The sequence below is a fragment of the Rhodococcus sp. DMF-1 genome (genome assembly GCF_021441945.1).
GTDB lineage: Bacteria > Actinomycetota > Actinomycetes > Mycobacteriales > Mycobacteriaceae > Rhodococcus > Rhodococcus ruber.
Genome location: NZ_CP090442.1, coordinates 3,886,752 through 4,339,863, shown reverse-complemented (window position 1 = coordinate 4,339,863; position 453,112 = coordinate 3,886,752). Strand labels below are relative to the sequence as shown.

The following is a 453,112-nucleotide window of genomic DNA, read 5'->3' as shown; positions in this document are numbered from 1 at the left end:
CGCGCCATCGTCCGCCAGCCGCAGGTGTTCCTGATGGACGAGCCGCTGTCCAACCTCGACGCGAAGCTGCGCGTGCAGACCCGCACCCAGATCGCGCAGCTGCAGCGCCGCCTCGGCACCACCACCGTCTACGTCACGCACGACCAGGTGGAGGCGATGACGATGGGCGATCGCGTCGCCGTGCTCGACAAGGGGATCCTGCAGCAGTGCGCCTCACCGCGCGTGCTCTACAACAAGCCCGCGAACGTGTTCGTCGCCGGATTCATGGGTTCGCCGGCGATGAACCTGTTCACGCTGCCGGTCTTCGACCGCGGGGTGATGCTCGGCGACACCGCCGTGCAGGTGCCGCGCGACGTCGTCGGCCGGGTCACCGAGTCCGAGGTGGTGGTCGGTATCCGTCCCGAGCACTTCGAGATCGCACCCGACGGCCTCGAGATGGACGTCGACGTCGTCGAGGAACTCGGCTCCGACGCCTACGTCTACGGCCGCGCCCAGGTCGCCGGCCGCCCGCAGCAGATCGTCGCGCGCGGGGACTGGCGGAATCCGCCGCAGAAGGGCGAGCGGGTGCACCTGCGGTTCGACCCGGACCAGGTGCACGTCTTCACCACGTCCGACGGTCGTCGCCTGGGCTGACCGGGTGCCGGGCGCCGACACGGAACCGATCAAGGTCGGGTGGAATGTCTGCGGTTCGGTGCCCTCCATGCCAGAGTAAGGGCCGATGTCGGTGGCCCGGTGCCGCCGACGACGGTTTTCTCACGATCTCAACGGGGAGTCATTCATGATTCTGAACTCGAAGGCGATGCGCCGCGCAGCGGTCGCGGCGTCGGCCGCGTCGATGCTGGTGCTCACAGCCTGTTCCTCCGACGGTGGCTCGGATTCGGGCAGCGAAGGAGGCACCGCCGCCGGCGGTGAGGGCCGCGGGCCGATCACGATCGTCGAGGGTCAGGATCCGCTGAACACGGCACTCGAGAGCATCATCGCCGACTGGAACGCGGAGCACCCGGACGAGCAGGTCACCTTCAAGCCGTTGGGCAAGGAAGCGGACCAGCAGCGCGACGACATCACCCAGCGCATGCAGGCCCAGAGCGACGAGTACGACCTCATCGCCGTCGACGTCACCAACACCGCCGAGTTCGCGGCCAACGGCTGGCTGCGGCCGCTCGAGGGCGACTACGCGATCGAGACCGACGGCCTGCTGCCCGCCACGGTCGACTCGGCCACCTACAACGGCACCCTGTACGCGGCGCCGAAGAACACCAACGGCGCGTTCCTGTACTACCGCACGGACCTGGTCGACCGCGCACCCGAGACGTGGGCGGAGCTGAAGGAGCAGTGCCCGAAGGCGCAGGAGGCGGGCATCGACTGCTACGTCGGGCAGTTCAAGAATTACGAGGGCTTGACGGTCAACGTCTCCGAGATCGTCAACGCCTACGGCGGGTCCTTCGTCGCCGAGGACGGCACCACCCCGGCCATCGACGACAAGACCGCCGAGGGCCTGCAGTTCATCGTCGACTCGTTCGAGGACGGCACCATCCCCGAAGCCGCACAGACCTACACCGAGGGCGAGTCGCAGAACGCCTTCGGTGAGGGCCGCGCCCTGTTCATGCGGACCTGGCCGGGCTTCTTCACCGACGGTGAGTCCTCGTCGGTCGCCGGCCGCTACGGCATCGCCGTGCTGCCGGGCGTGGACGGCCCCGGCGCCTCCACGCTGGGCGGCTACAACGTCGGCATCAGCGCGTTCTCCGACGCGCCGGCGACCGCCCGCGACTTCCTCGAGTTCATGCAGACGCGTAAGTCGCAGACCTACTACGCCGAGGCCGGCGGCGCGCCGGTCCTCGAGGAGGTCTACGACGACCCGCAGATCCTCGAGCAGTACCCGTACTTCGCGACCCTGAAGGAATCCCTGGCCAACGCGCAGCCGCGTCCGGTCACCCCGTACTACTCGCAGGTCTCCAAGGCCATCCGTGACAACGCCTACGCGGCGATCCGCGGTGAGAAGACGGTCGACCAGGCGCTCGCGGACACCCGCGCCGGCATCGAGACCGCCGGCAACTGATGCAGGAGTAGTACATGGCGAAGCCGCAGGTCGAGCCCGCGGATCAGTCGCCCCCCACCACGGTCGGGACCGCAGTGCTCGGTCCCGACCGTGGCCGTGGAGGCGGCCGGCACCGAGCCCCCGAACCCCCCGAGCCGCCGGTCGCGGCCGTGAAGCCGCGCCGGCGGATCCCGGTATGGGCGTTCGTCGCGCCGACGCTGGTCGTGCTGGCCGTCGTCATCCTGTATCCGCTCGGCCGGGCGGTATGGATGTCGCTGCACGGCGACGCGAAGAAGCTCGACCCCGAGACGGGCCGGTTCGTCACCGGCGGCTTCGTCGGAGTCGAGAACTACGTCCGGTGGATCACGCAGACCTGCGGCACCGCGACGGGCTCGATCCCGTGCCCACCGGGCACCCTCGGCTCGCAGTTCTGGGGTTCGGTCGGCAACACCTTCTTCTTCACCGTGGTGACGGTGGCGCTCGAGACGGTCATCGGGTTCGCGATGGCGCTGGTGATGGCGAAGTCGTTCCGCGGGCGCGGCCTGCTGCGCGCGTCCGTGCTCGTGCCGTGGGCGATCCCGACGGCGGTCACCGCCAAGCTGTGGTTCTTCATCTTCGCCAACGACGGCATCGCCAACCAGATCCTCGGCACCGAGATCCTGTGGACCGCCGACCCGTGGCCCGCGCGCTTCGCGATCATCGTCGCCGACGTGTGGAAGACCGCGCCGTTCATGGCGCTGCTCATCCTGGCCGGGCTGCAGATGATCCCGTCGGACGTGTACGAGGCCGCGAAGGTCGACGGTGCCACCGCCTGGCAGCGGTTCACCCAGATCACGCTGCCGCTGGTCAAGCCCGCGCTCATGGTCGCGATCCTGTTCCGCACGATGGACGCGCTGCGCATGTACGACCTGCCCGCCATCATGATGGGCTCCAACCCGGCCACCTCGACCATCTCGGTGCTGGTGGTCGACCAGATGCGGCAGGGCGCGAACTCCGCGTCGGCCCTGTCCACGATCACGTTCCTCATCATCTTCGCGGTCGCGTTCGTCCTGGTCCGGTTCCTCGGTGCCAACGCGGTGCGCACGCAGGAAGAACAGCGGAAGGGGACCCCGGCATGAGCCGACCGGGCACCGGCAAGGCACTGCGCGGCAGTATCGGCACCTATGTCGGCGTCGCGCTCATCGTCGTGTGGGGCCTGGCCCCGTGCTACTGGATGATCGTCACGGCGCTGCGCGACCCGGCCGACACGTTCAGCACCACGCTGTGGCCGTCGAATCCGACGCTGCAGAACTTCGCGGATGCCCTGGATCCGTCGGCGAAGGTCAACTTCTCCCGGGCGCTGGTCAACAGTGTGATCATCGCCGGGGCCACCACCGCGATCGCGCTGCTGGTCGGTGTGTTCACCGCCTACGCCCTGTCGCGGTACGACTTCCGCGGCAAGTACTTCGTCACCGGCATCATCCTCGGTGCGTCGATGTTCCCCGTCGTCGCGCTGGTGACGCCGCTGTTCCAGCTGTTCACCGACCTGGACTGGATCGGCACGTACCAGGCCCTGATCATCCCGAACATCTCGTTCGTGCTGCCGCTGACGATTTACACCCTGACCTCGTTCTTCTCCGAGTTGCCGTGGGAGCTCGAGGAGGCCGCCCGCATGGACGGCGCCAGCCGGGGCCAGGCATTCCGGATGATCATGCTGCCGCTCGCGGCGCCCGCGTTGTTCACCACCGCGATCCTCGCGTTCATCGCGACCGTCAACGAGTTCCTGCTCATGTCGCAGCTGTCGACCGAGAAGACCGCCCCGGTGACGGTGGCGATGGCCCGCTTCACCGGAACCGACCCGTACGTCACCCCGTATGCGTCGATCATGGCGGGCGGCACCCTGGTGATGGTGCCGCTGGTGGTGATGGTGCTGATCTTCCAGCGTCGCATCATCGCGGGCCTGACCGCCGGCGGCGTCAAGTCGTGAGCCGACGGCCGTCGCGCCGGCAGCGGCTCGAGCTGCTGCTCGGGTTCCTGACGATGGTCACGCTGCTGACGCTGGTCGGCGCGGTCGCCGGGTTGCTGTCCGCCACGCCCGGGGTGGTCCCGTCGCTGCTGCTGCTCGCGTGCGTGGTGGCGTGGGGGCTGACGTTCCGGGCCTGGCGGCGCGCAGGTTCCTGAGGCCGGCGTATCGCCGCAGGCCGGGGGCGGTTTCTCCGCCCCGGCCCGCGGGCCGGGACGGGTCTGCGCGGCCTGCGGTACCCGTCACATCGGGACAGAACTCCGTACCATGCGATCGAGAGGGTGCGATTATTTCGTCGGACCCGGATCCATCCGAGAAAGTGGTACGTGTGAGTTCTACGACCCCGCCGAACCCCCAGCACAGAAAACCCACCGCCGCTGCGAAAGCGCGGCGGTGGCGCATCGTCGGCAACCTCGCGCTCGCCGTGGTGGCCGTTCTGGTGCTCGTGCCGGCGTTGATGTTCGCGGTGGCGTACCTGTCCACGGACGTGCCCCGCCCGTCGGACATGAAGACCAACCAGGTCGCGACCGTCTACGCCGCGGACGGTACCACCGAGCTGAGCCGGATCGTGCCACCCGAGGGCAACCGTGTCGAGGTCGACCTGGCGGAGATCCCGGAGCACGTGCGCAACGCCGTGCTCTCGGCCGAGGACCGCAACTTCTACAGCAACCCGGGCTTCTCGGTGAGCGGATTCGCCCGCGCGGCCCGCGACAACGTGCTCGGCAAGGAGACCGCCGGCGGCGGCTCCACCATCACCCAGCAGTACGTGAAGAACGTGCTCGTCGGCGCCGACCGGACCGTCACCCGCAAGATGCGGGAACTGGTGATCTCGACGAAGATGGCCAGGCAGTGGTCCAAGGACGAGATCCTGCAGGCATACCTGAACACCATCTACTTCGGCCGCGGCGCCTACGGCATCGCCGCCGCCGCGCAGGCGTACTTCGGCAAGCCGGTCGGTGAGCTGTCGGTCGCCGAGGGCGCCGTGCTCGCCGGGGTGATCCAGACGCCGTCGGCGCTCGACCCCGAGTTCAACCGGCCGGCGATCGAGGCGCGCTGGAACTACGTCCTCGACGGCATGGTCGAGATGGGCGAGCTCGACACCGCCGAACGCGACGCCCAGGAGTTCCCGCCGACGGTGCCGGCCGCGCAGGCGACGCAGGCGGACGCGGCCACCGGCCCGGAGGGGCTGCTGCGTACCCAGGTGATCCGTGAGCTCGAGGCGGCGGGGATCAGCGGCCAGGTGCTCAGCACCGAGGGCCTGCAGATCACGACGACGATCGACCCGCGGGCGCAGCAGGCGGCGATCGATTCGGCGCGCGAGACCCTCGAGGGGGAACCGGCGAACCTGCGCACGGCCGTCGTGTCGATCGACCCGCGCTCCGGCGCGGTGCGGGCGTACTACGGCGGCGAGGAGGGCGCCGGGTTCGACTTCGCGCAGGCCCCGGTGCAGACCGGCTCCGCGTTCAAGGTGTTCGGCCTCGTCGCGGCGCTGAAGGACGGCATCGGCCTGAACGCCCGGTTCAGCAGCGCCCCGCTGACCGTCGGCAATCTCGAGATCGGCAACGTCGAGGGCGAATCGTGCGGGGTGTGCACCATCGCCGAGGCGCTCAAGCGGTCGCTGAACACCAGCTTCTACCGGCTGATGATGGCCATGGAGAACGGGCCGCAGAAGATCGCGGACGCCGCTCACGAGGCCGGCATCCCGCTCGAGATCCCCGGCGTCGACGGCCGCACGCTCAGCCACAACGGCGGCGCGCCGGAGGGCGGCATCGTGCTGGGCCAGTACCAGTCGCGGGTGATCGACATGGCGTCGGCATATGCCACGCTCGCCGCGTCGGGGACCTACCACCAGCCCTACTTCGTGCAGCGCGTCGTCAACGCCGAGGGCGAGGTGCTGCTGGACCGGCCCGCGTCGCCGGGCGAGCAGCGCCTCGATCCGGCCGTCGCGGACAACGTCACGCAGGCCATGCAGCCGATCGCCGCGTACTCGCGCGGACACGCGCTCGCCGGGGGGCGGCCGTCGGCGGCCAAGACCGGCACCACCCAGCTCGGCGACACCGGCCTGAACAAGGATGCCTGGATGGTCGGGTACACCCCGTCGCTGTCCACGGCGGTGTGGGTCGGCACGCCGGACGGCACCGCCATCACGAACAGCTGGGGCGGGTCGATCTACGGTTCGATGCTGCCGTCGGACATCTGGAAGGGCACGATGGACGGCGCTCTCGAGGGCACCGAGGTCGAGAGCTTCCCGTGGCCCGATCCGATCGGGGGGCAGGCAGGTGTCCCCGTCGACACCGGGGTCACAGCCCCGTCGAACAACGTCCCGGCCCCGGTGCAGCTGCCCCAGCTGCAGCTGCCGGAGCTGCCGCCGATCACGATCCCGGCGCCTCCGGTGGAACTGCCACCGGAGATCCAGGTGCCGCAGCAGATCGAGGTGCTGCCGGGCGTGACGATCCAGATCCCGGGGTAGGACACCACGCCGCGAGCGCGGCTGTCACACAGTCGACGACGTCGTCGACCGACACCGACGGCTCGTCGAGCCGGTCCATCGCCATGGACTCGACCAGCGACCACCACCCCCGCAGCTGCATGGTGACGAGCGGTGTGGGCGCGACGCCGATCGCGGCGACGGTGCGTTCGACCATCGTGTTCCGCATGTTCTCGTGGATGGTCCGGATCTGCGGATCGGCGCCGAACCCGCCGTGGAAGAACGCCTGGTAGTGCCGGCCGTGCCGGTCGATGAACGCCACGAACGGCTGCACCACCGCGCGCAGCGGGTCGGTGTCGTCGGGATCGGGGACCGCCGCCCGCAGCAGGCGCCGAGCGGCCGCGGCCACGACCGCGACGTAGAAGTCCTGTTTGGTGGGGAAGTAGCGGAACAGCAGGCCGCGGGAGATGCCGGCGATCTCGGCGACCCGGTCGACGGACAGGGCGTGGATCGGGCGGGTGGCCAGTTCCTGCAGGCCGATGGCGACGAGCTGGCGTTTGCGCTCTTCCGGAGGAAGGCGCCGCCGCTTCTCGGTGCTCACGGATGGTCCCTCCCTCTTGATGGTGTGCTGCGCGCCCGGCTAGTCTAACTAAGCATTGCTCAGTTAGAGCTACGGAGGCCTCATGGATTTCGGTCAGTCGGAACGCTCGCGCGACTACCTCGAGCGGCTGCGCCACTTCGTCGCCACCGAGGTGGTGCCCGTCGAGGAGACGCTGCGGCGGGAACGGATCGCCCCCTTCGCGGCGCGCGGCGACAGTTCGGGCGCGGCGACGTGGTCGGTACCCGACGAGTTCCGCGAACTGCAGCGCAAGGCCCGCGCCCAGGGCCTGTGGAACCTCTTCCTCCCCGACGCCGAACTCGGAGCCGGGCTGACGAACGTCGAGTACGCGTCCCTCGCGGAGGAGATGGGTCGTTCCCCGTTCCGGTCCTCGATCTTCAACTGCGACGCCCCGGACACCGGCAACATGGAGGTGCTGTACCACTACGGCAGCCCCGAACAGAAGGAACGCTGGCTGCGCCCCCTGCTCGACGGCGAGATCCGCTCGGCGTTCTGCATGACCGAACCCGGGGTCGCGTCCTCGGACGCGACGAACATGGCCGCCACCGCCCTCGTCGAGGGCGACGAGGTGGTGCTCAACGGACGCAAGTGGTGGAGCACGGGCATCGGCAGTCCCGACTGCAAGATCCTGATCTTCATGGGGCTCACCGATCCCCAGGCGCCCAAGCATCAGCAGCACTCGATGGTGCTGGTGCCGATCGACACCCCCGGGGTGAAGGTCGAACGGATGCTGTCCACGATGGGCTTCTACGACGAGCCCGGCGGACACGGCGAGGTGTCGTTCACCGACGTGCGCCTGCCGCTCGACGCGATCATCGCCGGACCCGGCCGCGGATTCGAAATCGCCCAGGGCCGGCTCGGTCCCGGCCGCGTCCACCACTGCATGCGTCTGATCGGGCTCGCCGAACACGCCCTCGAACTCGCCTGCCGGCGCGGCCTCGACCGCGTCGCGTTCGGCAAGCCCCTGGTCAACCTCGGCGGCAACCGCGAACGCATCGCCGACGCCCGCATCGCGATCAACCAGCTGCGGCTGCTCGTGCTGCACACCGCCTGGCTGCTCGACACCCAGGGCCTGGCCGGCGCCCGCTCCGCCGTCTCCGAGATCAAGGTCGCCACCCCGCGCGTCGTCCAGCAGGTGGTCGACTTCGCCATCCAGATCCACGGCGGCGCCGGTCTTTCGGACGACTTCCCGCTCGCCGGTGCCTGGACGGCCGCGCGGGCGCTGCGCCTGGCCGACGGCCCCGACGAGGTGCACCAGGGACTGGTGGCCCGCTTCGAACTCGGCAAGTACACCAACCCGGAGGGTCGCAAGTGACAATTCCCGACAACGCCCGCGCCGTCCGTGACGAGGACGCCTTCGACGTCGCGGCCGTCGCGGCCTGGCTCGGCGAGCACGCCGGCATCGCCGGAATCCCGGAGGTGCACCAGTTCTCCGGTGGCGCATCGAATCTCACCTATCTACTGCGTTACCCCGACCGGGACCTCGTGCTGCGCCGACCGCCGGTGGGGGCCAAGCCGTCCTCCGGTCACGACATGGTCCGCGAGTACCGCATCCAGTCGCTGCTCGCGCCCGCATACCGGTACGTGCCGCGCATGGTGGGCCTGTGCACCGACCACAGCGTGCTCGGCAGCGACTTCTACGTGATGGAACGGGTGCCGGGGACGATCCTGCGGGCGAACCCCCCGGCCGAACTCGCCCTGACCCCCGAGCGCACCCGCACCCTGTGCCTGCGGATCGTCGACCTGCTCGTCGAGCTGCACGGCGTCGACCCCGCGTCCACGGGGCTGAGCGAATTCAGCCGCGGCTCCGGATACGTCGCGCGCCAGGTGTCGGGCTGGACTGCGCGCTACGAGAAGGCGCGCACCGAGAACGTTCCGGACTTCGCCCGGGTCACGAAGTGGCTGAACGACACTCAGCCTGCCGACGTGGCCTCGGCTGTCATCCACGGCGATTTCCGGCTCGACAACGTGGTGCTCGACGAGAACGACCCGCTGCAGCCCGTCGCGGTGCTGGACTGGGAACTGGCCACCGTCGGCGATCCGCTGATGGATCTCGGTTCCTCCCTCGCCTACTGGGTGCAGGCCGACGACGATCCGATGCTGCTCGCCACCAAGCGGCAGCCGTCGGACCTGCCGGGCATGCTCACCCGCCGCGAGATCGTCGACTACTACTCGAGCAAGACCGGTCTGGCCGTGGACAACTGGGGCTTCTACGAGGTCTTCGGCCTGTTCCGGCTCGCGGTGATCGCGCAGCAGATCTACTACCGCTACCACCACGGGCAGACCACCAACCCGGCGTTCAAGGACTTCTGGGTGATCGTGGGCTATCTGGACTCGCGATGCAACACGCTGATCGACGACATCGAGGCGGGACGCGCATGAGCACGCGGAGGAACATTCTCATCACCGGCGCGAGCTCCGGCCTCGGCGCCGGCATGGCCCGCGAGTTCGCCGCGCGGGGGCGCAACCTCGCCCTCGCGGCGCGACGGACCGAGCGGCTCGAGGAGCTGCGCGACGAACTGCTCGCGCAGCATCCGGGTATCACCGTCGCGGTGCGGCGGCTCGACGTGGACCGGCACGAGGACGTGTTCACCGTCTTCCGGGAGTTCGACGACGAACTCGGCGGCCTCGACCGCGTCGTCGTCAATGCGGGCCTGGGCAAGGGGCAGCCCTTGGGCACGGGCTACTTCCGTGCCAACGTGCAGACGGCGAACACCAATTTCCTCGGTGCGCTGGCACAGAGCGAGGCCGCCCTCGAGCTCATGCGCCCCCGCAATGCCGGTCACGTGGTGCTCATCTCGTCGGTGAGTGCGGTGCGCGGGATGCCGCGCAATCTCACGACGTACGCGGCGTCGAAGGCCGCCGTCGCGGCGCTCGGCGAGGGAATGCGTGCGGACCTGGCGCGCACGGGCATCCGGGTGAGCACGATCTTCCCCGGGTTCATCCGCTCGGAGATCAACGAGAAGGTGAAGAACGTGCCGTTCATCGTCGACACCGAGACCGGGTGCCGCGCACTGGCCGCCGCGATCGAGAAGGAACCGCACAAGGCGTACGTCCCGGCCTGGCCGTGGACACCGCTCGCCTATGCGATGAAGGTACTGCCGCTGTCCGTCGTCAGCCGGATGGTCTGACGACGCAACGTGTGTGGACGCGTGTGTGTGGCCGAATGTCACATTCGGTCGATCGAATCGACGCGATGTGACATTCGGCCACCACCCGCGAGGGGTGTTGTGACGCTACGGATCAGGCGTCGGCGCCGATGATGAAGGCCTCGAGCTCGGTGCGGGCCTTGTCGTCGGCCATCTGGACCGGCGGGGACTTCATCAGGTAGGCGGACGCCGGCAGGACAGGACCGCCGATGCCGCGGTCCTTGGCGATCTTCGCGGCGCGGATCGCGTCGATGATGATGCCGGCCGAGTTGGGCGAGTCCCACACCTCGAGCTTGTACTCGAGGTTCAGCGGCACGTCGCCGAAGGCGCGGCCCTCGAGGCGGACGTACGCCCACTTGCGGTCGTCGAGCCAGCCGACGTGGTCGGACGGGCCGATGTGGACGTCGTTGGTGCCCATCTCCTTCTTGAGGTTGGAGGTGACGGCCTGGGTCTTGGAGATCTTCTTCGACTCGAGACGCTCACGCTCGAGCATGTTCTTGAAGTCCATGTTGCCGCCGACGTTGAGCTGCATGGTGCGGTCGAGCTGCACACCGCGGTCCTCGAACAGCTTCGCCATGACGCGGTGGGTGATGGTGGCGCCGACCTGCGACTTGATGTCGTCGCCGACGATCGGGACACCGGCATCGGTGAACTTGGCGGCCCATTCCGGGTCGGAGGCGATGAACACGGGCAGCGCGTTGACGAACGCGACACCGGCATCGATGCAGCACTGGGCGTAGAACTTGTCGGCCTCTTCGGACCCGACGGGGAGGTAGGACACGAGCACGTCGACCTTCGCGTCCTTCAGCGCCTGGACGACGTCCACGGGCTCGGCCTCGGAGAGCTCGATGGTCTCGGCGTAGTACTTGCCGATGCCGTCGAGGGTGTGGCCACGCTGGACGGTGACGCCGCTCGGCGGAACGTCGGCGATCTTGATGGTGTTGTTCTCGCTGGCGAAGATCGCCTCGGAGAGATCGAAGCCGACCTTCTTCGCATCCACGTCGAATGCCGCGACGAACTGGACGTCGCGCACGTGGTACGGGCCGAACTCGACGTGCATCAGGCCGGGAACGGTCGTGTTCGCTTCCGCGTCCTTGTAGTACTCGACGCCCTGGACCAGGGACGAGGCACAGTTCCCCACGCCTACAATGGCCACGCGCACCGAGGTGCTGTTCTCACCCATGGTCGGGTTCTCCTTCTGTGTTGCGTTGTGCTGTCGACTGCTCGGCGGCGATCAGTTCGTTGAGCCAGCGGACCTCGCGCTCACTGGACTCGAGGCCGAGCTGATGAAGCTGACGGGTGTAGCGATCCAACGTCCCGCTGGCCCGTCCGATTGCGTCGCGGAGCCCTTCCCTGCGCTCCTCGACCTGGCGGCGCCTGCCCTCGAGGATCCGCATCCGCGCCTCGGCGGGGGTGCGGCTGAAGAAGGCGAGGTGCACGCCGAAACCGTCGTCGGTGTAGTTCTGCGGACCGGTGTCGGCCACCAGCTCGGAGAAGCGCTTGCGCCCCTCCGGAGTGAGCTGGTACACGCGACGCGCTCGTCGCTTGACGGTGCCGGGTGGTCCTGCGTCCTCCTCGATGAGTCCGTCGGCCTGCATCCGTCGCAGCGTCGGATAGAGGGAACCGTAGGAGAAGGCGCGGAACGCGCCGAGCAGCCCGGTCAGTCGTTTGCGGAGCTCGTAGCCGTGCATGGGCGACTCGAGGAGCAGCCCGAGAATTGCCAGCTCGAGCAAGAGGCCTCCTCCACCGTGTCGTCGAACTATCCGAGTGATGCGATCACCGATTATATCGCACCGATATATAGGACGATAACCGACAGCAGTGCATGTAACAACGGGTAGCGGTAATTTTCCTCAGGGCTCGTAGGGAAACACCGCGATCGGCGTACCGTCGAACGCCAGCACCAGGTGCCCGCCCTGATCGGTGCCCGGACGCCGCGCGTGGACCGCGACCGTCGCCCGGCCCGCGTCGTCGACGTCGAAACCGACCTGCTCGACCCGGCCGTCGGGCACCCGCAGGGTCGCTGGAGCGCCGAGGATCACCTGCGACACCGCGACCAGGTCGAGGCCTGCCAGATCGAAGGCCACCGCATCCGACGGCCGGGTGTGCGGACTGCTCCACGAGGCGAACTCGCCGTCGAAGGTGTACGAGAGATACCGGTGCGGTTCGTCGGCGACCGCCCGGTCGAACGACGCGTGCTCCGGGAACAGCGTCACGTCGTCGACGAGCGTGTCGCCGAACTCGGCCCGGTACTCCTCCACGAAGCGGGCCAGTCCCTGCGGCGACGTCAACTCCGGTGGCGGCGGCGGTCCGTCCGCCGCGTTCGCGGCCAGTCCCGCCAGCGCCCCCGTCACCGCCCCTGCCGCGACCGCGGTCGCCGCGACCACCACTCGACGAGTCCTCACCGGGTTCCCCGGTTCTCGAACCGGTGCAGTTCGATCAGCTCGCCCTGCGGCGTCACCTCGAGAAAGCCGGTCTCGCGAGCCGTATTGCTCACGAATATGCGCACCGACGGCTGGTCGTACGACACGTCGACGGAGATGTGGCCGACCGTGCCGTCCGGTACGCCGACACTCTGCGGCGCCCCCGCGACGTACCCCGCGAGGGCGTCGACGTCCAACGTCGCCAGGTCGACCACCGCGGTTTCCACGGCGCGGGTGCGGGGCACGTCGTCCGCGTCGAAACCGCCGCGGTAGGTGTACGACACCATGCGGTCCGGGCTGCCGGGCACGGAACGGGTGACGCGCGCATGTTGCTCGAAGAAGTCCACCTCGTCGACCAGCGTGTCCCCGAACGCCGCCAGGTGGTCGGCTCGGAACTGCTCGAGGCCGGCCCGCGTCACCGGGCTCGGCGTCGGCACCACGACGGGCCGCAGCGCTGCCGGATCGAGCGCCGGCCCCAGCGGCGCGGACGGTGCATCGACGCGTACCCAGGAGAACGTCGCCACCCCTGCCGCCACGGCCGACGCCACCACGACCGCGGTGAACACCCCGGGACCGCGCGCGCGGACCCGTGCCGTCGCGGCGACGTCCGAACTCGCCTGCAGGTCGGCGACCAGCTCGTCCAGTTCGCCGAGCGTGCCGGCGACGTCGGCACGCGCATCCCGGGCCTCGTGTTCGGGACCGGTGAGCTGCCCGTCCGCGTACGCCGCGTCGAGACGCGCCCGGACCGCCGCCCGATCGACGTCGCGTGCCCTGGTGGAAGGCGAACGGCGGCCGATCATGCGGGAGATCGTAACGATGCAGTTCAGAACACGCGCTGCACGGTGCCGTCGAACAGAACCTTCACGTATCGGGTGCGGTCGCCGGACTCGACGTAGATGTTCGCCGTCGGCGTGCCGTCGTGGGCGAACGAGACGTGCGAGACCGCGCCGTCGGGCAGTCCGACCAGCGCGGGGGCTTCGGCGATCCGGGTGGTCAGGGCCCCGGGGTCGACCCCGCCGAGGTCGACATCGCGGTAGCCGGGGAGGCGCTGCGTCGTCACCGGTTGGGCCCGTAGCGCCCCGCCCGCGTAGCTGTACGTGGCGATCCGGCCGGGGTCGTCCGGCAGCGCCCGTTCGATGTGAGCCCGATCCGGACGGAGGACCAGCCGATACACGACCGTGTCACCGAAGCGGTCCCGCACCGACGCGAGAACCCCCTCGAATCCGCCGGGTTCGAGCGGCCGCACCGGAGTCACCACGATCGGGTCGACGCCGTCGCCGGGAACTGCCACCGGTGCGGCGGGCTGCTCCCGCACGGCCGCGGGCTCCGGCGCCGGACCCGCCGACAGCAGCAGCACCGCGCCGGCCACCGCGGCCGCCACCGCGACGGCCACCGCCACGATCCGGCGCAGCCCGGGCCGCCGGGCCGAAGACGGGACCGCCGGATTCTCGGGTGGCTGCAGGTCCCGGACCAGGTCCGCGAGCTCGCCCAGCGTCTTCGCGGACATGGCCCGGGCCGTCCGGTCCCGGTGTTCCCCGAAGTCGAGCTGACCGTCGGCGTAGGCGGTGTCGAGGCGGCCGCAGGCCTGCGCCCGGTCGATGTCGCGTGCCCGCGTTCGCGGCGTGTGTCGGCTCACCATCCGGGCAGCGTAGAACGTCCGATATGGGCGCGTCGCACAGTCACGCGGCCCACACCCTGCCCACCCGCGTGCCGTCCGCACGTACTCTGGACCCGTGCGGATACAGCGGCAGGTGGTGGACTACGCGCTGCAGCGCAGGTCGCTGCTCGCTCAGGTCTACTCGGGACGGACCGGCGTCTCGGAGGTGTGCGACGCCAGCCCCTACCTGCTCCGTGCCGCCAAGTTCCACGGCCGCGGCAGTGACGTGGTCTGCCCGATCTGCCGCAAGGAGCAGCTGACACTCGTGTCGTGGGTGTTCGGCGACAAGCTCGGTCCGGTGTCCGGGTCGGCCCGCACCGCGGAGGAACTGGTCCGCCTGGCCGCCAGCCAGGAGGAGTTCTCCGTCCACGTGGTCGAGGTGTGCCGCACGTGCAGCTGGAACCACCTCGTCCAGTCCTATGTCCTGGGGGCGGAACCCGCGCCGAAGCGGCCCCGCCGCAGGTCGACCGGCCAGAGCCGCCGCACCGCGAGCGAGTGAGCCGTGCGCGACCCCTGCTGAACCGCCGCGCCCGGTGAGGTCCCCGGGCGACACTGCACTGCCCGAAAACACTGCACTGCCCGAAAACACTGCACTGCCCGAAAACACTGCACTGCCCGAAACACTGCACTGCCCGAAACATTGCACTGCCCGAACGCGCGCTGCCCGACGAGACCGAAGTCTGCAGACGTGAAACGAGGACGCGTGCCGCGCGTCCGCGCTACCGGTTGGAGATGAGTACGTGAGTTCCCCCCACAACGACCCGCAGGGCGACCGGCCGATGCCGCCGCACGGGAACGGACCGGCAGGTCCCCCGCCGCCGCGGCGACCGGGACCTGTGGGGGGTCCCCCACCGCAGCGCGGTCCCGGCGGGCCGCCGCCCGCCGAACGGCGGATGCCCCCGCCGCAGGGACGTCCGTACCCGCCGCCGCCGCGCCCCCAGCCGGGCGGCCCGCGGCCCCAGCCGTATCCGCCGCAGCAACGTCCCCCGCAGCAGTACGGGGCCGCAGGGATGCCGTCGCCGGACGCTCACGGGCCGCGACCGCAGCAACCACCGGCCGACCGGACCCGGCAACTCCCGCCGCAGAACCGGCCGCCGGTGCAGAACCGCAACCCTCAGCAGCCGCCCGACCGGCCCGCAGGCGCGCCCCCCGGCGGGCGCCCACCGACCCCGCCCCCGACCGCGCGCGGCGGGGGTGACGAGCCCCCGCGTGGTCCGGGCGACCCCAAGTCGACGCGCTGGCGCACCGTGCGGCGTGTCGGCTACGTGGCCGTGGCCCTGGCCCTGGTGCTGCCGATCCTCGCGTTCATGCTGGCCTACGTCGTCCAGGAGGTTCCGCGTCCCGGTGACCTGAAGACCAACCAGGTCGCCACCGTCTACGCCGCCGACGGCTCGACCGTCATCACCAAGGTGGTGCCGCCCGAGGGCAACCGCACCGAGGTGGGCCTCGACGAGATCCCCGAGCACGTCCGCAACGCCGTACTCGCCGCCGAGGATCGTGACTTCTACAGCAATCCCGGATTCTCGGTCAGCGGCTTCGCCCGCGCGGCCCGCGACAACATCCTCGGCCGGGAGAGCGCCGGCGGTGGTTCGACCATCACCCAGCAGTACGTGAAGACGGCGCTGGTCGGCTCCGAGCGCACCCTGACCCGCAAGATGAAGGAACTCGTCCTCGCGTCCAAGATGGCCAACCAGTGGTCCAAGGACGACATCCTCGCCGCCTACCTGAACACCATCTACTTCGGACGTGGCGCGTACGGCATCGCCGCTGCCTCCACGGCGTACTTCGGTAAGCCCGTCGGCGAGCTCACCGTCGAGGAGGGTGCCGTGCTCGCCTCCTCGATCCAGCTGCCGTCGCTGCTGGATCCGGAGACCAACCCCGAGGGCGCCCAGGCGCGCTGGAACTACGTCCTCGACGGGATGGTGACCGCCGGCACCCTGAACGAGGCCGACCGGGCCTCGATGCAGTATCCGCGGTACGTGCCGCTGGCCGAGGTCGACAACGGCGGACAGTCCAACGGGCCGGAGGGCCTGCTACGCACCCAGGTGCTGCGGGAGCTGTCCGAGGAGGGCATCGACGAGAACCTGCTGAACACCGAGGGACTCCAGATCACCACCACGATCGACCCGCAGGCACAGGAGGCCGCACTCGACGCGGTCCGCACGAACATGGACGGCGAGCCGGAGGAGCTGCGCACCGCCGTCGTATCCGTCGACCCGCGCAGCGGCGCCGTCCGCGCCTACTACGGCGGCGACAACGGCGGTGGCTTCGACTTCGCCCAGTCCGGTCTGCAGACCGGATCGTCGTTCAAGGTGTTCGGCCTGGCCGCCAACCTCGACCAGGGCAACCCGCTGTCCGCGATGTACGACAGCGGCCCGCTCACCGTCAACGGCATCTCGATCGGCAACGTCGAGGGCGAGAACTGCGGCACCTGCACCATCGCCGAGGCGCTGAAGCGGTCGCTCAACACCAGCTTCTACCGGATGATGCTCGAGATGGACAACGGCCCGCAGGCCATCGCCGACATGGCACACCAGCTCGGCATCCCCGAGGAGATCCCCGGCGTCGGCGAGACCCTCACCGAGCCGGGCGGCGTCGGCCCCAACTACGGCATCGTGCTCGGCCAGTACCAGTCCCGCGTGATCGACATGGCGTCGGCGTACGCGACGCTCGCCGCGTCCGGCACCTACCACGAGCCCTACTTCGTGCAGAAGGTCGTCACCGCCGACGGCACCGTGCTGCTCGACCGCGGCACCCCCGCCGGGGAACAGCGGGTCGACGAGGCCGTGGCAGACAACACCACCGCCGCGATGATGCCCATCGCCGCGTACTCCAACGGGCATGCCCTCGCCGGCGGCCGCCCGTCCGCCGCCAAGACCGGCACCGCGCAGCTCGGCGACACCGGCTCGAACAAGGACGCCTGGATGGTGGGCTACACGCCGTCGCTGTCGACGGCCGTGTGGGTCGGCACCGAACAGGGCCTGCCCCTGGAGAACAGCTGGGGCGGCATGATCTACGGGTCCGGCCTGCCGTCGGACATCTGGAAGGACACGATGGACGGTGCCCTCCAAGGCACCGACGTCGAGAAGTTCCCGACTCCCGAACCGATCGCCGGACAGGCCGGCGTCCCGGCGTACTCGGCGCCGGCGCCGCCGAGGACCACGACGCAGACCCCGACGACGACCGAGCGGACGACGCCGGAGCTGCCCACGCCGCCGGAGATCACGACCCGCAACGTCGAGATCCTCCCGGGCGTGACCATCCCCATGCCGGGCGTGGCGCCGCAGACCACCACCCAGCAGGTGCCCACACCGACCCCCACCACGGAAGAGGACACGCCGGGCTTCGGGACGCAGGACGAGTCGACCGGTGCCGGCGGGGACGAGCAGTCCGGCAACAGCCGCTTCCAGGAGGACCCCGTCGGCGCCACACCCGGCGGGTAGCCTCGCGGGGTGACCGAGAAGAGAGAGCTCGCGTCGCCGGGTCCGCTCGTTGCCGACCGCCGCTCCGCGGACTGGCGCGACGCACCCGGATGGACCGATCCGACGGTGTCGCGTCTGTCCACCGGCATCGGCGGCCCCGTCGGACGGTACGCCCTGCTCGGACGCACCCGGTTCTTCACGCCGCTGCGCGCGCTGCTGCTCCTGGCGGTCGTGTTCCTCGCTCTCGGCTGGTTCACCAAGGCCGCCTGCATCCAGCAGGGGGCGGTGGGCGAGAACGGTGCCCTCGGGCTGGACTGGGGCGACAACCGGCAGTACGTCGCCATGTGCTACTCCGACGTCGTGCCGCTCTACGGCGCCGAACGCCTCAGTGCCGGTGCCTTCCCGTACAAGACGTCGTGGGAGGAGCCCGGACCGGACGGGCAGTCCCAGGTCCGGTACATGGAGTATCCGGTCCTCGCCGGCCTCTACCAGTACGTCTCGATGCGCGCAGCGAAGGCCTGGGACGCCGCGTCGTGGCTTCCGGGCGGCCTGCAGGTGGCGATCTACTTCGACATCGTCGCGGTGGGTCTCGCCGCGGCCTGGCTCGTCACCGTGTGGGCCACCGCGCTCTCCGCCGGCCGCCGCATCTGGGACGCGGCGCTCGTCGCCGCCTCGCCGCTCGTCGCCGTGCACGCCTTCACCAACTTCGACGCCCTCGCCACCGCCTTCGCGGCCGGTGGGCTGCTGGCCTGGGCGCGGCGGCGGCCGGTGCTCGCCGGGGTGCTGTTCGGGCTCGGTGCCGCCACCAAGCTGTACCCGCTGCTGCTGTTCGGTCCGCTGCTGCTGCTGTGCCTGCGCACCGGGAAGCTGCGGGCACTGGGCCAGGCGGCCGGTGCCGCGGCGGCCGCCTGGCTCGCCGTGAACCTGCCGATCATGATCCTCTACCCGCGCGGCTGGGCCGAGTTCTTCCGGCTCAACACCGAACGCGGGGCGGACCCCGATTCGATCTACAACGTCGCGCGGTCGCTGACCGGGTGGTCCGGCTGGGACACCTCCACCCTGAACTCGGTGTCGCTGCTGCTGTTCGCCGCGGCCTGCGGCGGCATCGCGTGGCTCGCATGGACGGCTCCGCGCCGCCCCCGCCTCGCCCAGTTGTGCTTCCTCGTGGTTGCCGCGTTCCTGCTCACCAACAAGGTGTGGAGCCCCCAGTATTCGCTGTGGCTGGTGCCGCTCGCCGTGCTGGCCCTACCGCACCGGCGGATCCTGCTCGCGTGGATGACGATCGACGCCCTCGTCTGGGTGCCGCGCATGTACTTCTATCTCGGCGCCGAGAACAAGGGCCTGCCCGAGCAGTGGTTCACGACGACCGTGCTGCTGCGCGACCTCGCGGTCGTGGCGCTGTGCGCGCTCGTCGTCCGGCAGATTCTCCGTCCGGCCGAGGATCTCGTGCGCTACGGCTTCGTCGACGACCCCGTCGGTGGTGTGCTCGACCACGCCCCCGACGCTCCCCCGCGGTGGATTCCGGAGGGAGTGCGGCCCGGCGCCCGGCGGACATCACCTCCCGAATCGGCCGAGCGGCGGACACCCGCGTCGAGCGCCGCACCGTAGCCCGGCCGGAGCCGCGCGCGACGGGTGCTGCCCGCGCGCGTAAAAACCTGCGCGGGAAGCATTTTTGCGCGCGAGTGCTCGTCCGCGACGAGCGTCGTCTACACGCGCAGCGCGTCGAAGGGCGCGACGGGGAGGTTGCGGACGACGAACCAGCCCAGCACCGCCCACAGCACGATCTGCGGCGCCCACCGCCACTGGTACCACTGGACGATCCGGTGTCCACGGACCCGGGCGGCCGTCCACACGACGAACGACCACCCCAGCAGCAGCACCGCGGCCACGCCGAGGGCGTTGTAGCGCAGCGCGGCCGGAACATCGAGGTGCAGCAGCGAATACAGCATCCGCGACGATCCGCACCCGGGGCACCAGATACCGAACAGGGCGCGGGTCGGGCACGGCGGAATCGGGCCACCCGGCGTCGTCGGATCCGCCCACGCGACGGCCGCGCACACGCACACCGACACGGCCGCCACCCCGACGGGAGCGGCGAGCCGGGCGGTGAGCGTCTGCACGGCCGGGTCCCTCAGTAACCCGACGACGAGACCGCCGCGGCGAGGACGACGATGTAGAAGACGACGACCACCGCCCATACCGCGACGCTCGCCACCACCGACCAGATCGCCCACTTCTTCGCGTCGTCGGCCGATCGGCGCGCGGCATCGAACTGGCCCTGCGCCCAGAGGGAATTGACCTGGCTCGCCTTGATGATCGAAACGACGCCGAGCGGCAGGCAGCAGAGGATCGTCGTGAGAATGCCCCACACCAGGTTGTTGTCGGGTGGCGGCCCGAACTGCGGCCCCGGGTAGTACCCGTAGCCGCCCGGCGGGGGATACCCGCCCGGATTGTTCGGCGGGTACTGCGGATAGTCACTCATCTTCGTCCTCGATCACCCCGTCGGGATCCCGGCCTGTTCCGGTTCCCCCCGCGCGGAAGGGTAGACCAGCCGCGGTGCTGCCGCACTCACCACGACCGCGCCGGCCGCCCGGCCCGGGACGTGTTCACCGATTTTCTCCGCTCATAGCCGGCATCCGGGGTTGCTCCTCGTCGGGTGGGGGCTGGCCGGATCGGCGCAGGGGTGCGCCGGCGAACACGAAGAACAGCACGACGAGCAGCGCGGCCCGCCCCCACACCCCGACCAGGGTGAGCAGCAGCGGGATCGTGGTGTCGCTGTGGGTCATGGTCGCGTCGAACCACAGGAACACCCCGATCCCGATGGCGAGGTCCACGGTGAGGTACGAGGCGATCAGCGGCCAGCGCACCCGCAGCAGCACCAGGAACGGCAACAGCCACAGGGTGTACTGCGGTGAATGGACCTTGTGCAGCAGCAGGAATCCACACAGCATCGCGGCGCCGACCGCGACCCACGGGTAGCTGCCGTCGCGGCGGTACCGCCGCCACCCCAGCCACAGCGCCAGCGCGAAGGCGGCGCAGATCGACAACGGCGAGACGACGGCGACGATGTCGTTGTACTCGGCCGTGACCTCGGTGTCCTGATAGCCGCCGACCAGCGGCCGCAGCCCCCAGTACCAGATCGAGTTGCTCGTGGCGTCGGCCGCGCGGTTGCCCTGGAACTCGAACGATGCGCGCCATCCCGGATAGCCGAGCAGCGCGAACGGCAGGTTCACGGCGATCACCGTTACCGCCGCTGCGGCGCCCACCGTCACCGCGCCCCGCACGTCGCGCCGGGGTCGCGGTTCGTCCCCGCCGGTCAGGACGTACGCGATCAGCGGCAGCACGAAGATGCCGGGATACACCTTGAGGCAGAACCCGACCGCGAGCAGGACGGCCGCGGCCACCGCGCGGGTGCGCAGGGACCACCGTCGCACCCCGAGCACGGCCACGGCCCCGACGGTGGTCGCGACGACGGGCAGGTCCCAGTTGTGGAAGCCGTACAGCACCAGCGGCGGCGTCACCGACCAGAGCAGCGCGGCCCATCCGGCCAGCCGGCCGAGGAGCCACGCGACGAGCAGGCCGAACGGGGCCAGCAGCAGCGCGGAGTGCAGGAGGAACTCGGCGTCGGTGTCGGCGCGCAGGGCCCCCACCCACATCAGGATGCCGCTCAGTACCGGGTACTCGACGGTGCCGCCGGTGAGCACGCCGTCGCGGGTGATCCCGCCGTCGAGGAACGGGAACAGGTGCAGGTTGATGCCGCGTCCGATCCACAACTGCTGGATGTCGGAGTAGCAGACCGTGGCGTCCTTGACCGCGTCGAACCGCACGCTGCGGCCCTGCGGGTCGAACGGCGGCCCGGCGCAGCGGGCCTTGTTCAGGTAGCCGAGCCACATGGCGAGCGCGCACGTCACGACGGCGACGAGCGCGGGCGTCCGGGAACTCGTGCGCATGTTCTTCACCCTAGGCCAATTTCGCTGGTCAAGGGCGCGTCGTGTAGCCTGCATGGGTTGCTGACGCAACGACCCTCCTGTCACGGACCGTCCGTGACCGCCCATAGTCCATAGGAGGTGATGAGGTCTTATGCGTCATTACGAACTGATGGTCATTCTCGACCCCAGCCTGGACGAGCGCACTGTCGCCCCGTCGCTGGATACGTTCCTCAACGTCGTTCGCCAGGACGGCGGCAAGATCGACAAGGTCGACGTGTGGGGTAAGCGTCGTCTCGCGTACGAGATCGCCAAGCACAGCGAAGGCATCTACGCGGTGATCGACATCAGCGCTACGCCCGCCACTGTCGCGGAGCTGGATCGCCAGCTCGGCCTGAACGAGTCGGTGCTCCGCACCAAGGTTCTGCGCCACGGCAAGTGAGTCTGTCGGCGTCCGGCCGTAGGCTCGGGCGCATCAGGACTCCACACACAGCAGGAGGAACCACATGGCAGGCGACACCGTCATCACCGTCATCGGCAATCTGACGGCTGATCCCGAGCTGCGTTTCACCCCGGCGGGGGCCGCGGTCGCGAACTTCACCGTCGCGTCCACGCCCCGCATCTTCGACCGTCAGTCCAACGAGTGGAAGGACGGCGAGGCGCTGTTCCTGCGCTGCAACATCTGGCGTGAGGCAGCGGAGAACGTGGCCGAGAGCTTGACCCGTGGCTCGCGCGTGATCGTGCAGGGCCGGCTCAAGCAGCGCAGCTACGAGACGCGTGAAGGCGAGAAGCGCACTGTCGTGGAGCTCGAGGTCGACGAGATCGGCCCCTCGCTCCGCTACGCGACGGCCAAGGTCAACAAGGCCAGCCGTGGCGGGGGCGGTGGCGGGGGCGGCTTCGGCGGTTCCTCCGGAGGATCGGGCGGGGCCCGTGCCGGCGCGAGCACCGGCGGGGACGACCCGTGGGGCAGCGCCCCGGCGGCGGGCTCCTTCGGCGGGGACGACGAGCCCCCGTTCTGATCCGACCTTCGATCGGAACATTCGGAAAGTACGGAGAAAGACCATGCCTAAGGCGCCCGCGCGCGAAAAGGTTTTGAAGAAGAAGGTCTGCACCTTCTGCAAGGAAAAGAACGTGCAGATCGACTACAAGGACACGACGTTGCTGCGCAAGTACGTCAGCGACCGCGGCAAGATCCGCGCCCGTCGTGTCACGGGTAACTGCGTGCAGCACCAGCGCGACGTTGCCATCGCTGTGAAGAACTCGCGTGAGGTGGCCCTGCTTCCTTACGTCTCGACGGCTCGCTAAGGAAAGGGAGGGACACACGATGAAGCTCATTCTCACTGCCGACGTGGACAACCTCGGTGCGCCTGGCGACACCGTCGAGGTCAAGGACGGCTACGGCCGCAACTACCTGCTGCCCCGCGGCCTGGCGATCGTCGCCACCCGTGGTGCCCAGAAGCAGGTCGAGGGCATCCGCCGGGCCCAGGAGGCTCGTGCGGTGCGCGGCCTCGATCACGCCAAGGAGCTCAAGGCCGCGATCGAGGGCCTCGAGAGCGTCACCTTGGCCGTGAAGACCGCCGGCGACTCGGGCAAGCTGTTCGGCTCGGTCACCGCCGCCGACGTTGCCGGTGCCGTCAAGGCCGCCGGTGGCCCCGTCGTCGACAAGCGCATCATCGAGCTGCCCAAGGCGCACATCAAGTCGACCGGCAAGCACACGGTGATCGTGAAGTTGCACCCGGACGTGACCGCGAAGTTCGATCTGAACGTCGTGGCCGCCTGATTCCGGTCCTCGAAGAGCCCTGCGCCCCTGGTGCAGGGCTCTTCGTCGTCTGTCCACAGGGCCTGTGGATAACTCGCCAAGGGTACCGGTAGGTTTGTGACCTGCAGCATAGCGACGCGGGTGTCGGAACCGGGTAACACGCCCGGAAACACATACGGCGCGACACGCCGAGCGGGTTGTTCTCCACACGTGTGAAACTCGATTTGTTCCCTCTGAGCAGCACCGATGCAGAGTGTGAGATGCGTTGTCCCCAGGTTGTCCCCAAGGGGTGCACAAGGCCGTCCTCCCGTTTCCACAATTCATCCACAGATGTGTGCACAGGCGGATTTGGACGGGGCGTTCCCAGTGCCTAACGTCGAGCGCGCGCGTCCGGAGGACGTGTCGGTGGGGCCGGGTAGAAGTGGTGACGAGCGCGGGTGGACAGGGCCTGTCCCCCGCGAAGGTGCCGAGACGGGGAAGGACGGCGTCGCGTGGCTGTAGTGGACGATCGGGGCCATTCCGAGTACCCGGGACCGCCGGAGGAGCCGGCGGGCGACTTCGGCCGCCAGCCCCCGCAGGACATGGTCGCCGAGCAGTCGGTGCTCGGGGGCATGCTGCTCAGCAAGGACGCCATCGCCGACGTGCTCGAGGTGCTGCGGCCCGGCGACTTCTACCGTCCCGCCCACCAGGCGGTGTACGACTCGATCCTCGATCTCTACAGTCGCGGTGAGCCGGCCGACCCCGTCACGGTGTCCGCGGAACTCGACCGGCGCGGAGAGCTCCGCCGCATCGGCGGCGCCGCCTACCTGGTGACGCTGACCCAGACCGTGCCTACCGCCGCGAACGCCAGCTACTACGCCGAGATCGTCGCCGAGAAGGCCATCCTGCGCCGCCTCGTCGAGGCCGGCACCCGCATCGTCCAGTACGGGTACGCCGGCTCCGATGGGCAGGACGTCGCCGAGGTCGTCGACCGCGCCCAGGCCGAGATCTTCGAGGTCTCGGAGCGCCGCACGTCCGAGGACTTCGTCCCGCTCGAAGAGCTGCTGCAGCCCACCATGGACGAGATCGACTCGATCGCCAGCCGCGGCGGCATCTCCCTGGGTGTGCCCACCGGGTTCGCCGAACTCGACGAGATCACCAACGGTCTCCACGCCGGGCAGATGATCATCGTCGCCGCCCGCCCGGGTGTCGGAAAGGCGCTGTCCCTCGACACTGCACTGCCCACCCCCGGCGGCTGGACGACCATGGGCGAGGTCGCCGTCGGCGACGAACTTCTCGACGCCCACGGTCGCCCCACCCGGGTGCTGGCCGCCACCGAGGTGCTGCACGGCCGCCCCTGCTTCGAGGTGGAGTTCTCCGACGGCACGGTCCTCGTCGCCGACGAGCAGCATCAGTGGCTCACCTCCGACGGCGGCCCGTCGCGGGTACGCACCACCGGGGAGCTCGCGGCCTCACTCTCCACCGGCCACATCGTCGGTAACGTCGCTCCGCTGCGCCTGCCCGTCGCCGATCTGCCCGTCGCCCCGTTCACTCTCGGCGCCTGGCTCGGTGGCCCGTCGGCCGATCCCCACGTGCACATGCGGGTGCAGGGCGAGGGCGGATTCGCCGAGGAACTCATGACGCTCGGCGCGCACATCCCCGGCGCCTACCAGCGGGCGTCGGAACAGCAGCGGCGTGAACTGCTCGCCGGTCTGCTCGACGCCGGCGGCCACGTCGAGGACGACGGCACCGTGCGATTCGAGTCGGACTGCGCCCGCCTGCGGGACGACGTCGCCGAGCTGCTGGCCGGCCTCGGCTACACCTGCGCCGCCGCCGGGTCGGCGGTGCGATTCGCCACCGACGACGACGTGTTCGTCCTCCCCAGCAAGGCCAAGGCGCACAAGCAGACCCGTACGACGGTGCCGCGGCAGCGGCGCATCGTCGCCGTCCGTCCCGTCGAGTCCGTACCGGTGCGGTGCGTCGAGGTCGACGGTGAGCACCTGTATCTCGCCGGGCGGTCGATGGTGCCCACCCACAACTCCACGCTCGGCATGGACTTCCTGCGGTCCTGCTCGGTCAAGCACGGCATGGCTTCCGTCATGTTCTCCCTCGAGATGGGCAAGACCGAGATCGTCATGCGGCTGCTCTCCGCCGAGGCGAAGATCAAGCTCGGTGACATGCGTTCGGGCCGCATGACCGACGACGACTGGACGCGCCTCGCCCGGCGGATGAGCGAGATCAGCGAAGCGCCCCTGTTCATCGACGACTCCCCCAACCTGACGATGATGGAGATTCGCGCAAAAGCGCGGCGCCTCAAGCAGAAACACGACATCCGGCTGGTCGTCGTCGACTACCTGCAGCTGATGACCTCCGGTAAGAAGGTCGAGTCCCGCCAGCAGGAGGTCTCCGAATTCTCCCGTAGCCTCAAGCTTCTCGCGAAGGAGCTCGAGGTCCCGGTGGTCGCGATCTGTCAGCTCAACCGCGGTCCCGAGCAGCGCACCGACAAGAAGCCCATGGTCTCCGACCTGCGTGAGTCGGGTTGCCTCACCGCGAGCACCCGCGTCCTGCGCGCGGACAACGGCTGCGAGGTCACCCTCGGCGAGTTGCTGGTCAGTGGGGAACAGCCCGTCGTCTGGTCGCTGGACGAGCGCATGCGCATGGTTGCGCGCTCGATGACCAAGGTGTTCCCGAGCGGACGCAAGGAGGTGTTCCGGCTGACGCTCGACTCCGGTCGTCAGGTGGAGGCCACCGCGAACCATCCCTTCCTCACCGTCGACGGGTGGATTCCCCTCGGCGAGCTCACGGTCGGCGAGCGGGTCGCGGCGCCCCGCGCCGTTCCTGCTCCTCTCGACACGCACGCCGTCTCCGAGGACGACGTCGTCGCGCTGGCCGAGCGCGCCGTCGTCGAAAGTTCTGTTCCGTCCCAGGCGTTCGCGCTGCCGAAGGAACAGGTCGCCGCGCTCGTGTGCCACGTGTGGGAGGGCAACGGAATCGTCGCGTGGGACGGAGCCCGAGGGCGGGCCGATGTCCGGTATCCGTGCGGAGCCCGGTGCCTCGCCGACGACTTGGCCCGTCTGCTCCTGCGAATCGGCGTCTTCGCTCGGATCGCTGCGGCCGAAACAGGTTGGGATGTCGTCGTCACCGGCCCGGAGAATCAGGCCGTCTTCCTGCACGACGTGGGCGCCCACGGCACCGCGGCACAGTGGGTGCTCGCGCAGCTCGGCCCGAAGCTCGTACGTCACGACGCCGACACCGTGACACCCGACGTCGAGGCGGCGCTGGGCCGGCTCCTCGCTGTCGAGGAACTCGCTCCCAGCGAGCTCGTCGCGGCCGCGGCTTCGCGGTCCGTTGGGGGTTCACGGTCGAGTCTGGCTCAGGTGGCAGGCGTCCTCGACACCGCCGACATCGACATGCTCGCCACCAACAATGTGTACTGGGACGAGATCGTATCCATCGTCAGCCTCGGTGAGCAGGACGTGTACGACGGGACCGTCCCGGGCACGCACAACTTTGTTGCCGATGGCATCTCGGTGCACAACAGTCTCGAGCAGGATGCCGACATGGTGATTCTGCTGCACCGGCCAGACGCGTTCGAACGTGACGACCCGCGCGGCGGTGAGGCGGATCTGATCCTCGGCAAGCACCGCAACGGTCCGACGGCCACGATCACCGTCGCGCACCAGCTGCACCTGTCGCGCTTCGTGGACATGGCGCGGGGCTGAGGGTTCGCCTCACAGCCCGGACGGCGTCCGACGGGATTCGCGCACCGATTCGGAACTTGCCCACGCAATTCACGCGGCAAGTTCCGATTCGGTGGGCAAGTTCCGAGCGCTACCGCACCGGCCGGCTCGTCGACAGTGCGACGGCGCCGAGTACGCCGACGGCGGCGAAGGCGTAGAAGCCCCAGGGGTAGGCGACGCCGGCCTGCAGGAGCGCACCGCCGAGGATCGGACCGCAGATGGCGCCGATGCGGCCCACGCCGGCGGACCAGCCGAGCGCCGTGGCGCGTGCCTCGGCCGGGTAGGCCGCGCTGGTGAAGGCGTAGACGAGCACCTGGGAACTGAAGACGAAGCAGCCGGCAAGGAACACCAGCACGTAGACGCCGTAGGCGAGGTTGATGCTGAGCGTGGCGAGGAACAGCGCGGCGAGGGTGAACCACACGAGGCCCGCGGTGCGTGCGCCGATCCGGTCGGCGACGCGGCCGGCGACGAGCAGGCCCGCGACGGCACCGGCGTTGAGCACGAGCAGCAGCGACAGCGACGCACCGAGGTCGTATCCGGCTTCGCGCATGATCGTCGGCAGCCAGGTGTTGAGGCCGTACACCAGGAGCAGCCCCATGAAGGAGGTGACCCAGATGGACACGCTGGTGCGCAGCAACTGCGGCGAGAACAGGGCCCGCACCGGCGACGCCGGCTTCGCGTCCGGGGTGTGGCCGGGGCCCGGTGGCACGACGTCGGTGGACGGAAGTCCGTAGTCGGCAGCGATGCGTGCGGCTTCGTCGTGCCGGCCTCGGGCGGAGAGGTACGCGGGCGACTCGGGCAGGTAGCGGAACATCAGGGGGACGAGAACGAACGCCGGCAGTGTGCCCGCGACGAACATCGAACGCCACCCGGAACTCTCCAGCAGGACGAGGGCGAGCAGGGCCGTCGCCACGGCGCCGACGTGGTAGCCGGTCATGACGGTGGTCGACGCGGATCCCTTTTTCCCGGGCGCGAATTCGGCGACGATGGCCAGCGCGGTGGGCAGTGCGCCGCCGAGGCCGAGGCCCGCGAGGAAGCGCAGGACGCCGAGCATCTCCGGTGATGTCGCGAACGCGCATGCGAGGGTCAGCACCGAGAAGGCGGTGACGGAGAAGATGAGGGTGCGTCGCCGGCCGAGGACGTCGGTCAGGGTGCCGATGGCCAGGGCTCCGAGTGTCATGCCGACCAGGCCGGCGGTCGAGATGACGGTGAGGCCGCCGGCGTCGACGTTCCAGTCCGGGTAGTCCAGCAGCGCCGGGTTCACGGCGCCGAGAACGACGAGGTCGAAGCCGTCGAGGAGTACCGCGACCCAGCACAGCGCGATGACGAGTCGCGCGGAGCGGGTCGTGTGTCGGGGCGCCTCGGTGGCGACCCCGTCGGAGCTTGTTCGCATAGTGCACACCTGTTCGTAACCGAGTGATCGTTCGGATTGTGACTGCGTGCACTGCCGTACGTCAACTCCGCTGTGGGACAGGGCCGATCGGGAAAATCGATCAGGCAGAAGCTATTTCACTCAGTGAAAACGACCGTTGTGTCGGCGGTCCCGAGATGGATCAGACGCGCTCGGTGTGGGCCGCGAGAGTGAAAGGCGATTCCCGGAACGACGGGACCGAGCGGAGCCTGCGCCGCACGCGCAACGAATCCTCGCGCCGAATCGGATCGCGCTGCGGTCGTGCAGGGCGCGCATCCCGGATCGCGGTCGACGGTCGCACCCGGACGGCCTCGGAGGTCGCGGCTCAGGTTCCGGTGTCGGAGGGATGGTGGAACGGGAGGTCCTGCAGGTGAACTCGCTCGGGTTCGATGAGCGAGACGATCGCCGAGCGCATCGGGAAGTCGGTGCCGACGTAGCGGTTGCTCATCCGGTCCATGATCTCGACCGCTTCGTCGCCCTGGAGTTCCTCGACGACCCGGCCGCGGACGACGACCGACCGATACGGATTGTGCTCGTCGCAGACCGACACGGCGACGCGCCCGTCACGGCGTAGATTGGCGACCTTCCGGTTCTCGCGAGCGGAGAAGATCGCCAAGCGATCACCCTCGACCGCAATCCACACGGGAGAGACATGCGGTGAGCCGTCGGGCATGAGCGTCGCGACGTGTGCCATGTTCCGCGCCCCGAGCAGAGCCCGCACCTCGGCGGACAGTTCGGCCATGACCGGCAGCCTACTCGCGCCCACATGGATGCACAGGCTGTTGCCGCAGGACAGGGGGACCGCCCCCGGACGACGGTGCTGCCCGAGCGGAACGACGCGGGGGACAGAAGCCTCGACCGCGTATCGCGGCCCCTCCCGCGATACGGACATGTAACACGACCGAGTCCCCGAGCGACGTTCCGTCCGACGCGTCGACACCGCAACCGGGGTCGTCGGCACGGACCGAGATCGGATGGGGTGGGACCATGGCACTCGATTGGGCGGTGCGAAACAAGCGGATTGCCGCGGCTGCGGTGGCTCCCGTGGCGCTGGGCGCGGCGGCGGTGATAGCGGTGGCGGTCTCGGAACCGTCGGCGCCGTCGACGACCCCGACGACGCTGACCGCGTCGGTCACCGAGTGCCACGACATGGTGAGCATCGCGGTCGGCGGGCGCAACGACAGCCCCCGCCCCGGAACGCATGCGATGCTCCTCGACGCCGACGGGAACCCTCTGCCCGCCGCATCGTCCACCGACTTCAGCAGCCCCTGGGTCGACGAGGTCGTCAACGCGCCGCGCGACGACGTCCCGGAGGGCTCCTACTCCGCGGTGTACGTCGAGTACCCGGCGAACATGTCGTCGTACGACGACGCCGTCGAGACCGGCGTGGACAACGCCCAGACCGTGATGCAGGCGATCCGCGAGGCATGCCCGGACACGAAGTTCGCCGTCGTCGGGTACAGCGAGGGCGCCGATGTGGCGCGCCGGGTGGCGATGGAGATCGGTAACCAGGAGGTCGCCGAGGACGGGTCGTACGAGATCGTCGATCCGGATTCGGTCGTGGGTGTGGTCATCCTGGCCGACGCCGGTCGTGAGGCGGGCGAGGGACCGTTCCCCGGCGCGGAGGACGAGTTCCGCAACCCGGACGGGTTCGACCTCGCCTACCAGTCGGGCCGCAACAGCGCGTCGGGCAGCGGTTCGCTGCCGGGCACCTCGGGCAGCTTCGGGGCGCTGGACGGCAAGGTGGCGTCGTTCTGCTCGGAGGGCGACCTCACGTGTTCTGCCCCGGAGAACATCGCCCTGCTGCAGCTCGCGGTGAACGTGGGCCGGCAGTTGAACGTCGACGCGCTCGAGCGCGAGGGCCTCACGCCGCAGACCGCGCTGGACGTCGCCACGGTCCTCGGGCGGATCGCCATGGCCGCGTTCGCCGACATCCAGTCGCAGGAGAACTGGATGCAGAGCGACGAGACGTTCCTCGACGTGCTCATCAAGGTGTCGGATCCGTCCTACGAGCCGGCCGTCCGCGATGTCGCCTCGGACGGCACGGACGACGAGATCACCTCCGGTGAGCTGATCGACCTGGCCTATCTGCCGGCGAAGCTCCGCAACGAGGTCATCGGGTTCCTCGCCGACAACGAGAACACCCTCGAGGTGGCGCTGAGCGATCCCTACCAGCAGACCCTCGGTCCCGATACCGGGCACCACTTCGACTACTGGCGCGACTCCGACCCCGAGAACGGCAAGCCCCTGACCTCGGCGCAGTACGCGGCAGCCTGGCTGACGCACCTGGCGAAGCAGGCCGAGAGCGGCGAGCTCGACAAGGCCGAGGCCGAGTCGACCGCCCCGAAGCTCGTCGTCTCGTCGAAGCCGATCGATCCGGCGCCGATCCCGCCGACGGCGGACGAGGACGCGGAGAAGACCGCCGCCGAGGCAACCACGTCCGCCCCGACGACCACCTCGCGGACCCCGGCCGCGACCACCACGACGGCAGCGTCGCCGGCGCCCGTCCAGGCCCCGGTTCCCGCCCCGGCGGCGGCCCCCGCTCCGACGACGACCACGCCGTCCCCGGTCCCGTCGCCCGCGGTGCAGTCCCCGGCTCCGGCCGTCGAGCCGCTGCCGCCGGTCGAGTCCACGACGACGGAGTCGAGCGCCCCCGAGACCACGACGCCGGCGGCCACCACCACCGCGACGACCACGGCGGTGCCTCAGCCGTAGGCGGGTCGAAGGCTCGCCTCGCGGATCGTCCTGGCCCTGGTCGTCGACGCGACGACCAGGGCCACCGCGGAGAAGGCGGGCAGCGGGTGACCCAGCAGCACCGCGACGGTCAGATCGGCGGCCACTGCGCCCGTCGCCATCATGAAGACCCACGGCGGCGCGGCGGGCAGTTTCGCCTTCCCGGTCGTCCAGGGGGTGCGGGCCCAGGGTTTCGCGACCGACAGCCACGCCTGGAAGGCGAGCGCGCCGACCATCAGCGCGGTGCCCGCGATCATCGGCCCCGCCGGTCCGGACGCGTCGTCGCGGGCGGCGGCCACCGAACTGTTCAGGCCCGCCGACAGCAGGAAGATTCCGAGGTTCACCTGGACCACGGTGAGGACGAACTTGATCGCGACCCACCAGTAGCGCAGGAAGCCCCACGGCGTCGCCGCCGCGAGCAGGAAGCCCGTGAACGCCGACGCGTTGGCCAGCGGGGCGAGCAGCGTGCTGTCGAGGTGCTGCGCCATCGTCGTTCCGGCCACCCGCACCGCGGGATCCACCGCGGTGCGGCTCAGTGTCAGCAGGACGAGCAGCGCGAGGGCCTGGCTCATCCATCCCACGGATGTGACCACGTGCAGCCACACCGTCGCCTGCCGCCACCGCTGCCCCGGACGCTTCGCCATGTGGTCCACTGTCGCCCGGCACACGCTGGAGCGAATCCGGGATCACCCGGAGAATCCCCCTGAAATCTGGCGCTGAAATCTGGTGCTGAAATCTGGTGCCCGGGTTCAGCCGTGCTCGATGTACGACTCGAGTTGGTCGCGTTCGCACTGCAGTTCGTCGATCCGGCTCTTCACGACGTCGCCGATGCTGACGATCCCCACCATGCGGCCGTCCACCACGACGGGCAGATGCCGGATCCGGCGTTCGGTCATGGTCTCGGCGAGGCTGTCCACCGTATCGGTGGGCAGGCAGGTGGACACCGTCGTGCTCATGATGTCCCGGACACGGGCGTCGAGCAGGGCGGGACCGTGCTGGTGGAGCCGGCGCACGACGTCGCGTTCGGAGACGATGCCGATCACGGCGCCGCCCTCCATCACGACGAGGGCGCCCACGTTGTGGCGGGCGAGCGTACCGATCATCTCCTCGACCGAGCGGTCCGGCTCAATCGTGGCCACCACCGGGCCCTTGTTCCGCAGCACGTCCGCGATCCGCATCCGGGCACCCCGATCCATCCGTTCCCACCCGCCGTGACGGCGATCGATGGTTGTCGATCTTATTCCCGCAGGTCGGCGAAATTCTGGGTGGTTATCCAGTCGTGACTCGTGCTCCGAGTCGCGCCCCGGATCGTTATCCGGTGGCGTCGCCCATCACAGCGCCCTCGCGACGCGGGTCCGCGCCGCCGATCCACCCGGACTCGTCCCGGCGCAGCGCGCTCAGGCCGCTGGACTGGGGGAGCACCGCAACCTGATGACCTCGTGCGCGCAACTCGGCGACCAGCGGATCGCGGGCCCCGTCGTCGCTGCCGTCGATCGCCGGATGCTCACCGCCGACCCCGGTGACGGGCGTGTTGGCCGCGCCGAAGGCGACCGCCGACACCGCCTGCTGGGGATCCAGACCCCAGTCGAGCATGCCGACGAGGGTCTTGACCACGAACTGGATGATGACTGAACCACCCGGCGAGCCGACGACGATGCGCACGTCGCCGCGGGTGCCGTCGGGGTTGCGGTCGAACACGAGGGTCGGTGCCATCGAACTGCGCGGCCGCTTGCCCGGTTCGACGCGGTTGGCTACCGGGACCCCGGCCTCGTCCACGGGTTCGGCGGCGAAATCCGTCAGCTGGTTGTTCAGCAGGAAGCCGTCGACCATGTGGAACGAGCCGAACGCCGATTCGATCGTCGTGGTCATCGAGGCCACGTTGCCGTATTCGTCCGCGATGGAGATGTGACTGGTGCCGTGTTCGCGGTCCTGCGCCGGAACCCCCAGGGGCACCGGCCCGAAGTCGCCGGGCTGTGCCGTGCCCATGCTCCGGCCCGGGTCGATGAGATCGGCCCGTGCGCGCAGGTAGTTGTCGTCGAGCAGGGTCTGCGGCGAGTTGCCGGGCAGGGGAACGAAGTCCGAGTCCGCCACGTACTTGTCGCGGTCCGCGTACGCGAGCCGCTCGGCCTCGGAGATCAGATGCACGGCGTCGGCGGTCGGCTCGCCCCCGTTCTCGTCGACCTCGGTCGGTCCCAGCGCGGACACGTCGAAGTTCTCGAGAATGCCCATCGTCGCCGCGACGGCGATGCCTCCCGAGGACGGGTTCGGCATGCCGCAGATCTCGTGCTCCCGGTAGGGCGTGCACACGGGGGTGCGCGTCTTCACCTCGTAGCCGGCGAGGTCGTCGACGGTCATCGTCCCGGGGGTGCGGCCCCCCGTGGCGGTGGCGGTGGCGTCGACGATGTCCTGAGCGAGGGCTCCGGTGTAGAACGCGTCGGCTCCGTCGGACGCGATGGCGCCGAGCGTCTTCGCCATGGTCGGGTTGACCAGGACGGTGCCCGCGGTCTTGGGCGTGCCGTCGGGGTTCAGGAAGTACGCCCGTGCCTCGTCGTCGACGGCGAGGTCGGGTGCCGCGTCGGCGATCGCCGCGGCCATCCGGTCGCTGATCACCACCCCGTCGTCGGCGAGGGCGACGGCCGGGTCGAACAACCGGGCCCACTCGGTGCTGCCGTGGTCGCGGTGCACCTCCTCGAGCAGGCGCACCACGCCGGGCACCCCGATCGAGCGGCCGCTGGCACGGGCGTCGGGCCGGGGTTCGGTGCGGTCGGTGTCGCTGATCCAGCGCAGGTAGTTCTCGGTGGCCGACATCGGTGCCGTCTCGCGGCCGTCGTACGCCTGCACCTGCCCGGTCTCCGCGTCGTAGTAGAGCAGGAAGGCGCCGCCGCCGATCCCCGACGACTGGGGTTCGACGAGTCCGAGCACCGTCTGCGCGACGACCAGTGCGTCGGCGACGGTGCCGCCGTCGCGCAGCACCTTGCATGCTGCCTCCGTCGAGACCGGGTTGGCAGTGGACACCGCGTACGTCGCGGTCGTCACGGCCGTCATGTCGTCCCGGTAGCCGGTGGCGACCTCGGGGTTGGTGGCCAGGTCCCGCTCACCTGTGGGCGGTGCCGGCGGCGCGGCGGACAGGGGGGTGCCGTTGGGAACCGAGATGCACTCCGCGGTGACCGCCGGGTCGTCACCGGACGACGTGCAGGCGCCGAGCAACGCGACGGACAGGGTCGCGGCGATCGCGACGCGGATCGGGGAGCCCACCTTCGCCGGCGCTGTCATCCCTCCGACGGTAACAGCGGGCCGCCGGTGCCCGAAGTGCTTCCGACGAAATCCGTTTCGGCCGGGCCGTCGCTCCGGGCCACCGCGTCCAGCGGCGAACCGTCCGGTCATCCGCGTGCGGCACGACCGTTGTCCGTGTCCGATCGGCGCGCGGCTGCGGAGCGTATCCGCTATCCCAGCAGCAGGATTCCCGTGAGGGCGATCGCCGAGACCCACACCGTGGATGCGGCGGCGAGGGCGAAGGGGCGCCAGCCCACTCCCCGCAGTACGTCGAGCCGTACGCCGGTGCCGAGCGCGAACATGGCGGCCGTGAGCAATGCGGTCTGCGTGAGCCGGGCGACGTCCAGGACCGGGTCGGGGAGCAGGCCGGTGGCCCGCAGGGCGACACAGCCGAGGAAGCCGAGGAGGAACAGCGGCACCAGCGGCGGTCGCCGCACTTCGGTCTGCTCGCGGTTGCGTCGGCGCGACACCGCCCCGATCCAGGCGACCACGGGTGCGAGCATCGCGACCCGGGCGAGCTTCACGGTCACGGCCACCGTGAGCGCACTCGCGCCCAGTGCCCCGGCGCTTCCGGTGTCCACGGCTTCGCCCGCGGCGACGACCTGCGCCACCTCGTGGATCGCCGCCCCGGCCCACATGCCGGCCTGGGTGGTGTCGAGTCCCAGTGCGGAGGCCGCGAGCGGAAGGCCGGGAATCATGGCGGTGCCGAAGACGACCACGAGCGCGACCGAGGTGACCACGTGTTGCTTGCGGGCGTCGACGACCCCGTCCACCGCGGCGACGGCGGCGGCGCCGCAGATCGAGAAGCCGCAGGCGACGAGCAGGCGCTGGGTCCAGTCGAGCCCGAGGAGTCTGCCCAGTGCCATCGTCCCGGCGATGCCGCCGGCCACCACGGCCACGACGAGGCCGAGCACGCCCCAGCCGAGGGCGAGCACGTCGGTGACGAGGAGTTGCAGCCCGAGGAGCGCGACCCCGATCCGGAGCAATCGGCGGGAGGCCACGGCCAGGCCGGGGCCGGTGGCCGCCGGGAGGGAGGTCGTGTTGGCCAGGAGTGCGCCGAGGACGATGGCGATCAGCAGGGGGCTGATGCCCCCGACGAAGCGGGCGGCGACGAGGGCCACCGCTGCCGCCGCGGCACAGACGGCGAGTCCCGGGAGCGGAGCGCGCAGGCGTGCCGCGGCCGGGGCCGAGAGCGCCTGGAGAGAGGTGGCCATGGTCTCCACCCTGGCGGGTGGCGCGCGTCGCGGATAGACGGTGTTTCGGCATCACCTCATATCGATTCGATATGAGCTGATGCTGCAGTAGGCACGGCCGCGCCGCCGCGAAGCGAAATTCATCGCCGGTGTGCGAGCGCCCGCACCGCGACGTCTCCCGCGGTCTGCAGCGCCTGCACGAGCACGATCAACACCACCACCGCGACCATCAGGACCGGGGTGTTGAAGCGCTGGTACCCGTAGACGATGGCGAAGTCGCCGAGCCCGCCGCCGCCGACGACCCCGGCCATCGCGGAGTACCCGACCAGCAGAACCGCGGTGAGGGTGGAACCCGAGATCAGAGACGAAAGCGATTCGGAAAGAAGTACTTTGGTGACGATCTGCCGGTTCGAGGCCCCCATGGCCCGGGCCGCGTCCACCCGCCCACGCGGAACCTCTCGCAGCGCGCTCTCGACGATGCGGGCAAAGAACGGGATCGCGCCGATCGTCAAGGGGACGAGCGCGGCGGTCGGCCCGATCGCAGTCCCGACCACCAGACGGGTCACACCGATCAGCGCGATCAGCAGGACCAGGAACGGCAGTGAACGGAACACGTTGACCACGGCCCCCAAAACGAGATACAGCGGTCGGATCGGGCGCAGCCCGTCCGGCGCGGTCACGTGCAGCAGAACACCCACGAGCACCCCGCCCACGACGGTGAGGAGGAAGGCGACGCCCACCATGTAGAGGGTGTCGAGCGTGGCGGCCCACACCTCGGGCAGGGCGTCGTACCAGCTGAGTTTGTTCATGCCCCTACTCTCGCCACGGCGCCGGTCGTCCACGCGACGGTGACGTCGGGCAGGGTGGCGAAGAATCGGTCCACCGCGTCGCGATCCACGTCACCGTCGAAACGCACGTGCAGCTTGCCGATGTCGGTACCGGCGACACGGTCGACCCGGCCGCCGACGACCGCGACGTCGACCCCGACGTCGCGGGAGAGCCGGGACAGCCACGGCGTGGCGACGGCGGATCCGCGGGCGGTGACGAGCGCGGTCACGTCACCGTTCTGCTCGCCGACACCCGCCGGCAGCAGCGCATCACCGAGGCGGGACCCGGGGTCGGCTACGAGATCGGCCACGGGACCGGATTCGACGATGCGGCCCCCGTCCAGCAGAGCCGCGGACGTGCAGATCCGGCGCACCACGGACAGCTCGTGGGTGACGACGACGATGGTGACGCCGAGGGTCCGGTTGACGGCCGCGATCAGATCGAGCACCTGCTCCGTGGTGATCGGGTCGAGGGCACTGGTCGCCTCGTCGCACAGCAGTACGTCGGGCTCCGCGGCGAGTGCGCGGGCGACGCCGACGCGCTGCTGCTGCCCGCCGGACAACTGCGAAGGGAAGGCGTCCCGCTTGTCGGTGAGCCCGACGAGCTCGAGCAACATCTCGGCCCGGTCCCGGCGCTCCGTCCTCCGTACGCCGGCGACCTCGAGCGGAAACTCGACGTTCGCGCGGACGGTGCGGGAGTGCAGGAGGTTGAACTGCTGGAACACGGTGCCGATGCGGCGACGGGACGCGCGCAGCCGGCCTTCGGACAGGTGCGAGAGGTCCTCGCCGCGCAGGAGGATGCGTCCGCTCGTGGGGCGTTCCAGCAGGTTCAGGCACCGCAGCAGCGTGGACTTGCCGGAACCGCTGGGGCCGACGATGCCGAAGACCTCTCCCTCGTCGATCCTCAGGTCGATTCCGCGGAGTGCGTCGATCGTGCCGGTGCCGCCCGTTGCCGGGTACGACTTGGTGAGTCCGTCGACGACGATCACGCGCCGACCTCGTGGACGGGTACGACCGCGCCGTCGTAGTTCTCGGCGATCCAGGCGGCGACCTCGGGCGACTCGAGGGCGTCCGCGAGGGCGGTGACGGCGGGATCGGACGCATCCTCCGATCGCACCACGAGGATGTTCTCGAACGGGTTGTTGTCGACGGATTCCCGCACGATGCTGTCGTCCGCGGGGTTGAGCCCCGCTTCGAGCGCGTAGTTCGAGTTGACGACCGAGGCCGTGATCGCCGGATCGTCGACGGTGCGCGCGAGCTGCGCGCGTTCGAGCTCGACGAACCTCAGGTTCTTCGGATTCGAGACGATGTTCGCGGCAGTGACCGTCGCGATGTCCGCTTCGGACAGCGGCTTGTCGAGTTCGAGCAGGCCCGCCGACTCCAGGAGGTAGAGCGCACGCGCGAAATTGGTCGTGTCCTTCGGCAGCGCGATCGTGTCGCCGTCCTTCAGGTCCGCGACCGCGGCGATCTTGTTCGAGTACAGGCCGAGCGGTTCGAGGTGTACGGCGGCGACCGACTCGAGGTTGTCCACGCCCTTCTGCTGCTGCCAGTCGGCGAGGTACGGGTGGTGCTGGAAGAAGTTGGCGTCGACGTCACCGGCTTCGAGCAACTCGTTCGGGTCCACCTCGCCGGTCACGGGCTTGATGTCGAGGACGACGTCGCCGAGCGCACCGGATTGCCGCACGTGTTCCAGGATTTCGACGTGCGGTGTCGCGGAGGCGGAGATCACGAGCGTGTCCTCACCGGTCCCGGAGGCGGAGCAGGCGGCCAGCCCGGTGGCCAGGGCGACGGCGGAGACCACGGACAGGGTGCGGCGCAGAGTCATTCGGAGTGTTCGCTTTCGTCGAGATCGCCGGGCCGGCCGGCGAGGAGGGGGGAGTTCGAGAGGTCGGCGTGATGGCGCTCGGTGACGTTGGGGTGTGCCCGCAGCCGTGACTTGAGCGCGTTGAGCCCGTACACGGCGTGCAGGGCGTCACCGTGCTCGTCCGCACCCACCCCGCGGGCCTCGGCGGCGAGTGCGCCGGGCAGCGGCACATGCGGCAACGCCTGATCCAGTGCGGGATTGAGGAAGAACGGCAGGGATACCCGGTCGGTGCCGGGAGCCGGCGGAAGGACCCGGTGCGTCGTCGCCTTCAGGTAGCCGCCGGTGGCCAGTTCGAGGAGTTCGCCGATGTTGACGACGAAGTGTCCGGGCAGGGGTTCGACGTCGACCCAGGTGCCGTCGATCTCCACCTGGAAGCCGGTGCTTCCGGGTTCCGGATAGAGCAGCGTGAGAACTCCCACGTCCTTGTGACTGCCCACACCCTGTCCGGTGATCGATCGGTCGTGGCCCGGGTACCGTACGATCTTCAGCAGCGGATCGGGGTCCGCGAACGCGCCGTCGAAGAAATCGGCTGGTGCGGAGAGGGATTCGGACCATGCCCGGAGGAGTCGACGGCCGACCGCGCCGGCCTGCTCGATCCACTGCAGCGCGAGCGTCCGCAGCTGCGGCACCCGGCTCGGCCACAGGTTCGGACCGTGCAGCACCTCCCACGGCCGCTGGGGGTCGAACTGTGCCACCGGAGCCCGTTCGGGGCCGATGTCGAGTTGCTCGCGCCAGTCCACATATCCCTGGGTTCGTTCACCCCCGACGCGGGTGTAGCCGCGGAAATGAGGCGAGTGGGAGTTCTCGATCTCCAGCTTCACGGGGTCGGGCAGGGCGAAGAACGCGCGTGCCGCCGCGATCAGCCGGTCGGCGAGGGCCGGGTCGATGCCGTGGCCGGCCAGGTGGAAGAAGCCGACCTCGTGCGTGACCCGGCGCAGCCGGTCGAGCAGGGCGGCCCGGGTGGCGGCATCGCCGTCGAGGCCTGTGAGGTCGACGACGGGCAGGGTGGTCGAGGGAGGCATCGCAGGGAGTCCTTTCGGGCCACGTCGAGCGCCGGGTGCCCGGGAAACGGGCAACGCGGCACCGGCGGCCGGAGGAGATGTCAGTATCGGGAGACGCGGGTGCGTCCGGTGGGACGGCTGTCAGCGACAACAACACGCCGGGGCGTGCGTGCCCACGACGCGTGCGATCACGACCTGCGCGTGACTGGTGCCGACCATCTTTCCTCCGATGGGCCGCGGGCGCGGCCCGTTCGTGGCGGGAATCCGCCCTCGGTGCTGCCGGACGGTCACGCTATCCAGTGGACGGGTCTCGGACAACCCACGCCCTTTCGGGCGGGTCCGACCTGCACCGATTTCGGATCACGACGATCGCAATCCTGGTCCGCACCCCGGTGCACGGCTACCGTGACGCCGATGCCGAGACGACGACGGCGACGTGTCCGGCCGGGCGCAACGGTTCCGATCACCTCGAGGACAACCCTTCGCGGACGCCCACCGGGACGGCAGACTCTGTAGTTCGTGCGCTTCCAGATCCTCGACATCATCTTCAACCCGCCGCATCCGGTCACCGGCGACGTCGTCGCTCCCGCGGAGCGCCTGAACCGCGTCGTCGAGATGGCCGTGCTCGCCGAGCAGCTCGGCATCGACAGTTACTCGGTCGGCGAACGTCATGCCGGCGACGTGCTCTCGTCCAGCCCGATCGTCGTCCTCGGTGCCATCGCACAGGCCACCGAGCGGATCCTGTTGTCCACGGGTGTGACCGTGCTGTCGGTGCTCGATCCCGTGCGCGTCGCCGAGGATCTGTGCACCGTCGATCAGCTGAGCCGGGGCCGCCTCGAGATCGTCATCGGCAAGGGCAACGAGGTGCTCCAGTACCCCCTGTTCGGCCTCGACATCGGCAAACAGTACGACTACCTCACCGAGAACTACGAACTGCTGCGCCGGCTGCTGCGGGAGGAACACGTCGACTGGTCGGGTGAGTACCGAGCGGCACTCGCCGATGTCACGACGCTGCCCCGCCCGTTCGACGGGCCGTTCCGCATCTGGCACGGATCCGCCACGTCGGCGCGGGCAGTGGACCTGGCGGCGAAGTGGGGAGACCCGATCGTGACGGCCAACGCCCTGCAGCCCCGGGAGAACTACAAGGTCCTGATCGATCGATACCGCGAGCACTACGCCGCACACGGTCACGACCCGGCGAAGGCCTACGTCGGATCGGGTTCGGGCGGGTTGTTCCTCGCGGACACCACGGAGAAGGCGATCGAGGAGTACCGGCCCATCTACGAAGGTGCGGTACGCCAGGCCGACAAGAGGAAACATGATCCGGGCGCCGTCGGCAAGACCACCAGCTTCCGCACGATCGAGGAGGCGGTCGAGCGGGGTCCGGCCCTGGTCGGTTCGCCGGATCGCGTGGCCGAGAAGATCCTCGACTACCACGAGTGCTTCGGCCACGTCCTCCAATCCGTATCCGTCAACCACGTGCTCGACTTCGAACGCCAGAAGGACACCCTGCGTCGATTCGCCGAGGAGGTCGTGCCGCTGGTGCGCGCGGAGGTACCGCCGACGACGCTGTGGAGCGAATCCGACACCGAGCGCGCCAGAGGGTTCACCGCCGATTCGCCGGTGGGCAGCCGATAGCGATCCGTCGACCGGCCGGGAACCGGCCAGAAGGGCTCCACTCGTGACCACGTCTCACCCACTCACAGCGAACCCCGGCGCCGGCGCGGATCGGGTGGTCGCTCGCTCCGATGCTCTCGAACGACGCGGTGCTCTCGAACGACGCGGTGCTCTCGAACGACGCTTCGGTGCTGCCGACACGGCCGGCCCCTGGAACGCGGTGCTGGCGACTCAGCTGGCGCACCGGTCGGTGCGCCGGTTCCTCGACCGTCCCGTCCCCGAGGATCATCTGCGCGCCGTCGTCGCCGCCGCGTCGTCCGCGGCCAGCTCGAGCAGTCTGCAGCTGTGGTCCGTCGTCGCCGTCACCGACCGCGAGCGGATCGATGCGCTCGCCACCCTTGCGGGCGATCAGGATGCGGTCCGCCACGCGCCGCTCTTCCTGGTCTGGCTCGCAGACTTCGCCCGCTCGGAGCGCATCGCTACGGTCCACGGCCGAGAACTCGTCAACGCGGACTTCGCCGAGGGCACCCTGCTCGGCGTGGTCGACGCGGCCCTGGCCGCGCAGAATGCCGTGGTCGCGGCGGAATCGGTCGGCCTGGGCACCGTGTACATCGGCGGTATCCGCAACGAGCCCGAGCGCGTCGCCGACGTCCTGGAGCTGCCGCAGCGGGTCTTCCCGGTCGTCGGCCTCTCGGTCGGCTTCCCTGATCCCGCGGAGCGGGCCGAGGTCAAGCCGCGCCTCGGATTCGACGTGGTGTGCCACCGGGACCGTTACCGACTCGAGGCGCAGGACGCGGGTATCGCCCGGTACGACACCCGCGCCGAGGACTTCTACCGTGGACAGGGCCTGCCGGGCAGCTGGACCGGGCGAATCGTGGCACGACTGACGGATCCGGGTACCCTGGGATCGCGCCGCCGACTTCGAGACGCGTTGCGCGAAAGGGGTTTCCCGACGAGCTAGGGGCGCCGGCAACTCCGGCACCGCCTCGGCTGTGCCCTGACGAAGACCGTCGGGCACGGCCACGATCGACTGCAGACAGGTGAGGATCGAGCACTATGAACGAAACAGCGTGGAGCCGCAGGCACGTGGACCTGTGCCGCACCCGCTCGTGTCTCTGTGCCTGCTGACCTGAGTACGTATCTTCCCGATTCCTCCCTCCGTCTCGGTATGTACCTCCTTCAAGGAACGGCTATGTCCCTGTCTATGTCGAATGCCCTCGAATACTCCGCCACCGCCGCATCGGAGCACGTTCCGGGCGTCCGTAGCGACGAATACCGCTCGGCCCTTCGGCGGCACCCCGCCGGGGTCACGATCGTCACTCTCGAATCCGGCTCCGGCCCGGTCGGGTTCACTGCGACGTCCTTCGCTTCGCTCTCCCTCGATCCGCCGCTGGTCTCGTTCAACATCACCGACACGTCATCGAGCATCGGCGCCGTCCGCTCGGCCGAGTCGTTGGTGATCCACCTGTTGGGCGACCATCAGCAGCATCTCGCGCAGCGCTTCGCGCGCAGCGCGTCGGAGCGGTTCTCCGACGAGTCGCTCTGGACCCGACTCGAATCCGGTGAACCCGTCCTACACGGCACGCCGGTCTGGCTCCGGGTTGTCGTCGACCGGTTGATTCAGCTCGGTGACAGCACTCTGGTCGTCGGTGTCGTGGTTCGTGCGCACGAGGACCCGAATCCGGCGGAGGGCAAGCGTATTCCGTTGCTCTACCACGAGGGCGCCTACCACCGCCCCGTCGCATTGGAGGAGTGAATCATGAGTCGCCTGCCGAGTATCCGGAACGAGTGTCCGAGCTGTCACCACACCGCATCGCCCGTCAGCTCGTCGGATCCCCTCCTCGACCGGAGCCTCACATGGAAATCCTCGCCACTCGCAATGACGTAGTCACCGACGCCGGTGCCGAACTCGTTCTCGTCCTGCGACTGCCCGACATCGGAACACACTCCTCGCGTGACCTGGCGGCGCTCGCCGACGCCCTTCGCGAGGCCGCCCAGGATCTGGTTCCGGGCGTGAGCACCCATACGGTGCTCAGCCCGACCCCCATCCCGTTGATCATCGACCTTCCCGCCCGCGACGTCCTGCTCGACGGCCGGCGAGTGCTGCTCAGCCACAGCGAGTTCGAGATCCTCGCCTATCTCGTCCGCAACCCGAGGACCGTGGTGTCCCGGGCCGTCCTGCGCGACCTCGGCACCGGGGTGCGGGAGGTGGACAGTCGCGGCCGGAACGTCGATGTCCACGTCTCCCGGATCAGGACCAAATTGCAGCAGTTCGGCAGCATCATCTCCACGGTCCGCGGCAGCGGATACCGCTTCGACCCGCACCCGGCCGTTCACATCACGGAACTGCTGACGAGGCGGTGCGCATGACGCCCGGGCACGACGACCTCCCCGCAGGTCGCCCTTCGGCGGCCGCCCCCGAATCGGAGACGCTAGGTCTACTGCGGCGGCTGTTCACCGAGGTCCGGTGGCCGGACGTCGCCACCACCCGCGCGGTGATAGAGCTGTGCACATGGTGAGCGCGGTCCGACCAGAACCTCCCGGCAGCGCACCGCACCGGGATACCCCGAATGTACCTGGAAAGGCACCTGCGTGAAGACCACCGTCGTCGCCGGCAACCCCAAGCCCGGCTCCCGCACCCTCGACGCCGCCACCCTCCTGGCCACGGAGCTCACCGGCTCCGCACCTGACCACGCCGTCGACGTGATCACCCTCGGGCCCGGTCTGCTCGGTTGGGGTGACGATGCCGTCACGGCGGCGGTGGAGACCGTCGCCGACTCGGACCTCGTGGTCTTCGCCAGCCCTACCTTCAAGGCCGCCTACACGGGCATCCTCAAGCTGTTCCTCGACCAGTTCGCCACCAGCGACGGCCTGCGCGACGTCACCGCCGTGCCGCTCATGCTCGGCGCCGGCCCGGCCCACGCCCTGGCCCCGGACCTGCTGCTCAAGCCGGTGCTCGTCGAACTCGGCGCCACGACCCCGGCGCCGGGTCTGTACCTGCTCGAATCCACGTACACGACCGACACGCGGATCGCGGACTACGCCCAACGCTGGACGCCTGTCCTGCGATCCGCGTGGCGGTGAGCGGGCCGGGTCAGACGACCACGGGCTCGCGATCGTCCTGATCCGCGGCCTCGAGTTCGCGCACGAGCGGCAGCACCTTCTCGCCGAAGTACTCGATCTCCTCCTGGAAGTGGAGGAAGCCGGACAGAATGAGATCGACTCCGCGCCGGCGGTATTCGACGATGCGGTGGGCGATCTGCTCGGGCGTGCCGATGAGCTGGGTGCGGAAGCCGTCGTTGTACTGGACCAGGTCCTCGAATGTCGAGTCGGCCCACATGCCCTTCTTGTCCCCGGTGGACGCACCGGCCTGCTGCACGGCGCCGCGGAAGCCCTCGACCGCCGGGCGGTTCGCCTTCTCGATGATCTCGCGGAGAGTGTCGCGCGCTTCCTTCTCGGTGTCACGGGCGATGATGAACCCGTTGAGGCCGACCTTGACCTCGCGCTGGTGCTCGCGGGCGACGGCGCGCAGGTCGGCGATCTGCTCGCTGATGCCGTCGTAGTCCTTGCCGTTGCTGAAGTACCAGTCCGCGTAGCGCCCACCGTTGGCGATCGCGGCGGTGGAGTTACCGCCCTGGAACAGTTCGGGATTGGGCCGCTCGGGCGTGTTGGCGGGCTTGGGCTTGAGGGTGAAGTCGTGGATGCGGTAGAAGTCGCCGCGGAAGTCGACATCGTCCTCGGTCCAGATCTTGCGCAGCACCTGCAGGAACTCGGCACTGCGGCGGTAGCGTTCGTCGTGCTCGAGCCACGGCTCGCCGAGGTGGGTGAACTCGTCCTTGAACCAGCCGCTGACGACGTTGACAGCGAACCGGCCGCCGGAGAGCTGGTCGGCGGTGGCACCCAGTTTGGCGAGCACCGCCGGCTGCCACAGTCCGGGATGGACGGCGGCGATCACCTTCAGGCGCTCGGTGGCCAGCAGGAGAGCGAGGGAGAAGCTGGTGGACTCGTGCTGGAACTCCGCACCGTAGCTGGCCTCGTACCGCACCTGGCTGAGGGCGTACTCGAAGCCGTTGTTCTCGGCGGTGCGGGCGAGCCGGACGTTGTAGTCGTAGTCCCAGCTGGTCCGCTGTTCGATGTTCGAGGTGACCAGGCCTCCGCTGACGTTGGGCACCCAGTAGGCGAATTTGATCTCGGGGGTGATGTGTTCGGTCGACATGGGCACCAATTCAAGCGTCCGCACCTGCCGCACCCAATCGTTGGAATCAACCCGATCCCAACCGTCGCGAGCGGTCGCGACGGTCGGGACCGGGTCGTCGTCAGGCGGGCTGGACCGCGGCGCCGGCGAGCGGCGACGCGCTGAAGCCGCCGCTCGGCTGGAACCGCGCCAGCACGTCCTCGGCCGGCTCGCCGGCATGCGCGGTGATGAATGCCAGCACGTCGTCGCGGGTGTCGATGCCGAGCAGCGTGCCGGGTTCGGACAGGAACCCGAACAGCGCGGCGGCCACCGGCTCACTCACGGTCGCCGCGGGAAAGAGCAACTCCGCGTGCACGGCGTACTTCGGATCGCCGAGGAACAACCGGGTCACCTCCGCGGCGGCGTGACCGCGGGCGTCCCAGTGCTTTTCGAACTGCTCCGTGAGCCAGCCGGCGGTGAACTCGCCCTCGTGGCCGCGTGCCGCCTCGACCAGCGCCGCCACCTGCACCACGGTGTTCTGTGCGCCCTGGCCGGCGATGGGGTCGAACGCGATGGCGGTGTCGCCGATCGCGGCGACGACGTGGCCCCCGGCCGTGCGGCCCACCGCCCGCCGCACCGTCGGGGTGACGGCCCCGCGCAGCCACGAGTGCGGATCGGCCTCGATGACCTCGAGCTTCTCCACCTCGGGGGCGTCCTGCGGGAAGTAGTCGCGGTACAGCTCGACGACGGTGCGACGCGCGCTGTGGACGTCGGTGACCGCCTCGAACCGCTCGACCCACGGGCTGCCCGGCTTGGCGAAGCCGAGGAAGCTCCACGTCGGACCCGCGTCCTTGTGCAGGTACGGGCCGAGCCAGGCCTCGCCGTACTCGGTGTGCAGGTTGAACAGGTTGTGGGCGCCCCCCGCCTCGGAGCGGTAACCCCACGTGTCCGGGCCGTGCCCGAGTCCCCGGAGCGTCACCAGCAGCAGGGTGCGCTGGGGCTCGCGGTAGACGGTGCGCTCGGCGTCGACGGGAAACAGCGACGACAGGCCGCCCTTGCCGGTCGCGACGAGCGTCAGGTCGTGCTCGGCGGCGATCGCATCGAGACTCTCCGGCGTCACCGCGCGCACCTCGAACCGGCCACCCCGGTCGAGGAAACGGCCCAGCCGGTCGTCCGCCCGAAGCCGGACGTCGACGCCCTGCGCGACGTACCGGAAATCCGGGTCGAACTCGAGGACCTCGGCGCGGGTGTCGCCGTCGCCCGAGTACAGGCGCGTGCTCATGCCGGTCGAATGGGGTCCGTCGGCGTACAGATCCTCGATGATCCGGGCGTCGGACTCGCGGGACTTGCCGAAGTAGACGGCCGTTCCGGTCGCCGGCACGTCGTTGCGCAGCGACTCGCGATCCCGATCGCTGAGGACGGTGACGTCGAATCCGGCATCGAGGAAGCCGAGCGCGGCCGTGGTCCCGGCCAGTCCGGCGCCGACGACGGCGACGGAACGTCGAGTGGTGGTCATGGAATCTCCTCGTGGTGGGCGGTGATGGATCAGCCGACGTAGGCGCGGTGGCGGTCGGTCACGGTCGAGAGGGGCGCGCCGAGCCGGTAGCGGGCGCCCCGATGCTCGTCGGGGAGGCGGTCGCCCTTGCCGAAGAGCTTGTGGCGCAGCGTTCCCTCGGTGTAGGTCGTCGGGTAGGCACCGCGCTCCTGGAGGACGGGGACGACGTGGGTGATCACGTCCTCGAACGAGCCGGGCGTGACGGCATAGGCGAGGTTGAACCCGTCGACGTCGGTTTCGGCCACCCACTCCTGCAACCGGGTGGCGACGGACTCGCCGGAGCCGACGAAGCGGGGGCCCAGTCCGCCGATGCTCGCCCACTCGGCGATGTCGCGGACGCGCCATTCGCGGCCGTCGTCGTCGGCCTCCTGGAACGCCGCGACCGCGGAGCGGATGGCGTTGCTCTCGACGTTGCCGATCGGCTCGTCGAGGTCGTAGCGGGACAGGTCGATACCCATCCAGCCGGAGGTGAACACCAGCGCGCCCTCGAGGCTGGCGTACCGCTTGTACTCCTCGTGTTTGGCCGCGGCCGCCTCGTCGGTGGCGTCCGTGACGATCGTGGCGAGGGCGTAGATCCGCGCGGAGTACGGATCGCGGCCGGCGTCGACGAGCGCGGCCCGGATGCGGGCCACGGTGTCGCGCAGGACCCGCTTGGACGGCGGCCCGACGAAGATCGCCTCCGCGTTCTCCGCCGCGAAGCGCACGCCGCGCGGCGACGCCCCGGCCTGATAGATCACCGGGGACCGCTGCGGTGACGGTTCGGACAGGTGAATGCCGGGCACCGTGAAATGCGCACCGCGATGCCCGATGTGGTGCACCTTCTCCGGGTCGATGTAGAGGCCGCGCTCGGCGTCCCGGACGACGGCGTCGTCCTCCCAGGAGCCCTCCCACAGCTTGTAGAGCACCTCGAGGTACTCGTCGGCGTGGTCGTAGCGGGTGTCGTGATCGAGCTGGTCGGCCTCGCCGAAGTTGCGGGCCGCGGACGGCAGGTATCCGGTGACGACGTTCCATCCGATGCGGCCGCGGGTGAGGTGGTCGAGGGTCGAGAGCCGCCGCGCGAACGGGTAAGGATGCTCGAATCCTGTTCCGGTGGTGATGCCGAAGCCGAGATGCTCGGTCGCCGCGGCCATCGCGGAGACGAGCAGGAGCGGATCGGCCACCGGGACCTGCGCCCCCTGCCGCAGCGCCGCCTCGTCGGTGCCGCCGTAGACGTCGTACGTGCCGAGCACGTCGGCGATGAACAGGCCGTCGAACAGGCCGCGTTCGAGGAGCCGGGCAAGTTCGGTCCAGTACCCGAGGTCGGTGTAGCGGTGCGACCGGTCCGCGGGGTGGCGCCACAGTCCGGGGGACTGGTGGGCCACGCAGTTCATGTCGAACGCGTTGAAGCGGATGTGCCGGGTCACGCGATGACTCCGGGGCGACGGCCCGCGCTCCACGCGTAGGGGAGCGGATCTCCGTTGAGCACATGGGCGCCGACGGCCTGCTGCTTGTAGATCAGCGGGTTGTGCGCCGCGACGGTCCGTGCGTTGCGCCAGTGCCGGTCCAGCGCCGCCTCCGACGAGGTGATGGATGCGCCGCCGACCTCGAACAGCTGCGCCGTCGCGTCGAGGACGAGCCCGATCACCACCGACTGGGCGCGGGCGGCGGAAGCCTCGGCGCGGTCGAGCAGTTCGGGGTCGTCGGCGCCCGCGTCGAGAAGGACGTCGAGGTCGTCGGCGACGGCGAGCACGGCGGCGCGGGCACCGAAGGCCGCGGCCGACAGCTTCCCGATCACCTGCTGGACCAGCGGGTCGTGCCGTGGCAGGTCGGCCACGGCGTGGGTGAACGTGCGGGTGCGCGCCCGAACCCAGTCGACGGCGTCGGCCTCGGCGCGCCGGGCGATGCCGGCGAGCACCGCGAGCTGCACCAGCTGCAGGTAGGCGGTCGCGTAGGTGCGGCCCGGGGCGCCGTAGCCGGGCCCGAGGATGCGGTCCTCCGGCACCACGACTCCCGTGAAGGTGGTGGTACCGCTCGCGGTGAGCCGCTGGCCGAAACCGTCCCAGTCGTCGGTCTGCTCGACGCCCTCCTGCCGCGCGTCCACCAGTACCGAGACCCGCTCGCCGTCGCGGTCCGCGGCGACGAGGATGTGGTCGGCGTACAGGCTTCCGGTGCTGTAGTACTTGATTCCGTCGAGGGCCCAGTCGCCGCCCTTGCGGGTGAGGGTCGTGCGGTAGCGGTCGGCGGCACCGACCCCCGGTTCGGTGATGGCGTTGCCGACGAGCGTGCCGTCCGCGGTGGCCGCGAGCCAGTGCCGGGCGCGTTCGTCACCCGCGAGCCGCTGGTCCTCGACGAAGCTCCAGTGCACGCGCAGCGCCTGTGGCAGGTTCGACTCGGCGGCAGCGAGGTCGATCAGCAGGTCGAACAGCTGACGGACCGTGGCACCGAAGCCGCCGAACTCGACCGGTACCCGCAGGGCGCCGAAACGGGCCTCCCGCAGCCACTGCACCTCGTGGAACGGCAGCCGGCGCTCGTGCTCGCGCTGGACGGCTCCCTCGGCGATCCGGTCGAAGGTCGGCCGGAAGCGCTCCCGGAGTTCGTCGTCGGTCACGGCCGGCGTCTGGATCGTTGAACTGCTCACCTGTCATGCTCCTCGGTGTGGCGTCGATGTCGACACAACGATGGACAATCGGGCCCGCGATGGCACCGGTTGCGATCGGCCAGAGTTCAATACTGGCGCCGGGGAACGGGCGTGCGGTCGTCTCAGATCACCCCGTGCCGCGGTGGAGATGTCCCGTCCAGCGTCCAACGGCCGATGTGCTGCAGCTTCCAGCGCGTCGCGTCGTGCAGGGTGTGGGTGCGTGCGTCGCGCCAGTAGCGCGACAGGTTGGCCGCGCCGGATGCGCTTCGGGTGCCGCCCAGTTCGAACACCGCGTTCGCGGCCTCGAGCGCGGCGCGGGTCGCCGCGACCTTCGCGGTGGCGACGTCGATCGATGCCGCCGCGGCGGTGTCGGCGTCGAGGTCGGCGCGCGCGGAGTCCACCGCGCGGGCCGCGACGGTCAGCAGGGCCTGGGCCGCCCGCACCGTGACCGTCACCTCGCCGGCGAGGTGAGCCAGTAGCGGATCGTCCACCGCGCGGTCGACTCCCGCCTCGAAGTGGGGACGGGCGCGGCCGGCCTGCACGACCGCCTCGCGCAGGGCGCCGGTCGCAATCCCCACGTCGATCGCGGCGTGCAGGATCTGTGCCTGTGCCCCGTAGGTGGTGGGCCCGTCGAACAACCCCGAGTACGGGACGATCGACGAGGCGGGCACCGTCACGCCGTCGAGGGTGACGGTGCCACTGGCGGTGGTGCGCTGCCCCATGCCGTCCCAGTCGTCGACGACGGTGAGCCCGGCGGCGTCGCGGGGCACGAACGCCACGGCCTTCGGAGTGCCGCGGCCCGGGGTGCCGCCGTCGCCGACCACACTGGCGCGCACGGCGATCCAGTCCGCGAACAGGGCGCCCGTGCTGTAGAACTTGCGGCCCGAGAGCGTGAAACCCGCACCGGACGGGACGAGCACCGTGGTGTCCACGTCGACGGGATGGGGGCCCCGTTCGCTCTGCGCGTTCGCGAACAGGGCTCCGGACCGCACCTCACCGTAGAAGAACTCCTGCTGATCCGGGGTTCCCTGCGACCGGAGCAGTTCGAGGAAGGTGAAATGGGACTGGGGGATCTGCGCGATACTCGGATCTGCCTCGGCGAGGAGCCGGAAGATCTCCACGAGCGTCTCGGTGGGCACGTCGAGCCCGCCGTACGCGCGGGGCACCGTCACCGCGCCGAGGCCCGATCCGGCGAACTCGCGGATCTGGGTGTGCGGCAGTTCGCGGTTCGCGTCGCGGAGCGTGGCGTTCTCGGCGAATCGCCGGCCCAGCACCGTGGCCGTCTCGAGCGCGTGGTCGCCGTCGACGATCCCGGATGTGACCTCGGCAGTGCCCATCTCAGCGGACCCCGGCGGGAAGGAAGGGAACGCTTCCGGATACGGCGCCGCCGGCACCGCCGGTGAACAGTCCGCGTTCCCGCAGGACCGGTAGCACCCCCTCGCCGAACCAGTACAGCTCCTCGAGGTGCGGGTATCCCGAGAGGACGAACTCGTCGATGCCCAGCGCGGCGTATTCGGCGATCCGGTCGGCGACTTCGGTATGGCTGCCGACCAGCGCCGTCCCGGCCCCGCCGCGCACGAGACCCACCCCGGTCCACAGGTTCGGCGCCACCTCCAGGTTACGGGCGTCGCGCCAGTCTCCGCTGCGCCGGTTGTTCTCGTGCAGGGCGAGCATGCGGCGCTGTCCTTCGGACTCACTGCGTGCGAGACCCGCCTGTGCCGCGGTCACCGTGTCGGGGCCGAGTGCCGCGATCAGCCGGTCGGCCTGCGCCCACGCATCGGCGGCGGTGTCCCGGGTGATGACGTGCAGGCGGATGCCGAACCGGATGGTGCGTCCGCGCCGGGAGGCGAGTTCGCGGATCCATGCGATCTTTTCGGCGACGGCCGCCGGCGGCTCACCCCAGGTGAGGTAGACGTCGGCGTGCTCGGCGGCCACCGGGCCCGCCGCGGCGGACGATCCACCGAAGTACAACGGGGGGACAGGGCTCGGGAGCGTGGCCAGCGCGGCTTCCGAGATGTTCAGGTGCGTGCCGGAGTGGGTGACGGTCTCGCCGGCCCACAACCGTCGGACGATCGAGAGGAACTCGTCCGCTCGGGCGTACCGCTCGTCCTTGCCGAGGTGGTCGCCGTACGCGCGCTGCTCGTGGGCCTCGCCGCCCACCACCACGTTGAGCAGGATCCGCCCCGGGGCGTGCAGTGAGAACGTCGCCGCCATCTGCGCGGCGAGGGTGGGGCTGATCAGTCCCGGGCGGAACGCCACGAGGAAGGCGAGTCGCTCGGATTCGCGCGCCACCATTGCCGTGGTGAGGAAGGCGTCCTCGCACCATGCGCCGGTAGGGGTGAGTGCGCCGGCGAATCCGAACTCCTCGGCGGCGCGGGCGATCGACGCCAGGTACCCGACGGTGGCGCGCCGATCACCGCGGGCCGCCCCGGCGGGCGTTCCGTGGCCGCCGCCGACGATCAGGCGGCTGTCGCCGTAGGTGGGAAGAAACCAATGGAATGCGAGGGACATTGTTGCGAGGTTAAGGGCGGGGCGGAGCGCGGGCCACGGTTGAAATCGGTCCGATTCCAATTCTGGTCCGCGCCGGACGGCGCCCGGCGCCCCTGCCGAGCGGGACGCGTGGACCGGACGACGAAAGGCGGGGCGAGAGAAGAAACTCTCGCCCCGCGTCTCGAACGACGGTCAGGAGGCCAGGATGAGCCCGCGGTCCCCGGTGCCGAAGCGGCGCAGGACCTCCACCACAGCGGGCGACGGCGTTGCCAGCCCCCGTGATTCGAGCCACGGCAGGGTGCCGTCGACGATGTGCTCGATCGTGAACTCGGCACCGAGTGGGAGGAGCGTCACGCCGTCGGCCACGCGGGTGGTGTGGATGTCGGCGATCAGTCCGGCGAGGCCGTGCGGGGTGCCGATGTAGGACAGGGTGTCTGCGCGACGACGGCCGTCGAGCAGCGCATACTGCTTGCGGGCGCCGCGGGCCTCCTCGGCGACGAGCACCTCGAGATCGACCAGGACGCTGATGCTGTCGGGATCGCGACCGTCGGCGCGGGCTTCGGAGCGTGCCCGTTCGCGGAGCTTCGCGCTCTCCCTCAGGTCGGCGGCGCGGATCCGGACCACGTTCGACGGCGAGGCGCTCAGGTCGAGCGCCGGTTCGTCGGCGCGTCCGGTGGTCAGATCGGCCCAGTAGTGCGGTCCCTCGGGTCCGGCAAGCTCGACGGCGATACGCAGGGGGCGATGAATGGTCCGGATAGCGTTGTGCGACAAGGGTTTTCTCCTGGAGAATGCGCCGCTCCGGTGGTACTCCGGCGCGACGTGGCGGAAGGGGCTGTGAGCGGTCAGCCCGTACAGATGCCCGAGGAGGTCCGGCCCAGATCGACGTGACGACGGCACCAGCGGGCGACGACGGTCGCTGCGGTCTCGGGTGCCATGGGCGATATCCTACACAATTGGTCGGGAATGCTCGATTCGGTGGTGAACCCGCCGTCCGGGCGGGTTCACCACCGGGGTCATGCGGCGCGGAGCGCGGCGAGCCCCCACTCGCGCGCCAGCAATTCGTACGAACGCAGCCGGTCCTCGTGCCGGTGCGTCACCGACGTGACCACGAGCTCGTCCGCCCCGGTAACGCGCTGCAGCGACTCGAGCCGCTCCGCCACGGTGGCGGGAGCGCCGACGAACTGGGTGATCAGCCGGTCGTCGACGAGGCTGCGCTCCTCGTCGCTCAGCGGTGCCGACGTGGCCGGGTCCGGGTACGGGACGGCCCCGTGGCCGGACCGGATGCTGTGCGTCCAGTGCCCGTACGTGGCCGCCAGGTCACGCGCGGTGGCGTCGTCGTCGGCGACGACCGCGTCGGCGGACACCACCACGTACGGTCGGTCGAGGAAGCGGGACGGGCGGAACGCCGCGCGGTACGCCTCGACCGCCTCGACGGTGGTGCCGGGACTGACGTGGTAGTTCGCACCGAACGGCAGACCCAGCCGTCCGGCCAGCGACGCCGACGGCCCCGCACTGGTCCCGAAGACCCACAGCTCGACGTCCGCGCCCTCGCCGGGGCTGGCGTGCAGCTCGATCCCGTCCTCGGTGCGATAGGTCCCGTCCAGCAGAGCGAGGATGTCGTCCACCTGCCCGTCGAAGTCCGGGGCCTGCGCCCCCGGCTGCTGCAACGCGGCGAACCCGGCGACCAGGCGCGGCGAGGACAGCAACGGCCCGGGCTGGTACGGCGGCGGAATGACCAGGCCGTCGCGCACCTCGGTGGCGCGGTGCGATTCCTCTTCGGCGGCCCCGGACCGGGCGGCCGCGAGCGCCTCCGCCCGGCGTTGTCCCGACCGGCCGAGTCCCAGGTCGATCCTGCCCGGATGCAGCGCGTCCAGCGTGCCGAACGCCTCGACCACACCGGCCGCGGTGTTGTGACCGAGCTGAACCGCGGCGGCGCCGACGCGGATGGTGCTGGTGGCGGCGGCGATTGCGCCGATCAGCACGGCCGGCGACGACGACGCGACGGCGACGAAGTGGTGCTCGGCCACCCAATACCGGCGGTACCCCCACCCTTCCGTCCTCCGGGCCAGGTCGACGGTGTTGTGCAACGCCTGCGCCGTGGTGGATCCCTCGCTGACGGGGGAGAGGTCGAGGACCGAGAGCGGCACCGGATTCGATGCGGTCGTCACCGGGCCTCCTCGTCGCGCGGAGTGCGTTCGCCGGCCTCGACGGCGAACGGCAGCCGGTTCTCCGCCGGGGCGATGGGGCACGTCGCCGCGTCGGTGAACGCGCACGGCAGGTTGGCTGCCCGGGTGAAGTTGAGCGTGACCGAGCCGTCGGCGGTCGGCGCGGCGACCTCGAGGATCCGCGCGGCCGGGTAGGTCGTCACGCCGCTGGTTCCGTCGGTGAACAGCACGCGCAGCGGACCCGAGCCGTCGCCGAAGGCGACGAGGCGGTGCTCGGCGCCGTCGTGGGTGAAGCGGATCAGCCCGGCCGCGCTGTGGTGGTGCTCGAGGCCGTCGACCACGGCGCCGGTGGTGACGGTCCGCACCTGATCGAAGGCCTCGAAGCGGCCCTGCAGCACCCACTCCGGCGCAGGCTCGTACGCGGGGATTCCGGTGAAGGCCGTCAGAGCCGGCGACTTCGGGTCGTGGATGCGGACGGCGAACCGGCCGGTGCGGCGGATGATCTCGGCGTAGCCGTCGCCGGCCGCGACCCGGACACCGGGTGCGCCCTCGATCGGCTTGTGCACCTCGGTTCCGCCGTCGGATTCGAGGAGCACGCGCTCGCCGTCCACCCGCCACAATCCGGGCACCTCGTCGAGGATCGTGGGCTCGGTGTCCAGCCAGTACAGCCCGGTCAGGCTGAGCCAGCCGTCCGGGCGGCGCAGCGCCTCCTCGCGGGCTGCGTGCCAGCTCCGCCAGTCCTCGGTGAACGTCTCTCGGTCGAGTGTGGTGGTCACGATGCCTGAACTCCTTCGTCGATCTCGTGCGGGTGGCGCAGGTCGAGGTGACTGCGCAGGGTGGTGCCCTCGTATTCGGTGCGGAAACTGCCGCGTTCCTGCAGCAGCGGCACGACCTTGTCGACGAATTCGTCGAGGCCGCCGGGGGTGAGGTGCGGAACCAGGATGAAGCCGTCGCTCGCGTCGGTCTGCACATAGCGGTCGATCTCGGCGGCGACGTGATCGGGGGTGCCGACGAACTGCTGCCGCGCGGTGACCTCGATGATCAGTTCGCGGATGCTGAGCTTCTCGGCCTCGGCCTTCTCCCGCCAGGCCAGCGCGACGGCGCGCGGATCCTTGGCGTGGCGGACGCGGCCGCGCGTGATGTTCAGGTTGTCCTCCGGTTCGACGTCCGGCAGCGGCCCTTCGGGGTCGTACCCGGACAGGTCGCGGCCCCACACCTGCTCGAGGAACGCGATCGCGGTCTGCGGGCTCACCTGCTGCAGCCGGATGTGGCGGGCTCGCTCGGCCGCGTCCTCCGCGGAGTCGCCGAGGACGAACGTCGCGGCCGGAAGGATCTTCAGGTCGGCGTGGCTGCGCCCGTACTTCGCGAGGCGGCCCTTGACGTCGGCGTAGAAGGCGTGGCCCTCCTCGAGGGTGCCGTGGCCGGTGAAGATGGCGTCGGCCTTGGCGGCGCCGAATTCGCGGCCCTCGTCCGAGTCGCCGGCCTGCAGGAGCACCGGGTGTCCCTGCGGGCTGCGTGGCACCTCGAACCGCCCGGAGATGTCGAACTGCGTGGTGTGGATGTCGAACGGAGCGATGTCGGAATCCGCCGCGAAGATGCCGTTTTCGCGGTCGACGACCGGTGCTCCGGGGCGCCAGCCGTCCCACAGCCGCCGGGTGACGTCGACGATCTCGTGGGCGCGGACGTAGCGCTGCGAGTGGTCGAGATAGCCGCCACGCCGGAAGTTCTCGCCGGTGAAGGCGTCGGAGGAGGTGACGAGGTTCCACGCGGCGCGGCCGTCGGACAGATGGTCGAGGGTGGCGAACTGCTTGGCCAGTTCGTACGGCTCGTTGAAGGTGGTGTTGATCGTGCCCGCGAGCCCGAGGTGGGTCGTCGCACCGGCGAGGGCCTCGAGAACCGTAAGGGTGTCGGGCCGGCCGACGACGTCGAGATCGTGGATGCGGCCGCGGTGTTCGCGCAGCCGCAGTCCCTCGGCCAGGAAGAAGAAGTCGAACAGTCCGCGTTCTGCGGTCCGGGCCAGGTGCAGGAAGGACTCGAAGTCGATCTGGCTCTTCGATTCGGGATCCGCCCACACGGTCGTGTTGTTGACGCCCGGGAAGTGCGCGGCCAGATGGATCTGCTTTCGAACGGTGTTCTGCGGCATGGTTGTCGGCCTCCTCAGGCGGTGGCGTAGCGGTTGACGGGGCGCGGCAGGCCGAGACGGTCCCGCAGGGTTCCAGTGGACGTCGGGTCCTGCCGCCGCAACACCGGCAGGACCCGTTCGGTGAGCGCCGCGACCGTGCCGGCGAGGGCCAGCGGACGTAGCACCACGCCGTCCAGGCCGTCCACGTCCCCGAGGAGTGCGAGCAGCCCTGCCGGGCCGCCGCGGTAGAACAGCGACTCCGGCGTGTAGGCAGCGCCGGCCCAGTTCTCGAGCTGGGCCAGGTCCGCGGCGGCGGTGGCGTCGTCCGCGGCGAGCAGCACGTCGATGTCGAGCAGCACCGCCGGTCGCCGATCACCGGCCTGCGCGCGCAGGCGCTCGGCCAGGTTCGCGGCGGACCCGAGGTCGGCGGCCTCGATACGCACGAGATCGGCGCGTTCTGCGGCGAAGTCGAACGACTGCTCGTCCGCTGCCGCAACGGCGACGAGGGGCAGGCCCTGGGGTGACCGGGGCGTGATCGACGGACCTTTGACGGAGAAGTGCTCGCCGACGAAGTCGATGTAGTGCAGCTTGTCCCGGTCGACGAACCGGCCGGTGGCGACGTCGCGGATCTCGGCGTCGTCCTCCCAGCTGTCCCACAGGCGGGCCGCGACCTCGGCGGCCTCGGCGGCCTCGGTCCACAGTGAGCCGGTGCCCTGGGTGCCCTTGCGGCCGAACAGGGCGGCCCGGTCCTCACCCTCGGAGACGGCGACCTGCCACCCCGCACGGCCGGCCGTGGTGTGGTCGAGGGTTTGCACGGCCTTGGCCACGTGGAACGGTTCCGTGTGGGTCACCGTCGCGGTGGGGATCAGCCCGATCCGCGAGGTGACGGCGGACAGCCGGGCGGCGACGCCGACCGCTTCGAGCCGGCCGCGCACGGTGTCCGCACCGGAGTCGATACCGAACGAGTCGGGGAGGAAGGCCAGGTCGACGCCGGCACGATCCGCGCTGCCCACGATATCCGCCCAGTAGCGGGCGGTGAACACGTCCTCCGCGCGTGAATCCTTGCGACGCCACGAATGCGGATGCGAGCCGGTTCCGCGGAATTCGAGGGCGAGCAACAACTGTGAACTATCGGGCATGCCGAACCTTCCCTGGAATGGCATCGAGCAGCAGTTTCGTGTACTCGTGCTGTGGTCTGTCGAAAATCTCTGCGGTGGTCCCGGATTCGATGATTTCGCCGGACCGCATCACCGCGACGGTGTCGCTGATCTGCCGGACCACGGCAAGATCGTGGGAGATGAACAGGTAGCTCAGCCCCAGCTCGTCCTGCAGGCGGGCGAGCAGGTCGAGGATCTGCGCCTGGACCGACACGTCGAGCGCGGAGACGGGCTCGTCGAGCACGAGGAGTTCCGGGTGCAGCGCGAGCGCGCGGGCGATCGCCACGCGCTGTCGTTGTCCGCCGGACAGTTCCGCGGGTCTGCGCTCGAGGTGTGCCGTGCTCAGCGCCACCTGCCCGATCAGCTCCGCAACACGTTCGGCGCGCTCGCTTTTCGTGCCGATGCCGAAGGCTTCGAGCGGTTCGGCGACGACGTCGCGGATGCGGAGCTTGGGATTCAGGGCCGCATAGGGGTTCTGGTGGACGATCTGCACCCGGCGGCGGAGCTCGCGCAGGTCCCGGCCGCGCAGCGCGGTGATGTCCCGCCCGTCGAACCGGACCTGCCCGGACGTGGCGGATTCCAGTCGGATCGCGATGCGGGACACCGTGGACTTGCCGGAACCGGACTCGCCGACCAGGGACAGAGTGCGACCGCGCGGAACCGAGAAGGAGACGTCGCGCACCGCCTCGAGCGACGTGCGCCGGTCGATGCGGAAGGTCCTCGATACCCCGGACACGGTGAGCAGGGGTTCCGCGGGTCCGCGGCCGGGCCGGGCCGCGGTGCCGGCGAGGCTCGGTGCGGCGGCGACGAGCGCCCGGGTGTACTCGTGCCGGGGGTTCTCGAGGATCTGCCGGGCCGGCCCGGTCTCGACGATCCGGCCCTGGCTCATCACGACGATGCGGTCGGCGCGGTCGGCGGCGACGCCGAGGTCGTGGGTGATGAGCAGGACCGCGGTACCGGTCTCGGCGATGCGGCTGTCGAGGTGGTCGAGGATGCGCCGCTGCACGGTGACGTCGAGCGCGCTGGTCGGCTCGTCGGCGATGACGAGGTCCGGCCGGCATGCGAGCGCGATGCCTATGAGCACGCGCTGCCGCTGCCCGCCGGACAGGTCCTGCGGGTACTGCCTGGCACGGAGTTCGGGATCGTCGAGGCCGGCTTCCGCGAGGATGCGCCGCGCGTCGATCTTCGCGGTGCGCCGGTCGGCGCGACCGTGGATACGCAGGACCTCGGCGACCTGGTCACCGATGCGGACGACCGGGTTCAGGGACGTGGTGGGGTCCTGGGGCACGAGTCCGATGCGGGCACCGCGCACCTTCTCGAAGGCGCGTTCGGGCAGGGTGTCCAGTCGCTGCCCGTCGAACGTGACGGTGCCGCCGGTGATCCGGCCGCTGCCCGACAGCAGGCCCAGGATCGCGTGTGCGGTCGTCGACTTGCCGGAACCGGACTCGCCGACCACCGCGACGACCTCACCCCGGGAAAGCGTGAAGCCGACCCCGTCCACCGCGGTGACCGGGTCGCGACGGCTGCCGTACTCGACCCGCAGGTCGCGTACGTCCAGCAGGGGCGCGGTCATCGAGTGCTCCGTTCTTCGATGGCGTGACCGAGGCGATGCGCCGACAGGACGACCGCCACGATGACCAGGCCGGGCAGCGTCGTCATCCACCAGGCGGTGGCCAGGTAGTTCCTGCCCTCGGAGATCAACGATCCCCACTCCGGGGTGGGCGGCACCGCGCCGAAGCCGAGGAAGCTCAGCGACGACACAGCGAGCACGGCCATGCCGAACTCCACCGCCGCGAGCGCGACGACGGGGGCGTACGAGTTGCGCAGCACGTGCCGGCGCAGGACTCTGTGCCAGCGGGCACCGCATGCGAACGCCGCCTCGACGTACAGGGCGCGGCGCACGCGCAGGACCTCCGACCGCATCACGCGGGCGAAGTTCGCGACGAGCCCGACGCCGACCGCGATCGCCACGTTCATGGTGCCGAATCCGAGCGCGGTGACGAGCGCCAGGGACAGCAACAGGGCGGGGATGGACAGCAGAACATCGACGGCCCGCATGAGTAGCCCGTCGACCGCTCCGCCGACCGCGCCGGAGAGCAACCCGACGAGCGAGCCGACGACGAGAGCGATTCCGACGGCGACGAGCGTCGCGGTCAGGGACAGGCCCGCACCGTGCACGACCCGGGTGTACACGTCGCGCCCGATGTTGTCGGTGCCGAACCAGTGCGCCGCGGACGGCCCCTGCAACTTGTCGGCCGGGACGCCCTGCAGCGGATCACCGGACGCGAAGACCGAGGGGAACAGGGCGAAGCCGACGGCGAGGAGCAGCACGGTCGTCGAGACCACGAGAACCCCGTAGCGGCGCAGGGCGCTCGTCGCTCCCCGGAGCCGGGACGGTCCGTGTGGCCCGGCCGCGGCCTGCGCGGATGCGGCGACCGGTTCCCGGATCAGGACGTCAGACATGAGCCTTCCTCTCCTCCTCCACCGCGAAGCCGGTGAGTTCGGTGGTCACCTCGGCGGGCGTCGGATGCGAGGGCGAACCGCCGCCGCGACGGCCGTCGGCGATGCGTGGATCGATGAGCGGATAGACCAGGTCCACCGCGAGGTTGACGAGCACGAAGATCACCGCACTGAAGACCACGATGCCCTGGACGACGGGAATATCCTGCGCCAGAACCGAAGTCTGGGTCAGACGACCGACACCGGCGCGGGAGAACACCGTCTCGACGACCACGGACCCCGCCAACAGGTTGCCGACTGTCACCCCGGCGATAGTGAATGCGGGGATGCTGGACAGCCGCAGTGTGTGCCGGGTCTGGATGCGCCACCGGGACGCGCCCTTGGCGCGAGCTGCTTCGACGAACGGTTGCCGCCATGTGGTCTGCAGGCTGGCGGCGAGGACCTGCGCGATCACCGCACCGGTGGGGAGCGCGAGGGTGATCGCGGGCAGCACCAGATGCTCGATGCCCTGGTCGCCGAATGCCGGAAGCAGCTTCATCCGGAACGAGAAGAGCTGGAGCAGAAGCAGTCCCACCCAGAAGGTCGGAACCGCGACACCGAGCGGCGGCAGCGAGAACAGCGTGCTGCGCAGCCACCGGGCGCGCGTGTACGTGGCGACGAACGCGATCGAGGTGCCGAGGAGCACGGCGAGCGCCAGGGCGACCGCGGCCAGGGCCAGGGTGCTGGGTACGGCGGCGGCGATCGCGTCGGTCACGGGTTGTCCCGTGACGATCGAGATGCCGAAGTCACCCCGGACGGCGTTGCTCAGCGCAGTAAGGTACTGCCCCGACAACGGACGGTCGAGCCCGTACCGCTCCTGCAGTTGCGCGACAGCGGCCGCATCCACCGGTGTGCCGCTGCCGGCGCCGTCGACCGCGATGCTCACCGGGTCGGACGGCAGCAGGTACAGCACGCCGAACGAGACGGTGAACGCCGCCCACAGCACCAACAGCGCCTGCACGAGCCGGGAACCGAGATACCGGGCCATGGTCTACTCGCTCAGCCAGGTGTCGAAGAACTGCAACCGGGCGGAGGCCTCGAACTTCAGGTCCTGCACCGCCCCCGCCGCACCGATGGCCTGGGACAGCTCCACGGTCGGCAGCCACAGGCCGTTGTCGAGGACGAGCTGCTGTGCCTGCTCGATCAGCTCGCCGCGTTCGGCCGGGTCGGTGGTGCGCAGCTGCGCGGACAGGACCTCGTCCAGCGCCGGGATCGGGCCGCGGTTGTTGAGGTTGCGCCCGTCGAGTCCGAACGTGGTGCGCAGGATGTCGCCGTCGGCGCGCGTGCTGTTGTAGTAGGTGGCGTCGAAGTCCTTCGTGCCCTGCCGGGCAGTGGCTTCCGGGGTGGAGACCAGGTCGAGCTGCAGGTCGATACCGACCTCGCGCAGCTGCTGCTGCACGAGCTCGAGGATCGCCTGGTTGCCGGCGAACACCGAACTGAACAGCACCGAGAAGGACAGGCGGTTGCCGTCCTTGACGCGGATGCCGTCCGGGCCGGGAACCCAGCCGGCGGCGTCGAGGATCGACTTCGACTTCGCCGGGTCGTAGGTGACGTCGTCGAGTGCGGCGTAGCCGGGGGTGCGGGAGGCGAGGGTACTGGTCGCGGGCCGGAAATCGGGGCCGAGGACGGTGTCGACGAGTTCCTGGCGGTCGAGGGCCGGCACGATCGCAGCGCGCACCGCCGGATCGGTCAGGACGCCACGGGTGACGTTCGGCTGGAAACCGAACGGGACACCCGGGTTCGGCGTGGTGAGGATCCGTCCGCCGCTGCCTTCGATCTGGGAAGCGTCCTGCGGCAGCGCATCGCTGATCGCGTCGAGCTGGCCGGATGCGAGGCTGCCGGTGCGTACACCGGACTCCGGGACGATCGTGAACTCGATGCGATCGAGGTAGGCCTCGCCGTCGTGCGCGAAAACGTCGGATCCCCACGAGTATCCAGTGCGCTTGACCAGCGTGGCGGACTTGTCCTGCTGGTAGTCCTCGTAGACGAAGGGACCGGTGCCGGACAGGTCGCCGGCGCAGCGTTCCTCCGCGGACTTCGCGACGTCCCTGTCGGACAGGAAGCCGAGTTGCAGCGTCGACGACGCCTGCAGGAACTGCGCGTTCGGTCCGGCGAAGGACACCTGGGCGGTGAGCGGATCGAGCACCGTGGTGCCGGTGTACCCCGACAGGTAGCTCGCCGCCAGCGCTGCCTTGGCGCCGGTGAGGGTCTGGACGATCGCGTCGAAGTTCTTCTTCACCGACTCCGCGGTGAACGGGGTGCCGTCACTGAATGTCACGCCGTCCTTCAGCCGGAACGTGAACGCCGAGGCGTCCCCGTTCACCTCCCAGCTTTCGGCGAGCCACGGCTTCAGTTCACCGGTCCCGGGGTCCTGATCGGTGAGCGAGTCGACGATCTGACGGGCGACGTAGATGGTCTGGTTGCTGCCGGCCTGCGCGGGATCGGCACACGTGGGGGCCTGGGACAGGCCGTAGCGCAGGGTGCCGCCGGGCTGCGGGGTGCCGCCACCGGAGGAGGTGCCCGCCGTGTCGGCGCCGCACGCGGCGAGCCCACCGGTGAGGATTGCGGCGGTGGCGCCCGCGACGGCGCGACGTCGGGCGGCAGAGGTGAACGGAACAGGCACCGGGGAACTCCATGATCTCGTGAGGCGCCGATGGCACCGCGCTTCGCGATGCCACCGGCCGGGCAGACGGTCGTAGTTCTTCGACTGGGTTGCGCCGCTCAGGCGCGACAGGATCGGGGGCGACAGAGGCCCGAGCACTGACGGCACAGGTCGACGTGCAGGCGCGCCCACGCGCCCACGAACCCCTCGCCTGCCATGCCTTCTCCTCCATCGTTCCCGGCGGTAGCACCCTCACCTGCGGCAGGGGGTTGCTGCGACGTCGTCGAGCCGGGTCTCTCGGTCGCTCTGGATGGTTCCCGGTGACCGTACGCGTTGCGAACGAGTTCGGAGAACCCTTTCGCTCACCGTGATCGAAACCCGGCGTCGGCACGACGGCGCCGGTCGGCGAGCGCACAGAGCAGCGACACCGCGAGCATGGCGGCGCACACCGCGAGGCCGGCCGACGCGGCACCGGCGAAGTCGTCCCCGTCCGTCGCCAGCGCCGACAGATACAGGCCGGACACCGCGGCGAGGGCGACCGTCGCGGACAACCGCTGTGACAGTTGCAGGAACCCGGCCGCGACACCGTGACCGCCCGCCGGGGACGACTCGAGCGTCAGCGCCCGGTTGGGTGCATCCACGAATCCACCCGAGAGGCCCGACAGAGCGGCCAGCGCCACGAACACCGGCATCGTGGCGTCGTGCCGCACAGCGGCGGCGTAGCCACCGACGACGGCGATCTCGGCCGCCACCGCCACGACGACCGTCACCCGGCCGTATCGCGCGACGACCCGCCACCCCACGGCCGAGGCGACGGCCATCGCCGCGGCGGCGGCGGACAGCACGGCGGCGGCCTGGACCGCGGCATAGCCGCGCCCCTCGATGAGGTACAGGCTCACGACGGTGTTCAGGGACAGCACCGCACCGAACCAGAACAGTGCGACCAAGGTGCCGAGGATGTATCCGCCGGATCCGGTCAGTTCGGGAAGCAGCACGGGCTTGCCGCCGCGCACGGCGACACGGCGTTCCCACCATAGGAAGGTGGCGAGTGAGACCGCCGCTCCCCCGACGGCGAACACCGCACCCACCGGACCCGGTTCGGAGACCACGGGCACCATCACCAGCGTCGTGGCCGCCGCGAGCAGCGCGAGGCCCCCGGCATCGACCCCGCTGCGGGCCGACGGTCGTCCCCGATCCGGGGGCAGGCGGCGGGCCGCGAGCACGAGTGTGACGAGTGCGCACGGCACGTTGAGAATCAGCAGAACACGCCACCCGTAGTCCCCGGGTGCAGCGCCGAGCACCAGCCCACCGACGAGTGGACCGCACAGCCCGGCGAGGCCTCCGGCCGTGCTGTAGGCGGCCAGGGCCCGGGCGCGCGCCGGGCCGGTGTAGTTCTCGGCCAGGATCCCGAGCACCTGCGCGCTGATCAGGCCCGCCCCGACCCCCTGACCGGCCCGTGCGGCGACGACCGTCCAGGGGTCGGACGCGACAGCTCCGCACACCCCCATGACCGCGAAGAGGGTCATGCCCGCGAGGAACAGCCGCCGCCGGCCGGCCACATCGCCGAGCCGGCCTGCCGGGACCAGCGCAAGACCGAAGCTCAGCGAGTATGCGGCCAGGATCCACTGCACCTGCGAAACGCCCGCGTCGAGACCGGTCCGCAAGGCGGGAAGGCCGATGTTCAGCACCGACGAATCGAGCAGGGTGGTGAAGCCGGCGGCCGCACAGACCGGCACCACTGACGTCGTCTGCCGGGGCGTCTGCGCCCGATCGGTGAGTGTCACGCGGGAGGTGGGTTAACCGCCGACCGCCACCGGATCGGCCGGCACCCGCAGCCCGAGGTTGTGCCGCAGCGTGGTTCCGGTGTACTCGACGCGGAGGACACCACGGTCCTGCAGCAGGGGCACCACCTCGTCGACGAAATCGTCGAGCCCCCAAGGCACGAGGTGCGAACCGAGGATGAACCCGTCCGAGCCGTCGTTCTGCACGAAGGCGTCGATCTGCTCGGCGATCCGTGCCGCGGTACCGACGAGGGGTCCGCGCTCGAACTGGTCGATCACGACCTCTCGCAGCGTCAGCTTCTTCTCCTCCGCGATCGCGCGGAGCCGTGCGACGGTCTCGAACTGGTCCTGGTGGACGAACGCCCGTCCCTGGATGATCGGCTCGGCGTCGGGGTCGGGATCGATGTCCGGCAGCGGGCCCTCCGGATCGTATTCGGACAGATCCCGATTCCAGATCTGCTCGAGCAGGATCAGGGCGGTCTGCCCGGTGACCTGCTGGTTACGGATCTCGTGGTACTTCTCGACGGCCTCGGCCTCGGTGTCACCGATCACGAAGCTCGCCGACGGCAGGATCTTGATGTCGTCGGCGGAGCGGCCGGCAGCGATCGCCCGGGCCTTGACATCTCGGTAGAACTCCGTGGCCTCGGGCAGCTTCCCGTACGGGGAGAAGATGGCGTCGGCGTTCGCGGCAGCGAAGTCCCGGCCCTGCGGGGACACCCCGGCCTGGAGGATCACCGGGCGTCCCTGGAGGCTGCGCGGAACCGTGAACCTGCCGTGCACGTCGAAGTGGTTGCCGTGGTGTTCGAAGGCGCCGGCGTCGGGTCGACGCAGGAACCGGCCGCCGGCCTTGTCGGCGACGATGTCGTCGCTACGCCACGAATTCCAGAGTTGACGGATGAGCGTCAGGTTCTCCTCCGCGCGCTCGTACCGGTGGGAGCGATCCAGGAAGCCGCCGCGGCGGAAGTTGCGCCCCGTGAAGGCATCGAAGGAGGTGACCACGTTCCACGCGGCCCGGCCGCCGGAGAGGTGATCGAGAGAGGCGATCTGCCGAGCCAGCTCGTACGGCTCGTTGAAGGTCGCGTTGATGGTGGCGGCCAGGCCGAGGTGGTCCGTGACGGCGGCCAGCGACGCGAGGACCGTGAAGGTGTCGGGCCGGCCGATGATGTCCTGATCGAAGATCCGGCCCGCGCGCTCGCGCAGCACGAGGCCCTCGGCGAGGAAGAAGAAGTCGAACTTGCCGCGCTCGGCGGTACGGGCGGTGTGCTCGAAGGTCGAGAACTCGATCTGGCTGCCCGCCCGGGGATCCCACCATGCGGTGTGGTGATTGACACCGCCGAGGTAGGCCCCGAGGATGACCTGCTTGCGTGTACTCATCGGTCGTGTCCTTCGGTTCCGGCCGTGGTGACGGCGTAGCGGTGGGGAATGTCGGTCGGCAGATCCAGAAGTCCGCGCAGGGACGTGCCGGGGTACTCGGAGCGGAACAACTCGCGCTGTTGCAGGATCGGGACGAGCACGTCGACGATGACGTCGAGGTCGTCGACTGCCACCCCGGGCCGGAGCCGGAAGCCGTCGATACCCTGTCGACGCCACTCACCGATCCGGTCGGCGAGTTCGGTCGCCGATCCGGTGAACACGAGTGCATCCGAGTCGAATGCGCTGCCCGCGAGTGCGTCGAGACGCCGGAGCCGCTCGGCGCCGCTCTCGCGCGGTGTGTCGAGGAAGACCACGAGGTCCGCGTACACCCGCAGCGGTTCACCGACACGCCCGACCCGCACCCCCGCCGCCGTGACCTCGTCGACGAGGTCACGCACGCGGCGGGTGTCCGACGGGGTGACGAACACCAGATCTGCCTGCCGCGAGGCCAGTTCGTACGGAAGGTCGCGGTGGGCCAGCAGTGCGACCACCGGCTGCCCCTGCGGCGGTCGGGGCGTGATCGACGGCCCTCGAACGTGGAAGAACCGGCCTTCGAAGTCGATGTAGTGCAGCTTGTCGCGGTCGATGAACCGTCGCGTCTTCACGTCGCGGAGCTCCGCGTCGTCCTCCCAGCTGTCCCACAGCCGCCGAACGACCTCGACGGCGTCGGCGGCCTCGTCGAACAGGTCGTGGACGAACTCGGGCAGGCGATTCTCGGCGAGCGCCTGCCGGTCGCGCTTGTCGAGTCCGGGGATGTCGCGCCGGCCGAAGTGTGCGGCCTCCTGCGCGGAGGAGGACACCTTGACCTGCCAGCCGGCGCGACCGTGCGATGTGTAGTCGAGGGTGGCCAGCGCCTTGGACACGTGGAACGGTTCGGTGTGCGTGGTGGTGATCGTCGGGATCAGCCCGATGTGCCGGGTCGACGGTGCAACCCGCGCGGCGATCAGGAGCGCATCGAGCCGGACCCGTACCCGGTCCACCGCGTCGGGGTCCTCGCTCGTGTACGGGTTCGCCGGTACGGCAAGGGAATCCTCGATCGTGACGAAGTCCAGCAGCCCGCGTTCCGCGGTGGTGACGAGATCGGCCCAGTACGTGGGTGAGGTCAATTCGTCGGGGCGTGAATTCTCTTCACTCCACGCGGCGGGATGCCAACCGGCGCCGTCGAGCGCGACGGCGAGGTGGACGGGTGTTGTCGAGGTCATCGGCGAGACTCCTGGTCGGTGTGCGGCGGGGATCGGTGGCGTCACAGGGGCGTCCGGCCACCGGGGTGTCCGGCCGCGGGGCGCACCGGCAGCACCGCGGGCTCGCGATGCTGCCGGGCCTGGTGGGAGGATTTCGGGCCGGGGACCGAGCCGGCGGGCGATCAGGGTTTCTCGGTCGCTCTTGATGGTTCCCGCCGAGGATAGGACGCACGGCCCCGGTTCCTGAACCGTTGCACTCACCGTGAACGAAAAGACTTGCGGCGGAGGAGACCGCGCCGCAGCCAACCACACGAGAATCGGACGTCCACACCCGTCGCGACGGCTGTGGACGTCCGATTCGTGCACTGCCTCGAGCCGCTCGGCGCGGTTCAGTCCGTCCGCAACCGGATCAGCACTTTCTCGAAGGGGTGCGGCCCGATCTCCTCGGCCGGTCGGCCGGGATCGAACAGGGCGGTGTATCCCGCGGCCAGGTACAGCGCGACTGCCTCGGGTTGACGCCACCCGGTGGTCAGGTAGATGCGGGCGTACCCCCTCCGGGCCGCCTCGGCCTCGAGTTCCTCCAGCACGAGTCTGCCGAGTCCGCGCCGCCGGTGCTTTTTCGACGTCCAAATGCGCTTGAGCTCAGCGGTGGTCGCGTCGTAGCGCCGGAACGCGCCACCGGCGACAGGTTCGTCGTCTTCGACGAGCACCAGCAACGTGCCGTCGGGTCCGGCGAACTCGTCGGCCGGGTGGGTGGTGAGGGTATGGATCTGCTCGTCGAGCGGACGTTCGTAGCGGGTGCTGTATTCGACGGCGAGTTCGGCGAGCAGCGGGGCGGCCAGCGGGTCGTCCTGCCGCACGGTGCAGACCTGGATGTGGCGGGCGGTGGTCACCGCGCGGTCACCGCCTCCCGGGTGCCGAACCGGAACGGCTCCGGTGCGACGGCCGTGCCCTCGACGAGACCTGCGATCAGCTCGCCGATCGCGGGGGCGAACTTGAAGCCGTGCCCGGAGAAGCCCGCGGCCACGACGACGGCGCCGATGCGGTCCACGACGAAGTTGCTGTCGGGTGTGCTGGTGTACAGGCAGGTGTCGGCCACGGCGCTGCCCGGGTCGACGCCGGGCAGCCACCGGGCGGCGTAGGCGGCGAGCCGCGCGAGGCCGGCGGGGTCGGCCCGGAAGGTTCTCGTCTCGGGCGTCACTTCGGGTCCGGTGCCGTGCTCGCCGATCTTGATGCCGTCCTCGGAGCCGAGCCCGTAGATGCCGGCTGTCGTGAGCAACGCGCCGGGGTGATGGACGAAGCTCGGCCAGTCGGGCCCCGTGACAGGAACGAAGTGCGCGGGCTGCTCCTGCGTGGTGCGCATCGCCGGGAGGAGGGGCGCCGGATCCGAAGCCCGGGTGAGCAACCGGTGCGACCACGCGCCGGCCGCGACGACGACGTGCCGGGCGCGCACCACCGCGTCCGGGGTGACCACGTCGACGCCGTGTCCGTGACTGTGCAGGCTTTCGACCACGGTCCCGTGCCGCACGTCGGCCCCGGCCTGCGCCGCGGCCTCCTGGAACGCGGCGACCGCGCGGTCGGCGTGCAGCCGTCCCGCCTCGGGATGATGCACGACGGTTGTGTCGAACCGTATTCCGGGCCAAAGACGTTCCGCGGCACGCGGCTCGAGGACCTCGTGCCGGACGCCGAGGGCGGCCAGCGACCGGGCACGTGCTTCGACGACGGCGGGCAGTCCGTGGTCGACCGCACCGGTGAGGGTCAGTACCTCCGTGCCCGTGGTGTCCTGCAGGTGCCGCCATAGCGGCAGGGCACGGCCGGCGAGGGCCGTGTAGAACTCGCCGTCGTATGCCTGCCGGTAGATGCGGGAACTGCCGTGCGAGGCGCCGCGACGGTGACCCGGCTCGAACTGTTCGAGCAGGATCACCGCCTTCCCGCGGGCGGCCAGGCGCCACGCCGCCGCCGACCCGATGACGCCGCCCCCGACGATCACGATGTCGGCCCGGCGCTCCACCTGACTCATTGCTGTCCCTCCCCTGGCTGTTGTCCGGCTACTGCTTCTTCGGCAGGCCCGGAGGATTGATCACCGAGGTCGCGACAGCCTCGTTCGCGATACCCCATCGGTCGAGCACCTGCTGGTAGGTGCCGTTCTCGATGACGTGGTTGAGCGCCTCGTTGATCGCCTCGATCAGGCCGTTGTCCTTCTTGGTCAGGACCGCGATCTCGCCCTGCAGGTCCGCACCCGCGCCGGAGAACGTGCCGGCGATCTCGGTCTCCCCGGCCTGGATGACGTGGAACGACGCGGACGGATTGGGCCCGAAGTAGGCGTCGATGCGGCCGGAGCCGAGCGCGAGGTAGTAGTCGGTGGCGTTCTGGAAGTAGAGGATTTCGGTGGGCTCGAGGCCCGCGGCGACGTTCTGCTCGTTCCACTCGACGAGGAGCGCCTCCTGGTTGGTGCCGGAGCTCACCCCGACTTTCAGACCCGCGACATCCTTCGGATCCTTCACCTCGATCCCGCTGTCCTTCGTCACCTCGAAGGCGAGGTTGTCGAGACGGTAGGTGGAGAAGTCGTACTTCTCCTTGCGTTCCTCCGTGACGGTGACATTGGAGATGAACACGTCCGCTTCACCGGAGTCGACGCGCACGAAGTTCTGTGCCCAGTCCGCGGCGGTGAGCTCGACGTCGAGGTCGAGAACGTCGCCGAGGAGATGCGCGAAGTCGGTCTCGGAGCCGATGATGGTCTTGTCGTCGTCGGCATAGAACCGCAGCGGAGGTGCGGTGCCGGCGGACCCCGTGACGATGAGGGTGCCGCGGTCGCGGATGGACTGCGGGACCTTGGCCGCGATCTCGGGTACGGGGTCGGTGGTGATGCGGTTCTGGTCGGCGGTGAGGTTGTAGCCGGCGGCGCCGGCCGCGTCGGGCTCGTTGGTGCCGCAGGCGGCGACCGACAGCAGGGCGACGGCGGTCAGGGCCGAGGCGACCAGCCTCGTGCGTCGGGTCAACGCGGACATCATTGCCTTTCGGGAGGACTTCAGAGGACTTTGGACAGGAAGGCGCGGGTGCGATCCTGGGTGGGCCGGTCGAGAACCTGCGCGGGCGGACCTTGTTCGACGACGACGCCGCCGTCCATGAACACGACGGTGTCGGCAACCTCACGCGCGAAGCCGATCTCGTGGGTGACGATCACCAGGGTCGCACCGTCGCGGGCCAGGTCGCGGATCACCTCGAGCACCTCGCCGACCAGTTCGGGGTCGAGCGCGGAGGTCGGCTCGTCGAACAGGATCACGGCCGGGCGCAGCGCGAGGGCGCGGGCGATGGCGACCCGCTGCTGCTGCCCACCGGACAGCTGTTTGGGGTAGTCGTGGATCTTGTCGCCGACGCCGACCCGGTCGAGCAGTTCGCGGGCGAGCGTCTCGACCTCGGCGCGGTCGCGGCGCTGCGCGGAGATCGGCGCCTCGATCACGTTCTCGAGCACGGTCAGGTGCGGGAAGAGGTTGAAGTTCTGGAACACGAATCCGATGCGCGACCGTTGACGGAGGATGTCCCTCTCGCGCATCTCGTGCAGCTTGTTGCCCCGGCGGCGGTAGCCGACGAGTTCGCCGTCGATGCGGACCGTGCCGCGGTCGACCTTCTCGAGGTGGTTGAGGGTGCGCAGCAGGGTGGACTTGCCGGAGCCGGAGGGGCCGAGGATCACCGTGACCTCGCCCTTGCGGACCTTCAGGTCGACACCTCTCAGGACCTCGAGGGATCCGAACGACTTGTGCACGCCCCGGACGTCGACGGCGTACGGGGTGGGATCGACCGGCGTGGTCATCGGGTGGCTCCCCGGGGTGCGGCGATACCCGAGTCGCGGATCTCGCGGAACTTGGCGACGGTCTTCTGCCAGGGGGTGAGCGGGAGGGCGCGGGACGAGCCGCGCGCGTAGTGCCGCTCCACGTAGTACTGGACGATCGACAACGCGGTGGTGAGCACGATGTACCAGACGGTGGCCACCATGAGCAGGGGCACGACCCGGCCGTTGCGGCCGAAGACGACCTGCACCTGATAGAACAGCTCGGCGATCGCCATCGTGGAGACGATCGAGGTGCCCTTGAACAGGCTGATGACCTCGTTGGCGGCGTTGGGCAGGATCGATCGCATGGCCTGCGGCAGAACGATCTTGAAGAACTGCCGGCGGCGAGGGATGCCCAGGGCCTGCGCCGCCTCGATCTGGCCGTGGTCCACGGAGATGATGCCGGCGCGGATGATCTCCGCCGAGTAGGCGGCCTGATGCAGGGCCAGGCCGATCACCGCGGCGGTGAAGCCGGAGATCACGCCGGTGACCTCGAACTCGAAGAACGACGGTCCGAACGGGACACCCAGCGACAGCGTTCGGTACAGGTACGCGATGTTGAACCAGAACAGCAGCTGCACGATGAGCGGGATGGATCGGAATGCCCAGATGTACACCCAGGAGATCACCTGCAGGACGGGATTCCTGGACAGCCTGCCGACGGCGAGCAGCACGCCGAGCCCGAATCCGAGAACCGTTCCCCACACGGTGAGTTCGATGGTCACCACCAGGGCCGAGAGCACGGACTGTGCGGTGAAGTACCGAGCGAACGTCGCCCAGTCCCAGCCCGGGTTGGTAGCCAGGCCGTGCACGAACTGCGCCACCAGGACGAGGGCGAGGGCGGCGACCAGCCAGCGCAGCGGGTGGCGGGCGGGGGCGACGACCAGCCCAGCGTCGTCGGGCTCGGCGGTGCTCGCCGGCGCGGGACGGATCCCGGTCGGCGCGCTCACGCCGACCCGCCGGGGAAAGCGTTCATCGGGTAGTACCTTTCACGGATCTCGGGTGAGTGATCGGCGTGCACACCGAGCGGGCGGGGCGCGTGGAGATCACTGTCGCCCGGCGGGGTCCTGCTCGTCACGGATTCCGATCCGGGTGATTCGAACCCGCCGCAGGACCCGAGCAGTCCGCGGGGTGATACCGCACGCCTGAATGGCCGAATGTCACACGGGTTCGATCCAACTGAACCTGTGTGACATTCGGCCGAGTGAGGCGCCGGTGGGTGGGCGTGGCTCTAGCCGATCGGCACCCGCGTCGTCTCCGGCAGCGCCGGTTCCTCGGTCGCGCGCGCATAGACGGTCTCGCCGGGCGCGAGACCGAGAGCGCGTGCGTCGCCGCGGGTGACCTGCGCGGTGAAGTCCTCACCGGTCGCGGCGTTGCGCAGCTCGACGCGGACCTCGAACCCGAGGTGCACGACCCGCTCCACCGTCGCGCGGGTGACACCCACGGACCCGGCGGTGCCCGCGTCCTGGGCGCGGGCGAGATCGGGTTCGCGACCGAGACGGATGTCGTGCGGCCGCACCAGCTTTCCGTTGAGCCTGGAGACATTGCCCAGGAACGACATCACGAAGTCGTTCGCGGGCCGGTCGTACAGGTCCCGCGGGGTTCCGACCTGCTCGATGCGGCCCCGGTTCATCACGGCGATCCGGTCGGCGACGTCGAGCGCCTCCTCCTGATCATGGGTGACCAGCACGGTGGTCACGTGCACCTCGTCGTGCAAGCGGCGCAGCCACGTGCGCAGGTCGGCGCGCACCTTGGCGTCGAGCGCGCCGAACGGTTCGTCGAGCAGCAGCACCTTGGGATCGACGGCGAGGGCGCGGGCCAGGGCCATGCGCTGGCGCTGGCCGCCGGACAGCTGTGCCGGATAGCGTTGCTGGAACCCGTCGAGCCCGACGATGCCGAGCAGTTCGTCGACGCGGCGGCTGATTTCGGTCTTGGGCCGCTTGCGGATCTTCAGTCCGAACGCGACGTTCTCGCGGACGGTCATGTGCTTGAACGCCGCGTAGTGCTGGAAGACGAAACCGATGTCCCGCTTCTGCGGGGTCACGCCGGTCACGTCGTCGCCGCCGATGCGCACGATGCCGTCGTCGAGGGTTTCCAGTCCGGCGATGGACCGCAGCAGCGTCGACTTACCGGAGCCCGAGGGTCCGAGCAGCGCGGTGAGCGACCCGGACGGGATCTCGATGTCGACGTCGTCGAGGGCCGCGAAGTCGCCGTAGTTCTTTCGTGCGCCCATGACGGTGATCATCTGGTACTCCTCTTGCGGTCGAGCAGGGTCATCAGCAGCAGCACGATCACGGCGATGGCCATGAGCAGGGTCGCGGCGCAGTAGGCGCCGAAGGTGTTGTGGTCGTCGATGTAGCGGGAGTGCACCAGCAACGTCAGGGTCTGGGACACGCCGGGGAAGCCGGACGAGACCATGATGACAGCCCCGAACTCGCCGAGCGCGCGGGCGACGGTGAGGACCACGCCGTACGTCAGGCCCCACCGGATCGAGGGGAGGGTGATGCGCCGGAACGTCTGCCAGCCGTTCGCGCCGAGTGTCGCGGCGGCCTGCTCCTGTTCCTGGCCGATCTCGTGAAGCACCGGTTCGACCTCGCGCACGACGAACGGCAAGGTGACGAAGATCGTGGCGATCACCATGCCCGGTAGCCCGAATATCACCTTGAATCCGAGGGATTCGACACCTCCGAACCACCCGCCGGCACCCCACAGCATGATCAGGGCGACACCGACAACGATCGGTGAGACGGCGAACGGCAGGTCCACCACGGCTTGCAGCAGCCCGCGGCCGCGGAACCGGCCGCGCACGAGCGCAAGTGCGACGACGACACCGAACACGACGTTGACGGGCACCACGATGGCGACGATCAGCAGCGACAGGTTCAACGCCGAGATCGCCGCGGGCGTGCTGATCGACTGGAGGAACGCACCCACGCCGTTCTCGAATGTGCGGTAGAGGATCACCCCGATCGGAACGAGCAACAGGACCAACAGGTAGCCGAGTGCGATCGTCCGCAGCGAGATTCGCGTCCACGGGGAGACCTTCATCGGTCCTCCTCCTCCCGGCGCAGGCTGCGTCCCGCTGCCAGGCGCAGCACGAACAGCACGACGAAGGCGATGAGCAGCAGTGCCACGGACACCGCGGCAGCGTTCATCGGGCGGTCGATCTCGATCTGCTGCTGGATGTACTGCGACGCCACCTGGGTCTCGTACGGGATGTTGCCGCCGATGAGCACGATCGATCCGTATTCGCCGAGGGCACGGGCGAACGCGAGCCCGGCACCGCTGACGACAGCCGGGGTCAGCGCGGGCAGTACCACGGACCGGAAGACGGTCAGGTTGTTCGCGCCGAGGGACGCCGCGGCCTCTTCCACCTCCCGGTCCGCCTCGAGGAGCACCGGCTGCACCGAACGCACCACGAACGGCAGCGTCACGAATGCCAGCGCGACGACGAGCCCCGGCTGGGAGGCGTTGAGATGGATACCGATCGGGCTCTCCGGCCCGTACAGCGCCAGCAGCACGATGCTCGCCACGATGGTGGGCAGCGCGAAGGGCAGGTCGATCAGGGCATTGACGAACTTCTTGCCCGGGAACTCGTCGCGCACCAGTACCCACGCGATGAGGGTGCCCATGACCACGTTGACGACCGCGACGATCGCGGAGACGACCACGGTGATCCGCAGCGTCGCCAGCGCGGCCGGGGCGGTGACGGCGTTCCAGAAGCCACTCGGACCGTCGGCGAACGCCTCCGCGGTCAGCGCCGCGAGCGGCAACAGAACGATGACGGACAGCCACAGCACGGACACTCCGATGCCGAGCGGTCCGACCGTGCCGGTCGCTGCGCGCAGCGGAGTGCGGCGGCGCGCCGCCGGGGCGGGAGCCGGCCTCGGTCCCACCCCGGTGGCGCTGTCGGTGATACTCACTGTCCGGGCTCTACTTCGTGGCGTTGTCGTAGATCACGGCGATCGAGCCGGTCTCGGCCTTGAACAACTGCTCGTCGACAGCCTTCCAGCCGCCCAGGTCCGCGATCGTCCACAGCTTCGCCGGCTGCGGGAAGTCGGCCGCGAACTCCTCCGCCACCGCGGGGTCGACGGGCCGGAAGCCCGCCTCCGCCCACAGACGCTGCGCCTGCGGGGTGTAGAGGAAGTCCGCGAACGCCCGTGCCTTCTCGGCGTTCTTCGAATTCGTGAGCACTGCAGCCGGATTCTCGATCTTGAAGGTGGTGGGCGGGGTGACGTGCTCGACCGGGTCGCCGTTGCGCTCGATGAACAGCGCCTCGTTCTCGTAGCTGAGCAGCACGTCGCCGGAGCCCTGCAGGAACGCCTCGGTGGCCTCGCGACCGGACTTGGGCTGGATCTTGACGTGCTCGTTCACGAGTGTGGTGACGTAGTCCAGACCCGCCTGCGGGTTCGCGCCGCCGTCGCTCTTCGCCGCGTAGGGGGCGAGCAGGTTCCACTTGGCCGAGCCGGAACTGAACGGGTTGGGCGTGACGACCTCGAGGCCGGGCTGCAGCAGGTCGTCCCAGTCGGTGATGTTCTTGGGGTTGCCCTCGCGCACCACGATCGTCACCACCGATCCGAAGGGAATTCCGTTGTACGGACCGGAGTTCCAATCGGCCTCGACGAGCCCGGCGTCGACGAGACGCGTGATGTCCGGCTCGACGGAGAAGTTGACGAAGTCCGCCTCGGCGCCGTCCTTGACCTTCCGGGACTGATCGCCGGAGGCGCCGTAGGACTGCTGGAACTCGACGTCCGCACCCTCCTCGGTGGCCTGGAAGGCGGGGATCAGCTTGTCGAATCCAGGCTTCGGCACGGCGTACGCGTACAGGTTGATCGTGCCGCCGGAGCCGTCGCCGCTGCTCTCACCTCCGCCCACGGTGTCGCTGGATCCGCCGGAGCACGCGGTCAGCACGGTCGCGCCGAGGGCGGCGAGGGCGGTGACGAACAGACCCGAACGTCTCTTCATGAGGTGATGCCTTTCCTGCAGGAGTGTCTCTGTGCGAGACCGGGGGAGGACCCGGGCACACCGGTTCGAGGAGACGCTCCGCAGGACGGACGAAGGTGGTGGAGACGTGGACCCGAACGAGTCGGGCCGACGAATGTCACGCCGGACGGGGCGACGCGACTCCTCGGCAACCGGGGGCGGCAACGATGCCGCAAGGGTTGGTGACGGGAGTCAGCGACGACAGTCGACGTCGGCGACCGCGCGCACGCCGACAGCGATCAGCGCCAGTTCATGGCGGACGCGAGGCACGGCGGTAGCGGACACGCGGCAGACTCTAGCAGAAGCGCTCGGCCTGTTCGACGGTGTCGTCCGGAAGCGCGCGCAGTCCGATGACGCCCGCGCCGCCCATCGCGTCCACGGCCTCGCCGAGGAGGAGGCAGCCGGCGAACACGACACCGCCGACGGTAAGCACCGCGGCGTACATCTTGTCGATCACGATCTGCCTCCCGGCGGGTTCGGTGGTGTCGCGAGTGGTCGTGCTCCAGCGTGACGTGGGGTCGGCGTCCCGAACTGTCCGGATTCTGGACAGTGCCGGTGTCAGGGCGTCGTTCGCGCGCCCGGCGAGCCCTCGCCGCCCTCGGCCGCGGCGACCCCGAGCATCAGCCGCGTGATCTCCTCGCGGTCCGCCGCACCGGGCAGACCCCAGCCGGGCTGGTAGCCGTACATCTCCGCGAGGGTGATCGCGCGCCGGTTGCCGTCGGCCACCTCGACGTCGGTCGGGGTGATCAGACCGGGATGCGCGACGCCACAGGCCTCGGCCAGCTTGAACATGTCCCGGCGCAGCGCCCGGAGGTAGTTGGCGGCGCGCACCGCCTTCAGCTCGACGTCGAGGCCCCGCTCGAGCCACGGGTTCTGGGTGGCGACGCCGGTCGGGCACCGATCGGTGTGGCACTTCTGGGCCTGGATGCAGCCGATCGCGAGCATCGGCTCCCGCGCGACGTTGATCATGTCGCAGCCCAGGGCCATCGCCACCACCGCGTTGTCGGGCAGTCCGAGCTTGCCGGCGCCGATGAACGTCACGTCGTCGCTGAGACCGGCCTCCGCGAACAGCTTGTAGACCCGGGCGAAGCCACTGCGGAAGGGCAGCGAGACCGCGTCGGTGAACACGAGCGGCGCCGCACCCGTGCCGCCCTCGCCGCCGTCGATCGTCACGAAGTCGACGCCACGGTCGGAGTTGCACATCGCGTCGACGAGGTGCTGCCAGAAGGCCATGTCGCCGACCGCCGACTTGATGCCGACCGGCAGCCCGGTCTCGTGGGCGAGCAGTTCGATCCAGTCGAGCATGCTGTCGACGTCGTGGAACGTGGTGTGCCGCGACGGGCTGACACAGTCGCGGCCCTCCGGGATGCCGCGGATCTCGGCGATCTCGGGCGTCACCTTGGCCCCGGGCAGCAGGCCGCCGAGGCCGGGCTTGGCGCCCTGGCTCAGTTTGATCTCGATCGCCCGCACCGGCGCCGACTCGACGACGGCCTTCAGCCGGGCCAGGTCGAACCGGCCCTCCTCGTCGCGGCAACCGAAGTACGCGGTGCCGATCTGGAAGATCAGGTCTGCCCCGTTGCGGTGGTAGCGCGACAGCCCGCCCTCGCCGGTGTTGTGCAGGCAACCGCTGTCGGCGGCGCCGCAGTTGAGCGCCGAGACGGCGGCCCCGCTCAACGACCCGAAGCTCATCGCCGAGACGTTGACGATCGACTGCGGCCGGAACGCCTTCGCCCGCCCACGCGGTCCGCCGAGGACCTTCGCCGACGGGATCGGCAGCTTCTCCCCGGCGTGCGGCGCCGCCGACGGCGGGGTCTCGGAGAACGTGCGGTGCTTGATGATCGTGTAGCCGTCGGTGTATTCGACGTCGTTGTCGGTGCCGAAACCGAAGGTGTTGTTCACGAGCTTCGAGGAGGTGTACACCCAGCGGCGCTGATCGCGCGTGAAGGGACGCTCCTCGTCGTTTCCGGTGGTGATGTACTGCCGCAACTCGGGACCGACGGCTTCGAGCAGGTAGCGGCCGTGCCCGACGACGGGAAAGTTGCGCAGGATGGCGTGCCGCCGCTGCAGCAGGTCGTACGACGCGACCGCGGCCATCGCCGCGGCGGGGAGTCCGAGGGCTTTCGACCACTTCATGAGGCCACCGTACGACGCGGCCGCGAGGCCCGCCGACCTTCGTGAATCCGGTTTCGCGGGCGCGGCGCGCGGGTAGGCAGAGCATCGACACGCGTGCGCGGGGAGCCGGGCGCGCGGACACGGTGTGGACGACCGCGGACACGGTGTGGACGACGAGGGGCCGGCGATGCGCAGACACGATCGGGACTACGACGAGCGCGACCTCGAGGTCGACGACGCCGAGGATCATGCCGCGGGCCCGACCGCGGTGGCGGTGTCGATGAAGCGGTCCCTCGAACGGATGGGACCGATCCGGACGGCGCGGACACTGCTGCGGTTGAACCAGGCCGAGGGCTTCGACTGCATGAGCTGTGCGTGGCCCGATCCGGACCCGGGACATCGGTCGGTCGCCGAGTTCTGCGAGAACGGTGCGAAGGCGGTGGCGGAGGAGGCGACCCGGCGCCGCGCCACCCCCGGGTTCTTCGCCGCCCACAGCCTCGCCGAGCTGGATGCGCACAGCGAGCATTGGCTCGGCCGGCAGGGCCGCATCACGCATCCGATGATCAAGCGGCCCGGCGGCACCCACTACGAACCGATCGACTGGGACGAGGCGTTCGCCCTGATCGGCGCGGAGCTGAACGCGCTCGACAGCCCCGACGAGGCGATCTTCTACACCTCGGGGCGGGCTTCGAACGAGGTGGCGTTCGCCTACCAGCTCTTCGCCCGGGCGTTCGGCACGAACAACCTGCCCGACTGTTCCAACATGTGCCACGAGTCCACCAGCATCGCGTTGCAGGAGTCGATCGGCATCGGCAAGGCGAGCGTCACGCTCGACGACGTCTACCACGCGGAGCTCATCGTCCTGCAGGGCCAGAATCCGGGGACGAACCATCCACGCATGCTCACCGCGCTCGAGAAGGCCAAACGCAACGGCGCCACTATCCTGTCGATCAATCCGCTGCGGGAGGCGGGCCTGGTCAACTTCCGCAATCCGCAGACCCCGCGCGGGGTCGTCGGCCGGGGCACCGACCTGTCGGACCTGCACCTGCCGATCGCGCTGAACGGGGATCTGGCGCTGCTGCAGGCGTTCGGGTCGCTGCTCGTGGAGTGGGACGCGCTCGACCACGAGTTCATCGAGCGGCACACCCGCGGTTTCGAGCAGTGGCGCCGCCACGTCGCCGACGTCGACTGGGACGTCGTCACCACCGCCACGGGGCTGTCGCGGGAGCAGATCACCGAGGCCGCGAGGCTGCTGCGTGACTCGCGGGCGACGGTGTTCTGCTGGGCGATGGGCCTGACCCAGCACCGCAACGCGGTCGCCACCATCAAGGAGGTCACCAATCTGGCTCTGGCACAGGGCAATATCGGTAAGCGCGGCGCGGGTCTGTTCCCCGTGCGCGGGCATTCCAACGTGCAGGGCGACCGCACCATGGGAATCTGGGAGCGGCCCCCGGCCCACTTTCTCGATGCGTTGCAACGGGAGTTCGGCTTCGATCCGCCGCGCGAGAACGGCTTCGACACCGTCGACTCGATCCGGGCGCTGCGCGACGGCCGGGCCCGCTTCTTCATGGGTCTCGGGGGCAACTTCGTGCAGGCCGCGCCCGACACCCACGTCACCGCGGCCGCGATGCGGCGGGCCCGGATGACCGTGCAGGTCTCCACCAAGATCAACCGGTCGCATCTCGTGTGCGGCGAGACGGCGCTGATCCTGCCGACCAAGGGGCGCACCGAGCAGGACGTGCAGGCGTCGGGCCCGCAGTTCGTGACGGTCGAGGACTCGACGTGCTCGGTGCACGCGTCGCGCGGGCCGCTCGAGCCCGCGAGCCCGCACCTGAAGTCCGAGGTCGAGATCGTCTCGCGGATCGCCGAGGCCACGCTCGGGGACCGGTACGGCCTCGACTGGAAGGCGATGCGCGACGACTACGGCGTCGTCCGCGGCCTGATCTCCCGCGTCGTCCCGGGTTGTGAGAGCTACGACGTCAACGTCCGTCGCCCGGGCGGGTTCGTCCTGCCGCACCCGCCCCGCGATTCGCGTACCTTCCACACCGATTCCGGGCGGGCCGAATTCGCGGTCTCCCCGATCGACGTGCTGCACGTGCCCGAGGGGCACGTGATCCTGCAGACCCTGCGGAGCCACGACCAGTTCAACACCACCATCTACGGGCTGAGCGACCGGTACCGCGGCGTCGAGGGCGGGCGGCGGGTGATCTTCCTGCACCGCGACGACATCGCCGCCCTCGGCTTCGACGACGGTGATCTGGTCGACCTGTTCACGCGGTGGGACGGCGACGAGCGGGTCCGGTGCGCGCGGTCGTTCCGGATCGTCGAGTACGACACTCCGCGCGGATCGGCTGCCGCCTACTATCCCGAGACCAACGGATTGGTGCCGCTGGATTCGACTGCCCGCCAGAGCAATTGCCCTACCTCCAAGTCCGTCGTGGTGTCCCTGGCCCGCGTGGGCGAACGCAGCGACGAGTGCCCGGAGGACTCGCACCAGGGCACCCTCGGTTCGGACTGGTCGCACAAGACCTGCCCGGACCCCGAGTACCTGTCCTGAGACCCGTTCAGCCCCCGGTGTGCCGGGCGGCGGCGTGGGAGTGACCGGCGCGGAACGCCGCCGGTGACGCCCCGTAGCGCCGGGTGAACGCCTGCCGCAGCGTCTCGGTGGTGCCGAACCCGCAGCGCGCCGCGATCGCCGTGACCGGCAGCGACGTGGTGGTGAGCAGGACGGCGGCGGCCTCGAGCCGGACCCGGCGGACGTAGCGGGCGGGGGTGTCGTGCAGGTGGTGCAGGAACATCCGGGTGAGGTGCCGTTCGCTCATCCCGGCCCGCGCGGCGAGCGCGGTAGCCGACAGATCGCCGCCGAGGTGGGTGGTGATGTGGTCGACGAGGCGCCGCATCCCGCGGTCCTCCGGCTCGGGCACCGTGGTGAACAGGCTCATCTGCGCCTGGTTGCCCGGTCGCTGCAGGTAGGTGACCAGGGCGCGGGAGACGTGGCGGGCGAGGTCGGGGCCGTGGTCCTCCTCGACGAACGCGAGGGTGAGGTCCAGGGCGCTGGTCACCCCGGCGGCGGTCGCGACGTGGCCGTCGCGCACGAAGATCGGCAGCGGATCCACCTGCACCTGCGGGTACCGCGCGGCGAGCCGAGCGGCGAACGCCCAGTGGGTGGTGGCGCGCCGGCCGTCGAGCAGACCGGCGGCCGCGAGGACGGAGGCGCCCGTGCACACGGACGCCACCCGGCGGCTGTCCCGCGCGAGGCGGCGCACGTGGCCGACGAACCGGGCGTCGTCGGCCACGTCGACGTGCCCGAAGCCGCCGGAGACGACGAGGGTGTCGAGTGCTCCGACGAGCCGTTCGAGCCGTCGCTGTCCGGCCAGCACCAGCCCGGTGTCGCAGGTGATCGCGGCCCCGCCGGGGGTGGCCAGCTCCACCCGGTACGCCGGGGCGGCGCCGAATCGGTTCGCAGTCGCGAACGTCGTCGTCACGCAGGCGATGTCGAGCAGCTCCGCCCGGTCGTAGCCGACGACCACCACGCGTCGTTCGTCCACACCGTCGACGGTAGCCGCGGCCGGGGCCGGACGCGGCGTGTCCGACGGACAGGGATCCCACATTTCCGGACACGTCCGACCTCGGGGTCTCGTCCGGCCGGATCCGGGGGCCGATCGTGGAGGCATCCGCCCACCACTGCCCCCGGGAGACCTCATGGACACCACGACGGCCGTGAGCACGGCCCGCCCCGCATCGCGCCGCCCGGCCGGTCCGGCCTTCCTGGCGCAGCGCTGGCCGACGGTCGCGGCTCTGGCGTTCGCCCTGTTCGGCACGCCCGCCGAGGCGAGCGTCGAGATCCTCACCGAGATGATGATGCTGCTGCCGTTCCTGTATCTCGTCACGGCCGTGCTGGGCCGGCCGCGTGCGGTATGGGTGGTGTTCCCGGCCTCCTACACGGTGTGGTTCGTGCTGCGGGCGCTGGACGTCGTGCCGTCGACGGTGCTGATCGGCGCCGCGGCGGCGGTCGTGATCGTCGTGGGCGCGGTGCGCGGCCGGCTGCGCGACCGCCGTTTCCTCGTCCAGGTGGCCGGCATGGTCGCCTTCGGGGTGCTCGGCCTGGTCGCGCTCGCCGCCGATCCGGACCTCGCCCGGTACCTCGTCGCGGCCGGATGGTTCCTGCACGGCGTGTGGGATCTCGTCCACCATCGGCTCCGGGTCACCGTGGACCGTTCCTTCGCCGAGTTCTGCGCCGTGCTCGATGTCGCGGTCGCCGTCGCGCTCGTCGTCGTGTGAGATATCGGCATCGCGCTCACCGGGCGCGCAGCCGCAACCGGGTGTAGGTGAACGTGGCGTAGACGATGCCGAGGAGGAGCAGCATCCCGGCGGAGAGCAGCCACCACGACGGGGCGTGCTGCCACAGCACGTCGGCCTCGGCGGTCGGGTCCTTGGCACGCAGGTCGACGGTCGAGGCGGTCGCGGCGTAGCCCCACCGCGACGGCGACAGCCACGACAGCTGGGCGAGCACGGCGCGCCCGGTGATGGGGATCAGGCCACCGCTGAGCACGAGCTGCACCATGACCGTCACGACGAGCAGCGGCATCACCTGTTCACCGGACCGGGCGACGGCCGACAGGGCCAGGCCGACCACCACGCAGGCACACGTGGTCAGGGCGATATCGACGACGAGTTCGACGCTGCCGGAAGGAATCACGCTGCCGGCACCGGGGGCGCCCTTGCCGACCAGGACGACGAGGACCAGCACGAACGACTGCACGATCGCGGCGGCGCAGAACACCACGATCTTCGCGATCAGGTACGCCGACGGTGCGAGCCCGGCGGCGCGTTCGCGGTGGTAGATCATCCGTTCGCCGACGAGGTCCCGGACGGTGAGCGACGAGCCCATGAAGCAGGCCCCGAGGATCAGCAGGATGAGGATGAACGCCAGCTCGCCCGGATCCGCACCCGGGCTCGGCGGGCCGAATCCGTCGCTGCCGGGCACCAGGATCGACAGCCCGCCGAGGATGAACGGCAGCAGCGACAGGAAGATCAGGTAGCCGCGGTCCGCGCGGATCAACCGGATCTGCCGCCGCGCGACGGTGCTCAGCTGTCTGCGACGGGAGGTGTGGGCGGGTCGGCCCAGCGGGCCGGGGGCCGCGGCGGGTGGATGGTCGACGGTCGCACTGCGGGCGAGGTGCTCGGCGTGCACCGCGTCGGGTTCGGCGGCGACGCGGGCGAAGATCTCGGCCCAGTCGGAGCTGCCGAGCGCGGTGCCCACCTCGCCGGGCGGCCCCACATAGGCGGTCTTGCCGCCGGGAGCGAGCAGCAGCACCTGATCACACAGTTCGAGGTAGGACAGGGAGTGGGTGATGACGAGGACGACCCGGCCGGAGTCGGCGAGGCGGCGCAGCGTGGTCATGATCTGCCGGTCGAGTGCCGGATCGAGGCCGGAGGTGGGTTCGTCGAGGATCAGCAGCGACGGCCCGGTGAGCAGTTCGAGGGCGACCGACGCGCGCTTGCGCTGCCCCCCGGAGAGGCGGTCGACCCGGGTGCCGGCGTGTTCGGTGAGCTGCAGTTCGCCGAGCACCCGGGCGATCACCTCCTCGCGGTCGGCGCGGGTGGTGTCCGGCGGCAGCCGCAGTTCGGCGGCGTAACCGAGGGCCTCGCGGACGGTGAGCTGCCGGTGGAGCACGTCGTCCTGGGGGACGAGGCCGATCCGGGAGCGCAGCGCCTGATATTCGGCGTGCACGCTGTGGCCGTCGAACTCCACGACCCCGTCGGTGGGACTGCCGGTGCCCGAGACGATCTTGGCCACGGTGGACTTGCCGGCACCGGAGGGGCCGATGACGGCGGTGAGCGTGCCGGGCGGCGCGGCCAGGGTGACGTCGTGCAGCAGTCGCCGGCTCCCGTCGATGGTCAGTCCGACGGCGCGCACGCGCAGCCCGTCGGTCGTGGCCGCCGCCGTCTTCTCCCGCGGGACGAGGGTGCCGTCGCGGACGACGAGGTCGGTGTTGCCGATCGTCACGACGTCGCCCTCGGCGAGGACGGCGTGATCGATGCGGGTGCCCGCGACGAACGTGCCGTTGACGCTGCCGAGGTCCTCGATCTCGAGGCCGGTCGGCCCGGTGCGCAGGGCCGCGTGCTGGCGGGAGGCCAGGACGTCGTCGACGACGACGGTGTTGTCGGCGGCGCGGCCGATCGACACGTCGCCGGTGCGGGGCGCGCGGCGGGTCCGGCGCCGCGCCCCGCGGGTCTCGCCGGCCCGGACCGCGGTCAGCTGGTCGAGCAGACCCCCGCGGCGTTCGCGGGTCGCCTCGGGTTCGGCGACGGAGATCCGGAGGTCCGGTCCCTCGGCGCGGTCGCCGAGGCGGGCGACGACCGTGCCGGTCACCCGGATCCGCTCCACCCGGCGGCCGTCGACGAAGAGCCCGTTCTTGCTGCCGGAGTCGACGAGATACCAGCCGTCCTCCCACTGCAGGAGCGCGTGTTCGCGGGAGACCACCGGGTGTTCGAGGGTGACATCCATCGATCGGTCGCGGCCGATGTGCACCGTCGTTCCGGGGTCGTAGCCGGCGCGGCCGCTGTCCCATTCGAGCAGAACCTGCGCGTGCCGGGTGTCCACGTCGTCCATCGTCTCGGCCTTCCGTCAGCCGTGTCCGCTCGTACCGACGTGCGGTTCTCGACCGCCCACCGACGATTTCCGACCGCTCGTCGCGTCGCGCGCCGGGGGTCGTTCGATCTCCGATTCTCCCACTCCGGGAATGCCCAGGCCAGGGCCCGCATGCGGACGCCACGGGTGTGTCCTGTCCGATTTGACACGCGGTTGTGTGGCCCACGACACTACTGACAGACCGCTTACCGACCGAGCGATCGGTCGTGGCGGTGGAAGGCCCCGCAGTCGAGTGGAAGGAACTGCGTCGTGACGTCCCAGATGCGCCCCTGGACCGCGCTCTACCCGAACGGACTCGACCCCGAGCCGGTGGTGCCGTTCGTCTCCCTGGTGGACGCGTGGCGCGCCCGCGTGGATGCCGACCCCGACGGCAAGGCCATCGCCTACTTCGACGGTGTGCTGACCGCCCGCGAGACCGACGAGCTCTCCGACGCTCTCGCCGTCGCCTTCGCCGCTCGCGGGGTGCGGCGCGGCGACCGTGTGGGCATCTACCTGCAGAACATCCCCCAGTATGCGCTGACCCTGCTCGCGCTGTGGAAACTCGGCGCCGCGGCGCTCGTGCTCAACCCCATGTACCGGCGAGCCGAACTGCGCCGCCTCGTCGACGACGCCGAGATCGTCGGCATGGTGTGCGCCGACACCGCCGTCGCGGAGACCGCGGACACCGTGCGCGACAGCTCGGTGCGCTGGATCGTCAGCACCAGCGACCTGGATTTCCAGAGCCGCGACGACGCACGGGTCTTCCCGACGACGGACCGTGCCGTGGCCGCGCCCGACGGCGACCTCGTCGAGCTGATCGAACAACACCGGGGCCGGCGGCCGTCGCCCGTCGAGATCACCGGCGACGACGTCGCCCTGCTCGCCTACACCTCGGGCACCACCGGACCGCCGAAGGGCGCGATGAACACCCACGCCAACGTGCTGGCCGTGGCCACCACCTTCGGCTCCTTCGTCGGCCTGACCGCCGGCGACGCGGTGTTCGCCGTCGCGCCGTTGTTCCACATCACCGGCGCCGTCATCAACGCCACCCTGGCGCTGGTGCACCCGACCACCCTGGTCTTCGCCAACCGCTTCAATGCCGAGGTCGCGCTCGAGGCCCTCGTCGAGCACGGGGTCACGTTCACGATCGGCTCGATCACGGTGTTCAACGCCCTGTACGAAACCCCCGGCGCCGAGGCCCGCCACTTCGCGTCGGTCAAGACCCTCTACTCCGGCGGCGCACCGATCCCGCCCGCGACCGTGGAGAAGTTCGAAGCGAAGTTCGGCAAGTACATCCACAACGCGTACGGGATGACCGAGACGTCCTCGGGCGTCATCGCGGTGCCCCCCGGGCGGCGGGCACCCGTGGACCCCGCCAGCGGCACCCTCGCGATCGGCGTCCCGCTGCCCCTGATCGATGCGCGGGTCGTCGACGCGGACGGTGCCGCCGTCGAACCCGGCACGCAGGGGGAACTGGAACTGGCCGGCCCGCAGGTGATCTCGGGGTACTGGCGCAAGCCCGAGGCATCGGCCTCCACCCTGCCCGGCGGACGGCTGCGCACCGGCGACGGCGCGATCATCGACCGGCACGGCTGGGTCTACCTGGTGGACCGCCTCAAGGATCAGATCAACGTCTCCGGATACAAGGTGTGGCCCCGCGAGGTCGAGGACGCCCTCTACGAGCACCCCGCCGTCCACGAGGCCGCCGTCGTCGGTCAGCCCGACGACTACCAGGGCGAATCCGTGGTGGCATTCGTGTCGCTCGAACGCGACGCCCACGCCACCGAGGACGAACTCGTGGACTTCGCCCGTGAGCGCCTCGCCGCCTACAAGCGGCCCCGCCGGGTCCACATCGTCGAGAACCTCCCCAAGACCCAGACCGGCAAGATCCGGCGCAGCGACCTGCGCGACCGCACCGCCCCCACCGCGACCACCTGACGATCCGCCCCCCTCCCACCCGACCGAATGACCGACCGACCGACCGACCGACCGAATGTCACACCGGTTCGGTCACATCGAACCGATGTGACATTCGGCCACTGCTCCCGCGAACGAAAAGAGACACCACGTGAACACCGACGTCCGGAACCCCCGGGATGCGGTCGACACCGCGCCCACCCTGGCCTCGAAGAAGAAATCGCTGTTCGCCAGCGCGGTCGGCAACGTACTCGAGTGGTACGAGTGGAGCGCCTACGCGGTCTTCGCCCCGTTCATTGCCGCGGTGATGTTCAACAACTCCGATCCGATCTCCGCGCTGCTGTCGACGCTCGCGGTCTTCGCCGTCGGTTTCCTCATGCGTCCCCTCGGCGGCATCGTGTTCGGCCGCATCGCCGACCGGCGGGGCCGCAAGTTCGTCCTCGTCACCACGATGCTCATGATGGCGACGGGCAGCCTCGTCATCGGCATCATGCCCACCTACGAGTCCATCGGAGCCTGGGCGTCGCTGATCCTGCTCGCCGCGCGGATCATGCAGGGCTTCGCCCACGGCGGTGAATCGGCCACCGCCTACTCGTACGTCGGCGAGATCGCCCCGCCGCACCGCCGCGGCATGTGGGGCAGCGTCGCCTTCATCGCGATCTTCGGCGGCTCGGTCCTTGCCTACAGCATCGGCGGCGCGGTCACCTCGTCGCTCTCCGAAACCGCCGTCGCCGAATGGGGTTGGCGCATCCCGTTCCTCATCGGTGCCTGCCTGGCCCTGGTCGCCCTGTACCTGCGCCGCAGCATGGACGAGAGCGACGTGTTCGACGCCCACCAGGAGCAGGACGAGCAGCCGCGCATCCCGCGCAGGACCGTCGTCCGCGCGATCCTGCTGATGATCGGCATGACCTCCGGCATCACCGCCGCGCACTACACCTGGACGTCGTACGTCTCCACCTACGCCATCACCCAGCAGGGCATGGACCCCGACGTCGCCTACTGGATGTCGGTGATCGCCCAGTCGATAGCGCTGATCTCCCTGCCCTTCTGGGGCATGCTGTCGGACCGGATCGGCCGCCGTCCCATGCTGTTCGCGTTCGCCGGCCTGATGCTCGTGCTGCAGCTGCCGCTGACGATGATGATCTCCTCGGCCGGATGGACCCTCCTCGTCGCGACGACGGTCGCGCTGCTCGTCATCTCCGTTCCCGCGTCGGTGCTGTCGGCGACGCTGTCGGAGAGCTTCCCCACCCGGCTGCGGACCCAGGCGATCGGCTTCGCGTACTCGTTCTCGGTCGCGGTGTTCGGCGGCACCGCCCCGTACCTGAACCAGCTGCTGATCGGCCGCGGCCTCGGATGGGCGTTCAGCGTGTACATCATGGTGCTGTGCGTGCTGACCGGCATCGCCTGCATCTTCATGAGGGAGACCAAGGGCATCCGCCTCGAGCACGCCTGACGGCTCGTCCCCTGCGCCCCACCGGCATCGTGGCGGTGGGGCGCAGTCGCGTCCGCGACGGGTGGGACGCAGTCGCGTCCGCGACGGGTGGGGCGCAGTCGCGTCCGCGACAGCCCCCGTGCCGATACGCTGGGCCTGCCGCGACGGGGGCCGACCCCGGTCGCGGTGACGCATCCCGGGTGGGCGAGGAGGCGGTGTGCAGGCACATTCCGGTCCGCAGGTGCTCCCCGGCGGCGGTCTCACCGGAAGTGAGGCCGCCGCGCGGCTGACCCGCGACGGCCCGAACCAGCTCCCCGCCGCGCGGCGAGTGCCGTGGTGGCGCAGGCTGATCGCGCAGCTCACGCACTTCTTCGCGCTGCTGTTGTGGTTCGCTTCGGCCCTCGCGTTCGTCGCGGGCATGCCGGAGCTGGGCATCGCCGTGATCGTGGTGATCGTCGTCAACGGCATTTTCGCCTTCGTGCAGCAGGAACGCGCGGAGAAGGCCGCCGAACGCCTCGGCGAGCTGTTGCCCACCACCATCGTGGTGCGCCGGGACGGGGCGCTGCGCACGGTCGACGCCCGTGACCTGGTGGTCGGCGACGTCGTCGTGCTCACCGGCGGCGACCGGGTCCCGGCCGATCTGACCCTCGCGGTCGCGGGCCGCTGCACCTTCGACGAATCCACCCTCACCGGGGAGAGCGAACCGGTGCTCCGCACGGCCGGCGCGGCCGTGTTCGCCGGAACGTTCGTCGCCGAGGGCGAATCCGAAGGGATCGTGACAGCCACGGGTGCGAACACCCGCCTCGCCGGTATCGCAGCCCTGACCACGTCGGTGCGACGTCCACCCGGCCCGCTCGATCGGGAGATCCAGCGCATCGTCCGGACGCTCGCCTTCGGTTCCGTCGGCGTCGGCGCGGTGTTCTTCGCCGTGTCTCTCCTGGTGGGGATCTCCTGGCAGGACGCCTTCCTCTTCGCGGTGGGCATCACCGTCGCCCTCGTGCCCGAGGGGCTGCTGCCCACCGTGACGCTGTCGCTGGCGATGGGGGCGCAGCGCATGGCCCGCGACAACGCGCTGGTGCGCAACCTCGAGGCCGTCGAGACCCTCGGTGCGACGACGTTCGTCTGCACCGACAAGACGGGCACGCTCACCCAGAACCAGATGAACGTCGTCGAGGCGTGGACCCCGGCCGGGACCGTCGCCGTGCGCGGGGAGGGGTATGCGCCCACCGGTGCGGTGACCGGCCCGGAGCCGGCGGTGGCGGCGGCCGCGACCGCCGGTCTCGCCGGCGCGGCCGCCTCGAAGGGCGGAATCACCCTCGACGACGACGAGTGGCGGGCGGTCGGCGACCCGATGGAGGCGGCGATCGCCGCGTTCGCGGCCCGTCTCGCCGGTCCCGGCGCACAGCCGGGGCCGGTCACCCGCCGGTTCGTGTTCGATCCCCGGCGCCGCCGCGAATCGGTGATCGTGGGCGGGCGGCTGCTTCTCAAGGGCGCCCCGGACGCGGTGCTTCCGCGCTGCGCCGAGCCGGGCGAGCTCGTCGACCGGGCGGAGGAGGCGCTCGCGGACATGGCGTCGCGGGGCCTGCGGGTGCTCGCCGTCGCCCGCCGGACCCTGGCCGATCCCGGCGCGGAGACCGACCCGGACCTCGCCGAACGCGACCTCGAACTCCTCGGCCTGCTCGGCATGGAGGATCCGCCGCGGACCGCCGTCCCGGCCGCGCTGCGGGCCGCCCGCGGCGCCGGCATCAAGGTCGCGATGCTCACCGGCGACCATCCCGAGACCGCGCGCGCCATCGCCCGCGAGATCGGCCTGCTCGGCGCAGAGGGCAAGGTGGTGCAGGGCAAGGACCTGCCCGAGGACGATCAGCTGCTCGGTGCCCTCCTCGACCGGGACGGCGTCGTGATCAGCCGGGTCTCGCCCGAGCAGAAGCTGCGCGTGGCCAGGGCCCTGCAGGACCGCGGTCACGTCGTCGCGATGACCGGCGACGGTGTCAACGACGGACCGGCCCTGCGGCAGGCCGACATCGGGGTGGCGATGGGCGAGGGCGGCACCGACGTCGCGCGCGAGGCCGCCGATCTGGTGCTGCTCGACGACGACTTCGCAACCATCCTCACCGCGGTGGAACAGGGCCGGGCCACCTACGCCAACATCCGCCGCTTCCTCAGCTATCACCTGACCTCCAACGTGGCCGAACTGACGCCCTTCGCGCTGTGGGGACTGTCGGGCGGGCAGTTCCCGCTCGCCCTGGGGGTGCTGCAGATCCTGTGCATCGACATCGGCACCGATCTGCTGCCGGCGCTCGCCCTCGGCGGCGAGCCCCCGAGCCGGGACACGCTGAAACGCCCGCCGGAACGCCGCCACCTCGTCGACCGGACCCTGCTGGTCCGGGTGTTCGGCGTGCTCGGACCGACCGAGGCGATCGTCGAGATGAGTGCGTTCCTCGTCGCGCTGCTCGTCGCGGGTTGGCGTCCCGGGGGCGAATTTCCCACCGGTCCGGCGCTTCTCGCGGCCTCCGGCGCCGCGTTCGCCGCCGTCGTCCTCGGTCAGGTGGGCGCCGCGTTCGCCTGCCGCAGCGCGACCCGGCCGCCGTGGCAGCTCGGGTGGGGCTCGAACCGGCTGCTGCTGTGGGCCGTGCTCGCCGAACTCGTCGCCCTCGTCGTCTTCCTCGGTGTCGGCCCGGTCGCCGACGTTCTCGGGCACGCGGTTCCGCCGCTCGAGGCGCTGGGTGTCGCGCTGCTGGGCATCCCCGCGGTCCTCGTGGTCGACTCCGTGTACAAGCGGGTGCGCCGTCGCCGACGGTGAGCCCGCGGGGCGTTCGGGGTGCGGGCATCCCGCCGCACGCGCACGATGGGACCGATGGGGAGGAGTCGCATGGATGTCGTCACGGTCACGGATCTGCACAAGCACTACGGAGACGTGCGGGCCGTCGACGGGGTGTCGTTCGCGGTGCGGGCCGGTGAGGTCTTCGCGCTGCTGGGACCGAACGGCGCGGGCAAGACCACCCTCGTCGAGATTCTCGAGGGACACCGCCGGCGCACGTCCGGACACGTCGACGTGCTCGGATTCGACCCGGAGACCGGGGGGCGGGACTTTCGCGAACGCATCGGAATCGTCCTGCAGGAGGCCGGTTTCGAGGAGCACTTCACCGTCCGGGAGCTCGTCCGCCACTACCGGTCCCTGTATCCGCGCCGGCTGGGTGTGGACGACGTCGTGGAGCTGGTGGGCCTGACCGACAAGCGCGACGCCAAGGTCGAGACCCTCTCCGGGGGCCAGCGCCGCCGCCTCGACCTGGCGCTCGGCCTCGTCGGCGACCCCGACCTGCTGTTCCTCGACGAACCGACCACCGGGTTCGACCCCGCCGCCCGGCGCCGCGCCTGGGATCTCGTCGAGTCCCTGCGGGGCCTCGGCAAGACCGTCCTGCTCACGACCCACTACATGGACGAGGCGGAGCACCTCGCGGACCGGGTGGGCATCGTCGTCGCCGGACGGATGATCGCCGTGGGTACGCCCGGCGAGATCGGCGGCGAACAGGGCAGTGCCGCCGTGGTGAGCTTCCGACTGCCGCCCGGCGCGGCACCGTCGGAGCTGCCCGACCTGGGCGGACCGCTGGCCACCGACGGCGCGGAGTGGCAGCTCCGCACGTCCACCCCGACCGCGGCGCTGCGTCGGCTCACCGGCTGGGCCCAGGACCGCGGACTCGAACTGCCCGCCCTGACCGTCGCCCGCCCGTCGCTCGAGGACGTCTACCTCGAGCTGGTGGCCCGGCACGACCTGCGGCGCGAGATCGCCCGCTCGGCGGAGGTGTCGTCGTGAGCTTCCCCGGGACCGCCGCACGGACCGGGCGCCCGGCCGCGGCCGGCCTGCTCGCCGAGCAGCTGCGCCACACCGTCGTGGACCTGTGGCGTGTGCGGGTCGTCTTCGTCTTCACCTTCCTGTTCCCCCTCACCTGGCTGGTCGTCATCGGGTTCCTTGCCGGTAACGCCACCGTGGACGAGGACAGCGGCGTGCGCGTGATGCAGTTCGTCACGCCCACCGCTGTGGTGATGGGCGTGCTCTACGCCGCCTGGCCGACCGTGGCGACGGCACTGGCCACCGCGCGGGAGCAGGGGGTGCTGAAGCGGGTGCGCGGAACCCCCCTGCCCGCCTGGATCTACCTCGCCGGCCGCGTCGGGGGCGCCGTGGTGTTCGCGTTGTGCTCGGTGCTGACGATGCTGATCGTCGGGGCGCTCGCCTACGACGTGCAGATCCTGTGGCGCACCGCACCGGCCACCGTCGTGACGATCGCCGTGGGGATCGCCTGTTTCGCGGCGCTCGGGCTGGCCGTGGCCGCGCTGTCCCCGTCCGCCGCCGTCGCGGAGGCCGTGTCGATCGCCGGCGCCGTGGCGCTCGGGTTCCTCTCGGGGCTCTTCATCGTCGGCGACCTGCCGGGGTGGGCGGATTCGATCGCGTCCGTCTTCCCGCTGAAGCCGTTCAACGAGGCGCTGCAGGGGCAGTTCGATCCGTTCGCCTCCGGCGGCGGCTGGGATCCCGGTGCGCTGGCTGTGATGGCGGCGTGGACGCTCGCCGCATCCCTCGTCGCGGTGCGCGCCTTCGGCTGGGACCCCGCGCGGGGCGGCACCGGGCGCGCGCCCGCCCCGGCTGTTGCGTCGCGACGGGACCGGGCCGTCGATGCCGACGCGCCCGGACGGCCCTCCACGGCCCGGCTGGTCCTCGGCCAGGTCGGCTGGGCCACGCGAGCGGCCGCGCGCGACCCGGGATGGGTCTTCTTCGCCGTCGCCCTGCCGGTCGGCCTGTACGCCTTCATCATGGCCGTGCTGCCGGACGGTGCCGCCGCCGACGGGGTGCCGCCGGAACTGTCCTCGGCGGCGGGCATGGCGGCGTGGGGCGCAGCGGTCACCGCCTTCGTCAACATGCCCGAGGCGGTGGTGCGGGCCCGGGACCGTGGGGTGTTGAAGCGGCTGCGCGGCACCCCGCTCGGGCCGGTCGATTTCATGGCCGGGCACACCGTGTCGACGCTGTGGATTGCCCTGGTCACCGCAGTTCTGGTCGTGGCCGTCGGTGTCGTCTTCTTCGGCCTCGTCCTCACGTGGCCCGGCGTGTTCCTCGCCGCCGCTGTGGTGGTGCTCGGCACCGCGACGTTGGCTGCGTGCGGTTTCGCTCTCGCTGCGGTGCTGCCGAGCAGCAAGGCGGTCTCCGCGGTCGGCCTCGCGATCCTCCTCCCGCTCGCGTTCTTCTCCGACATCTTCTTCCTCGGCGACACCCCCGGTTGGATGCAGACGGTGGGATCGGTCTTTCCGTTGAAGCATTTCTCGAATTCACTTGCCGCAGCCCTGGATCCGTCCGGTTCCCGGATCCTGTGGGGCGCCCTCGCGGTGATGGCTGCCTGGCTCGTCGCCGCCGCGCTCGTCGCGACGCGCACCTTCCGCTGGGGTCCGCGGGCCGAGCACGGGGCGCCGTCCGCCGCCCCACTGGGATTGCGCCGCCGCGGCTCCGGGTATGCCCGGAACAGCGCTCGCCGATGATCGGAAGGGACCGGCCATGACCACCCCCTGCCTGACCACACCCTGCCTGACCACACCGGACCCGGACACGGGGCCGGGCTCGCCCGAGCCGGCCCCGCCCGTCCCACCGACGCCCACGCCGCCGTCACCGTTCCCGCCGGAGCCGAATCCGGTGCCGACCCCACCGGAGCCGCAGCCGCCGTTCCCGCCGGAACCGGATCCCGAGCCCTCGCCCCCGCATCCGCAGCGGCCCTTCCCCCAGATCCCCGACAACGCGATGTGACGACCTCGCCGACGGCGAGAGTGAGGAGAGCAGGTATGTCCAGCATGTTCGGCCGCACGTTGCTCGGAACGACCGCGGCGACCGCCGCGACGGCGGTGGCGGGATCGATCGCCTCGCGGGACGTGGACACGCGGTGGTACCGGCGGTTGCGCAAACCGTCGTTCCAGCCGCCGGGTGCGGTCTTTCCCGTCGTGTGGACGGCGCTGTACGCCGACATCGCGGTGAGTTCCGCGGTGGCGATCGACGAACTCGAATCGGAGGCGCGGGTCGACGAGGCCACCTACTATCGGGCCGCCCTCGCGGTGAATCTGGTGCTCAACGCGTCCTGGTCGTGGGTGTTCTTCAAGGCGCACCGGCTCGTGCCGGCGACGGTGGTCGCCGGAGCGCTCGCGGTGAGCAGTGCCGACCTGGCGCGTCGCGCCGCCGTCGCGAAGCCGGCGGCAGGGGCCGCGCTCGGTCCGTACGCGGTGTGGTGCGCGTTCGCCACGGTTCTCAGCGGCCGGATCGCGCGGCTCAACCGGTCCTGAGCGGGCGCGGAGGTCAGTAGAGCGGGTCGTGGCGGAGGCGGTCCGCGGGCACGCCGGCGGCCTGCAGCCGGAACTCGGTCGCCTGGATCATGGCGGGCGGGCCGGCGATCTGCACGTCGTGCCCCGACCAGTCCCCGGAGCCGAGCACCCACGTCTCGCCGACGCGGGCATGGCCGACGATGTACGGGCTCACCCACCCGCCGGAGACGCGACGGACGTGGAATTCCACGGAACCGGCCGCGTTGCGAATCGCCGTGTGGGCCGGACGGATTACCGGGAAACGGATCTCGGGACGTACGTCCCTGCCGGTCGGGTGCTTCGGTCCTGTGGACGGCGGCTGCGGACGAAACGCCGGCGCCACCCGTGGAACCGGCACCACCTGCAGCCGGCGCGCGGTTCGATGCGAAAGTCCCTGGGGAGAAACGGAAGAGGCATCAGCCGCCGTGCCGTAGGTCAGCGCCCACGGAGGGGCCGTCGGCGGCTCGAAGGTCCCTCGACAATCGGGACCTTCGAGCCGGTGACCCCGGACGGGTGGCGTCGCTGCGCGACTACCGCTGGGCTGCAATGCGGTTGCGCATCGCCTCGAGCCCCCCGACGACGACGATCGCGATCACCACGTGCATCAGCGAGAGTGTGATCGTGCTCGGGGTGTCGAAGTCGGCGACGATCGTCGACGCGATCGTGCCGAGCGCGGCCACCGCGCCCACGACCTCGGCGACGCGGACGATGCCGAACCAGCGCAGGCTGAGCAGCGCCGCGAGACCCATGCCCACGGTGAGCGGGACGACGGTCATGACGAGAACGCCACCCGGGGCGGCGCTTTCGACGGTGTCACCGTTGGTGACCTCGAACGTGCCGCCGGCGGCGAGGCCGACGAGCCACAGGGCGATGTTGGCGACGAGAGCCACGACGACCGGGACGAGCACCGCCATCGGACGACTGAGCGCGAACGCGGGCAGGGTCGGCGTGGCGGTGCGGTCGAGAGGCTTGACAACACTCATGATGTCCTCCGGAAGGGCCGATGAACTGACGTCGCCCATCGTTCAACCTCGAGTCGACTCGAGGTCAAGTTCTTTCCTCGCGAGCTACGCGGCGGCCACGGCGCACCAGTCCACGGTGACCGAACGCGCACCGGAATGCGCGAGCATGGAACGCACGGGGCCACCCAGGCACAGCTGCCGGTCGAGCTCGCGCTGCTCGGCGTCCGGGTCGCGGGCGTCGGGGGCACCCACGAGGATCTCCGCCGGCTCGGTGCTGCGCGCGCCCTCCACCAGCAGCCGCTCCTCGTCGACGACCCGCACGGGCACGTCGTCCGATCCGACCACGTCGCCGATGAGCAGGGCCACGTAGTCGGCGTCGTCGTCCGCGTCGTGATAGGCCAGCAGCCGGCCGCGGACGGTGCCCGAGACGAGCCGCCGATCGAGAGTCAGCCCGGACCGCGCGGGCGTTCCCGCCGCGACGGCCCGCAGGCAGTGCGGCAACGTCACCCGTCGTGAGGTCCAGCTGAAGAAGGCCCCACACCCCGTGTCCATGACACTCGCTCCTCCTCGGTACGTCCGGGCGAGGTGGTCCCCGGTTCTGTGATCAGTGTGCGCCGGGGGTCCGACATGTTCCGGGAGTGCCGGAGCTGGTGCCGGAGCAGGTTCAGAGCGTGGTGCTGAGCGAGCCGGACGGAGGCGGCATCGGTGTTCAGGGCACGAGCCGTGTCGGTGATCGACAGGCCACACGCGATGCGCAGGTGCAGCACGGCGCGGTAGCGGTGCGGGAGGGCAGCGATCAGCGTCGAGGGTCGTGTCGCCGCCTTGTCCGTCGTCACCGCCTCGTCCGTCGTCACCGCGTGCGTCCTCCTCCGTCCGGTGCGGGACATCGTGTCGCGACCGGTGTCCCGGACGGAAGGGACCGGTGTCCCGATCGCGCGGGCGCCCGGCGTCTGCTGTGATGCACTCGCGACACGACGCACCCAGGGAGGCTTCCGTGAGACCGACCGCCGAGGACATCGAGCGGATGACCGCCACGCTGTTCCTGTCCGAGGACGCCCAGCCGCGGTCGCGGCGCGCGACGTTCTGGACCCTGCTCGTGCTGGCCTCGGTCATCGCCTCGGCGGGCGTCGTCGCGGACTCCACCGCCACCGTCATCGGCGCCATGATCGTCGCCCCGTTGATGACGCCGATCGTCGGGACGGCCCTGGCGGTGGTGCTCAACGATCATCGCAACCTGGTCGCCTCCGCGTTGCTCGTCGCGGCGGGTGCGGCCGCGGTGGTGGCGACGGGATACGCGGTGGGCCTGCTCGATCCACTGGATGTGCTCGCCGAGAACAACAGCCAGGTGGCGGGCCGGGTCGCGCCGCGGCTGATCGACCTCGTCGCGGCCCTGGCCACGGGCGCGGTCGGGGCGTTCGCGCTGGTGCGGCGCGACGTGTCCGACGCCCTGCCCGGGGTGGCGATCGCCATCTCGCTGGTGCCGCCGCTCGCGGTGGTGGGCCTGACCCTCGAGTCCGACGCGCCACGCCAGGCCGGTGGGGCGCTGTTGCTGTTCGCCACGAACGTCGCGGCGATCGTCGCCACCGGCACGCTGGTCTTCCTGTTCGCGGGGGTGCGCGGGGCGGCGCGCCGCGCCGGTCGCGAGGTCGGGGACCTGCGCGGCCTCAGCCTGCTCACGGTGGTGGCCGCGGTGGTGGTCGTCGCGGTGCCGCTGGGGCTGTCCAGCACCCGGGTGATCCGGCAGGAGACGCTGAAGGCCGACGTCGCTCCGGTCGCCGAGCGGTGGGCCCAGGAGCAGGGCTGGGCGATCACCGAGATCGGGTTCCGGCAGTCCGTGCTCTGGATCGAGGCGCTCGGGCCGCCGCCGGAGGCGGACCCGGCGACGCTGCGCGAGGCCCTGAACGAGGCGGGTCTGCGCGACGTCGACGTCGAGGTCACCCTCGTCATCGGGGGAACGCGGCGCCTGCCGGGCGGGTAGCGGCCGCGGTCAGCACACGACCGGCCGGTCCGCGGACGGGTCCAGCGCGGCCAGCACGAGCTGCTCGGCGACGGGATCGTAGGGGATCGAGACGTGGTCGGCGGTGTTCGCCGGGCACACGTCCTGCAGCAGGATGTTCCGCGCGCCGGGGCCGGTGAGGAACGACGCCGTGTAGGGGATGATCACCTGGTCGTATCTGGTGGCGACGACCGTGTAGGAAACCCCTTCGACGGTGTCGCTGCCCGCGTTGAGTTCGGCGAGCACGGCGTCCTGCGCGACGGACGGCGGCCCGAGCGACGGGTAGTTCGCCGGCGCCAGCCCGACGATGCGGCTGGTCTTGTCCGCCCCGCCGAGGAACCGCACGTACCACCGGGGGACGGCCCCGCCCTTGGAGTGGCCGACGACGGACACCCGCTCCGCACCGGTTGCCGCCAGGACGGCGTCGACGAACGCCGCCAGTTCGCCGGCGGCATCCGGGATCGGCTCCCGCGCCTTGAACGGCTCGGCCGGCGGGGCGCCGTAGTCGAGTGCGAACACGCAGTACCCCTCGGTCTTCAGCGCCGGCGCCAATCCGGCCCAGTTGGCGTAGGAGTTCTCCAGGAAGCCGTGGACGAGCACCACCGGCTCGGGGTGCTCCGGCACAGGCACGCAGCCGAAGTCGTTCGTCCCGGCCGGGACGACCCCGGGATGCACCAGCGAGTAGGCGAGCGCGGCGCCGAAGGTGCTCTGCGGTGGGCCGGTCGGCTCGTCGGCGGAGGCCGACGGACTCGCGGCGACACTGCCGCCCAGCACCAGGAGACCGGCGACCGCGAGTGTGCGGATCATGACGCCGATCATGCACCGCCGAGGTCCAGGCGGGGGCCGGAACGGCCGGAGGGGGAATACCGGCGAGCCCCCGCCGTTCGTATAGTTGAGCAATCAACGATTAGACGGAGGCACCCGTGCAGTTCGGCATCTTCACCATCGGCGACGTCACCCGCGACCCCACCACGGGCCGCATCCCCACCGAGCACGAGCGGATCGTCGCCATGACGGAGATCGCGCTGAAGGCCGAGGAGGTCGGGCTCGACGTCTTCGCGAGCGGCGAGCACCACAACCCGCCCTTCGTCCCGTCGTCGCCGACCACCATGCTCGGCTGGATCGCGGCGAAGACCGAGAAACTGATCCTCTCGACCGCGACCACCCTGATCACGACGAACGACCCGGTCAAGATCGCCGAGGACTTCGCGATGCTGCAGCACCTGTCCGGCGGCCGCGTCGACCTCATGATGGGCCGGGGCAACACCGGCCCGGTCTACCCGTGGTTCGGCAAGGACATCCGACAGGGCATTCCGCTCGCGATCGAGAACTACCACCTGCTGCGCCGGCTCTGGCGGGAGAAGGACCTCGAGTGGGAAGGCAGGTTCCGCACCCCGCTGCGCGGCTACACCTCGACTCCGTGGCCTCTCGACGACACCCCGCCGTTCGTGTGGCACGGCTCGATCCGCTCGCCGGAGATCGCCGAGCAGGCCGCGTTCTACGGCGACGGCTTCTTCCACAACAACATCTTCTGGAACCGCGAACACATCCAGCAGATGATCGGCCTCTACCGCACCCGGTTCGAGCAGTACGGCCACGGTGCCGCCGACCAGGCGATCGTCGGGCTGGGCGGCCAGGTGTTCATGGCCGAGACCGAGGAGAAGGCCAAGCGCGTCTTCCGGCCGTACTTCGACAACGCCCCCGTCTACGGTCACGGGCCGTCGCTCGAGGACTTCTCCGCGACCACCCCGCTCACCGTCGGCACCCCCGAGCAGGTGATCGAGCGCACCCTCGGCTTCGCCGACTACGCGGGCGACTACCAGCGGCAGCTGTTCCTCATGGACCACGCCGGCCTGCCCCTCGACGTGGTGCTCGAGCAGATCGAGATCCTCGGTCGCGACGTCGTGCCCGTGCTGCGCGCCGAATTCGAGCGTCGCCGCCCGGCGCACGTGCCGTCGGACCCGCCGACGCACGCCTCGCTCGTCGCCGAGGGCGCAGACTCGCCGCACCGGCTCGTGATACCCGCGAAGGTCGACCTGTCCGCCGCCGGGGAGGCCGAGACTCTCTGAGCCGAACCGGCGGTGTGACGCGCAGCGAGCCGGGTATGCCGGTCCGTATGGAGACACACAACGACAAGCGCAGGTTCGTGGCTCAGCGGCTCGACGAGATCATCGGGGCCCTCGAGACGAGTGCCCCGGGTCCCGGCGAACAGAGTCCGGTGCCGACGTCGGGGGAGTTCGACGGGTCCCTCGTGGCGGCGCAGCGGCACCGTGCCGAGATCGAGACCGCCTCGGACGAGCGGCTCGACGAGATCGCGGCCGGATACCCGGAGATCGCCGCGGCGTGGGAGCGCGACGGCTCGTCCTGAACCCGGATCACCCGGTCGCCACCCGTGCCCGCAGATCGTCCACACCCGCCCCGGACAATCGGGGCAGCGCCACGCGACGGCCGGTGAGCAGCAACAGGATCGCGGAGATCGGTCCCCGGATCTCCGGTCCCTCGCCGACCGACCACGCGACGTCGGTGGCGGTGAGCCGGTAGCCGCGCAGGGGAAGGGAGCGGAAGACCCGGGCCTTGCCCCTGCCGCCTTGGGACCACACCCGCGCGGCGACCGCGGACGCCGCGTCCGCGGGCATCTCGAGGTCGCGGTGCAGCGGGATCGCGATGTCCTGGCCGTGCACGAGGATGTCGGTCAGGGGCTCGAAGGCGGTCAGCCCCACATTGTGGCGGCGGGAGCCGATCGTCGCGCGCAGGTCCGCGATCAACCGGTCGGTCGGCAGCGCCGCCCGGTCGCGCGCGGCGGCACGGATCATCGAGTTCATCGGGCCGGGATGCCGCAGGACGATCCGGACGGCGTCCCCGACGGTCAGCTGCTGCAGGGTCAGGTGGGCGGCGACGTCACGCACCGCCCAGCCGTCGCACAGCGAGGGCTGCGCCCATTCGTCGTCGGAGAGCCGTTCGAGCAGGTCGGCCGTGCGCCCTCGCGCGCTGTCGATCGCGGCCCAGATCTCGTCCTCGTTCATCATGGGGCCCCTCTTGTCAGTGGAACACCGGTGGGCGGGTCCGGGTGCGCTTGAGTTCGAAGAAGTCCGAGAACCCGGACAGCAATCGCGCGCCCTCGAAGACGCGCACGGCGTCGTCGCCGCGCGGAATCGAGTTGAGTACCGGACCGAAGAACGCGACGCCGTCGAGGTGGACGGTCGGCGTGCCGGCCTCGCGGCCCACCGGCGCCATCCCGGCGTCGTGACTGCGGCGGAGCGCGTCGTCGTACTCGGTCGAGTCGCCCGCGGACGAGAGCCGGGCCGGCAGGCCGGTCCGCTCGAGCGCACCGGCCATCGCGGTGCGATATTCGTCCGCATCGGGGTAGCGCCACCGATCGAAGATCGCGTCACCGAATGCCGTGTACAAGTCCCGCAGGACCGCCTCGCCGAACTGGACGGCGGCAGCGGTGGCCACTCGTGACGGACCGGCGGAACGTTCGATGTTGGCGAGATAGGCGGGATCGCCCGGGCGGTTCTCGTTGAGAACCCTCAGGCTCATCACATGGAATCTCAGATCGAGGGGCCGCCGGCGCTCCACTTCCAGCAGCCACCGGGACGCGATCCACGCGTACGGGCAGACGGGGTCGAAGTAGAAGTCCACGACGGGCGCTTCGTCGGCCATCTCGCACCTCCCGGGCGGGCCAACAAGTACGATGCTGGTACCAATATAGTTCGAGGATCGTACTATCTGCAAGGAGTGGGATGGCAGTCGATCTCAATACCGCCCTGCTGATGTTCATCGCCGCCCGGTCGGCGGAGAACCGCATTCTCGCGGCGCTGCGGCGCGCCGGCTACGACGACATCACGCTCGCTCAGGCGCGGGTGGCCGCCCGCATCGGACCCGACGGCACGCGGTTGACGGACCTCGCCGAGCAGGCCCAGGTGGCCAAGCAGACGGCGAGTTTCCTCGTCGACCAGCTCGAGCGGGCCGGCTACGTCGAACGCACCGTCGACCCCACCGACGCCCGTGCGCGACTCGTGCGGATCGCGCGGCGCGGCACGGAGGCCCTCCCTGTCGCCCGGGCCGAGGAGGCGCGGATCGAGGCCGAATGGACCGAGCACCTCGGCGCGCGCCGGATGAAGCAGCTGCGCGAGGCGCTCACCCTGCTCCGGGAGATCACCGATCCGTATCGGCCCACGGGAGCGTAGTCGTCCGGTCGCATCCGGCTGGGACGTTCACCGGGTGTCACGCGCGCCGTACGTCGGGAACGATGTTCGCGTTCCGGTGAAAGACGTTGTGCGGATCGTACTTCGCCTTGATCTCGGCCAATCGCGCGTACTTGTCCGGACCGTAGGTGGCGCGCACCCGGTCCTGCTCGAATTCGGTCATGGAGTTGACGTACGCGCCGATGCCGACCGAATACGGGCGCAGGGCATCCCACAGGGACCGGGCCCAGGCTCGCTCCGGTGGCAGCAGTGCGGGATCGGGACAGACGCCGACGATGAAGACGGCGAAGCGTGGCGTCCGTCCGCCGCCGAAGGCGGTGTCGTCCTCCCCGGTCTCGCAGTACGCCTCGTCCAGCCGGTAGAACAACAGGAGCGACAGAGGCGAGGTCTTCTGCGGCACAAGATCGACGACTGTCGCGATCAGATCGTCGGAGAGATCTTCGACGTAGCAGCCCTTGTCGTAGCAGTAGAAGCCCCACGCATTGCCCTCGTCGAGCAGCTGCTGCACGTCGACGTAGGGCATCGGCGTGACGAACTCGAACAGCGGTGGCAGCGCGCGCCGAATCCGCGCCAGCGCGTCCTCGTGCGCCTGCGCTGCTCCGAAACCGGTGACCAGGAAGGCATAGCCGGGCTGGAGGTGGTACTGCTCGGGCACGAACGGGGCCGGTGGGGCGTTCACGCCGGCGAGCACGATGTTCAGCTCGCGCGGCAGCGTACCGATCACCTCCCGGGCGAGCCGCAGCACCTCGGTGCCCTGATCCAGACCCCAGAACAGGAGGCCGAACTGCACGACGGGACCGGCCTCGTGCAGGCGGAACTCGAACTCCGTCACCACACCGAAGTTGCCGCCGCCGCCCCGGATCGCCCAGAACAGGTCCGTATTCTCGTCCTCGGCCGCACGCAGGATCCGGCCGTCGGCGGTGACCACCTCGGCCGACTCGAGGTTGTCGATGCTCAATCCGGCCTGCCGCGTGAGCCAGCCCATTCCTCCGCCCAGCGTGAGTCCCGCGACGCCCGTGTGACTGATCAGCCCGGCCGGGACGGCGAGTCCGTGGGCCTGCGTGGCGGCATCGAGATCACGCAGCAGGGCGCCGCCACCGACCCGCGCCCGCCTGCGCTTCGGGTCGACGACGACGTGATTTATCGATCCGAGGTCGATCACCAGGCCGTCGTCGACGACCGACGCGCCTGCGGTGCTGTGGGCGCCCGCACGCACAGCCATCTCCATTCCGTGCCCGGTCGCGTAGGCGATCGCCGCCTGCACGTCGGCGGTACTCCGGCACTGTGCGATCGCGGCCGGGCGGCGGTCGATGTCGGCGTTCCACACCGTGCGCGCTTCGTCGTAGTCCGCGTCGCCGGGTCCGAGAACCGGGCCCTCCATCGCGGCCCGCAGCATGCCGAGGTCGCCGGTCGTGTGAGTCATGTGTTCTCCAGACGTTGCCGGGCGCAGGCGGGATCCTCTCCGGCGAGGCGTTCGGCGCGCTCCCGGATGCCGAGCAGCATCCTGCGCATCATCGGAAAATCGGCCAGTTCCATCAGTGCGACGGTGAGCGGCAGCGACGGTGTGGGCCGGTAGGCGGCCTGCAACCGGCTCACGAGCCGGGTCCGTCGCCCGCCGTCGACGGGATCGAGGCGCCACGACCACGTCGAATCCGGCTTCGCCCACACCAGGTAGCGCCCCGGATCGAAGGAGTGCACCCGGAAGGACGTCGCCGCCGTGGCCGGACTCGCCATCGGCGCCGCCACGTCGCCGACCTCGATGCACTGCAGGCGTGGATCGATCGTCGTCGCGCTGGGCCGCCCCAGGTTGTCGAGACGGTCGTAGGAGTAGAAGCCGGCCCGGTTGTAGCCGACCTGGACGATCCACGGCCACACGCACTCGGCCGGCGCGTCGATCGTGAGGGCGCGGGTCGCGCTGAACGCGGCCGAGGAGAGGATGTCGTCTCCGGGCATCGGGCCGGCGCACTCGGCAGTCGTCGCTCCCCACCGCCGGTGCCACCGGCGATACAGGAGGAAGGCACTCACCGCTGTCGCGACTGCGGCGAGCGTGCGGATCGCCATGAGAGAACTGTTCCACACCGGAGCCGGGGAGAGAAGGTCCCGGCGGTCCTGCTCATCGGGCGGCCCGGAGGGCGAGGGCGGCCTGCACCACCGCGGCATGGGTGAGCGCCTGCGGGTAGTTGCCGAGGAAGGCGCCGGTGGGGGGATCCACTTCTTCCGGAAGAAGGCCGAGGGTGCCGGTGCGCCGCAGCAGGGTTTCGAACAGCTCCTCGGCTTCCGTCCGCCGGCCGGTGAGGGCCAGTGCCTGGACCAGCCAGAAGGAGCACGGCAGGAACGCGCCCTCGCCTCCGGGCAGTCCGTCCTGGCCGGGCGGATACCGGTAGAGCAGCGGACCTCCGGCCGACAGCTCGCGCCGGATCGCGTCGATCGTGCCCCTCACCCGGTGCGAGTCCGGGTCGTCGATGCCCAGCACGGGAAGCACGAGCAGGGCGGCATCGACGTCGCGGGAGCCGTAGGTACGGGTGTAGCGGTCTCCGAGCCGGTCGAAGCCGCGAGCGCGCACCTCCGTGGCGACGGCGTCCCGCGCTGCGCGCCAGCGCCGGCGGCGACGGGCGGACAGGCGATGGGTCTCGCCGATGCGCAAGGCACGGTCGAGGGCCAGCCAGGCCATCGTCTTCGAGTGCACATGGTGGGCGGCGTCGGCGCGGATCTCCCAGATGCCGGCATCCGGATCGCGCCACCGTTCGCAGACATGATCGGTGAATCCGCGTACCATTCGCCAGGTTTCGGAATTCAGCGACCGGCCGGTCCGGACGAACGCCCACGCGGCGTCGACGACCCAGCCGTAGCCGTCGAGTTGGTGCTGGTCGGCCGCGTCGTTGCCGAACCGCACGGGGGCGCTGCCGGCGAAGCCGGGCCATCCCGCCAGGGTGCGTTCGGCGGGTCCGGGCCGGCCGTCGAGTGTGAACAGGACCGGCAGGCGGGGTCGCTGCAGACGGCTCGCGTGCAGGAGCCACCCGAGGAACCCGCGTGCCTCGTCGACCTTGCCGGCCCCGAGAAACGCCGCGACGCCGATGCCGGCGTCGCGCGGCCAGGCGTAGCGGTAGTCCCAGTTCCGGATCCCCCCGGGCCGTTCGGGCAGCGACGTCGTCGGCGCGGCCACCGGTGCGCCGGAGGGAGAGTAGGTGAGCAGACGCAGCGTCAGCAGGCTTCGCACGACGGCCTCCCGGTAGGGCAGGTCGTGAGCGATGTCCGCCGTCCATGTCCGCCAGCGTGCCTCGTCCTCGGCCACGAGCTCCCACGCCGCGCCAGGAGTGAGGTGGATCAGCGGCTCGCGGTGAGCCACGGCCAGGACGACGGTGACCGGGTGGCCCGGGGACACGTGGATCGAGGTCGGCCGGCCCGGCGTGATCGAGGTTCCGGGATCGCAGGCCAGCGACAGGGCGAGCGAGCCCCACTCGCACACGAGATCGGGACCGCGCCGCCGAACCTTGGGCGCGCGGTGCCGTTCGCCGAACCTGGGGTCGAAATCGACTGCGGCTCGGACAGATCCGCCCTCGGCAGAGAGTTGCCGCACCAGGACCGTCGCCGGTAGCAGCCGCCCGGCCACCTCCGCGATCATCGCCTCGCGCAGGGTGAGCCGGGCGTTGCCGAGATCCCAGGTCGTCTCCAGCGTCGCGGTGTGCGTCCGGTAGCGGCGCCGGACGACAGGGGCGGGCCCGTCGGGGCCGAGCCGGAACCGCCCCGCCTGGGCCCCGCCGACGAGCCGGCCGAAGACGGGGTCTGCGTCGAAGCGCGGCACGCAGAGCCAGTCGAGCGATCCGTCCTCGGAGACCAGCGCCGCAGTGCGGGTGTCGCCGAGCAGGCCGTAGTCCTCGATCCGGGACGGCACGGCCGCGTCGTCCCGGATCCGTTCGAAAGTGCTTGCCGTGAAGGTCACTTCAGTTCACCTGCAACAGCAGTCCGAGTGCGACGCCGTAGACGAGATGTGCGACGACGGCGACGGTCGGGGTTTGGGCGCCGTAGTTCAGGCCGAGCAGGCCGGGCGGTTCGAGGACGGCGGTGCTGCGCGGGCCGGCTCGCTGGGATGCCATACGTGGGTGTACGCCCGGCAGCAGCGGCAGCAGGACCGTCAAGGCGACGACGCCGTGCAGCAGGCCGAGCGCCATGCCGAGCCACCACGTCGCCTGATGGAGAAGTGCGAAGGTGGCGGCGTACCCCAGGGCGAAACCCTGGCCGATCGCGAGGTGGACGAGGAAGCCGACCACCCGGGCGCGGTCCGGGTCGGGGGTGACGGCCGTGCCGAGCACCAACGGCAGGTCCAGTCGGCTGAAACCGGCCAGTTGGGCGGCGATCATGACCGCCGTCAGGACGGTGGTGGCCAGCGATCCGAAGAGTGCCCATCCGGCCCAGTCCATGGCATTTCACCTTCGGGTGCGGGAGCGGCAGATCCACGGCCGGCGTCCGCCGTGGCCCTGCCGCTCGAATTCACGGGGCGCCGGCGGCGACTCTGCGCCGGGCGGCCGGGGCGGTAGCCAGCCGGGCCAGGGCGAGGGCGGCGACCGCCAGTCCGACGTCGCGCAGTGCGATGTCGAGGTAGCCGCCCAGGGTGAGCAGATCGACGATGATGCCGAGCAGCCATGCGGCGACGACGTAGCCGCCGATCGCAGGCCGGATCGCGACGAGGATGCCGGCGAGGATCTCGACCGCTCCCACCGCGAGCATGGCCTGGTGGGCGGTGCCGGGGACGATGTCGTCGATCCAGGGGGCGAGATAGTGCTCCCACTCGGTGAGCAGGTTCGTGAACTTGTCGAGGCCGAAGGCGATCGGAGCGACGGTGAAGACGGTCCGGAGGAGGATGAATGCCTGGCGTGCTCCGACCTCGGCGTCGGTGCGGGTGTGAGGGGATGTGGCAGGGGAGAGAGGTGAGGGGCTCATCGAAGTCTCCTGACTTCTAAAAGAGAGTAGGCTCTATTTTAGATATGTGACGTAGATTACGTCAAGAAGTTTCTCTTTTAGAAGGAGGACGAGCGTGCAGGACGAGTTCGCGGAGCAGGCCGCAGGGATCGGGGCGCTGGCGGACCCGGTCCGGCGCTCGCTCTACCGCTACGTCGTCGCGCAGGCGGACGCGGTCGGACGCGAGGAGGCGGCGGCCGCGGCAGGGGTGCCGGTGCACGCGGCGAAATTCCACCTCGACCGGCTCGTGGCCGACGGGCTGCTCGAGACCGAGTTCCGACGGCTCTCGGGACGGACCGGGCCGGGCGCAGGACGGCCGTCGAAGCTCTACCGGCGCTCGTCGCAGGAGTTGTCGATCTCCCTGCCCGAGCGTCGCTACGACCTGGCGGGGGAGATCCTGGCAGCTGCCATCGAGCGATCGATGCGGGAGTCGGTGCCCATCGCGGACGCGGTGCGAAGCGCCGCCGCCGAACGAGGACGGCGGATCGCGGTGGAGCAGGCCCCGGCGACCTCGGCCGACGACCCCGCAAGCGGAGACGATGCCGAGACGCCCGCCGGCCTCGAGGGCGTGGCGCGCGTACTCGCCCGGCACGGCTACGAGCCGCGCCTGTCCGGCGACGGCCAGATCCGGTTGGCGAACTGCCCGTTCGACCGGCTGGCCGGCGAACACCGGGACCTGGTCTGCGGCATGAACCTCGCCCTGGTCGAGGCGGTCGTCGCCGGGCTCGGGGCTGCCGGTCTCGACACTGCCGGTCTCGACACAGAGCTCGCACCGGAACCGGGATTCTGCTGCGTCCGGATCCGGAGCGGGGGCCGGTGAATCGGCGCCGCACCGGTCCCGCCGCGGACGACGGGACCGCACCGGCCGTGCGGTCCCGTCCGGGTGTCAGAGCCCGAGAGCTGCGGCTACCTCGCGCAGGGCCGGGACCGGGTCGTCGCGCATCGGCAGGGTCTGCACCGCGACGTGGTCCGCCCCGGCGTCGAGGTGCTCTCGCAGCCGGGTCGCGATGTACTCCGCGTCGCCGTGCGCGACGAGTGCGTCGACGACCCGGTCGGTGCCGTCGTTGTCGAGTTCCTCGGCGGTGAAGCCGGTGCGTTCCAGATTCGCGCGGTAGTTGCGCAGTTTCAGATACGGGTTGGCCACGGCCTTGCGGCCGACGTCGCGGGCCGTGGCGACGTCGGTGGACAGCACGATCTTCTGCTCGGGCGCGAGCACGACGTCCGGGCCGAGCACGTCGCGCGCCTCACGGGTGTGCTCGGGGGTGGTGAGGTAGGGATGGGCCCCGGCGGACCGGTCTGCGGACAGCTTCAGCACCTTCGGTCCCAGCGCGGCGAGCACCCGCCGCGCCGCGGGTACGCCCTCGCGGTCGAGCACGTCCAGGTATTCGACCAGCGCCGTGTACGGCTTGCGGTACGTCTCACCGTGCGCCTCGGGGTGGCCGACGCCGACCCCGAGCAGGAAGCGGCCGGGGTGGCGCTCCTCGAGCCGGTGGTAGGAGGCGGCGATCTCGTCGGCGGGAGCGGTCCAGATGTTGACGATGCCGGTGGCGACGACCACGGTCTCGGTGGCGTCGAGGAGGCGTTCGGCCACCTCGAGATCGGCGGGCGGTGAGCCGCCGATCCAGATCGTGCCGTAACCGAGTTTCTCGATCTCGGCCCCGGTCTCCGGGGGGAGACCGGTCGCGTGCCGCCAGACGCCGAAACGGCCGAGCGGGGGAGTCTGCGTCGAGTTCTCTGCCTTCGTCGAATCCGTCACGCCGAGTCCAACCTCCACCGGTTCCGGTTTCATTCCGTCGGGCCGCGGCGGATATCGATCCCGCAACGGTTGCGTCTTTCGTGCTGCGGGGGCGGCGCACGGGTTTCGTGTCGCGTTAGCGTGGAGGGGGATCACCCACTCCCCCCTGCGTGGGTGATCCGCCGGAAGGACCTCGCGGTCGTGCCGGCGCCCGACGACCCCGCCGGCGCTCTCGGATGTATGCGCCGGCGGGGTCCGTCCGTTTTCGGCGGGTCCGTGCGTTTTCGGCGGGCTCGGCGGCCTCGGCTCACCCCTGTCGGCGCCGCAGCACCAGGTAGACGATCAGCGCCAGCAGCGCCCCGACGGCCACCGCCGGCCCGACCCTCTTCAGCACCGACCCGCGGGCGAACTGCATCAGGTCCAGCGGGGCAGCCTCGGTGGGTTGCGCCGCCGGGGCCGGGGTCACCGGCGCGACCGCCGGTGCGGCGGGCGCGGCGGGTGTGACCGCTTCCGGCGTCGGGGCCGGGGCCGGCGCGGCGGGCGGGCCGCCGAGCTTGTCCGCCAGGCACGCCGTGAACTGCTCGATGATCTTGCCGCCGACGTCGGAGATCATGCCCCGGCCGAACTGGGCGGGCTTGCCCGTGATGGACAGGTCGGTCACGACGGTGCCTTCGGTGCGGTCGCCGTCGCCGGTGAGCGTGATCGTGAACGTCGCGTTCACGGTGCCGTTGCCGCGCGAGTCCTTCGCCGCGGCCTCCATGACCGCGCGACGCGCCTGCTCGTCGGTCTCGACGAACTTGCCGGTGCCCTTGTACAGCAGCTGCACCGGCCCCATCTTGATCTTCACCGTGCCGGTGAAGGCGTTGCCGTCGACGCCGGTGAGGGTGGCCCCGGGCATGCAGGGTGCCACCTTCTCCGGATCGAGCAGTGCCGTCCACACCTCGTCGACGGGTGCCGGCACGGACATGTGGTGTTCGAGTTGCATGGTTTTCGTCTCCAGTGTTTGCTCAGGCGACGTCCGCTGCCGTCGACACCGCACGGCGCGTGAGCACCCGCGCGAGCTGGCGACGGTAGTCGGCGTCGGCGTTGCCGTCGCTCATGGGGGAGGTGCCCTCGGTGGCCCGCTCGGCGGCGGCCCGGATGGTGTCGGCCGTCGCGGGCTGCCCGACGAGTGCCTGCTCGACGGCGTGCGCGCGGACCGGCACGGCCGCCATGTTGGTCAGCGCCACCCGGGCCTGCCGGATCGTGCCGCCGTCCGTCTGCACGGTGGCGGCGACCGCGACGATCGACCAGGCGTGCGCCACCCGGTTGAACTTCTCGTACCGCGCCGCCCATCCCGTGCGCTTGGGGATCCGCACCTCGACGAGGATCTCATCGGGTTGCAGGGTGGTGGTGAAGTAGTCGTCGAAGAAGTCCGCGACGGGGATGCTGCGCCGCCCCGACGGTCCCGCCGCGACAAGGGTCGCCTCGAGCGCGAGCACCGGCGCGCCGAGATCCCCGGCGGGATCGGCGTGGGCCAGAGCCCCGCCGAGGGTGCCCCGGTGCCGGATCTGGGGGTCGGCCACCGTGCTCGTGGCCTCGGCGAGCAACCGGGCGTGCTCCCGCACGAGTGGATCGTGGATCACGTCGTGGTGCGTGGTCATCGCCCCGATCACCAGGTCGCCGCCGTCCTCGCGGACACCCCGCAACTCCGGGACCCGTCCGAGGTCGACGAGCGTGGTGGGGGCCGCCAGCCGCAGCCGCAGCACCGGCATCAGGGACTGCCCCCCGGCGATGATCTTGGCGTCCTCCCCCGCCGAGGCGAGGGCGGCGACGGCCTCGTCGACGGTGGTGGGCGCGACGTAGTCGAACGTCGACGGGATCATCGGGCGCCTCCCTGAGCCGAGTTCCGAGCTGATTCGACGGCGTGCCACACCCGCATCGGCGTGCACGGCATCTCGATGTCCCGCACGCCGAGGTGGCGCACGGCGTCGAGGACGGCGTTGACCACCGCCGGCGTGGAGGCGATCGTGCCGGACTCGCCGACCCCCTTGACGCCCAGCGGGTTTCCGGTCGCGGGGGTCTCGGTGCGGTCGGTGGTGAACGTCGGCAGGTCCGCGGCCGACGGCAGCAGGTACTCGGCGAACGAGCCGCTGAGCAGGGTGCCGGACTCGTCGTGCACGGCCTCCTCGTACAGAGCCTGCGCGATGCCCTGGGCGAGGCCGCCGTGCACCTGGCCCTCCACGATGAGCGGGTTGACGACGTGCCCGACGTCGTCGACGCACACGTACGAGCGGATGCGCACCTGCCCGGTCTCGGTGTCCACCTCGGTGGCGCACAGGTGCGTGCCGTGCGGGAACGAGAAGTTGTCCGGGTCGTAGGTGGCCTCGGAATCGAGGTTGGGTTCGATGCCCTCGGGCAGGTCCGCGGCGGTGAACACCGCGAGCGCGATGTCGCTCATGCCCACGGCCTTCTCGGTGCCGCGGACCCGGAACCGGCCCTCGGCGAACTCGAGGTCGTCCTCCGAGCACTCCATCATGTGCGCCGCGATCGGACGGGCTTTCGCGATCACCTTCTCCGCGGCCTTGACCACCGCCACGCCGCCCACGGCCAGCGACCGGGATCCGTAGGTGTCCAGCCCGCGCGGGGAGGTCTGCGTATCGCCGTGCAGCACTTCGACATCCTCGAACGGCACGCCGAGCCGGTCGGCGACGATCTGGCTCCACGCCGTCTCGTGCCCCTGCCCGTGCGACGACGAGCCGGTGACCACCTCGACCCGGCCGGTGGGCAGCATCCGGATCGCGGCGTGCTCCCAGCCGCCTGCCCCGTAGTTGAGCGAGCCGAGCACCCGCGAGGGCGCCAGGCCGCACATCTCGGTGAAGGTCGACACCCCGAGGCCGAGCTGGACCGGATCGTTCCGGCGACGGCGTTCCTCCTGCTCACGGCGCAGCTCGTCGTAGTGGAACAGGTCGCGGGCCTTCGCGGTGGCGGCCTCGTAGTTGCCCGAGTCGTACGTCAGGCCCGCGACGGTGTCGAACGGGAACTCCTCGTGCCGGATCCAGTTCTTCGCTCGCAGCTCGAGCGGATCCATCGACAGTTCGGCGGCGAGTTCGTCCATGATGCGTTCGATTCCGAACGTCGCCTCCGGCCGGCCCGCCCCGCGGTAGGCGTCGGTGGGCACCTTGTTGGTGAACACGTTGGTGCAGGAGAAGTGGTAGGCGCCGAACTTGTAGATGCCGTTGAACATGAACGCACCCAGGATCGGTACACCCGGCGTGACCAGCCGCAGGTAGGCGCCCATGTCGGCCAGCAGCTCCACCTTCAGGCCGACGACGGTGCCGTCGCGGCGCGCGGCGAGGGTGAGCTTCTGGATCTGGTCGCGGCCGTGATGCGCCGCGACCATCGACTCGCTGCGGGTTTCGGTGTACTTCACCGGTTTCCCGAGCCGGCGCGCGACGAGCAGGGCGAGCAGCTCCTCCGGCGTCACCTGCAGCTTGCCGCCGAAACCACCGCCGACGTCCGGTGCGATCACCCGCAGCTTGTGCTCGGGGATGCCCAGCGTCATCGCCAGCATGATCTTGAGGATGTGCGGGACCTGCGTGGCCGACCACACGGTGATCTGCGGGCCGGTCGGGTCGACCACGACGGAGCGCGGCTCCATGAACGCCGGGATGAGCCGCTGCTGCCGGAACGTACGCTCGACGACCACCTCGGCGTCCCGGATGGCCTGCTCGACGTCGCCCCCGCTACCGGCCTCGGCGGAATCGAACGTCCACGTCGCGCTGACGTTGGTGCCGAGGTCCGGGTGCACGAGGTCGGCGCCGTCGCGGGCCGCGTCCGCCAGGTCGAGGACCACGGGCAGGTCGTCGTAGTCCACGTCGATCGCCTCGAGGGCGTCGTGCGCCTCGTAGGCGCTGCGCGCGACGACGACGGCGACGGCCTCCCCGGCGAAGTTGACCGTGTCGACGGCCAGGGACGGCGCGGGCGGGATCTTCATGTCGGGGGTGATCACCCACGCGCACGGCAGGCTGCCCTGCTCCGGTGAGGCGTCCGCACCGGTGAGCACCGCCACCACGCCGGGCCTCTGCCGGGCTTCCGACGTGTCGATCGAGGTGATGCGGGCGTGGGCGAACGGGCTGCGCAGGATCGCCATGTGCAGCATCCCGGGGAGGACGAGATTGTCGGTCCAGCGGGTGCGTCCGGTGACGAGGTGCTCGTCCTCCTTGCGCCGCCGCGCCTGGCCGATCTCCGGTTCGACGGTACTGGTCATCGTCCGCCTCCTGCGGCCGCGTCGGTCTGCAGTTCGGCGGCGCGGGCCTTCTGCGCCGCGTCCAGTGCCGCCTTCACGATGTTCTGGTAGCCGGTGCAGCGGCACAGGTTGCCTTCGAGGCCGAGCCGCACCTCCTGCTCGTCGGGATCGGGATTCTCCTCGAGCAGGTCGATCGTCGACATGATCATGCCGGGCGTGCAGTAGCCGCACTGCAGGGCGTGGTTGTCGTGGAACGCCTGCTGGACGGGGTGCAGCACGCCGTCGCGGGACAGGCCTTCGACGGTGGTGACCTCCGAACCGTCGGCCTGCACGGCGAGCACCGAGCAGGACTTGACGCTGCGGCCGTCGAGATGCACGGTGCAGGCGCCGCAGTTGCTGGTGTCGCAGCCGACCACGGTGCCGACCTTGCCGAGCCGCTCGCGCAGATAGTGCACGAGCAGGAGCCTCGGTTCCACCTCGTCCGTGTAGGCCGTCCCGTCGACGGTGACAGTGATGCGCATCGGGCCTCCAATGCCGGGAACATCCGGGATCCAAGATCGTCGAGAAGTGTTCACTGACACTGTGCTCCAACGGTGACCACCGAACACGCCGATTCGCCGAATCGGTGGCGGATCAACCTCGTTCCCGCGTTTGCGACGACCGGAGCGAGGGAATCCGCACGGACACGTTCGTCGGAGAACGACAGGCGGAGGTGAGAGGTGACCACGGTGGAGGAGATCGTCGAGCGAGGCGCCGGCCGGGACCTGCCCGTCGTCGGCAGCCTGGCGGAACTGACGGACCTGGTGATGTCCCACGACTCCGAGATCTACCTGCGGTACTCGAAGGGACCGGACAGCGATGCGCGGAAGGGCCCGAGCAAGGACTACGAGGCCGACGTGACACTGCCCGGGTTGTCGGTGACCACGATCCTCCCGGAGCCGTGGTGGCCGCGGCCCGCCGTCGACTGGGTGGCGCGCCGGATCCGCAAGTACGCCGAGCTGGGCCGCGAGAGCGGACGATTCGCGTGGCTGCTGACCGGCACGGTGGTCGGCGAGGGGCCGGACCACGAACCGCTCGTCGTGCGCGCCCGCCCCCTGGCACGCTTGTCCGACGAGCTGCTCGACGAGGCGGCCGAGTGCTACCGGACCCGGTTCCGCGTCGGGAAGGATTCGCGAAGCTGACCTGCGTCGCGGGGGCGCGGGCGGGGTACCCGTCGGGCATGGACCAGGCCGAAACTCCCATGCTGGATGCGCTGGATCAGTACCACCGACTCGACCGCTACGGGTTCTCCCCGCCCGGCCACCGCCAGGGGCGCGGCGCCGACCCGCGGGTGAAGAAGGTGCTCGGGCTCGACCCCTTCCGCTCGGACGTGCTCGCCTCCGGCGGCCTCGACGACCGCAGGTCGCGCAACGGCTACCTGTCGCGGGCCGAGCAGCTCATGGCCGAGGCGGTGGGAGCGCAGCAGGCGTTCTTCTCCACCTGCGGAAGCTCGCTGTCGGTCAAGGCCGCGATGATGGCGGTGGCGGGCAACGACCCGGGGGGACTGCTCGTCGGCCGGGACTCGCACAAGTCGATCGTGGCCGGTCTGATCTTCAGCGGCGTCACGCCCCGCTGGATCACGCCCCGCTGGGACGAGGAGATGCACTTCTCGCATCCGCCGTCGCCGGAACAGGTGCGCGAGACGTGGGAGAAGTACCCGGACGCGGCCGGCGCGCTGATCGTCAGTCCCAGTCCCTACGGCACGTGCGCCGACATCGAGGGCATCGCGAACGTCTGTCACGAGCGGGGCAAGCCCCTCATCGTCGACGAGGCGTGGGGTGCGCATCTGCCGTTCCACGACGACCTGCCCACCTGGGCGATGGACGCCGACGCCGACATCTGTGTCGTCAGTGTCCACAAGATGGGTGCCGGTTTCGAGCAGGGATCGGTCTATCACCTGCAGGGTGACCTGGTGGACGGCGCGCACCTGTCGGCCTGCGCCGATCTGCTGATGACGACGAGCCCGAACGTGATGATCTACACCGCGATCGACGGGTGGCGCCGCCAGATGGTCGAGCACGGCACCGAACTGCTCGGCGACGCCCTGCACCTGGCCCGGCGGACCCGTGAGCGGATCGCCGGGATCGACGGTCTCACCGTCCTCGAGGACCGGCTGCTCGGCGAGGAGGCCTCGCACGACCTGGATCGGCTGCAGGTCCTGATCGACGTGAGCGAGCTCGGCGTCTCCGGCTACCAGTGCAGCGACTGGCTGCGCGAGCACTGCCGGCTCGACCTCGGCATGACCGATCACCGGCGCATCCTGGCGACGTTGTCCATGGCCGACGACGAGAGCACCACCGATCGTCTCGTCTCGGCGCTCGAGTCGCTGTCGCAGGCCGCGGAGTCGTTCGATCCGCCGCCGGAGATGTCTCTGCCGAGCCCCGATGAACTGCAGCTCGACTCGGTGATGTCGCCGCGCGACGCGTTCTTCGGCAAGGCGGAGATGGTCGACGCGGAGCGGGCCGCCGGGCGCATCGCTGCCGAGCAGATCACCCCCTACCCGCCGGGCATTCCCGCCGTCGTGCCGGGTGAGCGGCTCGACGACGCCGTCGTCGACTATCTGCGCAGCGGCGTGAATGCCGGGATGACGATTCCCGATGCGACCGACACCTCGCTCGAGCAGTTCCGGGTGGTCGCCGAGAACTGACCGCCGCGGCCCTACGGCCCCGGCACCGCGGTGTCCTCGTGGGCGTGGATCGGGCCTGCGGTGCGGGCGAGGTGCTCGCCCCGGCCACCCCATTTCAGCGCGATGATCTCGGCCGCGATCGACACCGCGGTCTCCTCCGGTGTGCGCGCCCCGAGATCCAGGCCGATGGGAGAGCACAGCCGCGCGAGCTCGTCGTCCGTCATTCCCGCCGCACGCAGGCGCGCCGATCGGTCCTCGTGCGTGCGCCGCGAGCCCATCGCGCCCACGTAGGCCAGGTCGAGCCGCAATGCCACCTCGAGCAGCGGCACGTCGAACTTCGGGTCGTGGGTGAGCACCGTGACCACGGTGCGTGAGTCCACGCGACCTGCGGCCGCCTCGGCGGCGAGGTAGCGGTGCGGCCAGTCCACGATCACCTCGTCGGCGGCGGGGAACCGGGCGGCGGTGGTGAACACGCCCCGGGCGTCGCACACCGTCACGCGGTAGCCGAGGAACGACCCGAGCTGCGCCATGGCGGCCGCGAAGTCGATGGCGCCGAACACCAGCAGCCGCGGCGGCGGCTGGAAGGAGTGGACGAACACCGACATGCCCTCGCCGCGGCGCTGCCCGTCGGGCCCGTAGTGCAGCGTCGCGGTCCGGCCCGCGGCGAGCAGGCCCCGCGCGTCGTCGGCGACGGCGTCGTCCGCCCGCGCCGACCCCAGCGACCCGCGCGCGCGATCCGGCCACACCGCCAGGCGACGCCCCACCCATGCCGGATCGGGATGTTCGGTAACGGTGGCGACCGCGACGGCCTCCTCGGCCCGCATCGACGCGACGACTTCACCCAGCTCGGGAAACGTGGCGGCATCCACCCGTTCGACGAACACGTCGATGATGCCGCCGCACGTGAGGCCGACGGCGAAGGCGTCGTCGTCGGACACGCCGTACCGCTGCAACACGGGCACACCGTCGTCGAGCACCTGCTGCCCGAGCTCGTACACGGCGCCTTCCACGCAACCGCCGGAGACGCTGCCGGTCACCGTGCCGTCCCCGGCGACGAGCATCGCGGCGCCCGGTGCGCGGGGCGCGGACCGGAACGTCGAGACCACGGTTCCGAGGGCGACGGTGTCACCGGCCCGGTAGCGACGTTCGAGTTCGTCGAGAACTTCACGCACGGTGGACCTCCTCCAGCAGTTCCTGCAGCGTCGCGAGGCTGTGCCCCGCGAGCAGACGGTCGAGATGCGGCAGGGCGGCCGCGATGCCGGACTGCACGGGCTCGTACCCGGCTGCCCCGGCGTGCGGATTGACCCACAGGACGGCGTGGGCGAGCCGCCGCAGCTGGGCGAGCTGCTCGGCGAGCAGGGCCGGATCGCCGCGCTCCCACCCGTCCGAGAAGATCACCACGACGGCGCCGCGCGCGAGGCCGCGCCGGCCCCACCGGTTCAGGAAGGCCCGCAGGGTCTCGCCGAGCCGGGTGCCGCCCGCCCAGTCGGGGACCGCCCGGCCCGCCGCGGCGAGGGCGCGTTCCGGGTCGCGGGCCCGCAGCGCGCGCGAGAGCCGCGTGAGGCGGGTGCCGAGGGAGAACACCTCGGTGTGGGCGGGATCGGCGCGGGTCACCACGTGCGCGAAACGCAGCAGCGCGTCCGCGTACGGGCTCATCGAGCCGGAGACGTCGAGCAGCAGCACCACGCGGCGCGCCCGGGTCGCCCTGCCGTGCCGGCTCGGCCGGACGGGTTCGCCGCCGGCCGCGAGCATCCGGCGCACCGTGCGGTGCGGGTCGATGCGGCCCCGGCGCGACGGGCGCAGCCGCATCGCCGGACGGGTGGGCGGCCGAGGATGCAGCGTCGCGATCAGTTCCGCGAGGTGTGCCCGCTCGGCGTCGGTCAGTTCCGCGATGTCGCGCCGGCGGAGCACGTCGGTGTCGTCCGCGGCGACCCGCAGTTCGGGGCCGCCGCCGGCGGTCTCGTCGCCTCCCGAGGGCGTGAGGCCCGCGATGCGGGCCCGGCGCGGAGTGCGGGTGCGCGGCGACGTCACGTCGGGTGCCGTTCCGCCGAACCAGCTCTCGAACGCGAGGTCGTAGCGGGGGATGTCGTCGGGGTCGTGGCACAGGGTGGCGCGCCCGGCCCAGTACACCTGACGGCGGTCGCCGAGGTCGATCTCGCGCAGGGCGCGCAGGTAGGCCACGGTGGCGTCCGAGGCGACGGACAGGCCGGCCGCGGCGAGGGCGCGGGTGAAGCCGGTGAGTCCGACGAGGGAACCCCCGGCGTCGGTGGTCGTCGTCATCGCCGCTGTCACCCCGTCAGGAGCCGGTCGAGCCCGGTGCGGACCACTCGGTCGAGGTCCTCCCGGTACTTCAGGACGGCACCGAGGGTCGCGGCCGCGGTCGTCGCGTCGAGCACGTCGCGGTCCAGTTCCCGCAGCGCTCGGGCCCAGTCCAGCGACTCGGCGACCCCGGGCGGCTTGAGCAGGTCCATCCCGCGCATGGTCTGCACGGCGTGCGCGACCTGCGTCGCGAGGTGTCCGTCGATGCCCGGGATGCGGCGGCGCAGGATCTCCACCTCCCGCGCGAGGTCGGGATGTTCGAGCCAGTGGTACAGGCAGCGGCGTTTCAGGGCGTCGTGCACCTCGCGGGTGCGGTTCGAGGTGAGCACCACCAGCGGCGGCGTCTGCGCCCGCACCTGTCCGAGTTCGGGGATGGTCACGGCGTTCTCGTCGAGCACCTGCAGCAGGAAGGCTTCGAATTCGTCGTCGGCCCGGTCGATCTCGTCGACGAGCAGCACGCACGGCGTGTCGGTGAGCGCCTGCAGCAGAGGTCGCGCGAGCAGGAACCGCTCGGTGTACAGCGAGCGCTCCGCCTCCTCGGCCTCGAGCCGGCCGCCGCTCGCGGCTTCGAGGGTGCGCAGGTGCAGCAGCTGCCGGGGAAAGTCCCAGTCGTAGAGCGCCTGGGACGCGTCGATGCCCTCGTGGCACTGCAACCGGATCAGCGGCAGGTCCAGCGCGTCGGCGAGGGCGACGGCCAGCGACGTCTTGCCGGTGCCGGGTTCCCCCTCGCAGAACAGCGGGCGGCCCATGCGCAGCGCCAGGAACGCCACCGTCGCGAGCCCGTCGTCGGCGAGGTACCCGGTGGTGTCCAGTGCCCGCGTCAGCTCCGCCGGTGAGCCGATCGCCGCCGTTGCCGTCATGGTGCGAGCCTATGGCAGCGCCGCTGCCGAGGTGCGCTTTCCGACGTAGCTCCGGCACCGCGGGCAGGACCCGCGCGGGGAGCGGGTGGGACCGAGCGAATGTCCCGTCCACCTCGTCGGATCGAGTCGACGGTACAGTCGCTCGGCAGCTCGGCAGCTCGGCAGCTCGGCAGCTCGGCAGCTCGGCAGCTCGGCAGCTCGGCAGCTCGGCAGCTCGGCGGTCAGGCGACGGCCACGACCTCGAGGCGCGTGGCGTCGTCCGTGCGGCGCCGAGCCAGGTCCGCGGCCCCGACGATCCCGGCGTCGGGGCCGAGCTCGGCCAGGCGCACCGGGGCGGCCGGGCGGTGCCCGCGTCCGGTCAGCCGCTGGGCGAACGTGGCGACGGCGGGCCCGCGCAGCAATTCCCCGGCCTCGCACACACCGCCGCCGAGGACGAACACCTCCGGGTCGAGGAACGCGGCGAGGTCGGCCATGCCGTGCCCGAGCCACGTGCCGATCGTGCGGAAGCACTCGAGCGCGGCGGCGTCGCCCTCGCGGGCGGCGGTGGTGACGTGGTGCCCGGTGATCTGCTCGGCGCGCCCGCCGGCCAGCTCGAGCAGCCGGCCGGCGAGCGCGGGCGAGACGCTCGCGATCTCCTGCGCCTCCCGCACCAGGGCGCGCCCGCTGGCGTACCGCTCCCAGCAGCCGTGGTTGCCGCACCCGCAGCGACGCCCGTGCGGTTCGACGTTGAGGTGGCCGAGTTCCGCGGCCAGTCCCGAGGATCCGCGGTGCAGGGCGCCGTCGATGATCAGTCCACCGCCGATGCCGGTGCCGACGGTGAGCACGATCGCGGTGCGGGCACCGCGGCCGGCGCCGAAGCGCGCCTCACCCCAGGCGGCGGCGTTGGCGTCGTTCTCGACGACGGTGGGCAACCCGCACGCGGCCTCGACGGCCGCCCCGAGCGGTTCGCCGCGCCACGCGAGATTGGGGGCGAACAGGACGGTACGACGATCGGAGGCGACGAACCCGGCGGCGCCGATGCCCACGGCACACACGTCGTGCGTGGCGCGGAGTTCGCGGACGACGTCGGCGACGACGTCCTCGGTGCGGGCGGGGTCGTCCGACGGGGTGGCGCGGCGGAGCCGGGCGTGCAGGGTGCCGTGTTCGTCGACCACGCCGGCGGCGACCTTGGTGCCGCCCACGTCGATTCCGATGGTCAGTGCCATGTCTGTTCTCTCCCTGACTTCAGTTGCCGGACGGGTTAGGCGGCGTCCATGTCCTCGAGCTCGCGGCCCTTGGTCTCTTTCACCCAGCGCAGGACGAACAGCAGCGACAGCACCGCGCACACGGCGTAGAAGCCGTACGACATCCCCAGCGACAGTTCCTTCATGGCGGGGAAGGAAACGGTGACGACCCAGTTGGCCGCCCACTGCGCACCGGCGGCGAGCGACAGAGCCGCCGCGCGGATCCGGTTGGGGAAGGCCTCGCCGAGCAACACCCACACGACCGGCCCCCACGACATGCCGAAGGCGACGACGAACAGGTTCGCGGCGATCAGCGCGATCGGTCCCTGCAGTCCGGTCAGGTGCGGGGTGGTCACACCGTCGACGACGGTGGTCGAGGCGGTGGCGAAGACGACGGCCATCGTGGCGAGGGTGACGGCCATGCCGGCCGAGCCGATGATCAGCAGGGGGCGACGTCCGACGCGGTCGACGAAAGCGATGGCCACGAGGGTGGTGGCGATGTTGACGACGGAGGTGACGACGGTGATGACGAGGGAGCTGCTCTCGTCGAATCCCACTGCCTGCCAGAGGATGCTGGAGTAGTAGAAGATCACGTTGATGCCGACGAACTGCTGGAACACCGAAAGTCCGATGCCGATCCACACGATGGGCAGCAGGCCCAGCGCGGGTCCTCTCAGGTCGCGCAGCGACGGGGTGTGCTCGTGGCCGAGGGTGGCGCGGATCGATTCGATGCGCAGGTCGATGCCCTGTTCGCCGAGCAGCATGCCGAGGATGCCGCGGGCCTCGCCGATGCGGCCCTTCGCGACGAGATAGCGCGGGGACTCCGGGATGGTGAGGGTCAGGAATCCGTACACGAGCGCGGGGACGGTCATGGACAGGAACATCCAGCGCCACGCCTCGAGCCCGAACCACAGTTCCTCGCGGGAACCGCCGGCGAGGGCGGCGAGCGCGTAGTCGACGAGCAGGGCGGCGAAGATGCCGACGACGATCGCGAGCTGCTGCAGCGATCCCAGGCGGCCGCGCACCCGGGCGGGGGAGATCTCGGCGATGTAGGCGGGGGCGATGACGGAGGCGAGTCCGACGCCGACGCCGCCGACGATCCGGAACAGGACGAGAGTTTCGACGTTGAAGGCGAATCCGGTACCGAGCGCGCTGACCAGGAACATCGCGGCGGCGACCTGCATCGTGGTGAGGCGGCCGTAGCGGTCCGCGATGCGGCCGGCGAGAACGGCCCCGCCGGCCGCGCCGAGCAGGGCCGAGGCGACGGCGAAGCCGAGGACGGCGGACGAGACGGCGAACCGGGATTCGATGGCCGAGACGGCGCCGTTGATGACGGCGCTGTCGAAGCCGAACAACAGGCCGCCGAGCGCGGCGATGACGGCGATGCGGACCGGCACTGCGGCGCCGGCGGTGTCGGGCCCGGTGTCGGGGACGGTCGGGAGCGCGACGTGGTTGCTCATGGGACTCCTCGTAGGCGGCGGGAACCGGCCGCGGCGGTCCCGTTCCGGGAGGCGTGTGGCGGCGGTCACGCGAACTGTGTGCTGGACCACAGTAGGGCGAAGACGTCTCTATCGTCAAGAAATGAACGAACAAATCGATCCGGATGGACGTCTATGTTCGATTCTGAACTCAATCGGTGGCGTGGAAGGGCGCGAAGTCGTCGGAGTCGATCATCAGTGCGGGTTGGCCGCCCGCAGACCCAGGGCGACCGCCCCGAGCACCTGGGCGCGGGCCCCGAGGGCCGCGGTCCGCACCTGCACGGTGCGCGCGGCGCTGGGCACCGCATACCGCTCGATCGCACGGCGCAGCGGCTCGAGCAGCAGTTCTCCCGCGAGGGCGAGTTCGCCCCCGATCAGGATCAGCTGCGGATTGAGCAGGTTGCACAGGCCCGCCGCCGCGACCCCGACGTGACGGCCGGTGTCCGCGAGCACCCGGGCGCACCCGGCGTCGCCGGCCTCGGCGAGCGCCACCACGTCCGCGATCGTCAGGCCGGGCCCCCGGCTCGGCTCGAGCAGCCCGATCACCACGTGGGAAGCCACCATCGTCTCGAGGCAGCCACGATTGCCGCACCGGCACACCTGGCCGAACTCGTCGAGGGAGGTGTGGCCGATCTCCCCGGCCGTGCCGGCGCGGCCGCGGTACAGCCGCCCGTCCAGGACCAGTCCGGCGCCGACGCCGTCGGACAGCTTGATGTAGGCCAGGTCGTCCATGCCGCGCCCGGCGCCCCAGATGTGTTCGGCCAGTGCGCCGAGATTCGCGTCGTTGTCGACGTGGACGGGAAGCGCGAGCCGCTCGGCGGCCAGGGCGGCCGGGTCGACGCCGACCCAGCCCGGCAGGATCGACGGCCCACCGATGCGGTGCGTGGCGGACTCGACCGGTGCGGGCAGGCCCATGCCGACGGCCGCAACGGCGTCGCGGCCGCACCCGAGTTCGACGAGAGCGTCGTCGAGAAGCGCTCCGGCTCTTTCTATTCCGTCCTCGGCGCGGTGCCCGGTCGCCAGCTCGACCCGTTTCTCGGCGAGGATCTCGTGCGACAGGTCGGCGACGGCGACGGTGAGATGCCGGTGCCCGAAGTCGATCCCGACGGCCAGGCCCGCCGACCGGGTGAGCTTCACGGCCCGTCCCCGCTGGCCCGGACGCTCGGCGGCGGCCACCTCCACCAGACCGCCGGCTGTCAGTTCCCGGACCAGATTCGACACCGTGGCCGGGGCCAGACCGGTGCGCCGAGCGATCTCCGCTTGCGTGAGCTCACCGCCGGACTGCAGAACCCGAACCACCCGTTGCTGATTGGCCGAACGCAGCGACGACTGCGAGCCGGGATGTTCGGTGTCCTCACGCATCCGCTCAGGGTACCGGCCCGCGACCGTCCGCTCGTTCCGGACGGCCGGGAACATCCGCGACCGGCCCGGTCGTACGCGCGCGTCGCGACGGTCGCGTACGACGATCGGGCGCGCGGATGCGGTGACGTCGAGGACTCGCCCCCGCCGCATCCGAGCGGGGCGGAGGCGAGTCCGGTTCGCCTACGCCTCGGCCCGGCGCAGTCCCGTGGTCACCTGCGCGAGGCGGGTGATCCGGGCCCAGTCCCGGGTCTGCACCGCATCGGCGGGGGTGAGCCACGAGCCCCCCACGCAGCCCACATTGGGCAGCGCGAGGTAGTCGGGGGCCGTCGCGACCGAGATTCCGCCGGTGGGGCAGAACCGGGCCGCCGGCACGGGGGAGTGGACGGACGCGAGGAACCGGGTGCCGCCTGCGGCCTCCGCGGGAAAGAATTTCATCTCGCGGTAGCCGCGTTCGAGCAGCAGCAGTACCTCCGAGACGGTCGCCGCCCCCGGCAGGTGCGGCAGCCCGGTGTCGGTCATGGCCTTCAGCAGCGACTCCGTCGCGCCCGGCGACACCAGGAAGCGCGCACCGGCCGCCGCGGCCTGCGCGGCCTGGCCGGGTTCGACGATCGTGCCGGCACCGACGGTGATGTCGGGGACCTCGTCAGCGATCCGCTCGATCGCCTCGAGGGCGCACGGGGTGCGCAGGGTCAGCTCGATCATGGGCACGCCGCCGTCGGCGAGGGCCCGGGCGATCGGGACGGCGTCGGCGGCATCGTCGATCACGACGACGGGCACGACGGGGGTCACGTCCAGCAGGCTCATCGGGGTCTCCTTCACGCGAAGTCGGATTGAAAGACGCTGGCGCCGTGGGTGGCCGGGCCCACGGTGGCCCGCAGGCCCGCGAACAGCTCACGGCCCGTGCCGGTCCAGGCGTCGTCGGTGGGGGCGTGACCGGTCGCCGCGCGGCCGGCGAGCGTGGCGTCGGACAGGTGCACACACAGCGAGCCGGCGACGGCGTCGACGGTGATCGGGTCGCCGTCGCGGACGCGGGCGAGCGGACCCCCGGCCGCGGCCTCGGGCGTGACGTGGATGGCGGCGGGAACCTTGCCGGACGCGCCCGACATCCGGCCGTCGGTCACCAGCGCGACCCGGCGTCCCCGATCCTGCAGCACCCCCAGCGCGGGGGTGAGCTTGTGCAGCTCGGGCATCCCGTTCGCGCGCGGGCCCTGGTAGCGCAGCACGGCCACGACGTCGCGGTCGAGTTCGCCGGCCTCGAACGCCGCGAGGAAGTCGGCCTGGTCGTCGAACACCCGCGCCGAGGCGGTGACGACGTGGTGCTCCGGGGCGACCGCGGACACCTTGAGCACGGCCTCGCCCAGGTTGCCGTCGAGCACCTTGAGCCCGCCGTCGACGGCGAACGGATCCGCGACGCCACGCAGCACGGTGTGGTCCAGGCTCGCCGACGGCCCGGCCTCCCACCGCAGCGTCCCGTCGCGCAGCCGCGGCTCCTGCGTGTACCGGTGCAGCCCCGGCCCGGCGACGGTGGTGACGTCGTCGTGCAGCAGGCCCGCCGAGAGCAGGTCCGAGACCACGACACCGAGCCCGCCGGCGGCGTGGAAGTGGTTCACGTCGGCCGCGCCGTTGGGGTAGATCCGGGCGAGCAGCGGCACGACGGCCGACAGGTCCGCCAGGTCGCGCCACGTGAGGGTGATCCCGGCGGCCCGGGCGATCGCCACCAGGTGCATCGTGTGGTTGGTGGAGCCGCCGGTGGCGAGCAGTGCGACGCAGCCGTTGACGACGGCCCGCTCGTCGACGACCTCACCGACCGGGGTGAAGTCGGAGCCGAGGGCGGTCAGGCCGGTGACGCGGCGCGCGGCCTCGTCGGTGAGCGCGTCCCGCAGTTCGGTGCCGGGATTGACGAAACTTGCCCCGGGCAGGTGCAGGCCCATCACCTCCATCAGCAGCTGATTGGAGTTGGCGGTGCCGAAGAACGTGCACGTGCCGGCGCCGTGATAGGAGGCGGCCTCGGCCTCGAGCAGGTCTTCGCGGCCGGCGCGGCCCTCCGCGTAGAGTTGCCGCACCCGGGCCTTCTCGCCGTTGGGCAACCCCGACGTCATCGGCCCGGCCGGGACGAACACCGTCGGCAGGTGCCCGAAGCCGAGCGCGCCGATCAGCATGCCGGGGACGATCTTGTCGCAGACACCGAGCATGAGGGCGCCGTCGAACATGTCGTGCGACAACGCGATTGCGGTGGACATCGCGATGACGTCGCGGCTGAACAGCGACAGCTGCATGCCGTCGCGGCCCTGGGTGATGCCGTCGCACATGGCCGGGACGCCACCGGCGAACTGCGCGATGCCGCCCGCCCCGAGGACCGCCGCCTTCAGCCGCGCCGGGTAGTCCTCGAAAGGCCGGTGCGCGGAGAGCATGTCGTTGTAGGAGGAGACGATCGCGATGTTCGGCTTCACCAGCCCGCGCAGCGCGGACTTGTCGGCAGGTTCGGCGGCGGCGAATCCGTGGGCCAGGTTGGCGCACGCGAGACGTCCGCGCGCCGGCCCCTTGTCGGCGGCGGCGCGCAGCCGCTCGAGGTAGGCGCCGCGCTCGGCCCGGCTGCGCCGGACGATGCGGTCGGTGACCCGGTCCAGAACGGGATGGCTCATACGGAAGTTCCTTCGTACCAGGCGCGTCCGTCGCGCTCGATGAGGGTGGTCGCGTCGGTGGGGCCGGACGTACCCGCCGGGTAGCGGCGCGGCATCCGGTCGGTGCGGTCCCAGGTCTGCAGGATCGGTTCGACCCACGCCCATGCGGTCTCGACCTCGTCGCGCCGCATGAACAGGGTCGGGTCGCCCCGCACCACGTCCATCAGCAGCCGCTCGTACGCGTCGGGCGAGGGCCGGTCGAACGCGTCGACGTAGTTCAGATCCAGGGAGACCGGGCGCAGGCGGATCCCGCCGGGTCCGGGTTCCTTGGCGGTCATGTGCAGGCAGATGCCCTCGTCGGGCTGCAGCCGGATCACCAGGCGATTGGGTTCGGTGGCGCCCTCGGCGCGGGGGAACATCGGGTGCGGAACGTCCTTGAACTGCACCACGATCTCGGAGCTGCGCTTCTCGAGTCGCTTGCCGGTGCGCAGGTAGAACGGCACACCGGCCCAGCGCCAGTTGCGCACCTCCGCGCGCACCGCGACGAAGGTCTCGGTGCGGCTGCCCGGGTTCTCCACCTCGTCGCGATAGCCGGGCACGGCACCGCCGTCGACCAGTCCCGGTCCGTATTGCCCGGTGACGGTGAATCTTTCGACGTCGTCGGGCGTCATCGGCCGAAGCGCCTGCAGCACCTTGAGTTTCTCGTCGCGCACCGTCTCGCGGTCGACGACCGTCGGCGGTTCCATCGCCACCAGGCACAGCACCTGCAGCAGGTGGTTCTGCAGCATGTCGCGCAGCGCCCCGGAGGTGTCGTAGTAACCGCCGCGGGTGCCCACCCCGAGGGATTCGGAGACGGTGATCTGCACGTGGTCGATCCACGTCGAGTTCCACAGCGGCTCGAGCAGGGTGTTGGCGAACCGGGTGACCAGCAGGTTCTGGACGCTCTCCTTGCCGAGGTAATGATCGATGCGGAAGATCTGCGACTCGTCGAACACCTCGCCGACCGCGTCGTTGATCGCATGGGCGGAGGCGAGGTCGCGGCCGATGGGCTTCTCGAGCACCACCCGCGAGGTCGGTTCGACGAGTCCGTGCCGGGCGAGGTGATGGGAGATCGGCCCGAACAGCGAAGGGGCGCAGGCGAGGTAGAACACGCGCACGGAGTCCGGGGGCAGGACGTCGTGCAGGGCGGACCAGTCGTCCCCGCCTGCGAAGTCGAGGCTCACGTAGTCGAGGCGGTCCAGGAACCGGGTGAGGGTGCCGGCGTCCAGCAGGGGCGCGGGCACGAAGCGCGCGAGCTCGCCGCGGACCTTGTCGCGGTAGCCGTCGGTGTCGAGGCCGGCGCGTGCGGCGCCGACGATCCGGCTGCCGGGCGGCAGCTGGCCGTCCCGATCGCGCAGGTAGAGGGCGGGCAGGAGCTTACGGACGGCGAGATCGCCGGTGCCGCCGAAGACGACGACGGTACAGGGGGCGGCGGGTGACATGGCGTGTCCTCCCGAATGAGGGGGTGAGGGCTGTCACTCGCAACCGTAGAGCATCTTCCGCACTGAAACAACAAACTTACGCATTTCTAAGAACAAAGTCCGGTGCGGTGCGGCCCCCGGGTGCGGCACCGGGCCCTCTCGGGTGCGCTTCCTTGGTTCAATGGCGGTATGAGCCGATCCTCCAGCGCGCCCGCCACAGCGGGCGAGGTCTTCGCCCTCGTCCGCGCCGGCGCCGCGACCACCCGAAGCGAGATCGGGCACCACACCGGGCTCTCCCGCACCGCCGTCGCCGCCCGGGTCGCGGCGTTGCAGGACCTCGGCCTCGTCGTCGAAACGGAGGAGGGGCCCTCGACCGGCGGGCGCCCACCCCTCACCCTCACCTTCGGGGCGGGGGCGGGCATCGTGCTCGTCGTCGCGATCGGCCGCAGCCGCACCCAGCTCGCCGTCTGCGATCTCGCCGGGGAACTGCTCCGCACCGAGGACCTCGAGCAGGAGATCGGGGCGAGCCCGGGGGAGCTGATGCCGAAGGTTGCCGCGCACCTCGCCGACCTGCGCGCCGCGCTCGGTCCCGGCGCGCCCCGCACCGTCGGCATCGGGGTCAGTCTGCCGGGCACCGTGGACACGGCCCGCGGCTGCAGCCTGGATTCGCCGATGATGGCCGGCTGGGACGGCGTCGAATTGCAGCCCTTCCTCGCGGACCTCGGCGGCGCACCGGTGTTCGTCGACAACGACGCGAACGTCATGGTCCTCGCCGAAAGGCTGGGCGAGCGAAGAAAATTCGACGACATGCTCCTCATCAAGGCGTCCACGGGTCTCGGGGCGGGCATCGTGTCGGGCGGTGTGCTGCAGCGCGGCGCGGTGGGCGCGGCCGGCGAGATCGGGCACACCAAGACCGCTGCGGCGCAGGGCGTCCTGTGCCGCTGCGGCGACGTCGGCTGCGTCGAGGCGATCGCCGGGGGCTGGGCGCTGGTCCGTGACCTGCAGGAGCAGGGCCGGGACGTGACCCACATCCGCGACGTCGTGGCCCTCGCCGTCGGCGGGGATGCGGAGGCGCGCCGCATGATTCGCGACAGCGGCCGGCGGATCGGCGAGGTGATCGCCGGGGCCGTCAACCTCCTCGACCCGGCGGTGCTCGTCGTCGGCGGTGACATGGCCGAGGCCTACGACGTGTTCGTCGCCGGACTGCGCGAGACCCTCTATCGCGATGCGGTGTCCGTGGCCACCCGCGCCCTGCAGATCCTGCCCTGGTCGCACGGCGATCGCTCCGGGATGATCGGTTGCGCCTCCATGGCTCTCGATCAGGTGCTCAGCGTGCGCGCCGTGGACCGGATGGTGGCCGAGCGGGGCCGCTGACCCGGTTACTCCGCCGGCTGACGGCGGATGAAGTCGGCCATGCCCGGGACGGTGAAGGCGATGCGACCGTGCTCCGGCGCCCAGATCAGGCCCTTGCGGATGGCCGAGTTGCGGACGTCGCTGACGCCGGTGGCCGTCGAGCCCATCAGCTGGGCGACCTTTCCGGACCGCGGTGCCTCCTCGCCGGCGGCGGCGAGCGCGGCGAGGTAGCGGCGCTCACGGTCGGTGGCCCGGTTCCAGCGCGACGGGAAGAATCCCTCGTCGAGGTGACGGCAGCCCACCTCGACGGCGAGCTCGGCATCCTCGAGCTGGAAGGGGCTGTGTGGAGCGATGTTCCAGATCGCCTTCCCGAACTCCTGCAGGAAGTACGGATAGCCCGCGCTGGCCTGGACGAGCACGGCGAGGGCGTCGTCGGTGAAGTCCCCGCCCTGGCGGCGCACCGGGATCCGCAGGGCGTCGGCGGCGGCGGTCGGCGAGAGGGGGCCGATGGTGCTGTAGAGGAACTGGCGCTCCGCGTACGAGCGGTTGCCGGCCAGGACCGCGGGAAGATTGGGCAGTCCGGCACCGATGAGGAAGAACGGCCATTCCCGCTGGCTCGCCCGGTGCTGGACGGCGAGCAGCGCCGACAGCAGATCGGAGTCGAGGTCCTGCATCTCGTCGACGAACAATCCGAAGGCACTGGATCTCGGCCGCAGTTCGGCGGTGATCGCCTCGACGAGTTCCTCGAGGTCGAGGTCGATGTCCCCGCTGGCCGCCGGGGGCTGGTCGAGGGAGAAGCTCGCGGTGGCCGGCCCGAGGCCGAGGCCGAGGCCGAGGGAGAAACCCCGGGCGAGATCGATGAGCGGATCGATCGCATGCTGGATCCGGTGCTTGCGGCTGTAACGGCGCAGTCCGACGGTCAGCTCCTGGGAGAGCTTGGCGCGGACGGCGCTGGTCCCGGCCTCGTTGGGTCGCGCCTCGAGGGCGATCGTCAGCCAACCCTGCCGGTCGGCGTGCTCGACGAGGGCGTTGAGCAGGGTCGTCTTCCCGACTCCCCGCAGTCCCGACAGGATGAGTCCACGGTCGTAGTTCTGCCGCTTGCTGCGGGCGACGAGGAGTTCGAACGCCCCGATCTGCTCGTCGCGTCCCTCGAGCGCCGGCGGCCGGAGGCCGGAGCCGGGCTTGAACGGGTTGAGCTCGAGGTCCATGCGGCGAGTATAGAGACTTATGGAGTTCTATCTTGAATTCTCCATAACCGACCATAACATCCCATAGTCGTCAGGCCTCTTTGCACTCTGGGGGCGATGGTGCAAATATGCACTCCATGGAGGAAAGTGCAACAAGTCCGTCCGGGCGGCGTAACCGCCGGATGGAGCGCACCCGGGCCGCGCTCGTCGGCGAGGCGCGCGCGCTGACCGCCCGTCATGGTCTTGCCGGGTTCACCGTGGAGGAACTCTGTGAGCGGGTGGAGATCTCCCGGCGCACCTTCTTCAACTACTTCCCGTCCAAGGAGGACGCGGTCCTCGGCGAGCCCCCGCTCAGCCTGACCCTCGAGGAGGAGGACGCCTTCGTGGCCGCCGGACGGCACGACGGGGACGGCATCTCCCCCACGCTGCTCCAGGACCTCGTCGCGGTGCTCCTCGCCCAGATCGGGCGCACCGACTTCACCCGTGAGCACGCGAAGCAGTACCACGACATCATCCACCGCGAGCCACAGCTGCTGCCCCGCATCCTGCACAACGGCGAGACCCAGCTCCGGCGGTTCGCCGAGGTCGTCGCCCGGAGAGAGAACCTGCCTCCCGACGATCCGCTGCCGCGGACCGTCGTCTACGCGCTCGCCGACATCACCCGGCACACCGCCGACGAGTTCTTCGGCGACGACACCGATCGCCCCTTCGCGGAGCTGCTGCTCCGCAACCTCGACACCGTCCGGCGCCTGTTCGGGCAGCGACTCGACCCCATCGAAACGGCAGGAAACCCGTGACCGCAACGTCGTCCCGCCCCGCGGCACCACCGTTGGTGCTCACGCAGCGCCGGATCTGGCTCATCTTCTCCGCGCTGATCGCCGGCATGCTGCTGTCGAGCCTCGACCAGACCATCGTCTCCACTGCGATGCCCACCATCGTCGGGCAGCTCGGCGGCGTCGAACACCAGGCCTGGATCACCACCGCCTACCTGCTGGCGACCACCATCGTGATGCCGATCTACGGAAAGTTCGGTGACGTGTTCGGCCGCCGCACCCTCTTCCTCGTCGCCATCGCGGTGTTCACCCTCGCCTCCGCCGGCTGTGCCTTCGCCACCGACTTCTGGTGGTTCGTGATCTTCCGTGCGATGCAGGGCCTCGGCGGCGGCGGCCTGATGATCCTTTCCCAGGCCATCATCGCCGACATCGTCCCGGCCGACCAGCGTGGCAAGTACCTGGGTCCGCTCGGTGCGGTCTTCGGTGTGGCCGCCGTCGCCGGCCCCCTGCTCGGCGGCTTCTTCGTCGACCACCTGACCTGGCACTGGGCCTTCTACATCAACCTGCCCGTCGGCGTGCTCGCCTTCGTGATCGCCTGGTTCACCCTCACGTTGCCCACGAAGCGACCCGAGAAGAAGGTCGACCTCCTCGGCGTCCTCACCCTCTCGACCGCTACCACGTGCCTGATCCTGTTCACGGACTTCGGTGGCGACCGGGGTTGGACCGATCCGCTGACCCTCGCGCTCGCCGTCGGAGTGCTCGTCGCGGCAAGTCTTTTCGTCCTCGTCGAGTCCCGCGCCGAGGATCCGATCATCCCGCTGTCGCTGTTCCGCAACCCGATCTTCGTCAACGCCACCGCGATCGGCTTCACCGTGGGTCTCGGCATGTTCGCGGCGCTGGCCTTCATGCCGACGTTCCTGCAGATGTCGTCCGGCACCTCGGCCGCGGTCTCCGGTCTGCTGATGATCCCGATGATGGCCGGCCTGATGGCCACCTCGATCGCCTCCGGCATCGCGATCACGAAAACCGGTCACTACAAGGCGTATCCCATCGCCGGTGCCCTCGTCACGGCCGCCGCGATGTTGTGGCTGACCACCCTCGAGGGCAGCACGCCGCTGTGGCTGATCTGCACGATGCTGTTCACCCTCGGCTTCGGCCTGGGTCTGATCATGCAGGTGGTCGTTCTCGTGGTGCAGAACGCCGTGCCGCCCACCGAGATCGGGACCGCGACCAGCACCAACAACTACTTCCGGGAGGTGGGCGCGTCCCTCGGTGTGGCGGTCTTCGGCACGATCTTCACCAACCGGCTGGCCGAGCAGCTCACCACCGTGTTCACCGGAGCCGGGGCCTCCCCGGAGCAGGCCGGCCAGGCGACCGCGACGCTCGATCCCGCGGCCCTGAGCCGGCTGCCGGACTCCGTGCGCACCGGCGTGGTCGACGCCTACGCCGACTCCCTCGCCCCGGTGTTCTGGTACCTGATCCCGTTCCTGTTGGTGGCGTTCGTCATCGCGTGCTTCCTGCGGCAGATCCCGCTGGCGCACGAGGCGGGCATGGTCGCCCGCGGTGAGGCGGTCACGGAGGAACAGCTGACGCACGCGGCAGGCGCGCAACCGCACCCCGCCGAGACCGGGAGTCGCCCGGCCCCGTGACGGCGTCCATGCGCACGGGGTCGGCCAGCGCCGCGCGAAGGCGGGACAACGCGCGATGCTGATCCACACGGACGGCCCCAGGCGTCGTCCGCAGGACGGCGGCGGACTCCTCCACCGACAACCCCTCGATCACCCGCAGGCGCAGGATGTCGCGTTGCCTGCGGGTGAGCGTCGAGAGCAGCGCTGCCGCACGCGCGCCTCCGGACCGTCCGCACACGGCGTCCGGCTGATTCCCGCGTGCGGTCGCCGCGGCGGTGTCGAGGTCCTGGGTGGGAGCTGTCATCGAGTCGTGCCTTCCTTGCTGTGGCATGACGCATCGCGTCCGTTCACGCACCCACACAACCGGACGAACCTCGGGCGGCCACGGGAGTGCGCCGTGGATGTGCTGGGAAGTGGGCCGTCGGTGAACCCGGCATGCGTCGGGGACACCCGTCACCGAAGTGTCGATGTCGTTGCGCTCCGGAATCGTCACCGCGCACACGGGGATCCGCTGCCGAGTGCGCAGCGGTCCGTTCCGTCCTGCGTCAGCACGCCGAACACCCGGTTCTTCGCATCGTCGCGAGTGGTGAGGACGACGTGGTCCCACAGGCCTCCGGCCGTGGCGTCGTCCTCGTCGGTGAGGTGCGGTCGCAGAACGGTCCATCGATGCCAGTGCCGCGCGAACGACGACTCGTTCACCACGCGCCCGCGAGCGTGCTGCCCGGCCTGCGCGACCTCTCGGGGCACGTCGAGGAAGACCAGCACCGGCGTCCAGCCTCGTCGCCGCGCCAGGCGGGCCGTCCAGTCGCGTCGGCGCCTGCGCGTGGCGGTGTCGTGAACGGCCACCGGCCCTTCGCTCCGGTGCGGTCCGGCCAGGAGGGTGCGCACCACGTCGAGGGTGTGCACGAGATGGACCAGTGGCCGATACCGGCGGTACGGCAGGCCCGGCGGCAGCACGGCCGCGAGGCGTTCGGCCCGGCGCTCCGGATCGAGAACGGTCAGACCCGGGATGTCGCGCTCGATCCGGCGAAGCAGGGTGCTCTTACCCGCTCCGGGAACGCCACCGGCCATCAGGAAGACGGCACTGTTGTCGCACCCGGACGGATGTCCCGGGTGGGGGAACCTCGGAGCTGAGGTGGTTATGACGATTCCTTTCCCTGCGGGCAGGTTCGTGATCGGTGCTGCCGTGTCTTCAGAATGTCGGCAAGGACTGGGCCGACGCTGAGTCCTTCCTGAGGTCCGGCTGTGAATCGGGCCGCACCTTCCGGGCCGGCTCTCGCGCCGCGGCCGGTCAGCTCGCACGCAGCTCAGCGAGTGCAGCGGCCGGGGCGGGGATCGGTACCCGCGACACGAATCGACAGGCGCACCGACGATCGCTGTCGCGGGTGGCTGCGAAGTGCGCGGCTGTGCGGCGCCGAGGACACGTCCCCGCAGCGTCGTCAGGTTTCCGCGGGCCGGATCCCCAGGATGCGGTGCCACCAGCGTCGACGCGGCGGCTCGGCGGTGTACTCGCGCAACGCTGCGGCCGCCGCCGCGGCCCGCTCGGCGCGTGTCGACCGCAGCTCCGCCCGGTCCGCGGCCCACTGGCGGACGACCGCTTCCGGATCGACCCGATGAACGGGAACCAGGGGACCGCTCGGTGCGCGCAGGCAGTCCACGATCCGCCGGTTCAGCTCCCGGACGATCTGCCGCACCGCCGGCTCGGAGGGCACGTCGCGCACGGTGTCGCGCAACCGCTCGACCTCCTTGCGCAGCTGCAGCGGGGGCGGCAGCAGGGCCTCGGTCGAGAGCCCTTCCCGGCGCAGGTAGTCCTTGACCCACCACAGCTCGTCGTCGCTGCGATGCGGAATCGGCTTGCCCGCGCCACGCAGGTTGTCGAAGTCGCCCCGCTCCTGCGCGACGCGGATCTGGCGTTCGATCCACGACTCGAAGGTGATGTCCGGCCGCTTGCGCTCGGTCATGGAGGCGATTGTCCTCCGCGAGGCGTCGGGTTTCACGCTCGGCGGGTCACCGGGACCGTCGCCGACACGCCGATCGGATCGGGGCGGAGGGGTGTCGAGACCAGGCGCCAGCGGCCGCATGCGCAGCGCTGATACCGCACCACGCCTTCGCTCGTCGGGTGGCGGGAGACCTCGGTCCAGTGGTGGCTGTGGGATGTCGGCATGCCACCAGCGTGGTGTAATGACATTGTGCATCTCAACCCTTACGGCGAGTATGCCGTGCGCCTCGCCGCGGAGCTGGTGAACGACCCACCCGCGACAGTCGACGCGCTGGTGTGCCGCTGCCTCGAGGCGGGCCTGGTGATCGACTTTCCCGTCGGCGCCGGCGACCTGCGCGACGTCGAGGCGATGCTCGAACGCTGGTGCGGGATCGTCGACGCGACCGGTGACGCCGAGCGTGCCGCGCTCGTCAACGAGATGCTGGCCGCCGCTTCGGCGTATCCGCGGATGACGAATCACGCGGGGGACGGCTGGCACCTGCACTACCGGGACGATCAGCATTCGCTCGCCGGGGTGCTCGAGGCGCTGATCTCTGTCGGTACGGCCCTGCACCTGGTGGGCCGGGGCATGCACCGACTCGGCCGCTGCGCCCTCGACGAGTGCGACGACGTCTACGCGGACACCTCCCGTAACGGGCGGCAGCGGTACTGTTCGCCGCGGTGCGCGAACCGCGACGCCGTGCGCCGGCACCGCGCCGTGCGCGCCGGCTGAACCGCGCCGTGCGCGCCGGCTGAACCGCGCTCAGCGCGGCGCGGTGCCGACGACGACGGTCGCGAAGTCGTCGTCGCTGTGTGCCACCTGCGGGGTCAGCCCGTTCCGGTCGAAGCACGCGGCGATCCCGTCGGCCTGCTGCGTGCTCGACTCGACCAGCAGATGTCCGCCCGGCGCGAGCCATCGTCCGGCCGCCGCTGCCACCCGGCGCAGCACGTCGAGGCCGTCGGCACCGCCGTCGAGGGCGATGCGGGCTTCGTGCTCCCGGGCGTCGGCCGGCAGGAGCGCCAGGTCCGCGGTCGGGACGTACGGCACGTTGGCGAGCAGGAGGTGGACGCGCCCGCGCAGTCCCGCGGGCAGCGGGTCGTAGAGGTCGCCCTCGTACACGTGGCCGCCGAACGCGGCGAGGTTGCGGCCCGCGCACTCCACCGCCGCCGGATCGAGGTCCGTCGCATGCAGTTCCACGTCGGCGACGGCCGCCGCCACCGCGGCACCGAGCGCCCCGGATCCGCAGCACAGGTCGACGACGACGCCCGGCGCGGCAAGCGCGACGGCGCACTCGACGAGGAACTCGCTGCGCCGGCGGGGGACGAAGACCCCGGGGGTCACGTGGATGCGCAGGCCGCGGAACTCGGTCCAGCCGAGAACGTGCTCGAGCGGTTCGCCGGCGGCGCGCCGGCGCACCGAGTCGGCGAGGTCGCCGGGCGTCCGGGCGGCGTCGATCAGCAGCCGCGCCTCGTCCTCCGCGAACACGCACCCCGCCCGTCGCAGGGTGGCGGCGACGGCAGTGACGTCCGGTGGGGGCGGCATGCGGTGGTGCCCGGCGGCGGGTCTCAGTCGGCGAGATCCTTGTATTCGGGATGCTTGTCGATGAAGCCGTCGACGAACGGGCAGATCGCCACGACGCGCTTTCCGCGGGCGCGGACGTCGTCGAGCGCGAACCGCACCAGCGTGCTCGACAGGCCCCGGCCCGAGTAGGCGTTGTCGACCTCGGTGTGGTCGAACACGAGCTGGACGTCGCCGTCGGGGTGGTACTGGGTGTAGCCGACGACGGTGTCGCCGTCGCGCAGTTCGTAACGCTGGCGCTGCGGATTGTGGACGGCGACGACGGACGGGTCGCTCATGGCATTCCTCCGGCTGTTCAGGTGTTCTCGAGCAGGTGCGTGCGCATCGCGGTGTACGTGTCCCCGAAGCGGGTCACGTCCCGGGGACCGAGCAGGTCGAACACGTAGGAGCGTACGGCCTCGACGTGCCCGGGACTGGCCTGGGCCAGCTTCGCGGCCCCGGCGTCGGTGAGTTCGGCCAGCATGCCGCGCTTGTCCTCGTCGCATTCGACGCGCCGGACCCACCCGGCGTCGACGAGGCGGCTGATCGCGCGGGTGACGCCGCTGCGGGTGGTGACGACGGCGTCGGCGAGCGCCCGCATGCGCAGCCGCCGGCCGGGGGCCTCCGAGAGCGCGACCAGCAGCTCGTAGTCGGTGAGGGACATGCCGGAGTCCCGGGTGAGCTGCCGGTCCAGGGCATTCATCAGCAGGCGGGTGCTGTCGAGGTAGGCGCGCCAGGTGCGCTGCTCGTCGTCGCTGAGCCACCGGGTCTTCGTCATCAGTCGAGGATAACCGGATGGTTGCTCAGGAAATCAGTTCGGCGTCACTCCTGCGGGGGACGGACCGGGTGCCGGCTGACGATGGAGACCCGGTTGAACGTGTTCATCGCCACGGCCACCCACGCGATCGCGGAGAGCTGGTCCTCGGTGAGGCGGGCGCGGGCGAAGGCGTAGTCCCGGTCCTGGGTACGACTGTCGGGCAGCTCGGTGATCGATTCGGCGAGGGTGAGGGCGGCCTGCTCCTGCTCGTTGAACAGGTCGGTGTCCCGCCAGGCCCGCAACACCGCCAGCCGCTGAGTGGTCTCGCCCTCGCGCAGGGCGTCCCGGACGTGCACGTCCAGGCAGTAGGCGCAGCCGTTGATCTGGGAGACGCGGATGTTCACCAGCTCCACGAGCCGACGCCCGAGTCCGGCGTCGGCCGTGGCCTGGCGTATCGCTTGGGCGACCGCGATCTGCGCCCGGTACACCGGGCGGGTCTGCTTGTCGATCGCGACGCGCTTGTCGCTCACTCCGGCGGTGAGACGTGCACGGAGATGTAGAGGGGTTCGCCGAGCTGCTCGAGCAGGCCCAGCTGGGTCTCCAGGTAGTCGATGTGCTCTTCCTCGTTCGCGAGGATCTCCTCGAAGATGCGGGCCGAGGTGATGTCGTGGACCGAACGCATGTACTCGGCGCCCTTGCGGAGCCGGTCGCGGGCCTCGATCTCGACCTGCAGGTCGGCCTCGAACATCTCCTTGACCGTCTCGCCGAGCCGCAGCGTGCCCAGGCGCTGGTAGTTGGGCAGGCCCTCGAGGAACAGGATCCGGTCGGTGAGGGTTTCGGCGTGCCGCATCTCCTCGAAGGATTCGGCGCGGGTGTGCGCGGCGAGCTTCGTCCAACCGTTGTTGTCCTGCATCTTCGAGTGCAGGAAGTACTGGTTGATCGCCGTGAGCTCGGCGGTGAGCTGCTCGTTGAGGTACTCGATGACCTTCTTGTCGCCCTTCATGGCGCCTCCCGGGGACCGAACGCGGATCGACCGCCGGGTATTGGGTCTAGACGGCGGTCTCGAGTTCGATCCTCTCATCCCGGTCGCGGGATGCGCGAACGATCGCCGAGATATTCCGGACGCAGCGTCCGCAGTCGGTGCCCGCGCGGCAGGCCGCCCCGATCTCGCGTGTGCAGCGCGCGCCGGCAGCGATGTGGGCCTCGATGTGCCGGTGCGAGAGAGCGTGGCAGCTGCAGACGATCATCGAGGCCCTCCTGGACATACTACTTAGGTTCACCAAACCTTACCTCACTGAGGTGTGGCTTACCTGTGAGCGTAGTCACAGTCCAGCGGTGGGCGCCCCGGGCAAGTGCCCAGTCCCGACCCAGGGCGCCCGGGCTCAGTGCTGCTGGGACTGCAGCTGCGACGCCACCACCTGGTTGATCCGCTGCAGACCACCAGGGGTCAGACCGGGCAGCTGCCCTTCGATGGTCCGGACGACCGCGCTGTCGTCGATCACCTTCTCGCTGGACTGGATGAGCACGGTCCCGGCGCCCGTGAAGTCGAACTGCCGTTCCTCCCCGGACTGCACGCCGAACATGCGCGCCCCCGCAGCCACGAAGCCGTTCACCCACGCCTCGTCGTAGTGGTGGCTCGGCGACGGGCAGTCCGCCCAGCCGACGAGCGCCTCGGGGTCGACCCGCAGGGGCGGCTCGGCGAACATCACCGGCCCGTTCGACGAGGCGAGGAACTTGCCGGTGCCGATCAGGGTGAGGAAGCCGGGCACGATCGACTGGTTCAGCGACAACCCCGGCTCGAAGGCGAGCAGGTTCGCGGCCCGGATGGTCAGATTGCCGTCGTCGAGGTCGTAGGAGTTGATGTCGTAACCCCGGTCGCCGATGATCAGCTTCCCGTACCCCTCGGCGACGACGTAGTCGCCCATGTACAGCGGCGCCGAGAACTGATGCGCGACCATCTGCAGGAGTTGGCCCTGCAGACCGTGCGTGAGCGAGGTGAACTGCACCTGCCCGTAGTAGGCGATCATCGCGCCCTTGGACAGGAACCACGGGCTCTGCAGGTCGATGCAGAAGGCGTAGTGATTGCCGGGCAGGTTGTCGCTGCCGACGAGATGAGAGGGATTGAGGACGACGCTCACAGTTTCTCCTCGGACGCTTGCACGTAGACGATGCCCTGACCGGTGCATTCGAGCTGAAGGCCCTCGCCGCCGCTGCGGCCGGCGTTGCGCCAGCTCATGGCGGACTTCAGTTCCGTCCGCACCGGTCCGGACGCGGCGATGAACGACTGCGGGTCGACGACGACCGGGGCCGGACCGCCCACCTGCAGTTCGAGGAAGCCGCCGTGCCCGAGCAGCACCGCGGTGCCGCGCCCCGACAGCTGGGTGGTGAACATGCCGGTGCCGGTCACCATGCCCGTCGCGGCGTTGCGCAGCGCGCCGAGGAAACCGCCGCCCCCGCCGCCGCCACCGCCCGCCGGCGGCGCCGACATCGACACCACCGAACTCTGCAGGCTCGCGGTGTAGCCGAGCAGCCGCGACGCCTCCACCCGCAGGTCACCGCCGGCGGACAGGTCCACCACGTGCACCTCGAGGCCGCGGAAGCCGTAGTGGACGACGCCGTTGCCCTGCGCGAGCATCGTGCGTTCGTGCTCGCCCTGCATCATCCGTCCCGCCATTCCGGCGATCCCGCCCATGCCCGGCATCCCGCCGGCGCCGGGCACCTGATGCGGAGCGAACTGCACCATGCCCGTATAGAACAGCATCGCCCCGCGGCGGGCGACGACCGGACCGGACTGGTTCAGATCGACCTTGACGACCTTGCCGTTGATCTTCGAGAACATGCTCTCCCTCACCGCTCCGCCGGCTGGATGGACACGACGCCCATGCCGTCCCACCGCAGCGAGAACGCCTCGCCGCTGCCCTGCCCGACGAACGTGCGCCACGAGACGTCGGTGACGAACGACTGGCTCAGCTGTCCCTTCGCGCACACGAACGCGTCCGGGTCGACGACGAGCGGATACTGCGGGGAGACCTCGAGGTGGATCAGTGGACCGCCGGCCGAGAGCAGCGCCACTTGCCCGCTGCCGGTGACCGTCGTGGTGAACAGGCCCTGGCCGCTCATGTTGCCGCGCACCCCGGCGAACGTGACGTTCGTGCCGAGGTTGCCGTTCAGGGCGAGCAGTTGCTCCGATTCGACCTGCAGTGTCTCGTTGTTCAACTCGAGCACCGTGACGTCCTGCCCCTGGTGGGCGAGATAGACCACGCCGTTGCCGCTGCACTCCATCAGCGACAGACCCTCCCCGGTGGCCCGCTGGCGCAGTCCGGCCAGCACGCCCTCGCCCCCGCCGAACCCGGCCGACTTGAACTGCACCTGGCCCTCGTACGCCACCATCGACCCCGACAGTGCCCGGACACTGGTGTTGTTCAGGTGCGCCTCTATGACCCGTTTCGATTTCTCGACCAGTCGCATGCGGGAAGACGATAGACGCTCGGCCGCCGGTTCGCCCTTCCGGCTCGGCGCCCGGTGGCGCGGACACCCCACAATGAGTGCGTGCCCGATGCTCCCGACCGGTCCCTGCTCGGCCGTGCCTTCGCAGTGCTGGGCGCGTTCACCGCCGAACGGCCGCGCCTGACCCAGTCGGAACTGAGCCGCCGGACCGGACTGCCCCTGCCGACGGTGTTCCGGTTGTGCGGTCAGCTCGTCGACGCCGGAGCGCTCGAGCGCCGGGCGGACGGCAGCTACCAGATCGGGGTGCGGGTGTGGGAACTCGGTGCCCTCGCGCCGCGGGCTCACGGTCTGCGCCAGGTGGCGATGCCCTATCTCGAGGACCTGTTCGACGCGACGCGGGAGAACGTGCAACTCGTCGTCCGCGAGGGGCTCGAGGCCCTGTACGTGGAGCGGCTCTCGGCGCGCGGTGCCGTGCCCGTCGTCGGCCGGGCCGGTGGCCGGCTGCCCCTGCACGCGTCGAGCGGTGGGTTGGTGCTGCTCGCCCACGGCGGGCCGGAGCTGCTGCAGGAGGTGCTCGATGCCGGACTCGAACGGTTCACCCCCGCCACGATCGTCGACGAGTCCCGGCTGCGGCGGGTGCTCGACGACATCCGTCGGACCGGTGTCGTGATCGCCCGTGAGTACCTGAACGTCGGCACGATGGCGATGGCGGCGCCCATCCGGGAACGCTCGGGCCGGGTCGTCGCCGCGGTGTCGGTGGTGGTGTCGGTCGAGGCGGATGCCGCGCCGCTGATCCCGGCGATGCGGGCCGCCGCCAGCGGCATCTCCCGCAGGCTGACCTGAAAGCCGTCTTTCGTTGAGTGAAAGCGGGGGGTGACGACGTGGTCCTTCCTCCCGGACAGTGAGGGGCATCACCGATCGTCCCCGTTTCCGAGGAGTCTTCCCATGAGCGAGTCCCGCACCCAGGTCGCGATTGTCGGCGCCGGCCCTGCCGGCCTGATGCTGTCGCACCTGCTGCATCTGCGCGGAATCGAGTCCGTCGTGCTCGAGGCGCGCTCCCGGGAGGACATCGAGGCCACCATCCGTGCGGGCGTGCTCGAGCAGAACACCGTCGACCTGATGGTCGAAACCGGGGTCGGCGACCGGCTGAAGGCCGAGGGGTACGAGCACCACGGCGTGGAGTTCCGTTTCGGGGGCCGAGGACACCGCATCGCGTTCGACGAACTCGTCGGCCGTGCGGTGACCGTCTACCCGCAGCACGAGGTCAACAAGGACCTCATCGCGCGCCGCCTCGCCGACGGTGGCGACATCCGCTTCGGTGTCTCCGACGTGCAGGTCCACGATCACCTCACCGATCGGCCCTACCTCACCTACACCGATCCGCAGGGCGACCCGCAGCGTCTCGAGGCCCTGCTCGTCGCCGGGTGCGACGGCTCGCGCACCAGCACCCGCGGTCTCATCCCCGAGCCGCAGATCCGCACCGACCACTTCCGTCAGTACCCGTTCGCGTGGCTCGGCATCCTCGCCGAGGCGCCGCGCTCGTCCGAGGAGCTGATCTACGCGCGGCACGAGCGTGGCTTCGCGCTCGTCTCGACCCGGACCGCCGACGTGCAGCGGCACTACCTGCAGGTCGATCCGGACGACGACATCGCGAACTGGTCCGACGACCGCATCTGGAGCGAACTGCACGCCCGGGTCGACGGGGAGGGTGCCGAGATCAAGGACGGCCGGATCTTCGAGAAGTCGATCCTGCAGTTCCGCAGCTTCGTGTGCGAACCCATGCAGCACGGCAACCTGTTCCTCGCCGGCGACGCCGCGCACACAGTCCCGCCCACCGGCGCCAAGGGCCTCAACCTCGCAGTCGCCGACGTCTTCGTGCTCGCCCGGTCGATGGACGAGTACCTCGCCCGCGGCGACCGCGCCCGGCTCGACGGCTACACCGAAGAGGTCCTGCCGCGCGTGTGGCGGGCCCAGCACTTCTCGTGGTGGATGTCGTCGATGCTGCACACCCACCCGGGCAACAGCCCGTTCGACAACAAGCGGCAGGACGCCGAGCTCGACGCGGTCACCCGCTCCGTCGCGGGACGCACCCTGATCGCCGAGCAGTACACCGGCTGGCCGCTGGTCTGAGACGCGGGAGTTCGCTGCGCGGTCCGCTCGGCGTCGGCCGACCGGTCGCGCCGAGCGGGCCGTGACCGCGGCATCGGCCGAGTAGCCCCGACGACAAGCTCCCACTGGACGCGGCATCCGTCAGTACGACGCGCGGCCGCCACTCGCGTCGTACACGGCGCCGGTCGAAAAGCTCAGCGCGTCCGAGGACAGCCAGGCGACGAGTTCGGCGATCTCGTCGGGCCGGCCCATCCGGGCCATCGGCGTCAGGCTCTGCGACCGGGCCAGGATCGCCGGATCCGTTCCGGCGTTCATCGGGCTCTCCACCGCCGCGGGCGCAACCACGTTGGCGAGCACCCCGGTGGTCGCGATCTCCTTGCCGAGCGACTTCGTCAGCGCGATCACCGCGGCCTTGGACGCGGAGTAGGCGCTCTGGTTCGGGTTGCCGTCCTTGGCGGCGATGCTCGCCAGGTTCACCACCCGGCCCCAGCCGGCGTCGATCATGGCGGGCACGAAGGCGCGGCACATGAGGAACGTGCCGTCGACGTTGATGCGGAACGTCCGCTGCCAGTCCGTCAGGGCGGTGTCGACGAGCGGGGCCGACGGACCCACCACCCCGGCGCTGTTGACGAGGATGTCGACCCGCCCCAGGCGTGCGCGCAGCCGGTCGACGGCCTGGGGATCGGTGACGTCGACGTGCTCGTCGGCACCGTCCGCGACGTCGGCGGTGACGACCCGGATGCCTTCGGCGGACAGCCGCCTCGCGCAGGCCGCACCGATTCCGCTCGCCCCGCCGGTGACGAGCGCGGTCGCGCCCGAGGGATAGGTCACCATGCGCTCGCTCCTCGCGGGTGTGCCGGTAGTAGTCTGAATCCATGTGCGAAATCGAAACAATCGACGACGCACCATGTACGGATCTGGATATACGGCTGTAGGCGCAGCCGTCAAGTCCCCGGAGGGATCGAGATGGAGATCCGCTGGCTTCAGGCCTTCGTCGCCGTCGCTGAGGAACTGCACTTCGGGCGGGCGGCCGCCCGCTTGCAGATGGCGCAGTCGCCGCTGAGCCAGACGGTGCGCAAGCTCGAGAAGGACCTCGGTGTGCCGTTGTTCGAACGCAATACGCGCAGCGTCGCTCTCGCGGCCGGGGGGCATGCCTTCCTGCCCCACGCCTACCACATTCTCGAAAGCGTCGAGACGGCACGACAGGCCACGCGCGCGTCCGCCGGCGGAGTGTACGGCCGCATCAAGATCGGGTTCACCGGTGTGCTGAACCATATTTCGCTCCCCCCGCTGACGCGGGCGCTGCGGCAGCGGTACCCGGACATCGAACTCGATCTCGTCGGCCGCATCATGACCCGGGAGGCCGTCACCCAACTGGAAAGCGGCGCATTGGATCTCGCGTTCGTCGGGCTGCCGGTCCAGTCCACGGCGGTGGCCACCCGGCTGATCCGCCGCGAGTCGTTCGGCGCCGTGCTGCCCTCCGACCACCCGCTCGCCGGGGAGGCGGAGATCGACCTGCACGACCTCGCGGACGACGGCTTCATCACCACGCCGCTGTCGGCGGGGTCGGCCCTGCAGGAGAGCGCCATGCGGGCCTGCCTCGACGCCGGATTCCGCCCGCGCGTGGTCCAGGAGATCACCGACCCGTACATGATCCTGGTGCTCGTCTCGGCCGGTGTGGGAGTGGCGCTGATGACGTCGAGTATCGCGACGATCACGCCGCCGGGCACGGTCTTCGTCCCTCTCGCCGATGAATCCGTCTACATGCACCACGGGATCGGCTGGTCACCGCGCCGCGTGTCCCCGGCGCTCGAAGTCGCCTTGCGGGTCGCCGAGGAGATCCTTCCCACTCCGGATTGAGACGACAATCGTCTTTATCTGAGACTTTTTCAGTGTTGGACGCTGCATAGTGCGGCGTGTCAGGCTCGTTCCGTTCCGGCGACTGTGAGGGCCATCACCGAAGGCCGACTCGGCGTCCGTCGGATCCTGGGACGAAAGGAACGCCATGGCGAACACACACGCTGCCGGCCCCGACGGACGACCGAACGAGAACGCCCGCCGGGCGGCCATCTCCGGTTTCCTGGGCAGCACCCTGGAGTACTACGACTTCTTCATCTACGGCTCCGCCGCAGCGCTCGTCTTCGGGAAGATCTTCTTCCCCGGCGACGGAGCGACGTCGACGCTGCTGTCGATCGGCACCCTCGGCGTCGCCTACATCGCCCGCCCGCTCGGCGCGGTGCTGTGGGGGCACTGGGGCGACAAGTTCGGCCGGCGCAACGCCCTGCTGGCCTGCCTGCTGCTGATGGGCATCGCCACGTTCGTGATCGGCTGCCTGCCCACCTACGAACAGATCGGCATCGCCGCACCGGTGATCCTGGTGCTGCTGCGCCTGCTGCAGGGCCTGTCGGCCGGCGGTGAATCCCCGGGCTCGTCGTCCCTGACACTCGAGCACGCCCCGGCGAACCGGCGCTCGTTCTTCACGTCGTTCACCATGAGCGGCATCATGTTCGGCATCGTCATCTCGAGCCTCGTGTTCATCCCGGTGGCGTCGCTTCCCGACGAGGCGCTCTACTCGTGGGGCTGGCGAGTGCCGTTCTGGCTCAGCATCGTCGTCACGGTGGTCGCGGTGTGGCTGCGCCGCAAGCTCGACGAACCCGAGGTGTTCGAGGAACTCCAGGAGAACGGCGACACCGCCGCCCTCCCCGTCGTCGAGATGTTCCGGTCGCACTGGCGCACCGTCGTGCGGATCAGCCTCAGCGCCACGTTCGCCATGATCAACACGATCGTCAACGTCTTCGCGCTCGCCTACGCCGTGCAGGTCGAAGGCTTCGAGCGCTCCACGATGCTGTGGGCGATCGCCACCGCCAACTTCGTGGCGGTGCTCAGCCAGCCCGTCGCCGGGCTGCTCGCCGACCGGATCGGCCGCAAGCCGGTGTTCGTGTTCGGTGCCCTCGGCTCCGGCGCGATGGTGTTCGTCTTCTTCCACGCCATCGGAACCGGAAGCGCGCCATTGGTGTTCGCCTCGGGAATCGTCCTGATCGGTTTCTTCTACGCCATGCCGAACGGTGTCTACCCGGCCTACTTCCCGGAGCAGTTCCCGGCGCGGGTGCGCTACACCGGCATGGCCGTGAGTCTCATGCTGGGTCTGCTCGTCGCCGGATTCACCCCCGCCGTCGCGCAGCTGCTCTCGGCGGGCGACACCAGCAACTGGACCCCGGTCGCCTGGATGTGCCTGGGCTTCGCGGTGCTGTCGTCGATCGCCGCCCTCACCGGGCCGGAGACCTACCGCACCCGCACCGAGGACCTGGGCGAGCCTCGCCCGGCGTCAGTGGCGCGACCGGCGCAGGAACTCGTCCGCAGCGACGTCTGACCGGCCACCGAGCCCCGGCGCCCGAGGCGCCGGGGCCACGGCCCGTCCCATCCCGTAGGAGTAACCGTGACCCCGTCCACCGCCCGCCACCGCATCCGGCTCGTGGGGGCAGGCATCGCCTCGTCCCTGTCGCCGGCCCTCCACGCGCGCGAGGCCGCCGCACTCGGCCTGACCGACTACCGCTACGAACTGCTCGACCTCGAAGCGGAGAACGTACCCGTCGAACGCACCGGGGGCCTGGTGCGCTCCGCCGTCGCCGACGGCTGCACCGGGCTGAACATCACCCACCCGTGCAAGCAGGTCGTCCTGCCGGTCCTCGACGATCTGTCCGACAACGCCCGTCTGCTCGGCGCGGTCAACACCGTCGTCGTCCGGAACGGGCGCCTGATCGGCCACAACACGGACCACAGTGGATTCCTCACGGCGTTGCGGCGCGGGTTGCCGGCCGCCGCGCTGGATGCGGTCGTGCTGGTCGGTGCGGGCGGCGCCGGCTCGGCCGTGGCGTACGCGCTCGCCGCCGCGGGTGTCGCGAACCTGCGGATCGCCGACGTCGACACCGTTCGCGCCGCGGACGTCTGCGCACGACTGTCGGCCGTCTTCCCCTCGACACGGGCCACGGCTCTGCCGGTGGAGGCGATCCCGGCCGCCCTGCGTACGTGCACCGGGGTGGTCAACGCCTCGCCGATCGGCATGGTCGGCCACTCGGGAACGCCGTTCGACGTCGCTGCCCTGCACCCCCGGCTGTGGGTCGCGGACATCGTCTACCGGCCGATCCGAACCGAACTGATCTCCGCCGCCGCGGTTCTCGGCTGTGACGTGCTCGACGGCGGACAGATGCTCGTCGCCCAGGCCGCCGACACGTTCGCGTTGCTCACCGGCATCGACCCCGACGCGGACCGCATGCGACGTCACCTCGACGAGCTGCTGTCGAACCAGGTCCTCGCCACGCACCAGGAGGCACGATGACCACCACCCCCGCGTTCGCGCGGCCCCTGGACATGGGTCCCGTCCGGTTGCGCAACCGCTTCGTGTCGGCGCCGATGGAACGCAACTACTGCGAACCCGACGGCTCGATGACCGACGCCTACATCGCCTATCTCGAACGACGTGCCGCCGGCGGTGCCGCGCTCGTCTTCACCGAGGCGAGCTATGTGCGGGCCGACGGCAAGGGCCGCATCCGGCAGATGGGGGTCGACGTCGACGACCGCATCCCCGGCATCGCCCGGCTCGCCGAGGCGGTGCACGCGCACGGCGCGCTGCTCGGGGTCGAACTCAACCACGGTGGCCGCACCGCGCAGGGAGCGGTCAGCGGGTTCGTCCCGGTGGCCCCCACCCCGATTCCGTGCGCAGTGGTCGGCGGCGAGATGCCCGAGCAACTCGACGGCGACGACATCGAGCACATCGTCGAGTGTTTCGGTGAGGCCGCCGCGCGCTGCGCGGAGGCGGGCGTCGACGTGATCTCCCTGCACGGCGGCCACGGCTATCTCATCCACCAATTCCTCTCGCCCGCATACAACCACCGCGACGACGAGTGGGCCGACCCGGCACTGTTCCTCAACCGGGTCATCGATGCGGTCCGCACCATGGCACCGGGTATCGCTCTGGGACTGCGCTTCTCGGCGTTCGAGGCGGTCGACGGCGGGCTCGATGCGCAGACGACCCGCGAGCGTATCGACGCGGTCGACACGCACCGGCTGGACTTCCTCGACGTCTCGGCGGGCAACTACGAGTCGGGGCAGTGGATCATCCAGCCGGGGGAATGGCAGCGCGGTCTGCTCGCCCCCTACGCCGAACCGTATGCCCGCGACTTCGCCATCCCGGTGGGCGTCGCCGGCCGGATCAACACTCCCGAGACGGCGGAACACATCATCGCCTCCGGCCGCGCCGATTTCGTGAGCCTGGCCCGGACGCTGCACGCCGACCCGGACTTCCCGAACCGGGCGCTGGACGGAGGCCGCTACCGGCCCTGCATCGCCTGCAACTTCTGCATCGACAACCTTGCCGCAGGGCCGATTCCGTGTTCGGTCAACCCCTGGGTCGGCCGCGAGCTCGAGCAGCCGACGAAACCGGCCGGGACCCCGGTGCGGGTCGCCGTCGTGGGCGGCGGCCCGGCCGGTACGGCGGCAGCGCGCGAGCTCGCCCTGGCGGGCCACAGCGTCGACCTCTACGACGAGCGCGACACCCTGGGCGGCGACTTCGCGCTGGCCTCCCGGCTGCACGAGTACCCGGAGTACCACCGGATCGTCGACTGGTACCGCGACGAACTGGCCGACCTCGACGTCACCTGCCACACCGGCACTCGGGTCGACGCCGCGACCCTGGCGCCGCTCGGCTTCGACGCGGTGGTGCTCGCCACCGGCGGACGCGGGCCCGCGATCGACATCCCCGGTGCCCACACCCGGTCGATCCGCGACGTGCGGGAGTTTCTCGCCTCCGGAGACCCTGCGCCCGAGGCGATCACGATCTTCGGTGCCGACCGGGAGGCCGCGGCCGTGGCCGACGATCTGCTCCGGCGCGGGACGACGGTCGTGCTGATCGGCCCCCAGGAGACGATCGCGCACGACGTCGGCCGCCGGGCGAAGATCGTCCTGTTGCCCCGGCTCGCGGCGAGCGAACGCCTCACCACACACCTGTCGTCGATCGTCACCCGGATCGAACCCGAGCACGTGGTCGTCTCGACGAACGGGCGCGAACGCACCGTCGCCGCACCCGGTGAGCTGCTCGTCTCGCACGGCATCGAGCCGCGCACCGACCTGCTGGCCGATCTGCGCCGGCTCGAGCCCCGCCTCGGCGTGCACTGCGTCGGCGACGCGAGCGGCGACGGCGGATCGATCCAGGCCGCGCTCGTCACCGCCGCCGACGTCGCCGTCCGGATCACCGAGGCCGCCGATTCGCGCGTGGGAGCCGGCGCATGAGCGCGGAGACCACCGCACCCGCGCCCGATTCCGTCCGCACCGCACTGCCGCGCCTGGGCCTGGGCACCTGGCCGCTCGTCGGGCCCGACGCCACCCGCGCCGTGCTCACCGGCATCGAGGCCGGCTACCGGCTGATCGACACGGCCGCGATCTACGGGAACGAGGACGCCGTCGGTGCCGCCCTCGCCACCTGCGGCGTGCCCCGCGAGGACCTGTTCGTCACCACGAAACTCCGCGGCAGCGACCATGTGTCCGGGGACGTCCGCGGCGCCGTGGAGCGCAGCCTCGAGCGCCTGGGCCTCGAGCGGCTCGACCTGTTCCTGATCCACTGGCCGCTGCCGCGGTTCGACCGGTATGCCGCGGCGTTCGAGGCCATGCTCGAGTGCCGCGACGCCGGGCTCGTGCGCTACGTGGGGGTGTCCAACTTCCTCGGTCACCACCTGCGCAGGGTGGTGGCCGAGACCGGGGAGGCGCCCGCCGTCAACCAGATCCAGATGGACCCGTCGCTGGCCCGGCTGCCCGTCCGCCGCGCGAACGACGAACTCGGCGTGTTCACGCAGTCGTGGAGCCCGCTCGGCCGCGGCGAGGTGCTCGCGGCCCCCGCCGTCGCCTCGATCGCGGACCGCATCGGCTGCACCCGTGCGCAGGTCGTGCTTGCCTGGCACCTCGCGCAGGGCGTCGTGCCGGTCGCGCGGTCGGCGAATCCGGCGCGCCAGGCCGAGAATCTGGCCGCCGTCGACGTGGCACTCACGGCAGCGGACGTCGCCGCGCTGAACCGGCTGGACCGCGGCGAAGCCGCAGCCCGGGACGTCGAACGAGAGGAGCACTTCTGATGGCCCTCCGCGCAGGCATCGTCGGATGCGGAAAGATCGCGGGCAACCACGCGCACGCGCTGCAGCAGGTGCCCGGCGTCGAGGTCGTCGCGTGCTGCGATCCCGACCTGGAGCGCGCCCGCGCCTTCGCCGCCCGGCACGGTATCGCTCACGCCGTCGGATCGGTGGACGAGCTGTTCGGGCTCGGCCTCGACGCCTGCACCGTGTGCACCCCGCACCCCGTGCACGAACAGATCGTCGTCGCCGCGGCCGAGGCCGGGATCCACGTGCTGTGCGAGAAGCCGATCGCGGTGGACGTGGCCGCGGCCGACCGGATGATCGCGGCCGCCGACCGCGCGGGCATCACCTTCGGGGTGTTGTTCCAGCGTCGATTCTGGCCCGCGGCCCGCCGCATCAAGGCGGCGATCGAGGACGGCCGTCTCGGCGTGCCCGTTCTCGGGGAGGTGTCGGTGCTCCTGCACCGCCCGTCCCGCTACTACTCGGCCGACGCGTGGCGCGGGCGGTGGGACACCGACGGCGGCGGCGTCCTGATGACGCAGGCCGTCCATCAGATCGACATGCTGCAGTGGTTCATGGGCGAGCCCGTCCGCGTCGGCGGGTTCGTCGGCACCCGCTTCCACGGCGAGCACATCGAAACCGAGGACACGGCCTCGGCCGTCGTCTCGTTCGCCTCCGGCGGCACCGCGACGATCACCGCCACCACCGGCGCCGGCCACAACCTCGGCAACCGCGTCACGGTGATCGGCGCAACCGGGGCGCTCGCGAGCGTCCTCGAGTTCCCCGAGGGACGGGAGGGCGTCAACGAGCTGTGGACCGTGCCGGGCGAGGTGGAGCTGCGGTCTCCGTATTCGCCGGCTGTCGACGCCAACCTCGACGTCCGCGACATCAACGCCGGGCTCACCGACTTCCACACCCTGCAGGTCCAGGACTTCGCCGAGGCGGTGCTGACCGGTCGCCGGCCCGCGGTGACCGGCCGCGACGCCCGCGCCTCACTGGCCGTCGTCGCCGCGATCTACGAATCCTCCCGCACCGGCAGAGTCGTCGAACTCTCGCCCGCACCCACCCCCGTCCCGTCCGGCAAGGAGCCCCGATGAACCCCGCCACAGTGTCCGAATCCCTCACCTACGACGTCGTCGTCGTCGGGTCCGGTGCCGGCGGGCTGTCCGCGGCCGTGGCTGCCGCCCACGGGGGCGCCTCCGTGCTCGTCGTCGAGAAGGCGGACGTGTGCGGCGGCGCCACCGCCTGGTCGGGTGGATGGATGTGGACACCGCGGAACCTGTTCGCCCACGCCGACGGTGTGCACGAGGACCGCGCGCAGCCGCGCCGCTACCTCGAACACCGGCTCGGGGACGAGTTCGATGCCGCCAAGGTGGATGCCTTCCTCGACGGCGCCCCCGAGATGGTCGAATTCTTCGAACGTCACACGGCGCTGCAGTTCGTCCCCGGTGCCGCCATCGCCGACATCCACGGTGACACGCCCGGCGCGGGCACGGGACACCGATCCGTCGCGCCGAAGCCGGTGAGCCTGCGCCGCCTCGGATCCGACGTCGCTGCGCTGCTGCGACGGCAGCTGTACGAGACCTCGTTCCTCGGCATGGGCATCATGGCCGGCCCGGACCTGCAGGCCTTCCTGCACTCGACGCGCTCCGGCCGCGCGTTCGTGCACTGTGCACGACGGGTCTCGACCCACATGCTCGACCTCGCCACCGAGCGCCGCGGCCAGCAACTGGTCAACGGCACCGCACTCGTGGGCCGGCTGCTGCGCTCCGCCCTCGACGCCGGCGTCGACATCCGGGTCGCCACCGCCGCCACCGCACTCGTCACCGACCCGTCCGGGCGCGTCACCGGAGTCCGGATCGACGGTCCCGGCGGTGCGCGTACCGTGTCCGCCCGCCGCGGTGTCGTCCTCGCCACCGGCGGGTTCACCCACGACATCGACCGGCGACGAGAGCTGTTCCCGCGGACTCCGAGCGGACGCGAACACTGGACGCTCACCCCGCCGACGACGACCGGCGACGGCATCTCACTGGGCGAATCCGTCGGCGGCCGCCTCGACCGCTCCCTCGCGTCACCGGTGGCGTACTGTCCCGTCTCCCTGGTCCGCTACCGCAACGGCAGGCAGGGGGTGTTCCCGCACATCCTGGACCGCGGAAAGCCCGGCGTCATCGGGGTGCTCGCCGACGGGCGCCGCTTCGTCAACGAGGCGCTCGGCTACCACGACTACACCCTGGCCATGATCGAACAGGTGCCGGACGGCGAGGAGGTGTGCTCCTGGCTGATCGCCGACCAGCAGTACCTGCGGTACTTCCCGCTCGGCATGGCCAAGCCCTTCCCGATCCCCACCTGGCCCTACCTGCGATCCGGATACCTCTCGAAGGGGCGCACGATCCGCGACCTCGCGGAGAAGATCGGCGTCGACCCGGACGGGCTCGAGAAGACCGTCACCGCGTTCAACGAGAGCGCCCGAGTCGGGGAGGATCCCGAATTCGGCCGTGGCACCACACCGTTCAACGTCAAGTCCGGCGACGCGGACAACCCCTGGCCGAACCCGTCCCTCGCCCCGCTCGAACGCGGTCCCTTCTACGCCGTCAAGGTCGTCCCGGGCAGTTTCGGCACGTTCGCCGGCCTGGTCACCGACTCGTCGTCGCGGGTGCTGAACGGCGACGACCGGCCGATCGACGGGCTGTTCGCGGTCGGTGTCGACCAGTCCAGCGTGATGGGCGGCCACTATCCCTCCGGCGGAATCAACCTGGGCCCGGCAATGACCTTCGGGTACCTGACCGGACGCCGACTCGCCTCGACCACAGGAGCCACCCGATGAGCACCCCACTCGGCCTCGCCGCCCTCACCGTCCTCGACACACCGCCGCTGCAGCACGTCGACCTCGCCGAGCGGCACGGCTTCGACACGATCGGACTGCGTCTGCTGCCCGCAGCGCCCGGCACCACCGCCTATCCACTGCACGAGGACGACGCCGCGCTCTCCGCACTCGTCCGGCGGCTGAACGATTCTCCGGTCGAGGTGTTCGATCTCGAGATCATCCGAATCGGACCGGATTTCGACGCGACGGCGTACGTGCCGCTGCTCGAGGCCGGGGCCCGGCTCGGGGCGAAGGCGGTGCTCGTCGGCGGCGACGACCGCGACCGTAGCCGTCTCACCGACTCGTACGCGCGGCTGGCGGAACTGTGCGCCTCCTACGGCATCGTCGCGAGCCTCGAATTCATGCCGTGGACCGCGGTTCCCGACGCGAAGACCGCGGTGGAGATCGTCGGGCAGGCCGACGGCCCGGCCCGCAGCGTCCTCGTCGACGCGCTGCACGTCGCGCGTTCGGCCACGTCGCCCGAGGACCTGGCCGCGATTCCGCGCGAGTGGCTGCACTATGCCCAGATGTGCGACGGCTCGGTTCCCGCCCCGCGTGACCACGCGGAGCTGATCCGGCACGCCCGCGAGGAACGCCTGGTGCCGGGGTCGGGGGGCATCGACCTGCCGGCGATCTGGTCCGCCCTCCCGGCGGGGCTGCCGGTGAGCATCGAGTTGCCGAACGAGCCGTTGCGCCGAGCGGTCGGCACGGACGTCTGGCTCGAGCAACTGATCACGGCGGCCAGGGCCGTACTGGGTCGGGTCCCGGCCGCCGCGACCATCGAGTAGCTGCGCCGCACAGTTGAATTCGCTCGGAACATCGAAATCCGCCCACGCCGTGACGTGGGCGGATTCCGGTTCACCGCACGGATCCTGTGTGCGTGGGGTCAGAGACCGAGGTCCTTGGCGATGATCGTCTTCATGACCTCGCTGGTGCCGCCGTAGATGCGGCTGACGCGGGTGTCCGCGTAGAGCCGCGCGATCGGGTATTCGAGGACGTAGCCGTATCCGCCGTGCAGCTGCAGGCACTTGTCGATGATGCGGCCCGCGGCTTCGGTGCTGAACAGTTTGGCACGTGCCGCATCCGGCACGGTGAGCTCTCCGCGGTCGTGCAGCTCGAGGGCGTTGTCGACCATCAACTGCACGGCCTGCAACTCGGTGGAGCATTCGGCGAGCACGAACTTGGTGTTCTGGAACGCGGCGACTGGCTTGCCGAACACCTTGCGGTCCTTGGTGTATGCGAGTGCGTGCTGCAGGGCGGCGGCCGCGGTGGCGGATGCGCCGAATGCGATCGTCAGACGTTCCTGCGCGAGGTTGTGCGTCAGGTAGGAAAAGCCCTTGCCCTCCTCACCGAGCAGATCCTGCACCGGCACCCGGACGTCGGTGAACGACAGTTCCGCGGTGTCGGAGGTCTTGAGGCCGATCTTCTCGATCTTGCGGCCGACGGCGAACCCCTCGGTGGTGGTGTCGACGACGAGGATCGACAGCCCGGCCCGCCGATTCTCCGGGTCGAACGGGGCCGTGCGGCACACCGTGAGGATGCGGTCGGCGAGCACACCGCCGGTGATGAACGTCTTCGCGCCGTTGACGATGTAGTGGCTGCCGTCCTCGGACAGCTTCGCCGTCGTCGAGATGTTCGCGAGGTCCGATCCCGTGCCGGGTTCGGTCATGGCGATCGCGAACATCAGATCGCCGGAACAGAATCCGGGCAGCCAGCGCTGCTTCTGCTCGTCCGTGCCGTACTCCATCAGGTACGGCAGGATCAGATTCGTGTGCACGGAGTAGGAGCCGAACGACGCGCCGGCCGCCGCGACCTCCTCGGCGACGACCGCGTTGAACTTGATCGACGACTCGCCACCGCCGCCGTACTCCTCGGGTGCCTGGATACCGAGGATGCCGAGTTCGCCGAGGCGACGGTAGAAGTCACGCGGAGGATGGCCGTCGGCTTCCCACTCGTGATGGACGGGTGCGACTTCCTTCGCGATGAAGTCGCGGACGGTCTTGCGGAACGCTTCGTGGTCTTCGTCGAACACCGTACGCTGCACGGTCGGTCTCCTCGGGTCTCGGGTAGATGGGGACTGCAGCTGAATCGGGACTGCAGCTGGATCGGGGCTACAGCTGGATCGGGGCTACAGCTGAATCGGGACTACAGCTGGATCGGGACTACAGTGCGTATTCGCGCAGGACACCCTTGCTGATGATCGTCTTCTGGATCTCGCTGGTGCCCTCGCCGATGAGCAGGAACGGTGCCTCGCGCATGAGCCGCTCGATCTCGTACTCCTTGGAGTAGCCGTAGCCGCCGTGGATGCGGAAGCTGGCCTGGGTGACCTCCGAGCAGTACTCGCTGGTGAGGTATTTCGCCATGCCGGCAGCGACGTCGTTGCGTTCGCCGGAGTCCTTCAGGCGTGCCGCGTTGACCATCATCAGGTGGGCGGCCTCGACCTTGGTGGCCATCTCGGCGAGCGAGAACGAGATCGCCTGGTGCTGGGCGATGGGCTTGCCGAACGTGGTGCGCTGCTGCGCGTACCGGGCGGCGAGCTCGAACGCGCGGACGGCGACGCCGCAGGCGCGGGCGGAGACGTTGACGCGGCCGACCTCGACCCCGTCCATCATCTGGTAGAAACCCTTGCCCGGGGTGCCGCCGAGAACGTCGGCGGCCTTGGCGCGGTAGTTGTCGAAGATCAGTTCGGTGGTGTCGATCCCCTTGTAGCCCATCTTGTCGATCTTGCCGGGGATCGTCAGGCCCGGGGCGACCTCGCCGAAGCCGGCGGGCTTCTCGACGAGGAACGTGGTGAGGTTCTCGTGCGCCTTGGCGGCACCTTCCTCGGTGCGCACCAGGGCGGCGACGAGGGTGGAGCTGCCGCCGTTGGTCAGCCACATCTTCTGGCCGTTGACCACGTAGTCGCCGTCGGCGTCGCGCTTGGCCTTCGTGCGGATCGCGGCGACGTCCGAGCCCAGTTCCGGTTCGGACATCGAGAAGGCACCGCGCGTCTCGCCGGTGGCCATCTTCGGCAGGTAGTAGTTCTTCTGCTCGTCGGTGCCGTGCTGACGCAGCATGTAGGCGACGATGAAGTGGGTGTTGATCACACCGGACACGCTCATCCAGCCGCGGGCGAGCTCCTCGACGCACAGCGCGTAGGTCAGCAGCGACTCGCCGAGTCCGCCGTACTCCTCGGGGATCATCAGCCCGAACAGGCCCATCTCGCGCATCTGATCGACGATGTCCTGCGGGTAGGTGTCCGAATGCTCGAGTTCCTGGGCGTTCGGGATGATCTCGCGGTCGACGAACCGCCGGACGGTCGCGAGGATCTCGGTCTGGAACTCGGTCAGGCCGAGGGTCTGGGCGAGGCGGGTCATACGGCGAGGTCCTTCTCGAGGGCGGGGAGGGTGCCGGCGGGAACCCGGATGGTCCCGTCGGTGGCGAGGCGATCGATCTCCTGAGGCGTCAGGCCCAGGTGCTCGGCGAGGACGGCGGCGGTGTCGTCGCCGTTGGCCGGCGCCGGCCGGGGGGTGGGGTGGATACCGTCGAACGACATCGGCAGGCTGGGGGCCAGGTGTCCGCCGACACGCGGCTGGTCGACGTACTGGAACACCGGATTGGCGGTCACGCGAGGGTCTTTCGCGATCTCGGCGAAGGTGCGATACCGCTCGTGCAGGATCGAGGTGCCCGCGAGGGAGGTGGCCACCTCGGCGGCGGTGTGCTCGCGGAACCACACGGCGAACAACGCGTCGAGCACCTCGCGGTGCCGGTAGCGGTCGCCCTCGTTGCGGAAGTCGGCGCCCAGGGCGGATTCGAGCGCGCCCACCGCGGTCGTCGTGCCGGTCAGGTCGGTCAGGTCCCGGAAGTGCCGCGGGGTCAGCGCGACGACCATGAAGGAGGCGCCGTCGGACGTGGTGAAGTCGCGCCCGTAGGTGCCGTAGACGGAGTTGCCGATGCGGTCGCGTTCGGGCCCGCCGAGCTGGGCCTCGGCGAGATAGCCGAGGTTTCCGGCGGTGGCGAGGGCGACGTCCTCGAGCGGCAGCACGATCTTGGCGCCCGCGCCGGTGACCTCGCGGCGGTGCACCGCGGACGCCACCGACAGCGCGGCGTAGAGACCGCATGCGAGGTCCCACGCCGGCAGCAGGTGATTGACCGGGCCGTCGTGGCCGACGGGACCGGTGGCGAGCGGGAAGCCGGCGGCGGCGTTGACGGTGTAGTCGACGGCGGAGCCGCCGTCGGCGCGGCCGAGGACCTGCACGTGGATCAGGTCGGGACGGATCGCGGCGAGGCTGTCGTAGTCCAGCCAGTCCCGCCCGGCCGCGTTGGTGACGAGCACCCCGGCGTCGGTGATCAGATCACGGATCAGACTGTGCGCCTCTGGATCCCGGAAGTCGGCGGCGAAGGAACGCTTGCCCTTGTTCAGACCCGCCCAGTAGATCGATTCGCCGTCGTCGGTGACGGGCCACCGATGGTAGTCGGCGGCCCCGCCGATCGGGTCCACGCGGACGACCTCGGCACCGAGCTGCGCGAGCGTCATGCCGCACAGGGGAGCCGCGATGAAACTCGAGACCTCGACGACCCGCACCCCGGCCAGGGGCGCGGTGGACGAGGGGAGCTCGTCGATGGAAGCAGTGGGGTTCATGTCGCCTGTCCTCATCCGCCCGGACGTCGGAGCCCGGAACGCGCCGACGAAGTTGTACGGCCAAATATGCAGCACCGCCGGACCGTAGGACCAACACCGTTCGGCTATAGGTCGGTTAGCGGCCGTCAATGGCCCCGTTCGCACCGCCGGAAGTCCATAGGTATCGGTGATCGGTCGATTCACCGACCGGACATTGCTTCAGTGACCTACACCACGTTGAATGGATGCCGAGCGCCTGATCGGTGCACATCTCTCGGTCGACGACGCACCGTCCGACCGACACATCCCTTCGAGCCATTAAGGGGACACTCCGGTGACCACTGGCGAAATCTCGCACGACGCAGCGCACGGCGCCCCGCCGAAGGGGGCTACCCCACTCGTCAGCGGCAAGCAGGCGTGGGGCATGACCGGCCTCGTGATCTTCCTGTACGTCGTCAACTATGCCGACAAGGCTGTGCTGGGCATCATCGCGCAGCCGCTGGCTCGCGAGCTGGGACTGTCCTCCTCCCAGATCGGCCTCGTCGGATCCTTGTTCTTCGTGACCTTCACGCTCGGCGGTTTCCTCGCCGGCCCCCTCAACAAGTACCTCACCCTGCGGTGGGCGCTGCTGGCGCTGGGCGCCGTCTGGTCGGTGGTCATGCTGCCGCTGGTCGTCTCGGCGAGCCTGATGATGCTGATCGTCACCCGCATGCTGCTCGGCCTGGCCGAGGGCCCCAGCTCCGCGCTCATGCACACCGCCGCGTACTCCTGGCATCCCCCGGCCAAGCGCGGCCTGCCCGGCGCGTTCCTCGCCGGCTCGGCGTCGGTCGCGAAGATCGCCCTCGCTCCGATCCTCGCCTACATCACCGTCCAGTGGGGCTGGCGCGCCGCCCTGATCGCGCTGTCGATCCTCGGTGCCTTGTGGATGGCGTCGTGGCTGACCGGCTGGAAGGAAGGCCCGTTCACCGCGACGGCCGTGAAGAAGGGGACCGGCGCCGCCTCCACCGAGCCGTCGGTGCCGTGGAAGAAGATCTTCCTCACCCGCACGTTCCTCAGCTGCGTCGTCCTGATCATGGTCGTCTACGCGCTCACCACCGTCGTGCTGACCTGGCTGCCCTCCTACTTCGAGGTGGGTCTCGGCTACAGCGCCCTGCAGGCCGGCTCGATGTTCGCCCTGCCGTCGATCGTCGGCCTGATCCTGATGGTCACGTCCGGTTCGGTCACCGACCGGCTCGCCCAGCGCGGCTACCGCTCCCGCGTCGTGCGGATCATCGTTCCCGGTGCCGGTGTCCTGATCTGCGGTTCCGTCCTGGTGTTCCTGCCCAGCATCGGCACCCCGGCCCTGGCGGTCGCGGCCGTGTCCATCGGCTACGGCTTCGGGGCGATCGCCTTCCCCCTCATCAACGCCGCGATCTCCGAGCTGTGCCCGCCGCAGCAGACCGCCGGCACGATGGGCGTGTTCCTCGCGCTCATGGCCGTCGGCGGCCTCGTCGCCCCCTACGGCACCGGTGTGCTCGTCGACAACGCCGCCACCGCGGCCGAGGGCTACGCGACCGCGTTCCAGGTCATCGGTGCGCTGGGCATCGTCGCCGCGATCCTGGTCCTGGTCTTCGCGAACCCGGAACGCGACCGCGCCGTCATCCGGTCGGAGGCCCCCGCGAAGGCATAGCTTCCGCCTAACGGAGCCATCCACCGAATGTCCTTTCCCCACCGGCCGGGTGCGTGATCGACTCGATATCGAGGGCCACCACCCGGCCGGTCGTCGTCTCCCGCTACTGCAAAGGATCCACCCATGCGCGATGCCGTGATCGTCGATGCCGTCCGCACCCCCGTCGGACGCCGGGGCGGCGCCCTGTCCGAGATCCACCCCGTCAACCTGTCGGCACATGTGCTGACGGCGCTGGCCGAACGGGTCGGGCTCGATCCGGGCACCGTCGACGACGTGATCTGGGGTTGCGTCAGCCAGGTCGGCGAGCAGGCCGGCATCGTCTCCCGCTCGGCGGTGCTCGCCGCCGGCTGGCCCGTGACGGTTCCGGCCACCACGCTGACCCGGGCCTGCGGTTCGAGCCAGCAGGCGGTCTCGTTCGCCGCCGCCACCGTCCTGTCCGGCCAGAACGACGTGGTGATCGCCGGCGGCGTCGAGGTGATGAGCCGGGTGCCGATGGGCACGGCCGCGAAGAACGGCGAGCACTTCCCGACGGAGGTGCTCGACCGGTTCGGCGTCGACGGCTTCAGCCAGGGCGTCGGCGCGGAGATGATGGCCGAGAAGTGGGGCCTGTCCCGCACCCTCCTCGACGAGTTCTCGCTGCGTTCGCACGAGCGTTCCGCCGCCGCGACCGACGCCGGAGCCTTCACCGGGCAGCTCGCGCCGATCGCCGGGCTGACCGCCGACGAGGGCATCCGCCGCGGCGGCAGTGTCGAATCGCTCGCCAAGCTGAAGACGGTCTTCAAGGAGGACGGGGTGATCCACGCCGGCAACTCCTCGCAGATCTCCGACGGCGCGGGAGCCCTGCTCGTCACCACCAGCGAGTACGCGGCCGCCCAGGGGTGGACGCCGATGGCGCGGATCCACACCGCCGTCGTCGCCGCCGACGACCCGGTCATCATGCTCACCGGACCGATCCCCGCCACCCAGAAGGCCCTCGACCGCTCGGGCCTGTCGCTCGACGACATCGGGGCCTTCGAGATCAACGAGGCGTTCGCACCGGTTCCGCTCGCGTGGCAGGCCGAGACCGGCGTCGACGACGCGCGCCTGAACCCGGTCGGGGGCGCCATAGCCGTGGGGCACCCGCTCGGCGGATCCGGCGCGATCCTCATGACTCGACTGGCACATCACATGCGCGACAACGGAATCCGATACGGTCTGCAGTCGATGTGCGAGGCCGGCGGCATGGCCAACGCCACCATTCTCGAACTGCTCTGACACGCACTTCACGCAAAGGAACGAAAGATATGGAACTGAAGGGTCTTTCCGTCGCGATCACCGGCGGCGCCTCCGGTCTCGGCCTGGCCACCGCCCGCCGCGTCCTCGACGCCGGCGGCACCGTCACCCTCGTCGACCTGCCCGGCTCACCGGGCGCCGACGTCGCGAAGTCCCTCGGTGACGGCGCCACGTTCGCTGCGGCCGACGTCACCGACGCCGAGCAGTTCGCCGCCGCCCTGGACGTCGCGCACGAGCGCGGCGGTCTGCGCGGGCTCGTGCACTGCGCCGGCGCCGGCCGCAAGATGCGCGTTCTCGACAAGGACGGCAAGGCCGGTTCGCTCGAGGACTTCGAGTTCGTGATCCGCCTCAACCTCATCGGGTCGTTCAACGCGCTGCGCCTCGGCGCCGAGCGCATGGCCGCGCTCGAGCCGGTCGACGGCGAGCGCGGTGCCATCGTGATGACCGCCTCCGTCGCGGCGTTCGAGGGTCAGATCGGCCAGATCAACTACTCGGCGTCCAAGGCCGGCATCGTCGGCATGACCGTCGTCGCCGCCCGCGACCTGGCGAGCAAGAACATCCGCGTCAACACGATCGCCCCGGGCATCATGGACACCCCGCTGCTGGCCCGCCTGCGCGACGACGTGCGGGCCTCGCTCGAGAAGACCGTGCCGAACCCGGCGCGCCTGGGCCGCCCCGACGAGTTCGGTCAGCTCGCCACGTCGATCCTCGAGAACGGCTACCTCAACGGTGAGACCATCCGGCTCGACGGCGCCATCCGCATGGCCCCGCGCTGAGGTGGCGACGATGAGCACCGACGTGCCGGCCCTGTCGCTGACCTACCCGGACGTGACGATGGCGGTGTGGGCGCCGAGCATGGCCGCCCTGTACGGCGACCGCCCCGCGATCGTCGACGGGGACCGGATGTGCACATACCGGGAACTCGACGAGCGCTCCGCGCAGTTCGCCTCCGCCCTCCAGGGAGCCGGTGTGGCCCCGTGCGACGTGGTGCTGATGCACGTGGGCAACTGCATCGAGTTCCTCGTCGCCTACTACGGCGCGCTCCGGGCCGGGGCGACCGTGACGCTGGTCAATCCGCTGCAACCGGAACCCGGCCTGCGCAAGCAGATCGAGGAGACCGGCGCCGTCGCGGCCGTGACCCAGACGCAGCAGTTGGGGGTGCTGCTCGGCGCTGCCGCGGGCACCACCGTCGCGACGATCGTGGTGGCATCCGGCGACCCTGTCTCCGCGCCACCCACGTCCGCAGCTGTGGTGCGGTTCGACGACTTCCTCGCCGGGCAGCCCACCGCATTCACACCGGCGCACGTCGCCGGAACGGACGTCGCGCACCTGGCCTACACGGGCGGCACCACCGGCATCTCCAAGGGCGTGCGGGTGCTGCACCGCAACGTGGTCGCCAACGTGACCCAGATGTGCGGGTGGCGGGCCGCCCACCAGGTCGTCGCCACCGGCGACGGGCTGGTCGCCCTGCGCCCGATCGAGGGGCTCGACGTGCACGGGGTGATCCCCGGTGAGGGCGCCACCGTCGTCGTGTCCCCGCTGTTCCACGCCCACGCGCTGATCAACACGTCGTTCCTGCTGCTGTGCGGCCTCACGCAGGTGCTCGCGGGTCGCTTCGACCCCGCGCGCATGCTCGAGCTCGTCGAGCGGCACCGCGTCAGCTACATCACCGGCAGCCCGGCCATGTGGCATGCGCTGGCCACCCACCCGGACGTCGCGCGTCGGGACACCACGTCGGTGCGGGTCGTGTCGTCGGGTGCGGCGCCGATCGATCACGTCACGCTCGAGGCGCTCGGGGTGGCGTTCCCGAACGCCCGTGTGGCCGAGGGTTACGGCCTGACCGAGGGCACGTGCGTGGTCACCGCCATGCCGCTGGTCGTCGGATCGGCCTACCGTCTCGGCAGTGTGGGCCTGCCCCTCTTCGACACCGAGCTCGAGATCCGGGCACAGGGCGATCCGAGCGTCGTCCTCGGTGAGGGCGAGCGCGGCGAGCTGTGGATCCGGGGCCCGCAGGTGACCGACGGCTACCTCGGCCATCCCGAGATCACGGCGCAGCAGTACGTGGACGGCTGGCTCGACACCGGCGACATCGCCTACCGCGACGCCGACGGCTACGTCTACATCTGCGATCGCGCCAAGGACATGCTGATCTACAAGGGCTACAACGTGTATCCGCGTGAGCTCGAGGAGATCCTGGTGTCCCATCCGGCGGTGTCGACGGCCGCGGTGGTCGGCCGGGAGGCCGGCAGCGTCGGCCAGGAACCGGTCGCCTTCGTGGTGCCGGTGCCGGGCACGCAACCCGACCCGGCCGAGCTGATGGCGTTCGTCGCCGAGCAGGTCTTGCCCTACAAGAAGATTCGCGAGATCGTCCTCGTGGACGCACTGCCCACCTCCGCGGCGGGCAAGGTGCTCAAGACGGACCTGCGGACGCGGCTCGAGCAGTCCGCAGCCACGCGCTGAACCATCCTCGCCGTGCGTGTTTTCGGTAGTACCGACTACCGGAAACACGCACGGCGAGGCCGTTCTGCCCGTGCGTGGTTCTGGTAGCCCTTGCTGCCAGAACCACGCACGGGTGCGGGTCAGCCGCGCTGGGCCTGCTTGACGAGTCCGCCGCCGATGATCAGACGCTGGATCTCGCTGGTGCCCTCGTACAGGCGCAGCAGCCGCACGTCCCGGTAGATCCGCTCGACCGGCACCTCCCGCATGTAGCCGGTGCCACCGTGGACCTGCACCGCCAGATCGGCGACCTTGCCGACCATCTCCGTGCAGAACAGCTTCGCCGCCGACGGCGCGATCCGCCGGTCGGTGCCTGCCACCCACGCCCGCGCCGCGTCGCGCACCAGCGCCCGCCCGGCCATCACCCCGGTCTGCTGATCGGCGAGCATCGCCTGCACCAGCTGGAAGCTGCCGATCGCGGTGCCGCCCTGCGTGGCGGTCGCCGCGTACGCCACCGACTCGTCCAGCGCGCGCTGCGCCTGCCCCACCGACAGCGCCGCGATGTGCACCCGCCCCCGGGCCAGCGACGTCATCGCGGCCTTGTAGCCGACGTCCTCGCTGCCGCCGACCAGCGCCGCCGCCGGCACCCGCACCTGGTCGAAGTGCACGTCCGCGGTCCACGCCCCCTCCTGGCCCATCTTCGCGTCCTTGCTGCCCACCGTCACACCCGCGGTGTCGGCCGGGACCAGGAACACCGCGATGCCGGTGCCGTTCGCGTCGGCGGGGCGGGTGCGGGCGAACACGACGAACAGGTCCGCGATCGGGGCGTTGGTGATGAACCGCTTCTCACCGGTGAGCACCCAGTCGTCGCCGTCGCGCACGGCCTTGGTGCGCAGCCCGGCCGGGTTCGAGCCGGCCCCGGGCTCGGTGAGGGCGAACGACGCGACGACCTCGCCGGAGGCGATCTTCTCGAGCCACCGCGTCTTCTGCTCGTCGGTGCCGAACCCGACGAGGACCTGGCCGGCGATGCCGTTGTTGGTGCCGAACATCGACCGCAGCGACAGGGTGGTGTAGCCCAGTTCCATCGCCAGCTCGGCGTCCTGCATCAGGTTCAATCCGAGCCCGCCCCACTGCTGCGGGATGGCGTACCCGAACAGACCCATCTCCTTGGCCGCGGCGCGGATGTCGTCGGGGATCGCGTTCGTGTCGGCGATCTCCTGTTCGCGCGGCACGACCACGCCACGCACGAATGCGCGGGTCTGGGCGAGGATTTCCTGGAAGTCGTCGTCGTCCACCTCAGTGGCCGGCATCGCAGTCGAGGTTGTCATGACACCACCATCGGTTCCGGGACCTCGGGTGTCCAATACGAATCGCCCCATCACCACATAGGCACTGTCGATGAATCGGGCGGGGTCGAATCACCGGTCCTCTCGGTATATTCGGAGCATCAGCCGACGGGCGTCGCCCGCGTCCTCGATTCATCGGTGTCTTCCCGCCGTCCCCGGACCGGGCAGGCTCGTGCGAAAGGAACCTCATGTCACTGCTGGAGAACCGAACCGCCGTCGTCACCGGAGGCGCTCAGGGCATCGGTTTCGCAATCGCACAGGAGTTCGTCGACGCCGGCGCCCGGGTGGTCCTCGGCGACCTCGACCTCGACGCCGCCACGGCCGCCGCCGAGAAGCTCGGCGGCCGCGACGTGGCCCGCGCGGTGCGGTGCGACGTCGTGAACGCGGACGAGTGGGACACGCTCCTCGCGGAGGCCGTCGACGGATTCGGCTCGCTCGACGTCGTCGTCAACAATGCCGGCATCACCCGCGACGCGACGATGCGCACCATGACCGAGGAGGACTTCGACCTGGTGATCGCCGTGCACCTCAAGGGCACCTGGCACGGCACCCGCAAGGCGTCGGCGATCATGCGCGACGCCAAGCGCGGCGCCATCGTCAACATCTCGTCGCTCTCCGGCAAGGTCGGGATGGTCGGTCAGACCAACTACTCGGCGGCGAAGGCAGGTATCGTCGGCCTGACCAAGGCCGCCGCGAAGGAGATGGCGCACCACGGCGTTCGCGTCAACGCGATCCAGCCGGGCCTGATCCGTTCCGCGATGACCGAGGCCATGCCGCAGAAGGCGTGGGATCAGAAGATGAGCGAGATTCCCATGGGCCGCCCGGGCGAGGTGTCCGAGATCGCGTCCGTGGCCCTGTTCCTCGCCTCCGACATGTCCTCCTACATGACCGGCACGGTGCTCGAGGTCACCGGCGGCCGCTTCATGTGAGTCCCTGTCTCACCGTCTCTTTCACTATCCCTCTCCTCTCCCGAAGGTCGTCATGCGCGAAGTCGTCATCTGCGAGCCCGTCCGCACCCCCATCGGTCGCTACGGTGGAATGTTCAAGTCCCTCAATGCCGTAGACCTCGGTGTCGCCGCCCTGAAGGGGCTGCTCGACCGCACCGGGATCGCCCCCGACTCGATCGAGGACGTCATCCTCGGCCACTGCAACGGCAACAGCGAAGCGCCGGCCATCGGCCGTGTCGTCGCGCTCGACGCCGGACTCCCGATCACGGTGCCGGGCATGCACATCGACCGTCGTTGCGGCTCGGGTCTGCAGGCCGTCATCCAGGCAGCGCTGCAGGTGGGCAACGGCGACAACGACGTCGTCGTCGCCGGCGGTGCCGAGTCGATGAGCAACGCCTCGTTCTATTCCGTCGACATGCGCTGGGGCGGTGCGCGCACCGGTGTGCAGATGCACGACAGTCTGGTGCGGGCCCGCGCCACCGCGGGCGGACGCCACTACCCGGTGCCCGGCGGCATGATCGAGACCGCCGAGAACCTGCGCCGCGACTACGGCATCAGCCGGCTCGAGCAGGACGAACTCGCCGTGTCGTCCCATGCCCGGGCCGTCGCCGCGCAGAAGAACGGCATCCTCGCCGAGGAGATCGTGCCGGTCACCGTCACCACCCGTGCCGGCGACGAGGTCATCGACACCGACGAGCATCCCCGTCCGGACGTCACCGTCGAGTCGCTGGCGAGGCTGAAGCCGATCATGGGCAAGCAGGATCCCGAGGCGACGGTCACCGCCGGCAATGCCAGCGGCCAGAACGACGCCGCATCGATGTGCCTGGTCACGACCCCGGAGAAGGCCGCGGAGCTGGGGTTGACCCCGCTGGTTCGGGTCGTGTCCTGGGGGCTGGCCGGCGTGGCGCCGAAGATCATGGGCATCGGCCCGGTCCCGGCCACGGAGAAGGCCCTCGCGAAGGCCGGCATCACCCTCGCGGACGTCGACGTCATCGAGCTCAACGAGGCGTTCGCGGCGCAGGCGCTCGCGGTGACCCGCGAATGGAATTTCGGCGCAGCCGATTTCGAACGCACCAACGTCCACGGTTCCGGCATCTCCCTCGGCCACCCCGTCGGCGCGACCGGCGGCCGCATGCTGGCGACGCTCGCCCGCGAGCTGCACCGCCGCGACGGCCGCTACGGCCTCGAGACGATGTGCATCGGCGGTGGCCAGGGCCTGGCCGCGGTATTCGAAAAGGCGGCGTAGCCGCCGGTGTGTCCTTTGGGTTGCCAGGGCCGCCCAAAGGGCGCACCGGCGCGTCAGCGCCGGCGGCGCGTCAGCGCCGGCGTACCAGGTCGACGAACGCCTGACCGACCGCCGACAGAGAGGCGGGGTCGAAGGCGAGTCCGTACGCGCGCGCCAGCCGCGGTTCGCATGCGCGGACCACGACCCGGTCCCCGGCGGCCTCGGCGGGTACCCGATCCACGATCGACCCGCCGAGTCCAGCCGCCACCATCGGCAGCCGGACCTCGCGCTGGCCGACGAGCACGGAGATCTCCGGCCGGGCGCCGGCCGCGCGCAGTGCCGATTCCACCGCGTCGACCATCGAGGCGCCCGTCGGCGCGAACACCATGGGAATGTCCGGCAATTCGGACAGGTGGATCGGGCCCTCCGGAACCTCGAACCCCGGCGGATACGCCAGCCAGTACTCCTGTTCGCCGAGTTCGATCACCTCGAGTCCGTCACCGCCCTCGAGCGGCAGGTGCGCGACGACGAACTCGCAGTGGCCATCGCGAATCAACGACGCGACCTGCTCCTCGTCGCGTAGCGGCGCGAGCCGCACCGCCACTTTCGGATACTCGCGCCGGAACCGGGCGATCAGTTCCACCAGCGGTCCGACGGACAGCGACGGGAACGCCATGATGTCGAGCCGGCCCGCGACCGCGCCGTCGGACGTGGTCAGCAACTCCTCGACGGCGGTCACGTCGCGCAGGATCTGCCGGCTCGGGCCGACGAGGCTGCGCCCGGCTGCGGTGAGGACCATGCCGCGGCCGATGCGGTGGAACAGCTCGACGCCGAGTTCGCGTTCGAGGCTGCGCAGCGCCTGCGACACCGTCGGCTGTGCGACGCCGAGCGCGGCCGCCGCCCCGTTGATGCCGTTGTTCTCGACGACCGCGAGGAAGTACTCCACCTGCCGGAAATCCACAGTCCTACGCTCCCTGTCGCAGTGTCGAGGCGACCTCGAGGAACGCCGCCGCGGCCGGCGACGGCTCACCCGCACGCAGCACCAGCCCGACCGGCCGCGTCAGCGGCGGTTCCAGGGGCCGCACCGTCACCGTGGGCATCTGCTGTTCGGCCACCGGCCTGGGCACCACCGTCGCGCCGGTGCCCAGGCACACCAGCTCCCACGTCGCCGCCGGGTGGGCGCAGTCGACGACGACGTTGGCGGCGTTCTCGGCGAGCAGCTCACCGGCCTTCGCTGCGTTGGTGCGGTCACCGACATCGACGACGAGCGGCACGTCCCGCACACGGACGCGCGGGACCGGATCCGGCAGGTCGGCCGCGAGGTCGTGGTGGAGGGCGAGCACGAGTTCCTGTTCGAACAGCGGCACGGTGATCATGCCGGCGTGTTCGACCGACAGGTCGGTCACCCCGATCTCGGCCTCCCCGCGTCGCAGCGCGGTGTGCACACCGCCCGGGCCGTCCGCGTCGACGATCCGCACCAGGATGTGCGGGTAGCGATCACGGAAGCGGCGCGCGAGCTCGATCATCGGATCGAAGGAGAACGACGAGTACGTCACCACGTCGACGCGGCCCGAGACGAGTTCGCGTACCGCGGCCACCTTCGCCTTCGCACGCTCGACGTCGGCAAGGATCCGGCGGGCCGCTACGTCGAGGCGGCGTCCGTCCTCTGTCAGCGTGAGCCGGCGTCCCGTGCGGTCGAACAGGGTTGTGCCGAGCCGACGTTCGAGAGTCCGGATGGCCTGCGACAGCGACGGTTGCGAAATGTAGAGGGACTGGGCGGCCTTCGTGATCCCACCTCGGTCGACGACCGCGACGAAGTAGGTGATGAGGTGAAGGTCCACTCGCTTATCGTACGGGGGTGGCCACGGCCGGCGTCCAGCGGTCCGGATCGGTGCCGCATCCGGTGACCACTCCCCGGTCGGCGAGAACCAGCAGGTGGGCGTCGGTCTCGCGCACCGCGAGCCGGCGCAGCCGCGGCGACATCGTCTCGAACGGCCGGGACCACGAGATCCGGGTGGAGACCTCCCATGCCGTGGATCCGGGATGCCGGGAGACGACGTCGGCGATCTCGTCCAGCCGTTCCTCGTGGTGGCCGAGCAGCGCCTGCGCCCGGGAAGCGACACCGCGGAAACGGTATTCGTGCGCGGGGAAGACCTCACCGTCGGGCAGGCCGACGGTGGCGTGCAGCGACAGCAGGTAGCGGTGCAACGGATTCGGCAGCTCACCCGGGATGGTGGAGATGTTGGGGCTGATGCGGGGGAGCATGTGGTCGCCGCTGAACACCAGTTCGTGGGTGTCGTCGACGAAGCACAGGTGACCGGGGGTGTGGCCGGGCGTCCACACGGCGCGCAGATCCCAGCCGGGCAGGTCGAGGGGGGTGCCGTCGTCGAGTACGACGTCGAGCGATTCGCGCGGCCCGAAGCGGACCAGTTCCATGACCTCGCCCGATCGGACCTCCTCGGGCGCTCCGAGCCGGGCCAGCTGCCGGGCCCACGACGCGGCGTACCCTTCCCGGTCCGTCGCGGTGTGGTGGCCGAGCAGCGACGCGTCGGCGGCGTGCATCGCCAGCGCGGCACCGCTGACCTCGCGCAGCCGCGGCGCCAGACCGAAATGGTCGGGGTGCAGATGGGTGATCGCCGCGAACCGGACCTCGGTGACGTCGTGCCCGGTCTGCCGGATCCCGTCGACCAGGGCCTGCCAGGACTGTTCCGAGTCCCAGCCGACGTCGATCAGGGCCAGGCCGTCGGGCAGGGCCAGGGCGTAGACCAGCACGTAGCGCAGCGGATTGTTCGGCATGGGCACGGGAATCGACCACAGCCCGGGCCGGACCTGCTCGACCGGCGGCAGCTCACCGCGCCGCCACGCCTCCTGCTGCACGACGCCGACGACCTCGACCGCCGTCATGACACGTCCTCCGCGAGGCTGTCGCGCAGCGTGCGTTTGAGGATCTTGCCGCTGGCGTTGCGCGGCAGCTCGCTCACGAAGTGGATGCGCTGCGGCTTCTTGTAGGAGGCGAGCCGGCCGATGGTGAACGCGACCAGTTCGCTCGCGTCCGGCGCGGCGGTACCGTCGGCCACCCGCACGACGGCGGTGACGGCCTCGCCCCACTTGCGGTCGGGCACCCCGATCACGGCGACCTCGGCGACGGCGGGATGCTCGGCGAGCACCGACTCCACCTCGATCGGGTAGACGTTCTCGCCGCCGGTGATGATCATGTCCTTCACCCGGTCGGTGACGAACAGGTAGCCGTCCTCGTCGAGGTGGCCGGCGTCGCCGGTGCGCAGGAACCCGTCGTCGGTGAACAGCGCCGCGGTCTCCTCCGGGCGCCGCCAGTAGCCGGACGTGTTGTGCCGGGAGCGGCACACGATCTCGCCGGACTGTCCGACCGGCAGGTCCTCCCCGGTCACGACGTCGCGGATGGCGATCTCCACCCCGGGCATCGGGCGGCCCGCCGAGCGCAGCAGGTAGGAGCGCGGACCGGTCGGGTCGTGGTCCTCGACGCGCAGTGCGGTGACGGACCCGCTCGTCTCCGTCATCCCGTAACGCTGGACGAAGCCGCAGCCGAGGGTGCGCACGGCGCGCCGCAGCATCGTCGGGGTGACCGGGGAGGCGCCGTAGAAGATCAGCTGCAGGCTCGACAGGTCGAACGAGTCCAGGTCGGGCAGGTCGAGCAGCATCTGCACGGTCGCGGGCACCAGGAACGCGTGGGTGATGCCATGCTGCTCGACGAGCGAGGCGACGGTGCGCGGATGGAACTCGCCGAGCAGGACGGCGTGCACCCCGGCGGACAGGCAGGTGCTCAGCCAGCCGGCGCCGGCGATGTGGAACAGCGGCATCGCGTTCAGCGCCACCGACTCGGGCTGCCAGTGGTAGATGCGCTGCCCCTCCTCGTCGTTGTGGAGGTTGCGGTGCGTGATGAGCACGCCCTTCGGCGTGCCGGTGGTGCCGGAGGTGTAGAGCTGCAACAGGACCGCGTCGGGATCGTCGCCGCGGCCGGGATCGTCGTCCGTGCCGCTACCGGCGAGTCGTTGCCACGTCCACGCCCCCGGCAGCAGCTCGTCGCCGGGTTCGGCGTCGACGAGGACGACGGGCAGGCCGGGCAGCGCGGCACGGATCGCCTCCGCTGCCGCGGCGAACCCGGATTCGACGACGAGCACGTCGAGTTCCGCGTCCTCGGCGATGCGGGCGGCCTCCGCCGGGGTGAGCCGCCAGTTCAGGGGGACGAACACCAGCCCCGCCTTCCCGCAGGCGACGAACGTCTCGGCGGCCTCGAGGCGCATGCGCAGCAGGGCCCCGATCCGCCCGCCGCGCCGGGCCAGCCCGTTCAGGGCGGTCGCGACCCGGTTGGTGCGCCCGTCGAGCTCGGCGAAGGTGACGGTGGTGTCGCCGCAGGTCAGTGCGAGTGCGTCCGGCCGTTCCGCCGCGTGCTGCCGGACCCGCTGCGGAAGGTGCAGACCGCTCACATCACACTCCTCGTTCCGTTCGGCGAGCGCCTCGATGCCGGGCCCGCCGTGCCCGATCAGTCGACCACCGCCGCGTCGAGGGGACAAAGTCCAAGATCCACAGCGACCGATAGCGAGTGCCTATGTCGGGGGTCGGGCAATGGGCGACTGTCCCTGCGCGTAGAAGTGCTTCTTGCGCGGGTACGGACGCGCGCAAGGAGCACAACCCCGCGCGGATGTCCGGTTCGACCCCGGGCTCAGCGCCCCAGCGCCGTGAATCTCCCCGTCACGGCGTCAGGACACCAGGAACCGGCCGAGTTGCGGCGCGGCCTCACCGGGATGCTTGGCCTGGATCCCCTCGCCGATGGCCTGGAGCTTCCAGTCCTGCCCCTGCCGGTACACCTTGGCCATCACCATGCCGGTGAAGGGCATGCCGCCCTGCAGGGTGTAGCGAGCCAGCTCGGCGTTGTTGGTGCCGTCCACCAGCCGGCAGAACGCGTTCGCGACCTGCTCGAAGGTGTGGCCCTTGTACGAGGTGACGATGAACATGACCGTCGTGATGTGGGCGGGCACGCGGGTGAGGTCGACGAGCACGACCTCGTCGTCGCCGGCGCCCTCGCCCGTGAGGTTGTCGCCCTGGTGCTGGATCGAGCCGTCCTTGGAGCGCAGCTGCCCGTAGTACGCGACGTCGACGAGATTCTGGTCGGCGAACAGCACAGCCGACGCGTCGAGGTCGATGTCGGCGGCACGATTGCCGAACAGGCCCCGCTTCGCGACCGGGTCCCAGCCCAGCCCCATGCGCAGGTAGGTCAGGGCCACGCCGCCCTCCTTGCGGAGGGTGACCTTCTGACCCTTGACGAGGCTGACGGGCCGGCTCTTGGTGAGGCTGACCTCGGGCTGGGCGTCCGGCGCCGGTTGCGGCGCGGAGGCCTGCACGTACGGCTGCGGCGGGGCCGGCTGCGGGTAGGGCTGCGGGGCAGACGCCGGCGGGGTGGCGTAGGCCGGCGGGACGGGCGGCGCTGCCGGAGGTGCAGGCGGGACGGGCTGCGCCGGTTGCGGGGCGGCGGCCGGCGCGTCGTCGACGCTCACGCCGTGGTCGGTCACGAGCGCGGCGAATCCGCCCGCGTAGCCCTGGCCGACGGCTCGGACCTTCCAGGTGCCCTGCCGCCGGTACAGCTCGAGGGCGATCACGATCGACTCGCTGCTCAGTCCGTCGATCCGGTACTCGTAGAGGACGGTGCCCGCGGTGTCGGCGACCCGCGCGGTCGGCGGGGCGAAGCGGCCGAAGCTGCTCGACGCGTCGTCGAGGGTGATGACCGCGCGCACCTGGTCGATGTCCGCCGGCACCTGGTTCAGCGACACGGCCAGCGACGCGGCCTGGCCGGGCGCGCCGGGCACGAGCCGCACGCCCGGCCCGGTGGGCTGGTTGAAGAAGACGAAGTCGGCGTCGGAGCGCACCTTGCCGTCGGCCTTGACCAGCAGGGCGGACAGGTCGGCCGGGGTGGTCAGCTCGACGGAGACGACGACGTCGGTGGCGGTGAGGGGGCCGTTCTGACCCTTGGCGAGAGATACGGGCACGGGTGGGGTCCTCACTGTTACTGGAAACTCGGTCTCGGGAAACTCGGTCTCGGGAAATGCGGGGCGTCATTGTCACTGTACGAAGCCGCGCCGATCCGGGCGGATCGGGCGAACCAGGCGAGGATCTCCTCGCCGGCCCGGATCCCCGCCTGCCGGGTCACCGTCAGTGTCGGGTGCCGCCAGTCCAGCGCCTCGAGTTCGCCGTGGCGCGGCCGGATCGCGGCGTCGGCGGCGGTCAGCATCTCCGCGTCGAGCGCGCCGTCCCCGGCGGCGAGTACGACGGCGTCCGGGACGAGCGTGCCGTCGTCGACCAGACGTCGGCGGACCTCGGCGACCGCGCGGCTCTTGCACACCGCCGACGGCATCGTGTACAGCTTGCGGCCCTGCTGAGACGCGTTCCATCCGCGGCGCCGGCACCAGTGGTCCCATTCGTCGAGGAAGCCGACGGGCTGCGCGGCGACGTCGATCACGAGATAGCAGAACAGTTCGTCGGCGACCCGGAACTTGTGCACCCAGTCGTCGGAGATGCGGCGGCGCAGTTCGGCGGTGACCTCGTCGAGTCCGGCGCCCTCGGTGCGCACGGCCGTGTCCACTGCCTGCCGCCAACCGGCGTCCGGTACCCCGTCGGCGAGGATCATGCCGCCGTTGCTGGTGATCGCGTACCGCCACGGCGCACCGGGCAGGTCGATGCGCCGGAACTGTTCCGGGGTGCGCGTGGTGGTCGGCACCACCACCGCCGCGGCGGCCAGGTCGCGCAGGCCCTGCGCGGACGTGACGGTCAGGTACGACAGGGGCGCGCCGTCGTAGTGCTCGACGCACACCAGATCGCCGTCCGGGACGGGCGATTCGCCCATCGCGGCGCGCGAGTAGATCATCGTGCGGTCGAGGTCGGTGGCGACGAGGGTGGTGGTCACGGCAGATCCTTGATCAGGCCCATGCACGAATACGCCAGGTCGGGAACGACATCCACCGGCACGTCGCGGGCTGCGGCGAGCATCCGGATGTGCGCGTGCTCCTCGGCGTCGGCCTCGCGGACCAGCACCCGCCACGGCACGCGCCGCAGCAGCACCCGGGTGGTCTCGCCGACACCGGGTTTGACGTGGTTGACGGTGGAGATGCCGTACTCGGCCCGCACCTTCTCCACCGACTCCCAGCCCGCCCACGTGGGGGTGCGATCGGAGCGCAGGATGTTCCCGGCGGCGGTGACCGCGGCGTCCCGGTCGCCGAACTCGGCCGCGACGGTGTCGAGGAGGACGGCCGAGACGTCCTCGCCGGCGAGTTCGGCGTAGAACTTCGCGCCGTGGAACTCGCCCGGACCGATCAGGGTGTCGTTGAGGACGGTGCGTGAAACCAGTCCGGACACGGTGGAATTCAGGCATGCCGAGGCGATGAGGAAGTCGTCGCGGGTGCCGTAGGTCCGCACGCAGTACCCGGGGTCGGCGAGCACGGCGAGGTCGTCGGAAAGCTCCGGGCCGCCCGCGGCCCGGTACTCGGCCAGGGCCGCCGTGAGTTCCCGGGCGATGGCGCCCTTGCCGGTCCAGCCGTCGACGAACACCACCGAGGCCGGATCGTGCCGTGCCGTCACGTGGTCGAGGGCGGCGAAGTCGATCCCACGGCCCCGCACGATCGACACCGCATAGTGCGGCAGGTTCAGTCCGTGGTGCCGCTGCGCCCAGCGGCGGATCAGGATCCCGACGGGAGTGCCTGCGCGGGCCAGCGATACGAGCGTCAGGTCCCGGCCCCGTTCGGCGAGCAGCAGTTCGGTGACGGTGCCGACGGCGTGCGCGAGGCGCCCCGCCGTCGCGGCGAGCACCTTGTCGAACAGCTCGCGGTAGGCGGCATCGGGTTGGTATTCGATCGGCAGCGACTCGGCGTAGTGGGCGAGGCCCGCCTGGATGCGGCGCTCGCGTTCGGCGACGTCGGCCTCGAGTGCGACGTGTGAGAGGTCCTTGAGGAGCCAGCTCACCTCGTCCGGGGCGTAGGAGCCGAAGCCTGGCCCGGTCAACGGGGTCGTCATCGTTCCTCCCGGTCGGCGCGCAGCACGGCGGGATCGGTGGCGGGCACGACGGCCACGACCACGTCCTCCCCGGCGGCGGTCAGCACGTCGAGCAGGCCACCGTCGGCGCGCAGACGGTCGGTGTCGGCGGGGTCGTCGAGCACGAGCAGCAGCTGTGCGCGTTCCCCTTCCGGCCACCGCGCGTTGTAGAGATAGCGCGGGACGTCGTCCGGTTCGGGTGCGGTGAAGGTGAATCCGCGGCGCAGGGGGTAGCCGGGCACGTCCCGGACGTATGCGGGGGAGCGGGTGGTGGTCTGGAATCGCGTGGCAACCCCCCTGCCGGCGAGCGCGTCGGCGATGCGCAGCGGCAGGTACATCAGTTCCTCGTGACCCACGACGACGACCGGGCGTCCCGGGGTCAGGGCGGTGGTCACGGCGTCGGTGGCGCGGTCGATCGCGGTGTCGAAGGCCGTCGTGTCGGTGCGCAGGAACCCGTGCCGGCCGCCGTCGGGCACGGTCGCCGGCCACGGCAGCGTGACGAAGTCGACGGTGCCGCGTTCCGGCGCAACCGGATTCAGGTCCGGGTCCGGTAGCGCGCCCACCCGCTCGGTGAGTCCGCCGGGAAGAACGGTGTGCCCCGTCGCAAGGCTCACGTGGTCGATGCGGACACCGAGCCCGGCGGCCGCCTCGGCGACGGCGCGACGGTGTTCGGCGGTGCGCATGTCCACCAGCGACGCGACGACGTACCGGGCGCGGGGACTGTGCCGGTGCAGGGCCCGGATGGCATCGACCGCAGTTGCCCCGGTGGAGATCTCGTCGTCCACCAGGACCAGCGGCGCGTCGTTGGCGAACAGCCCCGGCGACGTCGGCTGGAGCAGGTGCGACGTGGCGTGCGAGTGGCCCTCCTCGAATCCGGCGAAGGTGCCGGCACCGGGCACGTCGCGGCGGGTGGAGTGCAGGTAGCAGCGTGCCCGCAGCCGGCTCGCCACGCAATGGCCCAGTCCCGTTGCGGTTTCCGCGAAGCCGAGGACCACCGCATCGGACGCGGCGGAGCCGAGCAGGTCCGCGACGAGATCGCCGAGCCGGTCGCCCGCGCCGATCACCGCGGCCGGTTCGGTGGGGATGTGCTTGCCGAGGACGGTGGAGACCAGCAGGTGCGCGCGACGAGGATTGCGGCGCAGTCCCGGCACGACGAGGTCCGGCACGGTGTCGCCGGTGGCCGACGCGAGGTGTTGCAGCTCGAGCCCGAACTGTTCCGTCGCCCAAGGCGACCGCACTCCGGTGATCACCGGTCCACCAGTGCCGTCAGCAGGTCCACGAAAGTCACCCCCTTGTTGGTGACGCCGAACACCGACGCGCGCAGCAACGTCTGCTCCGCCCAGGTGCGGTGCGGGCGCCGCTCGTTCATCTTGTTGCGGTATCCGGAGGCCTGTACGCCGCCCGCGTCACCGCCGAGGATGTCGATCGCGTCGTGGTACTCCTCGTGCGTCACGGCGGACAGCGCGTGCACGGCCGCCACGTGCGAGGGGTGGATCACGGTCTTGCCCTGGATGCCGTTCGCCCGGTCCAGGGCGATCTCCCGCAGCAGGCCGTCGAGATCCCGGCTGACGAGCTGCTGCCGGAACAGCACCGCGTCGTGCTCGGCGAACGGCGTGGCCCGCAGCATCGGGCGGAACATGCGCTCGTGATCGGCGAAGTACTCCCAGACCGGACCGGTGATGACGAATCCGGTGCCGTCGGTGCGGCCCAGGTAGTTGACGACGTCGGCGATGACGTCGACCACGACCCGCACGTCGTAGATGGTCAGGTCGCGGTCGCGGCGGATGCCGAAGGTGCCGCACATGTCGGTGGCGCCGATCCGCACGGCCAGCACGCGGTCGCGGTGCCCGGCGAGGAGCGCGGCGATCTGCTGGAGTTCGCCGTCGCGGGTCTGCCGGTGCACCAGCTCGGCGGATTCGAGCACCGGCATCGCGTACAGCGGCTTGCCCAGCCGTTCCGAGGCCGCAGCCACGGCGTCGAGGAACGCCGGACCCGACGCCGCGGTGAACTTGGGCAGGACGAATCCGGTCAGCGCGGCGACGCCCGGTCCCAGGGTGTCGGCGATGCGGTCGACACCGTCGGGGGTACGCACCCGGACGAACAGCAGCATCGTCGCGGCGGCGGTGCCGGCGAGTGCGTCGAGGGTGGCGACCGCGTTGCGCAGGCCGTCCTCGACCTCGTGATCGGCGACGGCGTCCTCGAGGTCGATCACCATCGAGGCGACGCCCTCCCCGCTGCGGCGCGCGACCGTGGCGGCGAGATCCGAGCGGGTGGCGGGCACGTACAGGGTCGCCCCGAGCGCGACGGCGAGCCGCTCACGCTCGTCGGCATCGGAGAACGGTTGCGGCGGATGCAGGAACAAGGTGTCCCGGGTCGCGCCGTCGAGGTGGTGGAAATGATGCATCGTGCGCATGTCGGTGAAGGTTCCCCCACTCATACCTCGTCCGTTCGTCCTCTCATTCGTTGCACCACACCGGCGATGAAGCGCGAAACGGCGTCGAGCTCCCGGACGTACGCCCAGTAGTCGGGGTGTACTCCGGTGAGCGAACCGACTGCCCTGTCGATCCGATCGAGCTGCGCGTCGAGCACCGAACCCCATTCTGCGGTCAACCCCCGTTGGACCGCGAGTTGTTGCGCGTCGCGCAGACGGAACCGTACCTGCTCCACCTTCGCGGCCGGATCACGGCGGACCTCGCGGAGGACGGACAGCCGGTCGGTGACGGCGTCGACGTACCGTTCGGCCTGGGTGAGCGATGCCCGGGCCGCCGCGGTCAGCTCCAGCGCCTGTTCGGGCCGGTTCGCGGCCGCTGCCGTTCGCGCCGCGGACACGTCGGCGTCGGCCCGGTCGAGGAACTCGCGGGCGGCGCGTTCGTTGCCGGCCAGGTCGGCCGAGCTGGCGGCGTTGAACTCGCGCAGCAGCGCCGAGAACGCCGGCGCCAGGCTCTCGGCGCGGGTGCGGACCGCAGACAGCCGGGTGGTGACCGATGCCACAGCCTTCCGGGCGGACTCGGCTCGGTCCGGTGCCTGCGCGAGGGCGCGGCGCAGGGCGGTCGCTGCCTCCTCGGCTCGTCGTGCCGCGGTTCGGACCGCCCCGGTTCCCACGGCCGAATCGAGCGCCCGGATCTCCGCGTCGAGCGTGTCCGCCGCGGCCCGCACGGACGGGTAGTCGGCGTATGCCGCCTGCTCGGGTGCGGTCACCAGTGCCGCCGCCGCCTGCGCCTCGGTTCGGACCTGCCGGGCGAGCTGCGGCACGGTCCGGGCCACCGCGACCGAGTGCTCGAGGTGCGCGCGGTGGCGGTCGTAGAACTCGTCGAGGGTGCGGGTGGCGAGACCGATCTGCTGCAGGGCCTGTTCGTAGGCCGGGGCGGGGGCGAGCGGATCGGACGGTTCGGTGCGGGAGAGGTGCAGGTACGTTTCGGCCGCGCGGTAGCACGCTTCGCGGACGGGTTCCCACTCCCGCCGCAGGCCGCGCTGCGGGGTGAGTTCGTGCGAGGCCGTGACCCCGGCCTCGGCGACGGACTGGCGCCGGTCCATGTCGAGGAACGCGGCGACCATCGCGTCGTAGGCGCGCAGCGCCACCGGATCGTCGGTGCTCCCACCGCCGAAGAGGCGGCGCGTCCATCGGCTCGCCACGCCCCGAATGGTACTGGTCCGCGCCCTTCGGTCCCGTGTGCATGCGGAGCGCGGGGGCGTGAGCGCGCATCAGCTATTAGGGTGGTGGGACACGCGCAAATCGGGCGTGCCCGCCCGGGCACCTCGTCCGGACCGACAGATCGAAAGGACCCCGCATGGGCGTCAGCTTGACCAAGGGCGGCAACGTTTCCCTCACCAAGGAAGCGCCGAACCTCACCGCCGTGGCCGTCGGCCTCGGCTGGGACATCCGCAGCACCACCGGTGCCGACTTCGACCTCGACGCCAGCGCGATCGCGACCGGCGCCGACAAGAAGGTGGTCTCGGACCAGCACTTCGTCTTCTTCAACAACCTCAAGTCCCCGGACGGCTCGATCGAGCACATCGGCGACAACCGCACGGGCGAGGGCGAGGGCGACGACGAGGTCGTCAACGTCGACCTGACCGCCGTGCCGGCGAACATCGAGAGCATCTTCTTCCCGGTCTCGATCTACGACGCCGACTCCCGCAGCCAGTCGTTCGGCCAGGTCCGCAACGCCTACATCCGCGTCGTCGACCGTGCCAACGGCAACGAACTGGCCCGCTACGACCTGTCGGAGGACGCGTCCACCGAGACCGCCATGGTCTTCGGTGAGCTGTACCGGCACGGTGCGGAGTGGAAGTTCCGCGCCATCGGCCAGGGCTACGCGTCCGGCCTGGCGGGCATCGCCCGTGACTACGGCGTCAACGTCTGACGTTCCTCCGGACCCCGGATCCGGCCCCCGGCTTCATCGCCGGGGGCCGCTTTCCTTGGGTCACCGATAGTTTGCTGCAGTAACCACCCTGCACCGCCCGATCCAGACAGAAAGGCCACGCTTCGTGGTTCTGCGCATTTTCGGCATATCGTTCGCCGTCACCGTCGTGTCTCTGGTGGTCGCCTTCCTCTACGGCGGACCCCAGGCACTGTTCCTTGCCGCGATCCTCGGCGTCCTCGAGGTCTCGCTCTCGTTCGACAACGCGGTCATCAACGCCACCGTACTGCAGCGGATGAGCGAGTTCTGGCAGAAGATCTTCCTCACCATCGGCATCCTCATCGCCGTGTTCGGCATGCGACTGATCTTCCCGCTGCTCATCGTGTGGATCGCCTCCGGCCTCGGTCCGGTGGAGGCACTCGACCTCGCCCTGAACCCACCGCCGAACGACGCCGCGTACTTCCCCGACGGAAGTCCCAGCTACGAGACCATCATCACCGAGGCACACCCGCAGATCGCCGGCTTCGGTGGCATGTTCCTGCTGATGCTGTTCCTGAACTTCATCTTCGAGGAACGTGAGATCAAGTGGCTCGCGTGGCTCGAGCGTCCGCTCGCGCGGGCCGGCAAGCTCGACCAGCTCGAGGTCGTCGTCGCGTCGGTGCTGCTCGTGCTGACCGCTACGATCCTCGCCCCCGAGGACAAGGTCGCCACGGTGATGATCGCCGGCGTACTCGGCATGATCACCTACATCGCCGTCAACGGCCTCGGCGAGATGTTCCACATCCCCGAGGAAGGTGAGGAAGAAGCCACCGGCGGGCCCACCCAGTTGGCCAAGGCCACCGGCAAGGCCGGATTCTTCCTGTTCCTCTACCTCGAGGTGCTCGACGCGTCGTTCTCCTTCGACGGCGTGATCGGCGCGTTCGCCATCACCTCCGATCCGATCATCATTGCGCTGGGCCTCGGCTTCATCGGCGCGATGTTCGTCCGCTCGATCACGGTGTTCCTCGTCCGCAAGGGCACCCTGTCGGAGTACCGCTACCTCGAGCACGGCGCGCACTGGGCGATCGGTGCGCTCGCGTTCATCCTGCTGTACTCGATCGGCCATCACGTGAACGAGATCATCACGGGTCTGGTGGGGGTCGCGCTCATCGGCGCGGCGTTCGCCAGCAGCATCCGGCGCAATCGTCAGGAGACGAAGGCGTCCGTCGCCGCCTGACCGCACGACATCGACGGGAACCCGCGATCGGTTCGCGCGATCGCGGGTTCCCGTTCTCGTATCCAGGGAAAGGTTCCACCCATGGCAATCGATTACACCCGGCCCCCGAAGAACCCCGGCGACAGCACGGGCGGAGTCGACCCGAGCAAGATCAGTCTCACCAAGGCAGCCCCGACGGTCGATCTCGCCAAGTCCGGAAGCGGGATCACCCTGGTGAACCTGAACTGGTCACAGACCGGATCTCCGACCCCACCGAAGAAGGGATTCCTCGCCAAGCTCACCGGCGGCGCAGCGGGCCGCGGCGTCGACCTCGACCTCGGCTGTCTCTACGAGCTCGCCGACGGCTCGAAGGGTGTCGTCCAGGCCCTCGGCAACAGCTTCGGTGCGCTGCAGAAACCTCCGTTCATCGCGCTGGACGGCGACGACCGCACCGGCGCCGTCTCCGCCGGTGAGACCATGCGCATCGACCTGGGACAACCCGAACGATTCCGCCGGATCCTGATTTTCGCGATGATCTACGAGGGCGCCCCGAACTGGGCGGCAGTAGACGGCGTCGTCACCCTGACCCCGCCCTCCGGGCCGCAGATCGAGGTGCGCCTCGACTCGCCGAACAACGGTGCACGGATCTGTGCCATTGCGATGCTGCAGAACACCGGCCGCGAGATCAGCGTCTCGCGGCTCGTCGAGTACGTCGACGGCAGCCAGTCCGACCTCGATCGTGCCTACGGCTGGGGCATGAACTGGGCGCCGGGCCGCAAGTAGCTACGTCTGCACACAACTCCGGCGTCCGTGCCGATCACGCGATCCTCACCGCGTGACGGACGACTCGCGTAGCAGCGTCTCGGCGTCGGCGAACGCCCCGGCCCGTCGCGCGACGGTGGGCGGCGCCGGGGGATGCCCGCCCCACCCGTGGAACAGCGTGCTCAGGCTCAGGACGATCCGCTCCGGGTGGATCCAGTCGCCCCACCGGACGAATTCGGGATCGCGCACCAGCCGCCGGGCCGCCTCGAGCGGCCCGGCGCCGCGCGCGTGCTGTTCCCGGCCGGCCTGCTCGAGCCACACCCAGTAGGCGCGCAGTTCGCGGATCTCGTCCGGTCCGCACAGCGGCCCGTGGCCCGGCACGTAGGCGTCGGCGTCCAGCGCCAGCAGCCGGTCGATCGCGGCAATCCAGTTCTCGAGCGGCCCGTGCCACAGAATCGGGGTCGAGCCGACGAACAGCAGATCGCCGGCGAAGACCACGCCGGCGTCCGGCACGTGCACGATCGCGTCCCCGGCGGTGTGGCACGGCCCGAGCCGTTCCAACGCCACCGGACGTTGTCCCACCTCGAGCCGCAGACCGGTGTCGAAGGTGTGGTCTGGCAGCCGGGGCGACCGCCACGGCAGGTGGGCGCCGCCCGGAATCCGGCGCATGTAGGCGGCCGCGGCGCCGACCCGGCCGGGCACCGCGCCCAGCCACCGGCCCGCCGTCGCCAGCGCCGTCACCGCGGCCGGCGGCAGATCCTCGCGCATGCCGCGCAGCGCGGCCGCACTGGTCGTGATGCGGGTCGCCGCCGGCAGCGTGTCGTTGCCCCACCAGTGGTCGCCGTCCGAGTGGGTATTGACGGCCTCGGTGATCGGTGCCCGCGCCACCAGCGGCTGCTGCGCCTCCGCGATCCGGCGCGCCAGACGGGTGTCCCACGCGGTGTCCACCACCAGTGACGCCGTGCCCGCATCGACGACGAGCCCGGTGTTCGCCTCGCCCCAGCCGCCCGGCGCCCGCACGAACGCCCACACCCCGTCGCCGATCTGCGTCGATCCACCGTCGCCCACGATTCGCCCCCTGTCCACGGTCGCGGAGAGTCTAATGGCAGGCGCCGGACCGGAGGTTTGCTCCTCGACCGGCCCGGGAACGCGGTACGGGTCGCACGGACGACGGCACGAGCGAGGGGATTCTCATGGGCACGACAGTTGCGGTCACCGGACCTACCGGCGAGATCGGCAGAGCCGCCGTCGCGGCCCTCGAACAGGATCCGCGCATCGACCGGATCCTCGGCATGGCACGAAGCCCGTTCGACCCGTCCGCACACGGGTGGACCAAGACCGAGTACCGGCAGGGTGACATCCTCGACCGCAGCGCCGTCGACGCCCTCGTCGCGGAGGCCGACGTCGTCGTGCATTTGGCGTTCGTCATCATGGGTTCGCGCACCGAGAGTCACCGGATCAACATCGCGGGCACCCGCAACGTCTTCGAAGCCACGGTCGCCGCGGCCCGGCCGCGACGCCTCGTGTACACCTCGTCCGTCGCCGCGTACGGCTATCACCCCGACAATCCGACCCCGCTCTCGGAGGACGTGCCCACCCGCGGCTCGCACGAGCACTACTACTCCGAACAGAAGGCCGAACTCGAGCGCGTCCTCGGCGAGGTCACCCGCGGATCGGATCTCGAGGTGTTCGTGCTGCGGCCGTGCATCGTCGCGGGACCGAACGCGACCGCCCTGGCCGACGCCATGCCGTGGCGGCAGCTCGCCGAGCACGTGCCCGAGACCGTCCGCCACGCCGTCGGTGCCCTGCCCCTGCCGCGCCCGGTGTTCCCCGACCCCGGCCATCCGCTCCAGCTCGTGCACCACGACGACGTGGCGAGCGCCGTGGTCGCGGCGGTGACGTCCGACGGGCCGCCCGGCGCGTACAACATCGCCGGGGAGGGGGTGGTGTCGCTGTCGGAGGTGGCGACCGCGCTCGGCGCCCAGCCGATCCGCGTCCCCGCCGCGGTCGCGACGGCGGCGTCGGCCGTGGTGGCGCGGCTGCCGTTCATGCCCTCGATGATCGAGTGGATCCACACCGGCCGCACGTCCGTCGTGATGGACACGACGAAGGCCCGGACGCAGCTCGGCTGGCAGCCGCGCTACACGGGTGCCCAGACCCTCGCGGCACTCGCGCAGGCGGTGGGTGAGGCCCGGTAGCGGCGGTCAGCGTCGCGCGGCCGCATGCGCGGCCATGCGGATCGGGGCGTTGACGGTGCCGTGACCCCGGTAGCCGCCGCGCCGCTGCACCAGTTCGAAGAACACCCGGGCGCTGACGACCTTGGTGAACACCTGGAACAGCTCGCCGCCGTCCTCGTCCCGGTCGTAGAGCACGTTGTATTCCCGAAGGGCGGCAAGTAGTTCCGGATCCGGGGCCAGGCGCGCATCCAGATCGTCGTAGTAGTTGCGGGGGATCTCGAGCACCGGCGCTCCCGAATCGCGCAGGGCGCGGGCAGATTCCACTGCATCGTCGACGCCGAACGCGATGTGCTGGGGGTGCCGCACGCCCGGCGCCCATTCCCCGCGCCGGAGGACGGGGGCGACCAGGCCGACCTCGAAGCCGTCCGCGGCGAGGACGCGGCTGCGCACCAGGCCGAACGGCCCCGCGTATTCGGCGGACTCGGCGTCGGTCAGGCCCAGCACCGAGCGGTAGAACAGCGTGGCCTCGTCGAAGCGGTCGTAGGCCTGGGTCAGCTCGACGTACTCGGTGCACCGCACGCCCACCGCCGTCGACGGCGTCGTACCGGTGGGACGGAAGTCGTTGCGCCAATCGGCGGTACCGTGGTCTCCGGACGACAGGAACAGGGCGGTGCCGTCCGGGGAGACCACCGCGGACAGCGGTGCCTCTCCGGGGCCGACGACCCGTGCCAGCTGCGGTGCCAGCAGCTCGTGGGCGTGCCGGGTGACGGCGCCGACGTCCGCGACCTCGATCCCCAGAGCCGTGACGGCCGCGCCCTCGGCCGCGCTGTGGGCGGGGTTCGAGGTGTTCACCAGCACCCGCGCGTCCCCCTGCTCCCACAGCTCCACCGGCTTGCTGTGATGCCGGCCCGAGTGGGTGAAGCCGAGCGAGGCGAGAGCCGCACGGACCGGCTCCGCGGCGGTGGGCGGGGTGCCGATCTCCGTGAACGCGTGCCCACGCACCTGCACCGGGTCGGGGTCACCGTCGAGACGCAGTTCCAGATCGAGCAGCGAGCGCATCGCGTCGGTCGCCGTCGGCACCGGCGCCGACTGGCGGAACACGTCGTTGAACACCTCGAGCGAGAGCGGACCGGTGTAACCGGCCGCGAGGACGTGCCCGACGAGCCCGGCGAGATCGAACTCGCCCTCGCCCGGGAACACCCGGTAGTGGCGACTCCACTGCAGGACGTTCATGTCCATCTCCGGTGCGTCGGAGAGTTGCAGGAAGAAGATCTTCTCGCCCGGGATGTCCGCGATGCCGGCGACGTCCTTGGTGCGGGAGAAGATGTGGAAGCTGTCGAGACACAGGCCGAGGGCCGGATGGTCGGCCCGGCGCACGATCTCCCACGAGCGCTGCCAGGTGTTCACGTGGCGGCCCCACGCCAGGGCCTCGAAGGCGATCCGCAAACCGCGCTGCGCCGCCGCATCCGCCAGTTCCCGCAGCTGCGCGGCGGCGAGGTCGACGTCGTCGACGGTGTGCGGCGAGACCGACGAGCACACCAGCACGAGGTCGGTGCCGAGTTGTTCCATCACGTCGAACTTGTGCCGCGCGCGGCGCATGTTGCGGGCGTGGATCTCGGCCGGGACGGCCTCGAAGTCGCGGAAGGGCTGATACAGCGGGATGCTCAACCCGAGCTCGGCGCAGCGCTCGCGCACTCCCGCGGGCGTGAGCGGGGAGCCGAGCAGGTCGGGTTCGAACAGTTCGATGCCGTCGAAGCCGGCGTGGGCGGCGGCGACGAGCTTGTCCTCGAGGGTGCCGGACAGGCACACCGTGGCAATTGCCTTGGCGCGCTTGGTTCCAGGACGGGGATGGGTCATGGTCGGGCTCCTCCACGACGGCCGCCTGGGCGGGCGACCGCGGAATCGGGGACCGGTACGCCGGGGCGGGTTCGCCGCGGCGGTATCGGTTCGGACGGCTCGCTGCGGGTCACGCGCGCGAGGGGTCGGTGACGGCGCCGGTTACGCCTGCGTCGTGCGCTGGGCGACGAGTGCGCGCAGCGCCCATTCGTAGCCGGCGACGCCGAGGCCGACGATGATCCCGGAGGCGACCGGGGAGATGTAGGAGTGGTGGCGGAACTCCTCGCGGGCATGGACGTTGGAGATGTGCACCTCGATGAGCGGCACGTGCGCGCCCTTGATCGCATCGTGCAGGGCCACCGAGGTGTGCGTGTAGGCACCCGCGTTGAACACCACGCCCAGGGATTCCCCGCGGGCGACCGCGGCGCCCGCGTCGTGGAGCGCATCGATCAGGACGCCTTCGTGGTTGGACTGCCGGAAGTCGATGTCGACGCCGAGTTCCTTGCCGACGTTGCGGCACAGGGTCTCCACGTCCTCGAGGGTCTGCGCGCCGTACACACCGGGCTCGCGGGTGCCGAGCAGATTGAGGTTGGGGCCGTTGAGTACGAGCACCGAGGTCATGAACGAATCTCCTTCGCTTTCTTCGAATTCCGAGGCAGTGCCCCGAAACGGTCTGTCAGCCGACGGGCAGGCCGGCGGTCACGGTGCTCGAACGCACGACGAGGTGGGTGCCGAGTTCCACGGGTCCGGCGTCCGGTGTGGTCTTTCCGTCGAGTACGTCGCACAGCAGATCGATGGCCGCCACACCGGCCTCGTCGAATGCCAGATGCACGGTGGTCAGCGGCGGCGAGGTCATCTCGCAGAGCCACGAGTCGTCGAATCCGACGACCGAGTAGTCGCGGCCCGCGCGCAGTCCGTGCTCGGCGAAGCCCTGCATGAGGCCGACGGCGGCCTGATCGTTGTACGCGACGACGGCCGTCGTGCCGGCGTCGACCAGTTCGTCGGCCGCGTTCCGGCCCGCGGCGACGAAGTCGGGCTCGAGGGGGCCGAGCACCGTGCCGGTGATGCCCCGGGCGGCGCAGGCCGTGGTGAAGGCGGTCAGGCGCCGCCGCTGGGCGAGCCAGTAGTCGGGACCGCCGAGGTATGTGACGGCGGTGTGCCCGGCGTCGGCGAGGTGGTCCACCGCCTGGGACATGCCGTCGTCGGAGGTCAGCAACACGGCGGGCAGCTGCCCGCAGGTGTGGTTGACCAGCACGACGGGGGTGACCCGTGCGAGATCCTCGAGGTCGGCGTCGGACATGCGGGGGGCGATGAGCACCAGTCCGTCGACCTGCCGGGCGATCGCCCGGACGAGGTCGAGTTCGTCGGCGGACCGGCCTTCGCCCGCCGCGACGAAGAGGGAGTAGCCGCGCTTGCGCGCCCGGTCCTGCGCGGTTTCGACGGCGGGACCGAACACGGGATTGCGGATGTCGGGGACGAGGAAACCCAGGTTGTGGGTGCGGCCGAGGGCGAGCGAGCGGGCGGTGGGATTCGGGGTGAAGGACAGCGCCTCTGCCGCGGCGAACACCTTCGCGCGGGTGTCGGGACTGACCGCTTCCGGCCGGGAGAACACACGGGAGACCGTGGCGGTCGAGACGCCGGCGCGCGCCGCGACCTCGCGAAGCGTCGCCATGGGTCCTCCTCCGGGGTGGGGTCCCCCCACTGTGCAAGCGGTTACATCGCTTTGTCAAGGGTGGATGTAATCGCTTGCACGGAGGATCGGCGTGGGCGTCGCCCGTCCCCGGCGGGCGACGCGTCGCTCACGCGTCGATGCTGGACATGTCCCCGTAGCGCGCCCCGGCGACCGCCTCCCGGGGCACCGCCGACTCGATCGCGCCCAGCACCTCCGCGGTGAGCGACACGTCCACGGCCGCGATGTTCTCCTCGAGGAAACGCACCCGCTTCGTCCCGGGGATGGGGACCACGTCGTCACCCTGAGCGAGGACCCATGCCAGTGCCAGCTGACCAGGGGTGCAGTTCTCGGACCGGGCCAGGCGGCGGACGGCGGCCACGAGCGCCAGGTTCGCCTCCAGCGCCGCACCCTGGAATCGCGGGAAATAGGCGGTGCGGCGAGAATCCGAGCTCTCGAGATCGGACGGTGCCGTGATCGCGCCCGTCAGGATGCCGCGCCCGAGCGGCGAATACGGCACGAGCCCGATGCCGAGGTCACGCAGAGTCGGCAGGATCTCGTCCTCGATGTCGCGGGTGAACAGCGAATACTCGGTCTGCAACGCGGTGATCGGGTGGACGGCGTGGGCCCGGCGGATCGTCTCCGCGGATGCCTCCGACAGACCCAGATGGCGGACCTTCCCGGCCTGCACCAGTTCGGCCATCGCGCCGACGGTGTCCTCGATCGGCACGGTCCTGTCCACACGGTGCTGGTAGTAGAGATCGATGTGGTCGACGCCGAGGCGGCGGAGCGACGCGTCGCAGGCCGTGCGGACGTACTCGGGCCGGCCGTTGACGCCGAGGCGGGTGCCGTCCTCGGCGCGCTCGTTGCCGAACTTGGTCGCGAGGACCACGCGGTCGCGGCGATCCGCGACGGCGCGGCCGACGAGCTTCTCGTTGGTGAACGGGCCGTACATGTCGGCGGTGTCGAGCAACGTCACGCCGAGTTCGAGGGCCCGGTGAATCGTGGCGACGGCATCGGCCTCGTCCCCGGCGCCGTAGAACTCGGACATGCCCATGCATCCGAGCCCCATCGCCGAGACCGTCAGCGGCGACGCGGTGCCGAGCGTGCGGGTGCCGAGTGGGGGCCGAGAGGTGTTGTTCGTGGTCATGGCGTCGAGTCAAGACCTTCGAGCGCGCTCGAAGTCAAGCGCGAGCGCTCTCGCACGGTCCGTCGTCGAGGCCGCTCGTCCGGGAGCGATAGATGTCGATCTTGCCGTCGATCGAGGCGAGGTGCTCGGTCACCTGATCGAGCTGGGTGAGCACCCGTGCCCGGTGCGCGCGGAGCAGCGCGAGGCGGTCCTGTTCGTTGCCGCTGCCGGCCCGGCAGAGGGCCGCGTACTCGCGGATCTCGCGGATCGGCATGCCCGTCGCCCGCAGCCGGGTCAGCAACACCACCCAGGCGAGGTCGTCCTCGGTGTAGAGCCGGTGGCCGGAGGAGGAACGGCCGATCTCGCGGAGCATGAGGCCGTCGCGCTCGTAATAGCGGAGGGTGTGGGTGGTCAGACCGGTGCGCTCGGCGGCCTCGGCGATGGTCGCAACGGTCGTCGCGGAAGGGGCGGTCGTCATGGCTTCATGATCCGCCTCGGGGTGGTCCTGCGCTCCGCAGGCGATCCGGGGTGGCCGCATCGGCACCACAGGGTGCCTGTCGCGGCTCCGGACGGCGGCCGACGATGGGCGAACCCCGTCCCGCACCATCGTCAGGAGACTGCCATGAAGACCCGGATCCGCACCACCGTCGCGGTCGTCGCGACCTTGTTCGCCGTCGTCGTCGGTACCGCAGGCGCCGCGAACGCCGCCACTGCGAGCCCGTCCGTCAGATGCGGCCACGTGACCATCCACTGCCCGGGCTGAGCGCGGCCGGCGTCGGGGACGTCGCCGTCCCCGGCGCCGCCCCCGTCGGCGCCGGGTGCGGCCCTCCGCGATGATGAGCAGATGATCGAGACACCTGTGATCGTGGGCATCGTGTCCATCTGCATCGGATTCGTGCTCTTCGTGCTCGCCGCGAGCGGAACCCGCGGCGGATGGAACCGGAAGCTGACGATCACGCTGTTCGTCCTGTCGGTCCTGTTCCTGACCCTCGTCCCGGTGACCGGCGCGGTCTTCTTCGCCACCTGACTTCCGATCGAGGACCGAACTCGTCCGCATTCCCGCCTACCGTCGTCGTAGCAGGAGAATCGATCTCACGAAGGGCGGAAAACGAGATGACCGAGCCGACCGGAGAACGCGCCGACATCCTCGACATCCTGGCCGAACAGCGGAAGACGTTCCTGATCACCCTCCGCGACCTCGACGACGAGCAGGCCCGCACCCGCAGCACCGTCAGCGAGCTGACCCTCGGTGGGCTGCTCAGGCACGTCGCGACCACCGAGCAGCACTGGATCGACACCATCCGCACACTCGACGACACCGCCGAGTTCGACATGGAGTCCGCGATGGAGCAGTACTTCATGCGCGACGACGACACGGTCGCCGGACTGCTCGAACGGTACGAGGCGACCGCGAAGGAGACGGAGGCGTTCGTCGCCGGCCTCGAGGACCTCGACCTGCCGGTGCCGCTGCCGACCGCGCCGTGGGCCCCGGAGCGGCAGTGGTGGAGCGCCCGGAAGGTGCTGCTGCACATCATCCGGGAGACCGCCCACCACAGCGGCCACGCCGACATCATCCGCGAATCCCTCGACGGCGCGAACACCACCAGGCAGCAGGGCGCCGACGCGGGGATGACCTTCGAGTAGCCGAGTCGTCGCTGCGCCGCGCGCCGCGGTGCTCGATGCGCGCGTGAGGACGCGCGCAGGAAGCACTTTCGGGCGCGAGGTCGCCGCCGAATCGCGGCGATCGGCGACACGCGGTCGGATGTCCTTGGTGCTCGCGGTTTCCGGGAGCAGTATCGGCCCATGTCGGCACTCTGGGACGAAGACGGCCGCGTCGCCTGGGAACTGCACGCGTCCGGGTGGGACTGGGAACAGATCGGTCGCGAACTCGCGTGCCCCGAGCACATCGCCCGCGAGATGTGCGAGAGACACGGCGCGGTGCTCGCGGAGCAGGCGCAGCAGGACCATCCGACGCTGTTCGACCTGCCCTGACATGACGGGCACCCGCACTCGCATCGCCCGGGTGCGGGTGCCCGTCGTCGTCAATGGGCGGTCGTGACCTCCGCCCCGTCGTCAATGGGCGGTCGTGACCTCCGCCCCGTCGTCAGTGGGCGGTCGCGACCTCCGCCCCGTCGTCAGTGGGCGGTCGCGACCTCCGCCCCGATGCCGGTCTCGGCGCGCACGAGCATCTCCGCGAACTTCTCGTCCTCGTGTGCGGAGCGTCCGCGCCGATTCTCGGCCACGAGTGAGCCGACGACGCACGCGGCCAGGCCGAGCGGCATGGTGACGATCACCGGCAGCTGGATCGTCAGGGGGGCCGGTCCGCTGCCGAGCCACAGCGCCTCGGTGAACATGAGACTGACGACGGTCGAGATCAGGCCGGTGAGGATTCCCCACACGGCGCCGGTGCTGTTGAAGCGCCGCCAGTTCAGGCTGAGCACCAGCGACGGCAGGTGGGCGCTGCCGGCCACCATGAACGCCATGCCCATGAAGTAGGTGATGTTGGTGTCGTCACCGATCAGCATGGTCAGCACTATTGCGACGACGCTGAATGCGACGGCACCGAACCGGGCGACGCGGGCCTGCGCGTTCTCCTCGCGTGTGCGCGCCGCGACGTCGAGTTCGTCCACCGGCGGCGTGCGGGTCAGCGCCGGCCAGATGTCGCGGGCGAAGGTGCCCGCGGCGGAGATCACCACGCCGGCGACGACGGCGACGATGCTCGCGAAGGCGACCGCCGCGACCATCGCGAGGGCGATCGAGCCGCCGATCGTGCCCACGCCGCCACCGAGTTCGGTGACGAGCACGGGCGCCGCGAGGTTGCCCCCGGCGCCGACCCGATCGGCGCCCTCGTCGCCCAGCAGGGCGGCGGCGCCGAAGCCCATGACGATGACGATGAGGTAGAACATGCTGCACAGCGCGACGGTCCAGCCCAGCGAGCGCCGGGCGGTGCTCGCCTCGGGGACGGTGAAGAAGCGGATCAGGATGTGCGCCATGCCCGCGGTGCCGAGCGCGAACGCCAGCGAGTACGACACGAGGTTCAGCGCGCTGGTCTGCCCGAAGATCAGGCCGGGGGACAGGACGGCTTCGCCCGCGACCGCGTGGTCGGTCGCGGTGTCGAGGACCTTCGGGAAGCTGAACCCGAACTGCGCGAGGATGCCCAGGCCGACCGCGACGGCGAGGACCGACAGGATCGTGGACTTGATGACCTGCACCCACGTGGTGGCGAGCATGCCGCCGACGAAGACGTAGATGCCCATGAGGGTGCCGGCGACGATGACGGACAGCCAGAACGGGATGCCGGAGACCGACTCGAGCAGCACCCCGGCCGCGACGAGTTGCGCGAGCAACACGAAGGTGCCGGTGGCGATGGTGCTCAGTGCCACGACGATTCGCACACTGCGTGCCTCGGTGCGGAACACGAGCACATCGGCGAGGGTGTACTTGCCCACGTTGCGCATCTTCTCCGCGAGCAGGAACAGCACGGGCAGGAACGAGACCACCGAGGTGCAGAGGATGACCGCACCGTCGACGCCCTTGTAGAAGATCAGGCCGGTGGTGCCGAGAAAGCTTCCGGCCGAGATGAATTCACCGGCGATCGCGAAACCGTTCTGCCAGCTCGAGATCGAGCGGCCGGCGGCGAAGAACCCGTCGGCGCTGCGGGCCCGCCGGGACACGGCGAACGTGACCCACAGGGTCAGCGAGATCACCGCCGCGCAGATCGCGATGGCGAGGTAGTCGGCGTCGCCGGTCATGCCGCACGCTCCTGGTTCTCGAGGACGGCCGCGACGGCGGCGTCGGCGGCGGGCTGGATGTAGGTGCGGGTGAGCCGGAAGTAGGCGTAGACGAGCACCCACGTCCCGGCGAACTGGGAGAACACGACCCACAGCGAGAGGGGCACGCCGAGCAGTTCGGTCTCGCCGAGGAAGCCGGGGAAGTAGGCGAAGCCGACGAGGAAGGACGCGAAGAGGACGATCGCGAGGCCGCCGAGGGAGTTGGTCACGGTGCGCCGACGGCGGCGCAGTTCGACGACCTCGGGCAGGGCGAGCATCGCGCTCCAGGTCGGTTGCGTGCGCAGTTCGGTCACGGTCGCACCGCCGCGCGCCGCGCCGTCTCGAGCGCGAACAGGTTCTCGTCCCAGCCCTGTTCGAGCGGGCCGAAGAAGTGGAAGCGGACCTGTTTGACCCGGTAGCGCCAGCGGCCGTCGACCTTGACGACCTCGTCGGTGTAGCGGCCGGCGGCGATCGCGGGGGCGCCGTCGGTGACGCAGGGCTGCCACAGGAACGACCGCACGGTGGCGCGGTCGCGGTCGAGGTCGATCTCCATGTTCGTGATGAAGTGCCAGAACGTCGTCAGTCCGCCGGCGGCGAGGCCGGCGAAGAACTCGCGCATCTCGGCCTTGCCGCGGGGACGGGACAGGCCGTCGAACTCGCCGTCGTCGGTGAACAGGTCCATCAGGGCGTCCCAGTCGCCGTCGTCGAGATGGCGGCAGTAGCGGGCGTCGAGCGAACGGATCGCCTCGAGGTCCTCGAGGCGGGCGATCCGCTCGGCGAGCGTGAGATCGGGGAGGGTGGTCACAGTGCGTCCTTCGACGAAGTGGTTAACGCATGTTCATGTGAGGTGGACCATAAACGGAGCGCAATGGACACGTCAAGACGGCCTTCTTGCTGGTCGCGACCCGGACCTCTACCCTGCACCTCATGAACACTCGATCGGGCACGGCCCTGGTGGGCGTCCGCGAACGGATCCTCGACGCGGCGCTCGACGAGTTCTTCGCGGCCGGTTTCCACGGCGCCACGATGCGCACGATCGCCAACCGTGCTGGTTGCAGCGCCGCGAACGTCTACAACCACTTCGAGAACAAGTCGGAGCTGCTCGTCGAGATCCTCCGCGCGGCCAGCGACGAGCAGTTCACCGCCACGCGTACCGCCCTGCGCAAGGCCGGCCCCGATCCCGCCGAGCAGTGGCGGACCGCAGTGGTGGCGCATGCGCTGTTCACCGCCCGCAACCCGCGCGAGTGCCTGGTGGCGAACACCGAGCTGCGGTACTTGGGCGAGGTGGACCGCAAGCGGGTCGTGGGCTCGCGCGACGCCCAGGAGCAGCTGTTCGTCGACATCGCGGAAAAGGGTGTCGAGCTGGGCGTCTTCGAGGTTCCGCACGTGCATCAGGCGGTGACCGCCGTGCTGACGATGTGCGCCGGGATCCCGCTGTGGTTCCGGCCCGACGGGCCGCTGAGCGCCACCGAGGTGGCCGGCGACTACGGCCGGTACGCCCTCAACCTGCTCGGCTACCGCCCGTCCTGAACCGGCCGTTGACGCGTGGTCGGCGTCGTGCTCTACTGGGTGAACAAGCGTTAATGACCAGATTCTGGTTCATCGAGGGAGTCCCCAATGACCCACCGGCCGTCGCAGCCGCGCACCGACACCCCGCGGTACCTCACCGAAGAGCGCCTCGCCATCCGCGACCTCGCCCGCGACTTCGCCATGACGAAGGTGCTGCCCGTCGCCAACGAACTCGACCCCGTCCAGGGCACCATCCCCGACTCGCTGAAAAAGGAGATGGCCGAGATCGGGTTCTTCGGCATCATGATCCCCGAGGAGCACGGCGGCCTCGGCCTCGGCGTGTTCGAGTACTGCCTGGTCGCCGAGGAACTGTCCCGGGCCTGGATGAGCGTATCGGGGCTGCTCGCCCGCGGTAACGGCATGGGCGGCGGCTTCACCCCCGCGCAGGAGGCAGCCCTGCTCCCGAAGGTGGCCCGCGGCGAATACCTCGGCGCGTACGCGCTGTCCGAGGCGGAGGCCGGCTCCGACGTCGCCAACATCTCCTGCCGGGCCGTCCGCGACGGCGACGAATGGGTCGTCAACGGCACGAAGATGTGGTGCACCTACGCCGACGAGGCCGACTACCTGGTGCTGTTCGCCCGCACCGATCCGCACAGGGATCCGGCCAAGCCGCACCGGGGAATCAGCGCGTTCCTCGTCGAGAAGCAGCGCGGCGTCTTCCCGGAGGGGATCTCGGGCACCAAGGTCCGCAAGATCGGTTACTTCGGCTGGAGTACCTGGGAACTGTCGTTCGACAACTTCCGCATCCCCGCCGACAAGATGCTCGGCGAGGAAGGAAAGGGCTTCTACCTCGCCGTCTCCGGGCTCGAGGTCGGCCGCGCCCACACCGCCGCCCGCGCGATCGGCCTCGCCCGCGCGGCCCTCGAGGACTCGATCGCCTACGTGCACACCCGGCGTCAGTTCGGCCGGCCCATCGGCGACTTCCAGCACCTGCGGTTCAAGATCGCGAAGATGGCGGCCGACATCGAGGCGGCCCGCCAGCTCATGTACTCCGTCGCCACCGACATCGACACCGGACGCCGCTGCTCGCTCGAGGCGTCGATGTGCAAGCTCGTCGCCACCGAGATGGCCGAGCAGGTCACCAGCGAGGCGGTGCAGATCCACGGCGGCGCCGGCTACACCACCGACTTCCAGGTCGAACGACACTGGCGCGACGCCCGCCTGACGAAGATCTTCGAAGGCACCAGCGAGATCCAGATGCGCATCATCTCCGACGAGCTGCTCGGAAGGCCGGAAACCGCATGAGCACCACCGTGACCGCATCGCCCACCGTCCGCGTCGGCGATCGTACCGCCGCTCCCGTCCGGATGACCTCCGAGCTGCTTTCCGAGTCCGGAATCGTCCTCCCCACAGGAACGTTCGCCCTCGGAACCGTGGCCGCCGAGCTGCTCACCCCGCGCGTGCCGGCCGCGCACCGCACACGTCTGCGCTGGACGGCGATCGCGCCGGTCACGGCGGTGGACCGGATCCGGTCGGAGGCCGTCGTCACCCGCGTCGAGGGCGCCACCGCCGAGCGGTTCGTCCGTGTGCTCGACGCCACCGGCGCCGTCCGCGAGGAGGGGACCGAGACCTGGCAGCTCGACTCGCCGGCCGCGACCGCCACCGAGCTCGACTTCTGCACCCCTGCGTGGGGAGAGTTGTTGCGCGGCAGCCTCGCCGACGATCCGGCCTTCGCCTCGTCGCTGGCCACCTGGGACGGCACCGTCGGCCTGCGCAGCGGCGACCGCGAGGTGCACCTGCGGATCTACCGTGGCCGCATCGTCGACGTCACCCGCCGCACCCCGCACGGTGCCACCTTCACGTTCGTCGCACCCGACCACCTGTGGGTCGACCTGGTCCTCGGTGCGCGCGACGACTTCATGCGCCGCGCGATCGGTGGCGAATTCTCCGCCACCGGAGACGGATACGAGTACCTCCGGCTCACCAAGCCGCTGAACCTGATCATCGGCCACGCCCGTGCCGTCGCGAGAAAGGCCCGCTCATGATCGAGGCCCGCTACCTGGACATCGACGGAGCCCTCGGGTTCGTCGAGATCGTCACGCCCGAAGGGACTCCCGCCGCCGACACGCTGCCCACCGTGCTGTGCCTGCACACCGCCGGCCAGAGCGGAGTGCAGTGGCGGCACGTCGCCCGCGACCTCGCCGTCCGCGGCTACCGCGTCCTCGTGCCCGACCTGCCCGGCCACGGCCGCTCCGAGCCGGCCCCGGCCGGACCGGTCACCAGCCTCACCACCTACGGCGACTGGCTCGGCGCCCTGCTCGACGCGCTCGACGTGCACCGGCCGTACGTGCTCGGCTGCTCCATCGGGGGCAAGCTGACCCTCGAGCTCGCCACCCGGCCCGAGCGGCCGCTCGCCGGCGCCGTCGCGATGGAGGCCGAGGCCGCTCCGGGCCGGGTCAACGTCGCCGGTCTGCGGCGCGAACTCGAGGACGTCGCCGGGCCGTCGCGCGCCGAACGGACCTACCTCGGCACCCTCGCCTCCGTCGGGCGTTCGGTACCCGTCGCGACGGCGCACCGGATCGCCCTCATGCACAAGCGGGAGGACCCGGAGATCTCCTCGTCCGACCTCATCGGCTGGGGCACCCACGACGTCCGCGACCGGCTGTCGCAGTTGACCTGCCCCCTGCACCTCGTCGTCGGCTCGGACGACCCGTGGCTCGAGCCGGACGCCGTCGCGGACCTCGCCGACCGGATCAACGAGATCTCGCCCGGCCGCGCACGGTTCACCCGGCTCGACGGCATCGGCCACTACCCGATGGAGGAGGTCGACGACTTCGCCGCGCTCGCCGATTCCTGGCTCACCGAGCTGCGTGCCGCCCCCGCGGAGGTGCTGTCGTGACCGCCACGACCACCGCGGGGCTCGCCGTCTTCCTCGACGACCTCGTCGCCGCCGATCCGGACGCCGTGGCCACCTACGACGTCGCCGACGGCCGGCTGCTGCCCTGCAGCCGGGCCGAGCTGCGCCGCCGCGCGCAGGCACTGCGGTCCGAACTCGAGGCCGCCGGCGTCGAGCGCGGCCGGTGCGTCGCCGTCCTGCTCCCCAACTGGTCCGACGCGCTCGTCTGGCAGTTCGCGGCCGCCGCGCTCGGCGCCCACGTCATCGGGGTCAACACCCGCTACAACACCGGGGAGGTGGCCCACATCCTCACGGCCGCGCGGCCCGCGGTCGTGGCCGTCGCGGCCGGTTTCCACGGGCTCGACCTGTTCGGCGCCCTGCGCGACGCGGCGGGCACCGCGGCGGTGCCGCCCCCCGCGGTCGCCGTCGTGGGCGGCCCCGGCACCGACGCCGGCGATCCGACCGGATTCGATCTCGGCGCGGGCTCCTGGTGGGCGGGCAGCGGCGACACCCGCGGGGTGCGCGTCCCGGACACCCCGGACACCGCCGTGCCCACCCCGGCCGGGACGGAGGACGATCCGGCGGATCCGCTGGCCGTCGCGTTCACCACCTCCGGCTCCACCGGCACCCCGAAGCTCGCGGCGCACCGGGACTCCGCGGTGGTGCGGCACGCCCGCGCGGACGCCGCGATCATGCGGGTCGCCCCCGGCGACGTCGCGCTGTGCGTGCTGCCGGTGTCCGGCGTGTTCGGCTACAGCACCGCGATGGCCGCCCTCGCCGGGGGCGCCACGCTGCTCATGGAGCCGGTCTTCGACGCGGCGGCGACGCTGCGCCGCATGGAGCACCTGCACGTGACGCACGTGGTCGGCGGCGACGACCTGTTCGGACGCCTGTACGACACGTGGCACGGCGAGGTGCGGGCCGACCTGTCCGCGCTGAAGTGGCTCGGCATCGCCGACTTCCTCGGCCGTTCCCACGAGATCGCCCGCTGGGCCCGCGACGAGTTCGCCGCCCACACCTCGGGGGTGTTCGGCTCGTCCGAGGTGTTCGCGCTGACCCTGCTCTGGTCGGACTCCGACCCGGAGTCGGTGCGCTGGAACGGCGGCGGCCGGCCGGTCGATCCGGCGATCCGGGTGCGTATCGCCGACCCGCTCGACGACCGGGTGCTGCCGGACGGCGAGCAGGGCGAGCTGCAACTGCGCGGCCCCAACGTCGTCGACGCGTACCTCGGCAACCCGGACGCCGCGGCGCGCGCGTTCACCGCCGACGGCTGGTTCCGCAGCGGCGATCTCGCTGTCGCGACCGGCGACGGCGGCTGCACCTACGTGTGCCGGATGGGAGACGTGCTGCGGCTGCGGGGATTTCTCGTGGACCCGGCCGAGATCGAGCACCGGCTGGCCGAGCATCCCGGGGTACGGACGGCCAAGGTCGTCGGCATCACCGGCGACGGCGGCTACACCCGGGCCGTGGGCTTCGTCGTCCCCGCCGACGACGCCCCGGCCGACTTCGATGCGGCATCGCTGAAGGCCTGGTGTGCCGACACACTCGCCGCGTTCAAGGTGCCCACGGCGATTCACGTCATCGAGGCGATGCCCACGACGGTGGGCGGCAACGGCACCAAGATCCGTGCCGTGGAGCTGCGCGAGTGGGCGCAGGACTGGACCGATCGGGAGAGGGATTTCCGAAATGACCACAACTGACGCGACCGCCAACGACGTGGTGATCTGCGAACCCCTGCGCACGCCCGTCGGGCGGTACGGCGGGGTGTTCGTCGACGTGCCCGCCACCGACCTCGCCGCCGGGGTGATCTCGGAACTGCTGTCCCGCACCGGGATCGACCCCGAGTCGGTGGACGACGTGATCTTCGGCCAGTGCTACCCCAACGGGGAGGCCCCCGCGATCGGCCGCGTCGTCGCGCTCGACGCGGGCCTGCCGGTGACGGTGCCGGGCCTGCAGCTCGACCGGCGGTGCGGCTCCGGGCTGCAGGCCGTGCTCGACGCCGCGATGCGCGTGCAGACGGGCGTGGCCGACGTCGTGATCGCCGGCGGCGTCGAATCCATGAGCCGTGCCGAGTACTACACCGAATCGATGCGGTGGGGCGCCAAGGGCGCGCCGGCCGCGCTGCACGACCGGCTCGCCCGTGGCCGTGTCACCGCCGGCGGACGCAACCATCCCGTGCCCGGCGGGATGCTCGAGACCGCGGAGAATCTGCGCCGCAGGTACGGGATCGGTCGTCGCGAACAGGACGAGCTGGCGGTCGAGTCGCACCGGCGTGCGGTGGCGGCGATCGACTCGGGGGTGTTCGCGGAGGAGATCGTGCCGGTGTCCGTGCCCCAGCGCAAGGGTGACGACCGGGTCGTGGACCGGGACGAGCACCCGCGGGCCGACACCACCGTCGACACCCTCGCCAGGCTCCGGCCGATCATGGCGGCGCAGGACCCGGAGGCGACGGTGACCGCAGGTAACGCCAGCGGTCAGAACGACGGTGCCGCAGCGTGTCTCGTCACGACCCGCGCCCATGCGGAGCGGCTCGGCCTGCGACCGCTGGGCCGGCTGGTCACGTGGGCGGTGGCCGGTGTCGCACCGGCCGAGATGGGCATCGGACCGGTGCCCTCGACCGAGAAGGCCCTGAAGCGGGCCGGTCTCACGCTCGCCGACATCGACCTGATCGAACTCAACGAGGCGTTCGCGGCGCAGGCGCTGGCGGTGACCCGCGAGTGGGGCTTCACGGCAGCCGATTTCGAGCGGACCAACGTCAACGGCTCGGGAATCTCGCTCGGTCACCCGGTCGGGGCGACCGGCGTGCGCATCCTCGCCACGCTGCTGCGCGAACTCGACCGCCGCGGAGCGCGGTACGGACTCGAGACGATGTGCATCGGCGGTGGGCAGGGGTTGACGGCGATCTTCGAGAGGGTGGCATGACGACGCGCCCGCTCGACGGGGTGCGCGTCGTCGACCTGTCCAGCTTCGTCGCCGGACCGACCGCCGGGCGCATCCTCGCCGAGCTCGGCGCGGACGTGATCCGTGTGGACCCGCTCGGTGGCGCGGTCGACGGTGGTCGCTGGCCCCTCGCGGGGTCGGGGGCGAGCCTGTACTGGACGGGCCTGAACCAGGCGAAGCGGTCCGTCGCGGTGGATCTGCGCAGCGAGGACGGCCGCGCCGTCGTCACCGACCTGATCGCCGAGGCGGGCATCGTGCTCGAGAACGCGGCCCGCACGCCCTGGCTCGCGCACGACGTGCTCGCCGCACGGCGGCCCGACCTGATCCACCTGCACATCGCCGGCAACGCCGACGGCTCGCCCGCGGTGGACTACACCGTCAACGCCGCGGTCGGCCTGCCCCTGATGAGCGGACCCGTCGACGGGACGGTCCCGGTGAACCACGTGCTCCCGGCCTGGGACCTGATCACCGGGGTGCAGGCGGCCCTGGGCATCGTCGCCGCGCTGCGGCGGCGGGATCGCACGGGCGAGGGCGCCTACCTCGAACTCGCCCTGGAGGACGTCGCGGTGTCCGCGGTCGCGAGCATGGGCTGGCTGGCCGAGGCGGAGGAACGCGGGTCCGGCCGGGAGCGGCAGGGCAACGCGCTGTACGGCAGCTACGGCTCGGATTTCGCCACCGCCGACGGCCGTGCCGTCATGGTCGTCGGCCTCACCGCCGCCCAGTGGCGGGGGCTCGTCGAGGTCACCGGCACCGCCGAGGTGTTCGCGGCACTCGAACGGCATCGCAGGCTGCGATTCGCCGACGAGGGCGACCGCTACGCCGCGCGGGACGAGATCACCGCGATCCTGCGTCCGTGGTTCGCGGCGCGCACGCTCGCCGAGATCGAGAAGGAACTGTCCGGCAGCCGGGTGCTGTGGGCGCCGTACCGGACCATGGACGAGGTGGCCGCCCGCGAGTATGCCGTGATCGAACGCGTCGAACAGCCCGGCGTCGGTGCGGTACCGACGGCGCGTTCCCCGTTGCGCTGGGACGGGACGTACACCGGGGCGCGCCCGGCGCCCCAGCATGGGCAGCACACCCGCGAGGTTCTGGCGGAACTCGGGCTGGGACCCGGCAGCATCGACGCGCTCCTGGATGCCCAGGCGGGGACGCCGGCGCCGTCGGCCCGGCCCGACGGGGCGTAGCACCACGCCCGCGAACACGGCGTCATTTCTCCTCCGCGAAGCCCCCGAAGAACAGCGCGACGAGCAGGTCGGTGAACTCGTCCGTCGTGTAGTCGTCGCGTCCCGGCCAGTGCATGCTCGCCCACAGTGTGTCCCGCACGGTGCGGTAGAAGACCTCGGCGGGAATGTCGGAGCGGAAGCTGCCGTCGGCGACACCGGCGGCGAGGGCGGTGAGCCAGTAGTCGCGCACCGTGCGTGACGGCGCGTCGACGACGTCGAGCAGGCCGTTGTCGCGCAGGTATTGCCGGTTCTGCTGGTAGATCGCCGTCGGATGGGGATGTTCCTCGATCACGGCGAGCGTTTGCCGAATCAGGCCGCGCACCGTCTCGCGCGCGCTCGTCGATGTCTCCACCACGCGCCGGAAGCGCTGGTCGATGTCGGCCATGAAGCCGCTGAGGATCTCGGCGACGATCGCATTCTTCGATCTGAAGAAGTGGTACAGGCTGCCGGAGAACACTCCGGCGCGTTCGCCGATGTCACGGACCGTCGTGGGGGCGATCCCCTTGGTTGCGAAGAGTTCGGCCGCGAGCCGCATGATCTCGTCGCGTCGGTCCGACGTCATGGTCAATTTCCCTTCCGTTTCGCCGGTTCGGCTCGAGTTTTCTGCCGTCCGTTCCAACTGAGTGGGAACGGGCCGTCCCGGCGGGGCATCCGCGCCTACCGTACTGCACCAAGCGCTTGCTCAAGAAAGGTGGTGCGGACGTGCCGACGCTGGAACAGGAGTTGGAACGGGAGTTCGAGCAGTACGTCGGGCGGGTGGCCGAGCCCGCCCGGGTGGCCCGGTACGCCGTGGACGAGGCGATGATCCGGAACTGGGTCGAGGCCCACGACGACTACAACCCCGTCTATGTCGACCGGGACGCGGCCCGCGCGACCGGACGACCGGACGTGGTGTGCCCGCCCGCGATGATCTCGACGTGGGTGATGGCCGGCTACCGGCGCTGGCGCGAGGTGCAGCGGCTGCGCGCCGAAGGACGGACCGAGGACTTCGCCTACTCCGAGCTGATGACTCTGCTGGACCGGCACGGCTTCACCTCCGTGGTCGCCACCAACGTCGAGCAGGACTACCACCGCGAACTCGTCCCGGGCGACCACGTCACCGCGCACTTCACCATCGAGTCGATCTCCCCGGTCAAACGCACCGGCCTCGGCCGCGGCTGCTTCGTCACCCTGCACAAGCGCTACGAGAACCAGCACGGCGACCTGCTCGTCGAGGAGCGATTCCGGTTGCTCCGCTTCGACCCGAACACCACCGAGGAGGCGTGATGACGGCCGTTCCCAGGTTGACGATCACCCAGGACAACGAGTTCTGGTTCGCAGCCGCCCGCGAGGGCAGGCTCGAGATCCAGCGCTGCAGCGACTGCGGCGCACTCCGGCATCCGCCGGGACCGGCGTGTCCGAAGTGCCGCTCCTTCAAGTGGGACACCGTCGAGTCGTCGCGCCGCGGCACCCTGCACAGCTGGACCGTGATCCACCACCCGAAGGACCCGTCCTTCGACTATCCCCTCGCGGTCGGGCTGATCGACCTCGAGGAGGGCATCCGGATCGTCGCCGACATCGCCGGGGTCGAGCACGACCGGCTGCGGATCGGCATGGAGCTCGAGGTCGGCTTCGCCGAGCACGCGCACGGCGAAATCCTGCCGCAGCTGCGCCTTCCGGGCGGAGGTGCCGCATGAGCCTGCCGACCGTGTCCGTCGGCACCGAACTGCCGGCACTGGACCTACCGCTCGACCGCAGCGCCATCGTCGCCACCGCGATCGCCTCCCAGGATTTCGAGGATGTGCACCACGATCCGGGTGCAGCCGAAAAGCGCGGCACGCCCGACATCTTCATGAGCATCAACTCGACGAACGGATTCGTCGACCGCTACATCACCGACTGGGCCGGGCCGGCCGCCCGCATCCGCCGCGTCGCACTGCGGCTGGGCGTCCCCAACTTTCCCGGCGACACCATGCGCCTGACCGGGACGGTGACCCGCGTCGACGCCGGCGCCGTCACCGTCGAGGTGCTCGGCCGCAACGCCCGAGGAACACATGTGACCGCCGAGGTCACCGTCGCACCGTACGAAGGACAGACACGATGAGCGGCAAGGCAATTCCCGGCGGGGGTTTCGCCCGCAAGGCGGCGATCGCGGGTATCGGCGCCACCGAGTTCTCCAAGAACTCCGGGCGCAGCGAATGGCAGCTGGCCTGCGAGAGCGTGCTCGCCGCGCTCGAGGACGCGCAGATCGGCGTCGAGGAGGTGGACGGCTTCGCGCTGTTCACGATGGAGACCAACCCCGAGATCGCGGTCGCCCGGGCACTCGGCATCCCCGAACTGACGTTCTTCAGCCGCATCCCGCACGGCGGCGGCGGCGCGTGCGCACCCGTGCAGCAGGCGGCGCTCGCCGTGGCCAGTGGGGTCGCCGACGTCGTGGTCGTCTACCGGGCCTTCAACGAACGCTCCGGCACCCGGTTCGGCGCCGGCCCGCCGCCGTTCGCCTACACGGCCAACACCGACCAGGAATACCGCAACTGGATCAACCCCTACGGGTTGCTCACCCCCGCCCAGCAGGAGGCGTTCCTCGCCCGGCGCTACATGCACAAGTACGGGGCGACCAGCGCCGACTTCGGCCGCATCTCCGTGCTCTCGCGCAAGCACGCCGCCGTCAACCCCAGGGCCTGGTTCTACGAGCGGCCCATCACCCTCGACGACCACCAGAACTCCCGGATGATCGCCGACCCGCTGCGGCTCCTCGACTGCTGCCAGGAGAGCGACGGCGGCCAGGCCCTGGTGATCGTCAGCACAGAGCGGGCCCGCGACCTGCCGCACCCGCCGGCCGTCGTCTCCGCCGCCGCGCAAGGCGTCGGACCCCAGCAGATCTCCATGAGCAGCTACTACCGCGAGGACATCGACGAGATGCCCGAGGTCGAGCTGGTGGCACGGCAGCTGTGGGATCAGGCCGGCATCGATCCGGACGACATCGACGCCGCGATCCTCTACGACGCGTTCACCCCGATGGTGCTGCTGCAACTCGAGGAGTACGGGTTCTGCGGCCGCGGCGAGGCCAAGGACTTCATCGCGGACGGCAACCTCGAACTCGACGGCCGCCTGCCCGTCAACACCCACGGCGGACAACTCGGCGAGGGATACATCCACGGCGTCAACGGAATCGCCGAGGGCGTGCGCCTGATCCGCGGTACGTCGGTGAACCAGCCCGGCAAGGACGTGTCGAACGTTCTGGTCACGGGCGGCTCCCCGGTGCCGCACAGCGCACTCGTGCTCTCCGCCGACAACTGACCGACCACCCATCCAGAGAAAGTCCGAACATGACCGAACGCATCACCTATGCCCGCGCCACCCACGGCGAGGACGAAATCCGAGCGGTGGTCGACGTCCTGCGCAGCGGCCATCAGGGGCTGCGCATCGGCAAGAACGTCTTCGAGCTCGAACGCCGCATCCCCGAGTTGTCCGGGAAGCAGTACGGCGTGATGTGCAACTCCGGATCGTCCGGCCTGTACCTCGCGGTCGAGCTGCTCGACCTGCCGAAGGGCAGCGAGGTCATCACCTCGCCGCTGACCTTCTCCACCGACGTCGCGCCCCTCGTGCGCGCCGGCCTGGTACCGGTCTTCGTCGACGTCGAACCGGACACGTTCAACGTCGACGTCACCAAGATCGAGGCGATGGTCACCGACCGCACCAGCGCCGTGCTCGTCCCGAACCTCGCCGGCAACTGCCCCGACTGGGACGCGATCCGGACCGTCGCCGACCGGCACGGCCTGAAGGTGATCGAGGACACCTGCGACACCCTCGGTGCCCGGCTGCACGGCACGCCCACCGGCGCGCGTGCCGACCTGAGCGTCACCAGCTTCTCCATGGCCCACATCATCACGTGTGCCGGCACCGGCGGCATGGTCATGATGGACGACGAGCAGACCCGTGATCGTGCACTCCTGCTGCGCCGCTGGGGACGTCGCTCCGAGCCGAACCTGTTCGGCAACGGGGGTGGACGCGTCTTCCGGGAGGATCTGGACGGGGTCGACTACGACAACGACTTCATCTTCGATCTGCTGCCGTGGAACTTCGAACCGTCCGAACTCGGCGCCGCCTACGGCGTCGTGCAGCTGAACAAGCTCGCGCAGAACTACGAGCGGCGCCGCAAGACCTTCGCGGAGTTCACCGCCGCATACGGCGCCTACCCCGAGTTCTTCCGCACGCCGGTCGAAACCGACGGCCTCGACACCGCCTGGCTGTGCTATCCCGTCACGGTCTCCGCCGACGCCCCGTTCTCCCGCAGTGACCTGCAGGAGTTCGTCGAAGCGCAGGGCATCGACACCCGAACCGTGTGGAGCGGCAACATCACCCGCCATCCCATGATGGCGGGCGTCGAGCACCGCGTGCCCGACGAGGGGCTGCCCGAGGCCGATGCGGTGTTCGAACGCGGCATGACGCTGGGCATGAGTCACGGGCTCTCCGACGAGGAGGTCACCCGCGTGACCGGCGCGATCCACGCCTTCGCCGCGAAGTGGCGGTGACCGTCGTGCCGTCCCGTTTCACCGGCCGGATCACCGCCGGCCCCGGCCTGGTCGACGAATCAGGGCTCGAGATCCACGGCCTCGACAACCGACAGTGGACCCGACCGGAGGTACCCGCATGAAACCCGTGATCGTCGACGCCGCACGCACCCCCTTCGGCAAGCGCGACGGCTGGATCTCCGGCCTGCACGCCGCCGAGTTGCTCGGACTCGCGCAACGCGGCGTGCTCGACCGGCTCGGCCTCGACGCCGCCCTCGTCGAGCAGGCCGTCGGCGGGTGTGTCACCCCGATCGGGGAGCAGTTCGGCAACATCACCCGCACCGCGTGGATGCACGCCGGCCTGCCCTCCCACACCGGGACCACCACCATCGACGCCCAGTGCGGCACCGCGCTGCAGGCGGTGCATCTCGTCGCCGGGCAGATCGCGCTCGGCACCCTCGAGGTCGGCCTGGCGTGCGGCGTCGAGCTGATGTCGCGGGTCCCGCTCACCTACAAGGTCGGCACCGGCGCCGGCACCCCGCGACCGGCGTCGTGGTCGGTGGACACCCCCGACCAGTACACCGCGGCCGACCGCATCGCCCGGCACCGCGGCTTCGCCCGCGAGGACCTCGACGCGTTCGGCCTGAGGTCGCAGCAACGGGCGCGCGACGCCTGGGACGCCGGGTGGTTCGACCGGCAGATCATCCCCGTCGCCGTCCCCGGCGACGACGGCAGCAGCACCGTCACCCGGGACCAGGGACTGCGCGAGACCAGCACGGAGGCGCTCGCGCGGCTGCGTCCCACGATCGAGGGCGGCCTGCACACCGCCGGCACCTCGTCGCAGGTGTCCGACGGGGCGAGCGCCGCGGTCCTGATGTCCGAGGACAGGGCACGAGAACTCGGCGCGGCGCCGCGGGCCCGGCTGCTCGCGCAGTGCGTCATCGGCGGCGACACCGAGTTCATGCTCGACGGCCCGGTGGCTGCGGCGCAGATGCTGCTCGACCGCACCGGGATGACGGTCGCCGACGTGGACCTGTTCGAGGTCAACGAAGCCTTCGCCGCGGTGCCGATGTCGTTCGCCGAGGTGCTCGAGGTCGACCCGGACGTGCTCAACGTCGGCGGCGGTGCCATCGCCCTCGGCCACCCGGCCGGCGCGACGGGAATCCGGTTGCTGGCCACCGCGATCGACGAGCTCGAACGCCGGGACCGGCAGGTCGCGATGATCGCCATCTGCGCGTCCGCCGCCACGACGTGCATGATTCTGGAACGGATGTAGGCCATGACGATCGCACTCGACGCCGACCACCGCGACCTCGCCGACTCCGTCGCGGGCCTCGCCCGTCGTCACGCCCCGATCGAACGCACCCGCGCCGCATTCGCCGACCTGGCGGCGGGCAAGCGGCCGGAGATCTGGGATGCGTGCGTCACGCAGGGCCTGCACGCCCTGCACCTGCCCGAGGAGCACGGCGGCGGTGGGGCGGGACTGCCGGAACTCGCGGTCGTGGCGGAGCAGTTCGGCCGCGCCCTCGTTCCCGGCCCGTGGGTGCCGACCGTACTGGCCGGGGCGTTGGTCGCCACCCTCCCGCCCGAGGGCCTCGTCGCGGACCTGCTGCGGCGGTTCGCCGAGGGCGCGACCGGCGCCGCCGTCACCACCCCCGGCCTCGTCGCGACCGCGTCGGGGCGGGGATGGACGGTCACCGGTGTCTCCGAGCCGGTGCTCGGGTTGCCGGGCGCCGACGAGGTGATCGTGCGCGCCACCGCCCACGGCGCGCCCGTGTGGTTCCGGTTGCCGTCCGCGGCCGGGGAGGTCGAGGTCGCCGACGGCGTGGACCTCACCCGGTCGGTGGGACGACTGCGGCTGTCCGCAGCGGCGATCACACCCGAGGACCTGCTCCCGGCGATCGCCGACGACGACGTGCAGCTGATCGGCAACACGGTGCTCGGCGCCGAGGCCGCCGGAATCGCGGCGTGGGCACTGGACACCGCCGTCGACCACGTCCGCAACCGTCACCAGTTCGGCCGCCCCGTGGGCAGTTTCCAGGCCGTGCAGCACAAGGCCGCGATGATGCTGGTGCGCAGCGAGATCGCCCGCGCGGCGGCGTGGGACGCCGCCCGCTCGGTGCGCCAGGACCGGGAGCAGCAGCGTCTCGCGGCAGCGCAGGCGGGGCTGACGGCGGTGCCGGCGGCCGTCGACGTGGCGCTCGAATGCGTCACGTTGCTCGGCGGTATCGGCTTCACCTGGGAACACGACGCGCACCTGTACTGGCGACGGGCACTGTCGATCGCCTCCGTCGCCGGCCCGGAGGACGTCTGGGCACGCCGGCTCGGTGAGCTCGCGCTGTCGGGCGAGCGCGACTTCTCCTTCGTCGAAGCCGATGCGCTACCGGAGCTGCGTGCGCAGGTCGGCGCCGTCCTCGACGAGGTACGGGCACTGCCGGACGACGCGGTGCGCAGCGACGGCTGGGCGCCGGCACGCGGCGGGGCACGTCGCGCCCGCCTCGCCGAGGTCGGACTCGTCGCGCCGCACTATCCCCGGCCCTACGGCCTCGCGGCCGGACCGCACGAACAGGCCGTGATCGCGGACGAATTCGCGTGCCGCGGCCTCGAACTACCAACCACCGTCATCGGCGAGTGGGCCCTGCCCACCCTGCTGCGGCACGGCACCGAGGACCAGCAGCGGCGTTTCGTCACTCCCACCCTGCGCGGCGAGATCGTCTGGTGCCAGCTGTTCAGCGAGCCGGGCGCCGGCTCGGACCTCGCCGGGCTGTCCACCCGCGCCCGCAAGGTGGACGGCGGCTGGGTCCTCACCGGACAGAAGGTGTGGAATTCGATGGCCCACGAGGCGGACTGGGGAATCTGCCTGGCGCGCACCGATCCCGAGGCGCCCAAGCACGAGGGCATCTCGTACTTCCTCGTCGACATGCGCAGCGAGGGGCTCGACGTGCGGCCACTGCGACAGGCGACCGGGCGGGCGGAGTTCAACGAGGTGTTCTTCGACGACGTCTTCGTCCCCGACGACTGCCTGGTCTCGGAACCGGGGCAGGGCTGGCGCCTCGCGGTGACCACCCTCGCCAACGAACGGCTCAGCATGGGCGCACAGCTCGCGCACGGTGCGGCCGCGCGGGTGCGCGACGTCGTCGAGTCGGGGCGCTACGCCGCCGCCCGCGACGACGCACTGCGCGTCCTCGGCCGCAACACCGGCCGTGAGATGGCCCTGTCGGCGATGAACCTGCGCAGCGTGCTGCGCCGGTTGTCCGGTCTCGACGCCGGGGCGGAGATCAGCGTGCAGAAGGTCTTCAGCGCCCTCGCCCAACGCGACGGCTCGCGCGGACTGGTCTCGCTGCTCGGTCCGCTCGGCGCCGCCGACGACGACGGCCACATGCTCGACCACCTCGGTCTGCCCGCGGTGCTCTTCGGCGGCGGCACCATCGAGATCCAGCTGAACGTGATCGCCCGTCGCGTGCTGGGACTGCCGCGCTGACACCGACCACACCACATCCACCTGGAGGGGCTATGCACCCGGAACTGTCCGACGATTCCCGTCGGCTCCGCACCGAACTACGCAACTACTTCGCCGAGATCATCGACGACGACGACCGGCGCGCCCTCGTCGACCAGACCGAGGGCGGACCCGTGTTCGACCGCATCCTGCGACGGATGGGCCGCGACGGGTGGCTCGGTCTCGGCTGGCCCACCGAATACGGCGGCCGGGGAGAGGATCCCGAGGCCCTGTACGTGTTCTACGACGAGGTGATCCGCGCCGGCGCACCGCTGTCGCTGGTCACCCTCAACACCGTCGCGCCGGCGCTGATGAAGCACGGGACCCAGGCGCAGAAGGACTTCTTCCTGCCGCCGATCCTGGCCGGTGAACTGATCTTCGCCATCGGCTACACCGAACCGAACGCGGGCACCGACCTCGCCTCGCTGCAGACCCGCGCCCGCATCGAGGGCGACGAACTGGTCATCAACGGCAACAAGATCTTCACCAGCGCCGGCGTCTACGCGGACTGGATCTGGCTGGCCGTCCGCACCGATCCGGACGCGCCGCGGCACCAGGGCATCTCGGTGGTGCTGGTACCGACGTCGGCGCCCGGGTTCTCGGTGACCGAGATCCACACCGTCGGTGGCATCAGCACCTCCGCCACCTACTACGACGACGTCCGCGTGCCGCTGACCAACGTCGTGGGCGAGCTGAACCAGGGCTGGGGCCTGATCACCAACCAGCTCAACCACGAGCGGGTCGCGCTCGCGGCCCGCGGCGGCATCGCGAACGAGCTGTACGACGCCGTGCTCGCCTGGGCACAGTCCGAGCCCCTGGGCGCCGGGACCGTCTACGACCTGCCCTGGGTACGTACCAATCTGGCGGAGACGTACGCACTGCTCAGTGCCGCCGACCTCGTCAACCTCCGGCTCGTCGCGGACGTCGCCGCGAACACCCTCGGCGGCGGTGACTCCGCGGCCGCCAAGATCTTCGGCACCGAGGCGGTCGTCACCGCCTACGGCAAGATGCAGGAGATCCTCGGTGTCCGTGGCCTGCTGCGGCCCGGCAGCCCCGGAGCCGTCGTCGAGGGACGCGTCGAAACCTTGGCGCGCAGAGCCCAGAACAACACGTTCGGCGGCGGCACCAACGAGGTGATGCGCGAGATCGTCGCCGCCAAGTGCCTCGGCATGACGCTCGCCGCCCGTCGCCGCACCGACGCCCCCACCAGCACGAGGAGCTGACATGGATTTCGAACTCGACGAGGACCTGACGAGTGTGCAGGATCTGGCGTCCCAGCTCTTCCGGCAGCTCGCGCCGGTGGAGCGGGTCGTCGAGGTGGAGCAGAACGAGGGCGGTTTCGACGCGACGCTGTGGGGTGCCCTCGCCGACGCGGGCCTGCTCGGCATCGCGGTGCCGGAGGAGTCCGGGGGCGCCGGGATGGGTCTGCTCGGCCTGATCACCGTGCTCGAGCAGCAGGGCCGGCACGTGGCGCCGGTACCGCTGTGGTCGGTGACGGCGGCCGCCTCGGCGATCGTCCGGTTCGGCACGGCCGAGCAGGTCGAACGCCTGGTCCCCGGCATCGTCGACGGCTCCCGGCCGATCGTCGCGGCATTCGACGCCCCCTACGGTGAACTCACGTCGCTGTCGGCGGTGAGCAAGGGCGACGACCTGGTCGTCAGCGGAACCGTCGCCGGTGTGCCCGCCGCAGCCGTGGCCGCCGCGGCGACCGTTCCGGTCCGGTGCGACGACGGTTCGCTCGCCGTCGTGGTGATACCGACCGGGGCGGACGGCGTCACGGTGGAACCGGTCGCCGCGACCGACCGGGGCAGCTTCGCCAATGTCCGGTTCGACGACGTCGTCGTGCCCGCAGTCGATCGTCTGCCGGGCGACGGCGCGGAGACGGTCGCCTGGGTGCGCCGCCGGATCCAGCTCGCGCTCGCCGCGGTGCAGCTGGGCGTGTGCGAACAGGCGCTGCAGACGACGGCCGAATACACCTCGCAGCGAATTCAATTCGGCCGGCCACTGTCGACCAACCAGGCGGTGGCGGTGCGCGCGGCCGATGCCTACCTCGACACCGAGGCGATCCGGCTCACCACCCGGCGGGCGGCGTGGCTGCTCGACGCCGGACGGGAGCAGGAGGCCGAATCCGCGGTTCTCGTCGCCAAATGGTGGGCGTCACGAGGCGGTCTGCGGGTGGTCCACGCGACGCAGCACCTGCACGGCGGTATCGGTGCGGACGTGGACTACCCGATCCACCGCTACTTCCTGTGGGGACGGCAGTTGTGCTTCACCCTCGGCGGCGCGGACGCCACGGCGGCCGCGCTGGGCGACGTCCTCGGGTCTGCGCCCCGGATCGGGGCACCCGCGTGACGACCGCCGGGCGCCCGACGCTCGTCACCGGCGCCGGGCGCGGCATCGGCCGGGCGCTCGCGCGCCGGGGCGCCGGAGGAGGCTCCCGATGACCCGTACCGTCGACGTGCCCGCGGACCTGCGGGAGGCGACCGCGGAGCTCGTCGCCGCGACCCGCGCGCTGATGCTGGCCGCGGCGACCACGACGGCGGACGCCGACACCGTCCGCGCCGCCCGCGCAACGATCGCCGAACTGGCCGAGACCCTCGGCAGCCGGCCGCGTCCGCGGGTGCTGCGTCCCCCGTTCGACGGACCGTCGCGGTCCCGGGACACGGGCGGGCGCGAGCCGTGGGCGCTGTTCACCCACAACCCGATGGGCATTCCGCTCGAGATCCACTTCGGCGCGGACGAGGCGCGGGCCCGGCTGGTCGCGAACGCCCTGCACGAGGGCCCACCCGACAGCGTGCACGGCGGGTTCAGCGCCCACCTGCTGGACTGCATGCTCGGCACCCTCATGCAGGCCCGGGGCAGCCGTTCGCTGACGGCGTCGCTCGACCTGCGCTACCTGCGGCGCACGCCGCTCGACGAGCCGCTGGATCTGTACTCGCGGATCGTCGAGACCGAGGGCCGGAAGACCGTCGCCGAGGGCTGGATCGAGTGCCGCGGTGAGCGCACGGTCGAGGCGCGGGGAGTGTTCGTCCGCGTCGAGACGTGAGCAGTGCCCGCCGGCGGAACAGCCTGCGGAAAGAGTGAATTCGCGGCGCGCCGGACGACCTCCGGCGCGCCGCCCCCGTTCTAGTTCACGACACCCACGCGTGTTCGGTGCGACAGGCGGGTGCGCGCGGTGGAACCGGACCGGCCGGGAGTGAGCACCTGTGAGGTGCGGCGAGCGGCGGCCCAGACCATCGGCGCGATGTGGGCGAGTTCGACCGTTCCGCGGCACGCCACCGAGATCGCGCCCACGACGCCGTCGGGGCCGACGACCGGTGCGGCGACGGCGCTGATGGACATCGGGCACGAGTGGCCGGGCACGAACGCGAGACCCTGCCGCTGGCGCACGCGGTTCAGGCGCTCGTGCAGGGCCGACAGGTCGGCCCGGGACCGCACGTGCGGTCCCGCCGTCATGAGTGCGTCGACCCGCTCCGGCTCGAGGCCGGCGAGCAGCGCCCGTCCGCTGACGGTGCTCTCGGCCGGCAGCCGGGTCGCCACCTGGGAGGGGATGCCCGCGCTGGCCGCGCCCCCGATCCGGTCGAGGAAGTAGACGGACGAGCCTTCGAGCACGGTCAGGTGCGCGACACCGCCCGTGCCGATCTGCAGGTCGTTGAGCATCCCCGCGGCCGCGGCGCGCAGCTGCGAGTAGTCCCGGGGCCGGGCCATCGTCTGCATCCGCAGGCCGGGGCCGTATCCGCGGGAGTCGTGTTCGACCCAGTGCAGGTCGACGAGCTGGGTGAGGAGACGGAAGACGGTCGAGCGGGGCAACCCGGTGGCGGCCGTGATCTCCTCGAGGAACATCCGGTCGGGACCGGACACGAAGACGTCGAGGATCTGGGTGAACCGCTCTGCGACACTGGGGCGCTGCTCGCGCGGCATGTCCGGCAACGGAATCGGGTCACTATGCATCACAGTCAATGTCTGGCCTCCTTCGCCTCACATTACCTAGCACTTGCTTGGTGCGCTATGCGGAACACCGGCATCCCCCCGCCCCGGCGGGATGCCGTCATGCGAGTTTGGTGCGCACGCCGGTGGTGTCCAGGGCTGCGACGCTGCGGGCGGAGAATGTACGGTCGGCGGGACGATCGGCGAAGTATCCGGAGACCTGCGCGTCGAGTTCGTCGACGGTGAAGACCCCGGATCCGGCGGTGAATTGGTTCTCCACCACCGGCGGCGCCATCAGCGCCACCATGTCGCCGTAGACGACGAAGACCTGCCCGTTCACGCGGCTCGACGCCGGGCACGCCAGGTAGGCGACGAAGGTTGCCACCCGCTCGGGAGCCAGGATGTCCACGGGCGAACCGGACGGGTCTTCGTCGAAGACGTGCGCGGTCATCTCCGTGCGGGCTCTCGGGGCGATGGCGTTGGCGGTGACCCCGTAGCGGGACAACCCCTGTGCCGCGGCCAGGGTGAGGGCGACGATCCCGGACTTGGCGGCGGCGTAGTTCGATTGCCCCGCCCCACCGAAGAGAAACGCCTCCGACGTGGTGTTGATCAGCCGTCCGTACACCGGGGAGTCCGACGACTTCGACTGCGCACGCCAGTATCTCGCCGCCGCGGTGGTCAGTGCCGCATGCCCCTTCAGGTGCACCCGGATCACGTCGTCCCACATCGCTTCGGTCATGGTGACCAGCATCGCGTCACGGATGATGCCGGCGTTGTTCACGACGACGTCGAGGCTGCCGAACTGGTCGACGGCCGCGTCGACGAGACGGTCGCCGATCGACCAGGTTCCGACGTCACCTTCGACGGCGATCGCCCTGCCGCCTCGCTCCTCGATCTCGGCGGCGACGGTGTGTGCAGCGGCTCCGATGTCGTTCACGACGACAGCCGCGCCCCGTTCGGCGAGTGCCAGTGCCTCGGCCCGGCCCAGGCCGGACCCGGCTCCCGTCACCACGGCGGTGCGGCCGGTCAGGTCGGTGTCACTCACGGCGTCTCCTTGCTTCGGTGGATGCCGGCCTCGTGGGCCGGGGACGAGTGGCCCGCACGGGCCCGGACTGTCCTGCAGGGCGGCTCGCACCTCCGGTGGTCGATCCCGTCGACGGGAAGCGCACGACTTCGGGTGCTCGGTGCCGGGAAGGCTGCCGGGTGTCCGCCTCGCAGCGTAGCCGCCCCGGGGGCGCATTCAATAGAATCATGTTCCTCCCTATCCGGGGCTCGCTGGTCATTCGACCCAGGACGGTGCTCGTTCAAGTACCCCACTTCTGGAATACAGGACCTCTAGAAGTAGAACACAATTCTATTTCACTGACCGGGACTGCCGGTCGCGACCGTGCCGGCCCGGGGTGCGACGCGGCGGCGGCGGCGGTCTCGGCGTCACCAGGCTTCCGTATCCCGGAGGAGAGGCGCCGGCGAGGTCATGAAGACAATCGTCGCGACGAACCTCGGGCTGTGACCCCGGCGTCGCTGCCGCGGGGGCACGCTAGTCTGCGCGGGTGAGTACCGCAGCCGCCGGCGTGCCCATGAGCCCGGACGACATGACGCCCGCGCAGTTGCGGCGACGTGACCGGATCACCGAGGCCGTCGTCGCGATGCTCGAGGAGACGGGCCCGGACAGCATCCAGATGCGGGACGTGGCCGAGCGTTCCGGAGTGGCGCTCGGCACCCTGTACCGGTACTTCCCGGCCAAGCCGCAACTGCTCGCCGCCGCGATGGTGGCGTGGAACGACCGCCTGTCGCAGCGGCTCGCCACCGAGCGCCGACGCCGATCCGACCGCGACGCCCGCGCGGAGGATGCGGTGGAGCGTGTCGTCCGGTTGTACGTGCGGCAGATGAAGGCGTTCCAGCGGGGCCCGCACTTCGCCCGTCTGGAGGTCGAGTTGCAGACCTCCCGGGATCCGTATGTGGTGGAGACTCTGGTCGAGCGGTCGGCGGTCAACCGTTCGGCCGTCTTCGAGGCGATGGAGGGGATTCCGGCGGAGCGGGCCCGGCTGGCGTCGTTGGCGATCGGCAGCACCATGCTCACTTCGCTGATGCTGTGGACGACGGATCGCATCAGGTTCGCCGAGGCGCTGCGCAACGTCGAGGACGTGTGCCGGCTGGTCCTGAGCGGCCGTCCCGTCACGAGCTGACGAATGCCCACAAGGAAGACGAATCCCGTTTTGATGCAAAGACTCACGCGTCCACGGCGGTCACCTCTGCACACCCGTCGAGTGTCCGTCGTCGCGTGACTCCGCTCCGGAAGCACACCGGTTCCGCCGCAGGAACTCCCGGACGAAGAGGACGAAACCCGCGGTGGGGAAGGCCGCTCCGAGGACGCAGACCGCACGCCATCCGCCGGTGAGGTAGGCAGCCGTGGACAGTGCGCTGCCGAGGGAGCCGGCGAGAAAGTAGGAGGTCATATAGGCGGTGTTCAGGCGGCTGCGGGCGTCGGGCCGCAACGGCTGGATCAGGCTCTGGTTGCTGATGTGCGTTCCCTGGATGCCCAGGTCCAGCAGGGCGACGCCCACCGCGAGTGCGAGCACGTGCTGTTCGCCGAAGGCGAGGAACACGAAGCTGACCGCGGTGGCGGCGACGAACAGACCCGTCTGCCGGCGCGCGTAGCCGCGGTCGGCGAAGATGCCGGCCGTCCGTGCTGCCAGCGCGCCGGCGACCCCGACGAGGGTGAAGATCCCGATGCGGGCCTCGGACCACCCGTACCCCGGTCCGGCGAGCAGGAAGCCGACACTGGTCCAGAACACCCCGAACGAGGCGTAGGTCAGGGCACCGTAGGCGATGCGGCTGCGCAGCACGGGTTCGTCGCGGATCAAGCACACCACCGAGGCGAGCACCGTGCGGTAGCCGGCGGTGGTCGCCGGCGGCAGGACCGGAAGGGACTGCACCAGCAGCACAGTGCAGAGCATCAGGACCGCCGCGAGCACGAATACTGCTCGCCACCCGGCGATCTCCGCCACCAGGCCCGCCACGACGCGGGAGAGGAGAATGCCGAGCAGCAGGCCGGTCATCACGTTTCCGATCACACGTCCGCGTTCGTCGTCCCGGGCCAGGCTCGCAGCGAACGGGACGAGGATCTGGCCCACGACCGATCCGGTACTGACGAGCACGGCCGTAGCGGCGAGGATCTGCCAGCTCGGTGCCCAGGCCATGACCAGCAGGCCGGCGGCCGTGAGCACGAGCATGCGTCGCAGCAGCCGTCGCCGCTCGACCATGTCGCCCAGCGGCACCAGCAGGGCCAGGCCGGCGGCGTACCCGATCTGCCCCGCGGTGACTACCCATCCGACCTGCGTGGTGGAGGCGTCGAGGCTGTCGGCGACGGCGCCGACGAGCGGTTGAGCGTAGTAGCTGTTGGCCACCACCAGACCGGAGGCCAGGGCCATCGCGCCGACGAGCCCGCGGGGCATCCGGGCTGTCGGGGCGCCGGTGGACGTGGACTGCATGGCACCGATCCTGCGGGCCCCGGTATTGATGTGTCCAACGGGATGAATCGATGAATCCGAGCGATAAGGTCGATGAATGGAACTACGGCAGCTGCGGCACTTCGTGGCGGTCGCCGACCTCGGGCACTTCACCCGGGCCGCCGAATCGGTGCATCTGTCGCAGTCGGCGCTCAGCGCGTCCGTGCGGGCGCTCGAGAACGAACTCGGGACGTCGCTGTTCGAGCGCACCACCCGGTCGGTGCTCCCGACCGCGGCGGGCCGAACGCTCTACCCCTACGCGCAGCGGTTGCTGCGCGAGGCCGCGGAGGCCCGCGCAGCCGTGGCGAGACTGGAAAGCGGCGAGGCCGGCACCCTCGCGGTGGGCACCGTGCAGACATTCCGGGCCGCGGATCTGCCGTCGCTGCTCGCACAGTTGCACCGCACTCACCCGGGCATCGAGGTGGCGCTGCGGGAGGCGACCACCACCGAACTGTTCGACGCCCTCGCCACCGCAGAACTGGACCTCGCATTCGTCGCCCTCGACGCGCGTCCGCTCCCGGCCGGCCTCGTCACACTCCGCACCTACACCGAAGAACTCACCGCCGTGGTCGCGCCCCGCCATCCGCTCGCCGCGGTCGGGGCGATCGATCCCGCGGAGCTGCAGCCGTACCCGTTCATCGAATTCGAGGCCGGCACCGGCCTGCAGACCACGGTCGAGGCGCTGTTCGTCCGCGCGGGCGTGCACCGCGACGTGACGTTCCGCGTCGGGGACATGGATCGCCTGCTCGATCTCGTCCGCCACGGTCTCGGGGTCGCCGTCATCCCGGAACCGATCGCGCGACGCAGTGGCCTGCACCGCATCGGGCTGCGGCCCGGGCCACCGCACCGCACCCTGGCACTGGTGTGCCGTGCCCCGGCCCCGTCCTCGACGGCCGCGCAGTTGTTCCTCGACCTGCTCTGACCCGGCGGTCCGCCCGACGGGGAGCGGGACGCTCGGCAGTGTGGGGGAGCGGCCCGCTCAGTAGTGAGGGAGCGTCCCGCTCAGTGCCCCGGCGTCCGGTAGGCGGCGTTGCGATGCACCGCGTCGTCCATCTCTTGGGGGGTGAGCAACCGGATCGGTACGGAACGCGCGATGCCCGACGCCCGGGTGCGGAACTCGAGCGTGGCCGCCGCGAGATCGTCGGGCACCTCCCCGATGACGTAGAGATCGTGCCCGCCGAGCGCGAAGTGCACGGACTCGACGCTGCCACCGACGCTCTCGACCATCTCGGTGATGGCGGAACTACGGACGGAACCACCCTCGGAGAGCAGACCCTGCGCGCCCTCGGGGGTGTAGGTGACCTGCCACAGGTACTTCGGCATGTTCTCGACTCCTCGGCTGTCGGGCCATTCCACGGCCGGGCTCGGTGCCCCCTCCATCGTCGACCCGCTCGCTCCGTCGTGGGGCGGTTTCGCGCCGAACCGGCGTAGGTTCGTCACCGGACCGCCCGACCGTTTCCGACGAGAGGACCACTGCCGTGCCCAGACCGCCGCTGCCGCAGGCCGTCGCCGAGATGCTCGCCCAGCCGAACTACGCCACCATCAGTACGGTGCGGGCCGACGGGCATCCGGTGTCGGTGCCCACCTGGTATCTGTTCGAGAACGGCCGGATCCTGGTGAACATGGATGCCGGGCGCAAGCGGCTCGACCACCTGCGCCGCGATCCCCGGGTCAGCCTGAGCGCGATGGACCCGGCGGACTGGGTGACCCACGTGAGCATCCAGGGGCGGGTCGTCGAGTTCGTCGACGACCCCGAGCTGACCGACATCGACCGCGTGGCGCGGCACTACACCGGCAAGCCCTACGGGGTGCGCAACCGGCCGCGGGTCAGTGCCTGGATCGAGATCGACCGCTGGCATGCCTGGGGCCGGCTGAAGGATGCGGCCTGACACAGCTCCTCCGCCGGCCCGGGGCCGGGCTCACACGAGCCCGGCCTCCTTCGCCACCTTCCGAACCTGGAAGGCCACGACGATCAGCAGCACGCCGAAGAGGATGGCGTAGATTCCCAGCAGCCAGATCAGGCTGATGATGCCGCTGCCGGGGAAGATCAGCAGCACGACACCCAACAGCACCGCGAGGATGCCGGCGACGAGCGACCAGCCCCACCCCGAGTTCGGGACCTTCCGGAAGCTCAGCGCACCGATGATGCCCGTGACGCCGAACAGGATCGCGTAGAACGCGATGATGTACAGCACCACGAGTGCGGTGGCCGCGGGCCAGACGAGGGCGACGATGCCGGCGGCGATGGAGACCAGGCCCATCGCGAGCCACCAGCCCCAGCCGTCGAGGCGGGCCCGGTCGCGAATCGCGTGGTAGACGAGTACGACGCCGTCGACGATGGCGTAGATGCCGAACACCACCACCAGGGCCCAGACGGTGATCCCCGGCCACACCAGGGCGACGACACCGAACAACACGGCGAGGATGCCCCGGATCAGCACCAACCACCACATCTGTTTGAACAGGGGACTGAACTGATCGTTTGCGGTGAAAGCTCTCTCGGACACGGCCACTCCTAGGATGCGGTCTCGTAGTTCGGGCACAGCGTAGGCCCGTGCCGCCCCTGCCGCCTGCCGAATGACGATCCGATTCCCAGTCGTGACGAGCGTTACCGTGGAGCGATGGCTCGGGTGCGGATCGGGATCTCCGGCTGGCGGTACGCCGAATGGCGCGGCGACTTCTACCCGGCGGGGCTGGTGCAGCGCCGCGAACTCGAGTACGCCGCGGAGCGATTCGGATCGATCGAGATCAACGGCACCTTCTATGCGCTGCAGCGGCCGTCGAGCTTTCTGCGGTGGCGGGACGAGACACCGGACGGGTTCGTCTTCGCCGTCAAGGGCGGCCGGTACGTCACCCACATGAAGCGCCTCGTCGACGTCGACGACGCTCTCGCCAACTTCTTCGCGTCCGGTGTGCTCGCCCTCGGCCCCAAGCTGGGGCCCGTGCTGTGGCAGCTGCCGCCCTCGTTGGCATTCGAGCCGGAGCTGATCGCCGGGTTCGTCGAGCGGCTACCCGCCTCGACGACCGAAGCCGCGGCACTCGCCGCGCGCCACACCGAGAAGGTTCCCGGCGAGCGGGCGTGGACGGAGACCGAGGCGGACCGGCCCCTCCGGTACGCGCTCGAGGTGCGTCACCCCAGCTTCACGGACCCGGCTTCGGCGGCACTGCTGGCCCGGCTCGACGTCGCCCTCGTCGTCGCGGACACAGCCGGGCGGTTCCCGTTCCTGACCGAGGCCACCACCGATTTCGTCTACGTGCGACTGCACGGAGACACCGAGCTGTATGCGAGCGGGTACGCCCCCGAGACGCTGGACGAGTGGGCGGCGCGGATCCGTGGCTGGCGTTCCGAGGGGCGGGACGTGTACGTGTACTTCGACAACGACATCAAGGGCTACGCGCCCTGGGACGCGCTCGAACTGCAGCGCCGCGTCGGCTGACCGTGTCGGTGCCGCATGGCAGGCTCGTCGTGACGCGCCGGCGCTCGCCGGGAGCATCGGCGACCCGAGGAGGACATGGTGTGGCCCACGCACTGGCCGCAGCTCGCGCGGGAGATCGCGGAGCACACCAGCGCGGCGCTCGCCGCCGCCCGGTCGCGGTCGGCCGCGGCCTGGGAGGACGCGACGACCGAGCTGGTAGCGCTGCCGTACGAGCAGGTCGCGGGCGTGCACGCGACGATGATGCGCGAGCTGCTCGAGGAGCTGCACCCCGACGGGCTGACCGGCGAGGACGTGCAGGCGGTGTTCGAACGCAGCGCGCGCACGGGGGCCGCGTGGCTGCCGTCGCTGCACCCGGACACGGTGGTGGCCGTGCTCACCGGAACCCTCGGGGTGTCCGACCACGACGCACCGAAGGCTCGCCCCGACGAATACCTGCGGGCCGGCCTGATCGTGCTGGCCGGCCTGCTGGCGGCTCGCCGGGTGGACCCCGGCACGTACCTGCGTCGCGCGCTCGGGGAGATCGAACGCGCCGAGACCGTCGAGATGCCCTGACGGTCGGGTCGCACTGACGGTCGGGTTGCACTGACGGTCGGGTTGCACTGACGGTCGGGTTGCACTGACGGTCGGGTTGCACTGACGGCCGGGATGTCCCGACGTCCCGCCTCAGTGACGGGTGTGGTCCTCGACCGCGCGGGTGAGCCGTCGCAGCAGCGCGGTGAGGGTGTCGAGTTCGTCGTCGGTGAAGCCGTCGAGCATGCGGCGCTCACGCTCGACGCGGCGGGGGAACTCGGCGTCGACCACGGCGCGGCCCGCTTCGGTGAGGGTGAGCAGGACGACGCGGCCGTCGCGCTCGAAACGCCGGCGTTCGACCAGCCCGAGCCCGACGAGGCGGTCGGCGTGCTTGGTGGTGGAGGCGCCGCTCAACCCGGTGACCGACGTGACCTCGCTGGCGCGCAGTGGCGTGCTGCTGCGCGCCAGCGCGCACAGCACTTCGAACTCGGGGCGTGTGACGCCGCTCGGCACGAGTTCCCGGTCGAGCTGGGAGAGGGCGAGGGAACTGATCCGGGTGATACGGCCGATGACGTCGATCGGGCGGGTGTCGAAGCCGGGGTGCGTCTCGGCCCAGCCGAGCCGAACGTGATCCACGAAGTCCTCGGGCTGGGCGGTGTCCGACATGGGTCCATCCTAGCGAGGAGTCTCACACTCAATTCACATTTAATTTATCTCTGAAATATCTACACTGGAGCGGTGCACCCCTCCCTCCCGATCCCGGACCACGGCCGCCTCAGGCACTCGAGGACCGCGCTCGCGCATTCGCTGTCGTCCGCAGCGTGGCGCGAGGCGCTCGAATTCCGCAGTGCCGATGCCACCGTGGCCCCGGCGCTGCGCGTGGGAACAGCGGTGCTCGTCGCCCTCGTCGGAGGCGGCCTGCTGCACCTGCCGCACCTGGCCGGCTTCGCCGCCCTCGGCGCACTCGCCTCGGCCTTCGGACGCTACGAGCCCTATCCGCGGCTGGCCGGCAAGATCGCGATGGTCGGTCTCGGCGTGGTCGGTTACGTCGCGCTCGGCGCTGGGGTCGGGGCGGGCGCGGTGCCGATGTGGGCCCAGATCGCGGTGCTCTCGGTGGCGGCCGGTTTCGCCTTCTGGGTTCTGGGTGCCTTCCGGCTGTCCGGGCCGGGTCCGGTCATCCTGGTCTTCGCGGCCGCCGGCGCGGCCGGGTTCGCGCGCACCGCCACGGACCTGCGGGACGCGGTTGTTGCAGCGACCGTGGGAGTCGCTGTGGGATGGGTTGTCTCGATGGCCCCCGCCCTGTATCACCCGCACGGGCCCGCACGGATCGCCGTCGCCCGCGCTCTCGCGGCGGTCGCGGCGATCGAGCGCGACGGTCACCGTGCGGTGCCGGGCGCCCGCGCGGCGATCGCCCGGGCTCACGACGTCGTCGCGCTCGGCTCCCGAACCGGCGTCCACACCCACGAACTCCTCGCGCTGCTCGCCGCGGCCGGTGCCGTCGTCGACGAGGCCGAGTCCGACGCCGTGCCCGATCGAGTGGCCGAGTTCGCCCGATTCGAGGCCGAACTTCGGAAAGTCCGCCGCGACATCGCCATTCCGCGTGTCGACGGGACCGGAGCACCCGTCCCCGCCCGGCCCGTCGGATTCGTGCGTGACGGAGCAGCGCGGCTGCGGGACCGCGCGATCCTCGTCGGGGCCGGCCGGGTGCTCCTCGCCGCGCTCCTGGCGGGCTGGTTCGCCGCCGCGGCGGGTCTGCACCACCCGCTGTGGGCGACGATGGGTGCGATGGCCGCGTTGCAGGGCGTCAACTACCGGCAGACCGTGCAGCGGGCGATCCAGCGTCTGCTCGGCAACGTCGCGGGCGCCGTGCTCGCGGCGGCGTTGATCGCGCTGTCCCTGGATTACTGGCCGTACGCGCTGGCGATCGTGGTGCTGCAGGTCGTCGCCGAGCTGTACGTGATGAAGAACTATGCCGCGACGTCCGTTGCGGTGACCGCGATGGCCCTGCTGCTGACCGGGCTCGGCGAGAGCCTGGGCCCGGAGATCGCGATGAGCCGGATCGCCGACACGCTCGTCGGGGTGGTGCTCGGTGTGCTCGTCGCGGCGTTCACCATCGACCGTGCCGACCGGCACCACCTGCGGCCCGCACGATAGCGCCCCTGGCGCGAGAGCCCCGGACCGACGCCCGGGCTGCGACGCATCGGCGGGGCACGATCGCACGGGGTCGATCGCACCGGGTCTAGCATCGGCGCATGCGCGTGCGCCGGATCGTCGACCTGAGCCGGACCGTCTCCGGCGACACCCAGGTCTATCCCGGAGATCCCGTCCCGGTGCTGAGCCCGCACGCGACGCTCGAGCGCGACGGGTACAACCTGCTGCGGATCGAGATGGGTTCGCAGACCGGAACCCACGTCGACGCGCCGCTGCACATGCGCGCCGGGGCCGCCCCGATCGACGAGGTTCCCCTCGACCGCTTCGTCGGCCGGGGAGTCGTCCTGGACGTGCGGGGCCTGCCGCCGCGTACCGCCGTGACCCCGCGGCACCTCGCCGGCGGGCCGGAGCCGGGGCCCGGCGACATCGTCCTCGTGCATACCGGCTGGGCCGAGCACTACGACACCGATACCTACTTCGAGCATCCCTACCTGGCGGCGGACGCGTGCCGGTGGGTGCTCGAACGCGGCGTGCACGCCGTCGGCCTCGACGCCCCGAGCATCGACTCCGCTCTGGGCGCCGACTTTTCCGCGCATCGGCTCGTCGCCGCGGCCGGCGGCATCGTGTGCGAGAACCTGTGCAACCTCGAACTCGTCGACTTTCCCGATCCGCTGATCAGTCTCCTTCCGCTGCGGCTGCAGGGTGCGGACGGTGCGCCGGTGCGGGCCGTGGCGATCGAACTCGAACCGTGATCACGGCACCTGCGCCGCGACGATCCGTGCGGTGCCGTATGCCGCGGTGCCGAGCGTGACGACCGCGAACGCCACGATCCACACGGCCGTCGGTACGCGGGTGAGCCAGCGCAGCTGATCGGCGTCGGAACCCTGCCCGCGGCCGCGCCGATGGGTGCGCGCCAGTTCGAGTACCGGCCGGGTGGCGCCGAACAGCAGCACCCAGGTCGTCAGGTACGCGACGGTGTAGCGCACCAGCTCGTCGCCGTAGTACGCGGCGACTCCGATCACCGCACCGACCGCGAGCACCGAGACGAATCCGAAGAAGTTGCGGATCAACAGGATCAGCAGGGCGAGGGCCGCGAGTACCGACCACAGCACCGCCGCGGGCCGGCCGGTGGTGAGGAGCGTCGCGGCGACGAATCCGAGCACGGCCGGGCCGGTGTACCCGGCGAACGCGGTCGCGATCATGCCCGGACCGCGCGGATTGCCGGAGGACACGGTCACTCCCGAGGTGTCGCTGTGCAGGCGGATGCCCGCCAGCCGCCGGCCGACGAGCCGGGCGACGAGCGCATGCGAGCCTTCGTGGGCCTGGGTGATCACGTGCCGGGTCACCAGCCACAGCGGTCGCACCGACACCAGCACCAGCGCGACGGCCGCGGTGAGGACGACGAGCCCGGCCGGTGCGGGTTCGCTCACCGCGCTGACGGCGTGCCAGCCGGCGCGGACGGCGGAGGCGAAGGACTCGAGCGGTGTGGACGGGTCGGCCTCGGGGTCCACAGGCGGCACCTTTCTGTCGGGAGTCCGCCATCGTACGGTCCGGCAATTCGCTCCACGGGCGCCGGTAATGTGCCACTCTCTAGGCTAATCATTCATATCAATAGGGAGGCCGCGTGTCGGTCGGGATTCTGGAAAGGCGCCGGGTGGCCCGGCCGTCGTGGATCGCACTCTCGGTGTTCCTCGTGTTCGCCGCGAGCAACGCCCCGGCCCCGCTGTACGTGGTGTGGCAGCGCGAGATGGGGTTCCCACCCAGCACGGTCAGCCTCATCTTCGTCAGCTACATCGTCGGATCGGTGGTGGCGCTGGTGTTCGGTGGGCGCGCGTCGGACCGGTTCGGGCGGCGAGCCGTCCTGCTGCCGGCCCTGGGCCTCGCGATCGTGGCCTGCCTCGTGTTCGCGACGGCCCGCACGCCGCTGTGGCTCGAGACGGGGCGGTTCTTCATCGGCCTCGCCTCGGGGGCATTCGGCGCGGCGGGATCGGCGGCGATCGCCGACGCGTTCGGCCCCGGTCGCGGCGGGCGCGCGGCGCTGTATGCGAGCGCAGCACCCGTCGCCGGGTCGGCCGTGGGGCCGCTGCTCTCCGGGGTGCTGGCCGACGTGGCGCCGGCGCCCACCCACCTGGTCTTCCTGGTGCTGATCGTTCCCCTGGCGGCAGCCGCGATACCGCTGACCGCCGTCGGCGGTCGCCCGGCCGGGGTGAGCGGGCGCTGGGTGCAGCTGCCGAGTATCCCGCGCGAGATCGCGGGAACCGTCGTGCTGGCCATGGCCGTGGCCGGCAGCCCCTTCGCGCTGGCGGGGCTGTTCATCTCCCTCGGCCCGGCCCTGATCGCCGACCTGCTCGGCAACGACAGCCGCACCCTCGCCGGCGCGGTGTCGTTCGTCGTCTTCGGTGCCGGTGCCGGGGCTCAGTTCCTCGTCCGGCGGATGGGCATCTACCGGGTCGCGGTGGTGGGACTCTCGGTCTCCGCCCTGGCCGCGGTGCTCATCGCCGTGGCGGTCGGCGCCGCCTCGGTGCCCGTGATCGTCGTGGCGGCGGTCGCGGCGGGTCTGGGCCAGAGCCTGGCGCAGCTCGCCGGGCTCACCCTCGCACGCGGGTACGCCCCGGAGGGGCGGACCGCCGAGGTGGTGTCCATGGTGTGGCTCGCCGGATACGCCACCGTCGGGTCGGGAATCCTCGGTCTGGGGTTTCTGGCGGACGGAATCGGCTTGCGTCCCGCGACTTACGCCTTCTGCGGGTTCTTCCTGGCCTGCGTGTGCGGAGCCGGGGTCGCGGTGATGCGCCGCAGGCCGGTCGTCGAGGCACTCGCAGCCGACACCCATTGACACCCCGCAATCAATGAATATGATTATGACTTAAATCACGCGGTGATCGAATCGGAGGAGTGCGCAGTGACCTACACCATCACCGAGCCCTGTGTCGACGTCCTCGACAAGGCCTGCATCGAAGAGTGTCCGGTGGACTGCATCTACGAGGGCGGCCGGATGATGTACATCAACCCGGAGGAATGCGTCGACTGCGGCGCGTGCGAGCCGGTCTGCCCCGTCGAGGCCATCTTCTTCGAGGACGACGTCCCCGAGGACCGCGCCGGCTACACCCAGATCAATGCCGACTTCTTCGTCGAGATCGGCTCGCCGGGCGGCGCTTCCAAGATCGGAAAGACCGAGTACGACCCGCCGTCGGTGAAGAGTCTGCCCGTACGGGCATGATCGCGGTCCGGGCGGACCGACCCGGCCGGGGTTCGGTGCTCCTCGGAGCCGCGGTGGCGGCCGCCTTCACGTTCGCCGTCGTCGGGTCCAACATTCCGGGGCCGATCCTCCCGTTGTACGAGGATCATCTGGGCCTGTCCCCGTTCGTGCTGGCCGCCCTGTTCGTGACGTACTTCGTCGCCCTGGTGTCGATGTTCCTGCTCGTGAGCCGGACCTCGCTCGGGCGGTTCGCGTGGGCCGTTCTGCCCGGGGCGCTCGTCGTCGGGCTGCTCGGCGACGTCGCCCTGTGGTCCGGGGCGGATACGGCCTGGCTGCTCTTCGTCGGTCGCGCGCTGACCGGAACATGTGTCGGGCTCGCAACGGGATCCGCCGCCACGCTGGCCGTGGCGGCGCGCGGTGACGCGGGCCGCACCCTCGCGGCGACCGGCGCGATCGCCGGCTCGTTCCTCGGTCTGGTCGCCGCGGCCACCGTCGCCCAGTTGCTTCCGGAACCCACCGTGCTCATATACCGGCTGCATGCCGTCTCGCTCGTGCTCTCGGGACTGCTGCTCGCCGCCGCGCTGTGGCGCAGCAGGCGCCGGCTCGCCGCCCTCCGGCACGACGAGCCCTCCCGGCCGCCCGGGCCTCTCCCGTCCCACCCGGACGTCGGGTCGTCCCGGAACGCGTTGCCCGCCTACGGATTGGGGGCGGCCGGGTGGACTGTCGGCGGCATCGCCGTCGGCGTGCTGCCGTCCGCGTTGCGGGACGGGATCGGATCCGAGTTGCTGGTGATCGGCGTCCTCGCGGCCATCATCCTGCTCGTCACCGCCTGGCTGGGTCCCTACGTCGCCCGGGCCGCGGGCCGCGCCCCGGGGCCCGGCCTGTGCCTGCTCCTGCTCGCCGGCGGCGGCGTGCTCGTCGCCGCCGGGCTCCTCGCGCACACGTTGTGGCCGGTGCTGGCCGGCAGCTTCCTGTGGGGCATCGGCCAGGGGTTCGCCTACGCGCAGGGCCTCATCCTGCTCACCGCCGGGATGACGCCGGTGGAGCAGGGGAGGAGCACGTCGCTGTATGCATGCTCGTCGTACGGCTTCGCGGCGGTGATGATCCTGGTGGCCGGCGCGCTGTCGTCCGCGTGGGGCTACTCCTACGGATCCGCCGGTGCGGTAACGATTTTTGTGCTGTTCTGCGTGGCCGTCGCGGCAGCAGGGCGGGGGCGGTGGGCGCCGGCCGTCGCCGTGGCTCCCGTAGCCGTCCCCACCCGCCGATAATTCCTGCGCATGTTCGGATCGAACTCTGGACATTTCCCGCACGTGGCTCTACTGTGACGGGCATCACGACTAATGATGCATATCATTCGACCGGAAGGTGCACACATGTCTCGAGTCGACCGGAAAGTCCGGCGCCGCCTGCTCGGTGCCGCGAGCGCGTTCGGCGTCCTCTTCGCGGCCGCCTGCAGTTCCGGGGGGAACAGCACCGTCGCCGACGGTGATCTACCGGCCGAGATCAAGGTCGTCTCCGTGACCGACCAGACCGGCACCACGGCGTACGTCGGGAACAGTCAGCTCAGGGGCATCGAGCTCGCCATCCAGGAGATCAACGACCAGGAATATCTGGGCGATTCGAAGATCGTTCTGCAGAAGCGTGATTCGGCGAGCGACACGCAGACCGCCGTCAGTCAGGCCACGGAGGCGCTGACCGACAAGAGCGTCAGTGCCCTCCTCGGCCCGGTCCTCAGCGCCCACGCCGTCGCGATCGCCCCGCTCGTGGAGCGAGCCGGGCTGCCGACGATCTTCACCCAGTCCGGCAGCGAGGGCGTCGTCATCGGCGACTACACCTACCGCGCGACGGCGCCGATGGAGACCTACTTCGTCAAGGCGCTCGAGCGGCTGCAGCAGCAGGGCGTCGAGACCGTGAGCGTGCTCTACAACGCGGGCAACGTCACCCTCGCGGGACTCGGGGAGAAGACCATCCCCGAGGGCCAGGACAAGTACGGCTACCGGATCCTGTCGAGCACCTCCGTCCAGGCCACCACCCAGGACTTCGGCACCACCGCAACGAAGATCGCCGGCGAGAATCCCGACGCCGTGATCGTCCTGCTCGTCGGTGCCGGCAACTCCACCGCCATGTCGCAGCTGCGTCAGGCGGGCTACACCGGCCCCGTCGTCGGCAACCCGGCCGCCGGCGCGGGCAACCTCGCCCCCGCGGGAGCCGCGGGAGCCGGAATGTACTGGGCCACCGACTTCAGCTTCCACCAGAAGGACGAGACGTCCCAGCAGTTCGTCGAGGCGTACCGCGCCAAGTACAACGGGGAGAACCCGCTGAACTACGCCGCCGAGGGCTACGACGCGACCTGGATGCTCGCCCACGCCGCCAAGAACTCGGGCGGTGCGTCCCGCGACGACCTGCAGCGCGGTCTCGAGCAGGTCGTGGCCGAGGGCTTCGACGGCGCGCTCGGGCCGGTGCGCTTCGAAGGCAACGACATGCGCGTCGACGGCGTGCTCGTCGAATGGAACGGCACGGAAGAAGTGCTGCTCGACGGCCAGGAATCGACGGAATAGTGCGGACCTCACCGCACCCGTGCACCAAGGAGTTCGACGAATGACCGGAACATCGCACAGTCACCGGGGCAACCCGGCCGGAGGAAGGCAGGGGTCATGTCACAGCTGGTGATCGACGCACTCGTGCTCGGCTCCATCTACCTGCTCTTCTGCCTGGGAATGAGCATCTCCTGGGGAACGATCGACATCCTCAACTTCGCCCACGGCGGGATCTTCATGTTCTCCGCGTTCGTGGCCTCCCAGATCGTCTCCAACGTCGGGCTCGGGCTCGTCACCGTCTGCCTGATCTCCGTCGTGGTCGGCGCCGCGCTCTCCGCGGCCATCGACGTCTTCGCGTTCCAGCCGATCCTGCGCCGGGCCAAGAACCAGCGGACGGCCGAGCTGCAGATCCTCATCGGCGGTATCGGAATCGGCACCATCCCGGTGGCGATCGTGCAGTTCCGCACGCTGAGCGAGCCGTTCGGCTTCCTCGGCAGCTCGTACGAGACGTCGGTCTACACCCTCGGCGGCCTGCGACTGACGAGCACGGGACTCATCGTGCTCGGCTGCGCCCTGATCCTCACGCTGGCGATCTCCTTCTGGCTCAAGAACACCAGCCACGGCCTCGCCCTGCGGGCGATCGGCGTGGACTCGGAGACCGCCGAACTGATGGGCGTCAAGCGGCGCCAGCTGTCCCTGCTCACCATGGCGGTGTCGGGCGGCCTCGCCGGTCTCGCCGGTGCCTTGCTCACCTACAACCTCGGCGCCATCACGGCCGAGAGCGGTGAAACCCTGCTCATCAAGGCATTCGCCATCATCATCCTCGGCGGCGTGGGCAGCACCGGCGGCGCCGCCCTCGGCGCCATGGTGCTCGCGTTCTCCGAGGTCCTGGTGCTCCGCTACACCGGGGGCGGCTGGGTCGACGCCGTCGGCTTCGGCCTCATCCTCGTGGTTCTGCTGCTGCGGCCGCAGGGCATCTTCGGAAGGAAGGAGGTGCGACGGGTATGAGCGACTTCTACTTCTCCAACATCGTCCTCATCCAGAGCACGTTCACGGTCCTGCTGCTCGCGCTGAGCATCCAGATCCAGTTCCGGATGGGAGTGTTCTCCTTCGCCGGCGCCGCGTTCTACGGCATGGGCTCCTACGGCACCGCGATCTTCGTGCTGCACTACGGGTTCGACGCGATCTCCGCGACCGTCGCCATCGTCGCGATCTGCGCGGTCACCGGATACCTGCTCTCGCTGATCCTGCAACGTCTCACCGGCTTGTACCTGGCCATGGCCACCGTCGCGTTCGTCATGATCGTCACCGTCGTCGCCCACAACGGCGGTGAACTCACCGGTGGCTCGGTCGGCCTGTTCGGCGTGCTCACCACCCCGGAGATCTCCGTTCCGCACCTGGCCGTCGTCTGCGCCGTCGTCGTCGCAGCGATGATCTTCAGCGAGCGCGGCAGCATGGGCCGGCGCATCGAGGCGGTCCGCGAAGACCCGGAACTCGCCTCGGCCATGGGCATCAACGTCGCCCGCTACCGCCGGATGTCCTTCGTGATCAGCGGTGTGCTCGGCGCGCTCGGTGGCGCCCTGAACATCCTGATGATGACGGCCATCGCCCCGGAGAACATCGGCTTCCCGCTGATCGTGCTCGCGCTGACGATCATCATCGTCGGTGGCTCCCGGTCCTGGCTCGGCGTGCTCATCGGTGCCCTCATCTTCACCTGGCTGCCGGTGATGCTCGAGCAGGTGGGCACCTACCAGAGCATCGTCTACGGCATCATCGTCGCCATCGCCGCGATCTTCATGCCCGGCGGCATCACCGGCGTCGTCACCGACCTGTACCGTCGCCGCGCTGCCCGCCGCGACAGCGCGGCGCTCGAGGACGAGGCCGAAGCGGAACGTCGCGCCGACGCCGCCGACGACGAGGCCGCCGCCGAACTCGGTGCCGAACTCGCGGGCACCGGCGCCCACTCCGCCCCGACAGGAGAATCGCGATGACCACCGAAGCCGTTCCCCACGAGGGCGTTCCCGGCCGGCGGGTTCCGGACCAGGTGCTGCGGGTCGAGGACCTCGCGGTCCACTTCGGCGGCATCAAGGCCGTCGACGGCATCACCCTCGGTCTCGAGCGCGGTCTGATCTCCGGAATCCTCGGGCCCAACGGTTCGGGCAAGAGCACCCTGCTCGGCGCCGTCACCCGGCTCACGCCCCTGACCCGTGGATCGATGTACTTCGAGGACCGCGACTTCTCCGGCGTCCGGCCCGAGCAGGTGGCCCGGCTCGGCATCGGACGCACCTTCCAGACGGTCCGCCTCCTCGACGATCTCACCGTGCACGAGAACGTCCAGCTCGGGCACGACCTGATCGCGGGACCGCGACGGTGGTGGCGACGGGTCGACAGTACCGAGCGCGACGCCGCCGAGGCGGCCGTGCACACCGCGCTCGAACGCACCGGACTCGACGGCAAGGAGAAGCTGCGTCCGGGTCAGCTCTCGTACGGCCTGCAGCGCCGGGTCGAGATCGCCCGCGCGATCGTGATGTCGCCGAAGCTGCTGCTGCTCGACGAACCCACCGCCGGCATGAATCGCTTCGAACGCGAGGAGATCGGCCGGTTGATGTCCGACCTGCGTGCGGAAGGACTCACCCAGCTGATCGTCGAACACGACGTGCAGATGATGGTGGACGTCTGCGATCACCTGTTCGCCATGAACTCCGGACAGCTCATCGCCTCCGGTGCCCCCGCCGACGTGGTGCGCGATCCGGCGGTGCGCGAGGCCTATCTCGGAAAGCAGGACAACGATGATCGAGATTCGTGATCTGCACGTCGATTACGGCAAGGTCAGTGCGGTACGCGGGGTGTCCGTCACCGCGCGGCCGGGACGGGTGACGCTCGTCCTCGGTGCCAACGGCGCCGGCAAGACCACCACGCTGCGCACCGTCGCAGGCCTGACCACGCCCACCTCCGGCGACGTCCTCGTCGACGGGGAGTCGATCAAGGGATGGCCCGCCCACCGGATCCTCAAGCGCGGCATCTCGCTGGTGCCCGAGGGGCGCAAGGTGTTCGGCTCGCTCACCGTGTACGAGAACCTCAAGATCGGCGGCCTGGTGGCGTCGAAGAAGGCCCGCGAGGAGTCGATGCGGACCGTGTTCGAGATGTTCCCCATCCTGGAGGAACGGCAGTCCGGCCCCGCCGGCCTGCTCAGCGGCGGCGAGCAGCAGATGCTCGCCTTCGGCCGCAGCCTCATGTCGCAGCCCGACTACATCCTCATGGACGAGCCGTCCATGGGGTTGGCCCCCGCCGTGGTCGACCGGGTCATGGCCAGCGTGCGCACCATCGCCGACCGTGGCATCGGCGTCCTCATGGTCGAGCAGAACGCCGAGGCCGGCATGCGGATCGCGGACGACGTCGTCGTCGTCAACCGCGGTGAATCGGTGTACTCCGGGCCGGTCGACGAGGCGCGCAACCACTCGTCGGTGGTGCTGGCCTTCCTCGGTGAAGCCGCGCTGACCGGAACCGACAACTGAACCGAGAACGGAAGAGAATGAAGAACACACGTATTGCCGTCGCCGCGTTCGCCGGTGTCGCCGGTCTCGCCCTGACCACCGCGTGCGGGTCGGGCGGCGGCGGGACCGTCGGGTCCGGCGAGATGCCCGCCGAGATCAAGGTCGTCTCGGTGACCGACAAGACCGGTCTGACCGCCTTCGGTGGCCTGCCCCAGTTCCGGGGCATCGAACTCGCCGTCGAACAGGTCAACAGCAGTGGGTTCCTCGGTGAGTCGAAGCTCGTGCTCGAGAGCCGGGACGCGGCCAGCGACACGCAGACCGCCGTGAGCCAGGCGACGGAGGCGACGGCGGACCGGTCGGTCAGCGCGCTGCTCGGCGGCATCTCCAGCGCTCAGGCCATCGCGATCTCCCCGATCGTGGACCGGGCGAAGCTGCCGACCGTCTACACGCAGTCCGCCAGCGACGGTGTGCTCGGCGGCGACTTCACCTTCCGGGCGACGCCGCCGCAGACCACGCACATCGGCACCTCCCTGGCTCACCTCGAGGACCTCGGGGTCGAGCGGGTCAGCGTGCTGTTCAACGCCGCCAACCCGGCGCTGGCGGAGATGGCGGAGAAGAACCTTCCCGAAGGCCGGTCCGAGCACGGCTACGAGATCGTCTCGACCACGTCCGTGCAGAACACCACCCAGGACTTCGCGTCGTCGGCGACGAAGATCGCCGGGGAGCGGCCCGACGCGGTGGCGATGCTGCTCACCGGCGCTCAGAACGCCACGGCCATGCGGCAGTTGCGTCAGGCCGGGTACACGGGACCGGTGCTGGGCCAGACCGGTGCCGGCGCGAAGAACCTCGTTCCCGCGGGGGCGGACGGGGCGGGCATGTTCTGGACCGCGAACTTCACCCTCGACCAGCCGGCAGCCTCGTCCCAGGAGTTCGTCGCGGCGTACCGGGCGAAGTACAACGAGGACCCGTTGAACTACGCGGCCGAGGGGTACGACGCCGCCTGGCTGCTGGCCCGGGCGATCAAGGCGTCCGGCGGCGCGTCCCGCGAGGACATCCAGCGCGGTCTCGAGCAGGTCACCGCGGAGGGCTTCGACGGTGCGCAGGGCGAGATCACGTTCGAGGGCCACGACATGCGGACCCCGGGTGTGCTCGTCGAATGGGACGGCAGCCGTGAGGTGCTCGTGTCGACGCCGTCGGCCTGACTCCTTCTTGTGGCCGAATGTCACATCGCGTCGATCCGATCGACGCGATGTGACATTCGGTCCGAATGCGGGGCACGAACACGAAGCGGGGCCCGGGGAGAGATCCCCGGGCCCCGCCTCGTTCGGTCAGCGTCCCTGCCAGACCGGTTCGCGCTTCTCCTTGAACGCCAGTGCGCCTTCCTTCGCGTCGGCGGAGGAACGCACCGGTTCGTAGATCTCGCGCATGCGCTCGAACTCCTCGTCGTTGGACCAGTCCCGGGCCTGCGCGATGATCTGCTTGGTGGCGCGCACCGCGAGCGGGCCGTTCTTCGCGATCGCCTTCGCCAGCGCGACGGCCTCGGCCAGCGCCTGCCCCTCGGGGACGAGCCGGTTGAGCAGCTTCGCCTCGTACGCCGTGTGCGCCGTGAAGTACTCGCCGGTGAGGCTCCATTCGACGGCGAGCTGATGGGGAACCTTGCGCGGCAACCGCAGCAGACCGCCACCCCCGGCGAGCAGGCCGCGCTTGACCTCCGGCAGGCCGAAGACGGCGGTCTCCGATGCGACGACGAGGTCGCACGCGAGCACGATCTCGAAACCGCCTGCGACGGCGTGCCCTTCGACCGCCGCAACGATCGGCTTGTCGGAGGATTTCTCGGTGATGCCCGCAAAGCCGCGACCTTCGACCGAAGGGCGTTCGCCGGCGAGGAAGGCCTTCAGGTCCATGCCGGTGCAGAAGGTCTTCCCGGCACCGGTGACGACGCCGGCGACGAGATCGTCGCGGGCGTCGAGTTCCTCGAGGGCGGCAGCGATCGCGACGGCGGTCTCGGTGTTGATCGCATTGCGCACCTCGGGCCGGTTGATCGTGATGATCTGCACGCCGTCGGACTGTTCGACGTGTACGGGGGTGTCCATGTCTGTCTCCTATCGGGGCTGCATGCGGATCGCACCGTCGATGCGGATCGTCTCGCCGTTGATCATCGCGTTGTCCACGATCGACAGGGCGAGCTTCGCGTACTCGTCGGGCTGCCCGAGCCGGGCGGGGTGCGGGGTCTGGGCGGCGAGACCGTCGCGGATCTCCTGCGAGAACCGGGACAGGATCGGCGTGTCGAAGGTTCCGGGGGCGATGCTGTTGACCCGCAACAGCTTCCGCGAGAGGTCACGGGCGGCGACGAGCGTCATGCCGACGACTCCGGCCTTGGCGGAGGCGTAGGGGATCTGGCCGATCTGACCCTCCCAGGCTGCGACCGACGCGGTGAGGACGACGACGCCGCGTTCGCCGTCGACGGGTTCGTTGTTCACCATCCGGGCCGCCGACAGGCGCAGCACGTTGAACGAGCCGATCAGGTTGATCCGGATCAGGTTCTCGTACATGTCGAGCGAGCCGGGGGTGCCGTCCTTCTCGACGACGCGGACGGTGCCGCCGCGGCCGGCGCAGTGCACGACGGCGCGGAGGGGAGCACGTTCCTCGGCCGCGTCGAGCGCGCGGTTCACCGCGTCGGGATCGGTGACGTCGGCCGGGGCGAACACGGCGAGCTCACCGAGTTCCTTGGCGACGACCTCCCCGTCCGAGGTGGGCAGGTCGAGGATCACCGTCGGCACGCCGAGGCCGACGAAGCGCTTGACGGTGGCCAGGCCGAGGCCGGAGGCCCCGCCGGTGACAACCGCCGATCCGTTGGTCATGTCCATGACTTCTCCTGTCTGCGAAAGGAATTCAGAGTCGTTCCACGATCGTCGCGTTGGCCATGCCGCCGGCCTCGCACATGGTCTGCAGGCCGTAGCGGCCGCCGGTGCGTTCGAGGTGGCTGATCAGCGTGGTCGCCAGCCGGGCCCCGGACGCACCCAGCGGGTGCCCGAGGGCGACGGCGCCGCCCACCGGGTTCAGGACGTCGTCGGACGCACCGATTTCGCGCTGCCAGGCGAGGGGGACGGACGCGAACGCCTCGTTGACCTCGAAGGCGGCGATGTCTGCGACCGACAGGCCGGCCCGGGCGAGGACCTTCTCGGTGGCGGGAATGGGGCCGGTGAGCATGAGGGTGGGATCGTCACCCACGACGGCGGAGGCCACGATCGCGGCCCGGGGGCGCAGACCGAGGGCGGCGGCTTTCGCCTCGGACATGATCAGCAGGGCGGACGCGCCGTCGGAGATCTGCGAGGAGTTGCCTGCGGTGACCTTCCAATCCAGGTCGGGGAAGCGCTCACGCCAGGTGTCGGTGCCGAAGGCCGCGGGCAGTCCGGCGAGGCGCTCGGCGGTGGTGCCCTCACGGATGGTCTCGTCGGCGGTGACCACCCCGGTGGGGGTCGTGACGGGGACGATCTCGCCGTCGAACCATCCGGCGGCACGGGCGTGTGCGGCGCGCTCGTGCGAGCGGGCCGAGTACTCGTCCAGTTCGGCCCGGCTCAGGGCCCACTTCTGCGCGACGAGTTCCGCCGCGATGCCCTGCGGGACGAGATCGGGGAAGCGCTTGCGGACGGCGGGGCCGTGCGGGTCCTTGCCCATCGCCGCCGATCCCATGGGGACCCGGCTCATCGATTCGACGCCGCCGGCGACGACGATGTCGTACGCCCCGGCGGCGATGCCCTGGACCGCGAAGTCGATCGCCTGCTGGCCGGAGCCGCACTTGCGTTCGACGGTCACCGACGGCACGTGGGTGGGAAATCCGGCCGCGAGCAGGGCCTGCCGGCCCGGGGTGGCGGACTGTTCGCCGGACTGGTTGACGCAGCCGATGACGACGTCGTCGATCAGCCCGGGGTCGAGGTCGTTGCGGGCGACCAGTCCGGCAAGGACTTGGCCGAGCAGATCGCTGGGGTGCACGCCGGCCAGCGCGCCCTGCGCTCTGCCCCGGCCGACGGGGGACCGGACGGCATCGACGATGACGGCGCGGGTCATGGGCTCTCCTCCACTCGCGGGACTAATTCATGATGATGGTTACTATAGACTACGACCCTACGCCCGATATGGCGTGCATCACACCGAGGGTCACCGGTAGGTGGACCAGGTGGGCAGGCTTTCGGGGAAGTCGGCGCGCTGGGGGTGGGTGCCGGGCCACTGGATGCGTTCGGTTGTACACAGTCCTGCGTTCATCTTCTCGAACGGCACGGCGTACATGAACCGCAGGCTCCGTCGCCGGAACAGCCATCGGTCACGGTCGCGGACGTACTCGTCGGAGTACCGGTACGCAGCCATCACGAGCGTGCCGTCGAGTGCGAGTTCGGCTCTGCCCGTGAGCAATCCGCGAGCAGTGTCACCGTCGACGCAGATCTGGTCGCTGAGCGGGGAGTGCAGGGTCAGGCTGTACCTGTCCATGGCGGCGACGTAGAACTCGCGGATCTCCTCGTGCCCGTGGGCGACGGAGCCGGCCCGTTCGAATTCGCCGTCCTCGGTGAACAGCGACAGCAGCGTCTCGATGTCGTGATCGTCCACCGCGATGGCGTAGGCGGCGACGAGGTCCTGGATGCGGGCGCGGTCCTCGAGTCGGGTGAGGCGGCGAGCCAGCTCCTCGAGGGTGCCGGGACGCGGATCGACGGTCGTCATGTGACCTCCCTGAATAATGATAACGATTGTGATGTATTACACATCATGACGTGCAGTCGGGGAAGGGTGACGCTCCTGCGGTGCCGCACGACACGAGAGAAGTGCGGGGCAACCCGTTGCCTCTTAATCATTATCATGGTTAGTATGTGAGTCATCGAACTGAGTGACCTTGACCACACCTGGCGGGCGCTTTAGGTTAATGATGAACACAGAAAGGTGGGGACATGGCGAAAGCGCACGTCGACGACGAGCTCCGGGACATCCGTGCGGCCGCGGCGACCGTAGCCCGGGAGCGCTACGCACCGAAGGCTGCGCAGTGGGATCTCGAACGCACCGCCTTCCCGCACGACGAGCGCCGCTTCCTCGGCGAACTGGGGTACCTCGGCATCTCGTTGCCGGAGGAGTACGGAGGCTCCGGCGCCCCGCTGTCCCATGCCCTGGCGGTGATCGAGGAGTTCGCGAAGGTCTGCCGGCCGGCGGCCTTCCAGATCTTCGAATCCAACACCGGGCCGGCTCAGGCCATCGCCCGACTCGGCACGGAACACCAGAAGAAGACGTTCCTGCCGCAGATCGTCGCGGGGGAGAAGACCATGGCGGTCGCGATCTCCGAGCCCGACGCCGGCTCCGCCGCCACCGACATGACGACCAAGGCCGTGCGCACCGACGAGGGTGTCGTGATCAACGGCATGAAGCGGTGGATTTCCAACGGTAGCGAGGCCGACGTCTACCTCACCTACTGCCGCATGGGCGACGCCCCCGGCGCCAAGGGCATCGGAGCAGTCCTCGTCGAGGCCGACCGGCCCGGCATCAGCTACGGCGCGCGCGAGAAGCTCATGGGCTTCCGGGGCATCCCGTCGGCCGACATCTTCTACGACGACGTGGTCGTCCCGGAGGAGAACATCGTCGCGGAGGCCGGTGGCTTCCGGAAGTTGTTCGGGGCGTTCACCATCGAGCGCCTGGGCAACACGACTATGAGCCTGGCCATCGGACAGGAGGCGCTCGACCGCACCCTCACCTACGTGCAGGAGCGCCACCAGTTCGGCAAGCCGCTCGTGGAGTTCCAGTCCGTCCAGATGACCCTCGCCGACATGGTCCTGCAGGTCGAGGCCGCCCGTCTGCTCCGCGACCGCGCCGTCGCCAACATCACCGACGGCCTGCCCGACCCGCTCGAGGTCTCCCTCGCCAAGTGCACCGCCAACGAAATGGCCAAGCGCGTCACCGACCTGGCCATCCAGCTGCACGGCGGCAACGGGTACACCGAGGAGTTCGGAATCGAGCGGCTGCACCGTGATTCGCACGGGTGGGCGCTGGCCGGCGGCACACCGACCATGCAGCGCACCCGGATCGTCTCCGAGCTCCTCGGCCGCACGTTCGATCAGCGCGCCTGACATTGCAATCAACGAAGAACTTATCGAGAACGAGGTGAACGAAATGCTGGGTCGTTACGAGGGACGTATCGCCGCGATCATCGGCGGCGGTTCGGGCATGGGCCGCGCGATCAGTCATCGCATCGCCCAGGAGGGCGGTCACGTGTACGTCGCCGACCTGTCCGAGGACGGGGCGGTCGCCGTCGCCGAGGAGATCCGGGCCGAGGGCGGTCAGGCCACTCCGATGCGGGTGGACGCGACGAACACCGCCGATCTCCGCTCGCTGTTCGGCAAGATCGACGCCGACCACGGCGTCCTGCACGCACTGCACGCCCAGGTCGGCATGCCCGGCCCCGGCGGCCTCGACGTGGACGACGCGCAGTGGGAGAAGAACATCGCGGTCAACGTCAAGAGCGCGTACTACTCCACGACGCTCGGGTTCGATCTGCTGAAGAAGGCCGAAGGCAAGGGGTCGGTGACGCTCACGTCGTCGACGTCGGCGCTCATCGGTTCGCCCTTCAGCCCGATCTACTCGATGACGAAGGGCTCGCTCGTCCCGTTCGGCCGCTCCCTCGCCCTGCTCGGCGCGAAGGACGGCATCCGGGTCAACGTCATCTGCCCGGGACAGGTCGTCACCCCGATGCTCTCGCAGTTCTTCGGCCGCGAGCCCGGCGCCGACGTCTCGGCTCTGACCAAGGACTTCGTCGCCACCATCCCGCTGGGCCGGGGCGCGCAGCCGGAGGAGATCGCCTCGGTGATCGCCTTCCTCAACAGTGACGATGCCAGCTACATCACCGGCGTGACCATTCCGGTCGACGGCGGACTCACCGCTCAGTAACGACCACTTCGACCGGGAGGACAGGACCATGGTTCAGGTCGGCTTGCTGCTCAGCGACGTTCCGAAGTCGGTGAGCCCCGCACAGCAGTTCAAGGATGTACTGCGCATCGTCGATGCGGCGCAGGAGAACGGCTTCACATACATCGCGATCGGTCAGCACTTCCTCTACGGGGAACTGCGGTGGCTGCAGCCCGTGCCGCTGCTCGCCCGCCTCGCCGCGCACGTCGAGCCGAACGTCAAGCTCGTCACCCAGATCATGATCGCGCCGCTGTACCACCCGGTGATGCTGGCCGAGGAGATCGCCACGCTCGACGTGGTCACCGAGGGCCGGTTGATCTTCGGTGCCGGGCTCGGCTACCGGCCCGAGGAATTCGACTACCTCGGCATCCCGTTCAAGCAGCGCGCCGGGCGGTTCGACGAGTCGCTGCAGATCATGAAGAAGCTGTGGACGGAGGAAGAGGTCACCTTCCACGGCAAGTACTTCCAGCTCGAGGGCGTCAAGCCGCACCTGTTCCCGGTGCAGGATCCGCACCCGCCGATCTGGATCGGTGCGCACGCGATGGGCGGTGTCCGCCGTGCCGGCAAGTACGGTGACGCCTACGCGACACCGCCGGAAACCCCGAAAGAGGAAGTGCTCGAACGCTTCCGGGTCGTCCGTGATCTCTTCGCCGAACGCGGCAAGGAATTCGGTCCCCAGCCGCTGCGCCGCAACGTGCTCGTCGCCGACACCCGCGAGCAGGCGATGCAGGAATACGCCCGGGTGGCGCAGGGCCGTTACCTCACCTACGCGAACAAGGGCCTCGACGTCATGAAGGGCACCGACCTCGAGAACGAGTTCGCGAAGGCGGTGTCGAGCCACGCCGTCGTCGGTGACCCCGAGCAGGTCGTCGCGCAGCTGACCGACCTGGTGACCACCATGCCGGTCGACCCGCTGCTGATGCGTCCGCAGTGGCCGACGATGGACGCGGACGAGACCATCGCGGCCATCGCCCGGCTCGGCAAGGAAATCGTTCCGTCGATCACCGCGATCCCCGCGAACCGGGAGTTGTCCTGATGCAGACCTACACCGACCTGAAACCGACCTTCACCGATCCGGAGGACTGGACGCTGAACCACGTGCTGCGCACGTACGCTGCGTCCCAGCCGGATTCGGAGTTCCTCGTCACACCGGAGGAGAACCGGCGCTTCACCTACGCCGAGATGCTCTCCTCCGCCGAGCGGATCGCGAGCACCTGGTACCGCACCGGTGCGCAGCAGGGCGAGCGCGTCGTCATCATGGCGCAGAACTCGTCCGAGCTCGTGCGCTCCTGGTTCGCCACGGCCGTCGGCGCGCTCGTCGAGGTGCCGATCAACACCAACTACGAGGGCGAGTTCCTCCGTCACCAGGTGGTGACCGTCGAGCCGCGGTGGGCGGTGATCGACGACACCTACGCCGAACGCTTCGTGACGATCGCCGAGCATGCGCGCGGCATCGAGAAGTTCTGGGTGATCGACTCGGGCACCGAAAACCGGGACCGCGCAGTCGACCTGCTGCGCGCCCACGGGTGGGACGCCGAAGCGTGGGAGACGCTGGAATCGGGCGAGGTGCAGGAGCTTCCGCAGGCCCGGCCCCAGGATCTCGGGGCGATCTTCTTCACCTCCGGGACCACCGGCCCGTCCAAGGGCGTGGCCATGCCGAACTCGCAGTTGTACTTCTTCGCGCAGGAGGTGGTGTGCTTCACCCGGCTCACCCGGGAGGACACCTACCTCACCACCACCCCGCTGTTCCACGGCAACGCCCAGTTCATGGCGGTCTATCCCGCACTGGTGGCCGGCGCGCGGGCCGTGGTGCGACCGAAGTTCAGCGCGAGCCGCTGGATCGACCACGTGCGCGACGACGACGTCACCGTCACCAACTTCGTCGGGGTCATGATGGACTTCGCGTGGAAGCAGCCGCCGCGCGAGAACGACCTGGACAACCGCCTGCGCTGCGTGTACGCGGCGCCCACGGCGTCCTCGATCGTCGACGAGTTCAAGAAGCGCTACGGCATCGAGGCGTTCGTCGACGCGTTCGGGCTGACGGAGACCTGCGCACCGATCGTCGCGCCCTACGGGGTGCCCCGCCCGCCCGGCGCGGCGGGACTCGCCGCCTCGGAGTGGTTCGACATCCGCCTGGTCGATCCGGAGACGGACCGCGAGGTCGAGGTCGGGCAGGTCGGCGAGCTGGTCGTGCGTCCGGTGCAGCCGTGGACGTGCAGCATGGGGTACTACAACATGCCGGAGAAGACGCTCGAGGCGTGGCGCAACCTGTGGTTCCACACCGGCGACGCCCTCAAGAAGGACGAGGACGGCTGGTTCTACTTCGTCGACCGCTACAAGGACGCGTTGCGCCGGCGGGGCGAGAACATCAGCTCCTACGAGATCGAGCAGGCGGTCCTCGGTCACCCGGCCGTCGTCGAGTGTGCGGTGATCGGTGTCCCCGCCGACGTCGAGGGCGGTGAGGACGAGGTCCTCGCGACGGTGGTGGGCACCGGTGACGTCGGCCCGGAGGAGATCCTGGCCTGGTGCGACGGCCGGATTCCGGCCTTCGCGATCCCGCGCTACCTTCGATTCGTCGGCGAACTGCCGAAGACGCCGTCGGAGAAGGTCCGCAAGGCGGTCCTGCGCGAGGAGGGCATCACCCCCGACACCTACGACCGCACCGCGGTCTCCGACAGCGACCGCACCGCGGTTCCTGCGGTCTGACGGCAGGAAAGGCAACCGAGATGGACTACAGCAAGAACGAGACGCACGAGGAGATCCGGCGGGGGATCCGCGATCTGTGCAAGCGGTTCCCCGACGAGTACTGGGCCGAGCACGACGAGTCCCACGAGTTCCCGTGGGAGTTCTACAACGCCATGGCCGAGGGCGGCTGGATGGGTCTGACCGTCCCGGAGGAGTACGGCGGCGGCGGCCTCGGCGTCACCGAGGCCGCGATCGTCGAGCGGGAGATCGCCGCGTCCGGCGCCGGCATGGGCGGGTGCAGCGCGGTACACATCGGCATCTTCGGGTTCGAGCCGATCATCCACCACGGTTCCGAGGAGATGAAGCGCAAGTACCTGCCGCGCGTCGTCACCGGTGAGCTGCACACGTCGTTCGCCGTCACCGAGCCGGACGCCGGCACGGACACCACCAACATCCGCACCTTCGCCAAGAAGGTCGACGGCGGCTGGCTGGTGTCCGGCAAGAAGGTGTGGATCACCAAGGCGCAGGAGGCCGAGCGCATGCTCCTGCTGTGCCGCACCAGCCCCCGCGACGAGAACGCCAAGCGCACCGCCGGCATGACGCTGATGTTCGCCGAGATGGACCGCAGCAAGGTGCAGATCCGGCCGATCCCCAAGATGGGCCGCAACGCCGTCGACACCAACGAACTGTTCATCGACGAGCTGTTCGTCGCCGACGAGGACGTCGTCGGCGAGGTCGGGCACGGCTTCCGCACGATCCTCGGCGGCCTCAACGCCGAGCGGGTCATCTCCGCGAACGCCGCGCTCGGCATCGGTGAGGCGGCGCTGCGCCGCGGCGTCGACTACGCCAAGCAGCGCGAGGTCTTCGGCCGTCCCATCGGGCAGAATCAGGGCATCGCGTTCCAGCTCGCCGAGGCGCGCATCCGGCTCGACGCCGCCGAGGCGGTCCTGGACAAGGCGACGTGGATGGTCGATCAGGGACTGCCGTGCGGCCGCGAGGCGAACGCGGCGAAGTTCCTGTGCGCCGAGGCCGGCTTCTACGCCGCGGACGTGGCTCTGCAGACCCACGGCGGCTTCGGGTACGGCAAGGAGTTCCACGTCGAGCGGTACTTCCGCGAGGCCCGCCTCATGCGGATCGCGCCGATCAGCCAGGAGATGGTCCTCAACTACACGGCCGAGCACGTGCTGGGCCTGCCGCGAAGCTACTAGGAGGGCGACGTGCAGCCGTATCGTTCGATCCTGTTCGTCCCGGGACACCGCCCGAAGTGGGTGGACAAGGCGATCGCCGCCGGCGCCGACTGCGTGGTGCTCGACCTCGAGGATTCGGTGCCCGCCGCGGAGAAGGCGGCGGCCCGCGCGACCGTGGCCGAATCCATCGCCCGCGTGCGTGAAACGAACCGGGAAGTCGGGTTGTTCGTGCGGGTCAACCCGCTCGCGACCCGGCTGACCGGCGCCGATCTCGAGGCGGTCGTGGTGCCCGGGCTGACCGGAATCTTCGCCCCGAAGATCGAGCAGGCCACCGACGTCCTGCGCTACGACGCCCTGCTCGACCACTTCGAGATGCGAAACGGCGTCGACGGGCTCGAGTACATCGTCCCGGTCGAGACGGTGCGCGCCATCCACAACTGCCTCGAGGTGGCCACCGCATCGCCGCGCGTCGGTGCGATGATCGGTCCGTCCGCCGAGCACGCCGACATCGCCCGCGAGGTCGGCTACGAGTGGACCCCGGAGGGGCAGGAGACGCTCTACCTGCGCAGCCGGGTGCTGCTCGCCTGCCGGGAGGCCGGCATCCACGCCCTGACCGGTCTGTGGGAGGATCTCGAGAACCTGGACGGGCTTCGCGACTTCGCGGTGCGCGGCCGCCGGCTCGGGTTCCGCGGGATGATTGCGATCCACCCCTCCCACGTGGCCACCGTCAACGACGTGTTCAGCCCGTCGGAGCAGGACCTCGAGTTCTACCGCGGGCTCGCCGAGGCCTACGAGAAGGCGGAGGCGGAGGGCGTCGGTGCGCTGCGGTATCGCGGCCTGCACATCGACAAGGCCCACTACGACAAGGCAATTCAATGGCTCGAGCGAGCCGAGGCGATCCTACGGAGAGGTGAACGGTGATGCGCGGTCTGTACTTCGAGGAGTTCGAGGTCGGGAAGCACTACAAGCACTCGATGACCCGCACCGTCACCGAGATGGACAACGTGATGTTCACCTCGCTGACGATGAACATCCAGCCGCTGCACCTCGACGAGGAATTCTGCAAGACGACGATCCACAAGCAGCGGGTGGTGAACAGCCTGTTCACCGTCGCGCTGATCGGTGCGTTCCACGTTCCCGAGCTGACCATGGGGACCACCCTCGGGAACCTCGGCTACGACAAGGTCAAGTTCCCGAATCCGGTCTTCCACGGCGACACCCTGCGTGCGGAGACCACCATCCTGAAGAAGCGTGAATCCGAGAGCCGCACCGACAGCGGCATCGTGTGGTTCGAACACCGCGGCTTCAACCAGCGCGACGAACTGGTCTGCCTGCTCGAGCGCGTCGGCCTGATGGCCAAGCGCCCCACCACCGAGGAAGGTGCCTGAGATGACTGCAGCGCCCGAAACCGAATTCCCCTTGAAGGACTGGGTTCCCGAGACCCGGACCCTGCTGATCGGCGACCGGGAGGTCGAGCCGGCCGGTGACACGTGGGACGTCTACAACCCGGCCACCGAAGAGGTCATCGCCACCGTCGGCGGCGCCTCCACCGACCAGGTCGACGACGCCGTCGCCGCGGCCCGCGCCGCCTTCCCGGCCTGGTCGGCCCTGAGCGGCGAGGAACGCTCCCGCCACATCCACCGCTTCGCCGACGTGCTCGAGAAGGCCGCCGACCGGCTGCTGCCCTCGATCGTCAACGAGGTCGGTACCCCGGTCTCGCTCGCCGAGTACCTGCAGGTCAAGATGGCCGTCGACGAGCACCTCCGGTGGGCGGCCGAAGCGGCGAAGACCGACCGCACCGTCCACCTCGGCGAGTACGACAAGCCGGTGCCGACGATGAGCGACGTCGTGTACGAGCCGGTGGGTGTCGTCGCGGCGATCACCGGCTACAACTACCCGCTGAACCTGGCCATCTTCAAGTTCGGCGCCGCGCTCGCCGCCGGCTGCACCGTGGTGCTGCTGCCGTCCCCGCGCACCCCGCTGACCACCCTCTTCCTGGGCGATCTGATCCGCGAGGCCGGCCTGCCGCCGGGCGTGATGAACGTCGTCATCGGCGGCGCCGACGTCGGGCAGCGGCTGTCCTCGCATCCCGGCGTGGACCGGGTGTCCTTCACCGGATCCGACGGTGTGGGCGCGAAGATCATGGAGCAGGCCGCCGCGAACCTGGCCGGGGTGACCCTCGAGCTCGGCGGCAAGTCGCCGAACATCGTGCTGCCCGGTGTGGACGTGCAGAAGATCGCCGTCGAGATGCACCTGCGCTGGTCCCGCAACGGCGGGCAGGGCTGCGCGGCCCTCGCCCGGCTGCTGGTGCACGACTCGGTCTACGACGAGTTCCTCGAGGCCGGCGCGTCGGCATTCGACCAGATGGTCGTCGGCGATCCCTGGGACCGTGCGACGAACATCGGCCCGATGATCCGGCCCGACCACCAGAACCGCGTGCAGGGCTTCATCGACAGTGCGGCGGCCGAGGGCGGCAGGAAGCTGCTCGAGGTGACCAAGCCGGTGCCGGAGAAGGGCTGGTTCGTCAATCCGGTTCTGCTCGGCAACCTTCCGCACAACGCGCGTGCGGTGCAGGAGGAGATCTTCGGCCCCGTCGCGGTGATCCTGCCGTTCAAGGACACCGAGGAAGCCATCCGCCTCGCCAACGACACCCCCTTCGGTCTCGCCGCGAACGTCTGGTGCGACGACCCGGTCGAGGCGCGCCGCGTGGCCGAGAAGATCCGGGCCGGAACGGTGTGGATCAACGGCGGTGGCGCCATGCGTCCGGACGCGCCGTTCGGCGGCTACGGGCGCTCGGGCGTCGGCCGTGAACTCGGCGAGTGGGGGATGCGCGAGTACCTCGAGGTCAAGCACATCCAGTGGCGGATCTGATTCGCCGGCAAGGGATTCGGCACCATCGCATTCGGCCGGGCCGAATCGGACGACAAAGCTAGGAGAGACGACGATGAACGCATCCGCTGCGGGCCCGCTCGCGGGCGTCAAGGTGCTCGAACTGGGCACCATGTATGCCGCCCCCACCGCGGGGCGCATGCTCCGCGACTTCGGTGCCGAGGTGGTCAAGGTCGAGGATCCGACGACCGGCGACTTCGCGCGCCAGTGGGTTCCGCAGAAGGAGGGGCTGTCGCTGGGCTTCTCCCGGCTCAACGCCGGGAAGAAGTCCCTCGGCATCGACCTGCGTTCGCCGGAGGGGCGTGACCTGGTGCGCCGGCTCGCGGCCGAGGTCGACGTCGTCGTCGAGTCGTTCCGTCCCGGCCGGCTCGAGGAGTGGGGCCTGGGCTACGACGTGCTGAGCGCGGACAACCCGGGATTGGTGCTGGCCCGGGTGTCCGGGTTCGGGCAGACCGGGCCCAATCGGAGCCTGCCGGGCTTCGGCACCGTCGCCGAGACGGCCAGCGGTTTCGCCCACGTCAACGGCTGGCCGGACTCGCCGCCGACCTCCCCGCCGTTCGGGTTCGCCGATTCCATCGCCGGGCTGTCCGCCGCGATGGGCGTGGCGATGTCGCTGTACAAGCGGGAGCGCACCGGGCAGGGCGACGTCGTGGACGTCGCGCTGTACGAGCCGCTGATGTTCATCATCGGCGACATGTTCCTGCGCTACACCGCGCTCGGGGAGATCCAGCAGCGCATCGGCAACGCCACCGGTGCGGCGTCGCCGCGCGGCATCTACGAGGCCCAGGACGGGCGCTTCCTGTCCATCGCGGCGTCCAATCAGGGCATCGCCAAGCGTCTGTTCGCCGCGATGGGACGGCCCGAGATCATCGAGGATCCCCGCTACGCCACCAATGCCGCGCGTCTCGAGCACAACGACGAGGTGCAGGCGATGGTGAAGCAATGGGTCGGCTCGATGCCGCGGGCGAGCGTGCTCGAGACCCTGGAGAAGTTCGAGGTCGTCAGTGCGCCGGTGAACGATGCCGCGGACGTCGTCGCCGACCCGCACTTCCAGGAACGCACCCTCGTCGAGATCACGGGCAACGAGATCATGAAGGGCGTGCTGATGCCGGGACCGGTGCTGCACCTCGGCAGCTACGACGGCCCCGACTACGACGGGGTGCCCACCATCGGCGAGCACACCGCCGAGGTGCTCTCGGACCGGCTGGGGCTCACCGGGGACCAGCTTACGGCGCTCGCCGAGGCGGGCGTGATCGGCAAGTCCTGACAGTCGCACGGGCCGCAGTCCGAGAATCGATGCGGTGAACCGGAATCCGCCCACGACACGGCGTGCGCGGATTCCGGTCGTGCGCACATTTCCGTGGTTCGCCGACGCACGCGACGAGACGAGGTAGCAATGCATCTGAGTATCGGTTCGGGGTCGGCGTACGCCAACGACCGCCTCGAGACGGCGGCCGCCATGGCCGACAGCGGCCGGGTGCAGTACATGGGTTTCGACTGCCTGGCCGAACGCACGATGGCGCTGGCCCAGATCCGCCGCCTGCGCGATCCGTCGACCGGCCAGGACGAGCGCATCTCCGCCCTGGTGCCGATCCTGCGCCGATTCCTCGCATCGGGAGGCCGCGTCGTCGGCAACTTCGGTGCCGCCAATCCCGACGCCGCCGCAGCCGAATTCGCCGAGAACCTCCGCGCCCTGGGGCTCGGGGGAACCCGGATCGGCATCATCCGCGGCGACGACGTGCGGGCGGCCGTCACGGAAGCCGACGTCGCGCTCCCCGAACTCGGCACCACCACCCGGGCCGTCGCCGACCGGATCGTCTCCGCCAACGCCTACATCGGGGCCGACCCCATCGTCGACTGCCTCCAGCAGGACGCCCAGATCGTGCTCGGCGGTCGGATCGCCGACCCGTCCCTGTTCGTCGGGCCGATCTGCCACGAGCTGGGATGGTCGCTCGACGACTGGGACCGCGTCGGCACCGCGACCCTCGCCGGGCACCTGCTCGAGTGCGGCGTCCACAGCACCGGCGGCAACTTCGAGGACCCGCCCTACCGGGTCGTCCCCGACCCCCACAACCTGAGCTTCCCCCTCGCCGAGATCGACGACGACGAGCTGATCGTCACCAAGCTCGACGGCACCGGCGGCGCCGTCGACCTGCGCACCACCCGCACCCAGCTCTACTACGAGATCCACGATCCCGCTCGCTATCTCACGCCCGACGTGACCGCCGACTTCAGCGACGTCCGGATCGAACAGGCCGGGCCCGACCGGGTGCGCCTGTCCGGCGCCCGCGGCTCCGCCCGCCCCGACACCCTCAAGGTGCTCGTCGGCGTCGACCTCGGCTACAAGGCCGTCGCCGAGATCTCCTACGGCGGTCCGGGCTGCGTCGACCGCGCCCGGCGCGCCGAGGAGATCGTGCGCCGGCGCCTCGAACCGATCCGGGCGCAGATCGACGAACTGCGGATCGAACTGCACGGCGTCGACACCCTGTTCGGTGATCGCATCGCCGGCGGCGAGCCGGCCGAGGTCCGGCTGCGGCTCGCGGCCCGTGCGCTCGACCCCGACGTCGCCAAGGCCGCCGCGTACGAGGTCGAATACCTGTACTTCGGTCCCGCGGGCGGGGGCGGTGTGGTCACCTCGGTCGTCCCCGCCGTCGTCGTGACCCCCGCCCTGCTGCCCCGCAGCGATGTCCCCCTCTCCGTGGAGGTGACTACCGCATGAAACTTCGTGACGTCGCGTACAGCCGCTCCGGCGACAAGGGCGACACCAGCAACATCTGTGTGTTCCCGCACGACGACGCCGACTACGAGTGGCTCCGGTCGGTGCTCACCGAGGACGTCGTCGCGAAAGCCTTCGGCGATCTCGTCCAGGGCGAGGTGATCCGCTACGAGATCCCGGTGAACTGCTGCCTGAACTTCGTCCTCACCCGCGCGCTCGCGGGCGGCGTCTCCAAGTCCCTTCGGGTGGATCCGCACGGAAAGTCCTACCAGTCCCTGATTCTCGACATCGACGTACCCGGACGCGAGGAGAAGTGATGATCGACGATCTGTTCGCGCGGGTGGCCCAGGGTCCGTCCGTGCACGTCGGTGGCGGATGGGAGAGCGGGCGGGGTGAGACGTTCGAGTCGATCGATCCCGCCACCGAGGAGGCGCTGGCCCGGTGGACCGGCGCCGACCGGGAACAGACCGAAAGCGCGGTCACGGCCGCCCGGCGCAGCTTCGACGCCGGGGAATGGCGGGCCGCGTCCCCGGACCAGCGCGCCGAGGTCCTGCGGCGGCTGGCCGAGCTGATCGACGAGCACGCCGATCAGCTCACCGGCCTGGTCGTGCGGGAGGTCGGATCACCCGTCGGTCTGGCCCGCACCCTGCAGGTCGCGCAACCGGCGATCAACTTCCGGTGGTTCGCCGACGCGGCGCTGCGCGGTCCCCGCGGCGGTTACCAGGAGCGGCTGCCCGGCATCCGCGGAGCGGTGTCGTCCGAAAGCCTGCTGCTGCGCGAACCGATCGGGGTGGTGTCGGCGATCGTCCCGTACAACTACCCGCTGAACATGATCTCGTGGAAGGTGGCACCCGCGCTCGCCGCCGGCTGCAGCGTCGTGCTGCTGCCCTCGCCGCGGGGCACGCTGTCCGCGCTGGCCTTCATGCATCTCGCCGCCGAGGCCGGCCTGCCGCCGGGTGTGCTGAATCTGGTGCCGGGCGGGGCGGACGTGGGCGAAGTGCTCACCACCCACCCCGGCGTCGACATGGTGAGCTTCACCGGATCCTCCGCCGTCGGCGCGACCGTGATGGCACAGGCCGCGGCCACGCACAAGAAGGTCGTCCTCGAGCTCGGCGGCAAGTCCCCCAACATCCTGCTCCCGTCGGCGGACCTGTCCGCCGCCGTGGGGCCGTCGATCCTGCGGTTCTGCCGCAACGCGGGCCAGGGCTGCGGTGCCACCACCCGGATCCTCGTACCACACGACCGGATCGACGAATTCCTGGATCTGGCCGCCGGTTTCATCGAGGAGAACGTGCCGACCGGCGACCCGTGGGACGAGCGCACCGAGGTGGGTCCGCTGATCTCCGCCGAGCATCTCGCCCGCGTGCTCGGCTGCCTCGACCGCACCGTCGCCGCCGGCGGCCGCGTCGCGGTCAGTGGCGAGCGACCGGTGGGCAAGGGCTGGTTCCTGCCGCCCACTCTGGTGACGGGCGTGGACAATTCCGCCGAGATCTCCCGGGAGGAATTGTTCGCCCCCGTCGCGGTGGTCCTGCCGTACCGGGACGTCGACGAGGCCGTGGCCATCGCCAACGACTCACCGTACGGGCTCAACGCGAGCGTCTTCGGTGATCACGCGGAGGCGGTGGCCGTGGCTCAGCGCCTCGACACCGGCACCGTCGCGATCAACGGCGGCGGCCCGATGCGGGCCGACGTGCCGTGGGGCGGATCGAAGCGCAGCGGTACCGGCGTCGAGATGGGTGAGGACGGATTCCTCGAGTTCTTCCGCGTCAAGCACCTGAACTGGCAGGTGCCGGCATGACGTCCGAAGCCCCGACGCCCCCGCGGGCTCTCGCATACCCGATCCTCGACCGCCCGGCGACGGATCGCGCGCTCGGTGCGTACACCGGCGACCGCACGGTGCCGTGGCTGCTCGACCGGTGGCGCACCGACCGGCCGGACAAGACCTTCCTCGTCTGGGAGCCGCATACCGGCGCCGGGGCACAGCGCTGGACCTACGCGGAATTCGGCGCCGCAGTCGATCGGCTCGCGGCTGGACTGCAGGCCCGCGGCATCGCACCCGGCGACCGTGTGGTGCTGCTGATGGACAACTGCCCCGACTTCCTCGTCGGATGGGCAGCGATCGTGTCGGCCGGCGCGGTCGCGGTGTGTCTCAACACCCGCAGCAGCGCCGACGAACTCGCCTACTACGACCGGCACTGTGCGCCTCGCGCCGCGCTGGCCGGAACCGGTCTGGCGGAGATCGCTCGGGACGCCATGCCCGGGCTCGAGTGGATCGCCGCGTCCGGCGGCACCGACAGCCTCGTCGTCCCGCCCGTGGCGTCCCCGGCGCCGACCGGAACGACCTGCGCTCTGGGCGAGCTGAGCGGAACCGGCGTGGCGCCGGCACCGGTGTCCGTCGATCCGCTCGCGCCCGCGAGCATCCAGTACACCTCCGGGACGACGGCGCGACCGAAGGCCGTGGTCTGGACGCACGCCAACTGCCTGTGGGCCGCCCAGGTCAATTCCGCGCACGCCGGTCTGCGTGGGACCGACGTCGGGCTGATCACCCTGCCGCTGTTCCACACCAACGCCCTGGGGTACTCCTTCCTGGGACTGCTGTGGGTCGGCGCCACCGCGGTGCTGACGCCGAAGTTCTCCGCGTCCCGCTTCTGGGACGTCTCGCTCCGGCACCGGTGCACGTGGGCGTCGGTGGTGTCGTTCATGCTCCGCGCCCTGGCCGGCGCGCCGGTCCCGCCCGACCACACCTACCGGCACTGGTCGGGCAGCGCGGCCCAGCGGCCGGTGAGCGGCAGGATCCGCACGACGGGCTGGTTCGGCATGACGGAAACCGTCTCGCACCCCGTCGTCAGCGAACTGGCCCATCCCGACCCCGACGGGACGATGGGACGTGCGGCACCCGAGTACGCCGTCGCCGTCGTCGGCGCCGACGGTCGTCCCGTGGAGCCGGGCACGGTGGGGGAGCTGTGGGTGCGGGGTACGCCGGGGGTGTCCCTGTTCGCCGGCTATCTCCACGACGACGACGCCACGCGCGCGGCCTTCACCGCCGACGGATGGTTCCGCACCGGCGACCGGGTGCGCCAGGACCGGTCCGGTCAGTACTGGTTCGTCGAGCGATCCAAGGACATGCTCAAGGTCGGTGGGGAGAACGTCGCCGCCGCCGAGGTCGAACGCGTGGTCGCCACCGTGCCGGGGGTCCGGGAGGTCGCCGTCGTGGCGAAACCCGACCGCATGCTCGGCGACGTCCCGGTCGCGTTCGTGATCGCGGACGGCGCCGCGCCCGGCGACCTGCCCGCCGAGATCGACCGGGTGTGTGCCGAACTGCTGTCCGACTTCAAACGGCCACGTCAGATCCATCTGGTGCCGGAGTTCCCGCGCGCCACCCTGAACAAGGTCGCCAAGGCGAAGCTGCGGCACTGGCTCCTCGAGCCGCCTGCGGAAGCGAGGAAGACATGGACCTGGGTGTGATCCTCGGCGACGTGCACACCACGCTGTCGCCGCGCGAACACCTCGACGGACTGCTGCGACAGGTCGAGGCGGCGCAACGCAACGGTGTGCGCTACATCGTGATGGGCCACCACTACATCTACGGCAATCTGCGCTGGCTGCAGCCGGTCCCCACGCTCGCCCGGATCGCGGCCGAACTGGACCCCGGCGTGAAGATCGGGACGATGGTGGTGCAGGTGCCGCTGTTCCATCCGGTCGCACTCGCCGAGGAACTCGCCACCCTCGACATCCTCACCCGCGGCAATCTCATCGTCGGTGCCGGCGCGGGGTACCGGCGTGAGGAGTTCACCGCCTTCGGTGTCGACTTCGATCAGCGGTTCGCGATGATGGACGAGGCGCTGCAGATCGTGCGGATGATGTGGACGCAGGACGAGGTCGACTTCCACGGCAGGTTCTGGCGTCTCGACGGCGTGAAGACCCACATCCGCCCCTGGCAGGACCCGCATCCGCCGATCTGGATCGGTGCGCTGCGGGATTCGGGTGTCCGGCGGTCCGCACGGCTGGGGGACGCGTGGCCGGTGACACCGGAGACACCGACCGAGGACATGCATCGCATGTTCGGCGTGTACGCGGCGGCCCGGCGCAGGCACGGGCGACCGCCGGTCGCGCGGCATCCGCTGCGCCGCGAGATCGTTCCCGGCGCCACCACCGAAGACGCGTTCCGGCGCTTCGAATTCATGGCACGGGACCGCCTCCTGGCCTACGCCCAGCGCGAACTGGCCACGCGCGATGCCACCGCCCTCACCGACAGGTTCCGGCAGGTCGCCGCGAAGGAGGCGATCATCGGTACCGCCGACGACTGCCTCGACCAGTTGCGCACCCTCGCGGCGCAGGTGCCCGTCGACCCGGTGATCGTCCGGGCCCAGTGGCCCGACATGACGGCCGACGACGTCGTCGCGTACCTCGACGATCTCGGCCGGGACATCGTTCCCGGCATGCGGGAGATCGTGCCGGTCGACGCCCGCGCCGTGGTGGACCACTCGGAGATCCCGCACCCCGGCCCGACAGGAGCGTCCCGATGACGGTCGACGACCGAAGCGCCGAACGACATTGTCCCGTGGTCGACTTCGACCACAATTCGGCGTCGCACGCCGAGGACACGGTCGGCTCCTACCGGCGGTTGCGGGAAGCGGGACCGGTGATCCGGTCCACCCGGCACGGGGGCTTCTGGGTACTCACCGACTACGAGGGCGTCTTCGAGGCCGCCCGCGAGGACCAGGTCTTCTCGTCCGCGCGGTGCCCCTACGGTGGCGAGGGCCTGGCCACCGTCATCCCCAAGACGCCGGTGAACCACCACATCCCCGTCGAACTCGACCCTCCGGAACATCGGAAGTACCGCAAGCTGATCAACCCGCTCACCGCCCCGGCAGCGGTCGAGCACCTGCGGCCGGTGATCGAGAAGTACACGACGCGGTTCCTCGACGAGGTGATCGAGGACGGCGAGTGCGACTTCGCGACGGTCATCGGTGTTCCCGCGGTGGTGACGATCGACTGGCTCGGTCTGCCTCCCGAGGACTGGGAACGGTACGCGCACGCGCATCACGCCGCGCTGTCCGACCGACCCGGAACGCCGGAGTTCGAGCACGCGATCGCCGTCGAGTTCCCTTGGATGGAGGAACAATTGCGTGCCGCGATCGCCGAGCGGCGCACGTCTCCGCGGGAGGACGTGCTCAGTCGTCTCGTGGGCTCGGAGGTGGACGGCCGGCCGGTCACGGACGACGGGGTCTTCGCCATCGCCGAACTGCTCGTCTCCGGCGGCGTGGGCACCACCGCCTCCCTCGTCAGCCAGACGCTCATGTACCTCGACCGTCACCACGACCTGCGCCGCACCCTGGCCGCGCATCCGGAGAAGCTGCCGCGCGCGATCGAGGAATTCCTGCGGGTCTTCTCGCCCACACAGGCGCTGGCCCGCACCGTCACCCGGGACGTGGAGTTCCGCGGGCACGACTTCCGCACGGGCGACCGCGTGCTCCTCGGCTGGGCGTCGGCGAATCGCGACCCGAAGGCGTTCGAGGACCCGGACACCGTGGACATCGAGCGGTGGCCGAACCGGCACACGGCGTTCGGGATGGGTGTGCACCGATGCGCGGGCGCACACATCGCCCGTGCCCTGTCGCTCGAGCTGCTCGGTCAGATCCTGAGCCGCATGCCGGATTACGAGATCCTGCACGACGAGGTCGTGCCGTTCCCGCATCAGGCGGTCAATCCGGGGTGGAAGCGCATCCCCGCGCGCTTCACGCCGGGCCGGCGCCGCGGAGCCCGTGCTGCGGGCGATCTGCGAAATCCCCACTGAACGACGGCCGTACGGCGCGTGTCCGTCGGCCGGAACGGTCGCTCCGGCCGGCATGCTTCCCGGGTTCTGCCGTTGACTCACCGGGGTGTGATGTGAGCATAATCATATGCACAGATTTCTTCCGCTGTTGTCTTCGCGCAGTTCCCGGCGCGGTGCGCCACCGGCGATCGACGCCGGTACGTCACGACCACCCCGTCCGGGACGCGAACCGAACACCGAAAGGCTTACACCGTGGGATTCGACGGCATGGTTGCATTCGTCACCGGTGCGGCGAGAGGGCAGGGACGCAACCACGCGGTGCGCCTCGCCCGGGAGGGCGCCGACATCATCGCACTCGACCTGTGCGCGCCGGTGCAGGGTGCCCCGTACGACATGGCCACCCGGGCGGACCTCGACGAGACGGTCCGGCTGGTGCAGGCCGAGGGGAGGCAGATCGTCGCCGCCGAAGCGGACGTGCGGGATTCGGCAGCGGTCGCAAAGGCCGTGGCGGCGGGCGTCGAACGGTTCGGCCGCCTCGACGTCGTCGTCGCCAACGCGGGGATCGCCGGCAGCTATCCGGTCGAGGATCTCACCGACGACATCTGGCGCGACATGATCGACATCAACCTCACCGGCGTGTGGAACACGGTGAAGGCCTCCGTCCCGCACCTGCGGGCGGGCGGCCGCGGCGGCAGCATCGTGCTGATCAGTTCCATCGCGGGACTGAAGGGGCTGCCGAACAACGCCCACTATGCCGCTGCCAAGCACGGTGTGCTGGGCGTGATGCGCAGCCTCGCCAACGAACTCGGACCCGAGGGCATTCGGATCAACGCGGTCCTGCCGACCAACGTCGAGACCCGGATGCTGCTCAACGACGCGATCTACAAACTGTTCCTGCCGGACGAGGTGCAGCCCACCCGCGAGCAGGTCGAACCCCTGCTGCACGGCATGCACGCCCTCGACGTCCCGTTCGTGCAGCCCGACGACGTCAGCAACGCCGTCCTGTTCCTCGCCGGATCCCAGTCCCGCTACGTCACCGGCATCACGATGCCGATCGACGCCGGCGCGTTGGTGAAGTAGTGCCGGGCCCCGACATGCCCTCAGCGACGGGAGGATTCGACATGCGCGATACCCGGGACCGCCACCCGCGACGGACGGCGGACGTCCTCGAGATCCGCGAACTGGCCACACGGTACGCCCTGGCCGTCGACGACCACGACATGGCGACGCTGGCCGCCCTGTACACGCCCGAGGCCGCATTCTGCGGCCTGACCGAGACGCTGCGCGGACGGGACGCGATCGTCGCCTACGTGCGGACCGCGCTCGACGGCTACGACGGCGTCAGCGTGCACACCCCGCACCCCGGCACGGTGGATTTCACCGGCGAGGACACGGCACGCGGCATCGTGCCCTGCCATGTCGAGTTCGCCCGGGCGGGCGTGCAGAGCATCCTCGCACTCCGGTACCACGACCGCTACGTCCGGCAGGACGGCCGCTGGTACTTCGGTGAACGCCGGCTCGAGGTCCGGTACGCGACACCGACCACCGACTACGGGACGGTTCTCACCGCTGCGACAGCACCCGAGCCCTCGCGTCCCACCACGCAGGACGGACAGCGTCGACCGAGTCCGTCCGCCGTCGTCGACTGAACCACCCGAGAGAGGGATTGCGATGCAACACAACGAAGAAACGGCCGAGTACGACGTCGTCGTGCTCGGCAGCGGAGCCGCCGGACTGTGCGCCGCGCTGTCGGCTGCCCGGAGCGGCGCCCGGGTGGGCGTGTTCGAGAAGGGCGAACTGCTCGGCGGCACCACGTGCTTGTCGAGCGCCGTGGCGTGGCTGCCGAACAACCGGTACGCGCGGGAGGCGGGAATCGCCGACTCGCGTGAGGGGGCCCTCGCCTACCTCGAGTCGTTGTCGCACGGGATGATCCTGCCCGAACTCGCCGAGGCGTTCGTCGACACGGTTCCCGAACTGCTGGAGTGGCTCGACACCACCCCGCTGAAGATGCGCCTCGTCGCCGGGTACCCCGACTACCACCCCGAGCGGCCGGGTGGCATGCCGCACGGCGGACGCTCGCTCGAACCGGAGTTGTTCAGCTTCATCGACCTCGGGCGGTGGGAGGACAAGCTCGTCGGGGTCCCGCGGCGTATGACGGTCACGGAGACCCCCATCGGCGGTGGCACCGGCCACCTTCCGGCCGACGTGCAGGAGCAGCGCGAGCGCGACCACGTGGAGGGTCTCGGCCGTGGCATGGTCGCGGCCCTGCTCCAGGGCTGTCTCGACGAGGGCGTGGCGGTGCACACCGGCGAGCGCGGCGTGCGGCTGATCCAGGACGAGGCCGGCCGCGTCACGGGTGTGCGGTTCGAGGGGCGGGGCGGCCCGCACGACGTGCTCGCCGAGCACGGCATCGTCCTTGCCACCGGCGGCTTCGAATGGGACGAGCGTTTGCGGCGCGACTTCCTGCGGGGGCCGCTGGCGCACCCGGCCACGGTCCCCACGAGCACGGGGGACGGTCTGCGCATGGCGATGCGTGTCGGCGCGCAGCTCGGCAACATGCGCGAGGCATGGTGGGCGCCGGTCGCGGTGCTGCCCGGGCAGCGGGCGAACGGCGCGCAGGCGGTCCAGCTCGTACACCGGGAACGGACTGCGCCGCATTCGATCATGGTGAACCGGCACGGACGCCGGTTCACCAACGAGGCAACCAATTACAACGCCCTCGGCGGTGCGTTCCATCATCTCGACGCACACGACTTCGACTACCCGAACCAGCCCTGCTGGCTGATCTTCGACGCCGACCATGTCGAGAAGTACGGAGCGTTCGGGGCTGCGCCGGGTACGGAAGCACCGGAGTGGGTGGTGCGTGCGGACACCCTCGCCGATCTCGCGCGGCAGATCGAGGTCCCCGCGGCCGCGCTCGAGTCGACGGTGGCCCACTGGAACGAGGACGTGCGACGGGGTCACGACAGCGAATACCACCGCGGCGAGAGCGTGTACGACGGCTTCGTCGGTGACAAGAACAAGTACCCGGGCGTGGAATCCACCCTGGGGCCTGTCGCGCGGGCGCCCTTCCACGCGGTGCAGATCCACAGCAGCACGCTCGGCACGAAGGGCGGCCCGCGCACCGACGCCGACGGCGCGGTCCTCGACGTCGACGATCGCGTCATCCCCGGGCTGTTCGCCGCGGGCAACGTCATGGCGGCCCCCACCGGGATGGTCTACGGCGGAGCCGGCGGAACGCTCGGTCCGGCACTGGTGTTCGGCTACCGGGCGGGCCGGGCCGCGGCGCGGGCGGCCGGATCCCCGTCCGAACCCGGCGGTGTCCTGAGGGAGCCGACGACGGTGTGACATTCGGCGGGCGGACCCCGCCGAACACCCGCGCACTTTCCGGTCAGACGCGACAGCAATTGCTGTTGCGTCTGACTGTTGTGCGCGCGGGTCCGGAACGTGTTCCGGCGCGGGACGTAGGTGTCCGACCACCGGGGATCTTCGGACCTTGTGGGCGCGCTAGCTAATAATGATGATAAGCATTAAGGTGCTCTTCGTCACAGTTCGAGCAGAAGAGGAGATCGGAAATGGGTCGAGTAACCGGGAAGGTCGCGCTGGTCACGGGCGCCGCACGGGGACAGGGACGTTCGAATGCCGTCCGCCTCGCGGAGGAGGGCGCCGACGTCGTGATCCTCGACTCCTGCAAGGACATCGACACGGTCGCGTATCCGCTTGCCACCACCGACGACCTCGCCGAGACCCACCGGCTCGTCGAGGCTGCGGGCCGTCGCTGCCTGTCCCGGGTCGTCGACGTGCGCGACCAGGCGGCCCTCGACCTGCTCGTCTCCGACGCCGTCGACGAGTTCGGGCACATCGACATCGTCAGCGCCAACGCCGGCATCGTGAGCTTCACCCCCACCTGGCACCTCAGTGACGAGGAGTGGCAGAACGTCATCGACGTCAACCTCACCGGGGTCTTCCGCACCGTGCGGGCCGTCGTCCCCCGCATGATCGAACAGGGCACCGGCGGCGCGATCGTGCTCACCAGCTCCGTCGCGGCGATCCGGGCGAGCCGCAATCTGGGGCACTACGCCGCCAGCAAGGGCGGGGTGGTCAGCCTCATGCGCACCCTCTCCAACGAACTGGGCGAACACGGTATCCGGGTCAACACCCTCAATCCGGGCACCGTCCGCACGGAGATGATCGAGAACGACGCCATGTACCGGATCTACCGTCCCGACCTCGAATCGCCCACGCAGGCGGACATCGTCGACCACTGCCGTCGGCGCAACGAGCTCGACGTCCCCTGGGTCGAGCCCGTCGACATCAGCAACGCGCTGGTCTGGCTGGCCTCGGACGAGGCCCGCTACGTGACCGGTGTGGTGCTGCCCATCGACGCCGGACTGCTCGCCAAGACCTAGAACCCCGGCTCGCCGCCGAATCCCGACTCGGAAGGAACGCACGATGGAAAGCCCCGCCCGCTGCCCGGTCGTCCACTTCGACCACAACTCGCCCGAACACTCGGCCGACCCGGCCGAGTCGTACCGGAAGATCCGGGAAACCGTCAAGATCGGCTGGACTCCCGCCCACGGCGGCTACTGGGTGCTCTCCGACTACAGCTCGGTCTTCGACGCCGCACGCGACGACGAGACGTTCTCCTCGGCGCGCAGCGAGTACGGCGGCGAGGGACTGTCCGTGGTGATCCCGAAAACCCCGCACCACGATCACATTCCGATCGAGCTCGATCCGCCGGAGTTCCGCAAGTACCGCAGGATCGTCAACCCGGTCAGCGCGCCGGCCGCCGTCGAGAAGATGAAGCCCACGATCGACCGGCACGTCGCGGGCTTCATCGACAGCGTGATCGAGAGCGGCGAGTGCGACCTGACGTCGGTCATCGGGGTGCCCTCCATCGTCACGGTCGAGTGGCTCGGCCTCGACGTCTCGGAGTGGCGCCGCTATTCCAACGCCCACTTCCAGGTGCTCGCCGGGATCCCCGGTACCCCCGAGCACACCCGCGCGGTCGAGGTCGACTTCCCGTACCTCGCCGGCCGCATCGAGCAGACCATCGCCGAACGGCGCGCGGCCCCGAAGGACGACATCATCAGCTACCTCGTCCAGCAGGAGGTCGACGGCAGCCCGATGAACGATCACGACGTGTTCGCGATCGTCGACCTGCTCATCTCCGGTGGCGTCGGCACCACGGCCTCCCTGGTGAGCAACTCGCTGGTCTGGCTCAGCCGCCACAAGGACGTGCGGCAGCGCCTGGCCGACCATCCCGATCTCCTCGATCATGCCATCGAGGAGTTCCTGCGGTACTTCTCGCCGACTCAGGCCCTTGCCCGCACCGTGACACACGACGTCGAGTTCCACGGCTGCCCCATGCGCAAGGGCGACCGGGTGCTGCTGTCCTGGGCTTCCGCCAATCGGGACACGGAGCTGTTCGACAAGCCCGACGAGATCGACATCGAGCGCTGGCCCAACCGGCACACCGCCTTCGGTATCGGTGTGCACCGCTGTGCCGGTTCGCATCTCGGCCGGTACATGTCGCACGCGCTGATCAGCCAGGTGCTCGAACGGATGCCGGACTACGAGGTCGACTACGACGCGCTGCAGCCCTACCCACGGCAGGGCGTGAACACCGGCTACCAGCGCATCCCGGCCACCTTCACGCCGGGCCGACGGGTTCTGACGGACTACACGCTGCAGTAACGGCTTTCGTCGACGCGGCAGTGCCGACTCTTGCCGACGCGGCAGTGCCGACTCTTGCCGACGCGGCAGTGCCGACTTTTGCCGACGCGGCAGTGCCGACTTTTGCCGACGCGGCAGTGCCGACTTTTGCCGACGCGGCAGTGCCGGCCGTCCGCGCATGCGGATCGCATACGCGGACGGCCGGCGATCCGGCGGGATGTCAGCCGAGCTTCCCGGTCGGTTCGAACTTCACGCGGAGCTCCGGGATGCTGCGCGTGTACAGGCCCTCCTCGTGCGGGACGAAGCCGTCCTGGTACTCGATCGAGTCCATCGTGTCGAGCACGAGGTTCAGCGCGATGGTCATCTCCGTCTTCGCGAGCATCGAACCCACGCAGAAGTGCCGGCCGAGAATGAACTGCACGTGGTTGGCCGCGCCGCTGAAGGCCCGATCGACGTTGAGATCGGTGCGGAAGATGTCGAACTCGTCCGGATTCGAGAAGTGGCGCTCGTCGCGGTTGGCGGCCGCGAGCATCATGATGCACGTCGCCCCCGCGGGAATGGTCGAGTCCTCGATCTGCACCTCGTCCTCGGTCTGGCGCATGATCATGTGGACGGGTCCGGAATAGCGCAGCGTCTCGGCGATGACGCGGTCGGCGAGACTGCGGTCCTCGCGGACGGCCCGCATCTGGTCGGGGTGGTCGATGAGATTGCGGATCATGCTGGCGATGGCCTTGTCCGTCGTCTCACCACCGGCGACGAGGAGCAGGCTGACGAAGGCCTTGATCTCCTCGTCGGACATCTGCTCACCGTCGACTTCCGCGCGGCACAGGCGGGAGAGCAGGTCGTCGCCGTCGCCGGAGCGTCGTTCGCGGATGATCGGCAGCATGTACTCGCGCAGCTCGACGTGGGTGCGTTCGGCGGCGGCGTTGATCTCGGGGTCTCCGGCCAGGTTGTTGAGGTAGGCCATGATCGAGAAGTACCAGGTGCGGAACCGCTCGTGATCGCTCTTGGGCAGGCCGAGCATGTCGACCATCACGTTGATGGGGAACCGGCTGGTGAACTGGGAGACGAGTTCGGCCTCGCCCTGTCCGGCCACCTCGCCGAGCAGCTCGCCGGCGTTGCGGGCGACGATGCCGCCGATCAGGTCGGCCGCGTTGTGCGTGATGGCCGGCATGAACTTCTCGAGTCCGTTGCCGCGGAAGAACGGGTTGAGCAGCGCGCGGTGCGTGGAGTGCTCGCGACCTTCCATCTGCAGAATGGTGCGCCCGTGGATGGGCTCGAGCTGCCATTCGTAGTTGCGGCTGGAGAACTTCGGGCTGCGGAAGGCCTCGGCGCAGTCGGCGTACCGGCTGATGAGGTAGCTCTCCGTGGCTTCGTGGCGCAGGGCGGGGTAGTGGTCGCGCAGTACGCGGTGGAACGGGTAGGGATCGGTGAGGAACTCGGGGGCGGTGGGGCGGGGTTCGACTGCGGTCACTCTGGAATCTCCTGATCGTCGAATCGAGGGGTCGAGCAGGATCGGTGCCGGCAGGCACCGGTCGGGGTCGTGCCGCTCCGCCGAGGGTCTGGGGCCGGAGGTGGAAGTGATCCGGATCACTAAGTGCTGATAACTATAAATACGATTTGAATGATGTCAATGGATTTCGGTGAAACGGGTTCTCGACGAGAACGGGCGTCCACCCTGAAGGATGGACGCCCGTTTCCGGAAACGACGGTGATCAAGCCGATTTCTGCGGCTCCAACGTGCGGAGGGCGGCGAGCAGTCGCTCCGGAATCTGCGCCTTCTTCCCGTCCGCACCGCGCACGGCGAACGTGATCTTGCCGTGGGCGACGAGTTCGTCGCCGCGCTCGAAGTCGAATCCGAGCGCGTACGACGTGGTGCCGAGGTGGTCGAGGACCACCGTGCAGGTCAGTTCGTCGAACACCTCGCAGCTGGTGAGGTACTGGCACTCGGACTTCAGGCCCACGGTGTAGACGCCGAGGGTGTCGAGCATCGTGTGGCTGTCGAGACCGAACGAGTGCAGCCAGACGCTGTAGGTCCGTTCCATCCACGGGTAGTTGATCGCGAAGTACGAGATGCCGACGGCGTCGCAGTCGCCGTAGGCGAGCTGGAAGCGCTGCTGGGTGACGGCGGTGGTGGCGGTGGTCATGTCTTGTCCTTCCGGGCGGATCAGGGGTGGCCGCCGTCGACGGTGACGATGGAACCGGTGGTGAAACTCGACGCATCGCTCGCGAGGTACAGCGCCGCGCCGACGATCTCGTCGGGCTGTCCGCCGCGCTTGGCGGCGAAGCTCTGCGCCCGCCGTGAGAAGGCCTCCATGTCCCAGGAGTTGCTCACGTCGGTGAGGAAGGTGCCGGCCATGATCGCGTTGCTGCGCACCGTGGGTCCGAACGCGTGCGCCATGCCGATGGTAACGGCGTTGAGTCCGGCCTTGGCGGCGGCGTAGGGCAGGATGTCGGGCCGCGGGTGGACGGACCCGGCGCTGGAAATGTTGATAATGGATCCGCCGTCGCCCTGCGCCATGCGCGTTCCCACGAGTGCGGCGAGCCGGAACGGGCCCTTGAGATTCACTCCGACCACCTTGTCGAACAGTGTTTCGCTGACGGTGTCGAGGCTGTCGTACAGCGGGGACATACCTGCATTGTTGATCAGGACGTCGATCTTCCCGAAGTGGTCGTAGGCCGCGTCGACGAGTTCCTCGATCGACTCCCACCTGCCGACGTGGAACGAGTGCGCGAGGGTCTTGCGGCCCGTCTCCTCGGTGATCTCGTCGGCGGTGGCCTGGCACGAGGCCAGGTCACGGCTGGCGATGACGACGTCGCAGCCGGCCCGGGCCAGCCCGAACGCCATGGCGCGGCCGAGGCCCCGGCTGCCGCCGGTGACGATCGCGGTGCGGTCGGTGAGATCGAACGCGCGCGTGGGGTCGAATCCCGGGCGGGTCCGGCCGGTCGTTGAATCGGTCATCGAATTCCTCCGCTGGTCCTGGTTGACGGTACCCAATTCCTTGCTATTGTGATCATAGATTAGCGGATAGTGATCCAGTTCACGACAATGGCCGAGACCGCACCGAGTCACAGCACCGTGGCGCCCCCGGTGAGCGGACGCATCGCCAGAACGGAGTACAAGGTGAGTGACGACCAGCAGGACCTGTTCGCCCTGCCGCAGCGATACCTCGACCTCCAGCGGGAAGCCCGCGACCTCGCGGCCGAGTGTGCCGACGTCGCCGCGCGTGCCGACGAGGCGGACAGTTTCGACCCGGACGTCCGCAAGCGGCTGACCGCGTCCCGTCTCACCGAGGTCGTCGTGCCGGCCGCCTACGGTGGCCGCTTCGAGAAGGTCGACTCCCTCGCGGTGACCATTGTGCGCGAGGCCCTCGCCGCCGAGTCCGCTCACCTCGACTCCATGTTCGGTATGCAGGGCATCGGCAGCTACTGCATCAGCGTCGGCGGGTCCGAGGAACTCAAGGCGGAGTGGCTGCCCAAGGTGGCCCGGCTCGAGGCGGTGGCCGCGCTCGGCCTGACCGAGCCGCACGTCGGATCCGATCTCAAGGCCCTCAGCACCACGGTCGTCGAGCGCGACGGCAAGCTCGTCGTCGACGGCCACAAGTCCTTCATCACCAACGGCGGCGACGCGGACTTCTACAGCATCCTCGCCCGCGAGGGCGACGGATACTCCCTCGTACTGGTCCCGGCCGACGCGCCGGGCCTGCGCATCGAGCACCCGCACCAGATCATCGCGCCGCACGTGCTCAGCGACGTCATCCTCGAGAACGTCGAGGTTCCGGTGGGCAACCGCATCGGGGAGCCGGGCAAGGGCTTCGGGCTCGTCCTCGCCACCCTCGCGACGTTCCGCGTGTCCGTGGCCGGCGCCGCGGTCGGCGTGGCCCAGGCCGCGCTGGACGAGGCCGTCGCCCATGCCAAGTCCCGGGAGGGCTTCGGGGTCAGCCTCGCGCGCCTGGGGTCGGTGCCCGAGCACCTCGCCTCCTGCTGGACCGACATCGAGATGGCGCGCTCGCTGACCTACCGCGCGGCCGCCGCCTCGGCCCGCGATGCCCGCGCCAACCTGCACCTGTCGTCGATGGCGAAGGTCGGAGCGACCGAGGCGGCGGCCCGCGTCGTCGACCGGTCGGTGCAGATCATGGGCCGTTTCGGGCTCGTACGCGGCGGCAAGCTCGAACGTCTCTACCGGGAGGCGCGTCCCATGCGGATCTACGAGGGCTCCACCGAGGTGATCTTCGATTCGCTGGCCAAGCAGCTCGTGAAGGAAGCCCCGTAGGGGCAGAATGCGGACCAGAGGCAGGAACCCATGACAACGGACGCGAACACCACCAAGCTGGAGCGAGTCGTCATCCGCTTTGCGGGCGACTCGGGCGACGGCATGCAGCTGACCGGTGACCGCTTCACCTCCGAGGCGGCCGCGTTCGGCAACGACCTCGCGACGCAGCCCAACTTCCCCGCCGAGATCCGGGCGCCCCAGGGCACCCTGCCGGGCGTGTCGTCGTTCCAGATCCAGATCGCGGACCACGACATCCTCACCGCGGGTGATCGACCGGACGTCCTCGTCGCGATGAACCCGGCGGCACTGAAGGCGAACATCGACGACCTGCCGCGCGGCGGCACCGTCATCGTCAACACCGACGAGTTCACCAAGCGCAACCTTTCCAAGGTCGGCTACGCCGCCAACCCGCTCGACGACGGCAGTCTCGACGAGTTCGTGATCCATCAGGTTCCGATGTCGAGCCTGTCGGTGGGGGCGGTGGAACCCGCCGGCCTGAGCCGCAAGGACGGCGAGCGCGCGAAGAACATGTTCGCGCTCGGGTTGCTGTCGTGGATGTACAACCGGCCGGTGGAGCGGATCGAGGAGTTCCTGCGCACCAAGTTCGCCAAGAAACCGCAGGTCGCCCAGGGCAACCTGCTCGCGTTCCAGGCCGGGTGGAACTACGGCGAGACCACCGAGACGTTCGCGACGACGTTCGAGGTGGCCAAGGCGGACCTGCCGGCCGGCACGTACCGGCAGATCACCGGCAACACCGCACTGGCCTACGGTCTGGTGACCGCCGGTGAGCTGTCCGGGCTCGAGGTGTTCCTCGGGACGTACCCGATCACCCCCGCCTCCGACATCCTGCACGAGCTGACCAAGCACCGCGGTCTCGGCGTGACCACCTTCCAGGCGGAGGACGAGATCGCCGCGATCGGCGCCGCGGTCGGCGCCTCTCTAGGTGGCGCACTCGGTGTCACCAGCACCTCCGGCCCGGGTCTGGCCCTCAAGAGCGAGGCCATCGGCCTGGCCGTCATGACCGAACTCCCGCTCGTCGTGATCGACGTGCAGCGCGGCGGACCGTCGACGGGCCTGCCGACCAAGACCGAGCAGTCCGATCTGCTGCAGGCACTGTACGGACGCAACGGCGAGTCGCCCGTCGCCGTGCTCGCGCCGCGCTCACCGGCCGACTGCTTCGCCACGGCCGTCGAGGCGGCCCACATCGCCCTGACGTACCGGACGCCGGTCCTGCTGCTGTCCGACGGCGCCATCGCCAACGGCTCGGAGCCCTGGCAGATCCCGCAGGTCGACGAGCTCGCCCCGATCGATCCGAACTACGAGACCGGCCCGGACGCCGCCGGCACACCCCTGCGTCCCTACGCGCGGGACCGCGAGACCCTCGCCCGTGCCGTGGCGATACCCGGGACTCCCGGCCTCGAGCACCGGCTCGGTGGCCTCGAGAAGGCGAACGGCAGCGGCAACATCTCCTACGATCCCGCCAACCACGATCTGATGGTGCGCCTGCGGCAGGCGAAGATCGACGGGATCTCCGTCCCGGACGCCGAGGTCGACGATCCGTCGGGGCAGGCCGAACTGCTGATCGTGGGCTGGGGCAGTTCCTACGGCCCGATCGGCGAGGCGTGCCGCCGCGCCCGGCGCCGCGGCACCGCGGTCGCCCACCTGCACCTGCGGCACCTGAACCCGTTGCCCCGCAACCTCGGTGAGGTGCTCGGCCGGTATCGCACGGTCATCGCGCCGGAGATGAATCTGGGGCAGCTGACGAGTGTGCTGCGGGCGCGCTACCTGGTCGACGTCCAGCCGGTGACGAAGGTCGAGGGTCTGGCCTTTCTCGCCGACGAGATCGTCGACGCGATCGATGCCGCGCTCGCCGGCACCCTACGCGAGTTCGAAGACGCCAAGACCACCGCGGCGCTGGCTGCGGCCGAGTACCGGCCGGCGCCGGACCGCGAGGAGGAATCGGCATGACCGAGTTGATCAGCCGGGTGGGCACCGATCTCGGACTCAGCGCGACCGCGCTCGTCCCGACGACCGACACCCCGCAGAAGGCCAAGGACTTCACGAGCGACCAGGAGGTGCGCTGGTGCCCGGGTTGCGGTGACTACGTCATCCTGGCCGCGATCCGCAACTTCCTGCCCGAACTCGGGCTGCGCCGCGAGAACTTGATGTTCGTCTCGGGCATCGGCTGCTCGAGCCGGTTCCCGTACTACCTCGACACCTACGGGCTGCACTCCATCCACGGCCGCGCGCCGGCGATCGCGACCGGCCTGGCCGTCACGCGGCCCGACCTGTCGGTGTGGGTGGTCACCGGTGACGGCGATGCCCTCTCGATCGGGGGGAACCATCTGATCCACGCGCTGCGCCGCAACGTGAACCTCACGATCCTGTTGTTCAACAACCGGATCTACGGGCTGACGAAGGGGCAGTACTCGCCCACGTCCGAGGTCGGGAAGGTCACCAAGTCCACCCCGATGGGTTCGGTGGACCACCCCTTCAACACGCTCTCCCTCGCACTCGGTGCCGAGGCCACCTTCGCGGCCCGGGCGCTCGACTCCGACCGCAAGGGGCTCACCGACGTGCTGCGCCGCGCGGCCGAGCACCGGGGCACCGCGTTCGTCGAGATCTACCAGGACTGCCCGATCTTCAACGACGGGTCGTTCGACGTGCTGCGCAAGGAGGACGCGGAGCAGAGGGTGATCCCGCTGCGCCACGGTGAGCCGATCGTCTTCGGTGCGGAGGGGCAGAAGTGCGTCGTCCGTGACGGATTCGGTCTGCGTGTGGTGGACACGGCGTCGGCCGATCCGGGATCGATCGTCGTGCACGATGCGCACGCCGACGACCCGGAGTACGCGTTCGCGTTGTCGCGACTGTCCGATCAGAACCTCGACCACACGGTGTTCGGCGTGTTCCGCAGCGTCGCCCGCCCGACCTACGACGACCTCGTGCGCGAGCAGAACGAGAGCGCCCGCACCGGCGAGTCCCGTCGACGAGACTCCTTGCAGTCCTTGCTGACCGGGCACGACACCTGGACCGTGTCCGAATCACGCTGAGCGTCGTCTCCCGGCGCGGAAACCGGGGTCTTCGTACCCCTAGACAATGCGCATGATTAGTATAAAGTGACTGTCATCACATCTCCCTCCCCTCCCTTCGGCAGGAGTAGTCGTAATGTCGCTCAGGAACGAAATCGAAAACGCCCTCGCCCGCTACGCTCTCGCCTACGACGACGGCGACATGGACGGTGTCGAGCGGGTCTTCGGTGAAACCGCCGTGTTCACCATGAAGATCGGCGACGGCGACCTCATCGGGCCGCTCAACGGACGCGAGGAGATCATGGGCCTGTTCCGCGGAGCCCACGAGTCCCAGACCGACCAGCGGCGTCACATCACCACCAATCTGCTGATCGACGAGATCGACGAGAAGAACGTCCGCACCGTGTCGTACCTGCTCATCACCTCCGCGGAGAACGGTGCCCTCCGGGCCCTGTCCACCGGCAAGTACGAGGACGAATGGACCAGGAGCGGAGGCGACTGGGTGCTCACCAAGCGGCACATCGCCCTCGACCTCCCGTACTGAGCCTCCGGAGCCACCATGACGATGAACCAGGGCCTCATCCCCGCCAAGTGGGCCGCCCTCACCCCGAACCGCATGGCGTTGTACGACGTCCCCAACGACCGGCGCATCACCTTCGCCGCCCTCGACGAGCGCGTCCGGCGCCTGGCGAACGGACTGCGCGGTCTCGGCCTCGAGAAGGGCGACCGGGTCGCCGTCCTGACCAAGAACAGCATCGAGTTCCAGGAGCTGTTCTTCGCCGTCGGTCGCGCGGGACTGATCCTGCAGCCGCTGAACTGGCGGCTCGCGACCCCGTCCCTGCTCGGGCTCGTCGCCGACGCCACCCCGAAGGTGCTCATCACCGCGTCCGAATTCCGTCCCGTGGGCGAGGAACTGAGCCGATCCGCCTCGGTCGGCCACTGGCTCGAGTTCGGTCCGGGGGGTAACGGGACGTACGAGGAGCTGCTCGCGAGTTCCAGCCCGGCCGAACCGATCTGGACGCCGAGCGTCGGGGGAGACGACCCGTTCTTCATCCTCTACACCGGCGGCACCACGGGAGAATCCAAGGGTGCGCTGCACTCGCACACCAGCGCCGCCGCCGGCATGCTCAACCAGACCGTCGCCGAGCGGGTCGTGCCGACCGACGTCTACATGCTCACCGGCCAGATGTACCACATCCCGGTGGTCCTCTCGATGAACTACATGAAGCACGGATGTCCGGTCGTGCTGGTCAATTTCGAGGCCAAGCAGGCGCTCGAGATCATCGAGTCGGAGCGGGTCTCGGCGTTCCTCGGCATCACCACGATGCTGAACTGGATGATGGCCGTGGAGAACTTCGACTCCTACGACCTGTCGAGCCTGCGCAACATCCAGTACGGCGGCGGCCCGATGCCGTCCGCGATCGTCCGCAGCGCGCTCGAGGCGTTCCCCTGCACCCTCATCCAGGGGTACGGCCAGACCGAGGGCACGACCATGTCGTTCCTGTCCCAGGAGGACCACCTCGACGCGGTCAACGGCATCAACGAGCACCGGCTCAAGTCCTGTGGCCGGGAAGGCTTCGGCACCACCATCCGGGTCGTCGACTTCGACGGCAACGAGGTCCCCAAGGACGGCAAGACCCCCGGCGAGATCGTGGTCCGCTCCGAAGCCAACATGCTCGGCTACTGGAACAAGCCGGAACTGACCGCACAGACCCTGCGGGACGGCTGGATGTGGACCGGCGACGTCGCGGTCTGGGACGAGGACCACTACGTCTACATCGTGGACCGGGCCAAGGACATGATCATCTCCGGCGGCGAGAACATCTACAGCATCCAGGTCGAGGAGGCCATCGGCGCCCACCCCGCCGTCCTCGAATGCGCCGTCATCGGCATCCCCGACGACGAGTGGGGCGAGGTCGTCAAGGCCGTCGTGGTCCTCAAGCCCGGGCAGACCGCCACCGAACAGGAGATCATCGACACCGCCAAGCGGAATCTGGCCTCCTACCAGAAGCCCCGTTCGGTGGACTTCGTCGACGCCCTGCCGAAGGCGCCGACCGGAAAGATCATGAAGCGGGACCTGCGGGCCCCGTACCTCGAGACGACGGCGGCCCGATGACCGTGGACACCGGACGCCGGGTGCCGACCGAAGCCGAGCTCGCCGACCTCGTCGGCACCCGCTTCCCGGGCGGGCAGGCCACGCTCGAGCCGTGGTGGGTGCACCTCGTCCTCGACAGCATGCTCGCCGACCCCGCCGACGGCGGCGCGCACCCGGTGCTGGTGTTCCTCGTCGCCACCGGCGCGATGGGCTGGAGCTGGGACGAGTTGTTCGCCGTGTTCGGGGCCACCGAGGCCGACGGACCGATGGCCGGCGAGACCGAGACGGTCGTGCACCGGCCGCTGCGCGTCGGCGGCACCTACCGCGTCTCGGGCGAGATCGTCTCCGCGACGCGCAAGGTGGGCCGGCGCACCGGCGTCTTCGACATCGTCGGCTACCGCCTCGACCTGCACGGTGAGGACGGGGCGCTGTGCGCCTCCACCACCAACTCGATCGTGTTCCCCCGCCGAGGAGAAATCTCATGAAACCGGCTGTCGGGCAGCAGATTCCCGAACGTACCGTCGATGCGGTGGATCCGGCCCGGATGAAGACCCTCTCGGCGCTCATGCGCGACCCGAACCCGATCCATTTCGATCGGAACGCCGCGGCTGCGCTGGGCCTCGGGGAGCGCACGGTCAATCAGGGGCCGAGCAACATCGCCTACGTCGTGTCCATGCTCGGGTCCTGGGCCGGCGGCGTGGACCGGGTCACCGGATACCGGTTCCGATTCCTCGGCAACGTGTTCGAGGGGGACCGGCTGCGGGCCGCAGGGGTGGTGACCGACGTCGAGGACACCGCCGACGGCCTCCTGGTGCGCTGCGATCTCACGCTCGACGTCCTGGGCGGCGCGCGCGTTCTCGAAGGCACCGGGACCGTCCTGGTCCCCGCCGATCACTAGACATCGTTTTCCACGAGAGGAGCGTCAACCATGGCAGGACGAGTAGAAGGCAAGGTCGCGTTCATCACCGGGGCCGCCCGCGGCCAGGGCCGCAGCCACGCGCTGCGGCTCGCCGAGGAGGGCGCCGACATCATCGCGGTCGACATCTGCGAGAACATCGACACGGTGACCCCGTACTACCCGCTGGCTACCGAGGACGAGCTGAAGGAGACCGTCCGGCTCGTCGAGGCCCTCGACCGCCGGATCGTGGCCCACCGCGCCGACGTCCGGGACCGCGCGGCGCTGCAGCGGGCCTTCGACGACGGGGTGGCGCACCTCGGCGGCGTCGACATCGTGGTCGCCAACGCCGGCATCGCCACCTACGGCCGCTCGTGGGAGCTCACCGCCGAGCAGTGGCGGGACATGATCGACGTCAACCTCACCGGCGTCTACAACACCGCCGTCGTCGCGATCCCCACGATGATCGAGCAGGGCCGCGGGGGTTCGATCATGTTCACCAGTTCGATCGGCGGACTCAAGGGCATCCAGCAGGTCGCCCACTACGTCTCGGCCAAGCACGGCATCGTCGGACTCATGCGCACCATGGCGAACGAACTGGGCCCCTACAGCATCCGGGTCAACACCATCCACCCGACGAACGTCGACACCATCATGATCCAGAACCCCGGGACGTACGGGATGTTCTCGCCCGGGGATCCGGAGCCGTCGCAGGAGAAGGCGATGCCGGGGTTCATGTCGCTGAACACGCTGCCGGTGCCGTGGGTCGAATCGATCGACATCAGCAACGCGGTGCTGTTCCTCGGCAGCGACGAGGCGCGGTACGTCACCGGAGTCACCTTCCCGGTCGACGCCGGCGCATACGTGAAGTGATGTGAGATGGCCGTCGGCATCGACGACAACGAGGACCTGCGCACGCTACGGGTCGACGAGGACGGCATCGCCGAACTCGTAGCGGCGCAGACCGAATGCACCTTCGCCTTCACCACCGCGGCCGGGTGGCCGGCCGGGGTGGTGATGAGCTACCTGCACCACGGCGACCGGTTCTGGCTCACCGCCGCGAAGGACCGCGCCCACGTCCGGGCAGCGACGCGCGAACCCCGCGTGACGCTGGTGATCTCGAATGCCGGTACCGGACTGCCCGGCAGGAGGATGCTCGCCGTCCGCGGCCGTGTCACCGTCCACGCCGACGCGGAGACCAAACGCTGGTTCTACCCGGCGTTCGCGGCGCGCCATGCTCCGAACGATCCCGAAGCCTTCCAGCGCCTGCTGGACAGCCCGAACCGAGTCGTCCTGGAAGTCCGTCCCGTCCGAATCGCGGTCAGTCACGACTCGACCAGGATGCCGGGCGACGGACGCGGCGGCTCGCTCGGGCCCCGACCGAACAAGGGGTGAACGAAATGACCGCGGATCCGGACTCCGCCTACGCCCATCTGCTCTCGCCGTTCCAGATCGGCCCGATGAAGCTGCGCAACCGCGTGGTGCTGCCACCGCACGCCTCGGCGATCGGCAACATCTTCGGGTCCGAGGCCGACGCCGAACGCAACCTCGCCTACTACGTGTCCCGGGCCCGGGGCGGAGCCGCATGGTTCGACAGCCTCAGCGCGTGGGTGCCGAACACGGGGGTGATCCCGGGGTTCGAACCCACCGGTGTGGGTGCCACGGTCGAAGGCCACTACAGCCTGCCATTCTTCGTCGAACGGGTGCAGGCGTACTCCGATGCCCTGCACGCCGAGGGTGCGGTGGCGACGGGGCAGATGGTGCACCAGGGCGGTATGCCGCACGGCGCGTCGTCGGTCCTGAGCGCCCCGGTGATCAACAACGTTCCGCACAAGCTGAACCGGGACGAGATCGCCTACTTCGTCGGTCAGTACAAGTTCTGTGCAGAGCAGGCCCAGAAGGCACGTCTCGACGGCGTCGAACTCCACATGAACCACGACGATCTGCTGGAGTACTTCCTGTCGCCGCTGACCAACAAGCGCGACGACGAGTACGGGGGCTCGATCGAGAACCGTTGCCGGTTCCCGGTCGAGGTGCTGCGGGCCATCCGTGACGTGATCGGATCGTCCATGGTCATCGGCATCCGCCTGAATCTGCGCGAGGAGGTGCCGGGCGGATACGACATCCACGGCGCCATCGAGATCGCGCAGTACCTCGAGAGCACCGGACTCGTCGACTACTTCCACGGCGTGGTGGGCAGCCCGTGGGGCAACCCGTCCTACATCCAGCCGCACTTCTACGAGGCCGGTCAGTGGAGCGATCTCGCCGGGCAGCTCAAGCGGGCGGTGTCGCTGCCCGTCGTGCACACGGGCCGGATCAATCACCCCGATGTCGCCGAACGGATCCTCGCGGCCGGCGACGCCGACGTCGTCGGCATGGCTCGTGCGCACATCGCCGAGCCGTCGATCGTCGAGAAGGTCCGCACCGGCCGCGTCGACGAGATCCGGCCCTGCGTCGGCGGCAACGAGTGCATCAGCCGCCGCTACGTCGAGGGGCTGCCGTTCGGCTGCGCGGTCAACCCCGTCACCAGCAACGAGGTCGACGGGCCGTGGCCCACCGTGACCGACCCCAAGCGCGTACTCGTCGTCGGTGGTGGTCCGGCCGGCATGGAGTTCGCGGCCCTGGCCCGGGAGAAGGGCCACGACGTGGAGCTGTGGGAGGCGTCCGACGTGCTCGGCGGCCAACTGCGCACCGCGATCAACGCCCCCACGTACGACATGTTCGAGAAGTACCTGGACTGGCAGCAGCGCCGGCTCGAGCGGGCCGGCGTGAAGGTCGCCTACCGGCACGCGGCGACGAAGGCGGAGATCGAGTCCGCGGGATTCGACGTGGTGGCGGTCGCCACCGGCTCCACCCGCCGGATCCCGGACATCCCGGGTGTCTACGGCGACAATGTCGCCGACATCCGCGACGTCCTCAACGGCGACGCCGCGGTCGGCAAGCGGGTCCTGATCGTCGCGCAGGACGACCACATGCCGCCGCTGTCGCTCGCCGACTTCCTCACCGATCGCGGGCACGATGTCACCATCGTCTACGCGACCCAGGTCGCGGGGCAGCTGCTCGGCCGCTACATCGTGGGCGCGATCCTCGGGCGCCTCGACGAGAAGGGCGTGCAGTACCGGTTCATGGAGGACGTCGTCGAGATCACCCCGACCGGGGTCGTCACCCGCAACGTCTATTCGGGGCGCACCTACCAGGTGGACGGCTTCGACTCGGTGGTGCTCGCCTGCGGTGGCATCGGGGACGCCGACTTGTACGAGAGTCTCGAGGACGGCCCGGCGGCCGAGGGCGAGCGGGAGGTGCACATTCTCGGTGACGCCTACGCGCCGCGGCGGCTGGTGTTCGCCACCCGTCAGGCGTACGCGCTCGCGAAGCTGATCTGACGGACACCGAAACGGGGGTGCGGGCTTCGGGCCTGCACCCCCGTTTCGGTGTCCGTCGGCGATGAGCGGGATGTTGCTGCGTCGAGCGGGAGGTTGTCGTCGTCGCGTCTCGCGTTTCGGCGCGAGATCCTCCCGCTCGGTGCGAGATCCACCCGCGTGATACGAGCGACGCAGCGAAAGGCGCCGGGCGATCGCTGGTCGCGATCGCCCGGCGCGAGGCCCCGACATCAGGCCAGGACGAATCCCTTGAAGTCCGCGTCGCGGACCTCGTTCCACGTCTGCTCGTAGAGCACGATGCCGCCGGCGTAGGGCATGAAGATCTGCGGCTTGCCGGGGATGTTCTGCCCGCGGTACCAGGATCCGGACTCACCCTGCGGCCACAGGGTCATGTTCGCGATCTCCTCCACGGTCTCGACCCACTGGTTCTGCGCCTCCTCGGTGGCCTCGATCGTGGTCAGTCCGTGCTCGCGCATGTGATCCATGGTCTCGACCGTCCACTCGACGTGCTGCTCGATGGCGGTCACCATGTTCGACAGCACCGACGGGCTGCCGACGTTGGCGATGATGAACATGTTGGGGAAGCCCGCGGTGCCCAGGCCCAGGTGTGTCTTCGGGCCCTCCTGCCACGCCTCCCGCAACGGCAGACCGCCGCGGCCGCGGATGTCGATCTGCGTGAACGCGCCGGTGAAGGCGTCGAACCCGGTGGCGAGCACGACGGCGTCGAACTCGTACTCGGTGCCGTCGGCGAGATGCATGCCGTGCTCGGTGAAGCTGTCGAGGGGCTTCTTCCGCAGGTCGACCAGTTCGACGTTGTCGCGGTTGAACGTCTCGTACCAGTCCGTGCCGATGACGGGCCGCTTCGCGCCCATCGGGTAGCCGAACGGCTTGAGGCTGTCCGCGACGTCCGGATCGTCGACGATCTCGTCGACCTTGGCCCGGACGAAGTCGCACACCGAGTCGTTGGCCCGCTGATCCACCATCAGGTCCGCGAACGCGCCGAGGAAGGCGATGCCGCCGCCCTGCCAGCGCTTCTCGTACTCGGCCCACCGCTCGTCGTCGCTGACGTCGTACGCGGCCTTCGGGTTGTCGTCGCGGATGCAGCCGGCGGCGGCGGTCCGGCAGGCCTGGCGCCGCGCGCGGTAGTTCGCCTTGACGTTCGCGACGAACTCCGGGTCGAGCTTGTGGTTGCGGGCGGGAATGACGAAGTTGGCGGTGCGCTGGAGGACGGTCAGCGTGCCGGCCTGCTTGGCGATCTCCGGGATGGCCTGCACCCCGGAGGAACCCGTACCGACCGCGGCGACCCGCAGACCGGTGAAGTCCACCCCCTCCTCCGGCCACGCGCTGGTGCGGTAGATCGGTCCCTGGAACTTGTCGAGGCCGGGGACGTCGACGTCCTTCGGTACCGACAGGCAGCCGACGGCCATGAGGCAGAACCGAGCGACGTACTCGTCGCCCCGGTCGGTGCGGACGTGCCACTTCTGCTCGCCCTCGTCGAATCGGGCTTCGGTGACCGTGGTTTCGAGCCGGATGTCGCGGCGCAGGTCGAACCGGTCGGCGACGTGCGAGAGGTACGCCTGCAGTTCGGGCTGCGACGGGTAACGCTCGCTCCACTCCCACTCCTGCTCGAGATCCTCGTCGAACCCGAAGGAGTAGTCGTGGCTGTCCACGTCGCAGCGGGCGCCGGGGTAGCGGTTCCAGTGCCAGGTGCCGCCGACCTCCTTGCCCTTGTCGAGGGCGACGGCGGTATAACCGTGGCGGCGCAGCTTCCACAGCAGGTACAGGCCTGCGAAGCCCGCGCCGACGACGACGGCATCGACCTCGGTAGCGGCGGTGGGGGTGGGAGTTGCAGTCATCGGATGGCCTCTCTGACTGGGGATTCGATCGGATGTGCCGATGTTGCCGCCGGACTCGCGGATTCGGTGGGTCCGGCGGGAGCGTGATCCGCCCGGCTGATCGGCCGGCGCGGAAAAAAAGTCTGTGACGGGTATCACTCTATCAATGCGAATGGATATAATCAAAGACGGAAAGCGAATATATGTGGCGGGCTTTCCTGCCTTCTTGCTGCGTGCGGGACCACTCCACCATCCCGCGTGCGGGTCCGCCGCCCGGAGAATGTCCGAACCCATCATCGAAAGAGGTCCACATGTACCGACTCGTCGCCGCCTACAACCACCCCGAGGATCCCGAGAAGTTCCTCGACCACTACCGCAACGTGCACTCCAAGCTCGCACTGAAGCAGCAGGGCATCCGGAACTACGAATGGGGTGTGTGCTCCACTCCCGACGGCAGCACCCCGCCGCACTTCCTGGTCGCGGTCTGCGACTGGGACAGCAAGGAAGCCATGCTCGCGGACATGGCGTCGCCGGAAGGACAGCAGGGCGCAGCCGACCTCGAGAACTTCGCGCAGGCCGGCGTCTCGTTCGACTTCTACGAGATCACCAAGGACATCTGATCGGGGATACCCGACCGGGACACGCGACCGGGGTGGGGACTGCGAAGTCCCCACCCCGGCCGCGTATCTCGCCGTCGTGGTCAGGCGTCGAAGCCGTCCATCTGCGGCGTGGTGAGACCCGTGATGATCCGCTCGGCGATCTTCCAGCCGTCGGCGGTGCGGACGTAGCGGTCCTCGTTGAGTGCGATCGCCTTGATGGCGGCGCCGTTCTTCATCTCCGCTTCGGAGAAGACGTAATTCGTACCGGTGGCGTGGTCGTCGTCCTCGAAGTCGATCACGTGATTGGTGATGATGTGGAACTGCTTGTCCACCGCCTGTGCGTCCCGCTCGAAGAAGTCGAGGATCTGCTCGTGGCCCTCGTACCGGGTCAGGCCCACGGCGCTGGCGTCCCACACCCCGTCGGGTGCGAAGGCGGACAGGGCTTCCTTGGGGTCGAACCGGTCGAGACCCCGGGCGTAGAGGTGGGTGACGCGGATGATCTCGTTGATGTCGTCGGCGCGCATGTGTCGGTCTCCGTGTACTCGAGGGGATGGGTCAGGGAACGGACGGCAGGTCGATGCCGTCCAGGTCGGCTCTGATCTGCAGTGCGAGGTACTTGTTGTAGATCCGGGCGAACGTGAGATTGCCGCCGCTGAACCAGAACCGGTCGTGGCCGGAACGTCGCCACACCGACCGGATCTCGCCCTCGTCGTCGAGGCCCCAGACCGGTCCGCACCGGTCGGCGACCGCGTCGCCCAGGACGCGGCGGGCAGTGTCGAGAATGCCACGGAATCCGGTGGCGAACACGACGGTGTCGGCGGGCAGGACGGTGCCGTCCGACATCATGACACCCTCGGGGACGAATCGTTCGACGGTCTTCCCGGCGACCAGCCCGATCGACCCGTCCGCGACGAGCCGCGAGGCGCCGACGTCGATGTAGTAGCCGCCGTTGCGGGTGAGGAAGAGGTTCATCGCTCCGGTCCCGCCCTCGCCCAGGTGATGGCGGAATCCCCGGGCGCTCAGGGCATCGAGCAGATCACGATCGATGTCGGCCATCGCCGCGACCGCGGTACGCAGACCGTCGACGAATCCCTCGTCCCGTCGCGCGAACGACGCCCCGACGAGGTCGGCGATCTCGGTGGGTGCGGTGTCCTCGCCGTAGGCCGGCTTCAGCATGACGTCGACCACGGTGGTGCCGCCGACGACGTAGGTCGGACCCCGCTGGACGAGGGTCACGTTCGCGCCGGTGTTGTAGAGGTCCTGCGCGATGTCGTGTCCGCTGTTCCCGGTGCCGATGACGACGACGTTCCGGCCGCTCCGTCGGGGGTCCGTCGCGTACCGGCCGGAATGGAGCAGTTCGCCCGCGAATTCTCCGGTCCCGGGGATGTCCGGGACGAGCGGCTCGGTGCCGCTCAGCCCGGTGGCCAGGACCACGTGCTGTGGATGCAGTACGCGCCGTTCGCCGCCGCGGTCGAGGAGCACCTCCCAGCGCCTCGTCGCCGGATCGTACGAGGCACTCACCAGTTCCGTGCGCGTCCACACGTTCAGTTCCAGGGCCCGGGCGTAGATGTCGAGCCAGTCACCCATCTTGTCCTTCGGGGTGAACACGGGCCAGGTGGGTGGGAACGGCATCATCGGCAGATGGTTCGACCACACGGGGTCGTGCAGCACCAGCGAGTCGTACCGGTTGCGCCAGTTGTCGCCCACGCGCTCGTTGCGTTCGACGACGAGCGTGTGCACGTTCATCGCGCCCAGGTAGGCGGCGAGTCCGAGTCCGGAATGCCCGGCACCGATCACGAGGACGTCCGGATCCCGGTCGGCGCACTCGTTCGCGAGACGGCGGCGGTCGCCCCAGTGGGCGGTGACGCGTTCCTCGGGTTCCGGGGCGCCGATCGGACGACGTTCTCCGACAGCCGGTTCGGCTCCGGCGAGACTGTCGAGGGCCGTCAGCACGGCGATCGCTCGCCAGCGGTCCGTCTCGTCCGGGGTCAGGCGCGCGACGCCACGGACCTGTCCGAAGCGGACGGTGAGGCGGAAGAGCAGCTGTATCACCGGCGGACCGTCGCCGGTGGGCAGCAGAACCGGCGGGGCGGCGGAATCGAGTGCCTCGTCGCGGACCTCGAGGTCCGCCGCGCCGGTGAGCAGCGGGCGGATCGCCGATTCGCCGTGCAGGCTGCGCAGATCACCGGTGAAGGCGAGCAGGTCGCGCCACCATGCGTCGGTGGCGAGAGCATCCGGATAGTCGCCGGTACCGCCCGACCGGAGTGCATCGGCGAAATCCGCGAGCCAGCGCTCGGCGACCTCGGCGGGGCGGGCGGGATCGAGACGCGGGGTGTCGAGTCTTGCGGTCATGAGGTCTCCCGTTCGTCCGGCCGGATCAGCGCAGGGTGTAGCCGGCGTCGACCTTGAGTTCGGTGCCGGTGACGTACCGGGCCTCGTCGGAGGCGAGGTAGAGCACCGCGTTGGAGATGTCGATCGGTTCGATCCACGGCACGGGCAGGACGTTGGTGGTGGCGAAGACCGGTGCGGCCTGTTCCTGCGTGGGATGTTCCACGTCCGGGAGGAACAGCCGGAAGCAGGATTCGTTCAGGATCATGTCCGTGGCGACGCCGGTGGGATGCACGGTGTTGACGCGGATGCCGTGCGGCCCCAATTCCAGTGCCAGCGTGCGCATCAGGCCGACCACGGCGTGCTTGCTCGCGGTGTAGGGCGCCACGTTCGGCGTGCCCTTCAGGCCTGCGGTGGAGCTGGTGATGACGATCGAGCCACCGGTGCCCTGCTCGATCAGGTGCGGGGTGACGGCCTTGCAGGTGTGCCACACGCCCTTGAGGTTGATGTCGAGGACGTCGTCCCAGTCGCGTTCGGTGACGAGGTGCGTCTCGTCGCCGAAGAGGAAGATCCCCGCGTTGGCGGCGACGATGTCGATCCGGCCGAGTTCGGCGATGCCCTCGTCGACGACGGCCTTCACGGCGTCGAAGTTGCGGACGTCGGCCTTGCGGGCGATGATCCGGCGGTCGAGGGCCTCGACGGCGCGCACCGTCTCGGCCAGGTCCTCCTCGGTGGCGCCGGGGTAGAAGCGGGTGACGCTCTCGATCTCCTCGGCGACATCGAGAGCGACGATGTCGGCGCCCTCCTCGGCGAGGCGGATCGCGTGACTGCGTCCCTGGCCGCGGGCCGCCCCCGTGATGAACGCGACCTTACCTGCTACCCGTCCTGTCATAGCTGCTCCTTCGGGGCCGCCGACGGGCCCGATCCGCCGTCAGCGGTAGGTGTTCCAGGTGGGAGCCGACTCCGGATAGTCGGCTTCGGTGTATCGGGTCTGGGGCCACCGAATCCGTTTGGTGGTACGGAAACTCGAGCCCATCGACTCGAACGGTACCGCGTACATGAACGATACGGTGCGTCTTTCGAAAAGCCATGTGCTGTCCCGCCGCACGTACCGGTCCCGATAGCGGAAGGCGGTCATCATCAGCGTGTCGTGGACGGCCAGTTCGGCGTGGCCGGTCATGATTCCGCTTGCGTGCGAGTCGTCTTCGATCGTGACGAGGTGGATTTCGGGGGTGTGCAGCATGGTGTGGTAACGGTCCATGCTGGAGACGTAGAAGGGGCGGATCTGCTCACGGCCGCACAGTTCGGTGCCGGCGACCGCGAAGACACCGTCCTCGGTGAACATCGACAGGACGGCGTCGATGTCGTGGTCGTCGACGGCCAGGGCGTAACGCCCTGCGAGATCCCGGATCTCGTCCTTGGCGACGAGGCGGCTCAGGGCGGCGGAATCGAGGTCCGCGAGGTTCGAGGCAGTCATCGGCTCTGTTCCTGTCGGAGGTACACGGACGGGCCGGGACGGAGTGTCGATTCCGTCCCGGCCCGGGTGCCGGGCGCGGATCACCCGCGCAGTCGCGCGTGCCGATCTAGTCGTCGTACATGATGACGCCGCGGATGTTCTTGCCGTCGCGGAGATCCTTGAACGCGGTGTTGATGTCCTCGAGCTTGTAGGTCTTGGTGACCAGCTCGTCCAGCTTGAACTCGCCGCGGCGGTACATGTCGGCGATGAGCGGGATGTCGCGGCGCGCCGTCGTGGTGCCGTACAGGGTGCCCTGCAGGCGCTTGCCCGACATCGCGAAGGTGAACAGGTCGAACGGCACGTCGCGCTGGGTGACCGGCGCCGCCGAGGTGAGCACCAGGGTGCCGCCGCGACGGGTCATCTCCTGGGCGGGGTTCAGCAGGTGCCCGTAGGCGATGTCGACCGTGATGATGACGACGTCGGCGCCCTGGCCGTCGGTGAGCTGATCGACGACCTCGCGGCACTGGTCGAAGTTCTCGGTGGTATGGGTGGCACCGAAGATCTTCGCCTGGTCGCGCTTGAACTCGACCGGGTCGATCGTGACGATGTTCTTGGCGCCCTTGTGCCGGGCGCCCTGGACGGCGTTCATGCCCACACCGCCGGTGCCGATGACGACCACGGTGTCACCGAGCTGGATGTCGGCCGCGTAGACGGACGATCCCCAGCCGGTGGGCACGCCGCAGCCGATGAGTGCGGCCTTGTCGAGCGGGATGTCCTTGCCGATCTTCACGCACGAGTCGATGTTGACCACGACGTACGGCGAGAAGGTGCCGAGGTAGGAGAACGGGCCGACGCCCTGGCCGCGGGCGTGGACGCGGTGCGTGCCGTCGGGTGCGTAGCCCGCGAGCACGCCGGCACCCATCTCGCACATGTTGGAACGGCCGATGGTGCACATCTTGCAGTGGCCGCAGGACGGCAGGAAGGACAGGACGACGTGGTCGCCGACCTCGAAACCGGTGACGTCCGGGCCGAGTTCCTCGATCACACCGGCGCCTTCGTGGCCACCGATGATCGGCGCCCAGTCGAGGGGGATGTCGCCGGTGTCGACGTGGTCGTCACTGTGGCAGATGCCGGAGGCGGCGAGCTTGACCCGCACCTCCCGGCTCTTGGGGGGATCGATCTCGATTTCCTCGACGCTCCAACCGGACCGGGTTCCCGGCTCCCACAGCAGCGCTCCGATGGTCTTCATGGCTTCTCCTCGTGACGGGGTGAAGGCGCGAGCGGCGGCCGGGGCAGGGCTCCGGCGCGGGCTCGACGGATGTGATCGCGATGTGTGCATGTGATCGCTATCACCATAACCATACGCATGGATATAAGCAATAGCGCGAGGGAAGCGGGGCGCGGGAGGCCGGGCGGGCGGCGGGACGGCCCGCAACGACGGCGGGCCCGCGCCGAGCCGGTGCTCGGTGCGGGCCCGCTGGGGTCCGTGTCGCCGGACGTCGCCGGCGGTCGTGGTCAGCCGCCGAGCGCCTGGTTCCAGGGCAGGACCTGGCTCAGGAGTTCGGGGAACTTGCGCTCGGCGTAGCGGACGTACTCGTTGATGTGGTCGCGCATCCGGTCCTCGGACAGGTCCGCGTCGTGCGAATTCAGCGCCTCGTAGATCTGCGTGTGCGCCTTGAGCGTCGTCTCCCGCAGCGGGGCGGGATGGTCGACGCCCATCACCGTGCCGCCGGTGATCCGGAGCAGCGCGTCCGTCAGGTAGCCGAAGAGCGCGTTGCCGGTGGACCAGGCGATGACGTCGTGGAACTGCTTGTTCGTCTCGAGGAACGTGTCGATGTCCGCGGTGTCGAACGACTGCTGCATCCGGTCGACGGACTGCTTCAGCTCCTGCAGGTTCTCGTCGCTGATCCGCTCGGCGGCCAGGCGGCAGATGACGGGCTCGAGGGCGGTGCGGGCCTCCACGATGGTGTTGAGGGAGGCGTTCTGGAGCTGCATCAGCAGGATGATGGTGCTCGCCAGGTGGGACGCGTCGGGGTCGAGGAGGACGGGACCGCCCTTGGGTCCCGGCTTGAGGGCGATCATGCCCTGGAACTCGAGCAGCCGCAGTCCCTCGCGCAGGGTCCCGCGGCCGATCTGGTACTCCTCGAGCATCGCCTTCTCCGGGGGCAGCAGGTCCCCGGGCTGCAGACCTTTTCGCGCCGTATCCCGGACGATCTGCTGGGCTACCACCAGCGACGTCTTCGGGCCTCTCGACATTGCAGCCACGAAAGCCTCCTCAGCCTCTCGGCCTCCTGACTTCCGGGAAGCGGAGGCTCTCACGGCGGAGCGGGTGCTCGCCGTGTCGGCGGATCGGCTGGGCTACGTCCCCGGTCGATCCGAAATGTGCACTGTACTCATTGTGCACGCGATTGTGCACATTGATGTGCACCATTATCGAACGTGTGTCTATTCGGCGGGCGGGAACTGCGGCTTGCGCTTCTCCAGGAATGCCTGCGCGCCCTCGACCATGTCGGCGCTGCCGATCGCCTGGACGAGCATGCCGAGGCCGTTGCTGAAGGAGTCCCGGGCGGAGTTCCACCAGATGTTCGAACTGACCTTCGTGATCTCGAGGTACCGCGGGCTCAGTGCCTCGAACTCGCGGCACAGCGAACGGACGGATTCCTCGAGGAGTTCGTCGTCGACCACCTCGTTCACCAGTCCCATCTCGTACGCGCGCTCGGCCGGGTAGCGCCGGCACAGCAGCGACAGTTCCTTGGCGCGCTTCTCGCCGATCTGAACGCCCATCACGTTCGTGGCGCCGCTGACCGGAGAACTACCGACGCGGGGGCCGGTCTGCCCGAAGGTCGCCGAGCGGGCGGCGACGGCGAGGTCGCAGGCCACCACCAGCTCGTTGCCGCCGCCCGCCGCGGCACCGTTGACGGCCGCGACGACCGGCCGGGGGCAGGTGCGGATCGCGTCGAACAGTTCGAGCGAGGACCGGTAGAGACCGCGCAGTTCCTTGACGGTCGGCTGACTGAGCTGTCCGAGCGACCCGCCGGCGCAGAAGCTTCCACCGGATCCGGTGATGACCACCGAGCGGTATTCGGTGGCGTTGTGGAGCGCGTCGACCATGACCGCGCACATCTCGGCGTCGAACGCGTTGCGGCGCTCGGGCCGGTTGAGCCGGATCCACAGGCTCGAGTCGACCGAGTCGAGAACGACGCTCGTGGTGGTGGAGGCGGGGCTGCTCATCGGAACTCCTTCGATCGAGGTTCACGGTTCGGCTGGGCCGGGTACCTGGGAGATGCGGCTCGCTCGGCGCATCTTTTCCGGCCCGACACACGAACTGTACGTTATAATCGTTAGCATTATTTTGGCTCGGCGGGAAGTGGGGAGTGTCCGCTCCGGACGGCGTTCCCGAGCCGGCGGGCGCTCCGGGGAGGAGAAGGCGCGATGATCACAGGACGGGCGCCCAAAGCGGCCATGGTGGTGGCGCAGCACATCATCAGGGACGCGACCAGGCAGAATCTGGCGGCGGGCGATCTGCTGCCGTCGGAGCGGATCATGCTCGAGAAGTACGAGATCGGTCGTGGCACACTGCGGGAAGCCCTGCGATTGCTGGAATTCCAGGGGGTCATCGCTCTCAAGCCGGGACCGAGAGGCGGGCCGGTGATGCTGGACCCCGACGCGTCCCATCTTGCGAGTTCGCTCATCCTCCTCATGCAGCTCAAGGACGCCCCGTTCAGCGTCATCATCGAGGCGCGCACCGCCCTCGAGCCGATGATCAGCCGGCTGGCCGCCCAGCGCATCAGCGGCGAGACGCTCGTCGATCTGAAGGAAACCATCGACCGGATGCACGGATCGCTCGGTGACCAGCACGAGTTCCTCGAGGCGAACAAGAGCTTCCACGACCTGATCGCCTGGTCCTCGGGCAATCCGCTGTTCGGGTACATGGTCGATTCTCTGCTCGGCATCATGGACGGCACGGCGGTCGGCATCGACTACCCACCGCACCGGCGCGAGGCGATCATCGTCGCGCACACCCGGATCTACGAGTCGCTCTCCCAGGGGGACGAGATCGGCTCCGAGGAACGCATGCGCGACCACATCAACGCCTACCGGCGGTATGCCCAGCGCAAGTACCCCGACCTGCTCGATCAGGTCATCCAGTGGGACCGCGCACTGGGCTGAGGCCCACCGCGGGCGCAGGGCTGACGCGCACCGCAGGCGCAAGGCTGACGCCCACCGCAGGCGCAGGAAGGGGCCCCGGATACGTATCCGGGGCCCCTTCCTGCGTCGTGTGCCGGCCGATCGAAAGGCGTCGTCACTCGGTGACGACGGAGATCGCACGCTCGGGGCAGGACGCGGCTGCCTCGCGTGCGGCGTGCTCGTTGGCCGGGTCGTCGCCCCCGGGCAGGACGTACGCGTGGCCGTCCTCCTCGCGCAGCGCGAAGACCTGGGGGGAGGTCATGAAGCACAGCCCGTGGCCCTGGCAGTGGTTCTCGTCGACAACAACCTTCATCGGTCGCTCCTTCCGTCATCCGGATATCGAGGATGCCAGCTCGTTGAACATTTGATTTGATGGCCGGGCTGGCGGTGTGATCTACACTACTATATCATCTGTTATAACCATTAGCAGGAGATGCCCGATCCGACGCAGGAGGGTCCACGCGATGGACAGCCGCAATCGTTGCCCCGTCATCAACTTCGACCACAATTCGCAGGAGCACTCTGCCGATCCGGTCGCCTCGTACCGCAAGGTTCGCCAGAACGAGCGAGTCGCCTGGACGGAGGCGCACGGCGGGTACTGGGTGCTCAGCGACTACGACTCGGTCTTCGAGGCCGCCCGTGACGACGAGACGTTCTCGTCGGCGCGTAACGAATATGGGGGAGAAGGCCTTTCGGTTGTCATCCCGAAGACTCCGATGCACTTCCACATCCCCATCGAGCTCGATCCCCCGGAGTTCCGCAAGTACCGCAAGATCGTCAACCCGATCACCGCGCCCGCGGCCGTCGAGCGGATGAAGGCACTCGTCGACCGCCACACCGCCGGGTTCATCGACAGCGTGATCGAGGACGGGCAATGCGACCTCACCTCGGTCATCGCGGTTCCCTCCATCGTGACGGTGGACTGGCTCGGCCTCGACCTGGCCGACTGGAAGCGCTACTCCCATGCGCACCACCAGGCGCTCGCCGGCATCCCGGGAAGCGACGACTACCGCCACGCGATGGAGGTCGAGTTCCCCTACCTGGGTGATCGCATGCGCGAGACCATCCGGGCACGACGCGAGAACCCCACCGACGACATCATCAGCTACCTCGTGCAGCAGGAGGTCGACGGCCGCCCGCTCAACGACTTCGAGATGTACTCGATCGTCGATCTGCTGCTCGCCGGCGGTGTCGGAACCACCGCGTCCCTGGTGAGCCAGGCCCTCGTGTGGCTCGCGGAGCACCCGGCCGTGCGTCAGCGGTTGATCGACGACCCGAGTCTGATGGACCACGCCGTCGAGGAGTTCCTGCGGTACTTCTCGCCCACCCAGGCGCTCGCCCGGACCGTCACCAAGGACACCGACTTCCAGGGCTGCCCCATGAAGAAGGGCGACCGGGTGCTGCTGTCGTGGTCGTCGGCCAACCGCGACGAGAAGCTCTTCGAGAACCCGGACGAGATCGACATCGAACGGTGGCCGAACCGGCACACCGCCTTCGGGATCGGTGTACATCGTTGCGCCGGATCGCATCTCGGTCGCTACATGTCCAAGACGCTCATCAGCCAGATTCTCGAGCGGATGCCCGACTACGAGGTGGACTTCTCCGCGCTCGAGCGGTACCCGCACCAGGGCACCAACATGGGCTGGCAGCGGATCCCGGCCACCTACACGCCGGGCCCGCGGGTGCTGTCGGACTACACCCTGTACTGAGGGGTGCCGAGCACGTCCACCGCATCATCCGATTCATCGACAGGACAGGGGAACGCCGTGTTCAACGGCCGAAGAATCGTCGTCGTCGGCGGCGGCCTCGCCGGGCTCCGCACGTGTGAGGCGCTGCGCGCCGAAGGCTTCGACGGTGAGCTCGAACTGCTCTGCGCCGAGCCCACCCCGCCGTACGACCGGCCGCCGCTGAGCAAGTCCGCACTCGCCGAGCCGCAGGACACCACGTTCGACGTCGACTACGCGGCGCTCGGTGTCGAACTGCGCCTCGGGGTCCGGGCCCGGTCGCTCGACACCGCCGCCCGGGTGGTGCGCACCGATGCCGGCGAGCACTCCTACGATGCGCTGGTCGTCGCGACCGGCGCGGCCCCGGTCACCCTGCCCGGGACCGGCCGGCAACTCGTGCTGCGCACCGCCGCGGACGCCGAGCGTCTTCGCGCCGAGCTACGCCCGGGAGCCCGTGTCGTCCTCGTCGGTGCCGGCTGGATCAACGCCGAGATCGCCACGACCGCACTGGCTCTGGGCTGCTCGGTGACCTGCGTGGAAGCCGGGCCCCGGCCGCTCGCGGGACCGCTGGGCGCGCAGGTGGCCGAGCGGCTGCACGCGTGGTGGGACGGGGTCGATCTGCGCTGCGGCACCGGCGTCGGCGAGATCACGCCCGGCGGACTGACGCTGGACGACGGCACCGCGCTCCCGGCGGACGTCGTCGTCACCGGTATCGGAGTGCGGCCCGACGTGGGCTGGCTGACCGGCTCCGGTCTCGAGATCGATCGCGGGGTCGTCGTCGACGAGTCGCTGCGTACCTCCGACCCGTCGGTGTTCGCCGTCGGCGACGTCGCGATGCGCTGGTCGCCCCGGTTCGGGACACGACTCGGTGGTGAGCACTGGGACGAGGCGCGCACCGGACCGGCGACGGTCGCCGGTGCACTCCTGAGGCCGCAGTCGCCGCCCGTCTTCGACCCGATCCCGTACTTCTGGAGCGACCAGTTCGGGCACAAGATCCAATTCGTCGGACACAGAAGCGAATCCGACGATATGGTGTTCCGTGAGGGTGCGGACGGCAAGTGGGGTGCGGCCTGGTTCGATGCCGCCGGGCAGCTCACCGCGCACCTGAGCGTCGATTCCCCCCGGCACATGGTGCAAGCCCGCATGGCGATCGATCGTCGTGCCGGCGTGGATCCGGACGCGATCCGGGATCTGTCGGCGCCCCTGCAGGCGCCGGCGCCGGCAGTGAAGTAGTACTCCCATCCCATCCAGCGAGTCGCCGTGGCGAGAGTCCGCGGTCGAGTGGAGGAACACAGCATGACCACAGCCACTCCCATCCAGTTGAAGAGCTACGACAAGCTGTTCATCGGCGGATCGTGGGTCGAGCCGTCCAGCGACGCGGTGATCGAGGTGATCTCCCCGATCAACGGTGAGGTCATCGCGACCGTGCCCGAAGCGCGCGAGGCCGACATGGACCGCGCCGTCGCGGCGGCGCGCAAGGCGTTCGACGAAGGCCCCTGGCCGCGGATGACGCCCGCCGAGCGCGCGGAGATCCTCGTGCGCGTCGGGAACGAGGTGAAGAAGCGGATCCCGGAGATGGCCGAGGCCTTCACCCTCGAATTGGGCGCTCCCGCAGCGGTGTCCACGCTGTTCCACCAGAACGCCGTCGACATGTGGGACGACGCGGCCACGTTCCACGAGCGTTTCGCGTTCGAGGAGGAGCGCACCTGGAAGGGCGGGCACGGCAAGATCGTGCGGGAGCCCATCGGCGTCGTCGCGGTCGTGGTCCCGTGGAACGGTCCCGTCGCGACCGGCTCGCTGAAGATCTCGCCTGCGCTCGCCGCGGGCTGCACGGTGGTGCTCAAGCCGGCCCCGGAGGGGCCCGTCACCATGATGATGCTGGCCGAGGCGCTCGACGCCGCGGGCCTGCCCGAGGGCGTCATCAGCGTCGTCCCGGCAGGACGGGAGGTGGGTGACTACCTCGTCAGCCACCCGGACGTCGACAAGATCAGTTTCACCGGCAGCACGGCGGCCGGTCGTGTGGTCATGAGCCGGGCCGCAGAGCGGATCAAGCGGGTCACCCTCGAACTCGGCGGCAAGTCGGCCGCGATCATCGCCGACGACATCGACCTCGATACCTTCCTGCCCGGCATGGTGTTCGGCGGCATCGGTCATTCGGGGCAGGTCTGCGCCGCCCTCACCCGCATCATCGTCCCGCGTGAGCGCCAGGAGGAGGTCGTCGAGGCGATCAAGGCGGTGATGGAGAGCGTGAAGGTCGGTGACCCGCGGGACGAGGACACGGTCCTCGGACCCCTCGCCGCCGAACGTCAGCAGACGCGGGTGCTCGACTACATCGAGGTCGGGAAGAAGGAAGGCGCCCGGCTGGTGACCGGCGGCGGCAAGCCGGCCCACCTCGACCGCGGCTGGTACGTCGAACCGACCCTGTTCGCGGACGTCTCCAACGACATGCGCATCGCGCAGGAGGAGATCTTCGGACCGGTGCTGGTGGTGATCCCGTTCGATTCGATCGACGAGGCCGTCGCCATCGCCAACGACTCGGACTACGGCCTGTCCGGCTCCGTCTACGCGAAGGACGAGGAGCTGGCCCAGAGCATCGCGCGACGGGTGCGCACCGGGCAGATCTCCGTCAACGGCTACGCGATGTGCGTCGTGCAGCCCTTCGGCGGCTACAAGCAGTCCGGTCTCGGCCGTGAGGGCGGCATCGAAGGGTTCGATGCGTTCTTCGAGACCAAGCTGATCCAGCTTCCCTGATCCACGACGGGTGCGGGGTGCGTCCGCGACGAGGGCGCACCCCGGTATCCGGCACCGACGAAAGCGAAGGACCCGACATGACTGCGGTATCCCCCGACCTCGCCCGCCGCGCGGAAGACCTGATGTACGCGTATGCATCCGCCGTGGACGAGGGTGACCTCGACGCCCTGCGCGCCCTGATCACGGACGACGTTTCGATCATCCAGAACGGCAAGGAGGATGTGGGGCCGGAGGAGTTCCTCGGGGTCTACCGCGCCTTCGCCGAGTCCGGCGCGGAGTTCTCCCGTCACGCGATCACCAACGTCCGCGTGACCGGCGAGGGCGACGGCCGGGTGCGGGTCGACGCGTACTTCGAGGCGACGGTGGCCGGGCCCGAGGGCACGCAGCGGCTGTACGGTCGCTACGCCGACACGTTCGCCGAGCGCGACGGTGCGCTGCTCATCGAGCGCAAGGACATCACGGTGGACCGCGTGCTCGACCAGCCGGCCTCCGCGGCGGCGTACGCGCCCTACTGATCGAACGGGAAAGGGCGGCGATTCGTCGAATCGCCGCCCTTTCGCACGTCCTGAGGGCCGTCCTACGGGCGACCGCCGTGGGTGGCGCCGACGCGGGTGGCGAGCAGGCTCGCGTCGCGCGTATGACGACGGGCGGCCTCCGAGGAGTTCGGCGCCGCGCAGGCGTAGAGGGTGTTGCCTTCCGGCCCGCCGAGCATGCACGCGAACACCCCGGTCGGGAACACGACCTCGGCGGTGATCGTGCCACCTTCCTCGACGCGGATGACCCGCCGGTGGAGAGCGTCGGCGACCCACACCGCACCGTCGCTGTCGAGGCAGATGCCGTCCGGCGCGACGGCCGCGGCGCTCATCGCGGCCTTGACCGACTCGGTGGGCAGGTCCGGTCCGAACGCGGCCCAGGTGCGCTGCCCATCGAGCCGGCCGTCGGCCCCGATGTCGAAGGCGGTCAGCTTGTTGCCCATGCTCTCCGCGACGACCAGCGTGCCGGCGGGGGTGATCACCATGCCGTTGGGGAAGCGGAGGTCGGAGGCCTCGACGGTGAAGGAGCCGTCCGGCGCGACGCGGATCAGGTTGGCCGGCGCGATCGGGGTGTCGCGTTTGAATTCGAAGCCGAAGCTGCCCACGTAGGCGGTGCCGTCCTCGGCGACCACCATGTCGTTGAGCTTGCCGGTCGCGACCGAGGAGAGATCGGCGTGGACGACGATCTCGCCGTCGTGCTCGCGGCGCATGATCCGCCCGGACTCCATCGCGGTGATGAGCAGGCGCCCGTCGGGCAGCCAGCCGAGCCCGGACGGCTCGTCGCCGGGGAGGGTGGCCTCGACGGTGACCGCACCGTCGGAACCGATCGAGATCACCTCGTGCCGGTAGAGATCCGAGACCCACACCCGTCCGTCGTGCCAGCGCGGGCACTCGAGGAAGGCACGGTCGGAGACGACGGTGTCGATGGGGCTCTGCAGCGCGGTGTCCTGGTTTCCGGCAGTCATGGTCGGTGGCCTTCCGTAGTAGATGCGGGGAGACGGCAGATGCGGGGAGACGCCCCCCCGGAACTCTCTTCCAAGCTAGCCCAATCATGCGCATAGATAAAGGGCTCTGCCGCGCGGTATTGCAAATAATCATGCGTATGGTTATGGTGATGTGCATCACTCGCTGGGTGCCGACTCTGCGCATCCGATCGGGAGTTGTCGACGTCTGTCGAAACCCATGCCGCACACGAAGGAGATGCCATGGCCCTCGATTCCGCCACCACCGCGTTCCTCACCCAGATGGCCGAGGCAGGCGGCCCTCCGCTGCACGAGATGAGCCCGCAGGAGGCGCGCACGCTGAGCGACGGCTTCATCGAGCTGTGCGGCCCCGGACCGGAGATGGCCCGAGTCGACGACATCACCGTCCCCGGTGCCGACGGACACGAGGTGCCGGTTCGCGTGCTGGTCCCGACCGGCGATGCCCGCGGCGTGATCGTCTACCTGCACGGCGGCGGCTGGGTGGTCGGCAGCCTCGACGGCTACGACACGCTGGGACGGCAGCTCGCCGAACGCACCGGTTGCGCCGTCGCCCTCGTCGACTACCGCCTGGCCCCCGAGCATCTGTTCCCCGCCGCCGCCGACGACGCCTGGGCCGCGTTGCAGTGGCTCGCGGCGAACCGGGCCACCTACGCGGCCGCGGACGCCCCGCTGATCGTGGGCGGTGACAGCGCCGGCGGCAACCTCGCAGCGGTGGTCGCGCAGCGCGCCGTCCGGGAGAACGGTCCCGAACTCGCCCTGCAGTTCCTCGCCTACCCCGTCATCGACTGCGACTTCGACACACCCAGCTACCTCGATCCCGCGAACGAGCTCATGCTCACCCGCGACGCGATGGTGTGGTTCTGGGACCTGTACGTGCCCGAGGCGGAGGACCGCACCCGCTGGGAGGTCGCCCCGATCAACGCCGAATCGCTGACCGGTGTCGCGCCGGCCGCGGTGCTGCTCGCCGAGCACGACGTTCTGCACGACGAGGGCCGCAAGTACGCCGAGGCGCTCCGCTCGGCGGGGATCCCCGTGCGCGAGAAGGTGTTCACCGGACAGATGCACGGCTTCTTCCAGTTCGTGAACGTCCTGCCGGGCGCCAAGGACGGCATGGACTACGTCGTCGAAGCGGTCGAGGACGTGCTCGCCGGCGCGGACATCGCCCGATGAGGACGGAGGCCGGCATGGGATTCGAGAAGGCGGCAGAGGAATTCGACGCGATCGTGGTGGGTGCCGGATTCTCCGGCATCTACATGGTGCATCGGCTGCGGGAGATGGGACTGACGGTCCGCGCCTTCGAGGCGGCCGAGGGCGTCGGCGGCACCTGGTTCTGGAACCGGTACCCCGGGGCTCGATGCGACTGCATCAGCATGGAATACGCCTACACGTTCTCGCCCGAACTCATCGACGAGTGGGAGTGGACCGAGCGCTATCCCGCGCAGCCGGAGATCCTGCGCTACCTGAACTTCGCCGCGGACCGGCTGGATGTGAAGAAGCACTTCCGGTTCCGGACGCGGGTCGACTCGGCTCGGTTCGACGACCACACCGACCGGTGGACGATCACCACCGACTCCGGAGACGTCGCCGTCGCCAAGTACTTCGTCACCGCGGTCGGCTGTCTGTCCACGTCGCAGACGCCGGATTTCCCGGGCCTGGCGAACTTCCGCGGCGCGACGTACCACACGGCCGACTGGCCCAGCGAGGGCGTCGACTTCACCGGCAAGCGCGTCGGGGTGATCGGCACCGGTTCGTCCGGCGTCCAGGTGATCCCGCTCGTCGCCGAGCAGGCCGAGAAGCTGACCGTGTTCCAGCGGACGCCGGCGTTCAGCCTCGACTGTGGCAACCGTCCCCTCACCGAGGACGAGAAGCGGGAGTTCAAGGAGAACATCGAGACCTTCAAGGCGACCTCGAAGACCACACCGTCGGGCCAGTACACCGACACCCTCGAGGTCAGCGCGCTCGATCACTCCCCGGAGGAGCGGTGGGCGACCTACGAGGAGCGGTGGAACCGGCACCGGGCGATCGACCTCATCGCCGCCTACCCCGACCTGTTCACCAATCGGGAGGCCAACGAGACCATCGCGGAGTTCTTCCGCAGCAAGATCCGTGCTGTGGTGCAGGACCCCGAGCTCGCCGAACGCTTGTCGCCGCGGACCCATCCGCTCGGCGCCAAGCGGATCACGCTGGACACCAACTACTTCCAGACCTACAACAGGGACAATGTCGAGCTCGTGTCGCTGCGCGAGGCGCCGCTCGAGGAGTTCACGGACAAGGGAATCCGGACCGGGGGCGTGGAGCACGAGCTCGACGCGGTGGTCCTCGCCACCGGGTTCGACGCGATCACCGGTCCGCTGCTGAAGATGGACATCTCCGGCGTGGGCGGGCAGACGCTGCAGGAGAAGTGGCAGGACGGCCCCGTCACGTACCTCGGAATCGCCGTCGACGGGTTCCCGAACATGTTCATGCTCACCGGCCCCGGCAGTCCGAACGTGCTCACCAACGTGGTGTGCGCGATCGAACAGCACGTGGAGTGGACCGCCGACTGCATCGAACGACTCGAGCAGCGCGGCGCCCGCCGCTTCGAGGCGCTCGAACCGTACACGCACGACTGGACCGACCTGAACAACGAACTGGCGAAGGGCACGCTCTACCCCGAGGGCAACTCGTGGTACACGGGCGCCAACGTGCCGGGCAAGCCGCAGGTGATCATGTCCTACGTCGGTGGGCTCAACACCTACCGTGACATCTGCGACGACGTCGCAGCCGACGGCTATCGCGGTTTCGCCATCAAGTAACGGGAAACGACAACGGCAGGACGTGTATTCGCGGCTGCACGCCGCGGCGCGTCCTGCCGCCGTTTCCGAGGTTCCGACGACGAGGAGTTCGTGGTGTCGCAGGGTCTGAAGTTGGGGTACAAGGCGTCGGCGGAGCAGTTCGGGCCGCGGGAGCTGGTGGAGCTGGCGGTGCTGGCGGAGGAGCGGGGGATGGATTCGGCGACGGTGTCGGATCATTTCCAGCCGTGGCGGCACAACGGGGGGCATGCGCCGTTCTCGTTGGCGTGGATGACCGCGGTGGGCGAGCGCACGTCGCGGTTGCAGCTGGGCACCTCGGTGCTGACCCCGACGTTTAGGTACAACCCGGCGGTGATCGCGCAGGCGTTCGCGACGATGGGGTGCCTGTATCCGGGGCGGGTCATGCTGGGGGTGGGCACGGGGGAGGCCTTGAACGAGATCGCCACCGGGTACGAAGGCCAGTGGCCGGAGTTCAAGGAACGCTTCGCGCGGTTGCGCGAGTCGGTGCGGCTGATGCGGGCGTTGTGGACGGGGGAGCGGGTCGATTTCGAGGGGGAGTTCTACGCCGCGAAGGGGGCGTCGATCTACGACGTGCCCGAGGGTGGGGTTCCGGTGTACATCGCGGCGGGGGGTCCGGTGGTGGCGCGGTATGCGGGCCGGGCGGGGGACGGGTTCATCTGCACCTCGGGCAAGGGGATGGAGCTCTACACCGACAAGTTGTTGCCGGCGGTGGCGGAGGGCGCCGAGAAGGCCGACCGGGACGTGGCGGGGATCGACAAGATGATCGAGATCAAGATTTCCTACGACACCGATCCGGAGCGGGCGCTGGAGAACTGCCGGTTCTGGGCGCCGCTCTCGCTCACGCCGGAGCAGAAGCATTCGATCGACGATCCGATCGAGATGGAGGCGGCTGCGGACGTGTTGCCGATCGAGCAGGTGGCCAGGCGGTGGATCGTGGCGTCGGATCCGGACGAGGCGGTCGAGCAGGTCGGGGCGTATGTGAAGGCCGGGCTCAATCATCTGGTGTTCCATGCGCCGGGGCACGATCAGCGGCGGTTCCTGGAGTTGTTCGAGCGTGATCTGGCGCCGCGCCTGCGTGCGTTGGCCTGACGCGGCTGACGCCGCCGGTGTGCCTTTTGGGCTGCCCTGACCGCCCAAAAGGCACACCGGCGGCGGAGCCGCCTGACGAAGGGAGAACCTATGCCCGCGCCCAAGCTGTTGACCCTGCCCCCGGCGATCACGGAGTCCTGGGACTGGCAGCTGCAGGCCGCCTGCCGGGACGCCGACGCCGCGACGTTCTTCCATCCGGAGAACGAGCGCGGGGAGGCACGCACCGACCGCGTCCGCGCCGCGAAGCGAATCTGCCAGTCCTGTCCCGTGCTGACCCAGTGTCTCCGGCACGCCCTCGAGGCCGGGGAGCGGCACGGCATCTGGGGCGGGATGTCGGAAGAGGAGCGCCGCATCCTGCTGCGCCGGGCGAGCAGGTCACCCCATAGCCTGGAGCCATGGCAGATGGCCGTCTCTCCGAGATCCGCACGGGTGTCCGCGACTCCTGGGCAGTCGGTCTCGGCCTGATCCCGCTCGGCCTCGCGTTCGGGGTCGTGCTCACGCAGGCAGGTTTCGACTGGTGGTGGGCGCCCGTCTTTTCGACGGTGATCTACGCGGGCTCGATGGAGTTCCTCGCCGTCGGCCTGATCGGTGCGGTGACCCCGGTGGCGTCGATCGCGGCGGCGACCCTGCTGGTGAACTTCCGGCACGTGTTCTACGGACTGTCCTTTCCGCTGGAGAAGATCCGCAGCCGGCTCGGGCGGGCGTACGGCGTCTACGCCCTCACGGACGAGACCTACGCCATCGTCGCCACCAAGCGTCGCGACGAGCTGACCGGCGCGCGGATGCTCGCGGTCGCGGCGACGTGCCAGTTGCTGTGGGTCGCGTCCGGGACCGCGGGCGCCCTGCTCGGTGCGGCGCTGCCCGCCGGACTGTCGGGTCTGGAGTTCGCCCTCACGGCGTTGTTCGCCGTGCTCGCGCTCGACGCATTCCGTCTCGGGCGCGACCTGCCGGCGTCGGCCGCCGCGCTGGTGTGCGGCCTCGTCGGGGTGACCGTGTCGAAGGACGGCATGCTGGTGATCTCGCTGGGCCTGTTCGTGGCGTATCTGCTGCTGCGGTTCGTCTACCGCAACAAGGTGGCCCGTGCCTGAGTCGGTACCGGGCGCCGGCTACGTCGTAGGTGCCCTGATCGCGATGTTCGTCGTCACCGTGGGTCTGCGGGCGGTCCCGTTCGCCGCGCTCGCCCGGCTGCGGGAGTCGGATGTGGTGGGCTACCTCGGCGGCGCGATGCCGGCCGGGGTGATGGTCATCCTGGTGATGTACACGCTGCGCGACGTCGGTCCGGCGACGTGGCTACCGGCGGTGCTGGGCCTCGCCGGAACCGTCGCGGTGCACCTGTGGCGGCGGAGCGCGGCGCTGAGCACCGTCGCCGGAACCGCGATCTACGTCCTGGCCGGGGCGTTCTGGAGCTGAGCGGCGCGAGCGCCGGCCGGTGCCGGAACCGTGCCGGGACGGCGGGACCGGGCCGCGACGGCCGCCGCGACGAGCACCACGAGTCCGGTGACGCACTGGGCGTTGCCGAGAGTCTGCTGGATGGCCGACTCGACCCAGCCGTGCGTGGAGGTGTCCTCGAGCAGGTAGTTGGGCCCGACGAGGAAGACCAGCGCGGCCGGCAGCAGCACGGGCCACCACGAGCGGTACCGCGGAGCCAGCGCGACCGCGACGAGCAGCACGCTGTAGGCCCAGTGATGCGTCACCGCGATGGGCGCCGCGAGCAGGGTCGCGAGCGCGATCACCCCGAGCGCGACGACGTGCTCGCCCGATCGGGTGAAGCGGTGGGCGGCCCACAGCGCCCCGAGGACGACGAGTGCGACGCCCGCGAGCCAGGCGGCGGTGTAGGCGTGCCCCTCGACGCCCAGCCGGGCAAGCAGGCCGCTGAGCGCCTGATTGCGGAAGAAGTCCTGGTCCCCGGCCCGGTCGGTGGCCCAGGCCTCGGTGGTCCAGAAGTACACGGAGGACTCCGGGCGGAGCCAGTACGCGAAGCCCGCCACGGCGAGGAACGCACCGAAGGCGCGCGCCGCCGACGGCATGTCCCGCCGGAGCAGGAACAGCACACCGAACGCGGCCGGGGTCACCTTGATCGCGGCGGCGAGGGCGATCCCGACGCCGCGGAACCGCTGCGGGATCACGCCGAGGACGTCGGCGACGACGAGGGCCATGAGGAGGATGTTGATCTGCCCGAACAGGAAGTTGGAGCGGATGGGCTCGAGCCAGAGCGCCACGCCCAGTCCGGCGGTCGCGACCAGGTTCGCGCGACGGACGTCCATGTGCTCGAGCGAGACCTTCAGCACCCACCACACCAGGCCGATCAGGCCTGCGGTCCACAGCACCTGCATCAATGTCGCGTTCAGCAGGGGCAGCGGGGCGAAGAGGAACGCCGCGAACGGCGGATAGATGAAGCGGAAGCCCGAACTGGTGTGGAAGCCCTCGGTGTAGAGGGGGGTGTGGTGCAGGAACGCCCACCCCGCGTCGCGGAAGACCGACAGGTCCATCAGGTATCCGGTGACAGCGTTCTCGAGGTGGATGCCTGCGACCACGGCCGACACGAGCAGCCCTGCCCCCACGAGCAGCGAGTACCCGGGCCGGGCTCGAACTTCGGACAGCAGCACGGACGATCACCTCCGCTTGTCGGGACAGGAACCTCCCGGATACGTTACACAATCGTTGCCTTCGGGGCCGGATACGCGGGTTGCCCGGTCTCCCAGCACGTTTCCGGCCGCTTTGTCCTGTTCGGGCAGTTTCGGCGTGTGTCGTGTATCACGACGTCGTGACGAAATCGCGGTCTCTACCCCGTCGCCTAGACACGGACAGAAATTCCTGTCGTGGGGCGCTGCGACACTGGCCGCATGCCGCGCCGCGTGCCCGAGGAGCTCCTGCCGCATCTGCGCCGCGCCCGTGATCTCGCGGACCGGGAGTACGCGCGACCTCTCGACCTCACCGGGCTCGCCGCCGCCGCGGGGGTCTCGAAGTACCACTTCCTGCGCTGCTTCACCGCCGTGTACGGCAGGACGCCCGGCGTCCACCTCACCGAACGCCGCATCGAGCGGGCGCAGGACCTGCTGCGCGCGACGAATCCGACCGTGACGGAGATCTGTCACCTCGTCGGGTGCAGCAGCCTCGGGTCGTTCAGCACCAGGTTCCGTCGGCTGGTCGGGGTCACCCCCAGCGAGTATCAGGCCGCCTTCGCCGAGTCCGGGGCGCCGCGCATCCCGGGCTGCTGGGTGTTCATGCACGGCCTGAGCGACCTCCGCTGAACTGCGCAATTTCGGAGAAGCTCGCACCGTGCCCGTCGCTCTACGGTCGAGACGTGCCACATCACCGATCCGGAGGACACGCCATGATCACGAACATCTCCCTGGTGACCCTCTATGTCACCGATCAGGACGCGGCGAAGAAGTTCTACCTCGACACGCTGGGGTTCGTGGAAACCGCCGACGTGGCGATGGGTGAGGGCTTCCGCTGGGTGACCGTCGCGCACCCGGACCACCCGGAACTCGAGGTGACGCTGATGGTGCCCGGCCCACCCCTGAACCCGGAGATGGCCGGGGCCGTTCGTCGCGCGCTGGCCGACGGCACCATGGGCGGCTTCGGGCTCCGCACCACGGACTGCCGCGCAGCGTACGAGGAGCTCACGGCCAGGGGCGTCGAGTTCACCCAGCCGCCGTCCGAGCGTCCCTACGGGGTCGAGGCGGTGTTCCGGGACAACTCGGGCAACTGGCTCGTGCTGGTGGAACCCCGTGAGTACACGCCCGGCGACTTCCGTTGATTCGGAATTCTTCGCTTCTCTCGGGATTTTCCGAGACAGGGATATAAAGCCGCAGATCCGCGTGCGACGCCACCGCGCCGCGCCGGCGGTACCCTCCTGTGCGGCGCCGGTCCGTCCGGCGCCGTGACGCACGGGAGGGGAACCCATGAGGTGGCAGGCGTCGGCGATCGCCCTGCTCGTGGCGGTGCTGGCGGCGACGCCGGCCCGCGCCGACGAGCCCGCGACGGACGGGATACCGGGGAGCGGACCGTGTGCCGGCGACACGTGGCGGCACGAGTCGCTGGTCCCGAAGGATCTCGACATTCCGGTGCCGTATCCGGTGATCACCACCGTGCCGTATCCGGCGCCGGAACCGGACCCGGTACGGATCGATCCACCGCCGTTGCCGGTCGATCCGTGCACCGATCCGTGCCCGGACCTGACCGACGAGCCGGCCCATCCGGATCCGGTCTTCCCCCGGATCGCCCTGAAGCCCAGCCCCTTCCACCTCGGCATTCCGGTGCCCGGGGAGGGTGCCGCGCCGCCGCCACCGCCGGCGCCCGAGACCCCGCCGATCGAGCCCGCGCCGCAGGTCCCCGCCCCTCCGGCTCCGCAGGTCGTCGAGGTCGCCACCGTGGCGAAGCAGACCGGTGCCGGGTCCGTCAACCGGACGGACAAGCGCTGGCAGGTGTACGGCACCGATCTCGGCCTCATGTGGGAGTCGGAGCCAGGCCGGATCGCCGTCGCGTTCGGCGACACCGTCGGCCGGGGCTTCCATCCGCCCGGCGGGCAGGGCGGCGACTGGCGCAGCAACGTGCTGGCCTTCTCCACCGACCGGGACCTGACGGACGGGATGAACTTCGACTCGATGATCCAGGACGCGCGATGCCACGCCGCGGAGATCCTCGGCAGCCGCAAGCTCGACAACGTCGAGATCACCACGATCCCGACGTCGGGATTCGCGATCGGCGGCCGCCAGTACCTGACGTACATGTCCATCCGGACGTGGAACAGCATCCCCGGCACGTGGTGGACCAACCACGGGGGCATCGCGTACTCGGACGACGGTGGTTCCACCTGGGTCGAGGATCCGCATGCGAAGTGGGACAACATCTTCGGCGTCACCAACTTTCAGGTGGCCGCGGCGGTGCCGGCGCACGGCTACGTGTACCTGTTCGGCACCCCCAACACCCGGCTCGGCGCGGTGGCGCTGGCCCGGGTGCCCGAGGACCGGGTGCTCGAGCCGCGCGCCTACCAGTACTGGCGCGACGGGAACTGGACCCCCGTCGGCGGATACACCGCGGCGACGCCCGTCGTGCACGGCCCCGCCGCGGAGTTGTCCGTGCGCTACGACGCCGCGGCGGACCGCTGGCAGATGACGTACCTGGACACCGCCGATGCCGCGATCGTCGTGCGGGAGGCCGCGTCACCCCAGGGGGTGTGGTCGGAGAGCGCGCGGCTGGTCGGCGTGGAACAGCACCCCGAGCTGTACGGCGGGTTCATGCATCCGTGGTCGACGGACGAGGACCTGTACTTCATGCTCTCGACGTGGTCGGACTACAACACCTTCCTGCTGCGGGCGAGACTCGACCGTTGAACCACGCGCACATGCGCCCGGACCGAATGTCACACCGGTTCGATGACATCGAACCCATGTGACATTCGGCCACGAGGTTAGCGGCCGGCGGCCTCCTCCAACGCGGCGAGGACCGGGTGCACGTGATCGGGCAGGCCGTCGGGGAGCGGTCCCGGCCATGCCTGCTCGACGTCGCGAACGGACGCGGAGAGGCGGTCGAAGAGCTTCTTGCCCCGCACGCTCAGATAGACCCGGGTCTTCCGGCGATCGTGGGCATCGACCTCGCGGTATACCGCCGCAACGGAGACCAGGCGGTCGACGACCCGAGTGAGTGTCGGCGCCGGGGTCCGGGTCCGATCGCGCAGTTCGGCCATCGTCAGTCCCGGCCGGACCGCGAGTGCCTCGAGTACGAGGAAGTGGTCCATGTTGAGCTCGTCGGACGAGAGGACGGTCTCGATCGACTGTGCGGCGAGGCGTGCGGCGAGGACGAGCGCGGTCGTCGCAGATGCTTCCATCGAGGTGGCAACACCCTTGTCCGACATGACAGCCCCCGAGCTATTGCATAGTTCGCGCCTCGCCAATAATACTTCCAAGTGAAATGATAGCCTACGTGCGGGTCGTGGCCCGCGGTGCCGTGAGGGCATCGACGTGAGCGCGGTGCTCGATCGTGCACGCGCGTCACAGTGGCGCGTGGCCATGGTCGTGCCGCTGCAGGGGCCGGCCGGTCTGTTCGGCCCGTCCTGCGAAGCGGTGAGCGAGTTGGCGGCGCGCGACCTGAATTCGTCGGGCGGCGTCCTCGGTCGCGAGGTCTGTGTCCAGATCGTGGACGGAGGCGGCGACCCCCGGCGGATCGCCACCGAGATTCGTCGTCTCGTGTCCACTCGTGCGATCGATGCGGTCAGCGGCTGGCACATCTCGTCCGTGCGTCATGCCATCGCCCCGGTGGTGACCGGCCGCGTTCCGTACGCCTACACCTCCCTCTACGAGGGAGGTGAGAGCCGAGGCGGCGTCTACTGCTGCGGCGAAACCCCCGCGCAGCAGATCGCGCCTGCGCTGAAATGGCTGCGGGAGAACGTAGGGACGCGGCGCTGGTTCGTCGTCGGGGACGACTACGTATGGCCCCGCGGTTCCCTCGGCGCGATACGCATGTACGCGCACGAGTTCGACCTGCAGATCGTCGGCGAGTCGTTCGTCGACCTCGGGCGCGCCGACATGAGACATGTCGTGGACGCGGTCGCGGCTTCCCGGTGCGACGGGGTGGTGATGCTCCTCGTCGGCCAGGATGCCGTCGAGTTCAACCGGGCCTTCGCGCGGCGAGGACTCGCCGACCGGGTCGTCCGATTCAGCCCTCTCATGGAAGAGAACATGCTGCTTGCGAGTGGGCCGGCGGCGACGAAGAACCTCTACGTCGCCGCCGCCTACTTCCGTTCCCTGGTCGGCGCCGACTCGATGGATCTGCTCACCGGGTACGTAGCGATGCACGGACCGCACGCGCCCGCGCTGAACAATGCCGCCGAGTCCTGCTACGAAGGCATGAACACCTTGGCCAGTCTCGTGGCCCGCGCCGGAACGGCGGATACGGCCGATCTCGACGACGTGGTGGACGGGACTGCGTTCGACGGACCGCGAGGCCCGGTCGAGTTCCGAAACGGAGTGGCTCGACAGAGGATTCACCTGTCCATCGCTGACGGCGTCGACTTCGAGATCCTCACGTCGTTCTGACGAACACTCGTTGACATGTGTGGCGCGGGCCACTACTTTCATTCGAAACAGTTTCATTTGGAAGTAAGGCGAGGTGTCCGGTGGGCAATGTCGGTTTGCTGTACGTGGGAGCGGTCCTCCTCGTCAACGGGTTGACGCTCCTCTCCGTCGTACCTGTCAGGTCGGCTGCAGTGTTGAACCTGTTCGTCGGCGCACTGCAGTGCGTCATACCTACCGCCCTGCTGATCCAGGCCCAGGGGGACACGGCGGACGTTCTGGCCGCATCCGGCCTGTACCTGTTCGGGTTCACCTATCTGTACGTGGGAATCGTGAACCTGGCCGGACTCGAGCCGCAGGGCATCGGATGGTTCTCCGGCTTCGTCGCGGTCGCCGCCCTCGTCTACTCGGCGTTGTCGTTCACCGTCGTCGGCGACCCCGTCTTCGGGGTCATCTGGCTCTCGTGGGCGTTCCTGTGGGCGTTGTTCTTCCTGGTCCTCGCTCTCGGGTTCGACGGACTCACCCGATTCACGGGATGGGTCGCGATCCTCCTCAGCCAGCCGACATGTACCGTCCCGGCGTTCCTCGCCTTGACCGGCAGCCTCCACGCCACCGCGTTCACCGCGGCCGGGTGGGCGTCGGTCCTCGCCGTCCTCGTGGGGATCGCCGCTGCGCTCGGCTTCCCTGCATCCGCTCGTCCCGACGAAAAGCCTTCCCCCCAATACGGTCCCGTCCACAACTGAGCCCGGCGACCGCGCCGGGCGAACTCGAAGAAGGAGCACGATATGCGACACGGAGACATCTCCTCCAGCAGCGACACCGTCGGCGTGGCGGTGGTCAACTACAAGATGCCGCGCCTGCACGACAAGGCCGGGGTGCTCGACAACGCACGACGCATCGCCGACATGATGATCGGGATGAAGTCGGGTCTGCCCGGACTCGACCTGGTGGTGTTCCCCGAGTACTCGACGCAAGGAATCATGTACGACGAGCAGGAGATGTACGCGACTGCAGCGACCATCCCCGGCGACGAAACGGCGATCTTCTCGGCGGCGTGCCGGGAGGCCGACACGTGGGGCGTCTTCTCGATCACCGGTGAGCAGCACGAAGACCACCCGGCCAAGCCGCCGTACAACACCCTGATCCTGGTGAACAATCGGGGCGACATCGTCCAGAAGTACCGCAAGATCCTGCCCTGGTGCCCGATCGAGGGCTGGTACCCGGGGGACACCACGCACGTCACCGACGGTCCCAAGGGACTGAAGATCTCCCTGATCATCTGCGACGACGGCAACTACCCGGAGATCTGGCGTGACTGCGCGATGAAGGGCGCCGAACTGATCGTGCGTTGCCAGGGCTACATGTACCCCGCGAAAGACCAGCAGGTGCTGATGTCGAAGGCGATGGCGTGGGCGAACAACTGCTACGTCGCCGTCGCGAACGCCGCCGGGTTCGACGGTGTCTACTCCTATTTCGGGCACTCGGCGATCATCGGATTCGACGGACGCACCCTCGGGGAGACCGGGGAAGAGGAGTACGGCATCCAGTATGCCCAGCTGTCGGTCTCGGCCATCCGCGACGCTCGCGAGAACGACCAGTCGCAGAACCACCTCTTCAAGCTGCTGCACCGCGGCTACTCCGGTGTCCACGCGGCCGGCGACGGAGACAAGGGGGTCGCGGACTGCCCGTTCGAGTTCTACAAGCTGTGGGTGACCGATGCTCGGAAGGCGCAGGAACGTGTCGAGGCCATCACGAGAGATACAGTGGGAGTGGCCGACTGCCGAGTCGGTTCGCTGCCCGTCGAAGAGACCGCCGAGGCGTAGCCGCGGATGCCGGGAGCCCAGATGCCCTATCTCACCGACATGTTCCACGACCAGAATCGCACCCGGGTGAAGGTCGCGGAACCGGCCGACGCCCCAGCGGACGAGGGGGATCCGACGATGCTGTCGCACCGGCTCAACGCCTGCATCGTCGGGCAACGGCCCGCGATCGACGCGGTCGTCCGCGCCGTGTCGCTGGCACGGGTCGGCGCGCACGACCCGACACGTCCCCTCGCCAACATCCTCCTCGTCGGACCCACCGGCGTCGGCAAGACCGAACTCGTCCGTCGAGTCGCGGCGGAGCTGCGGTCCGGACCCGACGACATGTGCCGGATCGACATGAACACGCTCGCCCAAGAGCACTACGCCGCCTCCTTCTCCGGAGCGCCACCCGGGTACGCAGGCAGCAAGGAGTCGTTCACGCTGTTCGACAGGAGCAGGATCGAAGGCGACCCGTACACCCCGGGAATCGTGCTCTTCGACGAGGTGGAGAAGGCGGATACCACCGTTCTGAGGGCGCTCCTGCAGATCCTCGACCACGGGGAACTGCGGCTCGCCAACGGCCAGCAGACGATCTCGTTCCGCAACAGCTACGTGTTCCTCACGTCGAACCTCGGATCCCGCGAGGTGGCACGAAGACGACGCGCCCCGTGGGCGCGGTTGGCTCGCCGCGCCGGATGGGGGCCACGGTCGGAGCGCAGCCGCGTCGTCGTTCGGAACGCGGTGGAACGGTTCTTCGATCCCGAGTTCTTCAACCGCCTCGACGACACGGTGGTGCTGAACGAGTTCGACGACCGGACGGCTGAGGAACTGACGCGCCGGGAGATCGAGATCGTCACACGCCGGCTCGCCCGCCGAGCGATCGCGGTCGACATCGGATCCGACGTCGTCGCCCTCGTCTGCGCCCGTGGATTCGACCCGGTCTACGGAGCACGAGGACTTCGGCGCACCATCCGAAACCTGGTGACCGAACCGATAGCAGCGGCGGTGCTCGAGCATCGGCCGCACGGTTCCGCCCGACTGACCTTGTCGGTCACCGCCGGCGACGGCGGGATCCGGGTGACCCGCCGAGCCGCGCCCGGTCACCCTGAACCCTCCTGATTCCCGGACCGAATGTCACACCGGTTCGATGTCATCGAACCGGTGTGACATTCGGCCAGAGCCGCGAGGCTAGGTGCCGGTGATCTCGTCGGGGGTCTGCGGCAGGGACGCGGTCCGCACCTGGGCGGAGTCGAGATCGACCGCGTGCAGCGCGTTGCTCGCCGGGTCCGTGACGTAGGCGGTGTGGCCCTGCACGTACAGGGCCGGGCGCGGCGACTGCCACTCGTCGGGTTCGGTCCACGGGGCGAGGACGTCGATGCGCCGGACCACCGCGCCGCTGTTCTGGTCGATCACGTGCAGCGCGCCGTCGGTGCCCAGGACGAGTGCCTCACCGTGGGGGCCGCGCCCGAGCGAGCGGAACGTGTAGCTGGTGCCGAGGTCGACGAGCCGCAGCTCGCCGGTGCGGGTATCGGTGAGCGAAATACGCTGGGGTCGTTCGAGTTCTGCGTCCGGATCGCTCTTGTAGTCGCCGAGAACGACGGGGGATTCCTCGGATCCGGCCTGGTTGCCGATCCGACCGTACGGGTCCGGCGAGGTGACCTTGGTGATCGTGCCGTCACGGTAGACGAGCAGGCCGTCCTCGCAGCCCAGCACGACGGTCTCGTCGGCGGCGACGGCCTCGCCGTGCACGCCGGGGCACTGCTCGTTGCGGGTGACCTCCCGGCGTTCGGCGTCGAGCACGGCGATGCCGGTGCGGGACTCGCTGTCGCCGAGGGTGACGATCAGGCTGCCGTCGGCCAGCGCGACCGCCACGCCGTGGTGCGCTTCCGGAGTGGTGTACGTGTCGGTCCGGGGCTTGCCGTCGGCGAGCCCCGCGGGGTCGAGGATGTCGATGCGGCCGGTGCCGTCGTCGAAGAGCACGGTCCGGCCCGCGTGCCGGACGACGTGCCCGGGCTTGGTGGCGGCGAACTCGACGTCGGTGAGTGCCGGAGTGCCCGCGTAGTGGTGCGCGTGGTCGCCGTGGGGTTCGGACCAGCTGCCGGTGTCGAGGACGCGGAAGCCGCCGGCGGTGGAGACGAACACGTGCCGGCCGTCGCCGGCGGGATTGAGTCGGTTGAATCCGTCGAGCGGCAGATCGGCGACGACGTCGAGGTCGTTCGCGTCGAGGACGAGGACGCCCCCGTCGTAGGTGAGGGCGAGCCGGGGCTCGGCGGCGGCGACTTCGGCGGGCGCGGCCGAGGTGGTGGCGGGCGCGGCGGTGTCGTCGGCGGTGGAGGTGGCGCAGCCGGCCAGGAGCGCGGTGGCGCAGCCGGCCAGGAGCACGGTGGCCAGCCCTGCGGTGAGCGCGAGGCTTCGGGAGGACGTCATGCCGGAACATCTACGCCTTATTGCAAACGAATGTCAAAGTCTATTATGCGAATGCCTGCATCCGCGACACGCGGCGGCAGGAGGGAGGCGTCCGTACGCGACGCCGTTACCATCGACCGATGGACCCGGTCCGCAACCCGTACGCTCCCGGCGCGGGGCAGCGTCCGCCCGAGCTCGCCGGCCGGGCGAAGCAGCTCGACGCCTTCGACGTGGTGCTCGAACGGATCGCCCGCGGCCGACCCGAACGCAGCGTCGTGCTCACCGGGCTGCGCGGCGTCGGCAAGACGGTCCTGCTCAATCAGCTTCGCTCCGCGGCGATCTCGCGGAGCTGGGGCACCGGCAAGATCGAGGCCCGGCCCGATCAGGACCTGCGCAGGCCGCTGTCGTCGGCGCTGCACATGGCCGTGCGTGAGATCGCTCCGGCCCACCCGCACCCCGAATCGGTCGAGTACTTCCTCGGCGTGCTGAAGTCGTTCGCGTTGCGGGCGACCGCGGACAAGGGCATGCGCGAACGGTGGCAGCCCGGCATCGACGCCCCCGCCGTCAAGGGGCGCGCCGACACCGGGGACCTCGAGATCGATCTCGTCGAGCTGCTGATCGACGCCTCCGGGCTCGCCCGCGACGTGGGGGTGGGCATCGCGCTGTTCGTCGACGAGATGCAGGACCTCGGCGCGGGGGACATCTCCGCGATCTGCGGGGCGTGTCACGAACTGAGCCAGGACGCCGCGCCCCTCATCGTGGTCGGCGCCGGCCTGCCCCACCTCCCGGCGGTGCTGTCCGCGTCGAAGAGCTACTCGGAGCGGCTGTTCAGCTACCACCGGATCGACCGGCTCGACCGCGGCTCCGCCGACGTCGCGCTCCTCGCGCCGGCCGAGCGCGAGGGCGTGACCTTCACGGCCGAAGCGCTCGACGCGCTCTACGAGACCGCCGACGGATACCCCTACTTCGTCCAGGCCTACGGCAAGGCGACGTGGGACGTCGCGGCGACGACCCCCATCACTGCCGACGACGTGCGGGTCGGCGCGCCCGCCGCCGAAGAGGAACTGGCCGTCGGGTTCTTCGGCTCCCGGTACGAACGCGCCACGCCCGCCGAGCGCGAGTACATGCGCGCGATGGCCGACCTCTCCGGCGACGACGGTCCCGTCGCGACGTCCAAGATCGCAGCCGAACTCGGTCGCAAGCCGGCGTCGCTGTCGCCCGCGCGCGACGGACTCATCAAGAAGGGGCTCATCTATTCCGCCGAGCGGGGCTTCATCGGATTCACCGTGCCGCACTTCGGACGGTATCTGCGCGCTCAGCACGACTGAGCTGCAGTCGGATTCGCTGCAGGGCCCGGTGCTGGGCGATGCGGACCGCGCCGACCGACGTGCCGAGCAGCGCGGCGGTGCGTTCGGCGCTGTAGCCCTGCAGGATCCGCAGCTGCACCACGCGGCGCTGCTGCTCCGGCAGCAGTGCGAGTTGCCGGCGGACCGCGGACCGCAGTTCCTCGTCGAGGACGCCCTCCTCCGGTCCGGGGCCGGCGACGTCGTGCAGCGGTGTCACGGTGCGCGCGGCCTTGCGCCGGACGTCCGCGACCTTGTGCGTGGCGATGCCGAAGGCGAAGCGCAGCAGCGACGCACCGCGATCCTGGTAGCGCGGGAGCGCCCGGGTCAGGGCGAGGCACACCTCCTGGGCGACGTCCTCGGCGGGGGTGTGCGCGCGGGTCCCCTCGTCCATGCGTGCGGCGCAGAAGTTCAGCACATGGGGGCGAACGGAACTCACCACCACGCCGACGGCGTGCGGTTCACCGGCGACGGCGCGCGGTACCCATCGGCGGAGCAGTTCCTCGGTTTCGATGCGGTGCACGGGGTGTCCTCTCGGGCGGTGGAAGGTGGGGAGTTCCACCATCCGTCGCCCGGGCGCCCCGGGCCAGGACCCCTGGGGTGGTTACTCCTCCACCCACCGCACGGTGTCGTCCAGGCTCGCCCGGTCGGTGCGGCAGGTGTTGGCGGGGTGGCTCTCGTCGGCGTATCCGAAGGAGATCGCGCACACGATGTCGCGCTCGGTGGAAATGCCGAGTTCGCGGCGGACGGCGCCGGCGGTCATCGCGACGGCGGCCTGCGGGACGGCGGCGATGCCGAGGGCCTGCGCGGCGAGGAGCAGGGTGGCGACGTACCCACCGCAGTCGACCGCGCCGTAGGTGCCGAGGGCCTTGTCGGTCGTGACGATCGCGACGTGCGGGGCTCCGAAGAAGCGGTAGTTCTCGAGCATCTGCTCGGTGCGGCGGGCGTAGTCGTCGCGGGCGATGCCGAGGCTGTTGTAGAGGGCGTAACCGGCGCCGCGGCGACGCTCGGCGTACACCCCGCGGTACTCGGCGGGGCCGGGGATGTCCGGGTCGAGCCGACCGGAGGCCGCCTGCTCGTACACCGCGCTCCGTAGCCGCTCGACGGCGTCCCCGCCGACCAGGACGACCTCCCACGGCTGGGAGTTGCACCAGGACGGGGTGCGCTGCGCCATGCGCAGCATCGTCTCGATGTCCTCGCGGGGTACCGGTTTGGACAGGAACGCCCGGCAGGAATAGCGGGTGTCGAGCAGTGCCGAGAGCGAGGCGCCGTGGTCGATCGTCATGTGACCAGGGTCGCACAGGCACCTGTATAGCGCTCGTTCAGGCCCGTCGTGCGGGACCGGCGGTGAGGTAGTTCTCCCGGTCGAACCGCCGGGTCCGGAGCCGGTATCCCCAGGACGAGGCCGGCCACAGCGACCGGTTGACCTCGCCGCGGTCCAGGTACCAGCTCCGGCACCCGCTGGTCCACACGGTGCCCGACGAGCGTCGGCGCATCTCGTCGGCGAACTCCCGCTGCGCGGCGGCCCGCACCTCGAGAGCGGCGCCCTCCCGGTCGGCGGCGTCCATCGCGGCGGCGACGTAGCGGAGCTGGCTCTCGATCATGAACAGCAGCGAGGTGTGGCCGATCCCGGTGTTGGGACCGCCGAGCAGGAACGCGTTGGGGAACCCGGCCACGGTCGTGCCCAGGTGCGCCGACGCGCCGTCGCGGCCCCACCGCTCGAGCAGGGTGCGGCCGTCGCGACCGACCACCGGCAGGCCCGCGAGGGCGGCGGAGACCCGGAATCCGGTCGCGTACACCAGGACGTCGACCGCGTGGTCCCGGCCGTCGGCGGTGCGCACGCCGTGCGGGCGCAGTTCCGCGATCGGGCTGGTGACCACCGTGCTGGAGTCCCGGGCGAGTGCGGGATAGTAGCTGTCGGAGAACAGGATTCGCTTGCAGCCGATCCGGTGCCGCGGGGTCAGGACGCGACGCAGGTCCGGGTCGGGCACCTGCCGGTGCAGGTGCCGCAGCGCCCGGGACTCGAGGCGGGTGAGCCGACGGCCGGACCCGGTGAGCGCGGGGACGAGCGCTTCGCCGCGCCAGTACTCGACCGTCCGGCGCGCCCGGTGCGGCAGCGGCAGGCGCTGTTCGCGGCGCGGCAGCACCCAGGCGGGCGTGCGCTGGAACAGGGTGAGGTGGTCGGCGACGTCCGCGAGATGCGGAATCACCTGGGCGGCGCTCGCGCCGGTCCCGATCACGCCCACGCGCCGCCCGGGGAGGTGGGCGTCGTGGTCCCACCGGGCGGTGTGGAAGGCGGGGCCGCCGAAGGAGCCGTCGAGGCGGGGGACCTGCGGGACGTTCAGGGCGCCGGTGGCCAGGACGAGGAATCGGGCCGCGTAGTCCGGGCCGCGGTCGGTGCGCACGTGCCAGCGGCCCGTCGTCTCGTCCCACCGGCATCCGACGGCGGCCGTGCGGTACACGATCCGGTCGGCGAGTCCGTTCTCTGCGGCGAACGCGTGCAGGTGCGCGAGGATCTCGGGCTGGGTCGCGCGGCCGCGGGCCCAGGCGGCCTGGGGTGCGGACGAGTACGAGTACAGGGCGGGATGGATGTCGCACTCGCACCCCGGGTAGGTGTTGTCGCGCCAAGTCCCGCCGAGGGCGCCGTCGCGTTCGAGGACGAGGACGTCGCGTCCGCGTTGCCGCAGGTGTGCGGCGGCACCGAGCCCGGCGAAGCCGGCTCCGACCACGAGTGCTTCGGCTTCGATCACTTGAACAGTGTGCAAGTTGCGGGTTCACCAGGCAAATCGGGAAGTATTTCGCCTTCTTGCTCGTGTCCGAGAGTGCCGGATATTTCCCGATCAGACCACGTCCTCCTCGTTGCCCGGGGTGACGCGGCGCAGTCCCCGGTACGCGTCGGCGGGGGAGCGGCGGCCGGCCACGACGGCCTCGACCTCGGCGGCGATGGGCATCTCCACGTCGTACTCGCGCGCGAGTTCCATCACCGTCGGGGCGGTCTTCACGCCCTCCGCGACCTGGCCCAGCCGGGCCACCGCCTCGTCGAGGGTGAGTCCGCTCGCGAGGGCCTCGCCGATCCGGCGGTTGCGCGACGCGGGGCTCGTGCACGTCGCGATCAGGTCGCCCATCCCGGTCAGGCCTGCGAACGTCCGCGGGTTGGCTCCCATCACCTCGCCGAGCCGGGTCATCTCGGCGAGCCCCCGGGTGAGCACCATCGCCCGGGTGTTGTCGCCGACCCGCAGCCCCTCGGCCATGCCTGCCGCGATCGCGACGATGTTCTTGAGGACCCCGCCCAGTTCGCAGCCGAGGACGTCGGTGTTGCGGTACACGCGGAAGACCTTCGAGGCGAACAGCGGTTGCAGGGCCGCCGCGACGCGTTCGTCCGCGGTGGCCACCACGGCGGCCGCCGCCATCCCGTCGGCAACCTCTCCGGCGATGTTCGGCCCGGCCAGCAGTCCCACCGGGTGACCGGGCAGGCATTCGCCGATCACCTCGGTCGGTCGCAGGCGGGTGCCCGGTTCGAGTCCCTTCGCCAGCGAGAGGATCGGCACCCAGGCCCGCACCTCGTTCGAGATCTCGGCGAGGGTGGTGCGGACGGCGTGGGACGGCACCCCGACCACCAGCACGTCGGCCTCGTGCGCGGCCTCGAGGAGGTCCGAGGTGGCGCGAAGGTTGGCCGGCAGGGTTCGCTCGCCGAGGTACCGGGTGTTGCGGTGCTCCTCGTCGATCTCCCGGGCGGTGTCCGGGTTGCGGGACCAGAGCAGGGTCGGGGTGTTGCGAGCCGACAGTCCTGCGACGGTGGTACCCCACGAACCGGAACCGAGGACGACGACGCGAACCGGACGTGCCATGGGTTGTGGATCCTGTCTGCGCGGAGGGACGGTACGGCCTCAGGGTGTCAGTTCGCCCGTCCCGGCGCCGGATTTTCGCGGTTTGCCCGTCCTCTGTCGCCGTCGTCCCGCATGTGCGCATGCGCACACTGGCATGATTCATACCCCAGGGGGTATATTGACGGCAGATTCCGATCATCCCCCGAGGAGGACGCCCATGTGTTACCCCGTCACCTGCTCCAAGTGCGGAAAGACCGGCTGGGGCGGCTGCGGCCAGCACGTCGACAGCGTGATGAAGTCCGTAGCGGTCACCGAGCGGTGCACCTGCGACCAGGACTCCGCTCCCGAGGCGAAGTCCGGCTTCCTCTCCTCGCTGTTCGGTCGCTGAGGGCCGGCGGGTGCGTTCGCGCACCCGCCGGTGTCACCGGGTCCAGTCGTCCCGCTCGAGCAGCCGCGACACGAGCACCCCGGCCACCAGCCCCCAGAACGCCGCACCGATGTTCCAGAACGTCACGTTCGCGGCCGTGACGACGAACGCCACCAGCGCCCCCATCGTGTACTTCGAGGCGAACGCCGTCACGAACGCGCCCTGCAACGCCCGCAGCATCGCCAGACCCCCGAGGGTCGCGACGAACGCTGCCGGCGCGGCCGTCATCCACCGCACGAACAGCGGCGCGAACAACCCGAACACGATCGAGTACAGCCCGAAGCACACGGCCGCCGTGTACTGGCGGCTCCGCTCCCCGGACGCGGTGAGCAGCGCGTTCGTCGGGCCGGTCAGGCACGTCGACACCGCACCCACGCAGGCCGCGCCCAGCGACCACACCCCGCACGCGATCGTGGTGACGTTGATCGGAGGCCGGTGCCCGGCCGCCGTGAGCACGGCGATGCCCTGCCCGTTCTGCACCACCAGCACGGTGATCGCCAGGGGAATCACCAACTCCAGCAACGCCGTCCAGGTGAACACCGGTGCGGTGAAGACTGGCGACGCGAAGATGCCCGATCCGCCCGGGGCGGGCGAGAAGCGCCCCGACGCGGACACCGCCACCGCCCCGGCGATCAGCGCCCCCAGGATCGGTGGCAACCACCGGCCGATCCGCCCGAACGCGCTCAACGCCAGGAACGTCAGCACCATGGGCGCCGCGATCGCGACGTCCGCGCCGAGCGCGGCCACCAGGTCCACGCCGAACTTCAGGAAGACGCCCGCCACCATCGCCATGACGATCGGCATCGGCAGCGCCTCCATCACCCGTCGCACCAGTCCGGACGCCCCCAGCACCAGCACCAGCAGGCCGGTGACCAGGAACGCGCCGATCACCTCCGGCCAGGACAGGTGCCCCAGCGATCCGCCGACGAGGATCGTGCCCGGAATCGTCCAGGCGAAGCCGAGAGGCTGCCGGTAGGCGACGCTCATTGCGATCGTCAGCACCCCGTTGAGAACGAAGATCCCGAAGATCCACGACGCGAGTTCGGCCGCGCCGAGCCCACCGGCCGCTCCCGCCGCGAGGACGACCGCGACCGGGCCCGTCGACGAGAACACCAGGCCGATCACGCCGTTCGCCGCGTACTCGACGCCGAGATCCCGCAGCACCCGGCGCGGCCGGGTGAGGGGCCGGGCAGGCCGCTCGAGCAGATCGGTATCGCCGGGGGCAGTGGTCTTCTCGTCGACTGCTGTCATTCGCTTCCTCACTCCTCCTCACGGAACCGGGCGGCGAGCTCGCTGCGCGAACGGATGCCGAGCTTCGCGTAGACCCGGGTCAGGTGGTACTGCACCGTCTTCACCGACAGGAACAGCTCACCCGCCACGTCTTTGTTGGTGTTGCCCGCGGCCACCAGCGCGGCGACCGCCTTCTCCTGCGGCGTCAACGCCGCCAGATCCATGTGCGACCGGCGCGTACCGTCGCCGCTCGCCTTCAACCCACCGGCCTTGAGCTCGCGGTCGCAGCGCTGCACGTACGACGTCGCGCCGAGCGTCGCATACAGTTCCCGGGCGGTGCGCATCACCGCGTCCGCCTCCCGTCGCCGCCCGGCCCGCCGCAGCGTCTGGCCGTACGCGAAGTTCACCCGTGCCCGGTCGTACGGCAACGACAACGTCGCCAGGTTCTCGAGCGCCGCTTCGAAGGTCTCGCGTGCGGCGTCGATGTCCCCGCGCGCCCCGTGGATCCGTCCGCGCACGTATCCGAGCCGCGCCCGGGCGGACAGGTGCCCCCGCGAGCCGGCCAGGTCCTCGAACGGACGGAGGAATTCGTCGGCCTCGTCGACGCGTCCGGTCATCACGAGGGCATTCGCATACAGGTCCGGCCACGGCCAGAAACCCGGCTCCACCAACGCCTGTCGTCGATGCGCGGTGAGCGGCGCGAGGTGCCGCAGGACGCCGTCGTAGTCGGCGGCGACCTCGGCGCACTGGGCGGCCGCGAGGCAGGCCGGGACTACCATGACGGCGTAGTCGGTGGCGCCCGCGCGGCCACGTCGCAGGTGCTCGCGGGCCAGAGTCCAGTCGCCCCGCAGGGCATGCACCTGGGCACCCGTCCAATGCACCAGTGGCCGAAGCAGATCCAGGCCCGCGGTGTCGAGCTGTGCGGCGGCGCGGTCGACCGTGCGGACGGCGTCGTCCCAGGCGCCGAGCGCGAACTCGGTGCGGGCCAGCCACGCCTGCGCCCACAGCGAGATCCGGATCGATCCCCCGCGGAAGACCGTCGGTTCCGCACTCTCCAGTTCCGCTCGGGCCCGCTCCGGCTCGTCGAGCGCGAGCGCCAGCCAGCCCTCCGCCATGCGGATGCGCTGGCCCTGGGCGCCCAGCCGCACGCTCTCCGGCAGCGCGGCGTACGAGGCGCGGGCCTCGTCGACGTGGCCGGTCATGGCCAGGCCGAGCCCCCGGATCGCGGCCGACTCGACGGCGGCGGGCGTGTCCGCGGCGACGAGGGACGACGCACGGTCGGCCCATTCGACGAGGCCTGCCCCGTCGAGCCGGGCCAGCGAGTGCAGCACCATGCGCTGGCAGATCATCGCCCCCAGGTCCGGGTCCCGGGCCGGGTCCGGGAGCAGTTGCCATGCGCGGCCGAGGAGTTGGGCGGCCTCGTCCTGCCGCCCACGCTGAATGGCGAGATAGCCGAGCACCACGTCGCGCATGGAACCGTCGGGCGCGGTCTCGACGGCCGGAACGAACGTCAGCGCCTGGGGCAGGTCCGCCGCGCCGGTGAGCGCGTCGACACCGCGGATCAGCCGCTGCGCGCGCTGGTCGCGGTCGGGGCTGATGCCGCTCGCGACGATCAGCGCCTCGGCGGCATCCGACCAGGCGCCGACGGCGGCGCGGCGCCGGCCGTACCGGTCGAGGCGGTCTGCCAGGTCCGCGTCGGCGGTGGCGGTGGCGGACACCAGGTGGGTGAGCGCGGCCCCCTCGTCGTCGACCAGTTCGGCGGCGCGGGCGTTGAGGTCGCGCCAGCGGGCGGGGCCGATGTCGTCGGCGACGGCGGCGCGGGTCATCGGATCCGGGAAGACGAGGGTGACCGTGCCGCGCTGTTCGCGCCGGCGCAGCACTCCGGCGGTGTGTGCGGCGTCGAGCGCCGCGGTCGGGTCCGCCAGCCCGGCCAGTGCCGCCGCCTGGGTCAGGGTGCATTCCGGGCCGAGGACGGCCGCCGCCTCCACGAGGGCCCGGGTCTCGGCGGGGCAGCGGTCCAGCGTGCGGCGCACGGCACCCGCTCGTTCCTGCGGGGCCGGGAACCGGGCCTGCCAGTGCTGCCACTGGTCGCGGGGGATCTCGTCGAGCAACTGCAGAACCGGACGGGGGGTGCCGTGGGTGTGCTCGAACAGCCGCCGCGCGGTCCACGGCGACAGGTCCACCCCGATGCGGGTGAGGGCGAGCTGGGCGATGTCCTGCGGCCCGAGCGGTCCCACGTGCACGGAGACGGCACGGTGATGGTCGAGCACCTGCCGGGTGCTGTCCGGGATCGTGTCCGGCAGCGGGTCCACGATCACCAGCAGGACGAGCAACTGCCTGCCGTGCGCCCGGCGGACGGCCGACGACAGGGCTTGCAGGGACTCGGAATCGGACCAGTGGGCGTCGTCGACGACGAGGACGGTGGGATCGTCCACCAGGGACAACAACTCGTGCGCCACCTCCACCGGATCACGTCCGGTGGCGGGGGCCTGCAGCAGTTGCTCGACGGTGCTCCACGCGCGCCGCGCCTCCCACGGGACACCCGCGGACGTGCGCACCTGCCAGTCGTCGAGCAGCTCGGTGAATCGTTGCACCAGAGCGGACTTGCCGATACCCGGCGGACCCTCGACGAGGGCGAGCACGGGTGAACCGGCTCGCGCCTCGCCGAGGTGACGGTCGAGCTCGGAGAGCTCCCGGGTACGTCCGACCAACATGGTGGGTTGAGTCACACTTCCACGGTAGTGGGGCTCGCCGCCGCGGCCTCCGGGGTTCTGGCAACGTACTGCGCACCCTGCCGGACGGGGACGAACACCGTCACCAGGGCGCCGGCCACGGCGATGCCGGCGAAGATGTAGAAGCTCACGTCGTTGCTCAGCCCGGCGCCGATGAGCAGGCCGCCGATGATGGGACCGAAGATGCCGCCGAGCCGGCCGAATCCGGCGCACCAGGCGACGCCGGCACCGCGCGCGGCCGTCTCGTAGTAGTTGGAGACGAACCCGTAGATGAGCACCTGGGTGCCGATCGTGCCGACCCCGGCGATCGCCACCGCGGTCAGCAGGACCGGCAGCGGGAACCCGAAGGTGAGCAGGATCAGTGCCAGTCCGGCGAGACCGAACGTGGTGGCGATGACCGGCTGGGGGCCGCGGCCGTCGGCGATCCGGGAGGCCAGGAGGCCACCGATGATCGCGCCGCCGTTGAGGACCAGCAGGAATGCGAGCGAACCCTTCGCGTCGTAGCCGGCGTCGGCCATGATCTTCGGCAGCCACGTGTTCAGCCCGTAGGTCAGCAGCAGCCCGGCGAAGCTCATCAGTCCGAGCAGGGTGGTGCCCCACGCGTAGCGGCGGGTGGCCAGGGCGGCGAAGCCGACCTTCTCGGCCGGGGCCGGAGCGGCCGTGGGCCGCGGGAGGCCGAACTTGTCGCAGACCGCGGCGGCCTCGTCCGTGCGTCCGCGCGCCTGCAGCCACATCGGGGATTCGGGCAGCTTGACCAGGGCCAGGGGCAGCAGGATCACCAGGGGCAGTGCACCGATCCAGAACAGGCCCCGCCAGCCGATGGCGTCGCGCAGCACGATGGCGAGCAGGGAGGCGAGGACGCCACCGGCGGGGACGCCGCTGTAGACGATCGCGTTGAACAGGTTCCGCTTTCCGGGCGGGGCGAACTCGGCCACCACGGCGCCCGCGGTGGCGACGAGACCGCCGACGCCGATGCCGGTGAAGAAGCGCAGGATGCCGAAGGAGGTGATGCTGGTGGCCATCGCGGTGGCGCCCATGCCGACGGAGAACCAGACGATGTTGATCAGCATCATCTTCCGCCGCCCGATCCGGTCGCCGAACGCGCCGCTGAGCAGGGCGCCGACCATGACGCCGATGAGGGCGTACGAACCGAGCGCGCCGCCCTGCTGCGCGGAGATCGCGCCGATCTGGGTGGGGTCGGCCATCAGTGTGGGCAGGATCGTCCCGTAGACGACGAGGTCGTAGCCGTCGAAGATGATCGCCAGCGTGGCGAGGGCGACGACCCAGATGACGCTGTTGCGGTGCCGGGGACTCGCCCAGGCGGTTGTGTTGTCGGCCATGTCGGCTCCGGTCTGTGAGTGCGGTCACAAGGAAAACGGGGCAGAAAGAGGGCCTCACCAGCAGGGGATCCCTGGCCTGCCGGTGAGGCCTGTGGCGGAGCTGGGGTGGCTACCCCGGATCGCCGCCGGCGACGGGAAGGACCGTGCCGGTGATGTAGGAGGCCTCGTCCGAGGCCAGGAAGGTGATCGCGGCGGCCTGCTCGTCGAGCGTGCCGTACCGCTTGAGCAGTGACGAGTCGACGGTCTGGTCCACGATCTGCTGGTACCAGACCTTCTCCTGCTCGCTCTGCGCGGCGGGGCCGCGCGCCACCCGGCGGGCGGGGGCGTCGGTGCCGCCGGGGGCGGTGGCGACGACCCGGATCCCGTGCGGGGCGGCCTCGAGGGCGAGCGCGGAGGTGATCGCGTTGACCCCGCCCTTGGCCGCGGCGTACGGGACACGGTTGACGCCGCGGGTCGCGACGGAGGACACGTTGACGATCGTGCCCGACCGTTGCTCGATCAGATGCGGCAGCACCGCGCGGCACGTCCACAGCGTCGGGAACAGCGACCGCTGCACCTCCGCCTGGATCTGCTCCGGCGTGTACTGCTCGTACGGCTTCGCCCAGATCGTCCCGCCGACGTTGTTGACGAGCACGTCGATGCGGCCGTGCTGCTGCCGGGCCTCGTCGATCGCGGACTGCGCTCCCTCGAACACCTCGAGGTCGGCGGTGACGGAGTGCGCCTGGAAACCCTTCTCGCGCAGTTCCTTCGCCACGTCGTGCACCAGCTCGGAGCGGTCGACGAGGATCACGGATCCCCCTTCGGCCGCGATGCGGGTCGCGACCACGAGGCCGATGCCCTGCGCGGCGCCGGTGACGGTGACGACCCGGCCGTCGAAGCGGCCCGGATACACGGTGCCCACGGGCAGGAGGACGCTCACGCGATCTCCGCCTTCGCGGAGTCCTCGATGGCGCGACGCATCGTCGCCTTGGCGTGCTCGGCATGGCTGACGATGAGATCGCGGGCCGCCGCGCGGTCCTTGCGTTCGAACGCCCGCACGATCTGCAGGTGGTCGTGCGGAACCTGCTCGTCCACCCACTGCGCGGTGCGCAGCACCTTGCGCATCAGCTGCGTCACCTCGAGCCGGTTGTACGCCTCGAGCAGCACCGGGTTGCCGCAGCAGCGGAACAGGAACTCGTGGAAGGCGGCGTTGGTGTCGGTGAACGCGCCCGCATCGGTGAAGCGGTCGTGGTCGATCGACGCGGTCGACGCCTCGGCGAGAATCCGGAACTCCACGAGCTGCGCGTCGGTGAGCCGGCCGATGGTCAGCTCCAGCGCGCCGAGCTCGAGCGCCATGCGCGCGTCGAACTGGGCGTCGGACTCGGTGACGGGCGGGTGCTCCTCGCCGATCTCGTAGTTGTCCTGTGCCACGGGGTTCGCGGGCCCGAGCGAGACCGGCAGTCCGGTTTCGGCGGCGGCCTTCTCGGCCGCGATGCGCTCCGCCTCGGTGGGCTCGGGTGCCTGCCCGGCGGCGCCCGTCGCGGAGTTGTTGAACTTCTCGAAGAAGAAGTTGGCGGGCGTGAGACCCTCGCTGTCGAAGTGCGTGCGCACCGCCTCGACCATCGGCGGCGGCCCGCACAGGTACACGTCGACATCGCCGTCGTTCAGGTGCTTCGGCTCGAACAGCGACGTGACGTAACCCTTGTTCGCGGCCGAAGTGGCCGGGTCGGAGACGCAGTACTCGAACGTGAAGTTCGGCAGCGACCGCGTGTACTCCTCGAGCTTGTCGAGTTCGACGACGTCCTGATCGAACGAGGCGCCGTAGATCAGATGCACCGGCAGGCCGCTGTCCTGCTCCTGCATCCTGGCGAGGATGGCCAGGATCGGGGCGAGCCCGGTGCCGCCGGCGAGCAGCAGCGCGGGCCGCGTGCGCTCGCGCAGGAAGAAGCTGCCGAACGGACCGGTGAACTCCAGCGTGTCGCCGACCTGGGCGCGGTCGCGCAGGTACTCCGACATCAGGCCACCCTCGGTGATCTTCACCAGGAACGACAGGTGCGGATCGTTGGGGCCGGTGCTGAACGAGTACGACCGGGTCTGCCCGGTGCCGGGCACCGTGATGTTGACGTACTGGCCCGGCAGGAACACCAGCTCGTCGCGGTTCGGGATCTCGACGGTGAACCCGACGGTGCTGTCGGAGAAGCGGCGGATGTCGGTGATCGTCGCCGTGTAGGTCGCCGCCGCGGTCTTCGCGACGTCGGAAGTCGTGGCGATCTGCAGCACGAGGTCCGACTCGGGCGTCATCTGGCACGGCAGGCAATAACCCTGCTCGGCCTCGTCGTCGGTCAGCGCCTCCTCGATGTAGTCGCCGCCGTCGTAGGTGCCGGACTCGCACAGCGCCTTGCAGGTACCGCACGCGCCGTCACGGCAGTCGAGAGGAATGTTGATGCGCGCCTTGTACGACGCGTCGGCGACCGTCTCGTTCGGTCCGCACTTGACGAAGCGGGTCACCCCGTCCTCGAAGCTCAATGCCACCTGGAAACTCACGGCACGGGCCTCCTTTCGTGAATCGGGGGTGGATCAGACGACGTAGACGTCCACGATGTGGTGGATGTAGTCGTTCTTGAGCACGATCTTCTTCTTCTTGATCACCGGCTGGGCGCCCGAGACGTCGAGCGTGACGAACGTCGTGCCGAAATAGGTGTCGGTGGTGTTGTACCGGTAGTACAGCGAGAACCAGTTGTGGCGCAGGTCGATCTCCGTGCCGTGGCGCTCGAGGATCTCGACGTTGGTGATGTTGTGGCCGGTGCGCGGTTCGGGCAGCGACGTCGCGGACGAGCGGTCGGTGCGGATGCGGAACACCCGGTCCTCGAGGCCGCCCCGGTTGGGGTAGTAGATGAGCGAGATCTCGCGCTGCGGGTCCGTGGTGAGCTCACCGTTGTCGTCCCACGCCGGCATCCAGTACTCGGCCTGCGGGTGGTAGCACTCGAGCCACTTCTCGAACTCGCGGTCGTCGAGGAGACGGGCCTCGCGGTAGAGGAACTGCTCGATGTCGTTCTGGGTCAATTCCATTGCGGTGGTCATGTTCTCGTCTTCCTCAGCGCTCGTTCGCGGCGGTGGACTCGGCGGCGGCCTCGGCCGCGACGGCCTTGCGCATACTGTCGAGCCAGAAGCCGTGCTGGATCGGGTACAGGCCCTCGTCCTCGGTCTTCACCCCGCTCGACAGCACGTTCTTCATGCCGAGGTCGAGCGCGACCTGGTCCGGTCCGTTCAGCTGGTGGGTCGCGCCGCGGCTCAGGTCGTTCCACGGTGCGGCGGTGGCCAGGTAGGTCTTCTGGCAGGACCGGAACTCCTCGAGATCGTCCGGGGTGGCCATACCGGTGGCGTTGAAGAAGTCCTCGTACTGCCGGATGCGGTTGGCGCGGGACTCGGCGCTCTCCCCCTTCGGGGCGATGCAGTAGATGGTGACCTCGGTCTTGTCCACCGAGATCGGCCGGAAATGCCGGATCTGCGACGAGAACTGGTCCATCAGGTACACGTTCGGGTACAGGCACAGGTTGCGCGACGCCCCGACCATGAACTCGGCCTTCTTCTCGCCGAACTCGGCGGCGAGTTCCGCCCGGCGCGGGTAGAGCGGACGGTCCTGCGGGTTGCCCCACCACATCCACAGCAGCAGGTGGCCGTTGTCGAACGAGTGGTAGCCGCCGCCCTGCTTGCCCCAGGTGCCGGCGTCCATCGCCTTGGTCTCGTTGGCCGACTCGCCGGCGGTGCGGCGCGCGGTGGTGGCCGCGTAGTTCCAGTGCGTGGCCGACACGTGGTAGCCGTCGGCGCCGTTCTCGGCCTGCAGCTTCCAGTTCCCGTCGTAGGTGTAGGTCGAGGAGCCGCGCAGCACCTCGAGGCCCTCGGGAGACTGGTCGACGATCATGTCGATGATCTTGGTGGTGTCGCCGAGGTGTTCCTCGAGCGACTTGACGTCGGCGTTCAGGCTGCCGAAGAGGAACCCGCGGTAGCTTTCGAAGCGGGCGACCTTGGTCAGGTCGTGGCTGCCGTCCTTGTTGAACTGTTCCGGGTAGCCGGCGTCGCGCGGGTCCTTGACCTTGAGCAGCTTGCCGTTGTTGCGGAAGGTCCAGCCGTGGAAGGGGCACGTGAACGTCGTGCGGTTGTCGGTCTTGCGGCGGCACAGCATGGCGCCGCGGTGGCTGCACGCGTTGATCAGGCAGTGCAGCTCGCCCTCCTTGTCGCGGCTGATCACGATGGGCTGGCGGCCGATGTAGGTGGTGAAGTAGTCCCCGTTGTTCGGGATCTGGCTCTCGTGCGCGAGGTAGACCCAGTTGCCTTCGAAGATGTGCTTCATCTCCAGCTCGAAGATCTCTTCGTCGGTGAAGATGTTGCGGCGCACCTGGTATCGGCCGGTCTCCGCGTCTTCGACGAGGGCGCCGTCGAGTTCGGCGCGCACGTGGTCCAGGGTCTCGGTCATGGGGATCCTCCAGAAAGGGTGTCGGTCGGCCCCGGATGGCGAGCGGGGCTGTCTCCGCGTTGCCATTCAGACTGCCAGCATGTGGCCGTAGTCACACCAGGCAAATACCTAGGCCTACCTAGGACCCTCGGCAGGAGGGTAAGAGGTCCTCAATCGCCCGGTGCGTCCTTTGGGCTGCTGGGGCAGCCCAAAGGACGCACCGGTCGACTACGCCGCCGAGACGAACTTCTCCCGGTGGATCCGCCGCGGCGACATCCGTCGCCGCTTGAACGCCTTGACGGCGCTGTCGACGAACGCCTCGGAGCCGCAGATGTAGCCGGTGTACTCCTTCGCCGACGCCACATCCTCGACGAACGCGTCGGTCGCGTAGCCCTCGCGGTCGCCGCCGGTCTCGCGACTCAGGCACGTGACCAGCCGGAAGCCCGGGTACTGGCCTTCCCATTCCCGCAGCAGTGCGACGTCGTACAGGTCCTCGGCCGTACGCACCCCGTGGTAGACGGTGATCTCCCGGTGCGGTTCGAGCGCCAGTGCGTGCCGCACGATGCTCTTCATCGGTGCGAGTCCAGTCCCGCCCGCGAGCAGAACCATCGGTCCCGTCGACTCGGCGTCGAAGGTGAAGTCGCCGAACGGTCCCGTGACGTCGACCCGGTCCCCGACCGAGACGGTCCCGAAGATCCATCCGTCGCTGGCCACCCCGCCCGGCCGGCGCCGGATGTGCAGTTCGAGCAGCTTCGGCTCGCTCGGCGGGTTCGCGAGGGAGTACTGCCGCCGGACATCCGTGCCGGGCACCGTCACCTCGACGTACTGCCCCGCCGAGAACTCGAGCGGTGTGTCCAGGGTGAGCAGGACGCGCCGGGTGTCGCGTGCGATGTCGCGGACCTCGGTCACCGTGGCGACGAGATCCCGCAGCACGTGCGTGGCCGCGGTCTGCTCGCCCGCGGGAGGTTCGACGACGGTGTCCGCACCGACGGTCGCCTGGCAGGCCAGGGCGAATCCGTCGGCCCGCTCGGTCGGCGGCAGGGTGTCCTCGGGCGAGGCGTTGTGCTCGACCGAGCCGGAACGGACGCGGATCTTGCACGTGCCGCACGTGCCCTGGTTGCAGGAGTTGGGCATCCACACGCCGCCGCGGAGGAGGGCGTCGAGGACGGTCTGATCGGGTCCGCACGGCACGGTGGTGGTGCCGACGGTGACGGTGTGCTGGGTCATGGCAGTTTCCTGATCGCTCGACGAGGTCAGATTTCCCACGTGACGTGCAGCGCGGTGGGGCCGCGGAAACCCCAGCCCCAGAACTCGACGTCGGCGTCGGTGTCCCGCTCCAGGTTGGGGATGGTCTCGAGCAGCTCCTCGAGCCCGATGCGGCACACGTGGTTGGCGAAGTAGATGCCTGCGCACGCGTGCTTGCCGGCGCCGAACGCCAGGTGCGGCAGCGGGGGACGGGTCAGGTCGTACGCGGTGGGGGCGTCGTACTTGCCGGTGTCGTGGTTGGCCGAGCCGTACGACAGGATCACCACGGTGCCCTCGGCGATGTCGATTCCGGCCACCGTCGTGTCGCGGGTCGCGATGCGCGCGGTCGCGGACCAGATCGGCGACGTCCAGCGCATGCCCTCGGCGATCGCGCGGGGAATCAGATCCGGGTCGTCGACGACGGCCTCGAACTGCTCGGGCCGGGTGAACAGGCCGGCGAGGGTCGAGCCCATCGCGTGGCCCGGCTCCTGCATGGCGCCGAGCAGGAACACGTACAGCGTCGGGTAGATGTAGTCCCGGCCGCGGGTCTGTCCTTCCGGCATGCCGTCGTGCAGCCAGTGCGAGATCGCACTGTCGTCCGGGTGCTCGATCCAATGGTCGATCAGCGGGTCCACGACGGCCTGGATCTCGGCCTTCGCACGGTCCCCGTCCGCGAACCGCTCCTGGTTGGTGAACTCGCCGTTCTCGTCGACCGCGGCATTGGTGAACGACAGCGACAGCCGGTGGAACCAGTCGCGCAGCGTGTCGGAGGAGACGTCCTTCAGGCCGAGCAGGTCGCCGAGCGCGCGGACGCTGACCGGCTCGCAGAACTGGGCCATGAGGTCGGCCCTGCCGTCGGACTCGAAGGCCTCGACGTACCGGCGGGCGATCGGCCGGACCAGGTCGTCGATCCACCGGTCCACCTCGGCCGGCTGCAGCGCCGGCTCGACCATCGAGCGCAGATCCTCGTGGATGTCGCCGTTGACGCCGATGATCGCGGGATGCCCGAAGGTGCGGCCACCGGCGGGCGTGATGACGGCCTCGAAGTCGCCGCTGGTCGCAATGGCGTGGCAGGCCTCGGTGGTCGAGGCGACGTAGGCGCCGAGCACCGGCACGTAGGCGACGGGTGCCTCGGCGCGCAGCCGCTCGTACACGGGGTACGGGTTGCGTTCGAGCTGGGTCATGGTGATCTCGTCGATCCACGAAAGGGTGCTCGTCATGGGTTCTGCTCCTGGATGTGTCGTCGGCCGCGACGCACGCCCGGGTGGGTCGTCGTCGTGTGACCGGGAACATATGACGGGGGTCACGCCGGCGCCGAGACGATGTGCGCGGCGGCTGGACACATCGCGCGACTTTGTGTGATCGGGGTCTCCGATCCGTACCCTCGGGGTGTGAGCACGGCCGAGATCGGAGACTGGGACGCCGCGTCCCGGGCGGTGGCGGACGCGTACTTCCCGCACGAGCTGACCGATCTGTCGGGTACGGACCGGCCCGCGCTGTCGTTGCGGACCGTCGACCTGGGTGGGGTGACCCTCGGACGCCTGCACTGGGGTGCCGACGTCGCGATCGCGTGCGACTATCCCGGCGCGTACGAGGTGAACATCCCGCTCACCGGCCGGCTCGAGTCGCGCGGCAGCCACGGCGAGGTCGTGTCGGCGCCCGGTCAGGCCACCGTGTTCCGGGCCGACACGCCGAGCATGATCACCCGATGGGGCGCAACGTGTTCCGTTCTCGGTGTCAAGTTCGACCGGGACCACCTGGAGCGGGAGGCCGACCGGATCCTCGGTTCGCCGGTGCGCACGAAGCTGGTGCTGCCCGACCAGCTGGACCTGACCGGCCCGGCGAGCGAATGGCACGGGCTGGTACGGGCGCTGTCCGAACAGCTCGACGGCGGCCTGGAGATGGTGAGCAACCCGATCGTCGGTGCCCAGCTCGCCGGGGCGGTCACCGCGGCGTTCGTCCTCGCCGTCTCCCCGCAGGACGGGCCGGCCGCTCCGCCGCGGCCGGGCATGGTCCGCCGCGTCCTCGACGCCCTGAACGACGATCCCGCCCGGGCGTGGACCGCGGCCGACATGGCCGAGCTGGCCGGGACCAGCGTCCGGCGCCTGCAGGAGGCGTTCGCCGACTACGTCGGGGCCAGCCCGTCGGCGTGCCTGCTCGACATCCGGCTCAGCCGCGCGCACGACGACCTGGTTGCCGGCGCCGGGGCGGTCACGGTCGCCGACGTGGCCTACCGGTGGGGTTTCGGTCACCCCGGACGGTTCGCCACGGCGTTCAAGCGGCGCTACGGGACGACGCCGGCGCAGGTGCTGCGCGGCCGGTGACACAGCAGTCCCGGATGTCGACAACCGTCGCGAAGGCTGTCGATGTCCGGGACCGGTGTCGCTGTGGGCCTACCCGACCCAGAACTGCGGGGTGGGCCGGTCGAACGACAACTCCGGGAAGTCGTCGTCGCAGATCGGTACCCGGGCGCGGCGCTCGACGTAGTCGTGGCCGTAGTCGCGCATGTGACCGAGGCACGCGACGGTGTATCCCACGGGATCGGGGTGGGCGGTGGTGGCCGGCCGGAAGAGATTGGGAAAACCGTTCTCCGTCAACGTGATTGCCGTGCACCGCGCACCGTCGCGGCCGTGCAGTGGGAGGGTGCCGTCCCCGTCGACGACGAACTTGGCGCGCGCGACGACGGTCGCTCCGTCGACGATCTCCCAGCGGTGGTCGACCTCGTCGTAGCGGGCGGCGGTGGCCTCGTCCGCCTCCAGCACGGCCAAGCGCACCTCGTCGCGCAGGCGGGTGGCCGCCCGCCGGGAGGCGAAGGAGTGCCCGAGGACCACGGCGTCGAACTCCGGGACCGGGGCGGGGACGACGAACGTCGATGCGGTGGTCATCGCGGCACTCCTTCGCGGGTGGAACGCCGCGCGCGGGCGGCAGGGGATCGCCCGCGCGCGGCAGCTGGGGTTACTTGCGGTAGTAGGCGCTGACGTCGTCGTTGCCGATCAGGTCGGGCACGGTCCAGCCGTCGAGGTCGTACTCGCTCATGAACTGCTCGGCCAGGCCCTTCATGCCGGAGACGATGCCGCGGTTCTCGGCGGCGAACAGCAGCTCGGCCTTGACGTTCTCGTGGTTGCCGGAGTAGTTGCGCTCGTAGAGTTCGTGGCGGCCGCCGAATTCGGAGCCGATCGAGTCCCACAGCGCCTTCATCACCTTGACCCGGTCCACCGCGGTGATGCCGTCCGAGCCGCGGACGTACTTGTCCAGGTACGGGCGCACCTCGGGGCTCTTGAAGTCCGCGGCCGACGAGGGCAGGTAGATCAGGCCCGACGCGACGTCCTGCTCGATGATCTCCTTGATGCGCGGGTAGCCCTGGATCATGAACATCCGGTAGGTCAGGCCGTATTCGAGCTTCGGGATGACGGTGTCCCCGATCCAGGGCTCGGGGTCGCGGGCCATCGACTCGGTCAGCGACCAGAACAGGTTGCGCCAGCCGATGACCTCGCCGACGCGGGTCTGCACGCCGCGGAACCCGCCGGCGCCGGTCGCGTCGAGGGCCTTCATCAGCAGGCCGGCGATGAAGTCGAGCTTGACCGCCAGACGGGTGCAGCCCTGGAAGGTGAACCGGGGCAGGAAGCCGGACTGCGGGAAGAACGCGTTGATCTTCTCCACGTCGCCGTACATGAAGACGTTCTCCCACGGCACCAGCACCTTGTCGAAGATGAAGATGGCGTCGTTCTCGTCCATGCGCGAGGAGAGCGGGTAGTCGAACGGCGAGCCGACGACGGCGGCGTTCTGGCTGTAGGAGGCCCGGGAGATGAGCTTGATGCCCGGCGCGTCCATCGGCACCGTGCAGATCAGGGCGAATTCCTTCTTCTTGATCGGCAGGCCGTAGTGGGCGATGAAGTTGTAGTTGGTGATCGCCGAGCCGGTGGCGACGACCTTGGCGCCGGAGACGATCAGGCCCGCGTCGGTCTCCTTCTCGACCTTCATGAACACGTCCCCGACCTGGTCGGGCGGGAGCTGACGGTCCACCGGGGGGTTGATGATGGCGTGGTTCCAGTACAGGACCTTCTCCTGCGATTCGCGGTACCAGCGCTCGGCGTTGTCCTGGAACGGGGCGTAGAGCTCGCTGTTGGCGTTGAGCGTGCCGAGGAAGGAGGCCTTGTAGTCGGGGGACCGGCCCATCCAGCCGTAGGTCATCCGCGCCCAGGTGGCGATGGCGTCGCGCTCTTTCAGCAGGTCGTCGGAGGTCTTCGGGGTGCGGAAGAACGGCATGGTCACCCCGCCGTTGCCGGTGTCGGTGGGGCAGGTGAGGGTGCCGACGTGCTCACCGGTGTGCAGCGCGTCGTACAGCCGGGCGGTCATGCGGATGGAGTTGCGGAACGCCGGGTGGTTGGTGAAGTCCTTGACGCGCTCGCCGTGCAGCCAGATCTCGCGGCCGTCCTTGATCGACTCGATGTACTCGTCGCCGGTCATCGGTCGCGTGGCGAAGTTCTGCTGCCGGTTCGCCGGGGCGTCGGCGGCGACGTTGACCTCGGAACGGTCGATCGCGTTCTCGTCGGGACGGGACTCGAGGGTGGTCATGGCTGTCTCCTTGCGAATGGGACGTGACTGGGATGGAAGATGCGGGGTCAGCGGACGGCGGTGTCGACGTGCAGCGGGGTGAACCGGGTCCGGGCGTCGAACCAGCCGCTGTGCGGGTCGTCCATCGACCCGTTCCACGCCGCGGAGGCGCTCGGTGCGCCGAGTTCGTGGAAGGTGCTGCGGTAGAACAGCAGCGGCTCGGTGTCGCGGCACTGCGCGTCGACGATCTCGCCGATGTAGATGACGTGGTCGCCGCCGTCGTACTCGCGCCACGGAACGCAGGACAGGGTTGCCGCTGCTCCGGTGAGCACCGGTGCGGTGGGGCCGTCCTCGAACACCGGGCCGGGGGTCTGCGGCCGGCCGGCGAAGTGCAGGGCGGTGTCGACCTGGTCGGCGGCGAGGATGTTCACCGCGAACGGCGCGCCGGAGAGGAAGGCGCACGCCTTGGACGTCCGGGTCAGGGTGACCTGGCACAGGCGGGGCTCGAGGGAGACCGCGGTGAACGCGGTGACCGTTGCGCCGTGCGGGGTGCCCTCGTGGTTGGCGCAGGTGATCACGGTGACGCCACTTGCGAACTGTCCGAAGATGTTTCGGAGCCGACGCTGATCCATTTCGGCGCTCCTTGCCGGTCGTTCCGTCGTGATGTGATGTAGACCATAGGAGCGGTCGGACGGCCTTCGCGATCCGCTGAGCGCGGTCGCTATCCGTTCGACGCGGTCGTCATGACGAACGACGCTGTTTGCCCGGGGACGTGTTGCTCATCACACTGGGTAGTAGTGTTCGCGGACACGGGCTGAAAGCCCTCGGACGACACGGGCTGAAAGCCCTCGGACGACACGGGCTGAAAGCCCTCGGACGACACGGGCTGAAATGCCCCGAGGATGCAGGGCCGAAGGTCCCGAGAATGCACACGGGAGGTGCACACGTGGTGTCGACGCCGGAGCCGGTCGACTGGGACGAGGCCGAGCATGTGGTGTCCGACGCGTATTTCCCGCACACCCTGACCCCGCTCGCACGAGGTTCGGAACCCCATGTCAACGTGCGGTCGCTGCAGCTCGGTCCGCTGCGGCTCGCGCGTATCGGCTGGGGGGCCGAGGTCGCGGTGGATTCGGATCATCCGGGTGCGTACGCGGTCAACATCCCGCTGTCCGGCCACATCGAGTCGGTGGCGGCGGGACAGGAAGTGAGTTCCGCCCAGGGGCAGGCCTCGGTGTTCCGGCCCGACACGGCGGCGCGGATCACCCGGTGGACCGAGGACTGCGAGATCGTCGGAGTCAAGCTCGACCGTGACTACCTCGACCGCGAGATGCACCGGATCCTCGGTCGTCCCGACCTCGGGCTGCCCGACCAGGTGGACCTGACGAGCGAGGCGGGGCGGAGCTGGATGGCCCTGCTGCAGTCGGTGGTCGAGCAGCTGCGGGCGGACGAGGGGCTGTGGCGCAACCCCCTCGTCGCCGACCAGCTTTCCGGGGCGCTGACCTCGGCATTCGTGCTCGCCGTGATGCCGAACGCGGGTGCCGGCACGGCGGCGCGGCCACGGATCGTCAAGCGCGTTCTCGACCGCATCCACGAGGACCCGGCGCAGCCGTGGACCACCGCGGACATGGCCGAGCTGGCGGGTGTGAGTGTGCGCCGGCTGCAGGAGGGCTTCCGCGAGTACCTCGGTGTCTGTCCCCGCGACTACCTGCTCGATCTGCGGCTCGAGCGGATCCACGAGGAACTCGCGGCCGGCGACCCGGCGACGACGTCGGTCACGGACGTGGCCCTGCGCTGGGGGATGACCCACACCGGCCGATTCGCGGCCGCCTACCGCCGCAAGTACGGGGTGGCGCCGTCGGCGACCCTGCGGGGTTGACGCGCCCTATCCGCGGTATCCGAGGTCGGCGCCGAGGGCGTGCGCGGACTTCATCAGGCATTCCGCGGCGAGCTCGCGGAACTCCCCGGGTGTGTGCCGGGCCGTCGATGTCGAGCAGGCGAGCACGCCGACCACGGTGCCGGTCGCGTCCCGGACCGGCGCCGCGGCCGAGATCAGCCCCTCCTCGAGCTCGGCGGAGGTGAGCGCGTAGCCCTGGGCACGCACGCGCGCGAGCTCGGCGCGCAATTCGTCGGCGTTGCGCACGGTGGCGGTGGCGAGCTTCTCGAAGCGGGTCGCGGCGACGACCTGCTCGACGAGTTCCTCGGGTGCCCACGCCAGCAGCGCCCGGCCCATCGACGTGGCGTACGCCGGGACCCGGGTGCCGACCGAGACGTTGATGCTCATGATGCGGCGCACGGGGACGCGGGCGGCGTAGACGACCTCCGCGCCGTCGAGCACCCCGAGGGAGGCGGATTCGCCGGTGTACTCGGCGATCTCCACCAGTCGCGGCATGGCCGCCTCGACCAGGGCGTGGGAGGCGGAGTAGTGCTGGCCGATGCTGAGCACGCGCGGGGTCAGCGACCAGCGGCTGCCGGTGCTGGTCACGTAGCCGAGCTTCTGCAGGGTGAGCAGGATGCGGCGCACCGCAGGGCGGGACAGGTCGGTCTTCGCTGCCAGTTCGGCGAGGGACGGGGTGGGATGCCGCTCGTCGAACGCGAGCAGCACCGCGAAGCCCCGTTCGATGCTCTGGACGAAATCCCGGTCCTGACTAGGCATTGTGGTCTCCTACCTGCGGTTTCGGGCAATCCGGGCGCCCGGGTGTTGACAATCACCTGTGACTGGACGCACAGTGTGTGTACGCACTGCGATACGGAAGTACGCACAGCGTACAACCCGAGTGGCGAGAGCGCCAGCCCCGCGATCACCACCCACAGCTTTCGCGACCACCGTTCGAGCCTCGCCGAGGAGGACACATGACCACCACCGAAAACCCCACCGCCCACGCCTCGGGCAACGCCGCCACCGACAAGTTCAAGAGCGAGCGGGTCTCGTCGGACACGTCGGTCGAGCGCGCCGCTGCCATCTACAAGGACGTGCTCGGTGCGTTCGCCGAGATCATCCACAAGCACCAGGTCACCTACGACGAGTACCGGGTGCTCAAGCAGTGGATGATCGACGTCGGCGAGTACGGCGAGTGGCCGCTGTGGCTGGACGTCTTCGTCGAGCACGAGATCGAGGAAGTGCACTACAACCGCAAGCACTTCTCCGGCACCAAGGGCAGCATCGAGGGCCCCTACTACGTGCCGGACTCGCCGAAGCTGCCGGCCAAGTGCACCATGCCGATGCGCGAGCAGGACAAGGCCGCCGAGGCGCTGATCTTCAAGGGCCAGGTCACCGACCTCGAGGGCAAGGGCCTGCAGGGCGCCACCGTCGAGCTGTGGCACGCCGACGAGGAGGGCTACTACTCGCAGTTCGCCCCCGGCATCCCCGAGTGGAACCTGCGCGGCACCATCGAGTGCGACGACGAGGGCAACTTCGAGATCACCACGCTCAAGCCCGCGCCCTACAAGATCCCGGCCGACGGCCCGACCGGCTGGTTCATCGACTCCTACGGCGGCCACCCGTGGCGTCCCGCCCACCTGCACCTCATGGTGAAGGCTTCGGGCAAGCGCGCCATCACCACCCAGCTCTACTTCCAGGGCGGCGAGTGGGTCGAGGACGACGTCGCGACCGCGACCAAGCCCGAGCTGATCCTGGACCCGCAGCCGAACGCCGACGGCGTCGACGAGGTGACCTACAACTTCGCGCTCGACCCCGAGGCCTGAGCACTCCTGTGAACCGGGTCCACGAGTGGTGACGAATGCCGGTGTCCGCCAAGGGCACCGGCATTCGTCGTCGCGGAGGCCCGGCTGTTGCCCGCATCACCGCCGAAATCCGATTGTGAGCTGTTCGATGTCCGACCCCGACCTGAAGATCGTCTCGATCGATACGACGATCGTCGACGTACCGCTCGTGCGTCCCCACAAGTTCGCCACCACCACCGCCGAGAAGCAACCCATCCTGCTCGTGGCGATCACCACCGCGGGCGGGGTCACCGGCCACGGAGAGGGCGTCGTCCCCGGCGGTCCGTGGTGGGGCGGCGAATCCGTCGAGACCATGAAGGCGATCGTCGACCGCTACATCGCCCCCTACATCACCGGCCGCGGCGTCGACGAGATCAGCGGCATCATGGTCGACATCGAACGCGTCGTCTCCGGCGCCCGTTTCGCCAAGGCGGCCGTCGACGTCGCCCTGCACGACGCGTGGGCCCGCGCCCTCGGCGTCGGGGTGCACACCCTGCTCGGTGGCGCCTTCCGCACCGGCGTCGACGTGCGGTGGGCGCTCGGTGCGGCACCGGTCGAAGAAATCCTCGAGGAGGTCGAGGAGAAGATGGCGGCACGGCTGAACTTCGCGTTCAAGCTCAAGATGGGCGCGCTCGACCCGAAGGTCGACACCGAACGCGTCGTCACGATCGCTCAGGCCCTCGAGGGCAAGGCCGGCGTGAGCATCGACGTCAACGCCCGCTGGGACCGGTTCACCGCGCTGCGATACGTTCCGCAACTCGTCGACGGCGGTGTCGAGCTCATCGAGCAGCCCACCCCCGGCGAGCAGCGTGAAGTGCTCGCCGAGATCAACCGGCTCGTGTCCGCCCCGGTGATGGCCGACGAGTCCGTGCAGACCCCGCACGACGCCCTCGAGATCGCCAAGCTCGGGGCCGCCGACGTCATCGCCCTCAAGACCACCAAGTGCGGTGGTCTGCAGCGCAGCAAGGAGGTCGTGGCGGTCGCGAAGGCTGCCGGAATCCGCTGCCACGGCGCCACTTCGATCGAAGGACCCATCGGCACCGCGGCATCCGTCCACTTCGCCTGCGCCGAGCCGGGAATCAACTACGGCACCGAACTGTTCGGGCCGCAGCTGTTCGCCGTCGAACTCCTGCAGACCCCGCTGGACTACTCCGAGGGTCAGGTGCACCTGCCCCAGGGACCCGGCCTCGGCGTCGAACTCGACATGGACGTCGTCAAGCACCTCGCCCGCGACTGACCACCCCGTGCGCGGTTCCGGTAGCACCCGCTACCGGAACCGCGCACGGCCCGAAAGGAGTACCGACCATGGCACTGTTCCACGTTCGCATGGACGTCGACATCCCCCGCGACCTCGACCCCGAGGTGCGCGCCGAGACCGTCGCGCGGGAGAAGGCATACAGCCAGGAACTGCAGCGCGAGGGCAAGTGGCGGGAGATCTGGCGCATCGTCGGCAAGTACAGCAACATCAGCATCTTCGACGTCGACTCCGCCGACGAACTCCACGAGATCCTGTGGAACCTGCCGCTGTTCCCGTACATGAACATCGAGATCATGCCGCTGACCAAGCACGGGTCCGACATCAAGGACCAGTGACGCCCGGCAGGCCATACTCGGGTAATGGACCTGCCGCTGCACGACGTCTACGCCGAACCCACCCTCGCGGATCTGATGCCGTCCGTCCTCGCGTCCGCGGGGGTGCCCGGTGAGGCCAACCGTCTCGCCCTCCCCGAGCAGTCCCGCACCGTCGTGCTGCTCGTCGACGGCATGGGGTGGAACCTCCTGCGACGAAATGCGGCCGCCGCCCCCTTTCTCACCGGCCTCGACGGCCGGCCGATCCGCGCCGGATTTCCCACCACCACCGCGGTGAGCATCGCCTCGCTCGGCACCGGCCTGGCCTCCGGCGCCCACGCCGTGACCGGCTACCAGTCCTACGTCGAGGAGATCGACGCCCCGTTCAACTGGCTGCGCTGGACCCTCGCGGGGACCGCCGTCGATCAGCGCGAGCGATTCGTCCCCGAATGGATACAGCCCCACCCGACGGTGTTCGAACGCGCCGACGCGGCCGGGCTGACGGTGACCACCGTCGTGCCCCGCAGTTTCGACGGCAGCGGCCTCACCCGGGCCGTGCTGCGCGGCGGCAACTTCGTCGGTGTCTCCGCCTACGGTGACCTGCTCGCCCACGTCGTCGCCGCCGTCACCGCCGACGACCGCACCCTCGTCTACTGCTACCTCGGCGAGGTCGACACGGTCGGGCACCTGTACGGACCCGAGTCCCCCTCCTGGACCGCGCAGCTGACCGTCGTCGACCGGTTCGTCGAGCAGCTCGTCGCTGCCCTGCCCGCCGGGACGCGGCTGCTGATCACCGCCGATCACGGCATGATCGACGCCTCCCGGGGCCGGCGCGTCGACTTCGACCATCTCCCCGCTCTCGCGGAGGACGTCGACGTGATCGCGGGCGAACCCCGCTGCCGGCATGTGCACACCCGGCGACCCGGCGCGGTGCTCGAGCGGTGGCGCAACGAACTCGGGGACGACCTGTGGGTCGGCACCCGCGACGACGTGATCGCCGGCGGACTGTTCGGCCCGGACCCCTCGCCCGCCGCGTGCCGGCGCATCGGTGACGTCGTCGCGATCGGGCTCGGCGAGTCCACGGTGATCCGTACCGACGGCGAGCTGGTCATGTCGCAGCTGCCCGGACAGCACGGTGCGCTGACCGACGAGGAGCTCCTGGTGCCGTTGCTGCAGGTCTGAGGCGGCGGATACGTGTGACGGAGAGTACCTCGACCGGGTGCCGGACCCGTCCTATCGTGGCGTACATGCGCACCCACGGATCGACGATCTGGCACTGGACGGTGAGCCTGCGGGCCATCCTCGTCTTCTGGTTCGTGCGGATCTTCGTCAAGCCGCTGTTCGCCTACTGGCCGGCCACCGACCGCGGGATCGAGGCCCTCAGCCGGCTCGACCGTCGCGTGGACAAGATGCTGCCCCGCCCGCGCAACGTCGACATCGATCCCCTCACCCTCGGCGGGGTTCCCAGTGAACGCATCGAACCGCCGCGTCCCGCCGCGGACTCCCTCGCCGGTGCGACGATCCTCTACTTCCACGGTGGCGCTTTCGTCTTCTGCGGGCTCGCCACGCACCGCACGGTGTGTTCGCTGCTCGCCACCGAATCGGGGGTGCCGGTGTACTCCGTCGCCTACCGGCAGCTACCTGTCGGTTCGATCGGGACGTCCGTCATCGACGCGATGGCCGCGTACACCGGGCTGCTCGAGACGGCCGAGGACCCCACGCGCATCGTCGTCGCCGGCGACTCGGCCGGAGGTTACCTGGCGATGAAGGTCGCCGAGATCGCCGCGCTGCGCGGCATGATCCGCCCGGCCGCGGTGATCGGCTACTCGCCGCTGCTCAACCTCGATCTCGAGGAGCACGATCCCGACTTCATGAAGCGCGACGCGTACCTGCCGATGCGGCAGGTGGAGAAGCTGCGCGACCGCTGGCTCGCCGGCCCCGATCACATCGAAGGCGCCCAGTCCCCGGTCCGCGCCGATCCGGCACTGTTCCCGCCCACGTTCTTCTCCGTCGCCGAATACGAGATCACCCGCCCCGACGTCGAGATCATGACCGAGGCGTTCGACGAGGTGGGCACGACGGTCGAGACGCACCTGTGGGCCGGTCAGGTGCACGCCTTCCCCGTCATCGGGCAGGTGCTGCCCGAGGCGCGGACACTGCTGCAGCACAGCATCGACTTCGCGCGGCGCACCGTCGTCGCGGAGGAGCGTCGCCACACGGCGTGATCCTGGGTGCCCGACCCCCGGGTGGCCGACCCCCTGGGTGGCCGACCCCCTGGGTGGCCGACCCCCTGGGTGGCCGAATGTCACATTCGGTCGACTGCATCGACGCGATGTGACATTCGGCCACATCCACAACCACAACCACAATCACGCATTGGTGTTCACCGGGTCCGGGGTTGTGGGGAACCCAGCGGACGGGGGACCGTCGTCACCGGCCGCGCACGTGAGACCGAGGGTGTAGGCGCTCATCGACAGCGACCCGTACGCGAAGCCGTCGATCAGCGGTTCGACGAGGTCCTCGCCCACGCCCGCCAGGCCCGCGAAGTACAGCAGCGGCAGGAAGTGGTCCGGGGTGGGAACCGCGTGGTCGAAGTCCGCGTGCCCGTCGAGGGCTGCGACTCCCTCGGGGCGGTCCATGACCATGACCCGCGCGGCCGCGTCGAACCGGTGCGCCCAGTCGAACCCCTCGTCCGGGCGGCGACGATCCATGCCGGCCAGGTTGTGCACGATGTTGCCGCTGCCGACGATCAGCACGCCGCGGTCACGCAGTGGGGCGAGCTTCGCGCCGAGCTCGAGGTGGTAGTCGAAGTCGCGGTAGGCGTTCAGGCTCAACTGCACCACCGGCACGTCCGCCTCGGGGAAGGCGTGGGTGAGCACCGACCAGGTGCCGTGGTCGACACCCCACGAGTCGACGTCCGCACCCACCCACGTCGGATGGACGACGTCGGCGATCTCCTCGGCCAGTTCCGGCAGCCCGGCCGCGGGGTAGTCGACGTCGAACAGCTCCTGCGGGAATCCGTAGAAGTCGTGGATGGTGCGCGGGTTCGGCATCGCGGTCACCGCGGTGGCGTTGATGTACCAGTGCGCCGAGATCGCGAGTATCGCCCGGGGCGTCGGCACCGCGGAACCGAACGCCCGCCACGCCCTGGTGTAGCGATTCGACTCGAGCGCGTTCATCGGGCTGCCGTGGCCGACGAACGCGGCCGGCATGCGCGCGGACGGAGCGGCTGTCACCTCAGCCGAGCCTCGGTCGGAGCCATTCCACCAGGTCGTCGAGTACCTGCTTCTTCTCCGGCTCGTTGAACACCTCGTGGTAGAGGCCCTCGTACAACTTGAGCGTCACGTCCTGCGACCCGACCAGGTCGGCGACGAGCCGGCTGCCGGACGGCGCGGTGAGCCGGTCCTCGGTGCCGTGCTGCAGCAGGATCGGCAGATCCAGCGCGGGGAGCCGGGCCGGCAGGCTCTCTCCCGTGGTGACCAGTGCGCGGGCGATGCCGGCGGGTACGAGACCGTGGTGCACGAGCGGATCGGCTTCGTACGCGGCGACGACGTCGGGGTCGCGCGAGATGCCCGCCGAGTCGAGCTTCTGCACCGGCAGCTGCGGTAGGACGCGCCCGATCACCTTGCCGAGTGCGACGACGGGCCGCGGCGTGCCGGAGGTGACGTCGACGGCGGGACCGGACAGTGCGAGGGCCGTGAGCTCGTCGGGGTGCTCGAGCGCATAGGCCAGGGCGATGGCTCCGCCCATCGAATGGCCCAGCAGGACCCGCGGCAGGCCGGGCTGATCGAACGCGGCGATGCCGACCAGGCGATGCACGTCGCCGGTGAACTGGTCCATGTCCCGCACGAACACTCGTCGGCCGCCCGAGCGGCCGTGCCCGCGGTGGTCGAGGGCGTAGACGACGAGACCCAGCTCGCCGAGGCGCTCGACCACGTGGTCGTACCGGCGGGCGTGCTCACCGAAGCCGTGGCAGAGCACCAGCACGCCCGCGGGGTCGCCGTCGGGCGACCACACGTCGTACACGACGCGGGTGCCGTCGGCACTGGTGAACGAGGTCTCGGTTCGCTGCATGATCGCTCCTCACCGCGTGGGTCCGCCGCCGGCTCGGGCCATCCTTCCACGAAACGGCACCGGATCGGTACGCATTGCGACGACCGCGCGGCGGTGTTCAGCTCTCCGGTCCCGGTGGTGTCCGGCTGGTCATCGACTGGTGCAGCGCGAGGATCAGGCTCGACATGGCCGCCGATCGGGGCGCGTCGTTGCGGAGTACCCCGCACACGGGGATGCTGAGCCGGTTGCGCGCCTCGCGCATGTAGGCCAGGCCGGTCCGGGGGGTCTCCGCGGCGGTGCTCGGGTACAGAACCGTCCACGCCCGCGGATTGGTGATGACGTCGAGGGTGGCGGTGTGGTCGCTCGCGATCGACGGCCCGAGCTGCACCCGGCGTCCCACCGCCCGGAAGGCGTCCTCGATCACCGTGTGGATGAGCACCTGGCTGTGCCGGGGCGGCAGGAGCAGCGGGTAGGGCGCGAGATCGCCGAGGTCGACGGTGGAGAACGCGGAGAGCGGGTGCCGGCTCGACGTGACGATGACCAGATCCTCGATGCCCAGGTCCACGGTCTCGAGTCCGGGGCGGTCGACGCCGCCCCTGATCAGGGCGATGTCGGCGTCGCCGCCGGCGACGGCGTCGATCCGGTCGGCGAAGCTCTTGATGACGAACTCGATGTCGACCGCCGGGTACTGCTCCCGGACATGCGCGATGGCGTCGAGGCTCTGGGATGCGAAGGTCATGTTCGCGGCGATCCGGATGCGGTTGCGCGGCTCGCGCGCCACCGAGAACGCCTGCGCTTCGAGGCTCAGCACCTGCTGGGCGATGGGGACCAGGCGCGAGCCGGCCGGGGTCAGCCGCACCATCCGCGTCGACCGCTCGAACAGCGACGCACCGAGTTCCTTCTCGAGCCGAGTGATCTGATGGCTGATCGCGGACTGGGAGATGAAGCACTTCTGGGCGGCCTTGCTGAAGCTCAGCTCCTCGCTGACGGCGAGGAAGTACCGGAGCTGCCGGAAATCCATACCTCCATCCTACTTATGAGCGATCGAGATAAGAGCTCCCCGAATTCGGCAGGTTGGTGGCCTCGACGGCCTCCCGTCCATACGGTGGGTGTCATACATCGACTTCAGTGTGGAGGTAGAGGTAATCGTGAGTAGCACAGCAGTGACCGACCGGACCGAGGTCGTCGTCGTCGGTTCGGGCTTCGGCGCGCTGGCGACGGCGAAGAAGCTCGCCAAGGCCGGGACGCCGTTCGTCCTGATCTCCGAGACCACCGAACATCTCTTCCAGCCCCTGCTGTACCAGGTCGCCACCGGTGTCCTCTCGGCCGGGGAGATCGCTCCGTCGATCCGCTCCATTCTCGCGAAGTACCCGAACGCGGACGTGCGGCTCGGCCGCGTCGTCGACGTACGGCCCGACGAGCACGAGGTCGACTACGTCGCCGGCGGCACCGTGCACACGGTCGGTTACCGGTCGCTCGTCGCAGCGACGGGCGCCCGGCAGGCGTACTTCGGCCGCGACGAGTTCGAGAAGGTCACCTACGCCCTCAAGACCGTGGAGGACGCCGAGCGGCTCCGCCGGCAGATCCTGCGGTGCTTCGAGGAGGCGCACACCACCACCGACCCGGAGCGCCGCCGCAACCTGCTGAGCTTCGTGGTCATCGGTGCCGGCGCGACGGGCGTCGAGCTCGCCGGCCAGATCAAGGAACTCGCGGGCCGCTACTTCGAGCAGTCGTTCCACGACATCAGCGCCGACGACGTGTCCGTCACCCTCGTCGAGGGCGCGGGCGAGGCCCTCCCGGCCTTCGGTGGCAAGCTCAGCGAGTACACCAAGCAGTCGCTGCAGAAGTCGGGCGTCGACGTCGTGCTCGACACGTTCGTCACCGACATCGACGAGCACGGTGCCACCCTGAAGGCGAAGAACGACGAGGAGCGCCGGATCACCGCCGAGACCATCATCTGGTCGGCCGGGGTGCGTGCCAACGACTTCGCCGGCGTCCTCGCCGAGCGCACCGGCTGCGCCACCGACCGCGCGGGCCGGCTGCTGGTCAACCCGGATCTCACCGTGGGCGGCTACGCCGACGTGTACGCCATCGGCGACATGACGTCGCTGAACAACCTGCCGGGGCAGTCGCCCGTCGCGATGCAGGGCGGCCGCCACGTCGCCCGGACCATCCTCGGCAAGCAGGGCAAGGGCACCCCGTTCAAGTACCGGGACAAGGGCAGCATGGCCATCATCAACCGCTTCCGCGCGATCACCCGCGTCGGAAAGATCGAGCTGAGCGGCTTCGTCGCCTGGGTGCTGTGGCTGGCCGTGCACCTGGTCTACATGGTGGGCTTCCGCAACCGCTACGTCGCAGTGATGTCGTGGTTCGGATCCTTCCTCGGTCACCGTCGCCCCCACTTCCACTACGCGCAGGAAGCGGTGAGGCTCGACGCGGACGTCCCCGACGACATGACCGTCTCCGCTGTACCGACCCGGGTGGACCGCGCTCCCGAGAAGAAGCCGGAACCCGAGAAGGTCAGCGTCCGGTAGGACGACTCGACGAGACACCGGGCCCCGTGCCGTTCACCACGAACGGCACGGGGCCCGGTCTTCTCGCGCCCGGGAGTGGTCCGTTCGCCGGAAAGGCGGCGGGTGGATGTGGTTGGATGCGGCATGACGACTCTCGCCGAGAAGGCCGTAGCGCTGAAGTCCCTGCACGTCCCGGGTGACCCGGTGGTGCTGCCGACCGTGTGGGACGCCTGGTCGGCGAATCTGGCCGTGCAGGCCGGTTTTTCCGCGTTGACGATGGGCAGTCATCCGGTCGCCGACTCGGTCGGCAAGCCGGACAACGAGGGGATGACGTTCGAGGAGCTGCTGACCCGGGTCCGGCAGGTCACTGCGGCGGTCGACGTCCCGATCTCGGTGGACGTGGAGGCCGGCTACGGTGAGGTCCCTGCTCGCATCGTCGAGGGGCTGCTGGGTGCGGGTGCTGTCGGGTTGAACATCGAGGACACCGTGCACAGTGAGGGCGGCCGGCTGCGCGAGCCGGCCGAGCACGCCGAGTACGTGGCTGGGTTGCGTGCCGCCGCCGACGCCGCGGGGGTGCACCTGGTGGTCAATGCCCGCACCGATCTGTTCGTCAAGAAGGTCGGGGCCGAGTCGGACCGGGTGGACCGGGCGATCGACCGTCTGAAGCTGGCCGCCGACGCAGGCGCCGATGTGCTCTATCCGGTCGGCTTCCACAGCGACGAGATACAGCGGCGCCTGACGTCGGAACTGCCGTTGCCGGTCAATGCGATCGCCCACCCGGCGAAGAACGATCTCGCGTCGTTCGCTGCTCTCGGCGTTGGCCGGATCAGCTTCGGGCCGTTGCTGCAGGCCACTTTGGCCGAGCGGACGGGCGAGCTGCTGGGGCGGTGGCGCTGACCGGTTCCGCAGCGCGCGTTCACCGACCGCGCCGCGGGTAGACTCCCGGCATTGTGGGAGAGCCTGGAGAACGCGACGCCGTGGACGCCATCGTCGCGCACTGGGCGGTGGCCCGTCCCGAACTCGACGTCTCGGGGCTGAAGGTCTTCGGGCGTCTGCATCGGAGTTTCCTCGTCTACAAGGCCCGGATCGCGCCCACCTTCGAGGAGCACGGGATCAACGATTCGGGATTCGACGTCCTCGCCTGCCTGCGCCGCGCAGTGCCCCATCATCGGCTCACCGCGGGGGAGCTCGCCGAGCAGACGCTGGTCACCACCGGAGGGCTGTCGCTGCGGGTGAACCGGCTCGAGGAGGCGGGCCTGGTGACCCGATCGAAGGACAGCCAGGACGCCCGCGTCGTGTACGTCGAGCTCACCTCTGCCGGCGCCGCGCTCGTCGACTCGGTGGCCGACGCGCACTTCGCCAAACTGCGCGCGATGCTCGGCGACCTCGACGCGGGCGAGCGCGAGACGCTGGCGCGTCTGCTCGCCCGTCTGGAGCGCTCTGCCCGCGCGGCCGAGTTCGATGCTGCTGCCGATTCGGGTGCCGATCGTCGGGTCTGACGGTCCGGCCGACAAAAAATTTCGAGAAGGGCTATGACGCCCGCCACACCGCTGTGACCTGCATCTCCTCCGTTTCGCGGCCGTGAATGCGGCGTAACAACCGGCTGATCTGGGCGTTCGAGCCTTGACCTCTTTGCGCTAAGACGCTACAAATCTCTTAGTGCAAAGATATCGATTCGGCGCGCCCCACCCACCGCGAACACCGTGGTCCGCGTCCCTCCCCACCGAACGGACCTCCCTCATGCCCATTGCATACGCGTCCCCCCTCCAGGCGGGAACCGCCGAGCACGCCGAGTCCGTCGACACGGTCGACGAGATCCTCGTCGCCGGCCGCTGGCGGCGCGGCCTCGGGGAGCGCCTCGACTCCGTCGACCCCGCGACGGGCCGGGTCTTCGCCGGCTTGCACACGGCGACCGTCGACGACGTCGACCAAGCTGTCACCGAGGGACTTCGGGCCGCGCACGGCGGATGGTCGTCGCTGCTCCCGCACGAACGGGCCCGGGTGCTGCACCGCATCGGCAACGCCCTCGACGGCGAGGCCGAACGCGTCGCCCGGTTGCAGACCCTCGACACGGGCAAGACCCTGGCCGAGACCCGGGCTCTGGTTGCCAGCGCCGCCAACACCTTTCGCTACACGGCGGCCGCTCTCGAGACGATGGACTCGGCCGTGACCACGCCCCGGGGGCCGTGGCTGACCATGTCGACGTACCAGCCGATGGGTGTCGTCGCCGCGATCACGCCGTGGAACTCCCCGATCGCGTCCGACGCACAGAAGATCGCCCCCGCGCTCGCCGCCGGCAACGCCGTCGTGAGCAAGCCGCCGGTGTGGGCCCCGTGGGTGACCCTGCTCCTCGCCCGCATCTGCGAGTCGGCCGGTCTGCCCGCCGGCGTCCTCTCGGTCCTGCCGGGTTCGGGGCGCACGGTCGGTGAGGCGCTGGTCCGGCATCCCGATGTCGCCAAGGTCAGTTTCACCGGCGGCACCGACACCGGTCGCCACCTCGCGCACCTGGCCGCCGACAAGCTCATGCCGATCACGCTCGAACTCGGCGGCAAGTCCCCGACGATCGTGTTCGAGGACGCCGACCCCGAACAGGCCGTCGCCGGCGTGCTCTACGGCATCTTCTCCTCGACCGGGCAGAGCTGCATCGCCGGATCGCGGATCTTCGTGCACCGCAGCATCGCCGAGACCTTCACCGCCGAACTCGTCCGGCGCGCAGGGGCGCTGCGCCTCGGACCCGGCACCGACCCGCGCACCCGGGTGGCCCCGCTGGTCACCTTCGCCCACCGGGACCGGGTGGCCGCCATGGTCGACGACGCCGTCGCCGACGGGGCCCGGGTGCTGTGCGGGGGCGCGATCCCGACCGACGAGCGGCTCACCTGCGGTGCGTACTACCCGCCCACGGTGCTCGCCGGGGTCGACAACGCCGCGACGATCTGCCGCGAGGAGGTCTTCGGCCCGGTGGCCGTCGTGCTGCCCTTCGACGACGAGGAGGACCTGATCGCGCAGGCGAACGACTCGGTGTACGGGCTGGCCTGCGGCATCTGGACCGCGGACTACCGACGGGCGTGGCGCGTGGCCGGCGCGGTGAAGGCGGGCACCGTCTGGATCAACACCTACAAGCAGTTCAGCATCTCGACCCCCTTCACCGGTCTCGGCGACAGCGGTCTCGGCACCGAGAAGGGACGCGAGGGCATCCGCCAGTACTGCGACCAGAAGAGTATCTACCTCGACCTGTCCGGCGACCCGATCGCCTGGGCCACCCCCGACCCGACAGAAACCCGAAAGGACCCCTCCCGGTGACCGATTCGACGACCGCGACCCACGACCGCACCGCTCACCCGTACAGTCCCGCCTACGCCGCCGCCGGCTTCGGGTTCGTCTCCGGCGCCCTGTCGGTCGACGAACACGGCATCGCCGTCGACGGCACGACCGCCGCCCTCGACGCCGCGATCGCCCGCCTCGGCGAGCGCCTGGCGACCATCGGCATGACCCTGTCCGACGTCGTCAAGACGACGTACTTCGTGACCGACGTGACGCTCCGCGACCAGGCGAACCGCCACTACGAGAAGATCTTCGCCGCTCCCCGCCCAGCCCGCTCGTTCGTCGAGGTCGCCGCCCTGCCCTACGGCGCCACCGTCGAGATCGAAGCCGTCGCGTACCGCGCCTGAACCACCCACCGCACGAAAGGACCACCGACATGGCCGCACCCGAGAAGACCGATCTCGAAACCCTCATCGACTCCTGCATCGCCAGCCGTGACAGCCGCTACGAGGACTGGGACACCCTCGGCTTCCAGGCCGCCAAGGGCGGAGACCGCTTCAAGCGCGCCCAGATCCGCTACATCGGGTCCGGTGCCACCGGCAACCACGAGGGCGACGCCCGCACGCTGCCCGCCGAGCACTTCACCCTGTCCAACATGCGGCTGCCCGCCGGCGCGGTGGGGCCCGAGCACACCCACCACGACGTCGAAGAGGTGTTCTTCGTGCTCGAGGGCGAGCTCGAGGTCGCGGTCCACGACGTCGAGGACGGCACCCGCAAGGCCGTCCGCCGGCTCGGTTACCGCGACATGATCCGCGTGCCCGCCGGAGTGCCGCGCAGCCTCGCGAACGTCGGCGACACCGACGCGCTGTTCTGCGTGATCATCGGCGCCGCCAAGCCGCAGCTGCCCACCTACCCGCCGAGCTCGGAGATGTACGGCGTCACCCGCTGACGCCACCGAGAAGACCCGCCGACAGGGAGATCCCCGATGGAGCAGTCCGTCCGACGTCGCCTCCGCGTCCACCAGAAAACCTGGGAGGCAGACGGAGTCACCAGCGTGACGTTCGTCGATCCGACCGGCGCCGCGTTGCCGCAGTGGCAGCCGGGTGCGCATCTCGCCCTGCACCTGCCGAACGGGGTGGTGCGCGAGTACTCGCTGTGCTCGGATCCGCAGGACACCACGCGCTGGTCGGTCGCGGTGCTGCGCGCCGAGCGTTCCCGCGGCGGCAGCGCCTACGTGCACGAATCGTTGCAGATCGGCGCGGAGATCGACGTCGACGGACCGCGCAGCGCCTTCGCCCTCGACGACGCCGCGACCGAACACGTCCTCGTGGCCGGCGGTATCGGCATCACCCCGATCGTCGCGATGATGCGGCAACTGCGGGCCGAGGGACGGCCGTGGCGCCTGCTCTACGCCGGACGCTCCCGGGCGGCGATGGCGTTCGTCGACGAGATCGCCGCCGGACCCACCGGGCAGGTGACCGTCCACGCCGACGACGAGGCCGGTGGTCTGCCGGACCTCGCGGGGACGCTGTCGGGTCTCGCCCCGACCGCCGTCGTCTACTGCTGCGGACCGGCACCGCTCATCGATGCGGTCACCGCCGCGGTCCCGGACCCCGGTCAGGTCCGCACCGAGCGGTTCGCGGCCCCGGAACCGGCGCCGCGCTCGGGGGAGGACACCGCCTTCGACGTGATCGTCGAGAGCACCGGCCGGCGCATCCCGGTGCCGCCGACCGTGTCGGTGCTCGACGCCCTCACCGCCGCCGGTGTGCCCGTGCCGAACTCGTGCACCGAAGGTATCTGCGGGACGTGCGAAGTCGGGGTGATCAAAGGCGACGTGGACCACCGCGACTTCCTGCTCACCGAGTCCGAGCACGCCGCCGGATCGACGATGTTTCCGTGCGTGTCCCGGTGCCGCTCTGCCGAACTCGTGCTGGATCTGTGAGAAGGGAACCGGAACGCATGTATCACCACCAACTTCCGCGCTACAGCGACTCGCCCGTCTGCCGGCTGCGCGCCCTGCGCTCGGTCACCCTGTCGGTGCCGGATCCGGCCGCCTCGCGGGACTTCTACCACGAGGCCTGGGGGCTGACGACCGTCGAGGCCGACGGGGATCGATTCTGGTTGCGCGCCACCGGCCCCGAGCACCACGTGCTGACGGTCGAACGGGGGGAGACCAACGCCCTCGGGCGCATCAGCCTCGCCGTCGCCACCCCGCGTGAGATCGACGACGCCGCACTGGCCCTCGACCGGCTCGGCATCCCGATGCTGCGCACACCGGGCCCCCTCGACGACGCCGGCGGCGGCTACGGGCTGCAACTGGTCGATCCGGAGGGACGCTGCCTCGAGCTGTCGGCCGATACCCACGCCGTCACCGAGCAGGAACCGGCGGGACGCCGCGCCGTTCCCCGCAAGATCGCCCACGTCGTGCTCAACACGACCGACATCGAACGCACCACCGCCTTCTACACCCAGGTGCTCGGCATGCGGGTCTCCGACTGGTCGGAGCGGCAGATGTCCTTCCTCCGCTGCAACTCCGACCACCACGTCATCGCGCTCAACCGGGCGCCGTGGCCCTCACTCAACCACGTGGCGTACGAGATGCAGAGCCTCGATCACTTCATGCGCGGCATCGGCAGCCTGAAGGCCCACGGCATCGCGCCGCAGTGGGGCCCGGGCCGGCACGGTCCCGGCGACAACACCTTCTCCTACTTCACCGACCCGGCAGGCCTGGTGTGCGAGTACACCTCCGAGGTCGCCCAGATCGACGAGGACGCCTGGCTGTGCCGCACCTGGAAGCGCACCCCGGAACTGTCCGACCAGTGGGGGACGGCCGGACCGCCCACCACGACCGTGCGTTCCGCCATGGCGGGCAGCCCCGACCCGGGGCACCGCGACCGTGTCGAGGCCCGCGACGCCGGCTACTTCTACGGGGCCGCCGTCGCGGCCGGGGCGCTGTCGTGACCCCCGCGCACCTGCACGTCGAGCGTCTCGGGACGGGAGATCCGGTGCTGATGCTGCACGGCATCGGCGGGAACGCGAACTCCTGTGCACCGCTCGCGGCGGAACTCGCGGCCCGCGGACATGCGACCTACCGGCTCGATGCCGCGGGGTACGGTCGCTCCGCCGACCCGGCCGACGTCCACCACGACCACGCGAGGGACGTCCTGACCGTCCTCGACGACATCGACCCGGACCGGCCCGTTCACCTCGTCGGAACGTCCTGGGGTGGTGTCGTCGCGCTCGAGGTCGCGCGCCGCCGGCCCGGCCGGGTCCGCACGCTCGTCCTCGCCGACAGCACCCGGGGTTCGGGCACGTCGCCCGCCCGCGCCGCCGCCATGCGCGACCGCGTCCCGGCCCTGCGCGCCGCCGGCCCCGAGCGCTTCGCGGCCGAACGCGCACCGAAACTGACCGCACCGGACGCGGCCGAGCACGTGCGGGCTCGCGTCGCCGCCGACATGGCGGCCGTCCGCCCCGCCGGGTACGCGGCCGCCGCCGAATGCATGGCGTCGACCGACCACGGGCCGATCCTGCACACGCTGGCCGTCCCCACCCTCGTGGTGGTCGGCGAGCACGACCGCGTCACCGGCGTCGCCGAGTCGCAACTCCTGGCGGACGCCATTCCCGGGGCGCGGCTCACCGTCGTCACCGGTGCGGGTCACGCCGCGATCCAGGAGCAGCCCCGCGTGGTCGCCGGTGAACTCGTCCGATTCTGGGAAGAGGTGGCGTGATGAGCGGAACCGTCGTGGTGACCGGTGCCGGGCGCGGACTCGGCTACTGCATCGCCGAACGGCTGTGCGCCGAGGGACGGTGCGTGGTGATCGCCGAGCGCAACGCGGAGAACGCCGAAGCCGCCGCCACCGCCCTGCGCGACCGCGGCGGCGAGGCGATCGCGGTGGTCACGGACATCGCGGACGCCGCGTCCGTGCGCGCTCTGGCGGTGCGCGTCGCCGAGGAGGGGCCGCTGGTGGGCCTGGTCAACAACGCCGCCGTCGCCGACGGTGTCGGCGGGGACGCCTTCTGGGAACTGCCCGAACCCGAGTTCGACCGGATCACCTCGGTCAACGTGCGCGGCACCTGGCTCGTGACCAAACACCTGTGGCCGCTGCTCGCCGCCGCCGGCGGCGCGATCGTGAACATGGCATCCGACGTGGCGTTCTACGGATCACCGCGGCTCGTCCACTACGTCGCCTCCAAGGGCGCAGTCGTCGCGATGACCCGTTCGATGGCCCGGGACGCCGGCCCCCACGGGGTGCGGGTCAACGCCGTCGCCCCCGGGCTCGTCCGGGTCGAGGCCACCGAGTCCGTTCCCGCCGCCCGCTACGCCACCTACGCGCAGGGCCGCGCCCTCCCGCGCGACCAGACCCCCGAGGACGTCGCCGGGGTCGTCCGGTTCCTCCTGTCGGAGGACGCCGCCTTCGTCACCGGCCAGACCGTCGTCGTCGACGGCGGATTCGTCCTGAACTGACCTGCTCGCCCGGCGAGCACCCGAACCCACGGAGAACCCATGGACCTGCACCTCACCGGACGCACGGTGATCGTCACCGGCGCGAGTTCCGGGGTCGGCCTCGCCACCGCCCGGATGCTCGCCGCCGAAGGCGCCCGCGTCGCACTCTGCGCCCGCGACCTCGCACGCCTGCGCCGCGCCGCCGCCACCCTGGCGGCCGACCCGGCCGACGTCCTGACCGCCGCGTGCGATGTCACCGACCGGAACTCCGTGCAGGCCTTCGCCGATGCGGTCGTCGACCGGTTCGGCGGCATCGACGGAGTGGTGTGCAACGCCGGGCGTTCACTGATGTCGACACTCACCGACACCACCGACGAGCAGATCCGGGACGAGTTCGAGCTCAAGATCTTCGGCGCGCTGCATCTGATCCGCGCGGCCCGGCCGGCGCTCGCGAAGTCCGATGCGGCCTCCGTGGTGGTCGTCAACGCGATCCTCGCGCGGCAACCCGAACTGCGGCTCGCCGTCACCTCGGCCGCCCGTGCCGGACTGCTCAACCTGGCGCAGTCCCTCTCCGGGGAACTCGCCCCCGACGGCATCCGCGTCAACTCGGTGCTGCTCGGCCTCGTCGACACCGGCCAGTGGCAGCGCCGGCACGCCGAATCCGGCGCCGGCCGCGACTTCGACGAGTGGAGCGCCGAGATCGCCGCCGACCGCGGAATCGGACTGGGCCGCTTCGGAACTGCGGACGAGGTCGCCTTCCCCGTCACCACCCTGCTCTCACCCCGCAACAGCTACGTGACCGGCGCGACCGTCGACGTCGGCGGCGGAGTCGGACGCTACGTCTGACCCCCAGCGGTCATCTGCAACGGAGGAACCATGGACACCCCCTCGACCGAGCCGGCCCGGCGCACCACCGGCGGCGACGTCCTCGTGTCGGTTATGCGCCGGCACGGCATCGACACCGCGTTCGGCGTCGTCAGCATCCACAACCTGCCCCTCGTCGAGGCCGTCGCCCGCGACCTGAACTTCGTCGAGGTGCGGCACGAGGCCGCGGCGGTCAACGCCGCGGACGGGTACGCCCGCGCCTCGGGCCGCATCGGCGTGGCACTGACGAGCACCGGAACCGGCGCCGGCAACGCCGCCGGATCGATGATAGAGGCGCTCACCGCCGGCAGCCGCGTCCTGCACGTGACCGGCCAGATCGAAAGCGAATTCCTCACGCCCGAACCGGCCTCGTCGAGCCGCGGCGTGATCCACGAATTCCCCCGGCAACGGCAGATGCTCGATGCCGTGTCCGCCTACGCGGCGACGATCACCGACGCCAAGGACGCCGAGGCGGAACTCGAGGCCGCGATCGGCCGCGTCCTGTCGGCACCGCAGGGGCCGGCGAGTGTCGAATGGCCCACCGACCTGCAGTATCTGGCGTCGCCGGACGAGCAGCGGGCGGCCGATACCCGGATCGCACGGCCACCGGCCCCCAACGCTGCTGCGCTGGACCGCGCCGCCGCGGTGCTCGCCTCCGCCGAGCGGCCGCTGCTGTGGCTCGGTGGGGGTGCCGCCGGCGCCGGCGACGAACTGCGTGCCCTTGCGCACCGGCTCGGGGCCGGGATTCTCACCAGCAACTCCGGACGGGGCATCGTGTCCGAGGACGACGACCTCGTCGTCGGGAACTTCGCGGCCTCCCCCGAGGTCGCCGGGCTCCTCGCCGACGCCGACGTCCTGCTCGCCGTCGGAACCCACTTCCGGTCCAACGAGACCAAGAGCTACCACCTCGCACTGCCGGCGACCCAGGTGCAGATCGACGTCGATCCCGCCGCGATCGGCCGGGTGTATCCGGCCACGGTCGGCATCGTCGCCGACGCCCGCACGGCACTGCGCGGCATCCTCGACGCGCTCGACGGCGCCGGCCGGCGCGACGACTGGGCGGCCCGGGTCCGAACGGTGCGCGAGCGCAGCCGGGCCGCACTCACCGAGTACATCGGCGGCTACGCCGAGATCTGCGAGGGCATGCGCCGCGTGCTGCCCCGCCGGTCCGTGGTCGCCCGCGACGTGACGATCCCGTCCAGCCAGTGGGGCAACCGCCTGCTGCCGTTCTACGAGCGGGAGACCAACATCTTCCCGCTCGGCGGCGGCATCGGGCAGGGCCTGGCCATGGGACTCGGTGCGGCCCAGGCCCGCCGGGACGTGCCGACGCTCGTGATGGCCGGGGACGGCGGTCTGGCCGTGCACCTCGGCGAGCTCGCCTCGCTCGCCGGCACCGACGCGTGGTGCGTCGTGCTGGTGTTCAACGACGGCGGCTACGGCGTTCTCCGGAACATGCAGGAGGCCAACGGTTTCTGTCGGTCCGGGGTGGACCTGCACACGCCGCGGTTCGATCTGCTCGCCGCGTCGATGGGCATGCCGTACACCCTCGTGCAGCGGCCCGGCGTCTTCGAGGCCGCATTGGCCGAGGCGGTCGCGGCGCGCCGGCCCGCCCTCGTCGAGGTCGACGTGACCGCACTCGACCCCCCGCCCGGACCGTTCGTCCCACCGGTGCACGTGCCGACGGGAGGTGCGCGATGAACTCGCCGGCCGAGGCGCTCTGGTGGGCCGGCGGGCAGGCCGAGACGGCGTTGCGCGACGGCCGCGCGGTGCACCTGTGCGCCGCGGGTGCCGATGCCGAACCCGCCCTGCGCGCGGCGGACCGTCACGAATCCCTGCTGCGCAGCCTGATCCTCGCCGATCCCGTGCTCGACGTCGACACCGTCGCCGGCGTCCTCGGCCGGATCACCGTCCCCACCCTGGTGGTGGCCTCCGCGCTCGGCGACGACACCGATCTGTCCGTACCGCAGCGCCTCGCCGGCGAGATCGACAACGGAGTCTTCGTCGTCGTCGACGGATGTCCGGCGCCCGTCCACCTCACGCGGCCCGAGTCGTTCGCCGAATGGGCGAGCGCCTTCGCCGCCATCGCCGAGGGACTCGCCGCCCGCTACCGCTCGGGGCTCGCCGCCCCCACCCCCCACATCGAAGGAGTTCTCGCGTGAACCGCACCGCGACGGCACGATCCGCCGAACCGTACCTGGAACCCCGACAGACCCATCCCGATCCGCTGACCCCCTACGAGGACAAGCTCGCCGGTTCCCTGATGGAGATCTTCGGGACCGGCACCCACGACCTGCCCGGTGTCGTCGAGGGACTCAACGGCCTGGGGCTGCACGGCCCCGACGGCCGGCCCTGGACCGAGGACACCTTCCGCGCCGAGATGCGACGACTGGGGAGATGACATGACCACCTTCGAGACCACACACACCACCACCGGGGGCTCGCGCCCGACCGGACCCCGATTCGCCGTCGGCACCCGCCGGCCGATGGACGCCGACGAGATCGCCGCGACCGGCCTGCGCGACCGCTGGTACCCGATCCTCCCGTCGCGCATGGTCGAACCGGGCGCCATGATCAAGGTCACCCGCCTCGGCGTGGACTGGCTGCTGTTCCGCGACGCGCGGGGCGCAGTCCACATGCTCGAGGACCGGTGCCCGCACCGCAGCGCGCCGCTGTCCGTCGGCCAGCACCTCGGTGACCGCGTCGCCTGCCTGTACCACGGCGTGCAGGTCGACGGCACCGGCACCGTCGTCTCCGTGCCCGGCATGCCCGGATGCGCGCTCGAGGGCAAACGCGCGACCGCGTCGCTGTCGGTGGTCGAAGCCGCCGACACGATCTTCGCGTTCGTGCCCCTGACCCACGACTCCGTGCCCACCCCGTTCGTGCTGCCGGACCGGCTCGCGGACGACGAGGTGTCGTGGTTCCCGAACTACGCGGAGTGGGCCGGGCCGTGGCGGTTCTACATGGACAACGTGCTCGATCCGATGCACGGGGCGTTCCTGCACCGCAATTCGCACTCGATGTTCGGCGGCGACACGTCGGCGCGGTTCCGGATCCGCGAGACCGGCCGCGGGTTCTTCTTCGAGAAGACCGACCAGCGCGGCGTGAACTTCGACTGGGTGGAATTCGTGCGCGGATCGATGGACTACGTGGACCTCGAGATCCCGTACGCCCCCAACGCCGGTCCCGGCGGGGTCTTCGGCATCGTCGGGATGTGCACCCCGATCGACCGGGACCACTCCGCCATCTTCCACTGGCGCACCCGGCGGGTGTCGGGCTGGGAACGGGAGGCGTGGCGCTTCCTGTACCGGACCCGGCTCGAGGAACGGCACTGGGAGGTCCTCGAACAGGACCGCGCCGTCCTCGAGGCGCTGGCCGCGGACGCCGACGTCGAGGAACACCTCTACCAGCACGACCTCGGTGTCTCCCGGATCCGCCGGATCTACCGGGCCGACGCGAAGCAGCAGGCGGCCGTGCTCGCGGGTGTGCCGGCATGAGCGGCGGGACCCTGATGCTCACCGTCGTCCTGCGGCACGACCAGAGCCGGAACCTCGAACAGTTGCAGGGCCGGCTCGACGACGCGGACTGGTGGCACGGGTTCCCGCCCGAGGGGTGCGAGGTCGTCTCGTGGGTCGTCGCGATGGGGATCGGCCAGATCGTGACCCTGCGGCTGCCCGCCGAGCGGCTGGCCGCCGTCAACGTCGAACTCGAGCGTCGCGCGTGGGGCGTGTTCCGCACCGAGTGCTACCCGACCTACGACTTCGTGCCGGTACGCGAGCGGTTGACCCGCGAATCCGACGCACGGGTGGTCCGATGAGCCGCGTCGGCCACCCGTCCGTCCCGGAACCCCCGCGGCCGGGCATGTTCAGCAACGCCCGCGTCTTCGGCCGGCACTTCTTCGTCTCCGGTATGCACGCCGGCACCCCCGACGGTCCCGTCGGCGGCGGCGACGTCTACCGGCAGGCGCGGGAGGCGTTCCGGCGCACCCGCGTCCTGGTCGAAGCCTGCGGGGCGCAGGTCGACGACATCCTCGCCCTGCGCATCTACGTCACGGACATCGCGGACAAGGCCGCCGTCGGGCGGGCCCGGGCGGAGGTGTTCCACGGCGACTTCCCGTGCTCGACCCTGGTCGAGGTGTCGGCCCTGGTCGAGGCCGGCCTCGGCGTCGAGGTCGAGGCACAGGGCATCATCTCAGCGACCGCGACGGCGGACGCGTAATCTTCCGTTTCGACGCCCGTGGCAGGGCATCGACCGACCCGAGGACGCCATCATGCGCGGAACCGACAGCACACCGTCCCTCACCCGAACCGATGAGGACTCGCCCAACTGGCTGGTCCTCGTCCTGACCTTCGTCGCCGTCGTCCTCGACGGCTACGACACGATCGCCCTGGGCCTGTCGGTCCCGGCACTCGCGAGGGACTGGGGCGTCGCCCCGTCCCACTTCACTCCCGCGCTGTCGCTGACCAGCGCCGGCGTCGCGCTCGGCTACCTCGCCTGCGGCCGGCTCGTCGCCCGGTTCGGTGCCCGCCGCGTCGTGCTGGCGGCCGTGGTGGTGTTCACCGTCGGTTCGCTGCTGACCGCGTTCGCGTCGACGATCACCGAACTGACGGCCCTGCGGGTGCTGACCGGACTCGGTCTCGGCGCGGTGCTGCCCGCCGCCGTGTCGCATGCGACGGTGCTCAATCCGCCCCGGCTGCGGCAGTCCATCGCGGTGTTCGTCACGATGGGCATCTCGCTCGGTGCGCTGCTCGCCGGCCTGGTCGGCACGCGCCTGATCGCCGCGTTCGGCTGGGAGTCGGTGTTCCTCGCCGGCGCCGCCGCATCCGCCGTCCTGCTGCCGCTGCTGTGGATCGGACTGCCCGACGGCCGCGCCGCCGCCGGTGGGCCCGCACCGGAGGCCACGACGTCGGCGGCGCGGCAGGCCTCCGTCGCGCGCCTGTTCGACCCCGGTCTGCGCAGCCGCACGCTGCTGCTGTGGGGCTTCTCGTTCCTGATGTTCACCGTGTACTACGTCTTCTCGTCGTGGCTGCCGACGCTGCTGACGAGCTACGGGTTCTCGGCGAGCCTCGCGCCGCTGGGGTCGGCGGCGCTCGGTATCGGCAGCATCGTCGGCGCGGCGGTCCTGATGATCGGCGCGCTGCGGTTCCGGATGTCGTCGGTGCTCGTGGTCACGACGTCGCTGGCGATCGTCTTCCTCGTCGTGTCCGCGTTCCTCGGCGCCGACAAGGTGCTGCTGCTGATCGTCTTCGGTGGAGTGGGGCTCGGCGTCCAGGCGGGCATGATCGGCCAGACCGCACTGTCGGTCTCGATGTATCCGCAGGCCACCGCGACGACGGCGGTGGGCTGGTCGGCGTCGATGGGCCGGCTCGGCTCCGTGGTCGGGCCCGTCCTGGGCGGCGCACTGATCGGCCTCGGCGTCCCCACCGGCACCATCGTCCTCGTCGCCTGCGTCCCGGTCCTGGCCGCCCTGGTCCTCATCGCGGTGCTCGGCCGGATCACCGCGCCGAACGCGCTCTCGAAGACGGAACCCGCCGTCGTGCCCGCCCGCCGCTGACGCGGCCGGTGTGTCCTTTGGGCTGCCCTGGCAGCCCAAAGGACACACCGGCGGCTACGCCGCCTTCTCGAACACCGCGGCCAGGCCCTGGCCGCCGCCGATGCACATCGTCTCGAGGCCGTAGCGCCCCCCGCGACGGTCCAGTTCGCGCAGCAGGGTCGCGAGGATGCGGCCGCCGGTCGCGCCGACCGGATGGCCGAGGGAGATGCCGGAGCCGTTGGGGTTCAGGCGGGTGTCGTCGGGCTCGAGGCCCCAGCTGCGGGTCACGGCGAGGGTCTGCGCGGCGAACGCCTCGTTGAGCTCGATCACGTCCATGTCGGCCAGGGTCAGGCCGAGCCGGCCGAGGGCCTTCTCGGTGGCCGGCACCGGGCCGATGCCCATGGTGCGCGGCGGCACTCCCGCCACCGCCCAGCTCGCGAGCCGGGCCAGCGGGCGCAGTCCCAGCTGGGCCGCCTTCTCGGCGGTGGTGACGATCGCGACGGCCGCACCGTCGTTCTGACCGCTGGCGTTGCCGGCGGTGACGGTCGACTCCGGATCGATCCTGGCCCGGATCGGGCGCAGCGTGGCGAGCGATTCGACGCTGGTGTCGGCGCGGGGGTGCTCGTCGGTGTCGACGACGAGCGGCTCACCCTTGCGCTGCGGCACCGACACGGGAACGATCTCCTGCGCGAAGACGCCGTTCTTCTGCGCGGCGACAGCCCGCTGGTGCGACTGCACCGCCAGGGCGTCCTGGTCCGCCCGGCTGAGGGAGAACTCGGCGCGCAGGTTCTCCGCCGTCTCGATCATGCCGCCGGGCACCGGGAAGTCGCGGCCGCCGGCGGTGACCCGCGCGCGGGCCAGCCGGTCGGACAAGGCCACGGCCTCGCCCTTGACGCCCCACCGCATGCCGGTGGCGTAGAACTCGGCCTGGCTCATCGACTCGGCGCCACCGGCGAGGATCAGGTCGCTGCCGCCGGACTGGACCTGCATGACGGCCTGCAGGATCGCCTGCAGGCCGGAGCCGCAGCGCCGGTCGACCTGCAGTCCCGGAACCTCCACGCCCAGACCGGCGTTCAATGCGGCGACGCGGCCCAGCGCGGGAGCTTCGCCGTTGGGCGAGGCCTGACCGAGGATCACGTCGTCGACGTCGGTGCCGGCGAGGCCGGTGCGGGCGACGAGCTCCCGGATCACGGTGGCGGCCAGGTCTTCCGGCGCGACGTCCTTCAGGACGCCGCCGAAACGGCCGACGGGGGTACGGAGGGGTTCGCAGATCACGACGTCGCGCATGGCACTTCCTTGTCGGGGAATCGGGGTCAGTGGTTCTGGGTCCGGGCGAGGTCGGACGAGATCGCCGCCGCGGTGTCGACCACAGCGGGCACGAGGTCGCTGTGGACGGCGTCGAGGCTGTAGCGGGCGGCCTGGGTGGAGATGTTCACGGCCGCGACGACGGCACCCGAGGCGTCGCGGATGGGTGCGGCCAGCGACCGCAGGCCCTCCTCGAGCTCCTGGTCGACGATGCAGTAGCCGTCCCGCCGGATCCGGTCGAGCTCGGCGCGCAGGTCGGCGGGAGTGACGAGGGTCCGCGACGTGAGGGGCTCGAGCGTCGCGGTGGCGAGGTAGGCGTCGAGGTCGGCGGGGGACAGGCCGGCCAGCAGCACCCGGCCCATCGACGTGGCGTGCGCCGGGAAGCGGGTGCCGATGGTGATGGAGACGGTCATGATGCGGCTGACCGGCACCCGCGCGACGTACACGACGTCGCCGCCGTCGAGCACGGACACCGACGTCGACTCGTGCACCTTCTGGGCGAGCGCCTCGAGGTGCGGGCGGGCGACGTCCGGCAGCGTCAGACTCGACAGGTAGCTGTAGCCGAGTTCGAGCACGCGCGGCGTCAGCCAGAACTGGGAGCCGTCCGTACGTACGTATCCGAGCTCGACCAGGGTGAGCAGGAACCGTCGCGCGGTGGCCCGGGTCAGGTCGGTGGCCTTGGCGACCTCGCTGAGGGTACGGCGCGGATGCTCGGCGTCGAATGCCTTGATGACGGACAGTCCGCGGGCGAGGGACTGCACGTAGTCCGGCGACGCCGCGATCGGTTCGCCGTGGGTCATCGTCATGTGGTGCTCCCTTCGCCGTCTGCGAGTGCCTGCCGGCCGAGCGCGAAGGCCCGGTTGCTGTTCGGCACTCCCGCGTAGATCGCGGTGTGCAGGAATACTTCCACGAGCTCGTCGGGGTCGGCTCCGGCGCGCAGCGCGGCCCGGATGTGCATGTCGAGTTCGTGTTCGTTGCCGACGGCGGTGAGGATCGCCAGGGTCAGCAGCCGGCGGGTGTGGTGGTCCAGGCCCGGCCGCGACCACACATCGCCCCACGCGGTGCGGGTGATGAATTCCTGGAACGGCCGGGTGAACTCGGTGGCCGACGCCACGGCCCGGTCGACGTGGGCGTCGCCGAGGACCGTGCGCCGCACCCGCATGCCCTGCTCGAATGCGGCGGTGCGCTGCGCACCGGCGGGCGTCGCACGGGTGATGTGTTCGCGGATGAGGGCGGTGATCCGGCCGGCCTGCTCGACGTTGGCCAGGTGCGCGCCCGGGCCGACGACGTGGAAGTCGGCGCCGGCGATGCCGTCGGCGATGAGCTGCATGGTGGCCGGCGGGGTGGCCGGATCCTGCTCGCCGGCGACGACGAGGGTGGGCGCGACGATGCGGGCCAGGTCGGGGCGCCCGTCCCACGTCGCGAGCGCCTCGCAGCAGGCGGCGTATCCCTCGTCGCTCGTGCCGGAGACCATCTGCACGTGCCGTGCGACGAGTTCGGGGTCGCGTTCGGCGAGTTCGGGGGTGAACCAGCGGCCGACGATCGACTCGGCGATCGATGCCAGCCCGTCGGCGCGGACGGTCGCGGCGCGGTCGAGCCACGGCTGGGCCGGGGCGAACGCGGCGGACGTGCACAGCAGCGTCAGGGTGCGGATGCGCTCGGGACGGTGCGCGGCGAGCCACTGGCCGACGGCACCGCCGAGCGACAGGCCCACGAAGTGCACCGAGTCGAGGCCGAGGGAATCGAGGAGCGCGACGACGTCGCCACCGAGATCGGCCACCGTGTAGGGCCCGTCGACGACGGGTGACTTGCCGTGCCCGCGGTGGTCGACGGCGACGACGTTCGCGATCGGGGACAGCGCGGTGATCTGCGGCGTCCACATCGACCGGTCGGAGCCGAGGGAGCCGAGCAGCACGACCGGCGGGGCCGCGGGGTCGCCGTACTGTTCGTAGTCGAGCGTGACTGTCATGCTTGTCCTCCGAGGAGCCGGTCGTGGTGGGCGAGGGCACGGTCGACGAGATCGCCGGCGTGGCCGAGGTAGCGGGTGGGGTCCAGCAGGGCGCGGACCCGGTCGGCACCGAGGTGTCCGGTGATCGCCGGGTCGCGGTCGAGGGGGGTGCCGGTCTGCGCGGCGGCGGTGACGATGTCGCGGGCCTCGTCGGTGTGCTGGGCCAGGGCGGCGGTGACCTTCTCGCCGAGGATCGCGCCGCCCGTACGGTCGAGGTTGCGGGCGAGTGCGTCCGGGTGGACGTGCAGTCCGCCGAGGCTGGTCGAAAGCTGATGTGCCGCACCACCGGTCAGGCGCAACAGGTCGGTGAGCGGCTCCCATTCGGCGTGCCACGCGCCCGCGGCGCGGGCGAATTCGTGGTCGGTCGATGCGAGCACGGTCGCGACCAGGCCGGGTACCCGGCGGGCGGCGGCACGGGCGGTGATCGCGGCGACCGGGTTGCGCTTGTGCGGCATCGCCGACGAACCGCCGGGCGCGTCCTCGCTCACCTCGCCGACTTCGGTGGCGGCCATGAGCACGACGTCGGTGGCGGGTTTGGCGACAGCACCGGCGGCGACGCCGAGCGCCGTTGCGAGCCGGGTGACCGGGGTGCGGGCGGTGTGCCACGGCACGAGGGACCGGGCGAGGCCGAGCAGGTCGGCGAGGGTGTCCGCGAACGCGAGTCCGTCGGGGTGCACGGCCGCGAGAGTTCCTGCTGCTCCGCCGTATTGGGCCGGCAGATCGCCGAGGGTGCGGTCCAGTTCGGAGGTGGCGTCGTCGAGTGCGACGAGCCACGTCGCGGCGAGGGCGCCGAACGTGGTGGGCAGCGCCTGCTGGCCGAGCGTGCGGGCGACCGTCGGGGTGTCACGGTGCCGCCGGGCCAGGTGCGCCGCGGCGTCGGCGGCGTCGCGCAGCTCGGCGACGACGCGCCGGCCGGCCTCGCGGGCGAGCAGCATCAGCGCGGAGTCGAGGACGTCCTGGCTGGTGGCCCCGACGTGCACCGCGGCGGCGGGGGCGTCCGCGCGCGCCCGCAGGATCTTCACCAGCGGGATCACCGGATTGCCCCCGGCCGCCGAGAGCCGGCCCAGTTCGGCCGGGTCCAGGTCGCGGCCGAGGTCGTCGGCCGCGGCGGCGACGGCGACGACATCGGCGGGGGTCGCCCGACCGTGCTTCTCGGCGGCGCGGGTGATCGCCACCTCCACCTCGAGCAGGGCGGTGATCCACGCGCGGTCGGACAGCAGCGGCGCGAGGTCGGCGGCGCCGAACACGGGGTCGAAGAGGGCACCGCGGGTGGGGTCGGACTGCGCCGGCACGGTCAAGACACGCTCCCGTCTAGATCGCGAAGAACGGCGTCTCCACACCGTTCGGATCGAGGTCCTGAACGTACACGGTCCAGGCGTACCCGTCGTCGGACTTCTCGGCGATCAGCTTGCGCCGCTGCGTTTCCGGCAGCGCGGCGAGCACCGGGTCGGTCGCGTGCGCGGCGAGATCCTCCGGGAAGTACAGGCGGGTGCAGAGACGATCGAGCATGCCGCGGGCGAAGATCCCGACGTTCAGGTGCGGCGCCTCGTCGGCGTCCGTGTCGGACTCGTGGGCGCCGGGCTTGATCGTGTAGACGGTGGCGGTGCCGGTCTCGTCGGCGGCGCTGCGGGCGAAGCCGCGGAAACCGTCGGTGCCGAACCGGCCGTCGGCGTCGGCCTGCCAGGTCTCGACCATCGCGTCGGCGATCGGCGTACGGTCACCGTCGATCACGGTGATCCGCACGGTGATCCGGCCGGGCGTGTCGGCGGGGACGACGTTCTCACCGTCGGCGCCCCAGTCGAGGCCGATCTTCCAGTACGGGCCGACGGTCTGCGACGGCGTGGGGCCGAAGGTGGCCGTGCTCTGGTCGCCGGGGGTGACGGGGTAACGAGGAGCGAACTCACTCATCGTCGTCCTCCTCGTTCTCGAAGGGGGTGGCCTCGCGGCCGCGCAGGACGATGTCGAAACGGAATCCGAGGGCCCAGTTGTCGACGGTGGCGTCGTAGTCGAAGACGCTGACCATGCGGTGCCGTGCCTCGGCGGGCACCGAGTTGTAGATCGGGTCCTGGAAGAACATCGGGTCGTCGGGGAAGTACATCTGGGTGACGAGCCGCTGGGTGAACGCCGTGCCGAACAGCGAGAAGTGGATGTGGGCGGGGCGCCACGCGTTGTGGTGGTTGCGCCACGGGTAGGCGCCGGGCTTGATCGTGGTGAACCGGTAGTTGCCCTGGGCGTCGGTGACGCACCGGCCGACGCCGTCGAAGTGCGGGTCGAGCGGGGCGGGCCAGTTGTCGTTCACGTGCCGGTACCGGCCGGCGGCGTTGGCCTGCCACACCTCGAGCAGCGTGTGCGGGACGGGCTTGCCGTCGCTGTCGAGCACCCGGCCGTGCACGATGATGCGCTGCCCGGCGGCCTCGCCGCCGTGGGCGAGGGTCAGGTCGGCGTCGCCCTCCTGCACGCGGTCCTCGCCGAAGACGGGTCCGGTGAGTTCGCCGAGGCGCTGCGGGATCAGCGTCAGCGGCTGGGCCGGGCGGCGCAGCGCGGTGGTCCGGTAGTCGGGGAAGTCCAGCGGCGGGTGTGCGCCGTCGGGGCGCGCAAAGCGGGGCGGCAGATGAAGCATGAGACCTCGGTGTTCGGCGCGTGTTCGCGATATGGACGGAGGGACGCTATGCGTACAAGGCTAGTGGGTCACCCGGCACGAATCAATATTCGAAACTGAAACAGTATCGAAATGGTTCGCATGACGGACGAGGGTTCACATTACGTACGACTGGCGCTATCGTAAGGGCATGGACAAAGTCGTTGCCACCGCCGCCGAGGCCGTAGCCGACATCCCGAACGGCGTCACCATCGCCGTGGGCGGATTCGGCCTGGTCGGCGTCCCGGAAATCCTCATCAACGCGCTGCTCGACCAGGGCGCCACCGACCTCGAGACGGTCAGCAACAACTGCGGCACCGACGGCTTCGGCCTCGGCGTACTGCTGGAGAAGGGGCGCATCCGACGCACCATCTCCTCCTACGTCGGCTCCAACAAGGAGTTCGCCCGCCAGTACCTCTCCGGCGAGCTCGAGGTGGAACTGACCCCGCAGGGCACCCTCGCCGAGCGGCTGCGCGCCGGCGGCGCGGGCATCCCCGCGTTCTTCACCCCGGCCGGCGTCGGCACCCAGGTCGAGGAGGGCGGGCTTCCGCTGCGCTACGACGGCAACGGCGGCATCGCGGTCGCGTCGCCCCCGAAGGAGGTCCGCGAGTTCGACGGCGAGACCTACGTCATGGAGCGCGGAATCGTCGCCGACTACGCCCTGGTGCACGCCTGGAAGGGCGACCGGCACGGCAACCTCGTCTATCGCGCGAGCGCCCGCAACTTCAACCCGCCCGCCGCCACGTCGGGCCGCATCACCATCGCGCAGGTCGAGCACCTCGTCGAACCGGGCGAGCTCGACCCCAACGAGATCCACACCCCCGGCATCCACGTCCAGCGCGTCGTGCCCGTCGGACCTGTCGCTGTCGGCATCGAGAATCGGACGGTTCGTTCATGACCCAGACCGCCACCACCGTGAAGAAGCTGACCCGCGAGCAGATGGCCGCGCGTGTGGCCCGGGAACTCTCGGACGGGCAGTACGTCAACCTCGGCATCGGCATGCCGACCCTGGTGCCCAACTACCTCGATCCGGGCGTCGAGGTCATCCTGCACTCGGAGAACGGCGTGCTCGGCGTCGGCCCGTACCCGACCGAGGACGAACTCGATCCCGAACTGATCAACGCCGGTAAGGAAACCATCACCACCATTGCGGGCGCGTCGTTCTTCGATTCGGCGCAGTCGTTCGGGATGATCCGCGGCGGCCAGATCGACGTCGCCGTCCTGGGCGCGATGCAGGTCTCCGCGAAGGGCGACATCGCCAACTGGATGATCCCCGGCGCGATGGTCAAGGGCATGGGCGGCGCGATGGACCTCGTCCACGGTGCCAAGCGCGTCATCGTGATGATGGAACACGTCACGAAGAAGGGTGAACCGAAGATCTTCGACGAGTGCACCCTGCCGCTGACCGGCAAGCGCTGCGTCCAGCGGATCATCACCGACATGGCCGTCATCGACGTCACCGACGAGGGCCTGAAGCTCGTCGAGACCGCGCCCGGCGTGAGCGTCGACGACGTCGTCGCCGCGACGGCCGCGACCCTTCTCGTCTGATCTCACCGTCTCCGAAAGGCTCACGGGCCGAACACTTACGGGCCGAATGTCACACCGCGTCGATCTGACCGACCGAATGTGACATTCGGCCCGTCGGCGTCGGAGCCGGTGCGGGGTGCCACGCGAACGAAGCGAGCGGCGGGTCCAGTTCGGCACCGGTGAGGCGGTTGGCGAGCGTCGAGAGGGTGAAGGTGCCGACGCCGAGGACGACGTCGAGTGCATGGCGGGTGGTGAAGCCGGCGGCGGTGAACGCGGCCCACCGGTCGGCCGGGACCGCGCCCGCCGAGTCGAGCACGGCGACGGTGAATGTCCGCAGGGCCTCGAGTCGGGGATCGGTGAGCGGTCGGCCGGCCCGCAGGGCGTCGACGAGGTTGCCCGGCGCACCCATCCGCGTCAGCACGGCGGTGTGCAGTGCGACGCAGACGTGGCATTCGTTGCGCGTGGCGATCGTCAGCACGAGCACCTCGCGTTCGAGTTCGTCGAGGCTGCTGCGCTCGAACAGCGCACCGGCGCGGGTGAAGGCGGACAACAGTTCGGGGGATTCCGCCATGAGCGCCACGGCTGCCGGCACGTAGCCGAACTTCTGCCGGATCGCTTCCATGGTGGCCCGCGACGCCGGGGGTGCAGTCTCGGGTCGATGGTGGAGGAATGCTGTGGACACGGGACGGCCTCCGATAAGATAGACAATGTGGTTGACGAAATAGTAAACCGAGTTGTCGAAAATGTGCAAGACCCGACCCCGGGCTACGAGCTGCCCCTGCTCCTGTTCGCCGGATTCCGCTCGCTCGTCGACGCGCTGCATCGCCGGCTGGCCGAGGAGGGTCACCCGGACGTGCGTCCGGCCCACGGGTTCGCGATGCAGGCCGTCGGAGCGACCGGCGCGTCGGCGAGCGAGATCGGACGCCGCCTCGGCGTCTCCAAGCAGGCCGCCGGCAAGACCGTCGACCGGCTCGAGCGTCTCGGTTACGTTCGGCGCGAGCCGGATCCGTCGGACGCGCGGGCGCGGATCGTCGTGCTCACCGACCGGGGCCTCGACTGCCTGCGGCGGTCGGCGGTGATCTTCGACGACCTGCGGGCGGAGTGGGGGCGGACGCTCGGTGCGGACCGGCTCGAGCGCCTCGAGGTCGACCTGCGCGCCGTCACGCACGGTCAGGACGTCCGGCTCGACGCGCAGGCGTGGTTCGACCGGTAGCCGGGGCGGCTGGGGCATCTGGACAACTCGGTTAACAGCGATTAACTTCGAGACTCGTTGCCGACGGACCAGGAGGCCCCGTGAGTACGCGCTTTCCCGCCATGGAACTGAAGGATCTGCCCGAGGACATCGCCGCGCGCGTGCTCGAGGTGCAGGAGAAGTCGGGCTTCGTGCCCAACGTGTTCCTCACCTTCGCGCGACGTCCCGCCGAGTGGCGGGCCTTCTTCGCCTACCACGACGCGATCATGCTGCGCGAGGACTCCGGCCTCACCAAGGGCGACCGCGAGATGATCGTGACGACGATCTCCGCCGCCAACAACTGCCTGTACTGCGTCGTCGCGCACGGGGCGATCCTGCGGATCTACGAGAAGAAGCCGACGGTGGCCGATCAGGTCGCGATCAACTACCGCACCGCCGACATCACCGCGCGCCAGCGCGCGATGCTCGACTTCGCCACCAAGGTCAACGAGCGGGCATACGAGATCGACGACGCGGACTTCGAGGCTCTGCACGCACACGGCTTCACGGACGAGGACGCCTGGGACATCGCCTCCGTCACCGCCTTCTTCGGTCTGAGCAACAGGATGGCCGGCGTCGCCGGCATGATGCCCAATCCGGAGTTCTACCTGATGGGCCGGATCCCCCGCGCGTAGCCGCTCAGCCGTCGCCCGGTTCGGGGCCGGGCACGGCGGCGGCGTCCGTGTCGCCGGTGTCGATGACGAGCTCGTAGCGCCGGCCGTACGTTTCCACGAGAGCCTGGAGGACGGCGACGACCGGGACCGACACCAGCGCGCCGATCGCACCGAACAGCGACGCCCCGACGATCACCGACCCGAACGCGACGGCCGGATGGATCGACACGGTCTTCGACGTGATGCGCGGGTGCAGGACGTAGTTCTCGACCTGCTGGTAGGCCGTGCCGAACAGCACCACCCACAACCCGTCGATCGGCTGGTTGGCCGCGGCGATGATCGCGGGCAGCGCGATCGCCAGGTACGTCCCGAGGGTGGGCACGAACTGCGAGACGATTCCGGTCCACAACGCGAGCGGCAGCCAGTACGGCACGCCGATGATCATGAGGAAGATGCCGGTGCCCACGGCGCTGACCGCACCGAGGATGAGGCGGGAGACGACGTAGCCACCGGCCTTCTCGACGGAAATCTCCCACACGGTCGAGATGACTCGTTGCTGCCGGGCCGGGAACCAGCTCGAGATCGTGCGGCGCATCGCCGGGCCCTCGGCCGACATGTAGAACACGAACAGCAGCATGGTCATGGCCTGGAAGACCACGCCCACCACCGACGACACCACGCCGAGCACGCCGGGGGTGAACCGCTGAACCAGATCGCGCACCGTCTCGGGGGTCAGTCGCAGCAGTTCCGGACCCGTGGTGAAGTTCGTGTCGAAGACACGATTGGCCCATTCGGTGACTGCGGTCAGCGCGTCCGGTAAGGCTTTCAGCAACTGGCCCAACTGTTCGGCGAGCAACGTCCCGAACAGAGCGACGAATCCGACGGCGAACGCCAGCAGTCCGAACAGCACCAACCCGGTGGCCGCTCCCCGGCGCAGCCCGTGACGCTCGAGCCAGTCGACGACGGGCTCGAGCGTGATGCTCAGCAACCATGCGAGAAACAGCAATCCGAGGAAGCCGCGCAGGTTGTGGAACAGCCAACCGGACAGCTGGTAGGCGGCGACGGCAAGGAGGACGTACAGGATCGCCGGGCGAAGCCACTGTGGAGCCCGGGGTCCGTTGCGTTTGCGGTGTGCCGGCAGCGGGGCCGGCCCGTCCTCGCTCATCGCACTCTCCGCGGTCGCCCGACAGATCCGTTCACAGCCGGAATCTACCCGTCCGCGCCGCCCGGGCAGAGCGAATGTATCGGTCGCCACCACTATCGAGACGGACGATGCCTTCGCTCGACGAGGCCGGGACGAGCGCGAGGCGAGCCGGACGAGGCCGATACGACGAAACCGGCCCGGACTCGTGAGAGTCCGGGCCGGCGGTGGTAGCGGGGACAGGATTTGAACCTGCGACCTCTGGGTTATGAGCCCAGCGAGCTACCGAGCTGCTCCACCCCGCGTTGCATCACCGACTATACACGAGGTGGAGAGTGCTCCGTTCCAGGGTCGTCCGGGCGGTCCTGGAGACGCCCGAGGCTCTCCGCGTAGTAGCCACGAATGTGGTCGACGATGCGGGAGCGGGCGAGGTCGGCGTCGCCGGCGCGGACCGCCTCGAGCAGTCCCCGGTGCTCGCACCGCAGCCGGGCACACGTCGTGGGCCAGGTGGCGAGCGGAGCGCCGGCGAGCACGTAGCTCTCGATGGAGTCGCGCAGTCCGGTCATCATCGCCGCGATCACCTGGTTCCCGGCAGCGTCCGCCATCGCGATGTGGAACCGGGCGTCGAGCACCAGGAACTCGTGGGCCACGAGTTCGGCGTCGTCCATCGCGTCGAGCAGTTGTTCCGCGTGGGCGAGGTCGGGGGCCGGATCGCTCTCGGCCAGGGCGCGCATCACCTCCGTCTCGAGGACGAGCCGGGTCCGGACCACGTCCGCCACCGGGAAACTCTGCGCCGCCACCTGCATGCGCATGAGCATCGACATGCCCCCGGTGGGGCGCGAGACGATCATCGCGCCCGCCGTCGGCCCGGATCCGGTCTGTGCGCTGAGCAACCCGAGCGCCTCCATGACGCGCAGGGCCTCCCGCACCGACGAGCGGCCCACGCCGAGATCGGCCGCCAGGACGCGCTCCCCGGGCAACCGCTGGCCGGGCGCGAGTTGTCCCGAGACCAGTTGCTGCTCGAGGTGGTTCAACACGGTCTCCCATGCGCGGGGCTCGGAGTGCGGCATGGTGTGAGCCTATGCCGGTCGCCGGACGGGCCGGACGCTCGGCGGCCGGGCGCGACGTTCCGGGTGCGGCAGAGGAGATCCCGTGCCGCGTCCGCCCGGGGGACGACTCACGGCAGCATCCACGACAGCACCGGCGTCGACTGGAGGTAGACCAGCACGCACAGCAGGGCCAGCATGCCGACGCTGTAGCCGACGACCTTGCGCAGCAGCAGCGGCTCGCTGCCCGGCCGGCCGACAGCGGTCGCCGCGATGGTGAGGTTCTGCGGGCTGATGAGCTTGCCCACGACACCGCCCGAGGTGTTCGCCGCGACCAGCAGCGTCGGATCGATGCCCGCGGCCTGCCCCGCGGTCTGCTGCAGCCGCGCGAACAACGCGTTCGCCGAGGTGTCCGAGCCGGTCACCGCGGTGCCCAGCCAGCCCAGGATCGGCGACAGCAACGCGAAGATCGCGCCGGTTCCGGCGAGCCACGTGCCGATGGCGACGGTCTGCCCGGAATGGTTCATCACGTAGGCCAGGCCGAGCACCGTGGCCACGGTGGCGACGGAAAGCCGCATCTTCCACAGTGTCCCGGGGAAGGTGCTGAGGGTCAGGCGCACGGTCATCGGGAACCGGCCGCCGCCGCTGAACACCGTGTACACGAGGCCGACGACGATGCCCGAGAACAGCAGGAGGGTACCGGGATTCGACAGCCACGGCAGCGTGTAGATCGCGCCCGTCGAAGGATCTCCGCTCGCGGTGAGCAGATTCCCGTACAGGCCCGGCCATTCGACCTTGATATCGGTGCCCGCCAGCCACTTCGGCACGTCCACGCCGAGCGTCCACAGCTTGGCGATGCCGAACACGACGATGACGAGCAGGTACGGGAACAGCGCCATCGCCGTGCGTGCGGCACCGATCGGTTCCGCGGTGACGTGCGAGTGCTGGTCGTCGGGGGTGCTCGGACGCCAGAACCGCAGCATGACCACGGCCGCGGCGAGGCCGACGAGGGAGGCGACGACGTCCGTGAGCTCGTACGAGAAGTGGCTCGAGCACCAGTACTGCGCGATCGCGAACGCGAAGCCGGTGACCAGCGCGATCGGCCACACCTGGCGGACGCCGCGCCGGCCGTCGACCAGCAGCAGCAACAGGATCGGCACGAACCAGGCGAGCACCGGTGTCTGCCGGCCGACGACGGCGGCGATCTCGGTCGCCGGGATACCGGTGAGGTTTCCGGCGGTGGTGATCGGAATTGCCATGGCGCCGAACGCGACCGGTGCGGTGTTCGCGACGAGTACGGTGACGGCGGCGCGGATCGGGGGCATGCCGATCGCGATGAGCATCGCGCCGGTGATCGCGACCGGTGCCCCGAAACCGGCGAGCGCCTCGAGCATTCCGCCGAAGCAGAAGGCGATGAGCATCGCCTGGATGCGCATGTCGCCGTGACCGACGGAGTTGAACACGTGCCGCAGGTCTTCGAAACGTCCACTGACGACGGTGAGTTCGTAGAACCAGATCGCGGTGACGACGATCCACATGACCGGGAACAGGCCGAACGTGAAGCCCTGCAGGGCGGACAGTCCGGCCAGCGGCGCCGGCATCCCGAAGCCGACGACGGCGACGACGAGGGCCACGGCGAGCGCGCCGAGCCCGGAGTACCAGGCCTTGAGTTTGAGGCCGGCGAGGAGCACGAAGAAGGTCAGGAGGGGGACCAGGCCCAGCAGGGCCGTCGCGGTGAGGTTGCCGGCGACGGCGGTGGTCGACGGTGTGTACGTCACCGCGAGCAGTTCGGTTTCCACATGAAACTCCAGGTTTGCGTCGCGGACCGCGACGGGATCTGTGGTCAGACCACAGGACCGTACACCATGACCTCGGTCACAATCCAGAACCGGAGGGAATTCGCAGAAAATCCGGACAGGGGGTGACGCAGGGCACCGACCATGGGTTACTGTGGTCTGACCACATAGACCCGATGCGGAGATCCACATGCGAATCGCCCTGTTCGCGACGTGCCTCGGGGACACGATGTTCCCCGGCGCCGTCTCGGCCACCGCCCTCCTCCTCGCGCGGCTCGGCCACGACGTCGTCTTCCCCGACGGCCAGACCTGCTGCGGCCAGATGCACGTCAACACCGGCTACCAGCCCGACGCGTTGCCACTCGTCGAGAACTACGCCGACGCCTTCGGCGACAACGGCATCGACGCGGTCGTCGCACCCTCCGGATCCTGCGTCGGGTCCGTGCGGCACCAGCACGAGATCGTCGCCGGTCGCTACGGTTCGCCGGCGCTGTGCAGCCGCGTCGACGAGGTGAAGGCCAAGACGTACGAGCTGTCCGAGTTCCTCGTCGACGTCCTCGGGGTCACCGACGTCGGGGCCTACTTCCCGCACCGCGTGACCTACCATCCCACCTGCCATTCGCTGCGCATGCTGCGCGTGGGGGACAAGCCGCTGCAGCTGCTGCGCGCCGTCCGCGAGATCGACCTCGTGGAGCTGCCGGAGGCCGACTCCTGCTGCGGATTCGGCGGCACCTTCGCGCTCAAGAACGCCGAGACCTCCACCGCGATGCTCGCGGACAAACTGTGCAACATCACCGCAACCGGTGCCGAATACTGCAGCGCCGGCGACTCGTCGTGCCTCATGCACATCGGCGGCGGACTGTCACGTCTGCGCACCGGAACCCGCACCATCCACCTCGCCGAGATCCTCGCCTCGGTAGAACCGGCCGTCTCTCCCAAGGGGGTGCCCGCGTGACCGCTCTCGGCATGCCGCCCGTCCCACCGCGCGGCTCCGGAAATCTGCGGGGTGTCGCGGCGTTTCCCGCCGCGGCGCACCAGGAACTGGCAAACACCCAGCTGCGCCGCAACATCGGCAAGGCCACCCACACCATCCGGGCCAAGCGCCTGAGCGTGACCGGCGAGCTGCCCGACTGGGAGCAGTTGCGCGACGCCGGTGCCGCCGTCAAGGCCGACGTGCTGAACCGGCTGCCGGAGCTGCTCACCCAGTTCGAGGCCGCGGTGACCGCCCGTGGCGGCGTCGTGCACTGGGCGGCCGACGCCGCCGAGGCCGATGCCATCGTCACCGACCTGATCCGCGCGACGGGCTCCGACGAGGTCATCAAGGTCAAATCGATGGCCACCCAGGAGATCGGGCTCAACGAGCACCTCGAGGAGCAGGGCATCACGGCCTACGAGACCGACCTCGCCGAGCTGATCGTCCAACTGGGCCACGACAAGCCCTCGCACATCCTCGTTCCCGCCATCCACCGCAACCGGGCCGAGATCCGTGAGATCTTCCTGCGCGAGATGCCGGGCGTCGACCCCGATCTGGACGACAATCCCCGGCATCTCGCGGCTGCGGCGCGGAAGTTCCTGCGCCACAAGTTCATGACCGTGCCGGTCGCGGTGTCGGGCGCGAACTTCGGAATCGCCGACACCGGCACGCTCGCGGTCGTCGAATCCGAGGGCAACGGTCGCATGTGCCTGACGCTGCCGCAGACCCTGATCACCGTGATGGGCATCGAGAAGCTGCTGCCCACCTACCGGGATCTCGAGGTGTTCCTGCAGTTGCTGCCGCGCTCGTCCACGGGCGAGCGGATGAACCCGTACACGTCGATGTGGACCGGCGTCACCCCCGGCGACGGTCCGCAGGAGTTCCATCTCGTGCTGCTCGACAACGGACGCACCGCGGCGCTCGCCGACGAAATGGGACGCGAAGCGCTGCACTGCATCCGATGTTCGGCGTGCCTGAATGTGTGCCCGGTGTACGAGCGCACCGGCGGCCACGCCTACGGCTCGACGTACCCCGGCCCGATCGGCGCCGTGCTCAGCCCGCAACTCGCCGGCATGGATGCCCCGGGGGATCCGAACGCGACCCTGCCCTTCGCCTCGAGCCTGTGCGGGGCGTGCTACGACGCATGCCCCGTCAAGATCGACATCCCCTCGCTGCTCGTCGAACTGCGGCACCAGAAGGTCGAGCACGCGTCGTTCGGGATCGAGGCGGCCGCGATGAAGGCGGCATCACTGGCGATGTCGTCGTCGCGTCGCTGGACGACCGCGCAGAAGGCGGCCGGACTCGGCCGGCTCCTCGCCGGGAAGAAGGGGAAGATCACCTCGCTGCCGGGTCCGCTCGCCGGCTGGACGGAAGCCCGCGACATCCCGGCGCCGCCGAGACAGACCTTCCGGCAATGGTGGAACTCCGACGAGGGACGTGCCGCGCTGGCACAGGCGCGCGAGAAGGGACGGCAGCAGTGAGCACCCGCGACGTGATCCTCGGCCGGATCCGCGACGCCCGGACACTTGCCCCACCGGTACCGGTGCAGGTACCCCGCGAGTACCGCACCGGGCGCACCCTGCCGGACGCACAGCGGCGGGAACTGCTCGTGGACCGGCTCGTCGACTACAAGGCGCACGTGCACGAGTGCGCGCCGGCCGACCTTCCCGACGTGCTCGCACGGGTGCTGACCGAGCACGGCGTGCGCCGCGTGGGGGTCCCCGCGGGATTGGACCGGTCGTGGCTCGCACGGTTCGACGGCGACGTGGTGGTGGACTCGTCCGAGATCCCCGCCCCGGACCTCGGCGACCTCGACGGCGTCGTCACCGCCTCCGCGGTCACGTGTGCCGAGACGGGCACCATCTTCCTCGACGGCGGCCCCGACCAGGGCCGGCGCGCGCTGACCCTCGTGCCGGACCTGCACGTGTGCGTCGTGCCCCTCGCCGACGTCGAAGTCGGGGTGCCCGAGGCGCTGATGCGGCTGGTGCCGGAACGCCCCACCACCATGATCAGCGGCCCCTCCGCGACGTCCGACATCGAACTCGAGCGGGTCGAGGGCGTGCACGGGCCACGAACCCTGATCGTGGTGATCGTCGGATGACCGCCACCCGCACCCGGTCCGGGTTCGGGTGGCAGTTCCGCGGCAGTTGCCGCTCCCTCGGCGAGTTCTACTTCTTCGCCCCGGACGGCGAGGAACCGGTCGTGCGGCGACGGCGGGAGGCAGCTGCGAAACGGATCTGCGCGAGCTGCCCGGTGCTGACGGAGTGCCGGACCCACGCGATGCTCGGCCGCGAGCGGCACGGGGTGTGGGGCGGGCTGTCGGAGCGGGAGCGCCGCGCCCGGTGCTGACGGCGAGGCGCTCCCGGTCCGCTCGGACGAGGAGCGCCCCGCAGCAGCTTCACCCCACGGCCGCGAGCGGTGTCGCAGTCCGGCCGGTGGCGGCCGGCACCGACTTCAGCGAAATCGAGCGCCTGGCCCTCATCGGCCGCTGACGCGGCCGGTGTGTCCTTTGGGTTGCCCTGGCAGCCCAAAGGGCACACCGCTGGGGGCGTTACGACTGCCAGGGGATCCGGTACGGCTCCTGGTCCTGCCCGGCCGCAGGCGTGGTACGCGGCGAGGCCGGGAACCACCGGAACCGCGGATTCGCCTTCAGTTCGGCGACCTCCGGTGGAACCGGATGTGCCACCGCCTCGATCTCGGACCAGCGGCACTGTCCGGCAGCAACTCTCGACGCGTACTGCCGCAGTGCGGGAGAGGCGTCGCTGCTCGCCGCGAGTTGTTCCATCACCGCATCGTCGACCTGAATGCACCGGTTCGCGCCGGCGAACCGCTGTGCGCGGATCACGGCGGTGTCGAGGTCGGTCACGGCTCGGTGGATGCGGTCCAGTGGACCGTCGAGGTGCGAGGGCACGTCCCTCACGGCGCGTCCGCCCAGGGGTTCTCGCCGACCGAGTACGGTTCGGAGGGCTTGTTCACGGGGCCGCGGACGTCTGCGACGCCGGCGAGATCGACGGCCACCGCCGCCCGGTGCTCGGTGCGCTCGTACGCCTCGGTCAACGGCGCCAGCGTGTGATCGACCTGCTCCTGCAGGGCGTTCGCCGGCGACGCCAGAGCATCGAGGAACGCCCTCAGTGCGTCCGTGAGCGCGCGGATCCGCGTCACGACGTCGTCGACGAATGCGATCGTGTCCCGAACGATCCTGGCGAGGGTGAGGATCTGTACGGCCGTGCCGGCGAACGGGACCTTCTTCAGCGCGAACTTCAGCGTCTGCATCCCGTCGTCGAACGCCACCTCTTCCTCGAGCATCTCCTTCAGCGACCGAACCGCGGTGACGATCGCTTCCCGGATCTTCTCCGCAACCAGGTTGCACGTCTCCTCGACCACGCGTCCGACCGGTCCCTCCCACCGGAGCGCGTCGACGATCCGGCCGGCGTAGTCCGTGAACGCCCGGGCAGCCTGCCCGTTCCAGTGGGGATCCAGAGCTCGCACCACGGCGTCGAGATTCTCCCCGCCGGCCTCCACCGCCTCCCCGGCGATGCGGTACGCGTTGCCGAGTCGCCGCAGTTCGTTCCAGTTTCCGTCCAGCGGTTCGATCACCTGGGCGATCGGGCTCCACTCGGTCAGCATCTCGATTGTCTTGTCGACGTCGCCGAGCCAGCCGGCCGCCTCCGCGACGATCTCACGGACGTCCTCGTCGGGGGCTTCGGGGTGAGGGAGTTCGGTCCTGCCCGCAACCCCGGTCCGGACGGGATCGGGGTACGGTCGCGCCGGGCCGGCGGCCGGTGTCTCCGGATCGTATGCGTCGATCGACTCCGGAAAGAGGAGGTTGGCATTGAGCCGTTCGTAGTTGCGTTCCTCCGTGTCGTAGTAGATCCACGCGCAGCGGTTCAATTCGATGCCGGTCTTCAGGCAGAGATCGGCAAGGACGAAGTATCGAGACTGTGCCGACGGCAGAACTGCCCGGAACCCGTCCTGGATCGTCCGCAACAGTGCACCGTCCAGTGTGCCGGCCGGCTCACCGTGGACGGCGAGGTACCGGTTGGCCCACAACACATCGTTGCCGATCTCCTGCGCAGCGACGGCAGCGCCGGCGATCTGATTCGCGGTGGCGCTGAACCTCTCGTATGTCTCGGACATCACGACCTCCTCAGCGACTCGACGAGGCCGTCGATGGAATCGTCGTCGAGCTGGCCGGCCACACCGCGATCCGCCTGCACGACGAAGACCGCGACCTCCGCTGAGGCCAGGCCGGTGGTGGCCACGAAGTCCCACCGTGCTGCCGGCGGGGCACATTCGTGGATGTGCGGGATGTCGGCTACGCGCGCCGTGATCCGGACCGCCGGATTTCCGTCGATGTCGAAATGGACCGGGGCCGAATACTCGACCGTCGGCGACTGTTCCCGGCCGGAGTACATCCACTCGACTGCTCGAACCTCGTGAGCAGCCACGGTCAGCAGGTCACCGGCGGGCCGCCCCGTGATACCCACGGACGCCAGCGTGGACGTGTCTTCCGCGGCGCAGTACCCATTCCCGAAGGAGGATGCCGAACCGATCACCATCATTTCACCGCCACGGCCGTTCCACCCCATAATGGACTCTCCCCCGAACCAGCCGGGTGGCGTGGTGTACGTGAGCCCGAACTTCGTCGGTACCGGTTGCGGTGCGCCCTCGGGAACGTCGGGCAGTTTCGGAGCCCGCTCCATCGTTGGGAATCCCGGTGGCAGTTCACGTCGTGGTGTTGTGGCAGTAGGTGACTCGGCACGTGACGTCGTGACCGGTGGGGCCCACTCCGGCGCCGCATCCGGAACATCCGGCGCCAGCAGGCTCCCTGCTGCCGATATCCCGCCGATGGCGAGCGCGCCCCCCACGCACCACAACACCACTTTGCCCAGCTCGAAGACGACGACGCCCCACTTCGACATTTCTCGACCCCCCTTGTCGACAGCGGAACCATACCAGTTGATCTGGTCCACAGGGTTTTCCGCGCCCCGAGGGTGTGGAGAACCGGGACCGCCGAACGAGCAACGGCCGCCGGGACGTGGGAGAACGGGGTTCTGCGTGGTCCGCGGGATCGGTCGATCTCACATGCTGTCGAGGCGCCACTGGGCGAGCTGGACTGCGTTCGAGACGCATTCGGTCACCACCGCCGATCGTTCGGCGGGTCCGGGCGCCGTGAGCACCTGCAATCGGTCCGCCTCGCCGATCGGAACGAACCGCGCCAGTGCGAACAGCCGCGCGCCCGGCTCGTCGGGCAGTTCGGTGATGCTCGGCGGTTCGATCCGACCGTTCGACAGCCGGTCGAGCAGACCGTAGAGCCGGCCGAGCCCCACGCTCAGTTCGGCGAAATCCACCGGGCCGGAAACCGTGTCCGGCCACGGCTCGACCTCCGCGCGTGGGTAGGGGTCGTCCGGAAGCCAGTTCTTCACCCGGATCCGCTCTTCCCCGATGCACTCCAGGACGTATCGACCGTCGTCGAGTTCGGTGTCCATCACGATCCGCGCGATCGTGCCGACGTCGTGGCGGGTCTCCCCGCCCCCCACCTCGTGCCCTCGCTCGATGAGCACGACGCCGAACCGTGGCCCGTCCGGATCTGCGAGGCAGTCCCGGACCAGGCGGCGGTAGCGCGGCTCGAACACATGGAGCGGAAGCGCGTCGCCCGGCAGCAGCACGGTTCCCAGCGGGAACATCGGGAGCACGGGCATCAGGGCAGCCGCAGCCGGGGAATCGGCGGTTCCGGAATCGGCTCGCCGCGTTCGATCTCGGTCAGCAGGTGCTCGGCCCACGCCGCCAGACCGTCGATGTCCAGCCCGTGCGGCGGCTCGTCCTCGTAGTGCCGGATCCGCGCCTCCCCCTGCCGCAACAACGACGCCGCACCCGCCGGATTGTCCCGCAGCAGATGCGTCAGCCCCACGGCGAGCTGCGCCAGCCCCTGCCACAGGGGCCGCTCCTCGACCGGCGCCGATTTCCACGTGCTCTCCAGCACCTCGTGCGCATGAAACGGATGGCCGTGGTCGAGCAGCCGCTGGGCCTCGGTGATCGCCTCGTCGGGCTCGAGGTCCAGGTCCTCCGGGACCCGCTCGACACCCTCCTCGCCGTAGGGGAGAGGACGCCCCAGCGCGTCGCGCGGACGGGCATTCTGCGGCCTACCGTCGACGGTTCGATCCCGTTCAACCATGAACCCAGCGTAAACCGGTATCGCCGACCCGACCGCGCTTCTCGCGAGCCCCGTCGACGGCGCGGGCCAGCTCGTCGCGCAGCAGCTCCGGCGACGCGGGACAGACGTGGGTGTGGCGGCCCGTCCGGAACAGGTACCGGCCGTCCCCGACGACGTCGAACCAACCGAGATCGGTGACCGGCGTGAAGGTCAGACCGTCCGGTGAGGACAGTACCCGCAGGTTGCCCGTCCCGGACCGGGGATCGGTCAGCAGCCGTCGCAATCGGACTGCGGGCGGCGCCTGCGCGGTCCGCAGTACCTGCGTCGGGGTCGAGAACTCCGCCACCTCCGCGGTGGGCGCGGACAGCGCCGGCGCCGTGCCTGCGGGTGCGTCGGGCAGACACTGCACGACGGCGTCCGCCAAGGTGTACGCCGACGTGGTCGTGACGACGAAGTCGCCGGCACGCCCCGGTTCCTGTCGCACCAGGACCGCGGAGTCGTGCCTGATGCAGCCCCGCAGCCGCAGCTCGGAGTCGGCCGAGGTCTGCCCGTACGCCTCGACGGTGACCTCCGCGTGCCGCATCGTCGCCATCGCCGCCGCGAGCTGCTCGTCGGGATTCATGCGCCGCCACCGGTGGGCCGCCTCCACGTTCGCGGCGTGTTCGTCCTCCCACAGCGCGGTCGAGCGGTAGCGCAGGGGAAACGGGACCTCGTCGAGTCCTGTCGCGGTCCACAGCGCGAGGAACCGGTCGGGTGTGAGCCGCCACGTCATGCCGGATCGACCCCCAGTACCGGCGGCGCGGTGAGCGGCATCGGACCGATCAGCTCGTTCCCGTTGTCGATGCCCACGAGGTAGCTGGGCACCGTGCGGGCGGCGTCGTCGTCCCGTGCCGGGCGTGCGGGGGCGCCCAGCATGCCCGGGTACATGCCGCCCGCGCGGCCGGAGCCGGCGCGCGCGCCGGGACCCGACGTCGCCGAACCGGTCGTTCCGTTCGCCATCGGCACGCCGCCGACGGGACCGGGTCCGCCGAGTCCCGGAGCGCCGGCGCCGGTCCCCGCGCCGGCGCCTCCCGCGCCACCGCCCCCCGACGTCGCTCCGCCGGTTCCGCCCGGGAATCCCCCAGGGGAGCGCTCCGGGGTCGTGGTCGCGCCGGCCGCCGTCGTCGCGGCCGGGACGGTCGTCGAGGGCTCGGCAGCACCCGTCGTCGGGTCGCCCGGTGCCGCGTGACGGTCTGGGGCAGGGGCGTCTGGGGCTGGGGCGTCGGGGGCTGGGGCGTCGGGGGACGCGGTGTCCGTGACCGGTCGGCCGTCGCTGCCGGCTCCCGCGGGCCCGGAACCGCCACCTCGGCCGTTCGCACTATCCGCGGGGCGCTCCGCTGGGCTCGGTCCGAGCGGTCCCGATCCTGCCGTCGCCTCGTGCGGGGACGGCAGGATCGGGACCGCCGTGCCGGATTCGCGGTAGTGCGGGACGTAGAGCGACTCCATGACGCGCACGGCCTCGGTGCGTGCAGCCTCCGCCGCCCGCGCGAACTCCGCCGTGTCCTGTGGCACCACCACACCCGACGGCATCGGGATCCGTATCGGCGGTGGTTGCACATTGGTTCGGACGGCGGTGGCGATCTCCGATGCCGCAGCCAGCTTCGTCGACACCGCCAGCAGGGCGGCGACCAGTTGTTCGGCCGACGTCGCGAAGGAGCGGGTCGCCGCCACGGCCTGCTGTGCCGCCTCGCCGTCCCATCCCTCGGCAATCTTGTTGCAGATCATCTGGGTTCCGAAGATGAAGCCGATGCTCATATCGGTCGCGATCGCGCGCCAGCTCTCCGCCAGGCTCCTCATCGCACCCGGGTCCATTCTCTGGACGTCCCGGTAGATGGCGTCGTGCTCCATGCTGTGGAAGTTCTCGAACACGGTGGCATAGTCCGGATCGAAGCTGCCGTCGAGCCGTGCAACGAGGCTGGTGTGCCAGTTCGTCAGGGCGTCGACCCGCTCCGGCACCGCGGGATCGAGCAGCGGATCGAGCATCGACCGGATCGGATTCTCGTTGTACGACAATTTATCCGGCACTTCCGCTCACGACCGCGACGTGTCGCGCCGCGCGTCTTCCGGTGCCGTGTGAAGCCTCGACTGACATGCCCATGGAGTCCCCCCGATTCCGTGGTAGTGCGCAGGATCGTAGCGGACCGGACAGTCCTGTGGCGAGTCGTGCCGGGCCGTGCAGGTGGTGCCGCGATCGCCCTCGTCGCATCCGCGCGGTCCCCAGTCGTCCGCGCCCTCGATTGCGTTCGCGGATGACTGGCGCCCGCGCGGATATCGCGTGACTCGTCGAGCGGTGCAAAAGTGCTGGCGTTCACGTGGAGTCGGTCGTGCCGAGACGCCGGACCCAGTCGTACTCGGCGTCGAGGAATCCCTGCCCGCCGGCGGCGAAGGTCTCGCGCATGCGGGTGAGGACCTCGTGGAACTGGGTGAGCCGCTCGTAGGCGGACTCCGGGGTGCCTCTGGCCTTGAGGAGGAAGCCTCGGCGAAGTTGTTCCGCGGACTCGAATCCGCCGAAGCTCACGGCTCGGGTCAGGTCCTCGGATCGGTCGATCGCGTGGGACAGTGTCATGAGCATGGTGTCGCATAGTGCGACGATCTCGTCGATCGTGTGGGGGTCGAGTCGCAGCGGTTTGCTCACCCTGTTCCTTCCGATCAGTTGTCGATGAGTACGGAGATGCGCGCGGCGGTGTCCTCGAGTCCGGCGCACCATTCCCCTTGCGGGACGCCGTTGCCGTGGTCGGGGTGGTAGACGCGCGAGATGATGAGGACGCCGAACGACGTCTCCACGTTGACGGCACACGCGCGGCGCAGACTCGGGTCGACCTCGAGGAGGGCGCGTCGGCCGTCGACTTCGATGGGGGTCGCGTACTCGGCGACCTTCTCCTGCACTTCGGCGAAGGTGATGTTGCCGGAATTGAGATTGAGTCCGTAACGACGGAGAACTCCGGGGATGCGTAACGTGCCCTGATAGCTGCACCCGAGGAAGGTGTAGTGCGTCGCGGCGAAGTCGCTGACCTCCTCCGACTTCGGGTCGTAGCCGGCGTCGCGGAGTACCTGGTCGGGGATGTCGAGGCAGGGGTCGAACGTGACCGGGGGCCGGTCGGATTCGTCGACGATGCGCGGCACACGGGTGGTCGACGTGGCCGGCGGCTCCGCGGGTGCTGTGGGTTCCGGGGGTGCGACGGAGGTGCACGCGCCGGCCGTCGCCGCCGCGACGGCGACGATCCACCCACGCGTGCGTACCCGTCGTCGTTCTCGGTAGGTCGCGGCGCGAGCGTGTGGCCGACGCGCTCTCCGGTCACCCGCGACATCCGTTGCGTGCGCAGTCGGCCGATCGCCGCGCGAAGACGTCCCCCCGATCATGGACCCCCCGATCCGTCGTGTGGGGCAGATCCTAACGGACGGCGCCGACGAGGCGCAGGGCCAGATCGGAGTAGAGGTTCGCGATGGCGTGGGGCTCGTTGTAGCGGCCGGAGGGGTACCAACGGCAGATGTCGACGCACAGCGACATCAGGGCCAGGGTGACGCCCTCGGTGTCGGGGACGGTGAACTCGCCGGAGGCGACCCCGGCGTCGACGATGGTGCGGACGACCTGGGTGGTGCGTCGGCGCAGGCCGGTGATGACGCGGTAGTGCTCCGGGGTGAGGGCGGTCAGTTCGTACTGGACGACGCGGGCGCGGCGATGGTGCTCGGCCTGCCACTCGGCGAACCGGGCGATGACGGTGGACAGACGCGTGGTGGCGTCCTCGTCGGGCAGGTCGGCGGTGCGCACCACCTCGAGGGCGAGATCGTGGCCCTCGTAGCTGATCGCGTAGAGCAGTTCTTCCTTGGACTTGTAGTGCGGGTACATCGCGGCCGGGCTCATGTCGAGGCGGGCGGCGATCTGGCGGGTGGTGGTGCCGCCGTAGCCGTTCTCGGCGAACACCTCGACGGCTGCCTCGCGTAGCCGGGCCGCGGCCTTCGATCCGCTGATCACCGCGTCCCTGGATGTGCTCACGTCGTGCTCCCGTTCCTGCTGCGGCCTGGTTGACAAGATAGCGGCCGCGGTTCACTATAAGCGCACGCTTAGAAAATAAGCAGATGCTTACAGATTTGAGGAGCGGTTGATGCGACGCACCCTGTACGGCCCCGATCACGAGGCGTTCCGCGAGTCGGCGCGCGAGTTCGTGAACCGGTTCGTCATGCCCCGTGCGGAGGAGCTCATCGAACGTCACGAGATCCCGCGTGACATCTGGATCGAGGCCGGTAAGGCCGGCTTCCTGGGGCTCGAGATCCCGGAGCGCTTCGGTGGCATGGAGGCGAACGACTACCGCTTCAACGCCATCCTCGGCGAGGAGTTCGCCCGGGCCAACATGGCGCTGTCCTCGTCGATGGGTATCCATTCGGACATCACCGTCCCCTACATCGTCCACCTGGGCAACGAGGAACAGCGCGAGCGCTGGCTGCCGCGCTGCGCCACCGGCGAGCTCATCTGCGCCATCGGCATGACCGAGCCGTCCGGCGGCTCCGACCTCGCCAACCTGAAGACCACCGCCGTGCGCGACGGTGACGACTGGATCCTCAACGGCGCCAAGACGTTCATCACCAACGGCTACAACTGCGACCTCGTCGTCGTCGCGGCCCGCACCGACCCGTCGAAGGGCGCGAAGGGCATCTCCCTGTTCGCCGTCGAGCGCGGGATGGAGGGCTTCGAGAACGGCCGCAAGCTGGACAAGGTCGGTCAGCCCGAGGCCGACACCGCAGAGCTGTTCTTCAAGGACGTTCGCGTCCCGCACGCCAACCTCATCGGCGAGGAGGGCATGGGCTTCATCTCGATGATGAAGATGCTGCCGCAGGAGCGACTCGGCTCCGCGGTCAACAATGTGCACCACGCCAAGCACATCCTGCTCGAGACCATCGAGTACGCGAAGGAGCGCAAGGCGTTCGGCCAGGCCATCGGCGCCATGCAGTACAACAAGTTCCTGCTGGCCGAGCTGGTCACCAAGATCGAGGTCGCCGAGGCGTACGTCGACCAGGCCGTCGAGGCGCATGCCGACGGCAAGCTCACCGCCGTGGACGCGGCCAAGGCGAAGTGGTGGAGCGCGCAGACGCAGTCCGAGGTCCTGGACGCGTGCGTGCAGATCCACGGTGGCTACGGGTTCATGAACGAGTACCGTGTGGCTCGTGCATGGAAGGACGCCCGCGTCACCAAGATCTGGGCCGGCACCAACGAGATCATGAAAGAACTCATCGGCCGCGATCTGGGCCTGTAGAGACTCGAAGCGTCAACACCGAACAAGGAGCGCGTGATGCCCGAAGCTGTGATTGTCTCCGCCGCCCGTTCCCCCATCGGGCGGGCAATGAAGGGGTCGCTCAAGACCGTGCGCCCGGACGATCTGGCCACCCAGATGGTCGCCGCCGCCCTGGCGAAGGTGCCGGAGCTGGACCCGACCCAGATCGACGACCTGTTGCTCGGCTGCGGCCAGCCCGCCGGCCAGTCCGGGTTCAACATCGCCCGCGTCGTCGCGGTGCAGTTGGGCTACGACTTCCTGCCCGGCGTGACCGTCAACCGCTACTGCTCGTCGTCGCTGCAGACCACCCGCATGGCGCTGCACGCGATCAAGGCCGGCGAGGGCGACGTGTTCGTCTCCGCCGGTGTCGAGTCCGTCTCGAGCTTCGTCACCGGCAACGCCGACGGCCTGCCGAACACCAAGAACCCGCTGTTCGCCGACGCCGAGGCCCGCACCGCCACGCTCGCCGAGGGTGGCACGGCGTGGACGGACCCGCGCAGCGAGGGTCTGCTGCCCGACGTGTACATCGCGATGGGTCAGACCGCGGAGAACGTCGCGTCGATGACCGGCATCTCCCGCGAAGACCAGGACCGGTGGGGTGTGCGGTCGCAGAACCGGGCCGAGGAAGCCATCAAGTCCGGCTTCTTCGAGCGCGAGATCAGCCCCGTCACCCTGGCCGACGGCACCGTCGTGACCACCGACGACGGCCCCCGGCCCGGCACCACGTACGAGGCCGTGAGCCAGCTCAAGCCCGTCTTCCGCCCCGACGGCACCATCACCGCGGGCAACGCCTGCCCGCTCAACGACGGCGCCGCGGCCCTGGTGATCATGTCCGACACCAAGGCCGAGGAGCTGGGCCTGACCCCGCTGGCACGGATCGTCTCGACCGGCGTGTCCGGCCTGTCGCCGGAGATCATGGGCCTGGGCCCGATCGAGGCGGTCAAGAAGGCCCTCGCGAACGCCGGCAAGACCATCTCCGACATCGACCTGTTCGAGATCAACGAGGCGTTCGCCGTGCAGGTGCTCGGCTCCGCCCGTGAGCTCGGCATCGACGAGGACAAGCTGAACGTCTCCGGTGGTGCGATCGCCCTCGGCCACCCGTTCGGCATGACCGGGGCGCGGATCACCGCCACGCTGCTCAACAACCTGCAGACCCACGACAAGCAGTTCGGCGTGGAGACGATGTGCGTCGGCGGTGGTCAGGGCATGGCGATGGTGCTCGAGCGCCTGAGCTGACCCCTCTCGACCGGAACGCGAACGAGGCGCGGTCGCGGGCCCGAAAGGGCTTGTGACCGCGCCTTTTTCGAAAAAACAATCTTGAACTCGAGCGCGAATTCAACTATACAAGTCGCGTAGGTACCAATTTTCGGAGGAGACTACCCCCATGTCCGTACTCGACAAGTTCCGACTCGACGACCGCGTCGCGATCGTCACCGGCGCGTCCTCCGGCCTCGGCGTCGCCTTCGCTCAGGCCCTCGCCGAGGCCGGAGCCGACGTCGTGCTCGCGGCCCGTCGCGCGGACCGGCTCGAACAGACCGCCGAACTCGTCCGTGCGGCAGGTCGCCGCGCGCTGAGTGTCGAGACCGACATCGCCGAGCCCGAGCAGGCGCAGCGGATGGTCGACGCCGCGGTCGAGCACTTCGGCAAGGTCGACATCCTCGTCAACAACGCCGGTATCGGCACGGCCGTCCCGGCCACCAAGGAGACTCCGGAGCAGTTCCGGCGCGTCATCGACATCAACCTGAACGGTTCGTACTGGGCAGCGCAGGCCGCCGGGCGCGTCATGCAGCCGGGCAGCGCCATCGTCAACATCTCCTCCGTCCTGGGCCTCACCACCGCGGGACTGCCGCAAGCCGCCTACGCCGCGAGCAAGGCCGGCGTGATCGGTCTGACCCGCGACCTGGCCCAGCAGTGGGGGGCTCGCAAGGGCATCCGCGTCAATGCCATCGCGCCGGGATTCTTCGAGACGGAGATGACCGACGAATACCAGCCCGGCTATCTCGACAGCATGAAGCCGCGAATCGTCCTGGGCCGCACCGGTGATCCCGCCGAGATCGCCGCCACCGCCGTGTGGCTCACCTCGGCGGCCGCCGGTTACGTCACCGGACAGACGATCGCGGTCGACGGCGGCCTCACCATCAACTGAAGTTTCCAACCACACCGGAGGTAAGCAGTGAGCGAAGCAAGCACCCGTACCGCCATCGTCACCGGCGCCGCGCGCGGTATCGGCGCCGCAGTGGCCAAGCGTCTCGCCGAGGACGGATTCCAGGTCGCGGTTCTGGACCTCGACGAGTCCGCATGCGCCGACACCGTCTCGGCCATCGAGTCGGCCGGCGGCAAGGCCCTCGCCGTCGGTGCGAACGTCGCCGACGAGCAGTCCGTCGCCGCGGCCGTGGAGAAGGTCTCGAGCGAACTGGGCGATCCCACGGTGCTGATCAACAACGCCGGCATCACCCGCGACAACCTGCTGTTCAAGATGACCGTCGACGACTGGGACGCCGTGATGAACGTGCACCTGCGGGGCGCGTTCCTCATGTCCCGTGCGACGCAGAAGTACATGGTGGAGGCCAAGTTCGGTCGCATCGTCAACCTGTCGAGCACCTCCGCGCTGGGCAACCGCGGCCAGGTCAACTACTCCGCTGCCAAGGCCGGCATGCAGGGCTTCACCAAGACCCTCGCGATCGAGCTCGGCAAGTACGGCGTGACCGCCAACGCGATCGCCCCCGGTTTCATCGAGACCGAGATGACCGCGGCGACGGCCGAGCGGGTCGGGATGTCGTTCGAGGACTTCAAGGCCGCCGCGGCGTCGCAGATCCCCGTCGCCCGCACCGGAAAGCCCGAGGACATCGCGCACACCGCGTCGTTCCTCGCGAGCGAGGGCGCGGGCTTCGTCTCCGGCCAGGTCATCTACGTCGCCGGTGGTCCGAAGGACTGACGGCGGAGACCGAACCACGACGACGCCGTGCGTCCTTCCCCCCTGCGGGAGGACGCACGGCGTCGTCGTCTGTACGGTCGGTTACGGCTGCCGGACCGCCTGCCGGCGGTGCAGGAGCCAGCACGCGCCCGCGATCGTCGCGGTGAGGGCACCCGTCGCGACGAGCTGGGTGCGCGCGGCCGAGTCGAACAGTGCGAGCACGGCGATGCCGGCGAGCAGGCCGAGCGTCGCGTACGACAGGTACGGGAAGCCCCACATCTTCAGCGGCAGAGCGTCTTCGGTGCCTTCGCGGCGTGCCCGCTTACGCAGCACGAGGTGCGAGACCGCCACGAACGTCCACAGCACGAGGATGGTCGAGCCGACCGCGTTGAGAAGCAGCGGCAGGACCTTGTCGGGACGCACGTAGTTGAGTGCGACGGTGACGAATCCGAACGCCACCGAGGCCAGGACCGCGTTGCGGGGCACGCCGTTGGCGGCCACCCGGCCGAACACCGGGTACGCCGAACCGCGTTGCGAGAGCGAGTAGATCATCCGTGAGGCGCTGAAGAGCATCGCGTTGAGCGAGGACAGCAACGCCACCACGACGATCACGGTCATCACGGCGGCGGCCCCCGGCACCGAGCCGGCGTTCAGCACCGCGACGAACGGTCCCGTGACGAGATCCTCGGAGGTCCACGGCAGCACCGTCACCATGATCAGCACCGAGCCGATGTAGAAGACCAGGATGCGCCAGATCAGCGTGCGCACCGCGCGGCCGACGTTGCGGCGCGGATCCGAGGTCTCGGCGGCTGCGATCGCGATGATCTCGGTGCCGCCGAACGCGAACACCACGATGAGCAGTCCGGCGGCGATGCCGGCGATACCGGTGGGGGCGAAGCCTCCGTGTGCGGTCAGGTTCGCGAACCCGGTGCTGTCGAAGGCCGGCACCCAGCCGGCGATCATCGCGACGCCGATCGCGAGGAAGGCGACGATGGCGACGATCTTCAGTGCCGCGAACCAGAATTCGACCTCACCGAACCGGCGCACGCCGACGAGGTTCACGCCGGTGAGGACGACCATGAAGAACAGGGCCGCGGCCCACTGCGGGATCCCGGGGATCGAGGCGGCGGTGATGGCGGCGGCGCCGGTGGCCTCCGCCGCGATCACGATGACCACCTGGATCCAGTACAGCCAGCCGATGGTGCGACCGGCGACGGAACCGAGGGCGTTCTCCGCGTGCACCGAGAACGCACCGCTGGCGGGGTTCGCGGCCGCCATTTCGCCCATCATCCGCATGATGAGGACCACGAGGGCTGCAGCGGCGAGGAACGAGACGAGGATGGCCGGGCCGGCGACCGCGATGCCGGCGCCGGAGCCGACGAACAGGCCCGCGCCGATCGCGCCGCCGAGGCTCATCATCACCAGTTGCCGCGGTCGCATCGCCTGATGCAGCATCGCCCGTGGGGCGGGCGCGGCCGTGGTGGCCGGTGGGGTGGCCAAGGTGTCAGTCATCGATGCGCTCCCCCGCCGGCACCAGCTGGTCGAGGGCGATCTCGAACGCCGTGGCCGCGACGCCCGTATGGTCGGCGCTGCGCTCGTGGCAGCGCTGCAGCGCCCCGGCAACGGTGTCCGAGACGTCACCGAAGATCGCGGCGTCGGAGACCTCGACGTCGCCCTCCATGAGCTGCGCGAAGGCGCGGGCCATGCCGCTGTTGGCGATGAAGTCGGGGATCACCGAGACGGACTTGTCGGCGTGCTCGTAGGTGGGACCGTAGAAGATCTCGTCGTCGGCGAAGGGGACGTTCGCGCCGCTGGCGATCACCTCGAGGCCCGCCGCGACCATACGGTCGACCTGCTCGCGGGTGACCAGCCGGGACGCGGCGCACGGGAGGAAGACCTCGGCGCCGAGGTCCCAGATCGCGTCGTGCACCTCGGTGAAGGGACGCATCCGGTCGCTGCGGAGCGCGTTGCCGTTCTTGGTCAGCAGCAGGGTGCGCACCTCGTCGAAGTCGAGTCCGTCCGTGTCGAGGATGCCGCCGTCGCGGTCGATGATGCCGACGACGCGGGCGCCGGCCTGCGCCAGGTAGTAGGCCGCGGCCGCCCCGACGTTGCCCCAGCCCTGGACGATCACGCGCTTGCCGGTGAGCTCGCGGTTGCCGGCCGCGTCCCCGTAGATGCGGTAGTGGTGCCGCACCGACTCGGCGACGCCCCAGCCGGTGATGAGATCGGCCACCGTGTACTTCGCGTCCGGGGCGGGGGTGAAGCGGGTGTCCTCGACGACCTTGGCCACACCGAGCCGCAGCTGCCCGACCCGCTGGATGCGCTCGCGCTCGTCCGCGGCGAAGTGCCCGTTGACGACGCCCTCCTGGGGATGCCACAGACCGTTGCTCTCGGTGAGCGGCACGACCTCGGTCATCTCGTCGACGTTGAGGTCGCCGCCGGTGCCGTAGTAGGCGCGCAGCAGCGGCGCGACGGCCGCGAACCAGCGGCGCAGCACCCCGTCCTTGCGCGGGTCGGACGGGTCGAAGTCGATGCCGGACTTGGCGCCACCGATGGCCGGACCGGAGACGGTGAACTTGACCTCCATGGTCTTGGCCAGGGACTCGACCTCGCGGCGGTCGAGGCCGCGGCGCATGCGGGTGCCGCCGCCGGCCGCTCCACCGCGCAGGGAGTTGATGACGACCCAGCCGCGGGCAGTGGTCTCGGTGTCGTGCCACTCGAAGACGATCTCGGGGGCCTTGTCCTCGAAACGGGTCAGCAGGTTCTTCATGTCTTCTCTCGGGAGTCGGGACGGTGCGGTGCCCGGGTGCGGGCGAATGAAGAAGACTGTGACCGTGGTTACAAACGCCGCGCAAGTGCGGCCTGCGCTACTGATCAGCCTGAAGAGCTGTAGCGCAGCGGGATGCCGATTTTCTGTGCAGTGTGCAGAGCTGTGCCGCCGTTTTCTGCGGGGGAGGGCTGGTGGGCCGGTCGTCAGCTCTACCGGCGGTAGGCGGGCGCTTTGGCGGTTCTGCCCGGCTGGAGGGTGCGCAGCAGGGGCATGGCCCGGTAGCGGACCACCTCCGACAACACCATGACGCTGGTCGACCGGGCGACGATCGACGAGCGGTTCAGTTCGATCAGCGTCTGTTGCAGCCCGAGGTGGGAGTCCGCGGCGATCCGGCACAGGATGTCGCCGGCGCCGGTCGTCGCGAACGCCTCGAGCACCCCGGGAATCGCTTCGAGGACATCGGTGATGGCTTCGAGCGCACCCTGGACGATCTCCATCGTCACGAAGGCCTGGACCTCGAATCCGGCCGCCGCCAGGTTCAGGCGCGGTTCGTAGCCGGCGATGACGCCGGACTCCTCGAGCCGGCGCACCCGTGCCGAGACCGTCGCGCGCGCCACCCGCAACCGCCGGGACAACTCCAGCGCACCGATCTTCGGATCCGTGTGCAGCGTTTCCAGGAGCGCGAAATCCAACTCGTCCAGCTGCACGGCGTCACGCATGGCCGTTCCTTCCGAAGAGGCGGCGGAAACTGTACCGATTGTATAGCGGTGCGCCCGGCATCCCTCGTATTCCAGTCAGGTGGGCCAGCTGAAAAGGGGGAGATTGCGCCGTCCTTGCGACAGGTTTTTCCTGGTGACACACGACACACCGATGGCGCCGCGTCCGGCGGCAGGAGGAATCGCCATGACTCTCGAGTTCACCCTTACCGACAGCGAGAAGCTCGCCCAGCTGAACGCCGAGGAACTGCGGCAGCTCGTCGGCCTCGTCGAGTACGACGCCGATCGGGACCCGTTCCCCGTCAGCGGCTGGGACGCGGTGGTGTGGGTGGTGGGTAACGCCACGCAGGCCGCGCACTACTACCAGTCCGCGTTCGGAATGGAACTGATCGCCTACTCCGGTCCCACCACCGGCAACCGCGACCACCACGCCTACGTCCTGCGGAGCGGTGCGGTGCGGTTCGTCGTCAAGGGTGCGGTGGATCCGGACAGCCCGCTCGTCGACCACCACCGCCGGCACGGCGACGGCGTCGTCGACATCGCGCTGCAGGTGCCCGACGTCGACAAGTGCGTCGCGCACGCCCGGGCCCAGGGCGCGACGGTGCTCGAGGAGCCGTACGAGATCAGCGACGAGCACGGCACGGTGCGTCTCGCCGCGATCGCCACCTACGGCGAGACCCGGCACACCCTCGTCGACCGCTCGCGGTACTCCGGCACGTATCTGCCCGGCTACGTGGACAAGTCGTCGACCTACCGCAAGCGCGACGGCGCTCCCAAACGGATCTTCCAGGCGCTCGACCACGTGGTCGGCAACGTCGAGCTCGGCCACATGGACGAGTGGGTCGACTTCTACAACCGCGTCATGGGATTCACCAACATGGCCGAGTTCATCGGCGACGACATCGCCACCGACTACTCGGCCCTGATGAGCAAGGTGGTCTGCAACGGCAACCACCGCGTCAAGTTCCCGCTCAACGAGCCGGCCGTGGCGAAGAAGCGCTCGCAGATCGACGAGTACCTCGACTTCTACCGCGGTCCCGGCGCACAGCACCTGGCGCTGGCCACCAACGACATCCTCACCGCCGTCGACCGGCTCCGTGAGGAGGGCGTGGAGTTCCTCGCCACCCCGGACGCCTACTACGAGGACCCCGAGCTGCGGGCCCGGATCGGCGAGGTGCGGGTGCCGATCGAGGAGCTGCAGAAGCGCGGCATCCTCGTCGACCGCGACGAGGACGGCTACCTGCTGCAGATCTTCACCAAGCCGATCACCGACCGGCCGACCGTCTTCTTCGAACTGATCGAACGGCACGGTTCGCTCGGCTTCGGCAAGGGCAACTTCAAGGCCCTGTTCGAGGCGATCGAGCGGGAGCAGGAAGCGCGCGGCAACTTCTGATCGCTTCCGCGCTGCGGGATCAGGGCTGCGGGATCAGGGCTGCGGGATCAGGCGTTCCGGACGACCTGGTCCCGCAGCGCGTTCTCGGTCCGCCGCACGATCGTGCCCACCAGGGGCTCGATGAGCAGCCCGGCCGCACGCCCGGCCGGGCCGCCGGGCAGCTGGTAGCCGAAGTCGACGGCGAGCCGCATGTCGCCGTCGCCCAGGTCGTCGAACTGCCACGCCGAGCGGGTGCGGAAGCCGGAGATCGAGCTCAGCACGATCCGGTGGTTGTCCTCCCACTCGACGATCTCGAGCCGGGAGGTGAAGGCGGCCGGACCGATCCGCATGCACGCGTCGAACACCGCGCCCACGCCGCGGACCTGCTCGCCCACGGGCTCGAAGCGGGTCACGCCGTACATCCACTCCGGGACCGTGCGGTGGTCGGCGACGTATGCGAAGGCGGTGTCGAGTTCGACGTGGGCCACCCCGTCGTGGCGCACGTGGATCATGCGGCGATCGTCAGTCATACGGCGGAACCTCCGCCGGGAACCTAGCGGACTTGCTCGCACCTTCGGAATCCGCCCAGGCAGCAGTGCGGGCGGATTCCGGACGAGCGCGCGAATTGCCCCGCCCGGGGCCGGCGCGCGCTCAGGCGACGTGGCCGAGATTCGAGCGCAGCGCCTGTTCCGTCTGGCGGATCGCGGTACTCACCACCGGTTCGATGAGCTTGCCCAGTGCCCGCCCGGCCAGCCCGCCGGGGAGCTGGTAGGCGAAGTCGACGTCGAGACGGACCCGGCCGTCGCCGAGGTCGGCGAGTTCCCACCACGAGGAGGTGCGGAATCCGGCGATGGAGTCGAGGACGATCCTGCGGTCGAGTTCCCAGTCGACGATCGCCAGGCGCGAATCGAGGCCCTTCGGCCCGATCTGCATGGTGGCGTCGAAGATCGCGCCGATGCCGTTGACCTGTGATCCCACCGGTTCGAAGCGGTGGACGCCGTACATCCATTCGGGGACCGTGCGGTGGTCGTCGAGGTAGGCGAACGCCACGTCGAGGGGGACCTCCGCGACGGCGCTGTGGCGGATGTGGATCATCTGTACCTCCGTGGGGACATTTCTGTTACCCAAGGTATCAGGTAACTCGCGTCCTGGGGAGATCCTCAAAGTCGTCCGTTCGGACGCTCGTCCTGCTCTACTCATGGTGACACAGTTCACAGTGGATCCGGTGGGAGGGTTCGTGAAGACCAAGGCTGCGGTGATCAAAGGGCTCAATCAACCGTGGGAGATCGAGGAGATCGACCTGGGCGATCCGGTCGCCGGCGAAGTACAGGTACGTCTGGCTGCGTCCGGGCTGTGCCATTCCGACGAACATCTGCGCACCGGCGCGACGCCGATGCCGTCCTTCCCCGTCCTCGGCGGGCACGAGGGCGCCGGCGTGGTCACCAAGGTCGGGCCCGGAGTCACCAACATCCGGGAGGGCGACCACGTGGTGCTCGCCTTCATCCCGGCCTGCGGGCGGTGCCGCGCGTGCGCGAAGGGCCTGCAGAACATCTGCGACGAGGGGGCGAACCTCCTCACCGGGCAGGCGATCGCCGACAAGACCCACCGGGTGACGCTCAACGGTGACCCGGTGATCCAGATGTGCCTGCTCGGCACGTTCGCGCCGTACGTCACCGTGCACGAAGCGTCGGTCATCAAGATCGAGGACGACATCCCGCTCGACAAGGCCGCCCTGCTCGGCTGCGGCGTCGCCACGGGCTGGGGCTCCGCGACGGCGATCGGCGGCACCAAGGTGGGTGACTCCGTCGTCGTGATCGGCATCGGCGGCGTGGGCATCAACGCGGTACAGGGTGCCGCACACGCGGGTGCCCGGCACGTCGTGGCCGTCGACCCGGTGGAGTTCAAGCGGGATCAGGCCAAGAAGTTCGGGGCGACCCACACCTTCGCCTCGATCGAGGAGGCGCTGCCGGTGATCGGCGAGATCACCTGGGGGGCGATGGCCGACGTCACGATCATCACTGTCGGCGAGATCCACGGCGACATCATCGCTCCGTCCATGGCGCTGACGGGCAAGGGCGGTCAGGTGGTCGTGGTCGGCATGGGTAGCGCCGCCGACACCCAGGTCACGCTGAGCCTGTTCGAGCTGACCCTGCTGCAGAAGCGGCTGCAGGGTGCGATCTTCGGTGGCGTCGGCCCGCGTTCGCAGATCCCGAAGCTGCTCGACCTCTACCGGAGTGGGCAGCTCGAGCTCGACAAGCTGGTCACCAAGACGTACCGGCTCGAGGACATCAACGACGGTTACGCCGACATGCACGAGGGCCGGAACCTGCGCGGCATGGTGCTCTACGGCGACGACGACTACTGAGTGGGACGGCGGGCGGCGGATCCCACGACGGATCCGCCGCCCGCGCAGTCTTCACCGGGTCCGTCCGCACGGTACGACGAGCTGGGTGATCAGGGGGTGCGCATCTGCGTCTCGTGCGCGGGATAGGCGTGCACCAGCACCGTGGCGAGATGCGGCACCTCGGAGATCAGTGCCCTCTCGGCTTCGTGAGCGACGGCGTGCGCATCGCCCAGGCTGAGCCTCGGATCGACATCGAGCTCGACGTCGGCGTGCAGGCGGTGGCCGATCCAGCGCATCTTGAGACTGCGAATGCGGTCGACCCCGAATCGTCCCGACAGGACCCGCTCGGCCGTGGTGACGAGTTCGGGCTCGACGCCGTCCATGAGGCGCCGGACGATGTCCCGGGTGGCCGTGCGCAGCACCAGCACGATCGCGAGGGTGATCAGGATCCCGATGACGGGATCGGCCGCGGGGAATCCCAGAGCGACTCCACCGGCGCTGAAAAGAACGGCCAGAGAAGTGAATCCGTCCGTCCGAGCGTGGAGTCCATCCGCGACGAGGGCTGCCGAACCGATGCGTCGGCCCACCCGGATGCGGTAGACGGCGACGAGTTCGTTGCCGAGGAAGCCGACGAACCCGGCAAGTGCGACCCAGCCGAGGTGCTCGATGGGGACGGGATCGAACAGACGCCGAACCGATTCGACGCCGGCGAGCACCGCGGACAGAGCGATCATCGCCAGGACGAACAACCCGGCGAGGTCCTCGGCGCGGCCGTAGCCGTAGGTGAAGCGCTTGGTGGAGTCCCGGCGTCCGAGTGCGAACGCGATCCACAGCGGCACGGCGGTCAGTGCGTCGGAGAAGTTGTGCACGGTGTCCGCGGCGAGCGCGACGGAACCGGACACGGCGACGATGACGAACTGTGCCGCCGCGGTGACCGCCAGGCCGATCAGGCTGATCTTCACGGCCCGGATGCCGATGTTGCTGGATTCCAGCGCGGAATCGACGCTGTCGGCCGAGTCGTGGCTGTGCGGTGCGAACACACTCTTCGCCGCACCGACGAATCCCGAACTCCCGTGTGCGTGGCCGTGGCCGTGGCCGTGCTGGTCGTCGTGGGTGGTCACGTGGCCTCCGTATGCAGGTCGGGCCGGTGGGGGACTTCGTGCAGCGTGCGCAGTCCGGGGTCGGCTCGGTGGTGTCCCGGCACGCCGGGTCCTGCGTGTTCGGCATTGAACACGGCGTCGGTCACCAACTGCTTGATGTGCTCGTTCTCGAGGCTGTAGAAGATCGTCGTGCCCTCGCGCCGAGTGCGCACCAGGCGCGCCATCCGCAGCTTCGCCAGGTGCTGCGACACCGAGGGCGCCGCCTTGCCGACCTGCTCGGCCAGCTCGGTTACCGACAATTCGCGGTCGATCAGGGCCCACAGCAGCCGAACCCGGGTCCCGTCGGCGAGCATGCGGAACACCTCGACGACCAGGCCGACCTGATCGTCGTCGAGTCGCCGCCGACAGGGACCATTGTTTGCATACATACGCAGATAATAGAACTTTTCGAAGGCGGCTGCCGGGGCGGAGGATGGCCGGGCGGCGGGGACAGGACACGACGACTCGTGACGACGGCTCCACGGGGTCGCTTACGGTGATGCCATGGAAACGCGTGAGGAAGCCGTCGGGACATGGCGGCAGTACGGGCCGTCGACCCTGCCCAAGCCGCTCGAGGCTGCCCTCGAGGCGTTCGCCGAGCGGGGGTACGACGGCACCTCGATCCGGGAGGTCGCCGCCCGGGCCGGGCTGTCGGTTCCGGGTCTGTATCACCACTACCCGTCCAAACAGGCGCTGCTGGTGTCGTTGACGACGCTGGTGATGCGCGACCTGCTCGACCGGAGCAAGCAGGCCCTGGCGGAGGCCGGACCGACACCGTCCGAGCGGTTCGACGCCGTTGTCGAGTCGCTGCTGCGGTTCCACATGTTCCGGCGCAACCAGGCGTTCGTCGCCTCCACCGAGATGCGCAGCATGGAACCGGGTAACCGGAAGGCATACATCGCGTTGCGTGACGAGCAGCAGCGGATGCTGGACGAGATCGTCCGGGACGGGGTGGCGAAGGGGGAGTTCGGCACCGCGTTTCCGGAGGATGCGAGCCGGGCGGTGACCACCATGTGCGTGGCCGTCGCCTCGTGGTACCGGCCGGACGGACCGCTGTCCCCCGACGAGGTTGTCCGCCGCTACCTCGCGATCGCACGCTGCGCGGTAGGCGCTCGGTAGGCACGGCGCGGCAGACGCCCGGTAGGCCCGGCGCGGTGGGCGCCCGGTAGGGCGCCCTGGGTTGACCCGGCGGGGTGGGGTATGTCACGGTTGAAGCAACCGAGCGATCGATCGGTCGGGGTGAGGAGGAGGAATCGCGATGGCTGTCGATCTGTCGTACCCGGAACACGTCCAGGCGCTGGTGGCGAAGACCGAGGAGTTCGTCCGGGAGCACGTGCTGCCCGTCGAGGACGCCCACAACGGTGACATCACTGCCGCGGGCGGCGACGACCTGCGGGTGAAGCTGCAGCAGGCGGCCAAGGAAGCCGGGGTCTTCGCGCCGCACGCGCCCGTCGAGTACGGCGGCCACGGTCTCGGCATGGTCGACCGCGCCCCGGTGTTCGAGGCGGCCGGGTACTCGCTGTTCGGACCGATCGCGCTCAACATCGCCGCGCCCGACGAGGGCAACGTGCACATGCTCGCGCACATCGCCAGCGCGGAGCAGAAGGAGCAGTTCCTCGCGCCGCTCGCCCACGGCGACGTGCGGTCCGGCTTCGCGATGACCGAACCGGCCCCCGGTGCCGGATCCGATCCCAACGCCCTGACCACCCGCGCCGAGAAGGCCCCCGGCGGTTGGAAGATCAACGGCCGCAAGTACTTCATCACCGGTGCCGACGGCGCGGGCTTCTTCATCATCATGGCCCGCACCTCCGGTGAGCCCGGGCAGCGCGGCGGGGCGACGATGTTCCTCGCGCCCGCCGACGCCCCCGGGCTGACCGTCGGCCGGCACATCGACACCATCGACCGCGCCATGATCGGTGGCCACTGCGAGGTCTTCTTCGAGGACCTGTTCGTGCCCGACTCCGCCGTCCTCGGCGAGGTCGACCAGGGCTTCGCCTACGCGCAGGTACGGCTCGGGCCCGCCCGCATGACGCACGTGATGCGCTGGCTCGGCGCCGCCCGCCGCGGCCACGACATCGCCGTCGCCCGCGTCGCCGAACGCGAAGGATTCGGGAGCAAGCTCGGCGACCTCGGCATGATCCAGAAGATGGTCGCCGACAACGAGATCGACATCGCCGCCACCCGCGCCCTGCTGATGCAGGCGTGCTGGGAACTCGACCAGGGCTCCCACGCGTCCAACTCCACGTCCATCGCCAAGACCTTCGCCGCCGAGGCGGTGTTCCGGATCGTCGACCGCTCGATGCAGATGTGCGGCGGACTCGGCGTCTCCGCCGACCTGCCCGTCGCGCGCCTGGCCCGCGAGGTCCGCCCGTTCCGCATCTACGACGGGCCGTCCGAAGTGCACCGCTGGGCCATCGCCAAGCGAGCCGTCGGCGCCGCGAAGAAGGCCGCCGCCGCGAAGGAGAGCCGGGCATGAAGACCGCACAGCACGAGGGGCTCGACCTGACCGCCCTGCAGCGCTACCTGGAGGACTCGGGCATCGCCCTCGACGGCGAACTGCGCGCCGATCTCATCTCCGGTGGCAAGTCGAACCTGACGTACGCGATCTCCGACGGCACGTCGCGGTGGGTGCTGCGCCGGCCGCCGACGGCGGGACTCACCCCGTCCGCCCACGACGTCGCCCGCGAATTCCGCATCACCTCGGCACTTCAGGGGTGCGGTGTGCCGGTCGCCCACACGGTCGCCCTGTGCGAGGACGAGTCCGTGATGGGCGCCCCGTTCACCGTCGTCGAGCACGTCACCGGACGGGTGATCCGCACGACCGACGACCTCGCCACCCTGAGCGACACCGAGATCGAAGCGTGCACCGGCGAACTCGTCCGTGTGCTCGCCGCCCTGCACTCGGTGGACTACGAGGCCGTCGGCCTCGGGAAGCTCGGCCGCCCCGACGGGTACGTCGCGCGTCAGGTCAAGCTGTGGGCCGGCCAGTGGGGCCGGGTCAAGACCCGCGACCTCGACGACCTCGACCGCCTGCACGCCGCCCTCGCCGACGCGATTCCGGAATCGTCCGCGGCGTCGATCGTGCACGGCGACTACCGCATCGACAACACGATCCTCGATCCCGGCGACGCCGGAAAGATTGCGGCGGTGGTGGATTGGGAGCTGTCGACGCTCGGCGACCCGCTCACCGACGTCGCCCTGATGTGCGTGTACCGCAACCCCGCGCTCGACCAGGTGCTCGGCGAGTCCGCCGCGTGGACCAGCCCGCGCCTGCCGTCGGCCGACGACCTCGCCCAGCGCTACGCGGTCGCGACGGGCCGCGAGCTCGCCCACTGGGACTTCTACATGGGACTGGCGAACTTCAAGCTCGCCGTCATCGCCGAGGGCATCAACCACCGCTGGCGCGTCGGCGCGACCGTCGGCGACGGTTTCGACAAGGCGGGGGAGGCCGTGCCGGTCTTCGCGGCCGCCGGACTCGACGCGCTGCGGGGAGGTGGCGCATGACAACCGATCTCGCCAACCCCAGTGCGCTCGTCACGGGTGCGTCCCGCGGCATCGGGCTCGGTGTCGCCACCCGCCTCGCGCAGCAGGGCTACGGTCTGACCCTCACCGCGCGCGACGAGGCGCGGCTCGGCGCGGTCGCCGCCGACCTGCGCGACGCGGGTGCGCCCGAGGTGCGCGTCGTCGCCGCCGACCTCGGCGATCCCGAGACCGCGAGCCGCGTCGTCGCGGCACACGAGGAGACGTTCGGCAGCATGCGGGCGCTCGTCCTCAACGCGGGCGTCGGCACCGCCGGCACCATCGCCGAGTTCCCGATGCGGCGGTTCGGCAAGACCGTGTCGGTGAACTTCGAGACCCCGTTCGCGTTCGCCCAGTCGGCGCTGCCGCTGCTGCGCAAGGCCGCGGCCGCTGTTCCGCGCCGCGGGGCGAAAGTTGTTGCGCTGTCGTCGATCACCGGTGTCTATGCCGAGGCGGGCTTGGCCGTGTACGGGGCGACGAAGGCGGCGCTGATCTCGCTCGTGGAGACGCTCAACGCCGAGGAGTCCGGCAACGGCATCAGCGCGTCCGCGATCGCGCCCGCCTACGTCGACACCGACATGTCCGACTGGATCAAGGACCGCATCCCCGCCGAGGAGATGCTCGAGGTGAACGACGTCGTCGAACTCGTCGACGCGGTGCTGCGGCTGTCGTCGCGCGCGGTGCTGCCGCGCCTGGTGCTCAGCCGCGCCGGGACGGACGCCTACCGGGCGTGAGCACTCACCGGCCGTCCGCCAGCGCGCGGACGGCCGGGCTCGCGCTGTGCCGGACGAACGCACAGTCCGAGAGCCGCTCGGCCGCACCGAGGGTGAGCGTCAGATCGACCGAGTCGGCGAGCCGGTAGGGGCGGCTCTCGACGACGGAGCCGAGCGCGCGGCGCAGCCGGGACACCTCCGCCCGCACCGCGACGGCGTGGTCCGGGTCGCCGTAGATGCCGTTGCTGAGCTCGGTGACCGTCATCCCCTCGCGGCCCCGCAGGTGCAGTATCAGCAGGATCTCCGCGTGCCGCGCGGACAGCGCGCTGCGCCACGTCGAGTCCGCGCCGCTGACGACCACCGTCGGCGCGCCGGACAGGTCGAGCTCCATCGTGATCCGCGCCGGGCCGCCGGCGGGCCGGATCAACCAGCCGTGCGCGAGCTGCTCCGGGACGCACATCCCCAGGCCCGGGACGCTCAGGGTGCGGTCGGCGGTCGGTGCCGCGACCCGCTTGGTGGCCGCGACGCCCGACGCGTGCGCCACCCACCCGTGTTCGTCGACGAGCAGCAGCGGACCGCTCATCGAGGCGAGCACCGGCGCCGCGACCGTGCGCAGCCGCTCGAGCCGGTTCTCGTGCAGCCGCCACAGCTGCGCCTCGGCCAGCCGCACCGCCGTCTCCACCAGCGCGCTGATCGTGGGGTGGATCGTCAGCGCCGGGCCGCTGACGTCGACCACGCCGAGCAACTCCCCGGTGCGGGGATCGTGGATCGGGGCGGCCGTGCAGTACCAGGGGTGCTGGGACTGCTCGAAGTGTTCGGCGGAGAACAGCTGCACCGGGGCGGCCTCGGCGAGCGCCGTGCCGATCGCGTTGGTGCCCACGGTCGACTCCGTCCACCGGGCGCCCTCGCTGAACCCCAGGCTGTCCGCCCGGCTGCGAACCTTCGCCGACCCGGCCCGCCACAGCACGATCCCGTCCGCGTCGGTCACCACCATCAGCATGTGCGACGCCTCGGCCACCGAGCACACCACCTGCTCGAGGTCGCCGATCACCCCCGACAGGGGCGAGGCGCGGCGCCGGCGTTCGACCTCGGCGAGCGGCAGCAGGGCGCGGGCGTTGCTGCCGTCGGGGGCGAGACCGGCGCCGAGCACCCGCGTCCACGACCGCGCGACCACCGACCGCGGCCGCAGCGGCGAGCGGCCGCCACCGATCACCGCGTCGTGCATACGCGCCAGCTCGCGCGCGTATCGGTGCAGGTCGGTGCCCGGTTCGATGGCGCTGAAGTTGCCCACGGTCTCCGTCTCTCGTCGGTCGAGTTGTCGCGAGCATATGCCCTCGGGTGTGTCCGGCACCACACCCGGCGGTACGCGCAACGCGCTGCAACGTTTGCCGCGGCGGCGCGCTCGATGTGTGCTGGATCACGCGCCGACCTCGGCAGCGGCGCACCCGGATGATCCCGCGTCGGACTCGGCCGACCAAGATCCGACGCCCGTACAGCGAGGAGATCGACCCATGAAGGCAGCCCGCTTCCACGGCCCCGGGGACATCCGGGTCGAGGACATTCCCGAACCGGCCACCCGCCCCGGCACCGTCAAGGTCGAGGTGGAGTGGTGCGGCATCTGCGGCACCGACCTGCACGAGTACCTCGAGGGCCCGATCTTCGCCCCGCCCGCCGACGCACCGCACCCCATCACCGGCGAGACCGTGCCGATCACCCTCGGGCACGAGTTCGCCGGCGTCGTCGCGGAAGTCGGCGAGGGCGTCGACGATCTGCGCGTCGGCGACCGGGTCGCGGTCGAGCCGTACATCATCTGCGGACGCTGCGACGCCTGCCGCAACGGACGCTACAACGTCTGCGGCACACTGGGATTCGTGGGACTGTCCGGCTACGGCGGCGGGTTCTCCCAGTACGTCGTGGCCGAGCGGCGCTGGATCCACCCACTCGGCGAACTCGGCACCGACGTCGGCGCACTCGTCGAACCCCTCGCCGTGGCCTACCACGCCGTACGCCTGTCCGGAGCGCGACCGAGCCACTCGGCGCTCGTGTTCGGCGCCGGGCCGATCGGGCTCGTCACCACGTCGGCCCTGCGCGCCGCCGGTGTCGACCAGATCATCGTCGTCGAACCCGCCGACGTGCGGAAGAAGAAGGCCGAACCGGCCGGCGCGGACCACATCATCGACCCGCGCGACGGCGACGTCACCGAGCAGGTCCTCGAGCTGACCGGCGGACGCGGCGCCGACGTCTCCTTCGAATGCGCCGGCATCGACGCGGTGCTGAAGTCCGCGATCCTGTCCACCCGGGCGGGCGGCACGTGCGTCAACGTCGCGATCTGGGGCCACGAGGCGTCCGTCGCGATGAACGATCTGGTCTTCCGCGAGGTCAACCTGCTCGGCAGCCTGGCCTACGCGAACGACCATCCCGCGACGATCGAGATGATCGCCTCCGGCAAGGTCGACCCCTACCAGTTCATCACCGGCCGCATCGACCTCGACGACATCGTCGCCCACGGGTTCGAGGAACTGATCTCCAACAAGGAGGAGAACGTCAAGATCCTCGTCCGGCCGTGACGGTCAGTCGTCGTCGCCGTTCTCCTTGTTTTCGCCGCGACGGCGAAGGAAGTCGAACCCCGGCACGCCGACGATCGCCTGCCGCACGTCCTTCGCCACTCCGAGCAGCTCGTGGATCTCCGGGGCGACGGTCTCGAGCGTGCCGAGGATCGGCATCAGCGCCGTCATCCGGTCCGCGAGCTCGGGCAGCTGATCGAGCAGCACGACCGCCGCGTGCACCTCCTCGGCGCTGAGCTCGTCGATGAACTGGCCGGCGAGCGGCGCCGCCCGAGTCGCCATCGGGGCGTACGTGTCGAGCAGTTCGCCCGCCGAGTCGGACGTGCGGCCGGCCGACGCCACCACGTCCTGTGCGCGGCGGGCGACGGTCGCCGCCTCGCCGACCACCGCCGAACTGCTGTCGACGACCTCGCCGACCCGCCCGACGGTCGCGCGGGCCTCGGTGACCACGTCGTCGATCCGCGCGACGATCTCGCGGGCATCGGTGACGACGCCGTCGATGCGCCCCACCAGGGCCTCGGTCGTCTCGAGCAGGTTGACGACCCGGCCCGGGACGGACACCGCGAACTCGGCGACCTCCACGGTCCGGTCCAGGACGAGGCGGGCGGCTCCGACGGGCGCGGCGAGAAGCGACATCATGTGCTCATCCTGCCGGACCGAGGTATGTGGGCCGCGCGGGGACCGGCGAGAGTTCAGGGCGCGGTCGAGCCTCGCCGGCATCCTGGGGGAACGCCGATCGTCGGGGTGTGACATCGCGGTGGCGGACGCCGTATCGTTTGCGTCACCAGGTCTCCGGGCGAGCATCGGCCGTGTCGACCGGAGATCCGGGAGCGTGTCTCCGCAAGTGGCATTCGAACCTGCCGATTCCGAGCCCGGCCGCTGCGGTCGCGCGACACCGCGGTCGGGGGCAACCCGCGACGCATTTCGCTCGGATCGGGAGGTAGCAGTGATGAATGTCCTCGACAAGACCGCGCAGGCGGTCGTCGGCGTGGCAGACGCCACCACCCGCGCCGCCGGCGCCGTCGGCGGCGCCGCGCTGGGCGCACTGACAGGCAGCGTGCGTGGCGCCGCCGAAGGAGCTCGCTCCGGTCTCGGCAGCGGAGCCGAGTCGACGCCGACGGCAGCGGCAACGATCGTCGTGCTGGGCGCTACCGGCCTGGCAACCGGTATCGCCGCCGCGCCCGTGCTGGCCGGACTCGGCGCCACGGCCCTGGCCATCCGGCTGCTCACGCCTCGTCCCACCCCCACACCCGGTGCTCCCACGACCGAGCGTGCTCCGGCGCCGACCCCGGACACCACACCCACGAGCCCCGGTGCGCCCCCGATCGCGGCAGCGGCGAAGCCGTCGGCGGGGAAGTCGACGACGGGGGAGCCGCCGGCACAGAAGGCCCCGGCACGGAAGCGGTGATCGGAGGCTCGAGTGCACCGCCGCGAGGCCGGCGTCCGGTGCGCTCGACTACGTCGCAGGGACGACCGCGGCGCCCGCGTTGCCGTCCGTCGCCGCTCCCGGCGAGCCAGGACGTTCGGCGGCGGACTTGGCATGCTCGGTGACCAGGACCTGGCCCACGCCGATCGCCACCGCCACGGGCCACTCGATCAGATCCAACGCCACGAGCAGGCCGAGGCCGGCGAAGTAGGCGAGTTGTTCGGGCCGCGGGATGTCGAGCCGGCCCACCAGGGGCAGGCGCACCGCGAAGCGTTCGGCGTCGCGGGCCACACCGGCAAGGGTGCGGTGGGACTGCCAGAAGGACTGTTCGTCGGCCATGGCCATCTCTTTCGTGAGCTGTGCGCCATCGGACGCACTCCAGGCTTCCACCATCGATCCTAGGGCGGTCCCGTTCCGGCCGGCCTCGACCATTTCCCGGTTCGGCCGATTTCGCGCGTATAGGCGAGGGCGGCTCAGGCTGCTGCGGACGTAGGGGTGAGCAGCGAGGCGACGATGTTCGTGGCAATCGTCTGCCGGGCCGCGGAAGGAACCTGGGCCTCGTGAGCGCGCCGGGCGGCCACGGCGAGGCGATCGGCGACCTCGTTGAGCGGGTGCCCGCTGTGGCCGCGCACCCACGAGTAACGGATCGGCAGGCCGCGGGTGCGGTGCCGGATGCGGTCGGCGATCACCGTCGCTTCGGTGGTGAGCGGGGCTTCGCCGCGCAATCCCGCGAGCGCGTGCCGACTGTCACTGAGGATGTGCAGGGGCCGGTTCCGGTAGGTGGTGACGGCCAGTTCGATGGCGAGGAGCTCACCGGCCAGGATCGAGCGCGTGTCGGGGAAGATCTTCTGCCGGAAGTTGCCGTCGGCCCGCACACACGCCACTCCCACGCCGCGACGCGAACCCTTCGACGCGTCGGTGGCCACCGTCTGCTCGACCAGAGGGTTGGTCTCTGCCTCGCGGGCGGCGTCCTCGGCGGCCAACCGCTCGGCGACGTGGCGGCCGATCGCGTCGGCGGCGGCGCGGGCCAGCTCCCCCAAGGGGCCGTAACCGATGTCGATCAGGGTGATCGAGGGGAAGGAGCCCGCGACGGCGTGCAGTTCCCGGCGCAGGTCCGCGTCGGTCAGGTGCAGCCGCACGGACGTGTCGGCGGTACGGGCGCACAGTTCGGCGAAGGCGTCGAGGCCGACGGCGAAGCGGGCCTCGGCGCTGTGCTCCGGGCGGACGAACAGGGCGATGCCCGTGCCGGTGGCCAGTGCCGCGCAGCTGAGCGGGCCGGTGGCGGTGGTGGTCTGCCTGATGTGGATCGCTGCGAGCATGACGTCCTCCTCGTCCGAATCGGGTACGGACGAGAATGCCGCGACTGAGCCACCATTCGCCGAGTGCATATTGATAACCGGGGTTATCGATCTTTGTGAAGGGCGTGTCGGAAACGTCGTCTAGATTGGGGAAACCGCGCCGATCGCGGGCGTCGAGGCAAGAGTAGAGGGGAGGGCCGACACGTGAGTACCGGTTCTGCGCTCCTGCTGTCCAAGGCGGACATCGCGGCACTCGCCCGCGTGCAGCGGCCCGTCGTCACCATGTGGGCGAAGCGGTATCGCGGCCCGGATCGGCCGTTTCCCGAGCCGGTGCGCGCCGACGGCCGACAACACCGTTACCGTGCGGACGACGTAGTCGCCTGGCTGTCGAGCCGCGGACTCGGCAACAATGCGTCCGTCGCCGAGGACCTCGCCGCGCACGCAGCCTTCGAGGATCCCGCCGGTGCGGACGCGGCCACAGCGTTCGCGGCGCTGACCGCCCTGCTGTGCGTCAAGGCCCGCACCGGGGAGCAACTCGCGGACCTCGACGGCGACGACCTGCTCGACGAGGCCGACGACCTCGACCCCGACGACGCGTACCTCTACCGCGAGATCGAGGCGCTCGGCGGGCGGCTACCCACTTACGCCGCGCACGCCGACCGCATGGCCGACGCCGCCTACACCGTCGAGCACGCCTTCGAGACCCTCATGGCGCAGCGGTTCCGCCTGCCCCTCGACGCGCTGGCCGATACGGCGCTCAGCCCTGCCGCGCTCGAGATGTGCGCGCAGGTCGTCGGCGCGCTGGCGCCCGACGACCGGGCCGTCTTCGTCGATCCGTCGCCGGACGGCAGCGATCTGTTCGTCGCCCTGCGGCAGCGCCTGCCGGAGTTCGTCGAGCCGATCGCGATGACCGGCCACGCCGACACCCCGACGGCGCGCCTGGCGCGGCGCCGGCTGTCTGTGCACCGATGGCGTCGCCGCCCCACGCCTGCAACGGGATTCGACGAGGACTTCTCGATTGACGGGCCCGCCGTGTTCCTCACCCAGTACCCGTCGCCGTCCACCCTCGGCTACTCCGATGCCCGAATCCTCGCGGAGATCGACAACATCACCGTGCAGATGGGCTCTGAGCATCTCGCGGTGATCGTTGGGCCGGCATCCGCGCTGACCGATCCCCTGCGCGACCGGGAGGCTGCCGCCGTCCGGGCCGACCTGCTGCGGTCGGACCGGTTGCGCGCCGTATTCCGCCTCCCGGAGGGACTGCTCGTCACCAAACCGGGATCGTCGATGGCGTTGTGGGTGCTCGGAGCGCCCGACGACTCCGTCACACCCACGGACCGGTGGACGGTGCTGGCGGACCTGCGGACCAGGGCGCTCGACGCAGCGGTGACCGACGGAATCGTCGCCGACGTGACCGCCGCGATGGGGTCGCGCGAGCACCTGCGAGCCCACGCATTCGAGTTCGCCTCGGTGCACCGCACCTCCACGCTGCTCGCCGAGGACCGTCGCGGCCTGCTGCCACCCGCGCCCCGGCGCCGGCGTCGCCGCATCGCGGGCAACGAGACCGCGGCCGAGGCGGCCGAACTGGTGGGCGCGGCGAACCGGGCGGCGCGTGCGGTGCGGGACGACCTGCACCTGGGCGTCGAATACCGGCAGGCCCCGCGCCCGGCGCCGACCGCCGACCGGCTCGCCGATGCCGGAGTGCTGAAGGTGATGCCCGGCAACCGCATCGACGACGACGATGTCGAAGCCGGCGGCGACGTGCGCGTCATCGGCACCGACGAGCTGCTCGGCCGCGCGCGCATCGGCGACCGCGGCATCGACCGCCTCGTCCTGGCGACTCGCTACCCGAGCGGGCGGTACACCGAGCCGGGCGACATCGTCTTCTGCACGGCACCGGAATTCGGCGTCGTCGTCGACCACGAGGGCGCCGCGGTCGTGCTGTCACCAGCGCGCGTGCTGCGGGTCGCCGACCCGCACGCCTCGGGAGTCCTGCCGGAACTCGTGGCGCGCACGCTGCGTCGCATGCCCGTCGCCCCCAAGCCCGCCGGGGCCATCCGGTCCGGGCAGGGGTGGCGGGACTGGCCGATCCCGGTCGTGGAGGCCGACCGGATCCCCGCGGTGAGCGCCGCACTGAAGGAGCTGCGCGCGCGACGCGAGGCCGCACGGCAGCTGCTCGACACCCTCGACCGACTCACCGATACCTTGACCGACGGTGTGGGCCACGGCGTTCTCACCGTCACCGCAGGAACCCGGCCCGGCCGGGAGGAAGGTTGACCATGCCACCGAGGAAGAAGACGGCGCCCACCGCGCCGTCGACGATGAAGGAACTGAAGGACACGCTGTGGAAGGCAGCGGACAAGCTGCGCGGCTCCATGGACGCCTCCCAGTACAAGGACGTGATCCTCGGTCTGGTGTTCCTCAAGTACGTGTCCGACGCGTTCGACGAGCGCCGTGAGCAGATCCGTGCCGAGCTCGTCGCCGACGGTCTCGACGAGGACGGCATCGCTTCGCTCATCGACGACCAGGACGAGTACCTGGGGTCGGGTGTGTTCTGGGTGCCGGAGCCGGCGCGGTGGTCGTACCTGGCGCAGAACGCCAAGGGCATCCAGGAGGCGGCCGGTGTCGAGGCCCGCACCATCGGCCAGCTGGTCGACGCGGCGATGCGGGAGCTGATGAACGCCAACGAGACCCTCGTGGGCACCCTGCCGGTGATCTTCAACCGCGACAGCGTTGACCAGCGGCGCCTCGGCGAGCTGATGGACCTGCTCGGCGACACCCGCTTCACCGGTGAGGGCGCCCGCAAGGCGCGCGACCTGCTGGGGGAGGTGTACGAGTACTTCCTGGAGAAGTTCGCTCGCGCCGAGGGTAAGCGCGGCGGCGAGTTCTACACCCCGGCCGGTGTGGTGCGGGTGCTGGTGGAGGTGCTCGAGCCGTACAACGGGAGGGTGTACGACCCGTGCTGCGGGTCGGGCGGCATGTTCGTGCAGACCGAGAAGTTCATCGAGCACCACGGAGGTAACCCGACCGACGTCGCGGTGTACGGGCAGGAACTCAACGAGCGCACTTGGCGGATGGCGAAGATGAACCTCGCCATCCACGGCATCACCGCGAATCTCGCCGACCGCTGGGAAGACACGTTCGCCCAGGACAAGCACCCGGATCTGCTCGCCGACTACGTGATGGCGAATCCGCCGTTCAACATCAAGGACTGGACCCGCAAGGAAGACGACAAACGCTGGAAGTACGGCGTTCCGCCGGCCGGTAACGCGAACTACGCGTGGATCCAGCACATCATCTCCAAGCTCGCCGAAAAGGGCAGCGCGGGCGTGGTGATGGCGAACGGGTCGATGTCGTCGAACTCCGGTGGCGAGGGTGAGATCCGCGCGCGGCTCGTCGAGGCCGACCTGGTCTCCTGCATGGTGGCGCTGCCGACGCAGTTGTTCCGCAGCACAGGCATTCCGGTGTGCGTGTGGTTCTTCGCGAAGGACAAGTCGGCCGGTGTGAAGGGCAAGATCGATCGCCGCGGCCAGGTGCTCTTCATCGACGCCCGCAACCTCGGCTACATGGTGGACCGCGCCGAGCGCGCGCTGTCGGACGACGACATCGCCAAGATCGCTGGCACCTACCACGCTTGGCGCGGAACGGAATCCGCATCCGGTGAGGACTACGCGGACGAGCCGGGCTTCTGCTACTCGGCGACCCTCGCGGAGATCAAGGAAGCCGATTACGCACTCACGCCGGGTCGGTACGTCGGTGCGGCCCCGATCGAGGACGACGGCGAGCCGATCGCGGAGAAGATCGCGCGGCTGACGAAGGAACTGTACGAGCAGTTCGACGAGTCGGCGCGGTTGGCGGCTGTTGTGCGGGAGCAGTTGGGGAGGGTGGAGTGAGCGCAGGTTGGACGCTAGACGCAGTCTGCCTTCAAATCGTGGACTGCGAACACAAGACTGCGCCAATCGACGAGTCTGGCGCGTACTTCGCTGTCGGCACTCCTGCGATGCGAGACGGCGTTATTGACTACTCGCAGGCGCGCAGAATTTCTCGTGACACGTTTGAGAAGTGGACTCATCGGATGCGCCCAGAGGTGGGCGATTTGCTGTTCGCCCGTGAGGCTCCTGTTGGTCCAATTGTTCGAATTCCCAGAGAGGAGAACGTCGCGCCTGGGCAGCGCACGGTGCTACTACGGCCTGACTCAAGCCGGGTCTCATCTGACTTTCTCTTCTACCTACTCAGTTCTCCTCTGCAGCAACGTCGACTGCAGGAACGAGCGTACGGTTCCACAGTCCCGCACCTGAACGTGGCAGACGTACGGGCCTTCCAACTCCCTCAGTTGCCTGGGCTTCCTGCGCAGCAAGCCATCGCAGAGATCCTCGGCGCCCTCGACAACAAGATCGCCGCAAACCGCAAGCTTGCGCGAGTTGCAGACGCGCTCGCACATGCGATTTTTCGGACAATTGCTCATGGAGCTTCAGATCGAGCAGTTGCGTACGGGGATATCGCGAATGTTGGCGGCGGTGGAACCCCTAAGACGAGCGTTCCTGAGTACTGGGGCGGGTCAATCCCCTGGGCGACTCCAACAGACGTCACCGCACTCGACGTGCCGTCCCTCGGTGAGACGGCACGGTCGATCACCGAGCAGGGGCTTGCAAACAGTTCCGCGAATTTGTATCCGGCTGGCTCGATTCTGATGACGTCGCGTGCCACGATCGGTGCATTCGCAATCGCCGAGAGACCACTTGCCGTCAACCAAGGGTTCATCGTCGTCAACGCCAAGGATCCGGTATTTCAATGGTGGCTTTACCACGATATGCGATCGCGGGTAGACGAGTTCGTCGCTCACGCGAACGGTGCGACGTTCCTTGAGTTGCCGCGAGGGCGGTTCAAAACTCTGACTGTACACGTTCCCGAAGTCGCTGTGATTGAGGAATTTTCTGCTCAAGCCGCTGGTCTGCATGAAGTTGCATCAGCCGCCAGTGGGGAGACGCGTACACTTGCCACTCTCCGCGACACCCTCCTCCCGCGCCTCATGTCCGGGGAACTCCGCGTCAAGGACGCCGAAGCAGTCGTCGCCGACGCCGTCTGACCGAAGCTGTCACTCGGTCGAGTCCCATCGCGCGGATACGCGCACTCCGATTCGTGCGGTGGGACTCGTGCAGCGTTCACATGGACACCGGTGCGATCCGAGAGAGGTCACCCATGAAACGCATCGCGCCCTACCTGCGCGTCGTCGCAGGCATGTTCGCCGCCATCTTCCTGTGGATGGCGTTCCTGTACGTCATGCACGGTGACGTCGCCGGCTTCCTCCTCATGCTCGGCATCGGAGCGGGACTCGGCTACGCGGCAATCGGAAAGCTGGTTCGCGACCGTCGCGCCCGGCTCGAGGCCGAACGGGCCGCCTTGGCGGCCAGGGCCGAGGCGGGCCACCAGGCCTACCTTGCCGGGGATCCGGCCGCCCTCTCGCCGCCGCCCGACCCGACGCCGCGACCGCCGGTCCGTAGGGGAGTGGTCATCGCCGCCGCGGTCGCCGCACTGTTCGTGGCCTTCGGGATCGTCACCGACATCCAGGACGGACTAGAAGACCCCGGCGAGCCGGACGTCACGAATTCGGCGACACCGCCTGCCGCTGCGCCGGCGTCGCGAACCATGCCGACGACCCCGCCCGCCCCGTCGACGACAGTCGCGGCGGCGGCCACCACAACGACGCCCGTGCCGTCTTCGACCACGTCTGCGGCGGCACCGACGACGAACGTCGCCGACACCGCGCCGACCGCCGTCATGCCGGACGTGACGTGCATGGACCTGCAAGCTGCGCAGGACACCATCCAAGCCGCGGGGATCTTCTATTCCCGCAGCATCGACGCAACCGGACGGGGACGGGCACAGGTCCTCGACCGAAACTGGGTGGTGGTATTCCAAGCGCCGGCCCCGGGCCTGCTCATCGGTGAAGGCGAGGCGGTGCTGTCCGTCGTCAAGGACGGGGAGCCGGGCGACTGCTCCTGACGACGGATTCGTGGCGTTGCTGGGAGCAACGTGGATTCGTCGACCGCTTCGGACAGACCACCCATCTCGGCTGGGACGTACGATTTTCTGTAAAGGACAGAGGTCGTCATGCGAACCATGAGTTACAGCGAATCGCGCGCCCGGTACGCCGAGGTTTTGGACTCTGTCGTCAACGACCGGGAGGAGATCGTGATTACCCGCTCGGGCCACGAACCGGTCGTGATCGTCTCCCTGGCGGACTTCGAGTCGCTGCGTGAAACGGCCTACCTGACGCGTTCACCGGCGAACGCTCGGCGTCTACTCGATGCGATGGAACGGCTCGAAGCAGGCGAGAGGCAGGTGCACGAACCGATCGACGGTGATGACTGACCGTGCGGCTGGTGCGGGACGTCGATGCCTGCATCGCCGCGTGCCGGTATCACTACGGCCGGTAAGAGGCCTCGGCGAGATCGTCGAGCCAGGGTCTTCGAGACGCGGGCGGCCGGGTGGTCGGCGGCTGAGTTGCACTGACGAGGGCCGGTGGTCCCTTGTGGAGCGCCAGGGACCCGGCGCACGCTGGACACATGGCGGTCGCACCGAAGGTCGCGGTGGCGGGCGCGGCGGCAGCCGTGGTCTACGGACGCTTCGTGCGCCCGCGGCTCGTGCGGTGGGGCGCCACCGACGAGGAGGTCCGCGGGCCGTTCCCCGGTGCGGATCTGGTGCCCGACGGGGAGAGATCGGGCGCGATGGCCGTCACCATCGACGCGCCGCCCGAGCAGGTGTGGCCGTGGCTGGTGCAGATGGGCTGGGACCGCGGCGGCTGGTACTCCTGGGATCACCTGGACAACGCCGGTCGTCCGAGCGCCCGGGAAGTGCACCCGGAATGGCAGGACATCCGGCCCGGCGACCAACTGAAGTACTGGGCGCCCGGGGCGGGACCTCTGGACGCGTACAAGGTCGCGCAGATCGAGCCGAACCGGTTCCTCGGGCTGTACGGGTTGATCGATCTGCGGGGCGGCACCCTCGACCCCGGTCAGCCGCGCCCGTCCGCCTACCTGGAAGGACTGTGGGGCTTCCAACTGAAGGAGCTGCCCGGCGGGCGCACCCGCCTCGTCGTCAGCGGGTATCAGGCGGGTCGACCGCGATGGCTTACGCGCCTCGTCTACTCCGGGATCTTCCCGCCGGTCGTGTGGATCATGCAGGCGCGCATGCTGGCAGTCCTCAAACGCAACATCGAAAATGACTCGCAGGCAACGGGTTCGAACACGACGACAAGCGAGGTGCGACGACGCGACTCTCGTGGTCCGTCGTCGGCGGCGGTGACATGGCGCGGCAGCCTGCACCGCGTCCGGCCCGGCCGGGTTCCGATCCGGGACACCTCCCTCTACGTCGACGTCGTCGGGCAGGGGCCGCCGCTCGTGCTCATGCACGGCGGACCGTCGGCGGACATGTGGACGATGCAGGCCTTCCGGCAGTGCGCGGACCGGTTCACCCTGGTGTTCTACGACCACCGCTGCAACGGGCGCTCGATCGGTGCGCCCGTCGACTCGATGACGTGGGAGAACCTCACCGCGGACGCCGACGCCCTGCGGGAGCGCCTCGGGTTCGACCGGTGGGCGGTGCTCGGCCACTCGTTCGGCGGGCAGGTCGCGCTCGAGTACGCCCTGCGCTTCCCCGAGAGGGTCTCGCACCTCGTGCTTCTCGACACCGGCGCCGACAGTCACTGGGAGCGGCAGAACGCACCGAAGGTGCTCCTCGAGCGCGGCTACGGCCGGGAGAAGGCGGAGCTGGTGCGGCGGTGGTTCACCGGCGAGTTCACTGCCCGCGAGTACTTTCCGATCTTCGCGCAGATCGGGGACGCATACTTCTACCGTTCCGGCCTCGACGTACTGGCGCGCGAACTGAGCAGCGGCGCGTGGCGTTCGCGGCTGCGGCCGGCGCCGCTCATCTTCGCCGGCCGGCATCTGCTGAAGGACTGGACGGTCACCGATCGGCTCGGCGAGATCACCGCTCCCACGCTCGTCGTGGCCGGGCGCGACGACTTCGTGTTCCCCCCGGAGTGTCAGCGGGAGCTGGCCGCCGGCATTCCCCGTGCGCGCCTTCGGATCATCGACCGGGCCGGGCACAACCCGCACGACGAGCAGCCCGCCGAGGTGATGGAGGCGGTCACGGACTTCCTCGGTGGTGGCGTTCCCGCCGGATGACGAACGTGCCGGGGTGGGAGGCGTGTCGAGGAGGCGGACGCCCTGCGGGCGGCTGTCCCCGACCGAGCGGAGACCCTGCGGGTCCCTGTGTTCTTCGGCCCCTTCCCCAACGCTGCCCGGTCGCCATACCCCGATAGACCGTCTCGGCCAGCACTTTCGGCCGCACGTCGCGGGCGACGTGCGGCTGTACTGGACCCGAACGAACGTGTCGACCCGCGCGATCAGGTGCCCCGCCACCAGCTACGGGGACAAAGGTACTGGTGCCCAGTCGGTTTCGAGCGCAACGAACTCGCACTCGCAGCGTCCGTGCGCTGACGTCGGACCACGGGAGAGTAGCGACGTAGACCGGTGTGCCTCGGTTGCCCTCGCGCACACCGGGAGCAGCGATGCACGACGAGCCCCTCGATGCCGAGGGGCTCGTGCGTCAGGACGCCGACCGGGTGCGGCGGTGTGGGATCGGCGCGACGGAACGTGCGCGCGGTTGCGGGTACACGCCCCTGCCGGGCGTGTGGATAGACTCCACCCTACGGTGCATGACAGCTCTTTCTGTCGTGTGCCCAGACCCCGGTGCGGTGCTGCAACACCTGCCGGGGTCGACCTGTTTTCAGGCCAATGGAGGGATGGTGGCACGGCCGGCACGCACCGTCAACTCGAACGCGCGTTCGGATACCTCGGGCGTGCGTGACGAAATCCGAAGAGAGTCCGGCGCGTCGGGCACGCGCGAGGGGGGTGCCCGGCGAAGGTAGGGCGTGGCGTCAATTTTCCGATATGTCCTTCTTGTCGTCGGCGGCTTCACCGCGGGGCTGGTGCTGGCCGCCCCGAGCGTCGACACCTATCCCTTGGCCGACGGGTTGCTGCCCGGCCCGGTGTTCACCTCCGACGTCGCCGCCGCAGCAGCGGGAGCGCTCGCGGCGCTGGCCGTGGCGGCAGTTCGTCGGCGCGTGCTCGCGGTCGCCCTGGTCGGCGCGATGGTCGTGGCCGTCGTCGCGCTGCCGGGAGGGTGGCGGTTCGACATGTACGCCGCGACGATCGGCGCGGGCCTGCTGCTCGGCGCGCTCGTCGTGCTGGGCACCGGAAAGCTGCACGCCGCCCTCGTCGGAGCGGTGGTGGCCGGGCTGCTGACGGCCGAGCCGCTCGCACAGTTCCGTGAGCTGGACTCGGCGCCTCAGCGGTACGCGTCCTACCTGGCAGCGAGCGTGCAACCGGTCAATGCCGTGTGGCTGCCGCTGGCGATCGTGACTGCCGTCGCGGCGGGGGTGCTGGCGCTGACCGCCCGAAACGACACGGTGCCGGTCGACGCGCCCCGGGCCCGCGGGCGGGAGGTGGCCGTCGGTATCGGTGTGCCGATCCTCGGGGTGGGGCTGTACTGGTCGTTCCACCACGCGCTGTTCTCTCTGGACGATGCCGGGGAAGGGCGATGGTTGCTGGGCCTGGTGGCGGTGCCGGTGCTCATCGCCGCGGCGCTGTGGCTGCGGGGACGGACGGGGGCGGTGCTCCTGGCGGCGACGGCGGTGGTCGTCGCCGTGGGCGGTACCGTCTCGTGGTCGCCGGCGGCGTGGCCGGCGCTGCTGATCGCGCCGGCTCTTGTGGCCGTCGGTGTGTGGCTGGGTCGCCGCAGGCCGATCCCGCTGATCGGTGTCGGTCTGCTCGCGCTCGCCGCGGCTGCCGGGATCTTCGATCGTCCCCCGTGGGACAACGCGAATTTTGTGGCGACGATCCTTGTGGTGCCGTTCGCCGCCGCGTACTCGATCGTCGCGTCACTGCCGTCGACGGCGCCCGTGACCGCCACCTCGCTGACCCTGCTGGCGGTGCTGGCGCTGCCGCTGCTCGCGCAGTTCGGGTGGACGGCCTACACCCCGCTCACCGACGACCCGGCCGGGTGGAGCCCGAGTGCGTGGACGTGGACGTCGGTGGGTGCGACGACCGCCGCCGTCCTGGCCTGCGGTGCGGCGATGGCATGGCTTCGATACCGCAGCGCGAGCGAGGACGTCGGAACCTGACCGGGAGCCGCGGAAACGGACACTGCGAGAATCCGAGCATGCCTGACTCCACGCGCGGATACTTCACCGAATCCGACGGCACGTACCTTCCCACGAAGTACGCCGTCAGCCCCTGGTCGTCGACCATGCTGGCCGGGCCGTGCGTGACCGGCCTGCTCGCCCGGGAGCTCGACAAGGACCACGGTCCCGACGGGTTCGTCCCCGCCCGGCTCACCGTCGACCTGTTCCGGCCGGTGCAGAACGCGCCCGTGCGGTTCGAGACGACCCGCGTGCGCGACGGCAACCGCATCCGCGTCGCCGACGCCTACCTCATCCAGGGCGACGACGTCACCGCCCGCGGAACCGTCGTCTACCTGCGCCCGTCCGAGCAGCCGCCCGGCACGGTGTGGACCCGGGACGAGCACCCGACGCCGCCCGCCGAGGCGTTCGACGGCCCGGAGACCGGATTCGCGCGCACCTGGTTCGGCAGCGACGCGCACCCCGAGGGCTGGTCGCAGGTGCGGGCCGAGCACCAGAACGCGAGCCGGAAACGCATGTGGTCCCGGCAGATTCCGGTGCTCGTGGGGGAGGAGATGTCGCCGTTCGTGCGGACCGCGGTCGTCGGCGAGGGCACCAGTTTCATGGCCAACTGGAGCGACGAGGGCGTCGGCTTCATCAACGGCGATCTCACCCTGACCCTCTCGCGGCTGCCCGTCGGCACCGAGGTCGGCGTCGAAGCCGACCACCACCTCAGCGCCGACGGCGTCGCGGTGGGCACCTCGGTGCTGTTCGACCGGCTCGGCCCGTTCGGGACGGGCGCCGTCACGTGCCTGGCGAACGCTCGTCGTCAGGTGAACTTCGGTTGAGCGGCACTGTGCCGAGCGTGCAGTTCTCGTGGTGGTTGCCCGGCGAGTCGTCACGAGAACTGCACATTCGAGCGAACCCGTGACTCCCCGGGGGGCATGGGCCGCATCCGGCCCACATCGCTTCAAGCGATAACAACACCTGTTATCGTGATGTCGTGGCTGTCGGCTTCGGTGACTTCGTTCGCATCCGGCGGGGGATTCTGGGTCTCTCGCAGCGGGAGCTCGCCGAGCGCTCCGGCATCAAGCAACCCCTGATCGCCGCGATCGAGACAGGACGACGGCAGCCGTCCGAGCCGGCTCGTTCGGCGCTGACGGCAGCCCTGCCCGTTCGTCCCTCCGAGGCTCTGGCAGCCCGACGTGGAGAAGTGTGCGAGCTCTTCGCCGAGGCAGGGCTGCCGAACCCGAGGGTGTTCGGATCTGTGGCGCGCGGCGACGACGACTTCGCCTCGGATATCGACCTCATCGTGGATTTCAGCGATCGCCACGACATCGTCGATCTGCTCGAGTTGCAGCAAGCTTTGGAAGACCTGCTCACCGTGCGGGTCGAGATCGTCGACGGGCGAGCCGGGGGGCGCGTGGGGGACCGCGCCCGAAAGGAAGCCGTGGCGCTGTGACGTCGGAGAACTTGTGACGCCGGAGAAATATGCGGATGAGCGCGTTCGCCGTCGTTTGCAGGACCTCGCCGATTTCGCGGCAGACGCGTCCTACACGGTGGGACTCGGCTTGGAGGCCTACCTGGAGGACAGTCCCCACGGGCGCGTGCTGCGGAACAACGGTCGGCACATCCTGATCCAGGTGGCCACGGTCATCGAGAAGTTGCCGGAGACGTTCAAGTCCGAGTTCCCCGGCGTCGACTGGGTTGCGATCGGACGGATGCGAAACCTGATCGCACACCACTACGACAAGGTGAACGACCGTCTCGTGTACTCGGCCCTGGCGACGCGGATTCCCGAGCTGAGCGCCACGCTGGGACTGCGCCACTGAGCTCGGCCCTCTGCCGCTCGCCTCGCAGTCTGGACGGCGCCGTACATCGACAACCGTCGCTTTCGTTGTCGATGTACGGCGCAGGTGTGGAGGGACGGGCGTAACGTCCTGAGGTGCGACAGGACGCCGAAGCGTGCGGCTGTCGTCGTCGCTACGGCGCCCCGAACCCGTAGGTGAAGCTGCCCGTCGTCCAGTTCATCGTCGCGTGGTACTTGTACCCGCTCATCGTGCCGTCGCCGTTGTCCTCGGTCGCCACGAAGCACTCGAACACCGTCGTCGTCTCGGTGAGGTTGTCGGTGGACCCGCCGTTGACGGGTGAGCAGGTCACCTCGATCACCGGCCCGTCGAACATTCCGTTGTCGATGTGCTTGTTCGCCATCTGCTCCACACTCGACTCGATCTCCGAGACGGAGCGCGCGCGGGAGGCGCGCTCGGCGTTGTCGCGCTGCTGCTGCGCCGCCTTCTCTGCGGCCTGACGTTCCGCTTCGCGCTGTGCAGCTTCCTCTGCCGCCGCGACCTGTGCCGCAACCTGGGCGTCGTGATTCAGCTTCCAGGTGAGCGCCCCACCACCCACGGCGAGCAGCAGGACTGCCAGCATGATCAGGAGCGGCTTCTTCCTGATTCGGCGCTTCTTGCCGTCGTCGGCGCCGGAGCCGGGGAAGTCCAGCCACCGGGTGCCGTCCCAGTAACGCTGTCCCCCGTTCGGATCGGGGTACCAGCCGGCGGGTGCGGGCGTCTTGTCGTCCGACATCGTCTTGCCCTTCGTCTGAGAATCGACCGCAGGAGCGAGTGAGTGTGCCGCTCCTGAGGTGGTGAGCGATGCATTCGCTCGGGATGGGAGGGGGCCGGACGAGCGATACATTCGCTCGCTCCCCGAGCCGGGGAAGTGCCGGTGCGCCCGACCCCTCGCGGGCGCACCGGCCCCGGGGACGTCACCGCAGGGAGACGGTGACTCCGCCGGAGAACATGGAGTCGTGCAGTTCGATCGAGGCGGGAACCGCATCGACCGGCATGTCGAACACGACCGGCATCGTGACGGTGTTGCCGGGGTTGATCTCGTCCCAGAACGCGACGTCGGTCTCCAGGTTCAGCGCGGCGGACGTGTCCGGGCTGAACGTGCGGCCCTGGGAGTCGATCAACTTCTGATCGCTCGGGCTCAGACCCTTCGGCTGATCGGAGATGTTGGAGACCGTCATCGTCACGATGACGAACTGGCCCTGGGCTTCCTCGGCCAGGAACTGGTTGTCGCCCAACGTGGTCAGCCCGGTCTGCACCTCGGTGACGACGAACTCGAACTTGCCGTCGCGCACCGGGGTGTCGAGCCCTGCGGCCGGCTGCTCGGCCTGGGTGGGGCGGGACGGTGCCGACTCCCGATCTTCTCGGGTCTGCCCGGCCGACGGCGCGGTCGCCGTGGAGGAGTCCTCTTCGTCACCGCCGGACACACCGGCAATCACGAACAGCGCGACGACGGCTCCGACGACCCACGGCCACTTCTTGCGCTTCTTCTGCGGCGGCTGCGGCTGGACGGCCGAGTTCTGCCAGCCCGGGTACTGCGGGGCCGGGAAGCCCTGCGGCGGCTGGATACGCGGATCGTTCTGGTTCACGACAAACCTGCTTTCGAATGGAAGATGGGTGATCAGTCGCCGAGGCTGAGGGAGATGCCGTCCTCGGCTTCGGACTCGGTGAACGAAATGCCTCCGCGGTGGGAGATCTCCACCTCGTAGAAGGCGGCCCCGCGCGGGACGTCCGCGACGGCGAACGTGAAGATGCAGCTGTCGCCCATGTCGATGCTGCCGTCGAGCCGGCCTTTGGCGAGGAGGGTGCCGGACTGGTCCGAGACAGTCACCGCCGCCGCGGGGGACATGTCGGAGTAGCCACCCTCGCCCTCGCAGTCGAACTGCGTCGCGGAACTGGGGGTGAATCCGTCCTGCAGCGTCATCGTGCCGCCCACCGTGAACGAGTCCGGGCCGGCGATGTTCCGCACCACGAGCACGACCCCCGTCACCAGCGCACCGACGGCGAGGGCGGCGGCGACGCCGACGGTGAAACCCCGACGGAAGGTGCGCCGGGACGAATCGACCTCGGCCGCAGGGGCGGGATGAAGGCTCGGGTACGTCACAAGATCTCCTCGATCGAGCGGTGCGGGACGCTCCCAGCTTCGACCCGAGTAGCTCAATCGCAGTACCTTGAACGCGATAACGCGGGTTATCAATCGACTGATAGCGTCCCGTGCAATCGACGACAAGTCTCGACAGATCACCGCCCGCCTGCTCGCTCGACGCGAGCCGACCTCTTAAGTTGGTGCCATGGCAGACATCCTGGATTTCACGGGCCCCAGCCTGAACGAGTCGGTGTGGGAGCAGCTCGCGCTCGACACCCTCGGCGAACTGGGCTGGCGTCCCGTGTCCGGAGTGGACATCGCCCCTGGCAGCGGGGAACGCTCGTCGTGGGACGACTTGGTGATCGAGCCGCGCCTGCGCACGGCGCTCGCCCGGCTGAACCCCGACCTGCCGCCCCAGGTGATCGAGCAGGCCGTGGACGTGGTCACCACCGCCGGATCCACCGACGCGATCTCGGAGAATCGCGCCGTGCACGCATACCTCACCGAAGGCTTGCGCAAGATCAACTATGTCGACGACAGCGGCGTGGAGGTCACACCCACGATCCGCCTGATTTCCGTGGACCCGGACGACAACGACTGGCTCGCCGCGCGTCAGGTGACCGTAATCCGCGGCGACCATGAGCGCCGCTTCGACGTGGTTCTGTACCTCAACGGGATGCCCGTCGCGGTGATCGAACTGAAGAACGCCGGCAGCGAGCATGCCGGGCTCAACGGTGCCCACGCCCAGCTGCACACCTACCTACGAGAGTTCCCGCTCGCGTTCCGCTTCGCCGTCGTCGCGCTCGTCTCCGACGGCATCACCGCCAAGTACGGGACGCCCTTCACCCCGTACGAACACTTCTCCCCCTGGAACGTCGACGACGACGGCCGCCCGATCGAACCCACCGGCGACCACACAGCCCTAGACGTCGCCCTGTACGGGCTGTTCAACCTCGAACGGTTCCTGCAGCTCGTACGCGACTTCACGGCGTTCGATCAGAGCGAGGGCGGGCTGATCAAGCGCATCGCGAAGCCGCACCAGTACTTCGCCGTCACCAAAGCCGTCGCGTCGACCGTGCACGCCGTCGACTCCGAGGGCAAGGCCGGCGTCGTCTGGCATACCCAGGGCTCCGGTAAGTCGATGGAAATGGAGCTGTACGCGAACCAGGTGATCCGCCACCCCCGGCTCGCCAACCCGACCGTCGTCGTCATCACCGACCGCAACGAACTCGACGGCCAACTCTACGAGACGTTTCTGCGCTCCCAGCTGCTCCCCGAGAAGCCGCGGCAGATTCGGCGCCGTGACGAACTCCGACAGGAACTGTCCGGCCGGACAACCGGCGGGATCTACTTCACGACCCTGCAGAAATTCGGGCGCAGCCGTGACGAACGCGAATCCGGCCACAGCCACCCCCTCCTCTCGGCCCGGCGCAACGTCATCGTCATCGTCGACGAGGCGCACCGCAGCCACTACGACAACCTCGACGGCTACGCGCGCCACCTGCGCGACGCGCTGCCGCACGCGACCCTCATCGCCTTCACCGGCACGCCCGTCTCGTTCGAGGACCGGGACACCCGAGCGGTGTTCGGCGACTACATCGACGTCTACGACCTCACCCGTGCGGTCGAGGACGGCGCCACCGTCCCGGTCCACTTCGAAAGCCGGCTGGTCAAGGTCGCGTTCGCCGGCGACGTGACCGAGGAGCAGATCGACGCGTCCGCCGACGAACTCACCGTCGGACTCGACGACACCGACCGCGACCGCATCGAGAAGTCCGTCGCGGTCGTCAACGCCGTCTACGGCGCGCCGGCCCGGCTGCACAAGCTCGCCGCCGACCTCGTCGAGCACTGGGAGAGTCGCCGCGAGCAGATGGCCAAATTCGTCGGGTCCGACGACAACCCCACCGCGCCCGGCAAGGCCCTGATCGTGTGCGCGACCCGCGAGATCTGCGCCAATCTCTACGACGAGATCGTCGCGCTGCGCCCGGATTGGCATTCGGACGAGATCTCCAGCGGGCGAATCAAAGTCGTCTACTCGGGAACCGCGGCCGATCAGCCGCCGATCGACAGACATGTGCGCCGCGACTCGGCGAACGCCGCGATCAAGAAGCGACTCAAGGACATCGATGACGAGCTCGAAATCGTCATCGTCAAGGACATGCTCCTCACCGGCTTCGATGCGCCGCCGCTGCATACCCTCTACCTCGACCGGCCGTTGAAGGGTGCGCTGCTCATGCAGGCCCTCGCCCGGGTCAACCGCACCTTCCGCGGCAAGCGCGACGGGCTGCTCGTGGCCTACGCGCCCGTCGCCGACAACCTCGCCGAGGCGCTGGCCGAGTACACGGCGACCGATCAGGAGACCAAACCGCTGGGCCGGCCGATCGAGGAGTCCGTCGACGCCGTCAAGAACCTGCTCACGGTGCTCGCGAACATGCTGCACGGTTTCGACTGGCGGTCGCGCCTCCGGTCCGCCACCGGACCGCGTAGCTATATCGAAGCCGTGCTCGCCACCGTGAACTACCTGCGCGACCCGAAGCTTCCGGAGAACCGGGTGCCGGAAGGGGACGAGACTCTTGCGGCCCGCTTCCGGAAATTCTCCTCCCAACTGTCCCGTTCCTGGGCGATCTGCGGCACCCATCCCGATCTGGGAGGGCTGGCCGCCGACGCGAAGTTCTTCGAGGAAGTCCGCGTCTACATGGCGAAGTTCGACGCCGAGGATCGGCAGGCGCGGGGGCTCGCTGTTCCGGAGGACGTGCGGCGCGCCTTGCGTCAGCTCATGGCCGCCTCGGTCGAATCGGGCGAGGTACTCGACATCTACGACGCCGCCGGCATTCCGCGGCCCTCGCTCACCGAACTCAATGCGGAGTTCCTGGCACGGGCCGAACACGCGAAGAACCCGAACCTCGCGATCGAGGCGCTTCGCAAGCTCATCAACGAGGAGGCGCGAAAGGTCGCACGGCACAATCTGGTACGTCAGCGAGCGTTCTCACAACGCCTGCAGGAGCTGATGAACAAGTACACCAATTCGCAGCTCACCTCGGCGGAGGTGATCGCCGCGCTGGTCGAGGTCGCGCAGGAGGTGCAGGCCGAGGGCGACCGCGGCCGCCGCTTCGATCCGCCGCTGGACTGGCACGAACTCGCCTTCTACGACGCCGTGGCCCAGAACGAATCCGCCGTCACCGAGCAGGGCGACGATGTGCTCGCCCAGATCGCCCGGGAACTCGTCGCCGTCATGCGTCGCGACGTCAGGACCGACTGGCGCGTGCGGGCCGACGTCAAGGCCAAGTTGCGCTCGCAGATCAAGCGGCTGCTCACGCGGTACAAATACCCGCCGGATCGGCAGGCAGGCGCGATCAAGCTGGTACTCGAACAGATGGAGGCGATCGCTCCGACGATGGCGGCGTGAGGGTGCGTTCTGCGCGCGCGTACTGGAGGGTGGCACTCACCGGCGGTCGCGACGTCGTCGCTTCGGCGCCCGTCGGCGTTCGAGGGACTCGACGAACCCCATGGCCGCACCGGCGGCCACGGCGACGATCGCCGCACCGGCCAGCACCTGCGTCGACGCCGCGAACGCGGTGACCGCCACGACGAACACCACCCAGGTCGCGGCGGCCGCCATCGCCTTCGGGTCGGCCCACCACGACCGGCGAGTCGAGCGCAGGTGCAGGCGCTGCCACAGCACCCGCTCGGCGGCGGCGCACAACTCCTCCACCGCCGCCCGCGCCGCGGTGACCTCCCCGGCGCCGGACGCCACGAGCAGGGTGCGTACCCACTTCGGGTCGTCGTGCGCCGGCCGAGCCTCGGCGGACAGCACGGCGAGTTCGACGAGTCGCACCCGTGCCCGCGCGACATCGCCGAGGGCGGTGCGGATCTCGTCGGGGTCGAGCGTCTCGTGCCGCCGCAGCGCGGTCAGCAGGCGACGGTGGTCGGCGTGGAGCCGTGCGCGCAGGCCCGTCCAGCCGATCAGGTGGTACAGCGTCTCCCGGCTGTCCGCGCCGACATATCCGCCCCCGAGGTCGAGCAGCAACGCCCGGCCGTCCTTGCGCACGGCCACGTCCGTCGCGGCCGGCCGGTGCCAGGCCTGCAACCGTCCGCACGAGCGCGCCGCTGCCTCGGCCAGTACGCCGGCGGGTGGGCCGTCCACCAGACGGCGCGCCGCCTCGCGTGCGTCGCCGGCGACCTCGACCACCAGTCCCTCGATCGACGGTTCGTCGGTAAGGGGAGGCGCGGTGCGGACGGCGACCTGCGCGAGGGGGCGGTACACCTCCGTGTCGGGCAGCCGGGTGTCCAGTCGCGGGAACAGGTCGACCAGGCTGGCGTCGGCGGTGATCCCGAACGGGGCGAGGAAGGTGTCGAGGGTCCGCCGGAAGCCCGTCTCGGCGCCGTCGAACAGGGGGTCGCTGTGCCAGGTGAGCACGGCACCCGGTGGATCGGCGGACAGGATCTCGCAGACCAGTACCGGTCCGGCCCCCGGCACCTCCCACAGTGACGCACATGCCCCCGCCGGTCCGTCGTACGGGCGTGGGTGCGCGGCGGGGGTCGGCGCCCCGAAGGTCAGCCGGGTGCCGGGTTCGGTGCGGTGCCGGAAGGCCAGCAGGGCAGCGGGGCGTTCGAGGTAGCCGGTGCGGCCGGCGATCCGGGCCGGCAGGAACGGCTCGGCGTAGGGCACGGCGGGTACCGGGGGTGGTACGGGCCGTTCGCCGATGTCCAGGGGTAGGAACATCACCTTCAGCACGGCGGCCCGCACGGGTGTGCTGCCCGACTCGAGCCGGGCGCCGGGCGCGCTCACAGGGATGCGCATCATGGTTCGGTCATCGCTTTCGACACCGGCCACACCGGGCCGAGACGACGCTCCGTCCCGGGTGCATCGGCCGGGACGGAGCGAGGGGAGAGGTTTTCAGTGCGGTGTGCGCGCGTCGGTGGTGTCCTGCAGGGCGACCACGTGCGCCAGGGCGTCGTGGAGCCCGCGGCGGTAGCCCCGGGTGTGGGTGGACGATCCGACGGTCGCCAGTTCGTTTTCCAGATTGCTGCGAATATTCTGCAGCGCATGCCTGGTGATTTTCATGCGGCTCGTGCCTTCTTCTCTGCGCTGTCCTTTCTCGCCATCGAAAAAGCGGAGTATCGGGCCAGTTCGTCGAGTACGTACAGCCGGGCGGTTTCCAGCCCTTGGCGGTATCCCGGAAAGTCGATTTCGAGATTCCGGTCTCGCGTCATCATTTCGCCGATGTTCCGGTAGAGGGTCTCCAGAGTCGTTGTCGTGGAGTGCATTCGAGTGTGTGTCCCGGCTTTGATCGAGTGGTCAGCTCTTGCGCTTGCGGATGAGCTGACCCGCATCCTGAGCCTTGGCTCGTTTTTCCGCGCGGCGCTCCTTCAAAGCGCGGGCGGATTGTTTGGAACTTTTGACGGCGGACTTGGCGGCCATTGTCAATCCTTTCCGAATCGGCAATCGCGAACTCGGCTCGACCATACCCAAAAGAAAAAATAAGTCCACTTCGGAGGGGTTGCGTTCCCACACCTGCGCGCGGCCCTCACGACGGTCCGGCGCGCAGGGCTACCGCCACCGCCGCTTCGGCGCCGTCGTACCAGGGTTGCCCGTGCCCCGGCAGGACGGTCTCGGCTCCCGTCTCGGCCAGCGCGGACAGCGACTCGAGCGCCTGCCTGCTGTCGGCGGTGGCGGCGCCGGCGACGATGTGCGGTCCCCGGCGGCACGTGTACGGGTCGAGCGTGACGAGGGCGTCGCCGGAGATCAGCGCCCCACGGTCCGGCAGGTGCAGCGCGCAGTGCCCGAGGGTGTGGCCGGGCGTGAACACCACGCGTGGCCGGCCCGGGACGTCGAGCTGAGCGCCGCTGTCGAACAGCGTCGGATCGGAGACTCCGCGCACCGTCAGCGCCCCGGCGGCGGCCATCCGCGCCAGGACGCCGATGCACCGCGGATAGCGGATCGGATACAGCAACCGGCTGCGCTCGTGCTTGTACCGGTACGGATGGGCGGTGAGGAACTCCTCGTCCCGGTGCACCCACACCGGCACCTGCCACTGCCGGTGCGCGCGCCGCGCCGAGCCGACGTGATCGAAGTGGGAGTGCGTGAGCACGATCGCGCGGATCTGGCTCGTCGAACGGCCGATCTCGCGCAGGGCCGCCTCGATGTGGCCGAAGGCCGCCGGCAGCCCGGTGTCGACCACGGTCACCCCGTCGTCGTCCTCGAGGAGGTAGACGTTGACGTCGGCGTGTTCGATGCGGTGCACACCCTCGGCTACGTTGCGTTCCAGCATGAATCTCTCACCTGCCCTCGGATTCCGGGGTCGCGCCGTTCGGCGACGACCCGCTCGGATCCGTCCGTGAGTACCCGCTCGCCGGCCGGTTATCCGCTGTGACGATCGTCGTCGCGGATGACCGGGCGGCGAGCGGTTCCTGTCGGAGGACGGGCACTCACGCGTCGGACGGGTGACGGCCGCGCCGCACGAGCCCGGTCAACGGACCCGACAGCAGCAACAACAGCAGGGGGTAGTACGACAGCGGCGGGACGGTCACGCTCAGGACCAGTGCCACCACCATGAGCGCCGTCAGCACGACAGTCCCCGCCAGATCCGGTGGCTCGGCGCCCGCCGTGACGGCCGGGTGCCGGCCGGCGGCCCACGCCGACAACATCAGCGCCGCCCCGCTGGCCGCCATGGTGCCGATGTACAGCGCACGGGTCGCGGTCTCGTCGGAGTTCGTCGCCACCAGCGCGGAGGGGAAGGGCAGGAAGACGATGGTGAGTGCCCACAGGAACAGCGCCCGATCGACCCAGGGATCGTCGGCGACGATGTCGCGTACCAGCCGGTGCTGCCCCCACCAGAACCGGAAGATGACGACGAAGCTCAGGGCGAACGCCCCGATCGCTCCGGTGGCGTCGTGCAGCAATTCGATCGTCGTCCCCTCGTGGTCGGAGGCTCGATCGACGAGCGGCAGCACCAGCAGGGTGATCGCGATGGCCACGATCGCGTCGAGGAACGTCAGATACCGTTCGAAGCTCCGGTCCCGCTCTCTCGGTTCCGCCATGGCTTCACAGCATGGCATCGCGCGTCCCGGCGCGGAGCCGAACGGCGGTCACGGCCGGGGGTCCGTGCGGGTCCACCGGGGCCGATCGTGGCGCGTGGCCGCGGTGCAGCGGCGGCACGGTACGACACCGTGTTCGCCGGTGTCCGCCAGGTACAGCGCCTCGCTCCACGGCACGTGCGGGAAGCGGGCGAGGCGGGCGCGGGAGAGCGGGAGTCCGCACAGGGTCTGATTGGTGCCGGGCGTCCAGGCGTGCGTATCGCCGCGCGGGTATCGGATTCCGTCGTCGTCGATCCACTGGCTCGACGCCGCGACCGCGGGTTCGGTTCGCCTGGCCATGAGTCCGGGTTCCCCGGCCGGGGCGGGGCCACGCCCCCCGACGAAAGATGAAGGACCGGCACGCTCGGTCGCCTCACGGCGAAAGGCGCAATGCAGCTCCAGCCGGACGGAACTCTGCAAAGGCAGAAATATTGAGCCCGGGGGACACGGAGCGTACCGATCCGAACTCTTCAACACCGACCCGTTCCCGGGTATTCCGGCCACGGTCCGGTGAACTGCGTCACGGACCGATCTCACGTTTCCGCCCGTGGAGGCGTCTACCCCGTATACACCGGATGGAAGGATCGAACCCGTGAACGCGACGCGAACCCACACGGTCGTCGACTCACCGATCGGACCGCTGACTCTGGTGCGGACCGCCGGGGCCCTCAGCGGCCTGTACCTCGCCGAACATCGGCACCGACCCGGCCCGCACACCTTCGGGGATCTCGCGGCGACCGGTTTCGAGGAGATCACCGAGCAGCTCGACGAATACTTCGCGGGCCGGCGCACCGAGTTCACCGTGCCGCTCGGGCTGCACGGAACCCCGTTCCAGCGCCGGGTATGGCAGGCGCTGCAGGCCGTCCCGTACGGCACGGTGTGCACGTACACCGAGCTCGCCGCCGCGGTCGGGCAACCCACCGCCGTGCGCGCGGTGGCCGCCGCCAACGGCCGCAACCCGGTGAGCATCGTGGTGCCGTGCCACCGCGTGATCGGCCGCGACGGCACCCTCACCGGGTACGCCGGCGGTCTCGACCGCAAGCGTTACCTGCTCGACCGGGAGGCGCAGGTGACCCGTGCCGTCCCGTGACCCGCTGCCCCCGTTCGAGCGGGTCGTCGCCGAGCACGGCGGCACCGTCCTGCGGGTGTGCCGCGCGCTGCTCGGTCCCGTCGACGCCGACGACGCCTGGTCCGAGACGTTCCTCGCCGCGCTGCGCGCCTACCCGGCGCTGCGTCCGGGCAGCAACGTCGAGGCGTGGCTCGTGACGATCGCCCATCGCAAGGCCGTCGACGTCCACCGGTCCCGGGCTCGCACGCCGGTACCGGTCGCCGTTCTCCCGGAGCGCCCGGCCGAGGTGGGCATCCCCGCACCCGACGACGACCTGTGGTCCGCGGTCGCCGCGCTGCCGTTCACCCAACGCGCCGCCGTCGTCTACCACCATGTGGTCGGCCTGCCCTACGCCGAGATCGCCACGATCCTCGGCAACTCCACCGACGCCGCGCGCCGCGCCGCCGCCGACGGCCGGGCCGCGCTGCGCCGCCGCTATCCGACGGAGGAACCGTCATGACGCTCGAACCGTCCCCTGTCGCCACCGCCGATCTGACCCGCCTGCACGCCCGGCTGACCGTCGCTGCCGGCGCCGCCGACCTGCTCGACGTCGCCTACCGCATCGTGGACACCCCGGTCGGGCCGCTGCTGCTCGCCGCCACCCCCGCCGGACTCGTGCGGGTCGCGTACGCCGTCGAGAACCACGACGCGGTCCTCGATCGGCTCGCCGCCGACATCAGCCCCCGCATCCTTGCCGCACCCGCCCGGCTCGACACCGCCGCTCGCCAGCTCGACGAGTACTTCCGCGGCACGCGCACCACCTTCGACCTGCCGCTCGACCTGAGCCTGGCGCGGGGTTTCCGGCGCGAGGTGATCACGCACCTGCCCGGCTACGGCCGGACCGCGAGCTACGCCGAGGTGGCGGCCGTGGCGGGCAGCCCCCGCGCCGTCCGGGCGGTGGGCACGGCGTGCGCGAGGAATCCGCTGCCCGTCGTCCTGCCGTGCCATCGCGTGGTGCGCGGCGACGGCGACCTCGGCCGGTACGTGGGCGGGGTGGAAGCCAAGCGTGCCCTGCTCCGGCTCGAGACCGCGGCGTGAGCGTCGTCCTGCGGCCGACCGTGACGCCGCCGCTGGCCGCGGCGCCGATGCTCGCCGCGCTGCGCAGCCACACCGTCGCCGGTCTCGAACGGCACGACGCGGACACGGGCACGCACGTCCGGTCGGTGCGGGGGCGGTACGGTCCCACGGTGGTCGCGATCCGTCCCGGCTCCGAGCACGTGTCCGTCCGGATCGACGCGGATCGTCGCGACCTACCCGAGGTGGAGCAGACGGTCCGGCGGTGGCTGGACCTCGATGCCGACCCGGCCGTGATCGACGCGGCGCTCGGCGCCGATCCGTACCTCGCGCCGATGGTGGCGGCCCGGCCGGGACTGCGCGTGCTCGGGACGACGGACTGGTTCGACACCGCCGTCCAGACGGTGCTGGGACAGCAGGTCAGCGTCGCGGCGGCCGCCACGTTCGCCGGCCGCCTCGTCGCCCGCTACGGCGATCCGGGACGCGACGGCCTGCTCTGCTTCCCGTTGCCGACCGGGCTCGTCGGTGCGGACCCGCACGAACTGCAGGCGGCCGTGGGGCTGACCGGCGCCCGGGTGCGTACCGTGCTCGCGCTCGCCCGCGCCGCGGCCGACGGTCTCGATCCGTCCGACCCCGTGCGGTTCCGCCGGGACCTTCTCGGACTGCCGGGAATCGGGCCGTGGACCGTGGACTACCTCGCCGTGCGCGTGCTCGGGGACCGCGACGCGTGTCCCGTCGGAGATCTGGTGCTGCGCAGGGCCCTCGGCGTGGATACCGCCCGCGAGGTGACGGTCCGGACGCGGCGGTGGAGTCCGTGGCGGGCCTACGCCTCATTCCACCTGTGGACGCACGCCGCCTACGACTCGTCCGCGCCGTAGCAGTCGCGCACCGAGACCTGCATGGGGAAACGCACTTCGGTGGCTCCGAACAGCAACCGGGTGGCCGACTCCACCGCGGCGGACAGGTGTGCCGTCGCGGTCTCCGGCGTGCGGGTGTGCACCACGATCTCGTCGTGCTGGAAGAAGACGAGTTCACCGGCGTCGTCGGCGGCCAGGCGCAGGCGAAGATCCGCCAGCACGCACAGCGCCCATTCGGCGGCTGTCGCCTGGACGACGAAGTTGCGGGTGAACCGCCCCCGGGCCCGTGCGTCGCCGTGCGCGAAGAAGCCGGCGTCGGGCGGTGGGCACGCGCGGCCCAGCCACGAATGCACCACCTCGCCGCGTTCCCCGGCCCGCGCGGCGCGCTCGACGAATTCCACCGCCTCGGGAAAACTCCGCCGCAGCATCGTGAGCAACGCCCGTGACTCGCCGGACGTCGCGCCGTAGAGCACGCCGAGCACGGCCACCTTCGCCTTCGCGCGGTCGCCGCCGAACGTGGTCGCCGCCACCGGCGCGTACAGGTCCTCGGCCCCCGCCGCCGTCGTCATCCGCGGGTCGCCGGACATCGCGGCGAGGATGCGCGGTTCGAGCTGGCCGGCATCGGCGATCACGAAAACGTGGCCGGGCTCGGCGATCACGCTCGACCGCAACGCCTTCGGGATCTGCAGGGCCCCACCGCCACGGCTCGCCCAGCGTCCGGACACCACAGCACCGGGTACATAGACCGGGCGGAACCGGCCGTCGCGCACCCAGGTGTCGAGCCAGTGCCAGCCGTTGGTGCTGTGCAGCTTCGACAGATCCCGGTGCTGCAGGAGCAGCGGCACCGCCGGATGGTCGAGTTCGCGCAGCACCCGTTTGCGGGTGGACGGCACTTCGATGCCCTCGCGCCGGAACGCCTCGAGCACCTCGGTGTGCGAGGCCGGGTTGAGCGCACGACCGAACACCGCACCGATCCGGGTGTTCAGTTCGGTTATCCGAGGTGGTAACCCGTCGTCGACGGGGCGCGGACCGAGGGTGCGCTCGAGAACCTGCCGGTGGGTGTCGGCGGAGAACGGCAACCCGTCGAAGCCCATCTCGGCGGCGGCCAGCGTGCCCGCCGATTCGGCGGCGACGAGCAGTTCGAGCCGGGCACGGCCGCGGAGTTCGACCCGCTGCCAGGCGAACTCGGCGAGCACCGAGTCGAGGTCGGCGGTGGGGGCGACGTCGAACAGTCCCGGACGCTCGTCGACCGATTGCTCCGGTGGGGTGGGAATCCCGGCGCGCACGTTCAGGATCGCGCGGGTGGAGGCGAGGTCGTGGCATCGGCGCACACGGGCCCCGCCGCGCAGGAAGGCGGGGTAGACGGAGGCGGTGCCGGTCCAGATCCACCGCGGCGGCTCCGTCTCCTCGCATGTCCGCACGAATGTCACGAGGTCGTCGTGGTGTTCGGCCGCGGCGAGCGGTCGTCCGTCGGCGTCGACCGGAACGGTCCATCCGTCGGGCGACTGCCCGCCGGCGGTGTCGGGAACCAGGACGGTGCGCACCTGTCCAGTCTGCACTGTCGTGCCGACACCGCCGACTCCGGACCCGCAGCTACTCGGAAAGCAGGCCGGACTCCTGAAGCAGGTCGGCGATCTCCGTCGCTTCGAGCTTTGCGATCAGGTTCTCGCGCAGCAGCTTCGGACCGGGAAGGTGCAGTTCCTTCCCGTCCCGCAGCCTGCTGGTGGCCGCGAGCAGTTCCCGGATGTCGTAGGTCGAGCCGAAGACCTCCGGAACACCGCGTTCGATGTCGAGCAGACGATACGCGGCCTCCATCCCGGTGCGCACCGAATATTCGGTGGTGAAGATGCAGTCGCGGGTCGTCTCGGCGAACTGCCCGATGAAGGCGAAGTTCACCGCGCCCTCCGGAACCACGTCCGGCCGGTCGCCCGCCTGACGGGGCATGAAGAACGACGTCACGTAGGGCATCATGACGGGCACGCACTTTGCGCCGTCCGCGGCGAGCTCGGGAATCTCGTCGACGGGAACGCCCATGTGGTAGAGCCATTCCTGCGTGATCTCCTCGCCGGTGCATTCCTGCATCGGCTTGTGCACGTAGTCTCCGGGGACGTCGACGAACAGCGAGTAGACCCAGACGACGATCTGGTCCGAGGGTTGCTGCTTGAAATGCGGCTGCCGGTTGACGGTCCAACTCATCAGCCAACTGGAGTCCTTGGCGGTGACGATACCGCCGGTGACCACCTTGCCGCTGAACGGGTCACGCTTGCAGATCTTCTCGATGTAGGAGGGGATGCGCTTGTCGAGCGTGGTGACAGTCGCCGATTCCCACTTCGTCCGGGGGATGTGGCCGCCGAACACATCCGGATGCCCGAAGGACGGATCCTTGGCGGCGATCCTGCGCCACAGGTCCCACGCCGGGGCCGGGCCCTCGTCGAGTCGGGCCGGGGTGTGGTGGTCACCGTTGTCGGAGTTCTCGGTCAGTGAACCGATGGTGGTGAAGAGCAGGTCGTTCTCGCCGAGGTCGACTCCGCCTGTGCCCTCCTCGGTGACCCAGTGGATGCGCGTGGCCTGCTTGCGGTCCGGGGTGATGTCGAAGTCGATGTCGGTGACCTCGGTGGCGAACCGGAAGGTCACGCCCTGGTCGAGGAGCCACTTGTACAGCGGTAGCACGAGGGACTCGTACTGGTTGTACTTGGTGAACTTCAGGGCGGAGAAGTCCGGCAGGCCGCCGATGTGGTGGATGAAGCGGTGCAGGTAGAGCTTCATCTCGAGGGCGCTGTGCCATTCCTCGAATGCGAACATCGTGCGCCAGTAGAGCCAGAAGTTGCTGTCGAGGAAGTCACGGCCGAAGACCTCGTCGATCCGCTTGTTCTCCATTTCCTCGCGGCTGGCGAGGAACACCTTGACGATGTCCTTCTGTGCCCGCTGGTTCAGGGTGAACAGGCCGTCGGTGTGTGCATCGCGGCCCTGCTTCTCCGTTGCCCGTTGCAGCGAGAAGTTGGGGTCGTCCTTGTTCAGCCAGTAGAACTCGTCGAGAACGCTCGCACCGTCGATTTCGATGGACGGAACGGACCGGAACAGGTCCCACAGACACTCGAAGTGGTCCTCCATCTCGCGGCCTCCGCGGATCACGAAGCCCTTCTCGGGTTCCTTGATGCCGTCGAGCGCACCGCCTGGCAGTTTCAGTCGTTCCAGGATGGTGATTCCGGACGCGGGCATCTGCCCGTCCCGGATCAGGAAGGCGGCTCCGGACAGGGAGGCGAGTCCGGCCCCGACGAACCATGCTGTCTTCTCGTCCACCCCTGCGGGCTTGCGGGGCCGGGCGAACGCTTCGTAGTTTCCGCTGCTGTAGTACATGACGCGTAGCCCTTTCGCCGTGGTCGGTCGTCGTTACTTGTCGTTCGAGTAGCGGTAGAACCCTTCGCCCGTCGCCACACCGAGCTTGCCGACGTCGATGTAGTTCTCTTTCAACCACGCGGCGATGGTCCGGTCCTTCTCGTCGCCGTGGGAGAGGATGTTGTACGGCGTGGTGAGCCCGATGATGTCGTAGATCTGGAAGGGCCCCATGGGTGCGCCGGTGGCGATCCGCCACACCTTGTCGACGTCCTGGGGGTCGGCGTAGCCACCGGCGGCGAGTTCACCCGCCGCGTTGAGGAACGGCACGAGCAGCGAGTTCAGGACATAGCCGGCCTTCTCCTTGTGGATCGGGATCGGAACCATACCGATGGCCGCGGCGAAGTCGACGACTTGATCGAACACCGCGGGGTCGGTGTCGTCGGTGCCCATGACCTCGGCCGTGTTGAACTTCCACACCTGGTTGGCGAAGTGCAGCGCGAGGAACTTGTCAGGACGGCCGGTGAAGTCCTTGATGTCGCTGGGCAGGAGCGTGGAGGAGTTGGTGGCGAAGATCGTCTCCGCGGGTGCGACGGCGCCCAGCTTCGTGTAGGTGTCCCGCTTGATGTCGAGGACCTCGGGCACGGCCTCGACGACGAGGTCTGCGTCCCGGACGGCGTCCGCGAGGTCGGAGGACAGGCGGATGCCGGTCGCAGCCGCCTCCGCCTTCCCGTCGCCGGCACCGGGAACCTCACGCTTGTACGTCTCGGCGAGCTCGCCGAAGCGCTTCTGCGCGTTGGTCAGGGCGTCGTCGCTGATGTCGTAGGCGGTGACGTCGAACCCGCTGTAGGCGGACTGGAACGCGATCTGCGCACCGAGGACACCGGTCCCGAGGACCGTCACCTTGCTGATCCGGCTGGTCATGATTCCTTCTTTCGTTGGGGTGAGGACGTGCCCGGTTGCGGCGTGCCGCGGGCCGGGCGGTCGTCGTCGAGTGCTGCGAAGAAGCCCGTGACGATCTGGTCGATCTGGGCGTGCAGGTCGGCTTCGGGGTCGTTGTGTGGATGCGCACCGGTGAACGCGCGCGCAAGGATCAGGTGCAGGATCGCGAAGATGCTCCGGCCGGCGTGCCGGGCCCGGTCCTCCGCCTGCCTCTCGTCCAGCCCGCGGTTGCGCGCGGCCTCGACGAGCCGGCACGCGACCGTCTCCTCGAAGAGGGCGACGAGATCGAGTCCCTCGGAACGGTATTTCTCGCTTGCGGAGCCGAACAGCAGCTCGCGTTGGTAATTCACCGTGTTCTCGACGTTGCTGTCGGCCGCCTCGAGAATGGGCCGGACGAGGGCCAGTACGGCGTCCACCGGGTCGCGCCGCGAGCGTGACTCGCGCTCGCCGATGCTCAGGGCCGCCCGGAACTGCTGGTTGTAGACCATCATCAGCAGTTCGCCCTTGGACGTCGCGTAGCGGAACAACGTTCCGGCCGCGACGTCCGCGCGTTCGGAGATCTGCTGTGTCGTGACCCCCGCGGAGCCCTTCTCCGCGAACAACGATGAGGCGGCAGCGAAGATTCGGCTCTGCTTGTCACGCATGTTCCGGTCTCGGCGACCCGGCGCTCCCGCCGATTCGACCATTTCGCGCCTCCCGGAATGAGTGGACTCAGTAATGAGCATACTCCGCTATCGGTCCGCGGGCATCCGCTGGCCCGCTCGGTCACGCTGCTGCCGGCGACGCCGCAGCCGGGGACAGTTTCATCCCCCGTTTCACCCCGGCGCGGCTGGGCCGGGCGGAATCGGAACGCTACCTTCGAGACCCGGGACCCCGCTGCTCTGCCCTCGAGGAGCAGCGGGGTCCTGTCTCACGTGTCCTGCGCCGGAACGAGTGCGGGGTCGGCGTCGCTGCGGCGGTGGAACCCGCGCACGTCGTAGATCCGAGTCACCACCGCCCCGAGCGCGAGGCCGATCCCGAGACCCAGCAGGGTCATCAGGGCGCCGCGGGTCAGCCCCGCGGGGCCACTGCCGTCGAAGTACAGGATGGCCCGGGTCGCGATGTACACCTGATGCATCGGTTCGAAGGTCGACAGCCACGTGTACAGCGGGGGCATCGCCTCGAGCGGCACGGTCCCGCCCGACGACGGCAGGCCCAGGATGATGAAGATCAACAGGTTCACCAGCAGTCCGGCGGAACCGAACACGGCCATCACCGAGATCGAGGTGACGCCCACGGCCGTGATCGCGAGGGCCCCGTACTCCCACAGCAGCAGGGCGCGGGTCACGGGCATGCCGAGCAGGGTGGCGATCCACAGGTAGAGCGCCGACACGATCAGCCCCAGGATCACCATGATCGCCCACTTCACGAGCAGCACCCGGAACCGCGACAGATGCGCAGTCTTCCGGTCGACGTACCACGGCCCGTACTCGGTGGGGACGAAACCGAGGGCGCTGTCGACGAGCGAGTTGACGATGGTGGCGCCGGTGAAGCCCGCGAGGATGAGCAGCAGTGTGTAGTAGAACGCGGACAGGCCCAGTCCGGTGCCGTCGGGCAGCGGCTTGTGCTCGACGAAGCGGACATCGATCGGATCCGCCAGCGTCAACCGGCTGCCGCCGGACAGCTGCAGATCCGGGGCGCTGGTGGCGAGGGTGTCGGTGACCGTGGTGGTGAGTTGTTCCCCGACGGTGGCGTTCACGGTGGTCAGGGCGCGGTCGGCGATCGATTCGACGATGCCCTTGCCGAAGGTGCCGATGCGGGGGTTGGTGTAGACGGTGATGATCGGCTTCTCGATGTCGCCGGGGATCACGCTGCCCTGCGCCAGGATGGACGTGCGTTTGGTGAAGTCGCTCGGAATCACGATCGCGCCGTAGAGTCGGCCCGAGTCGAGACCCGAGATCGCCCCGGAGATCCCGACCTGCTGCAGGTCGATCTCCGCCGGATCGACCCCGTCGGCGACGGCGGCGGTGATCTCGGCGCCGAGATTGCGCTGCTGGTCCGAACCGGGCAGCACGTCGCCGACGTCCTGGTTGACGATGGCGACCGGGAACCTGTGCAGATTGTCGGCCGGATTGATCATGCTGCCGATGTAGAGGGCCGCCAGGGCCGCCATCACGGCGGTCACCACGACGACCGGCGCCAGCCAGAAGTGGGGGCTGCGCAGGGTGCCGGCGTGCGGGTCGGCGCTGATCTCCGTCGAACTCATTCCAGGCCTTCCGTGATGCGTCGAGTCGGTGCGGTGCCCTTCAATTGTGCACACCCGTAGTCAGATGCGGATGCTTCCCCGCCGCCTCGTGGTACGAGACACGAAACGTGCACGCCCGCGAGGTGGCTCACTCCCGGACTGTATGGTGCCCCGCGGAACAATTCGATACGGGGGGATTTCATGGGGGAAATCGTGCGCGCGGGCCGGGCGTCCGTCGCGAAACGGGCGGTGCCGGTGCTCGTGTCGTCGCTGCTGCTCGTGGGCTGCGGCGGCGAGAGCCGGGACCACATCGCCGAGACCTACGAGCATCGGGAGACGAGGAGAAACACCGAGGTCTACCACTCGCCGGATCCGGTGCAGGCGACGGTCGACGCGATCGTGCGCAGGCAGGAGCCGACCGCGCAGACGGTCGATCGCGGCCGGTGGGAGCTGCGATTCCCCGGTGACGTCGTGATCGTCGAGGCCGCGGCCGAGGGTGGCAGCACAGTCATCGTCCGGGACCTCGACCGGCGACCGCGCCGGGGTCTGTTGCAGCGGCTGGGGGCGCTGTTCGGGTCCGACGCGTCCGGAGCGGGGCACCGGCCGGGGTCCGAACGAGGGGCGAGGTAGGAGCGTAGGCGGGCGGTCGATCGGGATGGTCCGGCCGACCCGCGCGTGAGCCGTGGTCGTTCGGCCGCCGGTGCCCTCCGATGCTCTGCCGGGTCGGGGGGCACGCCCATATAATTAATACGTGTACTAAATTGTCGAGCTCGGATAAGGTGAAGGCCATGACCGAAGCGGACGCCCGCGACCTCGACTACTGGTCCTTCGTCGAACTCGCGAACCGGCGCCTGAGCAACCGATACGGCGACTACCACGAGCAGGCCACCGAGGTGCTGCTGACTCTCAACCGCGCCTCCGACATCGTCACGTACGACCTCGAGGCGGCCGTGCACCGCCCGCGGGGGCGGTCGTGGTCGGCCTATCGGCTGATGTTCGTCACCTGGCTGGCCGGTCCGATCGAGCCGAAGATGGCCGCCAAGCTCACCGGCATGAGCCGTGCCGCCGTCTCCAATCTGGCGAAACCGCTGGTCGAGGCGGGTCTGTTGACGCGAACCCCGGATCCGGAGGACGGCCGGTCGGTCCGCTTGTCGCTCACCGAGGCCGGCGAGCGGGAGATCGTGGAGACGTTCCGTGCCCAGAACGAGCGGGAAGCGGCATGGGTGGACGTGCTGAGCGAGGCGGAGCAGCAGATTCTCGTCATGCTCCTCAACAAGCTCATCACCAAGCGCAGCCAGTTCGACATGCGCGACCGCAACTGACGACCGATCGGGCCGATGTGGTTGCGCTCACGCCCGAAAAGTAGTTAAGGTGTTTATCAACACCGCGGCCTCCCGCGGATCCGCCACGAAGAGCCCGAGGAGCTGAATCTCATGGCGTTCTACCGACAGCTCGGCGTCATCCCGCCGAAGCGCCACACCCAGCACCGCAACGAAGACGGCGGGCTGTTCTACGAGGAGCTGATGGGCGAGGAGGGCTTCTCCTCGGACTCGGCGCTGCTCTACCACCGGCACATCCCGTCGGCCATCGTCGACGCCACCGAGTGGAAGCTGCCCGACCAGGCCACCACCCCGAACCACCCGCTCAAGCCGCGCCATCTGAAGCTGCACGATCTGTTCCCGCAGACCGTCTGGGCCGAGACCGACGTCGTCACCGGCCGCCGGCTGATCCTGGGCAACGCGGACGTGCGCCTGTCGTACGTCGTGTCGGCGAAGGAGTCGCCGCTCTACCGCAACGTCGTCGGCGACGAGATGGTCTACGTCGAGTCGGGAACCGCCCGCGTCGAGACCGTCTTCGGTGTGCTCGACGCGAAGGCCGGCGACTACGTGCTGCTGCCGATGGCCACCACCCACCGCTGGATCCCCACCGGCGACGAGCCGCTGCGCGCCTACGTCATCGAGGCCAACAGCCACATCGTCCCGCCGAAGCGCTTCCTGTCGCGGTTCGGCCAGTTCCTCGAGCACGCGCCGTTCTGCGAACGCGACCTGCACGGCCCGACCGAGCTGATCCAGGTCGAGGACAGCAACGTCGAGGTCCTGGTCAAGCACCGCACCTCGCACGGCATCGTCGGCACCCGCTACCTCGTGCCCAACCACCCGTTCGACGTCGTCGGCTGGGACGGCTGCCTGTACCCGTACACCTTCAGCATCCACGACTACGAGCCCATCACCGGCCGGGTCCACCAGCCGCCGCCGGCGCACCAGGCGTTCGAGGGCAACAACTTCGTCATCTGCAACTTCGTGCCCCGCAAGGTGGACTACCACCCGCTGGCGATCCCGGTGCCCTACTACCACTCCAACGTCGACTCCGACGAGATCATGTTCTACTGCGGCGGAGACTACGAGGCCCGCAAGGGCTCCGGCATCGGCCAGGGATCGATCTCCGTCCATCCCGGCGGCCACGCCCACGGTCCGCAGCCCGGCGCCTACGAGCGCAGCATCGGCGTCGACTTCTTCGACGAGCTCGCCGTCATGGTGGACACGTTCCGGCCGCTCGAACTCGGTGAGGGTGCGCTCGCGTGCGAGGACGCGGCCTACGCCGGAAGCTGGAACCGGGGGCTGCAGAAGTGAGCACTCTCGGAGCCCTGCTGACGGAACTGTGCGACGACGCCGCGCTGTTCCCGCCCGGTAACGCCCCGCTCGATCGCGCCCTGCCGGCCCATGCCGCGCACCGCATCGCCGACCATGCCGGGCTGGTGGGCACGTTCGTGTTCCCGGCGCCGCGGATCCCGGAGTTGCTCGAGGCACTCGGACAGCGCCCGTTCGGGGGCGACCTCACCCTGAGCCTGACCGTTCCGGGCGGGCCGTCCGCGGTCGTTCCCGCAATGGAGAGCCTGCGCGACGTCGACGGCGTCACCGTGGCCGCCCTCGAGATCGCCGTGCCCGCCGGGGAGAGCCCCGCCGGTGTGCTCGTCGCCCTCGACCTGATCGCCGCAGAGTACCCCGGAGTCGCACTGTTCGTGGAGGTTCCGCGCGACGAGCGCCGCGCCGAGATCCTCCAGGGACTCGTGGGATCGCGTTACGCGGCGAAGTTCCGCACGGGCGGGGTGGTCGCGGAGGCGTACCCCGACGAACGGGAACTCGCCGACGCCCTCTCGACCGTGGTCCGCACGAAGGTCCCGTTCAAGGCCACGGCGGGCCTGCACCACGCGGTCCGCAACACCGACCCGCACACCGGGTTCGAACAGCACGGATTCCTCAACGTGCTCGCCGCCGTCGACGCCGTGCTCGACGGTGCGGACACCGCGGCCGTCGCGGCGGTGCTCGCCGACCGGGACGGCGCCGGCCTGGCCGCCCGGCTGCGCAACCTGTCGCCTGCTCGAATCGAGGAGCTGCGCAACAGCTTCCGCTCGTTCGGCACCTGCAGCATCGTGGAGCCGCTCGCCGATCTCGTCGAGGTCGGCCTGGCTCCGCCGACGATGTCCCCGATCACCGAAGGATCTCTCGCATGACCGTCATCGACATTCCGGAAGGTTCGCTCTTCGGCGCGAACAACCTGCCCTACGGCGTGTTCTCCACGGCCGGAACGCAGCCGCGCGTCGGCGTGCGTGTCGGTGACTCCGTTCTCGACCTGTCCGTCGTGTTCGACGATCCCGCGTTCGCCGCGCCGACCCTCAACGCCTTCATGGCGCAGGGCCGCGCCCGCTGGGACGAGGTGCGGGCCGCGCTGCAGGATCTCGTCGCGGGGGACGTGCCCGCCGAGGCCGTGCACGCCGTCGCGGACGTGACCCTGCATCTGCCGATCGACGTCGCCGACTACGTCGACTTCTACGCCTCGGAGAACCATGCGTCGAACCTCGGGCGCCTGTTCCGGCCCGACAATCCGTCGCCGCTGATGCCGAACTGGAAGCACCTGCCGGTCGGCTACCACGGCCGGTCGAGCACCGTGGTCGTGTCGGGAGTGGACATCGTGCGTCCGTGCGGACAGCGCAAGGGCCCGAACGATCCGGCGCCCGTGTTCGGCCCCTCGATCCGCCTCGACATCGAGGCCGAGATGGGCTTCGTCGTCGGCGTCGGGTCGCCGATGGGATCGTCGATCTCCCCGGACGAGTTCGCCGACCACTGCTTCGGGGCCGTCATCCTCAACGACTGGTCGGCCCGCGACATCCAGGCGTGGGAGTACGTGCCGCTCGGTCCGAACCTCGGCAAGTCGTTCGCGACCTCGATCTCCCCGTGGGTCGTGCCGCTGGCCGCGCTCGAGGCTGCCCGCGTCGACACCCCGGTGCAGGACCCGGAACCGCTGCCGTACCTGAAGGGCACCGAGAAGTGGGGCCTGGACATCGATCTCGAGGTCGAGTGGAACGGTCACGTCGTCTCGCGTCCGCCGTACGCCCAGATGTACTGGTCGCCGGCGCAGATGCTCGCGCACACCTCCGTCAACGGTGCCGCCACCCGCACCGGCGACTTGTTCGGCTCGGGCACCATCTCCGGTCCCGAGAAGGACCAGCGCGGGGCGTTCATCGAACTCACCTGGGGCGGTATGGAACCAGTGCAGGTCGGCGACGAGACCCGGACCTTCCTCGAGGACGGTGACGAGATCTCGATCTCCGCGACCGCGCCCGGGCCGGACGGCACCCGCATCGGGTTCGGTGAGGTCCGCACCCGCATCCTGCCCGCGAAGGACTCGGGCCGCTGACCGACCCGGATCCGCGCGCCGGCTCGACAGCGGCGCGGTGAACTCCGCGCGTCGACGTCCGGTCGGCGCGCGGATCCGTTTCAGCGAACGGTCAGTGAGTCACCCAGCGAGAGAACGCCTTCCGATACGACGTCGGCGTACACACCGATGCACGGTGCCGGCCTGGCCTCGGGACGGTTCGGGACGCGGTTGCGGTCGGTGACGGTGCGCAGCATGTCGCGCCGCGCCGGCACCTCCTGGTGCGGCAACGTCACCATCACGCACCGCGCCGTGCGCTGCGTCGGCACGAGCGCGACGGAACCGGCCTCGAGCCGGCGGCCCAGCCAGCCGTCCTCGACGAAGCCGGTGCCGTCCGCCGAGACCACGACGTTGGGGCGGAAGCGCCGCAGCGCGACGTCGGCGGGGTCGCCCGTGTCGAGCGCGTCCACGGCTGCCGTCGTGAGCAGGTGCAGCGGCGCCTCGTCGTAGGTGCGCGGGCGGGCCTCCAGCGTCAGTGCCCGCCCGGTCAGTTCCGACAGCAGCGCCGGGGTGCGCGGGTCGTCGCCGCGGGTGCACCGGCCGTCGGGCAGGGTGATCTCGAGGACGGCGGGATCCGACGGGTCGGCGTCGTCGAGCAGCCGGGCGCGGCATTCGAGCAGTCGCGACCAGGCGCGCACCTTCTTCGCCGTCGCGACGGCGCCGGTCTCGGCGTCGATCACCGCCCACAGGTGGTCGCCGCGCAGCCCGTCCGGCTCGATCGTCGCCGACGGCAGTTGCTCGCCGCCGAACGACTTGACCGGGTAACGCCAGAGCTGAGAGACCTGCACAACGGGCCAGCATACGGACCGGTGTGCCCTTTGGGCGGTCCTGGCAGCCCAAAGGACGCACCGGCGCAGCCTAAGGTGTGGCGTATGAGCGATGATGCGACGCCTCGCCGTTGGGGCCTGACGATCCCCCTCGACGGTATTGCCCTGCCCGACCAGCGAGATCTGATCGCCGAACTGCCCGACCTCGGCTACACCGACGTGTGGTCGTCCGAGAGCAGCGTGGCCGACGCCTTCACGCCCCTGGCGCTGGCGAGCGTGTGGGCGCCGACGCTGCGGCTGGGCACCGCGATCGTGCCGGTCTTCACGCGCGGTCCCGCCACCCTGGCGATCTCCGCGGCCACCCTCGCCGCCGCCGCCCCGGGCCGTTTCGTCCTCGGCGTGGGCACCTCGTCCAACGTGATCGTCGAGAAGTGGAACAGCACCCCGTTCGAGGAGCCGTTCAAGAGAGCCCGCGACACCCTGCAGTTCCTGCGTGCCGCGCTCGCCGGCGAGAAGATCAGCCACAAGTACGACACGTTCGAGGTCGGCGGGTTCCGCGCCGGACTCGTCCCCGATCCCGCCCCGCCGCTGCTGCTCGCCGCCCTGCGCCCGGGGATGTTGCGCCTCGCCGGACGCGAGGCCGACGGCGCGATCGTCAACTGGCTCTCGGCCGACGACGTGCGCACCGTCGCGCCGTACGTGCACGAGGGAGGAGCGGGCAAGGAGATCGTCGCCCGCATCTTCGTGCTGCCCGGTTTCGACGCCGAAACCGCCCGCAGCATCGGTCGTCGCATGGTCGCCGCCTACATGAACGTCCCCGTCTACCGTGCCTTCCACGAATTCCTCGGACACAGCAACGATTTCGAGGGCATGTGGCGGTTGTGGGCGGAGGGGGAGCGGTCGGCGGCCCTCGCTGCGATCCCGGACCACGTGGTGGACCAGCTCGTCGTGCACGGGCCGCCGGAGGCGTGCCGCGAGCACATCGAACGGTACGTCGAGGCGGGCGTGACCACTCCCGTGATCGCGATGACCACCGCCGGCGACCCGACGGAGATGATCCGGGCCCTCGCCCCGCGCTGACCATCGGTCACGATTCGGTCGCGGCCGTAACGCGCGGCTCGGGCATCGACGACATTCCCGGCAGATCGACCGCTGGGAGGCCGCGATGCCTGGACCGGATCCGCGCCGGGTGACCGTCGCCGCCGACGACGGTGTGCCCCTGTCGGTGCGGGTGCACGGACCCGTCGACGCGCTCGTCACCGTCGTGCTGGTGCACGGCCACTGCCTGCACACCGGCAGCTGGTCGGCGGTACGCGAGCGCCTTGCCGGGCAGGCCGGCGCGGGGGTCCGCATCGTCGCCTACGACCAGCGCGGGCACGGCCGGTCGGGGATCGGCGCGCCGGAGACGTACACCATCGAGCAACTCGCCCACGACCTCGACGTCGTCCTGCGCACCGTCGTGCCCCCCGGGCCGGTGGTGCTGGCGGGGCACTCGATGGGCGGCATGGTGGCGATGGCCTACGCGCGGCTGTACCCGGAGCGGATCGGCAGCCGCGTCGTCGGTGCCGCCCTCGTCGCGACCGCGGCGAGTGGCCTGGCCGAGTCGGGGCTCGGCCGTTATCTGCGGCACCCGGCGGTGTCCGTGCTGCACCGCGCGGTGCGACGCGCGCCGCGGGTGATGCAGGGATCGATGCGGATCGGCGGGCGCATGTGCGGTCCTGTGGTCCGTCGCGGCGCCGCGGACTCGTGGGCACGGTCGCTGGCGACGGCCCTGGCCACCGAGACGTCGATCGTGACGCTCTCGCGCTTCCTGGCGGCGTTCGCCGTGCTCGACGAGTCGGCGGCCCTCGCCGTGCTGGCTGCGATACCGGTCCTGGTGCTCGGCGGCTCGGCGGACGAGCTGACGCCGTTCGCGCACTCGCGGGCCATCGCCGCGCGGCTGCCCGCCGCCGAACTGGTGCGGGTCGACGGGGCGGGGCACTCGGTGATCGTCGAGCGCGCCGACGAGGTGGCGGCCGCGCTGCTGCGACTGCTCACCCACGTTCGGGGGGTGGCCGCCCCCGTCGCGGTGGTGTAGGCAGGAGCGCATGACCGACACGCGCACCGACCAGCCCGCCGCCGTACTCATCGCCGTCGACGAGGCGTCCGGGATCGGCCTGCTCACCCTGAACCGTCCCGATCAGCGAAACCCGTTGTCCGCGTCGGCGATGCGCGAGGTCACGATGGGGCTGCGCGCGCTGTCCGCGGAGTCCGCGACCCGGGTGATCGTGATCCGCGCCGAGGGCCCGGTGTTCTCGGCGGGCCACGACCTGCGCGAGATGATCGGCCGGACCCTCGAGGACGAGCGGGTCATCTTCGACACCTGTACCGAGATGATGCAGACCGTGCAGTCGGTGCCGCAGCCGGTGATCGCGTCGGTGCAGGGTGCGGCCGTCGCGGCCGGCTGCCAGCTGGTGGCGTCGTGCGACCTGGCGGTCGCGTCGTCGGACGCGGTGTTCGGCACCCCGGGGGTGAAGATCGGCCTGTTCTGTTCCACGCCGATGGTCGCGCTCAGCCGGGCCGTGGGGCGCAAGCGGGCCATGCAGATGCTGCTCACGGGCGAGACGATCGACGCGGCGACGGCGGCGGACTGGGGGCTGATCAACTTCGTCGTCGACCCGGCGGCCCTGGAATCCGAGACCGCGGCCCTGGCCGCGAAGATCGTCTCGGCGTCCCCGGCGACGGTGCGGATCGGGAAGGAAGCCTTCTACCGGCAGATCGAGCTGCCGCAGGAGCAGGCCTACGAGGCGATGGCCGAGACCATGGCGACCAACGCGATGATCTGCGACGCCCAGGAGGGCATGACGGCGTTCGTGGAGAAGCGCCGGCCGGTGTGGCAGGGTCGCTGACGCTATCGATCGATCGGTCTGGTCAATTGGTTGGACGTCCTATAACCTGTCGGCCATGAGCCTCGACCCGCGCGCGAACACCGTCGACGGCGTGCTGCACCGCAGCGCCGTCCGCTTCCCCGACCGCACCGCCCTGCGGTTCGGCGACCGCACCCTCAGCTACCGCGAGCTCGACGACGCGGTCACCCGGGCGGCCGGACGGTTGCGCGCGCTGGGCCTGGACCAGGGCGATCGCGTCGCCGCGTACGGCACCAACTCCGACGCCTACGTCGTCGGGTACCTCGCGGCCGCCCGGGCCGGCCTCGTGCACGTGCCGATCAACTACGCCCTGCGCGGCGAGGAACTGAGCTACCTGCTCGGCCAGTCCGGGGCGCGCGCCGTCCTCGTCGACCCCGCGTTGCGCGAGAACCTCGACGCAGTCCTCGGCGACGTCCCGGCCGAGCATGTGGTGCCCCTGCGCGACGCCGACGACTCGCTCCTCGCCGTCGCGTGCACGGGCGACGTGCCGGAACTCGACGTGACCGTCTCCGACGCCGACCTCGTGCAGCTGCTCTACACCTCCGGCACCACCTCGAAACCCAAGGGCGCCATGATGCCCCACCGGGCGCTGGTGCACGAGTACACCTCGTCGATCGTCGCGCTGGACCTGGCGGCGGACGACAATCCGCTGATCTGCATGCCGCTGTACCACTCCGCCGGCATGCACGTGTTCATGCTGCCGTACCTGGCCGTCGGCGCCACGGTCACGCTGCTGCCCGCCCCCGACATCCCGGAGATCCTGCGGCTCGTCGAGTCCGAGCGGATCGGCTCGCTCTTCCTCGCCCCGACGGTGTGGGTGCCGCTGGCGAGCCACCCCGACCTCGAGACCCGCGACCTGTCGTCGCTGCGGAAGGCGCAGTACGGCGCGTCGATCATGCCCGTCACCGTGCTGAACCGGCTCCGCGAGCGCTACCCGGACCTCGGGTTCTACAACTGCTTCGGTCAATCCGAGATCGGGCCGCTGGCAACGGTTCTGCGCCCAGAGGAGCACGCGGACCGGCCGTCGTCGTGCGGGAAGGCGGTGCTGTTCGTCGAGACCCGCGTCGTCGACGCCGACGGCAACGACGTGCCCGACGGCGAACCCGGCGAGGTGCTGTACCGGTCGCCGCAGCTGTGCCTGGGCTACTGGGACAACCCGGACGCCACCGCGGAGGCGTTCCGCGACGGGTGGTTCCACTCCGGCGATCTCGTCACGCGCGACGCCGAGGGTTACATCACCGTCGTCGACCGGATCAAGGACGTCATCAACACCGGCGGCATCCTCGTCGCGTCCCGGGAGGTGGAGGACGCCCTCTACACCCACGAGGCCGTCGCCGAGGTCGCGGTCATCGGCACCCCCGACGAGAAGTGGATCGAAGCCGTCACCGCCGTCGTCGTGCTGCGCGCCGGCGCGGACACCGACGAGAACGAGCTGATCGACCACGTCAAGCAGCGCCTGGCGCCGTTCAAGGTTCCGAAGCTCGTCCGGTTCGTGGACACCCTCCCGCGCAACCAGAGCGGCAAGCTTCTCAAGCGCGAGCTGCGCCCCCGGTGACCGAATGTCACATGGGTTCGATCGAATCGACGCGGTGTGACATTCGGTCACGCCGGACGGAAGGTTGAAGGACACCGATGGTGACGAAGTACGTGCCGTCCTGGCACGACGACGAGGTACAGGCCGTGTCGGAACTGGCCCGCGACTTCTTCGAGCGCGAGGTCATGGCCCACGCCGAGAAGTGGGACAGCCAGCGGCGCATCGACCGCGAGGTGTGGCTCGCGGCCGGCAAACTGGGACTGCTGCTGTGCTCGATCCCGGAGGAGTACGGCGGCGGGGGCGGCACCTTCGCGCACGACCTCGCGGTCTTCGAGGCGCAGGGCTACTCGGGTGACCTCGCCCTGGGCATCTCGGTGCACAGCGGCATCGTCGCCCACTACATCCTCGAGTACGGCAGCGAGGAGCAGAAGCGAACCTGGTTGCCCGGCATGGCAACCGGCGAGATCCTCGGCGCGATCGGCATGACCGAGCCGGGCGCCGGGTCGGACCTCAAGGCCATCAAGACCACCGCGCTCCGCGACGGCGACGAGTACGTGGTCAACGGCTCGAAGACCTTCATCACCAACGGTTCGTCGGCCGACGTCATCGTGCTCGCCGTCAAGACCGACCCGAAGGCCGGCGCCAAGGGCGTCTCCCTGCTGATCGTCGACCTGCGGGACTGCCCCGGCTTCGCGGTCGGGCGGGTGCTGGACAAGGTCGGCCAGCACGGCGCCGACACCTCCGAGCTGTCGTTCACCGACGTACGGGTGCCGGTGTCGAACCTGCTCGGCGAGAGCGAGGGGCAGGGCTTCGCGCAGCTGATGGCGCAGCTGGTGCAGGAACGGCTCATCATCGGCGCGCAGGCGGCCGGGGCGATGGACCGCGCGGTCGAGGAGACGGTGCGCTACACGAAGGAGCGGCAGGCGTTCGGGCACAGCCTGTTCGAGTTCCAGAACACCGCGTTCGAGCTGGCGGAGTGCCGAACCATCGCCCGCACCTGCCAGGTGTTCCTCGATCACTGCATCGAGCAGCACCTGAAGGGCGAACTCGACGCCGCGGACGCCGCGATGGTCAAGTACTGGCTGACCGACAAGCAGTGCGAGGTCATCGACCGCTGCGTGCAGCTGCACGGCGGCTACGGCTACATGCGCGAGTACCTCATCGCCCGGATGTACGAGGACGCCCGCGTGCAGCGGATCTACGCCGGCGCGAACGAGGTGATGAAGCAGATCATCGCCCGCTCCCTCTGAGTCCGTCGGAGGTGGAGGGCTCCCGCGAGGAGCCCTTCGCCTGCCGGGTGTGGTGCGCGAGCACCTTCGTGAGCAGGACGGCGAGCTGGTCCCGCTCGGCCGGGTCCAGCGACGCGAACGCCTCGTCCTGCGCCGCGACGAGGACGTCGTCGAGGGTGCGCAGGTGTTGCCGCCCACGGCGCGTGACGCTGATGATGTTGCGGCGCCGATCGGTGGGATCGGGACTGCGATCGACGAACCGCCGATCGGCCAGCTCGTTGACGGTGGCGACGATGTCGCTGCGGTCCATCCCCGCCCGTCGGCCCAGATCCGCCTGACACAGCGAGCCGTACTCCTCGAGCGCCGCCAGCGCGCGGTAGTGGTAGCCGCGGGCGTCGGCCAGGCCGAGCCGGCCGGACACCACTCGGTGCACATGGCGCGCGGACTGGGTCAGCAGCCAGCTCGGGAGCCGCGCGAGTCTCGTGGGCGCGGTCGAAATGTCTGGGTCGGACATGCCACCAGGGTACGGTCCGGCGGCCGAAATCCGACGGTCAGCCGTCGGCGCCGCGGCAGCGCAGCCCGGCGGTACCGGGCCGACGACTCCGGCCCCGGCGGCGCGACCGGCGCGGGGACCTGCTCAGTGCCGACGATGATCGGTGATCGGCGTGCGCGGCCCCCGCCGCGGGACCCGCCCAGCCCCGCCGGTCGCCATGATCAGCCGCACGGCCCGGTAACGATGTGGCCGAAGGGGTTCCAGGTACTCCACCATGCCGGCGTCGTCCAGTGGCGCGCCGAGCAGCGACCAGCCGACGATCTTCGCGAGGTGGTAGTCGCCCACCGACAGCGCGTCCGCGTCTCCGAAGGCGCGCTGCGCGACCTCGGCGGCGGTCCAGATCCCCACGCCCGGGATCGAGTGCAGTCTGCGCTGTGCCTCGACGGGATCGAGGTCGACGAGCCGCTCGAGCCGGTCGGCCAGCTGGGCGCAGCGCACGACGGTGCGGGCCCGGCCGGGGTCGACGTTCGCCCGGTGGAACTCCCACGACGGAACGCGGCGCCACGTCTCGGCGGCCGGCGGCACCCGCATCCCCTCCGGTGCCGGGCCGGGCGGGTCGTCGCCGAACCAGGTGACGAGCCGCCGCCACGACGCGAACGCCGCGACGGCGTGCACCCGCTGTTCGAGGATCGCCGGGACCAGCGCCTCGAGCACGCGGCCGGTGCGTGGGATCCGCAGGGCCGGGAGACGTCGATGGGCCTCGGCCAGGCGCGGATGCTCGGGCCGGAACCCGGTCGGATCGTCGTCGGCGCCGAGCAGGGTGGGAAGACGGTCTGCCAGTTCCGCGGCTCCGGGACCCCACGCCTGGCAGCGCACGCCACGTGGACCGTCCTGCACGAGCCGGTAGGTGACCGGCCCCGACGCCAACCGGGACGTGCGCCACACCGCGTGCCCGTCACGGCGGTGGCAGGGGTCGTAGGGGCCGCGCTGGAGCGGCTGCAACGTCAGCGCGACGTCCACCGGCCGGGGCAGCTCGGCGCGGACGACGAGCGCGCCGGTGCTGGGTGGAGCGGGGACGGGCACCGGTCCACCGTACTGTGCCGCCGTACCGGGCGACGAGGTGCGGATCGAAGGCGGCGACCCGCCGAGTGTGCGCTTCTCGTGCCGACACGCCGAGGAGGGCCGCGATTTCTGCACAGCCGCGGCGCGTCGGTGCCTCGGGCGCGACGTCGCTTCTGCCACGGGATATGGTCTGGCACATGATCATCGTGAGCACCGACGGTTCGTGCCTTCGAAACCCGGGCGGCGCCATCGGATGGGCGTGGGTCAATCACGAAGGGCCGAGCCGGGCCGGCGGGGAACGCTCCGGCACCAATCAGATCGCCGAGCTGCGGGCGCTGCTCGAGGCGCTGAAGGCCCACCCCGGTCCGGAACCGATGATCATCGAATCCGACTCGCAATACGCCATCAAGTGCGCCTCGGAGTGGCTGCCCGGATGGAAGCGCAAGGGCTGGAAGACGGCGACGGGCGCGCCGGTGAAGAACCTCGACCTGGTCCAGTCCATCGATCGCGTCCTCGCCGAGCGGTCCGGGCCGGTGCGGTTCCGGTGGGTGCGCGGGCACGTCGGCAACCACTTCAACGAACTCGCCGACAAACTGGCGGGCGAGGCGGCACGCGCCCAGGGGGCGGCCCCGCCCGCTCCGAAGGCGCCCGTCTCCGAACCGGCCGGGCCCGAGCCGACCCCCGCGCCCGCGCGGCCCGAGCCGACCCCCGCGCCCGCGCGGGCGAAGAAGGCGGTGCGCCGGACGGTGAAGGTGGTCGAGGAGGTCGAGCTCACCCTCTTCTGACGAGCCGTCAGAATCCGTCGGCGACCTCGATCACCGCCCGGCCGGTGAACTTGCCGGCCCGCACGAGATCGAGCACGGACACCAGCTCCCGGGCGGGGATGCGGCGCATGATGTCGGCCAGGTGCCGGGGACGCAGGTCGCCCGCGAGGCGCTCCCACAGCTCGCGCCGCGGGACGATGGGCAGCTGCACCGAGTCGATTCCCAGTAGCGCGACGCTGCGCAGGATGAACGGCATCACCGTGGTCTGCAAGGCGGCGCCGCCGGTGAGCCCGCTCGCGGCGACCGCGCCGCCCCACTGCACGGTGCTGAGGACATGGGCGAGGGTCGCGCCGCCGACGCAGTCCACGGCCCCCGCCCAGTGCGCCTTGCCGAGCGGTCGCGGCTTCGCGTCGGGGTCCTCGGGCAGCCGTCCGATCACCGAGGCGGCGCCCAGCTCGGTGAGCAGGTCGTGGGCTTCCGGCTTGCCGGTCGAGGCGACCACCTCGAATCCGGCGGCGGCGAGCAGGTCGACGCTGACGGTGCCCACGCCGCCGGAGGCGCCGGTGACGACGATGGGTCCGTCGTCCGGGGTCAGGCCGTGCCGCAGCAGCGCCTGCACGCTGAGCGCCGCGGTGAAGCCGGCGGTGCCGATGGCGGCGGCGTCGGCCGTGGAGAGCTCGCCGAGCCGGACGAGCTGGTCGGCGGGGACGCGGGCGTACTCGGCGTAGCCGCCGTGCCGGCCGGTGCCGATCTCGTAGCCGTGCGCGAGGACCCGGTCGCCCGGCGCGAAGTCGGGGTGATCCGAGGTGACGACCTCACCGGCGAGGTCGATGCCGGGAATGATCGGGTAGTTGCGGACCACGCCGCCGCGCGGGACGACGGCGAGGGCGTCCTTGTAGTTGACGCTCGAGTGCAGGACGCGGACGGTGATGCCGTCGTCGGGCAGCATCGTCTCGTCGACGGTCTCGGGGGCGAAGTCGATCGCGCCGTCGTGCTCGCGCGCGACCCAGGCGGAGAACGTGGTTGAGGTCATGATCCGACCGTAGTGGCGGCGCGCTCGTCCGTGTGGAGACACGACTCTTGCCAACGGTAAGTAAAGGCATGCTAAGTTAGGCAACGCTTCGCTGAGTTCGGGGTGGCGGCGGGACCGCACGAGGGGCTTCGCCTACCCCGGAAGTTCAATTTTCAAGGAGATTGCCCATGCGTATCCGGTTGTCCGCCGCCGTCGCGTTAATCGCGGCCGCCTCGCTCGGGCTTTCCGCCTGCTCCTCCGACACCTCCTCCGACACCGCGGCGGACACCGGCGCGACCGTGGTCATCAGTCACGCCCAGGGCGAGACCGAGGTGCCCGTCGATCCCGAACGGGTCGTGGTCTTCGACCAGAGCGTCCTGCAGTCCATGATCGACCTCGACCTGCCCGATGCCGTCGGCGTCCCCGCCCTCACGAACTGGCCCGAATCGTTCGCACGCTACCGGGGCGACGACGTCGCCAAGGTCGGATCGCTGTTCGAGCCCGACTTCGAGGCCGTCAACGCCCTCGAGCCCGACCTCATCATCGTCGCCGCCCGGTCGGCCACCAGCTACGACGCGCTCAGCGAGATCGCCCCGACCGTCGACCTCTCCGTCGACTCCAAGGACTTCCTGAACAGCGTCGAGACGCAGAACCGCAACCTCGCCACCATCTTCGGAGCCGAGGACGCGTTCGAGGAGAAGTTCGCCGGCATCGAGGAGTCGTTCGACGCCGTGTCCGCGGCGGCCGCACAGGCGAATCTGCGCGGGCTCATCGCGCGCGTCGAGGCCGCCGAGGTCACCGCGTACGGACCCGGCTCCCGGTACGGCATCATCCACGACCTCGGCGTCAAGCCCGTGTCGGAGACCTTCGCCGACGACGTCGCCCACGGGGACGCCGTGTCCTTCGAGTACATCGCCCAGGCCGATCCCGACATGATGTTCGTCCAGGACCGCGAGGCACCCCTCGGCGACACCACCGGCCCCAACGCGTCCCGAGTCCTCGACAACCCCCTCGTCGGCGGCACCACGGCCGCGAAGGAAGGCCGGATCACCTACCTCGACCTGTACACCTGGTACATGGCGCCGAGCGCGCTGAGCTCCGTCCAGTCCCAGATCGACGTCGTCGGGCAGGCCGTCGGCACGGCCGCGGCGGCATGACCTCCTCCCGCCCGTGAGCGCCCCGGTAACGACCGGCAGGGCCGGCGACCGCACCCCGCGTGCGGCCGCCGGCCCGGCCGTGCGTCTGCGTCCCGTCCTGCTGGGCGCCGTGCTGCTCGCCGTCGCCGCCTTCGCGTCCCTGTTCGTCGGCGTCGCCGACGTCACGCCCGCAGACCTGCTGCGCGGCGACACCGCGACCCTCGAGGTGTTCTTCGTCTCGCGCGTGCCCCGACTGATCGCGATCCTGCTCGCCGGCGCCGCCCTGAGCGTGTCCGGCCTGATCATGCAGCACCTGACCCGCAACCGGTTCGTGGCGCCGGACACCGCCGGCACCGTCGAATGGGCCCTGCTCGGCATCCTCGTCGCGACCCTGTTCCTCGGCGGCCAGTCCGTGCTCGGCAAGATGCTCGTCGCCGTCGCCTTCTCCCTCGTCGGCACCTTCCTGTTCCTGCGGCTGCTGCGCCGTGTCCGGTTCACCGACATGATCGTCGTGCCGCTCGTCGGCCTCATGTTCGGCGGCGTCGTCATGGCCGTCACCACGTTCTTCGCCTACCGGCTCGAACTGATGCAGGCCCTGAACACGTGGACCAGCGGCGACTTCTCCGGCATCCTGCGCGGCCGCTACGAGATCATCTGGGTCGTCGTCGCCGTCATGGCCGTCGCCTATCTGTACGCCGACCGCTTCACCGTGGCCGGCCTCGGCGAGGGCTTCGCGAAGAACCTCGGCGTCCCGTACCAGCTGGTGATCAACATCGGGATGGTCGTCGTCGCCGTCACCACCGCCGTCGTCACCGTCGTCGTCGGCGCCATCCCGTTCCTCGGCCTCGTCGTGCCCAACCTGGTCACCATGGCGCTCGGCGACAACCTGCGCCGCGTCCTGCCGATCACCGCGCTCGCCGGCGCCGGATTCGTGCTCGCCTGCGACGTCGTCGGCCGTGTCATCCGCTACCCGTACGAGATCCCGGTCGGCACCGTCGCGAGCGTCGTCGGCGCCGTCGTGTTCATCGCGCTGATCCTGCGCACCCGGCGAGGTGCGCGATGAGCCAGGTCCTCGCCGCGCCCCCCGCGACCCGTCGCCGGAACCCTGCCCGCGTGCTTGTCGTGCTCGGCGCCGTCGCCGCACTGGCGGTGTGCGCCTACCTGTTCCTCTTCGTCACCGGCTCGTGGGACTTCGCCATGAAGATCCGCGGCCGGCAGGTGCTGTCGATGGTGCTCGTCGGCTACGCCACCGCCTTCGCCGCGGTGATCTTCCAGACCGTCACCAACAACCGCATCCTCACCCCGGGCGTGATGGGCTTCGACAGCCTGTTCATGCTGCTGCAGACCCTCGTGGTGTTCCTGTTCGGCGCGAGCGCCCTCGCGACACTGGATCCGCGCCTGAAGTTCGGGGTCGAGGTGCTCGCCATGGTCGTCTTCGCGCTCGTGCTGTTCCGATGGCTCTTCGACCGCGGATCCCGCGACCTGTACGTGCTGGTGCTCGTGGGTATCGTGCTCGGCGCCCTGTTCGGGGGGCTGTCGTCGCTGGTGTCACGGCTGATCGACCCCAACGACTTCATGACCCTGCAGGACGTGCTGTTCGCCAGCTTCAACAACGTGCAGGTCGACCTGCTCGCCGTGTCGGCCCTGCTCGTCGTCGCGGCGACGGCGTTCTCGGTGCCGCTGCTGCGTCAGCTCGACGTCGTCGCGCTGGGCCGCGAGCACGCGGTCGGCCTCGGCGTCGACCATCGGCGCGTCGTCACTCGCGCGCTGATCGTCGTCGCGGTGCTGGTCTCGGTGTCCACCGCGCTCGTCGGGCCCATCACGTTCCTCGGGCTGTTGGTGGCCAACCTGGCCCGGGAACTCGTCGGCACGTTCCGGCACCGCTGGACGGTGCCCGCCGCGACGCTCGTCGCGATCGTCGCGCTGGTCGGCGGGCAGTTCGTCCTCGCCCGGCTGCTCGACTACAACTCGAGCCTCATCGTCGTCGTCAACTTCGTCGGCGGCATCTACTTCATCTCCCTGCTCGTGAGGGGTGCACGCCTGTGATCACCGTCCGGGATCTCGCCAAGAACTACGCCGGCACCACCGTGCTCGGGCCCGTCGATATCGACGTCCCGCGCGGCGGGCTCACGTCGATCATCGGTGCCAACGGCGCCGGCAAGTCGACACTGCTGACCATCGTCGCGCGGCTGCTCGACTCCGACGCCGGATCGGTCAGCATCGACGGGCTCGACCTGCGGGCCACCCCCTCGGACGCGCTGGCGAAGAAACTGTCGGTGCTGCGCCAGGACAACACCACCGCGGTGCGGTTGTCGGTGCGTGAACTCGTCGAGTTCGGGCGCTTCCCGCATTCGAAGGGCCGGCTGTCGGCGTCCTGCCACGACGCGGTCGACCGCGCCATCGAGTACACCGGCCTGGGCGGGTTCGAGCACCGCTTCCTCGACCAGCTCTCCGGCGGGCAGCGGCAGCGGGCGTTCGTCGCGATGGTGCTCGCGCAGGACACCGACTACGTGCTGCTCGACGAACCGCTGAACAACCTGGACATGAAGCACTCGCAGCACATGATGCAGCTGCTGCGACGGATGGCCCACGAGATGGGCAAGACCGTGATCCTGGTGATCCACGACATCAACTTCGCGTCGTGCCACTCCGATCGCATCGTCGCGATGCGCGACGGTGCCGTCGTCGCCGACGGGGACGTCGACGAGATCCTCCGGCCCGAGGTGCTGCGCAAGGTCTACGACATGGACATCGCCGTGCACGAGATCGACGGCCGTCGCATCGCCGTGTACTTCTGAGGCGCCTTCGGCGCCGGTGTGTCCTTCGGGCGGCTGGGGCAGCCCAAAAGGCGCACCGGCGGTGGGGTCGCTACCTTCGGGGGATGGACGAAGCGCAGCAGGTAGCCGACTTCCGGGACCGGCACGGCCTCGACGGTCTGATCGACGTGCACACCCACTTCATGCCCAAGAGCGTCATGGACAAGGTGTGGGGATACTTCGATTCCGCCGGACCGCTCGTGGGACGCGAATGGCCCATCACCTATCGGCACGCCGAGGAGGAACGCGTCGAGCGGCTGCGGCGTTTCGAGGTCCGTCGATTCACGGCGATGCTCTACCCGCACAAGCCCGCGATGGCCGCGTGGCTGAATTCCTGGGCCGTGGACTTCGCGGCCCGCACCCCCGACTGCCTGCACACCGCGACGTTCTACCCCGAGCCCGAGGCGGGTGACTATGTCGCCGCGGCGCTCGAGCACGGCGCACGGGTGTTCAAGTCGCACATCCAGGTCGGGGACTACGACCCCAACGATCCGCTGCTCGATCCGGTGTGGGGCCTGCTCGAAGACGCCGGGGTGCCGATCGTCATCCACTGCGGCTCGGGGCCGGCGCCGGGCGCGCACACCGGGCCCGGGCCGATCGCCGCGCTGCTGGACCGGTTCCCGCGGCTGGCGCTGATCGTCGCGCACATGGGCATGCCCGAGTATCGCGAGTTCCTCGAACTGGCCGAGAAATATCCGCGGGTGCACCTCGACACGACCATGGCGTTCACCGACTTCACCCAGGAGTCGATGCCGTTCCCGGAGGACGAGCTGCCGCGGCTGCGGGCGCTGGGCTCGAAGGTGCTGTTCGGCAGCGACTTCCCGAACATCCCGTACCCGTACATCCATCAGCTCGAGGCGGTCGAACGGCTCGATCTCGGCAGCGAATGGGTCCGCGCGGTGTGCTGGGACAACGCGGAGGCACTGTTCGGCGCGGTGTGAGCGGGGGCCGCCCGGCCGAATGTCACACCGGTTCGATGTGATCGAACCGGTGTGACATTCGGCCACTCAGGTGCAGCAGTGGGGGTCGAGGACGAGGCGGAGTGCCTGCAGTGCGTCGCTGCAGGCACGGTGGTGGACGTTCATGCCGCGGCGGGTCGATTGCACCATCCCGGCCTTGCGGAGCTGGCCGAGATGGTGACTGACGGTCGACTCCGTCAGCCCGACGGCCGACGCCAGGTCGCACGTGCACACGTCGTCCTCCCGCGTGGTGAGCAGGATCGACATCAGCTGGATGCGGGTCGGGTCGGCGAGCGCCTTGAGCCGCAGCGCCACCTCGAGGGCGGCTGCCTCGCTCATCGGTGCCGCCGAGACCGGCGCACAGCAGATGGGGGCGGAGACGTCGATGACCGGGAGCGCCTTGGGCATGCTCCCATCATCCACCCCTCTTGACATATGTCAAAAAGGTGGCGACAGTGAAACCAGTAATTCGACGTATGTCTCACAGGTGGAGGTCATCATGTCCCGCGTCCAGCTCGCCCTCAACGTCGACGACCTGCAGGAGGCCGTGACGTTCTACACCAAGCTGTTCGGCACCGAGCCGGCCAAGCTGAAGCCCGGCTACGCGAACTTCGCGATCGCCGAGCCGCCGTTGAAGCTCGTCCTGATCGAGAACGCGGGCAAGGGCGGCTCGATCAACCATCTCGGCGTCGAGGTCGACTCGAGCGAGAAGGTGCACTCCGAGATCGCCCGCCTCACGGACGAAGGCCTGTTCACCGACGAGGAGATCGGCACCACCTGCTGCTTCGCCACCCAGGACAAGGTGTGGGTCACCGGCCCGGCGGGGGAGAAGTGGGAGGTCTACACCGTCCTCGCCGACAGCGAGACCTTCGGCACGAGCCCGAAGCTGCTCGACCAGGACGAGAACGCGGAGGGCGTGTGCTGCGGCTCCGCCGCCGAACGGGAGCAGGAATCGGCGACCGGCACCGAGAAGGCGCCCGCCGCGACGACGTGCTGCTGAGCGACACCCACGGCCCCGCTCCGGGCCCCCGCCCGTAGGCGGGCCCGAGCCGGCGCGTCGTCGGCATGCCGGCGCCGCCGCAATCCGGTGCCGGACACCCGGCCGGAGCCCTATCGTGAGGGGATGACTGCCGACGAGCGCAGTGGCGGGGCGACGGGCGGGCGTCCGGCCCGGCCGTCGGAGGAGCTCACGCCGCTGCCGGATCTGGTGCACGGCCGTCCCCGCGCGGGGCCGGTGCGCCGGCGTCGGCCCGTGTATGTGGATCTGCTGCCGCCGTGCAACGCACGGTGCCCCGCCGGGGAGAACATCCAGGCCTGGCTCGCGCACGCGAAGGCCGGCCGGTACGAGCAGGCCTGGCGGCAGCTCGTCGCCGACAATCCGTTCGCCGCCGTCCACGGCCGGGTGTGCTACCACCCCTGCGAATCCGTCTGCAACCGCGCCACTCTGGACAGCGCCGTGTCCATCCATTCGGTGGAGCGCTTTCTCGGCGACCAGGCACGCGAGCAGGGCTGGATGTTCGAGCCGCCCCCCACCCGCACCGGCAAGCGGGTACTGGTGATCGGTGCCGGGCCGAGCGGGCTGTCCGCCGCCTGTCACCTCGCCCGCCGCGGCCACGACGTCGAGATCCGCGACGCCGGCGCCGCGCCCGGCGGGATGATGCGCTACGGCATCCCGAACTACCGGCTTCCGCGCGACGTGCTCGAGGCGGAGCTGGAGCGGGTCGCGGCACTGGGGGTGCGGCTGACCTGCAACCACCGGGTCGAGGATCTCGCGGCGGAACGCGCGGAGGGCGGTTTCGACGCGGTGTTCGTCGCGGTCGGCGCGCATCTGGCCAAACGGGTCGACATCCCGGCCTGCGACGCGGGCACGATGATCGACGCGGTGTCGTTCCTGCGCGGTGTCGCCTCCGGGGAGAACCCGCCCGTCGGGCGGCACGTGGCCGTCTACGGCGCCGGCAACACGGCGATGGACGCGGCCCGGGTGGCCCGCCGGCTCGGGGCCGAGGACGCGGTCATCGTCTATCGCCGCACCCGCGAGCAGATGTCCGCCCACGCGGAGGAGGCCGAGGACGCCGAACGCGAAGGCGTGCGGATCAACTGGCTGCGCACGGTCACCGCCTTCGACGGGCCCGAACTGCAGGTCGAGGTCATGGAACTCGACGGGTCCGGTCGTCCACGGCCCACCGGGCGTTTCGAGACGCTGGCCGCGGACACCCTGATCATGGCGATCGGCCAGGAGACCGAGTCGGCGTTCATGCGCACGCTGCCCGGGGTCGAGTTCGAGCGGGACGGCAGCGTGCGGGTGGACGAGTCGCTGATGACCGGCTGCCCCGGGGTGTTCGCAGGCGGCGACATGGTGCCCGGCGAGCGCACCGTCACGGTGGGGGTGGGGCACGGGAAGAAGGCGGCGCACCACATCGACGCCTGGCTGCGTCGAGTGTCCGGCGAGCGGCCCGCCAAGCATCCGATCGCGACGTTCGACCAGCTGCACCTGTGGTACTTCGCCGACGCGGATCGGCGGGTCCAGCCGGAATTGCCTGTCGAGGAACGTCTTTCCGGATTCGACGAGGTGGTCGGCGGAGTGTCGGCGGAGGCGGCGACCTTCGAGGCGGGCCGGTGCCTGTCGTGCGGCAACTGCTTCGAGTGCGACGGCTGCCTCGGCGCGTGCCCGGAGGACGCGATCGTCAAGCTGGGTCCCGGCCACGGCTACCGGTACGACTACGGCAAGTGCACCGGCTGCGCCGAGTGCTTCGAGCAGTGCCCGGTGCACGCCATCGAGATGTTTCCGGAGCCGACATGACGCGTGCCACGGTGGACGGAAACGAGGCGGCCGTGTCGGTCGCCTACCGGCTCAACGAAGTGTGCTGCATCTATCCGATCACCCCGTCGTCGGCGATGGCCGAGCTGGCCGACGAATGGTCCAGCCGGCACCGGCCGAACCTGTGGGGCACCGTGCCGAGTGTGGTGGAGATGCAGAGCGAGGGCGGCGCGGCGGGCGCGCTGCACGGCGCGCTGCAGGGCGGGGCACTGGCGACGACGTTCACCGCGTCGCAGGGCCTGCTGCTGATGATCCCGAACATGTACAAGATCGCCGGCGAGCTGACCTCGGCGGTCATGCATGTTGCGGCCCGGTCCCTGGCCGCGCAGGGACTGTCGATCTTCGGGGACCATTCGGACGTGATGGCGGTGCGCCAGACCGGGTTCGCGTTGCTCGCCTCGGCCTCGGTGCAGGAAGCACACGACCTGGCGCTGGTGGCGCAGGCCGCGACCCTGCGGACGCGGGTGCCGTTCGTCCACTTCTTCGACGGCTTCCGCACCTCGCACGAGCTCAACACCATCGAGACGCTGACCGACGACGACCTGCGGGCACTGGTGCCCGAGGAACTGATCCACGAGCATCGCGGACGCGCGTTGTCGCCGGAGCGGCCGTTCATCCGGGGCACCGCGCAGAACCCGGACACCTACTTCCAGGCACGGGAGACGGTCAACCCGTTCTACGCCCGGGTTCCGGCGGTGGTGGACGAGCTGATGGCGCAGTTGGGTGAGCGCACCGGCCGCGGCCTGCGCATCGTCCAGTACGCCGGGCACCCCGAGGCGGAACGGGTGCTGGTCTTGATGGGATCCGGGGCGCAGACCGCATCCGACACCGCTGCCGCGCTCGCCGCCCGCGGTGAGCGCGTCGGGGTGGTGCAGGTGCGGCTGTACCGACCCTTTCCCGCCGAGGCGCTGCTGGCGGCGCTGCCGGCGACGGTGCGCACGATCGGCGTGCTGGACCGCACCAAAGAGCCCGGGTCGCACGGCGAGCCGCTGTATCTCGACGTCGTCGCGGCCCTCGCGGAGGCACATGCCGACGGTGAGCGAGCCGTCATGCCCCGGATCTGCGGCGGCCGCTACGGCCTGTCGTCGAAGGAGTTCACGCCCGGGATGGTGGCCGGCGTCTTCGCCGAGCTCGCCCGTGAGGGGCCCCGACGCCGGTTCACCGTCGGCATCGACGACGACGTGTCCGGCACCAGCATCACCTACGACCCGTCCTTCGACATCGAATCCCCCGACACCGTGCGGGCGATCTTCTACGGCCTGGGCTCGGACGGGACCGTCGGGGCCAACAAGAACACCATCAAGATCCTCGGCGACGAGGAACACCTGCACGCGCAGGGCTACTTCGTCTACGACTCGAAGAAGTCCGGCTCGCAGACCGTCTCGCATCTGCGTTTCGGACCGCGGCCCATCCGCGCACCGTATCTGGTGAGCCGCGCGGACCTCGTCGGCTGCCATCAGTTCCGATTCCTCGACAAGATCGACGTCCTGGGACCGGCCGCACCGGGAGCGACCCTGCTGCTGAACTGCAGACACCGGCCGGACAAGGTCTGGGACGCGCTGCCCCGCCGGGTCCAGGAACAGATCCTCGACAAGGGGATCACGCTGTACGCCGTCGACGCGGGCCGGATCGCTCGCGAGGTCGGGCTCGCCGGGCGGATCAACGTCGTGCTGCAGACCTGCTTCTTCGCGATCTCGGATGTGCTGCCGCGTGAGCAGGCCGTCGCCCGGATCAAGAAGTCGGTGGAGAAGACCTACGGCAACCGTGGAGCCGACGTGCTGCGACGCGAACTGGCCGCGGTGGACCGGGCGTTGGACGAGCTGCACCGGATCGAGGTGCCCGGCCGGGTGACCACCACCCGAGTACCGGCGCCGATCGTGCCGGAGCACGCGCCCGAGTTCGTCCGCACCGTCACCGCGGAGATGATGGCCGGGCGTGGGGATGCCTTGCCGGTCAGCGCGTTTCCCGTCGACGGGACCTATCCGAGCGGCACCACCGCCTACGAGAAGCGCAACATTTCGGAACTGGTCGCAGCATGGGACCCGGACACCTGCATCCAGTGCGGAAACTGCAGTTTCGCCTGTCCGCACAGCGTGATCCGCACCAAGTTCTACGACAAATCCCACCTGGACGGTGCCCCGGAGCAGTTCGGCTCGGCGGCACTGGGGGCCGTGGGTCTGCCGGATGCCCGGTACACCCTGCAGGTCTACGCCGAGGACTGCACCGGGTGCGGGCTGTGCGTCGAGGCCTGTCCCGCCGTGACTCCCGGCGCGACGGTCACCAAGGCCATCAACCTCGCACCCCGCGAACCGCGAGTGGCCGCCGAACGCGAGAACATCGCCTTCTTCGAGACGCTGCCGACGGCCGACCGGGCCCGGGTGGACTTCGGCACCGTCCGCGGAACGCAGTTCCTCGAGCCGCTGTTCGAATTTCCCGGCGCCTGCGCGGGCTGCGGGGAGACCCCGTACCTCAAGCTGCTCTCCCAACTGTTCGGCGACCGGTTGATGATCGCGAACGCCACGGGCTGCTCGTCGATCTACGGCGGCAATCTGCCCACCACCCCCTGGGCGACCAACGCGGACGGACGCGGCCCCGCCTGGTCCAACTCGCTGTTCGAGGACAACGCCGAATTCGGGCTGGGGTTCCGGCTGGCCGCCGACGAGCACACCCGGCTCGCCCGGCGGCGCCTGACCGAACTACGGGAGGCGGTCGGTGCCGACCTCGTCGACAGCATCCTGACGGCGCCGCAACTGCGCGAGTCCGAGCTGCGCGCCCAGCGGGAACGAGTCGCCGAACTCGAAACCCTTCTCGCAGAGCTTGATCCGACCACGACCGCCGACCTGCGCAGTGTGCTCGACCACCTGGTGCGGCGCAGCGTGTGGATCGTCGGCGGCGACGGCTGGGCCTACGACATCGGTGCCGGGGGTCTCGACCACGTCCTGGCCAGCGGTCACAACGTCAACGTCCTGGTCCTCGACACCGAGGTGTATTCCAACACCGGGGGACAGATGTCCAAGGCCACCCCGCTCGGCGCGATCGCGAAGTTTGCCGCAGCCGGCAAGACGGTTCCGATGAAAGACCTTGCGTTGCAGGCCATCGCCTACGGCAACGTCTACGTCGCCCGGGTCGCGATGGGTGCCGATCCGCAGCACACCTTGCAGGCGATGCGGGAAGCCGAAGCCTACGAGGGCCCGTCGCTCGTCATCGCCTACAGTCAGTGCATCGCGCACGGTATCGACATGCGTCACGGGATGGACCAGCAGTACCGCGCGGTGGCCAGCGGGCACTGGCCGCTGATCCGCTACGACCCGGTGTTGCGGGCGGCCGGGGAGAATCCGTTCCTGCTCGATTCGCACCGGCCGAGGATTCCGCTCGAGGACTACCGCAGCCGCGAGCTGCGGTACCGCGCGCTCGCCAACACCGACCCGGCGGAATACGACCGGCTTCTCGGCCTCGCCGAAGAGGCGATCGCTCAGCGCTGGGACCGGTACGAGGACATGGCATCGCAAGGGTCGCACCACTTCACCGCCGACGCCCGCAAGGATCGCTGATGGACCTGTCGACGCGCTACCTGGGCCTGGACCTGCCGAATCCCCTGATGGCGGCGGCATCCCCACTGTCCCGCACGGTCGGTGGGGTCCGCCGGCTCGCCGACGCGGGCGTCGGTGCGGTGGTGCTGTGTTCGCTGTTCGAGGAGCAGCTGCTGCGCGAGGCGGAACGCAATGCGGCACTGACCGAGCACGGTTCGCAGAGCTACGCCGAGTCCTTGTCGTACTTACCGGACGACGCCGTCGAGGACCACGGACCGCGCCGCTACCTGAGCCTGCTCGAACGCGCCGCGCAGGCGGTCGCCGTCCCGGTGATCGGCAGCCTGAACGGCGTCACCCCGGGCGCGTGGGCGGGCTACGCACGCTCGATGCAGGACGCCGGTGCGGCCGCCATCGAGCTGAACATCTACTACCTGCCCGGTGATCCGCACATCAGTGGCCGGGACGTCGAACAACGACACCTCGACGTCCTGGACCGGGTCGCGGACGCCGTCACCGTGCCGGTCGCGGTCAAGATGAGCCCCCAGTTCAGTTCGATCGGCGAGATGGCGCTCCGTCTCGACGAGGCCGGGGCCGACGGACTGGTGCTGTTCAACCGGTTCCTGCAGCCCGGCATCGATTCCGAAACCCTCACGGTGGTCCCGGCCGTGACCCTGTCGACCCGCGCGGAGACCCGGTTGCCGCAGACCTGGATCGCGTTGCTGCGGGGACGGGTGCGCGCCGACCTGGCCGCGACCACCGGCGTCGAGGACGCCACCGACGTGATCGAGTATCTGCTCGCCGGTGCGGACGTCGTGCAGTCCGCCTCGGCATTGCTGCGCCACGGACCCGAGTACGCCGCCGTCCTGCTCGACGGTGTGCGTGAGTGGATGCGCCGCAAGGGATATCACAGTGTCGACGAGTTCCGCGGCGTGCTCGCCGTGTCGTCCGGCGCGGACGGGACCGGCCGCGGACGCGGTGACTACGTCGGCGCGCTCCGCGAGGCCGACCACCGCGCCTACGGCATCGTGTGAGGCTTCCGGTCCCGCTCGAGCCCCGGGGGTGCTCATAGGGGCGTTCCGGCCGCGGTGCCGGCTCAGAGGTCCAGCGCCAGGCTGGCGACGGTGGCCTTGGCGGTGCGCCCGACCCCGATCAACGTGGCCGAGCCGGGGCCGGTCCAATCCCCGTAGCCGAGCAGATGCAGCTTGGGTTCCTTCAACGCCTGGGTGCCCGCCACATCGATCGAACCGTCGGGCCCGCGCAGGTGCAGCGGCCGCAGCGGCGCCAGGGCGGGGCGGAATCCGGTGGCCCAGACGATCACGTCCGCGCGCCGGCTCTCCCCGGTGTCGTCCCACGAGATGCCGTCCCGGGTCAGCCGGTCGAAC

Annotated in this window: 448 protein-coding genes, 1 tRNA gene and 1 riboswitch (2 of these 450 only partly in view); of the genes, 232 read left to right on the top strand and 217 right to left on the bottom strand. The window is 70.1% G+C overall.

The genetic code is table 11. From position 1 onward, the window contains the following. The 6 genes from LZP97_RS19895 to LZP97_RS19870 all read left to right on the top strand — a co-directional run. Positions 1-633, top strand: partial view of an ABC transporter ATP-binding protein gene (locus LZP97_RS19895; protein ID WP_010596271.1) — the 3' portion only. It extends 441 nt beyond the left edge of the window; 633 of the gene's 1,074 nt are visible here — the last part of the coding sequence; its start codon lies beyond the left edge, outside the window; its stop codon occupies positions 631-633. Positions 634-778: 145 nt separating this feature from the next. Further along, the gene (locus LZP97_RS19890; protein WP_010596270.1) at positions 779-2,056 is read left to right on the top strand and encodes an ABC transporter substrate-binding protein; all 1,278 of its coding nucleotides are present in this window, start codon (positions 779-781) and stop codon (positions 2,054-2,056) included. 14 nt (positions 2,057-2,070) lie between these two features. Beyond that, positions 2,071-3,153 (top strand): carbohydrate ABC transporter permease, encoded by a 1,083-nt coding sequence (locus tag LZP97_RS19885; protein WP_040272965.1) that lies wholly within the window; start codon positions 2,071-2,073, stop codon positions 3,151-3,153. Continuing rightward, positions 3,150-4,001 (top strand): carbohydrate ABC transporter permease, encoded by an 852-nt coding sequence (locus LZP97_RS19880; protein WP_010596268.1) that lies wholly within the window; start codon positions 3,150-3,152, stop codon positions 3,999-4,001. Before LZP97_RS19885 ends, LZP97_RS19880 begins: the two co-directional genes overlap by 4 nt. Continuing rightward, the gene (locus LZP97_RS19875) at positions 3,998-4,195 is read left to right on the top strand and encodes a hypothetical protein (protein ID WP_010596267.1); all 198 of its coding nucleotides are present in this window, start codon (positions 3,998-4,000) and stop codon (positions 4,193-4,195) included. The genes LZP97_RS19880 and LZP97_RS19875 overlap by 4 nt, the downstream gene beginning before the upstream one ends. A 170-nt stretch (positions 4,196-4,365) precedes the next feature. Next, the gene (locus tag LZP97_RS19870) at positions 4,366-6,507 is read left to right on the top strand and encodes a transglycosylase domain-containing protein (protein ID WP_010596266.1); all 2,142 of its coding nucleotides are present in this window, start codon (positions 4,366-4,368) and stop codon (positions 6,505-6,507) included. On the opposite strand, the gene LZP97_RS19865 is transcribed toward LZP97_RS19870, so the two are convergent. Beyond that, positions 6,410-7,066 (bottom strand): TetR/AcrR family transcriptional regulator, encoded by a 657-nt coding sequence (locus LZP97_RS19865; RefSeq protein ID WP_017681641.1) that lies wholly within the window; start codon positions 7,064-7,066, stop codon positions 6,410-6,412. The two genes, LZP97_RS19870 and LZP97_RS19865, sit on opposite strands and share 98 nt — an antisense overlap. 82 nt (positions 7,067-7,148) lie before the next feature. Here LZP97_RS19865 and LZP97_RS19860 point away from each other — a divergent pair, with 82 nt between their 5' ends. The 3 genes from LZP97_RS19860 to LZP97_RS19850 are packed head-to-tail and all read left to right on the top strand — an operon-like array spanning position 7,149 to position 10,215. Further along, on the top strand, positions 7,149-8,399 hold the full coding sequence (locus LZP97_RS19860) for an acyl-CoA dehydrogenase family protein (RefSeq protein WP_040272962.1): 1,251 nt from the start codon (positions 7,149-7,151) through the stop codon (positions 8,397-8,399). Continuing rightward, positions 8,396-9,466 (top strand): phosphotransferase family protein, encoded by a 1,071-nt coding sequence (locus LZP97_RS19855; RefSeq protein WP_010596263.1) that lies wholly within the window; start codon positions 8,396-8,398, stop codon positions 9,464-9,466. Before LZP97_RS19860 ends, LZP97_RS19855 begins: the two co-directional genes overlap by 4 nt. Beyond that, a complete protein-coding gene (locus LZP97_RS19850) occupies positions 9,463-10,215 on the top strand; it encodes an SDR family oxidoreductase (protein WP_010596262.1) in 753 nt (250 codons plus the stop codon). Before LZP97_RS19855 ends, LZP97_RS19850 begins: the two co-directional genes overlap by 4 nt. A 112-nt stretch (positions 10,216-10,327) precedes the next feature. Here the strand turns inward: LZP97_RS19850 and LZP97_RS19845 are convergent, their stop codons facing one another. From LZP97_RS19845 to LZP97_RS19825, 5 genes are all read right to left on the bottom strand, one after another. Beyond that, positions 10,328-11,416 (bottom strand): inositol-3-phosphate synthase, encoded by a 1,089-nt coding sequence (locus LZP97_RS19845; protein ID WP_010596261.1) that lies wholly within the window; start codon positions 11,414-11,416, stop codon positions 10,328-10,330. Continuing rightward, positions 11,409-11,966: a PadR family transcriptional regulator gene (locus tag LZP97_RS19840; RefSeq protein WP_010596260.1), complete on the bottom strand. Its 558-nt coding sequence runs from the start codon at positions 11,964-11,966 to the stop codon at positions 11,409-11,411. Before LZP97_RS19840 ends, LZP97_RS19845 begins: the two co-directional genes overlap by 8 nt. 120 nt (positions 11,967-12,086) lie before the next feature. Continuing rightward, complete coding sequence (locus LZP97_RS19835; RefSeq protein ID WP_228287134.1) at positions 12,087-12,638, bottom strand: hypothetical protein; 552 nt, start codon at positions 12,636-12,638, stop codon at positions 12,087-12,089. After that, on the bottom strand, positions 12,635-13,456 hold the full coding sequence (locus tag LZP97_RS19830) for a DUF1707 SHOCT-like domain-containing protein (RefSeq protein WP_234574897.1): 822 nt from the start codon (positions 13,454-13,456) through the stop codon (positions 12,635-12,637). Before LZP97_RS19830 ends, LZP97_RS19835 begins: the two co-directional genes overlap by 4 nt. A 23-nt stretch (positions 13,457-13,479) precedes the next feature. Then, positions 13,480-14,295: a DUF1707 SHOCT-like domain-containing protein gene (locus tag LZP97_RS19825; protein WP_010596257.1), complete on the bottom strand. Its 816-nt coding sequence runs from the start codon at positions 14,293-14,295 to the stop codon at positions 13,480-13,482. A 94-nt stretch (positions 14,296-14,389) separates the two neighbouring features. Here LZP97_RS19825 and LZP97_RS19820 point away from each other — a divergent pair, with 94 nt between their 5' ends. The 3 genes from LZP97_RS19820 to LZP97_RS19810 all read left to right on the top strand — a co-directional run bounded on the left by LZP97_RS19820 (position 14,390) and on the right by LZP97_RS19810 (position 19,343). Further along, positions 14,390-14,812, top strand: coding sequence for a DUF5318 domain-containing protein (locus LZP97_RS19820; RefSeq protein WP_048771266.1), 423 nt, complete (start codon positions 14,390-14,392; stop codon positions 14,810-14,812). 511 nt (positions 14,813-15,323) lie between these two features. Beyond that, positions 15,324-17,756 carry a transglycosylase domain-containing protein gene (locus LZP97_RS19815; protein WP_230831593.1) on the top strand — a complete coding sequence of 811 codons (2,433 nt, stop codon included), beginning with the start codon at positions 15,324-15,326 and terminating at the stop codon, positions 17,754-17,756. A gap of 9 nt (positions 17,757-17,765) precedes the next feature. Next, positions 17,766-19,343, top strand: coding sequence for a glycosyltransferase family 87 protein (locus LZP97_RS19810; RefSeq protein ID WP_234574896.1), 1,578 nt, complete (start codon positions 17,766-17,768; stop codon positions 19,341-19,343). A 98-nt stretch (positions 19,344-19,441) separates the two neighbouring features. On the opposite strand, the gene LZP97_RS19805 is transcribed toward LZP97_RS19810, so the two are convergent. The 3 genes from LZP97_RS19805 to LZP97_RS19795 all read right to left on the bottom strand — a co-directional run bounded on the left by LZP97_RS19805 (position 19,442) and on the right by LZP97_RS19795 (position 21,685). Then, on the bottom strand, positions 19,442-19,855 hold the full coding sequence (locus LZP97_RS19805; RefSeq protein WP_010596253.1) for a DUF2752 domain-containing protein: 414 nt from the start codon (positions 19,853-19,855) through the stop codon (positions 19,442-19,444). An 11-nt stretch (positions 19,856-19,866) separates the two neighbouring features. Further along, positions 19,867-20,217 carry a CD225/dispanin family protein gene (locus LZP97_RS19800; protein ID WP_010596252.1) on the bottom strand — a complete coding sequence of 117 codons (351 nt, stop codon included), beginning with the start codon at positions 20,215-20,217 and terminating at the stop codon, positions 19,867-19,869. 124 nt (positions 20,218-20,341) lie between these two features. Further along, the gene (locus LZP97_RS19795; RefSeq protein WP_040273033.1) at positions 20,342-21,685 is read right to left on the bottom strand and encodes a glycosyltransferase 87 family protein; all 1,344 of its coding nucleotides are present in this window, start codon (positions 21,683-21,685) and stop codon (positions 20,342-20,344) included. 130 nt (positions 21,686-21,815) lie between these two features. Here LZP97_RS19795 and rpsF point away from each other — a divergent pair, with 130 nt between their 5' ends. From rpsF to dnaB, 5 genes are all read left to right on the top strand, one after another. Continuing rightward, complete coding sequence (rpsF, locus tag LZP97_RS19790) at positions 21,816-22,103, top strand: 30S ribosomal protein S6 (RefSeq protein WP_003938619.1); 288 nt, start codon at positions 21,816-21,818, stop codon at positions 22,101-22,103. A gap of 64 nt (positions 22,104-22,167) precedes the next feature. Next, positions 22,168-22,680: a single-stranded DNA-binding protein gene (locus LZP97_RS19785; protein WP_010596250.1), complete on the top strand. Its 513-nt coding sequence runs from the start codon at positions 22,168-22,170 to the stop codon at positions 22,678-22,680. A gap of 43 nt (positions 22,681-22,723) precedes the next feature. Further along, on the top strand, positions 22,724-22,966 hold the full coding sequence (gene rpsR, locus LZP97_RS19780) for a 30S ribosomal protein S18 (RefSeq protein WP_003938621.1): 243 nt from the start codon (positions 22,724-22,726) through the stop codon (positions 22,964-22,966). A 19-nt stretch (positions 22,967-22,985) separates the two neighbouring features. Continuing rightward, positions 22,986-23,441 (top strand): 50S ribosomal protein L9, encoded by a 456-nt coding sequence (gene rplI / locus LZP97_RS19775; RefSeq protein ID WP_017680194.1) that lies wholly within the window; start codon positions 22,986-22,988, stop codon positions 23,439-23,441. 470 nt (positions 23,442-23,911) lie between these two features. Further along, positions 23,912-27,121 carry a replicative DNA helicase gene (dnaB, locus tag LZP97_RS19770; protein ID WP_230831585.1) on the top strand — a complete coding sequence of 1,070 codons (3,210 nt, stop codon included), beginning with the start codon at positions 23,912-23,914 and terminating at the stop codon, positions 27,119-27,121. Between the two features lie 109 nt (positions 27,122-27,230). On the opposite strand, the gene LZP97_RS19765 is transcribed toward dnaB, so the two are convergent. Both LZP97_RS19765 and LZP97_RS19760 read right to left on the bottom strand, forming a co-directional pair. After that, a complete protein-coding gene (locus tag LZP97_RS19765) occupies positions 27,231-28,532 on the bottom strand; it encodes an MFS transporter (protein WP_040272951.1) in 1,302 nt (433 codons plus the stop codon). Between the two features lie 343 nt (positions 28,533-28,875). Then, positions 28,876-29,292 (bottom strand): TIGR03618 family F420-dependent PPOX class oxidoreductase, encoded by a 417-nt coding sequence (locus tag LZP97_RS19760; protein ID WP_017680192.1) that lies wholly within the window; start codon positions 29,290-29,292, stop codon positions 28,876-28,878. Positions 29,293-29,537: 245 nt separating this feature from the next. Between LZP97_RS19760 and LZP97_RS19755 the strand changes: the two genes are divergently transcribed. Next, positions 29,538-31,265 (top strand): cutinase family protein, encoded by a 1,728-nt coding sequence (locus LZP97_RS19755; protein WP_010596246.1) that lies wholly within the window; start codon positions 29,538-29,540, stop codon positions 31,263-31,265. On the opposite strand, the gene LZP97_RS19750 is transcribed toward LZP97_RS19755, so the two are convergent. From LZP97_RS19750 to LZP97_RS19715, 8 genes are all read right to left on the bottom strand, one after another. Beyond that, positions 31,256-31,927, bottom strand: coding sequence for a hypothetical protein (locus LZP97_RS19750; protein WP_010596245.1), 672 nt, complete (start codon positions 31,925-31,927; stop codon positions 31,256-31,258). The genes LZP97_RS19755 and LZP97_RS19750 overlap by 10 nt on opposite strands. A 105-nt stretch (positions 31,928-32,032) precedes the next feature. Then, positions 32,033-32,461 carry a CBS domain-containing protein gene (locus LZP97_RS19745; RefSeq protein ID WP_040273031.1) on the bottom strand — a complete coding sequence of 143 codons (429 nt, stop codon included), beginning with the start codon at positions 32,459-32,461 and terminating at the stop codon, positions 32,033-32,035. A 133-nt stretch (positions 32,462-32,594) separates the two neighbouring features. Beyond that, entirely contained in the window at positions 32,595-34,556 is a 1,962-nt protein-coding gene (gene ggt, locus LZP97_RS19740; protein WP_040272948.1) for a gamma-glutamyltransferase, read from the bottom strand. Between the two features lie 170 nt (positions 34,557-34,726). Then, positions 34,727-35,770: a YeiH family protein gene (locus tag LZP97_RS19735; protein ID WP_040272946.1), complete on the bottom strand. Its 1,044-nt coding sequence runs from the start codon at positions 35,768-35,770 to the stop codon at positions 34,727-34,729. A 119-nt stretch (positions 35,771-35,889) separates the two neighbouring features. Continuing rightward, positions 35,890-36,558 carry a methionine ABC transporter permease gene (locus LZP97_RS19730; RefSeq protein ID WP_010596241.1) on the bottom strand — a complete coding sequence of 223 codons (669 nt, stop codon included), beginning with the start codon at positions 36,556-36,558 and terminating at the stop codon, positions 35,890-35,892. After that, positions 36,555-37,565 carry a methionine ABC transporter ATP-binding protein gene (locus tag LZP97_RS19725; RefSeq protein WP_040272943.1) on the bottom strand — a complete coding sequence of 337 codons (1,011 nt, stop codon included), beginning with the start codon at positions 37,563-37,565 and terminating at the stop codon, positions 36,555-36,557. The genes LZP97_RS19730 and LZP97_RS19725 overlap by 4 nt, the downstream gene beginning before the upstream one ends. Beyond that, on the bottom strand, positions 37,562-38,401 hold the full coding sequence (locus LZP97_RS19720; RefSeq protein ID WP_006943671.1) for a MetQ/NlpA family ABC transporter substrate-binding protein: 840 nt from the start codon (positions 38,399-38,401) through the stop codon (positions 37,562-37,564). Before LZP97_RS19720 ends, LZP97_RS19725 begins: the two co-directional genes overlap by 4 nt. After that, a complete protein-coding gene (locus tag LZP97_RS19715) occupies positions 38,398-39,462 on the bottom strand; it encodes an isopenicillin N synthase family dioxygenase (RefSeq protein WP_010596238.1) in 1,065 nt (354 codons plus the stop codon). Before LZP97_RS19715 ends, LZP97_RS19720 begins: the two co-directional genes overlap by 4 nt. Before the next feature lie 498 nt (positions 39,463-39,960). Between LZP97_RS19715 and LZP97_RS19710 the strand changes: the two genes are divergently transcribed. From LZP97_RS19710 to LZP97_RS19690, 6 genes are all read left to right on the top strand, one after another. After that, positions 39,961-41,079: an LLM class flavin-dependent oxidoreductase gene (locus LZP97_RS19710; RefSeq protein ID WP_010596237.1), complete on the top strand. Its 1,119-nt coding sequence runs from the start codon at positions 39,961-39,963 to the stop codon at positions 41,077-41,079. Positions 41,080-41,173: 94 nt separating this feature from the next. Beyond that, positions 41,174-42,019, top strand: coding sequence for an NADPH-dependent oxidoreductase (locus LZP97_RS19705; protein WP_040272940.1), 846 nt, complete (start codon positions 41,174-41,176; stop codon positions 42,017-42,019). 95 nt (positions 42,020-42,114) lie between these two features. Then, complete coding sequence (locus tag LZP97_RS27500) at positions 42,115-42,186, top strand: putative leader peptide (RefSeq protein ID WP_372446906.1); 72 nt, start codon at positions 42,115-42,117, stop codon at positions 42,184-42,186. Positions 42,187-42,250: 64 nt separating this feature from the next. After that, the gene (locus LZP97_RS19700; protein ID WP_040272938.1) at positions 42,251-42,814 is read left to right on the top strand and encodes a flavin reductase family protein; all 564 of its coding nucleotides are present in this window, start codon (positions 42,251-42,253) and stop codon (positions 42,812-42,814) included. A 101-nt stretch (positions 42,815-42,915) separates the two neighbouring features. Beyond that, positions 42,916-43,428, top strand: coding sequence for a winged helix-turn-helix domain-containing protein (locus LZP97_RS19695; protein WP_040272936.1), 513 nt, complete (start codon positions 42,916-42,918; stop codon positions 43,426-43,428). A gap of 222 nt (positions 43,429-43,650) precedes the next feature. Next, positions 43,651-44,142 carry an NADPH-dependent FMN reductase gene (locus LZP97_RS19690; RefSeq protein WP_040272934.1) on the top strand — a complete coding sequence of 164 codons (492 nt, stop codon included), beginning with the start codon at positions 43,651-43,653 and terminating at the stop codon, positions 44,140-44,142. 10 nt (positions 44,143-44,152) lie between these two features. On the opposite strand, the gene sfnG is transcribed toward LZP97_RS19690, so the two are convergent. From sfnG to LZP97_RS19545, 30 genes are all read right to left on the bottom strand, one after another. Then, entirely contained in the window at positions 44,153-45,274 is a 1,122-nt protein-coding gene (gene sfnG, locus LZP97_RS19685; protein ID WP_040273029.1) for a dimethylsulfone monooxygenase SfnG, read from the bottom strand. A gap of 100 nt (positions 45,275-45,374) precedes the next feature. Beyond that, positions 45,375-46,748 carry a styrene monooxygenase/indole monooxygenase family protein gene (locus LZP97_RS19680; protein WP_040272932.1) on the bottom strand — a complete coding sequence of 458 codons (1,374 nt, stop codon included), beginning with the start codon at positions 46,746-46,748 and terminating at the stop codon, positions 45,375-45,377. Between the two features lie 29 nt (positions 46,749-46,777). Further along, positions 46,778-48,190, bottom strand: a complete 1,413-nt coding sequence (locus LZP97_RS19675; protein WP_006943659.1) for an LLM class flavin-dependent oxidoreductase — start codon at positions 48,188-48,190, stop codon at positions 46,778-46,780. Then, positions 48,187-49,404, bottom strand: coding sequence for an acyl-CoA dehydrogenase family protein (locus LZP97_RS19670; RefSeq protein WP_010594216.1), 1,218 nt, complete (start codon positions 49,402-49,404; stop codon positions 48,187-48,189). Before LZP97_RS19670 ends, LZP97_RS19675 begins: the two co-directional genes overlap by 4 nt. 122 nt (positions 49,405-49,526) lie before the next feature. After that, on the bottom strand, positions 49,527-50,741 hold the full coding sequence (locus LZP97_RS19665) for an SfnB family sulfur acquisition oxidoreductase (RefSeq protein ID WP_040272929.1): 1,215 nt from the start codon (positions 50,739-50,741) through the stop codon (positions 49,527-49,529). A 1-nt stretch (position 50,742) separates the two neighbouring features. Then, the gene (locus tag LZP97_RS19660; RefSeq protein WP_010594214.1) at positions 50,743-51,915 is read right to left on the bottom strand and encodes an LLM class flavin-dependent oxidoreductase; all 1,173 of its coding nucleotides are present in this window, start codon (positions 51,913-51,915) and stop codon (positions 50,743-50,745) included. A gap of 171 nt (positions 51,916-52,086) precedes the next feature. Beyond that, positions 52,087-52,665 (bottom strand): hypothetical protein, encoded by a 579-nt coding sequence (locus LZP97_RS19655; protein WP_040272926.1) that lies wholly within the window; start codon positions 52,663-52,665, stop codon positions 52,087-52,089. Between the two features lie 242 nt (positions 52,666-52,907). Next, on the bottom strand, positions 52,908-54,062 hold the full coding sequence (locus tag LZP97_RS19650; RefSeq protein ID WP_010594212.1) for an LLM class flavin-dependent oxidoreductase: 1,155 nt from the start codon (positions 54,060-54,062) through the stop codon (positions 52,908-52,910). Continuing rightward, a complete protein-coding gene (locus LZP97_RS19645; protein WP_040272923.1) occupies positions 54,059-54,835 on the bottom strand; it encodes a DUF1684 domain-containing protein in 777 nt (258 codons plus the stop codon). The genes LZP97_RS19650 and LZP97_RS19645 overlap by 4 nt, the downstream gene beginning before the upstream one ends. Continuing rightward, on the bottom strand, positions 54,832-56,202 hold the full coding sequence (locus LZP97_RS19640; RefSeq protein ID WP_040272922.1) for an NtaA/DmoA family FMN-dependent monooxygenase: 1,371 nt from the start codon (positions 56,200-56,202) through the stop codon (positions 54,832-54,834). Before LZP97_RS19640 ends, LZP97_RS19645 begins: the two co-directional genes overlap by 4 nt. Positions 56,203-56,216: 14 nt before the next feature. Continuing rightward, positions 56,217-57,320, bottom strand: a complete 1,104-nt coding sequence (locus LZP97_RS19635) for an LLM class flavin-dependent oxidoreductase (RefSeq protein ID WP_040272919.1) — start codon at positions 57,318-57,320, stop codon at positions 56,217-56,219. Then, complete coding sequence (locus LZP97_RS19630) at positions 57,310-58,911, bottom strand: dipeptide ABC transporter ATP-binding protein (RefSeq protein ID WP_040272918.1); 1,602 nt, start codon at positions 58,909-58,911, stop codon at positions 57,310-57,312. The genes LZP97_RS19635 and LZP97_RS19630 overlap by 11 nt, the downstream gene beginning before the upstream one ends. After that, the gene (locus LZP97_RS19625) at positions 58,908-59,801 is read right to left on the bottom strand and encodes an ABC transporter permease (protein WP_010594207.1); all 894 of its coding nucleotides are present in this window, start codon (positions 59,799-59,801) and stop codon (positions 58,908-58,910) included. The genes LZP97_RS19630 and LZP97_RS19625 overlap by 4 nt, the downstream gene beginning before the upstream one ends. Further along, positions 59,794-60,825: an ABC transporter permease gene (locus LZP97_RS19620; protein ID WP_010594206.1), complete on the bottom strand. Its 1,032-nt coding sequence runs from the start codon at positions 60,823-60,825 to the stop codon at positions 59,794-59,796. The genes LZP97_RS19625 and LZP97_RS19620 overlap by 8 nt, the downstream gene beginning before the upstream one ends. A gap of 3 nt (positions 60,826-60,828) precedes the next feature. After that, the gene (locus LZP97_RS19615) at positions 60,829-62,460 is read right to left on the bottom strand and encodes an ABC transporter substrate-binding protein (RefSeq protein WP_010594205.1); all 1,632 of its coding nucleotides are present in this window, start codon (positions 62,458-62,460) and stop codon (positions 60,829-60,831) included. A 204-nt stretch (positions 62,461-62,664) separates the two neighbouring features. Next, positions 62,665-62,756, bottom strand: a riboswitch (SAM riboswitch). A 45-nt stretch (positions 62,757-62,801) separates the two neighbouring features. Next, a complete protein-coding gene (locus LZP97_RS19610) occupies positions 62,802-64,223 on the bottom strand; it encodes an MFS transporter (RefSeq protein WP_040272915.1) in 1,422 nt (473 codons plus the stop codon). 12 nt (positions 64,224-64,235) lie between these two features. Beyond that, positions 64,236-65,594 (bottom strand): NtaA/DmoA family FMN-dependent monooxygenase, encoded by a 1,359-nt coding sequence (locus tag LZP97_RS19605; RefSeq protein WP_040272912.1) that lies wholly within the window; start codon positions 65,592-65,594, stop codon positions 64,236-64,238. Then, complete coding sequence (locus tag LZP97_RS19600; RefSeq protein WP_048771296.1) at positions 65,591-66,835, bottom strand: LLM class flavin-dependent oxidoreductase; 1,245 nt, start codon at positions 66,833-66,835, stop codon at positions 65,591-65,593. The genes LZP97_RS19605 and LZP97_RS19600 overlap by 4 nt, the downstream gene beginning before the upstream one ends. Before the next feature lie 368 nt (positions 66,836-67,203). Further along, the gene (locus LZP97_RS19595; protein WP_010594201.1) at positions 67,204-67,707 is read right to left on the bottom strand and encodes a GNAT family N-acetyltransferase; all 504 of its coding nucleotides are present in this window, start codon (positions 67,705-67,707) and stop codon (positions 67,204-67,206) included. Further along, positions 67,704-68,834, bottom strand: coding sequence for an FAD-dependent oxidoreductase (locus tag LZP97_RS19590; protein WP_040272907.1), 1,131 nt, complete (start codon positions 68,832-68,834; stop codon positions 67,704-67,706). Before LZP97_RS19590 ends, LZP97_RS19595 begins: the two co-directional genes overlap by 4 nt. A gap of 28 nt (positions 68,835-68,862) precedes the next feature. Beyond that, a complete protein-coding gene (locus tag LZP97_RS19585) occupies positions 68,863-69,822 on the bottom strand; it encodes an ABC transporter substrate-binding protein (RefSeq protein WP_029540017.1) in 960 nt (319 codons plus the stop codon). A 20-nt stretch (positions 69,823-69,842) separates the two neighbouring features. Further along, positions 69,843-70,625 (bottom strand): amino acid ABC transporter ATP-binding protein, encoded by a 783-nt coding sequence (locus LZP97_RS19580; protein WP_010594197.1) that lies wholly within the window; start codon positions 70,623-70,625, stop codon positions 69,843-69,845. Next, complete coding sequence (locus tag LZP97_RS19575; protein WP_006943626.1) at positions 70,622-71,593, bottom strand: amino acid ABC transporter permease; 972 nt, start codon at positions 71,591-71,593, stop codon at positions 70,622-70,624. The genes LZP97_RS19580 and LZP97_RS19575 overlap by 4 nt, the downstream gene beginning before the upstream one ends. A gap of 281 nt (positions 71,594-71,874) precedes the next feature. Further along, positions 71,875-72,888, bottom strand: a complete 1,014-nt coding sequence (locus tag LZP97_RS19570; protein ID WP_010594195.1) for a sulfate/molybdate ABC transporter ATP-binding protein — start codon at positions 72,886-72,888, stop codon at positions 71,875-71,877. Continuing rightward, on the bottom strand, positions 72,885-73,691 hold the full coding sequence (gene cysW / locus LZP97_RS19565) for a sulfate ABC transporter permease subunit CysW (RefSeq protein WP_010594194.1): 807 nt from the start codon (positions 73,689-73,691) through the stop codon (positions 72,885-72,887). Before cysW ends, LZP97_RS19570 begins: the two co-directional genes overlap by 4 nt. Continuing rightward, positions 73,688-74,560 carry a sulfate ABC transporter permease subunit CysT gene (gene cysT, locus LZP97_RS19560; RefSeq protein ID WP_029540016.1) on the bottom strand — a complete coding sequence of 291 codons (873 nt, stop codon included), beginning with the start codon at positions 74,558-74,560 and terminating at the stop codon, positions 73,688-73,690. The genes cysW and cysT overlap by 4 nt, the downstream gene beginning before the upstream one ends. Before the next feature lie 16 nt (positions 74,561-74,576). Then, positions 74,577-75,608: a sulfate ABC transporter substrate-binding protein gene (locus LZP97_RS19555; RefSeq protein WP_006943619.1), complete on the bottom strand. Its 1,032-nt coding sequence runs from the start codon at positions 75,606-75,608 to the stop codon at positions 74,577-74,579. A 210-nt stretch (positions 75,609-75,818) separates the two neighbouring features. Continuing rightward, positions 75,819-75,911: an Ms4533A family Cys-rich leader peptide gene (locus LZP97_RS27420; protein ID WP_312026504.1), complete on the bottom strand. Its 93-nt coding sequence runs from the start codon at positions 75,909-75,911 to the stop codon at positions 75,819-75,821. A 10-nt stretch (positions 75,912-75,921) separates the two neighbouring features. Then, the gene (locus LZP97_RS19550) at positions 75,922-76,083 is read right to left on the bottom strand and encodes a hypothetical protein (RefSeq protein WP_155621881.1); all 162 of its coding nucleotides are present in this window, start codon (positions 76,081-76,083) and stop codon (positions 75,922-75,924) included. 101 nt (positions 76,084-76,184) lie between these two features. Then, complete coding sequence (locus tag LZP97_RS19545; RefSeq protein WP_010594192.1) at positions 76,185-77,759, bottom strand: FMN-binding glutamate synthase family protein; 1,575 nt, start codon at positions 77,757-77,759, stop codon at positions 76,185-76,187. A 166-nt stretch (positions 77,760-77,925) separates the two neighbouring features. Here LZP97_RS19545 and LZP97_RS19540 point away from each other — a divergent pair, with 166 nt between their 5' ends. Beyond that, positions 77,926-80,295 carry an FdhF/YdeP family oxidoreductase gene (locus LZP97_RS19540; protein WP_040273026.1) on the top strand — a complete coding sequence of 790 codons (2,370 nt, stop codon included), beginning with the start codon at positions 77,926-77,928 and terminating at the stop codon, positions 80,293-80,295. A 7-nt stretch (positions 80,296-80,302) separates the two neighbouring features. Here the strand turns inward: LZP97_RS19540 and LZP97_RS19535 are convergent, their stop codons facing one another. Then, positions 80,303-81,349 carry a GlxA family transcriptional regulator gene (locus LZP97_RS19535; protein ID WP_017680178.1) on the bottom strand — a complete coding sequence of 349 codons (1,047 nt, stop codon included), beginning with the start codon at positions 81,347-81,349 and terminating at the stop codon, positions 80,303-80,305. 91 nt (positions 81,350-81,440) lie between these two features. Between LZP97_RS19535 and LZP97_RS19530 the strand changes: the two genes are divergently transcribed. Continuing rightward, positions 81,441-82,019, top strand: coding sequence for a hypothetical protein (locus LZP97_RS19530; protein WP_040272901.1), 579 nt, complete (start codon positions 81,441-81,443; stop codon positions 82,017-82,019). Between the two features lie 16 nt (positions 82,020-82,035). Here LZP97_RS19530 and LZP97_RS19525 read toward each other — a convergent pair whose 3' ends face one another. Continuing rightward, entirely contained in the window at positions 82,036-84,354 is a 2,319-nt protein-coding gene (locus tag LZP97_RS19525) for an FHA domain-containing protein (RefSeq protein ID WP_017680176.1), read from the bottom strand. Between the two features lie 288 nt (positions 84,355-84,642). On the opposite strand from LZP97_RS19525, the gene LZP97_RS19520 reads away from it, so the two are divergent. From LZP97_RS19520 to LZP97_RS19490, 7 genes are all read left to right on the top strand, one after another. Further along, the gene (locus LZP97_RS19520; RefSeq protein WP_017680175.1) at positions 84,643-86,310 is read left to right on the top strand and encodes a class I adenylate-forming enzyme family protein; all 1,668 of its coding nucleotides are present in this window, start codon (positions 84,643-84,645) and stop codon (positions 86,308-86,310) included. A gap of 130 nt (positions 86,311-86,440) precedes the next feature. Beyond that, positions 86,441-87,742: an MFS transporter gene (locus LZP97_RS19515; RefSeq protein ID WP_234574894.1), complete on the top strand. Its 1,302-nt coding sequence runs from the start codon at positions 86,441-86,443 to the stop codon at positions 87,740-87,742. Between the two features lie 196 nt (positions 87,743-87,938). Continuing rightward, a complete protein-coding gene (locus tag LZP97_RS19510) occupies positions 87,939-90,524 on the top strand; it encodes a cation-translocating P-type ATPase (RefSeq protein ID WP_234574892.1) in 2,586 nt (861 codons plus the stop codon). 69 nt (positions 90,525-90,593) lie between these two features. Beyond that, complete coding sequence (locus tag LZP97_RS19505; RefSeq protein WP_017680172.1) at positions 90,594-91,535, top strand: ABC transporter ATP-binding protein; 942 nt, start codon at positions 90,594-90,596, stop codon at positions 91,533-91,535. Then, a complete protein-coding gene (locus LZP97_RS19500; protein ID WP_048771306.1) occupies positions 91,532-93,244 on the top strand; it encodes an ABC transporter permease in 1,713 nt (570 codons plus the stop codon). The genes LZP97_RS19505 and LZP97_RS19500 overlap by 4 nt, the downstream gene beginning before the upstream one ends. 16 nt (positions 93,245-93,260) lie before the next feature. Further along, complete coding sequence (locus LZP97_RS19495; RefSeq protein WP_159105358.1) at positions 93,261-93,506, top strand: hypothetical protein; 246 nt, start codon at positions 93,261-93,263, stop codon at positions 93,504-93,506. A gap of 35 nt (positions 93,507-93,541) precedes the next feature. Further along, complete coding sequence (locus tag LZP97_RS19490) at positions 93,542-94,033, top strand: TspO/MBR family protein (protein WP_010594181.1); 492 nt, start codon at positions 93,542-93,544, stop codon at positions 94,031-94,033. A gap of 13 nt (positions 94,034-94,046) precedes the next feature. Here the strand turns inward: LZP97_RS19490 and LZP97_RS19485 are convergent, their stop codons facing one another. From LZP97_RS19485 to LZP97_RS19470, 4 genes are all read right to left on the bottom strand, one after another. Then, positions 94,047-94,262, bottom strand: a complete 216-nt coding sequence (locus tag LZP97_RS19485; protein WP_010594180.1) for a hypothetical protein — start codon at positions 94,260-94,262, stop codon at positions 94,047-94,049. 319 nt (positions 94,263-94,581) lie between these two features. Next, entirely contained in the window at positions 94,582-95,034 is a 453-nt protein-coding gene (locus LZP97_RS19480; RefSeq protein WP_048771668.1) for a DUF6069 family protein, read from the bottom strand. A gap of 84 nt (positions 95,035-95,118) precedes the next feature. Further along, the gene (locus LZP97_RS19475) at positions 95,119-95,565 is read right to left on the bottom strand and encodes a hypothetical protein (RefSeq protein WP_225222707.1); all 447 of its coding nucleotides are present in this window, start codon (positions 95,563-95,565) and stop codon (positions 95,119-95,121) included. After that, entirely contained in the window at positions 95,517-95,900 is a 384-nt protein-coding gene (locus LZP97_RS19470) for a sigma factor-like helix-turn-helix DNA-binding protein (RefSeq protein WP_225222708.1), read from the bottom strand. Before LZP97_RS19470 ends, LZP97_RS19475 begins: the two co-directional genes overlap by 49 nt. A gap of 107 nt (positions 95,901-96,007) precedes the next feature. Here LZP97_RS19470 and LZP97_RS19465 point away from each other — a divergent pair, with 107 nt between their 5' ends. Beyond that, entirely contained in the window at positions 96,008-96,991 is a 984-nt protein-coding gene (locus LZP97_RS19465) for a DUF389 domain-containing protein (RefSeq protein WP_017680166.1), read from the top strand. A 9-nt stretch (positions 96,992-97,000) separates the two neighbouring features. Here the strand turns inward: LZP97_RS19465 and LZP97_RS19460 are convergent, their stop codons facing one another. Further along, on the bottom strand, positions 97,001-97,828 hold the full coding sequence (locus LZP97_RS19460; RefSeq protein ID WP_017680165.1) for an esterase/lipase family protein: 828 nt from the start codon (positions 97,826-97,828) through the stop codon (positions 97,001-97,003). Between the two features lie 104 nt (positions 97,829-97,932). Here LZP97_RS19460 and LZP97_RS19455 point away from each other — a divergent pair, with 104 nt between their 5' ends. Both LZP97_RS19455 and LZP97_RS19450 read left to right on the top strand, forming a co-directional pair. Next, the gene (locus LZP97_RS19455; protein WP_048771310.1) at positions 97,933-99,078 is read left to right on the top strand and encodes an LLM class flavin-dependent oxidoreductase; all 1,146 of its coding nucleotides are present in this window, start codon (positions 97,933-97,935) and stop codon (positions 99,076-99,078) included. Between the two features lie 47 nt (positions 99,079-99,125). Next, positions 99,126-99,377: a hypothetical protein gene (locus LZP97_RS19450; protein WP_003938681.1), complete on the top strand. Its 252-nt coding sequence runs from the start codon at positions 99,126-99,128 to the stop codon at positions 99,375-99,377. Positions 99,378-99,384: 7 nt separating this feature from the next. Here LZP97_RS19450 and LZP97_RS19445 read toward each other — a convergent pair whose 3' ends face one another. After that, positions 99,385-100,035, bottom strand: a complete 651-nt coding sequence (locus tag LZP97_RS19445; RefSeq protein ID WP_017680162.1) for a maleylpyruvate isomerase family mycothiol-dependent enzyme — start codon at positions 100,033-100,035, stop codon at positions 99,385-99,387. A gap of 13 nt (positions 100,036-100,048) precedes the next feature. Beyond that, positions 100,049-100,672, bottom strand: coding sequence for a mycothiol-dependent nitroreductase Rv2466c family protein (locus LZP97_RS19440; RefSeq protein WP_017680161.1), 624 nt, complete (start codon positions 100,670-100,672; stop codon positions 100,049-100,051). A gap of 80 nt (positions 100,673-100,752) precedes the next feature. Here LZP97_RS19440 and LZP97_RS19435 point away from each other — a divergent pair, with 80 nt between their 5' ends. After that, positions 100,753-101,199 (top strand): MarR family winged helix-turn-helix transcriptional regulator, encoded by a 447-nt coding sequence (locus LZP97_RS19435; RefSeq protein WP_048771311.1) that lies wholly within the window; start codon positions 100,753-100,755, stop codon positions 101,197-101,199. A 37-nt stretch (positions 101,200-101,236) separates the two neighbouring features. Here the strand turns inward: LZP97_RS19435 and LZP97_RS19430 are convergent, their stop codons facing one another. From LZP97_RS19430 to LZP97_RS19410, 5 genes are all read right to left on the bottom strand, one after another. Then, the gene (locus LZP97_RS19430) at positions 101,237-102,640 is read right to left on the bottom strand and encodes an FAD-binding oxidoreductase (protein WP_048771313.1); all 1,404 of its coding nucleotides are present in this window, start codon (positions 102,638-102,640) and stop codon (positions 101,237-101,239) included. Further along, positions 102,637-103,278, bottom strand: coding sequence for a hypothetical protein (locus tag LZP97_RS19425; protein WP_017680158.1), 642 nt, complete (start codon positions 103,276-103,278; stop codon positions 102,637-102,639). Before LZP97_RS19425 ends, LZP97_RS19430 begins: the two co-directional genes overlap by 4 nt. A 52-nt stretch (positions 103,279-103,330) precedes the next feature. After that, positions 103,331-105,157, bottom strand: a complete 1,827-nt coding sequence (locus tag LZP97_RS19420) for a glycoside hydrolase family 15 protein (protein ID WP_048771314.1) — start codon at positions 105,155-105,157, stop codon at positions 103,331-103,333. Position 105,158: 1 nt separating this feature from the next. Then, positions 105,159-105,635, bottom strand: a complete 477-nt coding sequence (locus LZP97_RS19415) for a hypothetical protein (RefSeq protein ID WP_010594167.1) — start codon at positions 105,633-105,635, stop codon at positions 105,159-105,161. A gap of 70 nt (positions 105,636-105,705) precedes the next feature. After that, positions 105,706-106,155 carry a hypothetical protein gene (locus LZP97_RS19410; protein WP_010594166.1) on the bottom strand — a complete coding sequence of 150 codons (450 nt, stop codon included), beginning with the start codon at positions 106,153-106,155 and terminating at the stop codon, positions 105,706-105,708. 94 nt (positions 106,156-106,249) lie between these two features. Between LZP97_RS19410 and LZP97_RS19405 the strand changes: the two genes are divergently transcribed. Continuing rightward, the gene (locus LZP97_RS19405; protein ID WP_048771316.1) at positions 106,250-106,993 is read left to right on the top strand and encodes a helix-turn-helix transcriptional regulator; all 744 of its coding nucleotides are present in this window, start codon (positions 106,250-106,252) and stop codon (positions 106,991-106,993) included. A gap of 66 nt (positions 106,994-107,059) precedes the next feature. Here the strand turns inward: LZP97_RS19405 and LZP97_RS19400 are convergent, their stop codons facing one another. From LZP97_RS19400 to LZP97_RS19380, 5 genes are all read right to left on the bottom strand, one after another. Then, positions 107,060-107,962, bottom strand: coding sequence for an LLM class F420-dependent oxidoreductase (locus LZP97_RS19400; RefSeq protein ID WP_010594164.1), 903 nt, complete (start codon positions 107,960-107,962; stop codon positions 107,060-107,062). Positions 107,963-108,215: 253 nt separating this feature from the next. Then, positions 108,216-108,893, bottom strand: a complete 678-nt coding sequence (locus LZP97_RS19395; protein ID WP_048771318.1) for an SRPBCC family protein — start codon at positions 108,891-108,893, stop codon at positions 108,216-108,218. Positions 108,894-108,915: 22 nt separating this feature from the next. Continuing rightward, a complete protein-coding gene (locus LZP97_RS19390) occupies positions 108,916-109,773 on the bottom strand; it encodes an FAD binding domain-containing protein (RefSeq protein WP_010594161.1) in 858 nt (285 codons plus the stop codon). Next, entirely contained in the window at positions 109,770-112,157 is a 2,388-nt protein-coding gene (locus LZP97_RS19385; protein WP_048771319.1) for a xanthine dehydrogenase family protein molybdopterin-binding subunit, read from the bottom strand. The genes LZP97_RS19390 and LZP97_RS19385 overlap by 4 nt, the downstream gene beginning before the upstream one ends. Further along, positions 112,154-112,657, bottom strand: coding sequence for a (2Fe-2S)-binding protein (locus LZP97_RS19380; RefSeq protein WP_003938697.1), 504 nt, complete (start codon positions 112,655-112,657; stop codon positions 112,154-112,156). The genes LZP97_RS19385 and LZP97_RS19380 overlap by 4 nt, the downstream gene beginning before the upstream one ends. 198 nt (positions 112,658-112,855) lie before the next feature. Between LZP97_RS19380 and LZP97_RS19375 the strand changes: the two genes are divergently transcribed. Both LZP97_RS19375 and LZP97_RS19370 read left to right on the top strand, forming a co-directional pair. Further along, complete coding sequence (locus LZP97_RS19375) at positions 112,856-113,317, top strand: DUF6098 family protein (protein ID WP_234574891.1); 462 nt, start codon at positions 112,856-112,858, stop codon at positions 113,315-113,317. 38 nt (positions 113,318-113,355) lie between these two features. After that, a complete protein-coding gene (locus tag LZP97_RS19370; RefSeq protein WP_234574889.1) occupies positions 113,356-114,822 on the top strand; it encodes an aminotransferase class I/II-fold pyridoxal phosphate-dependent enzyme in 1,467 nt (488 codons plus the stop codon). Between the two features lie 11 nt (positions 114,823-114,833). On the opposite strand, the gene LZP97_RS19365 is transcribed toward LZP97_RS19370, so the two are convergent. The 9 genes from LZP97_RS19365 to zwf form a co-directional block, all read right to left on the bottom strand. Then, complete coding sequence (locus LZP97_RS19365; protein ID WP_234574887.1) at positions 114,834-115,973, bottom strand: XdhC family protein; 1,140 nt, start codon at positions 115,971-115,973, stop codon at positions 114,834-114,836. Continuing rightward, positions 115,966-117,081: a vWA domain-containing protein gene (locus LZP97_RS19360; RefSeq protein WP_017680148.1), complete on the bottom strand. Its 1,116-nt coding sequence runs from the start codon at positions 117,079-117,081 to the stop codon at positions 115,966-115,968. Before LZP97_RS19360 ends, LZP97_RS19365 begins: the two co-directional genes overlap by 8 nt. Before the next feature lie 8 nt (positions 117,082-117,089). Next, positions 117,090-117,980, bottom strand: a complete 891-nt coding sequence (locus LZP97_RS19355) for an AAA family ATPase (RefSeq protein ID WP_040272850.1) — start codon at positions 117,978-117,980, stop codon at positions 117,090-117,092. Between the two features lie 221 nt (positions 117,981-118,201). After that, positions 118,202-119,185, bottom strand: a complete 984-nt coding sequence (locus tag LZP97_RS19350; protein WP_010594154.1) for an ROK family glucokinase — start codon at positions 119,183-119,185, stop codon at positions 118,202-118,204. A gap of 35 nt (positions 119,186-119,220) precedes the next feature. After that, positions 119,221-120,663, bottom strand: coding sequence for a sugar porter family MFS transporter (locus LZP97_RS19345; protein ID WP_040269977.1), 1,443 nt, complete (start codon positions 120,661-120,663; stop codon positions 119,221-119,223). Between the two features lie 213 nt (positions 120,664-120,876). Continuing rightward, a complete protein-coding gene (locus tag LZP97_RS19340) occupies positions 120,877-122,043 on the bottom strand; it encodes an ROK family transcriptional regulator (protein WP_040269988.1) in 1,167 nt (388 codons plus the stop codon). Positions 122,044-122,223: 180 nt separating this feature from the next. Further along, complete coding sequence (gene eda / locus LZP97_RS19335) at positions 122,224-122,847, bottom strand: bifunctional 4-hydroxy-2-oxoglutarate aldolase/2-dehydro-3-deoxy-phosphogluconate aldolase (RefSeq protein WP_040269975.1); 624 nt, start codon at positions 122,845-122,847, stop codon at positions 122,224-122,226. An 11-nt stretch (positions 122,848-122,858) separates the two neighbouring features. Beyond that, positions 122,859-124,685 carry a phosphogluconate dehydratase gene (edd, locus tag LZP97_RS19330; protein ID WP_234574885.1) on the bottom strand — a complete coding sequence of 609 codons (1,827 nt, stop codon included), beginning with the start codon at positions 124,683-124,685 and terminating at the stop codon, positions 122,859-122,861. Continuing rightward, positions 124,682-126,145: a glucose-6-phosphate dehydrogenase gene (gene zwf / locus LZP97_RS19325; RefSeq protein ID WP_059174559.1), complete on the bottom strand. Its 1,464-nt coding sequence runs from the start codon at positions 126,143-126,145 to the stop codon at positions 124,682-124,684. Before zwf ends, edd begins: the two co-directional genes overlap by 4 nt. A gap of 168 nt (positions 126,146-126,313) precedes the next feature. Between zwf and LZP97_RS19320 the strand changes: the two genes are divergently transcribed. Continuing rightward, positions 126,314-127,498 carry an ROK family protein gene (locus LZP97_RS19320; RefSeq protein ID WP_234574884.1) on the top strand — a complete coding sequence of 395 codons (1,185 nt, stop codon included), beginning with the start codon at positions 126,314-126,316 and terminating at the stop codon, positions 127,496-127,498. 5 nt (positions 127,499-127,503) lie between these two features. Here LZP97_RS19320 and LZP97_RS19315 read toward each other — a convergent pair whose 3' ends face one another. Next, positions 127,504-128,685, bottom strand: coding sequence for an ATP-binding protein (locus LZP97_RS19315; RefSeq protein WP_234574882.1), 1,182 nt, complete (start codon positions 128,683-128,685; stop codon positions 127,504-127,506). A 116-nt stretch (positions 128,686-128,801) separates the two neighbouring features. On the opposite strand from LZP97_RS19315, the gene LZP97_RS19310 reads away from it, so the two are divergent. Then, positions 128,802-129,461 (top strand): TetR family transcriptional regulator, encoded by a 660-nt coding sequence (locus tag LZP97_RS19310; protein WP_040269986.1) that lies wholly within the window; start codon positions 128,802-128,804, stop codon positions 129,459-129,461. After that, positions 129,458-131,086: an MDR family MFS transporter gene (locus tag LZP97_RS19305; protein ID WP_064066242.1), complete on the top strand. Its 1,629-nt coding sequence runs from the start codon at positions 129,458-129,460 to the stop codon at positions 131,084-131,086. Before LZP97_RS19310 ends, LZP97_RS19305 begins: the two co-directional genes overlap by 4 nt. On the opposite strand, the gene LZP97_RS27415 is transcribed toward LZP97_RS19305, so the two are convergent. The 4 genes from LZP97_RS27415 to LZP97_RS19285 form a co-directional block, all read right to left on the bottom strand. Continuing rightward, positions 131,010-131,369, bottom strand: a complete 360-nt coding sequence (locus LZP97_RS27415; RefSeq protein ID WP_064066241.1) for a sigma factor-like helix-turn-helix DNA-binding protein — start codon at positions 131,367-131,369, stop codon at positions 131,010-131,012. The genes LZP97_RS19305 and LZP97_RS27415 overlap by 77 nt on opposite strands. 185 nt (positions 131,370-131,554) lie before the next feature. Further along, positions 131,555-132,136, bottom strand: coding sequence for an AAA family ATPase (locus tag LZP97_RS19295; protein WP_064066240.1), 582 nt, complete (start codon positions 132,134-132,136; stop codon positions 131,555-131,557). Between the two features lie 368 nt (positions 132,137-132,504). Further along, entirely contained in the window at positions 132,505-133,026 is a 522-nt protein-coding gene (locus tag LZP97_RS19290) for a J-domain-containing protein (protein WP_064066239.1), read from the bottom strand. 32 nt (positions 133,027-133,058) lie between these two features. Further along, complete coding sequence (locus LZP97_RS19285; protein ID WP_162919342.1) at positions 133,059-133,229, bottom strand: hypothetical protein; 171 nt, start codon at positions 133,227-133,229, stop codon at positions 133,059-133,061. Between the two features lie 25 nt (positions 133,230-133,254). Here LZP97_RS19285 and LZP97_RS19280 point away from each other — a divergent pair, with 25 nt between their 5' ends. Beyond that, a complete protein-coding gene (locus LZP97_RS19280; RefSeq protein WP_048771341.1) occupies positions 133,255-133,776 on the top strand; it encodes a CGNR zinc finger domain-containing protein in 522 nt (173 codons plus the stop codon). 30 nt (positions 133,777-133,806) lie between these two features. On the opposite strand, the gene LZP97_RS19275 is transcribed toward LZP97_RS19280, so the two are convergent. From LZP97_RS19275 to LZP97_RS19235, 9 genes are all read right to left on the bottom strand, one after another. Continuing rightward, on the bottom strand, positions 133,807-134,586 hold the full coding sequence (locus LZP97_RS19275; RefSeq protein WP_017680135.1) for a putative protein N(5)-glutamine methyltransferase: 780 nt from the start codon (positions 134,584-134,586) through the stop codon (positions 133,807-133,809). A gap of 23 nt (positions 134,587-134,609) precedes the next feature. Beyond that, a complete protein-coding gene (locus LZP97_RS19270) occupies positions 134,610-134,900 on the bottom strand; it encodes a GNAT family N-acetyltransferase (RefSeq protein ID WP_017680134.1) in 291 nt (96 codons plus the stop codon). A 17-nt stretch (positions 134,901-134,917) separates the two neighbouring features. After that, positions 134,918-135,379: a MarR family winged helix-turn-helix transcriptional regulator gene (locus tag LZP97_RS19265; protein ID WP_017680133.1), complete on the bottom strand. Its 462-nt coding sequence runs from the start codon at positions 135,377-135,379 to the stop codon at positions 134,918-134,920. 44 nt (positions 135,380-135,423) lie between these two features. Then, positions 135,424-135,888 carry a carboxymuconolactone decarboxylase family protein gene (locus LZP97_RS19260; protein WP_017680132.1) on the bottom strand — a complete coding sequence of 155 codons (465 nt, stop codon included), beginning with the start codon at positions 135,886-135,888 and terminating at the stop codon, positions 135,424-135,426. Continuing rightward, positions 135,885-136,361, bottom strand: a complete 477-nt coding sequence (bfr, locus tag LZP97_RS19255; protein ID WP_003938723.1) for a bacterioferritin — start codon at positions 136,359-136,361, stop codon at positions 135,885-135,887. Before bfr ends, LZP97_RS19260 begins: the two co-directional genes overlap by 4 nt. A 46-nt stretch (positions 136,362-136,407) precedes the next feature. Continuing rightward, complete coding sequence (locus LZP97_RS19250; protein ID WP_003938724.1) at positions 136,408-136,605, bottom strand: (2Fe-2S)-binding protein; 198 nt, start codon at positions 136,603-136,605, stop codon at positions 136,408-136,410. A 135-nt stretch (positions 136,606-136,740) separates the two neighbouring features. Next, the gene (locus tag LZP97_RS19245; protein ID WP_269071537.1) at positions 136,741-137,544 is read right to left on the bottom strand and encodes an AIM24 family protein; all 804 of its coding nucleotides are present in this window, start codon (positions 137,542-137,544) and stop codon (positions 136,741-136,743) included. After that, complete coding sequence (locus LZP97_RS19240; protein WP_040269958.1) at positions 137,493-138,197, bottom strand: AIM24 family protein; 705 nt, start codon at positions 138,195-138,197, stop codon at positions 137,493-137,495. The genes LZP97_RS19245 and LZP97_RS19240 overlap by 52 nt, the downstream gene beginning before the upstream one ends. 8 nt (positions 138,198-138,205) lie before the next feature. Next, positions 138,206-138,826, bottom strand: coding sequence for an AIM24 family protein (locus tag LZP97_RS19235; RefSeq protein ID WP_003938727.1), 621 nt, complete (start codon positions 138,824-138,826; stop codon positions 138,206-138,208). An 81-nt stretch (positions 138,827-138,907) separates the two neighbouring features. Here LZP97_RS19235 and LZP97_RS19230 point away from each other — a divergent pair, with 81 nt between their 5' ends. Together LZP97_RS19230 and LZP97_RS19225 are read left to right on the top strand one after the other, a co-directional pair. Then, positions 138,908-139,648: an IclR family transcriptional regulator gene (locus tag LZP97_RS19230; RefSeq protein WP_119700171.1), complete on the top strand. Its 741-nt coding sequence runs from the start codon at positions 138,908-138,910 to the stop codon at positions 139,646-139,648. Positions 139,649-139,750: 102 nt separating this feature from the next. Next, entirely contained in the window at positions 139,751-140,935 is a 1,185-nt protein-coding gene (locus LZP97_RS19225; protein ID WP_017680129.1) for a 4-hydroxybenzoate 3-monooxygenase, read from the top strand. A 120-nt stretch (positions 140,936-141,055) separates the two neighbouring features. On the opposite strand, the gene LZP97_RS19220 is transcribed toward LZP97_RS19225, so the two are convergent. Continuing rightward, positions 141,056-141,748, bottom strand: a complete 693-nt coding sequence (locus LZP97_RS19220; protein WP_017680128.1) for an SDR family NAD(P)-dependent oxidoreductase — start codon at positions 141,746-141,748, stop codon at positions 141,056-141,058. A 132-nt stretch (positions 141,749-141,880) separates the two neighbouring features. Between LZP97_RS19220 and LZP97_RS19215 the strand changes: the two genes are divergently transcribed. The 8 genes from LZP97_RS19215 to LZP97_RS19180 all read left to right on the top strand — a co-directional run bounded on the left by LZP97_RS19215 (position 141,881) and on the right by LZP97_RS19180 (position 151,680). Then, on the top strand, positions 141,881-142,774 hold the full coding sequence (locus tag LZP97_RS19215; protein WP_017680127.1) for a LysR family transcriptional regulator: 894 nt from the start codon (positions 141,881-141,883) through the stop codon (positions 142,772-142,774). Positions 142,775-142,919: 145 nt separating this feature from the next. Then, the gene (locus LZP97_RS19210) at positions 142,920-144,284 is read left to right on the top strand and encodes an MFS transporter (RefSeq protein WP_040269953.1); all 1,365 of its coding nucleotides are present in this window, start codon (positions 142,920-142,922) and stop codon (positions 144,282-144,284) included. 66 nt (positions 144,285-144,350) lie between these two features. After that, the gene (locus tag LZP97_RS19205) at positions 144,351-145,250 is read left to right on the top strand and encodes a shikimate dehydrogenase (protein WP_017680125.1); all 900 of its coding nucleotides are present in this window, start codon (positions 144,351-144,353) and stop codon (positions 145,248-145,250) included. Then, on the top strand, positions 145,247-147,199 hold the full coding sequence (locus tag LZP97_RS19200; RefSeq protein ID WP_017680124.1) for an oxidoreductase: 1,953 nt from the start codon (positions 145,247-145,249) through the stop codon (positions 147,197-147,199). Before LZP97_RS19205 ends, LZP97_RS19200 begins: the two co-directional genes overlap by 4 nt. Beyond that, entirely contained in the window at positions 147,196-148,032 is an 837-nt protein-coding gene (locus LZP97_RS19195) for an aldo/keto reductase (RefSeq protein ID WP_010594122.1), read from the top strand. Before LZP97_RS19200 ends, LZP97_RS19195 begins: the two co-directional genes overlap by 4 nt. Next, positions 148,032-149,126 (top strand): Gfo/Idh/MocA family protein, encoded by a 1,095-nt coding sequence (locus LZP97_RS19190; protein WP_010594121.1) that lies wholly within the window; start codon positions 148,032-148,034, stop codon positions 149,124-149,126. The genes LZP97_RS19195 and LZP97_RS19190 overlap by 1 nt, the downstream gene beginning before the upstream one ends. Beyond that, the gene (locus LZP97_RS19185; RefSeq protein ID WP_017680123.1) at positions 149,123-150,853 is read left to right on the top strand and encodes an FAD-dependent oxidoreductase; all 1,731 of its coding nucleotides are present in this window, start codon (positions 149,123-149,125) and stop codon (positions 150,851-150,853) included. The genes LZP97_RS19190 and LZP97_RS19185 overlap by 4 nt, the downstream gene beginning before the upstream one ends. Next, positions 150,850-151,680, top strand: a complete 831-nt coding sequence (locus tag LZP97_RS19180) for a sugar phosphate isomerase/epimerase family protein (RefSeq protein ID WP_010594119.1) — start codon at positions 150,850-150,852, stop codon at positions 151,678-151,680. Before LZP97_RS19185 ends, LZP97_RS19180 begins: the two co-directional genes overlap by 4 nt. A 98-nt stretch (positions 151,681-151,778) precedes the next feature. Here the strand turns inward: LZP97_RS19180 and LZP97_RS19175 are convergent, their stop codons facing one another. The 3 genes from LZP97_RS19175 to LZP97_RS19165 form a co-directional block, all read right to left on the bottom strand. Next, entirely contained in the window at positions 151,779-152,936 is a 1,158-nt protein-coding gene (locus LZP97_RS19175) for an acyl-CoA dehydrogenase family protein (protein ID WP_048771354.1), read from the bottom strand. Positions 152,937-153,054: 118 nt separating this feature from the next. Then, complete coding sequence (locus LZP97_RS19170) at positions 153,055-154,248, bottom strand: acyl-CoA dehydrogenase family protein (RefSeq protein WP_010594117.1); 1,194 nt, start codon at positions 154,246-154,248, stop codon at positions 153,055-153,057. Next, positions 154,245-155,513 (bottom strand): CoA transferase, encoded by a 1,269-nt coding sequence (locus tag LZP97_RS19165; RefSeq protein ID WP_234574880.1) that lies wholly within the window; start codon positions 155,511-155,513, stop codon positions 154,245-154,247. Before LZP97_RS19165 ends, LZP97_RS19170 begins: the two co-directional genes overlap by 4 nt. A gap of 313 nt (positions 155,514-155,826) precedes the next feature. Here LZP97_RS19165 and LZP97_RS19160 point away from each other — a divergent pair, with 313 nt between their 5' ends. The 4 genes from LZP97_RS19160 (at position 155,827) to LZP97_RS19145 (ending at position 160,893) form a co-directional block, all read left to right on the top strand. After that, entirely contained in the window at positions 155,827-157,161 is a 1,335-nt protein-coding gene (locus LZP97_RS19160) for an MFS transporter (protein ID WP_026137614.1), read from the top strand. Between the two features lie 123 nt (positions 157,162-157,284). After that, on the top strand, positions 157,285-158,415 hold the full coding sequence (locus tag LZP97_RS19155) for a thiolase family protein (RefSeq protein ID WP_040269944.1): 1,131 nt from the start codon (positions 157,285-157,287) through the stop codon (positions 158,413-158,415). A 29-nt stretch (positions 158,416-158,444) separates the two neighbouring features. Then, positions 158,445-159,209: an SDR family NAD(P)-dependent oxidoreductase gene (locus LZP97_RS19150; protein WP_017680119.1), complete on the top strand. Its 765-nt coding sequence runs from the start codon at positions 158,445-158,447 to the stop codon at positions 159,207-159,209. A 10-nt stretch (positions 159,210-159,219) separates the two neighbouring features. After that, a complete protein-coding gene (locus LZP97_RS19145) occupies positions 159,220-160,893 on the top strand; it encodes a class I adenylate-forming enzyme family protein (protein ID WP_010594112.1) in 1,674 nt (557 codons plus the stop codon). Between the two features lie 119 nt (positions 160,894-161,012). Here the strand turns inward: LZP97_RS19145 and LZP97_RS19140 are convergent, their stop codons facing one another. After that, positions 161,013-162,197: an acyl-CoA dehydrogenase family protein gene (locus LZP97_RS19140; protein ID WP_059174555.1), complete on the bottom strand. Its 1,185-nt coding sequence runs from the start codon at positions 162,195-162,197 to the stop codon at positions 161,013-161,015. 206 nt (positions 162,198-162,403) lie between these two features. Between LZP97_RS19140 and fabG (LZP97_RS19135) the strand changes: the two genes are divergently transcribed. Further along, the gene (gene fabG / locus LZP97_RS19135) at positions 162,404-163,144 is read left to right on the top strand and encodes a 3-oxoacyl-ACP reductase FabG (protein ID WP_010594110.1); all 741 of its coding nucleotides are present in this window, start codon (positions 162,404-162,406) and stop codon (positions 163,142-163,144) included. A gap of 52 nt (positions 163,145-163,196) precedes the next feature. After that, entirely contained in the window at positions 163,197-164,408 is a 1,212-nt protein-coding gene (locus LZP97_RS19130) for an acetyl-CoA C-acetyltransferase (RefSeq protein ID WP_040269941.1), read from the top strand. A 70-nt stretch (positions 164,409-164,478) separates the two neighbouring features. Here the strand turns inward: LZP97_RS19130 and LZP97_RS19125 are convergent, their stop codons facing one another. The 10 genes from LZP97_RS19125 to LZP97_RS19080 all read right to left on the bottom strand — a co-directional run bounded on the left by LZP97_RS19125 (position 164,479) and on the right by LZP97_RS19080 (position 175,997). Then, on the bottom strand, positions 164,479-165,348 hold the full coding sequence (locus LZP97_RS19125; RefSeq protein ID WP_234574878.1) for a LysR family transcriptional regulator: 870 nt from the start codon (positions 165,346-165,348) through the stop codon (positions 164,479-164,481). A 4-nt stretch (positions 165,349-165,352) separates the two neighbouring features. Next, a complete protein-coding gene (locus LZP97_RS19120; protein WP_010594106.1) occupies positions 165,353-166,228 on the bottom strand; it encodes a LysR family transcriptional regulator in 876 nt (291 codons plus the stop codon). A 4-nt stretch (positions 166,229-166,232) separates the two neighbouring features. Then, positions 166,233-167,291 (bottom strand): MBL fold metallo-hydrolase, encoded by a 1,059-nt coding sequence (locus tag LZP97_RS19115; protein ID WP_017680115.1) that lies wholly within the window; start codon positions 167,289-167,291, stop codon positions 166,233-166,235. Further along, the gene (locus LZP97_RS19110; RefSeq protein ID WP_234574876.1) at positions 167,288-168,850 is read right to left on the bottom strand and encodes a long-chain-fatty-acid--CoA ligase; all 1,563 of its coding nucleotides are present in this window, start codon (positions 168,848-168,850) and stop codon (positions 167,288-167,290) included. The genes LZP97_RS19115 and LZP97_RS19110 overlap by 4 nt, the downstream gene beginning before the upstream one ends. Before the next feature lie 273 nt (positions 168,851-169,123). Continuing rightward, entirely contained in the window at positions 169,124-170,407 is a 1,284-nt protein-coding gene (locus LZP97_RS19105) for a TerD family protein (RefSeq protein WP_234574875.1), read from the bottom strand. A gap of 17 nt (positions 170,408-170,424) precedes the next feature. Next, complete coding sequence (locus LZP97_RS19100) at positions 170,425-171,282, bottom strand: HAD family hydrolase (protein WP_225222737.1); 858 nt, start codon at positions 171,280-171,282, stop codon at positions 170,425-170,427. A 35-nt stretch (positions 171,283-171,317) separates the two neighbouring features. Beyond that, entirely contained in the window at positions 171,318-172,424 is a 1,107-nt protein-coding gene (locus tag LZP97_RS19095; RefSeq protein WP_064066797.1) for a cysteine protease StiP family protein, read from the bottom strand. Further along, positions 172,421-173,692, bottom strand: a complete 1,272-nt coding sequence (locus tag LZP97_RS19090) for a phosphoribosyltransferase family protein (protein ID WP_234574873.1) — start codon at positions 173,690-173,692, stop codon at positions 172,421-172,423. Before LZP97_RS19090 ends, LZP97_RS19095 begins: the two co-directional genes overlap by 4 nt. Then, positions 173,689-174,879, bottom strand: coding sequence for an HpcH/HpaI aldolase/citrate lyase family protein (locus tag LZP97_RS19085; protein ID WP_048771373.1), 1,191 nt, complete (start codon positions 174,877-174,879; stop codon positions 173,689-173,691). Before LZP97_RS19085 ends, LZP97_RS19090 begins: the two co-directional genes overlap by 4 nt. Continuing rightward, positions 174,876-175,997, bottom strand: a complete 1,122-nt coding sequence (locus LZP97_RS19080) for a hypothetical protein (RefSeq protein WP_040269979.1) — start codon at positions 175,995-175,997, stop codon at positions 174,876-174,878. Before LZP97_RS19080 ends, LZP97_RS19085 begins: the two co-directional genes overlap by 4 nt. A gap of 233 nt (positions 175,998-176,230) precedes the next feature. Here LZP97_RS19080 and LZP97_RS19075 point away from each other — a divergent pair, with 233 nt between their 5' ends. From LZP97_RS19075 to LZP97_RS19065, 3 genes are all read left to right on the top strand, one after another. Continuing rightward, positions 176,231-176,806: a TerD family protein gene (locus LZP97_RS19075; RefSeq protein WP_017680109.1), complete on the top strand. Its 576-nt coding sequence runs from the start codon at positions 176,231-176,233 to the stop codon at positions 176,804-176,806. A gap of 124 nt (positions 176,807-176,930) precedes the next feature. Further along, positions 176,931-178,019 carry a DUF475 domain-containing protein gene (locus LZP97_RS19070; RefSeq protein WP_040269929.1) on the top strand — a complete coding sequence of 363 codons (1,089 nt, stop codon included), beginning with the start codon at positions 176,931-176,933 and terminating at the stop codon, positions 178,017-178,019. Positions 178,020-178,100: 81 nt separating this feature from the next. Beyond that, the gene (locus LZP97_RS19065) at positions 178,101-178,781 is read left to right on the top strand and encodes a TerD family protein (RefSeq protein ID WP_010594096.1); all 681 of its coding nucleotides are present in this window, start codon (positions 178,101-178,103) and stop codon (positions 178,779-178,781) included. 45 nt (positions 178,782-178,826) lie between these two features. Here the strand turns inward: LZP97_RS19065 and LZP97_RS19060 are convergent, their stop codons facing one another. Then, a complete protein-coding gene (locus LZP97_RS19060; protein WP_048771375.1) occupies positions 178,827-179,828 on the bottom strand; it encodes an MBL fold metallo-hydrolase in 1,002 nt (333 codons plus the stop codon). 125 nt (positions 179,829-179,953) lie between these two features. On the opposite strand from LZP97_RS19060, the gene LZP97_RS19055 reads away from it, so the two are divergent. Next, complete coding sequence (locus LZP97_RS19055) at positions 179,954-180,958, top strand: NAD-dependent epimerase/dehydratase family protein (protein ID WP_048771378.1); 1,005 nt, start codon at positions 179,954-179,956, stop codon at positions 180,956-180,958. Positions 180,959-180,964: 6 nt separating this feature from the next. Here the strand turns inward: LZP97_RS19055 and LZP97_RS19050 are convergent, their stop codons facing one another. The 5 genes from LZP97_RS19050 to LZP97_RS19030 form a co-directional block, all read right to left on the bottom strand. Further along, the gene (locus tag LZP97_RS19050) at positions 180,965-182,794 is read right to left on the bottom strand and encodes a sugar phosphate isomerase/epimerase and 4-hydroxyphenylpyruvate domain-containing protein (RefSeq protein ID WP_048771380.1); all 1,830 of its coding nucleotides are present in this window, start codon (positions 182,792-182,794) and stop codon (positions 180,965-180,967) included. Positions 182,795-182,935: 141 nt separating this feature from the next. Further along, entirely contained in the window at positions 182,936-183,394 is a 459-nt protein-coding gene (aroQ, locus tag LZP97_RS19045; RefSeq protein WP_003938779.1) for a type II 3-dehydroquinate dehydratase, read from the bottom strand. A 55-nt stretch (positions 183,395-183,449) separates the two neighbouring features. After that, complete coding sequence (locus tag LZP97_RS19040) at positions 183,450-184,445, bottom strand: LacI family DNA-binding transcriptional regulator (protein WP_010594091.1); 996 nt, start codon at positions 184,443-184,445, stop codon at positions 183,450-183,452. Between the two features lie 127 nt (positions 184,446-184,572). Next, complete coding sequence (locus LZP97_RS19035) at positions 184,573-185,514, bottom strand: aldo/keto reductase (protein ID WP_230831592.1); 942 nt, start codon at positions 185,512-185,514, stop codon at positions 184,573-184,575. A gap of 112 nt (positions 185,515-185,626) precedes the next feature. Continuing rightward, positions 185,627-186,049 carry a MerR family transcriptional regulator gene (locus LZP97_RS19030; RefSeq protein WP_048771382.1) on the bottom strand — a complete coding sequence of 141 codons (423 nt, stop codon included), beginning with the start codon at positions 186,047-186,049 and terminating at the stop codon, positions 185,627-185,629. Between the two features lie 144 nt (positions 186,050-186,193). Between LZP97_RS19030 and LZP97_RS19025 the strand changes: the two genes are divergently transcribed. The 4 genes from LZP97_RS19025 to LZP97_RS19010 all read left to right on the top strand — a co-directional run bounded on the left by LZP97_RS19025 (position 186,194) and on the right by LZP97_RS19010 (position 187,563). Then, positions 186,194-186,334, top strand: a complete 141-nt coding sequence (locus LZP97_RS19025) for a hypothetical protein (protein WP_156525143.1) — start codon at positions 186,194-186,196, stop codon at positions 186,332-186,334. Positions 186,335-186,415: 81 nt separating this feature from the next. Beyond that, positions 186,416-186,598 carry a hypothetical protein gene (locus tag LZP97_RS19020; protein ID WP_003938777.1) on the top strand — a complete coding sequence of 61 codons (183 nt, stop codon included), beginning with the start codon at positions 186,416-186,418 and terminating at the stop codon, positions 186,596-186,598. Positions 186,599-186,684: 86 nt separating this feature from the next. Next, positions 186,685-187,215: a DinB family protein gene (locus tag LZP97_RS19015; RefSeq protein ID WP_048771383.1), complete on the top strand. Its 531-nt coding sequence runs from the start codon at positions 186,685-186,687 to the stop codon at positions 187,213-187,215. A 159-nt stretch (positions 187,216-187,374) separates the two neighbouring features. Then, complete coding sequence (locus LZP97_RS19010; RefSeq protein ID WP_003938775.1) at positions 187,375-187,563, top strand: hypothetical protein; 189 nt, start codon at positions 187,375-187,377, stop codon at positions 187,561-187,563. Between the two features lie 143 nt (positions 187,564-187,706). On the opposite strand, the gene LZP97_RS19005 is transcribed toward LZP97_RS19010, so the two are convergent. The 3 genes from LZP97_RS19005 to LZP97_RS18995 are packed head-to-tail and all read right to left on the bottom strand — an operon-like array spanning position 187,707 to position 190,146. Continuing rightward, on the bottom strand, positions 187,707-189,323 hold the full coding sequence (locus tag LZP97_RS19005) for a solute symporter family protein (protein WP_017680100.1): 1,617 nt from the start codon (positions 189,321-189,323) through the stop codon (positions 187,707-187,709). Next, positions 189,320-189,655: a DUF485 domain-containing protein gene (locus LZP97_RS19000; protein ID WP_017680099.1), complete on the bottom strand. Its 336-nt coding sequence runs from the start codon at positions 189,653-189,655 to the stop codon at positions 189,320-189,322. The genes LZP97_RS19005 and LZP97_RS19000 overlap by 4 nt, the downstream gene beginning before the upstream one ends. Then, positions 189,652-190,146 (bottom strand): nuclear transport factor 2 family protein, encoded by a 495-nt coding sequence (locus tag LZP97_RS18995; protein WP_017680098.1) that lies wholly within the window; start codon positions 190,144-190,146, stop codon positions 189,652-189,654. The genes LZP97_RS19000 and LZP97_RS18995 overlap by 4 nt, the downstream gene beginning before the upstream one ends. Before the next feature lie 122 nt (positions 190,147-190,268). Here LZP97_RS18995 and LZP97_RS18990 point away from each other — a divergent pair, with 122 nt between their 5' ends. The 7 genes from LZP97_RS18990 (at position 190,269) to LZP97_RS18960 (ending at position 197,870) form a co-directional block, all read left to right on the top strand. Further along, positions 190,269-190,871: a TetR/AcrR family transcriptional regulator gene (locus tag LZP97_RS18990; RefSeq protein WP_026137610.1), complete on the top strand. Its 603-nt coding sequence runs from the start codon at positions 190,269-190,271 to the stop codon at positions 190,869-190,871. A gap of 87 nt (positions 190,872-190,958) precedes the next feature. Then, positions 190,959-192,155: an acyl-CoA dehydrogenase family protein gene (locus LZP97_RS18985; RefSeq protein WP_010594083.1), complete on the top strand. Its 1,197-nt coding sequence runs from the start codon at positions 190,959-190,961 to the stop codon at positions 192,153-192,155. After that, positions 192,152-192,895, top strand: coding sequence for a hypothetical protein (locus tag LZP97_RS18980; protein WP_017680096.1), 744 nt, complete (start codon positions 192,152-192,154; stop codon positions 192,893-192,895). The genes LZP97_RS18985 and LZP97_RS18980 overlap by 4 nt, the downstream gene beginning before the upstream one ends. Then, the gene (locus tag LZP97_RS18975) at positions 192,892-193,749 is read left to right on the top strand and encodes an alpha/beta fold hydrolase (RefSeq protein WP_048771396.1); all 858 of its coding nucleotides are present in this window, start codon (positions 192,892-192,894) and stop codon (positions 193,747-193,749) included. Before LZP97_RS18980 ends, LZP97_RS18975 begins: the two co-directional genes overlap by 4 nt. Further along, entirely contained in the window at positions 193,746-195,446 is a 1,701-nt protein-coding gene (locus LZP97_RS18970; RefSeq protein ID WP_048771399.1) for an AMP-binding protein, read from the top strand. The genes LZP97_RS18975 and LZP97_RS18970 overlap by 4 nt, the downstream gene beginning before the upstream one ends. Beyond that, on the top strand, positions 195,433-196,668 hold the full coding sequence (locus LZP97_RS18965; RefSeq protein WP_040269889.1) for an acetyl-CoA C-acetyltransferase: 1,236 nt from the start codon (positions 195,433-195,435) through the stop codon (positions 196,666-196,668). Before LZP97_RS18970 ends, LZP97_RS18965 begins: the two co-directional genes overlap by 14 nt. Then, positions 196,665-197,870 carry a CoA transferase gene (locus LZP97_RS18960; RefSeq protein ID WP_048771401.1) on the top strand — a complete coding sequence of 402 codons (1,206 nt, stop codon included), beginning with the start codon at positions 196,665-196,667 and terminating at the stop codon, positions 197,868-197,870. The genes LZP97_RS18965 and LZP97_RS18960 overlap by 4 nt, the downstream gene beginning before the upstream one ends. Before the next feature lie 22 nt (positions 197,871-197,892). Here LZP97_RS18960 and LZP97_RS18955 read toward each other — a convergent pair whose 3' ends face one another. Further along, positions 197,893-198,471: a TetR/AcrR family transcriptional regulator gene (locus LZP97_RS18955; RefSeq protein ID WP_010594076.1), complete on the bottom strand. Its 579-nt coding sequence runs from the start codon at positions 198,469-198,471 to the stop codon at positions 197,893-197,895. Positions 198,472-198,611: 140 nt separating this feature from the next. Between LZP97_RS18955 and LZP97_RS18950 the strand changes: the two genes are divergently transcribed. The 10 genes from LZP97_RS18950 to LZP97_RS18905 all read left to right on the top strand — a co-directional run bounded on the left by LZP97_RS18950 (position 198,612) and on the right by LZP97_RS18905 (position 208,947). Next, positions 198,612-199,175, top strand: a complete 564-nt coding sequence (locus tag LZP97_RS18950) for an FAS1-like dehydratase domain-containing protein (protein WP_010594075.1) — start codon at positions 198,612-198,614, stop codon at positions 199,173-199,175. Next, complete coding sequence (locus LZP97_RS18945) at positions 199,175-199,585, top strand: Zn-ribbon domain-containing OB-fold protein (RefSeq protein WP_017680089.1); 411 nt, start codon at positions 199,175-199,177, stop codon at positions 199,583-199,585. Before LZP97_RS18950 ends, LZP97_RS18945 begins: the two co-directional genes overlap by 1 nt. After that, complete coding sequence (locus LZP97_RS18940; protein ID WP_040269882.1) at positions 199,582-199,992, top strand: MaoC/PaaZ C-terminal domain-containing protein; 411 nt, start codon at positions 199,582-199,584, stop codon at positions 199,990-199,992. Before LZP97_RS18945 ends, LZP97_RS18940 begins: the two co-directional genes overlap by 4 nt. Then, on the top strand, positions 199,989-201,188 hold the full coding sequence (locus LZP97_RS18935; RefSeq protein WP_010594072.1) for a lipid-transfer protein: 1,200 nt from the start codon (positions 199,989-199,991) through the stop codon (positions 201,186-201,188). Before LZP97_RS18940 ends, LZP97_RS18935 begins: the two co-directional genes overlap by 4 nt. A gap of 29 nt (positions 201,189-201,217) precedes the next feature. Beyond that, on the top strand, positions 201,218-202,423 hold the full coding sequence (locus LZP97_RS18930; protein WP_017680086.1) for a DegT/DnrJ/EryC1/StrS family aminotransferase: 1,206 nt from the start codon (positions 201,218-201,220) through the stop codon (positions 202,421-202,423). Between the two features lie 118 nt (positions 202,424-202,541). Further along, a complete protein-coding gene (locus LZP97_RS18925) occupies positions 202,542-203,678 on the top strand; it encodes a steroid 3-ketoacyl-CoA thiolase (protein ID WP_040269877.1) in 1,137 nt (378 codons plus the stop codon). Positions 203,679-203,681: 3 nt separating this feature from the next. Next, complete coding sequence (locus LZP97_RS18920; protein WP_048771402.1) at positions 203,682-205,883, top strand: acyl-CoA dehydrogenase; 2,202 nt, start codon at positions 203,682-203,684, stop codon at positions 205,881-205,883. 32 nt (positions 205,884-205,915) lie between these two features. Next, positions 205,916-207,124: an acyl-CoA dehydrogenase family protein gene (locus LZP97_RS18915; RefSeq protein ID WP_003938756.1), complete on the top strand. Its 1,209-nt coding sequence runs from the start codon at positions 205,916-205,918 to the stop codon at positions 207,122-207,124. 1 nt (position 207,125) lies between these two features. Continuing rightward, positions 207,126-208,253, top strand: coding sequence for an acyl-CoA dehydrogenase family protein (locus LZP97_RS18910; RefSeq protein ID WP_010594067.1), 1,128 nt, complete (start codon positions 207,126-207,128; stop codon positions 208,251-208,253). A gap of 88 nt (positions 208,254-208,341) precedes the next feature. Further along, entirely contained in the window at positions 208,342-208,947 is a 606-nt protein-coding gene (locus LZP97_RS18905) for a PaaI family thioesterase (RefSeq protein WP_040269870.1), read from the top strand. Positions 208,948-209,027: 80 nt separating this feature from the next. Here the strand turns inward: LZP97_RS18905 and LZP97_RS18900 are convergent, their stop codons facing one another. Both LZP97_RS18900 and LZP97_RS18895 read right to left on the bottom strand, forming a co-directional pair. Next, positions 209,028-209,852 (bottom strand): IclR family transcriptional regulator, encoded by an 825-nt coding sequence (locus LZP97_RS18900; RefSeq protein ID WP_048771404.1) that lies wholly within the window; start codon positions 209,850-209,852, stop codon positions 209,028-209,030. 97 nt (positions 209,853-209,949) lie between these two features. Continuing rightward, positions 209,950-210,873 carry an SDR family NAD(P)-dependent oxidoreductase gene (locus LZP97_RS18895; RefSeq protein ID WP_017680079.1) on the bottom strand — a complete coding sequence of 308 codons (924 nt, stop codon included), beginning with the start codon at positions 210,871-210,873 and terminating at the stop codon, positions 209,950-209,952. A gap of 547 nt (positions 210,874-211,420) precedes the next feature. On the opposite strand from LZP97_RS18895, the gene LZP97_RS18890 reads away from it, so the two are divergent. Continuing rightward, entirely contained in the window at positions 211,421-212,014 is a 594-nt protein-coding gene (locus LZP97_RS18890) for a TetR family transcriptional regulator (RefSeq protein ID WP_017680078.1), read from the top strand. Between the two features lie 60 nt (positions 212,015-212,074). Here the strand turns inward: LZP97_RS18890 and LZP97_RS18885 are convergent, their stop codons facing one another. Next, positions 212,075-213,319, bottom strand: a complete 1,245-nt coding sequence (locus LZP97_RS18885; RefSeq protein WP_010594061.1) for an MFS transporter — start codon at positions 213,317-213,319, stop codon at positions 212,075-212,077. A 76-nt stretch (positions 213,320-213,395) separates the two neighbouring features. Here LZP97_RS18885 and LZP97_RS18880 point away from each other — a divergent pair, with 76 nt between their 5' ends. Next, positions 213,396-214,259 carry a LysR family transcriptional regulator gene (locus tag LZP97_RS18880; RefSeq protein ID WP_048771407.1) on the top strand — a complete coding sequence of 288 codons (864 nt, stop codon included), beginning with the start codon at positions 213,396-213,398 and terminating at the stop codon, positions 214,257-214,259. Between the two features lie 80 nt (positions 214,260-214,339). On the opposite strand, the gene LZP97_RS18875 is transcribed toward LZP97_RS18880, so the two are convergent. Continuing rightward, positions 214,340-214,660 (bottom strand): GYD domain-containing protein, encoded by a 321-nt coding sequence (locus LZP97_RS18875; RefSeq protein ID WP_010594059.1) that lies wholly within the window; start codon positions 214,658-214,660, stop codon positions 214,340-214,342. A gap of 155 nt (positions 214,661-214,815) precedes the next feature. On the opposite strand from LZP97_RS18875, the gene LZP97_RS18870 reads away from it, so the two are divergent. Further along, positions 214,816-215,226, top strand: a complete 411-nt coding sequence (locus tag LZP97_RS18870; protein ID WP_010594058.1) for a TIGR03618 family F420-dependent PPOX class oxidoreductase — start codon at positions 214,816-214,818, stop codon at positions 215,224-215,226. 30 nt (positions 215,227-215,256) lie between these two features. Here the strand turns inward: LZP97_RS18870 and LZP97_RS18865 are convergent, their stop codons facing one another. Further along, the gene (locus tag LZP97_RS18865) at positions 215,257-215,850 is read right to left on the bottom strand and encodes an HdeD family acid-resistance protein (protein WP_010594057.1); all 594 of its coding nucleotides are present in this window, start codon (positions 215,848-215,850) and stop codon (positions 215,257-215,259) included. A gap of 108 nt (positions 215,851-215,958) precedes the next feature. On the opposite strand from LZP97_RS18865, the gene LZP97_RS18860 reads away from it, so the two are divergent. After that, positions 215,959-216,774, top strand: coding sequence for a DUF72 domain-containing protein (locus LZP97_RS18860; protein ID WP_017680074.1), 816 nt, complete (start codon positions 215,959-215,961; stop codon positions 216,772-216,774). Between the two features lie 75 nt (positions 216,775-216,849). Beyond that, positions 216,850-217,326 (top strand): hypothetical protein, encoded by a 477-nt coding sequence (locus LZP97_RS18855; protein WP_040271101.1) that lies wholly within the window; start codon positions 216,850-216,852, stop codon positions 217,324-217,326. A gap of 111 nt (positions 217,327-217,437) precedes the next feature. Here LZP97_RS18855 and LZP97_RS18850 read toward each other — a convergent pair whose 3' ends face one another. Then, on the bottom strand, positions 217,438-217,950 hold the full coding sequence (locus LZP97_RS18850; protein ID WP_010594053.1) for a MarR family winged helix-turn-helix transcriptional regulator: 513 nt from the start codon (positions 217,948-217,950) through the stop codon (positions 217,438-217,440). A gap of 72 nt (positions 217,951-218,022) precedes the next feature. On the opposite strand from LZP97_RS18850, the gene LZP97_RS18845 reads away from it, so the two are divergent. Then, entirely contained in the window at positions 218,023-219,438 is a 1,416-nt protein-coding gene (locus LZP97_RS18845) for an FUSC family protein (RefSeq protein ID WP_048771409.1), read from the top strand. Positions 219,439-219,536: 98 nt separating this feature from the next. Further along, the gene (locus LZP97_RS18840) at positions 219,537-220,187 is read left to right on the top strand and encodes a cyclase family protein (protein ID WP_048771412.1); all 651 of its coding nucleotides are present in this window, start codon (positions 219,537-219,539) and stop codon (positions 220,185-220,187) included. On the opposite strand, the gene LZP97_RS18835 is transcribed toward LZP97_RS18840, so the two are convergent. Then, positions 220,188-220,946, bottom strand: a complete 759-nt coding sequence (locus LZP97_RS18835; protein WP_010594050.1) for a M50 family metallopeptidase — start codon at positions 220,944-220,946, stop codon at positions 220,188-220,190. It lies immediately after the preceding gene. A 113-nt stretch (positions 220,947-221,059) separates the two neighbouring features. On the opposite strand from LZP97_RS18835, the gene LZP97_RS18830 reads away from it, so the two are divergent. The 9 genes from LZP97_RS18830 (at position 221,060) to LZP97_RS18790 (ending at position 229,864) form a co-directional block, all read left to right on the top strand. After that, positions 221,060-222,268, top strand: a complete 1,209-nt coding sequence (locus LZP97_RS18830; protein ID WP_228287127.1) for an MFS transporter — start codon at positions 221,060-221,062, stop codon at positions 222,266-222,268. A 66-nt stretch (positions 222,269-222,334) separates the two neighbouring features. Continuing rightward, positions 222,335-222,652 carry a ferredoxin gene (gene fdxA / locus LZP97_RS18825; protein ID WP_010594048.1) on the top strand — a complete coding sequence of 106 codons (318 nt, stop codon included), beginning with the start codon at positions 222,335-222,337 and terminating at the stop codon, positions 222,650-222,652. Then, a complete protein-coding gene (locus LZP97_RS18820) occupies positions 222,649-223,899 on the top strand; it encodes a hypothetical protein (RefSeq protein ID WP_017680070.1) in 1,251 nt (416 codons plus the stop codon). The genes fdxA and LZP97_RS18820 overlap by 4 nt, the downstream gene beginning before the upstream one ends. A 105-nt stretch (positions 223,900-224,004) precedes the next feature. Beyond that, the gene (locus tag LZP97_RS18815) at positions 224,005-225,189 is read left to right on the top strand and encodes an ABC transporter substrate-binding protein (RefSeq protein ID WP_010594046.1); all 1,185 of its coding nucleotides are present in this window, start codon (positions 224,005-224,007) and stop codon (positions 225,187-225,189) included. A gap of 96 nt (positions 225,190-225,285) precedes the next feature. Continuing rightward, positions 225,286-226,176, top strand: coding sequence for a branched-chain amino acid ABC transporter permease (locus LZP97_RS18810; protein WP_010594045.1), 891 nt, complete (start codon positions 225,286-225,288; stop codon positions 226,174-226,176). Next, positions 226,173-227,159, top strand: coding sequence for a branched-chain amino acid ABC transporter permease (locus LZP97_RS18805; RefSeq protein ID WP_048771415.1), 987 nt, complete (start codon positions 226,173-226,175; stop codon positions 227,157-227,159). Before LZP97_RS18810 ends, LZP97_RS18805 begins: the two co-directional genes overlap by 4 nt. Then, complete coding sequence (locus LZP97_RS18800; RefSeq protein WP_010594043.1) at positions 227,156-227,974, top strand: ABC transporter ATP-binding protein; 819 nt, start codon at positions 227,156-227,158, stop codon at positions 227,972-227,974. The genes LZP97_RS18805 and LZP97_RS18800 overlap by 4 nt, the downstream gene beginning before the upstream one ends. Further along, positions 227,958-228,683: an ABC transporter ATP-binding protein gene (locus LZP97_RS18795; RefSeq protein WP_017680068.1), complete on the top strand. Its 726-nt coding sequence runs from the start codon at positions 227,958-227,960 to the stop codon at positions 228,681-228,683. Before LZP97_RS18800 ends, LZP97_RS18795 begins: the two co-directional genes overlap by 17 nt. 17 nt (positions 228,684-228,700) lie before the next feature. After that, positions 228,701-229,864, top strand: a complete 1,164-nt coding sequence (locus LZP97_RS18790) for an ABC transporter substrate-binding protein (RefSeq protein ID WP_048771417.1) — start codon at positions 228,701-228,703, stop codon at positions 229,862-229,864. 126 nt (positions 229,865-229,990) lie between these two features. Here the strand turns inward: LZP97_RS18790 and LZP97_RS18785 are convergent, their stop codons facing one another. From LZP97_RS18785 to LZP97_RS18770, 4 genes are all read right to left on the bottom strand, one after another. Further along, positions 229,991-230,755 carry a crotonase/enoyl-CoA hydratase family protein gene (locus LZP97_RS18785; RefSeq protein ID WP_010594040.1) on the bottom strand — a complete coding sequence of 255 codons (765 nt, stop codon included), beginning with the start codon at positions 230,753-230,755 and terminating at the stop codon, positions 229,991-229,993. 9 nt (positions 230,756-230,764) lie between these two features. Further along, complete coding sequence (locus LZP97_RS18780; protein ID WP_048771419.1) at positions 230,765-231,529, bottom strand: SDR family NAD(P)-dependent oxidoreductase; 765 nt, start codon at positions 231,527-231,529, stop codon at positions 230,765-230,767. 25 nt (positions 231,530-231,554) lie between these two features. Beyond that, positions 231,555-232,730: a thiolase family protein gene (locus LZP97_RS18775; RefSeq protein ID WP_048771421.1), complete on the bottom strand. Its 1,176-nt coding sequence runs from the start codon at positions 232,728-232,730 to the stop codon at positions 231,555-231,557. Positions 232,731-232,820: 90 nt separating this feature from the next. Further along, positions 232,821-233,375, bottom strand: coding sequence for a nuclear transport factor 2 family protein (locus tag LZP97_RS18770; RefSeq protein WP_040271093.1), 555 nt, complete (start codon positions 233,373-233,375; stop codon positions 232,821-232,823). A 224-nt stretch (positions 233,376-233,599) separates the two neighbouring features. On the opposite strand from LZP97_RS18770, the gene LZP97_RS18765 reads away from it, so the two are divergent. From LZP97_RS18765 to LZP97_RS18670, 20 genes are all read left to right on the top strand, one after another. Beyond that, complete coding sequence (locus LZP97_RS18765; RefSeq protein WP_048771423.1) at positions 233,600-234,763, top strand: acyl-CoA dehydrogenase family protein; 1,164 nt, start codon at positions 233,600-233,602, stop codon at positions 234,761-234,763. A gap of 43 nt (positions 234,764-234,806) precedes the next feature. Beyond that, the gene (locus tag LZP97_RS18760) at positions 234,807-235,580 is read left to right on the top strand and encodes an SDR family NAD(P)-dependent oxidoreductase (RefSeq protein ID WP_010594035.1); all 774 of its coding nucleotides are present in this window, start codon (positions 234,807-234,809) and stop codon (positions 235,578-235,580) included. A 28-nt stretch (positions 235,581-235,608) separates the two neighbouring features. Next, positions 235,609-236,634, top strand: coding sequence for an LLM class flavin-dependent oxidoreductase (locus LZP97_RS18755; RefSeq protein WP_003938470.1), 1,026 nt, complete (start codon positions 235,609-235,611; stop codon positions 236,632-236,634). Continuing rightward, positions 236,634-238,304: an AMP-binding protein gene (locus tag LZP97_RS18750; RefSeq protein ID WP_048771425.1), complete on the top strand. Its 1,671-nt coding sequence runs from the start codon at positions 236,634-236,636 to the stop codon at positions 238,302-238,304. The genes LZP97_RS18755 and LZP97_RS18750 overlap by 1 nt, the downstream gene beginning before the upstream one ends. Positions 238,305-238,324: 20 nt before the next feature. Beyond that, entirely contained in the window at positions 238,325-239,491 is a 1,167-nt protein-coding gene (locus LZP97_RS18745) for an acyl-CoA dehydrogenase family protein (protein WP_003938468.1), read from the top strand. Between the two features lie 9 nt (positions 239,492-239,500). Next, on the top strand, positions 239,501-240,391 hold the full coding sequence (locus tag LZP97_RS18740) for an HpcH/HpaI aldolase/citrate lyase family protein (protein WP_010594033.1): 891 nt from the start codon (positions 239,501-239,503) through the stop codon (positions 240,389-240,391). After that, positions 240,391-240,858, top strand: a complete 468-nt coding sequence (locus LZP97_RS18735; protein ID WP_003938466.1) for a MaoC family dehydratase — start codon at positions 240,391-240,393, stop codon at positions 240,856-240,858. The genes LZP97_RS18740 and LZP97_RS18735 overlap by 1 nt, the downstream gene beginning before the upstream one ends. A 1-nt stretch (position 240,859) precedes the next feature. Next, positions 240,860-242,341 carry an aldehyde dehydrogenase family protein gene (locus tag LZP97_RS18730; RefSeq protein WP_010594032.1) on the top strand — a complete coding sequence of 494 codons (1,482 nt, stop codon included), beginning with the start codon at positions 240,860-240,862 and terminating at the stop codon, positions 242,339-242,341. A gap of 73 nt (positions 242,342-242,414) precedes the next feature. Next, on the top strand, positions 242,415-243,626 hold the full coding sequence (locus LZP97_RS18725) for a CaiB/BaiF CoA transferase family protein (RefSeq protein ID WP_010594031.1): 1,212 nt from the start codon (positions 242,415-242,417) through the stop codon (positions 243,624-243,626). Between the two features lie 129 nt (positions 243,627-243,755). Further along, a complete protein-coding gene (locus LZP97_RS18720) occupies positions 243,756-245,078 on the top strand; it encodes an acyclic terpene utilization AtuA family protein (protein WP_010594030.1) in 1,323 nt (440 codons plus the stop codon). Beyond that, positions 245,075-245,392 (top strand): AtuA-related protein, encoded by a 318-nt coding sequence (locus LZP97_RS18715; RefSeq protein ID WP_010594029.1) that lies wholly within the window; start codon positions 245,075-245,077, stop codon positions 245,390-245,392. The genes LZP97_RS18720 and LZP97_RS18715 overlap by 4 nt, the downstream gene beginning before the upstream one ends. Next, positions 245,392-246,873 carry an aldehyde dehydrogenase family protein gene (locus LZP97_RS18710; protein WP_010594028.1) on the top strand — a complete coding sequence of 494 codons (1,482 nt, stop codon included), beginning with the start codon at positions 245,392-245,394 and terminating at the stop codon, positions 246,871-246,873. Before LZP97_RS18715 ends, LZP97_RS18710 begins: the two co-directional genes overlap by 1 nt. Next, entirely contained in the window at positions 246,870-248,540 is a 1,671-nt protein-coding gene (locus tag LZP97_RS18705; protein ID WP_010594027.1) for an AMP-binding protein, read from the top strand. Before LZP97_RS18710 ends, LZP97_RS18705 begins: the two co-directional genes overlap by 4 nt. Then, on the top strand, positions 248,525-249,601 hold the full coding sequence (locus tag LZP97_RS18700) for an LLM class flavin-dependent oxidoreductase (RefSeq protein WP_048771430.1): 1,077 nt from the start codon (positions 248,525-248,527) through the stop codon (positions 249,599-249,601). The genes LZP97_RS18705 and LZP97_RS18700 overlap by 16 nt, the downstream gene beginning before the upstream one ends. Then, positions 249,598-250,872, top strand: coding sequence for a cytochrome P450 (locus tag LZP97_RS18695; protein ID WP_048771432.1), 1,275 nt, complete (start codon positions 249,598-249,600; stop codon positions 250,870-250,872). Before LZP97_RS18700 ends, LZP97_RS18695 begins: the two co-directional genes overlap by 4 nt. A gap of 231 nt (positions 250,873-251,103) precedes the next feature. Continuing rightward, positions 251,104-251,931: a mycofactocin-coupled SDR family oxidoreductase gene (locus tag LZP97_RS18690; RefSeq protein ID WP_017679801.1), complete on the top strand. Its 828-nt coding sequence runs from the start codon at positions 251,104-251,106 to the stop codon at positions 251,929-251,931. A gap of 41 nt (positions 251,932-251,972) precedes the next feature. Further along, on the top strand, positions 251,973-252,500 hold the full coding sequence (locus LZP97_RS18685; protein ID WP_048771434.1) for a nuclear transport factor 2 family protein: 528 nt from the start codon (positions 251,973-251,975) through the stop codon (positions 252,498-252,500). Positions 252,501-252,522: 22 nt separating this feature from the next. Further along, a complete protein-coding gene (locus tag LZP97_RS18680) occupies positions 252,523-254,199 on the top strand; it encodes an FAD-dependent oxidoreductase (protein WP_048771436.1) in 1,677 nt (558 codons plus the stop codon). 227 nt (positions 254,200-254,426) lie between these two features. Beyond that, a complete protein-coding gene (locus LZP97_RS18675) occupies positions 254,427-255,260 on the top strand; it encodes a mycofactocin-coupled SDR family oxidoreductase (protein ID WP_010594020.1) in 834 nt (277 codons plus the stop codon). A 43-nt stretch (positions 255,261-255,303) separates the two neighbouring features. Continuing rightward, positions 255,304-256,548, top strand: coding sequence for a cytochrome P450 (locus tag LZP97_RS18670; RefSeq protein ID WP_010594019.1), 1,245 nt, complete (start codon positions 255,304-255,306; stop codon positions 256,546-256,548). 199 nt (positions 256,549-256,747) lie between these two features. Here the strand turns inward: LZP97_RS18670 and LZP97_RS18665 are convergent, their stop codons facing one another. The 3 genes from LZP97_RS18665 to LZP97_RS18655 form a co-directional block, all read right to left on the bottom strand. Beyond that, positions 256,748-258,001, bottom strand: a complete 1,254-nt coding sequence (locus LZP97_RS18665) for a cytochrome P450 (protein WP_048771438.1) — start codon at positions 257,999-258,001, stop codon at positions 256,748-256,750. Positions 258,002-258,242: 241 nt separating this feature from the next. Further along, on the bottom strand, positions 258,243-258,674 hold the full coding sequence (locus LZP97_RS18660) for an acyl-CoA thioesterase (RefSeq protein WP_048771440.1): 432 nt from the start codon (positions 258,672-258,674) through the stop codon (positions 258,243-258,245). A 20-nt stretch (positions 258,675-258,694) separates the two neighbouring features. Beyond that, on the bottom strand, positions 258,695-259,489 hold the full coding sequence (locus tag LZP97_RS18655; protein WP_003938443.1) for an SDR family NAD(P)-dependent oxidoreductase: 795 nt from the start codon (positions 259,487-259,489) through the stop codon (positions 258,695-258,697). Positions 259,490-259,651: 162 nt separating this feature from the next. Between LZP97_RS18655 and LZP97_RS18650 the strand changes: the two genes are divergently transcribed. The 10 genes from LZP97_RS18650 to LZP97_RS18605 all read left to right on the top strand — a co-directional run bounded on the left by LZP97_RS18650 (position 259,652) and on the right by LZP97_RS18605 (position 270,202). After that, positions 259,652-260,800, top strand: a complete 1,149-nt coding sequence (locus LZP97_RS18650; RefSeq protein ID WP_010594015.1) for an acyl-CoA dehydrogenase family protein — start codon at positions 259,652-259,654, stop codon at positions 260,798-260,800. 30 nt (positions 260,801-260,830) lie between these two features. Next, positions 260,831-262,768, top strand: coding sequence for a 2-oxoacid:acceptor oxidoreductase subunit alpha (locus LZP97_RS18645; protein WP_017679797.1), 1,938 nt, complete (start codon positions 260,831-260,833; stop codon positions 262,766-262,768). Next, complete coding sequence (locus LZP97_RS18640; protein WP_010594013.1) at positions 262,765-263,850, top strand: 2-oxoacid:ferredoxin oxidoreductase subunit beta; 1,086 nt, start codon at positions 262,765-262,767, stop codon at positions 263,848-263,850. The genes LZP97_RS18645 and LZP97_RS18640 overlap by 4 nt, the downstream gene beginning before the upstream one ends. Positions 263,851-263,965: 115 nt before the next feature. Then, positions 263,966-264,373, top strand: coding sequence for a nuclear transport factor 2 family protein (locus tag LZP97_RS18635; protein WP_003938439.1), 408 nt, complete (start codon positions 263,966-263,968; stop codon positions 264,371-264,373). A 15-nt stretch (positions 264,374-264,388) separates the two neighbouring features. Continuing rightward, on the top strand, positions 264,389-265,945 hold the full coding sequence (locus LZP97_RS18630; RefSeq protein ID WP_010594011.1) for an AMP-binding protein: 1,557 nt from the start codon (positions 264,389-264,391) through the stop codon (positions 265,943-265,945). Continuing rightward, the gene (locus tag LZP97_RS18625) at positions 265,942-266,409 is read left to right on the top strand and encodes a hypothetical protein (RefSeq protein WP_010594010.1); all 468 of its coding nucleotides are present in this window, start codon (positions 265,942-265,944) and stop codon (positions 266,407-266,409) included. The genes LZP97_RS18630 and LZP97_RS18625 overlap by 4 nt, the downstream gene beginning before the upstream one ends. Beyond that, positions 266,406-266,822, top strand: coding sequence for a MaoC family dehydratase (locus tag LZP97_RS18620; RefSeq protein ID WP_010594009.1), 417 nt, complete (start codon positions 266,406-266,408; stop codon positions 266,820-266,822). Before LZP97_RS18625 ends, LZP97_RS18620 begins: the two co-directional genes overlap by 4 nt. Positions 266,823-266,852: 30 nt before the next feature. Further along, a complete protein-coding gene (locus tag LZP97_RS18615) occupies positions 266,853-267,692 on the top strand; it encodes a mycofactocin-coupled SDR family oxidoreductase (RefSeq protein ID WP_017679796.1) in 840 nt (279 codons plus the stop codon). Positions 267,693-267,698: 6 nt separating this feature from the next. Continuing rightward, entirely contained in the window at positions 267,699-268,214 is a 516-nt protein-coding gene (locus tag LZP97_RS18610) for a pyridoxamine 5'-phosphate oxidase family protein (RefSeq protein ID WP_048771442.1), read from the top strand. A gap of 5 nt (positions 268,215-268,219) precedes the next feature. Continuing rightward, entirely contained in the window at positions 268,220-270,202 is a 1,983-nt protein-coding gene (locus LZP97_RS18605) for an oxidoreductase (RefSeq protein ID WP_048771693.1), read from the top strand. A 227-nt stretch (positions 270,203-270,429) separates the two neighbouring features. Here the strand turns inward: LZP97_RS18605 and LZP97_RS18600 are convergent, their stop codons facing one another. Then, positions 270,430-272,055: a flavin-containing monooxygenase gene (locus LZP97_RS18600; protein ID WP_048771443.1), complete on the bottom strand. Its 1,626-nt coding sequence runs from the start codon at positions 272,053-272,055 to the stop codon at positions 270,430-270,432. A 290-nt stretch (positions 272,056-272,345) separates the two neighbouring features. On the opposite strand from LZP97_RS18600, the gene LZP97_RS18595 reads away from it, so the two are divergent. Next, a complete protein-coding gene (locus LZP97_RS18595; RefSeq protein ID WP_003938431.1) occupies positions 272,346-272,654 on the top strand; it encodes an EthD family reductase in 309 nt (102 codons plus the stop codon). 80 nt (positions 272,655-272,734) lie between these two features. On the opposite strand, the gene LZP97_RS18590 is transcribed toward LZP97_RS18595, so the two are convergent. The 7 genes from LZP97_RS18590 to LZP97_RS18560 all read right to left on the bottom strand — a co-directional run bounded on the left by LZP97_RS18590 (position 272,735) and on the right by LZP97_RS18560 (position 279,648). Beyond that, positions 272,735-273,157 carry a nuclear transport factor 2 family protein gene (locus tag LZP97_RS18590; RefSeq protein WP_010594004.1) on the bottom strand — a complete coding sequence of 141 codons (423 nt, stop codon included), beginning with the start codon at positions 273,155-273,157 and terminating at the stop codon, positions 272,735-272,737. A gap of 31 nt (positions 273,158-273,188) precedes the next feature. Further along, entirely contained in the window at positions 273,189-274,985 is a 1,797-nt protein-coding gene (locus tag LZP97_RS18585) for a flavin-containing monooxygenase (protein WP_048771445.1), read from the bottom strand. A gap of 25 nt (positions 274,986-275,010) precedes the next feature. Further along, entirely contained in the window at positions 275,011-275,853 is an 843-nt protein-coding gene (locus tag LZP97_RS18580) for a mycofactocin-coupled SDR family oxidoreductase (protein WP_003938428.1), read from the bottom strand. A gap of 39 nt (positions 275,854-275,892) precedes the next feature. Next, the gene (locus LZP97_RS18575) at positions 275,893-276,438 is read right to left on the bottom strand and encodes an SgcJ/EcaC family oxidoreductase (RefSeq protein WP_048771447.1); all 546 of its coding nucleotides are present in this window, start codon (positions 276,436-276,438) and stop codon (positions 275,893-275,895) included. Positions 276,439-276,544: 106 nt separating this feature from the next. Continuing rightward, the gene (locus tag LZP97_RS18570; protein ID WP_010594001.1) at positions 276,545-277,666 is read right to left on the bottom strand and encodes an NDMA-dependent alcohol dehydrogenase; all 1,122 of its coding nucleotides are present in this window, start codon (positions 277,664-277,666) and stop codon (positions 276,545-276,547) included. A gap of 266 nt (positions 277,667-277,932) precedes the next feature. After that, positions 277,933-278,673 (bottom strand): FadR/GntR family transcriptional regulator, encoded by a 741-nt coding sequence (locus LZP97_RS18565; RefSeq protein WP_010594000.1) that lies wholly within the window; start codon positions 278,671-278,673, stop codon positions 277,933-277,935. A gap of 189 nt (positions 278,674-278,862) precedes the next feature. Next, positions 278,863-279,648 (bottom strand): enoyl-CoA hydratase/isomerase family protein, encoded by a 786-nt coding sequence (locus tag LZP97_RS18560; protein WP_010593999.1) that lies wholly within the window; start codon positions 279,646-279,648, stop codon positions 278,863-278,865. Positions 279,649-279,879: 231 nt separating this feature from the next. Here LZP97_RS18560 and LZP97_RS18555 point away from each other — a divergent pair, with 231 nt between their 5' ends. Further along, the gene (locus tag LZP97_RS18555) at positions 279,880-280,587 is read left to right on the top strand and encodes a FadR/GntR family transcriptional regulator (RefSeq protein WP_010593998.1); all 708 of its coding nucleotides are present in this window, start codon (positions 279,880-279,882) and stop codon (positions 280,585-280,587) included. Positions 280,588-280,720: 133 nt separating this feature from the next. Here LZP97_RS18555 and LZP97_RS18550 read toward each other — a convergent pair whose 3' ends face one another. Continuing rightward, on the bottom strand, positions 280,721-280,918 hold the full coding sequence (locus tag LZP97_RS18550; RefSeq protein WP_003938422.1) for a ferredoxin: 198 nt from the start codon (positions 280,916-280,918) through the stop codon (positions 280,721-280,723). A gap of 151 nt (positions 280,919-281,069) precedes the next feature. Here LZP97_RS18550 and LZP97_RS18545 point away from each other — a divergent pair, with 151 nt between their 5' ends. The 4 genes from LZP97_RS18545 (at position 281,070) to LZP97_RS18530 (ending at position 285,595) form a co-directional block, all read left to right on the top strand. After that, the gene (locus LZP97_RS18545; RefSeq protein WP_010593997.1) at positions 281,070-282,314 is read left to right on the top strand and encodes a cytochrome P450; all 1,245 of its coding nucleotides are present in this window, start codon (positions 281,070-281,072) and stop codon (positions 282,312-282,314) included. Between the two features lie 57 nt (positions 282,315-282,371). Beyond that, positions 282,372-283,562, top strand: coding sequence for an NAD(P)/FAD-dependent oxidoreductase (locus LZP97_RS18540; RefSeq protein WP_048771450.1), 1,191 nt, complete (start codon positions 282,372-282,374; stop codon positions 283,560-283,562). Between the two features lie 63 nt (positions 283,563-283,625). After that, on the top strand, positions 283,626-285,080 hold the full coding sequence (locus LZP97_RS18535) for an aldehyde dehydrogenase (protein WP_017679788.1): 1,455 nt from the start codon (positions 283,626-283,628) through the stop codon (positions 285,078-285,080). 77 nt (positions 285,081-285,157) lie between these two features. Continuing rightward, complete coding sequence (locus tag LZP97_RS18530) at positions 285,158-285,595, top strand: nuclear transport factor 2 family protein (protein ID WP_010593994.1); 438 nt, start codon at positions 285,158-285,160, stop codon at positions 285,593-285,595. 62 nt (positions 285,596-285,657) lie between these two features. Here the strand turns inward: LZP97_RS18530 and LZP97_RS18525 are convergent, their stop codons facing one another. Further along, positions 285,658-286,578 carry an SMP-30/gluconolactonase/LRE family protein gene (locus LZP97_RS18525; RefSeq protein ID WP_010593993.1) on the bottom strand — a complete coding sequence of 307 codons (921 nt, stop codon included), beginning with the start codon at positions 286,576-286,578 and terminating at the stop codon, positions 285,658-285,660. 240 nt (positions 286,579-286,818) lie between these two features. Between LZP97_RS18525 and LZP97_RS18520 the strand changes: the two genes are divergently transcribed. The 6 genes from LZP97_RS18520 to LZP97_RS18495 all read left to right on the top strand — a co-directional run bounded on the left by LZP97_RS18520 (position 286,819) and on the right by LZP97_RS18495 (position 291,908). Then, positions 286,819-287,766 (top strand): alpha/beta hydrolase, encoded by a 948-nt coding sequence (locus LZP97_RS18520; protein WP_010593992.1) that lies wholly within the window; start codon positions 286,819-286,821, stop codon positions 287,764-287,766. 14 nt (positions 287,767-287,780) lie between these two features. Then, positions 287,781-289,391: a flavin-containing monooxygenase gene (locus LZP97_RS18515; RefSeq protein ID WP_010593991.1), complete on the top strand. Its 1,611-nt coding sequence runs from the start codon at positions 287,781-287,783 to the stop codon at positions 289,389-289,391. 93 nt (positions 289,392-289,484) lie between these two features. Next, positions 289,485-290,498 (top strand): glucose-6-phosphate dehydrogenase (coenzyme-F420), encoded by a 1,014-nt coding sequence (fgd, locus tag LZP97_RS18510; protein WP_048771453.1) that lies wholly within the window; start codon positions 289,485-289,487, stop codon positions 290,496-290,498. Positions 290,499-290,588: 90 nt separating this feature from the next. Then, positions 290,589-290,963, top strand: a complete 375-nt coding sequence (locus tag LZP97_RS18505) for a WhiB family transcriptional regulator (RefSeq protein ID WP_017679785.1) — start codon at positions 290,589-290,591, stop codon at positions 290,961-290,963. Next, entirely contained in the window at positions 290,894-291,586 is a 693-nt protein-coding gene (locus tag LZP97_RS18500; RefSeq protein ID WP_040271036.1) for an AzlC family ABC transporter permease, read from the top strand. The genes LZP97_RS18505 and LZP97_RS18500 overlap by 70 nt, the downstream gene beginning before the upstream one ends. After that, positions 291,579-291,908 (top strand): branched-chain amino acid transporter permease, encoded by a 330-nt coding sequence (locus LZP97_RS18495; protein ID WP_003934551.1) that lies wholly within the window; start codon positions 291,579-291,581, stop codon positions 291,906-291,908. The genes LZP97_RS18500 and LZP97_RS18495 overlap by 8 nt, the downstream gene beginning before the upstream one ends. Here the strand turns inward: LZP97_RS18495 and LZP97_RS18490 are convergent. Beyond that, on the bottom strand, positions 291,878-293,104 hold the full coding sequence (locus LZP97_RS18490; protein ID WP_010596941.1) for a glycosyltransferase 87 family protein: 1,227 nt from the start codon (positions 293,102-293,104) through the stop codon (positions 291,878-291,880). The two genes, LZP97_RS18495 and LZP97_RS18490, sit on opposite strands and share 31 nt — an antisense overlap. A gap of 237 nt (positions 293,105-293,341) precedes the next feature. Between LZP97_RS18490 and LZP97_RS18485 the strand changes: the two genes are divergently transcribed. From LZP97_RS18485 to LZP97_RS18475, 3 genes are all read left to right on the top strand, one after another. Next, a complete protein-coding gene (locus LZP97_RS18485) occupies positions 293,342-293,749 on the top strand; it encodes a helix-turn-helix transcriptional regulator (protein WP_048771460.1) in 408 nt (135 codons plus the stop codon). 83 nt (positions 293,750-293,832) lie between these two features. After that, the gene (locus tag LZP97_RS18480) at positions 293,833-294,261 is read left to right on the top strand and encodes a VOC family protein (RefSeq protein ID WP_048771462.1); all 429 of its coding nucleotides are present in this window, start codon (positions 293,833-293,835) and stop codon (positions 294,259-294,261) included. Positions 294,262-294,406: 145 nt separating this feature from the next. Continuing rightward, on the top strand, positions 294,407-295,837 hold the full coding sequence (locus LZP97_RS18475; RefSeq protein ID WP_040271029.1) for a DUF4185 domain-containing protein: 1,431 nt from the start codon (positions 294,407-294,409) through the stop codon (positions 295,835-295,837). A 77-nt stretch (positions 295,838-295,914) separates the two neighbouring features. Here the strand turns inward: LZP97_RS18475 and LZP97_RS18470 are convergent, their stop codons facing one another. Then, on the bottom strand, positions 295,915-296,358 hold the full coding sequence (locus LZP97_RS18470) for a MarR family winged helix-turn-helix transcriptional regulator (protein WP_017679781.1): 444 nt from the start codon (positions 296,356-296,358) through the stop codon (positions 295,915-295,917). Between the two features lie 154 nt (positions 296,359-296,512). Between LZP97_RS18470 and LZP97_RS18465 the strand changes: the two genes are divergently transcribed. From LZP97_RS18465 to LZP97_RS18450, 4 genes are all read left to right on the top strand, one after another. After that, positions 296,513-297,538 (top strand): substrate-binding domain-containing protein, encoded by a 1,026-nt coding sequence (locus tag LZP97_RS18465; RefSeq protein WP_048771466.1) that lies wholly within the window; start codon positions 296,513-296,515, stop codon positions 297,536-297,538. A gap of 80 nt (positions 297,539-297,618) precedes the next feature. Further along, the gene (locus LZP97_RS18460; RefSeq protein WP_040271027.1) at positions 297,619-298,257 is read left to right on the top strand and encodes an AmiS/UreI family transporter; all 639 of its coding nucleotides are present in this window, start codon (positions 297,619-297,621) and stop codon (positions 298,255-298,257) included. Positions 298,258-298,299: 42 nt separating this feature from the next. Continuing rightward, the gene (locus tag LZP97_RS18455) at positions 298,300-299,337 is read left to right on the top strand and encodes an aliphatic amidase (protein WP_017679779.1); all 1,038 of its coding nucleotides are present in this window, start codon (positions 298,300-298,302) and stop codon (positions 299,335-299,337) included. 21 nt (positions 299,338-299,358) lie between these two features. Then, a complete protein-coding gene (locus LZP97_RS18450; RefSeq protein ID WP_040271053.1) occupies positions 299,359-300,435 on the top strand; it encodes an AAA family ATPase in 1,077 nt (358 codons plus the stop codon). A 69-nt stretch (positions 300,436-300,504) separates the two neighbouring features. On the opposite strand, the gene aztD is transcribed toward LZP97_RS18450, so the two are convergent. Next, the gene (gene aztD, locus LZP97_RS18445) at positions 300,505-301,743 is read right to left on the bottom strand and encodes a zinc metallochaperone AztD (RefSeq protein WP_040271025.1); all 1,239 of its coding nucleotides are present in this window, start codon (positions 301,741-301,743) and stop codon (positions 300,505-300,507) included. 119 nt (positions 301,744-301,862) lie between these two features. Between aztD and LZP97_RS18440 the strand changes: the two genes are divergently transcribed. Beyond that, on the top strand, positions 301,863-303,050 hold the full coding sequence (locus LZP97_RS18440) for an AAA family ATPase (RefSeq protein WP_010596881.1): 1,188 nt from the start codon (positions 301,863-301,865) through the stop codon (positions 303,048-303,050). On the opposite strand, the gene LZP97_RS18435 is transcribed toward LZP97_RS18440, so the two are convergent. The 4 genes from LZP97_RS18435 to LZP97_RS18420 all read right to left on the bottom strand — a co-directional run bounded on the left by LZP97_RS18435 (position 303,004) and on the right by LZP97_RS18420 (position 306,913). Continuing rightward, complete coding sequence (locus LZP97_RS18435) at positions 303,004-303,588, bottom strand: sigma-70 family RNA polymerase sigma factor (RefSeq protein ID WP_017679776.1); 585 nt, start codon at positions 303,586-303,588, stop codon at positions 303,004-303,006. The two genes, LZP97_RS18440 and LZP97_RS18435, sit on opposite strands and share 47 nt — an antisense overlap. Positions 303,589-303,669: 81 nt before the next feature. Then, positions 303,670-304,350 carry a nitroreductase gene (locus tag LZP97_RS18430; RefSeq protein ID WP_010596883.1) on the bottom strand — a complete coding sequence of 227 codons (681 nt, stop codon included), beginning with the start codon at positions 304,348-304,350 and terminating at the stop codon, positions 303,670-303,672. Positions 304,351-304,387: 37 nt separating this feature from the next. Next, complete coding sequence (locus LZP97_RS18425) at positions 304,388-305,815, bottom strand: flavin-containing monooxygenase (protein ID WP_010596884.1); 1,428 nt, start codon at positions 305,813-305,815, stop codon at positions 304,388-304,390. A gap of 90 nt (positions 305,816-305,905) precedes the next feature. Further along, positions 305,906-306,913, bottom strand: a complete 1,008-nt coding sequence (locus tag LZP97_RS18420; protein WP_010596885.1) for an NAD(P)H-dependent glycerol-3-phosphate dehydrogenase — start codon at positions 306,911-306,913, stop codon at positions 305,906-305,908. A gap of 196 nt (positions 306,914-307,109) precedes the next feature. Here LZP97_RS18420 and LZP97_RS18415 point away from each other — a divergent pair, with 196 nt between their 5' ends. Beyond that, positions 307,110-307,280, top strand: a complete 171-nt coding sequence (locus LZP97_RS18415; RefSeq protein ID WP_017679775.1) for a hypothetical protein — start codon at positions 307,110-307,112, stop codon at positions 307,278-307,280. 33 nt (positions 307,281-307,313) lie between these two features. Here the strand turns inward: LZP97_RS18415 and LZP97_RS18410 are convergent, their stop codons facing one another. The 9 genes from LZP97_RS18410 to LZP97_RS18370 form a co-directional block, all read right to left on the bottom strand. After that, complete coding sequence (locus LZP97_RS18410) at positions 307,314-308,570, bottom strand: benzoate/H(+) symporter BenE family transporter (protein ID WP_040271022.1); 1,257 nt, start codon at positions 308,568-308,570, stop codon at positions 307,314-307,316. Positions 308,571-308,578: 8 nt separating this feature from the next. Beyond that, complete coding sequence (locus LZP97_RS18405; protein ID WP_040271020.1) at positions 308,579-311,263, bottom strand: helix-turn-helix transcriptional regulator; 2,685 nt, start codon at positions 311,261-311,263, stop codon at positions 308,579-308,581. An 11-nt stretch (positions 311,264-311,274) separates the two neighbouring features. After that, positions 311,275-312,621, bottom strand: coding sequence for an MFS transporter (locus LZP97_RS18400; protein ID WP_010596889.1), 1,347 nt, complete (start codon positions 312,619-312,621; stop codon positions 311,275-311,277). Positions 312,622-312,730: 109 nt separating this feature from the next. Further along, the gene (locus LZP97_RS18395) at positions 312,731-313,540 is read right to left on the bottom strand and encodes a 1,6-dihydroxycyclohexa-2,4-diene-1-carboxylate dehydrogenase (protein ID WP_040271018.1); all 810 of its coding nucleotides are present in this window, start codon (positions 313,538-313,540) and stop codon (positions 312,731-312,733) included. Continuing rightward, positions 313,537-315,144, bottom strand: a complete 1,608-nt coding sequence (benC, locus tag LZP97_RS18390) for a benzoate 1,2-dioxygenase electron transfer component BenC (protein ID WP_017679773.1) — start codon at positions 315,142-315,144, stop codon at positions 313,537-313,539. Before benC ends, LZP97_RS18395 begins: the two co-directional genes overlap by 4 nt. Positions 315,145-315,177: 33 nt before the next feature. Continuing rightward, on the bottom strand, positions 315,178-315,681 hold the full coding sequence (gene benB, locus LZP97_RS18385) for a benzoate 1,2-dioxygenase small subunit (RefSeq protein ID WP_040271016.1): 504 nt from the start codon (positions 315,679-315,681) through the stop codon (positions 315,178-315,180). Positions 315,682-315,694: 13 nt separating this feature from the next. Next, entirely contained in the window at positions 315,695-317,074 is a 1,380-nt protein-coding gene (gene benA / locus LZP97_RS18380; protein ID WP_010596893.1) for a benzoate 1,2-dioxygenase large subunit, read from the bottom strand. Positions 317,075-317,281: 207 nt separating this feature from the next. Next, complete coding sequence (locus LZP97_RS18375; protein ID WP_010596894.1) at positions 317,282-318,280, bottom strand: 2Fe-2S iron-sulfur cluster-binding protein; 999 nt, start codon at positions 318,278-318,280, stop codon at positions 317,282-317,284. A gap of 26 nt (positions 318,281-318,306) precedes the next feature. Then, positions 318,307-319,518: a cytochrome P450 gene (locus LZP97_RS18370; RefSeq protein ID WP_010596895.1), complete on the bottom strand. Its 1,212-nt coding sequence runs from the start codon at positions 319,516-319,518 to the stop codon at positions 318,307-318,309. Between the two features lie 138 nt (positions 319,519-319,656). Here LZP97_RS18370 and LZP97_RS18365 point away from each other — a divergent pair, with 138 nt between their 5' ends. Then, positions 319,657-320,622 carry an AraC family transcriptional regulator gene (locus LZP97_RS18365; RefSeq protein WP_040271013.1) on the top strand — a complete coding sequence of 322 codons (966 nt, stop codon included), beginning with the start codon at positions 319,657-319,659 and terminating at the stop codon, positions 320,620-320,622. Positions 320,623-320,691: 69 nt separating this feature from the next. Here LZP97_RS18365 and LZP97_RS18360 read toward each other — a convergent pair whose 3' ends face one another. From LZP97_RS18360 to LZP97_RS18350, 3 genes are all read right to left on the bottom strand, one after another. Continuing rightward, positions 320,692-321,183 (bottom strand): hypothetical protein, encoded by a 492-nt coding sequence (locus LZP97_RS18360; protein ID WP_010596897.1) that lies wholly within the window; start codon positions 321,181-321,183, stop codon positions 320,692-320,694. Positions 321,184-321,253: 70 nt separating this feature from the next. Continuing rightward, positions 321,254-322,873 carry a 4-hydroxyphenylacetate 3-hydroxylase family protein gene (locus LZP97_RS18355; RefSeq protein WP_017679769.1) on the bottom strand — a complete coding sequence of 540 codons (1,620 nt, stop codon included), beginning with the start codon at positions 322,871-322,873 and terminating at the stop codon, positions 321,254-321,256. A gap of 47 nt (positions 322,874-322,920) precedes the next feature. Further along, positions 322,921-323,484, bottom strand: a complete 564-nt coding sequence (locus tag LZP97_RS18350) for a flavin reductase family protein (RefSeq protein ID WP_010595767.1) — start codon at positions 323,482-323,484, stop codon at positions 322,921-322,923. Between the two features lie 293 nt (positions 323,485-323,777). Between LZP97_RS18350 and LZP97_RS18345 the strand changes: the two genes are divergently transcribed. Beyond that, positions 323,778-324,728 carry an AraC family transcriptional regulator gene (locus LZP97_RS18345; protein ID WP_017679768.1) on the top strand — a complete coding sequence of 317 codons (951 nt, stop codon included), beginning with the start codon at positions 323,778-323,780 and terminating at the stop codon, positions 324,726-324,728. 6 nt (positions 324,729-324,734) lie between these two features. On the opposite strand, the gene LZP97_RS18340 is transcribed toward LZP97_RS18345, so the two are convergent. Further along, positions 324,735-325,505, bottom strand: coding sequence for an IclR family transcriptional regulator domain-containing protein (locus tag LZP97_RS18340; protein ID WP_010595764.1), 771 nt, complete (start codon positions 325,503-325,505; stop codon positions 324,735-324,737). 197 nt (positions 325,506-325,702) lie between these two features. On the opposite strand from LZP97_RS18340, the gene catA reads away from it, so the two are divergent. The 5 genes from catA to LZP97_RS18315 all read left to right on the top strand — a co-directional run bounded on the left by catA (position 325,703) and on the right by LZP97_RS18315 (position 330,366). Continuing rightward, complete coding sequence (catA, locus tag LZP97_RS18335; RefSeq protein ID WP_234574871.1) at positions 325,703-326,554, top strand: catechol 1,2-dioxygenase; 852 nt, start codon at positions 325,703-325,705, stop codon at positions 326,552-326,554. A 127-nt stretch (positions 326,555-326,681) separates the two neighbouring features. Then, a complete protein-coding gene (locus LZP97_RS18330) occupies positions 326,682-327,809 on the top strand; it encodes a muconate/chloromuconate family cycloisomerase (protein WP_040271007.1) in 1,128 nt (375 codons plus the stop codon). Positions 327,810-327,877: 68 nt separating this feature from the next. Continuing rightward, on the top strand, positions 327,878-328,165 hold the full coding sequence (gene catC / locus LZP97_RS18325; protein ID WP_010595761.1) for a muconolactone Delta-isomerase: 288 nt from the start codon (positions 327,878-327,880) through the stop codon (positions 328,163-328,165). A gap of 24 nt (positions 328,166-328,189) precedes the next feature. Beyond that, positions 328,190-329,323 carry an alkaline phosphatase family protein gene (locus LZP97_RS18320; protein WP_010595760.1) on the top strand — a complete coding sequence of 378 codons (1,134 nt, stop codon included), beginning with the start codon at positions 328,190-328,192 and terminating at the stop codon, positions 329,321-329,323. Between the two features lie 65 nt (positions 329,324-329,388). Beyond that, the gene (locus tag LZP97_RS18315) at positions 329,389-330,366 is read left to right on the top strand and encodes an alpha/beta hydrolase (RefSeq protein WP_026137545.1); all 978 of its coding nucleotides are present in this window, start codon (positions 329,389-329,391) and stop codon (positions 330,364-330,366) included. A 144-nt stretch (positions 330,367-330,510) separates the two neighbouring features. Here LZP97_RS18315 and ygiD read toward each other — a convergent pair whose 3' ends face one another. The 3 genes from ygiD to LZP97_RS18300 all read right to left on the bottom strand — a co-directional run bounded on the left by ygiD (position 330,511) and on the right by LZP97_RS18300 (position 333,215). Beyond that, positions 330,511-331,353 (bottom strand): 4,5-DOPA dioxygenase extradiol, encoded by an 843-nt coding sequence (ygiD, locus tag LZP97_RS18310; RefSeq protein WP_010595757.1) that lies wholly within the window; start codon positions 331,351-331,353, stop codon positions 330,511-330,513. Positions 331,354-331,378: 25 nt separating this feature from the next. Further along, the gene (locus LZP97_RS18305; protein WP_010595756.1) at positions 331,379-332,215 is read right to left on the bottom strand and encodes an alpha/beta hydrolase; all 837 of its coding nucleotides are present in this window, start codon (positions 332,213-332,215) and stop codon (positions 331,379-331,381) included. 97 nt (positions 332,216-332,312) lie between these two features. After that, positions 332,313-333,215 (bottom strand): LysR family transcriptional regulator, encoded by a 903-nt coding sequence (locus LZP97_RS18300; protein ID WP_010595755.1) that lies wholly within the window; start codon positions 333,213-333,215, stop codon positions 332,313-332,315. A gap of 142 nt (positions 333,216-333,357) precedes the next feature. Here LZP97_RS18300 and LZP97_RS18295 point away from each other — a divergent pair, with 142 nt between their 5' ends. The 18 genes from LZP97_RS18295 to LZP97_RS18210 all read left to right on the top strand — a co-directional run bounded on the left by LZP97_RS18295 (position 333,358) and on the right by LZP97_RS18210 (position 348,827). After that, positions 333,358-334,728, top strand: a complete 1,371-nt coding sequence (locus LZP97_RS18295) for an NAD(P)/FAD-dependent oxidoreductase (RefSeq protein ID WP_010595754.1) — start codon at positions 333,358-333,360, stop codon at positions 334,726-334,728. A gap of 123 nt (positions 334,729-334,851) precedes the next feature. Further along, positions 334,852-335,604 carry an isocitrate lyase/PEP mutase family protein gene (locus LZP97_RS18290; RefSeq protein ID WP_010595753.1) on the top strand — a complete coding sequence of 251 codons (753 nt, stop codon included), beginning with the start codon at positions 334,852-334,854 and terminating at the stop codon, positions 335,602-335,604. An 80-nt stretch (positions 335,605-335,684) separates the two neighbouring features. Continuing rightward, complete coding sequence (locus tag LZP97_RS18285) at positions 335,685-336,206, top strand: MarR family winged helix-turn-helix transcriptional regulator (protein WP_010595752.1); 522 nt, start codon at positions 335,685-335,687, stop codon at positions 336,204-336,206. 241 nt (positions 336,207-336,447) lie between these two features. Then, positions 336,448-338,007 (top strand): aldehyde dehydrogenase, encoded by a 1,560-nt coding sequence (locus LZP97_RS18280; RefSeq protein WP_048771470.1) that lies wholly within the window; start codon positions 336,448-336,450, stop codon positions 338,005-338,007. After that, positions 338,004-338,375 (top strand): RidA family protein, encoded by a 372-nt coding sequence (locus tag LZP97_RS18275; RefSeq protein WP_010595750.1) that lies wholly within the window; start codon positions 338,004-338,006, stop codon positions 338,373-338,375. The genes LZP97_RS18280 and LZP97_RS18275 overlap by 4 nt, the downstream gene beginning before the upstream one ends. A gap of 29 nt (positions 338,376-338,404) precedes the next feature. Further along, on the top strand, positions 338,405-338,917 hold the full coding sequence (locus LZP97_RS18270; protein ID WP_010595749.1) for a cupin domain-containing protein: 513 nt from the start codon (positions 338,405-338,407) through the stop codon (positions 338,915-338,917). A 105-nt stretch (positions 338,918-339,022) separates the two neighbouring features. Continuing rightward, a complete protein-coding gene (locus LZP97_RS18265; protein ID WP_048771697.1) occupies positions 339,023-339,910 on the top strand; it encodes a PDR/VanB family oxidoreductase in 888 nt (295 codons plus the stop codon). A gap of 17 nt (positions 339,911-339,927) precedes the next feature. Next, positions 339,928-340,929, top strand: coding sequence for a VOC family protein (locus LZP97_RS18260; RefSeq protein ID WP_010595747.1), 1,002 nt, complete (start codon positions 339,928-339,930; stop codon positions 340,927-340,929). Further along, on the top strand, positions 340,926-341,696 hold the full coding sequence (locus LZP97_RS18255; protein WP_048771473.1) for an alpha/beta fold hydrolase: 771 nt from the start codon (positions 340,926-340,928) through the stop codon (positions 341,694-341,696). Before LZP97_RS18260 ends, LZP97_RS18255 begins: the two co-directional genes overlap by 4 nt. Next, entirely contained in the window at positions 341,696-342,433 is a 738-nt protein-coding gene (locus LZP97_RS18250) for an SDR family oxidoreductase (protein ID WP_048771475.1), read from the top strand. Before LZP97_RS18255 ends, LZP97_RS18250 begins: the two co-directional genes overlap by 1 nt. Before the next feature lie 39 nt (positions 342,434-342,472). Next, positions 342,473-343,258 carry an SDR family oxidoreductase gene (locus tag LZP97_RS18245; protein WP_048771479.1) on the top strand — a complete coding sequence of 262 codons (786 nt, stop codon included), beginning with the start codon at positions 342,473-342,475 and terminating at the stop codon, positions 343,256-343,258. A gap of 30 nt (positions 343,259-343,288) precedes the next feature. Beyond that, positions 343,289-344,974: a thiamine pyrophosphate-binding protein gene (locus LZP97_RS18240; protein WP_048771482.1), complete on the top strand. Its 1,686-nt coding sequence runs from the start codon at positions 343,289-343,291 to the stop codon at positions 344,972-344,974. Further along, on the top strand, positions 344,971-345,435 hold the full coding sequence (locus LZP97_RS18235; RefSeq protein WP_040270995.1) for an alpha/beta fold hydrolase: 465 nt from the start codon (positions 344,971-344,973) through the stop codon (positions 345,433-345,435). Before LZP97_RS18240 ends, LZP97_RS18235 begins: the two co-directional genes overlap by 4 nt. Beyond that, on the top strand, positions 345,432-345,674 hold the full coding sequence (locus tag LZP97_RS18230; protein WP_003934497.1) for a recombinase-like helix-turn-helix domain-containing protein: 243 nt from the start codon (positions 345,432-345,434) through the stop codon (positions 345,672-345,674). The genes LZP97_RS18235 and LZP97_RS18230 overlap by 4 nt, the downstream gene beginning before the upstream one ends. 1 nt (position 345,675) lies before the next feature. Continuing rightward, positions 345,676-346,770 (top strand): Rieske 2Fe-2S domain-containing protein, encoded by a 1,095-nt coding sequence (locus tag LZP97_RS18225; protein WP_010595740.1) that lies wholly within the window; start codon positions 345,676-345,678, stop codon positions 346,768-346,770. Continuing rightward, the gene (locus LZP97_RS18220) at positions 346,767-347,090 is read left to right on the top strand and encodes a hypothetical protein (protein WP_017679754.1); all 324 of its coding nucleotides are present in this window, start codon (positions 346,767-346,769) and stop codon (positions 347,088-347,090) included. Before LZP97_RS18225 ends, LZP97_RS18220 begins: the two co-directional genes overlap by 4 nt. Next, the gene (locus LZP97_RS18215; RefSeq protein WP_048771485.1) at positions 347,087-347,491 is read left to right on the top strand and encodes a RidA family protein; all 405 of its coding nucleotides are present in this window, start codon (positions 347,087-347,089) and stop codon (positions 347,489-347,491) included. Before LZP97_RS18220 ends, LZP97_RS18215 begins: the two co-directional genes overlap by 4 nt. 52 nt (positions 347,492-347,543) lie before the next feature. Continuing rightward, complete coding sequence (locus LZP97_RS18210; RefSeq protein WP_040270990.1) at positions 347,544-348,827, top strand: MFS transporter; 1,284 nt, start codon at positions 347,544-347,546, stop codon at positions 348,825-348,827. A gap of 54 nt (positions 348,828-348,881) precedes the next feature. On the opposite strand, the gene LZP97_RS18205 is transcribed toward LZP97_RS18210, so the two are convergent. From LZP97_RS18205 to pcaH, 6 genes are read right to left on the bottom strand one after another with little or no spacing between them, the layout of a single operon-like run. Next, positions 348,882-350,093 carry an acetyl-CoA C-acetyltransferase gene (locus LZP97_RS18205; protein WP_010595735.1) on the bottom strand — a complete coding sequence of 404 codons (1,212 nt, stop codon included), beginning with the start codon at positions 350,091-350,093 and terminating at the stop codon, positions 348,882-348,884. A 26-nt stretch (positions 350,094-350,119) separates the two neighbouring features. Further along, complete coding sequence (locus LZP97_RS18200; protein WP_371851024.1) at positions 350,120-350,911, bottom strand: IclR family transcriptional regulator; 792 nt, start codon at positions 350,909-350,911, stop codon at positions 350,120-350,122. Between the two features lie 2 nt (positions 350,912-350,913). Then, positions 350,914-352,080 carry a bifunctional 3-oxoadipate enol-lactonase/4-carboxymuconolactone decarboxylase PcaDC gene (pcaDC, locus tag LZP97_RS18195; RefSeq protein WP_048771490.1) on the bottom strand — a complete coding sequence of 389 codons (1,167 nt, stop codon included), beginning with the start codon at positions 352,078-352,080 and terminating at the stop codon, positions 350,914-350,916. Further along, positions 352,077-353,417: a lyase family protein gene (locus tag LZP97_RS18190; RefSeq protein WP_234574869.1), complete on the bottom strand. Its 1,341-nt coding sequence runs from the start codon at positions 353,415-353,417 to the stop codon at positions 352,077-352,079. The genes pcaDC and LZP97_RS18190 overlap by 4 nt, the downstream gene beginning before the upstream one ends. Before the next feature lie 13 nt (positions 353,418-353,430). Further along, positions 353,431-354,027: a protocatechuate 3,4-dioxygenase subunit alpha gene (gene pcaG, locus LZP97_RS18185; RefSeq protein WP_048771494.1), complete on the bottom strand. Its 597-nt coding sequence runs from the start codon at positions 354,025-354,027 to the stop codon at positions 353,431-353,433. Next, entirely contained in the window at positions 354,020-354,739 is a 720-nt protein-coding gene (pcaH, locus tag LZP97_RS18180; RefSeq protein WP_010595730.1) for a protocatechuate 3,4-dioxygenase subunit beta, read from the bottom strand. Before pcaH ends, pcaG begins: the two co-directional genes overlap by 8 nt. A gap of 169 nt (positions 354,740-354,908) precedes the next feature. Between pcaH and LZP97_RS18175 the strand changes: the two genes are divergently transcribed. Both LZP97_RS18175 and LZP97_RS18170 read left to right on the top strand, forming a co-directional pair. After that, on the top strand, positions 354,909-355,655 hold the full coding sequence (locus LZP97_RS18175; RefSeq protein ID WP_048771497.1) for a CoA transferase subunit A: 747 nt from the start codon (positions 354,909-354,911) through the stop codon (positions 355,653-355,655). After that, positions 355,652-356,305 carry a CoA transferase subunit B gene (locus LZP97_RS18170; protein ID WP_010595728.1) on the top strand — a complete coding sequence of 218 codons (654 nt, stop codon included), beginning with the start codon at positions 355,652-355,654 and terminating at the stop codon, positions 356,303-356,305. The genes LZP97_RS18175 and LZP97_RS18170 overlap by 4 nt, the downstream gene beginning before the upstream one ends. 49 nt (positions 356,306-356,354) lie before the next feature. On the opposite strand, the gene LZP97_RS18165 is transcribed toward LZP97_RS18170, so the two are convergent. Beyond that, the gene (locus LZP97_RS18165) at positions 356,355-356,966 is read right to left on the bottom strand and encodes a carboxymuconolactone decarboxylase family protein (RefSeq protein ID WP_026137541.1); all 612 of its coding nucleotides are present in this window, start codon (positions 356,964-356,966) and stop codon (positions 356,355-356,357) included. A 63-nt stretch (positions 356,967-357,029) separates the two neighbouring features. Here LZP97_RS18165 and LZP97_RS18160 point away from each other — a divergent pair, with 63 nt between their 5' ends. Both LZP97_RS18160 and LZP97_RS18155 read left to right on the top strand, forming a co-directional pair. Next, positions 357,030-357,497, top strand: coding sequence for a MarR family winged helix-turn-helix transcriptional regulator (locus LZP97_RS18160; RefSeq protein ID WP_010595726.1), 468 nt, complete (start codon positions 357,030-357,032; stop codon positions 357,495-357,497). 101 nt (positions 357,498-357,598) lie between these two features. Continuing rightward, positions 357,599-358,150, top strand: coding sequence for a peroxidase-related enzyme (locus LZP97_RS18155; RefSeq protein WP_017679747.1), 552 nt, complete (start codon positions 357,599-357,601; stop codon positions 358,148-358,150). 4 nt (positions 358,151-358,154) lie between these two features. On the opposite strand, the gene LZP97_RS18150 is transcribed toward LZP97_RS18155, so the two are convergent. From LZP97_RS18150 to LZP97_RS18135, 4 genes are all read right to left on the bottom strand, one after another. Beyond that, the gene (locus LZP97_RS18150) at positions 358,155-359,294 is read right to left on the bottom strand and encodes an AI-2E family transporter (RefSeq protein WP_040270978.1); all 1,140 of its coding nucleotides are present in this window, start codon (positions 359,292-359,294) and stop codon (positions 358,155-358,157) included. A gap of 204 nt (positions 359,295-359,498) precedes the next feature. Beyond that, positions 359,499-359,575 (bottom strand) — tRNA-Met (locus LZP97_RS18145). 12 nt (positions 359,576-359,587) lie between these two features. Next, the gene (locus LZP97_RS18140) at positions 359,588-360,340 is read right to left on the bottom strand and encodes a FadR/GntR family transcriptional regulator (RefSeq protein WP_048771500.1); all 753 of its coding nucleotides are present in this window, start codon (positions 360,338-360,340) and stop codon (positions 359,588-359,590) included. 107 nt (positions 360,341-360,447) lie between these two features. Next, positions 360,448-362,115, bottom strand: a complete 1,668-nt coding sequence (locus LZP97_RS18135; protein WP_010595722.1) for an L-lactate permease — start codon at positions 362,113-362,115, stop codon at positions 360,448-360,450. A 187-nt stretch (positions 362,116-362,302) separates the two neighbouring features. Between LZP97_RS18135 and LZP97_RS18130 the strand changes: the two genes are divergently transcribed. The 4 genes from LZP97_RS18130 to LZP97_RS18115 are packed head-to-tail and all read left to right on the top strand — an operon-like array spanning position 362,303 to position 365,434. Next, positions 362,303-363,067 (top strand): (Fe-S)-binding protein, encoded by a 765-nt coding sequence (locus LZP97_RS18130; RefSeq protein ID WP_010595721.1) that lies wholly within the window; start codon positions 362,303-362,305, stop codon positions 363,065-363,067. Further along, complete coding sequence (locus LZP97_RS18125) at positions 363,064-364,566, top strand: LutB/LldF family L-lactate oxidation iron-sulfur protein (RefSeq protein WP_040274606.1); 1,503 nt, start codon at positions 363,064-363,066, stop codon at positions 364,564-364,566. The genes LZP97_RS18130 and LZP97_RS18125 overlap by 4 nt, the downstream gene beginning before the upstream one ends. Further along, complete coding sequence (locus tag LZP97_RS18120; protein WP_010595719.1) at positions 364,563-365,186, top strand: LutC/YkgG family protein; 624 nt, start codon at positions 364,563-364,565, stop codon at positions 365,184-365,186. Before LZP97_RS18125 ends, LZP97_RS18120 begins: the two co-directional genes overlap by 4 nt. Next, a complete protein-coding gene (locus LZP97_RS18115) occupies positions 365,183-365,434 on the top strand; it encodes a WhiB family transcriptional regulator (RefSeq protein WP_010595718.1) in 252 nt (83 codons plus the stop codon). Before LZP97_RS18120 ends, LZP97_RS18115 begins: the two co-directional genes overlap by 4 nt. A gap of 202 nt (positions 365,435-365,636) precedes the next feature. Here LZP97_RS18115 and LZP97_RS18110 read toward each other — a convergent pair whose 3' ends face one another. From LZP97_RS18110 to LZP97_RS18065, 10 genes are all read right to left on the bottom strand, one after another. Beyond that, positions 365,637-366,005 carry a hypothetical protein gene (locus LZP97_RS18110; protein ID WP_010595717.1) on the bottom strand — a complete coding sequence of 123 codons (369 nt, stop codon included), beginning with the start codon at positions 366,003-366,005 and terminating at the stop codon, positions 365,637-365,639. Continuing rightward, positions 366,002-367,222 (bottom strand): hypothetical protein, encoded by a 1,221-nt coding sequence (locus LZP97_RS18105; RefSeq protein WP_010595716.1) that lies wholly within the window; start codon positions 367,220-367,222, stop codon positions 366,002-366,004. The genes LZP97_RS18110 and LZP97_RS18105 overlap by 4 nt, the downstream gene beginning before the upstream one ends. Then, entirely contained in the window at positions 367,222-368,058 is an 837-nt protein-coding gene (locus tag LZP97_RS18100; protein ID WP_225222978.1) for a hypothetical protein, read from the bottom strand. The genes LZP97_RS18105 and LZP97_RS18100 overlap by 1 nt, the downstream gene beginning before the upstream one ends. 108 nt (positions 368,059-368,166) lie before the next feature. Further along, a complete protein-coding gene (locus tag LZP97_RS18095; RefSeq protein ID WP_010595714.1) occupies positions 368,167-368,787 on the bottom strand; it encodes an LON peptidase substrate-binding domain-containing protein in 621 nt (206 codons plus the stop codon). Continuing rightward, a complete protein-coding gene (locus tag LZP97_RS18090) occupies positions 368,787-369,260 on the bottom strand; it encodes a DUF309 domain-containing protein (RefSeq protein ID WP_010595713.1) in 474 nt (157 codons plus the stop codon). The genes LZP97_RS18095 and LZP97_RS18090 overlap by 1 nt, the downstream gene beginning before the upstream one ends. After that, positions 369,253-370,011 (bottom strand): ESX secretion-associated protein EspG, encoded by a 759-nt coding sequence (locus LZP97_RS18085; RefSeq protein ID WP_010595712.1) that lies wholly within the window; start codon positions 370,009-370,011, stop codon positions 369,253-369,255. The genes LZP97_RS18090 and LZP97_RS18085 overlap by 8 nt, the downstream gene beginning before the upstream one ends. Beyond that, on the bottom strand, positions 370,008-371,291 hold the full coding sequence (locus tag LZP97_RS18080; RefSeq protein ID WP_010595711.1) for a WXG100 family type VII secretion target: 1,284 nt from the start codon (positions 371,289-371,291) through the stop codon (positions 370,008-370,010). Before LZP97_RS18080 ends, LZP97_RS18085 begins: the two co-directional genes overlap by 4 nt. Positions 371,292-371,586: 295 nt before the next feature. Next, positions 371,587-371,913 carry a hypothetical protein gene (locus tag LZP97_RS18075; protein WP_017679740.1) on the bottom strand — a complete coding sequence of 109 codons (327 nt, stop codon included), beginning with the start codon at positions 371,911-371,913 and terminating at the stop codon, positions 371,587-371,589. 14 nt (positions 371,914-371,927) lie between these two features. Next, a complete protein-coding gene (locus LZP97_RS18070) occupies positions 371,928-372,500 on the bottom strand; it encodes a DUF3558 domain-containing protein (RefSeq protein ID WP_026137539.1) in 573 nt (190 codons plus the stop codon). 169 nt (positions 372,501-372,669) lie between these two features. After that, positions 372,670-373,272 carry a TetR/AcrR family transcriptional regulator gene (locus tag LZP97_RS18065; RefSeq protein ID WP_010595708.1) on the bottom strand — a complete coding sequence of 201 codons (603 nt, stop codon included), beginning with the start codon at positions 373,270-373,272 and terminating at the stop codon, positions 372,670-372,672. A 109-nt stretch (positions 373,273-373,381) separates the two neighbouring features. On the opposite strand from LZP97_RS18065, the gene LZP97_RS18060 reads away from it, so the two are divergent. The 4 genes from LZP97_RS18060 (at position 373,382) to fabG (LZP97_RS18045) (ending at position 377,480) form a co-directional block, all read left to right on the top strand. Beyond that, on the top strand, positions 373,382-374,527 hold the full coding sequence (locus tag LZP97_RS18060) for an acyl-CoA dehydrogenase family protein (protein ID WP_003934461.1): 1,146 nt from the start codon (positions 373,382-373,384) through the stop codon (positions 374,525-374,527). A 36-nt stretch (positions 374,528-374,563) separates the two neighbouring features. After that, positions 374,564-375,781: an acetyl-CoA C-acetyltransferase gene (locus LZP97_RS18055; RefSeq protein WP_026137538.1), complete on the top strand. Its 1,218-nt coding sequence runs from the start codon at positions 374,564-374,566 to the stop codon at positions 375,779-375,781. 148 nt (positions 375,782-375,929) lie between these two features. After that, positions 375,930-376,691: an SDR family NAD(P)-dependent oxidoreductase gene (locus LZP97_RS18050; protein ID WP_017679736.1), complete on the top strand. Its 762-nt coding sequence runs from the start codon at positions 375,930-375,932 to the stop codon at positions 376,689-376,691. Positions 376,692-376,718: 27 nt separating this feature from the next. After that, positions 376,719-377,480 carry a 3-oxoacyl-ACP reductase FabG gene (gene fabG / locus LZP97_RS18045; protein WP_017679735.1) on the top strand — a complete coding sequence of 254 codons (762 nt, stop codon included), beginning with the start codon at positions 376,719-376,721 and terminating at the stop codon, positions 377,478-377,480. 81 nt (positions 377,481-377,561) lie between these two features. Here the strand turns inward: fabG (LZP97_RS18045) and LZP97_RS18040 are convergent, their stop codons facing one another. The 3 genes from LZP97_RS18040 to LZP97_RS18030 all read right to left on the bottom strand — a co-directional run bounded on the left by LZP97_RS18040 (position 377,562) and on the right by LZP97_RS18030 (position 380,948). Continuing rightward, entirely contained in the window at positions 377,562-378,971 is a 1,410-nt protein-coding gene (locus tag LZP97_RS18040) for an amino acid permease (protein WP_010595704.1), read from the bottom strand. Next, the gene (locus LZP97_RS18035; protein WP_048771507.1) at positions 378,964-380,229 is read right to left on the bottom strand and encodes a Glu/Leu/Phe/Val dehydrogenase dimerization domain-containing protein; all 1,266 of its coding nucleotides are present in this window, start codon (positions 380,227-380,229) and stop codon (positions 378,964-378,966) included. The genes LZP97_RS18040 and LZP97_RS18035 overlap by 8 nt, the downstream gene beginning before the upstream one ends. A 209-nt stretch (positions 380,230-380,438) precedes the next feature. Then, positions 380,439-380,948, bottom strand: coding sequence for an Lrp/AsnC family transcriptional regulator (locus LZP97_RS18030; protein ID WP_017679733.1), 510 nt, complete (start codon positions 380,946-380,948; stop codon positions 380,439-380,441). 184 nt (positions 380,949-381,132) lie between these two features. Between LZP97_RS18030 and hppD the strand changes: the two genes are divergently transcribed. Beyond that, on the top strand, positions 381,133-382,338 hold the full coding sequence (gene hppD, locus LZP97_RS18025) for a 4-hydroxyphenylpyruvate dioxygenase (RefSeq protein WP_010595701.1): 1,206 nt from the start codon (positions 381,133-381,135) through the stop codon (positions 382,336-382,338). A 47-nt stretch (positions 382,339-382,385) separates the two neighbouring features. Here hppD and LZP97_RS18020 read toward each other — a convergent pair whose 3' ends face one another. Beyond that, positions 382,386-382,829: an SRPBCC family protein gene (locus LZP97_RS18020; protein WP_017679732.1), complete on the bottom strand. Its 444-nt coding sequence runs from the start codon at positions 382,827-382,829 to the stop codon at positions 382,386-382,388. A gap of 139 nt (positions 382,830-382,968) precedes the next feature. Then, positions 382,969-383,412: an SRPBCC family protein gene (locus LZP97_RS18015; protein WP_010595699.1), complete on the bottom strand. Its 444-nt coding sequence runs from the start codon at positions 383,410-383,412 to the stop codon at positions 382,969-382,971. A 142-nt stretch (positions 383,413-383,554) separates the two neighbouring features. On the opposite strand from LZP97_RS18015, the gene LZP97_RS18010 reads away from it, so the two are divergent. Continuing rightward, positions 383,555-384,682: an NDMA-dependent alcohol dehydrogenase gene (locus LZP97_RS18010; protein ID WP_026137536.1), complete on the top strand. Its 1,128-nt coding sequence runs from the start codon at positions 383,555-383,557 to the stop codon at positions 384,680-384,682. A gap of 89 nt (positions 384,683-384,771) precedes the next feature. Here LZP97_RS18010 and LZP97_RS18005 read toward each other — a convergent pair whose 3' ends face one another. Both LZP97_RS18005 and LZP97_RS18000 read right to left on the bottom strand, forming a co-directional pair. Then, entirely contained in the window at positions 384,772-385,782 is a 1,011-nt protein-coding gene (locus LZP97_RS18005) for a cation diffusion facilitator family transporter (protein ID WP_048771510.1), read from the bottom strand. Next, entirely contained in the window at positions 385,779-386,189 is a 411-nt protein-coding gene (locus tag LZP97_RS18000; protein ID WP_048771513.1) for an ArsR/SmtB family transcription factor, read from the bottom strand. The genes LZP97_RS18005 and LZP97_RS18000 overlap by 4 nt, the downstream gene beginning before the upstream one ends. A gap of 115 nt (positions 386,190-386,304) precedes the next feature. Here LZP97_RS18000 and LZP97_RS17995 point away from each other — a divergent pair, with 115 nt between their 5' ends. The 4 genes from LZP97_RS17995 to LZP97_RS17980 all read left to right on the top strand — a co-directional run bounded on the left by LZP97_RS17995 (position 386,305) and on the right by LZP97_RS17980 (position 390,053). Further along, entirely contained in the window at positions 386,305-386,919 is a 615-nt protein-coding gene (locus LZP97_RS17995) for a TetR/AcrR family transcriptional regulator (RefSeq protein WP_048771515.1), read from the top strand. 139 nt (positions 386,920-387,058) lie between these two features. Further along, positions 387,059-388,276: an acyl-CoA dehydrogenase family protein gene (locus LZP97_RS17990; RefSeq protein WP_048771520.1), complete on the top strand. Its 1,218-nt coding sequence runs from the start codon at positions 387,059-387,061 to the stop codon at positions 388,274-388,276. Next, on the top strand, positions 388,273-389,304 hold the full coding sequence (locus LZP97_RS17985) for a phosphotransferase family protein (protein ID WP_017679728.1): 1,032 nt from the start codon (positions 388,273-388,275) through the stop codon (positions 389,302-389,304). The genes LZP97_RS17990 and LZP97_RS17985 overlap by 4 nt, the downstream gene beginning before the upstream one ends. Then, positions 389,301-390,053, top strand: a complete 753-nt coding sequence (locus LZP97_RS17980; RefSeq protein ID WP_010595691.1) for an SDR family NAD(P)-dependent oxidoreductase — start codon at positions 389,301-389,303, stop codon at positions 390,051-390,053. Before LZP97_RS17985 ends, LZP97_RS17980 begins: the two co-directional genes overlap by 4 nt. Before the next feature lie 4 nt (positions 390,054-390,057). On the opposite strand, the gene LZP97_RS17975 is transcribed toward LZP97_RS17980, so the two are convergent. Further along, complete coding sequence (locus tag LZP97_RS17975) at positions 390,058-391,323, bottom strand: GAF domain-containing protein (RefSeq protein ID WP_040274623.1); 1,266 nt, start codon at positions 391,321-391,323, stop codon at positions 390,058-390,060. A 220-nt stretch (positions 391,324-391,543) separates the two neighbouring features. Here LZP97_RS17975 and LZP97_RS17970 point away from each other — a divergent pair, with 220 nt between their 5' ends. Beyond that, complete coding sequence (locus LZP97_RS17970; RefSeq protein ID WP_010595688.1) at positions 391,544-392,599, top strand: 2,3-butanediol dehydrogenase; 1,056 nt, start codon at positions 391,544-391,546, stop codon at positions 392,597-392,599. 3 nt (positions 392,600-392,602) lie between these two features. Here the strand turns inward: LZP97_RS17970 and LZP97_RS17965 are convergent, their stop codons facing one another. After that, entirely contained in the window at positions 392,603-393,235 is a 633-nt protein-coding gene (locus LZP97_RS17965; RefSeq protein WP_048771523.1) for a hypothetical protein, read from the bottom strand. A 310-nt stretch (positions 393,236-393,545) separates the two neighbouring features. On the opposite strand from LZP97_RS17965, the gene LZP97_RS17960 reads away from it, so the two are divergent. Next, positions 393,546-394,004 carry a hypothetical protein gene (locus LZP97_RS17960; RefSeq protein ID WP_048771527.1) on the top strand — a complete coding sequence of 153 codons (459 nt, stop codon included), beginning with the start codon at positions 393,546-393,548 and terminating at the stop codon, positions 394,002-394,004. 48 nt (positions 394,005-394,052) lie between these two features. Here the strand turns inward: LZP97_RS17960 and LZP97_RS17955 are convergent, their stop codons facing one another. Beyond that, the gene (locus tag LZP97_RS17955) at positions 394,053-394,361 is read right to left on the bottom strand and encodes a hypothetical protein (protein ID WP_040274642.1); all 309 of its coding nucleotides are present in this window, start codon (positions 394,359-394,361) and stop codon (positions 394,053-394,055) included. Positions 394,362-394,495: 134 nt separating this feature from the next. Next, positions 394,496-395,341 carry a ribonuclease H family protein gene (locus LZP97_RS17950; protein ID WP_124258465.1) on the bottom strand — a complete coding sequence of 282 codons (846 nt, stop codon included), beginning with the start codon at positions 395,339-395,341 and terminating at the stop codon, positions 394,496-394,498. A 183-nt stretch (positions 395,342-395,524) separates the two neighbouring features. Between LZP97_RS17950 and LZP97_RS17945 the strand changes: the two genes are divergently transcribed. The 10 genes from LZP97_RS17945 (at position 395,525) to LZP97_RS17900 (ending at position 407,335) form a co-directional block, all read left to right on the top strand. Continuing rightward, positions 395,525-397,597: a hypothetical protein gene (locus LZP97_RS17945; RefSeq protein WP_048771532.1), complete on the top strand. Its 2,073-nt coding sequence runs from the start codon at positions 395,525-395,527 to the stop codon at positions 397,595-397,597. 2 nt (positions 397,598-397,599) lie between these two features. Further along, on the top strand, positions 397,600-399,213 hold the full coding sequence (locus LZP97_RS17940; RefSeq protein ID WP_048771536.1) for a class I SAM-dependent DNA methyltransferase: 1,614 nt from the start codon (positions 397,600-397,602) through the stop codon (positions 399,211-399,213). Next, a complete protein-coding gene (locus LZP97_RS17935) occupies positions 399,210-400,406 on the top strand; it encodes a restriction endonuclease subunit S (RefSeq protein ID WP_152692997.1) in 1,197 nt (398 codons plus the stop codon). Before LZP97_RS17940 ends, LZP97_RS17935 begins: the two co-directional genes overlap by 4 nt. 113 nt (positions 400,407-400,519) lie before the next feature. After that, complete coding sequence (locus LZP97_RS17930; protein ID WP_048771542.1) at positions 400,520-401,323, top strand: hypothetical protein; 804 nt, start codon at positions 400,520-400,522, stop codon at positions 401,321-401,323. A 108-nt stretch (positions 401,324-401,431) separates the two neighbouring features. Further along, a complete protein-coding gene (locus tag LZP97_RS17925) occupies positions 401,432-401,692 on the top strand; it encodes a type II toxin-antitoxin system Phd/YefM family antitoxin (RefSeq protein WP_048771544.1) in 261 nt (86 codons plus the stop codon). Positions 401,693-401,886: 194 nt separating this feature from the next. Continuing rightward, the gene (locus LZP97_RS17920; RefSeq protein WP_048771547.1) at positions 401,887-403,506 is read left to right on the top strand and encodes an alpha/beta fold hydrolase; all 1,620 of its coding nucleotides are present in this window, start codon (positions 401,887-401,889) and stop codon (positions 403,504-403,506) included. Between the two features lie 749 nt (positions 403,507-404,255). Then, positions 404,256-405,506, top strand: a complete 1,251-nt coding sequence (locus LZP97_RS17915; RefSeq protein ID WP_048771550.1) for a hypothetical protein — start codon at positions 404,256-404,258, stop codon at positions 405,504-405,506. A 38-nt stretch (positions 405,507-405,544) separates the two neighbouring features. After that, positions 405,545-406,351 (top strand): acyl-CoA thioesterase domain-containing protein, encoded by an 807-nt coding sequence (locus LZP97_RS17910; RefSeq protein WP_017679716.1) that lies wholly within the window; start codon positions 405,545-405,547, stop codon positions 406,349-406,351. A 155-nt stretch (positions 406,352-406,506) separates the two neighbouring features. Next, positions 406,507-406,965, top strand: coding sequence for an XRE family transcriptional regulator (locus tag LZP97_RS17905; RefSeq protein WP_010595666.1), 459 nt, complete (start codon positions 406,507-406,509; stop codon positions 406,963-406,965). 109 nt (positions 406,966-407,074) lie between these two features. Next, positions 407,075-407,335 carry a HepT-like ribonuclease domain-containing protein gene (locus tag LZP97_RS17900; protein WP_234574867.1) on the top strand — a complete coding sequence of 87 codons (261 nt, stop codon included), beginning with the start codon at positions 407,075-407,077 and terminating at the stop codon, positions 407,333-407,335. Between the two features lie 151 nt (positions 407,336-407,486). Here the strand turns inward: LZP97_RS17900 and LZP97_RS17895 are convergent, their stop codons facing one another. From LZP97_RS17895 to LZP97_RS17885, 3 genes are all read right to left on the bottom strand, one after another. Then, on the bottom strand, positions 407,487-408,086 hold the full coding sequence (locus LZP97_RS17895) for a DUF2510 domain-containing protein (RefSeq protein WP_048771555.1): 600 nt from the start codon (positions 408,084-408,086) through the stop codon (positions 407,487-407,489). A gap of 181 nt (positions 408,087-408,267) precedes the next feature. Then, positions 408,268-408,939 (bottom strand): DUF4352 domain-containing protein, encoded by a 672-nt coding sequence (locus LZP97_RS17890; RefSeq protein ID WP_010595663.1) that lies wholly within the window; start codon positions 408,937-408,939, stop codon positions 408,268-408,270. A 32-nt stretch (positions 408,940-408,971) separates the two neighbouring features. Next, entirely contained in the window at positions 408,972-409,454 is a 483-nt protein-coding gene (locus LZP97_RS17885; protein WP_048771558.1) for a hypothetical protein, read from the bottom strand. A gap of 187 nt (positions 409,455-409,641) precedes the next feature. Between LZP97_RS17885 and LZP97_RS17880 the strand changes: the two genes are divergently transcribed. Continuing rightward, positions 409,642-412,842 (top strand): type I restriction endonuclease subunit R, encoded by a 3,201-nt coding sequence (locus LZP97_RS17880; protein ID WP_048771560.1) that lies wholly within the window; start codon positions 409,642-409,644, stop codon positions 412,840-412,842. A 36-nt stretch (positions 412,843-412,878) separates the two neighbouring features. Here LZP97_RS17880 and LZP97_RS17875 read toward each other — a convergent pair whose 3' ends face one another. The 7 genes from LZP97_RS17875 to LZP97_RS17850 form a co-directional block, all read right to left on the bottom strand. Then, the gene (locus tag LZP97_RS17875; protein WP_048771562.1) at positions 412,879-414,240 is read right to left on the bottom strand and encodes a hypothetical protein; all 1,362 of its coding nucleotides are present in this window, start codon (positions 414,238-414,240) and stop codon (positions 412,879-412,881) included. 93 nt (positions 414,241-414,333) lie between these two features. Further along, positions 414,334-414,501 carry a hypothetical protein gene (locus LZP97_RS17870; protein WP_017679713.1) on the bottom strand — a complete coding sequence of 56 codons (168 nt, stop codon included), beginning with the start codon at positions 414,499-414,501 and terminating at the stop codon, positions 414,334-414,336. Next, positions 414,498-414,704: a hypothetical protein gene (locus tag LZP97_RS17865; RefSeq protein ID WP_017679712.1), complete on the bottom strand. Its 207-nt coding sequence runs from the start codon at positions 414,702-414,704 to the stop codon at positions 414,498-414,500. The genes LZP97_RS17870 and LZP97_RS17865 overlap by 4 nt, the downstream gene beginning before the upstream one ends. A gap of 31 nt (positions 414,705-414,735) precedes the next feature. Next, positions 414,736-414,858, bottom strand: coding sequence for a hypothetical protein (locus tag LZP97_RS27300; protein ID WP_255325546.1), 123 nt, complete (start codon positions 414,856-414,858; stop codon positions 414,736-414,738). Positions 414,859-414,964: 106 nt separating this feature from the next. Further along, positions 414,965-415,708 (bottom strand): MBL fold metallo-hydrolase, encoded by a 744-nt coding sequence (locus LZP97_RS17860; RefSeq protein WP_048771563.1) that lies wholly within the window; start codon positions 415,706-415,708, stop codon positions 414,965-414,967. Positions 415,709-415,865: 157 nt separating this feature from the next. After that, positions 415,866-416,477 carry a TMEM175 family protein gene (locus LZP97_RS17855; protein WP_048771565.1) on the bottom strand — a complete coding sequence of 204 codons (612 nt, stop codon included), beginning with the start codon at positions 416,475-416,477 and terminating at the stop codon, positions 415,866-415,868. A gap of 48 nt (positions 416,478-416,525) precedes the next feature. Beyond that, on the bottom strand, positions 416,526-416,813 hold the full coding sequence (locus tag LZP97_RS17850) for a hypothetical protein (RefSeq protein WP_010595658.1): 288 nt from the start codon (positions 416,811-416,813) through the stop codon (positions 416,526-416,528). A gap of 292 nt (positions 416,814-417,105) precedes the next feature. On the opposite strand from LZP97_RS17850, the gene LZP97_RS17845 reads away from it, so the two are divergent. From LZP97_RS17845 to LZP97_RS17830, 4 genes are read left to right on the top strand one after another with little or no spacing between them, the layout of a single operon-like run. Further along, on the top strand, positions 417,106-417,603 hold the full coding sequence (locus LZP97_RS17845; RefSeq protein WP_010595657.1) for a methylated-DNA--[protein]-cysteine S-methyltransferase: 498 nt from the start codon (positions 417,106-417,108) through the stop codon (positions 417,601-417,603). After that, entirely contained in the window at positions 417,590-418,081 is a 492-nt protein-coding gene (locus tag LZP97_RS17840) for an RNA polymerase sigma factor (RefSeq protein ID WP_048771566.1), read from the top strand. Before LZP97_RS17845 ends, LZP97_RS17840 begins: the two co-directional genes overlap by 14 nt. Further along, on the top strand, positions 418,078-418,659 hold the full coding sequence (locus LZP97_RS17835; RefSeq protein WP_048771568.1) for a methylated-DNA--[protein]-cysteine S-methyltransferase: 582 nt from the start codon (positions 418,078-418,080) through the stop codon (positions 418,657-418,659). Before LZP97_RS17840 ends, LZP97_RS17835 begins: the two co-directional genes overlap by 4 nt. After that, positions 418,656-419,513 (top strand): DNA-3-methyladenine glycosylase family protein, encoded by an 858-nt coding sequence (locus LZP97_RS17830; RefSeq protein WP_010595654.1) that lies wholly within the window; start codon positions 418,656-418,658, stop codon positions 419,511-419,513. The genes LZP97_RS17835 and LZP97_RS17830 overlap by 4 nt, the downstream gene beginning before the upstream one ends. Here LZP97_RS17830 and LZP97_RS17825 read toward each other — a convergent pair. The 5 genes from LZP97_RS17825 to LZP97_RS17805 form a co-directional block, all read right to left on the bottom strand. After that, positions 419,492-421,036: a bifunctional 3'-5' exonuclease/DNA polymerase gene (locus LZP97_RS17825; protein ID WP_048771570.1), complete on the bottom strand. Its 1,545-nt coding sequence runs from the start codon at positions 421,034-421,036 to the stop codon at positions 419,492-419,494. The genes LZP97_RS17830 and LZP97_RS17825 overlap by 22 nt on opposite strands. Before the next feature lie 49 nt (positions 421,037-421,085). After that, positions 421,086-422,849: an oleate hydratase gene (locus LZP97_RS17820; protein ID WP_048771572.1), complete on the bottom strand. Its 1,764-nt coding sequence runs from the start codon at positions 422,847-422,849 to the stop codon at positions 421,086-421,088. A 33-nt stretch (positions 422,850-422,882) separates the two neighbouring features. After that, the gene (locus tag LZP97_RS17815) at positions 422,883-423,749 is read right to left on the bottom strand and encodes a 3-hydroxyacyl-CoA dehydrogenase (protein ID WP_048771574.1); all 867 of its coding nucleotides are present in this window, start codon (positions 423,747-423,749) and stop codon (positions 422,883-422,885) included. After that, positions 423,746-424,411 (bottom strand): TetR/AcrR family transcriptional regulator, encoded by a 666-nt coding sequence (locus tag LZP97_RS17810; protein ID WP_234574865.1) that lies wholly within the window; start codon positions 424,409-424,411, stop codon positions 423,746-423,748. Before LZP97_RS17810 ends, LZP97_RS17815 begins: the two co-directional genes overlap by 4 nt. 266 nt (positions 424,412-424,677) lie before the next feature. Further along, positions 424,678-426,012 carry a YhgE/Pip domain-containing protein gene (locus LZP97_RS17805; protein ID WP_048771577.1) on the bottom strand — a complete coding sequence of 445 codons (1,335 nt, stop codon included), beginning with the start codon at positions 426,010-426,012 and terminating at the stop codon, positions 424,678-424,680. A 180-nt stretch (positions 426,013-426,192) separates the two neighbouring features. Here LZP97_RS17805 and LZP97_RS17800 point away from each other — a divergent pair, with 180 nt between their 5' ends. From LZP97_RS17800 to fahA, 5 genes are all read left to right on the top strand, one after another. After that, positions 426,193-426,621 carry a DUF4247 domain-containing protein gene (locus tag LZP97_RS17800; protein ID WP_048771579.1) on the top strand — a complete coding sequence of 143 codons (429 nt, stop codon included), beginning with the start codon at positions 426,193-426,195 and terminating at the stop codon, positions 426,619-426,621. 158 nt (positions 426,622-426,779) lie between these two features. After that, a complete protein-coding gene (locus LZP97_RS17795; RefSeq protein WP_026137528.1) occupies positions 426,780-427,313 on the top strand; it encodes a MarR family winged helix-turn-helix transcriptional regulator in 534 nt (177 codons plus the stop codon). 111 nt (positions 427,314-427,424) lie between these two features. Further along, positions 427,425-428,621, top strand: coding sequence for a homogentisate 1,2-dioxygenase (locus LZP97_RS17790; RefSeq protein WP_048771582.1), 1,197 nt, complete (start codon positions 427,425-427,427; stop codon positions 428,619-428,621). Then, positions 428,618-429,502 (top strand): hypothetical protein, encoded by an 885-nt coding sequence (locus LZP97_RS17785; RefSeq protein WP_048771586.1) that lies wholly within the window; start codon positions 428,618-428,620, stop codon positions 429,500-429,502. Before LZP97_RS17790 ends, LZP97_RS17785 begins: the two co-directional genes overlap by 4 nt. Then, positions 429,499-430,686 (top strand): fumarylacetoacetase, encoded by a 1,188-nt coding sequence (gene fahA, locus LZP97_RS17780; RefSeq protein ID WP_010595645.1) that lies wholly within the window; start codon positions 429,499-429,501, stop codon positions 430,684-430,686. The genes LZP97_RS17785 and fahA overlap by 4 nt, the downstream gene beginning before the upstream one ends. A gap of 80 nt (positions 430,687-430,766) precedes the next feature. Here fahA and LZP97_RS17775 read toward each other — a convergent pair whose 3' ends face one another. Then, a complete protein-coding gene (locus tag LZP97_RS17775) occupies positions 430,767-431,492 on the bottom strand; it encodes an MOSC domain-containing protein (protein WP_048771590.1) in 726 nt (241 codons plus the stop codon). Positions 431,493-431,576: 84 nt separating this feature from the next. Between LZP97_RS17775 and LZP97_RS17770 the strand changes: the two genes are divergently transcribed. The 5 genes from LZP97_RS17770 (at position 431,577) to LZP97_RS17750 (ending at position 437,161) form a co-directional block, all read left to right on the top strand. Then, entirely contained in the window at positions 431,577-432,551 is a 975-nt protein-coding gene (locus tag LZP97_RS17770; RefSeq protein ID WP_048771594.1) for an LLM class F420-dependent oxidoreductase, read from the top strand. 109 nt (positions 432,552-432,660) lie between these two features. Further along, the gene (locus LZP97_RS17765; protein WP_010595642.1) at positions 432,661-433,548 is read left to right on the top strand and encodes an alpha/beta fold hydrolase; all 888 of its coding nucleotides are present in this window, start codon (positions 432,661-432,663) and stop codon (positions 433,546-433,548) included. 10 nt (positions 433,549-433,558) lie between these two features. Continuing rightward, complete coding sequence (locus tag LZP97_RS17760) at positions 433,559-434,359, top strand: enoyl-CoA hydratase (RefSeq protein ID WP_010595641.1); 801 nt, start codon at positions 433,559-433,561, stop codon at positions 434,357-434,359. A gap of 55 nt (positions 434,360-434,414) precedes the next feature. Next, positions 434,415-435,932: an acyl-CoA synthetase gene (locus LZP97_RS17755; protein WP_017679697.1), complete on the top strand. Its 1,518-nt coding sequence runs from the start codon at positions 434,415-434,417 to the stop codon at positions 435,930-435,932. 77 nt (positions 435,933-436,009) lie between these two features. Beyond that, on the top strand, positions 436,010-437,161 hold the full coding sequence (locus LZP97_RS17750; RefSeq protein WP_017679696.1) for an acyl-CoA dehydrogenase family protein: 1,152 nt from the start codon (positions 436,010-436,012) through the stop codon (positions 437,159-437,161). On the opposite strand, the gene LZP97_RS17745 is transcribed toward LZP97_RS17750, so the two are convergent. Both LZP97_RS17745 and LZP97_RS17740 read right to left on the bottom strand, forming a co-directional pair. After that, positions 437,142-437,654: a MarR family winged helix-turn-helix transcriptional regulator gene (locus LZP97_RS17745; protein ID WP_026137526.1), complete on the bottom strand. Its 513-nt coding sequence runs from the start codon at positions 437,652-437,654 to the stop codon at positions 437,142-437,144. The two genes, LZP97_RS17750 and LZP97_RS17745, sit on opposite strands and share 20 nt — an antisense overlap. 123 nt (positions 437,655-437,777) lie before the next feature. After that, positions 437,778-438,716, bottom strand: coding sequence for a DNA-3-methyladenine glycosylase family protein (locus LZP97_RS17740; protein WP_017679694.1), 939 nt, complete (start codon positions 438,714-438,716; stop codon positions 437,778-437,780). Between the two features lie 176 nt (positions 438,717-438,892). On the opposite strand from LZP97_RS17740, the gene LZP97_RS17735 reads away from it, so the two are divergent. Further along, on the top strand, positions 438,893-439,480 hold the full coding sequence (locus LZP97_RS17735; protein WP_048771706.1) for a ribonuclease H family protein: 588 nt from the start codon (positions 438,893-438,895) through the stop codon (positions 439,478-439,480). A 7-nt stretch (positions 439,481-439,487) separates the two neighbouring features. Here the strand turns inward: LZP97_RS17735 and LZP97_RS17730 are convergent, their stop codons facing one another. Then, positions 439,488-440,492: an acrylyl-CoA reductase family protein gene (locus LZP97_RS17730; protein WP_010595635.1), complete on the bottom strand. Its 1,005-nt coding sequence runs from the start codon at positions 440,490-440,492 to the stop codon at positions 439,488-439,490. A gap of 145 nt (positions 440,493-440,637) precedes the next feature. Then, a complete protein-coding gene (locus LZP97_RS17725; protein ID WP_234420128.1) occupies positions 440,638-440,778 on the bottom strand; it encodes a hypothetical protein in 141 nt (46 codons plus the stop codon). Here LZP97_RS17725 and LZP97_RS17720 point away from each other — a divergent pair. From LZP97_RS17720 to LZP97_RS17700, 5 genes are all read left to right on the top strand, one after another. Continuing rightward, positions 440,771-441,628, top strand: a complete 858-nt coding sequence (locus LZP97_RS17720; RefSeq protein WP_234574863.1) for a siderophore ABC transporter substrate-binding protein — start codon at positions 440,771-440,773, stop codon at positions 441,626-441,628. The genes LZP97_RS17725 and LZP97_RS17720 overlap by 8 nt on opposite strands. A gap of 13 nt (positions 441,629-441,641) precedes the next feature. Next, positions 441,642-442,670: an ABC transporter permease gene (locus LZP97_RS17715; RefSeq protein ID WP_010595633.1), complete on the top strand. Its 1,029-nt coding sequence runs from the start codon at positions 441,642-441,644 to the stop codon at positions 442,668-442,670. Further along, the gene (locus LZP97_RS17710) at positions 442,667-443,653 is read left to right on the top strand and encodes an iron chelate uptake ABC transporter family permease subunit (RefSeq protein ID WP_234574861.1); all 987 of its coding nucleotides are present in this window, start codon (positions 442,667-442,669) and stop codon (positions 443,651-443,653) included. Before LZP97_RS17715 ends, LZP97_RS17710 begins: the two co-directional genes overlap by 4 nt. Further along, positions 443,650-444,405, top strand: a complete 756-nt coding sequence (locus LZP97_RS17705) for an iron ABC transporter ATP-binding protein (RefSeq protein WP_010595631.1) — start codon at positions 443,650-443,652, stop codon at positions 444,403-444,405. The genes LZP97_RS17710 and LZP97_RS17705 overlap by 4 nt, the downstream gene beginning before the upstream one ends. Positions 444,406-444,488: 83 nt before the next feature. Continuing rightward, the gene (locus tag LZP97_RS17700; RefSeq protein WP_010595630.1) at positions 444,489-445,364 is read left to right on the top strand and encodes an amidohydrolase family protein; all 876 of its coding nucleotides are present in this window, start codon (positions 444,489-444,491) and stop codon (positions 445,362-445,364) included. A gap of 66 nt (positions 445,365-445,430) precedes the next feature. Here the strand turns inward: LZP97_RS17700 and LZP97_RS17695 are convergent, their stop codons facing one another. Further along, a complete protein-coding gene (locus tag LZP97_RS17695; RefSeq protein WP_010595629.1) occupies positions 445,431-445,790 on the bottom strand; it encodes an Rv2640c family ArsR-like transcriptional regulator in 360 nt (119 codons plus the stop codon). A gap of 91 nt (positions 445,791-445,881) precedes the next feature. On the opposite strand from LZP97_RS17695, the gene LZP97_RS17690 reads away from it, so the two are divergent. From LZP97_RS17690 to LZP97_RS17675, 4 genes are all read left to right on the top strand, one after another. Next, the gene (locus LZP97_RS17690; RefSeq protein ID WP_010595628.1) at positions 445,882-446,382 is read left to right on the top strand and encodes an ArsI/CadI family heavy metal resistance metalloenzyme; all 501 of its coding nucleotides are present in this window, start codon (positions 445,882-445,884) and stop codon (positions 446,380-446,382) included. 123 nt (positions 446,383-446,505) lie between these two features. Continuing rightward, positions 446,506-448,182, top strand: a complete 1,677-nt coding sequence (locus tag LZP97_RS17685; RefSeq protein ID WP_048771601.1) for an NAD(P)-binding protein — start codon at positions 446,506-446,508, stop codon at positions 448,180-448,182. Continuing rightward, positions 448,179-451,751: a pyruvate:ferredoxin (flavodoxin) oxidoreductase gene (gene nifJ, locus LZP97_RS17680; RefSeq protein WP_048771603.1), complete on the top strand. Its 3,573-nt coding sequence runs from the start codon at positions 448,179-448,181 to the stop codon at positions 451,749-451,751. Before LZP97_RS17685 ends, nifJ begins: the two co-directional genes overlap by 4 nt. Further along, positions 451,751-452,761 carry a dihydroorotate dehydrogenase-like protein gene (locus LZP97_RS17675; RefSeq protein ID WP_010595625.1) on the top strand — a complete coding sequence of 337 codons (1,011 nt, stop codon included), beginning with the start codon at positions 451,751-451,753 and terminating at the stop codon, positions 452,759-452,761. Before nifJ ends, LZP97_RS17675 begins: the two co-directional genes overlap by 1 nt. A gap of 62 nt (positions 452,762-452,823) precedes the next feature. Here LZP97_RS17675 and LZP97_RS17670 read toward each other — a convergent pair whose 3' ends face one another. After that, a protein-coding gene (locus LZP97_RS17670) for an ArsO family NAD(P)H-dependent flavin-containing monooxygenase (protein ID WP_048771606.1) crosses the window boundary here: on the bottom strand, positions 452,824-453,112 show its 3' portion. Its footprint extends 773 nt past the window's final position; the window shows 289 of its 1,062 coding nt (coding positions 774-1,062); the start codon falls outside the window, past its right edge; it ends in the stop codon at positions 452,824-452,826.

Coding starts and splice junctions, on each gene's coding strand:
- LZP97_RS19890 (WP_010596270.1), top strand. CDS start 779: ATGATTCTGAACTCGAAGGCGATGCGCCGCGCAGCGGTCGCGGCGTCG.
- LZP97_RS19885 (WP_040272965.1), top strand. CDS start 2,071: ATGGCGAAGCCGCAGGTCGAGCCCGCGGATCAGTCGCCCCCCACCACG.
- LZP97_RS19880 (WP_010596268.1), top strand. CDS start 3,150: ATGAGCCGACCGGGCACCGGCAAGGCACTGCGCGGCAGTATCGGCACC.
- LZP97_RS19860 (WP_040272962.1), top strand. CDS start 7,149: ATGGATTTCGGTCAGTCGGAACGCTCGCGCGACTACCTCGAGCGGCTG.
- LZP97_RS19850 (WP_010596262.1), top strand. CDS start 9,463: ATGAGCACGCGGAGGAACATTCTCATCACCGGCGCGAGCTCCGGCCTC.
- LZP97_RS19845 (WP_010596261.1), bottom strand. CDS start 11,416: ATGGGTGAGAACAGCACCTCGGTGCGCGTGGCCATTGTAGGCGTGGGG.
- LZP97_RS19830 (WP_234574897.1), bottom strand. CDS start 13,456: ATGATCGGCCGCCGTTCGCCTTCCACCAGGGCACGCGACGTCGATCGG.
- LZP97_RS19825 (WP_010596257.1), bottom strand. CDS start 14,295: ATGGTGAGCCGACACACGCCGCGAACGCGGGCACGCGACATCGACCGG.
- LZP97_RS19815 (WP_230831593.1), top strand. CDS start 15,324: ATGCCGTCGCCGGACGCTCACGGGCCGCGACCGCAGCAACCACCGGCC.
- LZP97_RS19800 (WP_010596252.1), bottom strand. CDS start 20,217: ATGAGTGACTATCCGCAGTACCCGCCGAACAATCCGGGCGGGTATCCC.
- LZP97_RS19795 (WP_040273033.1), bottom strand. CDS start 21,685: ATGCGCACGAGTTCCCGGACGCCCGCGCTCGTCGCCGTCGTGACGTGC.
- rpsF (WP_003938619.1), top strand. CDS start 21,816: ATGCGTCATTACGAACTGATGGTCATTCTCGACCCCAGCCTGGACGAG.
- LZP97_RS19785 (WP_010596250.1), top strand. CDS start 22,168: ATGGCAGGCGACACCGTCATCACCGTCATCGGCAATCTGACGGCTGAT.
- rpsR (WP_003938621.1), top strand. CDS start 22,724: ATGCCTAAGGCGCCCGCGCGCGAAAAGGTTTTGAAGAAGAAGGTCTGC.
- rplI (WP_017680194.1), top strand. CDS start 22,986: ATGAAGCTCATTCTCACTGCCGACGTGGACAACCTCGGTGCGCCTGGC.
- LZP97_RS19765 (WP_040272951.1), bottom strand. CDS start 28,532: ATGCGAACAAGCTCCGACGGGGTCGCCACCGAGGCGCCCCGACACACG.
- LZP97_RS19760 (WP_017680192.1), bottom strand. CDS start 29,292: ATGGCCGAACTGTCCGCCGAGGTGCGGGCTCTGCTCGGGGCGCGGAAC.
- LZP97_RS19755 (WP_010596246.1), top strand. CDS start 29,538: ATGGCACTCGATTGGGCGGTGCGAAACAAGCGGATTGCCGCGGCTGCG.
- LZP97_RS19750 (WP_010596245.1), bottom strand. CDS start 31,927: ATGGCGAAGCGTCCGGGGCAGCGGTGGCGGCAGGCGACGGTGTGGCTG.
- LZP97_RS19745 (WP_040273031.1), bottom strand. CDS start 32,461: ATGCGGATCGCGGACGTGCTGCGGAACAAGGGCCCGGTGGTGGCCACG.
- ggt (WP_040272948.1), bottom strand. CDS start 34,556: ATGACAGCGCCGGCGAAGGTGGGCTCCCCGATCCGCGTCGCGATCGCC.
- LZP97_RS19735 (WP_040272946.1), bottom strand. CDS start 35,770: ATGGCCACCTCTCTCCAGGCGCTCTCGGCCCCGGCCGCGGCACGCCTG.
- LZP97_RS19730 (WP_010596241.1), bottom strand. CDS start 36,558: ATGAACAAACTCAGCTGGTACGACGCCCTGCCCGAGGTGTGGGCCGCC.
- LZP97_RS19720 (WP_006943671.1), bottom strand. CDS start 38,401: ATGACTCTGCGCCGCACCCTGTCCGTGGTCTCCGCCGTCGCCCTGGCC.
- LZP97_RS19715 (WP_010596238.1), bottom strand. CDS start 39,462: ATGCCTCCCTCGACCACCCTGCCCGTCGTCGACCTCACAGGCCTCGAC.
- LZP97_RS19700 (WP_040272938.1), top strand. CDS start 42,251: ATGTCCCTGTCTATGTCGAATGCCCTCGAATACTCCGCCACCGCCGCA.
- LZP97_RS19695 (WP_040272936.1), top strand. CDS start 42,916: ATGGAAATCCTCGCCACTCGCAATGACGTAGTCACCGACGCCGGTGCC.
- sfnG (WP_040273029.1), bottom strand. CDS start 45,274: ATGTCGACCGAACACATCACCCCCGAGATCAAATTCGCCTACTGGGTG.
- LZP97_RS19680 (WP_040272932.1), bottom strand. CDS start 46,748: ATGACCACCACTCGACGTTCCGTCGCCGTCGTCGGCGCCGGACTGGCC.
- LZP97_RS19665 (WP_040272929.1), bottom strand. CDS start 50,741: ATGGGCACTGCCGAGGTCACATCCGGGATCGTCGACGGCGACCACGCG.
- LZP97_RS19660 (WP_010594214.1), bottom strand. CDS start 51,915: ATGTCCCTCGCATTCCATTGGTTTCTTCCCACCTACGGCGACAGCCGC.
- LZP97_RS19640 (WP_040272922.1), bottom strand. CDS start 56,202: ATGCCGCAGAACACCGTTCGAAAGCAGATCCATCTGGCCGCGCACTTC.
- LZP97_RS19635 (WP_040272919.1), bottom strand. CDS start 57,320: ATGCCCGATAGTTCACAGTTGTTGCTCGCCCTCGAATTCCGCGGAACC.
- LZP97_RS19630 (WP_040272918.1), bottom strand. CDS start 58,911: ATGACCGCGCCCCTGCTGGACGTACGCGACCTGCGGGTCGAGTACGGC.
- LZP97_RS19625 (WP_010594207.1), bottom strand. CDS start 59,801: ATGTCTGACGTCCTGATCCGGGAACCGGTCGCCGCATCCGCGCAGGCC.
- LZP97_RS19620 (WP_010594206.1), bottom strand. CDS start 60,825: ATGGCCCGGTATCTCGGTTCCCGGCTCGTGCAGGCGCTGTTGGTGCTG.
- LZP97_RS19605 (WP_040272912.1), bottom strand. CDS start 65,594: ATGAGTACACGCAAGCAGGTCATCCTCGGGGCCTACCTCGGCGGTGTC.
- LZP97_RS19600 (WP_048771296.1), bottom strand. CDS start 66,835: ATGACCTCGACAACACCCGTCCACCTCGCCGTCGCGCTCGACGGCGCC.
- LZP97_RS19590 (WP_040272907.1), bottom strand. CDS start 68,834: ATGAGTCAGGTGGAGCGCCGGGCCGACATCGTGATCGTCGGGGGCGGC.
- LZP97_RS19585 (WP_029540017.1), bottom strand. CDS start 69,822: ATGTCCGCGTTGACCCGACGCACGAGGCTGGTCGCCTCGGCCCTGACC.
- LZP97_RS19580 (WP_010594197.1), bottom strand. CDS start 70,625: ATGACCACGCCGGTCGATCCCACCCCGTACGCCGTCGACGTCCGGGGC.
- LZP97_RS19570 (WP_010594195.1), bottom strand. CDS start 72,888: ATGATCACCGTCATGGGCGCACGAAAGAACTACGGCGACTTCGCGGCC.
- cysW (WP_010594194.1), bottom strand. CDS start 73,691: ATGAAGGTCTCCCCGTGGACGCGAATCTCGCTGCGGACGATCGCACTC.
- LZP97_RS19555 (WP_006943619.1), bottom strand. CDS start 75,608: ATGAAGAGACGTTCGGGTCTGTTCGTCACCGCCCTCGCCGCCCTCGGC.
- LZP97_RS19545 (WP_010594192.1), bottom strand. CDS start 77,759: ATGAAGTGGTCGAAAGCCCTCGGACTCCCCGCCGCGGCGATGGCCGCG.
- LZP97_RS19540 (WP_040273026.1), top strand. CDS start 77,926: ATGCGCAGACACGATCGGGACTACGACGAGCGCGACCTCGAGGTCGAC.
- LZP97_RS19535 (WP_017680178.1), bottom strand. CDS start 81,349: ATGTGGGATCCCTGTCCGTCGGACACGCCGCGTCCGGCCCCGGCCGCG.
- LZP97_RS19530 (WP_040272901.1), top strand. CDS start 81,441: ATGGACACCACGACGGCCGTGAGCACGGCCCGCCCCGCATCGCGCCGC.
- LZP97_RS19525 (WP_017680176.1), bottom strand. CDS start 84,354: ATGGACGACGTGGACACCCGGCACGCGCAGGTTCTGCTCGAATGGGAC.
- LZP97_RS19505 (WP_017680172.1), top strand. CDS start 90,594: ATGGATGTCGTCACGGTCACGGATCTGCACAAGCACTACGGAGACGTG.
- LZP97_RS19495 (WP_159105358.1), top strand. CDS start 93,261: ATGACCACCCCCTGCCTGACCACACCCTGCCTGACCACACCGGACCCG.
- LZP97_RS19490 (WP_010594181.1), top strand. CDS start 93,542: ATGTCCAGCATGTTCGGCCGCACGTTGCTCGGAACGACCGCGGCGACC.
- LZP97_RS19480 (WP_048771668.1), bottom strand. CDS start 95,034: ATGAGTGTTGTCAAGCCTCTCGACCGCACCGCCACGCCGACCCTGCCC.
- LZP97_RS19475 (WP_225222707.1), bottom strand. CDS start 95,565: ATGGACACGGGGTGTGGGGCCTTCTTCAGCTGGACCTCACGACGGGTG.
- LZP97_RS19470 (WP_225222708.1), bottom strand. CDS start 95,900: ATGTCCCGCACCGGACGGAGGAGGACGCACGCGGTGACGACGGACGAG.
- LZP97_RS19460 (WP_017680165.1), bottom strand. CDS start 97,828: ATGATCGGCGTCATGATCCGCACACTCGCGGTCGCCGGTCTCCTGGTG.
- LZP97_RS19450 (WP_003938681.1), top strand. CDS start 99,126: ATGGAGACACACAACGACAAGCGCAGGTTCGTGGCTCAGCGGCTCGAC.
- LZP97_RS19445 (WP_017680162.1), bottom strand. CDS start 100,035: ATGATGAACGAGGACGAGATCTGGGCCGCGATCGACAGCGCGCGAGGG.
- LZP97_RS19440 (WP_017680161.1), bottom strand. CDS start 100,672: ATGGCCGACGAAGCGCCCGTCGTGGACTTCTACTTCGACCCCGTCTGC.
- LZP97_RS19435 (WP_048771311.1), top strand. CDS start 100,753: ATGGCAGTCGATCTCAATACCGCCCTGCTGATGTTCATCGCCGCCCGG.
- LZP97_RS19430 (WP_048771313.1), bottom strand. CDS start 102,640: ATGACTCACACGACCGGCGACCTCGGCATGCTGCGGGCCGCGATGGAG.
- LZP97_RS19425 (WP_017680158.1), bottom strand. CDS start 103,278: ATGGCGATCCGCACGCTCGCCGCAGTCGCGACAGCGGTGAGTGCCTTC.
- LZP97_RS19415 (WP_010594167.1), bottom strand. CDS start 105,635: ATGGACTGGGCCGGATGGGCACTCTTCGGATCGCTGGCCACCACCGTC.
- LZP97_RS19410 (WP_010594166.1), bottom strand. CDS start 106,155: ATGAGCCCCTCACCTCTCTCCCCTGCCACATCCCCTCACACCCGCACC.
- LZP97_RS19400 (WP_010594164.1), bottom strand. CDS start 107,962: ATGAAACCGGAACCGGTGGAGGTTGGACTCGGCGTGACGGATTCGACG.
- LZP97_RS19395 (WP_048771318.1), bottom strand. CDS start 108,893: ATGCAACTCGAACACCACATGTCCGTGCCGGCACCCGTCGACGAGGTG.
- LZP97_RS19390 (WP_010594161.1), bottom strand. CDS start 109,773: ATGATCCCGTCGACGTTCGACTACGTCGCGCCCACCACCGTCGACGAG.
- LZP97_RS19385 (WP_048771319.1), bottom strand. CDS start 112,157: ATGACCAGTACCGTCGAACCGGAGATCGGCCAGGCGCGGCGGCGCAAG.
- LZP97_RS19380 (WP_003938697.1), bottom strand. CDS start 112,657: ATGCGCATCACTGTCACCGTCGACGGGACGGCCTACACGGACGAGGTG.
- LZP97_RS19370 (WP_234574889.1), top strand. CDS start 113,356: ATGGACCAGGCCGAAACTCCCATGCTGGATGCGCTGGATCAGTACCAC.
- LZP97_RS19360 (WP_017680148.1), bottom strand. CDS start 117,081: ATGACGACGACCACCGACGCCGGGGGTTCCCTCGTCGGACTCACCGGC.
- LZP97_RS19355 (WP_040272850.1), bottom strand. CDS start 117,980: ATGACGGCAACGGCGGCGATCGGCTCACCGGCGGAGCTGACGCGGGCA.
- LZP97_RS19350 (WP_010594154.1), bottom strand. CDS start 119,185: ATGGCACTGACCATCGGAATCGACGTGGGCGGCACCAAGGTCGCCGCC.
- LZP97_RS19345 (WP_040269977.1), bottom strand. CDS start 120,663: ATGAGCAACCACGTCGCGCTCCCGACCGTCCCCGACACCGGGCCCGAC.
- LZP97_RS19340 (WP_040269988.1), bottom strand. CDS start 122,043: ATGCGTGAGGACACCGAACATCCCGGCTCGCAGTCGTCGCTGCGTTCG.
- eda (WP_040269975.1), bottom strand. CDS start 122,847: ATGAGCCTGCTGGACGTGACCCCCGTCGTGCCCGTCGTCGTGATCGAC.
- edd (WP_234574885.1), bottom strand. CDS start 124,685: ATGAGCCATCCCGTTCTGGACCGGGTCACCGACCGCATCGTCCGGCGC.
- zwf (WP_059174559.1), bottom strand. CDS start 126,145: ATGTCACCCGCCGCCCCCTGTACCGTCGTCGTCTTCGGCGGCACCGGC.
- LZP97_RS19320 (WP_234574884.1), top strand. CDS start 126,314: ATGAGCCGATCCTCCAGCGCGCCCGCCACAGCGGGCGAGGTCTTCGCC.
- LZP97_RS19315 (WP_234574882.1), bottom strand. CDS start 128,685: ATGGACCTCGAGCTCAACCCGTTCAAGCCCGGCTCCGGCCTCCGGCCG.
- LZP97_RS19310 (WP_040269986.1), top strand. CDS start 128,802: ATGGAGGAAAGTGCAACAAGTCCGTCCGGGCGGCGTAACCGCCGGATG.
- LZP97_RS27415 (WP_064066241.1), bottom strand. CDS start 131,369: ATGACAGCTCCCACCCAGGACCTCGACACCGCCGCGGCGACCGCACGC.
- LZP97_RS19295 (WP_064066240.1), bottom strand. CDS start 132,136: ATGGCCGGTGGCGTTCCCGGAGCGGGTAAGAGCACCCTGCTTCGCCGG.
- LZP97_RS19290 (WP_064066239.1), bottom strand. CDS start 133,026: ATGACCGAGCGCAAGCGGCCGGACATCACCTTCGAGTCGTGGATCGAA.
- LZP97_RS19285 (WP_162919342.1), bottom strand. CDS start 133,229: ATGCCGACATCCCACAGCCACCACTGGACCGAGGTCTCCCGCCACCCG.
- LZP97_RS19275 (WP_017680135.1), bottom strand. CDS start 134,586: ATGCCGCCCCCACCGGACGTCACTGCCGTCGCCGCCACCCTGCGACGG.
- LZP97_RS19270 (WP_017680134.1), bottom strand. CDS start 134,900: ATGAGCGACCCGTCCGTCGTCGCCGTCCACAATCCGCAGCGCCAGCGT.
- LZP97_RS19265 (WP_017680133.1), bottom strand. CDS start 135,379: ATGACGAAGACCCGGTGGCTCAGCGACGACGAGCAGCGCACCTGGCGC.
- bfr (WP_003938723.1), bottom strand. CDS start 136,361: ATGAAGGGCGACAAGAAGGTCATCGAGTACCTCAACGAGCAGCTCACC.
- LZP97_RS19250 (WP_003938724.1), bottom strand. CDS start 136,605: ATGATCGTCTGCAGCTGCCACGCTCTCTCGCACCGGCACATCGAGGCC.
- LZP97_RS19245 (WP_269071537.1), bottom strand. CDS start 137,544: ATGCACCGGTCAGGGCATCGTCTACGTGCAAGCGTCCGAGGAGAAACT.
- LZP97_RS19240 (WP_040269958.1), bottom strand. CDS start 138,197: ATGTTCTCGAAGATCAACGGCAAGGTCGTCAAGGTCGATCTGAACCAG.
- LZP97_RS19235 (WP_003938727.1), bottom strand. CDS start 138,826: ATGCGACTGGTCGAGAAATCGAAACGGGTCATAGAGGCGCACCTGAAC.
- LZP97_RS19225 (WP_017680129.1), top strand. CDS start 139,751: ATGAGCGAGTCCCGCACCCAGGTCGCGATTGTCGGCGCCGGCCCTGCC.
- LZP97_RS19220 (WP_017680128.1), bottom strand. CDS start 141,748: ATGGTGACCTATCCCTCGGGCGCGACCGCGCTCGTCACCGGCGGGGCG.
- LZP97_RS19215 (WP_017680127.1), top strand. CDS start 141,881: ATGGAGATCCGCTGGCTTCAGGCCTTCGTCGCCGTCGCTGAGGAACTG.
- LZP97_RS19210 (WP_040269953.1), top strand. CDS start 142,920: ATGGCGAACACACACGCTGCCGGCCCCGACGGACGACCGAACGAGAAC.
- LZP97_RS19200 (WP_017680124.1), top strand. CDS start 145,247: ATGACCACCACCCCCGCGTTCGCGCGGCCCCTGGACATGGGTCCCGTC.
- LZP97_RS19195 (WP_010594122.1), top strand. CDS start 147,196: ATGAGCGCGGAGACCACCGCACCCGCGCCCGATTCCGTCCGCACCGCA.
- LZP97_RS19190 (WP_010594121.1), top strand. CDS start 148,032: ATGGCCCTCCGCGCAGGCATCGTCGGATGCGGAAAGATCGCGGGCAAC.
- LZP97_RS19185 (WP_017680123.1), top strand. CDS start 149,123: ATGAACCCCGCCACAGTGTCCGAATCCCTCACCTACGACGTCGTCGTC.
- LZP97_RS19180 (WP_010594119.1), top strand. CDS start 150,850: ATGAGCACCCCACTCGGCCTCGCCGCCCTCACCGTCCTCGACACACCG.
- LZP97_RS19170 (WP_010594117.1), bottom strand. CDS start 154,248: ATGACCCGCCTCGCCCAGACCCTCGGCCTGACCGAGTTCCAGACCGAG.
- LZP97_RS19165 (WP_234574880.1), bottom strand. CDS start 155,513: ATGAACCCCACTGCTTCCATCGACGAGCTCCCCTCGTCCACCGCGCCC.
- LZP97_RS19155 (WP_040269944.1), top strand. CDS start 157,285: ATGCGCGATGCCGTGATCGTCGATGCCGTCCGCACCCCCGTCGGACGC.
- LZP97_RS19150 (WP_017680119.1), top strand. CDS start 158,445: ATGGAACTGAAGGGTCTTTCCGTCGCGATCACCGGCGGCGCCTCCGGT.
- LZP97_RS19145 (WP_010594112.1), top strand. CDS start 159,220: ATGAGCACCGACGTGCCGGCCCTGTCGCTGACCTACCCGGACGTGACG.
- LZP97_RS19140 (WP_059174555.1), bottom strand. CDS start 162,197: ATGACAACCTCGACTGCGATGCCGGCCACTGAGGTGGACGACGACGAC.
- fabG (WP_010594110.1), top strand. CDS start 162,404: ATGTCACTGCTGGAGAACCGAACCGCCGTCGTCACCGGAGGCGCTCAG.
- LZP97_RS19130 (WP_040269941.1), top strand. CDS start 163,197: ATGCGCGAAGTCGTCATCTGCGAGCCCGTCCGCACCCCCATCGGTCGC.
- LZP97_RS19115 (WP_017680115.1), bottom strand. CDS start 167,291: ATGACGGCGGTCGAGGTCGTCGGCGTCGTGCAGCAGGAGGCGTGGCGG.
- LZP97_RS19100 (WP_225222737.1), bottom strand. CDS start 171,282: ATGATCTACTCGCGCGCCGCGATGGGCGAATCGCCCGTCCCGGACGGC.
- LZP97_RS19095 (WP_064066797.1), bottom strand. CDS start 172,424: ATGACGACCCCGTTGACCGGGCCAGGCTTCGGCTCCTACGCCCCGGAC.
- LZP97_RS19085 (WP_048771373.1), bottom strand. CDS start 174,879: ATGAGTGGGGGAACCTTCACCGACATGCGCACGATGCATCATTTCCAC.
- LZP97_RS19080 (WP_040269979.1), bottom strand. CDS start 175,997: ATGGTCGCCGCGTTCCTCGACATGGACCGGCGCCAGTCCGTCGCCGAG.
- LZP97_RS19075 (WP_017680109.1), top strand. CDS start 176,231: ATGGGCGTCAGCTTGACCAAGGGCGGCAACGTTTCCCTCACCAAGGAA.
- LZP97_RS19065 (WP_010594096.1), top strand. CDS start 178,101: ATGGCAATCGATTACACCCGGCCCCCGAAGAACCCCGGCGACAGCACG.
- LZP97_RS19055 (WP_048771378.1), top strand. CDS start 179,954: ATGGGCACGACAGTTGCGGTCACCGGACCTACCGGCGAGATCGGCAGA.
- LZP97_RS19050 (WP_048771380.1), bottom strand. CDS start 182,794: ATGACCCATCCCCGTCCTGGAACCAAGCGCGCCAAGGCAATTGCCACG.
- aroQ (WP_003938779.1), bottom strand. CDS start 183,394: ATGACCTCGGTGCTCGTACTCAACGGCCCCAACCTCAATCTGCTCGGC.
- LZP97_RS19040 (WP_010594091.1), bottom strand. CDS start 184,445: ATGGCGACGCTTCGCGAGGTCGCGGCGCGCGCCGGCGTCTCGACCGCC.
- LZP97_RS19035 (WP_230831592.1), bottom strand. CDS start 185,514: ATGGGGCTCGGATGCATGGGCATGTCCGAGTTCTACGGCGCCGGGGAC.
- LZP97_RS19030 (WP_048771382.1), bottom strand. CDS start 186,049: ATGACGACCGCCCCTTCCGCGACGACCGTTGCGACCATCGCCGAGGCC.
- LZP97_RS19025 (WP_156525143.1), top strand. CDS start 186,194: ATGAAGACCCGGATCCGCACCACCGTCGCGGTCGTCGCGACCTTGTTC.
- LZP97_RS19020 (WP_003938777.1), top strand. CDS start 186,416: ATGATCGAGACACCTGTGATCGTGGGCATCGTGTCCATCTGCATCGGA.
- LZP97_RS19015 (WP_048771383.1), top strand. CDS start 186,685: ATGACCGAGCCGACCGGAGAACGCGCCGACATCCTCGACATCCTGGCC.
- LZP97_RS19010 (WP_003938775.1), top strand. CDS start 187,375: ATGTCGGCACTCTGGGACGAAGACGGCCGCGTCGCCTGGGAACTGCAC.
- LZP97_RS19005 (WP_017680100.1), bottom strand. CDS start 189,323: ATGACCGGCGACGCCGACTACCTCGCCATCGCGATCTGCGCGGCGGTG.
- LZP97_RS18990 (WP_026137610.1), top strand. CDS start 190,269: ATGAACACTCGATCGGGCACGGCCCTGGTGGGCGTCCGCGAACGGATC.
- LZP97_RS18985 (WP_010594083.1), top strand. CDS start 190,959: ATGACCCACCGGCCGTCGCAGCCGCGCACCGACACCCCGCGGTACCTC.
- LZP97_RS18980 (WP_017680096.1), top strand. CDS start 192,152: ATGAGCACCACCGTGACCGCATCGCCCACCGTCCGCGTCGGCGATCGT.
- LZP97_RS18975 (WP_048771396.1), top strand. CDS start 192,892: ATGATCGAGGCCCGCTACCTGGACATCGACGGAGCCCTCGGGTTCGTC.
- LZP97_RS18965 (WP_040269889.1), top strand. CDS start 195,433: ATGACCACAACTGACGCGACCGCCAACGACGTGGTGATCTGCGAACCC.
- LZP97_RS18960 (WP_048771401.1), top strand. CDS start 196,665: ATGACGACGCGCCCGCTCGACGGGGTGCGCGTCGTCGACCTGTCCAGC.
- LZP97_RS18955 (WP_010594076.1), bottom strand. CDS start 198,471: ATGACGTCGGACCGACGCGACGAGATCATGCGGCTCGCGGCCGAACTC.
- LZP97_RS18945 (WP_017680089.1), top strand. CDS start 199,175: ATGACGGCCGTTCCCAGGTTGACGATCACCCAGGACAACGAGTTCTGG.
- LZP97_RS18940 (WP_040269882.1), top strand. CDS start 199,582: ATGAGCCTGCCGACCGTGTCCGTCGGCACCGAACTGCCGGCACTGGAC.
- LZP97_RS18935 (WP_010594072.1), top strand. CDS start 199,989: ATGAGCGGCAAGGCAATTCCCGGCGGGGGTTTCGCCCGCAAGGCGGCG.
- LZP97_RS18930 (WP_017680086.1), top strand. CDS start 201,218: ATGACCGAACGCATCACCTATGCCCGCGCCACCCACGGCGAGGACGAA.
- LZP97_RS18925 (WP_040269877.1), top strand. CDS start 202,542: ATGAAACCCGTGATCGTCGACGCCGCACGCACCCCCTTCGGCAAGCGC.
- LZP97_RS18920 (WP_048771402.1), top strand. CDS start 203,682: ATGACGATCGCACTCGACGCCGACCACCGCGACCTCGCCGACTCCGTC.
- LZP97_RS18915 (WP_003938756.1), top strand. CDS start 205,916: ATGCACCCGGAACTGTCCGACGATTCCCGTCGGCTCCGCACCGAACTA.
- LZP97_RS18910 (WP_010594067.1), top strand. CDS start 207,126: ATGGATTTCGAACTCGACGAGGACCTGACGAGTGTGCAGGATCTGGCG.
- LZP97_RS18905 (WP_040269870.1), top strand. CDS start 208,342: ATGACCCGTACCGTCGACGTGCCCGCGGACCTGCGGGAGGCGACCGCG.
- LZP97_RS18900 (WP_048771404.1), bottom strand. CDS start 209,852: ATGCATAGTGACCCGATTCCGTTGCCGGACATGCCGCGCGAGCAGCGC.
- LZP97_RS18890 (WP_017680078.1), top strand. CDS start 211,421: ATGACGCCCGCGCAGTTGCGGCGACGTGACCGGATCACCGAGGCCGTC.
- LZP97_RS18885 (WP_010594061.1), bottom strand. CDS start 213,319: ATGCAGTCCACGTCCACCGGCGCCCCGACAGCCCGGATGCCCCGCGGG.
- LZP97_RS18880 (WP_048771407.1), top strand. CDS start 213,396: ATGGAACTACGGCAGCTGCGGCACTTCGTGGCGGTCGCCGACCTCGGG.
- LZP97_RS18875 (WP_010594059.1), bottom strand. CDS start 214,660: ATGCCGAAGTACCTGTGGCAGGTCACCTACACCCCCGAGGGCGCGCAG.
- LZP97_RS18860 (WP_017680074.1), top strand. CDS start 215,959: ATGGCTCGGGTGCGGATCGGGATCTCCGGCTGGCGGTACGCCGAATGG.
- LZP97_RS18855 (WP_040271101.1), top strand. CDS start 216,850: ATGGTGTGGCCCACGCACTGGCCGCAGCTCGCGCGGGAGATCGCGGAG.
- LZP97_RS18850 (WP_010594053.1), bottom strand. CDS start 217,950: ATGTCGGACACCGCCCAGCCCGAGGACTTCGTGGATCACGTTCGGCTC.
- LZP97_RS18840 (WP_048771412.1), top strand. CDS start 219,537: ATGCGCGTGCGCCGGATCGTCGACCTGAGCCGGACCGTCTCCGGCGAC.
- LZP97_RS18820 (WP_017680070.1), top strand. CDS start 222,649: ATGATCGCGGTCCGGGCGGACCGACCCGGCCGGGGTTCGGTGCTCCTC.
- LZP97_RS18815 (WP_010594046.1), top strand. CDS start 224,005: ATGTCTCGAGTCGACCGGAAAGTCCGGCGCCGCCTGCTCGGTGCCGCG.
- LZP97_RS18810 (WP_010594045.1), top strand. CDS start 225,286: ATGTCACAGCTGGTGATCGACGCACTCGTGCTCGGCTCCATCTACCTG.
- LZP97_RS18805 (WP_048771415.1), top strand. CDS start 226,173: ATGAGCGACTTCTACTTCTCCAACATCGTCCTCATCCAGAGCACGTTC.
- LZP97_RS18800 (WP_010594043.1), top strand. CDS start 227,156: ATGACCACCGAAGCCGTTCCCCACGAGGGCGTTCCCGGCCGGCGGGTT.
- LZP97_RS18795 (WP_017680068.1), top strand. CDS start 227,958: ATGATCGAGATTCGTGATCTGCACGTCGATTACGGCAAGGTCAGTGCG.
- LZP97_RS18790 (WP_048771417.1), top strand. CDS start 228,701: ATGAAGAACACACGTATTGCCGTCGCCGCGTTCGCCGGTGTCGCCGGT.
- LZP97_RS18785 (WP_010594040.1), bottom strand. CDS start 230,755: ATGGACACCCCCGTACACGTCGAACAGTCCGACGGCGTGCAGATCATC.
- LZP97_RS18780 (WP_048771419.1), bottom strand. CDS start 231,529: ATGGACATGACCAACGGATCGGCGGTTGTCACCGGCGGGGCCTCCGGC.
- LZP97_RS18775 (WP_048771421.1), bottom strand. CDS start 232,730: ATGACCCGCGCCGTCATCGTCGATGCCGTCCGGTCCCCCGTCGGCCGG.
- LZP97_RS18770 (WP_040271093.1), bottom strand. CDS start 233,375: ATGACGACCGTCGATCCGCGTCCCGGCACCCTCGAGGAGCTGGCTCGC.
- LZP97_RS18765 (WP_048771423.1), top strand. CDS start 233,600: ATGGCGAAAGCGCACGTCGACGACGAGCTCCGGGACATCCGTGCGGCC.
- LZP97_RS18760 (WP_010594035.1), top strand. CDS start 234,807: ATGCTGGGTCGTTACGAGGGACGTATCGCCGCGATCATCGGCGGCGGT.
- LZP97_RS18755 (WP_003938470.1), top strand. CDS start 235,609: ATGGTTCAGGTCGGCTTGCTGCTCAGCGACGTTCCGAAGTCGGTGAGC.
- LZP97_RS18750 (WP_048771425.1), top strand. CDS start 236,634: ATGCAGACCTACACCGACCTGAAACCGACCTTCACCGATCCGGAGGAC.
- LZP97_RS18745 (WP_003938468.1), top strand. CDS start 238,325: ATGGACTACAGCAAGAACGAGACGCACGAGGAGATCCGGCGGGGGATC.
- LZP97_RS18735 (WP_003938466.1), top strand. CDS start 240,391: ATGCGCGGTCTGTACTTCGAGGAGTTCGAGGTCGGGAAGCACTACAAG.
- LZP97_RS18730 (WP_010594032.1), top strand. CDS start 240,860: ATGACTGCAGCGCCCGAAACCGAATTCCCCTTGAAGGACTGGGTTCCC.
- LZP97_RS18725 (WP_010594031.1), top strand. CDS start 242,415: ATGAACGCATCCGCTGCGGGCCCGCTCGCGGGCGTCAAGGTGCTCGAA.
- LZP97_RS18720 (WP_010594030.1), top strand. CDS start 243,756: ATGCATCTGAGTATCGGTTCGGGGTCGGCGTACGCCAACGACCGCCTC.
- LZP97_RS18715 (WP_010594029.1), top strand. CDS start 245,075: ATGAAACTTCGTGACGTCGCGTACAGCCGCTCCGGCGACAAGGGCGAC.
- LZP97_RS18710 (WP_010594028.1), top strand. CDS start 245,392: ATGATCGACGATCTGTTCGCGCGGGTGGCCCAGGGTCCGTCCGTGCAC.
- LZP97_RS18705 (WP_010594027.1), top strand. CDS start 246,870: ATGACGTCCGAAGCCCCGACGCCCCCGCGGGCTCTCGCATACCCGATC.
- LZP97_RS18700 (WP_048771430.1), top strand. CDS start 248,525: ATGGACCTGGGTGTGATCCTCGGCGACGTGCACACCACGCTGTCGCCG.
- LZP97_RS18695 (WP_048771432.1), top strand. CDS start 249,598: ATGACGGTCGACGACCGAAGCGCCGAACGACATTGTCCCGTGGTCGAC.
- LZP97_RS18685 (WP_048771434.1), top strand. CDS start 251,973: ATGCGCGATACCCGGGACCGCCACCCGCGACGGACGGCGGACGTCCTC.
- LZP97_RS18680 (WP_048771436.1), top strand. CDS start 252,523: ATGCAACACAACGAAGAAACGGCCGAGTACGACGTCGTCGTGCTCGGC.
- LZP97_RS18675 (WP_010594020.1), top strand. CDS start 254,427: ATGGGTCGAGTAACCGGGAAGGTCGCGCTGGTCACGGGCGCCGCACGG.
- LZP97_RS18670 (WP_010594019.1), top strand. CDS start 255,304: ATGGAAAGCCCCGCCCGCTGCCCGGTCGTCCACTTCGACCACAACTCG.
- LZP97_RS18660 (WP_048771440.1), bottom strand. CDS start 258,674: ATGACCACCGCCACCACCGCCGTCACCCAGCAGCGCTTCCAGCTCGCC.
- LZP97_RS18655 (WP_003938443.1), bottom strand. CDS start 259,489: ATGACCGATTCAACGACCGGCCGGACCCGCCCGGGATTCGACCCCACG.
- LZP97_RS18645 (WP_017679797.1), top strand. CDS start 260,831: ATGACAACGGACGCGAACACCACCAAGCTGGAGCGAGTCGTCATCCGC.
- LZP97_RS18640 (WP_010594013.1), top strand. CDS start 262,765: ATGACCGAGTTGATCAGCCGGGTGGGCACCGATCTCGGACTCAGCGCG.
- LZP97_RS18635 (WP_003938439.1), top strand. CDS start 263,966: ATGTCGCTCAGGAACGAAATCGAAAACGCCCTCGCCCGCTACGCTCTC.
- LZP97_RS18630 (WP_010594011.1), top strand. CDS start 264,389: ATGACGATGAACCAGGGCCTCATCCCCGCCAAGTGGGCCGCCCTCACC.
- LZP97_RS18625 (WP_010594010.1), top strand. CDS start 265,942: ATGACCGTGGACACCGGACGCCGGGTGCCGACCGAAGCCGAGCTCGCC.
- LZP97_RS18620 (WP_010594009.1), top strand. CDS start 266,406: ATGAAACCGGCTGTCGGGCAGCAGATTCCCGAACGTACCGTCGATGCG.
- LZP97_RS18615 (WP_017679796.1), top strand. CDS start 266,853: ATGGCAGGACGAGTAGAAGGCAAGGTCGCGTTCATCACCGGGGCCGCC.
- LZP97_RS18610 (WP_048771442.1), top strand. CDS start 267,699: ATGGCCGTCGGCATCGACGACAACGAGGACCTGCGCACGCTACGGGTC.
- LZP97_RS18605 (WP_048771693.1), top strand. CDS start 268,220: ATGACCGCGGATCCGGACTCCGCCTACGCCCATCTGCTCTCGCCGTTC.
- LZP97_RS18600 (WP_048771443.1), bottom strand. CDS start 272,055: ATGACTGCAACTCCCACCCCCACCGCCGCTACCGAGGTCGATGCCGTC.
- LZP97_RS18595 (WP_003938431.1), top strand. CDS start 272,346: ATGTACCGACTCGTCGCCGCCTACAACCACCCCGAGGATCCCGAGAAG.
- LZP97_RS18590 (WP_010594004.1), bottom strand. CDS start 273,157: ATGCGCGCCGACGACATCAACGAGATCATCCGCGTCACCCACCTCTAC.
- LZP97_RS18585 (WP_048771445.1), bottom strand. CDS start 274,985: ATGACCGCAAGACTCGACACCCCGCGTCTCGATCCCGCCCGCCCCGCC.
- LZP97_RS18580 (WP_003938428.1), bottom strand. CDS start 275,853: ATGACAGGACGGGTAGCAGGTAAGGTCGCGTTCATCACGGGGGCGGCC.
- LZP97_RS18575 (WP_048771447.1), bottom strand. CDS start 276,438: ATGACTGCCTCGAACCTCGCGGACCTCGATTCCGCCGCCCTGAGCCGC.
- LZP97_RS18570 (WP_010594001.1), bottom strand. CDS start 277,666: ATGAAGACCATCGGAGCGCTGCTGTGGGAGCCGGGAACCCGGTCCGGT.
- LZP97_RS18565 (WP_010594000.1), bottom strand. CDS start 278,673: ATGTCGAGAGGCCCGAAGACGTCGCTGGTGGTAGCCCAGCAGATCGTC.
- LZP97_RS18560 (WP_010593999.1), bottom strand. CDS start 279,648: ATGAGCAGCCCCGCCTCCACCACCACGAGCGTCGTTCTCGACTCGGTC.
- LZP97_RS18555 (WP_010593998.1), top strand. CDS start 279,880: ATGGTGGTGGCGCAGCACATCATCAGGGACGCGACCAGGCAGAATCTG.
- LZP97_RS18550 (WP_003938422.1), bottom strand. CDS start 280,918: ATGAAGGTTGTTGTCGACGAGAACCACTGCCAGGGCCACGGGCTGTGC.
- LZP97_RS18545 (WP_010593997.1), top strand. CDS start 281,070: ATGGACAGCCGCAATCGTTGCCCCGTCATCAACTTCGACCACAATTCG.
- LZP97_RS18535 (WP_017679788.1), top strand. CDS start 283,626: ATGACCACAGCCACTCCCATCCAGTTGAAGAGCTACGACAAGCTGTTC.
- LZP97_RS18530 (WP_010593994.1), top strand. CDS start 285,158: ATGACTGCGGTATCCCCCGACCTCGCCCGCCGCGCGGAAGACCTGATG.
- LZP97_RS18525 (WP_010593993.1), bottom strand. CDS start 286,578: ATGACTGCCGGAAACCAGGACACCGCGCTGCAGAGCCCCATCGACACC.
- LZP97_RS18520 (WP_010593992.1), top strand. CDS start 286,819: ATGGCCCTCGATTCCGCCACCACCGCGTTCCTCACCCAGATGGCCGAG.
- LZP97_RS18515 (WP_010593991.1), top strand. CDS start 287,781: ATGGGATTCGAGAAGGCGGCAGAGGAATTCGACGCGATCGTGGTGGGT.
- LZP97_RS18505 (WP_017679785.1), top strand. CDS start 290,589: ATGCCCGCGCCCAAGCTGTTGACCCTGCCCCCGGCGATCACGGAGTCC.
- LZP97_RS18500 (WP_040271036.1), top strand. CDS start 290,894: ATGGCAGATGGCCGTCTCTCCGAGATCCGCACGGGTGTCCGCGACTCC.
- LZP97_RS18485 (WP_048771460.1), top strand. CDS start 293,342: ATGCCGCGCCGCGTGCCCGAGGAGCTCCTGCCGCATCTGCGCCGCGCC.
- LZP97_RS18480 (WP_048771462.1), top strand. CDS start 293,833: ATGATCACGAACATCTCCCTGGTGACCCTCTATGTCACCGATCAGGAC.
- LZP97_RS18475 (WP_040271029.1), top strand. CDS start 294,407: ATGAGGTGGCAGGCGTCGGCGATCGCCCTGCTCGTGGCGGTGCTGGCG.
- LZP97_RS18470 (WP_017679781.1), bottom strand. CDS start 296,358: ATGTCGGACAAGGGTGTTGCCACCTCGATGGAAGCATCTGCGACGACC.
- LZP97_RS18465 (WP_048771466.1), top strand. CDS start 296,513: ATGGTCGTGCCGCTGCAGGGGCCGGCCGGTCTGTTCGGCCCGTCCTGC.
- LZP97_RS18455 (WP_017679779.1), top strand. CDS start 298,300: ATGCGACACGGAGACATCTCCTCCAGCAGCGACACCGTCGGCGTGGCG.
- LZP97_RS18450 (WP_040271053.1), top strand. CDS start 299,359: ATGCCCTATCTCACCGACATGTTCCACGACCAGAATCGCACCCGGGTG.
- aztD (WP_040271025.1), bottom strand. CDS start 301,743: ATGACGTCCTCCCGAAGCCTCGCGCTCACCGCAGGGCTGGCCACCGTG.
- LZP97_RS18440 (WP_010596881.1), top strand. CDS start 301,863: ATGGACCCGGTCCGCAACCCGTACGCTCCCGGCGCGGGGCAGCGTCCG.
- LZP97_RS18430 (WP_010596883.1), bottom strand. CDS start 304,350: ATGACGATCGACCACGGCGCCTCGCTCTCGGCACTGCTCGACACCCGC.
- LZP97_RS18420 (WP_010596885.1), bottom strand. CDS start 306,913: ATGGCACGTCCGGTTCGCGTCGTCGTCCTCGGTTCCGGTTCGTGGGGT.
- LZP97_RS18415 (WP_017679775.1), top strand. CDS start 307,110: ATGTGTTACCCCGTCACCTGCTCCAAGTGCGGAAAGACCGGCTGGGGC.
- LZP97_RS18410 (WP_040271022.1), bottom strand. CDS start 308,570: ATGACAGCAGTCGACGAGAAGACCACTGCCCCCGGCGATACCGATCTG.
- LZP97_RS18405 (WP_040271020.1), bottom strand. CDS start 311,263: ATGTTGGTCGGACGTACCCGGGAGCTCTCCGAGCTCGACCGTCACCTC.
- LZP97_RS18400 (WP_010596889.1), bottom strand. CDS start 312,621: ATGGCCGACAACACAACCGCCTGGGCGAGTCCCCGGCACCGCAACAGC.
- benB (WP_040271016.1), bottom strand. CDS start 315,681: ATGACCACCGCAATGGAATTGACCCAGAACGACATCGAGCAGTTCCTC.
- benA (WP_010596893.1), bottom strand. CDS start 317,074: ATGACCGAGACCCTGGACCACGTGCGCGCCGAACTCGACGGCGCCCTC.
- LZP97_RS18375 (WP_010596894.1), bottom strand. CDS start 318,280: ATGACCCAGCACACCGTCACCGTCGGCACCACCACCGTGCCGTGCGGA.
- LZP97_RS18370 (WP_010596895.1), bottom strand. CDS start 319,518: ATGACGAGCACCCTTTCGTGGATCGACGAGATCACCATGACCCAGCTC.
- LZP97_RS18360 (WP_010596897.1), bottom strand. CDS start 321,183: ATGACCACCGCATCGACGTTCGTCGTCCCCGCCCCGGTCCCGGAGTTC.
- LZP97_RS18355 (WP_017679769.1), bottom strand. CDS start 322,873: ATGACCACCCTCGAGTCCCGTCCCGACGAGAACGCGATCGACCGTTCC.
- LZP97_RS18350 (WP_010595767.1), bottom strand. CDS start 323,484: ATGGATCAGCGTCGGCTCCGAAACATCTTCGGACAGTTCGCAAGTGGC.
- LZP97_RS18345 (WP_017679768.1), top strand. CDS start 323,778: ATGCACACGGGAGGTGCACACGTGGTGTCGACGCCGGAGCCGGTCGAC.
- LZP97_RS18340 (WP_010595764.1), bottom strand. CDS start 325,505: ATGCCTAGTCAGGACCGGGATTTCGTCCAGAGCATCGAACGGGGCTTC.
- catA (WP_234574871.1), top strand. CDS start 325,703: ATGACCACCACCGAAAACCCCACCGCCCACGCCTCGGGCAACGCCGCC.
- LZP97_RS18330 (WP_040271007.1), top strand. CDS start 326,682: ATGTCCGACCCCGACCTGAAGATCGTCTCGATCGATACGACGATCGTC.
- catC (WP_010595761.1), top strand. CDS start 327,878: ATGGCACTGTTCCACGTTCGCATGGACGTCGACATCCCCCGCGACCTC.
- LZP97_RS18320 (WP_010595760.1), top strand. CDS start 328,190: ATGGACCTGCCGCTGCACGACGTCTACGCCGAACCCACCCTCGCGGAT.
- LZP97_RS18315 (WP_026137545.1), top strand. CDS start 329,389: ATGCGCACCCACGGATCGACGATCTGGCACTGGACGGTGAGCCTGCGG.
- ygiD (WP_010595757.1), bottom strand. CDS start 331,353: ATGCCGGCCGCGTTCGTCGGCCACGGCAGCCCGATGAACGCGCTCGAG.
- LZP97_RS18305 (WP_010595756.1), bottom strand. CDS start 332,215: ATGCAGCGAACCGAGACCTCGTTCACCAGTGCCGACGGCACCCGCGTC.
- LZP97_RS18300 (WP_010595755.1), bottom strand. CDS start 333,215: ATGGATTTCCGGCAGCTCCGGTACTTCCTCGCCGTCAGCGAGGAGCTG.
- LZP97_RS18290 (WP_010595753.1), top strand. CDS start 334,852: ATGACGACTCTCGCCGAGAAGGCCGTAGCGCTGAAGTCCCTGCACGTC.
- LZP97_RS18280 (WP_048771470.1), top strand. CDS start 336,448: ATGCCCATTGCATACGCGTCCCCCCTCCAGGCGGGAACCGCCGAGCAC.
- LZP97_RS18270 (WP_010595749.1), top strand. CDS start 338,405: ATGGCCGCACCCGAGAAGACCGATCTCGAAACCCTCATCGACTCCTGC.
- LZP97_RS18260 (WP_010595747.1), top strand. CDS start 339,928: ATGTATCACCACCAACTTCCGCGCTACAGCGACTCGCCCGTCTGCCGG.
- LZP97_RS18250 (WP_048771475.1), top strand. CDS start 341,696: ATGAGCGGAACCGTCGTGGTGACCGGTGCCGGGCGCGGACTCGGCTAC.
- LZP97_RS18245 (WP_048771479.1), top strand. CDS start 342,473: ATGGACCTGCACCTCACCGGACGCACGGTGATCGTCACCGGCGCGAGT.
- LZP97_RS18240 (WP_048771482.1), top strand. CDS start 343,289: ATGGACACCCCCTCGACCGAGCCGGCCCGGCGCACCACCGGCGGCGAC.
- LZP97_RS18235 (WP_040270995.1), top strand. CDS start 344,971: ATGAACTCGCCGGCCGAGGCGCTCTGGTGGGCCGGCGGGCAGGCCGAG.
- LZP97_RS18225 (WP_010595740.1), top strand. CDS start 345,676: ATGACCACCTTCGAGACCACACACACCACCACCGGGGGCTCGCGCCCG.
- LZP97_RS18220 (WP_017679754.1), top strand. CDS start 346,767: ATGAGCGGCGGGACCCTGATGCTCACCGTCGTCCTGCGGCACGACCAG.
- LZP97_RS18215 (WP_048771485.1), top strand. CDS start 347,087: ATGAGCCGCGTCGGCCACCCGTCCGTCCCGGAACCCCCGCGGCCGGGC.
- LZP97_RS18210 (WP_040270990.1), top strand. CDS start 347,544: ATGCGCGGAACCGACAGCACACCGTCCCTCACCCGAACCGATGAGGAC.
- LZP97_RS18205 (WP_010595735.1), bottom strand. CDS start 350,093: ATGCGCGACGTCGTGATCTGCGAACCCCTCCGTACCCCCGTCGGCCGT.
- LZP97_RS18200 (WP_371851024.1), bottom strand. CDS start 350,911: ATGACCCACGGCGAACCGATCGCGGCGTCGCCGGACTACGTGCAGTCC.
- pcaDC (WP_048771490.1), bottom strand. CDS start 352,080: ATGACAGTCACGCTCGACTACGAACAGTACGGCGACCCCGCGGCCCCG.
- pcaG (WP_048771494.1), bottom strand. CDS start 354,027: ATGAGTGAGTTCGCTCCTCGTTACCCCGTCACCCCCGGCGACCAGAGC.
- pcaH (WP_010595730.1), bottom strand. CDS start 354,739: ATGCTTCATCTGCCGCCCCGCTTTGCGCGCCCCGACGGCGCACACCCG.
- LZP97_RS18175 (WP_048771497.1), top strand. CDS start 354,909: ATGGACAAAGTCGTTGCCACCGCCGCCGAGGCCGTAGCCGACATCCCG.
- LZP97_RS18170 (WP_010595728.1), top strand. CDS start 355,652: ATGACCCAGACCGCCACCACCGTGAAGAAGCTGACCCGCGAGCAGATG.
- LZP97_RS18155 (WP_017679747.1), top strand. CDS start 357,599: ATGGAACTGAAGGATCTGCCCGAGGACATCGCCGCGCGCGTGCTCGAG.
- LZP97_RS18150 (WP_040270978.1), bottom strand. CDS start 359,294: ATGAGCGAGGACGGGCCGGCCCCGCTGCCGGCACACCGCAAACGCAAC.
- LZP97_RS18140 (WP_048771500.1), bottom strand. CDS start 360,340: ATGCCGCACTCCGAGCCCCGCGCATGGGAGACCGTGTTGAACCACCTC.
- LZP97_RS18130 (WP_010595721.1), top strand. CDS start 362,303: ATGCGAATCGCCCTGTTCGCGACGTGCCTCGGGGACACGATGTTCCCC.
- LZP97_RS18115 (WP_010595718.1), top strand. CDS start 365,183: ATGACCGCCACCCGCACCCGGTCCGGGTTCGGGTGGCAGTTCCGCGGC.
- LZP97_RS18105 (WP_010595716.1), bottom strand. CDS start 367,222: ATGTCCGAGACATACGAGAGGTTCAGCGCCACCGCGAATCAGATCGCC.
- LZP97_RS18095 (WP_010595714.1), bottom strand. CDS start 368,787: ATGCCCGTGCTCCCGATGTTCCCGCTGGGAACCGTGCTGCTGCCGGGC.
- LZP97_RS18090 (WP_010595713.1), bottom strand. CDS start 369,260: ATGGTTGAACGGGATCGAACCGTCGACGGTAGGCCGCAGAATGCCCGT.
- LZP97_RS18085 (WP_010595712.1), bottom strand. CDS start 370,011: ATGACGTGGCGGCTCACACCCGACCGGTTCCTCGCGCTGTGGACCGCG.
- LZP97_RS18060 (WP_003934461.1), top strand. CDS start 373,382: ATGCGACGCACCCTGTACGGCCCCGATCACGAGGCGTTCCGCGAGTCG.
- LZP97_RS18055 (WP_026137538.1), top strand. CDS start 374,564: ATGCCCGAAGCTGTGATTGTCTCCGCCGCCCGTTCCCCCATCGGGCGG.
- LZP97_RS18050 (WP_017679736.1), top strand. CDS start 375,930: ATGTCCGTACTCGACAAGTTCCGACTCGACGACCGCGTCGCGATCGTC.
- LZP97_RS18040 (WP_010595704.1), bottom strand. CDS start 378,971: ATGACTGACACCTTGGCCACCCCACCGGCCACCACGGCCGCGCCCGCC.
- LZP97_RS18035 (WP_048771507.1), bottom strand. CDS start 380,229: ATGAAGAACCTGCTGACCCGTTTCGAGGACAAGGCCCCCGAGATCGTC.
- LZP97_RS18030 (WP_017679733.1), bottom strand. CDS start 380,948: ATGCGTGACGCCGTGCAGCTGGACGAGTTGGATTTCGCGCTCCTGGAA.
- hppD (WP_010595701.1), top strand. CDS start 381,133: ATGACTCTCGAGTTCACCCTTACCGACAGCGAGAAGCTCGCCCAGCTG.
- LZP97_RS18020 (WP_017679732.1), bottom strand. CDS start 382,829: ATGATCCACGTGCGCCACGACGGGGTGGCCCACGTCGAACTCGACACC.
- LZP97_RS18015 (WP_010595699.1), bottom strand. CDS start 383,412: ATGATCCACATCCGCCACAGCGCCGTCGCGGAGGTCCCCCTCGACGTG.
- LZP97_RS18000 (WP_048771513.1), bottom strand. CDS start 386,189: ATGTATGCAAACAATGGTCCCTGTCGGCGGCGACTCGACGACGATCAG.
- LZP97_RS17995 (WP_048771515.1), top strand. CDS start 386,305: ATGGAAACGCGTGAGGAAGCCGTCGGGACATGGCGGCAGTACGGGCCG.
- LZP97_RS17990 (WP_048771520.1), top strand. CDS start 387,059: ATGGCTGTCGATCTGTCGTACCCGGAACACGTCCAGGCGCTGGTGGCG.
- LZP97_RS17985 (WP_017679728.1), top strand. CDS start 388,273: ATGAAGACCGCACAGCACGAGGGGCTCGACCTGACCGCCCTGCAGCGC.
- LZP97_RS17980 (WP_010595691.1), top strand. CDS start 389,301: ATGACAACCGATCTCGCCAACCCCAGTGCGCTCGTCACGGGTGCGTCC.
- LZP97_RS17970 (WP_010595688.1), top strand. CDS start 391,544: ATGAAGGCAGCCCGCTTCCACGGCCCCGGGGACATCCGGGTCGAGGAC.
- LZP97_RS17965 (WP_048771523.1), bottom strand. CDS start 393,235: ATGATGTCGCTTCTCGCCGCGCCCGTCGGAGCCGCCCGCCTCGTCCTG.
- LZP97_RS17960 (WP_048771527.1), top strand. CDS start 393,546: ATGAATGTCCTCGACAAGACCGCGCAGGCGGTCGTCGGCGTGGCAGAC.
- LZP97_RS17955 (WP_040274642.1), bottom strand. CDS start 394,361: ATGGCCGACGAACAGTCCTTCTGGCAGTCCCACCGCACCCTTGCCGGT.
- LZP97_RS17950 (WP_124258465.1), bottom strand. CDS start 395,341: ATGCTCGCAGCGATCCACATCAGGCAGACCACCACCGCCACCGGCCCG.
- LZP97_RS17940 (WP_048771536.1), top strand. CDS start 397,600: ATGCCACCGAGGAAGAAGACGGCGCCCACCGCGCCGTCGACGATGAAG.
- LZP97_RS17930 (WP_048771542.1), top strand. CDS start 400,520: ATGAAACGCATCGCGCCCTACCTGCGCGTCGTCGCAGGCATGTTCGCC.
- LZP97_RS17925 (WP_048771544.1), top strand. CDS start 401,432: ATGCGAACCATGAGTTACAGCGAATCGCGCGCCCGGTACGCCGAGGTT.
- LZP97_RS17920 (WP_048771547.1), top strand. CDS start 401,887: ATGGCGGTCGCACCGAAGGTCGCGGTGGCGGGCGCGGCGGCAGCCGTG.
- LZP97_RS17910 (WP_017679716.1), top strand. CDS start 405,545: ATGCCTGACTCCACGCGCGGATACTTCACCGAATCCGACGGCACGTAC.
- LZP97_RS17895 (WP_048771555.1), bottom strand. CDS start 408,086: ATGTCGGACGACAAGACGCCCGCACCCGCCGGCTGGTACCCCGATCCG.
- LZP97_RS17880 (WP_048771560.1), top strand. CDS start 409,642: ATGGCAGACATCCTGGATTTCACGGGCCCCAGCCTGAACGAGTCGGTG.
- LZP97_RS17875 (WP_048771562.1), bottom strand. CDS start 414,240: ATGATGCGCATCCCTGTGAGCGCGCCCGGCGCCCGGCTCGAGTCGGGC.
- LZP97_RS17870 (WP_017679713.1), bottom strand. CDS start 414,501: ATGAAAATCACCAGGCATGCGCTGCAGAATATTCGCAGCAATCTGGAA.
- LZP97_RS17865 (WP_017679712.1), bottom strand. CDS start 414,704: ATGCACTCCACGACAACGACTCTGGAGACCCTCTACCGGAACATCGGC.
- LZP97_RS27300 (WP_255325546.1), bottom strand. CDS start 414,858: ATGGCCGCCAAGTCCGCCGTCAAAAGTTCCAAACAATCCGCCCGCGCT.
- LZP97_RS17860 (WP_048771563.1), bottom strand. CDS start 415,708: ATGCTGGAACGCAACGTAGCCGAGGGTGTGCACCGCATCGAACACGCC.
- LZP97_RS17855 (WP_048771565.1), bottom strand. CDS start 416,477: ATGGCGGAACCGAGAGAGCGGGACCGGAGCTTCGAACGGTATCTGACG.
- LZP97_RS17850 (WP_010595658.1), bottom strand. CDS start 416,813: ATGGCCAGGCGAACCGAACCCGCGGTCGCGGCGTCGAGCCAGTGGATC.
- LZP97_RS17835 (WP_048771568.1), top strand. CDS start 418,078: ATGACGCTCGAACCGTCCCCTGTCGCCACCGCCGATCTGACCCGCCTG.
- LZP97_RS17820 (WP_048771572.1), bottom strand. CDS start 422,849: ATGTACTACAGCAGCGGAAACTACGAAGCGTTCGCCCGGCCCCGCAAG.
- LZP97_RS17815 (WP_048771574.1), bottom strand. CDS start 423,749: ATGACCAGCCGGATCAGCAAGGTGACGGTCCTCGGGACCGGTGTCCTC.
- LZP97_RS17810 (WP_234574865.1), bottom strand. CDS start 424,411: ATGCGTGACAAGCAGAGCCGAATCTTCGCTGCCGCCTCATCGTTGTTC.
- LZP97_RS17805 (WP_048771577.1), bottom strand. CDS start 426,012: ATGAGTTCGACGGAGATCAGCGCCGACCCGCACGCCGGCACCCTGCGC.
- LZP97_RS17800 (WP_048771579.1), top strand. CDS start 426,193: ATGGGGGAAATCGTGCGCGCGGGCCGGGCGTCCGTCGCGAAACGGGCG.
- LZP97_RS17795 (WP_026137528.1), top strand. CDS start 426,780: ATGACCGAAGCGGACGCCCGCGACCTCGACTACTGGTCCTTCGTCGAA.
- LZP97_RS17790 (WP_048771582.1), top strand. CDS start 427,425: ATGGCGTTCTACCGACAGCTCGGCGTCATCCCGCCGAAGCGCCACACC.
- fahA (WP_010595645.1), top strand. CDS start 429,499: ATGACCGTCATCGACATTCCGGAAGGTTCGCTCTTCGGCGCGAACAAC.
- LZP97_RS17770 (WP_048771594.1), top strand. CDS start 431,577: ATGAGCGATGATGCGACGCCTCGCCGTTGGGGCCTGACGATCCCCCTC.
- LZP97_RS17760 (WP_010595641.1), top strand. CDS start 433,559: ATGACCGACACGCGCACCGACCAGCCCGCCGCCGTACTCATCGCCGTC.
- LZP97_RS17755 (WP_017679697.1), top strand. CDS start 434,415: ATGAGCCTCGACCCGCGCGCGAACACCGTCGACGGCGTGCTGCACCGC.
- LZP97_RS17750 (WP_017679696.1), top strand. CDS start 436,010: ATGGTGACGAAGTACGTGCCGTCCTGGCACGACGACGAGGTACAGGCC.
- LZP97_RS17745 (WP_026137526.1), bottom strand. CDS start 437,654: ATGTCCGACCCAGACATTTCGACCGCGCCCACGAGACTCGCGCGGCTC.
- LZP97_RS17735 (WP_048771706.1), top strand. CDS start 438,893: ATGATCATCGTGAGCACCGACGGTTCGTGCCTTCGAAACCCGGGCGGC.
- LZP97_RS17730 (WP_010595635.1), bottom strand. CDS start 440,492: ATGACCTCAACCACGTTCTCCGCCTGGGTCGCGCGCGAGCACGACGGC.
- LZP97_RS17725 (WP_234420128.1), bottom strand. CDS start 440,778: ATGACCACGGTCGCGCCGGTGTCCGCCGCGGTGTCGGAGGAGGTGTCG.
- LZP97_RS17710 (WP_234574861.1), top strand. CDS start 442,667: ATGAGCCAGGTCCTCGCCGCGCCCCCCGCGACCCGTCGCCGGAACCCT.
- LZP97_RS17700 (WP_010595630.1), top strand. CDS start 444,489: ATGGACGAAGCGCAGCAGGTAGCCGACTTCCGGGACCGGCACGGCCTC.
- LZP97_RS17695 (WP_010595629.1), bottom strand. CDS start 445,790: ATGCCCAAGGCGCTCCCGGTCATCGACGTCTCCGCCCCCATCTGCTGT.
- LZP97_RS17690 (WP_010595628.1), top strand. CDS start 445,882: ATGTCCCGCGTCCAGCTCGCCCTCAACGTCGACGACCTGCAGGAGGCC.
- LZP97_RS17685 (WP_048771601.1), top strand. CDS start 446,506: ATGACTGCCGACGAGCGCAGTGGCGGGGCGACGGGCGGGCGTCCGGCC.
- nifJ (WP_048771603.1), top strand. CDS start 448,179: ATGACGCGTGCCACGGTGGACGGAAACGAGGCGGCCGTGTCGGTCGCC.
- LZP97_RS17675 (WP_010595625.1), top strand. CDS start 451,751: ATGGACCTGTCGACGCGCTACCTGGGCCTGGACCTGCCGAATCCCCTG.